The organism is Leyella lascolaii (assembly GCF_900079775.1).
In the GTDB taxonomy this organism is placed as follows: Bacteria; Bacteroidota; Bacteroidia; order Bacteroidales; family Bacteroidaceae; genus Prevotella; species Prevotella lascolaii.
This window is the reverse complement of the sequence record NZ_LT556050.1, coordinates 1-461373: the sequence shown is the minus strand read 5'-3', so window position 1 is coordinate 461373 and position 461373 is coordinate 1. Positions and strand designations below refer to the sequence as shown.

At 50.4% G+C, this 461373-nt stretch carries 345 protein-coding genes, 6 tRNA genes, 2 rRNA genes, 2 pseudogenes and 1 riboswitch (1 of these 356 only partly in view); of the genes and pseudogenes, 205 read left to right on the top strand and 150 right to left on the bottom strand.

Translation table 11 applies throughout. The features are described from left to right. The 36 genes from BN4609_RS14350 to BN4609_RS14180 all read left to right on the top strand — a co-directional run. Positions 1-1628: the 3' portion of a carboxypeptidase regulatory-like domain-containing protein gene (locus BN4609_RS14350; protein WP_084791675.1), read on the top strand. It extends 2803 nt beyond the left edge of the window; the window shows 1628 of its 4431 coding nt (coding positions 2804-4431); the start codon falls outside the window, past its left edge; it ends in the stop codon at positions 1626-1628. A 1636-nt stretch (positions 1629-3264) separates the two neighbouring features. Continuing rightward, a complete protein-coding gene (gene rpsL, locus BN4609_RS14345; RefSeq protein ID WP_021992964.1) occupies positions 3265-3645 on the top strand; it encodes a 30S ribosomal protein S12 in 381 nt (126 codons plus the stop codon). 149 nt (positions 3646-3794) lie between these two features. Next, the gene (gene rpsG, locus BN4609_RS14340; protein WP_021992965.1) at positions 3795-4271 is read left to right on the top strand and encodes a 30S ribosomal protein S7; all 477 of its coding nucleotides are present in this window, start codon (positions 3795-3797) and stop codon (positions 4269-4271) included. 24 nt (positions 4272-4295) lie between these two features. Next, complete coding sequence (gene fusA / locus BN4609_RS14335; protein ID WP_068857241.1) at positions 4296-6410, top strand: elongation factor G; 2115 nt, start codon at positions 4296-4298, stop codon at positions 6408-6410. Between the two features lie 101 nt (positions 6411-6511). Next, positions 6512-6817 (top strand): 30S ribosomal protein S10, encoded by a 306-nt coding sequence (gene rpsJ, locus BN4609_RS14330; RefSeq protein ID WP_021582852.1) that lies wholly within the window; start codon positions 6512-6514, stop codon positions 6815-6817. Positions 6818-6847: 30 nt separating this feature from the next. Continuing rightward, the gene (gene rplC / locus BN4609_RS14325) at positions 6848-7462 is read left to right on the top strand and encodes a 50S ribosomal protein L3 (RefSeq protein WP_021992967.1); all 615 of its coding nucleotides are present in this window, start codon (positions 6848-6850) and stop codon (positions 7460-7462) included. Then, a complete protein-coding gene (rplD, locus tag BN4609_RS14320) occupies positions 7462-8091 on the top strand; it encodes a 50S ribosomal protein L4 (protein ID WP_068857240.1) in 630 nt (209 codons plus the stop codon). Before rplC ends, rplD begins: the two co-directional genes overlap by 1 nt. An 18-nt stretch (positions 8092-8109) precedes the next feature. After that, a complete protein-coding gene (rplW, locus tag BN4609_RS14315) occupies positions 8110-8454 on the top strand; it encodes a 50S ribosomal protein L23 (protein ID WP_021992969.1) in 345 nt (114 codons plus the stop codon). A gap of 7 nt (positions 8455-8461) precedes the next feature. After that, positions 8462-9286: a 50S ribosomal protein L2 gene (gene rplB / locus BN4609_RS14310; RefSeq protein WP_068857239.1), complete on the top strand. Its 825-nt coding sequence runs from the start codon at positions 8462-8464 to the stop codon at positions 9284-9286. 22 nt (positions 9287-9308) lie between these two features. Next, the gene (gene rpsS, locus BN4609_RS14305; RefSeq protein WP_021992971.1) at positions 9309-9575 is read left to right on the top strand and encodes a 30S ribosomal protein S19; all 267 of its coding nucleotides are present in this window, start codon (positions 9309-9311) and stop codon (positions 9573-9575) included. A 34-nt stretch (positions 9576-9609) separates the two neighbouring features. Further along, positions 9610-10014, top strand: coding sequence for a 50S ribosomal protein L22 (gene rplV / locus BN4609_RS14300; protein WP_068857238.1), 405 nt, complete (start codon positions 9610-9612; stop codon positions 10012-10014). Positions 10015-10022: 8 nt separating this feature from the next. After that, positions 10023-10748 carry a 30S ribosomal protein S3 gene (gene rpsC / locus BN4609_RS14295; RefSeq protein ID WP_021992973.1) on the top strand — a complete coding sequence of 242 codons (726 nt, stop codon included), beginning with the start codon at positions 10023-10025 and terminating at the stop codon, positions 10746-10748. Positions 10749-10763: 15 nt separating this feature from the next. Further along, on the top strand, positions 10764-11192 hold the full coding sequence (rplP, locus tag BN4609_RS14290) for a 50S ribosomal protein L16 (RefSeq protein ID WP_021992974.1): 429 nt from the start codon (positions 10764-10766) through the stop codon (positions 11190-11192). A 3-nt stretch (positions 11193-11195) separates the two neighbouring features. After that, a complete protein-coding gene (gene rpmC / locus BN4609_RS14285) occupies positions 11196-11390 on the top strand; it encodes a 50S ribosomal protein L29 (RefSeq protein WP_021992975.1) in 195 nt (64 codons plus the stop codon). Between the two features lie 2 nt (positions 11391-11392). After that, positions 11393-11659, top strand: a complete 267-nt coding sequence (gene rpsQ / locus BN4609_RS14280; RefSeq protein ID WP_021992976.1) for a 30S ribosomal protein S17 — start codon at positions 11393-11395, stop codon at positions 11657-11659. Positions 11660-11661: 2 nt separating this feature from the next. Then, complete coding sequence (rplN, locus tag BN4609_RS14275) at positions 11662-12027, top strand: 50S ribosomal protein L14 (protein ID WP_021992977.1); 366 nt, start codon at positions 11662-11664, stop codon at positions 12025-12027. A 19-nt stretch (positions 12028-12046) separates the two neighbouring features. Next, on the top strand, positions 12047-12367 hold the full coding sequence (gene rplX / locus BN4609_RS14270) for a 50S ribosomal protein L24 (protein ID WP_068857237.1): 321 nt from the start codon (positions 12047-12049) through the stop codon (positions 12365-12367). Next, entirely contained in the window at positions 12367-12921 is a 555-nt protein-coding gene (gene rplE, locus BN4609_RS14265; RefSeq protein WP_021992979.1) for a 50S ribosomal protein L5, read from the top strand. Before rplX ends, rplE begins: the two co-directional genes overlap by 1 nt. Positions 12922-12926: 5 nt before the next feature. Further along, positions 12927-13229 carry a 30S ribosomal protein S14 gene (rpsN, locus tag BN4609_RS14260; protein WP_021992980.1) on the top strand — a complete coding sequence of 101 codons (303 nt, stop codon included), beginning with the start codon at positions 12927-12929 and terminating at the stop codon, positions 13227-13229. A 50-nt stretch (positions 13230-13279) separates the two neighbouring features. After that, positions 13280-13675 carry a 30S ribosomal protein S8 gene (gene rpsH / locus BN4609_RS14255; RefSeq protein WP_021992981.1) on the top strand — a complete coding sequence of 132 codons (396 nt, stop codon included), beginning with the start codon at positions 13280-13282 and terminating at the stop codon, positions 13673-13675. A 14-nt stretch (positions 13676-13689) separates the two neighbouring features. After that, the gene (gene rplF / locus BN4609_RS14250; protein ID WP_021992982.1) at positions 13690-14256 is read left to right on the top strand and encodes a 50S ribosomal protein L6; all 567 of its coding nucleotides are present in this window, start codon (positions 13690-13692) and stop codon (positions 14254-14256) included. A 19-nt stretch (positions 14257-14275) separates the two neighbouring features. Then, positions 14276-14620, top strand: coding sequence for a 50S ribosomal protein L18 (rplR, locus tag BN4609_RS14245; protein ID WP_021992983.1), 345 nt, complete (start codon positions 14276-14278; stop codon positions 14618-14620). A 6-nt stretch (positions 14621-14626) separates the two neighbouring features. Beyond that, complete coding sequence (gene rpsE, locus BN4609_RS14240; RefSeq protein WP_068857236.1) at positions 14627-15139, top strand: 30S ribosomal protein S5; 513 nt, start codon at positions 14627-14629, stop codon at positions 15137-15139. Positions 15140-15150: 11 nt separating this feature from the next. Beyond that, positions 15151-15327, top strand: coding sequence for a 50S ribosomal protein L30 (gene rpmD / locus BN4609_RS14235; protein ID WP_021992985.1), 177 nt, complete (start codon positions 15151-15153; stop codon positions 15325-15327). 23 nt (positions 15328-15350) lie between these two features. Next, entirely contained in the window at positions 15351-15797 is a 447-nt protein-coding gene (rplO, locus tag BN4609_RS14230; RefSeq protein ID WP_021992986.1) for a 50S ribosomal protein L15, read from the top strand. Positions 15798-15801: 4 nt separating this feature from the next. Further along, the gene (secY, locus tag BN4609_RS14225) at positions 15802-17139 is read left to right on the top strand and encodes a preprotein translocase subunit SecY (protein WP_021992987.1); all 1338 of its coding nucleotides are present in this window, start codon (positions 15802-15804) and stop codon (positions 17137-17139) included. Positions 17140-17152: 13 nt separating this feature from the next. Beyond that, positions 17153-17929, top strand: coding sequence for a type I methionyl aminopeptidase (gene map, locus BN4609_RS14220; protein ID WP_021992988.1), 777 nt, complete (start codon positions 17153-17155; stop codon positions 17927-17929). Between the two features lie 26 nt (positions 17930-17955). Continuing rightward, on the top strand, positions 17956-18174 hold the full coding sequence (infA, locus tag BN4609_RS14215; RefSeq protein ID WP_004341775.1) for a translation initiation factor IF-1: 219 nt from the start codon (positions 17956-17958) through the stop codon (positions 18172-18174). Positions 18175-18184: 10 nt separating this feature from the next. Further along, the gene (gene rpmJ / locus BN4609_RS15960) at positions 18185-18301 is read left to right on the top strand and encodes a 50S ribosomal protein L36 (protein WP_009160995.1); all 117 of its coding nucleotides are present in this window, start codon (positions 18185-18187) and stop codon (positions 18299-18301) included. Between the two features lie 93 nt (positions 18302-18394). Continuing rightward, entirely contained in the window at positions 18395-18775 is a 381-nt protein-coding gene (rpsM, locus tag BN4609_RS14210; protein WP_021992989.1) for a 30S ribosomal protein S13, read from the top strand. Between the two features lie 85 nt (positions 18776-18860). Next, positions 18861-19250, top strand: a complete 390-nt coding sequence (gene rpsK, locus BN4609_RS14205; protein WP_021992990.1) for a 30S ribosomal protein S11 — start codon at positions 18861-18863, stop codon at positions 19248-19250. A gap of 49 nt (positions 19251-19299) precedes the next feature. Next, positions 19300-19905: a 30S ribosomal protein S4 gene (gene rpsD / locus BN4609_RS14200; RefSeq protein WP_021992991.1), complete on the top strand. Its 606-nt coding sequence runs from the start codon at positions 19300-19302 to the stop codon at positions 19903-19905. A gap of 12 nt (positions 19906-19917) precedes the next feature. Further along, complete coding sequence (locus BN4609_RS14195) at positions 19918-20910, top strand: DNA-directed RNA polymerase subunit alpha (protein WP_021992992.1); 993 nt, start codon at positions 19918-19920, stop codon at positions 20908-20910. A 69-nt stretch (positions 20911-20979) separates the two neighbouring features. After that, positions 20980-21480 carry a 50S ribosomal protein L17 gene (rplQ, locus tag BN4609_RS14190; RefSeq protein ID WP_021992993.1) on the top strand — a complete coding sequence of 167 codons (501 nt, stop codon included), beginning with the start codon at positions 20980-20982 and terminating at the stop codon, positions 21478-21480. Positions 21481-22211: 731 nt separating this feature from the next. Then, complete coding sequence (gdhA, locus tag BN4609_RS14185) at positions 22212-23549, top strand: NADP-specific glutamate dehydrogenase (protein ID WP_068857235.1); 1338 nt, start codon at positions 22212-22214, stop codon at positions 23547-23549. Positions 23550-23612: 63 nt separating this feature from the next. Then, positions 23613-24140 (top strand): septal ring lytic transglycosylase RlpA family protein, encoded by a 528-nt coding sequence (locus BN4609_RS14180; RefSeq protein WP_306455832.1) that lies wholly within the window; start codon positions 23613-23615, stop codon positions 24138-24140. A gap of 69 nt (positions 24141-24209) precedes the next feature. Here BN4609_RS14180 and BN4609_RS14175 read toward each other — a convergent pair whose 3' ends face one another. Beyond that, a complete protein-coding gene (locus tag BN4609_RS14175; protein ID WP_068857303.1) occupies positions 24210-25031 on the bottom strand; it encodes a YMGG-like glycine zipper-containing protein in 822 nt (273 codons plus the stop codon). Between the two features lie 1434 nt (positions 25032-26465). Between BN4609_RS14175 and BN4609_RS14170 the strand changes: the two genes are divergently transcribed. Further along, positions 26466-27479 (top strand): glycoside hydrolase family protein, encoded by a 1014-nt coding sequence (locus BN4609_RS14170; RefSeq protein ID WP_068857233.1) that lies wholly within the window; start codon positions 26466-26468, stop codon positions 27477-27479. Between the two features lie 375 nt (positions 27480-27854). On the opposite strand, the gene BN4609_RS14165 is transcribed toward BN4609_RS14170, so the two are convergent. Then, on the bottom strand, positions 27855-31136 hold the full coding sequence (locus BN4609_RS14165; protein ID WP_068857232.1) for a sugar-binding protein: 3282 nt from the start codon (positions 31134-31136) through the stop codon (positions 27855-27857). Between the two features lie 39 nt (positions 31137-31175). Here BN4609_RS14165 and BN4609_RS16670 point away from each other — a divergent pair, with 39 nt between their 5' ends. Then, positions 31176-31328, top strand: a complete 153-nt coding sequence (locus tag BN4609_RS16670; protein ID WP_164071705.1) for a hypothetical protein — start codon at positions 31176-31178, stop codon at positions 31326-31328. 442 nt (positions 31329-31770) lie between these two features. Here the strand turns inward: BN4609_RS16670 and BN4609_RS14160 are convergent, their stop codons facing one another. Next, positions 31771-33054, bottom strand: coding sequence for an O-acetylhomoserine aminocarboxypropyltransferase/cysteine synthase family protein (locus tag BN4609_RS14160; protein ID WP_068857231.1), 1284 nt, complete (start codon positions 33052-33054; stop codon positions 31771-31773). Positions 33055-33659: 605 nt separating this feature from the next. Between BN4609_RS14160 and BN4609_RS14150 the strand changes: the two genes are divergently transcribed. Together BN4609_RS14150 and BN4609_RS14145 are read left to right on the top strand one after the other, a co-directional pair. After that, complete coding sequence (locus BN4609_RS14150; protein ID WP_068857229.1) at positions 33660-34025, top strand: DUF2200 domain-containing protein; 366 nt, start codon at positions 33660-33662, stop codon at positions 34023-34025. Positions 34026-34036: 11 nt separating this feature from the next. Then, positions 34037-34705, top strand: coding sequence for an AlkZ-related protein (locus tag BN4609_RS14145; protein WP_068857228.1), 669 nt, complete (start codon positions 34037-34039; stop codon positions 34703-34705). 492 nt (positions 34706-35197) lie between these two features. Here BN4609_RS14145 and BN4609_RS14140 read toward each other — a convergent pair whose 3' ends face one another. Together BN4609_RS14140 and BN4609_RS14135 are read right to left on the bottom strand one after the other, a co-directional pair. Further along, the gene (locus BN4609_RS14140; protein ID WP_068857227.1) at positions 35198-35593 is read right to left on the bottom strand and encodes a hypothetical protein; all 396 of its coding nucleotides are present in this window, start codon (positions 35591-35593) and stop codon (positions 35198-35200) included. A gap of 79 nt (positions 35594-35672) precedes the next feature. After that, entirely contained in the window at positions 35673-36068 is a 396-nt protein-coding gene (locus tag BN4609_RS14135; protein WP_068857226.1) for a hypothetical protein, read from the bottom strand. A gap of 1410 nt (positions 36069-37478) precedes the next feature. Here BN4609_RS14135 and BN4609_RS14125 point away from each other — a divergent pair. From BN4609_RS14125 to BN4609_RS14115, 3 genes are all read left to right on the top strand, one after another. Continuing rightward, positions 37479-39521, top strand: a complete 2043-nt coding sequence (locus BN4609_RS14125) for a DUF5005 domain-containing protein (RefSeq protein WP_068857224.1) — start codon at positions 37479-37481, stop codon at positions 39519-39521. 46 nt (positions 39522-39567) lie between these two features. Further along, a complete protein-coding gene (locus tag BN4609_RS14120) occupies positions 39568-42531 on the top strand; it encodes a PEP/pyruvate-binding domain-containing protein (RefSeq protein ID WP_021993661.1) in 2964 nt (987 codons plus the stop codon). A 1259-nt stretch (positions 42532-43790) separates the two neighbouring features. Continuing rightward, entirely contained in the window at positions 43791-45647 is a 1857-nt protein-coding gene (locus BN4609_RS14115) for a MutS-related protein (RefSeq protein ID WP_068857223.1), read from the top strand. Between the two features lie 992 nt (positions 45648-46639). On the opposite strand, the gene BN4609_RS14110 is transcribed toward BN4609_RS14115, so the two are convergent. Next, complete coding sequence (locus BN4609_RS14110) at positions 46640-47923, bottom strand: anaerobic sulfatase-maturation protein (RefSeq protein ID WP_068857222.1); 1284 nt, start codon at positions 47921-47923, stop codon at positions 46640-46642. 394 nt (positions 47924-48317) lie between these two features. On the opposite strand from BN4609_RS14110, the gene BN4609_RS14105 reads away from it, so the two are divergent. Together BN4609_RS14105 and BN4609_RS14100 are read left to right on the top strand one after the other, a co-directional pair. Beyond that, a complete protein-coding gene (locus BN4609_RS14105) occupies positions 48318-49112 on the top strand; it encodes an SGNH/GDSL hydrolase family protein (RefSeq protein WP_021993658.1) in 795 nt (264 codons plus the stop codon). 78 nt (positions 49113-49190) lie between these two features. Next, a complete protein-coding gene (locus tag BN4609_RS14100; RefSeq protein ID WP_068857221.1) occupies positions 49191-50399 on the top strand; it encodes a sugar MFS transporter in 1209 nt (402 codons plus the stop codon). A gap of 101 nt (positions 50400-50500) precedes the next feature. Here BN4609_RS14100 and BN4609_RS14095 read toward each other — a convergent pair whose 3' ends face one another. The 3 genes from BN4609_RS14095 to BN4609_RS14085 form a co-directional block, all read right to left on the bottom strand. After that, a complete protein-coding gene (locus BN4609_RS14095; RefSeq protein WP_438501690.1) occupies positions 50501-52081 on the bottom strand; it encodes an MGH1-like glycoside hydrolase domain-containing protein in 1581 nt (526 codons plus the stop codon). A 110-nt stretch (positions 52082-52191) separates the two neighbouring features. After that, positions 52192-53322, bottom strand: a complete 1131-nt coding sequence (locus tag BN4609_RS14090) for an alkaline phosphatase (RefSeq protein ID WP_068857219.1) — start codon at positions 53320-53322, stop codon at positions 52192-52194. Between the two features lie 254 nt (positions 53323-53576). Further along, a complete protein-coding gene (locus tag BN4609_RS14085; protein WP_068857218.1) occupies positions 53577-54884 on the bottom strand; it encodes an inositol-3-phosphate synthase in 1308 nt (435 codons plus the stop codon). Positions 54885-55413: 529 nt separating this feature from the next. Between BN4609_RS14085 and BN4609_RS14080 the strand changes: the two genes are divergently transcribed. Both BN4609_RS14080 and bglX read left to right on the top strand, forming a co-directional pair. Then, positions 55414-56424, top strand: a complete 1011-nt coding sequence (locus BN4609_RS14080; RefSeq protein WP_068857217.1) for a class II fructose-bisphosphate aldolase — start codon at positions 55414-55416, stop codon at positions 56422-56424. Positions 56425-56976: 552 nt separating this feature from the next. After that, on the top strand, positions 56977-59241 hold the full coding sequence (gene bglX, locus BN4609_RS14075; RefSeq protein ID WP_068857302.1) for a beta-glucosidase BglX: 2265 nt from the start codon (positions 56977-56979) through the stop codon (positions 59239-59241). 685 nt (positions 59242-59926) lie between these two features. On the opposite strand, the gene BN4609_RS14070 is transcribed toward bglX, so the two are convergent. Both BN4609_RS14070 and BN4609_RS14065 read right to left on the bottom strand, forming a co-directional pair. Beyond that, a complete protein-coding gene (locus tag BN4609_RS14070; protein WP_241033272.1) occupies positions 59927-60973 on the bottom strand; it encodes a DUF4831 family protein in 1047 nt (348 codons plus the stop codon). Beyond that, on the bottom strand, positions 60970-62496 hold the full coding sequence (locus BN4609_RS14065) for a bifunctional ADP-dependent NAD(P)H-hydrate dehydratase/NAD(P)H-hydrate epimerase (RefSeq protein ID WP_068857216.1): 1527 nt from the start codon (positions 62494-62496) through the stop codon (positions 60970-60972). Before BN4609_RS14065 ends, BN4609_RS14070 begins: the two co-directional genes overlap by 4 nt. 244 nt (positions 62497-62740) lie before the next feature. On the opposite strand from BN4609_RS14065, the gene hpt reads away from it, so the two are divergent. From hpt to BN4609_RS14040, 5 genes are all read left to right on the top strand, one after another. Further along, entirely contained in the window at positions 62741-63283 is a 543-nt protein-coding gene (hpt, locus tag BN4609_RS14060; protein ID WP_068857215.1) for a hypoxanthine phosphoribosyltransferase, read from the top strand. Between the two features lie 83 nt (positions 63284-63366). Further along, a complete protein-coding gene (locus tag BN4609_RS14055; RefSeq protein WP_021993646.1) occupies positions 63367-63939 on the top strand; it encodes an adenylate kinase in 573 nt (190 codons plus the stop codon). 29 nt (positions 63940-63968) lie between these two features. Then, complete coding sequence (gene obgE, locus BN4609_RS14050) at positions 63969-65138, top strand: GTPase ObgE (protein ID WP_021993645.1); 1170 nt, start codon at positions 63969-63971, stop codon at positions 65136-65138. Then, positions 65131-65916 carry a peptidoglycan editing factor PgeF gene (pgeF, locus tag BN4609_RS14045; RefSeq protein ID WP_068857214.1) on the top strand — a complete coding sequence of 262 codons (786 nt, stop codon included), beginning with the start codon at positions 65131-65133 and terminating at the stop codon, positions 65914-65916. Before obgE ends, pgeF begins: the two co-directional genes overlap by 8 nt. A 137-nt stretch (positions 65917-66053) precedes the next feature. Further along, positions 66054-67208, top strand: coding sequence for a M23 family metallopeptidase (locus BN4609_RS14040; RefSeq protein WP_106390620.1), 1155 nt, complete (start codon positions 66054-66056; stop codon positions 67206-67208). A 185-nt stretch (positions 67209-67393) separates the two neighbouring features. On the opposite strand, the gene BN4609_RS14035 is transcribed toward BN4609_RS14040, so the two are convergent. Together BN4609_RS14035 and BN4609_RS14030 are read right to left on the bottom strand one after the other, a co-directional pair. After that, on the bottom strand, positions 67394-67588 hold the full coding sequence (locus tag BN4609_RS14035) for a hypothetical protein (protein ID WP_068857212.1): 195 nt from the start codon (positions 67586-67588) through the stop codon (positions 67394-67396). A 19-nt stretch (positions 67589-67607) separates the two neighbouring features. Continuing rightward, a complete protein-coding gene (locus BN4609_RS14030) occupies positions 67608-68789 on the bottom strand; it encodes a phosphoribosylaminoimidazolecarboxamide formyltransferase (protein ID WP_068857211.1) in 1182 nt (393 codons plus the stop codon). Between the two features lie 300 nt (positions 68790-69089). Here BN4609_RS14030 and BN4609_RS14020 point away from each other — a divergent pair, with 300 nt between their 5' ends. Further along, positions 69090-69374, top strand: coding sequence for a hypothetical protein (locus BN4609_RS14020; protein ID WP_164071704.1), 285 nt, complete (start codon positions 69090-69092; stop codon positions 69372-69374). A gap of 610 nt (positions 69375-69984) precedes the next feature. Here BN4609_RS14020 and rplS read toward each other — a convergent pair. Then, a complete protein-coding gene (gene rplS / locus BN4609_RS14010; protein WP_068857300.1) occupies positions 69985-70344 on the bottom strand; it encodes a 50S ribosomal protein L19 in 360 nt (119 codons plus the stop codon). Between the two features lie 407 nt (positions 70345-70751). Between rplS and BN4609_RS14005 the strand changes: the two genes are divergently transcribed. Continuing rightward, on the top strand, positions 70752-71516 hold the full coding sequence (locus tag BN4609_RS14005) for a 5'-nucleotidase C-terminal domain-containing protein (RefSeq protein WP_068857299.1): 765 nt from the start codon (positions 70752-70754) through the stop codon (positions 71514-71516). A 14-nt stretch (positions 71517-71530) separates the two neighbouring features. Further along, positions 71531-72370 carry a bifunctional metallophosphatase/5'-nucleotidase gene (locus BN4609_RS14000; RefSeq protein ID WP_068857207.1) on the top strand — a complete coding sequence of 280 codons (840 nt, stop codon included), beginning with the start codon at positions 71531-71533 and terminating at the stop codon, positions 72368-72370. A 1441-nt stretch (positions 72371-73811) separates the two neighbouring features. Here BN4609_RS14000 and porT read toward each other — a convergent pair. Continuing rightward, complete coding sequence (porT, locus tag BN4609_RS13995; RefSeq protein WP_068857206.1) at positions 73812-74558, bottom strand: type IX secretion/gliding motility protein PorT/SprT; 747 nt, start codon at positions 74556-74558, stop codon at positions 73812-73814. 194 nt (positions 74559-74752) lie between these two features. Between porT and fdxA the strand changes: the two genes are divergently transcribed. Next, entirely contained in the window at positions 74753-74920 is a 168-nt protein-coding gene (gene fdxA / locus BN4609_RS15955; RefSeq protein WP_021992268.1) for a 4Fe-4S ferredoxin, read from the top strand. Positions 74921-76557: 1637 nt separating this feature from the next. Next, positions 76558-76704, top strand: coding sequence for a hypothetical protein (locus BN4609_RS16665; RefSeq protein ID WP_164071688.1), 147 nt, complete (start codon positions 76558-76560; stop codon positions 76702-76704). Between the two features lie 273 nt (positions 76705-76977). Here BN4609_RS16665 and BN4609_RS13985 read toward each other — a convergent pair whose 3' ends face one another. The 11 genes from BN4609_RS13985 to BN4609_RS13935 form a co-directional block, all read right to left on the bottom strand. Next, positions 76978-78414, bottom strand: coding sequence for a tetratricopeptide repeat protein (locus BN4609_RS13985; protein ID WP_021992199.1), 1437 nt, complete (start codon positions 78412-78414; stop codon positions 76978-76980). Between the two features lie 53 nt (positions 78415-78467). After that, a complete protein-coding gene (locus BN4609_RS13980; RefSeq protein ID WP_068857204.1) occupies positions 78468-79430 on the bottom strand; it encodes a PstS family phosphate ABC transporter substrate-binding protein in 963 nt (320 codons plus the stop codon). Between the two features lie 13 nt (positions 79431-79443). Continuing rightward, positions 79444-80277 (bottom strand): energy transducer TonB, encoded by an 834-nt coding sequence (locus tag BN4609_RS13975; protein WP_021992201.1) that lies wholly within the window; start codon positions 80275-80277, stop codon positions 79444-79446. A gap of 34 nt (positions 80278-80311) precedes the next feature. Beyond that, positions 80312-80956, bottom strand: coding sequence for an ExbD/TolR family protein (locus BN4609_RS13970; protein WP_021992202.1), 645 nt, complete (start codon positions 80954-80956; stop codon positions 80312-80314). Positions 80957-80958: 2 nt separating this feature from the next. Continuing rightward, complete coding sequence (locus BN4609_RS13965) at positions 80959-81585, bottom strand: ExbD/TolR family protein (protein ID WP_021992203.1); 627 nt, start codon at positions 81583-81585, stop codon at positions 80959-80961. Positions 81586-81615: 30 nt separating this feature from the next. Then, entirely contained in the window at positions 81616-82440 is an 825-nt protein-coding gene (locus BN4609_RS13960) for a MotA/TolQ/ExbB proton channel family protein (protein WP_021992204.1), read from the bottom strand. Between the two features lie 214 nt (positions 82441-82654). Next, positions 82655-83848, bottom strand: a complete 1194-nt coding sequence (locus BN4609_RS13955) for a pyridoxal phosphate-dependent aminotransferase (RefSeq protein ID WP_068857203.1) — start codon at positions 83846-83848, stop codon at positions 82655-82657. Positions 83849-83954: 106 nt separating this feature from the next. Then, positions 83955-84143 carry a hypothetical protein gene (locus BN4609_RS13950; protein ID WP_068857202.1) on the bottom strand — a complete coding sequence of 63 codons (189 nt, stop codon included), beginning with the start codon at positions 84141-84143 and terminating at the stop codon, positions 83955-83957. 39 nt (positions 84144-84182) lie between these two features. Continuing rightward, entirely contained in the window at positions 84183-85394 is a 1212-nt protein-coding gene (locus BN4609_RS13945; protein WP_021992207.1) for a bifunctional 3,4-dihydroxy-2-butanone-4-phosphate synthase/GTP cyclohydrolase II, read from the bottom strand. Between the two features lie 53 nt (positions 85395-85447). After that, the gene (locus tag BN4609_RS13940; protein ID WP_068857201.1) at positions 85448-87343 is read right to left on the bottom strand and encodes an LptF/LptG family permease; all 1896 of its coding nucleotides are present in this window, start codon (positions 87341-87343) and stop codon (positions 85448-85450) included. 118 nt (positions 87344-87461) lie between these two features. After that, positions 87462-87860: an START-like domain-containing protein gene (locus tag BN4609_RS13935; protein ID WP_068857200.1), complete on the bottom strand. Its 399-nt coding sequence runs from the start codon at positions 87858-87860 to the stop codon at positions 87462-87464. Positions 87861-88016: 156 nt separating this feature from the next. Here BN4609_RS13935 and BN4609_RS13930 point away from each other — a divergent pair. After that, positions 88017-88090: transfer RNA gene (locus BN4609_RS13930), tRNA-Met, on the top strand. 356 nt (positions 88091-88446) lie between these two features. Here the strand turns inward: BN4609_RS13930 and BN4609_RS13925 are convergent. From BN4609_RS13925 to BN4609_RS13905, 5 genes are all read right to left on the bottom strand, one after another. Continuing rightward, the gene (locus tag BN4609_RS13925) at positions 88447-89544 is read right to left on the bottom strand and encodes an ABC transporter permease (protein WP_068857199.1); all 1098 of its coding nucleotides are present in this window, start codon (positions 89542-89544) and stop codon (positions 88447-88449) included. Positions 89545-89557: 13 nt separating this feature from the next. Then, positions 89558-90646, bottom strand: coding sequence for an ABC transporter permease (locus BN4609_RS13920; RefSeq protein ID WP_068857198.1), 1089 nt, complete (start codon positions 90644-90646; stop codon positions 89558-89560). After that, positions 90643-92106 (bottom strand): ATP-binding cassette domain-containing protein, encoded by a 1464-nt coding sequence (locus tag BN4609_RS13915; RefSeq protein ID WP_068857197.1) that lies wholly within the window; start codon positions 92104-92106, stop codon positions 90643-90645. Before BN4609_RS13915 ends, BN4609_RS13920 begins: the two co-directional genes overlap by 4 nt. Next, the gene (locus BN4609_RS13910; protein WP_068857298.1) at positions 92103-93002 is read right to left on the bottom strand and encodes an HlyD family secretion protein; all 900 of its coding nucleotides are present in this window, start codon (positions 93000-93002) and stop codon (positions 92103-92105) included. Before BN4609_RS13910 ends, BN4609_RS13915 begins: the two co-directional genes overlap by 4 nt. A gap of 70 nt (positions 93003-93072) precedes the next feature. Then, entirely contained in the window at positions 93073-94332 is a 1260-nt protein-coding gene (locus BN4609_RS13905) for a TolC family protein (RefSeq protein WP_084791673.1), read from the bottom strand. Between the two features lie 414 nt (positions 94333-94746). Here BN4609_RS13905 and BN4609_RS13900 point away from each other — a divergent pair, with 414 nt between their 5' ends. The 7 genes from BN4609_RS13900 to rodA all read left to right on the top strand — a co-directional run bounded on the left by BN4609_RS13900 (position 94747) and on the right by rodA (position 102880). Further along, on the top strand, positions 94747-95685 hold the full coding sequence (locus BN4609_RS13900; RefSeq protein WP_084791671.1) for a helix-turn-helix domain-containing protein: 939 nt from the start codon (positions 94747-94749) through the stop codon (positions 95683-95685). 609 nt (positions 95686-96294) lie between these two features. Continuing rightward, positions 96295-96888, top strand: a complete 594-nt coding sequence (locus BN4609_RS13890; RefSeq protein ID WP_021992225.1) for a phosphoribosylaminoimidazolecarboxamide formyltransferase/IMP cyclohydrolase — start codon at positions 96295-96297, stop codon at positions 96886-96888. 120 nt (positions 96889-97008) lie between these two features. Continuing rightward, entirely contained in the window at positions 97009-98031 is a 1023-nt protein-coding gene (locus tag BN4609_RS13885) for a rod shape-determining protein (protein ID WP_021992226.1), read from the top strand. A 127-nt stretch (positions 98032-98158) separates the two neighbouring features. After that, entirely contained in the window at positions 98159-99019 is an 861-nt protein-coding gene (gene mreC, locus BN4609_RS13880; protein WP_021992227.1) for a rod shape-determining protein MreC, read from the top strand. Between the two features lie 60 nt (positions 99020-99079). Continuing rightward, the gene (mreD, locus tag BN4609_RS13875) at positions 99080-99583 is read left to right on the top strand and encodes a rod shape-determining protein MreD (protein WP_068857194.1); all 504 of its coding nucleotides are present in this window, start codon (positions 99080-99082) and stop codon (positions 99581-99583) included. After that, a complete protein-coding gene (gene mrdA, locus BN4609_RS13870) occupies positions 99580-101430 on the top strand; it encodes a penicillin-binding protein 2 (RefSeq protein WP_068857193.1) in 1851 nt (616 codons plus the stop codon). Before mreD ends, mrdA begins: the two co-directional genes overlap by 4 nt. Then, positions 101411-102880: a rod shape-determining protein RodA gene (gene rodA, locus BN4609_RS13865; RefSeq protein ID WP_068857192.1), complete on the top strand. Its 1470-nt coding sequence runs from the start codon at positions 101411-101413 to the stop codon at positions 102878-102880. The genes mrdA and rodA overlap by 20 nt, the downstream gene beginning before the upstream one ends. Here the strand turns inward: rodA and BN4609_RS13860 are convergent. The 6 genes from BN4609_RS13860 to BN4609_RS13830 all read right to left on the bottom strand — a co-directional run bounded on the left by BN4609_RS13860 (position 102866) and on the right by BN4609_RS13830 (position 109579). Next, positions 102866-103333: a gliding motility lipoprotein GldH gene (locus tag BN4609_RS13860; protein ID WP_068857191.1), complete on the bottom strand. Its 468-nt coding sequence runs from the start codon at positions 103331-103333 to the stop codon at positions 102866-102868. The two genes, rodA and BN4609_RS13860, sit on opposite strands and share 15 nt — an antisense overlap. Then, complete coding sequence (locus BN4609_RS13855) at positions 103330-104550, bottom strand: PSP1 domain-containing protein (RefSeq protein WP_206196566.1); 1221 nt, start codon at positions 104548-104550, stop codon at positions 103330-103332. Before BN4609_RS13855 ends, BN4609_RS13860 begins: the two co-directional genes overlap by 4 nt. Before the next feature lie 72 nt (positions 104551-104622). Next, positions 104623-105723, bottom strand: a complete 1101-nt coding sequence (locus BN4609_RS13850; RefSeq protein ID WP_068857189.1) for a DNA polymerase III subunit — start codon at positions 105721-105723, stop codon at positions 104623-104625. A 27-nt stretch (positions 105724-105750) separates the two neighbouring features. Then, positions 105751-106704, bottom strand: coding sequence for a methylenetetrahydrofolate reductase (locus tag BN4609_RS13845; RefSeq protein WP_068857188.1), 954 nt, complete (start codon positions 106702-106704; stop codon positions 105751-105753). A 96-nt stretch (positions 106705-106800) separates the two neighbouring features. Next, positions 106801-107598, bottom strand: a complete 798-nt coding sequence (locus BN4609_RS13840) for an alpha/beta hydrolase (protein ID WP_068857187.1) — start codon at positions 107596-107598, stop codon at positions 106801-106803. Positions 107599-108433: 835 nt separating this feature from the next. Continuing rightward, on the bottom strand, positions 108434-109579 hold the full coding sequence (locus tag BN4609_RS13830; RefSeq protein ID WP_068857185.1) for an acyltransferase: 1146 nt from the start codon (positions 109577-109579) through the stop codon (positions 108434-108436). 1027 nt (positions 109580-110606) lie between these two features. Here BN4609_RS13830 and BN4609_RS13820 point away from each other — a divergent pair. Next, on the top strand, positions 110607-111773 hold the full coding sequence (locus BN4609_RS13820; protein WP_106390616.1) for a glycoside hydrolase family 76 protein: 1167 nt from the start codon (positions 110607-110609) through the stop codon (positions 111771-111773). A gap of 57 nt (positions 111774-111830) precedes the next feature. Further along, positions 111831-113291, top strand: a complete 1461-nt coding sequence (locus BN4609_RS13815) for a glycoside hydrolase family 125 protein (protein ID WP_068857183.1) — start codon at positions 111831-111833, stop codon at positions 113289-113291. Between the two features lie 873 nt (positions 113292-114164). On the opposite strand, the gene BN4609_RS13810 is transcribed toward BN4609_RS13815, so the two are convergent. Further along, positions 114165-115451: an IS1380 family transposase gene (locus tag BN4609_RS13810; RefSeq protein WP_068857182.1), complete on the bottom strand. Its 1287-nt coding sequence runs from the start codon at positions 115449-115451 to the stop codon at positions 114165-114167. 438 nt (positions 115452-115889) lie between these two features. On the opposite strand from BN4609_RS13810, the gene BN4609_RS13805 reads away from it, so the two are divergent. From BN4609_RS13805 to BN4609_RS13765, 8 genes are all read left to right on the top strand, one after another. Beyond that, positions 115890-118403 carry a glutaminase domain-containing protein gene (locus BN4609_RS13805; RefSeq protein WP_068857181.1) on the top strand — a complete coding sequence of 838 codons (2514 nt, stop codon included), beginning with the start codon at positions 115890-115892 and terminating at the stop codon, positions 118401-118403. Between the two features lie 279 nt (positions 118404-118682). Further along, on the top strand, positions 118683-120284 hold the full coding sequence (locus BN4609_RS13800; protein ID WP_068857180.1) for an IPT/TIG domain-containing protein: 1602 nt from the start codon (positions 118683-118685) through the stop codon (positions 120282-120284). A 12-nt stretch (positions 120285-120296) separates the two neighbouring features. Further along, on the top strand, positions 120297-123431 hold the full coding sequence (locus BN4609_RS13795) for a SusC/RagA family TonB-linked outer membrane protein (RefSeq protein ID WP_106390614.1): 3135 nt from the start codon (positions 120297-120299) through the stop codon (positions 123429-123431). Between the two features lie 19 nt (positions 123432-123450). After that, positions 123451-125571, top strand: coding sequence for a RagB/SusD family nutrient uptake outer membrane protein (locus BN4609_RS13790; RefSeq protein WP_068857178.1), 2121 nt, complete (start codon positions 123451-123453; stop codon positions 125569-125571). Positions 125572-125598: 27 nt separating this feature from the next. Continuing rightward, positions 125599-126699, top strand: a complete 1101-nt coding sequence (locus tag BN4609_RS13785) for a DUF4973 domain-containing protein (protein ID WP_068857177.1) — start codon at positions 125599-125601, stop codon at positions 126697-126699. A 1879-nt stretch (positions 126700-128578) separates the two neighbouring features. Beyond that, positions 128579-131161: a family 78 glycoside hydrolase catalytic domain gene (locus BN4609_RS13775; protein ID WP_068857175.1), complete on the top strand. Its 2583-nt coding sequence runs from the start codon at positions 128579-128581 to the stop codon at positions 131159-131161. 1271 nt (positions 131162-132432) lie between these two features. After that, positions 132433-134736, top strand: coding sequence for a GH92 family glycosyl hydrolase (locus BN4609_RS13770; protein ID WP_068857174.1), 2304 nt, complete (start codon positions 132433-132435; stop codon positions 134734-134736). Positions 134737-134869: 133 nt separating this feature from the next. Then, positions 134870-136807, top strand: a complete 1938-nt coding sequence (locus tag BN4609_RS13765) for a glycoside hydrolase family 97 protein (protein ID WP_068857173.1) — start codon at positions 134870-134872, stop codon at positions 136805-136807. Positions 136808-137123: 316 nt separating this feature from the next. Here BN4609_RS13765 and BN4609_RS13760 read toward each other — a convergent pair whose 3' ends face one another. The 4 genes from BN4609_RS13760 to BN4609_RS13745 are packed head-to-tail and all read right to left on the bottom strand — an operon-like array spanning position 137124 to position 143334. Beyond that, a complete protein-coding gene (locus tag BN4609_RS13760; RefSeq protein WP_394806064.1) occupies positions 137124-137804 on the bottom strand; it encodes an SGNH/GDSL hydrolase family protein in 681 nt (226 codons plus the stop codon). A 21-nt stretch (positions 137805-137825) separates the two neighbouring features. Beyond that, positions 137826-139202 carry a TolC family protein gene (locus BN4609_RS13755; protein WP_068857171.1) on the bottom strand — a complete coding sequence of 459 codons (1377 nt, stop codon included), beginning with the start codon at positions 139200-139202 and terminating at the stop codon, positions 137826-137828. After that, a complete protein-coding gene (locus BN4609_RS13750) occupies positions 139192-142230 on the bottom strand; it encodes an efflux RND transporter permease subunit (RefSeq protein ID WP_068857170.1) in 3039 nt (1012 codons plus the stop codon). Before BN4609_RS13750 ends, BN4609_RS13755 begins: the two co-directional genes overlap by 11 nt. A gap of 21 nt (positions 142231-142251) precedes the next feature. Next, positions 142252-143334, bottom strand: a complete 1083-nt coding sequence (locus BN4609_RS13745) for an efflux RND transporter periplasmic adaptor subunit (RefSeq protein ID WP_068857295.1) — start codon at positions 143332-143334, stop codon at positions 142252-142254. Positions 143335-143966: 632 nt separating this feature from the next. Here BN4609_RS13745 and frr point away from each other — a divergent pair. After that, positions 143967-144527, top strand: coding sequence for a ribosome recycling factor (gene frr / locus BN4609_RS13740; protein ID WP_021992797.1), 561 nt, complete (start codon positions 143967-143969; stop codon positions 144525-144527). Between the two features lie 135 nt (positions 144528-144662). Next, on the top strand, positions 144663-145595 hold the full coding sequence (rsgA, locus tag BN4609_RS13735; protein ID WP_021992796.1) for a ribosome small subunit-dependent GTPase A: 933 nt from the start codon (positions 144663-144665) through the stop codon (positions 145593-145595). Between the two features lie 16 nt (positions 145596-145611). On the opposite strand, the gene BN4609_RS13730 is transcribed toward rsgA, so the two are convergent. From BN4609_RS13730 to BN4609_RS13715, 4 genes are all read right to left on the bottom strand, one after another. Next, entirely contained in the window at positions 145612-146862 is a 1251-nt protein-coding gene (locus BN4609_RS13730) for an alpha/beta hydrolase (protein WP_068857169.1), read from the bottom strand. Next, positions 146859-147320 carry a hypothetical protein gene (locus tag BN4609_RS13725; protein ID WP_068857168.1) on the bottom strand — a complete coding sequence of 154 codons (462 nt, stop codon included), beginning with the start codon at positions 147318-147320 and terminating at the stop codon, positions 146859-146861. The genes BN4609_RS13730 and BN4609_RS13725 overlap by 4 nt, the downstream gene beginning before the upstream one ends. Continuing rightward, complete coding sequence (locus BN4609_RS13720) at positions 147307-147507, bottom strand: type II toxin-antitoxin system antitoxin (RefSeq protein WP_021992793.1); 201 nt, start codon at positions 147505-147507, stop codon at positions 147307-147309. The genes BN4609_RS13725 and BN4609_RS13720 overlap by 14 nt, the downstream gene beginning before the upstream one ends. A 69-nt stretch (positions 147508-147576) precedes the next feature. Then, positions 147577-148539, bottom strand: coding sequence for an SPFH domain-containing protein (locus BN4609_RS13715; protein ID WP_068857167.1), 963 nt, complete (start codon positions 148537-148539; stop codon positions 147577-147579). Positions 148540-149505: 966 nt separating this feature from the next. Between BN4609_RS13715 and mnmA the strand changes: the two genes are divergently transcribed. From mnmA to BN4609_RS13695, 4 genes are all read left to right on the top strand, one after another. Next, positions 149506-150591, top strand: coding sequence for a tRNA 2-thiouridine(34) synthase MnmA (gene mnmA / locus BN4609_RS13710; protein WP_241033271.1), 1086 nt, complete (start codon positions 149506-149508; stop codon positions 150589-150591). Positions 150592-150701: 110 nt separating this feature from the next. Next, positions 150702-151496 carry a hypothetical protein gene (locus tag BN4609_RS13705; protein WP_068857166.1) on the top strand — a complete coding sequence of 265 codons (795 nt, stop codon included), beginning with the start codon at positions 150702-150704 and terminating at the stop codon, positions 151494-151496. Between the two features lie 180 nt (positions 151497-151676). Continuing rightward, the gene (locus BN4609_RS13700) at positions 151677-152087 is read left to right on the top strand and encodes a hypothetical protein (RefSeq protein ID WP_068857165.1); all 411 of its coding nucleotides are present in this window, start codon (positions 151677-151679) and stop codon (positions 152085-152087) included. Positions 152088-152108: 21 nt separating this feature from the next. Beyond that, positions 152109-152426, top strand: coding sequence for a heavy metal-binding domain-containing protein (locus BN4609_RS13695; protein WP_068857293.1), 318 nt, complete (start codon positions 152109-152111; stop codon positions 152424-152426). Between the two features lie 116 nt (positions 152427-152542). Here BN4609_RS13695 and BN4609_RS13690 read toward each other — a convergent pair whose 3' ends face one another. The 7 genes from BN4609_RS13690 to BN4609_RS13660 all read right to left on the bottom strand — a co-directional run bounded on the left by BN4609_RS13690 (position 152543) and on the right by BN4609_RS13660 (position 159905). Continuing rightward, on the bottom strand, positions 152543-153283 hold the full coding sequence (locus BN4609_RS13690; protein WP_068857164.1) for an inorganic diphosphatase: 741 nt from the start codon (positions 153281-153283) through the stop codon (positions 152543-152545). Between the two features lie 11 nt (positions 153284-153294). Next, positions 153295-154653, bottom strand: coding sequence for a glucose-6-phosphate isomerase (locus tag BN4609_RS13685; RefSeq protein ID WP_068857163.1), 1359 nt, complete (start codon positions 154651-154653; stop codon positions 153295-153297). A gap of 65 nt (positions 154654-154718) precedes the next feature. After that, the gene (locus tag BN4609_RS13680; RefSeq protein WP_021993207.1) at positions 154719-155714 is read right to left on the bottom strand and encodes an NAD(P)H-dependent glycerol-3-phosphate dehydrogenase; all 996 of its coding nucleotides are present in this window, start codon (positions 155712-155714) and stop codon (positions 154719-154721) included. Positions 155715-155824: 110 nt separating this feature from the next. After that, a complete protein-coding gene (gene lysS / locus BN4609_RS13675; protein ID WP_068857162.1) occupies positions 155825-157552 on the bottom strand; it encodes a lysine--tRNA ligase in 1728 nt (575 codons plus the stop codon). Between the two features lie 227 nt (positions 157553-157779). Beyond that, a tRNA-Lys gene (locus tag BN4609_RS13670) sits at positions 157780-157855 on the bottom strand. Between the two features lie 72 nt (positions 157856-157927). Beyond that, positions 157928-159028: an AI-2E family transporter gene (locus BN4609_RS13665; protein ID WP_021993209.1), complete on the bottom strand. Its 1101-nt coding sequence runs from the start codon at positions 159026-159028 to the stop codon at positions 157928-157930. A 295-nt stretch (positions 159029-159323) separates the two neighbouring features. After that, positions 159324-159905 (bottom strand): thymidine kinase, encoded by a 582-nt coding sequence (locus tag BN4609_RS13660; protein ID WP_068857161.1) that lies wholly within the window; start codon positions 159903-159905, stop codon positions 159324-159326. A gap of 94 nt (positions 159906-159999) precedes the next feature. Between BN4609_RS13660 and rsmI the strand changes: the two genes are divergently transcribed. Continuing rightward, positions 160000-160698, top strand: a complete 699-nt coding sequence (gene rsmI / locus BN4609_RS13655; protein ID WP_068857292.1) for a 16S rRNA (cytidine(1402)-2'-O)-methyltransferase — start codon at positions 160000-160002, stop codon at positions 160696-160698. Between the two features lie 15 nt (positions 160699-160713). Continuing rightward, positions 160714-161568 carry a Cbp1 family collagen-binding glycoprotein adhesin gene (locus tag BN4609_RS13650; RefSeq protein ID WP_068857160.1) on the top strand — a complete coding sequence of 285 codons (855 nt, stop codon included), beginning with the start codon at positions 160714-160716 and terminating at the stop codon, positions 161566-161568. Positions 161569-161815: 247 nt separating this feature from the next. Here the strand turns inward: BN4609_RS13650 and BN4609_RS13645 are convergent, their stop codons facing one another. From BN4609_RS13645 to BN4609_RS13625, 5 genes are all read right to left on the bottom strand, one after another. Beyond that, entirely contained in the window at positions 161816-162847 is a 1032-nt protein-coding gene (locus BN4609_RS13645; protein WP_068857159.1) for a YeiH family protein, read from the bottom strand. Positions 162848-163278: 431 nt separating this feature from the next. Next, positions 163279-165759 carry a hypothetical protein gene (locus BN4609_RS13640; protein ID WP_068857158.1) on the bottom strand — a complete coding sequence of 827 codons (2481 nt, stop codon included), beginning with the start codon at positions 165757-165759 and terminating at the stop codon, positions 163279-163281. Between the two features lie 1437 nt (positions 165760-167196). Then, on the bottom strand, positions 167197-167859 hold the full coding sequence (gene lepB / locus BN4609_RS13635) for a signal peptidase I (RefSeq protein ID WP_164071703.1): 663 nt from the start codon (positions 167857-167859) through the stop codon (positions 167197-167199). Between the two features lie 14 nt (positions 167860-167873). Then, the gene (locus BN4609_RS16660) at positions 167874-168170 is read right to left on the bottom strand and encodes a hypothetical protein (RefSeq protein ID WP_164071702.1); all 297 of its coding nucleotides are present in this window, start codon (positions 168168-168170) and stop codon (positions 167874-167876) included. After that, positions 168167-168562 carry a GtrA family protein gene (locus BN4609_RS13625; protein ID WP_241033270.1) on the bottom strand — a complete coding sequence of 132 codons (396 nt, stop codon included), beginning with the start codon at positions 168560-168562 and terminating at the stop codon, positions 168167-168169. The genes BN4609_RS16660 and BN4609_RS13625 overlap by 4 nt, the downstream gene beginning before the upstream one ends. A gap of 201 nt (positions 168563-168763) precedes the next feature. Between BN4609_RS13625 and BN4609_RS13620 the strand changes: the two genes are divergently transcribed. The 15 genes from BN4609_RS13620 to BN4609_RS13550 all read left to right on the top strand — a co-directional run bounded on the left by BN4609_RS13620 (position 168764) and on the right by BN4609_RS13550 (position 188938). Further along, positions 168764-169528, top strand: coding sequence for a leucine-rich repeat domain-containing protein (locus BN4609_RS13620; protein WP_068857154.1), 765 nt, complete (start codon positions 168764-168766; stop codon positions 169526-169528). Between the two features lie 69 nt (positions 169529-169597). Continuing rightward, a complete protein-coding gene (locus BN4609_RS13615) occupies positions 169598-170824 on the top strand; it encodes a DUF4934 domain-containing protein (protein WP_084791667.1) in 1227 nt (408 codons plus the stop codon). A 141-nt stretch (positions 170825-170965) separates the two neighbouring features. Beyond that, a complete protein-coding gene (locus BN4609_RS13610; protein WP_068857152.1) occupies positions 170966-171394 on the top strand; it encodes a hypothetical protein in 429 nt (142 codons plus the stop codon). Positions 171395-171421: 27 nt separating this feature from the next. Continuing rightward, complete coding sequence (locus tag BN4609_RS13605; RefSeq protein ID WP_084791665.1) at positions 171422-171691, top strand: 6-bladed beta-propeller; 270 nt, start codon at positions 171422-171424, stop codon at positions 171689-171691. Further along, entirely contained in the window at positions 171688-172806 is a 1119-nt protein-coding gene (locus BN4609_RS13600; protein ID WP_068857150.1) for a DUF4934 domain-containing protein, read from the top strand. Before BN4609_RS13605 ends, BN4609_RS13600 begins: the two co-directional genes overlap by 4 nt. Before the next feature lie 275 nt (positions 172807-173081). After that, on the top strand, positions 173082-174305 hold the full coding sequence (locus BN4609_RS13595) for a DUF4934 domain-containing protein (RefSeq protein WP_084791663.1): 1224 nt from the start codon (positions 173082-173084) through the stop codon (positions 174303-174305). 161 nt (positions 174306-174466) lie between these two features. Continuing rightward, complete coding sequence (locus BN4609_RS13590) at positions 174467-175693, top strand: DUF4934 domain-containing protein (RefSeq protein WP_164071701.1); 1227 nt, start codon at positions 174467-174469, stop codon at positions 175691-175693. A 161-nt stretch (positions 175694-175854) separates the two neighbouring features. Next, positions 175855-177081: a DUF4934 domain-containing protein gene (locus BN4609_RS13585; RefSeq protein WP_164071700.1), complete on the top strand. Its 1227-nt coding sequence runs from the start codon at positions 175855-175857 to the stop codon at positions 177079-177081. 160 nt (positions 177082-177241) lie between these two features. Then, entirely contained in the window at positions 177242-177988 is a 747-nt protein-coding gene (locus BN4609_RS13580) for a DUF4934 domain-containing protein (RefSeq protein WP_164071699.1), read from the top strand. Between the two features lie 62 nt (positions 177989-178050). Beyond that, a complete protein-coding gene (locus BN4609_RS13575; protein ID WP_068857145.1) occupies positions 178051-178650 on the top strand; it encodes a hypothetical protein in 600 nt (199 codons plus the stop codon). After that, the gene (locus BN4609_RS13570; protein WP_164071698.1) at positions 178647-180014 is read left to right on the top strand and encodes a glycosyltransferase family protein; all 1368 of its coding nucleotides are present in this window, start codon (positions 178647-178649) and stop codon (positions 180012-180014) included. Before BN4609_RS13575 ends, BN4609_RS13570 begins: the two co-directional genes overlap by 4 nt. Positions 180015-180060: 46 nt before the next feature. Beyond that, entirely contained in the window at positions 180061-181134 is a 1074-nt protein-coding gene (locus BN4609_RS13565; RefSeq protein WP_068857290.1) for an efflux RND transporter periplasmic adaptor subunit, read from the top strand. Positions 181135-181227: 93 nt separating this feature from the next. Then, positions 181228-184260 carry an efflux RND transporter permease subunit gene (locus BN4609_RS13560; protein ID WP_084791651.1) on the top strand — a complete coding sequence of 1011 codons (3033 nt, stop codon included), beginning with the start codon at positions 181228-181230 and terminating at the stop codon, positions 184258-184260. Positions 184261-184262: 2 nt separating this feature from the next. Next, positions 184263-187421 (top strand): efflux RND transporter permease subunit, encoded by a 3159-nt coding sequence (locus tag BN4609_RS13555; protein ID WP_068857144.1) that lies wholly within the window; start codon positions 184263-184265, stop codon positions 187419-187421. Then, positions 187418-188938 (top strand): TolC family protein, encoded by a 1521-nt coding sequence (locus BN4609_RS13550; RefSeq protein ID WP_084791649.1) that lies wholly within the window; start codon positions 187418-187420, stop codon positions 188936-188938. The genes BN4609_RS13555 and BN4609_RS13550 overlap by 4 nt, the downstream gene beginning before the upstream one ends. Positions 188939-188953: 15 nt before the next feature. Here the strand turns inward: BN4609_RS13550 and BN4609_RS13545 are convergent, their stop codons facing one another. Next, positions 188954-189406, bottom strand: a complete 453-nt coding sequence (locus tag BN4609_RS13545; protein ID WP_068857143.1) for a nucleoside deaminase — start codon at positions 189404-189406, stop codon at positions 188954-188956. Positions 189407-189511: 105 nt separating this feature from the next. Then, positions 189512-190420, bottom strand: coding sequence for a radical SAM protein (locus tag BN4609_RS13540; protein ID WP_084791647.1), 909 nt, complete (start codon positions 190418-190420; stop codon positions 189512-189514). A gap of 877 nt (positions 190421-191297) precedes the next feature. Between BN4609_RS13540 and BN4609_RS16655 the strand changes: the two genes are divergently transcribed. The 4 genes from BN4609_RS16655 (at position 191298) to pyrH (ending at position 193777) form a co-directional block, all read left to right on the top strand. Then, positions 191298-191450 (top strand): hypothetical protein, encoded by a 153-nt coding sequence (locus BN4609_RS16655; protein WP_164071697.1) that lies wholly within the window; start codon positions 191298-191300, stop codon positions 191448-191450. Positions 191451-191944: 494 nt separating this feature from the next. Continuing rightward, positions 191945-192322 carry a YraN family protein gene (locus BN4609_RS13530; protein WP_068857140.1) on the top strand — a complete coding sequence of 126 codons (378 nt, stop codon included), beginning with the start codon at positions 191945-191947 and terminating at the stop codon, positions 192320-192322. Then, a complete protein-coding gene (locus tag BN4609_RS13525) occupies positions 192319-193059 on the top strand; it encodes a biotin--[acetyl-CoA-carboxylase] ligase (protein WP_241033269.1) in 741 nt (246 codons plus the stop codon). Before BN4609_RS13530 ends, BN4609_RS13525 begins: the two co-directional genes overlap by 4 nt. Before the next feature lie 7 nt (positions 193060-193066). Beyond that, on the top strand, positions 193067-193777 hold the full coding sequence (gene pyrH, locus BN4609_RS13520; protein ID WP_021993272.1) for a UMP kinase: 711 nt from the start codon (positions 193067-193069) through the stop codon (positions 193775-193777). A 197-nt stretch (positions 193778-193974) separates the two neighbouring features. Here the strand turns inward: pyrH and BN4609_RS13515 are convergent, their stop codons facing one another. Genes BN4609_RS13515 through BN4609_RS13505 form a run of 3 tightly spaced genes read right to left on the bottom strand, consistent with a single transcriptional unit; the run spans position 193975 to position 195704 of the window. Beyond that, a complete protein-coding gene (locus BN4609_RS13515) occupies positions 193975-194232 on the bottom strand; it encodes a DUF4834 family protein (protein ID WP_021993271.1) in 258 nt (85 codons plus the stop codon). Between the two features lie 21 nt (positions 194233-194253). Continuing rightward, the gene (locus BN4609_RS13510; RefSeq protein ID WP_068857138.1) at positions 194254-194985 is read right to left on the bottom strand and encodes a CDP-alcohol phosphatidyltransferase family protein; all 732 of its coding nucleotides are present in this window, start codon (positions 194983-194985) and stop codon (positions 194254-194256) included. Positions 194986-195011: 26 nt separating this feature from the next. Then, on the bottom strand, positions 195012-195704 hold the full coding sequence (locus tag BN4609_RS13505) for a phosphatidylserine decarboxylase family protein (protein WP_021993269.1): 693 nt from the start codon (positions 195702-195704) through the stop codon (positions 195012-195014). A gap of 127 nt (positions 195705-195831) precedes the next feature. Here BN4609_RS13505 and dnaE point away from each other — a divergent pair, with 127 nt between their 5' ends. Both dnaE and trxA read left to right on the top strand, forming a co-directional pair. After that, positions 195832-199554: a DNA polymerase III subunit alpha gene (gene dnaE / locus BN4609_RS13500; RefSeq protein ID WP_068857137.1), complete on the top strand. Its 3723-nt coding sequence runs from the start codon at positions 195832-195834 to the stop codon at positions 199552-199554. An 80-nt stretch (positions 199555-199634) separates the two neighbouring features. Continuing rightward, entirely contained in the window at positions 199635-199952 is a 318-nt protein-coding gene (gene trxA, locus BN4609_RS13495) for a thioredoxin (RefSeq protein ID WP_021993265.1), read from the top strand. 1007 nt (positions 199953-200959) lie between these two features. Here the strand turns inward: trxA and tsaE are convergent. The 7 genes from tsaE to BN4609_RS16650 form a co-directional block, all read right to left on the bottom strand. Next, the gene (tsaE, locus tag BN4609_RS13490) at positions 200960-201373 is read right to left on the bottom strand and encodes a tRNA (adenosine(37)-N6)-threonylcarbamoyltransferase complex ATPase subunit type 1 TsaE (protein ID WP_021993264.1); all 414 of its coding nucleotides are present in this window, start codon (positions 201371-201373) and stop codon (positions 200960-200962) included. Between the two features lie 11 nt (positions 201374-201384). Continuing rightward, complete coding sequence (gene porX / locus BN4609_RS13485; protein WP_068857287.1) at positions 201385-202941, bottom strand: T9SS response regulator signal transducer PorX; 1557 nt, start codon at positions 202939-202941, stop codon at positions 201385-201387. A gap of 82 nt (positions 202942-203023) precedes the next feature. Continuing rightward, positions 203024-206512: a type IX secretion system periplasmic lipoprotein PorW/SprE gene (gene porW / locus BN4609_RS13480; protein ID WP_084791645.1), complete on the bottom strand. Its 3489-nt coding sequence runs from the start codon at positions 206510-206512 to the stop codon at positions 203024-203026. Next, positions 206493-207323: a metal ABC transporter permease gene (locus BN4609_RS13475; RefSeq protein WP_068857135.1), complete on the bottom strand. Its 831-nt coding sequence runs from the start codon at positions 207321-207323 to the stop codon at positions 206493-206495. Before BN4609_RS13475 ends, porW begins: the two co-directional genes overlap by 20 nt. Then, positions 207310-207705: a hypothetical protein gene (locus BN4609_RS13470; protein WP_068857134.1), complete on the bottom strand. Its 396-nt coding sequence runs from the start codon at positions 207703-207705 to the stop codon at positions 207310-207312. The genes BN4609_RS13475 and BN4609_RS13470 overlap by 14 nt, the downstream gene beginning before the upstream one ends. A gap of 10 nt (positions 207706-207715) precedes the next feature. Then, entirely contained in the window at positions 207716-208966 is a 1251-nt protein-coding gene (aroA, locus tag BN4609_RS13465; protein WP_068857133.1) for a 3-phosphoshikimate 1-carboxyvinyltransferase, read from the bottom strand. Between the two features lie 380 nt (positions 208967-209346). Continuing rightward, positions 209347-209514 (bottom strand): hypothetical protein, encoded by a 168-nt coding sequence (locus BN4609_RS16650; protein WP_164071696.1) that lies wholly within the window; start codon positions 209512-209514, stop codon positions 209347-209349. A gap of 315 nt (positions 209515-209829) precedes the next feature. Here BN4609_RS16650 and BN4609_RS13460 point away from each other — a divergent pair. The 5 genes from BN4609_RS13460 (at position 209830) to BN4609_RS13440 (ending at position 216257) form a co-directional block, all read left to right on the top strand. Beyond that, positions 209830-209903, top strand: a tRNA-Pro gene (locus BN4609_RS13460). Between the two features lie 104 nt (positions 209904-210007). Continuing rightward, positions 210008-211651, top strand: a complete 1644-nt coding sequence (locus tag BN4609_RS13455; RefSeq protein WP_068857132.1) for a glycoside hydrolase family 76 protein — start codon at positions 210008-210010, stop codon at positions 211649-211651. A gap of 339 nt (positions 211652-211990) precedes the next feature. Beyond that, the gene (locus tag BN4609_RS13450) at positions 211991-213538 is read left to right on the top strand and encodes an HNH endonuclease signature motif containing protein (protein WP_068857131.1); all 1548 of its coding nucleotides are present in this window, start codon (positions 211991-211993) and stop codon (positions 213536-213538) included. A gap of 261 nt (positions 213539-213799) precedes the next feature. Next, entirely contained in the window at positions 213800-214297 is a 498-nt protein-coding gene (locus BN4609_RS13445) for a DUF4251 domain-containing protein (protein WP_068857130.1), read from the top strand. A gap of 763 nt (positions 214298-215060) precedes the next feature. Then, on the top strand, positions 215061-216257 hold the full coding sequence (locus tag BN4609_RS13440) for a beta-1,2-mannosidase (protein ID WP_068857129.1): 1197 nt from the start codon (positions 215061-215063) through the stop codon (positions 216255-216257). A 244-nt stretch (positions 216258-216501) separates the two neighbouring features. Here BN4609_RS13440 and BN4609_RS13435 read toward each other — a convergent pair whose 3' ends face one another. From BN4609_RS13435 to BN4609_RS13405, 7 genes are all read right to left on the bottom strand, one after another. Continuing rightward, positions 216502-217251 (bottom strand): exodeoxyribonuclease III, encoded by a 750-nt coding sequence (locus BN4609_RS13435; RefSeq protein WP_068857128.1) that lies wholly within the window; start codon positions 217249-217251, stop codon positions 216502-216504. A 3-nt stretch (positions 217252-217254) separates the two neighbouring features. After that, entirely contained in the window at positions 217255-217932 is a 678-nt protein-coding gene (locus tag BN4609_RS13430; RefSeq protein ID WP_084791641.1) for a DUF4840 domain-containing protein, read from the bottom strand. A gap of 71 nt (positions 217933-218003) precedes the next feature. Beyond that, the gene (gene folE, locus BN4609_RS13425; RefSeq protein ID WP_021992723.1) at positions 218004-218597 is read right to left on the bottom strand and encodes a GTP cyclohydrolase I FolE; all 594 of its coding nucleotides are present in this window, start codon (positions 218595-218597) and stop codon (positions 218004-218006) included. Positions 218598-218653: 56 nt separating this feature from the next. Next, positions 218654-219244, bottom strand: a complete 591-nt coding sequence (locus tag BN4609_RS13420) for an SPOR domain-containing protein (protein WP_068857126.1) — start codon at positions 219242-219244, stop codon at positions 218654-218656. Positions 219245-219323: 79 nt separating this feature from the next. After that, complete coding sequence (locus tag BN4609_RS13415; RefSeq protein WP_084791637.1) at positions 219324-221393, bottom strand: BT_3928 family protein; 2070 nt, start codon at positions 221391-221393, stop codon at positions 219324-219326. After that, a complete protein-coding gene (locus BN4609_RS13410; RefSeq protein ID WP_068857125.1) occupies positions 221390-221941 on the bottom strand; it encodes a DUF1599 domain-containing protein in 552 nt (183 codons plus the stop codon). Before BN4609_RS13410 ends, BN4609_RS13415 begins: the two co-directional genes overlap by 4 nt. Positions 221942-222049: 108 nt before the next feature. After that, on the bottom strand, positions 222050-222454 hold the full coding sequence (locus BN4609_RS13405) for a hypothetical protein (RefSeq protein ID WP_068857285.1): 405 nt from the start codon (positions 222452-222454) through the stop codon (positions 222050-222052). Positions 222455-223301: 847 nt separating this feature from the next. Here BN4609_RS13405 and BN4609_RS13395 point away from each other — a divergent pair. The 5 genes from BN4609_RS13395 (at position 223302) to lpxA (ending at position 231812) form a co-directional block, all read left to right on the top strand. Further along, on the top strand, positions 223302-224726 hold the full coding sequence (locus BN4609_RS13395) for a CCA tRNA nucleotidyltransferase (protein WP_068857123.1): 1425 nt from the start codon (positions 223302-223304) through the stop codon (positions 224724-224726). A 223-nt stretch (positions 224727-224949) separates the two neighbouring features. After that, positions 224950-226140 carry an efflux RND transporter periplasmic adaptor subunit gene (locus BN4609_RS13390; protein ID WP_068857122.1) on the top strand — a complete coding sequence of 397 codons (1191 nt, stop codon included), beginning with the start codon at positions 224950-224952 and terminating at the stop codon, positions 226138-226140. Positions 226141-226302: 162 nt separating this feature from the next. After that, the gene (locus tag BN4609_RS13385) at positions 226303-229524 is read left to right on the top strand and encodes an efflux RND transporter permease subunit (RefSeq protein WP_068857121.1); all 3222 of its coding nucleotides are present in this window, start codon (positions 226303-226305) and stop codon (positions 229522-229524) included. An 8-nt stretch (positions 229525-229532) separates the two neighbouring features. After that, a complete protein-coding gene (locus BN4609_RS13380) occupies positions 229533-230918 on the top strand; it encodes an efflux transporter outer membrane subunit (protein ID WP_021992714.1) in 1386 nt (461 codons plus the stop codon). 120 nt (positions 230919-231038) lie between these two features. After that, positions 231039-231812 carry an acyl-ACP--UDP-N-acetylglucosamine O-acyltransferase gene (gene lpxA, locus BN4609_RS13375; RefSeq protein WP_021992713.1) on the top strand — a complete coding sequence of 258 codons (774 nt, stop codon included), beginning with the start codon at positions 231039-231041 and terminating at the stop codon, positions 231810-231812. A gap of 697 nt (positions 231813-232509) precedes the next feature. Here the strand turns inward: lpxA and BN4609_RS13370 are convergent. After that, a complete protein-coding gene (locus BN4609_RS13370; RefSeq protein WP_068857120.1) occupies positions 232510-233292 on the bottom strand; it encodes a radical SAM protein in 783 nt (260 codons plus the stop codon). 139 nt (positions 233293-233431) lie between these two features. On the opposite strand from BN4609_RS13370, the gene BN4609_RS13365 reads away from it, so the two are divergent. The 6 genes from BN4609_RS13365 to folK all read left to right on the top strand — a co-directional run bounded on the left by BN4609_RS13365 (position 233432) and on the right by folK (position 237822). Continuing rightward, the gene (locus BN4609_RS13365) at positions 233432-234310 is read left to right on the top strand and encodes a cell division protein FtsX (RefSeq protein ID WP_068857119.1); all 879 of its coding nucleotides are present in this window, start codon (positions 233432-233434) and stop codon (positions 234308-234310) included. A gap of 28 nt (positions 234311-234338) precedes the next feature. Further along, positions 234339-234584: a DUF3098 domain-containing protein gene (locus BN4609_RS13360; RefSeq protein WP_021992710.1), complete on the top strand. Its 246-nt coding sequence runs from the start codon at positions 234339-234341 to the stop codon at positions 234582-234584. Then, positions 234581-235420, top strand: a complete 840-nt coding sequence (locus BN4609_RS13355; RefSeq protein WP_021992709.1) for an undecaprenyl-diphosphate phosphatase — start codon at positions 234581-234583, stop codon at positions 235418-235420. Before BN4609_RS13360 ends, BN4609_RS13355 begins: the two co-directional genes overlap by 4 nt. Before the next feature lie 9 nt (positions 235421-235429). Beyond that, positions 235430-236137: a tRNA pseudouridine(55) synthase TruB gene (gene truB / locus BN4609_RS13350; protein ID WP_021992708.1), complete on the top strand. Its 708-nt coding sequence runs from the start codon at positions 235430-235432 to the stop codon at positions 236135-236137. Positions 236138-236145: 8 nt separating this feature from the next. Beyond that, the gene (queA, locus tag BN4609_RS13345; protein WP_021992707.1) at positions 236146-237312 is read left to right on the top strand and encodes a tRNA preQ1(34) S-adenosylmethionine ribosyltransferase-isomerase QueA; all 1167 of its coding nucleotides are present in this window, start codon (positions 236146-236148) and stop codon (positions 237310-237312) included. A gap of 90 nt (positions 237313-237402) precedes the next feature. Then, complete coding sequence (gene folK, locus BN4609_RS13340; protein ID WP_068857118.1) at positions 237403-237822, top strand: 2-amino-4-hydroxy-6-hydroxymethyldihydropteridine diphosphokinase; 420 nt, start codon at positions 237403-237405, stop codon at positions 237820-237822. A 249-nt stretch (positions 237823-238071) separates the two neighbouring features. Here the strand turns inward: folK and rpsO are convergent, their stop codons facing one another. Next, the gene (gene rpsO / locus BN4609_RS13335) at positions 238072-238341 is read right to left on the bottom strand and encodes a 30S ribosomal protein S15 (protein WP_021992705.1); all 270 of its coding nucleotides are present in this window, start codon (positions 238339-238341) and stop codon (positions 238072-238074) included. Between the two features lie 304 nt (positions 238342-238645). On the opposite strand from rpsO, the gene typA reads away from it, so the two are divergent. Next, complete coding sequence (gene typA / locus BN4609_RS13330) at positions 238646-240448, top strand: translational GTPase TypA (protein WP_021992704.1); 1803 nt, start codon at positions 238646-238648, stop codon at positions 240446-240448. On the opposite strand, the gene BN4609_RS16645 is transcribed toward typA, so the two are convergent. Then, positions 240445-240591: a hypothetical protein gene (locus BN4609_RS16645; protein ID WP_164071695.1), complete on the bottom strand. Its 147-nt coding sequence runs from the start codon at positions 240589-240591 to the stop codon at positions 240445-240447. The two genes, typA and BN4609_RS16645, sit on opposite strands and share 4 nt — an antisense overlap. A 356-nt stretch (positions 240592-240947) precedes the next feature. Between BN4609_RS16645 and BN4609_RS13325 the strand changes: the two genes are divergently transcribed. Both BN4609_RS13325 and BN4609_RS13320 read left to right on the top strand, forming a co-directional pair. Next, positions 240948-244487, top strand: coding sequence for a glycoside hydrolase family 2 TIM barrel-domain containing protein (locus tag BN4609_RS13325; RefSeq protein ID WP_241033268.1), 3540 nt, complete (start codon positions 240948-240950; stop codon positions 244485-244487). A gap of 170 nt (positions 244488-244657) precedes the next feature. Beyond that, positions 244658-245362, top strand: a complete 705-nt coding sequence (locus BN4609_RS13320; protein WP_068857284.1) for a porin family protein — start codon at positions 244658-244660, stop codon at positions 245360-245362. Positions 245363-245475: 113 nt separating this feature from the next. Here BN4609_RS13320 and BN4609_RS13315 read toward each other — a convergent pair whose 3' ends face one another. Together BN4609_RS13315 and BN4609_RS13310 are read right to left on the bottom strand one after the other, a co-directional pair. Beyond that, entirely contained in the window at positions 245476-245961 is a 486-nt protein-coding gene (locus BN4609_RS13315) for an S-ribosylhomocysteine lyase (RefSeq protein WP_068857283.1), read from the bottom strand. An 18-nt stretch (positions 245962-245979) separates the two neighbouring features. Further along, on the bottom strand, positions 245980-246663 hold the full coding sequence (locus BN4609_RS13310; protein ID WP_068857116.1) for a 5'-methylthioadenosine/adenosylhomocysteine nucleosidase: 684 nt from the start codon (positions 246661-246663) through the stop codon (positions 245980-245982). A 1105-nt stretch (positions 246664-247768) separates the two neighbouring features. Between BN4609_RS13310 and BN4609_RS13295 the strand changes: the two genes are divergently transcribed. The 3 genes from BN4609_RS13295 to BN4609_RS13285 all read left to right on the top strand — a co-directional run bounded on the left by BN4609_RS13295 (position 247769) and on the right by BN4609_RS13285 (position 253720). Next, positions 247769-250261 (top strand): YfhO family protein, encoded by a 2493-nt coding sequence (locus BN4609_RS13295; RefSeq protein ID WP_068857113.1) that lies wholly within the window; start codon positions 247769-247771, stop codon positions 250259-250261. Between the two features lie 12 nt (positions 250262-250273). Beyond that, a complete protein-coding gene (locus tag BN4609_RS13290) occupies positions 250274-251101 on the top strand; it encodes a GSCFA domain-containing protein (RefSeq protein WP_068857112.1) in 828 nt (275 codons plus the stop codon). A gap of 144 nt (positions 251102-251245) precedes the next feature. Further along, on the top strand, positions 251246-253720 hold the full coding sequence (locus BN4609_RS13285; RefSeq protein WP_068857111.1) for a bifunctional UDP-N-acetylmuramoyl-tripeptide:D-alanyl-D-alanine ligase/alanine racemase: 2475 nt from the start codon (positions 251246-251248) through the stop codon (positions 253718-253720). A 247-nt stretch (positions 253721-253967) separates the two neighbouring features. Here BN4609_RS13285 and BN4609_RS13280 read toward each other — a convergent pair whose 3' ends face one another. Then, entirely contained in the window at positions 253968-254708 is a 741-nt protein-coding gene (locus BN4609_RS13280; RefSeq protein WP_068857110.1) for a nitroreductase family protein, read from the bottom strand. A 231-nt stretch (positions 254709-254939) separates the two neighbouring features. Here BN4609_RS13280 and BN4609_RS13275 point away from each other — a divergent pair, with 231 nt between their 5' ends. The 5 genes from BN4609_RS13275 (at position 254940) to dnaA (ending at position 262510) form a co-directional block, all read left to right on the top strand. Further along, on the top strand, positions 254940-257489 hold the full coding sequence (locus tag BN4609_RS13275; protein WP_068857109.1) for an adenosylcobalamin-dependent ribonucleoside-diphosphate reductase: 2550 nt from the start codon (positions 254940-254942) through the stop codon (positions 257487-257489). A 118-nt stretch (positions 257490-257607) separates the two neighbouring features. After that, positions 257608-257991 (top strand): dihydroneopterin aldolase, encoded by a 384-nt coding sequence (gene folB / locus BN4609_RS13270; protein ID WP_068857108.1) that lies wholly within the window; start codon positions 257608-257610, stop codon positions 257989-257991. 53 nt (positions 257992-258044) lie between these two features. Beyond that, complete coding sequence (locus BN4609_RS13265; protein WP_068857107.1) at positions 258045-259295, top strand: N-acetylmuramoyl-L-alanine amidase family protein; 1251 nt, start codon at positions 258045-258047, stop codon at positions 259293-259295. 12 nt (positions 259296-259307) lie between these two features. Next, positions 259308-260210 (top strand): MlaD family protein, encoded by a 903-nt coding sequence (locus BN4609_RS13260; RefSeq protein ID WP_021992502.1) that lies wholly within the window; start codon positions 259308-259310, stop codon positions 260208-260210. A 908-nt stretch (positions 260211-261118) separates the two neighbouring features. Next, positions 261119-262510, top strand: a complete 1392-nt coding sequence (gene dnaA, locus BN4609_RS13250) for a chromosomal replication initiator protein DnaA (RefSeq protein ID WP_068857105.1) — start codon at positions 261119-261121, stop codon at positions 262508-262510. A 253-nt stretch (positions 262511-262763) separates the two neighbouring features. On the opposite strand, the gene BN4609_RS13245 is transcribed toward dnaA, so the two are convergent. From BN4609_RS13245 to BN4609_RS13220, 6 genes are all read right to left on the bottom strand, one after another. After that, positions 262764-264794 (bottom strand): TonB-dependent receptor, encoded by a 2031-nt coding sequence (locus BN4609_RS13245; RefSeq protein WP_068857104.1) that lies wholly within the window; start codon positions 264792-264794, stop codon positions 262764-262766. Positions 264795-264866: 72 nt separating this feature from the next. Beyond that, positions 264867-265559, bottom strand: coding sequence for a thiamine diphosphokinase (locus BN4609_RS13240; RefSeq protein ID WP_068857103.1), 693 nt, complete (start codon positions 265557-265559; stop codon positions 264867-264869). 97 nt (positions 265560-265656) lie between these two features. Further along, positions 265657-266271, bottom strand: coding sequence for a nicotinamide riboside transporter PnuC (gene pnuC / locus BN4609_RS13235; RefSeq protein WP_068857102.1), 615 nt, complete (start codon positions 266269-266271; stop codon positions 265657-265659). Between the two features lie 11 nt (positions 266272-266282). Continuing rightward, complete coding sequence (locus BN4609_RS13230; RefSeq protein ID WP_068857101.1) at positions 266283-268592, bottom strand: TonB-dependent receptor; 2310 nt, start codon at positions 268590-268592, stop codon at positions 266283-266285. A 39-nt stretch (positions 268593-268631) separates the two neighbouring features. After that, a riboswitch (TPP riboswitch) is annotated at positions 268632-268726 on the bottom strand. A gap of 134 nt (positions 268727-268860) precedes the next feature. Then, positions 268861-269442: a DUF805 domain-containing protein gene (locus BN4609_RS13225; RefSeq protein WP_068857100.1), complete on the bottom strand. Its 582-nt coding sequence runs from the start codon at positions 269440-269442 to the stop codon at positions 268861-268863. Between the two features lie 45 nt (positions 269443-269487). After that, complete coding sequence (locus BN4609_RS13220) at positions 269488-270102, bottom strand: hypothetical protein (RefSeq protein WP_021992508.1); 615 nt, start codon at positions 270100-270102, stop codon at positions 269488-269490. A 1142-nt stretch (positions 270103-271244) separates the two neighbouring features. On the opposite strand from BN4609_RS13220, the gene BN4609_RS13210 reads away from it, so the two are divergent. From BN4609_RS13210 to BN4609_RS13195, 4 genes are all read left to right on the top strand, one after another. After that, complete coding sequence (locus BN4609_RS13210; RefSeq protein ID WP_021992414.1) at positions 271245-271922, top strand: response regulator transcription factor; 678 nt, start codon at positions 271245-271247, stop codon at positions 271920-271922. After that, the gene (locus BN4609_RS13205) at positions 271919-273199 is read left to right on the top strand and encodes a sensor histidine kinase (RefSeq protein ID WP_068857097.1); all 1281 of its coding nucleotides are present in this window, start codon (positions 271919-271921) and stop codon (positions 273197-273199) included. Before BN4609_RS13210 ends, BN4609_RS13205 begins: the two co-directional genes overlap by 4 nt. Before the next feature lie 252 nt (positions 273200-273451). Then, complete coding sequence (locus BN4609_RS13200) at positions 273452-273889, top strand: PepSY-like domain-containing protein (protein ID WP_068857096.1); 438 nt, start codon at positions 273452-273454, stop codon at positions 273887-273889. A gap of 16 nt (positions 273890-273905) precedes the next feature. Next, complete coding sequence (locus tag BN4609_RS13195; RefSeq protein ID WP_068857095.1) at positions 273906-274343, top strand: PepSY-like domain-containing protein; 438 nt, start codon at positions 273906-273908, stop codon at positions 274341-274343. Between the two features lie 139 nt (positions 274344-274482). Here the strand turns inward: BN4609_RS13195 and BN4609_RS13190 are convergent, their stop codons facing one another. Then, the gene (locus tag BN4609_RS13190; RefSeq protein WP_068857094.1) at positions 274483-275127 is read right to left on the bottom strand and encodes a SagB/ThcOx family dehydrogenase; all 645 of its coding nucleotides are present in this window, start codon (positions 275125-275127) and stop codon (positions 274483-274485) included. A 91-nt stretch (positions 275128-275218) separates the two neighbouring features. Beyond that, on the bottom strand, positions 275219-276865 hold the full coding sequence (locus BN4609_RS13185) for a fumarate hydratase (RefSeq protein ID WP_021992409.1): 1647 nt from the start codon (positions 276863-276865) through the stop codon (positions 275219-275221). Positions 276866-277548: 683 nt separating this feature from the next. Here BN4609_RS13185 and nhaA point away from each other — a divergent pair. The 4 genes from nhaA to BN4609_RS13165 all read left to right on the top strand — a co-directional run bounded on the left by nhaA (position 277549) and on the right by BN4609_RS13165 (position 284794). After that, entirely contained in the window at positions 277549-278865 is a 1317-nt protein-coding gene (gene nhaA / locus BN4609_RS13180) for a Na+/H+ antiporter NhaA (RefSeq protein ID WP_068857282.1), read from the top strand. 137 nt (positions 278866-279002) lie between these two features. Further along, positions 279003-280199 carry an efflux RND transporter periplasmic adaptor subunit gene (locus BN4609_RS13175; RefSeq protein ID WP_106390610.1) on the top strand — a complete coding sequence of 399 codons (1197 nt, stop codon included), beginning with the start codon at positions 279003-279005 and terminating at the stop codon, positions 280197-280199. 18 nt (positions 280200-280217) lie between these two features. Then, positions 280218-283355 carry an efflux RND transporter permease subunit gene (locus BN4609_RS13170; RefSeq protein WP_068857093.1) on the top strand — a complete coding sequence of 1046 codons (3138 nt, stop codon included), beginning with the start codon at positions 280218-280220 and terminating at the stop codon, positions 283353-283355. Continuing rightward, on the top strand, positions 283352-284794 hold the full coding sequence (locus BN4609_RS13165) for an efflux transporter outer membrane subunit (RefSeq protein WP_084791629.1): 1443 nt from the start codon (positions 283352-283354) through the stop codon (positions 284792-284794). The genes BN4609_RS13170 and BN4609_RS13165 overlap by 4 nt, the downstream gene beginning before the upstream one ends. A 283-nt stretch (positions 284795-285077) precedes the next feature. Here BN4609_RS13165 and BN4609_RS13160 read toward each other — a convergent pair whose 3' ends face one another. The 6 genes from BN4609_RS13160 to BN4609_RS13135 all read right to left on the bottom strand — a co-directional run bounded on the left by BN4609_RS13160 (position 285078) and on the right by BN4609_RS13135 (position 299820). After that, positions 285078-287981 carry a M16 family metallopeptidase gene (locus BN4609_RS13160; RefSeq protein WP_068857091.1) on the bottom strand — a complete coding sequence of 968 codons (2904 nt, stop codon included), beginning with the start codon at positions 287979-287981 and terminating at the stop codon, positions 285078-285080. A gap of 92 nt (positions 287982-288073) precedes the next feature. Further along, positions 288074-289927, bottom strand: coding sequence for a DUF4954 family protein (locus tag BN4609_RS13155; protein WP_068857090.1), 1854 nt, complete (start codon positions 289925-289927; stop codon positions 288074-288076). 16 nt (positions 289928-289943) lie between these two features. Beyond that, positions 289944-291203: a GTPase HflX gene (hflX, locus tag BN4609_RS13150; RefSeq protein WP_068857089.1), complete on the bottom strand. Its 1260-nt coding sequence runs from the start codon at positions 291201-291203 to the stop codon at positions 289944-289946. A 755-nt stretch (positions 291204-291958) separates the two neighbouring features. Next, complete coding sequence (locus BN4609_RS13145) at positions 291959-293989, bottom strand: fibronectin type III domain-containing protein (RefSeq protein WP_068857088.1); 2031 nt, start codon at positions 293987-293989, stop codon at positions 291959-291961. Positions 293990-293999: 10 nt separating this feature from the next. After that, on the bottom strand, positions 294000-296834 hold the full coding sequence (locus BN4609_RS13140) for a M6 family metalloprotease domain-containing protein (protein WP_084791627.1): 2835 nt from the start codon (positions 296832-296834) through the stop codon (positions 294000-294002). A gap of 46 nt (positions 296835-296880) precedes the next feature. After that, the gene (locus tag BN4609_RS13135) at positions 296881-299820 is read right to left on the bottom strand and encodes a carbohydrate binding domain-containing protein (RefSeq protein ID WP_084791625.1); all 2940 of its coding nucleotides are present in this window, start codon (positions 299818-299820) and stop codon (positions 296881-296883) included. A gap of 308 nt (positions 299821-300128) precedes the next feature. Here BN4609_RS13135 and BN4609_RS17195 point away from each other — a divergent pair. The 4 genes and pseudogenes from BN4609_RS17195 to BN4609_RS13115 all read left to right on the top strand — a co-directional run. After that, positions 300129-300320: pseudogene (locus BN4609_RS17195) on the top strand (transposase); the annotation flags it as partial. Between the two features lie 662 nt (positions 300321-300982). Further along, on the top strand, positions 300983-302611 hold the full coding sequence (locus BN4609_RS13125; RefSeq protein WP_068857084.1) for a beta-N-acetylhexosaminidase: 1629 nt from the start codon (positions 300983-300985) through the stop codon (positions 302609-302611). A gap of 77 nt (positions 302612-302688) precedes the next feature. Continuing rightward, the gene (gene nagB / locus BN4609_RS13120; protein WP_068857083.1) at positions 302689-303480 is read left to right on the top strand and encodes a glucosamine-6-phosphate deaminase; all 792 of its coding nucleotides are present in this window, start codon (positions 302689-302691) and stop codon (positions 303478-303480) included. Between the two features lie 256 nt (positions 303481-303736). Further along, entirely contained in the window at positions 303737-306439 is a 2703-nt protein-coding gene (locus tag BN4609_RS13115) for a 3'-5' exonuclease (protein ID WP_068857082.1), read from the top strand. Between the two features lie 710 nt (positions 306440-307149). On the opposite strand, the pseudogene BN4609_RS13110 reads toward BN4609_RS13115, so the two are convergent. After that, positions 307150-309135, bottom strand: a pseudogene (locus tag BN4609_RS13110) (OPT family oligopeptide transporter). 237 nt (positions 309136-309372) lie between these two features. Between BN4609_RS13110 and BN4609_RS13105 the strand changes: the two are divergent. Next, positions 309373-311493: a M6 family metalloprotease domain-containing protein gene (locus BN4609_RS13105; RefSeq protein ID WP_068857081.1), complete on the top strand. Its 2121-nt coding sequence runs from the start codon at positions 309373-309375 to the stop codon at positions 311491-311493. Between the two features lie 231 nt (positions 311494-311724). Here the strand turns inward: BN4609_RS13105 and BN4609_RS13100 are convergent, their stop codons facing one another. Then, on the bottom strand, positions 311725-313011 hold the full coding sequence (locus BN4609_RS13100) for an aminoacetone oxidase family FAD-binding enzyme (protein WP_241033267.1): 1287 nt from the start codon (positions 313009-313011) through the stop codon (positions 311725-311727). Positions 313012-313394: 383 nt separating this feature from the next. On the opposite strand from BN4609_RS13100, the gene BN4609_RS13090 reads away from it, so the two are divergent. Beyond that, on the top strand, positions 313395-313970 hold the full coding sequence (locus BN4609_RS13090) for a manganese efflux pump MntP (RefSeq protein WP_068857079.1): 576 nt from the start codon (positions 313395-313397) through the stop codon (positions 313968-313970). 245 nt (positions 313971-314215) lie between these two features. Here BN4609_RS13090 and clpB read toward each other — a convergent pair whose 3' ends face one another. Beyond that, on the bottom strand, positions 314216-316804 hold the full coding sequence (gene clpB / locus BN4609_RS13085; protein ID WP_068857078.1) for an ATP-dependent chaperone ClpB: 2589 nt from the start codon (positions 316802-316804) through the stop codon (positions 314216-314218). Positions 316805-317617: 813 nt separating this feature from the next. Here clpB and BN4609_RS13075 point away from each other — a divergent pair. Genes BN4609_RS13075 through BN4609_RS13065 form a run of 3 tightly spaced genes read left to right on the top strand, consistent with a single transcriptional unit; the run spans position 317618 to position 323098 of the window. Then, positions 317618-318787 carry an efflux RND transporter periplasmic adaptor subunit gene (locus tag BN4609_RS13075; protein WP_068857076.1) on the top strand — a complete coding sequence of 390 codons (1170 nt, stop codon included), beginning with the start codon at positions 317618-317620 and terminating at the stop codon, positions 318785-318787. A 22-nt stretch (positions 318788-318809) separates the two neighbouring features. Further along, on the top strand, positions 318810-321923 hold the full coding sequence (locus BN4609_RS13070; RefSeq protein WP_068857075.1) for an efflux RND transporter permease subunit: 3114 nt from the start codon (positions 318810-318812) through the stop codon (positions 321921-321923). A 2-nt stretch (positions 321924-321925) separates the two neighbouring features. After that, positions 321926-323098, top strand: coding sequence for a TolC family protein (locus BN4609_RS13065; protein ID WP_068857074.1), 1173 nt, complete (start codon positions 321926-321928; stop codon positions 323096-323098). Between the two features lie 127 nt (positions 323099-323225). On the opposite strand, the gene BN4609_RS13060 is transcribed toward BN4609_RS13065, so the two are convergent. Both BN4609_RS13060 and BN4609_RS13055 read right to left on the bottom strand, forming a co-directional pair. Further along, positions 323226-324116 carry a YitT family protein gene (locus BN4609_RS13060; RefSeq protein ID WP_068857073.1) on the bottom strand — a complete coding sequence of 297 codons (891 nt, stop codon included), beginning with the start codon at positions 324114-324116 and terminating at the stop codon, positions 323226-323228. 378 nt (positions 324117-324494) lie between these two features. Continuing rightward, positions 324495-325955, bottom strand: a complete 1461-nt coding sequence (locus BN4609_RS13055; protein WP_164071694.1) for a VHS/ENTH/ANTH domain-containing protein — start codon at positions 325953-325955, stop codon at positions 324495-324497. 354 nt (positions 325956-326309) lie between these two features. Here BN4609_RS13055 and BN4609_RS13050 point away from each other — a divergent pair, with 354 nt between their 5' ends. After that, positions 326310-327236: a magnesium transporter CorA family protein gene (locus tag BN4609_RS13050; RefSeq protein ID WP_021993018.1), complete on the top strand. Its 927-nt coding sequence runs from the start codon at positions 326310-326312 to the stop codon at positions 327234-327236. Between the two features lie 181 nt (positions 327237-327417). Then, complete coding sequence (locus BN4609_RS13045; RefSeq protein ID WP_068857071.1) at positions 327418-329295, top strand: DUF349 domain-containing protein; 1878 nt, start codon at positions 327418-327420, stop codon at positions 329293-329295. A 279-nt stretch (positions 329296-329574) separates the two neighbouring features. Here the strand turns inward: BN4609_RS13045 and bcp are convergent, their stop codons facing one another. Further along, positions 329575-330027 (bottom strand): thioredoxin-dependent thiol peroxidase, encoded by a 453-nt coding sequence (gene bcp / locus BN4609_RS13040; RefSeq protein WP_068857070.1) that lies wholly within the window; start codon positions 330025-330027, stop codon positions 329575-329577. A 394-nt stretch (positions 330028-330421) separates the two neighbouring features. On the opposite strand from bcp, the gene BN4609_RS13035 reads away from it, so the two are divergent. Then, positions 330422-331753 (top strand): MATE family efflux transporter, encoded by a 1332-nt coding sequence (locus tag BN4609_RS13035; protein WP_068857069.1) that lies wholly within the window; start codon positions 330422-330424, stop codon positions 331751-331753. 151 nt (positions 331754-331904) lie between these two features. On the opposite strand, the gene BN4609_RS13030 is transcribed toward BN4609_RS13035, so the two are convergent. Further along, positions 331905-332663 carry a NigD1/NigD2 family lipoprotein gene (locus tag BN4609_RS13030; RefSeq protein ID WP_068857279.1) on the bottom strand — a complete coding sequence of 253 codons (759 nt, stop codon included), beginning with the start codon at positions 332661-332663 and terminating at the stop codon, positions 331905-331907. Between the two features lie 1771 nt (positions 332664-334434). On the opposite strand from BN4609_RS13030, the gene BN4609_RS13025 reads away from it, so the two are divergent. The 3 genes from BN4609_RS13025 to BN4609_RS13015 are packed head-to-tail and all read left to right on the top strand — an operon-like array spanning position 334435 to position 341971. Further along, entirely contained in the window at positions 334435-339966 is a 5532-nt protein-coding gene (locus BN4609_RS13025; RefSeq protein WP_068857068.1) for an alpha-2-macroglobulin family protein, read from the top strand. A gap of 44 nt (positions 339967-340010) precedes the next feature. Next, a complete protein-coding gene (locus BN4609_RS13020; RefSeq protein ID WP_068857067.1) occupies positions 340011-341099 on the top strand; it encodes a DUF1573 domain-containing protein in 1089 nt (362 codons plus the stop codon). Then, the gene (locus BN4609_RS13015; protein ID WP_068857066.1) at positions 341096-341971 is read left to right on the top strand and encodes a 4-hydroxy-3-methylbut-2-enyl diphosphate reductase; all 876 of its coding nucleotides are present in this window, start codon (positions 341096-341098) and stop codon (positions 341969-341971) included. The genes BN4609_RS13020 and BN4609_RS13015 overlap by 4 nt, the downstream gene beginning before the upstream one ends. A 316-nt stretch (positions 341972-342287) precedes the next feature. On the opposite strand, the gene cmk is transcribed toward BN4609_RS13015, so the two are convergent. The 3 genes from cmk to BN4609_RS13000 form a co-directional block, all read right to left on the bottom strand. Further along, entirely contained in the window at positions 342288-342980 is a 693-nt protein-coding gene (gene cmk / locus BN4609_RS13010) for a (d)CMP kinase (protein WP_068857065.1), read from the bottom strand. A gap of 11 nt (positions 342981-342991) precedes the next feature. Beyond that, a complete protein-coding gene (gene porQ / locus BN4609_RS13005; RefSeq protein ID WP_068857064.1) occupies positions 342992-343936 on the bottom strand; it encodes a type IX secretion system protein PorQ in 945 nt (314 codons plus the stop codon). A gap of 562 nt (positions 343937-344498) precedes the next feature. Next, positions 344499-344574 (bottom strand) — tRNA-Met (locus BN4609_RS13000). A gap of 637 nt (positions 344575-345211) precedes the next feature. On the opposite strand from BN4609_RS13000, the gene BN4609_RS12995 reads away from it, so the two are divergent. The 6 genes from BN4609_RS12995 (at position 345212) to BN4609_RS12970 (ending at position 355391) form a co-directional block, all read left to right on the top strand. Beyond that, on the top strand, positions 345212-345805 hold the full coding sequence (locus BN4609_RS12995; protein WP_021993574.1) for a TetR/AcrR family transcriptional regulator: 594 nt from the start codon (positions 345212-345214) through the stop codon (positions 345803-345805). 37 nt (positions 345806-345842) lie between these two features. Beyond that, positions 345843-346589 carry a 3-oxoacyl-[acyl-carrier-protein] reductase gene (fabG, locus tag BN4609_RS12990; protein ID WP_068857063.1) on the top strand — a complete coding sequence of 249 codons (747 nt, stop codon included), beginning with the start codon at positions 345843-345845 and terminating at the stop codon, positions 346587-346589. A gap of 86 nt (positions 346590-346675) precedes the next feature. Beyond that, positions 346676-347350, top strand: coding sequence for an RluA family pseudouridine synthase (locus BN4609_RS12985; RefSeq protein ID WP_068857278.1), 675 nt, complete (start codon positions 346676-346678; stop codon positions 347348-347350). Positions 347351-347427: 77 nt separating this feature from the next. After that, positions 347428-352044 (top strand): translocation/assembly module TamB domain-containing protein, encoded by a 4617-nt coding sequence (locus BN4609_RS12980; protein WP_068857062.1) that lies wholly within the window; start codon positions 347428-347430, stop codon positions 352042-352044. Next, positions 352028-354328, top strand: coding sequence for a translocation and assembly module lipoprotein TamL (gene tamL, locus BN4609_RS12975; RefSeq protein ID WP_068857061.1), 2301 nt, complete (start codon positions 352028-352030; stop codon positions 354326-354328). The genes BN4609_RS12980 and tamL overlap by 17 nt, the downstream gene beginning before the upstream one ends. Positions 354329-354479: 151 nt before the next feature. Then, positions 354480-355391 carry a glycosyltransferase family protein gene (locus BN4609_RS12970; protein WP_021993580.1) on the top strand — a complete coding sequence of 304 codons (912 nt, stop codon included), beginning with the start codon at positions 354480-354482 and terminating at the stop codon, positions 355389-355391. A gap of 23 nt (positions 355392-355414) precedes the next feature. Here the strand turns inward: BN4609_RS12970 and BN4609_RS12965 are convergent, their stop codons facing one another. After that, on the bottom strand, positions 355415-355657 hold the full coding sequence (locus BN4609_RS12965; RefSeq protein WP_164071693.1) for a hypothetical protein: 243 nt from the start codon (positions 355655-355657) through the stop codon (positions 355415-355417). 95 nt (positions 355658-355752) lie between these two features. Between BN4609_RS12965 and BN4609_RS12960 the strand changes: the two genes are divergently transcribed. Continuing rightward, positions 355753-356001, top strand: coding sequence for a hypothetical protein (locus BN4609_RS12960; RefSeq protein ID WP_068857059.1), 249 nt, complete (start codon positions 355753-355755; stop codon positions 355999-356001). 166 nt (positions 356002-356167) lie between these two features. Here BN4609_RS12960 and BN4609_RS12955 read toward each other — a convergent pair whose 3' ends face one another. Further along, positions 356168-358411, bottom strand: coding sequence for an inorganic phosphate transporter (locus BN4609_RS12955; protein WP_068857058.1), 2244 nt, complete (start codon positions 358409-358411; stop codon positions 356168-356170). Positions 358412-358735: 324 nt separating this feature from the next. On the opposite strand from BN4609_RS12955, the gene BN4609_RS12950 reads away from it, so the two are divergent. The 10 genes from BN4609_RS12950 to BN4609_RS12900 all read left to right on the top strand — a co-directional run bounded on the left by BN4609_RS12950 (position 358736) and on the right by BN4609_RS12900 (position 372664). Beyond that, the gene (locus BN4609_RS12950) at positions 358736-359644 is read left to right on the top strand and encodes a serine O-acetyltransferase (RefSeq protein ID WP_068857057.1); all 909 of its coding nucleotides are present in this window, start codon (positions 358736-358738) and stop codon (positions 359642-359644) included. 74 nt (positions 359645-359718) lie between these two features. Beyond that, on the top strand, positions 359719-361206 hold the full coding sequence (locus BN4609_RS12945) for a THUMP domain-containing class I SAM-dependent RNA methyltransferase (protein ID WP_021993583.1): 1488 nt from the start codon (positions 359719-359721) through the stop codon (positions 361204-361206). Next, positions 361196-363382 (top strand): S9 family peptidase, encoded by a 2187-nt coding sequence (locus tag BN4609_RS12940; RefSeq protein ID WP_068857056.1) that lies wholly within the window; start codon positions 361196-361198, stop codon positions 363380-363382. Before BN4609_RS12945 ends, BN4609_RS12940 begins: the two co-directional genes overlap by 11 nt. 81 nt (positions 363383-363463) lie before the next feature. Beyond that, positions 363464-364732, top strand: coding sequence for a phosphoribosylamine--glycine ligase (purD, locus tag BN4609_RS12935; protein ID WP_068857055.1), 1269 nt, complete (start codon positions 363464-363466; stop codon positions 364730-364732). A gap of 60 nt (positions 364733-364792) precedes the next feature. After that, entirely contained in the window at positions 364793-365725 is a 933-nt protein-coding gene (locus tag BN4609_RS12930) for a hypothetical protein (RefSeq protein ID WP_068857054.1), read from the top strand. Further along, the gene (locus BN4609_RS17020; RefSeq protein ID WP_021993587.1) at positions 365710-366162 is read left to right on the top strand and encodes a YqaA family protein; all 453 of its coding nucleotides are present in this window, start codon (positions 365710-365712) and stop codon (positions 366160-366162) included. Before BN4609_RS12930 ends, BN4609_RS17020 begins: the two co-directional genes overlap by 16 nt. Before the next feature lie 29 nt (positions 366163-366191). Then, positions 366192-367004: a metal ABC transporter solute-binding protein, Zn/Mn family gene (locus BN4609_RS17015; protein ID WP_241033266.1), complete on the top strand. Its 813-nt coding sequence runs from the start codon at positions 366192-366194 to the stop codon at positions 367002-367004. Then, the gene (locus BN4609_RS12915; RefSeq protein ID WP_241033265.1) at positions 366992-367705 is read left to right on the top strand and encodes a metal ABC transporter ATP-binding protein; all 714 of its coding nucleotides are present in this window, start codon (positions 366992-366994) and stop codon (positions 367703-367705) included. The genes BN4609_RS17015 and BN4609_RS12915 overlap by 13 nt, the downstream gene beginning before the upstream one ends. Positions 367706-368712: 1007 nt before the next feature. Further along, complete coding sequence (locus BN4609_RS12905; RefSeq protein WP_068857052.1) at positions 368713-372039, top strand: protein O-mannosyl-transferase family; 3327 nt, start codon at positions 368713-368715, stop codon at positions 372037-372039. A gap of 13 nt (positions 372040-372052) precedes the next feature. After that, a complete protein-coding gene (locus BN4609_RS12900) occupies positions 372053-372664 on the top strand; it encodes a polysaccharide deacetylase family protein (RefSeq protein ID WP_021993592.1) in 612 nt (203 codons plus the stop codon). 65 nt (positions 372665-372729) lie between these two features. Here the strand turns inward: BN4609_RS12900 and BN4609_RS12895 are convergent, their stop codons facing one another. Then, on the bottom strand, positions 372730-373335 hold the full coding sequence (locus BN4609_RS12895) for an aminotransferase class IV family protein (protein WP_068857051.1): 606 nt from the start codon (positions 373333-373335) through the stop codon (positions 372730-372732). Continuing rightward, positions 373319-374323, bottom strand: a complete 1005-nt coding sequence (locus BN4609_RS12890; RefSeq protein WP_084791619.1) for an aminodeoxychorismate synthase component I — start codon at positions 374321-374323, stop codon at positions 373319-373321. The genes BN4609_RS12895 and BN4609_RS12890 overlap by 17 nt, the downstream gene beginning before the upstream one ends. A gap of 676 nt (positions 374324-374999) precedes the next feature. Between BN4609_RS12890 and BN4609_RS12885 the strand changes: the two genes are divergently transcribed. Beyond that, positions 375000-375749: a LemA family protein gene (locus tag BN4609_RS12885; protein WP_068857050.1), complete on the top strand. Its 750-nt coding sequence runs from the start codon at positions 375000-375002 to the stop codon at positions 375747-375749. A gap of 11 nt (positions 375750-375760) precedes the next feature. Continuing rightward, on the top strand, positions 375761-377491 hold the full coding sequence (locus tag BN4609_RS12880; protein WP_068857049.1) for an MAG1210 family protein: 1731 nt from the start codon (positions 375761-375763) through the stop codon (positions 377489-377491). A 48-nt stretch (positions 377492-377539) separates the two neighbouring features. Here the strand turns inward: BN4609_RS12880 and BN4609_RS12875 are convergent, their stop codons facing one another. After that, positions 377540-378718, bottom strand: a complete 1179-nt coding sequence (locus tag BN4609_RS12875; RefSeq protein ID WP_068857048.1) for an MltF family protein — start codon at positions 378716-378718, stop codon at positions 377540-377542. Positions 378719-378806: 88 nt separating this feature from the next. Here BN4609_RS12875 and hisG point away from each other — a divergent pair, with 88 nt between their 5' ends. From hisG to hisC, 3 genes are read left to right on the top strand one after another with little or no spacing between them, the layout of a single operon-like run. Next, positions 378807-379661, top strand: a complete 855-nt coding sequence (hisG, locus tag BN4609_RS12870) for an ATP phosphoribosyltransferase (protein ID WP_068857047.1) — start codon at positions 378807-378809, stop codon at positions 379659-379661. Then, positions 379658-380947 carry a histidinol dehydrogenase gene (gene hisD, locus BN4609_RS12865; RefSeq protein ID WP_068857046.1) on the top strand — a complete coding sequence of 430 codons (1290 nt, stop codon included), beginning with the start codon at positions 379658-379660 and terminating at the stop codon, positions 380945-380947. The genes hisG and hisD overlap by 4 nt, the downstream gene beginning before the upstream one ends. Continuing rightward, positions 380944-381978, top strand: a complete 1035-nt coding sequence (gene hisC / locus BN4609_RS12860) for a histidinol-phosphate transaminase (RefSeq protein WP_068857045.1) — start codon at positions 380944-380946, stop codon at positions 381976-381978. The genes hisD and hisC overlap by 4 nt, the downstream gene beginning before the upstream one ends. A 298-nt stretch (positions 381979-382276) precedes the next feature. Here the strand turns inward: hisC and rplI are convergent, their stop codons facing one another. From rplI to rpsF, 3 genes are read right to left on the bottom strand one after another with little or no spacing between them, the layout of a single operon-like run. Continuing rightward, on the bottom strand, positions 382277-382804 hold the full coding sequence (rplI, locus tag BN4609_RS12855; RefSeq protein WP_068857044.1) for a 50S ribosomal protein L9: 528 nt from the start codon (positions 382802-382804) through the stop codon (positions 382277-382279). A gap of 18 nt (positions 382805-382822) precedes the next feature. Continuing rightward, on the bottom strand, positions 382823-383092 hold the full coding sequence (gene rpsR, locus BN4609_RS12850) for a 30S ribosomal protein S18 (protein ID WP_021993604.1): 270 nt from the start codon (positions 383090-383092) through the stop codon (positions 382823-382825). A 3-nt stretch (positions 383093-383095) separates the two neighbouring features. Continuing rightward, positions 383096-383440 (bottom strand): 30S ribosomal protein S6, encoded by a 345-nt coding sequence (gene rpsF / locus BN4609_RS12845; protein ID WP_021993605.1) that lies wholly within the window; start codon positions 383438-383440, stop codon positions 383096-383098. A gap of 266 nt (positions 383441-383706) precedes the next feature. Here rpsF and BN4609_RS12840 point away from each other — a divergent pair, with 266 nt between their 5' ends. Beyond that, complete coding sequence (locus tag BN4609_RS12840; protein WP_068857043.1) at positions 383707-383889, top strand: hypothetical protein; 183 nt, start codon at positions 383707-383709, stop codon at positions 383887-383889. Between the two features lie 832 nt (positions 383890-384721). Here the strand turns inward: BN4609_RS12840 and BN4609_RS12835 are convergent. From BN4609_RS12835 to radA, 3 genes are all read right to left on the bottom strand, one after another. Then, complete coding sequence (locus BN4609_RS12835; protein ID WP_021993607.1) at positions 384722-385975, bottom strand: phosphoglycerate kinase; 1254 nt, start codon at positions 385973-385975, stop codon at positions 384722-384724. Between the two features lie 136 nt (positions 385976-386111). Then, the gene (gene queC, locus BN4609_RS12830; protein ID WP_068857042.1) at positions 386112-386768 is read right to left on the bottom strand and encodes a 7-cyano-7-deazaguanine synthase QueC; all 657 of its coding nucleotides are present in this window, start codon (positions 386766-386768) and stop codon (positions 386112-386114) included. 4 nt (positions 386769-386772) lie between these two features. Continuing rightward, positions 386773-388182, bottom strand: coding sequence for a DNA repair protein RadA (radA, locus tag BN4609_RS12825; RefSeq protein ID WP_021993609.1), 1410 nt, complete (start codon positions 388180-388182; stop codon positions 386773-386775). Positions 388183-388250: 68 nt separating this feature from the next. On the opposite strand from radA, the gene BN4609_RS12820 reads away from it, so the two are divergent. Continuing rightward, on the top strand, positions 388251-389162 hold the full coding sequence (locus tag BN4609_RS12820; RefSeq protein ID WP_068857041.1) for an ABC transporter substrate-binding protein: 912 nt from the start codon (positions 388251-388253) through the stop codon (positions 389160-389162). A gap of 39 nt (positions 389163-389201) precedes the next feature. Beyond that, positions 389202-391382 carry a tetratricopeptide repeat protein gene (locus BN4609_RS12815; RefSeq protein WP_068857040.1) on the top strand — a complete coding sequence of 727 codons (2181 nt, stop codon included), beginning with the start codon at positions 389202-389204 and terminating at the stop codon, positions 391380-391382. 133 nt (positions 391383-391515) lie between these two features. On the opposite strand, the gene BN4609_RS12810 is transcribed toward BN4609_RS12815, so the two are convergent. After that, positions 391516-391998: a hypothetical protein gene (locus BN4609_RS12810; protein ID WP_068857039.1), complete on the bottom strand. Its 483-nt coding sequence runs from the start codon at positions 391996-391998 to the stop codon at positions 391516-391518. Between the two features lie 226 nt (positions 391999-392224). Between BN4609_RS12810 and BN4609_RS12805 the strand changes: the two genes are divergently transcribed. Further along, positions 392225-393025, top strand: coding sequence for an MBL fold metallo-hydrolase (locus tag BN4609_RS12805; RefSeq protein ID WP_068857038.1), 801 nt, complete (start codon positions 392225-392227; stop codon positions 393023-393025). Between the two features lie 241 nt (positions 393026-393266). Here the strand turns inward: BN4609_RS12805 and uvrA are convergent, their stop codons facing one another. From uvrA to BN4609_RS12775, 6 genes are all read right to left on the bottom strand, one after another. After that, positions 393267-396077: an excinuclease ABC subunit UvrA gene (gene uvrA, locus BN4609_RS12800; RefSeq protein ID WP_068857037.1), complete on the bottom strand. Its 2811-nt coding sequence runs from the start codon at positions 396075-396077 to the stop codon at positions 393267-393269. Positions 396078-396080: 3 nt separating this feature from the next. Next, positions 396081-398054 (bottom strand): transcription termination factor Rho, encoded by a 1974-nt coding sequence (rho, locus tag BN4609_RS12795; RefSeq protein WP_068857036.1) that lies wholly within the window; start codon positions 398052-398054, stop codon positions 396081-396083. Between the two features lie 360 nt (positions 398055-398414). Continuing rightward, entirely contained in the window at positions 398415-399197 is a 783-nt protein-coding gene (locus BN4609_RS12790) for a TatD family hydrolase (protein WP_068857035.1), read from the bottom strand. A gap of 10 nt (positions 399198-399207) precedes the next feature. Next, complete coding sequence (locus BN4609_RS12785; RefSeq protein ID WP_068857034.1) at positions 399208-399906, bottom strand: hypothetical protein; 699 nt, start codon at positions 399904-399906, stop codon at positions 399208-399210. A gap of 36 nt (positions 399907-399942) precedes the next feature. Then, a complete protein-coding gene (locus tag BN4609_RS12780; protein ID WP_068857033.1) occupies positions 399943-400917 on the bottom strand; it encodes a polyprenyl synthetase family protein in 975 nt (324 codons plus the stop codon). A 15-nt stretch (positions 400918-400932) separates the two neighbouring features. Then, the gene (locus tag BN4609_RS12775) at positions 400933-401649 is read right to left on the bottom strand and encodes an energy transducer TonB (RefSeq protein ID WP_021993620.1); all 717 of its coding nucleotides are present in this window, start codon (positions 401647-401649) and stop codon (positions 400933-400935) included. 999 nt (positions 401650-402648) lie between these two features. On the opposite strand from BN4609_RS12775, the gene BN4609_RS12770 reads away from it, so the two are divergent. Genes BN4609_RS12770 through BN4609_RS12760 form a run of 3 tightly spaced genes read left to right on the top strand, consistent with a single transcriptional unit; the run spans position 402649 to position 404361 of the window. Then, the gene (locus tag BN4609_RS12770) at positions 402649-403464 is read left to right on the top strand and encodes a DUF6249 domain-containing protein (RefSeq protein ID WP_164071692.1); all 816 of its coding nucleotides are present in this window, start codon (positions 402649-402651) and stop codon (positions 403462-403464) included. 11 nt (positions 403465-403475) lie between these two features. After that, positions 403476-404012, top strand: coding sequence for an RNA polymerase sigma factor (locus tag BN4609_RS12765; protein WP_021993622.1), 537 nt, complete (start codon positions 403476-403478; stop codon positions 404010-404012). Next, the gene (locus BN4609_RS12760; RefSeq protein WP_021993623.1) at positions 404005-404361 is read left to right on the top strand and encodes a DUF5056 domain-containing protein; all 357 of its coding nucleotides are present in this window, start codon (positions 404005-404007) and stop codon (positions 404359-404361) included. The genes BN4609_RS12765 and BN4609_RS12760 overlap by 8 nt, the downstream gene beginning before the upstream one ends. Before the next feature lie 51 nt (positions 404362-404412). Here BN4609_RS12760 and porE read toward each other — a convergent pair whose 3' ends face one another. Together porE and BN4609_RS12750 are read right to left on the bottom strand one after the other, a co-directional pair. Beyond that, on the bottom strand, positions 404413-406479 hold the full coding sequence (porE, locus tag BN4609_RS12755; RefSeq protein ID WP_068857031.1) for a PorE family type IX secretion system protein: 2067 nt from the start codon (positions 406477-406479) through the stop codon (positions 404413-404415). An 89-nt stretch (positions 406480-406568) separates the two neighbouring features. Further along, positions 406569-408623, bottom strand: a complete 2055-nt coding sequence (locus BN4609_RS12750) for a DNA topoisomerase 3 (RefSeq protein ID WP_068857030.1) — start codon at positions 408621-408623, stop codon at positions 406569-406571. A gap of 912 nt (positions 408624-409535) precedes the next feature. On the opposite strand from BN4609_RS12750, the gene BN4609_RS12745 reads away from it, so the two are divergent. The 4 genes from BN4609_RS12745 to BN4609_RS17085 are packed head-to-tail and all read left to right on the top strand — an operon-like array spanning position 409536 to position 412055. Continuing rightward, positions 409536-410120 (top strand): hypothetical protein, encoded by a 585-nt coding sequence (locus BN4609_RS12745; RefSeq protein WP_164071691.1) that lies wholly within the window; start codon positions 409536-409538, stop codon positions 410118-410120. A 40-nt stretch (positions 410121-410160) separates the two neighbouring features. Then, on the top strand, positions 410161-410697 hold the full coding sequence (locus tag BN4609_RS12740; RefSeq protein ID WP_241033264.1) for an RNA polymerase sigma factor: 537 nt from the start codon (positions 410161-410163) through the stop codon (positions 410695-410697). A 1-nt stretch (position 410698) separates the two neighbouring features. Beyond that, on the top strand, positions 410699-411931 hold the full coding sequence (locus BN4609_RS12735) for an outer membrane beta-barrel protein (protein ID WP_068857028.1): 1233 nt from the start codon (positions 410699-410701) through the stop codon (positions 411929-411931). 1 nt (position 411932) lies between these two features. After that, positions 411933-412055, top strand: a complete 123-nt coding sequence (locus tag BN4609_RS17085) for a hypothetical protein (protein ID WP_262503287.1) — start codon at positions 411933-411935, stop codon at positions 412053-412055. 92 nt (positions 412056-412147) lie between these two features. Here the strand turns inward: BN4609_RS17085 and BN4609_RS12730 are convergent, their stop codons facing one another. The 11 genes from BN4609_RS12730 to BN4609_RS12680 form a co-directional block, all read right to left on the bottom strand. Continuing rightward, entirely contained in the window at positions 412148-413812 is a 1665-nt protein-coding gene (locus tag BN4609_RS12730; protein ID WP_068857027.1) for a glycosyltransferase family 39 protein, read from the bottom strand. A gap of 10 nt (positions 413813-413822) precedes the next feature. Further along, positions 413823-414746, bottom strand: a complete 924-nt coding sequence (locus BN4609_RS12725; protein WP_068857026.1) for a GNAT family N-acetyltransferase — start codon at positions 414744-414746, stop codon at positions 413823-413825. Position 414747: 1 nt separating this feature from the next. Further along, entirely contained in the window at positions 414748-415848 is a 1101-nt protein-coding gene (locus tag BN4609_RS12720) for a DegT/DnrJ/EryC1/StrS family aminotransferase (RefSeq protein WP_068857025.1), read from the bottom strand. Beyond that, the gene (locus BN4609_RS12715) at positions 415845-416249 is read right to left on the bottom strand and encodes a sugar 3,4-ketoisomerase (RefSeq protein ID WP_068857024.1); all 405 of its coding nucleotides are present in this window, start codon (positions 416247-416249) and stop codon (positions 415845-415847) included. The genes BN4609_RS12720 and BN4609_RS12715 overlap by 4 nt, the downstream gene beginning before the upstream one ends. Positions 416250-416258: 9 nt before the next feature. Further along, positions 416259-417419, bottom strand: coding sequence for a formate-dependent phosphoribosylglycinamide formyltransferase (gene purT, locus BN4609_RS12710; protein ID WP_206196564.1), 1161 nt, complete (start codon positions 417417-417419; stop codon positions 416259-416261). A gap of 9 nt (positions 417420-417428) precedes the next feature. Then, positions 417429-417725, bottom strand: coding sequence for a hypothetical protein (locus tag BN4609_RS12705; RefSeq protein WP_068857022.1), 297 nt, complete (start codon positions 417723-417725; stop codon positions 417429-417431). 165 nt (positions 417726-417890) lie between these two features. Then, positions 417891-419039, bottom strand: coding sequence for a dTDP-glucose 4,6-dehydratase (gene rfbB / locus BN4609_RS12700; protein WP_068857021.1), 1149 nt, complete (start codon positions 419037-419039; stop codon positions 417891-417893). A gap of 199 nt (positions 419040-419238) precedes the next feature. Continuing rightward, on the bottom strand, positions 419239-419763 hold the full coding sequence (locus tag BN4609_RS12695; RefSeq protein WP_068857020.1) for a metallophosphoesterase family protein: 525 nt from the start codon (positions 419761-419763) through the stop codon (positions 419239-419241). 143 nt (positions 419764-419906) lie between these two features. Then, complete coding sequence (locus BN4609_RS12690) at positions 419907-420845, bottom strand: acyltransferase family protein (RefSeq protein ID WP_068857019.1); 939 nt, start codon at positions 420843-420845, stop codon at positions 419907-419909. A 21-nt stretch (positions 420846-420866) separates the two neighbouring features. After that, positions 420867-421490: a cytidylate kinase-like family protein gene (locus tag BN4609_RS12685; RefSeq protein WP_068857018.1), complete on the bottom strand. Its 624-nt coding sequence runs from the start codon at positions 421488-421490 to the stop codon at positions 420867-420869. Beyond that, a complete protein-coding gene (locus tag BN4609_RS12680; protein WP_068857017.1) occupies positions 421483-422850 on the bottom strand; it encodes an MATE family efflux transporter in 1368 nt (455 codons plus the stop codon). Before BN4609_RS12680 ends, BN4609_RS12685 begins: the two co-directional genes overlap by 8 nt. Before the next feature lie 860 nt (positions 422851-423710). Here BN4609_RS12680 and xseA point away from each other — a divergent pair. The 4 genes from xseA (at position 423711) to BN4609_RS12655 (ending at position 426956) form a co-directional block, all read left to right on the top strand. After that, positions 423711-425027: an exodeoxyribonuclease VII large subunit gene (xseA, locus tag BN4609_RS12670; protein WP_068857015.1), complete on the top strand. Its 1317-nt coding sequence runs from the start codon at positions 423711-423713 to the stop codon at positions 425025-425027. 6 nt (positions 425028-425033) lie between these two features. After that, on the top strand, positions 425034-425231 hold the full coding sequence (gene xseB, locus BN4609_RS12665) for an exodeoxyribonuclease VII small subunit (protein WP_021994331.1): 198 nt from the start codon (positions 425034-425036) through the stop codon (positions 425229-425231). A gap of 133 nt (positions 425232-425364) precedes the next feature. Further along, the gene (locus tag BN4609_RS12660) at positions 425365-426387 is read left to right on the top strand and encodes a branched-chain amino acid aminotransferase (protein WP_021994332.1); all 1023 of its coding nucleotides are present in this window, start codon (positions 425365-425367) and stop codon (positions 426385-426387) included. 50 nt (positions 426388-426437) lie between these two features. Then, positions 426438-426956 (top strand): ferritin, encoded by a 519-nt coding sequence (locus tag BN4609_RS12655; protein ID WP_021994333.1) that lies wholly within the window; start codon positions 426438-426440, stop codon positions 426954-426956. Positions 426957-427225: 269 nt separating this feature from the next. On the opposite strand, the gene BN4609_RS12650 is transcribed toward BN4609_RS12655, so the two are convergent. From BN4609_RS12650 to BN4609_RS12630, 5 genes are read right to left on the bottom strand one after another with little or no spacing between them, the layout of a single operon-like run. Continuing rightward, positions 427226-428047 carry an energy transducer TonB gene (locus BN4609_RS12650; protein WP_164071690.1) on the bottom strand — a complete coding sequence of 274 codons (822 nt, stop codon included), beginning with the start codon at positions 428045-428047 and terminating at the stop codon, positions 427226-427228. Between the two features lie 48 nt (positions 428048-428095). Continuing rightward, positions 428096-429031 carry a hypothetical protein gene (locus tag BN4609_RS12645; protein ID WP_164071689.1) on the bottom strand — a complete coding sequence of 312 codons (936 nt, stop codon included), beginning with the start codon at positions 429029-429031 and terminating at the stop codon, positions 428096-428098. Positions 429032-429081: 50 nt separating this feature from the next. Then, complete coding sequence (locus BN4609_RS12640) at positions 429082-431535, bottom strand: M56 family metallopeptidase (RefSeq protein WP_068857012.1); 2454 nt, start codon at positions 431533-431535, stop codon at positions 429082-429084. Positions 431536-431577: 42 nt separating this feature from the next. After that, positions 431578-431796, bottom strand: coding sequence for a hypothetical protein (locus BN4609_RS12635; RefSeq protein WP_068857011.1), 219 nt, complete (start codon positions 431794-431796; stop codon positions 431578-431580). 56 nt (positions 431797-431852) lie between these two features. Beyond that, complete coding sequence (locus tag BN4609_RS12630) at positions 431853-432230, bottom strand: BlaI/MecI/CopY family transcriptional regulator (RefSeq protein ID WP_068857010.1); 378 nt, start codon at positions 432228-432230, stop codon at positions 431853-431855. 257 nt (positions 432231-432487) lie between these two features. On the opposite strand from BN4609_RS12630, the gene trmB reads away from it, so the two are divergent. The 5 genes from trmB to BN4609_RS12605 all read left to right on the top strand — a co-directional run bounded on the left by trmB (position 432488) and on the right by BN4609_RS12605 (position 440574). Then, complete coding sequence (gene trmB / locus BN4609_RS12625; protein WP_068857009.1) at positions 432488-433258, top strand: tRNA (guanosine(46)-N7)-methyltransferase TrmB; 771 nt, start codon at positions 432488-432490, stop codon at positions 433256-433258. Positions 433259-433435: 177 nt separating this feature from the next. After that, positions 433436-435781: a GH92 family glycosyl hydrolase gene (locus BN4609_RS12620; RefSeq protein ID WP_068857008.1), complete on the top strand. Its 2346-nt coding sequence runs from the start codon at positions 433436-433438 to the stop codon at positions 435779-435781. A gap of 54 nt (positions 435782-435835) precedes the next feature. Further along, positions 435836-436630: a basic secretory protein-like protein gene (locus tag BN4609_RS12615; RefSeq protein ID WP_021994340.1), complete on the top strand. Its 795-nt coding sequence runs from the start codon at positions 435836-435838 to the stop codon at positions 436628-436630. 32 nt (positions 436631-436662) lie between these two features. After that, positions 436663-438972, top strand: a complete 2310-nt coding sequence (locus tag BN4609_RS12610; RefSeq protein ID WP_286686393.1) for a GH92 family glycosyl hydrolase — start codon at positions 436663-436665, stop codon at positions 438970-438972. Positions 438973-439473: 501 nt separating this feature from the next. Next, positions 439474-440574 carry an Mrp/NBP35 family ATP-binding protein gene (locus BN4609_RS12605; RefSeq protein ID WP_068857007.1) on the top strand — a complete coding sequence of 367 codons (1101 nt, stop codon included), beginning with the start codon at positions 439474-439476 and terminating at the stop codon, positions 440572-440574. An 89-nt stretch (positions 440575-440663) separates the two neighbouring features. On the opposite strand, the gene BN4609_RS12600 is transcribed toward BN4609_RS12605, so the two are convergent. The 6 genes from BN4609_RS12600 to BN4609_RS12575 all read right to left on the bottom strand — a co-directional run bounded on the left by BN4609_RS12600 (position 440664) and on the right by BN4609_RS12575 (position 449165). Then, complete coding sequence (locus BN4609_RS12600; protein ID WP_068857006.1) at positions 440664-442346, bottom strand: right-handed parallel beta-helix repeat-containing protein; 1683 nt, start codon at positions 442344-442346, stop codon at positions 440664-440666. A 1047-nt stretch (positions 442347-443393) separates the two neighbouring features. Then, on the bottom strand, positions 443394-444611 hold the full coding sequence (locus tag BN4609_RS12595) for an ABC transporter permease (protein WP_241033263.1): 1218 nt from the start codon (positions 444609-444611) through the stop codon (positions 443394-443396). Positions 444612-444628: 17 nt separating this feature from the next. Then, positions 444629-445807, bottom strand: coding sequence for an ABC transporter permease (locus BN4609_RS12590; protein WP_068857004.1), 1179 nt, complete (start codon positions 445805-445807; stop codon positions 444629-444631). After that, positions 445808-446797, bottom strand: a complete 990-nt coding sequence (locus BN4609_RS12585) for an HlyD family secretion protein (protein WP_068857003.1) — start codon at positions 446795-446797, stop codon at positions 445808-445810. Between the two features lie 7 nt (positions 446798-446804). Continuing rightward, positions 446805-448292, bottom strand: a complete 1488-nt coding sequence (locus BN4609_RS12580; RefSeq protein WP_068857002.1) for a TolC family protein — start codon at positions 448290-448292, stop codon at positions 446805-446807. Next, on the bottom strand, positions 448293-449165 hold the full coding sequence (locus BN4609_RS12575; protein ID WP_021994348.1) for a DUF8429 coiled-coil domain-containing protein: 873 nt from the start codon (positions 449163-449165) through the stop codon (positions 448293-448295). It abuts the gene before it with no gap. A 583-nt stretch (positions 449166-449748) separates the two neighbouring features. Here BN4609_RS12575 and BN4609_RS12570 point away from each other — a divergent pair. From BN4609_RS12570 to BN4609_RS12550, 5 genes are all read left to right on the top strand, one after another. Further along, positions 449749-449958, top strand: a complete 210-nt coding sequence (locus tag BN4609_RS12570) for a DUF4492 domain-containing protein (RefSeq protein WP_021994351.1) — start codon at positions 449749-449751, stop codon at positions 449956-449958. A 48-nt stretch (positions 449959-450006) separates the two neighbouring features. Further along, positions 450007-451572 carry a cytochrome ubiquinol oxidase subunit I gene (locus tag BN4609_RS12565; protein ID WP_068857001.1) on the top strand — a complete coding sequence of 522 codons (1566 nt, stop codon included), beginning with the start codon at positions 450007-450009 and terminating at the stop codon, positions 451570-451572. Positions 451573-451675: 103 nt separating this feature from the next. Then, complete coding sequence (locus BN4609_RS12560; protein ID WP_068857000.1) at positions 451676-452818, top strand: cytochrome d ubiquinol oxidase subunit II; 1143 nt, start codon at positions 451676-451678, stop codon at positions 452816-452818. Positions 452819-452880: 62 nt separating this feature from the next. After that, entirely contained in the window at positions 452881-453564 is a 684-nt protein-coding gene (locus BN4609_RS12555; protein WP_068857273.1) for a peptidylprolyl isomerase, read from the top strand. A 947-nt stretch (positions 453565-454511) separates the two neighbouring features. Further along, a complete protein-coding gene (locus tag BN4609_RS12550) occupies positions 454512-455600 on the top strand; it encodes a metallophosphoesterase (RefSeq protein ID WP_068856999.1) in 1089 nt (362 codons plus the stop codon). Between the two features lie 1163 nt (positions 455601-456763). Here BN4609_RS12550 and BN4609_RS12545 read toward each other — a convergent pair. Next, complete coding sequence (locus BN4609_RS12545; RefSeq protein WP_068856998.1) at positions 456764-457975, bottom strand: L-serine ammonia-lyase; 1212 nt, start codon at positions 457973-457975, stop codon at positions 456764-456766. A 771-nt stretch (positions 457976-458746) separates the two neighbouring features. Between BN4609_RS12545 and BN4609_RS12540 the strand changes: the two genes are divergently transcribed. From BN4609_RS12540 to BN4609_RS12525, 4 genes are all read left to right on the top strand, one after another. After that, positions 458747-460282, top strand: a 16S ribosomal RNA gene (locus BN4609_RS12540). Between the two features lie 139 nt (positions 460283-460421). Next, positions 460422-460495 (top strand) — tRNA-Ile (locus tag BN4609_RS12535). A gap of 100 nt (positions 460496-460595) precedes the next feature. Further along, a tRNA-Ala gene (locus BN4609_RS12530) sits at positions 460596-460672 on the top strand. 170 nt (positions 460673-460842) lie between these two features. Then, positions 460843-461373, top strand: a 23S ribosomal RNA gene (locus tag BN4609_RS12525); the annotation flags it as partial.

Below are 461373 nucleotides of genomic sequence, written 5' to 3'. Positions count from 1 at the left end.
TTGACGATACCAACGATCCGTCGCGCCATCTGCTGCTTCGCGCCGTGTGTGAGAACGTGGAGCCGGACGACGCCACGATGCCGGACGTTGTCTATAATGTGTACAGACTGCCTGAGCAAGCAACGGAAGATGAGGCTCAGTGGACAGCTGTGGCAGAGGGATGTGAGGACATGTCGTTTACCGACGACAACATTCCGAGCGGCAAATACCGTTATGCCGTGGAGGCGAACTACGGAGAAGAGACATCTGAGGTGACGTTCTCGGAGGTTGTGGAGCATAACATGGCAGCTTCTGTAAGCGTGAGCGTGACTGCCAACTCGAAGCCCGAGCATGCCGAGGGAGCCGCTGTGAAGCTTTATAATGACACTTATTCATACACTGCGACAGTAGCCGGAGGGAAGGCTGTGTTTGACAATGTGGAGAAGGGTGTCTACTCTATGAGTGTGGAACAGACCGGATTTGAGACATATGCTGTGGCAGACCTGCAGGTGAACGGAGAGGAGACAGAGTTCGGCTTTGACTGCACTCTGACGCAGAAACTCGACAGACCTGCCAACATGGACGTGCTTGTAGACGGCTCAAACGCGAGACTGCTGTGGAACGTTCAGCAGAATATCAGCGACGACTTCGAGGGCGACTGCTACAGCGACTTCGAACTGAATCCGGCGGGAGACGCAGGCTGGCAGTATGTCGACAACGACGGACTGATGACTTGGGGATTCGGCAACACGACGTTCCCGCACATGGGTGAGCCTATGGCTGCGATAACATTCAATTCCGGAGCGACCACTCCGCCGCTCGCATCGGCTGAAGGTGAGGTGTACAACACGGCACATTCAGGAAACCGGGCACTGAGCTTCTTCGCCTCACGTGAGGTGGACGGCACTACCGTGGTGGAGAGTGACGACTACCTCATCTCGCCTGAACTGAATGCATACCGCGACTTTAAGTTCTCGTTCTGGGCACGCACATACGACGAGTATGAAGGCTACCGCGAGCGCATAAGAGTGGGTTACTCCACAACGACAAGCGACCTTGCCGACTTCACGTGGATAGACGAGGAACTGAAGTATGTTCCTACGGAGTATACATATTATGAATATGACATACCGAAGGAGGCGAAATATGTCGCTCTGAACAGTTCTTCAATGATGAACTTCATGCTGCTCGTGGACGACGTGTTCATCGGAGTGGACGGACAGGTGAGCGGTAACGGTTATCTGCCGGTAAACGTGCTGTCGTATGAGGTGTATCTCGACGGTGAGAAGGTTGCCGACACCAATGCGACAGAACATCTCTTCACCGGTCTGTCGGCAGGCAGCCACACAGCCGGAATAGTACAGAAGTTCGATACAGGCAAGTCGGAAATGCTGTCCCTGTCGTTCGACATCGTTACCACAGGCATCGGTTCTGTGGCTGAGAATGTGGTTGCCGTATATGCCCGTGACAGCCGTCTCTATATAGAAGGCGATTACAGCGGTGCGGCAGTATACGATACGGCAGGAGCTAAAATGATGGAACTGCACGGAGAGAGTTCGGCAGACATCAGTTCAATTCCTGACGGAGTGTACATTGTCAAAGTTGTGAAGAACGGAGGCAAGACTGTATCTGTGAAGATAACAAAGTGATGATGTAGCCTTATGGCTTGGTGAAATGTCGGGGGACTGTCTCAAAATGAATTTGGGGCGGTCCCCTTTTTTTGTTCATGAAAGCCCGCCATGATAAGCCCGAATCATGTATTTATGCATGCGCATGTCGTCCGCATGGTTTGTTATATGCTTGTTGTGCAGGTGGCATAACGTGCGGCGGGGTGGGGCTGACACTGTGAATGTGGATAGGAGAGGATTGTTAAGACGCTGCATGAAAAACAACGTGCGCTGGCGTGATATGGTGTAACGGAGAGGAATATACGTATAACGTCAAGTCGCTGAGAATCGTGTGGAGGCAAGCGACCGGCAATCTTTCCGCGTATGCGCGCTTTTATGACGTATATACATAATGTCTTGCAAACCAATGTGTTGCACATATTGTGTAAGTATATATGGTTTCCTGTATTTCGGAAAAGCCTTTTCCGCAACACCGGAAAGGCTTTATGGACGCGCGATAAAGGCTTTATGGAGAGCCGATATGCCCTTTCCTGTAGGGTGATTTCTTGTCATGAGTGAGGTGGACAGAACGCTGTGTTTCTTAAAAAGGACATTTAATGCGGGTTTGAGGAGAAAATTGTGGTCTGTCATACGGTTTGTGGCAGGACTATGGTAGGATGATGGTGTGGGATAACTGGTTCTTTATTCGTCTGCCATATCTGTTTCGTATAAATATTTTGTCAATATTTTTTACTTCACGTTTTGCCGCAAATACCAACTGCGATTAAACCAAAATCGGTCATTAGAACGTATATATTTGAATAAATCTTTATTTCACATACACTCCGGTCTGTTTGCGCGTTTCTGTCAGCGTCTTGCTTACAGTTCAGTCTCGGCGTAGCCGCCACACCTTTGATGAGGCTGAACACGATCCGGCTGACAGCAGTATGAAATAAGGATGGAAGTGTGATGACGTTTCTGGTTAAAAGGGAAATGTCACCTGAGAGCGACGGACAGTATGCGGAAGAATTCTTCCTTATCATGTCATTGCCATAATCTCCTTACGTCATGCGGTTTCTCGTCCTGTTTTGTCTTATCCTTATGACAGTGCGTCAGGGCAGAGGCTTCCATTTCAGACATGGATTTCTAATCGGTGTGGAATATAATGCATGAGCGGAGAAATGACGGATAGTCCGCCATTGTCAATCCGCGTCTCGTACCGGTTTCATACAGACATGTTCCTATTTTTGTACAGAGAGTCGCTTATTTCATCAGATGTAGACGTGAAATAAGGTGTTCGGGACATCGGGAGGGAGGGGTGAGTCTGCCGTATAATAAGCTTTTGCCGGATATGTCTTATATGGAATAAGCACATATAATTATGGTACGCGCGACATGAACACATGCCTGTATTTGGCTGCAACAGCGTCTGCCGAAGAGTGCCGGAACTGCTCATGTTTCTTCAAGAAGTCGGGAATTGTGAGCGATAACAGGTGTAAAGTAGATTAATATAAGTTATATAATGTTAATTGAATAAATCTCTGCCGCTTTCTTTACCGCTTCTTTTAGGCGGATTAAATAAAAGTTTGTACCTTTGCAGCCCGAAAGGCTCATTGTAGCCTGTTTGTAATAGTTTGATAACAACAAAATAAATATATAAATTTAAAAAAGTAATATTATGCCTACAATTTCACAATTGGTAAGAAAAGGCAGAAAGGTGCTCGAAGACAAGAGCAAGTCACCGGCTCTGGACGCATGTCCTCAGCGTCGCGGTGTTTGTGTCCGTGTCTACACAACCACACCTAAGAAGCCTAATTCGGCAATGCGTAAAGTTGCCCGTGTACGTTTGACAAACCAGAAGGAAGTGAACTCCTACATTCCCGGAGAAGGACACAACCTGCAGGAGCACAGCATCGTGCTGGTTCGCGGCGGTCGTGTGAAGGACCTTCCGGGTGTGCGCTATCACATCGTACGTGGTACTCTTGATACCGCAGGTGTTGCAAACCGTACCCAGCGTCGTTCAAAATACGGTGCCAAACGTCCGAAAGCAAAGAAATAAGATAACATTAAGTTGTTGATCGGACTATAATATTTTATAATCGTTTTGCTGGAGAATTGTTAAAGAGACAGGTTGAGTAAATGTCCGGGAGCGGACGTTGAAGAACACTAATAAACAGCCCCAAGCAGAATTAAATTTTCAAAAACAAAATGAGAAAAGCAAAACCAAAGAAGCGCGTGGTTCTTCCGGATCCCGTCTTCAATGACCAGAAGGTTTCAAAATTCGTTAATCATCTGATGTATGACGGCAAGAAAAACGCTTCATACGAGATTTTTTACAATGCACTTGATGTAGTGAAGGAGAAGATGGCAAAGGAAGAAAAGCCGGCTCTGGAGATATGGAAGCAGGCTCTCGACAACATCACTCCGCAGGTAGAGGTGAAGAGCCGTCGTATAGGTGGCGCAACCTTCCAGGTTCCTACTGAGATACGTCCCGAGCGCAAGGAAAGCATTTCGATGAAGAACCTTATCCTGTTCGCACGTAAGCGCGGCGGTAAGAGCATGGCAGAGAAGCTTGCTGCTGAGATTATGGACGCATACAACAATCAGGGCGGAGCCTTCAAGCGTAAGGAAGACATGCACCGCATGGCAGAAGCTAACCGTGCATTTGCTCACTTCAGATTCTAATCCACTAAATAAGGTAAAAAGAAAATGGCAAGTCGCGATTTACATTTGACTCGTAACATCGGTATCATGGCTCACATCGATGCCGGAAAGACCACAACGTCTGAGCGTATTCTCTTCTACACCGGTAAGACACACAAGATAGGTGAGGTGCATGACGGTGCCGCAACAATGGACTGGATGGCTCAGGAGCAGGAACGTGGTATTACTATTACTTCTGCTGCTACAACATGTAACTGGAAGTGGAACGACAAGACTTATAAGATAAACTTGATTGACACTCCGGGACACGTTGACTTCACTGCAGAGGTTGAACGCTCTCTGCGCGTGCTCGACGGCGCGATAGCAACCTATTCGGCAGCGGACGGAGTGCAGCCGCAGTCTGAGACTGTATGGCGTCAGGCAGACAAATATAATGTTCCGCGTATAGGATATGTCAACAAAATGGACCGCTCGGGAGCGGACTTCTTCGAGACTGTACAGCAGATGAAGGACATCCTTGGCGCCAATCCGTGTCCTATACAGATACCAATCGGTGCGGAGGAGAACTTCAAGGGTGTTGTAGACCTTATCAAGATGAAGGCTATCCTGTGGCATGACGAGACCATGGGTGCCGAATACAGCGTCGAGGAAATACCTGCCGACCTGGTTGACGAAGCAAATGAATGGAGAGACAAGCTTCTTGAGAGTGCCGCAAACTTTGACGATGCTCTCATGGAGAAATATCTCGACGGTCAGGAGATAGGCGAGGAGGAGCTTATCAGCGCAATCCGCAAGGGTACGATATCCATGCAGGTTACTCCGATGCTTCTCGGTTCGTCATACAAGAACAAGGGCGTACAGCCGCTTCTTGACTACACATGTGCGTTCCTTCCTTCTCCTCTTGACACAGAGGATATCATAGGTACAAACCCTGATACAGAGGAAGAGGAGTCGCGCAAACCGTCGGAGGATGCTCCGACATCGGCTCTTGCGTTCAAGATTGCAACCGATCCGTTCATGGGACGTCTGGTGTTCTTCCGTGTTTATTCTGGTAAGGTTACAGCAGGTTCTTACGTGTACAACCCGCGTTCGGGTAAGAAGGAGCGTATCAGCCGTCTGTTCCAGATGAACTCAAACAAGGAAATCCCGATGGAGGCAATAGAGGCTGGCGACATAGGCGCAGGCGTAGGCTTCAAGGATATCCGCACCGGTGACACTCTTTGCGATGAGGCACACCCCATCGTTCTCGAGTCGATGACATTCCCTGACACCGTTATTTCAATTGCTGTTGAACCGAAGAGTCAGGCTGACATAGCCAAGCTGGACAACGGTCTGGCAAAGCTTGCTGAGGAGGACCCGACATTCACCGTACGCACCGACGAGCAGAGCGGTCAGACAATCATCTCTGGTATGGGTGAGCTTCACCTCGACATTATCATCGACCGTCTGAAGCGTGAGTTCAAGGTTGAGTGTAATCAGGGTAAGCCGCAGGTTAACTATAAGGAGGCTATCACACAGCCTGTCACTCTGCGTGAGGTTTACAAGAAGCAGAGCGGTGGACGTGGTAAGTTCGCTGACATCATCGTGACTGTCGGTCCTAAGGATGAGGATTACAAGGAAGGCGACCTGCAGTTTGTCAATGAGGTTAAGGGCGGTAACGTGCCTAAGGAGTTCATCCCGTCTGTACAGAAGGGTTTTGAGACCGCAATGAAGAACGGTGTGCTTGGCGGTTATCCTATGACAGGACTCAAGGTTGTTCTTACCGACGGTTCTTTCCACCCGGTAGACTCTGACCAGCTGTCATTCGAGCTCGCTGCAATCAATGCTTACAAGAACGCATGCCCGAAGGCGGGTCCGGTTCTTATGGAGCCGATAATGAAGGTCGAGGTAGTGACACCGGAGGAGAACATGGGTGATGTTATCGGAGACCTTAACAAGCGTCGTGGACAGGTGGAAGGCATGGATGAGGCTCGTAGCGGTGCGCGCATCGTGAAGGCTATGGTTCCGCTGGCAGAGATGTTCGGTTATGTTACCGCTCTGCGCACAATCACATCCGGACGTGCTACAAGTTCAATGGAATATGATCATCACGCACCTCTGTCAAGCTCAATAGCAAAGGCTGTGCTTGAGGAAGTGAAGGGACGTGCCGATCTGGTATAATTCAAGCATAACAAATGATAAAATCGGAGTACTGCCTGCTTAGCGAATGACTCTTAAGCGGCAGACTCCTTTTTAAAACAATCATGTAATCAAAAATATTTATGAGTCAGAAAATCAGAATTAAGTTGAAGAGTTACGACCACAAGTTGGTTGATAAGTCTGCAGAGAAAATCGTTAAGGCTGTTAAGGCGACAGGTGCTATTGTGAGCGGTCCTATTCCACTTCCTACGCACAAGCGCATTTACACCGTAAACCGCAGTACGTTCGTTAACAAGAAGGCACGCGAGCAGTTCCAGCTCAGTGATTTCAAACGTCTTATCGATATATACAGTTCTACAGCCAAGACAGTTGACGCTCTGATGAAGCTTGAATTGCCGAGCGGTGTGGAAGTAGAGATCAAAGTATAGTATTTTTTTTAATATTTAATTATAATTGAAATGCCAGGATTAATTGGAAGAAAAATCGGAATGACATCCGTTTTCAGTGCCGACGGCAAGAATGTGCCGTGCACTGTTATCGAAGCTGGTCCTTGTGTTGTGACACAGGTGAAAACCGTTGAAAAGGACGGTTATAAGGCAGTTCAGCTGGGCTTTGGTGAGGCAAAGGAAAAGAACACCACCAATGCTATGATGGGTTGCTTTAAGAAAGCCGGTACAACACCGAAGAGACACTTGGCCGAGTTCAAGTTTGATGAGGAATATAACCTCGGTGATACGCTTACTGTTGAAATCTTCAACGATACAAAGTACGTTGACGTTGTTGGTACTTCAAAGGGAAAAGGTTTCCAGGGTGTTATGAAGCGTCACGGATTCGGTGGTGTCGGTCAGAGTACTCACGGACAGGATGACCGCGCTCGTAAGCCGGGTTCAATCGGTGCCTGCTCTTATCCTGCAAAGGTGTTCAAGGGAATGCGTATGGCAGGACAAATGGGTGGCGACAGAGTAACAACCCAGAATCTGAAAGTATTAAAAGTTATTCCGGAGCATAACCTCATTCTCGTAAAGGGTTCTGTTGCCGGATGCATTGGTTCAACCGTATTAATTAATAAATAATGGAAGTTAGCGTATTAAATATCAATGGTCAGGAGACCGGAAGAAAGGTTACGTTGAACGAATCTATCTTCGGAATTGAGCCTAACGATCATGTTCTGTATCTTGACGTTAAGCAATACCTCGCTAACCAGCGTCAGGGTACGGCAAAGACAAAAGAGAGAAGCGAAGTAAGCGGTTCTACACGTAAGCTCGGTCGTCAGAAAGATGGCGGCGGTGCCCGTCGTGGAGACATCAATTCGCCTGTACTTGTCGGTGGTGGTAGAGTTTTTGGTCCGAAACCACGCGATTATGGTTTTAAACTCAACAAGAAGGTGAAGGCTCTCGCACGTAAGTCTGCATTGTCATACAAGGCACAGGCAAACGATATAGTTGTAGTAGAGGACTTTACTTTGGACGCACCGAAGACAAAAGATTTCGTAAATATTACTAAAAATCTTAAAGTGGACGGTCGTAAGACTCTTCTTCTTTTGCCAGGTGTAAATAAAAATGTATATTTGTCAGCTCGTAACTTGCAGCGCACTGAAGTCATGACTGCATCGGCACTTAACGCATACAAGGTTTTGAATGCGGATGTGCTTGTTGTGACAGAGGATGCGCTGAAGATGATTGACGGAATCTTAACAAAATAAAAGGGAGACAAAAGCAATATGGCAATTATCATAAAACCATTGGTCACTGAGAAGATGACCAAAATGACAGACAAGTCTTCTGTAGAGAAATCTTATAAGGTAAAGGGTGAGACAAGAACAAAGAAAGCTGAGACCAAGTATGGTTTCATCGTGCGCCCGGATGCCAATAAGTATGAGATTAAGAGTGAAGTCGAAAGTCTGTACAACGTTACAGTGATTGACGTGAACACAATGCGTTATGCAGGTAAGCGCATGAGCCGCTATACCCGCGCAGGTCTTATCAAAGGACAGAAGAACGCATACAAGAAAGCTATCGTTACTCTGAAGGAGGGCGATTCAATTGATTTTTACAGCAATATTTAAATAAAAAATGGCAGTACGTAAATTCAAACCGGTTACTCCGGGACAAAGACACAAGGTTATTGGCACGTTCGAGGAGATTACTGCATCCGTGCCAGAGAAGTCTCTCGTTTTCGGTAAACGCTCTACCGGTGGTCGAAACAACACCGGAAAAATGACAGTCCGCTACAGAGGCGGCGGTCATAAGAGAAAGTATCGTCTGATCGACTTTAAACGTGAGAAAGATGGTGTTCCAGCTGTAGTAAAAACAATAGAATACGATCCGAACCGTTCGGCTCGTATTGCTTTGTTGTTTTATGCAGATGGTGAAAAACGTTACATTATTGCTCCTAATGGACTGCAGGTGGGTGCTAAACTGATGTCAGGCGCGGATGCCGCTCCTGAGGTCGGAAACGCTCTTCCTTTGGCAAACATTCCTGTCGGTACTGTGATTCACAACATTGAATTGCGTCCGGGACAGGGTGCGTTGCTCGTTCGTTCGGCTGGTAATTTTGCTCAATTGACTTCTCGTGAAGGCAGTTATTGTGTAGTTAAGCTCCCTTCTGGCGAGACACGCCAGATTCTGAGTGCTTGTAAGGCAACAGTAGGTAGCGTCGGTAACTCCGACCACGCTCTTGAACAGTCCGGTAAGGCTGGACGTTCACGTTGGCTCGGTCGTCGTCCGCACAACCGTGGTGTGGTTATGAACCCTGTAGATCACCCGATGGGTGGTGGTGAAGGACGTCAGTCCGGAGGTCATCCGCGCTCACGCAAGGGTCTTTATGCAAAGGGTCTCAAGACACGCGCACCGAAGAAACTTTCGAACAAGTATATCATTGAAAGAGCTAGTAAATAATTTTAGTTAACAAGAGTAAATTATGAGTCGTTCATTAAAAAAAGGTCCATATATCAACGTCTCTTTGGAGAAGAAGATTCTTGCCATGAATGAGAGTGGCAAAAAGACTGTTGTAAAGACATGGGCCAGAGCATCAATGATTTCCCCTGATTTTGTGGGACACACTGTTGCAGTTCATAACGGAAATAAATTTATCCCTGTTTACATTACTGAGAATATGGTGGGACACAAACTCGGTGAGTTCTCACCCACACGTAAGTTCGGTGGACACGCCGGCAATAGAAAGTAAGCGGGTTAAAACCATTTAAAACAAGATAATAATAATGGGAGCAAGAAAACATATAGCGGCTGAAAAGAGAAAAGAGGCCCTTAAGAATTTGTACTTCGCAAAGCTCAAAGGCGTTCCTTCTTCACCACGTAAAATGCGCTATGTCGTAGACATGGTTCGTGGCATGGAGGTTAACCGCGCACTGGGAGTACTGAGATTCTCCAAGAAGCAGGCTGCCGCCGACGTTGAGAAACTGTTACGCTCGGCCATTGCTAACTGGGAAGCAAAAAATGACCGCAAGGCAGAAGACGGCGAACTTTATATTTCTAAAGTATTCGTTGATGAAGGTGTTACTATGAAGCGCATGAGACCGGCACCGCAGGGACGTGGCTATCGTATTCGCAAGCGCAGCAATCACGTTACACTGTTTGTTGATTCCAAAACTAATGACGAAAAATAAATAGCAGAATGGGACAGAAAGTTAATCCAATAAGCAATCGTTTGGGTATTATCCGTGGCTGGGATTCCAATTGGTTCGGAGGTAAAAACTTCGGTGACAATCTGGTCGAAGACCGCAAAATACGTAAATACCTTAATGAGCGTCTGGCAAAAGCCAGTGTTTCAAAGATTGTAATAGAGCGTACGCTGAAACTCATTACAATTACAATCTGCACAGCTCGTCCTGGTATCGTCATTGGTAAGGGTGGACAGGATGTTGACAAACTGAAGGAAGAGTTGAAGAAACTCTACAAGAAAGACATCCAAATCAATATCTTCGAGGTGAAGAAGCCTGAGCTTGATGCAAACATTGTCGCAAACAATATAGCACGTCAGGTTGAAGGTAAAATCGCATATCGTAGGGCTATTAAGATGGCAATCCAGAATACGATGCGGGCAGGTGCTGAAGGTGTGAAGATTCAGATCACCGGACGTCTGAACGGAGCTGAAATGGCACGTAAGGAGATGTACAAGGAGGGAAGAACTCCGTTGCATACTTTCCGTGCTGATATAGACTACTGTCAGGCAGAGGCACTCACCAAGGTGGGACTCCTTGGCATCAAGGTTTGGATTTGCAGAGGTGAGGTTTATGGCGAGCGCGATCTGACTCCTAACTTTACACAGGAGAAACAGAATGGTGGCTCTAATGGCGGCCGTGGTAATCGCGGTAATCGCAAGAGAAACAATAACCGTTAAAAGTAAGACACTATCATGTTACAGCCAAAAAGAGTAAAATATAGAAGACCTCAAGACGGGCGTGGCAATAAAGGCAACGCTCACAGAGGCACACAGCTGGCTTTCGGATCGTTTGGCATCAAGACACTTGAGGCAAAATGGATTGACAGCCGTCAGATAGAAGCTGCACGTGTAGCTGTGAACCGCTACATGCAGCGTGAAGGTCAGGTATGGATCAGAATATTCCCGGATAAACCAATCACACGTAAACCTGCTGATGTCCGCATGGGTAAGGGTAAGGGTGATCCAGCAGGATGGGTCGCACCTGTTACTCCGGGTCGTATCCTCTTTGAAGTTGAAGGAGTAAGTTTCGATGTTGCAAAAGAGGCTCTTCGTCTTGCAGCTCAGAAACTGCCGGTAAAGACAAAGTTTGTTGTTAGACGTGATTACGATAAAAACGCTTAAACTATGAAGAGTAAAGAATTGAAAGACTTGGACGTCAAGTCTCTTAATGAGAAATTGGAGACAGAGGTTGCTCGCCTGAATCAGTTAAAGCTTAACCATGCGGTTTCTCCTCTGGAGAATCCGTCACAGATTAAGGCTGCACGTCGTGATATCGCACGTCTGAAAACCGAGATCCGTCAGAGAGAACTTAATAAATAACAATGGTCCAGATGGTAACAAGAAATTTAAGAAAAACAAGACAGGGTGTGGTTGTAAGCAACAAGATGGATAAAACCATTGTTATTGCCGCAAAGTTTAAGGAGATGCACCCTATTTATGGTAAGTTTGTCCAGAAGACAAAGAAATACCATGTTCATGACGAGAACAATGAGGCAAATCTCGGTGATACTGTCCTCATCATGGAAACACGTCCTTTGAGTAAGACAAAGAGATGGAGATTAGTTCAAATAACTGAAAAAGCTAAGTAATTATGATACAAGCAGAATCAAGACTTACAGTATGTGATAACAGCGGCGCACGTGAAGCTCTTTGCATTCGCGTATTGGGCGGAACACGCCGTCGTTATGCAAGTGTTGGTGACGTTATTGTCGTAGCTGTCAAGAACGTTATCCCATCAAGTGATTTGAAAAAGGGTGCAGTATCTAAGGCTTTGATTGTTCGCACAAAGAAGGAAATCCGCCGCCCGGATGGCTCGTATATCCGCTTTGATGACAATGCGTGTGTACTGCTCAACAATGCGGGCGAACTTCGTGGTAGTCGTATATTCGGTCCGGTTGCGCGTGAACTGCGTGCCGTTAATATGAAAGTCGTTTCTTTGGCACCTGAGGTTCTATAATTTAAAATAAGATTTAGAAATGAGTAAATTACATATTAAGAAAAATGATACAGTCTATGTTCTTGCCGGTGAGGACAAGGGCAAGACTGGTAAGGTGCTCAAAGTCTTGGTTGACAAGAACCGCGCCATTGTGGAGGGTGTGAATATTGTCTCTAAGAGCACAAAGCCCTCTGCAAAGAACCCTCAGGGCGGTATCGTCAAGCAGGAGGCTTCAATACATGTCTCTAATTTGAGCCTGATTGATCCGAAAAGTGGCAAGCCTACACGTATTGCCATAAAGAAGAACGATGACGGCAAGAAAGTACGTATTGCTAAAAAGTCAGGGGAGGAAATCAAATAATGGATACAGCACAGTTAAAGAAAGTATATGTTGAGAGCATTGCTCCGGCATTGAAGAAACAGTTCAACTATTCTTCATCAATGCAGGTTCCTGTCCTGAAGAAGATTGTCATCAATCAGGGATTGGGAGACGCTACACAGGATAAGAAGATTATTGATGTCGCAATCAATGAGATTACTGCAATTACCGGTCAGAAGGCTGTTGCAACTTATTCAAAGAAGGATATTGCAAACTTCAAGCTCCGTAAGAAAATGCCTATTGGTGTAATGGTAACACTTCGTCGTGAGCGTATGTACGAATTTCTTGAGAAACTTGTGCGTATCGCTTTACCGCGTATTCGTGACTTCAAGGGTATTGAGAGCAAGTTTGACGGACGCGGTAATTACACATTGGGAATACAGGAGCAGATAATCTTCCCTGAGATTAACATTGACGCTATAGACCGCATCCAGGGTATGAACATCACATTCGTGACTACAGCTCAGACAGATGAAGAGGGCTATGCTCTTCTCAAAGCATTTGGCCTTCCTTTCAAAAACGCTAAAAACGATTAAGTAATATGGCAAAAGAATCAATGAAGGCTCGCGAAGTTAAGCGTGCGAAGATGGTTGCCCGCTATGCTGCGAAGCGTGCGGCTCTTAAGAAAGTCATTGCTACTACTGACGATCCTGCTGAGGCATATGAGGCTGCTCGCAAGTTGCAGTCCATACCTAAAAATGCAAACCCAATCCGTTTGCACAACCGTTGCAAGATCACCGGTCGTCCGAAAGGATATATCCGTCAGTTCGGCTTGTCACGTATTCAGTTCCGTGAGATGGCTTCCGCAGGACTTATTCCCGGTGTTAAAAAAGCAAGCTGGTAAATTATTTAATATTGTCGGGGTAGTCCCGATTAATTAAAACATTATATTATATGACAGATCCAATAGCAGATTATCTGACAAGACTCAGAAACGCAATCATGGCACATCATCGTGTCGTTGAGGTTCCTGCGTCAAACTTGAAGAAAGAGATTACAAAGATCCTCTTCGAGAAAGGATACATCTTGAACTACAAGTTCATAGAAGATGGTCCTCAGGGTACAATTAAGGTTGCTTTGAAATATGATCCGGCAACCAAGGTCAACGCAATCAAGTCGTTGAAGCGTGTTTCCACCCCCGGTCTCCGTAAGTATACCGGTTATAAGAACATGCCGAGAGTTATTAACGGATTAGGTATTGCGATTTTATCTACATCCAAGGGTGTAATGACAGACAAGGAAGCTGCTGCTCTTAAAGTTGGCGGTGAGGTTCTTTGCTATGTTTATTAATTGGAGGATTGATTATGTCAAGAATAGGAAAATTACCAATTAAAATCCCCGCAGGTGTAAATGTTACTATGACTGATGGGGTTGTAACTGTAAAGGGACCTAAAGGTGAGCTTTCTCAGCAGGTAGATTCTTCCATCATTGTTAAGATTGCTGATGGTGAGATTGTATTCGAAGTTGACGAAAAGAGTCCTGTAGACTATAAGCAGAAGCAGGCATATCATGGCTTATATCGTGCCTTGGTAAACAATATGGTAGTAGGTGTAAGCGAAGGATACAAGAAAACTCTGGAACTTGTCGGTGTCGGATATCGTGTTTCCAATCAAGGTAATGTGATAGAATTCTCTTTGGGATATACACACCCAATCTTCCTTGAACTCCCGAAAGAGGTTAAGGTCGAGACAAAGAGTGAGAGAAATCAGAATCCGTTATTGATGTTAGAGTCTTGCGACAAGCAGTTGATTGGCCTTATCTGTGCAAAAATTCGTACTTTCCGCAAACCGGAGCCTTATAAGGGTAAGGGTATCCTCTTCAAAGGCGAGGTCATCCGCAGAAAATCTGGTAAGTCAGCTTCTGCTAAGTAATCTTTTAAAATTTACGATTATGACAACAAAGAAAGTAGAAAGACGAATAAAAATTAAATACAGAATTCGTAAGCGTGTTAACGGAACTGCAGAGCGTCCTCGTTTGAGCGTGTTCCGTAGCAATAAACAGATTTACGCACAGGTTATAAATGATTTGACCGGATCGACTCTTGCATCTGCGTCTTCTCTCGGACTCGAGAAAATGCCAAAGATTCAGCAGGCGGCTAAGGTTGGCGAGATGGTAGCTGCCAATGCGCAGGCTGCCGGTATAACTACTGTTGTTTTTGACCGTAACGGTTATCTTTATCACGGACGTGTTAAGGAGTTGGCTGATGCAGCTCGTAAAGGTGGTCTTAAATTTTAAACGATTATGACAATGAATAAAGTTAAAGTATATAATGACGTTGAGTTGAAAGACCGTCTGGTGGCCATCAACCGTGTTACAAAGGTAACAAAGGGAGGTCGCACTTTTACTTTTGCTGCTATTGTCGTTGTTGGTGACGGTAAAGGTGTCATCGGCTACGGGCTTGGTAAGGCAGGTGAAGTTACGGCGGCAATATCCAAGGGTGTTGAAGCTGCAAAGAAGAATCTTGTTAAGGTTTCACTTGTCAAAGGAACGATTCCTCACGAGGTTGAAGCCCGCTTTGGTGGTTCGCATGTATTCATGAGACCTGCAGCTGCGGGTACCGGTCTTGTTGCCGGTGGTGCTATGCGTGCCGTTCTCGACAGTGTAGGTGTAAAGGATGTCCTTGCAAAGTCCAAGGGCTCTTCAAACCCGCACAATCTTGTTAAGGCAACGATAGAGGCTCTCACAGAGGTGCGTGATGCTTACACCATAGCTGGTGTTCGTGGTATCAGTATGGAAAAAGTTTTTAACGGATAAGGAGACTTACAATGGCAACAATAAAGGTAAAACAGATAAAGAGCCGTATCGGCGCCAACAAAGAGCAGAAGAGCACTCTTTTGTCTTTAGGTCTGCGAAAAATCTCTCAGGTGATTGAGGTTGAAGACACACCCAGTATACGTGGTATGATACGAAAAGTTCATCATCTGGTAACAGTAGTTGAATAATTAATCTTTAAGAAGAATAAATTATGAAATTAAATACTTTAAAACCAGCAGAGGGTTCTACACATTCTCGTCGCCGTATAGGCCGTGGACCGGGATCCGGATTAGGCGGTACTTCAACTCGTGGACACAAGGGTGCGAAAGCTCGTTCTGGTTATAAGAAGAAGATAGGTTTTGAAGGTGGTCAGATGCCTCTTCAGCGTCGTGTGCCCAAGGCTGGATTCAAGAATATCAATCACAAGGAATACTTTGCAGTTAATCTTTCTGTTCTGCAGATGCTTGCTGAATCAAAGAATCTGACAAAGATTGGACTTGATGATCTCAGAGCGGCAAATCTTGTAAAGAAGAACGCCCTTGTAAAGATTCTTGGCAACGGTGAACTCAAGGCGAAGCTTGAAGTCGAGGCAAATGCTTTCTCGAAAACTGCTGAAGAGGCTATCAAGGCAGTTGGTGGTAACACAACTATAATTTAGGTCAATGAAAAAATTTATTGAGACACTGAAGAACTGTTGGAGAATTGAGGATTTGCGTCAGCGACTCCTCATAACTCTCCTGTTTACGGCTATATACCGTTTTGGCTCGTTTGTGGTACTTCCTGGTATCGATCCGGGCATGTTGCAAAGATTACAGTCGCAAACATCCGGCGGACTGATGTCATTGCTGGATATGTTCTCTGGTGGTGCGTTTTCCAATGCATCAATATTTGCACTTGGAATTATGCCGTACATCTCAGCTTCTATCGTAATGCAGCTCTTGGCCATTGCAGTTCCTTTCTTTCAGAAAATGCAGAGAGAGGGAGAAAGCGGTCGCAAGAAGATCAACTGGTATACTCGAATTCTGACTATAGCCATATTGTTCTTTCAGGCACCGTCATATCTCCTTAACCTGAAGGCTCAGGCTCCTCAGGCTCTTGCATCAGGACTTTCATGGTCGGCATTCATGATTTCCGCTTCAATAATTCTTGCTGCAGGAAGCATGTTTGTTCTTTGGTTAGGAGAGCGTATTACAGATAAAGGTGTTGGAAATGGTGTTTCAATGATCATTATGATAGGTATCATTGCAAGGTTCCCGCAGGCATTCATTCAGGAAGTGGCAACACGTCTGAATGCTATTGCCGGTGGCGGACTTGTGATGTTTATTGTTGAAATACTTATTCTGTATGCGGTTGTGTGTGCTGCGATTCTTCTTGTGCAGGGAACACGCAAGATACCGGTACAATATGCAAAACGTCTTGTAGGTAACAAGCAGTATGGCGGAGCGCGTCAGTATATTCCTCTGAAGCTTTTTGCCGCTAACGTAATGCCTATCATCTTTGCACAGGCTTTGATGTTCATTCCGCTTGCAATCGTACGGTATCAGAGTGAAAACGCATCATGGGTAGTAAGTTCATTGATGGATAATCGTAGTCTGTTGTATAATTGTGTATATGTCATTCTTATAGTGGCGTTCACATATTTTTACACAGCTATCACCTTGAATCCTACTCAGATGGCAGAGGATATGAAGCGTAATAATGGTTTTATTCCCGGCATACGTCCCGGAAAGGATACAGCAGAATATATCGAGACCATTATGTCGCGTATAACATTCCCCGGCTCCTTGTTTATTGCATTCATTGCAATAATGCCTGCTCTTGCAGGTCTGCTCAATGTGCAGCAGCAGTTCTCTCAGTTCTTCGGAGGAACGTCCCTTCTGATTCTTGTCGGAGTTGTCATCGATACACTTCAGCAGATTGAGAGTCATTTGCTCATGCGTCATTACGATGGTCTGTTAAATTCAGGCCGTACACGTAACAGCGGAGTCTCTGCATATTGATATTCTTTGGAAAATGAAGATATTTCTGAAGACTAACGATGAAATACAGCTGATGCGCGAGGCTAACCAGCTTGTCGGTAAGACCTTGGCGGAATTGGCAAAACATATCAAACCGGGTGTAACGACCCTTCAATTGGATAATATTGCGGAAGAGTTCATAAGAGATCATGGAGCGATTCCCACGTTCAAGAATTTTCCAAATCCATTTGGAGGGCCATTCCCTGCAAGCATCTGTACCTCGGTAAACGATGTGGTGGTGCACGGTATACCGGATAATAAGACAGTCCTTCGTGACGGTGATATTATTTCGATAGATTGTGGAACATTGCTTAATGGTTATAACGGTGACAGTTGCTATACGTTTTGTGTAGGCGATGTCGCACCAGAGGTCAGGCAATTGGTCGAGACAACAAAGGAGTCCTTATACAAAGGCATTGCTCAGGCTGTTGCAGGGAAACATATCGGTGATATAGGGGATGCGGTTCAGTCGCATTGTGTTAAAATGGGCTACGGTGTTGTTCGCGAACTTACCGGTCACGGTATCGGACGTGAAATGCACGAAGACCCGCAGGTCCCGAATTACGGTATGCGCGGACACGGTGTGTTGCTTAAGGCTGGCATGTGTATTGCCATTGAACCGATGATTACAATGGGGTCGCGTGAAGTCGTCATGATGCCGGACAAATGGGGTATACGTACCCGGGACGGCAAGCCCGCCGCACACTTCGAACATACTGTAGCCATTCAGCGTGGCAAGGCTGAGATTTTATCTACATTCGACGGAATATAACATTTAAAAAGAAACAGAACAGGATTATGGCAAAGCAGTCTGCTATAGAACAAGACGGAACAATTGTGGAATCATTGTCTAACGCGATGTTCAGAGTGGAACTCGAGAACGGCGTTCAGATAATAGCGCATATTTCAGGAAAAATGAGGATGCACTATATAAAGATTCTGCCAGGAGACAAGGTTAAAGTGGAAATGAGCCCTTATGATTTGACAAAGGGCAGGATAGTTTTCAGATATAAATAAACTCAAAGATATGAAAACAAGAGCATCGTTAAAGAAACGCACACCCGACTGTAAGATAGTACGTCGTAAAGGTCGCTTGTTCGTTATCAACAAGAAGAACCCTAAGTATAAAATGCGTCAGGGCTAATTAAAAAAAAGGAGACAAAGGGCAGAGATTGCGAAATTTCTTGCTTGAAGCTCAAAATAAACAAAACATCAAAATTTAATTAAATTATTAACAATGGCAATAAGAATTGTTGGAGTAGATTTGCCCCAGAATAAGCGTGGCGAAATCGCATTGACCTATATTTACGGTATAGGTCGAAGTAGTTCAGCAAAGATATTGGATAAAGCCGGTGTCAGCCGCGACCTGAAGGTAAGCGAGTGGACAGACGATCAGGCTTCCAAGATCCGTGAGATTATCGGTGCTGAATTTAAGGTTGAAGGTGATCTCCGTGCAGAGATTCAGATGAACATCAAGCGTCTCATGGATATTGGTTGTTATCGTGGAATCCGTCATCGTAATGGTCTTCCTGTTCGCGGTCAGAGCACAAAGAATAATGCCCGTACACGTAAAGGAAAGAAGAAGACTGTTGCTAACAAGAAGAAAGCTACTAAGTAAAATTTAGTTTGGAGTTGGAAGTTTGGAGAATTTAATGTCTCAAACCTTTTAACTTTTGACTTTTAACTTTTAACTAAAAAAGATTATGGCAAAGAAAACAGCAACATCCAAAAAAAGAAATGTGAAAGTCGACGCTATCGGACAGCTCCATGTTCATAGCTCTTTCAACAATATTATAGTGTCTTTGGCTAACAGCGAGGGACAGATTATCTCATGGTCTTCTGCCGGCAAGATGGGATTCCGCGGTTCAAAGAAAAACACTCCGTATGCGGCTCAGATGGCAGCAGAGGATTGTGCAAAGGTAGCTTACGATCTCGGCTTGCGTAAGGTTAAGGCTTATGTGAAAGGTCCGGGAAACGGACGTGAGTCTGCTATCCGTGGCGTTCACAGCAGTGGAATAGAGGTTACAGAGATTGTAGACGTTACTCCGCTGCCGCACAACGGCTGCCGTCCTCCAAAGAGACGTAAGGTATAAGTTCCTGCTTCAAACAAAGTTACACAAATAAAAAGCATTTTATAATATTATGGCTAAATATATAGGTCCGAAATCTAAAATTGCGCGTCGCTTCGGTGAACCGATTTTTGGCGCAGATAAAGTTTTGTCCAAGAGAAACTTCCCTCCTGGACAGCATGGCAACAGTCGTCGTAGAAAGCAGTCTGAGTACGCAGTCATGCTGGCAGAGAAGCAAAAGGCTAAATACACATACGGTGTATTGGAGCGCCAGTTCCGTAATATGTTTGAAAAAGCAGCCAAGGCAGAAGGTATTACCGGTGAGGTTCTTCTTCAGAATCTTGAAAGCCGTCTCGACAATGTTGTTTTCCGTATGGGTATCGCCCCGACACGTGCGGCTGCCCGTCAGCTTGTAGGTCACAAGCACATTGTTGTTGATGGTAAGGTAGTCAACATACCGTCATATTCAGTAAAGCCAGGCCAGATAGTAGGAGTGCGTGAAAAGTCAAAGTCTCTTGAAGTTATTGAGTCTGCTCTTGCTGGTTTCAATCACAGCAAATATCCTTGGATCGAGTGGGATGCAAATACCAAGAGCGGTAAGTTCCTGCACAAGCCGGAACGTGCCGATATTCCTGAGAATATAAAGGAACAGTTAATCGTTGAGTTGTACTCTAAATAAATCATTAAATTAATGGCGATATTAGCATTTCAAAAACCTGACAAAGTTGTAATGTTGGAGGCCAACGATAAATTCGGCAAGTTCGAATTCCGTCCTCTTGAGCCTGGCTTCGGCGTTACCATAGGTAATGCGCTGCGCCGCATACTTCTTTCGTCGCTTGAGGGATATGCCATCAACACGGTGCGCATATCCGGGGTCGAGCATGAGTTCTCGTCCGTACCGGGAGTGAAGGAAGACGTGACCAACATTATCTTGAATTTGAAACAAGTAAGATTCAAGCAAGTAGTAGAAGAATTCGAGAACGAAAAAGTTAGTATCACCGTAGAGAATTCAACAGAATTCAAAGCAGGTGATATTGGTAAGTATCTGACTGGATTTGAAGTGTTAAACCCTGATTTGGTGATTTGTCATTTAGATGCCAAGGCTTCGATGCAGATAGACCTGACCATCAACCAGGGACGTGGATACGTTCCCGCTGATGAGAATCGCGAGTTCTGCACTGACGTTAATGTAATTCCAATCGATTCTATCTACACCCCTATCCGCAATGTGAAATATTCGGTCGAGCCTTATCGTGTCGAGCAGAAGACCGACTACGACAAGCTGGTTCTCGAAGTCACTACGGATGGTTCCATAAGTCCGAAGGACGCACTTAAGGAAGCCGCCAAGATTCTTATCTATCACTTCATGCTGTTCTCTGACGAGAAGATCACACTTGAGAATCCCGATCACGAGACCAACCAGGAGTTTGATGAGGAAGTGCTTCATATGCGACAGCTGCTCAAGACAAAGCTTGTGGACATGAACCTCTCAGTCCGTGCCCTCAACTGTCTTAAAGCTGCTGATGTGGAAACTCTCGGAGATCTTGTACAGTACAACAAGACAGACCTTCTCAAGTTCCGCAACTTCGGTAAGAAATCGCTTTCAGAGCTTGATGATTTGCTCGAGAGTCTGAATCTGTCTTTTGGAACCGATATTTCTCAATACAAATTAGACAAAGAATAATCCGGCATTATTATTGCGGACATCCGTTGTCCGCAATAACCGGTTTATCGTAAAAAGTAAAAAACAAAAATGAGACATAATAAGAAATTCAACCATCTGGGTCGTACTGCATCTCACCGTCAAGCCATGCTTGCTAACATGGCAATCTCGCTGATAATGCACAAAAGAATCACTACGACCCTCGCAAAGGCTAAGGCTTTGAAGAAATATGTTGAGCCTCTGCTTACACGTAGTAAGGACGACTCAACAAATTCTCGTCGTGTCGTATTCCGCTATCTTCAGAACAAAGAGGCTCTGAAAGAGCTTTTCGGTGAGGTGGCTGCAAAGATTGGCGACCGTCCCGGAGGATACACACGTGTCATCAAGCTCGGTACACGCAGAGGCGACGCTGCTCCGATAGCATTTATCGAACTTGTCGACTTCGATGAGAACATGGCTAAGACTCCGAAGGCTGCCAAGAAGACCCGTCGTAGCCGCAAGTCTGCCGCAAAGGCTGAGGAGGCTGCACAGGCACCGGTCGCTGAGGCAACAGAGGCACCGGCAGCAGAGGAGGCACCTAAGGCTGAATAAGATTCTGGAACATCAGACTCGTTTTCATATCGGACCGCAATATAACGTTGCGGTCCTTTTTTTGTTTTGACCCAATCCGCTTATTATACTTCATTCATATTCCGTACTGATGTAATCACTTGTTGTTTTCTGCTTTTATACACGATGCAACGGACTATGTCGGGAGTAGACGGAAGACAAGATGACGGCAGCTGTGCGGAAGAGTCATAAGAAAACCGGCAATCAAGTAAAACAAGCTTTAACGGTCTGATTGCTCATTCGGGTTTAAACATGTCTGACCGTAATGCTTAACGACTGCTGCCGCATGGTTCATCTATAACATGACTCCTTCTCACTTCATCCATGCCACGTCCTGTTGTCTTGCCGTTTGCCTTCCGCTTTGGTCTGAGACATGACTGTAGACACTTGCAGACAAGATGACGGTGGCAGGATGGAAGATAGGGCGAAGAGTCGGCATTCAAGTATGAGTCTGTTATTTGCGCTATGCTGCTGCCCGGACATATATGTCAAAACAGCTGCGTGGCATACGGACTCACACATGTCGGCACTATGGTGGAGAAACATGATAGAGTCCGAAATTTGCCATGAAATCATGAGTAATTTACATTTGTAAACAAATTATCATGAAAAATAGAGTTTTTCATTTGGAAGGGAAACAAATTAAAGCTATATTTGCGATGTGTATTGACATAAAGACATAATCTAAGAACCCAACCTAAAAAACATACATTATGGATGTCAAAAAAGTATTGAGCAGTATCGAGTTCAGACATCCCGGCGAGCCGGAATATCTGCAGGCAGTGAAGGAAGTGTTGCTTTCCATAGAGGAAGAATACAACAAACACCCTGAATTTGAGCGTGTCAAACTGATAGAACGCATGGTGGAGCCGGAGCGCGTGATAACATTCCGCGTGCCGTGGGTAGACGACAAAGGCGAGGTGCACGTCAACACGGGTTACCGTGTGCAGTTCAACAGCGCCATCGGTCCGTACAAAGGCGGCCTGCGTTTCCACTCATCAGTGAACCTCTCCATCCTGAAGTTCCTCGGATTCGAGCAGACTTTCAAAAACGCACTCACCACTCTGCCCATGGGCGGCGGCAAGGGCGGCTCGGATTTCTCCATCCGCGGACGGTCAGACGCTGAGGTGATGAGGTTCTGTCATGCGTTTATGAGCGAGCTCTACCGCCACATCGGACCCGACGAGGACATTCCCGCAGGCGACATAGGTGTGGGCGCGCGTGAGATAGGCTACCTCTTCGGAGCATACAAGAAGCTCACCCACAAGTGGAGCGGAATGCTCACCGGAAAAGGACTGGAGTGGGGCGGATCGCGCATAAGACCTGAAGCCACAGGCTACGGAGCACTATATTTCGTGAAGCAAATGCTCGAGACGCATGGAATAGACATAAAAGGCAAGACCGTGGCAATAAGCGGATTCGGCAATGTGGCATGGGGAGCGGCTAAGAAAGCGACGGAACTCGGAGCGAAAGTAGTCACAATAAGCGGACCCGACGGATACATTTATGACCCGACGGGCATCAGCGGAAAGAAGATAGACTACATGCTGGAACTGAGGGCAAGCGGAAACGACGTATGCCAGCCTTACGCAGACGAATTCCCGGAGGCTACATTCTACGAGGGAAAGAAACCTTGGGAGGTGAAATGCGACATCGCCCTGCCGTGCGCCACACAAAACGAGCTCAACGGCAACGATGCTGACATGCTGATGGCAAACAATGTGATGTGTGTTGCAGAGGTATCTAACATGGGATGCACCGCCGACGCCGCCGACAAGTTCATCGCCGCCAGACAGCTCTTCGCACCGGGCAAGGCTGTCAACGCAGGAGGTGTAGCCACATCAGGACTTGAGATGACACAGAACTCCATAAGACTGACATGGAGCGAAAAGGAAGTGGACGAGAAACTGCACTACATCATGCATTCCATTCACGAACAGTGCGTGAAGTACGGCAAGACAGAGGACGGTTACGTCAACTACGTCAAAGGTGCCAATGTCGCCGGGTTCATGAAGGTGGCTAACGCCATGATGGCGCAGGGTATCGTATAAACGAAATGTATTACATAAAACAATATTGTGAAATATCGAAGAAGTGTATTATTATTGATTTCAATGTTAAGCTTTACTCTTCTGTACCCTCAAAAGATACAGAAGGGTAAAGCTTCGTATTATTCAAAGAGGATGACCGGAGCGCGCACAAGCAGCGGTGAAAGACTTCACCACGACAGTCTGACATGTGCGCACAGGACGTATGAGTTCGGGACCATGCTCAAAGTGACTAATCCGGAAAACGGAAAGGAGGTCGTTGTAAGGGTGACCGACAGAGGACCGCACATAAGGGGGCGGATCATCGACCTCTCGTGGGGAGCGGCAAAAGAGCTGGGCATTCTTGCAAAAGGCGTGGCGATGGTTGTTGTGGAGCCCATGGACAACTACATAGTACCGTTCAAGCCAACGACGGACATACAGCTGCCGGAAATCGATTTCGGCTCTGCAAACTGGAGATACACCATGCCTAAGGAATGGAAAGTAAAGCAGAAGGCTTTCAGAAAAAAGGCGTCGCTTGGAAAAAACAGGTCAAAATCTGAGAAAAACAACAGGGCGAAAGACGCAAAAAAAGCAGCCGTCCGTGAAGACTGACAGGGCGGCGGCATAATAAAACAGATAAAAGGTGACAATGAAAGGACATTTCATTATCACCTTCCGGATTCATTTGCTTGTACTGATATTAAATTCATGCACTTTTGATATGGTGGTGTCGCCTGACAGCACCGACACGCATATCCTCACATTCCCTTTCTTCAGACGCTTGTCTGCCTTGACAATGGCGGTATAGCGCACACCGCGTCCCGGTGCGATACTTTCCACATATACACTCGGAGAGATGTATATGTGCCTGTTGCCTGTCGCGTCCATCACCACGGGACGCACGTTTGACACCGGCTTGTCACCACGGTTGTAAATCTCGAATATCACCTTGCACGTCTCGCCGCGGCTGATGCGGTTGTCGTGGTTCTCGTCCACGAAGCGTGCGTTCACTATATCCACATGCGGTGAATAGGCATAGTCGGAAACCAGCTCCTCAACACTCGATGACGACGGCATCTTGACGGTCTGCTCCCCGGCACTGTAGTCCCCGGTGTAATCGCTGCCGTTGAAGTCATAAAGGATGTCGTCACCGGCATTAGACGGGTCAAAACCGCTCCGGCTGTCGTCATATCGGTTTTCCTGCCTGCTGTAGTCATTATGCCGCCGGCTTCTTTTTCGTGGTCTTTCTCCGTCATAGTCGTTGTATGATGTCTGCCGTTGCCTGTCAAGCTGTGAGCCCGCCGCTCCGCCTACAGCCGCTCCTCCAGCCATACCTATCAGCGTTCCGATGTCGCTGCCGCGCGGACCGCCTGCAATGCCACCTATTGCCGAACCGAGTATAGAACCGAGACCGGCACCTGCATAAGCACCGTAACCGGCTGAGGTGGTACAGCCGCATAACACGAAAAACGGAAGTACTGCTAATACAAAAACCTTTCTCATATTCATATCAATCACATTTACATTATACAATATCGTCGGGAGACGCACATTCTGAAACCGCAGTCTCCACACCGGCAAAGATAGTATATAATGTGGCTGTGGAGAAATTATTTAACATCATTTCATCTTATACGGAAGCATATTAATGGAATATTAAACCTGTCAGACTCCTGCCTGCTTCATGCTCTTGCCGTAACGGGCTGTGGTTAAGCCCGATGGGGTTGTCGACATTCGCGCATTCTTATGATACGGTAAGACATACGGTGTCGGGCTTTTGCCGTCGATGTGCCGGAATATACCATTACCCCTGAATCGCTCGTCAGTCCGTCAAATTCTTTTCCCGGTTCATTGTCTGCTTGTTCATACCTCTTCCACGCTGCTGCCGCCATTCTTTATTCTATCTTTCTCTGATGTAGTCAGTTGCATTTCCGATAAAAGCGGAGAGCGGTCTGGCGGACGGCAGCACGTGGCAAATATTAAGTCCGATAACCGTTTCGGATTAAAACGCGGCAGATGGTCTGACGGCAGCAGCGATGAAGAGGAACGACGGGTCTGCATGTCAGGAAATGGAGCTGTTCCGGAGGTGTGACGCCGGTTGGCGTTTAGGCATGACAGACAGTAAAAAATTTTGACAACTGAATTTTGTGAAATAGGAAAACGGCATGCCTTAATATACTCCTTTATATGCGTTTCAGACTTATGTGAGTCCTGGCATACCCCGCTTTCTATCCCAAAAACACAATAATGACATGCGCAAACAGCCTCAAAAAAGTGGTGTCTCACCCTGTATGTCAATCCTCCACCTGCGTTGCCGCACAGTCAAAGAGCCTTTTTCATGTCCTCAAACGGGCTTTTCCGCGTGATAATATGGGCTTTTCCACATAACAGAAAAGGCTTTTCCGTGTCGCCTCGGAGTAATGTTTTGCTGTCGTGTGCTGTAATAGGCTGATGCTCAATGTGCTATGTGTATGGTTCAAAATACGATGCTGTAGAGCTGATAGATGGATTACGGTCGTCAGAAAACATTTCTCAGCGACTTCAGGTTGTTCTTTTAGTCGTATCATTTATCCTTATTATGTGTCCGGACGTCTGTAGTCCGTCAGCGGAAAACAGTCGCATTTACGCCTGTGCAACCCAAAGTAGAGACGCAAAATTTTGCGTCTCACAAGCAAGGATTCGCAAAATAGTGTGGTGAATATGTTGCTGTCGTTGCCGCTTTTTTTGCTCGTGAGACGCAAGATTTTGCGTCTCTACTGGGGAGGATGCGCAATAAAGTGCGATGAATACATGCCTGTCGATGCTGCGTTATTTGCTCGGGAGACGCAAGATTTTGCGTCTCTACTGGGCTGACGCCATCATTATTTTGAAATGAAAACATCGTTTTTTTGTGGAAAATTCGTATTTTTACAACCACAAGTATCAAATTTATCACAAATGAAAAGAATCTTACGTATTGCCGCATTTGCGCTGACTGCGTTGTGCGGCGGTCTGCACGATGCCGTGGCACAGGATGTTCCGGCTCCTCTTTATCGTGACCCCATCACCGATGGTGCGGCTGATCCGTGCCTTGTCTACAATCCTTTTGAGAAAGCATGGTGGATGCTCTACACGCAGAGGCGCGCAAACGCGGAGACGGGTGACGTGGCTTACTGCTACGGCAACGCCATAGGCATAGCTTATTCGGAGGACAACGGACGCACGTGGCGATATCGTGGAACGCTCGATCTCGACTTTGAGCGCGGTCACAACACCTTCTGGGCTCCTGACGTAGTGCTCCACAACGGTGTCTATCACATGTTTGTGTCATACATACGCGGTGTGTCCATCCACTGGAGCGGGACTGCCACGATGATGCACTACACCAGCAAGAACCTGTGGGACTGGAAGTGTGAGGGACCGGTGAAGCTGCCTGTGGACAATGTGATAGACGCCACGCTTATACAGAAGGCTGACGGAGAGTGGCGCATGTGGTATAAATGGGACAGCAAGTCGCTCTATGCCGACAGCAAGGACCTTTTCAACTGGAAGGGCGACACCAAGCCTGCCGTGAGCGACAAGCCCCACGAGGGAGCCAAGGCTTTCCGCTTCAAGGATTCCTATTGGTTTGTCACAGACGAGTGGCAGGGCATGGGAGTGTACAGGTCTTCCGACCTTGAGCACTGGACCAAGCAGTCCGGACTCATTCTCGACGGTCCGAGCAGGAGGGCAGACGATGGTCCGAGCGGGTCGCATGGTGACGTGGTGGTGACTGGCGACAAGGCTTACATATTCTATTTCACACATCCCGGACGCCGTTTCCATACTGCCGACCATCACGACAATAACGGCAACATACCCTACGAGATGCGCCGCTCGTCCATTCAGGTAGCTGAGCTTGATGTCGTTGACGGTTCTCTTGTGGTGAAAGACCGCAACCAGCCGTTCACGATATTCCTGCCGAACAAATGACAGTTGCCGCATGTCGCGGTGACGTCGCGCTTTATCCCTAATCTGTCATCATACTTCCTTTCTTATTCGTACTGCTGTCAGCCGGATTGCATTCTGCTTTATCGAAGATGCGGTGGACAGCACCGGGAAAAAGACGAATACAGGATGACGGCGGCAGTGCGTAAGAAGGATGAAGAGCTGACAACTGACCTTAAATGTACAATCGGCGTCCTAATTACCTGTTCGGGTCTATATGAGTCTGCAAATCGTTTTAGTGAATATATAAAAGAGCCGCTCCGGAATGTCCCTGAGCGGCTCTTGCTTTGCATAGTATGCTGATTGTTCATGTCGCTTTTTATTATTCGCGCACGGCAGTATTGTTGTGTCCTGAGCCCGTCACTTTCTCAGCATCTTCTTTCCTTTGCTTATTATGATGCCCTTTGCGTGCTCGTCCACTTCCTGTCCCATTATGTTGTATGTCCGTAAGTCGCCGTTTTCTTTCTCCCGTACGGTCACGCTTTCTATGCCGGTGCCTGTGTCCGGCGATGTCTCCAGCGGCATGCGCATCCATGTCGTGGCGTCGTCGATGTCACTGCCTGATAGAGTCTCGTCCACGGTGGCGGTCTTTCCGCCTGTCTTGTCGGTGTTGTGCAGCTGATAGCAGCAGTACAGCTCCTCTCCGGCGGGCTTGCCTCCAATCTCCTGCCATGGCACTGCTACCACTATGGTGTATCCGTCTGCGCCTGTCTCCACGTGCCCGCAGGTGTTCACCGCATCGTCCGCAATCCATCTCGCGCCGCTGCCGTATTGCTTCTCCACGCGCCCCCTGGCGTCCACGCGCAGCCTGTACTGGCTGTATTTACGTGCTGATGTCGGTTTCACTGTTGATATGAACACCTCCACACCGTCCGTCTCGTGCATGTTGTCGGATAGGTTCAGCAGTCTGTCTTTCACTTCGAAGCGGAAGTATATGCTGTCGTTGTCCCACAGCGAGCGTATGCGCGCCTCTGCCTGCGACTCCGCTCCGATGAACAGTTCGTGCGGCAGACTGTCCCATTTGCGTTCCGTTCCGGTCTGCATGCTGGCTATCGGTCTTATTATTTTTCCCTCGTTTGTCCATATGCCGCTTTGCTCCACGTTGCCTTCCACAGTGCATACAGCCATCAGAGTGGAGTCGTTATACTGCATTATACTGTTCCATATGGCGCGTGCCCCAGTGTTCTCTACAAACGGGAACGGGAACGACCGGGCAATGAAGTTTCTGGCGTCGCTGTCGCCCACATACACAGCCATGCGCCCGTGTGTGTCCGACGTGTCCGGATTACGGTCCTCACCTGATGCGGCGGAATATACCGTCTCTCCCGTGGACAGCTGTATCAGATAAGGCTGACCGCAGTAAACCTCTGAAGGCAGGTAGTCTTTGCTTGAGGCGAATATGGACCATCGGTGTGCGCTGTTGCCGTCCACGGTGCCGCTTGTCCAGTTGTCGGCGGCGTCGGTGTGTACCACCATCGGCTTGAATGTTCCCATGAATCCGGGGTCTTCTATAGCCACGGCTATGCCCTTGCGGTCTTTCAGATACACCGGCACCGGCATTCCGTCGCGTGATCCGCTTCTGTAAGACACTATCTCCGTGCCCGGCTGCCAGCTGCGTCCGCCGTTGTAGGAGCGTCTCATCGATATGTTCTGCGTGCCTCCTCCCGCGCTTGCCTCGTTGGCGAAGTATATCTGGAGCTCGCCTGTCGGCAGTTGTATCATTGCCGGTTCCCATACTCCTAGTCCGTAGGTGTCGGTTGCGGTGTATATCACCTGCTCGTTCTGCCATGTCTTTCCGCCGTCGGAGGAGTATGCCGCCATTATCTTGCTTGGTCCCTGTGAGTTTTCGTAGTTTGTGCGATGCAGCCATGCATACATCAGCCGTCCGTCTTTCAGCTCTATTATCTCCGCGTTTTTGTTGGTGTGATATTCGTCCTGAGCCCTTGTTACGGTAGCCTCGCTCCAGTCTCCGTACGGCTGTTCCTGCCAGCGTATGTAGTTGTTGCCTCCTATGTTGCTTCCTCCTGTGCTGTAAACCATGACATATTTGCCGTTGTCCAGCCTTATGGCGCGCCCGTAGCTTCCGCCTCCTATGTATCGCTGACGGTTGTACTGCCATGCTATTCTTATTCCGTCGGCATAAGTCTGCTGCTTTTCCGTCTCTGTCTCAGGCTCGCTGTTGTCACCGTCTCCCTCTTCTGTCTCGTTGTTATTGAATGTTATGCTTAGCGGCAGACGGTATACGTCGTAGCCGAGTTCTTTCAGCAGCAGTGAGTTTTTGGGAATGTTAAGAGTGTATTCTCCTTTGGGCAGAGCCTTCGACAGGGTGAGCCTTACGCTTGTGTGATGCCATTCGTCGTCAAAACAGTTGGTTGCACTGGTGCCGTATGCCACTTTCCTGCCTTCAGTGTCGGTTATGGTGACGAGTCCGGCAGTACCGTGTTCGAATGCCAGGTCCTCACTTCCGTCGAACGTTATGCACAGATGCGCTCTGTCGCCTTCGCGGTATCTCACGTCAGATATGCCGGCGATCTTCTCCGGCTCTTCGGTCTGTGTGTCGTCCTTACCGAGATATGTCAGTCTGAAGTTGTCGAATATTATCCACGATTTGCCTGTCCCGTCGTCCACGGTCACGCCTAAGCGCAGTCTGCCTCTGTCCACATTCACTATGGCTTCCTGCGTCTGTCCTTTTCCTTCAAACATGTGGTTGGCATACTGTTGTATGCCGTCGGGCATGTATTGTCCGCCGCCTAAGTCCTTCGTGTTGAATCTGTCGCGGCGCTCGTTGCTCACAAGCGTGTATATGTTTGTCATCGGTACACGGACGTCACCGGCAAAGACATAACCCGCGGTCTGATCTGTCCCGTCGGTGAACGCGGCGAGATGGTCTGCTGACACCTCGTTGTTGGGCGATGGAGAATAGAAAGCCTGGGCACTTACAGCATACCGTCCGTCAGGCAGACCTGACAGTTCCTGGAACACCTCTGTCTCCTTTATACCCCACATTTCCCACACACGGTTGCAGTGATACAGCTCGTCGCCGGTCACGTTGTTGCTTCCCCATGCTCCTTGCCAGTATTTCCTGCGCTCGTCGGCTATGGGGAACGTGCCTCCGTATATTGCCCACGACAGGTCCGCAGGCTTGTCCGCCGACGCGTCTTTCGTGTCGGCGAGCATCCTCTCCGCCCTTGTCACTATAAGCCAAGTGTCCCTGCTGTCAGCGTTGTTCACTATCCGTCCCGACTCGTCTGCGCCAAGCCTGTATGCCCCCGATGCTATCTTGACTCCGTTTTCCACGTCTTCTGCCGGAGTGATCGTCCATACCGTCACTGCCTCATCAGTGTCCATATACAGGTTGCCTGCGTTAAGTGAATGATTGTGTCCGAGTTTCGGATTCAGCCTGTAGCCTCCCTCCATGCTTGTAAGTGCGAAATCCATACCGCGTGTTCCAAGCTCTGCGCGCGATGTATATCTCTCTTCGTTGGTGTGGTTGTCGCCCAGCCACAGTCCTGTCTCTACGTTGTAGAGATAGTAGTCACCGTCTGTTATGTCCTCGGGTGCCACGCCCTGATACGGCGGATTTTGTGAGAATGCAGCCATTGCCGCCACAATGAATGCAAGAAGAAGTACATTTCTTTTCATAACGATTGTTTCTGTAGTTTATGCTGTTAGGATTAATTGATGGCAAAGATAATGCAAGGCGAGTGCAACGGCAAGACGAGGAAACGAAGTTTCATCAGGCTTGACACTGCCGAGCCGCCGCTTATCTTCTACAAAGATAATGCAAGGCGAGTGCAACGGCAAGACGAGGAAACGAAGTTTCATCAGGCTTGACACTGCCGAGCCGCCGCTTATCTTCTACAAAGATAATGCAAGGCGAGTGCAACGGCAAGACGAGGAAACGAAGTTTCATCAGGCTTGACACTGCCGAGCCGCCGCTTATCTTCTACAAAGATAATGCAAATCGAGTGGAATGAAAGCCTGCTTTCCGATTCCTAAGTGCCGCTTATCTTCTACAAAGATAATGCAAGCGAGCGGCAAAAGAGCTTGCTCTTATTTGTCCGAGTGCCGCTTATCTTCTACAAATGTACCGAAATAAATTACAATAATCAAATCATTTGTCGTTTTTTATCTGATTTTATCACGTAAGAGATATACTTATATATAAAATAAAAGCGACCGTCAGAGCGTTTGTTCTGATGGCCGCTTATGGTTGGTATTGCCGTAGTGTTGTTCCGGCATCACGTTTGCCGGTCGCAGTTCCGGCGTTTTACATTCAGAGTTTGTCAAGAGCCTGACGGATGTCATCTATGATGTCGTCCGCGTCTTCAATGCCCACCGACAGTCTCATAAGGTCGGGCGCTATGCCGGCTTCCCTCAGCTGCTCCTCCGACAACTGCCGGTGTGTGTGGCTGGCAGGATGCAGGATGCATGTGCGGGCGTCGGCAACGTGTGTCACTATGCTCACTAACTGCAGCGAGTCCATGAACTTCACTGCCGTGTCGCGGTCGCCCTTAAGTCCGAAGGCAAGCACTCCGCATGAGCCGTTTGGCAGATATTTCTTTGCAAGCTCATGATACTCGTCGCTTTCCAGTCCGCTGTAGTGCACCCATGCCACACGGTCGTCGCTGCTCAGAAACTCCGCCACGCGCTGTGCGTTGCGGCAGTGCTGCGGCATACGGAGGTGTAGTGTCTCCAGTCCGAGGTTCAGAAGGAATGAGTTCTGCGGCGCAGGTGCCGAGCCGAGGTCACGCATCAGCTGCGCCACGAGCTTCGTCATGTATGCCATCTTGCCGAAAGTCTTGGTGTAGGTGAGCCCGTGGTAAGACTCGTCAGGAGTGCACAGTCCGGGGTATTTGTCGGCATGCGAGTCCCAGTCGAAGTTGCCGCTGTCCACCACGCATCCCCCTACCTGGGTGGCATGTCCGTCCATGTATTTCGTCGTAGAGTGCGTCACGATGTCGCATCCCCATTCGAACGGACGGCAGTTTATCGGTGTCGCGAAGGTGTTGTCCACAATCAGGGGCACGCCGTTCCTGTGTGCTATGCGCGCGAACTTCTCTATGTCGAGCACCTTACAGCCCGGGTTGGATATTGTCTCGCCGAACAGCAGCTTGGTGTTCGGACGGAATGCTGCCTGAATCTCCTCTTCGCTTGCCTCCTGGTCTACGAACGTGCATTCTATTCCGAGCTTCTTCAGCGTCACTCCGAACAGGTTGTATGTTCCTCCGTATATCTCGTTGGAAGTCACGAAGTGGTCGCCTGCGCTGCATATATTGAACACTGCGTAGAAGTTTGCAGCCTGTCCGCTCGATGTGAGCATAGCTCCTATGCCGCCTTCAAGAGCCGCAATCTTCTTTGCCACGGCGTCGCATGTAGGGTTGAGAAGTCTTGTGTAGAAGTAGCCTTCCTTCTTCAGGTCGAACAGCATTGCCATTTCGTCGCTGTCGTCATATTTGAATGTGGTGCTCTGCACTATCGGCACCACGCGCGATTCTCCGTTCTTCGGTTGCCACCCTGCCTGTACGCAGAGTGTGCCAGGTTTCAGATTTTTCTTCATAATGCTTTCTTTTTTAATAAGACAGGCTGCGCCCGGCAATTTGAGAGCTTGCTCTCATTGCGCTCGCTGGCACTGTTTTTTGTTATAACTCTGTTATTGCTGTATCCAAATCCAGCGGACAAAGTTAATAAAAAACGCTGTAATAATAACATAATGTTGGTGCGCTTTATGTTTTATTTCATTTTTGTCGCCCGCATGTCGTACTTCTGTCCGTTTGCGACTATTTCTTTCCGCTCGTCATGCCACATCCGTTCAGATGGTATGAAAAGCCACATCTGCATGTCTCGTCATGCGTGGAAGGTGCTGTATTAAGTGAATGTTTCATATTAGTCCGTATCGTATTTTATGCGTAGTATTACAAAAAATGTGCATGTAATTGCCTGATTAAGACAAAAACAATATCTTTGTATAAGATAAGCTGCACTCGGGAAAGCAAGAGCAAGCTCTCTTTCCGCTCGTTTGCATTATCTTTGTAAAAGATAAACTTCGGCTCGGCAGTGTCAAGCCTGATGAAACTTCGTTCCCTCGTCTTGCCGTTGCACTCGCCTTGCATTATATCTGCTACAAATAATAACAGGCAGTATTTGCCATAATGTAAGTGAATTATGAACCCGGAGAAAGTATATCAGATGCCGTTGTCAAAGGTCTATCCGTTGCTTGTTGCCAAGGTGGAGAGGAAAGGGCGTAGTGAAAACGAGGTGCTTGAGATCATCCGATGGCTCACCGGTTATACACCGGAAGAGGTCGCGGGGCTTCTTTCCACGGGCATTACATACGGTGAGTTCTTCCGTGACGCGCCTCACATGAATCCCGACCGCATGCTTATCAAGGGCACCGTCTGCGGTGTCAGGGTAGAGAACATTGCGGAGCCTCTGATGCGTGAGATAAGATATCTTGACAAGCTTGTAGATGAACTTGCGAAGGGGAAAGGCATGGACATGATTCTGAGAAAATCTTTCACTGACAGATAAAACAGCTTTTTATGATAGTAAACGGTATACATAATTGCAGCGGTTTGATTGACTACATCAACAAAATAGGCTTCCTGCCGTTGTTGCGCATGGGAATCGAGGGATGGTCGGCGGAAGAGGCTGTCGACGAAGAGTGCCGTTATGTCAGTCTGCCCGAGGGCGGATGGGAATGGCCCTTGTGGGAATGGAAGGGCGACATCATCCGTGAGAGCGGATGCGCATACGGCAAGTTCTTCGACAGGAAGGCGGCTTTCATAAGCCGTGACTGGTGGTCCGACTTCTGCAACTGGCGCAGGCACGTGTTTCCCAGTCCGGAGGAGGGAAGCGTGGAGGACATGATTCTCCAGACATTGCGTGAGAACGGCAGCATGATAACCCGTGACCTGCGCAGGGTTTGCGGCTTTACGGAGTCAAAGATGCGCGGTAAGTTCGACACATTTATATCTCGTCTTGAAATGGGCTGCTACATTGTTACTGAGGATTTTGTATATCCTAAGGACCGTCACGGACGCAACTACGGATGGGGCTGGTCGTTGCTCACCACTCCGGAAAGCCTCTTCGGCAAGGACAACTGTTTCCCTGACCGTACTCCCGAGGAGTCTCGTAGGCGCATAGGGAGACACATCCGACAGTTGTTCCCGTACTCGGACGAACGCTTTCTTGATTTTCTGCTAAAATAAACATTGTTCCCGAATCTTTTAACCCGAATCGGTCATTAGACTTCCATTCTTATTTCGTGCTGCTGTCAGCCAGATTGTATTCAGTTTTATCGAAGATGTAGCGGGCTACATCAAGAAAAAGCTGAATACAAGATGACGGCAGCAGTGCGGAAGAAGGATGAAGAGCTGACAATAAACCTTAATGTATAATCAGTGTTCTAATGAGCGATTTGGGTTTAAAAGCCAACAGACAGTGATTCTGAATCACCTTAACCGGTCTGGTTCAGTCACGCTTTTACATACATATTATTGCCGGATACGGCTCTGACAATTGTCCCGTTTCAATAGGCTTACAGCCCTCCACGCTTTACATCGGACAGACTATGCGCGGTTCAATGGTGATGCCACGTTTATATAACGGCATTTATTGTTCCGCGTGTATTATAATAATAGGTGTATGTATAATCACACTCGTTTTGCGTCAGTATAGTTACAGAGATCTGAAAATGTTTGTTACGACATGAAGAACAGCGCAATACTCACAAAGAAATATGCAAAGAAAACAACCATCATGGCATAGGCGAATATAGCCCATAATGTCTTTCTTATGAATGATTCCCTTTTGAAAACCGTAATATACTTCTCAAAAAGCTCGCCATCTAAATACTTTTTCTCAATTATGTACGTAATATAAAGGAATAGAAAGAACGCTGCAACCACTATAGTACAAAGCGGTACAACTCCTAATGATATCATATATTTAAGTCCGATGATGCTTAGTATATTGCATATAGGAGCACCGATTAATCCGTGTATTATCAGACCTATTCTTCTATCTGCTATACTCGGTATACTTTCAATGGTATAAAAACCATATCTCAACCGGTTTAGTAACTTCTCGATACTCATTTAATATGTCCTCAGAAAATTGTTATTCTACCGTTGTAAGAGTTTTGATGTTAAACATAAAAGCTGTGATGAAAATTTATTACGACATAAAGAAGAACGCAATACTCACAAAAAAATATACAAAGAACACAACCATCAGGGCATAGGCGAATATTGCCCATAATGCCTTTCTTATGAATGATTCCCTTTTGAAAACCTTAATATACCTCTCAAAAAGCTCGTCATCATAGTACTTTTTATAAATTACGTACGTAATATAGAGGAATAGAAAGAATGCAGCAAGCACGATACTACATAGCGGTACGACTCCTAATGATATCATATATTTCAGTCCGATGATGCTTAGTATATTGCATATGAGACCACCTACCAATCCTGTTGTTATTACTCCAAGCCTCCTGTCTGCTCTGGGTTCGATGCTTTCAATTGTGTAAAAACCGTATTTCAGTCTGTATAGAAATTTCTTTATGCTCATTTAATATGCCTCCTCAGTAATTTATTATAACGATTGTTGAAGCCGTTTTTATGCTGAATGGGATACTGTATTCGTTAAAGTTGTATTATGGTATAAAGTAAATGATTTTTCATTATATGACATATGTGAGCATCAACTTAGAATCATGCAAAATTATAAATATTATATTGAATATTGAACTGTTTGCGTATTGAAATTATGTAAAATTCTTATTGCTGTGCGGCAGTCAGCCTGTTTGATTGGCGTTTTTATTTGTTTATGAGTCTGTTTGTCGTGAAATGCAACTTGTCTCAGGTGTGTTTGCAGACCTTATTGTGCGGAATGTCTTTGTTTATCGTTGTTGTAAGAGTGACGCGCGGGATGTTTCTTTCTTGTGTGTTGCGAGGTTATGTGTTTCACTTTCTGTTTTGAGACGGTTTCCTTTTTTGCGTCCGGGAGTCGTGGAGGCTGTTTGTCGGAATTGTCCTGACGTGTTGTGTCCGCATGGTTTTGTTTGCTTTTCTTAACAGTCCCGGCTCCGAACGGTGTCTTTCATATGTTAAATGCCGTACGGCTTTTTGTCCGCTGCATAACGGATTACAGGTTATAAGACACGCTTATCCGCTGTTTTGTATGGCGGGAAAAACGGAGCGAGAAGGTGGAGACGGGTGTTCCGTCATGCGGAACGGGCTTTATCGGTCGGCGGAACGGTGTTTATGATGTGGCGGAACGGTGCGTTTCGGGTGATGAGAAAGGCTTTTTCATTGGACGGAAGAGCCTTTTTCACCGTCTGGAAGAGCCTTTTCCGGATGGAATGACGGGTGCGATGGGGAGGCAGGAGAGCTTCTGTTGATGTGTGATTCTGTGTAATGTTTTGATATACAAAGATATATCCGTATCCTCGCAATACTCGCGTATTTCGCCCTTACGTGCCGTTTCATTGCGTCGGCGTGTTAAAATGGCGTTAAAAAGTGTTGCGTGGTGGCACGGCTGAGTGTCGGAGCTGTAAGGCGAACCATTGCTTTTCACGTTTTGCTTTTCCGTATTTCACGTCGTGACTGTCGCATGTACGTTTTGATTTTCTATCTCGCAAGCCACGCTGTTTAGTGTCCGTGCTTTCCGTTTTCGTGGCATATTTATAGCTGATTCGGTTCATGCCGTGTTCTGAAAAAACTTCGGCATTCATTTGCCGTTGTGCCGCCCTTTTCTTATCTTTGTCAAAGATAAGCTGCGGCTCGGCAGTGTCAAGCCTGGAAAAACAGAGTTTTCCCGTCTTGCCGTTGCGCTCGCCTTGCATTATCTTTGTCAAAGATAAGCTGCGGCTTGTTATCTGTGACCACCATTTTCCGTGCGATGTATTCTTGAGCAAACACGTTGCCGCATGGCGTATGATGAGACAACAATTAATAACATAACAAATAACTGAAAACTATGAAGGTAAAATCTATCCTCCTTACATTCATCGCGGCACTCATAATGGTGTCGTGCTATAAGTTCACACTTATTGAGCAGCCGCACGAGGCAGTCACCAACAGTGTGTTCAACGGCAAGGTGGTGGTGAAGAGAAGCGGCACAAGCGACAACGGGTCGGTGCTGCATGTTTACGGACTGTTCGGCATCTGTGTTCCTGACGGGTGGAAGGCAGAGGGCGACATTGTGATGACACAGGTGCCCAAACCTGGTACCGACGTTGGCGACGACGAATATAAGAGTGTCATAACACGCCGTCTCGTGCCGAACGACAAGTACACCGCACTGCTCAACAAGGATTATCCTAAGTCCGGATACAAATGGATAGGATTCATGACCGACCGCGATTTCAAGAGCCTTTTCAACGCATCGACTCCTGATACAGAGGTGGACAGCATCTATGCGGAGTTCTCCATACGCACCGATGACAAGACCGGAACGTTCCATCTCGACTATATCGCCGGACATGCAACCTTCGACAAGGCTGACGACATAGGCGGAGAGGAGCGCGGCAATCAGACACGCATAGCCACATTCGCGGGCGACAACATAAGCAACGTCACGTTGACAGACACCCACATCACCGTGACGCGCCCCGACGGATCTACCGACAATCCTACAGACGGACCTGACATAAAGCCCGAATGGAACCTCGAGCGCATGCCGGACGCCACACGCGACGGTGCGGCGGTGGCATACAAGGACCTTAAATACAACCGTCTGTTCACCCGCACGCGCGGCTGGAACGGCGGCGACGGTGTGCTCACAGTGGGTCTGCCGGACGGAAGTGTGTTCTGGACATTCAACGACAGCTTCTACGGAAGGGTGAACGCTGACGACCGTTCGCGCTTTGACTGCAACTTCCCGCGCAACAGTGTGATGCTCCAGAAAGCCACAGACGGAGTGCTGGGAGAGACGGAGGACGACCTCATATGGCTTGCCGACTATGTCAACTGGACCGACCCGGCGGCGGCACGCTACTTCCACTGCCGCACACACCTGCGCCATCCGGACGGTGAGAAGACGCTCGACGAGATTCTTGCGGGCGACATCGACCAGGACCGCGTGTATTGGTCGGGCGACGGAACAATATATGACGGCAAGCTGCAGATGATGTGGATGGGAACGGCTTCGCAGGAACTGCGCGCCCTTGGCACAAGTCTCGCCACCTACCGCCTCGACGGCACCATTCCCGAAGGCTACTATCTTGACGACATCCCCGACTATCTGCCCAAGAAAGGCAATTATCTTTACCGCGAGCTGGTGAAGCATCAGATAAACGACAACACCGTATCGTATGGCTCAACGCTATGTGAGGGCGACGACGGACACAACTATCTCTATGCCACTAACGGCTACGACGTGCTCGTGGCACGCACCGGGACGCACGACCTTTACAGCAAGTGGCAGTACTATGTGCGCCCCGAGGAGGGCGGAGACTTCGTATGGCAGGACGCATATCCTACCGACGAGGAGATGAAACGCTCGCAGATCATGGAGAACAACCATCAGTGCAACATGCCGTGGGTGTTCAAGGACGGCGACTGGTACTACATGACGGCGCAGGGACCTTACTTCGCCCGTGAGGTGTACATCTACCGCAGCAAGACTCCTTACGGTCCGTTCGGCGAGAAGCGGCTGCTCTTTGTCCTCCCCGGTGAGCTCGACAAGCTGGGAGACACAGCCTATCACTGGCTCTACATGGTGAACCTCCATCCTGCGCTCTCGCGCGAGGGAGAGCTCGTGTTCTCCACCAACAGCGACCCGGACAATTTCTGGAAAAACTTCAACGACCCCGGCAGTGCCGACTATTACCGTCCGTTCTTCTATCGGGTGTTCAACTGGAAGAACCTCTTCGGTGATGACACCACGAGCGGAATAGGCGGAGTAAGCGTCACACCGGTTGTGAAAGACGGGCATTACTACAATCTGCAGGGCATCCGCGTAGACCGTCCAACACGCGGCATATACATACACAACGGCAGAAAGGTGGTCGTAAGATAATACATGCGAACCGATTTCATAAGATAACAACATAAACCACCATACTATGGAAGAGAACACCATACCTCAGGAGTTCAGCCGTTTCTATCTGAAGGATGTGACGTTCATGAACCTCATGCTGCGCCGCATATACAACGTTCTGATAGTGGCGAACCCTTACGATGCCTTCATGCTCGAGGACGACGGGCGTATAGAGGAGAAGATTTACAACGAGTATATGGAACTGGGACTGCGCTATCCGCCCACGTTCACGCAGGTGAGCACCACCGAGGAGGCTTATAAGGTGCTCCATACCATGAACATCGACCTCGTGATATGTATGCCGGGCAACGCCGACAACGACGCCTTCTCCGTGGCGCGCGACATAAAGGCAGTGTTCCCCGACATCCATTGTGTGGTGCTCACACCGTTCTCCCACGGCATCACGAGGCGTATGCAGGACGAGGACCTTTCCATCTTCGACTACGTGTTCTGCTGGCTCGGAAACACAAACCTCATCCTGTCGATAATCAAACTCATCGAGGACAAGATGAATCTCGACCACGACATACGCGAGGGAGGGGTGCAGATGATACTCCTTGTTGAGGACGGCATACGCTATTACAGTTCCATCCTGCCTTATCTATACAACTATGTGCTCATGCAGAGTAAGCGTTTCTCCACCGAGGCTCTCAACCGCCATGCCGCCACTCTGCGCATGCGGGGACGTCCGAAGGTGGTGCTCGCGAGGACATATGAGGAGGCTATGGAGCTGTACGACCGCTATTCGTCCAATGTCCTTGGTGTGATAAGCGACGTGCGCTTCCCCGTCGACGGGGAGAAAGACCCTGACGCGGGGCTTAAGCTGTTGCGCCACATACGCTCGGAAGACGAGTATGTGCCGCTCATCATTGACAGCGCGGAGAGCGCCAACCGCGAAAAAGCGTTGGCGGAGGGCTTCAAGTTCGTTGACAAGACGTCAAAGACAGCAAGCATAGACCTTCGTCACATACTCGAGGAACACATGGGTTTCGGCGACTTTATATTCCGCGACCCTGCCACTCATGCCGAGATAATGCGCGTGCGCAGCCTGAAGGAACTGCAAGACAATATCTTCAAGATTCCATACGACTCCATGCTCTACCACATCTCGCGCAATCACATGAGCCGGTGGCTGTCGGCACGAGCCATATTCCCGGTGTCGGCGTTCCTTAAGAAAGTGACGTGGCACAAGCTGAAAAACGTTGATGCCCACCGCAGGATAATCTTCGACGCCATCGTGCAATACCGTCGTATGAAGAATCTTGGCGTTGTCGCCGTGTTCGACCGTATGAAGTTCGACTCCTACTCGCACTTCGCGCGCATAGGAGAGGGCTCGCTCGGAGGCAAGGGACGCGGTCTGGCGTTTCTCGACAACGTGGTGAAGACACACCCCGAATTCAACCGGTTCGCGGGCGTGGAGGTACGTATCCCGAAGACGGTGGTGCTCTGCACCGACATCTTCGACCAGTTTATGGAGCAGAACAACCTCTATCAGATAGCGTTGAGTGATGCTTCCGACGAGGATATTCTGCGCTATTTCCTACGTGCGAAACTGCCTGAATCGCTCATCGACGACTTCTTTATATTCTTCGATGCGGTGAAGAGTCCCATCGCAATAAGGTCGAGCTCGCTCCTCGAGGACGCACACTACCAGCCCTTCGCAGGCATTTATTCCACGTACATGATACCGTATGTGGAGGACAAGTATGCCATGCTCGAGATGCTGGCATGCGCCATCAAGGGTGTCTATGCGTCCGTGTATTACCGTGACTCGAAGGCTTACATGACCGCCACGAGCAATGTCATCGACCAGGAAAAGATGGCTGTGATACTTCAGGAGGTGGTTGGCAAGCAGTACGACAACCGTTATTATCCCAACTTCAGCGGTGTGCTGCGCTCGCTCAACTACTATCCCATAGGCGACGAGAAGGCTGAGGACGGAATTGCCTCGCTCGCGCTGGGACTCGGAAAATACATCGTGGACGGCGGACAGACGCTGCGCGTGTCGCCCTATCATCCCAATCAGGTGTTGCAGACGAGCGAGATGGAGACGGCGTTGCGCGAGACCCAGACCCAGTTCTACGCTCTCGACACCGCGCATGTGGGCAACGACTTCAAGGTGGACGACGGTTTCAATATTCTGAAACTGAAGGTGAAGGAGGCTGACAAAGACAAGTCGCTCAGCTTCATAGCGTCGACCTACGACCCTTACGACCAGGTGATACGCGACGGTATATACGACGGCGGACGTAAGATAATATCGTTCTGCGGTGTGCTTCAGCAGGGAGTGTTCCCTTTGCCGGAGCTTCTGCAGATGTCGATGAAGTATGGTGCGGAGAGCATGAAGCGTCCGGTGGAGATCGAGTTCGCGTGCAACATCAACGACGACCGCACGGGCGAGTTCTATCTTTTGCAGATACGGCCCATCGTCGACGCCAAGCAGGTGCTCGACGAAGACCTTTCCGGCATACCTGACGACAGATGTCTGCTGCGCTCTTCCAACTCTTTGGGACACGGCATAAGCGAGGATGTGGTGGACGTTGTGTATGTCAAGACAGACGATAATTTCACAGCCATGAACAATCCTGCTGTCGCCGACGATGTGGAACGCATCAACCGGAAGTTTCTTGCGGACGGTCGCAACTACGTGCTTGTGGGTCCCGGACGGTGGGGATCGAGCGATTACTGGCTCGGCATACCCGTGAAGTGGCCGCACATCTGCGCCTCGCGGCTCATCGTGGAGGTGGCGTTGAAGAACTATAGGGTGGAACCGAGTCAGGGAACGCACTTCTTCCAGAATCTCACAAGCTTCGGAGTGGGTTACTTCACTGTCGATGGCAATGCCGGAAACGGTCTTTTCCGCAAGGACATTCTTGACGCCATGCCGGCTGTGGAAGAAACGCGCTATGTGCGGCACGTGCGTTTTGACGCCCCGCTGAAGATAATGATGGACGGCAAGAAGCAGTGTGGTGTCGTGTTGCTTCCTTAATGTAACGGATTGATTCAATATCTATACGTTAACTTACGATATGTTTGATATATATCAATAAAATGATTATATTGCAATGATTATGACGCTTTTGTTTTACTGAAAAGGCATCGGGCGTTATATTTGCAGTGTTTTTCATGGTATTAGATTTAAGTTTAACAAAGACAGGGGACTCGGCGGAGTCCCTTCTTTGTTTTTGTTATGTATTACAGAAAGTATTTTTCTGCGTACTGAAACCGTACGGGATAACTTTCATAAAGGTTTGTTTATAATGTAGAATCAACATCTGTAAGGTTTTCCGGACGCGCAATCTCGACGGCATTCCGTTCACTCGTGACCTGCGGATATGCTTTGAGATGCTTTCGTGGGACCCTGGAACGGTGGACATCTCAGCCACTGTGTTCTGGTATGGCGACGCTCTCAGTGCCGCAACGTCCGCCATACCGTCCGACAAGGCAGGGAAAGAGCTTATACGATAATCAATTGTTAATAAGACGACGGATACCGTTTAAAAAATATAAAATATAAAAGAAATAAGACGAAATATTTGCATGTGTGACATTATATGCATATATTTGCAGCGTTTTTCATGGTATTAAATTTAAGGTTAACAAAGGTTTAGGGACTCAGCGGAGTCCTTTTTTTTTGCCCATAGGGTCTGATGCCGCATACTTCCGACACAATTTCATACAGGAACAGTTCCTGACACACCGGACCGCTCATAGCATGCCGGCATCCGGAACACCGGTTTTTTTACTCATTGTTGTATGAGGAGCAGCGCGTAACGCATCCTCGCATGCTGCATTTTTTATAAAACAGGCAGCGTCCCATCATACAAACAACCCGCTATTATGCATTGGCAATCCAAAGTAGAGACGCAAAATCTTGCGTCTCACGAGCAAGTATGCGCAATAAAATGATGAGAATATATGCTTGTCTTTGCCGCAATTTTTCCTCGGGAGACGCAAGATTTTGCGTCTCTACAGGGCTGACGCCATCGTTGTTTTGCGTATGATACACCGTCATACTTACCGGTGCACTGTCCGGAGGTCCGTATGTGATGGCGCGCCATGTTAAAAAATCGGTTTTATTACTATTAAAACAAAAAGCCTGACGGTATGTTTCTTTTTATCCGTAATTTTGTCGCCACATGTCTGCGCGGGCATTCCGGGGGAGCGTTCCCCTTATGTTGTGAATGAAGCGGCATGCATGCAGACGCGTGTTACAGACATTGACACACATTGTTTTTCTGATTACAAATGGACAACCGTAAGGATTTTTACACCCGTCACCGCGACCGTCTGGCGGTGCGGACGGCAATGCTGAAACACCGCAACCGCGGTTTCATATTGGGAGAAATCATATCGTTTATTGCCTTTATCGCTTTTCTGGCGGCATACACCGCCGTAGACAGCGGCATGTGGACGCTGGCTGCCGCGGCTGCGATGCTGATGCTATATGTGGTGATACGCCGTATGGACGTAATAAACTCGCGGCGCATAGAATGGCTTGAGGCTCTGCACGGTGTGCATGAACGCGAGCTGCGCTATCTGGCAGGCGACTACAAGTGCTTCGATGACGGTGCGCGGTATGCCGATCCGTCCCATCCTTTCACATTCGACATGGACGTGTTCGGGCGCGACTCGCTCTACAACCGTGTGTGCCGCACACTCACCACCGGCGGCAGCGACTGTCTGGCGCGCAGTCTTGCGGGCAATCCGTTCGACGGAAAGCCGATAAGCCGGCAGCTCATCGACGAACGTCGCGAGGCTATAGACGAGCTGGCTGCCATGCCCGACTGGCGTGTGCGCTTCCTCGCATCGGGGGCGGCTGGGCATATAGACACCGGTGCCATAGTGGCGTCGTTGCAGTCTGTGCGCGCGATGAACGTTCCACGCACCGCTCTCTCCATGCCTGTCGTCATCCTGTCTGCCCTTTCCCTGACAGGTTTTTATGCGAGCATTCTGATGTCAGCGTTCGGCAGTCTGCCTTCCAACATCCCCGTGCTGTGGGGCGTGTTGCAGTTTTTCACGGTGCTGATGCTCTGCTCCGGTCCGCTCAGGAAGATAAGCCGCGAGGTGGGCAGTATGCATGAGCGCATGAGACATTACGTGAGCATAATACGCCAGACATACAGCCTGCGCGACGGCGGTGCGGTTGCGGATGGCGGCGATGCCTCCCCTTTGCGTTCGGCAGAGCTGCGGCGGATACTCGGAAGTCTCGACGGTGCGCCCGATTCTTTCCACGAGACGGAGCAGATATTGAAGGCTCTCGACCGCAGGGGCAACGTTCTCGGACTCATACTGTTTGATATGTTCATGCTGAGCGACTGGTTTCTTCTACGCCGTTTCCTCAAATGGCAGGAGCGTTATCTTGACCGTGTGGGGCAGTGGACGGCTGCCATGAGCCGTATGGACGCCCTTGTCTCGATGGCGACGTTCAGGTATAACGAACCGCAGGCGGGCGGCGCGGTCATCGATGAAGGCGACGGTGTGGTGTATGAGGCACGCGCGCTGTGGCATCCTTTCCTCGGACGCAAGGCTGTGAAGAACGATTTCAGCATACAGAACGGCAACTACTACATCGTGACAGGAGCCAACATGGCAGGCAAGAGCACCTTCCTGCGCTCGCTCGGCATCAACTACATACTTGCGATGAACGGCATGCCGGTGTTCGCCGGAAGCCTGCGTGTGTCGGTGTTCGCGCTGTTCACGAGCATGCGCACCACCGACGACCTCACCCGGGGCATAAGTTATTTCAACGCGGAACTGCTGCGTCTGCGACAGCTCATCGGCTTCTGTGAGGAGCATAAGAACACTCTCATAATACTCGACGAGATACTCAAGGGCACCAACTCGGCTGACAAGCTCAACGGCTCGCGCCTTTTCCTCGAGTATATATCGCTCCGCAACGTCACAGGAGTAATAGCCACGCACGACCTTGAGCTCTCGCGCATGGCTGACGGACACGCCGGACGATTCCACAACTATTGCTTCGAGATAGAGCTGGGCACCGACGTGACCTACAGCTACAGGATAACGCCAGGCGTGGCACGCAACCAGAACGCCACGTTCCTGCTCAAGGAGCTGCTCGACGGGAAGTCTCCGCGACCATGATGCCATAGTTGCTTATACGCAACTATAAAACACCGAATGTTAAATCATATCGTGTTTTTACGGTGATAAAATCCATGGCGCGGGAAGACGAAGCCGAAAATACAGTTTTTCAGTGCCTTTTTATATCCCTTTCATTATCAATGTCTTATCGTCATAATGCACGTTCTGTCATTGTCAAAACCGTTCTCCTGTCATGCCAAACGGTGCTTTCCGTGTCGCCAAACGGGCTTTCCTGTGCCGTGATACGGGATTTATGATGGGGCGGAACAGCCTCTCCTGTAATGCGAATGATGTTGTTTTGTGTGGTTGAAGTGCTGTTCGCACAATTCCGGAGACATCAAGTCATGCCGTGTGAGAGTTTTTCCGGGTATGTAATATCTGTTTCCTGTGTCCGGTGTAAAGTAATTTCGATGCTGTTTTTAAGTTAAAATTACAAAGGCGTCCGCCCTGTAGAGACGCAAAATCTTGCGTCTCCCGAGGAGTAAATGCTGTAATGGCAGATATGTATTCACATCGCTTTATTGCGTATGCTTGCGTCTCCCGAGGAAGAATTGCGGTAGTGGCAGGTATGTATTTACCTCATTTTATTGCGCATGCTTGCTTGTGAGACGCAAGATTTTGCGTCTCTACTTTTGATTACCAATGCGTAATAATGCGTTGTTTATATGTATTTTATGATGGCAACGTTGGCAACAGGAAATCTTTTTCATATTGTATGGTGCAGCCTTTATATTAAAACAATGATGGCGTCCGCCCTGTAGAGACGCAAAATCTTGCGTCTCCCGAGCAAAAGGTGTGTCACCGATGGTTATATATATACATCATTTTATTGTGCATGCTTGCGTCTCCCGAGGAAGAATTGCGGCAGTGGCAGGTATGTATTTACCTCATTTTATTGCGCATGCTTGCTTGTGAGACGCAAGATTTTGCGTCTCTACTTTTGATTACCAATGCGTAATAATGCATTGTTTATATGTATGGGGCAGTGTCGGTCAGTCATTGACAGACTGTGGTGGAGCCTCTTGCGGACAGTCGCCGTGCGTGTCGCGGGTTCGCGCCCACTGCATGACGTTTGCCGGAGGACGACGGTTGAGCAGTTCGTTGCGCATGAAGTCCATGTAGGGAGCGGTGTGGGCGAAATACCTGCGATAGGCTGAGCACATGTAGTTAAGCCCGGGCTCACCGTCGGCTGTGGTGAGAAAGCGGTCCTTGGGACATCCTCCGTTGCACACCTTCAGCCATCCGCACTCGCGGCACTGACCCGGCAGCCCGGCTCTCTTTGCCTCGCCGAACTCCTGCTGGCGTCTGCCGTACATCATGGACGTGAGCGTCTCGGTGTGTATGTTGCCGAGTCTGTACTCCGGAAATACGAAATGGTCGCACGGATACACATCCCCGTTGAACTCCATCACAGCCGCGTGACCGCACGACTCAGCCATGGCGCACACACCGGGCTGCTGTCCTGCCCACAGGGCGAGCGTGGAGTCGAACAGCTGCACGAAGATTGTGCCCACGTCGTTGCGCACCCACTCGTCGAAAACAGAGCACACGAAGCTGCCGTACTGTTCCGCAGTGACTGAGAAAGGAGCCGTCTGTCCCTCCGTGCACCGGTCGGCTGGGGATGCCAGATGACGCCCGTCAGAGTGGGGGAGAAGCCGTTCGATGATGGGCGCGAACTGGATGTAGCGTGCGCCGATGTCCTTGAAGAAGCGGTAGAACTCGAGCGGATAGTCCGCGTTGAAGTCGTTTACCACAGCCATGGCGTTCCATTCCACCCCGTGCTTGTTGAGCAGCCGTATGCCGCGCATCACCTTGTCGAACGACGGACCGCCTGTGCGTGTGCGCCGGTATTCGTCGTGAAACTCCTTCGGACCGTCTATGGAAATGCCTATGAGGAAGTTGTTGCGTCTGAAAAACTCGCACCACTCGTCGGTGAGAAGCGTGCCGTTGGTCTGCAGGCAGTTGTCTATGATGTGTCCACGCGCGTACTGACGTTGCAGGCGCAACGCTTTTTCGTAGAACGATATGGGGCGCATGAGCGGTTCGCCTCCGTGCCATGTGAAGAGCACTTGCGGTTGTGTCTGCGCCTCGATGTACTGTCTTGTGAACTTTTCGAGCAGTTCGTCGCTTATGGTCATGCGGCTTCCGGCACCGCACGAGCGGTACATGTCGCCTTTTTCTGTGTAATAACAGTAGTCGCAGTTGAGGTTGCAGAGCGAGCCCGCAGGCTTCAGCATGACATAGAGCGGGTGCGCGAAAGGTGCGTAAGTTGGCATATCTGGATAGTGTAATGTTGTTTGCAGGTCAATAATCTTTATCTTATGCAAAGAGAGTGCAAATGAGCGGCAAAAGAGCTTGCTCTTATTTGCCCGAGTGCCGCTTATCTTATGCAAAGAGAATGAAAGGTGAGTGCAACAGCAAGTCGGGAAAACGTAGTTTTACCAGACTTGATACTGCCGAACCGCATCTTATCTTCTGCAAAGATATACATTTGATTCCACATTATCGCAATATATCTCCCACATTATTATAATAAGTCTTCCACAATGTTGGCTGATATGGAAAGATTGATTAATTTTGCACGAACAAAACTTCGGTTCGCATCTTTTACGGGCGGAATGATGATATACAGAAAACCGTATCCGCCCTTTCTGCTAACATAAAACCAAAATGATGAATGTCAGACATATTCTTCTTGTGACACTGATGTCGCTTGTGGCGATGGTGTCGGGCGCGGAGGAGAGAGACTCGCTGCGCATGTTGTGGATAGGCAACAGCTACACTTTCTTCAACGACCTGCCGTCTACGGTGCGCTCCATAGCCGCGTCGCAGGGCATGAGACTGAGCATCACGACCGTGGTGAAAGGCGGAGAGCATCTGTCGGGACACCTTCGCAATCCGCGCCTGCACGAGCTGCTGAAGCGCGGGGGATGGGACTACGTGGTGGTGCAGGAGTTCAGTGCCGGTCCGGCGGCAGACACCCGGACTGTGGCACGCACCGTATATCCTTACGCGAAGACAATAGACAGTCTTGCCGTGAAATATTCGCCGGAGGCAAAGGTGGTGTTCTACATGACCTGGGGACATAAGTATGGCAACGTATACAAGAACGGTTACGCCCTCGACGACGACTATCAGACGATGCAGGAACGCCTGAAGACGTCCTATCTTGAGATGGCTCACGACAACGGAGCGTGGTGCGCGCCTGTCGGAATGGCATGGCAGACGGTGAGAAAGGAGCATCCCGAGTATGTGCTTTACGCCCCCGACTGTTTCCATCCGTCGCCTGTGGGCAGTTATCTGGCGGCAAACGTCATATTCACCACGATATGGCAACGCCCCTATCAGACCGGTGTCTGCTGCGGACTGCCGGAGGACCAGGCGGAGATATTGCAGCAGACGGCTCAGAAGACAGTGCTGGAGAACATGACATTGCTTAACATCAAGGACGGAGGAAAGAACTGAACAACAACATAAGACCCTCATGCCGGCGCGTGCTTCGGACAGGATGGCACCTCCGGCAACGGTCGGCAAAACACAGAAATGGAAAAAAAGAAGACATCATTGAGCGACAGACGCTATCTTGTGCCGTTTGTGCTGATCACCTCACTGTTCTTCATGTGGGGATTTGCGAGAGCCATTCTCGACGTGCTGAACAAACATTTCCAGAACGAGCTTGACATAAACATCGCGCAGTCCGCGCTGATTCAGGTCATGACTTATCTCGGATATTTCATCATGGCTATACCTGCCGGACTGTTCATCAACCGTTACGGCTACCGCAAGGGAGTGATAGCCGGACTCATCCTGTTCGCCCTCGGCTCGCTGCTCTTCATACCGTGCTCGGCTGCGGGGACGTTCTACGCCTTTCTTGCCGCGCTGTTTGTGATAGGATGCGGTCTGGTGTTTCTCGAGACATCGGCAAACCCGTATGTCACGGAGCTTGGTCCGAAGGAGACGGCAACGAGCCGTCTGAACTTCTCTCAGTCGTTCAACGGACTCGGATGCATGGCGGCGACGTTCGGGGTGGGCTCGTTCCTCTTCGGCGTGGGAGGCGCGGAGGGCGGCGTGGCTGTGCCTTACACCGTGATGGGAGTGGTGGTGCTGCTCATAGCGGTGGCTTTCTCAAGAGTGAGACTGCCCGAGATAAGCCATGAGGACGACGGCTCTGCGGCTGACGGGAAAGGCAATATCTCGAGGCTGTGGAAGAACGGCATGTTCGTGTTCGGGCTGTCGGCGCTGCTCGCCTATGAGGTGGCTGAGATATCGATAAACAGCTATTTCATCAACTTCGTCACCGGTCAGGGATGGATGAGCGACCATGGCGCGTCGATGGTGATAACGGGTGCGCTTGCCGTTTTCATGATAGGACGCTTCGTCGGGAGCTGGATAATGCGGCGCGTGGCGGCGGAGAAGATGCTCTTCTGGTGTGCTGTGGGCACTGTGGCGTGCATGCTGACGGTGTTGGGCAATTTCGGCAGGGTATCGCTTGTGGCACTGATGTGCAACTATATGTTTGAGGCTATAATGTTCCCGACAATCTTCTCGCTCACCCTGCGGGGGCTCGGCGGACTCACGAAGAGTGCGTCTTCCATACTCATGATGACTCCGGTGGGTGGCTGCGCGTTCCTTCTCATGGGACTTGTGGCTGACAGTGTGAACAACATCGTGCCGTTTGTCATTCCTTTGGCAGGCTTTGCGATGGTGCTGGCTTATGCCTTCAGGCTTGTCGCAGGGAGGCGCAGCCGCTGAAGAACCGGCGCGATGGCGCGGTGACGAATATCATAAAACAATACGGGCAAGGGGAATGCTGTCAGCGGTGTTCCCCTTGCCCGTGTCTCTTACGGCTGTAGTCATACAGTCTGGGTGCCTTTCTTTATTTCCTTTTCAATCTTGTTGTCGCCCCACATCAGGGTGAGTCTGAACGGTGTGTTGGTGGTGACGGTCACCTTCGGCTTCTCTCCGGCTGAGCCCCGGCGTGCCACCTTGAACGATATAAGTCCGTCGGCACCGTACGGGTAGCGGTCTATGCCGTATCCGTCGGTAAGGTTCACATCGAGCGTTATGTTGTTTTCCTGCACGTTGGCGCGTATTCCGAAGATGTATTCAATGATCTCTGCGATAGGCGGCAGTCCCGTCCAGCCCACGAAGTCCTTCCGTGCCATGAATCCGGGTTCGGCTTTCTCCGGTGCGTAATACTCCCAGAAGGTGCCTGTCTTCTCATATACTTTCAGCACGTTGTTATAATGGTTCATTGTGATGTCGTGCGCCAGACGGCGGTATCCTTTGTCGGTAAGTCCGGAGATGACCATATAGTTTGTGCCGGGCCACACTCCGCCGGTCCAGTATCTGCCGTTTGCCTTGTACTTGGGATGGTCTGCCGCGAGTGACGCCACGCGGTGGGGACGGTTGAACTTTGTGGTGTCCTCGAGATGGCTCACCAGCGCGTCGAGCCTGTCTTTGGGCAGAACGTCGGTGTGCAGTGCCCAGTAGGCGTATATGCCTTGCGTAGTGCTGAGGCTGTTGTCGGCATACTGGTCGTATAGGAAAGCGTCTTTCTCGCTCCACATATTATTGTTTATGTATTCGGACAGCTTCTTTATGTCGTCCTCAAACTCCTCTATCTCCTGCCAGCGTTCCAGATAGAAGCCCATTTTAAGCAGTATGTCGGCAACCATTATCTGCTGTAGGCATGCGTCGAGCCATATCATGTGGCCGTTGCTGTATATGGTGTTGTAGCCTTCGGGTACCCGTGGCATGTTGTCCATGCCCGTTCCCCAGCCGCTGCTCCAGTAGGTGCCGTTGCGCCATGTGCGGTTGAGCTTCAGCCATTTGTAGTATGCCGCAAGCACGGGAAACACCTTGTTGAGCCTGTTGTCGTCACCGAACTGAGTGTAGTATTTCCATTCCGACCACGGCAGAAGGTTGGGACCGGTGCTCGTGGGGTCGTATCGGCTGAAGCAGTCGGAGCCGTCTGCGCGTATCTCGCGGCATATGAAACCGTCAGGATGCTGCTTTGCGTAAAAGTTGTCGAGTGTCTTCTGGAAGGGGAAGAAGTTGCGCCCGTAGCGGCAGAACATCGTTATGAAGGCGTCGTCCCACATGAATATGTTGCCGTTGTAGGCTGGCGCGATGTAGCTTGTGACGAATCCTGAGTCGTCAAGCGGCTGGCATATGTTCTTTATTCCTATCTGCCATGCCTTCCAGTACATCTCTATTTCCTTCTCATGACCTTCCCAGTAAGGTGCGGGAAGTACTTTTCGTGCCTTCTCGAAAGAGCCCGGCACGGTCTTTTCCACCTTTGCCGTGCGGAAGGTATTCTCTGCCACGAGAGTCTGCATGACGTAAGTGTTCTTGTATGGAAGCTTGTACAGCGGTGAGCCGGACGGAATGAGGTTCTGCGCTCCGGCTGTTGTTGCAAGTGCGGCAAGCATGACTGCCGTTATTGTTTTTATTCTCATGATGTGTATTTGAGTTGTGTGGTGAGTGTTTCTTTAGTCTTGCGTGACGGCGGAAGAGCCGTTCCCGCATCCGGAACGCCGCCTTATCGGCGTTCCATAAGGCTCTTTATCTTCCAGAAAATGTCAGTGTTCTCCATTATGCCCGTGAAGTTTTCCGAGCCCGGACCGAACGCATAGACCGGCACCATCACGCCTGAGTGGCTTCCGGTGGAGAACCGGCATGTTATCTTTCCTTCTTCCTTGTCACCGTCGATGAGCGTTAGTCCGCCCGTCTCGTGGTCGGCTGTCACTACGACAAGGGTCTCGCCGTCCTGCGCCGCCCACTTCATCACCTCGCCGACGGTGCGGTCGAAGTCGAGCGTTTCCTTCATCAGCATGTCCAGTTGGTTGAAATGTCCGTAGTCGTCGAGCTGCGATCCTTCTATCATCATGAAGAATCCGTTAGCGTTCTGGTTCATGAGCGATATGCCTTTCAGCGCGGCTCGTGCGAGCAGATCGCCCCTTTCGTCGGGCAGGGGAGTGTCCACTTCGTAGGGAACAGCGAACACTTTGCCCTTCTTCCATGCAGAAAGGTCTTCCCATGAGCGCGATATGTGGTAGCCGTTCTGTCTCAGTTCTTCGAAGATGTCGCGTCCGTCCTTGCGCTTTGTGAAGTATTTCGCTCCGCCTCCGAACGCATAGTCTATGCCACAGTCAACGTAGTCGGCTATTATCTCCTGCTCGTTGTCGCGGTCGGAGTTGTGGCAGCAGAAGTCGGCGGGTGTGGCGTCCCACAGCCGGCATGTGACAGCTATGCCAGCATCCTTGCCGAGTGATTTTGCCACATCGCACAGCGTGGTCAGCGGTTTGCCGTCCGGATCCACTCCCACAGCGTGGTATCTGGTCTTGTGTCCGGTGGCTAATGCAGTGCCTCCGGCACCGGAGTCGGTGATGAGACGGTCGGTGCAGTAGGTCTTGGACAGCCCTGTGAATTGCGCGTTTTCCAGCCAAAGCCGCCCGTGATTTGCCGTCCATGCCGAGTAGACGTGCATAAGGCTCATGCCGTCGCCTATCATCAGTATGACGTTCCTTACTTTCTTGCCTTGCGGAGGTGTTATCTTCTCCACCTCATACGGTTTCTCGCAGATGTATGTCTGCGGCTTGTCATTTTGTGCTGCTGCCGGTTTAAATGTCAGAACAAGTGCGCTGACCAGCAGGATACTTCTGATATTCATAGCGGATAAGTTTGTTGTCAGATTGTTTCAGTTCTCGCGTGTAGCATCCGATGGAAGAATGCGGGTGTCTTGTACGTTAGGAATTACACATACAAAATTACGAATTTTTTTGTTTACACGAATGGTTAGACTGCGTATAAATATGATTTCAGCCATTGAGAATGTAAAAAAACACGGCGGCTGTACCTCGTTGGCACAGCCGCCGTCACGTCTCCGCCGGTTTTCCGGAGAGAATGTCCTGTGTGTTGCGGACGTCAGTCTATCTCCTCGTCTGCCTCATAACCGCCCATCTCGCGTATTGCGTTCTTCAGCATGGTGTACTGCTGATAGAGGTTGTTCACAGCCTCCTCGCCTTTTGTGAAGTCGTGCATCGGACTCTTGAGGAAGAAACTCAGGAATCGCTGTATGCCGTAGCGTCCTGCCCGTGCCGCAAGGTCGCTGAGCAGACAGAGGTCGAGCAGCAGCGGCGCGGCGAGTATTGAGTCGCGGCAGAGGAAGTTAATCTTGATCTGCATGGGGTATCCCATCCATCCGAAAATGTCGATGTTGTCCCATCCTTCCTTGTTGTCGTTGCGTGGAGGATAGTAGTTTATGCGCACCTTATGATAATAGTCAGTGTACAGGTCGGGCTGATCCTCCGGTTTCAGGATTGTCTCCAGAGTAGACAGTTTGCTCACTTCCTTCGTGTGGAAGTTAGCCGGTTCGTCGAGCACAAGACCGTCGCGGTTGCCGAGAATGTTTGTAGAGAACCATCCGCTCAGTCCGAGGCAGCGTGTGCCGATGATGGGTGCGAATCCGCTTTTCACCAGAGTCTGTCCGGTCTTGAAGTCTTTTCCTGCGATAGGCATCTTTGTCTTTTCCGCCATTTCCCACATTGCCGGAATGTCAACCGTGGTGTTCGGCGCTCCCATTATGAACGGAGCGCCCTCTGCCAGTGCCGCGTATGCATAGCACATAGACGAAGCCACGTGCTCGCGGTCGTCGTCCTTCATCGCCTTTTCGAGTGCCTCGAGCGTTCCGTGCACCTCTTCGCAGTAGGGAACATATATCTCTGTGGAAGCCGCCCATATCACAACGATGCGCGAGCATCCGTTTTTCTCCTTGAAGGAGCGTATGTCTTGGCGCAGAGCCTCGGTCATTTCCCATCGTGTGGCGCAGTCTTTCACGTTGTCGCCGTCCAGTCGTTTTGCGTAGTTCTTGTCAAAAGCAGCTTTCATCGGCACAATTTTCTCAAGCTCATCGCGTACGGGTTCGATGTCCTTCTCCTTAAGAACCTCGGCGTACATAGCCGCCTGGTAGGCGTTCTGGGGGTAAACATCCCATGTCCCGAACACAATGTCGTCAAGCGAGGCAAGCGGAACTATGTCGGCATAGTGCAGATATTTCTTCTCGTTGCCTTTACCTACGCGAATCTTGTCGTATTGTGTCATTGACCCAACGGGTTTTGTCAGTCCTTTGCGTGCCATGAGTACGCCTGTCATGAATGTTGTTGTCACGGCGCCGCATCCGACGACCATGATTCCGAGTTTCCCGTTTGCGGGTCTGATGTCTGTCTGTTTCATTATCTGTTATGTTTTTAATTATTTTTGGTTCTGACTGTTGTCAATGTGCGGTATAGGTATCCGGTGATGCCTGTAAGGTAATAATCCGCTACTTGCAAAGTTACGTATTTAAGATTTGATAACAGCTTTGTTTGTCAGTTTTTTATCATTAATTAGTAAAAATGAACTACATTTTGATTTTGAAGTAAGGAAAAACAGTGATAAAATGTATACTTTTAGTATTGATTGCGGCGTTTTCGAGCACTCGATTACAGTAACAGTACGGCTCAGACCCTCATGTTCCGCCCGGTGTCCGTACACCTTTCGCATCACATCAGGTGCCCCGTTTCTCATCCTTCGGATATGTCGCCCGGTGCGTTTGCGGCAGGACGATTGCCTCCGTGCGTAAGAACGCCCCCGCGACATGCCGTATTCATAATGCCTATTTGGGTTAAAAAACGTTGTATCACTTTGTGTTGCCAAATTAAAATACTAACTTTGCAATCGGTTATATGACATAAGACAACGTTTTAAATAAACTTTTACAATTATGGTAAACTATAAAGATTTAGGCTTGGTGAACACACGTGAGATGTTCAAAAGAGCCATTAATGGAGGTTATGCTATCCCTGCTTTCAACTTCAACAACATGGAGCAGTTGCAGGCAATCATCAAGGCGTCTTCTGAACTGAAGTCTCCGGTGATTCTTCAGGTTTCCAAAGGAGCGCGCAACTACGCCAACCAGACACTTCTGCGCTACATGGCACAGGGTGCTGTAGAATATGCAAAGGAACTCGGATGCAAACATCCTGAAATCGTTCTCCACCTTGACCACGGTGACAGCTTCGAGCTTTGCAAGAGCTGTGTGGACATGGGCTTCTCTTCTGTGATGATAGACGGCTCTGCTCTTCCATACGATGAGAACGTAGCTCTCACCAAGAAGGTTGTGGAATACGCACATCAGTTCGACGTTACAGTGGAAGGCGAACTCGGCGTTCTTGCCGGAGTTGAGGATGAGGTTGTTGCAGAAGAGTCTCACTACACAAAGCCGGAAGAGGTCATCGACTTCGTTACAAAGACAGGAGTTGACTCACTTGCCATCTCCATAGGTACAAGCCACGGTGCTTATAAGTTCAAACCGGAGCAGTGCACACGCGACCCGAAGACAGGCCGTCTGGTTCCTCCTCCATTGGCATTCGACGTTCTCGACGCCATCATGGAGAAACTGCCGGGATTCCCAATCGTGCTCCACGGCTCTTCTTCTGTTCCACAGGAGTATGTAGACATGATCAACCAGTATGGCGGCAAGCTGCCTGACGCAGTGGGCATACCTGAGGAACAGCTCCGCAAGGCAGCCGCAAGCGCAGTCTGCAAAATCAACATCGACTCAGACTCACGTCTTGCTTTCACAGCAGCTGTGCGTAAGGTGTTCGCTGAGAAACCGGGTGAGTTCGACCCGCGTAAGTACTGCGGACCGGCACGTGACCTCATGATTGAGCTCTATGAGCACAAAATCAAAGAGGTACTCGGTTCTGACGGCAAGCTGGCTCAGCTCGACTGATAATATGGCAGACACAATGTCATGACACAAACAGTCCTTTTGTCCATGCACATCCAAGGCATGACAAAAGGACTTTTTTATTTTCCTCATATCACGCCGCAGCCCTTATGCCGGCAGACCATCGCCTGAATGCGCGCCGGGTAAGATTTATTCATGTGCCGCCGGACAGCTTTTCATGAGCGTGACATATATATAATAAGGTGTGACATGGATTCATCCGCTTCTATGTACGTTTTGTTTAAAATAAGTGAAATGGCACGCTTACAATCGCTGTATCGTGAAACGATGTTAAGAATGAGGTAATAATAATAGAAATAGAACGTTGGATTAACAGACGGGCGGCATAAAAGCGCATGCCCTCTCCGTATTGCCGACAGTGGTGCGGGCTATGGTTCTGCGGAGAATGATACAGAGTAAACACGCTTTTGACGCATAAATCATAATGACACATACTATTGACAGCGACATCGCATCCTGCCGATAATAATGTCATGCAATACAGATAATAATAAGAGATACTATAAGAAACATAATAACACAGAGAAGAAAAGCATGAAAAGGATTATTGTGTCCGTGCTGGCGGTATTGATGTCGGTGCCGGCGATGATGGCGGACAACCATGAAATGAAGGCATTTGTGGACAAGCTTATGTCCAAGATGACAGTCAAGGAGAAGATAGGACAACTGAATCTTGTCGTTGCCGGAGACATCACAACCGGCAAGGCAGCCGATTCGGAAGTAGGAGGAGAGATAGCGGCAGGCAGTGTAGGAGGCGTCTTCAACATAAAGGGAGTGGACGGCATACGCGCCTTGCAGGAGGTGGCTGTGAAGAAAAGCCGTCTGGGAATACCGCTGCTTGTGGGCATGGACGTCATTCACGGATATGAGACCATATTCCCCATCCCTCTCGCACAGTCGTGCAGCTGGGACATGGAAGCCATAGAGAAGGGCGCGCGCATAGCTGCCAAGGAGGCGAGCGCGGACGGAATAAACTGGACTTTCAGCCCGATGGTGGACATTTGCGTGGACGCGCGGTGGGGCCGTGTGGCTGAAGGCGGAGGCGAGGATCCGTTTCTCGGCTCGCGCATAGCCGAGGCAATGGTGCGCGGTTATCAGGGAGACTACTCGCAGAACAGCAACATCATGGCATGCCTGAAGCACTTCGCGCTGTATGGCGGAGCCGAGGCTGGACGCGACTACAACACCGTGGACATGAGCCGCGTGCGCATGTTCAACCAGTATTTGCCACCTTACAAGGCGGCTGTCGATGCCGGTGTGAGCAGCGTCATGTCGTCGTTCAACATTGTGGACGGCGTTCCGGCGACGGGAAACAGATGGCTTCTCACCGAACTGCTGCGTGACACGTGGCACTTCGGCGGGCTCGTGGCTTCAGACTACGGCTCCATTGGAGAGATGATGACCCACGGGCTGGGCGACCTTCCTTCGGTTTCGGCACAGGCACTGAAGGCTGGGACAGACATGGACATGTGTACGCGCGGATTCGTGCAGACGCTCGAGAAGTCGCTGGAAGAGGGACGTGTGAGCATGAGCGACATAGACAACGCATGCCGCCGGGTGCTTGAGGCGAAATACATACTCGGACTGTTTGACGACCCTTACAAGTTCTGTGACGGCAAACGGCGCAAGAAAGACATCTTCACAGAGGAGAACCGCAGAGCCGCACGCGACATGGCGGCAGAGACATTCGTGCTGCTGAAGAACGACAACAACCTGCTGCCGCTCGAGAAGAAGGGAAAGATAGCACTTATAGGTCCGCTCGCCGACACGCGCGCCAACATGGCTGGAACGTGGTGTGTGGCATATACGCCGGACAGATATTCCACTCTCAAGGAAGGACTCGAGCGTGCCGTGGCAGGCAAGGCGGAGATTCTTTATGCCCAGGGATGCAACCTCACTGCCGACGCACAGATGCAGAAGGACGCCGAGTTCGGCAGGACAATAAAGCGCGGCGACGACAACGCCATGAGGGCTGAGGCTCTGAGAGTGGCGCGCGACGCCGACGTGATAGTGTGTGCCATGGGAGAGAGCTCGGAGATGAGCGGTGAGTCGTCGAGCCGTTCAGACCTCACCCTGCCCGACATACAGATGTCCCTGCTCAAGGAACTTGTGGCTACGGGCAAGCCCGTGGTGCTTCTCAACTTCTCGGGACGCCCCACTGTGATGACATGGGAGAGCAGACACGTGCCTGCCATCATGAATGTGTGGTTCGGAGGAAGCGAGGCTGCCGACGCCATTGCCGACGTGCTGTTCGGCGACAAGGTGCCGTCGGGCAAGCTCACCATGACTTTGCCGGCTGCGACAGGACAGGTGCCGATATACTACAACCACCTTCCCACAGGACGCCCCGTGCCTGACGGGGCGAAGGACTACCGCAAGTATCAGAGCAACTATCTCGATGTGCGCAACGACCCGCTCTATCCGTTCGGCTACGGACTGAGCTACACCACCTTCGCCTACAGCGACCTGAAACTGAGCAAGGGCACTCTCGCTCCCGGAGGAAGTGTGAGGGCGACAGTCACCGTGACCAACACCGGCAGCCGCGACGGCTACGAGGTGGTGCAGATGTACATACACGACCGCGCGGCACGCATATCGCGACCTGTTAAGGAGCTCAAAGGCTTCAGCCGCATACATCTTGCCGCCGGAGAGAGCAAGGACGTGTCGTTCGACATAACTCCCGAGCTTCTGAAGTATTATGACAGCAGTCTGCGCTACGGCATAGACCCGGGAGAGGTCGAGATAATGGTTGGACCGGACAGCCGCAACCTGAAGAAGGCTGTGCTAAACGTGGAATAGGCATTCAACTTACACTTGCATCCGGACCGTACGGCGTGAGTCTGCATGACGCTTGCGCCGCGCGGTCCGGTTTTTATTTGCCCCGTGTATGGTCCGGATGTTTGCTCACGCACGGATGAGGGCACTTTACGGAACTGTATAAATATGCGGTCTGACAGTAAAAAATATTGACAAAGGAAAATGACAAAATAGAAATGACAGAACGCCGGAAAACGTTCCGCGACATGCTTCCGTCCATACGGAAGAGCCTTTTCGGGTATTATATGTCCACGTGAAGTCTGTTTTATGATACGGAAAAAGCCGTTCCGCAACGCGAAACGGCTTTTATTGTTGTGTGATACAGGCATTATGAGTGTGCCAAAAAGGCTTTTCCGCAGTGCCGAAGAGGCTTTCCGGCAGCGCGGAAAAATGCTTCTTACGGGCGTGTCGGGCGTAAGCCGCTGACTGTCAGCGTGATGGGCAGACTGCCTGAAACTCGCGTATTTGCGCCCGGATGTGCCGTCACGCGCAAATACGCGGTTCTCGCGGAGTTGCCGTGTATATTTATGCATGCGTCAGACAGTGTTTTCCGTATATTCATGCAATAATACAGCGTGGTGCACATGCGTCGGTGTCACGGACGGGAAGCGTCGGAGCCGTGCGCCGGAAGTGAGGCGCGCGTACTTCGCCTTACCGTGTATGGGCGTCAGTCGAGCGGTTCGGTGTGAAGGCTTGTTATGCCTCCTGTCGCCTTGTCGAGCACAATCTGCGATGTGAATTTCTTGCCGAAGAGCGAGCCGCTGAGCGTGTCGACGGTGCCGAACTGTGCCGCATATGTGCTGAACGAGCCTAAAGTGTTGGTGCCGTCGGTTATTCTTATCTTTATCTTTCCCGGTATGTTCACCCCGATAATCATGTCGTCCTTCTGCTTCTTCAGCTTCTCGTCAATCACGGGAGCCTCCGCCGGGGTCTGCATATCCTCTGTCACGGCATAGAACGGAGCACCCGAGAGGTCGTCGGCAGAGGTGAGTCCGAAGTGTCTTGAGAAGCGGAAGACCGTCTGCCTGGCGTTTTCCTTGTCGGGAACGAACGACACTACAGCCTCGGTGGTGTCGGTGACGGTGGTTCCCTCGAACACCTGCATGAGCGCGTTCTCCTGGGTCTGGAGCTGCGCGAGCATTATCTTGAGCTGCTCTCCGTCTTTCGGCATGAACTCGGCTTCGCCCCGTGACAGCTGGTTGCGGCTGTCGCGGATGTCGTATATCTCCTGTGCCACCATCTGCGCCATCTTCGGCAGGTTGGTAGACGAGAGTATGTCCTGGCTCATGTAGTCGTTGGGCGAGGGCAGGGCGGGTCGCGGTGCCGGTGTGAAACGTTGCTGCCGCTGTTCGTCGTTGCCCTTGGTGTTTATGGCTTTCAGCACACCGTTCCTGTCGCAGTCGATGCTCAGGATGCTGTGTTTCTTGTCCACCACAAGGCTGTATTGCTTGCTTTCGTCCGGCACTCCGTCCGTGGCGAATGTCATTCCTACTATTCTGTAGCTTACCTCCGGCTCTTTCTGTGCCTTTGTCTTGAAATACAGGTCGCAGTAGTCGGCAAGTCTTCCCGGGGTGTATGTGGTTTTCTCTATGAGCAGCGATATGCTCACTTCTGTCTTCGGCAGGAAGTATGTGAAGTTGCCGTTGTCTTTCTGCGCGCAGGCAGTGCCTGCGGCAGCTGCCATCATTAGGGTTGACAGTATCTTTCTCATCATTGTCTATCGTCGGTTAGTTGTTTGAATGCGTGTGGAATGTGTCTTATTATGTCGCTCGCCATGAGGCTTTCCTCGCCTGTCTGCCGTGCCGCGATGTCGCCTGCGAGTCCGTGCAGATACATGGCGGTGAGGCACGCGCGTGCGCTTTGATACCCTCTCGCCAGCAGTCCTGCTATTATTCCTGTGAGCACATCGCCGCTTCCGGCTGTCGCCATGCCCGCGTTGCCTGTGGTGTTGAACGTCACGCTGCCGTCTGGCGCGCACAGTGCGGAGTGGTGACCCTTGAGAATGATGTGAGCCTGAAGGCGTTGCGCCATGTCGCATGCCGCTTCGAGCCGTTCGTATCCGCTCTGTGACTTGTTGCCGCACAGGCGGTCCATCTCTCCTGGGTGGGGCGTAAGGATGAGTCCTGCGGGCAGGTGCTGCATCCATGTGCGGTGGGCTGCTATGATGTTGAGCGCGTCGGCGTCGAGCACTATGGGGCATGCCGTGCGTCTGAGCTGTGCCATGAGCGCGACAGCCGTGTCCTCGTCGGTGCCCAGTCCCGGACCTATTGCCACGGCGTTGTATGCTTCGGTGTCTACGGCTTCGGTGAAACACCTCCCGCTGCGGGTCTCTCTCATTATGGCTTCGGGTATTGCCGTCTGTATGATGGAGCGGTTGCAGTCTGGCGTAAGCACGGTGGTCTTGCCCGCTCCGGAGCGCATGCAGGCTTCCGCAGCAAGCACTGCGGCTCCCGCCATGCCGTAGCTTCCGGCTATGAGGAGTGCGTGCCCCATGGCGCCTTTGTGCGCGAAGGGGTCTCGTCTTATGATGTTTCCCTTTATGTCAGCCTCTTCTGCCGTGGTATACCGGCATGAAGCGTCTCTTATGAACTCTTCCGACAGTCCGATGTCGAGCACTTTCACCCGTCCGAGGAAAGGCTGTGTGTCAGCGAACATCATGGCGAGCTTCTTCTGATGCAGTGTCAGTGTGGTGTGTGCCCTGACGATGTTGGCTTGCACGTTGGCTGTGTTGTCCTCGGTCATGAGTCCTGACGGCACGTCGATGCTTATCACCGTGGCATGTGACTGGTTGATGTATTTCACGAGAGAGGCGAATCCTCCTGTGAGCGGACGGTTGAGTCCGGAGCCGAACAGTCCGTCTATGAGCAGCGTGCCCGAGTCGAGTCTCGGCGGGTCGAAGTCGGTTGTCACCTCCGTGAACTTCTTCATGAGACTGTGAGCGGTGAGCCGTCTGCGGTTTTCGGCGCAGTCTTCGGAAAGACGGTTGCCTATGTTGAACAGCCATACGGCGACATCATATCCTCTGTCGAGCAGCATTCGTGCCACCGCGAGGGCGTCTCCTCCGTTGTTTCCCGGACCTGCAAACACTATGACATTCTTATCGGAGGGCCATTCATCCGTTATGGCGGCGGTGATGGCTTTGGCGGCACGCTCCATCAAGTCAACCGACTTGACCGGTTCGTGCTCTATTGTATATTTGTCGAGCTCATGAATCTGTGAGCCAGTAAATATCTTCATACGGGGCAAAGATACAAAATAAATTCGTGCCCGACAATAATTTGGTCTTTTTTTCGGGGCTTTGCCGGCATGCCGCCTTCCTGCGCCGGAAAGTCCGCGGAGAGCCTGCCATAGGGCGTGGGGAGCGTGAGAGGACTGGGGGATGTGCGGTGCGCGCCGCTGTAAAAATCCGAAATAAATGTAAAGAGCCTGCAACGTTCGGCATATTTTTTGTAAATTTGCGGGCAAATATAAATTAAACACCATGGACAGTACGGTAAGAATAAAGGACAAGACGTTCAGAACGTCCATACCGGAAGCTGAGATATTGAAGCGCGTCAAGGCTGTGGCAGACAAGATAAACGCCGACATGGCGGGGAAAAATCCTCTGTTGCTCGCAGTGCTGAACGGTTCGTTTGTATTTGCGGCTGACCTCATGAGAATGATAACAATACCGTGTGAGATTTCGTTTGTGAAACTGGCATCCTATCAGGGCACCACCTCTACCGGGCGGATAAAGGAAGTGATAGGCATAAACGAAGACCTGACAGGGCGCACGGTGATAATAGTGGAGGACATCGTGGAGACCGGACTGACGGTGAAACGCATGATAGAGTCGCTCGGGACGCGCAATCCCGAGTCCATACACATATGCACGCTGCTGCTCAAGCCGGAACGTCTGAAGGTGCCGCTCGACGTGGATTATGTGGCGATGAAGATACCCAACGACTTCATTCTGGGCTACGGGCTCGACTACGACCAGCAGGGACGCAACCTGCGCGACATATATACGCTTGTGGAGGAATAACCTGATGCGGACGTGTCCGGGCATCGTGTGATGGCTGGAGCGCGCTACGCATGTATACATATAATTTCAATCAAAACATAAAGATGAAGAATATCGTGATTTTCGGTGCCCCGGGTTCAGGCAAGGGCACACAGAGTGACCTGATGATCAAGAAGTATGGATTCAACCATATTTCTACCGGTGACGTGCTGCGCAATGAGATAAAGAACGGCACGGAGCTGGGCAAGACAGCCAAGGGATACATTGACAACGGACAGCTCATACCCGACGCGCTGATGATAGACATTCTCGCAAGTGTCTACGACAGCTTCGGCAAGGAGCATAAGGGTGTCATCTTCGACGGATTCCCGCGCACCATACCGCAGGCTGAGGCTCTCAAGACAATGCTTGCCGAACGCGGACACAACGTGGCTGCGATGATAGAGCTCGACGTTCCGGAGGACAAGCTGATGGAAAGGCTGATAAAGCGCGGACAGGAGTCGGGTCGTACGGACGACAACGAGGAGACAATAAATAAGCGTCTGAAGGTGTATTCCACACAGACGGCACCGCTCATAGAGTGGTATAAGAGCGAAGGGCTGCATCATCACATCAACGGATATGGTGAGCTCGACCGCATCTTCGCTGACATATGCGCTGTTATCGACAATATCTGACAAGAACACCAACACACTGAAAACAAGATATGGCAGAATCCAACTTTGTAGATTACGTGAAGATATATTGCCGCTCGGGAAAAGGTGGACGTGGCTCCATGCACCTGCGGCACATCAAATATCAGCCCAACGGCGGTCCCGACGGAGGCGACGGCGGACGGGGAGGAAACATATACCTGCGCGGCAACCACAATTACTGGACTCTGCTGCATCTTAAATATCAGCGTCACGTGTTTGCCGAACACGGTGGAAACGGCGGCAGAGACAAGTGTCACGGCAAGGACGGAAAGGATGTTTATATTGACGTTCCGTGCGGAACGGTGGTGTATAACGCCGAGACGGGAAAGTATGTGTGCGACGTCACCTATCACGGACAGGAGGTGCTGCTGCTCAAGGGAGGACGCGGCGGACTGGGCAATTTCCAGTTCCGCAGTGCCACCAACCAGACTCCGCGATTCGCGCAGCCCGGTGAGCCGATGGAGGAAATGACCATCATACTCGAGCTGAAGCTGCTTGCGGATGTGGGACTCGTGGGATTTCCCAACGCGGGAAAGTCGACACTGCTCTCTTCTCTGTCGAGCGCGAGACCGAAGATAGCCAACTATCCGTTCACAACGCTCGAGCCGTCGCTCGGCATTGTGGGCTATCATGACAGGCAGTCGTTCGTCATGGCGGACATCCCGGGAATAATAGAAGGTGCGAGCGAGGGCAAAGGACTCGGTCTGAGATTTCTCCGTCACATCGAGCGCAACTCGCTTCTGCTGTTCATGGTGCCCGGAGACACCGACGACATAAAGCGCGAATATGAGATACTTCTTAACGAGCTGAGACAGTTCAATCCTGACATGCTCGACAAACACCGCGTGCTTGCCGTGACCAAATGCGACCTTCTGGACGATGAGCTCATAGATATGCTGCGTGACACTTTGCCGGAGGATGTGCCCGTGGTGTTCATTTCGTCTGTAACAGGCATGGGGCTCAACGAGCTGAAAGACGTGCTGTGGCGTGAGCTCAACAGCGAGAGCAACAAGCTGCAGGGCATCATCGCCGAGGACAATCTCGTACACCGTGACAAGGACATGAGCCGTTTCGCGGCGGAGATGCAGGCTGAGGGCGAGGACGAGATAATATATATTGACGAGGACGAGATAGAGGACCTCGACGATTTTGAGTACGACGAAGAGGATACGGATGATTGAGCCGCCTGTCATAACGTATTATGACGTCGCAGATGAGGTCGTGGCGTTCAGCACAACACGCCACGGCGGATGTGGAAAGGGAGCCTATTCCGGTTTCAGTATAAACGCTTATTGCGGTGATGATGAGGACTGCGTGCGCCGCAACCGTGAGGCTTTGAGCGATGCGCTCGGTATAGACGGCAGTCACATTGTGATGCCTCATCAGACGCACGGTACTGAAACAAGGGTGATAGGACCCGAATTTCTTGAACTGGGCAGCCGCACCCGGCACATGGTGCTGGAAGGTGTGGATGCTCTGATGACCTCTGTGAGAGGTGTGTGCATAGGCGTATCCACTGCCGACTGCATACCAGTGCTTCTTTATGATGCGTACAATCATGCTGTGTGTGCCGTCCATGCCGGATGGCGGGGGACTGTGATGCGTATCGTACAGAAGGCAATTGTGGAGATGAACGCGGTATACGGTACTGACGCCTCACGCTTGAAGGCGGTTATAGGACCGGGCATATCGCTTGACAGTTTTGAGGTCGGCGAAGAGGTGTATGACAGATTCTGTGCTGCCGGTTTTGACATGCAGGGCATCAGTTGCAGGAAAGGGAAGTGGCATATAGACCTTCCCGGATGCAACCGCATGCAGATGGTGGAGTCGGGAGTCGATGACGGCAACATATATTCGTGCGGAATATGCACCTTCAAAAACGCTGACGACTACTTCTCGGCACGCAGACTCGGAACGGAGTCTGGCCGTATTTTCAATGCGATATACCTGCGTCAGTGACACGGCGCGGATATGTCTGAGCCGTCTCAGACGGCTTGTTTCCCTTTAAAAAACAGTGCGGGCGGATTCTACGGGCATATGTTCCAATACCGATGTCCGCAGTCTGTTTATCTTAAACTACAAACAATTTACTGACGATGAGTATACTAAGACAACTGTTTCTTCTGATATCATTTGTTGTTACACTGACGGCAGCCGCTCCGGTGAAGTATAAGTTCACTGCGGCGGAGCAGCAGCAGATTAGCATAGAGACGCCCGGACTGTTCAGCCGTTCGGATGCTTTCAGCGTGGATTTCTCTTCCGTGAAGGACAATGACTATTCTTTTCCGTTGCCGGTAGGCAAAGCCACGCTGCAGGATGACAATGTGTTGAGGATAGAGACGAAGGAAGGCGATGCGGTGAAAGCCATGTTCGACGGTGTGGTAAGGCTCTCGCGGCATCACGACGGAATGAGAAACGTCATCGTGGTGCGCCATCGCAACGGACTCGAGACCGTGTATGCGAACAACAAGAGCAACGTAGTGAAGGTCGGTCAGAAGGTGAAGGCGGGGCATACGATAGCTTTTGTCGGCACCGGTGAGGGAAAGACGTTCTGCGACTTTTCCATTATGGTGAACGGATGCAGGATAAATCCGTCGACGATAATAAACATAAACAGTCACAGGTTGCGCAAACAGACATTGATGTGCAAGCGTAACGGCTCGTATGTTGACGTGACATCTTCGTCAGGAGCAAATGTCCTGATGGCGGCGGAAAGCATGGATGACGACCCGTTCGAGACTGAATCGAAGTTCGAGCTCAACCTCTCCGACCTTGATGAGGGCAATTGGGCGTTCCCGTTGCCGGGTGCCAAGGTTATCAGTCCTTATGGCGGACGGCGCAGACATTCGGGTGTGGACCTGAAGACAAAGCCGAATGACGAGATTGTGGCGGCGTTCGACGGAGTGGTGACACGCTCCGGACCGTATTACGGATACGGCAACTGTATTGTGATAAAGCACGCGTACGGATTTGAGACGCTTTACAGTCATCAGTCCGAAAACATGGTTAAGGTGGGTGACAAGGTAAAAGCCGGACAGGTGATAGGGCTTACCGGACGCACCGGACGCGCCACAACGGAGCATCTGCATTTCGAGATTTCGTTCAGAGGAAAACGGCTCAATCCTACCGTTGTGTTCGATTGTGCCAACAGAACGCTTCAGCAGGCGACGCTGACACTAAACAAGAGCGGCAAGGTAAGCTCACGCAAGAACTACTACGCGCAGGGAAAAAGTCCGTCATCCCGCACATAGCGGATAGGCTGCGGGGCGCGATGAGGCAGTGAGGCATGTGACGGCGTAAGTCGGGTCATCACATGCCGCTATATATAAATAATGTGATGATACGAATATGGCTGCAATCTGAAGAGGTTGCAGCCATATTCGCTTATGAGTGTTTCGTCCAGAGCATGATGACATAAAGTGCAGACACGTCCGTGTTATTTCTTGTGTCTGTTAGCCCTCTGCTCCCGGTATTTGGCTTTCTGACGTGCAGAGCCGCTGCCGTGCGCACCGGTTATGTATTTCTTTTTCTTGGCTTTGGTCTTCACCTTGCCATCTTCCTTGGGAGCGGTGCTTTTCTTTTTGAATACAAGTCCGCCTCCGCTTATTATATCATCAATTTCGTTGCTCATTCCGAAAAGTGTTTTCTGATCAATGATGGAACAGTCTCACACCTGTGAAAGCCATCGCGATGTCGTACTTGTCACAGGTCTCTATAACGTTGTCGTCGCGTACTGAGCCTCCAGCCTGGGCTATGTAGCGCACTCCGCTCTTGTGTGCGCGCTCGATGTTGTCACCGAACGGGAAGAACGCGTCGCTTCCGAGAGCCACGTCGGTGTTGCGTGCTATCCACTCTTTTTTCTCCTCTGCCGTGAGCACCTCTGGTTTTTCCTTGAAGAACTGCTGCCATGTGCCTTCACGCAGGACGTCGTCGTACTCATCGCTGATGTACACATCAATGGTGTTGTCGCGGTCTGCGCGGCGTATACCGTCAATGAACGGCAGGTCCATTACTTTCGGATGCTGCCTCAGCCACCATATGTCGGCTTTGTTTCCGGCAAGGCGTGTGCAGTGTATACGGCTTTGCTGACCGGCTCCGATGCCTATTGCCTGTCCGTCTTTCACGTAGCACACTGAGTTGCTCTGTGTGTATTTGAGTGTGATGAGGCTTATGATGAGGTCGCGTTTTGCCTCGTCCGAGAATGTCTTGTTCTTTGTGGGGATGTTCGCAAAGAGCGCAGGGTCGTCGAGCTTTATCTCGTTCCGTCCCTGTTCGAATGTTATTCCGAACACCTGTTTGCGCTCTATCGGCTCGGGAACGTATTGAGGGTCTATGCTGATGACGTTGTATGTGCCTTTGCGTTTGCCTTTAAGTATCTCGAGAGCTTCAGGAGTATAGCCTGGCGCAATCACACCGTCGCTTACCTCTCGCTTGATTAGTGTCGCCGTAGCGGCGTCACATGTGTCGCTCAATGCCACGAAATCACCGTACGAGCTCATTCTGTCGGCTCCGCGCGCTCTTGCATATGCGCATGCGAGAGGTGAAAGTTCAATGTTCACATCGTCCACAAAATAAATCTTCTTCAGTGTGTCGCTCAGCGGCAGACCTATTGCCGCACCTGCCGGTGAGACGTGTTTGAACGACGCGGCGGCAGGCATGCCTGTTGCCTCTTTGAGTTCCTTAACTAACTGCCATGAGTTGAGCGCGTCGAGGAAGTTGATATATCCCGGTCGCCCGTTGAGCACTTCTATCGGCAGTTCGCCTTCAGTCATGAAGATGCGTGACGGTTTCTGGTTCGGATTGCATCCGTACTTTAGTGCTAATTCTTTCATATTGTGATATTGAGAATATAATCGTTTTCAGGCGACAAAATTACGATTTTTTCATGACATATGCAAATATGGGAAACGGCTGTCGCTGATGTAGCGCGGCATGTTTATTTTTCACACTTATTGTTTTGCGGAAACGTATGTTTGTATTACTTTTGCAGGCACAGAGCGGAGCACTTTTCCACTGTTTCCGAAGGGTATGGCTGCAATGGTTTATGCCACTGTAAGGCATGCATTACGTGACGTGGAATCAGGCTGGAACGTAAATGCGATGCTCTGGAATTTAAGCGTTGGTAATGTAGTATGGAAAGGAAGCATTGGGAATTGAGCATGTTGCTCAAGGCAGTTGAGAGAAAGTTTAACGACAATGCGCATAAGCCGGCTGTGCTGAAGAAAATAGCCGCACACATCAAAAGTGCCGAGAAACCGGGTAAAGAGACGCTCGACAGACTGTCGTTGCTTGCCGGATTTCAGGATTGGGAGAGTTTTAAAGCCGCTATCTACGGCTCGGCTGACGGACTGTCGAACTTTGAGGATGAAGACGCGGACACGGAGGAGAGACCTCACAACGCACCGGCAGGACATTGACGCCTTCACTCATAGGGTATATAAGAATCAGGAATGACCGCTGTGTTTCCGCTTGTTGCGGAACAAGGCTTGCGCAGACTGCCGGGCTCAGACGTTCTTTGAGTGTCCGGCAGGTAAGAGTGCGGCATGCGTCTTTTATACCGCGTGTCGTCTGTAAGGGATGTTCCGGTGTGGTTTGCGTGTGAAATCATAAAGCGAGGCATTCCGATTAAGACAGACGGATGTGATGTCTGCCGTTTGAGCCGTGGCAGGATGATGCGGCTGGATGTGGCATGTTTTGATGTATTGATGGCTGTTATGCGTGGAATTACAGTCACGAGCCGGTCATAAGAACGCAAAAGCTGTGTTTTAAACACATTGTAGGCTCTTCATCCTTTTTCCGCACTTCTGCCGCCATATTGTCTCCCGCTTTTTCCTGATTCAGTCCGCCGCGCCTTCAATAAGGCATCAATGAAAACATCCTGAGCACAGGACTGAATACGAATGAAGAGTGACGAGCGGTCAGGGACAATGTATAGAGCCATTAACGACAAAAGGTTTTGCGGCATGACTGCGGCAAAACCTTTTATTTCTTTTGCAAGAATGTAATCCCTGAAAGCGCGTATGCGCATTATTCGCCAGTGATGACCTTCTTCTCTTTGATACGTGCTTTCTTACCTGTAAGCTTGCGCAGATAGTAAAGTTTGGCGCGACGTACCTTACCATGTTTGTTCACCTCGATGCTGTCAATGTTCGGTGACTCAATCGGGAAAATACGCTCAACACCTACGGTGCCTGACATCTTGCGTACGGTGAAGCGTTTCTTGTCACCGTGACCGTTGATTTTGATTACGACACCACGATAGAGCTGAATACGCTCTTTGTTTCCCTCGATAATTTTGTAAGCGACAGTGATAGTGTCACCAGACTTGAATTCCGGGAACTTCTTGCCGGTTGCAAATGCTTCTTCAGCAACTTTAATTAAGTCCATTTCTTGATAATTAAATTTGTTTATCGCCCAACGCAACATGACCAGCGACTCTTCCGTTGTCAGCGGTTACGCCGAAAAGCGGTGCAAAGTTACTACAATAATTCAGAACGGACAAATTTATGCCTCTAAATTTGTTGTTAATCAGTTAAATAACGGGCGTTTTCAGTAAATGCACCATGTGACCGTCATATTTCATGACAATGATATCCGTTCTGTTCCTTTTGTCGTGTCAGCAAATAAACATGAATAAGAAAATGAACGTTTGGCTTTGCATTATGCGATAGTTGCATTAACTTTGTAGCTTGAACATCCGGTGCTGAATGCGGAGGAGAAGGCTTTTGAGACCGCTGTATGGGCTGACCGGAAAATACACACATTATATGACAACAGACAATATGAAAAGAAAAATGCGCAGACGGGTGCTTGACTGCGGACTGCTGACATCAGTGCTTCTGTTTGCGGCATGCTCTTCAGGCATACAGCTGACGGGTGTGGAGCGCGGACGGATGCTGGTGGACAGTAGGTATGACACCGTGAGCGACAGTTCGGGTATGAGGTTCCTCTCACCGTACAAGGCAAAGGTGGACAGTTTGATGAGTCCTGTCGTAGGGCACGCGGCACACTACATGGAGGCGGCGCGACCTGAAAGCGACCTGTCCAACCTGCTTGCCGACATACTGATGTGGGGCAGCAGGGCATTCGGAGAGAAGCCCGACTTCGCCGTATATAATATGGGCGGCATACGTGCAGCCCTGTCGGAGGGGGCTGTGACGATAGGAAACGTGCTTGACGTGGCTCCGTTTGAGAACAAGATATGTTTCCTCACGCTCGACGGAGACAAGGTGGAGGAACTGTTTGAACAGATTGCCGCGTCGGGAGGAGAGGCTGTAAGCCATGGCGTAAGGCTTGTAATAACGAAGGACGGAAAGCTGAGGTCGGCTCTCGTAGGAGGAAAAGGTATAGAAAAGGACAGACAGTACCGCATTGCCACACTCGACTATCTGGCACAGGGCAACGACGGACTTGAGGCGTTCAAGGACAAGACCGGAGTGGTGTCTCCTAAGAGTGAGGAGAACAACGTGAGGCATATCATCGAGAATTATTTCAGAGAGCAGGAGAAGAACGGGCGTCCGGTGGAGAGCAGGGTTGAGGGACGCATAGTTGTGGAATGAAACATCGGAGACATATGATAAGGAATATTATAATGAGCTGTGCGCTCATCGTGTCGTCAATGGCGGCGGAGGCACAGACACAGATAGAGATACTGCACACCAACGACACGCACAGTTGTATACTGCCGTTGAGCAGAAACCTTGCCGACACGGTGGTGGCAGGACGCGGAGGATTCGTGAGACGCCTGGAGCTTGTGAACCGCGAGCGCAGTAAAGACCCCGAGTTGCTGCTGCTGGACAGCGGTGACTTCTCGCAGGGGTCGCCTTACTACACCCTTTTCCATGGTGATGTGGAGGTGGGGCTTATGAATCTTATGGGCTATGATGCGGTGACTATAGGCAACCATGAGTTCGACTTCGGACTGGAGAACATGGCGCGTCTCTTCAGAATGGCGAAGTTTCCGGTGGTGTGTTGCAACTATGACTTCACGTCAACACCGCTTGAAGGACTCGTGAAACCGTATGTCGTGATAGAGCGCAAGGGAGTGAGGATAGGCGTGTTCGGTGTGTGTCCCGAACTTGACGGGCTTGTTGACGAGAACAACTGTCGCGGAGTGAAATTCGAGAATCCGGAGAGTGCGGCAGCCAGAACGGTGAAGACACTTAGGGAGAACGAGAAGTGCGACGTGGTGGTGTGCCTGTCTCATCTGGGATGGGATGACGAAGGAGAGGAAGGCGACAGCAAGCTCATGTCTGAGACAAGTGGCATAGACATTGTGCTCGGAGGTCACTCGCATTCTTATTTTAAAGAACTGAAATATGTGAAGAATGCCGAAGGCAAGGAGATACCAAACGATCAGAACGGCAAACACGGAGTGTATGTGGGTCGGATAGTGCTCAGTTTTGACAAGTGATGTGCTGCTGCACTTGCAGTGAAAGCATGTGCCGGAGCATATATGAAAGGAAAGTCTCATCAGAAATGGTGAGACTTTTTTATTCTGAACCGCGTTTTGACTCCATACGTATTAGGTGCTGCTGTCATGCAGATTGGTTTCCGGTTATGTAGAAGATGTGACAGGATGTACCGGGAAAAGGCAGAATGCAAGATTGTGTCGGCATTGCGGAAGAGGAACGGATAGGTCGGCAATAAAGTAACAAAAAAGTTTTGACGGTCTGATGGACTATTCTGTTTTATTCAAAAACAGTGCCAGTGAGTGCAATGAAAGCTTGTTTTCATATTGCCGAACGCAGCCTGTTTTATTCAAAAACATACGGCATCAGGATGTTTAAAAACTCGTATTGTGCTTACCGATACTGTCTCGCAAATGAAAATAACGCGGTATTATACGTTGGTAATCCAAAGTAGAGACGCAAAATCTTGCGTCTCACAAGCAAGTATGTGCAATGAAGCGAGGTGAATATATGTCTGTCGTTGTCGAGCCTTTTGCACGGGAGACGCAAGATTTTGCGTCTCTACTGGGCTGACGCCACCATTGTTTAATGTAAAACAGGCTTGATTGACAATAGGATGGCAGGCTTTTGTCGTTATAGTCGCCACCATTTGATACATGAGAATAACGCGGAATATATGTGGATAATCCAAAGTAGAGACGCAAAATTTTGCGTCTCATAGGCAAGTATGCGCAATAAAGCGAGTTAAATAGATGCTTGTCGTTGTCGCTCCTCTTTCGTCTCACAAGCAAACATGCGCAATGAAGTGAGGTGAATATATGCCTGTCGTTGCCAAACCTTTTGCTCGTGAGACGCAAGATTTTGCGTCTCTACTGGGTTGACGCCATCATTATTTAATGTAAAACAGGCGTGATTGACAATTGGATGGCATGCTTTTGTCGTTATAGCCGCAACCGTTTGATACATGAGAATAACGCGGAATATATGTGGATAATCCAAAGTAGAGACGCAAAATTTTGCGTCTCACAGGCAAGTATGCGCAATGAAGCGAGGTGAATATATGTCTGTCGTTGTCGAGCCTTTTGCTCGTGAGACGCAAGATTTTGCGTCTCTACTGGGCTGACGCCATCATTGTTTTAATATAAAAAGATGCATTGACGGTCTGATGTCCGATTTTTGTTCGTGTATATGTGGATTGTGCGATGACTGAAGAGGAAAAGAAGGATTGCATTTGTTCGGAATCTGCCATTATGATTCATCCGTTTTCCGTGCTGCTTTCAGACATTGTTTATTCCTATTTAGTGCAATATGTGGCATTATGCGGTTACACCGGCAAAAAGCCTGTGAAAGAATGTCGGCGGTGGTGTGGCGGGATGGCATGGAGCTGGCAATAGTGTGTGAAATGATGAATATCGTTCCTATCGCATATTCCGGTCAGGATGATTATTCGAAATAGAAGCTGAGGACAATCATCTTCGTGTGTGCCTCCTTCACTGATTTGGCGAAGCGCAGCATGTTTCTGTCGCGCAGACGGTCGGCGTGAGTGGTGTCGAGGCTGTTGCCCAGTCCGTACATGAACTTCAGTTCGGGTCGCAGCTTGAAGAACGGGAGGTAGAAGTCGCAGCCGAATCCCACCTCAGCGCATATGTCGTAGCGTTTGAGGCGGATGTAGTCGGTGCTCTTGCCGCTGAGATTTATCATCGGGTTGACACCGGCTATGAGGTAAGGGCGGTGGTTGTTGAACCGCGGTGCGGCGAATATGAGGTCGAGTGCGGAGGAGATGTACACCGACTTGAGATTCTGGTTCTGCTCTCTGGGCTTGCCTTCAGGGTCGAGGTCGGTCATGTCGCGGAACGTTATGTGGCGGTTGCCGAAGTAAAGCGTTGGAGCCACACGGAACTGGAAATAAGTGCTTATGCGGTATTCGCCCACCACACCCACGTTGAATCCCGTGTCCCAGCGGTCCTGGTCGGCAGTGACAAGAGTCTCTACGGTTGTGCCGTCCTCGTTTGTAATGATCTGCGGACCGGCGTTCAGCAGTTCGAGATCCTGCAAATGAGTGCCGACGACCACTCCGAAGTGGAACGGGCGGAGGTCTGTGTAAGGTCTGTTCTGCACCGTGCGCGTCTGCGATAATGCATGTGACACACAGGCGAGAATCAATATCATCGTTGTCGCGAAACGTCTCATATATGTATTAATAACGCTGTTTGCGTTGGCTTATTGTATCACACCGGGTGAAGACAGTGTATAATTTAGTTAAAATAATATGACGAATGAGTGTATTCGGGATAAAAAATGTAACTTTGCACCGTACGCATCCGGTGTGTGCCGGCAGTGAGAATGTACAATAACATTATTAACATTATAAATTTATTTTAACTATGGCTTACGTAATTGGTGACGATTGTATCGCATGCGGTACATGTATTGACGAGTGCCCGGTTGGCGCAATCTCAGAGGGAGAAAAGTATTCTATCAATCCGGACATGTGCACTGAGTGCGGCACATGTGCTGATGTTTGTCCTTCTGAGGCTATCAGCCTTCCATAATAACGATTTTACTAAGAAGCGGGCTGTGCCTGACAGGTTGAGCACTTGTGCTCATTGCATTTGCCTGCATTGTTTAATCATGATTATTTTTTGCGGCTGCGCGTTTGCGCGGTCGCTTTTTTTGTTTTCGACATTGTGCTTATTGCTCTTCTGTATTTTGAGCTGAAGTAATGTGGAAACATTCGTTTCTTTATTGATGATATATTGCGGAGCATCCGTAACAAGTGGAATATAGTATAGCGGAACAGGCATGAGGGGTGGCTGAGGCGGCGGCAATATGGTGTAAGCGTATGATTGGCGTTCTGATTAGCGGGTCTGGTCAGTAGCATGACAATGTGGTTTTGTCGTCACATCTTTAACGTGAAGTAAATCGCAGGCATTCGGTCGGCATTGTCGGGAGAGACGTGTGCTGGTCAGGAAGCGGCGGTGTGAGACGGACATGAGATAAATGCGGAGGGGTGGCGGGATGTAATGTTTTATCCGGAATAGGAAGGAAGGCATCGTCATTAATTAGTGCAGACGTCATACGGAAGTTTTTCCGGTTTTGCAGGATATGTGGGCTGGCACAGCAGACAAAGGAGGGAAGAAGGATTGTAATGACGGTGAGGCAATGGGATGGAGAAGAGTCGGTCAAGTGAGAACGAGGCTGTGGCACTGTGATTACCGCTTCTTTTTTATGTATAAATATACATTTTAGGGATTAAGAGAAAGTATTCTGATAATCAGAAAAAGAGAATCTGTGGAGTGTCAGTGATTGGTTTGTCTGTCGGATGAATTGATTCGGAAGTATGGTTTGGTACATTCTGAATGTCTTCGTTACGCTTTTTATTCACTATTTAGGCTTATTTTGAGCGTCAGAACATGCTCTTTTGAGTCGTGAAACGGTACGTTCTGACGGACGGAAAAGCCTTTATCGCAGTATGGAAAAGGCTTTCTTGCAGTCGTGTTTTCTGATAATTGTGATGCATGTAATGTTATCCGGTTGATTGTCAGGACTTTATCGTATTGTCGGAATACTCGTGTATATGCGTGCATGTGGTTGTCTTGTTGCATATAACGTGCTCTCGTGAGGATGACTATGTATAATTATGCAGTCAGTAGACGGTTTTTCTTTATCCGGAATCTGGCATCAGACTTCAACCGGATGGCACGTTACCGTCATGAATTTCGGCTTAATTTATACCGAGGATATGAGTGTTTGCATCGGGCAAAAAGACAGAATATGATTGCGGCAATGGTGTGGAAGACAGATAAGGATTGTACCGTCAATCGTGTATTTATTGTTAGTGTTCTAATGTTTGATTTTAATTTTTAATCGCGAATATGATGTCAGACCGTCCGCACTGATTTTTCTCGTTTGACTGTATGTCACATGTCTTTCTTCTGCACTGACGCCGGCATCCTGCCATGTATTTTCCCTCCGTGTGTATATCCGCTTCTCAGCCAAGCCAGAAAGGCAGTCTGTATGACTGGAACTGTATATACGTATTGAGCATAACTGCGGATTAGGAATAACCACTCTCTCTACATTCATTTTTGTCCAACCTATGATGATTATGCTGTAAGGTTTGTGTTGATTGTCTGAACGTGCTTTTCCGATTTAAGTGAGTATTCTTCATGATACAAAAACAGTGCCAGTGAGAGCAATGAAAGCTTGCTTTCATATTGCCGAGCGCAGCCTGTTTTATTCAAAAACAGTGCCAGTGAGAGCAGTGAAAGCTTGCTTTCATATTGCCGAGCGCAGCCTGTTTTGTGCTGAAAATATGTTGGCGTCAGCCAAGTAAAGACGCAAAATCTTGCGTCTCCCGAGGAATCATCATCGCAATGAAGGGCATATAATTACCTATATTCATGCGTCTTCTTGCTTGTGAGACGCAAGATTTTGCGTCTCTACTTTGGATTGCACACATATAATAGCGTTTTATTTCAAGTGTGAAACAGTTCCAGTGATCGCATTATATACTCGTTTTCGGATTGTCGAGCGCAGTCTGTTTAATAAAAAAAACGCATGCGACAGGTAAGTGCCGCATGCGTGTGGTATATTGATAAATGATGTCTTACAGTTGCTCTGCCAGTCCGAGAGCCTGCTTTGCCATTGCGTTCTCCGGGTCGATTTCAAGAATCTTGTTCCAATACATTACAGAGTTTGCCTTATCCTTCTTAAGCAGGAAGTAGTAGCCCATGTAGCGGTATGATTCTATCAGACGCTCGTTGTCGGTCTCGTCCTTTGTCGGTTTGGCGTTGATAAGCTCAATGAGCTTCTCGTAGTGCGGTTTTGCAAGACCTGTTTTTGTCTCCGGGTCGAGAGCGTAGCCTATGTGCGCGCGCTGCAGTGTTGCGTAGTCGGCTACACTCGGCATATTAGTTGCCATCTCTCCATAGATGGAGTCAGCCTTTGCGTAGTATATCTTTTTCTTGTCTTCAGCTATAGTTGAGTCGGCTGCTTCTGACATATACATCGTTGCGAGTATGTTTATGTCGTTGGCAGTCTTCTGTTTCAGATTGTCAAGATACTTCTCGTAAGTGCTTATGGCGTTTGTGTAGTCGCCCTTTTTCTTATACGCCTCGGCAATGTTCTTCATAGCGTCGTTCTTGTCAGCCTCGTTGTCCTTGTTGTTTTCGATGGACTTCTGGAACATGGCGATGGCATCGTCGTAGTTGCCTTTGCCCAAGTGAGCGTAACCGTAGTAGAGATAGTCGCTTTCGGTTATTTTTGTCTCATCCGACTCATTGAACAGTTTGTGGGCATACTGCAGTGCCTCGTCGTAACGCTTGAGGTTTGTAAGGTCGAAGAACGATATACGGTTGAGGGCGGGATTGCGCGGGAACTTGTTGTTTCCGAACTGCGAAATCTCCAGACTCTTTTCAAACTCGCCTTTAAGGAAGTAGGAGAGTGCAAAGTCCACCAGCTGGTAGTCTTCCATCTGAGACTTGTCCACCTGTGTGTAGTATTGTATTGCCTTGTCCAGATCACCGGACTTGCTGAATATCTCAGCGGAGATGAGAGCGATGGGATAGTCGGGTATCTGCTTTTTCATCTCTTCCAGTTTGGCAACGGCTGCGCTCGGGTTAGCCTTGCTGTTCACTTGTGCGTAGCGGCGGTAACCGTTGGGGTTTTTAGGGTCGAAATAGATAGCCTGCTCGAAAAGAGCTGATGCTGCACCACCGTTGTCGTTGATAACCTGGATGTCACCAGCCAGTACGTAAGCGTCGCCATAGTTCTTGTCGCGCTTGATAGCCATGTCGGCATATTTCTGGGCGTTCTCTGTGTCTTTAATGTCGAGGTATGCCCGTCCGACGGCAACTATCACGTCCGGCTCTTTCTTATACTCCTTGAAAAGATCCTTTACCTGATCCTCTTTGTCGGGAGCGTCAGATTTGATAACTTTGGTGAGTTGTTCGATAACAGCCTTGTGGTCTTCTTCCTGTGCTGTAGATGGAGTGTTGATGCCTATCATCAAAGCTCCGATAAGTAAATATTTTATTGCTTTCATATCCTTTATTATGTTCAGTTAAATTTTCATTGCTGTTGTGCTCATCCGGTATTTCAATCGTTTGTCACCTTGACATCGCGGATTGTGATGTTGCCTTGTACAGGCAGTAATCCTGCATTGAAAATAATCATCTGTCCTTTCGGGGATGAAATGAAGTTGGAGAATCCCCATGGCAGACCGCGCAGCGGATCGTTAAGCAATGCCCATATTGTGCGCGTGAGCGGGTAATTGCCGTTATACATGTAATATTGATACGGTTTCCAGCTGTTGGCTGGTGTCGCTTCGTCTATTCTGCTGACAGACATTACACGTATGTCTTTGTTGAACGTGAGGTTTGTCGAGTCACGTTTGTCGTTGAGCCAGTTGCTTCCGATGATGCCTATGGCATTCGGTGTCTTCTCAACGTAGGTGATGACATCTGCTGTCTTTTTTGTTGCCACGACATTAGGACTCGTTATCGGTTTGCCGCCAAGAATGCTGTCTTCGGCAAAATGCACGGTGCTTGATTTCTTGTTGTCGAACACTACGATTATGTCACCGCGTTTCGAGCCTGGATATATGTCGCTCCATTTGGTTGCCTTTCCGCTAAGTATCTCCTTAATATCCTTTACGGAAATGCAGCTGTCGGTGTTCTCGTTGTTTATGATGAGAGCGAGTGCGTCGTAGGCAATGGCTTTTGAGCGTGGGTTGAATCTTCTGTCACGAAGATTCTGTCTTTCGTTTTCCTTGAAGTCGCGTGATGTTATGGCAAGGCAAACCTTTCCGTTGAGCAGCATGCTTATTGCATCCGACTCGTTTGTGTATATCGGATTGACCTTTGCCTGTTGGTATGTGAACTCGAATATCTCGCGCTCTTCTTCTATAATGGGACTAAAACTTTCGTCAGAGGCGAAACTTATCACCCCTGACGAATATGTATCTGTCCTGCCGTCTTTGCGCTTCTTGTTACAGGAAACGCAAAGACTCGCAAGCAGTGCTAATCCTACGAATATGTAAGATATTGTTTCTTTTCTCATTCTTTCTGTTTTGTTACTGTAATCTGAATGTAACCGGTACCTGATATTTCACACGTACTGCAGAACCGTTCTGCTTACCGGGAATCCAGCGCGGCATGCTCTTCACAACGCGTGTTGCCTCACGGTCGAGCGAAGGATCCTGTGACTTGATGACTGTTACATCTGTGATGGAGCCGTCCTTCTCTACAACGAAGCCTATAACAACACGGCCTTGTACACCGTTTTCAGCTGCAATTGTAGGATAGTGGGTGTTCTCCTGCAGATATTTCATCAGAGCTGCGTCACCGCCGGGGAATGCAGGCATCTGCTCAACCACCTCGAATATTTTGTTTTCTTCGGCTTTAGGCGGTTCGGGCTGTGCGATTACTTCCTTTGCCTTGAGCACTTCACCGTTTGCGTCATCGTTTCCTTTTACGTCAAAAGTACCGATGGCAACTTTGGTGTTCATGAGCTCGTCCTGTGTCTTAAGCTCTTCTTCAGGTTTTACCTCTTCGTCTTTCTTGATGACAGGAGCTGTAAACTTGATTGAGCTCTTTACACGTTCAACGACCTTTTCAGGCTGCTGGATTTCAATCTTCTTCTGCTTTACTTCCGGCTTTTTCTTCGGTTGTTTAAGAGCGGAAAGCTCTGTCACCTGCGTTACGGCAACCTTTGAGCGCTGTTCATCAACGAAGTTCTTGAATATAAGTACTACGAGACATACAGCAACCAGAATCAATACTGAGATGATAGCGATTATATTGCGCTTTGATGTGCTCCTGCGGAGTCTGTAGGCTCCGTAGGATTTGTTGCGACCTTCAAATACTAAATCAACCCAGTCGTTTGAAATTAAATCTATCTTTGACATAGTCTTTTCGTTTTAATTGTTCAACATTCAGCGACTATTTCACTCCTACCTTGTCGAGAAGCTTCTGGTCGTCCGGGTTAATCTTGTCGATCACATACTTACCAATGCTGCATATCTGCATCTCATCAAGAGCTCTGATAAGGTTTTTGTAGGCAGAATTGTCAGTGGCCTTTATAATGATGGTCATTGTAGAGATTTTCTGTCCGTCAATCTCTCCAGCCTTGATCTTTGACAGCTCCTTGTTGTAAATAGAGTCAGGATATGTCGGATCTGCCAGCTTCTTTTCATCAAGCTTGGCTTTTGCAAGCATCACCTGCTGTACCGGCTGGGTTCCGTCTTCTGTCACGTGGGAAATGAGAACCTTGCGGATTCCGTCTTTTCCCCATGTGGTCTTTTTAAGACATGTCGGATCATCATACTTAGGAAGTCCTGCGATATAGTAAATCTGATCGTCGGCTCCTACATATATCGTAATGGTATATGAGGCTTTTGTTACAGACTTATCCTCGTCTGTCTGATTCTTATCGTTACTCGGCATACTCAACTCCATTGTCTGTGGTTTTGCCAGAGATGTACAGAGCATGAAGAATGTGATAAGAAGCATCATCATGTCCACCATAGGCGTGAAGTCCACGCGGACATTCATCTTTTTCTGCTTGCTTTCTTTTTGCTTGGCCATTCTTAATCCTCCTCTGTTTTTAATGAAGTTATGAGATAGTAACGGTTTTCGTTCATATCTTGAAGTTCAGACATTACAGTCTTGATGGCACTGTACGGAGTGTCCTGGTCGGCTTTGATTGCGATTTTTATATTCTCGTTTGCATTACGTGCTTCTGTAACCCAAAGCTGGAATTCGCTTTTGTCTTTCTTGCCGGAGCCGTCATCAATACTGTCGGTCGGAATACCTTCTTTCTGTATGGCTGTTGCCAGCTGATCCTCAGGAAGACTGAGATAGGCTGTCAGTTTGTCCATGCTGACACCAAGCATAGAGTGTTTTCTCAGTGTCTCTCTCTGGGTGCCCGTAAGGGATATTCCGAATTTTCCTGTCATAGCATCTACCATTGATACCAGATCATTGGTATTGTCAATGGACATGAACACTTTGCCATCTTTGGCAACATGTACGTTCAAGACATCTGTTTCCGGAACTTTAATCTCCGACACCGAGTTCGGGGTGAGCACTTTCACCGGTTCGTTCTTCACGAATGTTGATGTCAACATGAAGAAACACAGCAAAAGCACCATCACGTCGGACATTGGAGTCATGTCTATCCAGATGTCGTTTTTCTTAATTTTTACTTTACCCATAGTGATAAAAGTTTAAAGGGTTAGCAAAAATTAAGCCTCTTCTCCGTGGTTGGCTTCGTATGTCTGTGCGATAGTGTAACCAACTTCATCGAGAGCGTATGTCAGCTTGTCGATCTTGTTTGTAAAGAAGTTATAAATAACTACAGCGAACCAAGATGTCAAAATACCTGATGCTGTGTTTACCAACGCCTCAGAAATACCTGTTGAAAGAGCCTGAGAGTCAGCACCTCCACCAGCTGCCAGAGCAGCGAATGAACGGATCATACCGACAACGGTTCCGAACAGAGCGGTAAGTGTACCAAGTGTTACGATTGTAGCTACGATGGGAAGGTTCATCTGAAGAGTAGGCATTTCAAGCTGGGTAGCCTCTTCGTGTGCCTGCTGAATCTTAGCTATCTTCTGGCTCTTTTTGATGCCGGTTGTCTTTTCCATATCCTCATATGCATTGAGAGATGCGGAAACAACGTTTGCTACAGAGCCTCTCATCTTGTCGCAAAGCTGGTGTGCTGTTGCGAAATCACCGCTCTTTATAGCTGCTTTAATCTGTGCGGTGAATTTTGCCAAAGGCATCTTACCGAATGCAGAACGCAGTGCGAGATAACGCTCAACGCCAAGTGAGATAACTGTGAAAAGCAATGTGAAGATTACAGGAACGACGATACCTCCCTTATAGATTGTACCAAGAAGGTTGGCAGGTTCTCCGCTGTTGTCTCCGCCATGGAAGTTTGATGGGTTACCGAGGAAATATTCATAGAAAAGGAATGCAATTACGCCACATATTACTATGATCCAAATTGCGTCTCTAACTCCTTGGAAACCCTGTGATTTCGGGCTGTTCTTTTGTGTAGTTGCCATAATTTAAAATTTTAATTTTAGTTGTTAATAAATTTTTTTGGTTGTTATGTTTAATTATTTATATCGACTGTTTGCTTTTGTTCTTACTTGCTATTTTGCTTTCCGGTATGTAATCTTGAGGCAAAGATAACAATTTAAGTATAATTGAAACTTGTATTTGCGTATTTTAACAGTGAATTTATTTAAATTAGTCAGGACATTTGATGTTTGAAGTTTATTTCAGGCGTGAAAGCACGTCTTTTATTCTGCTCATCGCTTCGCGTATGTTTTCATCGCTTGTAGCGTAACTCATGCGGAAACATTCAGGATCACCGAATGCGTCACCGGCTACTGTTGCCACATGACCGACTTCAAGCAGATACATCGCAAAGTCCGTAGAATTGTTTATTGTGTGCTTTCCGTCGCTCTTACCGTAGAAGCTGCTGCATTTCGGGAACAGGTAAAAGGCACCTTGCGGGGTGTTCACCTCAAGTCCTGGAATGTCTTTTGCCAGTTCAACAATCAGATTGCGGCGGCGTTCAAAAGCTTTTCTCATTTCCTCAACACAGTCTTGCGGCAGTGTATATGCAGCTTCCGCAGCCTTCTGGCTTACTGAACACGGACCGCTCGTGTATTGTCCTTGCAGCTTGTTGCATCCTTTTACTATCCATTCCGGAGCTGCAATGAAGCCTATACGCCATCCTGTCATGGCATATGCTTTAGATACACCGTTTACGATGATTGACCGTTCTTTCATGCCAGGGAATTGGGCAATGCTTTCGTGACGACCTGTATAATTGATGTGTTCGTATATTTCGTCAGCAAGTACAAAGAGGTCTTCATGACTCTTTATCACTTCAGCTAAGCTTTCAAGTTCATCTTTTGTATATACGCTTCCGGTAGGATTGCTTGGAGAGCAAAGAATCAACAGTCTTGTTTTTGGAGTGATGGCGTCCTCCAGTTGTTGTGCTGTGATTTTGAAGTTCTGCTCGAATCCCGCATTGATAAAGACCGGGTTTCCACCGGCAAGTTTTACCATCTGCGGATAGCTCACCCAATACGGTGTCGGAATAATCACTTCGTCACCGTCGTTAACGAGAGCCATTACGGTGTTGCATACGCTTTGTTTTGCGCCGTTTGACACCAGTATCTCATTAATATTGTATTCAAGATGGTTCTCTCTTTTCAGTTTTGCGGCAATGGCTTTTCTCAGATCGGCATATCCCGGTACTGGAGAATAACGAGAATAATTATTGTCAACAGCTTCTTTTGCCGCATTTTTGATGTGGTCGGGAGTATTGAAGTCAGGCTCACCTACGCTCATGTTTATAACGTCAATGCCTTGTGCTTTCATCTCGCTGCTTTTCTGCGACATGGCAAGTGTTGCGGACGGTGCGAGTCTGTTAAGACGATCAGATAATTGTGCCATAATTTTTATGTTTTTTATTTTGCAAAATTAAGAAATTAATTCATTATGCCGAAAGAAAAGATAGTATATTTCTATATTGTTAATATAATTGTAATGATTTATAACTTTATTGATTATTCTTGAATTTTATGAGTACAAAGATGTTAATTATTGCGGCAACGAGCGCTCCTGCGAGCAGTCCGTATATCAGTCCCGACCTTATATTGCCTGATTTCGCACCAATTGCCGTACCGAGCATGATTGAGACAGAGAATACGACTCCGTCTATAAGATATATTATGTATTTATATTTCATTATACGGGTTTTACACCGCAGTATTGCAGAAGTCCGTTCCTATTTCAGATGAAGGGTGTGTCCCATCCTGTCACGCTTTGTCTTCAGATAGCGTTCGTTGTATTCGTTGGGTGTTATCTCAATGGGAACATTCTCTATTATTTCCAGTCCGTAAGCCTCCAGTCCTACTCGTTTTACCGGGTTGTTGGTCATAAGTCTCATCTTGTGTACACCCAAGTGGCGCAGCATCTGTGCCCCACATCCGTAATCACGCTCGTCAGGCTGAAATCCGAGATGGATGTTTGCGTCTACTGTGTCATAGCCTTCTTCTTGCAGCTTGTATGCCGCGATTTTATTCATAAGACCTATGCCGCGACCCTCCTGCTGCATGTATATGATGACACCTTTACCTTCTTTCTCAATCATCTGCATCGATTTATGCAGCTGTTCGCCGCAGTCGCATCTTTTGCTTCCCAGTATGTCTCCTGTAGCACACGACGAATGGACTCTTACCAGTATTGGCTCGTCTTCTTTCCATTCCCCTTTCACGAGTGCCATGTGTTCCATTCCGTTGCTTTGCTGACGGAACGGAATAATGCGGAAATGACCGTATTCTGTAGGCATGTCGACTTCTTCGCCTACCTCTATTATTGACTCCTTTTTCAGACGATAGGCAATGAGATCCTTGATTGTTATTATTCTGAGTCCCCATTTTTCAGCCAGTCTGGTAAGTTCCGGCATTCTTGCCATCGTCCCGTCATCGCTCATAATTTCCATCAGTGCCCCCGCCGGATACAGTCCAGCCAGTTTGCACAGGTCTATTGTCGCTTCGGTGTGTCCGCAACGTCTCAATACACCGTTGTCCTGAGCGTATAGAGGGTTTATGTGTCCGGGTCTTCCGAATGTCTGAGGCGTTGAAGCCGGGTCGGCAAGAGCCTTTATTGTTTCAGCCCTATCGTGGGCGGAAACGCCTGTGGTGCATCCTTCCAGCTTGTCAATTGTCACGGTGAAAGGGGTGCCGAGCACTGATGTGTTGTTGCTCACTTGTCTTGGCAAGTCAAGCTCCTCGCAGCGTGAGAGCGTCACTGGAGCGCAAAGTACGCCGCGCGCGTTCTTCAGCATGAAATTCACTTTATCCGCAGTGATCTTCTCCGCTGCGATAATCAGGTCGCCTTCGTTTTCCCTGTCTTCATCATCAACGACTATTACGAATTTTCCTTCTTTAAAATCTTTTATCGCATCTTCGATGCTGTTGAGGTTGAACTCAGTCATATTCTCGTATTCTTTTTAAATGTTCGTGTTATAATATATGTATTGCAGCGGACTCACATCTTGTTTATCCGTGCTATTATTCTGTCATTTGTATTCTTGATGTTCTTGAGATCCTGAAGCAATCTCAGTCTGTATCGCCACATTCTTATATATAGTATGGCTCCCAGCGGTACGATTATAGCTGCCGTAATATTGAGCCATTTGCGGTCGAAAGGTCTCGTATGTGCCTTTTCCGATATTATGGGATAAGCGTTGAGCTCGTTCAGTATTATACTGTCTTTTGTGTTTGCCAGATCCTCTATTATCCCCTCAAGCTCTTTGTTTATGCGTTCTATCTCATGGTCCGGCTCATATCTGAAGAACACTTTTATGCAGTTTGGCGCCGATTTCAGCCGGTGTCTCTTTGAGTATTCGTATATCTCGGTGCTTATTTTCTGCAGTCCAGCCGCGTCGTTCTTGTAGTCGGGTGTCTCTATTATCACTTCTTTAGCGGCGATATGGCGTTTTATCCTTAATCCGAGGAGTTTGCGCAATATGTTGATATACACGTCTATGTTGAACACCGTTGAATCCTTGTTTGCCTTATATGTGAAAAATACGGCTGTTGGGATAAGCACTGCGGATGCCAGACTTGTTCCGAACCATATGCTCCACATGCCTCCGCTTGCCATGCGGCTGCCGGAATTCTCAAGTATATAGTACACAATGAACACCAGCACCGATATTATCACAGGCATCCCGAGCCCACCTTTACGTATGATAGCCCCGAGCGGTGCTCCTATGAAGAAGAAAACCAGACAGGAGAGAGCCGTCGTGAATTTCTTTATACGCTCAATCTTGTGCTGTCTTATAAGTTTGTCACCGTCATCGGTTATCATGCTTTTGAAGTCGAGGTCGGTCACATGCTGCTGTATTTTGTTCAATGCGTCGTTGGCAGCCATTCTCTTTTTCTCCGGCGGGAGCTTTGCGTAAGCCGAATCGACGTTGTATGCCACTTCCGCAGCCCTTCTCACTGCTGTTATGGAGTCTTTCTTGGAGACTTGCGGAAGATAATAGAACGACATCTTGTCATTGATGTAATAAGCCCGTCCTATGCTGTCGTAATCATGCTTTATTGAGTCCACGAAATGGTTTATCTGCGTGAGACTCTTTGCCCTTGCGTCGTTTGAAAGAGATGTGGCGTCCGCCATGTTGAAGTCACCGTCATAGTCGAGCACAATCTTCTTGTTCACGAACGTCTCTCGTCTGTATGGCACGGATGCGCTGTTGGCAAACTCCTGAGATTTCATGTTCTCAAACCACTCTCCGCTCCACAGTGTCAGCAGCAGGTGCTTTTTCTCTGCCGTTGCCTGCAGCATGCCCGAGTCGGCGAGTATTATCGCCTGATCCTCATAGCTGCCTGTCATGCGGTATATCATGATTCCGTAGAGCTTTCCCGTGTTCAAGTCTTTTTTCTGCACGTAAAGGTTGCTGTTCGGGATACCGTCATAGAACACACCTTCGGGTATTTCCAGCTCCGGACTCTTCTGTTTCATCGACATCAGAATCTGTCCCAGTTTCATGTTGGCTGACGGACCTACGCTGTTCTGGAAATAGAATGAGGCAAGACATACCAGAATGGAAATCACAATGAGCGATCTGAATGTCTGCATAAGTGATATTCCGGCTGCCTTTATTGCTGTGAGCTCACTGCTTTCGCCTAAGTTTCCGAATGCTATGAGCGATGAAAGCAATATCGCCAGAGGAAAGGCTTGGGGGACAAGCATGAGTCCCATGTACCAGAAAAACTGTGCCAACACATCCATTGACAGTCCTTTCCCGATAAGTTTGTCAATGTATCTCCATAAGAACTGCATCATCAGCACAAACTGGCAGATGAAAAAGGTGCCTATAAAGAGGATGCCGAACTGTTTGGCGATGAATATATCTAACTTTTTTATACGAAACATTGTTGGCAAAAGCTTTTTGCACGAATCAGTGCTTGTCAGCCTGCAAAATTAGTAAAAAAAATATGAAACGTTTCCATTTATACTTTTTTATTATTTATTTAAGATGTGTGCTTTCGGTCTAAAGCCCGCTTGTGTGGTGAAGCCTCTTCATGTTCTCTGCCCATATGCTTTGAAGGGCATCCACGTCCTCCTCTTCGGCGAAATCTGTAATGTGGAGCGTAAAGTCACCGGTCAGCGTGTTTCTTTCCATTCTCAGGTCAACGTACGTGTTTTCCTCCTTCTCGTCTTCCCACACGAAGCGAATGTTGCAGAATTTCTCACATTCAATCACTCTCGCATGTCTTATCTCATGATTGCTCCATACCTTTCCCCAGGTAAATGTAAGTCTGTCATTTTCCTGTTCTATTTCGTCGGCGAGCCATTTACCCATACCCTCGGGAGTCCCTATCAGATTCCATATGATGTTGGGTGATTTTGAATTCAGTCTTTGTTCAATTACTATTTTCTCTTTTTTCATCTGGAGTTTGGTGTAGGTTGTTTTTCTTCAGAACATCTTACATCTTAACTGTTTACAGTGCAAAAATAATATATTTGATATGCAAAACAGCAAAAAAGAAGAAAATATTTTGCAGTTTAATAAAATTGTATTATCTTTGCACTCGCAAAAACGAAAGGCGGGATAGCTCAGCTGGTTAGAGCGCATGATTCATAATCATGAGGTCCCCAGTTCAATCCTGGGTCCCGCTACAAAGTGATACAGAAATATTTGCCATAGGTGGTTTTCCGCTTATGGCTTTTTCTTTTTCATCAGTCCGTCATGTCAATGCCATGTCGCGTTCCGGTAGAGTCGCTGTTGCCGTCCTGCCCGTATGGACAATTCATATAGTTTGTTTTATTTTAAAACAATATTGGCGTCCGCCCTGTAAAGACGCAAAATCTTGCGTCTCCCGAGGAAAAATCGCGGCAATGACAGGCATATAATCACATAAGTTTATTGCGTATCATTGCTTGTGAGACGCAAGATTTTGCGTCTCTACTTTGGATAGTCCGCCTAAATAACGGGTTTTGTCATGCGCTCACTGGCACTGTTTTGCATTAAAAAACTACCCGTTCTTTTTATAACTGTACACCGCCAGAGTGTTTGCCACTATGGCAAAGGCGGTGAGAACGGCTGTCTGCGGCAGTATGTCGCATAGCGTTCCTCCTTTTATGAACACTGTGCGCATGCCGTCGATGAAGTATCTCAAAGGATTCACCGTGGTGATGTATATTGCCCAGTCGGGCATAGAGCTGACGGGTGTGAACAGTCCGCTCAACAGTATCATGCACACCATGACAAACCACATTACGAACATCGCCTGCTGCATGGCATGGCTGTAGTTGCTTATCATCAGTCCGATGCCGCTGAAAGTCAGCGCAAGCAGCATCGCAAGCATATAAAGCAGCAGTATGTTTCCCTTTGGGGCAATGCCGTATACAGCCCATGACAGCACAAAGCATATTGTCATCACTATCATGCCGATAATCCAGTAAGGAATGAGTTTTGCGATGATGAATGTGGTTTTTGCTACCGGCGACACGTTTATCTGCTCAATGGTGCCTTGCTCTTTCTCCCCCACGATGTTGAGTGCCGGCAGAAATCCGCAGAACATCACTATGAGTATCGCCATCAGTGCCGGAATCATGAATATCTTGTAGTTCTGCCCTTTGTTGAAAAGACTGAATGTCGCAAGCTTCTCCCCTTTCCCTTCCACCGCAGGGCGGGCATGCTCCTTCAGATTGTCGTTCATTATGTTAGCTATGTACGATGCCCCCATTCCTCCTTTAATGCCGTTCACCGCGTTCGCGTCAATCAATATTTTCGGCTGTCTGCCGTTAGTCACATCGCGCTCATAGTTCTCCGGTATCACTACAACTACGTCCGTCCTGCATCTGTCCATTGCCTGCATCGCCTCCTCGTGGCTTCTCTCCGTTCCTGCGAAATCGAAGTAGTCGGACGCCTCTATCCTGTGTATCAGTCGCGACGAAAGCGTGGAATGGTCGTTGTCCACCACACTCACCTTTATGTTCTTCACCTCGAAGCTTGTCACCCAAGGCGTAACACACATTATTATAATAGGGAACAAAAAAATCATTTTAGGAATGAACGTGTTCCGCATTATCTGTATGAACTCCTTTTCCAGCAGGTATCTTATTGTCATAACATGATGTTTTTTATTTCAGATGCTCTTTGAAATTCCTCAGGGCGGCAGCAAGCAGCACTGCGGTCATTGCGAGCAGCACACACGTCTCTACGGTTATGGTGGATGGCTCTGCCCCCATTATCATGATTTTCCTTACGGCTGAGATGTACCATCTTGCCGGAACCACGGCTGAGACATACTGTAGTATCCCCGGCATACTCTCCACCGGAAATATCATTCCGGACAGCAGAAGGGTGGGAACGAGCATCGCCATTCCCGAGGCAAGCAGTGCGGCGACCTGTGTATGTGTGGCTGTGCTGATGAGAAGTCCGAGCGACAGCGCGAGCACGATGTATATAAACGACACCAGAGCAATGACCGGAAGACTCCCGGCTATCGGTACGCCGAGCACAAAACGTGATATTGTGATTATGCATGCCAGTATTACTGTCGACAGCACGAAATAGGGCACCGCCTTGGCTGTTATTATCACAACCGGCTTTACCGGCGACACGAGCAGCGTGTCCATGCTTCCCCGTTCCTTCTCGCGCACTATGCTCACAGACGTCATCATGGTGCATATGATGAGCATCAGCATCCCCATGATGCCCGGAACGAAGTTGTAGGAGCTTTTCATCTGCGGGTTGCACATCAGTCTTGTCTCAACTGCCTGACCCGCCGCCGTCTGTCCGTAGAGTGTCTCCGCCGCTATCAGTCCGGCATAGTTGGCGTGCAATACAGACATGTTTGGGTCTGAGCCGTCCGTCATTATCTGTATCGCCTCCTCGCCGTCGTATCTGTGGCTTGCCGGAGAAGGCTGGAATACAACCGCCATGTCAGCCCTGCCGCTTCTTATCATGCTTGCCGCGCTTTCCGGAGAGTCCGTGCTGCCGGTGACGGTGAAATATTCCGACGCATCCAACCGTTCCGCTATCCGTCGGGTGAGCATGTCCTCCACCGGAGCCACGGTCACAGTCCTCACGTTTCTCACATCTGTCGATATGGCAAATCCGAACAGCAGCATCATCACTATCGGCATGCCGAACAGCACCATCATCGTACGGCTGTCGCGTAGGATGTGTTTCGTCTCTTTCGATATGAATGCCATGAATTCTCTCATAGTGCCCGCTCTCCTCTCTTTGCCGTCATGGCAAGTCTTGTGAATACTCCGTCCATGTCGTCGCATCCGTACCTTGACTTCAGTTCTCCGGGTGTTCCCATGGCGCGTATCTGCCCGTCCACCATTATTGATATGCGGTCGCAATACTCGGCTTCGTCCATATAGTGGGTCGTCACAAACACGGTTATGCCGCGTCCGGCAGCTTCGTATATGAGTCTCCAGAACTGTTGCCTTGTCTTAGGGTCCACTCCTCCCGTGGGTTCGTCAAGGAACACCACCTCCGGATTGTGCATTATGCTCACCGTGAAGGCTATCTTCTGTTTCCATCCGGGCGGCAGCTCCCTCACGAGGGTGTTTTCCAAGGCTTTCATGTCGAGCCGTTCCACCGCCTCGCGGCTTTTCCGCTTTATGTCGTTTTCTGCCATTCCGTATATCCCTCCGAACAGTCTCAGGTTCTCTTTCACCGTCAGGTCGCCATACAGAGAGAACTTCTGGCTCATGTATCCTATGTGTCTCTTCACCTGCTCGTGTTGTGCGGCGACGTCAAATCCAGCCACCTCCGCGTGTCCGGAGGTGGGACGGCTCAGACCGGTAAGCATGCGCATTGCCGTTGTCTTTCCTGCTCCGTTTGCTCCGAGAAATCCGAATATCTCTCCTTTCCTCACGTTGAACGATATGTCGTCCACCGCCCTGAAGCTGCCGAAGGCTTTCACCAGACGGCTCACCTTTATCACCTCCTGCCTGCCGCTGTCTTTCATGTCATTCTGCGTGCGCGGTCTGTCGGGACAGAATATGTCGGCAAAGCGCGTCAGTATGTCGTCCGGGCTGCCTGTACCCATGACGCAGCCCTTGTCTATGAACACAGCCCGTCCGCATCTTCTTATCTCGTCGATGTACGGAGTGGCAGCTATGACCGTCACGCCGCTTCTGTTTATTGTGCCGAGCGTGTCCCACAATTCCTTTCTCGACACCGGATCCACACCCGTCGTAGGCTCGTCGAGCACCAGCAGCTGAGGCTTGTGCACCAGCGCGCAGCACAGTGCCAGCTTCTGTTTCATTCCTCCCGACAACGCCCCGGCGCGCCTGTCCTTGAACCGTTCTATCTGACTGTATATGCCTTTTATGTTTCCGTAGCCCTCCCTTATGCTTGTTCCGAACAGGGTGGCGTAGAACTTCAGGTTTTCCTCCACCGTCAGATCCTCGTAGAGAGAGAACCGTTCCGGCATGTAGCCGCATATGCGTCTTATCCCCGAAGCCTGCCTTCTTATGTCCATTCCTCCCACCGTGCCGCTGCCGGAGTCGGGCAGGAGCAGTGTCGTGACTATGCGCAGCAGAGTCGATTTCCCCGCTCCGTCACATCCGGTAAGGGCAACCATCTCTCCGCGTTCCACTCTCAGCGACACCCTGTCGAGTGCCGTCGCGCCGCCGTAACTCTTGCATATGTTGTCGAGTGCGATCATTTCAGAAACCTCACTTTGCCGTACATACCTATCTTCGCGCCCCCGTCGTTGTCTATGGCTATCTTTACGGCATATACGAGAGAGGCTCGCTCGTCGTCGGTGAGAATTGTTTTGGGTGTGAACTCAGACTTCTGCGCTATCCACGTCACCGTCCCCTCATAAGTCTTTCCCTTGCCGTTGCCATAGTCGCAGGTCACCTCCGCCTTCTGTCCTGTCCTCACCTCCGCCAGCTGTTCGGACGTGATGTATGCCCTTATGTACATTCTGCGCGTGTCCGCAATCTTGAACAGCGGTCTGCCTGTCGTGGCGAATTCGCCCTGTTCGGCATATTTCTCTATCACTGTTCCGGTGACCGGTGCCACAATCCTGCATTTCCCGAGTCTGTCGAGTATCTGCATTCTCTGTATGTCCGTGGCGTTCATCTGCTTGTCGAGGCTGCGGGTGCTGTTGCCGAGCGACGAAAGCTGCGCCTGCAACTGCCGCCTCAACACCTTCAGCGCGCTCTCCGCGTCGTCCAGCTGTTTCCTGTTAGCCGCGTTGTCGCGCACGAGTCTCTCGAAGCGCAGCTTCTCCATCTCCGCCTTTTCAATCTGTTGTCTGGTGGCGGCTATCTGTGTCTGTATGTCAGGTCTGCTGCTCGCGATGCTCTCTTTCGTAGCTCCGAGCCTTATCGCGCTTAGTGCCAGCTGCACGGTGTCGATGAGTCCCGCCTGATGTCCTTTCTTCAGCAGCGTGCCCTCTTCGGCGTCAAGGCGCACAATCTGTCCCGTCTCCAGTGCCGATACTGTTATTTCGGTCGCCTCGAAGATGCCGGTCGCGTCAAAACCCTTCTCCCTGCTGTCGCATGCGGCAAGCATTGCGGCAGCCGTAATCATTATCATCGTTCCTGTTCTCATCATTGTTCGTTTTGGCTGTTGTCAGTTTATATCATTCCTGTTTCCGGGTATTTAACCCGTTACTGTGCGTTCACATATTGTTGTTGTGGCGCAGAGAGTAAAGTTCCCTCGTAAGCATCAGCTCGTGCATAGCCTTGTCCAGTCTCGCCTCGCTCACGGCATTGACGTGCCTGAGCAGTTCGTTCACGGTCTCCGTGCCGTTCTCCACCTTCTTTTCCGTAGTTTTCCTGATGTTCAGGCGCAGTGCTATTATCTCGTCGTCGAGTTCTATCTGCTTTCTCAGACCGTCGATGCTGCCGTATGAGTTTTCGTTCTGCATGCGTGTGTCGAGCATGAAAGTCTCACGCAGCGACTCCGTTTTCCGCTTTTGCGTTTCTATGTTTCTTATGTCGTTCCTGCGTGTGTACAAAGCCCCGATGTTCCAGCTGAGGGTCACTCCGGCAGCCAGTGTGCCGTTCTTTACGATGTTGTTGATGCGGTTGTGATAGACAGCCGCGCCGAAAAGCGATATCTGTGGGAGCAGACGGGTGTCGAGTGCGCTGCGCTGTCTGTCAAGCAGACGCATGCGGGCGGAGTAATATTCCAGTTCCGGTCTGCGGTTCTCCACACCTCCATGGTCGGGTATCACTGTGTCGGCAGGTCTTTGCAGTTGTGTCTCAGACGTCAGGTCTTTCCCTGTGAATGCGGCGAGCATCCTCACGTAAGCGTCGCGTGACGTCGCCATACCGCTCTCCTGCTGGCGCGCCTTCAGCTGTTCCACCTTTATGGCGTCCGCATCCGACTGGTTGGCAAGTCCTCCTTTCATCAGTCCCTCCACGGTGCGCATGCTTAGTGCGAGGTCGTCCTGAAGCAGCCTTATCTGCTTCATCTTCTCGTCCAAGGTCAGTATTGAGAAGAATAGTTCCTCCACACGGCTGTCTATGTCGTACATTGTCACGTCGAGTCGGCTTTTCTCCACATCAGCCTCTGCACGTGTCACGCGCTTCCTCGCTGCGGTGGAGCCTCCGTCATATATGGTCTGCTTCACCTGTAGCATGGCTCCGTATATGTCGTTGCTTATTTCTCCGGGCGCGCCTCCAGCCACGTTCCCGGTAATGTCTGACATCAGTACGGCACCCGCCGCCACGCTTATCTTGGGCAGCCATGCCTTCGACGCGTTGTCCACGGTGTAGTCGCGGCTCAGCTCTATCAGCCGATACTGCTTCACGGAAGGATAGTTCTCTCTTGCCGAAGTCTTGCATTCGTCGAGTGTCACCTGAGCCCCTGCCGGTAGTGAAAGCACAACCGCGATTATTGCCTGTAATGTTCTGTTTGTCATTCTTATATACATACGTTGTCTTTTATATTTTTCAGGGAAAGTATAACCGAGTGCAATGAGACGTTGTATTCCCTTTCCCGGTGTGCAGCTTATCTATGACAAAGATAATGAAAGGTGAGTGCAGTAGCATGGATGGTAAACTTTGTTTTCCATACTTGATATTGCCGAACCGCATCTTATCTTTGGCAAAGATAGTGCATAAACCGCTACACTTCATTATCATTACTTATTTATGAATGTTCTTTTTGTAATATTTTATACCGACGTCTGCATGTTTGAACCATGAATTGATTATATTTGCAGTCGTGGTGGGGCGTATGCGACTGCTGTCCGCCCTGTAAATACGCAAAACCTCGCGTTGACAGACGCATCCGTACCGTTGTCGCGCCACGCTGAATATATTGCTTACACATTATATTATATATTATGTCGGAAAATCACAATACTTTCGACCGCCTTTCATTCTCTGATATGCGAAGGATGGTAGATGACAGGGATACTGACGGGAAGACCTTTTTCCTCGGTCACGACTTTGCCATGATAAAAGGCTATAACAAGGTTTTCGACAATATTCTAAACCGTAAGGCTCCGTTTCTCGTCGAGGACAGCAGGTTCCTGCTGCTGATGCGAGGTGAGGCAGACGTCACAGTGAATCTGATTAACCGCAGGTTTCACGCCGGCATGCTCATATATGTGGGGCGGGGGAGTGTGGCGCAGATAAACCGTGTGAGTCACGACTTTATGCCGCATGGCATGCTGATGGGCGACGACTTCCTCAATCTCGCGTTCGACGGACGCCTCCCCGTGTCGCTGTGCGGCAGTGAGTCGTCGTTTCATATGCTTCTCCCCGAACACGACATGGCGGTTCTCTCCGGCATGATGCGCGTGATATGGGATGTCGTACATCAGTCACCTTTCTGCCGCGACGCGGTGTTGGGCATGGCGTCGGCGTTTGTCAATTATGCCGACTGGCTCAGACAACGGCTGATAAGCTCGCCGGTGAACGTCCGTTCGCGTGGGCGCGAGGTGTTCGAGAGGTTCATCACCCTTGTCAACACCCATTGCAGGGACGAGCGTCAGCTGTCGTTCTATGCCGGCAGGATGTGCATGTGCGAGCGTTATCTTGGCACACTCGTGAGGAAGGCGAGCGGTGTCACTGCAAAGGAATGGATTGACCGGGCTGTCGTTACGGCTGCGAAGGTGATGCTGTGCCACACCCGAATGCCTGTCGGCGAGATAGCTTACAGACTACATTTCGCCAACGACAGTTTTTTCTGCAAATATTTCCGGAGGCTCACGGGAGTTACGCCCACGGAGTTCAGGTCGGAATACGACAGTCTGAAAAAGGTGACGTCGGATGCATAAATATACGCTTTTGACGGTAAAAAATCTTGACATCCGTAATTCGCGAAAGAGAATGCGGAAAGATGTGAAAATGACAATAGAACACCGTCCGCGCCTCCTTAAAGTGTGCGAATGGTGTATTTTATAAAGTGAAATATTGTCTTTCGCTATACGATATGGTGTTTTCCGGCATACGGAAAGCACTGTTCCGCACTCCCGAAAAGGCTCTTTCGCGGCATGAGAAAGGCTTTTCCGCAGTGCCGTTGTGCCTATGCGGAAATGGCGTCAGGCGTAATTGGTTGTGTGGCTGGGAGTTATGCGTAACGCCGTATTTCTGCGTTTTCCTCGTCGGAAGGCATCTTTTCCGTAAATATTCGGTTCTCGTGAAGTTGAGGTATGGTCTCCGCCGCCTTTTCTGCATGAATATACGGAAATGCATGCATAATTATGCGTAGTCCCGACCATGTCTTTCCGCCGCTTTCACAGAGCCGCCGCACAGTCCCTGTTTGCCCCCGTCCGCATGGCTGCCTGCACAAATAAACATGACGGCAGATTTTTTCTATTTTTTTAATATGTAATATCATGCCTTTTTAGTAACTTTGCATCTCGAACGCATATAATAAATTTAAAATGGCTGGAACAAAACAAATCAAGACTGCACTTGTGTCCGTCTACCATAAGGACGGACTTGACGAACTGCTTGCAAAGCTCAATGCCGAGGGCGTGAAATTCCTTTCTACCGGAGGCACACAGAAATTCATAGAGTCGCTCGGATACGAATGCCGCACCGTGGAGAGTGTCACCACATATCCGTCCATACTCGGAGGCCGTGTGAAGACCCTTCACCCGAAAGTGTTCGGAGGCATTCTCGGACGCCGCGACAACGAGGGCGACCGCGAGCAGATGGCTCAGTATGAGATACCGGAGATAGATCTCGTGATAGTGGATCTTTATCCTTTCGAACAGACAGTGGCAAGCGGAGCGTCAGACGCCGACATAATTGAGAAGATAGACATAGGCGGCATATCTCTCATACGTGCCGGAGCAAAGAATTTCAACGACGTGGTCATTGTCCCGAGCAAGGCTGAATATGGCGTGCTGCTCGACATCCTTAACCGTAAGGGCGCGCAGACCGACCTTGAGGACCGCAAGATGTTCGCCACGAGAGCATTCGGAGTGAGCAGCCATTACGACACTGCGATACACGATTGGTTCAGCAAGTGATGTCCTGATTATATTCCCGCGATATGCCGGACGCATCGGCGAGAGACACGTTGGAGTGGTGCGGATGGTCCGGCTGACACGCAAAAGAAACAGCAAAACAGAAATTCAATAATTAAGGAAATGGGATTTTTTTCATTCGTTCAAGGGATAGCAATGGATTTGGGTACGGCGAACACAATCATTATCAGTGATGATAAGATTGTCGTTGACGAGCCGTCAGTGGTCGCGCTCGACCGTCGCACAGACAAGATGATTGCTGTCGGCGCAAAGGCAAAGATGATGTATGAGAAGACGCACGACAATATACGCACCATAAGGCCGCTTCGCGACGGAGTGATAGCCGACTTTACGGCGTGCGAGCAGATGATGCGCGGACTCATAAAGATGGTGCACACCGGCAGCAGACTGTTCTCGCCGTCGTTGCGCATGGTGATAGGAGTGCCTTCGGGAAGCACCGAGGTGGAGCTGCGCGCGGTGCGCGACAGTGCCGAGCATGCCGACGGACGCGACGTGTATCTTATCTTCGAGCCCATGGCTGCGGCGATAGGCATTGGCATCGATGTTGAGGCTCCGGAGGGAAACATGATTGTCGACATAGGCGGAGGAAGCACCGAGATTGCCGTAATATCGCTCGGCGGCATCGTGTCAAACAACTCCATACGCACAGCCGGTGACGACCTGACAGCCGACATTCAGGAATACATGGCACGCCAGCATAACGTGAAGGTGAGCGAGCGTATGGCTGAGCGCATCAAGATACATGTGGGCTCTGCCCTGACAGACCTCGGCGAGGAGGGTCCGGAGGACTTCATCGTGCACGGACCTAACCGCATCACGGCACTGCCTATGGAGGTTCCGGTGTGCTATCAGGAGATAGCGCACTGTCTGGACAAGACTGTGGCAAAGATAGAGAACGCTGTCCTCTCCGCTCTGGAGAACACTCCGCCGGAGCTGTATGCCGACATCGTGAAGAACGGCATATATCTTACCGGTGGCGGCGCGCTGCTCCGAGGACTTGACAAGCGTCTTACCGACAAGATAAACATCAGGTTCCAGATTGCCGAAGACCCGTTGCACAGTGTTGCAAAGGGAACCGGCATCGCGCTGAAGAACATTGACAGGTTCTCGTTCCTGATGAGATGATTTTCTGATAATTCATGACTCTCCGCCCGTGACCGGCATCACGGCATTTCTTCCCGCACTGCGGGAGGGTGCGCGCGCTTGTGGTCGGGGAGTCGTGAATTGTCGTTTATGGATGATGAGTTGAACGATGCGCAATCTTTTAGACTTTCTTGCAAGACATTACCACTGGTTTCTGTTTCTGCTGCTGGAGACAGTCAGCGTCATACTGCTGTTCCGTTACAACAGCTATCAGGGCAGTGTGTGGTTCTCGTCGGCTAATGCCGTGGCTGGAAAGGTGTATGCGTGGAGCTCTGCGGTGGAACAGTATTTCTCGCTTACCGAGGTGAACGAGAAACTCACTCAGCGCAACCTGTATCTCGAAAGACAGCTCTCGGCGGTTGCCGAGCGACAGGTGAGCGAGAGGAAAGACACCACTTACCTGGAGCGTCTTCAGATGGAGACAATGCGGGGGCTTGTCACCATACCCGCAAAAGTGGTGAGCAACTCTGTCAACAGGCTCGACAACTTCATCACAATAGACAAGGGCTATGCCGACGGAGTGAGGAAAGACATGGGCGTGGCGTGCGGTTTCGGAGTGGTGGGCATTGTATATCTCGTGTCCGAACATTATTCTGTGGTCATCCCCGTGCTCAATTCGCACTCCAATATCAGCTGTACCATACGCGGAAAGGGTTATTTCGGATACCTTCACTGGACGGGAGGCGCATCCGATGAGGCTTATGTGGACGACGTTCCGCGCCACGCTCGATTCCGCATAGGTGATGTGGTGATAACGAGCGGATATTCTTCGGTGTTTCCGAGGGGTGTGGTCGTGGGTACCATAAAGCATGTGTACAATTCGGACAACGGTCTCTCATACAGACTGAGAGTGAAGCTGTCGACCGATTTCGGATGCCTGCGCGATGTGTGTGTGATAAGCGACTCTTCTATGAAAGAGAGGCAGCAGTTGCTCAATGCGGCTGTCGACTCTATAAAGCCGAAGTACTGACAGACGGCTGAAAGGGGGCGCATGCGGTTGTTTCACATGGATAATAACGATTTCTGAGACATGAATCTGGACTGGGTCAAGACTTTGTCGTTCTTTATAGTTCTGCTGCTTGTGCAGGTGCTTGTGTTCAATCACATCCATCTGTTCGGCTATGCGACACCTCTTTTATATGTTTATTTCGTGCTTCCGGCACGCCGCGGCTTCCCCAAATGGGCTTTGCTGCTGTGGGCTTTCCTGCTCGGACTGTCGGTGGATGTCTTTTCCAACACGCCCGGACTTGCAGCCGCATCCATGACACTCGTGGCTCTCATACAGCCATATCTGCTCGAGCTTTTCGTGCCGCGCGACAGTCCTGACGACCTGAAACCCTCTTTCCGCTCGCTGGGAGCGGCAAAATATATGTTCTACACCTTCATCCTGGTGTTTGTCTACAGCGTGGTGTTCTTCTCATTGGAGATATTCAGTTTCTTCAACTGGCTGCAATGGCTTGCCAGCGCGGGTGGAAGCATGCTACTGACACTGGTTATGGTGTGGGTAATAGAAAACCTGGTTAAAAGAGAATGAAGGACTTCAGTCTTGAAAACCGGCGTTTTGTCATCGGCGGAGTGGCTGTGGTCATCGTGCTGATATACATCATCAGACTTTTCACTCTACAGCTGATGAGTGACGACTACAAGAAAAACGCGGACAGTAACGCCTTTCTTAAAAAGATAGAATATCCGTCGCGGGGTATCATAAAAGACCGCAACGGCAAGCTGCTCGTGTATAACCAGCCCGCATACGACATCATGGTGGTGATGAACGAGGAGAAAGGAAGGCTCGACACCATGGAGTTCTGCCGCACGCTCGGCATATCAAAGGAGTACTTCATAGAGCGTATGGCTGAGATAAAGGACCGTTCCAAGAATCCGGGATACTCGCGTTTCACCCAGCAACTGTTCATGAGCCAGCTCTCGAACGAGGAGTTCAGCATGTTCCAGGAGAAGATATTCCGCTTCCCGGGGTTCTATGTGCAGAAGCGAAGCATACGTCAGTATCAGTACAGTCATGCCGCCCACGTGCTGGGAGACGTGGCGGAGGTGTCTCAAAGCGACCTTGAGGACGACGATTATTACCAGCCCGGCGACTACATAGGTAAGCTGGGAGTGGAGAAGTCGTACGAGAAGGTGCTGCGGGGGGAGAAAGGTGTGCAGATATTCCTGCGCGACGCGAGGGGCAAGATACAGGGAAAGTACATGAACGGAGCATACGACCGCAAGCCGGTTGCGGGGCGCGACCTCACCCTGAGCATCGATCTTGAGCTTCAGGCTCTCGGAGAGAGACTGCTTGAAGGGAAAATCGGGAGCATCGTAGCCATCGAACCGTCCACCGGAGAGGTGCTTTGCATGGTGTCGTCGCCTACATACGACCCGAAGATGATGGTGGGAAGATTGCGCGGAAAGAACCATAAGAAACTGTCGCTCGACTCTTGGAAGCCTCTGTTCAACCGTAGTGTGATGGGTCAGTATCCTCCCGGCTCGACGTTCAAGACGTCACAGGCGCTCACGTTCATGTCGGAGGGAATCATCGGTCCCGGCACTGCCTATCCGTGCCATCACGGTTTCTATTACCGGGGAATGCACGTGGGATGCCATTCCCATTCCTCTCCAGTGGCTCTGGTGGGCGCGCTCAGCACGTCGTGCAACTCTTATTTCTGCTGGGGACTGTACAACATGATTAGCAACCGCCGCAAGTACAAGAGCAAGGCAGAGGCTCTCAACACATGGCGCGACTACATGGTGAGCATGGGCTTCGGCTACAAGCTCGGTGTTGACTTGCCCGGAGAGAAGCGCGGAATGATTCCCAACGCGTCGTATTATAGCGACATGTATCAGGGCTATTGGAACGCGCTGACGGTCATAAGCATCTCCATCGGTCAGGGAGAGGTGGCTCTCACGCCGCTGCAAGTGGCAAACCTGTGCGCCACGATAGCCAACAGAGGATATTATTATGTGCCTCATGTGGTGCGGAAAATACAGGACATGCCGCTCGATACAACATATACACGCCGTCATTACACCAAAGCCACGCGCCGCGCATACGACTATGTGGTGGCTGGAATGCGCTCCGCCGTGGTGAAGGGAACGTGCCGCTCGGCAAACACTCCGGCTTATGAGGTGTGCGGAAAGACCGGAACGGCGCAGAACCACGGGCAGGACCACTCCATATTCATGGGTTTCGCCCCGATGAACAATCCCAAAATAGCGGTGGCGGTGTATGTGGAGAACGGTGGTTACGGAGCCGACTTCGGTGTCCCCATCGGCTCTCTGATGATGGAGAAATATATCACCGGCAAACTCTCTCCGGCGAGTGAGGAGCGCGCCACGCATTTTCAAAACAGTAGAATTGCATATGGTACAAGGAGCAGGTAGGCGTCAGAGCGTTTTGTGTTCGATAGACTGGTGGACCATCGGACTCTATCTCGCCCTGCTGATATTCGGTTGGATAAGTGTGTGCGGTGCGAGCTACACTTACGGCGACAACGACATTTTCAGTCTGGACACACGTTCAGGCATGCAGGTGGTGTGGATAGCGACGTCTGTCTGTCTCGGTTTCGCCATACTGCTTATGGACGCGCGCTTCTTCGACACGTTCTCATACATCATCTACGGCATACTTCTGCTGTTGCTGTTCGCCACGATATTCAACCCGCACGACATCAAAGGCTCCCACTCGTGGATAGTTCTCGGTCCGTTGCGCCTTCAGCCCGCCGAGTTCGGAAAGTTCGCCACAGCGCTCGCGCTTGCCAAACTGATGAGCTCGTTCGGCTTCAACATACACCGTTGGAAGCATTTCGCGGCAGCGTGCGCCATAATCCTTATGCCGATGTTCTTCATCATCGGTCAGCGCGAGACGGGTTCAGCGCTTGTCTATCTGTCGTTCGCGCTTGTGCTCTACCGCGAAGGTATGCCCGGCAGCATACTGTTCACAGGAGTCGCGATGGTAGTCTATTTTGTCGTGGGGATAAAGTATGAGCAGGTGCTTCTTGCCGCCACGCCCACCTCTGTGGGCAAGTATGTGGTGTTTCTGCTTGTTCATGTCTTCACGGCATCAATGATTTACGTCTATTGCAAGGAACGCCGCCAGACATGGCTCATGCTTGCCTATGTGCTCGGCATAACGCTCACGGCAACGCTCTTTTCTGTTTTTGTGATACCGTTCGACATCGTTCTGGTGCAGATTGCGCTCAGTGTGCTTGTCATGCTTTATCTTCTTTACCAATGGCTGCGCACCCGTCTTTACAACTATCTGTACATAATGCTGTTCTCTCTCGGCTCCATCATGTTCTTCTATTCAGCCGACTATGTGCTCAACGATGTGATGGAACCCCATCAGAGGGTGCGTATCAACGTGCTGCTCGGTCTGGAGGAGGACATATCAGGCGCCGGATATAATGTTCATCAGAGCGAGATAGCCATAGGATCGGGCGGATTGAAGGGAAAGGGATTCCTCAACGGAACGCAGAACAAACTCAAGTTCGTGCCCGAACAGGACACCGACTTCATCTTCTGTACGGTGGGTGAGGAGGAAGGTTTTCTCGGTTCGGCGGGCGTGCTGCTGCTTTTCCTGGCACTGATATTAAGGCTTATATATCTCTCCGAACGCCAGACATTCAAGTACGGACGCATTTACGGCTATTCGGTGTTGAGCATATTCCTGTTTCATGTTTTCATAAACGTCGGCATGGTTCTCGGACTTACGCCCGTGATAGGCATTCCCCTGCCGTTCTTCAGCTACGGAGGCTCGTCGCTGTGGGGCTTCACCATCCTGCTGTTTATCTTCCTTCGGATAGACGCTGACCGCAAGTCAGTCAACACTTAGAGATATTCCCACGTCGCTTATTCCCGGCAACATCTCCCTCTTCATGTCGTGTCTGACACGTATGTGGAGCGAGTCGCCCTTGCTGAGGCGCATTTCCCTCAATGGAAATCTGAACTGATAGCAGCTCAGTCCCTTGCCTCTGGTCTTGCCGATGGCGTCGGTAAGCTCACATCTCACGGTGTCTGTGAAGGTGGTGTCGGCAGGAACCAGCCTCTGTTCCACAATGAGAGTGAGCCCCACGAACGGATAGCTGACGGTGGCTCTCAGTCCGAGCGACGTACTGTACACACCGTCAGCCGTGAGTCTGGGGATGTCGAAGCGCAGCGTGTCGTTCTTTTCCCACCCCGAAAGAGGTGTATGCTCATATCTGTCATACACCCTTCTTTCGTTGCAGGACGGCAGCACCGTCGCGGCAATGATTCCCACGATGAGTGCGGAAAAAGTCTTTCTCATTCCTGTTTCGGTGACGTTTCGGTTTTCTTCGGCTGCTGTGCCGTCTCCCTTATGCTGTCCTTGTTTCTGTTCTGTGCGGCGTTGCCCTGCTGCCTGTTTCCTCCGTTGGGCTGTCTGTTGTTCCTGTTTCTCGAGGCGTTGTTCCTTTTCTTCTTCCTGCTTTTGTCAAATCTGCTGATGTCAGCCTCGGCAAGCAGGTCGGCGGGACGGCTTTCCTTTTTCGGTTTCCCGTTTTCGGTGAGCGAGAGAGGTTTCTCCCCGTGTTTGTTCATTTCTATGATGTGGTGCGCCCTGTCAAATGAAATCGTCTCCACGTTTGACATCGTGTTCTTGTCGGTGGAGTAGGTGACGAGTCCTGTGAGGATGTCGCTTTTCACGAGATAATGGTCGCTGTCCTTTGTCTGGAGCACAATCTCCTTGCTCGGCATGGAGCGTCTTGCCTCCACATAGTCGTCAGCCTCGTAGTTGAGACAGCACTTCAGCTTGGCGCACATGCCCGCCAGTTTCTGCGGATTGAGCGATATGTCCTGTATGCGCGCGGCGTTGGTGCTCACGCTCACGAAGTTTTTCATCCATGTGGCGCAGCACAGTTCCCTTCCGCAGGGTCCTGTCCCGCCTATGCGTCCAGCCTCCTGACGCGCGCCTATCTGCTTCATCTCTATCCTTACATGGAACGTTTCAGCCAGCACTTTTATGAGTTGTCTGAAGTCAACGCGCTCGTCCGCGATGTAGTAGAATATCGCCTTGTTGCCGTCGCCCTGATATTCCACGTCGCCTATCTTCATCTGCAGTCCGAGGTCTTTGGCTATCTGCCGGCTCTGTATCATCGTGGCGTGCTCCCTGCTTTTAGCCTCATGATACATGTCCATGTCCACGGGCTTGGCTATGCGGTATATTCTCTTGATGTCGTCAGCCGATTTCAGGTTGGCTTTCTTTATCTGTAGCTTCACCAGCTCGCCCGTAAGAGTGACCACTCCGATGTCGTGTCCGGGGGTTGCCTCCACCGCAACGATGTCGCCCTTTTTCAGTTCTATGTTGTTCACATTATGATAGTATCCCTTCCGTGTGTTCTTGAACTGCACCTCCACGAGGTCGGTCCTGTCGGTGTTTCCGGGCACGTCGTACAGCCAGTCGTAGGTGTTGAGCTGCCTGTCCTGCCTTCCGCACGCCCCGTGGCAGAGTCCTCTGCCGCAGCCGTGGGCTATCTTGAATTTCATATCTTTAAAGTCTGTCATGTCTTGAAGTATAAATTTGTATTATAAAAGTATATATATATAGTTGTAGAATGCTTATTTGCGCTTGTGGAGTAAGATGATAATCTGGAGTGACATTTCGAAGAACACTATCTTGGCGTTGGCGTTCTGCGCTATGTCACGTCTCGCCTTTGCCGTCAGTTCAGCCATTTCCACAATGTTAGCCTCATTGATGAACGGTGCGAAACGCCTTGCGAACTCCTCTTCCTCCTCCGTCATGTAGTTGAGCTCAGGCGTGTGGAAGTTGTACACGAAGTACTCCCTGACAAGGTGTGTGAAGTAGTCGAGCAGGCGTCTCTGCTTCTCCCGTCCGTATCCGGCTACGCTGTCGCTCCACTTCTTCAGCTCCTTCACCTTGCGCTGGTAAGCCAGACGCATGAGCATGGTGAACATGTCGAAGAACATCCTGTTCTCGTTGCCGGCGTTGAGTGTCTCGATGGCCTTTGTCCAGCTGCCTCCGGCAAGGCGCGCCATGCGTGCCGCCACGTTCTGTTCTATGCCCCTGCGCGCCATGAGCTCGCGTTCCATGTCGGCGGAGTCTATCGGTCTGACGTCTATGCGCTGTGTCCGGCTCCTTATTGTCTCGAGCAGCTGGTCGGGCTGTTCGCTCACCATGATGAAGAGAGTCTGTCCGGGCGGTTCCTCGAGCAGCTTGAGCATCTTGTTCGCGCAAGTCTGGTTCATCCTTTCCGGTAGCCATATTATGCACACCTTATATCCTCCCATGCTCGGCTTGAGGCTCAGTATGCGTGTCAGCTCGTCGCTCTCAGCCCCCGTTATTATAGCCTGCTGGTTTGCCGCCCCGATGGCGTTCATCCACTGTTCGAATGTGAAGTACGGTCCTTTGGCTACCATCTCGCGCCATTCTTTTGCGAAGTCGCCGCTCACGGGCTGGTGTTCCTTGCCCATGGACGGCAGTTTGATGGTGGGGTAAGTGAAGTGAAGGTCAGGATGGTTGAGGTGGTCGGTGAGTGCCGTGTCGCCGAGCAAGTATGCCGCGAACCCCATGGCTATCGCCATCTTGCCGCATCCCGACGGTCCGCACAGCAGTATGGCGTGCGGCACCCGTCCCTCGCTCTTCATCTCCTTCAGTCTGTCTATTGTCTCATTCTGTCCGACTACGTCCTCAAAACTCATTCTCTCTTCAGTGTTCTATTTCAGATTTTACAATATGTTACTTACAATCTCCCTCACAGAGTCGGATGCCGACATCGTGTAGAAGTGTATGTTTGTCACGCCCGCCGCATACAGTTCGCGGCACTGCGTCGTGGTCCACTCTATGCCGAGGGCGCGCGCGTCGTCGTCGCTCTTGCACCTGACAGCCTCCAGCGCGAGCTCCTGCGGCAGGTCGCACCTGAACGTACGGGGTACGGCAGTGAGCTGCGACACCTTTGTGAAAGGCTTTATGCCCGGTATTATTGGTATGTGTATGCCCATCGCGCGCGCTTTCCTGACAAACTCGAAATACTTGCTGTTGTCGTAGAACAGCTGTGTCACGGCATACTGCGCCCCCAGTTCCTGCTTCGCCTTCAGCCATTTCATGTCCATCTCGATGTTAGGCGCCTCCTCATGTTTCTCCGGATATGCCGCCACGCCGTAGTCGAAGGTGCCCATGGGACATTTTATCGGTGTGCCGTCGGCAAAGAATCCGTTGTTGAACATGTTCACCTGCCTTATCAGGTCGGTGGTGTGCGCGTGCCCGTTTGGCGTCGGAATGAAGTTGCGGTCCTCCTTAGCCTTGTCTCCGCGCAGCAGCAGGAGGTTGTCTATTCCGAGAAACTGGAGGTCGAGCAGTTCGTATTCGATGTCCTCGATGGTAGCTCCGCTGCATATGACGTGGGGAATGACAGGTATGCCGAACCTGTTCTTTATCGCGGCGGCGACGGCAATCGTTCCCGGGCGACGCCTTATGCGCCGTCTCTCGAACAGTCCTCCTCCGGTCTCGCGGTAGACATATTCGCTGTGATGTGTGGTGATGTTGATGTAAGCCGGAGCGAACTCCTTCAGCTTCTCTATGGTAGAGAACAGGCTGCCCGTGCCCGTGCCTTTGAGCGGCGGGAGCACCTCGAACGAGAAAGTGCGCCTGTCCGTGCGGCTCAGCATTTCCTTTATTTTCATTCTTATGGGCGTATATTGTCTTTGTTGTTTTATTTTTAGTTCTCCTTGCAGCCGTAGCATGTCACGTCGCGTGCGGCTTGAAGCGTTGTGGCGGAGCTATCTCGACATCTCTCCTTTTATCAGCAGACATGCCGGTGAGACCACTCCTCCGTGGTCGAACCCGCTTAGTTCGTGTATGGGTATCTCGCTGTTGCCCACTCCCTCGAGCACCGCTTTAAGGTAGAGATTCTCCTCATAGCGCGCCATCTGCTCCAGACGGCGGTCTCCGGTGTACAGAACCAGGCGTGTGCCGAGCTTCCGCGCGTTGTTTAGCGGTGCGTATTTGTCCACGACAGGCAGTGTGAACGAAATCTTGCGTTCCTTCCTTATGGTGTAGTGGGTAGCCGCCTGACCGCTCACGGGGAAGTAAGCCCGTATGGAGTCGGCGTCTGTTCCGTATTCCGCCAGATAGCTCTTGTCGAGTGCGAGCATGAGTGTGAGGTATCCTCCGGCGGAGTGTCCGCCCACGTAAACCTGCGAAGGGTCGCCTCCATATTCGGCTATGTGCTTCACCGTCCACGCCACGGCGGCAGCCGCGTCGCGCGTGTAGTCGGGGCATTTGCAGCGTGGAAAGAGTCTGTAGTTGGGCGCGACGATGGCTATGCCCGAGTTTTGCAGCTCCGGACGCAGCTCCTTTGAGCCGCCCTCGAGCGCGCCGCCGTGAAACCACACGATGGTCTTGAAGCCCTTGCGTCCTTCGGGCATGTAGATGTCGAGCTTGCAACGCTCGCGTCTGTATGCCGATGTGTCGCTGTCGCTGACATATTGTATGTCCTTCACTGTCTTGTATTTGTCCTGTGCGGCAAGCGTAAGCGATGCGCAAAGTGCCGCGAATGCAAGTATGAGTCGTCTCATTTTCCTGTTTTTTATGTGTACTGTCTGTATTACAGAGAGTGTTGCCTGACGGCAAGATACTGTCAGTTGATGTTCAAGATAATGCAAATCGAGCGCAACGGCAAGTCGGGAAAACGGAGTTTTGCCAGGCTTGACACTGCCGAGATGCCGCTTATCTTATACAAAGATAATGCAAGCGAGCGGCAAAAGAGCTTGCTCTTATTTGCCCGAGTGCCGCTTATCTTATACAAAGATAATGCAAGTCGAGCGCAACGGCAAGTCGGGAAAACGGAGTTTTACCAGGCTTGACACTGCCGAGACGCCGCTTATCTTATACAAAGATAAGAATTTTATCGATAAAAGAGGTCATATTGTTGTTGAACGGATTCTTATTAACTTATTTTTGCGTAATGAAAATATAAAGTGTTAAATATTAATCTCTGAAACCTCCGTATTCGCGTAACGGAGTAATGCTGTGGACTTATGCGCTGTTTTCGGGCGTCATGACCGGTATGGCTCAATGCGTTGTCTTTCAGTCCGTTCTATATGAATAGCCGTACGATATGTTTTCTTCCGCATTCTCAAAGAGCCTTTATCAGTTTGCGGAAGAGCCTTTCCTGCATGATGACAAAGGCTTTATTGTGACGTCGGAAAGCCTTTTCTGTGACACGGAAGAGCCTTTCCGGCAAATAAAAACGTCGGAAACGGTTTTGCAGTTCTACCGTTTCCGACGTCTGTTGTCAGCTTTTATGGTTGGTGATATGTTTGATTGCGTCCGCGTGTATGTTAAATGCTGACGATTTTACTGTTAATTAATGCAAAGTCAGAACCACGATCTGCAATCCGCAGCCCTTATTTATCCCATTATGTAACGCGCCTTTCTGCCGAGCAGTCTGTACATCGCCCATGTGAAGGCATAGGATATCATGAATATCATTATAGCCATCACAGGCACCTGAAGAGGTATTGGCAGCGACATCTCACCTATGAGCAGGAACACCGGACCTACCACGAAGTAGTGCACGATGTATATGCCAAAACCGTATTTGGGCATGGTGGCGAGAGCCTTGCGCATGCGCGCGCCGTTTATCTTCACTTTTTGCAGCAGGAGGAACACGGCGATTGTCATGAGCACCACGTTCGGACTGCAGAACGTGAAGTACAGTTCCATGTCGAGCTCCGTTGACGCCGGGTTGGCGGCAGCCGCGCTGAAACCTGTGAAAGTGACGGCATATCCGGCTGCGAACATCACCGCGCTCACCGCGAGAGTCTTGCCGAGGCTCCAGTCGTTGCCGCGTCGCAGATAGTGTCCGAGCAGCAGATAGCCTGAGAATCCTGCGAAGTAGTAGAACAGTCCGAACTCGTTCCATGTAGCCTCACCGAACAGATACTTGCTGATGTATGCCTCGCCGTAGGGGAGGAAGAGCGACACAGCCCATATGGTGAGGAACAGGCGTTCCGCACTTCTGCCGTATTTCTCTATCCATGCCGAGAAGAAGGGTATGTAGAGATACATGCCGATGAGCAGATACATGTACCACATGTGGTTCTCGGTGAAGCTGAACTGCAACGGAATCATCGCCACACTGCGAAGAGAGTCGGCGAGAGCCTGCGACTCGTTGCCCTGCACGTAGCAGAAAAAGTCGCCTATAATCTCCTTCGGCAGACCTATGACGCCCGTGAACCACGGGAATATGTTGTAGAGCACCGACCATATAAGCATGGGCCATAGTATGCGCGGGATGCGCTTCTTGTAGAAGTCCTTTATGCTCATGTCGCCTATGGGGAGCAGCAGCAGACCGGTCATCATCACGAAAAGCGGTACGGACGGGCGGAGCAGCGAGCCGTAGATGGCTGCCCAACTCTTGTATTCGGGCAGTTTTCCGAGAACCGGGGAGATGTAGAACGGGTCGATGCAGTGTACGCCTATTACCATTATCATGGCGACGAGGCGCACGACGTCGAGCCATACAATGTGTTCCTTTTTGTTCAAATTGTTCATTCTTTTTGTGGGTTTTTAGATGATTAGCGGTGCAAAGATATACTGTTTTTCTTATTTCATGTGCTTTTGTGCAATATTTTTTACGTATATTTTATTAATACAGGATGCGGCTCGGCAGTGTCCATTCCTTCATTTTCGGGCAGTTGCATGTGCATTCCTCAGCCGTCCTCCAGTAGAGACGCAAAATCTTGCGTCTCCCGATTGGCATGGCATTCCTTCATTGTCGGGCGTTTGCACGTGCATTCCTCAGCCATCCTCCAGTAGAGACGCAAAATCTTGCGTCTCCCGGTCGGTATGGCATTCCTTCATTGTCAGTCAGTTGCATGAGTATTCATCAGCCTCCCTTCAGTAGAGACGCAAAATCTTGCGTCTCCCGTTCATCATGTCATTCCTTCATTGTCAGGCAGTTGCACGTGTATTCCTCAGCCTCCTGCTTGTGAGACGCAAAATTTTGCGTCTCTACTTTTGTTAGGCAGCGTTGGTTGTTAATGGCGTGTGTGCAGGCATTACGCCACCTGTGATTGGATAATGCGGCGGAGGTATATTGTGACATCTGTTGTACGATTGTGCTTATTTGGTGTGGCGTTGTTTTTTTTGACGTATTTTATTTGTGCGGATATTTTTATTTTGTATCTTTGCATAAGGTGGGCTTCGGCTCGGCAATGCCAAGTCCGGTAAAACTCTGTTTTCCCTCCTTGTCGTTGCACTCGCCTTGCGCCACCTTTGCATAAGGTGGGCTGCACTCGGAAAATTGAGAACAAGTTCTCTTTCCACTCGTTTGCACCACCTTTGCATAAGGTGGGCTTCGGCTCGGCAATGCCAAGTCCGGTAAAACTTTGTTTTCCCTCCTTGTCGTTGCTCTCGCCTTGCACCGCCTTTGCATAAGGTGGGCTTCGGCTCGGCAATGCCAAGTCTGGTAAAACTTTGTTTTCCCTCCTTGTCGTTGCTCTCGCCTTGCACCACCTTGCTCTCTGTCTTGATTTATATGGTATTTACTAACCCATAAGCTTGATTATTTTTACAAAAGATGACGAACAATAGTTTATTTAACCGCATATTGCTGACGGTCGTCGCACTGGCAGCATTGGGCGGTGTGTGCGCAAGTGCCTCGGCGAAGGACGGAGGCAATGCCTATCTTATGAAAAGAGCGTCGCAGACATTCGACGCGGTGAGAAAACACATGGCGACGGACGACAAGGTGCTTTTGCAGGAGGCGGTGCCGGTGAAGGAAGGACAGAACCCTTATTCGTTCCTTTGGGGATATTCGGCTATGGTGTCGTCGGTGAGTGCCATGTATGAGGCGTCCGGCGACAAGCATTGGCTCGACGTCATGGACGGCATGATGCTGAAAGGTCTTGACAAGTATTATGACACCAAGCGGCAGCCTGCCGGATATGCGTCGTATGTGAACACGGCTCCGCAGAGCGACCGTTTCTATGACGACAACATTTGGCTCGGCATCGACATGGCAGACCTCTACGCTGCCACAGGGAAGAAAAGCTATCTGCAACGGGCTGAGGAGATATGGACGTTTGTGATGTCCGGATATGACGACAAGCTCGGAGGCGGCATATACTGGTGTGAGCAGAAGAAGGAGAGCAAGAACACATGTTCAAACGCTCCTGCAAGTGTGTTCGCACTGAAGATGTATAACGCTACGAAGGAGAAGAAATATCTGGAGCGCGGACAAGACATATACAAATGGACGAAAGACAGTCTGGAGGACAAGACAGACCATCTCTATTTCGACCATCTCACGCTGAAAGGTCGTCTGGGACGCGACAAGTATTCGTATAATACGGGTCAGATGCTTCAGGCGGCGGCAATGCTTTACAAGATAACGGGCGACAGAAAATATCTTGACGACGCCCGTCTCATGGCGGCTGCGGCATACGACAGGTTCTTCGAGGACAAGGGACGCGCGGACGGACTGCGCATTCTGAGGGGCGGAGAAATGTGGTTCGACTCAGTGATGCTGCGCGGATATATAGAGCTTTACGGCGTGGACAACGACGGCAAATATCTGAAGGCGTTCCTCGCGTCGATGGACACGGCGTGGGGCAAGGGCGGTTCGCGTGACGCGGACGGACTTTTCGGACGCCATTATGACGCGCGCGGAAAGAAAGGCGTGCGCACTCTGCTCAATCAGGCTGCAATGATTGAGATGATGGCGAGGCTGTCGGCGGTGAAGTGAACAGACCGTATATAATAATAGGTATAAATATAATAATGTATATATAATATAAAATCTATGAATCAAAGACTTAAATTCTTTGCCGGAGCAGCCGTGATGCTGGCTCTCTCGGCAAACGTTGCGCAGGCTAAAGACTTTGACGCGCAAAAGTACATCACACACGCCAAGGATGCCACGGCATTCGTGTCGAAACGTCCGGCGGAGTCTGAGCGTCTGTTCCGCTCGGATGCTGTGGAGAAGAAAATAAAGGAAGTGAAGAAGCTCCTGAAGGATAACAAATATCTGGCATGGATGTTTGAGAACTGCTTCCCGAACACTATCGACACCACTGTGCACTTCGACGGCAAGGACGACACTTTCGTTTACACCGGCGACATCGCTGCCATGTGGCTCCGCGACTCCGGAGCTCAGGTGTGGCCCTATGTGCAGCTGGCAAACAAAGACCCTGAGTTGAAGAAGATGTTGCGCGGTGTGATCCTGCGCCAGCTCAAGTGCATCAACATCGACCCGTATGCCAACGCATTCAATCCGGGTCCGCTGGAGGACAACCCGTGGGCAAGCGACCTCACAGACATGAAGCCCGAGCTGCACGAACGCAAATATGAGATTGACTCTCTGTGCTATCCGCTCCGACTGGCTTACCATTACTGGCAGGTAACGGGCGACACATCCGTGTTCGGTGACGAGTGGAAGGCTGCCGTAAGAAACATACTGAAGACCTTCCGCGAGCAGCAGCGCAAGAACGGACTCGGTCCGTACAAGTTCCAGCGCAAGACCGAGCGTCAGCTCGACACCGTATGTAACGACGGACTCGGTGCTCCCGCCAAACCGTGCGGACTCATATGCTCGTTCTTCCGTCCGTCTGACGACGCCACTACATACCTTTATCTCGTGCCTTCAAACTTCATGGCAGTGTCGTCGCTGCGCAAGGCTGCCGAGATTCTTACAAAGGTAAACAACGACGCAGCTACTGCCGGCGAGTGTACCGCTCTGGCTGACGAGGTGGCTGACGCGCTGCAGAAGCACGCCATATACAACCATCCCAAGTATGGCAAGATTTATGCTTTCGAGGTTGACGGATACGGCAACTACAACCTCATGGACGACGCCAACGTCCCGAGTCTGCTCGCTATGGCTTACCTCGGTGATGTTGATATAAACGACCCCATCTATCAGAACACACGCCGTTTTGTATGGAGCGAGGACAATCCTTACTTCTTCCGCGGCTCGAAAGGCGAGGGCATAGGTGGTCCGCACATCGGTTATGACATGGTGTGGCCAATGTCCATAATGATGAAGGCGTTCACAAGTCAGGACGACGCTGAGATAAAATGGTGCATAGAGACGCTTCAGCGCACTGACGCCGGAACAGGACTGATGCACGAATCGTTCAACAAGAACAATCCGGACAACTACACTCGTCCTTGGTTCGCATGGCAGAACACACTTTTCGGTGAGCTTATACTCAAGCTGATTGATGACGGCAAGGTAGATCTTCTTGTGAACGCGAAGAGATAAGAACGCCATATCGCGGCATGAACGTGCAACGCTTGTGCCGGGCGGATATATAAAACGTCGGCAGAAGAGTCCGTAGCTATGCGGACATACTTCTGCCGACGTTTCTTTTACGACAGACTGCCTGTTGGAAGAAGCTGATTATAAAAGTCGCGTGACTGGCTAAGCTGATTTATAAGACACATGAAAACACCTTCCGGATGTTTTTTACACCTTATTATATATATCACGTACGGCAATGAAGAATATTTATATATGTGAATAAATACCGCCTGAGCCGCATTATCCTAATGGAGTTGCTTACGTATTGTAATAAGAGTGAAATGTTAAAAAACGGATTTTGGCGAAGTATTTTATTATTTTCTTCGTGTTTTATTCTTTTTTTACAGAAAAATGGTTTACTTTGCATTGTATATAGAATTAGAGACATCAAATAAGGATTCTAACGAATTGAAGAATATTGAATTTTTGCCTCAAATCCTCAACTAAGCCCTTCAACGTCCTTCTTGCGTGTACATGTCCTCTCTTACTGAATTAGCAGATAAATTGAGGTAGAAATCCCCACTGCAACCCTCAATATTCCCTTACCCCACAATGCGACTTGAGGCAATACGCAGTATCATACCCATAAGTTGTAGGCGTTATCCAAAATCAGTCTGAAAAATGTCTGCGTAAGCATTATTACAGGTATAGATATTCAGCACANCCTCAAATCCTCAACTAAGCCCTTCAACGTCCTTCTTGCGTGTACATGTCCTCTCTTACTGAATTAGCAGATAAATTGAGGTAGAAATCCCCACTGCAACCCTCAATATTCCCTTACCCCACAATGCGACTTGAGGCAATACGCAGTATCATACCCATAAGTTGTAGGCGTTATCCAAAATCAGTCTGAAAAATGTCTGCGTAAGCATTATTACAGGTATAGATATTCAGCACATACCGCCTTGATGTCCTGATCCACTTGGCTGGTACAGAGATAAACCTGAAGACAAACGCTTTTATGCGACTTGTTGCATTGAGTCCGAACCTCTTTACGTCAAGTCTTTGGATAATGGCCTTGTAGAAATTACGGATAAGTGCTGTAAGAAGAAGGAACACAGTGTTTTCTGCCATGAAGGATCTGGGCAATCTGTTCCACCCGAAACCATTGTTCATATCATCGAAGATACGTTCCTTTCCTCCACGAAGGTTATAGAACTCGACTATTTTTCTTACGGAAGATTCATAGTCGTTGGTCAGGATACAACGGTATGTGTATTTTCCTTCCCAAAGATCCTGCATACCATCCATCCGTTTCTGTCTTTGAATCACAAGTCGGTATGCTTTACCCTTCCACTTCTCAACAAGGATAGAGTTCAATTCGAACTCAATGCCATTGATTTCCTCAGTCTTCCATCCTCTGAGAGCAAAGATGTCATTGTAGAGCGAACTGCAGCGGTTTGCGCGGATATAGAAGGACTTGCAGTGTTTCTCTATTTCCTCCACGATTTCCTCGGAACATGATCCGCAGTCAGCTCTGAAACGATTGATAGTAAGGCCGTTCTGCTCAAATCTCTCAAAGAATCTCTTCAGCGTTTCCTTCTGATGGAAACGAACATTTGTGTTACCATCGCTATTCTCTATGCCAACAATCAAGTCGCCAATAACCGCCACACCAGGGCGATAACCGGAGAACTTCTTGTATGTAGGCTTTGCATCATACTTTTCAGTCTCTATGAACTGATGGTCGAAATCAACATCATACATCTCACCATCTTTCAGTTGGCCAGATGCAAACATACAATTGAGCAGTAAAGTATTGAGGACGTCAGCCGTATTGAAATCGTAGTTCTTACCCGTATCTGATGTATATGAGATGTTTTCTTGCGTCAGTTCCTTTATCGCTCTGAGAATAGTATCAGAACTACAAGTGCGAAGTGTCGGATGAAGCGAGAGATGGTTCATTAAATGAGTAGTGACATCCTCAATACATGAGCCTCCACAGAAATAGATACTCATGAGAGAACGGATGATTTCGCTATACCGATAACCAAACGATTTACATCTTAAACCGAGGATTGAGTCGATTACTGATGACAATGTGGAGTCAAATTGCTCCATGATAGAAAATATTCCTCCAAAAGGAGTGAGTTTCTCAGATTTAATTTGTATTTTTGCCATGTCTATCGTCGGATTTTCTTGTTTATTTTTTGCAACACTAAGATAAGTGAATTCTTCGACATGGCAAAATCCTGAGCAACTTTTTGTTGCTCAGGTACTTAAAAAGTTTAATTTATAATAGTGTTGCGGAATTAAGGNAGTGAGTTTCTCAGATTTAATTTGTATTTTTGCCATGTCTATCGTCGGATTTTCTTGTTTATTTTTTGCAACACTAAGATAAGTGAATTCTTCGACATGGCAAAATCCTGAGCAACTTTTTGTTGCTCAGGTACTTAAAAAGTTTAATTTATAATAGTGTTGCGGAATTAAGGTTTTTGTTTAAGTTATATAATAACGGTACTTGGTTTTTTCTTGAAAGGTAAAATAAGATTGCTTAAGGGGTAACATGAAAAATTATAAGTAGGTTGATTATTAACTAACTTTAGAATTATAAATTTGATGAAGAAATTATTAATGTCTGTTGCAGTACTCGCTACTGCAGTGTTTGCCAATGCTCAGACACCGGCAGATTTTGTGCCCTACAAGAGCACGAAGCTTCGTTTGCCGTCTGTGCCGCTGGTGGTTTCGGATCCTTATTTTTCCATCTGGTCTCCGTATGATAAGCTCAATGACGGTGATACACGCCATTGGACCAACGACGAGAAACCTCTTGAAGGACTTCTGCGCGTTGACGGCAAGACTTATCGTTTCATGGGATCAAAGGAAAGAGCTCTTCTTGAATCAATCGTTCCTATGGCTGATGAGGCAGAATGGAAGGCTATGTACACACGTACAAATCCGGGTGCTGGATGGGAAAAGCCTGACTTCAACGCAAACGGATGGAAAGAGGGTACTGCCGCGTTCGGTTCTCCGGAGCTGAGCAACGTGCGCACTCATTGGTCTGAACAGAATTCTGACCTTTATGTTCGCCGTAGCGTAGAGCTTACAGCAGATGACCTTAACAACGATCTTTATCTGGTTTATTCTCATGACGACGTTTTTGAGATCTTTATCAACGGAACATCTGTTGCCAAGACCGGAGAGACATGGCGCGAGGGCGTAAAGCTCCACCTGTCTGACGACGTGAAGAAGCTTCTCAAGCCCGGCAAGAACGTGATAGCCGCTCATTGCCACAACACAACCGGCGGCGCTTACACAGACTTCGGACTGTTCAAGAATCTTGCAGTAAGCAACGCCAACATCCTGCAGGCTGAGCAGAAGTCGGTAAGCGTACTCGCCACATCTACTTATTACACATTCGTGTGCGGACCGGTTGAGCTTGACGTGGTGTTCACAGCTCCTATGCTGATCAATGACTACGATCTGCTGTCAATGCCTATCAACTACATCTCATATCAGGTTCGTTCTACAGACAAGAAGACACACGACGTGCAGTTCTACCTGAGCGCCAATCCTTTGCAGGGCGTGAACAAGAGCTCGCAGCCTACTGTTTCTTCTACTGTAATAAAGAACGGTGTGAAATATCTCAAGACAGGTACTGTTGACCAGCCTATTCTCGCAAAGAAGGGTGACGGCATCTGCATCGACTGGGGATACTTCTATATGCCTAATGTGAACGGAAACGTAAGCCTTTCAGCAGAGAACAAGATAAAGGATACATTCCTTTCTACAGGTGAGCTTCCTGAGAGCGAAGAGGTTGTTGTATGCCGCAAGCCTTCACAGATGCCTACATTGGCTTATGTGCACAACTTCGGCAACGTGACCACAGCTTCAAGCTTCACAATGCTCGGCTATGACGAGATACAGGACATCGAGTATATGTACGAGCGTTACAAAGGATACTGGGCACACGGTGGCAAGGTTACGATTTTCGACGCTTTCGACCGTCTGAAGAACAGTTATTCAGAGCTTATGGCTAAATGCCGCGAGTTCGACAAGATGATCTACGATGACGGATTGAAGGCTGGCGACGTGAAGTATGCCGAGATTCTTTCAGGTTCTTACCGTCACGTGATTGCAGCCCACAAGCTTTTCGAGGACAAGGACGGCAATCTGCTCTTCTTCTCTAAGGAAAACAACTCCAACGGTTGTGTGAATACGGTTGACCTTACTTATCCTGAGGCTCCGCTGTTCCTTGTTTACAACCCCGACCTGCAGAAGGCAATGATGACAAGTATCTTCGATTACAGCTACTCGGGACGTTGGACAAAGCCGTTCGCCGCACACGATCTTGGAACATATCCTATTGCTAACGGACAGGTTTACGGTGGCGACATGCCTCTGGAGGAAGCCGGTAACATGATTACTCTTGCCGCTATGATTGCTAAGATTGAGGGCAATACGAAGTATGTTGACAAATACTGGAATATCCTCAAGATGTGGACTGACTATCTCGTAGAGAACGGACAGGACCCTGCCAACCAGCTCTGTACAGACGACTTCGCAGGACACTGGGCTCACAACTGCAACCTTTCAATAAAGGCTATCATGGGTGTGGCAGGCTTTGCGGAGATGGCTCGCATCAAGGGCGACGCTGCAACAGCCGACAAGTACATGAACAAGGCTAAGGAAATGGCGGCAAAGTGGGAGAAGGACGCACGTGAGGACGACCACTATCGCCTTGCTTTCGACCGCGAGAACACATGGAGCCAGAAGTACAATATGGTTTGGGACAAGCTCTGGAACATCAACATCTTCCCCAACGACGCCATGCAGCGCGAGATAAAGTACTATCTGAAGATGCAGAACAGATACGGTCTGCCGCTCGACAGCCGTAAGGATTACACCAAGAACGACTGGATAATGTGGACTGCCGCAATGGCTCCCAACAACAAGACATTCCTGAAGTTCGTGCATCCGGTGTATGATTACATCAACGAAACAGAATCACGTGTGCCTATCAGCGACTGGTATGATACCAAGACAGGACTGATGACCGGATTCAAGGCTCGTTCTGTAATTGGCGGATTCTGGATGAAGGTTCTTGCCGACAAGCTTGCCGAGAAGAAATAACAACTCATTTACCATTGGGTGAAAACAATATTCGTTTGCCGCTGACAGGGAATCTCTGATGATTCCCTGTGGCTGGCGGATGAAGTGATGATAGTGTCATGATGAAAGACGAAAGTGTTTACCGTTATTACGTCTTGTAGTGATGCTGTGGGAAGCTTATGCATATATATTAGGAAAAAACAGTGCCAGCGAGCGCAATGAGAACTCGTTCTCAGATTGCTGGGCGCAGCCTGCTTTTTGTAAAAAGATAAACAATCAATCCTTAATCAATTAATAAGTATGTTTAAAAACTATGTTACTTTGCACAAGCACCTGTATGGTGCGGTGCTTGCATTGTTCGCCTGTTGCTTCGTATCATGTAGCGACGACGACGATGTTGCTGTTCAGGAGTACGACCCGAACACGCCGGTAACAATCACCGATTTCTTGCCGAAGTCGGGAGGAGCCAATGACAGGCTTATCATTTATGGTGAGAACTTCGGCAACGACACCTCGAAGGTGAAGGTTACGGTAGGCGGACGTAAGGCTACTCTTATTAGTGCCAAGAGTAATGTGAGAGGCAAGGACGACGGACTGTATGTCTTCGTACCGCAGGGAGCATTCTCAGGTGAGATCCAGGTTACTGTGGGCGACGAGACTACAGGTACTCAGAGTGCCACAAGCGCGGAAAAATTCAATTATGAGCGTAAGGAAGTAGTAGGACGTCTTTGCGGATACCGTAACGAATACGACGACCAGGGATGGAACGACGGTCCGTTTGCCACCTGTACAGGTTTTGCCGCAGACGGTGAGATGAAGTTCGACCCGAAATATCCTAACCGTCTGTACATAGGCTACGACCAAGGTTCACCCGGTATACAGGTAATCGACTTTGAGAAGCAGACTGTTGAGAGCATAATGGGTTATTCCATGTTCAACAACAGAAACCGTATCAGATCTATCGATTTCACCAGCCATAACGGTGTTGACTACATGATTGTCTCAATAGACGAAGACCGCAGCCAGCAGAGAAGTCCGTCTGTTTATATCGTGAAACGTAACGAGGACGGCACATTCAATGAGAACTCTGACGTACAGCTGCTTGCCGCTTATAAGCAATGCAACGGTGCGTACATTCATCCTGTAAGCGGTGACCTGTATTTCAATTCTTACGAGAACGGTCAGTTCTTCCGTCTTGATATGGACAAGTATTTCGAGTCTGTTGATGCCGGTGCCACATGGAATCCGTATCTTCAGGATTATAATCTGCAGAGTGAGGACTCTCCGTTCCAGCAATTATTCACAATTCAGGATACTAGGTGGGAGTTCAAAATTGCAATCCATCCTACAGGAAATTATGCTTATATTATAGTTGTTAACCAGCACTATATCCTGCGTACTGACTACGACAAGACAAGAGAGCGTTTTACTGCGCCTTACATAGTTGCAGGACAGATGAAAACTTCTGCATGGGCAGATGGAGTCGGTACCGGTGCACAGTTGGCTACACCTTATCAAGGAATATTTGTGAAGAATGATGAGTATGTAGCAGAAGGTAAGGAAGATGTATATGATTTCTATTTTGCTGAAAAAGGTAATCATGACGTGAGAGTGATGACACCGGAAGGTATTGTAAGAACATATGCTGGTCGTGGAAGCCGTACTTCTGCTGCGGACAATAACATATGGGGTACTGATAACGGTGACCTGCGTGAGGTTGCGCGTTTCCGTGATCCGACAGGTATCGCTTATGATGAAACAAAGAAAGTATTCTATGTGCTTGACACCGTAGGACGTTCTATACGTACAATCGGTATGGAGGAAGCTCCGGAAGAGGAGAGTGGAACTACAGGAGGAGAATCCGGAGAAGCTACCGGTGGTGAGGCAACAACTGCTAACTAACAATCAGAAGCTATGAAGAAAGTATTAATAATGCTATTTATGATGCTGGGCGTCGCAGCGAATGCCTTGGCTCAGGAGGAATTGGTCATAACCGGTACGGTCACAGACGCAAACGGTGAACCGATTATTGGTGCCAACATCAGTAGAAAAGACGACCCGGGACTTGGTGCTATTACCAATTACGAAGGAAAGTACAAGATTAATGCAAAGCAATATCAGACTCTTGTCTTCACATACATAGGTTTCAAGAAGGTGGAGGTTCTCCTTAAGGACACCAAGACGACCATTGATGTGAAGATGCAGGAAGAAGTACAGAATGCTGTTGACGAGGTCGTTGTAACAGCGATGGGTACTCAGAAGAAACTTAACGTGACCGGTGCCATCACCAACGTTAATATGGGTGACCTGAAGCACTATACTTCATCCAATCTGTCAAACACTCTTGCCGGTAACGTTCCGGGTGTGCTCGCATTCCAGACATCAGGACAGCCGGGTAAGAACACTTCTGAATTCTGGATCCGTGGTATATCCACATTCGGTGCCAGTTCTTCAGCTCTTATCCTTGTCGACGGTTTCGAGCGTGATAATCTCGATGAGCTTAACATTGAGGATATCGAGTCTTTCACTGTGCTCAAAGATGCGTCTGCTACAGCCATTTACGGTTCAAAGGGTGCTAACGGCGTTGTGCTTATCACTACAAAACGTGGTAAGGCAGGTAAGATTAACGTGAACGGTAAGTTCGAGACATCTTATAATATGCGAACTATCACTCCTGAGTTTGTAGGAACAGAGGAATATATCGACCTGTTGAATGAGGCACGTATCACAAGAAGCCTCGGTGCTGCCTATTCAGAGGCAGAGAAGGAACTCTTCCTCAACGGACTTGATCCGGATCTTTATCCGAACGTAGACTGGAAGGACCTCCTGCTTAAGGACGGTGCGTTCAGCTATCGTGCCAATGTCAACCTCAGTGGTGGTGGTAACACATCACGTTATTATGCTTCAATCGCATACGTTGAGGATCAGGGTATGTATAAGACAGACAAGACTCTCCGTGATAAATATGATACAAACGCTAACTACAAACGCTGGAACTATCGTTTGAATGTCGATATAGACATCACTCCGACCACAGTGCTGAAGCTCGGTGTATCTGGTGATTTGAACAAGCGTAACAGTCCGGGACTTGGTGACGATAGGGTATGGGGACAGCTGTTCGGTTATAACAACATCCTTTCACCTGTGATGTACTCCAACGGTTATGTACCGCAGATAAACATCGGTCGTGACGACAACCACGTCAATCCTTGGGTGTCCAGCACACAGACAGGTTATAACGAGGAGTGGACCAACAACCTCTATTCTAACGCTTCACTCGAGCAGAACCTTGATTTTGTGACAAAGGGTCTTAAGTTCACAGCACGTTTCGGTTACGACACATACAACTTCAATAAGATTTCTCACATGCGTAGCCCTGCTACATATCATGCCAACGGTCGTGACGATAACGGTAACATCATCTGGGACCAGATACGTAACGAGTCTGACATGACACAAAGCTCAAGCAATGAGGGTTCACGTAGGGAATTCATAGAGCTATTGCTCAACTACAACCGTCAGTTCGCGAAGGTTCACAATGTGGGAGCCAACTTCAGATTCACTCAGGACACTAACATACAGACACAGAATCTTGGAAATGATATCAAGAACTCAGTGTCCCGTAAGAACATGGCACTTGCCGGTCAGGTGACATATAACTACGCAAACCGTTACTTCATTGACGGTAACTTCGGTTACAACGGAACAGAGAACTTTGCTGACGGACACCGTTGGGGATTCTTCCCGGCTTTCTCCGTAGCATGGAACGTTGCCGAGGAACCGTGGGTTCGCAAGGTAGCTCCTTGGATGGATATGTTCAAGATTCGTTATTCTTACGGAAAGGTAGGTAATGACGCCATCATGGATGGAGGCACCAGAGTGCGTTTCCCGTATCTGTATACTTTGGACTATTTAACTCATACTGATGACAATGGAAACATTGTAAAGGATAACATTTATAATTTTGGTACTTCCTCATATACTAATATTTTCAATGGTATCCATTACACTCAGCTTGCAGCAAGGGGTGTGACATGGGAGGTTGCCCGCAAGTCGGACGTAGGTATCGACCTCGTGCTTTTCAACAACAAGTTTTCCATGACAGTGGACTACTTCTATGAGAAGCGTACAGGACAGTACAGCAAACGTAACTTCGTTCCGTCAATGGCAGGTTTCGAAAGCTCTCCATGGGCAAACGTAGGCGCTGTAAGAGTCAACGGTTTCGACGGTAACTTCAGCTACAATCAGAAGTTCGGTGAGGTTGACCTGACCGTGCGAGGAAACATCACTTACAGTAAGAACGAGGTACTCGTTGCCGACGAGCAGTTCAACACTTATCCTTACCAGTATTCTGCAGGTTATCGTGTTAACCAGCAGAAGGGTCTCATAGCTCTTGGTCTGTTCAAAGACTGGGAGGATATACGCAACAGCCCCGAGCAGACATTCGGTGACTATATGCCGGGTGACATCAAGTATAAGGATGTGAACGGTGACGGTAAGATTGACGGCGGTGACGTTGTAGCCATCGGTGCCACTTCCAGACCTAACCTTATCTACGGTCTAGGATTCTCTGTAAGATGGAAGGATTTTGACTTCAACCTCCACTTCCAGGGAGCAGGCAAGTCTAATGTACAGATACTTGGTAAGAACGTGTTCGCATTCCGCGAGAACCAGTGGGGTAATGTGTTCAAGGGTATGGTTGACGACCGTTGGATATCGGCAGACATCTCAGGAACAACGGCAACAGAAAACCCCAACGCCTCTTATCCTCGTCTGACTTATGGAGCTAACAACAACAACGAGCAGGCTTCAACGTTCTGGCTCCGCGACATGAGCTATCTGCGTCTGAAGAACCTTGACTTCGGTTATACTCTTCCCAAATCTATCGTAAATAAGATACACTTCAACACAGTTCGTTTCTATATCACGGGAACAAACCTGTTGACATGGTCTGATTTCGATACATGGGATCCGGAGTCATTGCAGCAGCGTGGTGAGGAATATCCTCTTACAAAGTCTGTGACAGTGGGTGTACAGGTTAACTTGTAATAATTACAAAAAGACAGATATGAAAAATAAGATAGCAATATTAATGATGTCGGTTCTCGGTTTAGGGTCTCTCACATCGTGCGTTGACCTTGACTCCGACAAATATTTTGAAGACCGCCGTACGTTAGAGTCAGTCTTCACAAACCGTCAGCAGACGCAGGAATGGCTTGCCTACGCCTATTATTTCATCCTGAGGGAGAATGTGGACGTCGGCAATAAGTCAGGTTCGTTCTACAGCTGCTTCGACGACTGCGTGTATTACGGCGACCGCGACAGCAAGCTGTTCGGTGACAACAAGGACGACGTTCGTGTGTCCTACAACTCTTACCGCATGGGTCTCTATGAGGAAGACTTCAACAACTATGTATGGCAGATGTGCTACAAAGGCATCTATCAGGCTTCCGTGTTCATTCATCACGTTGACATGAACCCGCAGATGACTGAGACTGAGAAGCTCGACTATAAAGGTCAGGCACGTTTCGTGCGCGCTTACTACTATTGGCTGCTTCTTCGTAAATACGGTCCGGTGCCAATCGTGGCTGAGGAAGGTGTAGACTACACTCAGACATACGAGGCTATGTCACAGCCGCGTAATACATACGAGGAAGTGGTAGAGCATATCTCAAAGGAGATGATTCAGGCTGCCAAGGAGATTCAGTATTACAAGCGTGATCAGGAGAACTCCGCACGTCCTACAAAGGGCGCATGTCTCGCAACACGTGCGTTGGCTTACATCTATGCTGCCAGCCCGTTGGCTAACGGTCAGCTTAAGAACGGTCAGCACGATACCAAACTTGTTGATGATAAAATCGCCAAGGATTTCGTAAACAAGGATGGAAGTCCTCTTCTTAGCACAGAATATGATGAGAGCAAGTGGGCGCGCGCTGCCGCCGCATGCAAGGACGTGATTGATCTTAATCAGTATGAGCTTTATCATACTAATAAGAGCACTTCGGGAACAGCTACTATAACTCCGCCCGATGACGGCAACTTTGCAAAGAAGAACTGGCCTGACGGATGGGCAGACATCGACCCGATGCTTTCTTATGCCAACCTCTTCAACGGCAATGTGGCTATTCAGGACAATCCCGAGATTATCTTCTCACGTGTTGACAACATGTGCCGTCAGAATGACTACTCCATAGAGTCTATCGTGCTTCACTCAATGCCTGTGAGCTGTGGTGGATGGAACACCAACGGTCTGACACAAAAGATGGTTGACGCATACTATATGAATGATGGAACCGATGTTCCGGGTAAGGACAGTGAACTGAACGGTAAAGACGGTTCGGATCGTCTTCCCCAGTGGGCAAAAGATGAAGGATATACTTTAGAAACATATTTCACCACACGTCAGAACTACAAGGACTATCCGCCATTGAAGGCTAACGTTTCTCTGCAGTATGCCAACCGTGAGCCGCGTTTCTATGCCTCTGTGGCATTCAGCGGCAGCGTGTGGGAGAATGCAGGACATCCTACGCAGTCACAGCGCGACAAGCAGATATTCTACTATCGTGGAGGTGGAGACGGTTACATCAACGCGTTCTCTTATCCCCGTACAGGTATAGGATACAGGAAGTTCTATAATCCTAACGATTACATAGAGTCCGGTCACAGCATGGACAATATCGCAGCCAAGCCGGAACCTGCAATCCGTTATGCCGATATCCTGCTGATGTATGCTGAGGCTCTCAACGAGCTTGACGGCAAATATGATGTACAGTCATGGGACGGTACAAAGACATACACAATCAGCCGTGACATTGAGGAGATTAAGAAGGGCATTCATCCAGTTCGCATCCGTGCCGGACTGCCTGACTTTGCTGAGACAGATTATCTGGACAAAAATGTGTTGCGTGCGAAGATCAAGCGTGAGCGTATGATCGAGCTTCTCGGTGAAGGTAAGCGTTATTACGACCTGCGCCGCTGGATGGACGCTCCGGTTGAGGAGTCACAGCAGATTTACGGTCTCAACGTGTTCATGACACAGGCAAGGCGTGCTGACTTCCAGGTTGTTATCCCGACATCCAACCTCCAGCAGACATTTGCCGAGAAGATGTACTTCTGGCCCGTTACTTTCGACGAGCTGAAGCGTAACAACCTCCTCGTTCAGTCACCGGGATGGAGAAATTATGACTAATCATTATAATCAAATAGGAATAAAAAGATGAAACATATATCTATTTTAGGTGCTTCCCTGTTGGGCTTGCTCATGGTTGCCACATCCTGTAACGATGAGTGGGAGGATGAGCAGTACGCACACTATGTGGCTTTCAGTGCTCCGCTTGACAACAACGGAGTGAGAGTAGTCAATGTTCCGTATACCCGCTGCGTTTATGACGCTGAAGGAAATGTCACAGGCAACAAGTTCCCGGATGAGGGTGACGGAGGCTACGGTATATCCGAATACGACCTTCCGGTTGTCATCGCCGGTTCAACCACGAACCCCAAGGACGTGACAATACACTTCGATGCTGACCCTGATACGCTGTATACAATGAACGTAGCGCGTTTCCAGAACCGTACGGACTTGTATTATCAGGACATGACTCAGTATGCCACATATCCGAAGGAAATGACAATCCCTGCCGGAAAGGACGTTGACCTGATGAACATCAAGTTCGATTTCCGTGGCATAGATATGTCTAAGAAATGGGTTCTCCCCATTCAGATTCTTGACAATGAGGATTACGGCTATCAGTCTCATCCGCGTCAGTACTACGCAAAGGCTCTGCTCCGTGTCTATCCGTTCAACGACTGGTCAGGTGTTTATTCGGGTACTGCACAGCAGATAACTATAGCCGGTGATACTGAAGCTTCTGTTGTAGAGAATGTACGTCTCTATGTTGTTGATGAGAACAAGGTCTTTGTATATGCAGGTCTTATAGATGAGGACAGAAAGGATCGTGCGAATTATAAGATCAATCTCGAATTCATTCCGAATGAGAACGACCACACACGAGGAACTATAAAGTTCACATGTGACAATCCTCTGGTGAAATTTAAAGTTAACAAGGTGAAGGACGCTCATGGTAATGATACTGAAGAAGATGAAATCACACGCTATACAGTAGTCGAGGAGATGGATGCCACACAGAACTATCTGTTGCACCGTTACGTGATGATACAGAATGTGAATTACACATTCACCGATTACGGAATGGTTCCGGGATATGAGATGTCTTACACAGTGAAGGGTTCTCTGACCGGTGAGCGTAAGATCAATACTCAGGAGCCTGATCCTCAGCATGCTATCAACTGGGATTAAACTGATAATTCTTTCATAAAAACACTTTCAATCTCTCTCCGCATTTTGCGGGGAGAGATTTTTTTATTATGCCGCATGTGACAGTCACTGTTCTCATCCGGCTTTTTTCCGTATACAGAATCATTACGAATGCCGGAGCCGCCATTAGGTCCTGACGCATGAAGCCTCCGTCCTTCCCCCGCTGTCAAACCAAAGTAGAGACGCAAAATTTTGCGTCTCACGATCAACCCATAGCAATACATGCCTGCAATATTTTGCTGCCGATAAATGCATTCGTTGCACGGGAGACGCAAGATTTTGCGTCTCTACTTTAATTAAAAGCGCATACAATCAATGATACATTCCTAATATCCTCAATGGTGTCAGCCCAGTAGAGACGCAAAATCTTGCGTCTCACGATCAACCCATAGCAATATACGCCTGCAATAATTTGTTGTCAATAAATGCATTCCTTGCTTGTGAGACGCAAGATTTTGCGTCTCTACTTTAATAAAAAGCGCATACAATCAATGATACATTCCTAATATCCTCAATGGCGTCCGCCCAGTAGAGACGCAAAATTTTGCGTCTCACAAGCAATCCATAGCAATACACGCCTGCAAAAATTTGCCGTCAATAAATGCGTTCCTTGCTCGTGAGACGCAAGATTTTGCGTCTCTACTTTAATAAAAAGCGCATACAATCAATGATACATTCCTAATATCCTTAATGGCGTCAGCCCAGTAGAGACGCAAAATTTTGCGTCTCACAAGCAGCCCATAGCAATACACGCCTGCAATAATTTACTGTCAATAAATGCATCTCTTGCTCGTGAGACGCAAAATTTTGCGTCTCTACAGGCTGACGCCATTATATTTGAATTTTATCATTGTTTTGACGACAGGATACCGCCCTCATAGCGATATTCTCAGACATCCGTAATGCCGTGTCAATGACATGGTTATATCGCTCCGATGACGTAGGTTTTAATACACCGGTACAATCATTTTGCTATGGGTGAATATCGTGTGTGTATTTACAAATCTGTGTATTTTGATACTGTCGGATATGTATTTTGATACCAATACTATAAAAAACACGAGGATGTATGGTGACGTTTGGTATATTTACTTATCTTTGTATAAGACAAGCTGCACTCGGAAATGTAAGAGCAAGCTCTCATTTCGCTCGTTTGCATTGTCTTTGTATAAGACAAGCTTCGGCTCGGCAGTGTCAAGTCCGGTAAAACTCCGTTTCCCCGTCTTGCCGTTGCGCTCGCCTCGCATTGTCTTTGTATAAGACAAGCTTCGGCTCGGCAGTGTCAAGTCCGGTAAAACTGCGTTTCCCCGTCTTGCCGTTGCGCTCGCCTCGCATTGTCTTTGTATAAGACAAGCTTCGGCTCGGCAGTGTCAAGTCCGGTAAAACTGCGTTTCCCCGCCTTGCCATTGCGCTCGCCTCGCATAGTCTTTGTATAAGACAAGCTGCACTCGGGCAACTAAGAGCAAGCTCTCTTGCCGCTCGTTTGCATTGTCTTTGTAAATGCTGTTTCGTTGCGGCGTCAATACATGGGCGGTGACTTCTTGCAAGCTGCATTGCAGTCTCTTATACTGCCGCTGCAAAGGTGACACGGTTTTGTTTGATTTATCTGAGACACACTAAAAACTGAAATATGAAAACATACGATATTCTTTTCTTATGCGACGTGATGTATGCCCCGATGCCGGTGGGATATATCAGTACCAGCCATCCCGCCTAATGGACGCATTACATGTAACATACTGCGGGATGGGGAAGGAGAACAATGTGACAGAACCTGATAATAAACAAATACCGTATTGATAATAGACAAACGCTACATTAATAACAATCAGACACGATATTAACAACAAACAAACACGATATGATGAATTACAGACAGATGTTTTATTGTGCGGCACTCGCAATGCTCACTGCTTGCGGCACTGCCGACCGTAAAAACGTGGGTACACTTATAGGAGCGTTGGACGACAATGCGTGGAAAAGCTCGGAATGGATTTCGGTGGTCAACGCCCCTGTCGTAACGGGTACGGTGAACGACGGAGCGCGCGCTGCCGACGGAGCCAGCTGGTTTGTCTCCACGGTCACTAACGAGGGAAAGGTGGAACGTGCCGAATGGATGACATCGGGACTCGGTGTATACGACCTGTATGTCAACGGAAAACTCGTCGGCAAGGAGGTTCTCAAACCGGGTTTCACACATCCGTTCAAGACGAAACGGTCGTTCACGTATGATGTCACCGACGCGTTCGACACTCGTAAGGGTGCCGTCAACCAGCTCTCCGCGCAGGTTACGCCCGGCTGGTGGGGCGACAAGATTGTCACTCCCGGCGGCAGTCAGGGAATGTTCGGCACCAAGTGTGCGTTCCGCGGAGTGCTGCGCGTCACGTATAAGGACGGAACAGTGCGCCTTTACGGAACAGACACCGACAACTGGAAAGCCGGTATAGCCGGACCGGTGAAGCATGCCGCCATCTTCGACGGTGAGGAGTATGACGCCCGTGTGGCACAGGGATTCCTTACTCCGGAGCTGCTCTCCAGACCTGAGATAAACCGGGAGTTCAAGGGACAGATACTGCCAGACAACGGAGCGGAGATATATATGCGCGACGACATCGCGCTCGCACCGGTGAAGATATACGTATGGCAGGACATAACGGGACAGGGTGACGACGCTTACGGCAAGGTGGTCGTAAAGAGAGAGTATGCCGACGGTGAGACAATTGAGGTCAATCCGGGTGAGAATCTTGTGGTGGACTTCGGTCAGAACGCCGCCGCTGTGCCCGATTTTCTCTTCCGGGCGAAGAAGGGGACAAAGCTGCATTGCATCACGTCGGAGCTGCTCAACGACGGCAACGGATTGAAGAGCAGGGGCATGGACGGACCTGAGGGGAGCGTTCACCGGCTCAATCTGCGCATACCCGACACAGGCATGATGCTCGACTACACCTTTGCCGGAGACGGCAAACCGGAATCCTACCGCCCTAAAAACACGTTCTTCGGCTACCGCTTCGTGTCAATCACCGTCACAGAACCTGTCACAATCAGTAGGATACGCAGTGTTCCCGTCACGTCCATAGCCAAGGATATGGAGACCGGACGCATTTCTACGGGCAACGAACTTGTGAACAGACTCATATCAAACACCTATTGGGGACAGCTCTCCAACTATCTTTCAGTGCCCACAGACTGCCCGCAGCGCAACGAGCGTCTGGGATGGATGGCTGACACGCAGGTGTTTGCCGAGACCGGAACATTCTTCGCCAACACAAGCCGTTTCTTCCATAAGTGGCTGCAGGACGTGCGCGACACGCAGTCGCCCAAGGGCGGATATCCCAGCGTCGCGCCTTTCGCGCAGTACGGAGCGACCGAAGATGTGGACATGAACCGTCTCGGTTGGGCAGACGCCGGAGTCATTGTGCCATGGGTGGTATGGAAGCAGTTCGGCGACAGAAAGGTGGTTGACGATTCGTGGGAGTCCATGGAACGGTATGTCAACCATATCGCGGAGGCGAAGTATGACTTCAATACGCTTAAAGGAGAGAACGGAAACTATCAGTACGGAGACTGGCTCAGCTATGAGCCTTTGGAGAGTTGCAGCGGGAAGATATACGGTCCTGACGGTCTCAAACCGGAAGCCGTGGCATACTGGAACTACCTGAGCGCATGCTATTGGCTGATGGACGCCGACATGATGAGTGACATGGCAAGGGCTACCGGACGCGATGCCTCACGCTATGTGTCGATGGCTGGCGAGGCGCGCGAGTACATCCGATCGCAGTTCCTTACTGCCGACGGTGAGTTCAAGACCGAAATACTCAACACCATGCAGACTCCCGCGCTGTTCGCCCTGAAAAACAATATAGTGGAAGGAGCGGCAAAGGAACGCATGATAGAGCGTCTGCGCCGTAACTTCAAGGAGCATGGCAACTGCCTCCAGACAGGATTCTTGGGCACGTCCATACTTATGTCGACACTCACGGAGAACGGTATGGCAGACATGGCATACGAGCTTCTCCTCCAGCGCAAGAACCCGTCGTGGCTCTATTCCGTGGATAACGGTGCCACAACCATATGGGAACGCTGGAACAGTTATATGAAAGACTCCGGCATGGGACCGCAGGGCATGAACTCGTTCAATCATTACGCCTACGGCTGTGTGTGCGAATGGCTGTGGGAAACGGCTGCCGGCATAGCTGCCGACCCTGCCCGTCCGGGCTTCCGCCACATCATAATGCGCCCCGTGCCTGACCGCCGTTTGGGTCACCTCAACGCCGAATACCGTTCGGCTGCGGGACTGATAAAGAGTTCATGGAGGTATGACGGCGACATGTGGAAATGGACATTCACCATCCCGGAGGGAGCCACGGCGTCGGTGACGCTCCCCGGTGACACTGCGGCAAAGGAATATGGCGCGGGCACACATACGCTCAGCGTCAGGATGTGATGCCAATACCACGTTTCCGTCGTGACGGCATGAACCGGTAGAGACGCAAAATTTTGCGTCTCCCGAGCAAGGAATGCACTTGTTGACTGCATACCATTGCATGCGTGTATAGCTATGTTTTGCTTGTGAGACGCAAGATTTTGCGTCTCTACTGGGCTGTTGCCATTGAGGATATGAGGAATGTATCATGGATGACATTCGCTTTTAATTAAAGTAGAGACGCAAAATTTTGCGTCTCACAAGCAAGGAATGCATTTATTGGCGGCAAATTATTGCAGGCATGTATTGCTATGGGTTGCTTGTGAGACGCAAGATTTTGCGTCTCTACTGGGCTGCCGCCATTGAGGATATGAGGATTGAATCATGTATGACATGCGCTTTTAATTAAAGTAGAGACGCAAAATCTTGCGTCTCACAAGCGAGGGATGCACTTGTTGGCTGCAAACCATTGCATGCGTGTATAGCTATGGGCTGGACGGGAGACGCAAAATCTTGCGTCTCTACTTAGGCTTGCTTGTGGAATTACTCAGGCTTTCCTGCGGAATTACTTTGATTTGCCAGCCTTCTGTTTTCAGCTTTCCGGCAGTAAAAAATTTTTACAGCTGAAAATCGTGAAATATAAAACGGAGGGACGGATATTTATGTGTGATAATCGTGTTTATATACTTTTGTGCGGCAGCTCATAACCTTTCGTCGTGCGAAAAAGGCTCTTCTGTCCCCCGAATGTCTTTTTCATCATGGCGGAACATGCCTCCACGCATCCTCATAACGGCTCTTCCATATCCCCAAACATGCTCTTCCGTGCTACAGGAAAGCCCGTTCGGCATGCCCGGAAAGCCTCTTCCGCGTGACAGAAAATCACGTTTTTGTTCCTGAAATGATATATGTCTTTGAACGTCAGACAGTTGCGTGAAACTCTGAAAATCCGCGTATTTCCGACCGGAAAACTGTTCCGACGTCCGCGCGGCGTTCTCGCGGAGTTGAGACTGGATGATAACGGAACATCGTTGGTATACATGCCGCTAAGCGTAAAAATATGCGTTACAGGCAAGTATGTGTGAGGAAGCGTCAAATTAAATGGATTTTTTATTTTGCAGTAAGCCCGATTTATATTATCTTTGTGGCATGAATGTATTGTGTGACATTCAGTCATCAACGTGCGATGGCATATTCTTGCGAAGCCTGTGGCTGCCTCCGGCTGTGGAAGGAGCGCAGACAGCGTACGCGCTTAAGCCGTAATAACCCGAAAATTCAATAATTATAATTACAATATGAGATTAAAACGCTTATTCACCGCTTTGTTTGCGCTGGCATCAATGAGTGTCGGTGCAGCCAACACTGCCGAGCCGGTAGACTACGTCAGCCCGCTCGTGGGAACACTGTCCAAATTCGAACTGTCCACCGGAAACACCTATCCGGCTATCGCCATGCCGTGGGGCATGAACTTCTGGATGCCTCAGACCGGCAAGATGGGTGACGGATGGGCATACGTTTACACCCATGACAAGATACGGGGATTCAAGCAGACCCACCAGCCAAGCCCGTGGATAAACGACTTCGGACAGTTCTCGGTGATGCCGGTTACGGGTGCTCCCGAGTTCGACCAGGACAAACGCGCATCTTGGTTCTCTCATAAGGCTGAGATAGCGAAGCCTTACTACTACCGCGTTTATCTCGCCGACCACGACGTGGTTGCCGAGATGGCTCCCACAGACCGTGCCGTAGCCATGCGCTTCACGTTCCCCGAGAGCGACAAGTCGTACATCGTTGTCGACGCGTTCGACAGGGGCTCATATGCCGAGATTATCCCGGAGCAGAACATGATTGTCGGTTACACCACACGCAACAGCGGCGGTGTGCCCGAGAACTTCAAGAACTACTTCGTCCTGAAGTTCGACAAGCCGTTCACATACAAGGCTGCCGTGGCTGACGGAAAGGTGGACGCGTCGCTTCTGAAGTCTGAGAGCAACCACTCGGGTGCCATCGTCGGCTTCAAGACAAAGCGCGGCGAGCAGGTCAACGTGCAGGTAGCCTCGTCGTTCATCAGCCCCGAGCAGGCTCTGCTCAACCTCAAGGAACTGGGCGACGGCAACTTCGACCGCGTGAAGCAGCAGGGACGCGACCGCTGGAACGAGGTGCTTGGACGCATCGAGGTGGAGGACGACAACGTGGACCATCTGCGTACTTTCTACTCTTGCCTCTACCGTTCGGCGCTGTTCCCCCACAGCTTCTACGAGATGGACGCCAACGGTCAGCCCATACACTACAGTCCGCACAACGGCAAGGTGCTGCCCGGTTATCTCTACACCGGAACGGGTTTCTGGGACACATTCCGCTGTCTCTTCCCGCTGCTCAACCTTGTATATCCTTCTGTGAACGAGAAGATGCAGGCAGGTTTTGTCAATGTATATAAGGAGAGCGGATTCCTTCCCGAATGGTCAAGTCCCGGTCACAGAGGCTGTATGGTGGGAAACAACTCGGCTTCCGTGGTTGCCGACGCCTATCTGAAGGGTCTGCGCGGCTTCGACGCAGAGACTATGTGGGAGGCTGTGAAGCACGGTGCCAACGCCGTTCACCCGCAGGTGTCGTCCACAGGACGTCTCGGCTTCGAATACTACAACAAGCTTGGCTATGTGCCTTACGACGTGAAGATAAACGAGAACGTTGCCCGCACGCTCGAATATGCCTACGACGACTGGTGCATATACAAGTTCGGTAAGGCTCTGGGCAAGTCTGACAAGGAACTGAAACCGTTCCTCAACCACGCCTTCAACTACAAGAACGTGTTCGACAAGGAGACAAACCTCATGCGCGGACGCAACAAGGACGGCAAGTTCCAGACACCGTTCAGCCCGCTGAAGTGGGGCGACGCCTTCACCGAGGGCAACTCTTGGCACTACACGTGGTCGGTGTTCCACGACCCGCAGGGACTCATCGACCTGATGGGAGGCAAGGCTACGTTCAACGCCATGCTCGACTCAGTGTTCAACGTTCCGCCATTGTTCGACGACAGCTACTACGGAGGCGTCATCCACGAGATACGCGAGATGCAGATAATGAACATGGGCAACTACGCCCACGGCAACCAGCCCATACAGCACATGATATATCTCTACGGCTATTCGGGTGAGCCTTGGAAGACCCAGTACTGGATACGCGAGGTGATGGACAAGCTCTATAACGCCAACCCCGACGGCTACTGCGGTGACGAGGACAACGGTCAGACCTCAGCATGGTATGTGTTCTCCGCAATGGGATTCTATCCCGTATGTCCGGGTTCCAACGAGTATGTGCTCGGAACTCCGTACTTCGACAAGGTGACCCTCCATCTGGAGAACGGCAAGACCATGACAATCACAGCCGAGGACAACAGTGCCGACAACCGCTACATACAGGCGATGAAGCTCAATGGCATGGGTTACGGCAAGAACTATCTGACACATGAAGACCTGCTCAAGGGCGGAAGCATTGTCTACACGATGGGTTCCACACCAAACAAGGCGCGTGGTACGGCAGACAGCGACGCTCCTTACTCTTTCTCTAAAGAGCTGGCAAAGAGCAAGAAAAAGAAGTGATATAAGGTATAGAAAACAATATCGGAGGGGTAGGGAAGACGTATCGCTTCCCGCCCCTCCGTTTTTTTATGACAGGTTCTGCAATTTTCAAATGGAAGTTAATACCATATAATAAATAAAAACTTTTACAATCATGAAGAAAACAATCCTTTTGTTTGCGGCGGCACTGTTCGTTACGGGCGTGAGAGCGGCAGACGACCTGACACTGAAATCGCCCGACGGCACTGTGAAGGTGAGCGTCGCGCTGGGCGACAGAATGACCTACACGGTAAGCATCGACGGAAACACGGTGCTCACAGACTGCGAGATGGCGATGAACATGGGCGGCAGGCAGATGGGCGTGAAGCCTAAGCTGAAGAAAGTGAGACGCGCTTCGGTGAACGAAAACCTGAAGCGTGAGGTGCCGATAAAGAACGCCATGGTGAAAAACCATTACAACGCCATGACTCTGAGCATGTCGGGCAATTATGCGGTGGAGTTCAGGGCTTTCGACAACGGAGTGGCATACCGCTTCGTGACAGACGTAAAGGGAACGGCAGACGTGACGGGCGAGACGTTCAAGATAGGTTTCCCGGGCGACTATACGGCGCATGTGTCGTTCACTGACGGCTTCAAGACTTCTTATGAAAGTCCTTACAGCCATCTGAAGACACGCGACTTCAAGCCGTCGGACAAGATGATATACTTCCCCGTGCTTGTGAGTACGGACAAGAACTATAAGATTCTCATCTCCGAGGCTGACCTCAGAGACTATCCGTGCATGTTCCTCAAGGGCACGGGCGAGAACGGTATGAGCGCGGTGTTCCCGAAGGTTCCGCTTGAGTTCGGTGAGGACGGAGACCGCAGCCAGAAGATTCTGAAGGAGGCTGACTATATCGCCCGCACGCAGGGCAGGCGTTCGTTCCCGTGGCGTTACTTCGTCATCTCCAGACAGGACAGGGACATCCTTGCCAACGAGATGACCTACGTGCTGTCCTCTCCGTGCGAGCTGAAGGACTGCAGCTGGATAAAGCCTGGTCAGGTGAGCTGGGACTGGTGGAACCATAAGATGATTTGGGGCGTGGATTTCAAGGCTGGCATCAACAACGACACGTACAAGTATTACATCGACTTCGCCTCCAAGTTCGGCATACCGTACATCATCCTTGACGAGGGATGGGCACGCACGACGCGCGACCCGTTCAATTCCATCGACGCCATCGACATCCCCGAACTCGTGGCTTACGGCAAGAGCCGCAACGTGGGACTCATTCTGTGGCTGCCGTGGCTCACTGTAGAGAACAACATGGACCTCTTCAAGCGTTATGCCGAGTGGGGTATACCGGGCGTGAAGATAGACTTCATGGACCGTAGTGACCAGTGGATGGTGAACTTCTATGAGAGAGTGATAAAGGAGGCTGCCAAATATAATATGGTGGTTGACTTCCACGGTTCGTTCAAGCCTGCCGGACTGGAGCGCAGATATCCTAACCTCCTGTCGTACGAGGGAGTGCGCGGAATGGAGCAGAACGAGGGCTGCCGTCCTGAGAACACCATATGGCTGCCGTTCATACGCAACGCTGTCGGGGCTATGGACTTCACGCCCGGCTCGATGAACTCGGCTCAGCCGGAGCACAACCGCTGCACCGACCCCAACCCGATGGGTATGGGTACACGTGCGTGTCAGATGGCTATGTACGTCGTTTTTGAGAGTGGCATACAGATGTTGTCGGACAGTCCGACGAGATATTACGCCGAAGAGGAGTGCACAAGGTTCATAAGCTCGGTGCCGGTGACGTGGGACGAGACACGTGTCGTCGACGCCAAGGCGGGCGAGTATGTCGTTGTGGCGCGCAGGAAAGGCAGCCGCTGGTTCATAGGAGCGATGGGCGCGGGCGACGCAAGGACGCTTGAGGTGCCGCTCGGGTTCCTCGGTGACGGCGGAAGCCGCAGGCTCACATTCTTCGCTGACGGTGTGAACGCCGGACGTCAGGCATTCGACTATGTGAAGGGAGAGCGTCAGGTGGACAAGTCTGCGGTGCTCACTCTGAAACTGGAACGCAACGGCGGCTGGTGCGGAGTGATAGAATAACCGCACTGAACATTATACAGTCGAAACGCGCTGACTGCCTTTTCTGCTGTCAGAGACTCTTTCCGGTCCTGAAGCCTGAGGCGGTCAGCGCGTTCAGCTTGTCTTTTCCGTATTCCGTTTTTTATTTTTTCATTATCCCGAACCGGTCATCAGACTTCCATTCTTATTTCGTGCTGTTGTCAGCCGGATTGTATTCGGATTTATCGAAGATGTAGCGGGCTACATCGGGAAAAAGCTGAATGCAAGATGACGGCGGCAGTGCGTAGGAAGAATGAAGAGCTGACAACAGACATTAAACGTATAATCAGCGTTCTGATTATCGGTTTGGGATTATCTTTCCAACCTGTTCCGCTATCTGCTCCATGCCTTTCACGGAAGGGTGTCCGTTCATTTTGTCTATGTTTTCCAGCATCACGTATCTCACCTTATAGTGCTCGCATATGGCGCGGCTCGACTCGGTGATGTCTTCAGACAGTCCGTCGTTTATGATGACATATATCTCGGTGTTGGGATAGCGGGCTATTGTGTTGTCGAGCATGTATGCCATTGCCGGACGGAAAGAGTAGAGGTCGTCTTTCGTCCATCCGCTGTATTTGTATTCGCCTATGGGTGACGATGCCCAGCTGTCGTTTGTTCCGCCGAAGATGAAGATGATGTCCGGAGAGCCGAGATTCCACAGACGTGTGCAGAAGGAGCGGTCGCTGTAGTCGTCCTTGTTGTATCCGGTGTTGCATATCGTGGCTCCGGAGAACGAGTTGTTCACACACAGGCGCAGTCCTCTGCTGCTTATCAGCCTGTGCCACCACGTCTGCTGCACTGCCGTGACGTCGGTGTTGTCGTGCTTTCCAGCGTTGTACCACACGTAGTTCGTGTCAGGCTGAAGGTAGCCCTGGAACGTGCTGTATGAGTCTCCGAGTATTGACACCGACTTCTTCGACTGTGCCGGGCACGCCGTGCATGCGATTATGAGAGATGCGAAGAGGAAAAGTTTCTTTATGTTCATGGCTTTTTCATTTGTTTATTGTTGTTCTGTTGCTGTGTGATATGTCTCTCCGCTCAGATAGCCGAGCACCTTTCCGCTGAGCTGGAGAAGCGATATCTCGCATATCTTTGTGTCGTATTCGGCTACGAGAATGCGTTCGCGTGCGTCGAGCAGACTCTGTTGCGCCTCGCGCATCTCAAATCCTGATATGCTGTGCTCGAGATATTTGAGGTTGGCGAAATAGTAGTTTGTCTCGGCGGCGACGAGGTTCTGTCTCTCCTTCTGCAGTATCTCCCAGTTGTTCTTGTATGCCTGCCAGAAGTTGTTCAGCTCCGATTTGAGTGTCAGCCGCAGATTGTCGCGTTCCAGTTCCGAGTATCTGATGTCGAGTTCGGCGTTCTTTTTCTGCATCTTCCGCTTGCCGTCGAAGAGCTTGAATCCCACGGTTATTCCCGCGTTCAGCCCCCAGTTGTCGCGCTTTCGCGTGGAAGAGAGCTCGTAACGGTTCATGGTGTATCCGTAGCCGAGGTTCAGCCGCACGTAAGGATAGTCGCGAGACATTATCTTCTTGTAGTCTGCCCTGACTATATCCGTGTTCTTGTCTGCCAGCAGAAGCGATGAGTTGGCAGACAGGGTCGCCTCCCACAGCTCGTCGTAACGCAGACCGGGATTCACGTCGATGGTGGTGTCGCGTATGCCGAGTAGTGCGGTGACGTCCTCGTTGCCCAGCATCTCGTTCAGCTTTATCCTCGATGTGGTGAGTGCCTCGCGCTGTTTCATGTACTGGGTGCTGTCGGCGTTGAAGTCCACTTTTGCCTGAAGGTATTCCAGTTGTGAGAAACTGCCTACGTGGTAGTTCACTTCCACGATGCGCAGACGTTCCCGCGAGAGCTTCATTGCGTTGTGGAAGTTCTTCAGACGTATGCTCTGCTGTATGAAGTTATAGTATTCGGCGGCGAGTGACGCCACGTAGTCTTCAACGGCAATGCGTGTCTGCAACTCGCCCTGTTCCTTCATCATCTGCAACTGTTTGTAGTTTGTCCACACGTTGAAACCGTCGAATATAGTCCAGTTAAGCTCTATTCCGGCGTCAAGAGTGCCGTCGTAGGCGTTGCTTTCTTTCGTAGTGACGCCCGACTCTCTTGCCGTCGTGCTGGTGGTATGATAGTTTCCGCCGTACGAGGCGGTGAGGTTTACCTCTGGGAGCAGTCCCGCGTTGGCGGCTGTGGCGTTGTTAGAGCTCACCTCCTGACGGTTTTTCACCATGCGGATGGAGAAGTTGTTCTCAAGACCCTTGGCAAGACAGTCCTGCAGTGTGGTCACTCCGACATCATGATATTCCGGTTCCTGCTGTGCGGCTGCCGGGCAGACACACAGCATGAACACTGTTCCGGTGATGATTTTATTTACCATTTGTTAGCTTTTTAATTCTGTTTGTTGAAATGAAACTGTAGACAGAAGGCACGATGTACATTGTCAGGACAGTGGAGACAAGCATTCCGCCCACAACTGCGACACCCATCGCGATACGCTGGTTGCATCCTTCACCCGACGCGAAAGCCAGAGGGATGAGTCCGAGGACGGTTGCCGCGCTCGTCATGAGAATAGGGCGAAGGCGCAGCTTTGAGGCTTCACGCACGGCGGTGAGCTTGTCCTGTCCTTCCTGCTGCTTCTGGTTGGCAAACTCGACGATAAGTATTCCGTTCTTGGCGACAAGACCTATGAGCATGATAATGCCTATCTGACTGAACACGTTCATGGTTATGTCACCGAAGAACATGAATATCAGCGCGCCTGTTATGGCAAGAGGAACGGTGAGCATTATGATGAACGGATCCTTGAAGCTCTCGAACTGTGCCGCCAGAATGAGATAGATGAGCACCAGGGCAAGTATGAACGCGAACATAAGGCTTGACGAACTCTCGCGGAAATCCTTCGAGTCGCCTGCCAGTGTGGTGCGGAATGTGTCGTCGAGCACCTCCTTTGCTATCTTGTCCATCTCGTCGAGACCTTCTCCGATGGTCTTTCCTTCTGCCAGACCTGCCGACACCGTGGCTGAGACAAAGCGGTTGTATCTGTACAGCTTGGGCGGAGCGATGGTGTTCTCAAGCTCTATGAGGTTGTCCATCTGTATCATCTTGCCGTCGTTGCTGCGCAGATATATGGAGCGCAGATCGGCTGGTTTGTTGCGTTGCTGGCGGTTTATCTCACCGAGTATCTCGTACTGTTTGCCGTTCATGTAGAAGTATCCCATGCGCTGGCCGCTCAGTCCGTATTGCAGAGTCTCGGACAGGTCGCGTGTGCTTACGCCCATTACGTTCGCCTTGTCGCGGTTGATGTGTATGCGCGCTTCGGGCTTGCTGAACTTCAGGTCGACGTCCGCCATCTGGAACACCGGATTCTCGTATACCTTCTCCATGAACTTGGGAAGCACTTTCTCGAGCTTTTCGAGGTTGGTGGCTTGCAGTACATACTGTATTGGCATGCGCGAACGACGCCCTCCGAACGATGACTGCTGCTGCACGAAAGAGCGCGCCTTGGTCTTTTTCTGTACGGCTGCCGACAGCTTTTCGGCAATGTCCATCTGGCTGTAATCGCGGTCTGCCATGTCTTTAAGAGTCACCTGTATGTTTCCGCTACCGCTCGATACACGTGCCGTCACGGCTTCCGCGTCAGGTATTATGGAGTCTACCACAAGGTTGATGTCTTCTGTATAATCCCTTATGTATTCGTATGTCACGCCCTCGGCACCGCGTGTGTTGATTGTAATCATCGAACGGTCTTCGAGCGGAGCCATCTCCGACGGAATCTTTCCCCATAGGAATATGGCGAGCACAATCATCAGTACCATTACCGGAATCACCCATATGCGGTGGCGCAGGACGTATGCCAGCGATTTGTCATAGAGCCTGTTCATGCCGTCGAAGAACGGTTCGGTGGCACGATAGAATGCGTTTTTCCTCTCACGTTGCTTCAGCATCTTGGTCGCAAGCATCGGAGTGAACGTGAGGGCGGCGAATGCCGATATGAGCACCGAGCCGGAGATGACCATGCTGAATTCGCGGAACAGACGGCCGGTGGTGCCCTCCATGAATACTATGGGGAAGAAGACAGCCACCAGAGTGATGGTTGTGGAGATGACGGCGAAGAATATCTCCTTCGAGCCTTCAATGCCTGCCTGCATCGGCGGCATGCCTCTTTCGATGCGGATATATATGTTCTCGGTCATGACAATGGCGTCGTCGACCACCAGTCCCACGGCAAGCACCACGGCAAGCATTGTGAGCACGTTGATGGAAAAGCCGAAGAGATACATTATAAAGAACGCTCCGATGAGCGAAACGGGTATTACGATGCAGGGAACGAGTGTCACCCGCCAGTCGCGAAGGAAGAGGAAGATGATTATTATCACGAGAACGAACGCCTCATACACCGTATGCTTCACCTCATCTATGGATGCGCGGATGAACTTAGTGTTGTCGAAGCCGTAGCTGTACTTCACATCTTCGGGCAGGTCTTTCTTCATCTGCTCCATCCGTTTGTACACCGCGTCGGCTATGTCGATGTGGTTCGCGCCGGGCTGGGGCACCACCACCACGCCGACCATGGGCACACCGTTCATCTTCATGTAGCTTTTGATGTCGGCGGCACCGAGCTCCGCGCGTCCGATATCGCTGAAACGGATTATCCTGTTGCCGTCGCTTTTGACGATAAGGTCGTCAAACATCTTTGCGGTATTCATCAGACCCATTGTCCGGATGTTCAGTTCTATGGTGTTGCCCTCGATGCTTCCCGACGGCAGTTCCACGTTCTCGTTGTCCACAGCGTTCTTCACGTCCATCGGCGTGATGCCATATCCCGCCATCTTGATGGGGTCGAGCCAAAGCCGCATGGAGTATTTCTTCTCACCCCATATGCTCACGCTGCTCACGTCGGGTATTGTCTGCAGCTGCTCTTTCACCGTGAGGTCGGCTATTTCGCTAAGCTCCAGCAGCGGTCTTTTCTCGCTTTGCAGAGCCACCATGAGTATCGGTGAGGCGTCGGCGTCGGCTTTTGACACTGTCGGAGGGTCGCAGTCGCGCGGCAGATAACGCTGTGCGCGCGACACTTTGTCGCGTACGTCGTTCGCCGCAGTCTCAAGGTCGACCGACAGTTCGAATTCTACGGTTATCCTGCTTCGTCCCTGTTCGCTTGTACTTGTCAGCGAGCGGATGCCCGGAATGCCGTTTATGTTCTGCTCAAGCGGTTCTGTTATCTGGTTCTCAATCACATCGGCGTTGGCTCCCGCGTACGAGCAGCTCACCGAGATGATGGGATTGTCCACCGAAGGATATTCCCTTACGCCAAGGTAGGCATAGCCTATTATGCCGAAAAGCAGGATTATCACGGTCATCACAGTCGCAAGAACCGGTCTGCGTATGCTTACTTCAGAGATGTTCATCGTTCGTGCTTTTTAAGTGCGTTAATCAACCTTGTCGAGCTTCACCGGCAGGTCGGTGCGCAGCTGCAGTGTTCCTGACGTTATCAGAGTGTCGCCCACGTTAAGTCCTTTGATAACCTGCACCTTGTCTTCTGTTCTCAGTCCCACCTTTATTTCTACAGGCTGCGCCTTTCCCGATTTGTAAAGGAACACCTTGTCTTTTCCCATTTCCGGCACGACAGCCTCCGAAGGGATGGCTATTGCGTCCTTTATCTCCTGTTTCTTCAGGTTTATGCTGGCATACCGTCCGGGCGTAAGTCTGCCGTCGGGGTTGGCATAAAGGGCGCGCACGGTGAGTGTATGGGTGTTCATGTCGATAGCCGACTCCTTCGCATACACTTTAGCCGGGAATGAGTTGAGCACTCCGTCGATGGTGAACTGAAGCCTTGTGCCGGGCTTGATGTCTCTTGCATAGCGTTCAGGAACGGCGAACTCCAGTTTCAGCGGAACTATTCTTGTCAGTTTGCTTACAACGGTCTGCGGCGTGGCATATGCTCCCACGCTTATCTGCCTTAGTCCTATTATTCCGTCGAACGGTGCTCTCAGCTCAGTCAGTTCTATCTGTGCCTTCACTATGTCGATGTCCGCCTGCAGTGTGGCAAGCTCGGTGTTCACCTGCTCATAGGCTTCCTGGCTCACCGCGTCGTGCTGGAGCAGGGTGCGCTGCCTGTACACGCGGTCCTTTGCCAGCTTGAGTTGCGACACCAGTCTTTTCAGTTCAGCCTGCAGTTTCTTGTCGTTCACCTTGGCGAGAAGCTGTCCTTTCTTCACGTGCACGCCCTCTTTGAACATTATGCTCACCACCTGTCCGGAAGTCTCAAAAGACAGGTCGACGTTCTCGTCAGGTATAAGCGTTCCTGTGACAGTGAACTCGTCGGTAAGCGGACCGGTTTTTATGATTGTCCCGTTCACGTTCAGCTCCTTGTTTTTCCCCTTGCTGCCTTGCATTATCTTGTCGGCTTTTGCAAGCTCGGAGTTAGTCTTAGGCATCTGGGAATACACACCCCATGCGACCAGCGCGCAGGCAATAACGGCTATCATGCCCCATTTCAGTCTTTTGTCCATCATCCAGTTTTTAGTTTATTAATTCGGTTGCATAATGCGTGGAACCGTTCTTTTGCATCCACAAAAGATTATGTCACACGAAAAAAGTCAAAGTAAAAAAGTATTGGTAGTGCGAAGATACGAATTTAGAAGAAAGATGTCATAATCTTTTTACATTATTTATAAATTAAGGTTGAAAATATATGAAATCGCACAATGCATCCTTCCGATTTTATGGTTTGTTCTTCCTATAATACTAAAATTATCAAATAATGGTGCGACATGTCCTTTTTATCGCTCCCATATGCGGCATACAGCCTTATGATGGTGAATGCAAGGTGTCACCGTGACGTATGCCCGTGCCTGCCGTGACGGGATGCTGACCATGCCGTTTGCGGCGGGTGAGGACAGCGAAACGAAGCATATGATGCCCGACAGCGTAAATTCCGAATACAATAATTTGGATGTTTAAAAACTAATATCTATATTTGCATCAATAAAAAACGCCTGTATCTACCGCGCAAGGCGGACGGATTGTACCGCCGGAGCTGATTTTCGCAGGCATCACTGTGCCATGAATACGCCTTTCCCTCATGGCGGGCGACATTTACAAGATTACAGCTGAACCAAATAAACAAACGATATAAGAAAATATGATTGACGTAAAAGAGACATTAAATGCTGCCGGCGAGCGCATGGAAATGGCTGCGATGTATCTGGACGAACAGCTTTCGCGTGTACGTGCAGGCCGTGCCAATGTTGCCATACTCGACGGTGTGAGGGTTAATTCCTACGGTTCGATGGTTCCATTGAATCAGGTTGCCAACGTGTCGGTGCCCGACGCACGCACCATAGCCATACGTCCATGGGACAAGAAGGCTATACGCGACATAGAGAAAGCCATCATGGACAGTGATGTGGGCATCACTCCTGAGAACAACGGAGAGATAATACGCCTCGCCATCCCGCAGCCTACAGAGGAGCGCAGACGCGAGCTTGTGAAGCAGTGTAACAAGATAGGCGAGAAGACAAAGGTGGAGGTGCGCAATGCCCGTGCCGAGACAAAGGAGAAACTGAAGAAAGCCATCAAGGACGGACTGTCCGAAGACAACGAGAAGGACGCCGAGCTGGAGCTTCAGAAGATACACGACAAGTACATCAAAAAGATTGACGATCTGCTTGACGAAAAGACTAAAGAGATAATGACAGTATAAAAACGGCAGGCAAGAAAGAACACAGACACCGCCTTCTCCTGTCGTACAGACACCGGAGCACAAGGCTGCCGCCATGGCGCGGGAGGCGATAAGTCTGTTTTCTTTCTTGCCTTTTTTATTCTTATTCCCATCAAGATGCAGGGCTTAGTGATAAAGAATACCGGCAGCTGGTATACGGTGAAGACCGTCGAAGGCAGCGTTGTGGAGTGCAAGATAAAGGGAAACTTCCGTCTGAAAGGCATCCGCAGCACCAATCCTGTGGCTGTGGGCGACCATGTGGAGATAGAGCTCAACAGTCAGAACACGGCATTCATCACAGCCATAGGCGACCGCAAGAACTACATCATACGCAAATCGCAGAACCTGAGCAAGCAGAGTCACATCATCGCAGCCAACGTAGACCAGGCGTTTCTCGTCGTTACGGTGGAGCGTCCGCAGACAAGCACGACGTTCATCGACCGTTTCCTTGCCACCGCCGAAGCCTACAGTGTGCCCGTGGTGCTCGTGTTCAACAAGACAGACCTGCTCGACGACAGTCTCATGCGCTATCAGCGGATGATGACCGACCTTTATGAGACAGTGGGATACAAGTGTGTCGCCGTGTCGGCGGAGACCGGTGAGGGCATGGATGGGCTCATGGAGATGCTGCGCGACCGCATCACCCTGCTCAGCGGACACAGCGGAGTGGGCAAGTCGACGATGATAAACAGACTGCTGCCCGGTGTCAATCTGCGCACGGCGGAGATAAGCGACGCCCACAATACGGGCATGCACACCACCACCTTCAGCGAGATGCTGCCTCTGCCCGGAGGGGGATACATCATAGATACGCCGGGAATAAAAGGCTTCGGAACGTTCGACATGGAGCCGGAAGAGCTCACGAGTTACTTCAAGGAGATATTCCGCTTCTCCAAGGACTGCCGCTTCAGCAACTGCACCCACACACATGAGCCCGGATGCGCCGTGCTGAAGGCTGTTGAAGACCACTACATCGCTGCCAGCCGTTATCAGAGTTATCTGTCGATGCTGGAGGACAAGGACGGAAACAAATACCGCGAGGCATACTGACCCGCCCGTTCCCGCGTCACTCGTCCAGCGAGTTTATCCATCCGGCAATGTCTTTCATCACCTCTTCAGACATTGTCTCCTCTATCGCGCCATACTCGTCGGCATATCCCGTGGTGCAGTGCTGGAAGAGGTGGTTGAGTCCGTCATATTCCCTTATCATGTTTTTCCTGTTGTGGGGAAGCAGATTCCTTATTCTGTCAAGGTTGAGGCGCGGTCTCACCTGCGTGTCCTTCGTCCCGTTGATAACCATCGCCGGGCATGTGGTCGAGGCTATCACGTCAGCCGGGTCGTAGCCTGTGAAGAACTCCAGCCATGCGTTTCCGCTCCTCCCAGCCTGTGTCCTTACGTCTGCGGCAGACACATTGGCGGGTCTGCCCATGCGCATGAGTGCGTCGTTGTTCTGTCCGGCTATTATCGTGTCGCCCCTTACTCCCGGTCCAGCCATGCTCACGATGAAGTCTGCCTTGCCGTCGGCAGCCAGCATGAAGGCTATGAGCGCGCCTTCGCTGTGACCTGCCACGCCTATTCGGGAGAACCTCACGTCCATGCCGCGCAGCATTTCTGTCGCGGCAGCCGCGTCTTTCATGAAGTCGATGGTTGTCGCTCCGGCGGCGTCGCCAGTGGATTTGCCTGTGCCCCGGTCGTCATATCTCAGCGAGGCTATGCCGCTGCGTGCCAGCCTGTCGGAAAGAACGAGGAACGGCTTGTGCCCGAACAGCTCCTCGTCGCGGTTCTGCAAGCCGCTTCCGCTCACCATCACCACCACCGGCACGGGCTTCTTTCCGTCGTAACACTCGGGCAGGGTCAGTGTGCCGCTCAGCACCGCGCCCGCCTCTCTGTTCTCAAAACTCACCTCGCGCGTGCTGTATGCGAACGGCGGTTGCGGAGTCTGCGGACGGTCAGTCACCAAGCCTCCGCGTCTCAGGTCGAGCCTGAGCGGCATGCCCATCTGTGTGAACCGTCCTGTGATGGAGTCGCCGCTGACGTGTCCCTCATACTTTGCCGCAATGTCGGGAAAGGTTATGTTGAGCGAGTCTTCCGTCAGAATGTTCACCTCAGCCTTTATTCCCTCCGCGCCCTGCATGGGACTGTCGAGCGTGCACCGTGGCTTGCCGTCGTCACCGGTGGCGATGTTCAGTACGAGAGGCAGTTCTTTTCCCTGTCCCAGAACGAGTCTGCCCGACCATTGCCCGTCGGGCGTCTGCGCCGCCATGTCCGCCGCTGTGGCGAGAAGCAAGGCTGATATTGATGCGAGAACGGTTCTCATGCTTTTCTGTTTATAAGAAATCTGAATATGAAGATGGTGGCAAATAAGACCACAGGAAGAGTCACGGGAAATATCTTGTCGGCAAAACCGGTGATGGCGTTGCAGCCGAGAAACATCACAGCCGTCTCCAATGCCAACACCCTCACCATGCGTATGACGAGCGCGTATTGTGCGGTGTTTCTTATCTTTATGTCAAGATTGATCATCCTGTCGGGGAAGTAGGCGGATACGAGCAGCAACAGTGTCGCCGCCGTCACCGCTATGTTGGGTATTAATATTTTTCCCGCGCCTTCACCGTCTGCCGCTGTCGTGGATGCCGCAGCGTTGCCCCCGGCTCCCAGCTCTTTGAAAGTCAGTATCCAGATTATTATCAGCAATACTGCTGTCACCGCCTCGAAGATGTTGCCTTCCATGGTGCGGTATACCTTTATTCTGTTCTTGTTGTTACTGCGTCTCATCGTTATCGTGTTTTTCTGTCTTCTTTTTCTTCAGCCGTCCGCTCTTGCGCAGTGCCTCCGTAATGATCCATTGCAGCTGTCCGTTGGTGCTGCGGAACTCGTCGGCTGCCCACGCCTCGATGGCGTTCATCATGTCGGTGTCGATTCTGAGGATGAAGTTCTTTGTCTTTGTCTCTTTTTTTGCCATGTCAGGATATAGTCATGACCGTTCCGGTTATGTTAATTATGTGAGCCGGCATGGAGCCGGCTCTTTTTCTCAATGGTTGAGAGTGCCGGTGTTGACAACCGGCTGTGCGGGCTCGTCTCCGCAGAGCACCACCATCAGGTTGCTCACCATGGCAGCCTTCTTGTCGTCGTCGAGCTCCACGACATTGTCCTCGCCCAGCTTCTGCAGTGCCATCTTCACCATCGACACGGCACCCTCCACAATCTTCTCCCTTGCCATTATTATGGCAGAAGCCTGCTGGCGGCGCAGCATCACGGCTGCTATCTCGGGCGCATATGCAAGATAGTTGATGCGCGCCTCCACAATCTCGATTCCCGCCATGTTCAGACGCTCGTCCAGTTTCTCCTCAAGCTGGCGGTTTATCTCCTCGCCTCCGCTGCGCAGGGTAAGCTCGCCCGTGTCCTGCTCGTTGTCGTCGTAGGCATAGAGTCCGGCTGTCTGTCGCAGTGCGGCGTCGCTCTGCACCTTCACGAAGTTCTCGAACGCCTTCATGATGCTCGACACCGAGTTGCCCACGGCGTTCTGGTTTCCGCTCTGCGCCATTGTCTGCGAGTCTATCTCAAACATTGCCTTGTAGGTGTCTTTCAGCTTCCACACGAGCATGAGACCAATCATCACCGGGTTGCCGGTCTTGTCGTTTACCTTTATAGGCTCCACATCGAGGTTTCTGGCACGCATGGACAGCTTCTTGGCACTGAGGAAAGGGTTTACCCAATAGAATCCTACCTTGGTGAAAGTTCCCTTATATTTGCCGAAGAAAAGCATCACCCGAGCCTCGTTGGGTTCGAGTTGCATCATTCCGCACCACATTATAATCGCCACGAGCAGGAGCACTCCGCCGCCCACTCCGGCAGTGATGCCTTGGGCGGACTCGCCGATGTTGACGCCAAGCACAATGAGAGCGATGCTCAGAATTGTGAGAAACAGGTTGACGAAAAGCATAAGAAAGCCGTTGACGGTCATTCCCTTGAATGTGAATTCCTTATTTTCCATAAATGTGTAGTAATTTGGTTGGTTTTGTTTTGATATCATTTTGATATTGCAAATATATTATTTTATATCTTGACTCGCAACATCTCGCACTGAAATTTAACGTGAATTAACAGGCACCTCCGTTCATTGCGTACATATATATCATTTGTCACATAACGTCAATGCGCCTCCTGCGGTTTGGGCGGACATGAGCCGCGTATGCCAGTTCCTGATTCATTGCGACGCTGTCACACGACGGACATAGCATGGGATAGTGGTGATAGCTGGCTTTGATGTTGCCTGTCGCGGCATGTCTTGGAAAAAAGGATGACGGGCAAGACGATGTTCCGGCAGACAACTGTAGCGGAAGCCTTGCTTTTAAAAGGCTGTGATGACGCATGTATGGTGTTCTCACATGATACGGAGGCAGGCGTATGGCGGTTCTGCAAGCTGTAAGACGTGTATACATCTTGTAAAAATATTTTACCAAAAACACGTCCTTCACGTGCCGGTGAAACAGAAGACGGAAACAGGGAAAAGGCTTTCCGTGGCATGAAAAGAACCGGTGGAAATGACGTGAAAATGTGTGTCGGAAGACGGAACAGGCTTTCCTGTGCTGCGGAAAGTACCATATGAGGGTGCGGAACGGGCGTTATGATGAGGCTGAAAAGCCCGTCCGGCGGTGCGGAAAAGGCTCTTTCGTGGTGTGATAAGGGGCGGAAAGGAATGCCGGAAAACTTAACTTGCGGAACGTCAGGGACTTGCGCTATTCTCCAAAAATCGCGTTTACGCATCCGGGTGCGCGCCTTTTCTGAAATGACACGGCTATGAGGGGGCTGTTGTAAAAATAAAGTCAATCATCGGCGGCGGTTCTCCGCAGATGCCCGCGTGCGTAACATGACGTGCGGAGGATTTTATGCCGTCAGGCGTCGGAATATGAAAAATAATGAGTAAGTTTGCATACGGATAATAATCATGCACTATATTATGGACGAGAATATATTCGACAAGCGCATCGCCGTGCTGCTCTCGGGCGGCGTGGACAGTTCGGTGGTGTTGTACGAACTGGCGAGCAAGGGTCTGCATCCCGACTGTTTCTACATCAAGATAGGACCGGAGGAAGAGGAGGAATGGGACTGCTCGAGCGAGGAAGACCTCGAGATGGCTACTGCCGTAGCCGCGCGCTACGGCTGCCGGTTGCAGGTGGTGGACTGCCACAGGGAATACTGGGACGGCGTGACACGCTACACCATGGACAAGGTGCGCGCAGGCTATACGCCCAACCCCGACGTGATGTGCAACAGGATGATAAAGTTCGGTGCGTTCGACGAGAAGATGGGGCACAACTACGACCTCATCGCGACAGGCCACTACGCGCAGACAGAGATGATAGACGGCAGGAAATGGCTCGTGACGAGTCCTGACCCGGTGAAAGACCAGACCGACTTCCTGGCGCAGATATACGACTGGCAGCTGCGCAAGGCGATATTCCCGATAGGCCATTACATGAAGGAGGAGGTGAGGGAGATAGCCGAACGCGAGCATCTCATCAACGCGAAGCGCAAGGACTCACAGGGTATCTGCTTCCTGGGAAAGATAAACTACAACGACTACATAAGGCGTTATCTGGGCGAGAATCCCGGTGACGTGCTCGAACTGGAGACGGGCAGGAAGATAGGACAGCACCGGGGACTGTGGTTCCACACCATAGGGCAGCGGCACGGACTGGGTTTCGGCGGCGGTCCATGGTATGCCGTGAAGAAGGATGTGGGGCGCAACATACTCTACGTGAGCCGCGGATATGAGCCGCGCACGGCATACAAGACCGACTTCAAGGTGCACGGTTTCCACTTCCTGACGATGAATCCGTGGGGTGACTCGCCCGAGTGCGGTGTCACGTTCAAGATACGCCACACTCCGGAATACCATCCCGCACGGCTCGAGCGTCTGGGCGAGGGCTCATACATGGTGCACTCGCAGACACCCATACATGGCGTGGCGCCGGGGCAGTTCTGCGTGGTTTATGACGAGCGTCACCATTGTTGCATCGGGTCGGCGGAGATTACGGTGTGAATTGAACGTAATGTGATATGCCGGTTATGGTACGGTAAGAGACATGGATTTGTTATTCAGACGGCATTAATGTCTTACTTACAGATATCATCTTATTAAAACAGAAGCTTATGAATATTTATAACTTCAAGTATGGTATGGGCTATTGTGCGCGTGGTGCGGCAATGACAGCACTCTGTGTCATGACAATTGTAAATGTGTATGGCTTTTCAGCTTCGTCAAAACAGACTGACGACCGGCTCATGACGGAGAAGGAGAAGTATGAGGTGCTCGACAGCGTGTGCGCGGTATTGGGTGAGTCAATCTATGACAGCAACGTGTATGGGATGAAACTCGACAACGGCTACCTTCTGTCGCAGCGTGAGGAGCTGGCAGACAGCCTTTCCGGGCTGTTGGAACACAGGGGAAAGAAAACGCATACTTTTGAGGATGTCTTCGTCAGGAGAAGGCATTTGCCATATGCCAAAATAGCCTGCAAGCATGACAACAGCGTCTATACCTCTACGTACGAACTGCATAAGCTGAATCCTTTTCCCGGTTGTGGATATGGTGACTTCTGCGATTTCGGTGACGGAATATCATTGGATGTCAGCGTGACTACGCACATAGAGCGTCCTCCCTATGAAGGAGGTGTCATAGCTGTGGAGTCGCTTAGGATAACGGATGCCGCGAGCCGTGATGTTATCAAGGATGTAAGGGAGAGCGTAAGGGACATAAAGGCGGAGCTTATAAGCAATCCTGAATATGAGGTGAGGTTCTCGCTGACGTTCGACTATGGCGGTTCTTCGTATGAGGTGACGGGTGTTGTACTGTCGCCGAAAATTTTCAGAAAGTATATGACGAGCTATGAAGCCTCCATGGAATTCAGAAAGAAGTATGGTCTGAAGGTGAGGAAAGTGGAGTGACATACATTGTGTTGATATATATGCGACGTTAAAAAATGTTGCAGGATTTGCCTGCAAGTCCATTTCATGTTATATTTGCAACGTGCGGAAACGGTTTGTCTGCATAACATAATGACGGCAGGCATGAGTCCGCACGGATAGTGTGAACAAAACAGACAAACATTAAAACAGATTGTTATTATGATGAAGAAATCATTATTGGCACTGACCGCTGTCGCGTTTGTGGCTATGATGGCTTTTGCACAGGACATAAAGACAGCCGTAAGCAAGAGTCAGTCAGGGGCACAGACAAGCGGATATGTGAAGAAAGACGTAAAGAAGAAGACTGACGGCAAGACATGCGATGTGTGTCCGGGAGCAGAGGCTTGCAAGAAAGCCGGATGCTGTGCCGGGACAGCTTGCAAGGACTGTCCGAACGCTCCGGCATGTGCAGGCAAGGGAACATGCTGCAAGGGCGGCGACTGCACAGGCAACGCTCAGTGCGCGAACAGCCCGGCGTGCGCCAAGGCGTGCCCGCAACATCAGGGAAAGTGCCACCGTGTGAAAGGATGTCCGGGACGTCCGCCAATGCAGGGACACTGCCATCGTTGAACAACATAAATGCATGAGGATATGTTATTAAGCACAACACCTACAATAGAAGGCAGTCCTATACGCGAGTATAAGGGCGTGGTGACCGGCGAGACCATCATCGGCGCCAATGTGTTCAAGGATTTCATGGCTGGTCTGCGCGATTTCTTCGGCGGACGTAGCGGCACTTACGAGAAGGTGCTTGCCGAGGCGAAGGACACTTCTCTGTCTGAAATGGCGGAGCGGGCGCGCCAGATGGGAGCCAACGCCGTGGTGGGGATAGACCTTGACTATGAGACTATTGGTCAGGGCAACTCAATGCTCATGGTGACATGCAGCGGAACAGCGGTTGTCATCTGACCGTAAAACGGAAGCATAGACATACTGACTGAACGTTAAGACGGAAAACGGACAGGACACAGAACGTATGTGCACAGGGTGGCACACGTCGGAGTGTCTTGTCCGTTTTCCGTCTTTCAGATAGACTTTTTGCCGTATGCGGCTATCTCATGCCACAGTCGGCACAGCTCGGTCATGCGTGGCAGGACTATGTCGGCACCCTGAGAGGCGAGCGCGGAGTCGGGGAGCGGTCCGCTGTTGACGGCAACGGTGAATATCCCTGCGGCTACTCCCGCCTTGACACCGAGCGGGGCGTTCTCCACGACGACGCCCTCCCACGGCTGGAGGTTGCCTGCTTTGGCAAGCCCCATGAGATAAGGATCGGGGGCGGGTTTGCCACGTCTGACGTCGTAGGCGCACACAATGTGGCGTTCGTCTACAAAGTCGGCGAAGTCGTCGAGCACCCTCTGTATGAGCGGACGCTGCCCGCTGCCGGTGACGATGCCTATCTGCATGCCGTCAGCCTTTATGGCTGTCATCAGCTCCTTTACTCCTTCCATTATCGGAGCTTCGGGCATCAGTCCGAACAGACGTGCTTTCTCGTCGTACATTTCCTGAGCCTCCTCTTCGCTGATGTCGCGTCCCTGCTGTTGCTTCACTACTATCTGGATGGTCTCCACACCCCGCATGCCTTCATACTTGTATGTGTCAGCTTCAGGCATGTCTATGCCATACTCAGCCATCGCCTGCTTCCAGCATATGGCATGATTGGGCATCGAGTCGTAGAGCACGCCGTCCATGTCAAAAAGCACAGCCTTGGGACTGAACCGCCCAAAGCTGTGCTTCTTTATGTATTCGTTTATGTCTGCCTCTATCATGTCCACACGTTTTATGCTTCAGCGGCAAGACGCTCCTGTATAGCCTTGCTTTCAGCCTCGTAGCCCGGCTTGTTGAGCAGTGCGAACATGTTTTTCTTGTATGCCTCAACGCCCGGCTGGTTGAACGGATTGACACCGAGAACGTTGCCGCTTATGCCGCATGCTATCTCGAAGAAATAGATGAGCTGTCCGATATAATACTCGTTGAGCTCCGGAACGGACAGGCGGATGTTGGGCACTCCGCCGTCTACGTGAGCCAGACGTGTACCGAGCTCAGCCATCTTGTTGACCTCGTCGACGCGCTTGCCTGCAAGGAAGTTGAGGCCGTCGAGATTTTCCTCATCGTTGGGGAAGAGCACCTCGTGGTTTGTCTTCTCAATGCTCAGTACGGTCTCGAATATAGAGCGTTCTCCCTGCTGTATCCACTGACCCATGGAGTGGAGGTCGGTGGTGAAGTCGCATGATGCGGGGAAGATGCCTTTACCGTCCTTGCCTTCGCTCTCACCGTAGAGTTGCTTCCACCATTCGCTCATGAAATGGAGTTTGGGCTGGTAGTTTACCATTATCTCTATTTTCTTTCCTGCCTGTGCATAGAGTGCGTTGCGTACGGCGGCATAGAGGGCTGCGGGGTTCTCTTCGAACGGAACATCGGTGCTTGTGGCATTCTCCATGTCTGCCGCACCCTGAATGAGAGCCTTTATGTCGAAGCCTGCGATGGCGATGGGCAGCAGTCCTACCGGAGTGAGCACGGAAAAACGACCTCCCACATTGTCGGGAATGACGAATGTCTTGTATCCTTCTTTTGTGGCTGCTGCGCGTGCGGCGCCTTTTACGGCGTCGGTGATGGCTACGATGACATCGCGTGCCTCATCCTTGCCGCGCTGTGTCTCGCACTGCTTCTTCAGCAGACGGAAGGTGAGGGCTGTCTCTGTTGTGGTGCCTGATTTTGATATGTTGATTACTCCGAACTTCTTGTCTTTGAGATATTCGGTGAGTTCGTACAGATAGTCCTCACCGATGTTGTTGCCTGCAAAGACTATCGTAGGATTCTTCTTGTCGCCTGTGAGCCATGAGAATGAGTTGCCGAGAGCCTCGATGACGGCGCGTGCTCCGAGGTAGCTTCCGCCGATGCCCGCAACCACAACCACCTCGCACTTCTCGCGCAGGGTGTCGGCAACTGACTGTATTTCGTTTATGAATTCCGGCGTTACCGATGACGGAAGGTGCAGCCATCCGAGGAAATCGTTGCCGGGGCACGTGCCTTCTTCGAGAGAACGGCGTGCGTCGTTTACTTGCTGTTTGTAAGATTCAACGGCACCCTCCTTTAGGAACGAGGATGCTTTGGTGATGTCTAAGATGATTTTTTTCATCGTTGTTGTTTTTTATGTTGTCTGTTGTTTGTTGTTCTGATTTATGCCATGTGTCACCGGAACTGTTATCTGAAAGAGTCGGTGAGGAGCTTTATCTCTATCTGAGGACTGATGCGTTCGTACAGAATGTTGTATACGGCGTCGAGGATGGGCATGTTCACGTGCATGTGCCTGTTTTTCTCCTTCATGCATTTTGTTCCGAAGAAGCCCTCGGCTATCATCTCCATCTCTATCTGCGCGCTCTTGACACTGTAGCCTTTGCCTATCATGGTGCCGAAGGTGCGGTTGCGCGAGAAGTTTGAGTATCCGGTAACGAGCAGGTCGCCCAGATAAACGGAGTCGTAGACGTTGCGCTCGAGAGGATAGATGGCTGAAAGGAAGCGCGACATCTCCTGTACGGCGTTCGCCATGAGCACCGCCTGGAAGTTGTCACCGTATTTCAGACCGCTGCATATGCCTGCTGCAATGGCGTAGACATTCTTCAATACAGATGAATATTCGATGCCGAGCACGTCGCTGCTGGTCTTTGTCTTGATGTATTCGGAAGCGATGACGTCTGCGAACGCCTGCGCTTTGTCCTGGTCGGAACAGCCCACTGTGAGATAGGAGAGGCGTTCGAGAGCCACCTCCTCGGCGTGAGACGGTCCTCCGATGCATGCCAGACTGCTTATCGGAACATCGTAGACGTTGTGGAAAAACTCAGAGCAAGCAAGGTTGTCATCGGCTACAAGACCCTTTATGGCTGTGATTATGAACTTGTCGCGCAGGCGGGTTTTGAGTTTCTTGAGATGATTCTTCAAATATGGTGACGGTATGACGAACACAAGAGTGTCGTAGGCTTCGACAATCTTATTCAGGTCGCTGGAAAAGAAAATGTTGTCTACATTGAACCTGACACTTGTAAGATAGTTGGGGTTGTGCCCCATCCTGCGGAAGTTCTCGATGCTGTCGTCGCGCCGGATGTACCATCCTATGTGATCGGTCTTGCCTATCACAATCTTGGCTATGGCTGTAGCCCAGCTTCCGCCTCCGATTATTGCTATTTTGCCGCAATCGAACATTTTGTTGGAATCGTAATTTTCATATTCCCGGCGGTATCATATCCTCCGGATGATGCCGGCGTGATGTTCTGGAGTATATGCCGTGTCTCACGCCGGCAGTTGTATGAATGTCATGCGTTTGCCGCGTCAATCCACTTCTGGAAGTCGTCCACTTTCGGATTTTCGTAGCCTAACTTGTATTTCTTGTTCACACCGCACACATCCATCTGGAGCTTTTGCGCCTTTACTTCCCTGATGTCTGATGTGAGGTTGTAGCCTGCCTTGTTGAACACGGGAATCCATTCCTCAGGAACACCGAGCGCAGTCCATTCGGCAACACAGCTTCTCGGTATGGCTTTTTCAGGGCGCATCTGCGGGAAGAACAGCACTTCCTGGATGGTGGTCTTTCCGGTCATGAGCATCACGAGACGGTCTATTCCTATGCCTATTCCGCTTGTCGGCGGCATGCCGTACTGGAGTGCGCGGAGGAAGTCCTGGTCTATTATCATCGCCTCATCGTCGCCTTTGTCGGCAAGTCGCATCTGTTCCTTGAACCGCTCCTCCTGATCTATGGGGTCGTTAAGCTCGGAATATGCGTTGGCGAGTTCTTTTCCGTTGACCATAAGCTCGAAACGCTCTGTCAGTCCGGGCTTGCTGCGGTGCATCTTTGTCAGCGGTGACATCTCGACAGGATAGTCTATGATGAACGTGGGCTGTATGAATGTGCCTTCACAGAATTCTCCGAATATCTCGTCAATCAGCTTTCCTTTACCCATGGTGTCGTCAATCTCCATGTTGAGCTTCCGGCATACATCGCGTATTTCGTCCTCATTCATGCCGTTGAGGTCGTAGCCCGTCTTCTCCTTTATGGCGTCAAGGATGGGCAGACGGCGGTATGGAGCCTTGAAGCTTACGATGTTTCCGTCTATCTCACGCTCCGGTTTGCCGTTCACTGCGATGCATATCTTCTCGAGGAGCTGCTCGGTGAAGGACATCATCCAGTTGTAGTCCTTGTACTGGACATACAGTTCCATGCACGTGAACTCAGGATTGTGATTGCGGTCCATCCCTTCGTTGCGGAAGTTCTTTCCTATCTCGTACACACCTTCAAAGCCTCCCACAATGAGCCTTTTCAGGTAAAGCTCCGTGGCAATGCGCATGTACATGTCGGTGTTCAATGCGTTGAAGTGTGTGATGAAAGGACGTGCGCTCGCACCTCCGGCAATGGTTTGAAGGGTAGGAGTCTCAACCTCGGTGTATCCTGCTTCGTCAAGAACGTTGCGGAGTGTCCTCAGCACGGTGGCACGTTTGATGAAAGTGTCTTTCACTCCGTCGTTTACGATGAGGTCCACGTAGCGTTGGCGGTAGCGGAGTTCGGGGTCGTCGAACTTGTCGTAAGCCACTCCGTCCTTGTATTTCACGATAGGTAGCGGCTTGAGACTCTTCGACAGAAGCTTTATATTCTGCGCGTGAACGCTTATCTCACCTGTCTGTGTCCTGAAAACAAAACCTTCCACTCCAATGAAATCCCCTATGTCAAGCAACCGTTTGAAAACGTTGTTGTACATGCTTTTGTCTTCTCCCGGACAAATATCGTCCCGGGTGATGTATATCTGTATTCGTCCTTTCGAGTCTTGTAGTTCCGCGAAGCTTGCCTTACCCATGACGCGGCGGCTCATAAGACGCCCCGCAATGGTGACATTGCGCTTTTCGTCCTCATTGAAATTTTCCTTGATGTCGTCTGAAAAAGCATTTACCGGATATTCAGCTGCCGGATATGGATCAATGCCCATGTCACGCAATTCCTGTAAACATTGTCTTCTGACAATTTCCTGTTCGCTCAGTTCTAAAATATTCATATCTTAATCAGAATTTATTCGATGTAGTGTGGTGCGTCGGACATGTGTATCGCGTATGAGTGTAAATACATATGTTCAACGTAATATGATGCAAATTTAATAAATAAATCCGAAAGGTTATTCATTTTCACATTTTATAATAAACAGTCATGACTTTAATTCTGGCTTCCAGGATGGACATAAATAAAAAAGACAACTATCATAGTTGATAATTGTCTTCCGTATTCTGGTGATCCGTTTGGGGCTCGAACCCAAGACCCCAACATTAAAAGTGTTGTGCTCTACCAGCTGAGCTAACGGATCTCCATGGGTGCTCAGATAGCTTGTATCTTAAAAGCGTGTGCAAAGGTATTGCTTTTTTTTGAAACACGCAAATTATTTCAGGCTTTTTTCTTGTATTTTGTCTATTTCGTGTTCTTTGGTTACGTATCTCTGCCAATATGCTATAATAAGCGTTGTAAGGGGGAGGGCGATTATCAGTCCGATGAATCCGAGCATGGCACCCCATACAGACAGCGAGAGCAGCAGTATCGCCGGGTTGAGCCCCATTGCCTTACCCATTATTTTGGGAATGACAATTGTCTCGGTGATAATCTGTACAAGGATGAACAGTCCTACAGCCAAGCCGAATACATACCAGAAGTTCTGTCCCGTGTCGGCTGCTTTGAGCATGGCGAGGAATGCGGTGGGTATGAGTGCGAACGTGTGTAGATAGGGCACAAGATCCATTATTCCGATGAGAATTCCCAGTCCTATAGCCATCGGAAAATCCATAATTGTGAATCCTATGCAGAACATTATGCCCATGCATAAAGCTACCGAACTCTGTCCGCGTATGTAATTGTTCAGTTCGCGTTCCACGTCTTTCATGAGTTCCTGCCAGAACGGACGGTTCTTTTTCGGGAATATCTTTATCCAGTTGGTCGTGAGATATTCATAATCGAGGAGTATGAAGAACATGTATAGCAGTGTTATGCATGACGCCACGATGCTTATAATCACGCTGGCGGTTTGTCCGAGAACGGAGAACACTTTGGGCATACCGCTTTTCAGGATGTCGCTGAAGTCCTTGCTCTTGAAGAACCTCTCTATCTCGTGCTGGTTGTCTACAACCCATCTTTTTACAATCAGTGACAGGTCGTTTGTATGCGTTGTCTGTTGCAGCCATCTCATGAACACCTCATAAAGTTTCTGGAACTGTTCTATCATAGGAGGTATTATGAAATATACCATGCCGCCTATCACACCTATTACTATAAGGAGCGCGATTATTATGGCAATCGCCCTGACCTTTACTTTCATCTTATATTGTATGAATTTCACCAGTGGATAAAGCAGATAAGCGAAGAGCCAGGCTATTATGAAAGGCAATAGAGCGCCGCTAAGATAGTTGATGGCATACAGTACGGCAATGACAAGGATTGCTATCAGCATCCATCTTACGAACTTATCGAAGGTGATTTTTTCTTCAAGCATAATTTTATGTTAGTTTGGAAATGGTGTAATGAATGCGTATTATATTTCCGTCAATTGTCTGATATGTTGTTTCTGGAGTTTCAGTATGCCATGTCTTGCCGTTTCGTTCACCCTGTTATTGCATCCGGTGCGGGCGTTTGTGTGACGTTGTTTAGCCCGGATGCATATTATAACGGCTTTATACAGAATTTATCATATGGGCAAATCAAGGGTCCGCTACGGTTGTGAAAGAACGCTGTCAATGATTTATGTATCTCATGTACGCATCATGTGTCTTGCCGGTTGAGTATGTCTGTCACATCCTTCCTTCCATTGCCTTCTTGTAGCATTCGCGGCATAGCGGCTCATACTCGCTCTCCTCACCGAGCATCACACGCTTTTCACCGTCAACTATCCTGTGGCTTATATAAGCAAGATTGCCGCATTTCACGCATATGGCGTGAACCTTCGTCACGTCGTCGGCAATGGCGCACAATGCCGGCATAGGTCCGAAAGGCACTCCTTTGAAGTCCATGTCCAGCCCGGCTATGATGACCCGTGTCCCGCGGTTTGCCAGTTCGTTGCATACCTCCACAAGACCCTCGTCAAGAAACTGCGCCTCGTCTATTCCCACCACATCGATGTCTGACGCCAGCAGCAGTATGCTTGAAGACGACTCTATGGGTGTCGACTGTATGGATGTGTTGTCGTGGCTCACCACATCAACGTCCGAATAGCGCGTGTCTATTGCCGGTTTGAATATCTCCACTTTCTGACGTGCGAACTTGGCGCGTTTCAGACGCCTTATCAGTTCCTCTGTCTTGCCTGAAAACATAGAACCGCATATCACTTCAATTCTTCCCGGGCGGTGTGCCTCGTCTGATAAATAATCTGTCATGTTGGTTGCAAAAGTACAAAGACGTTTTAAAAATTGCAAAGAAATGAAGGCTTTTTTTGTCCGTGAGGAATATTTAGTTATATTTGTCCGCAGTATGGGAACACTTTATATCGTGCCTACGCCGGTGGGCAATATGGAAGATATGACGTTGCGTGCCATCCGTGTACTGAAAGAGGCGGATGTCGTTCTTGCCGAAGACACGCGTACTTCGGGTGTGCTTCTGAAGCATTTCGACATACAGAACCGGCTGCTGTCACATCATAAGTTCAACGAACACGGCACGACGGCATCTGTAATTGAGCGTCTCAAAGGAGGTCAGGACGTAGCCCTTGTGAGCGATGCCGGAACGCCGGGAATAAGCGACCCGGGATTCTTTCTTGCCCGTGAGGCTGTCAGAGCCGGTATAACCGTGCGGTGTCTGCCTGGTGCCACGGCGTGCATTCCTGCGGTAGTGGCTTCCGGACTGCCTTGCGACAGGTTCTGCTTCGAAGGGTTCCTGCCTCAGAAGAAGGGACGTCAGACCATGCTCGCCTCCCTGAAGGACGAGCCTCGGACGATGATTTTCTACGAGTCGCCCTACAGACTGCTGAAAACGTTAGGACAGTTTGCCGAGGTGTTCGGTGCCGGACGCGAGGTCTGCGTATGCCGCGAGATATCCAAACTGCACGAAGATTATGTCAGGGGAACGCTCGCGGAGGTCAAGGAACATTTCGAGAACAATCCGCCGCGCGGTGAGATTGTCATCGTGCTTGCAGGCAATGACGACAGACAGAACAACAAAGAAAATGTATAACAAAACCAGACTGATATGAAGAAGTTATTATTTTTAGCAATTGGTTTGACTTTGATCACCTTCATGGGATGCAAGGAAGACCGCAAAGTAGCCGACGTAGCAGGATTCAGCCAGAATGACTCATTGCAGAAAATCATTGCTCAGAAGGATAATGAGATAAATGACATTATGGAAACATTCAACCAGATTGAGGCTGGATTCAAGGAAATAAATGAGGCTGAGAACCGTGTGAGTCTGATGAAGGACGGTGAGGGTGCCAACCGCAGACAGCAGCTTGTGGAGAACGTGCAGTTCATCTCCGCCACGATGAAGGAGAACCGCACGCTCATAGAAAAGCTGCGCCGCCAGCTGCGCGAGAGCAGTGTCAAGAGCGACAACCTGAAGAAGACCATCGAGAACCTCGTAGCCGAGCTTGAGGAGAAGGACAACCAGCTTCAGCAGCTCCGCGCAGAGCTCGACGCGAAGAATATCCATATTGCCGAGCTCGACCAGACCATAAGCGGTCTGAACGACAATGTGACAAATCTGCAGACCGAGAGCTCGCAGAAGAGCGCTACCATCCAGGCTCAGGACAAGCAGCTCAACACCGCATGGTTTGTGTTCGGCACCAAGAAGGAACTCAAGGAACAGCGCATCATCGACGGCGACCGCGTGCTCGAGTCAAACTTCAACAAGAGCTACTTCACAAAGATAGACATCCGCGTGGAGAAGGAGATTAAGCTCTATTCCAAGTATGCCAAGATTCTCACCATGCACCCGTCAGACAGCTACACGCTGGAGAAGGACGCCAACAAGCAGTATGTCCTGCGCATCACCAATCCGCAGATATTCTGGTCGACAAGCAAGTATCTCGTCATACTCGTAAAATAACGTAGTCATATACGTATTCATTCATCAAAGGGGCAGACTCCGTCAGAGTCTGCCCCTTTGCCGTTTGTGTGAAGGTGCCGCTGCCATGTGTGCCTGCCGTATGCCGTATTCGTTGTGTCCTCCGCTTTCGTCCGGCACAGACAGCCACGTCTTCTGCGGAGGCGGAAAAAACGTTTTGACGGTCTGATGACCGGTCCGGGTTTACCCCGGAGGATGATACACATGAGGCGAAACAGCCAGTCGCGGCTTATCCGAACATCGGAACCACATATTTCGCCAGTGCGTATCCGCCGCCCAAGAGCCATGCGAAGAGTATCAGGGCAAGTACGAACGGCTTCACGCCAGCCTTGCGGAACTTGTCGATGCTTGTCTCCGCGCCGAGTGCCGTCATTGCCATCGTGAGCAGGAATGTGTCGAACGTGTTGATGAAGTCCACCATACCAGCCGGCAGGATGTCGAGAGAGTTGAACCCGATCACCACAAGAAACAGAATGGCAAACCACGGCAGCGAAATCTTTGCGCGCCCGCCCGTGTCACCGCTCTTCACCGCCGCCCTCATGACGCTGTAGCTTATAATGAGCAGGACGGGCACGAGCATCATCACACGTATCATCTTCACTATTATAGCCGGGTCTGACACCTCCTTGCCCATGGCGTTTCCCGCGCCCACAACGTGTGCCACCTCATGCACGGTGCTGCCCGTGTATATGCCCATCTCCTGCGGAGTGAGGTCTACGATGCCGTTGCGGTAGAGTATCGGATAGAGAAACATCGCTATCGTTCCGAATATCACCACCGTCGACACAGCCACCGCCGTCTTGTACGGCTTCACCTTTATCGCCGATTCGGTTCCCAGTATGGCTGCCGCCCCACAGATGCCGCTGCCCACAGATGTAAGCAGCGCGATGCCCCTGTCCATCTTCATCAGCCGTCCTATGAGCACTCCGCCGCATACGGTCACCGTCACTATCACGGCGTCTATGCATATTGCAGGGATGCCCACCTCAACCACATTCTGGAACGTAAGCCTGAATCCGTAGAGTATGATGCCTATGCGCAATATCCTCTTCGAGCAGAACTGGATGCCCGGAACCCACGTCTCCGGCAGGTTGTTGCGCAGGCTGTTGGCATAGAGCATGCCGAGAATGATGCCGACAATCATCGGGCTGAACGACAGTTTTTTCACAAACTCCATGCCGCCGATGTAGAATGCGGCGCATGAGAACAGTGCGATAAGCAGCACGCCGTGCAGCATGCTGCTGCGTTTTTCACTTAACATATTATTCAAATCGTTTTAGATGATAAGCCGGACTCATTAGCGTGAAGCCGCGCTTCACGTCAGGTGTGTCCGCGTTATCTTGTTTATAATTAATGTTTCAGGGCGTAAAATTAATTAAAAAAAGCATTTCCTCACTGTTTTGTCATGATATTTTTAATTGTCAGAAGCGGAGATATGTGAACGGGTCTACTTTTTTGCGCCTCTTTCATACACTTTCTCCTACTTCGTGTTCTTTGCGCTAATCTGCCGTCATACTGTCCAATATGTTTCCCCCTCTGCCTGTCACCTCTTCATCCCTCTTCCTCACTGCCGCCGTCGTCTTGTCCCGCGCTTTTACCAGATGTGGCTGTCCGCATCTTCGGCAAAGGCGCAGACAGACATGTCCGGCGGCAGTGCTGAATACCGGTGAAGTATTAATGACCGGTCCTGTTTCACTGTTTCTTCATCTCCATCTTCAGCTTTTTCGCTTTCATCGGCAGAGGATACGAGCACAGCCATATCTTAGGGCTTATCTGCTGTCCTGTTATCACGCCTTTCCTTTCGCCGCTGTCGGGCCGCTCGTTGTTGCTGTAGTCCATGTTGCGGTTGAGTGCCAGCACGTAAGCCTCTATCTTCTTGCCAGCCATGTCTTTGGTCAGCGGTATATAATATGTATAGTTCCTGTCGCTTGCGGCACTCTTATATTCCCACGTGTTGGATGTGAACGACGGTGCCCTGTCCGGACATCCCACATACTCGCCGTCTATCTTCACCGCTGCCCACGCGCCTTCCTGTCCGTGATAGCCGTTCACTGCCACGCACAGATAGGCGCCGTCGGCAATCTCCCCGAGCGTCAGCTCACTCTTCCATGCCTTCTTCGCCATGCACGTCGCGCTTCCGTAGGGGCGGAACAGGTTTGACGCGTGCCAACGGCTGCTGTCGGTTTTCTTTCCGTCCCTGTAGCCAGTCACCTCCGACAGGCGCAGGGGGCAGGGCGCAAAGCGCACATATCTCACCTCGCCCGCGCCGCTCAGGTCTATCGTCATCCTCTTTCCCGCCGTGAAGGTTATCGGCTTCCAGCTTCTCAGGTCGGCTGAGACGTATGCCTCCACACCCTCGTAAGATTTCAGCGGAGTGATGGAGTATTCGTCGAACGACTCTATCACCAGACTGTCCAGCCGCTGTCTCCCGCCCATGTCGAGGCAGAAGCCCGACTCTCCGAACGGACGTATGTCGCCCCAGCGCATGGCTATCGAGAATCCCGTCTGCGGATTGCCGTCAAACAGGTTGCGGTCCCATATCTCCCTTGCTCCGAACAGTTCCTGACCGAAGAAGGCGTCGCGTGCAGCCTTCACCTGCGGCACAGCCGTCTCGCCCGAGCGTTCCAGCGAGCGCACCTCGAGCGCGTTGTTGTCGGCGGCGAAGCATGTGGCGTAATACAGAGCCTCGGCGTCGGCTGGCACGTCGCACTCCCGCATGTCGGCAAGCTTGCGGTAGGGCGGCAGAGTGAGCTTCTGTCCGTCGAACGTCAGTGTTATTTGCCGTCCGTCCAGCAGTTTCCGCGCCTGCGTCCCGTCTATGCCGGCTGAGACGAACAGTCCGGCTCCACGCTCCATCCTCACCTTGTATTTCTCTCCCGGCATGCCCAGCAGCCTCACTTCAGCCGTGTTTCCCGCGCGGTCGTTTATGATGTGATAAGGTATGCCGCTCAGAGCCACGCGGTCTTTCTCCTTGTCTGTGGTTATCTTCACAAGAGCCGTGCGGAACGGCAGCACCTCAACCTTCAGCTCCGAACCGTAGTCGTGGCTGCCCAGATCGTATATATAAGGATGGTACAGACGCGCCTTCACCTTCCGTCCGCAGTCCTTCAGTCCCGTCTCGCTGTCGAGTCTTACGCTGTATGTCTTTGTCTCCCACGACAGGTTGCGCATAGTGATGAACTGCGTCCTGCCGTCGCCTCTCGACACGGCTCCCTCTCCGTAGCGTCCTTCAGGCAACTGTATGCCTCCGGTGAGTATGTCGCGGTAGTCGCGGTGCAGATTGTAAATGTATGCCAGATACGGAAACTCGTCGTCTCTCAGCAGCCATGGGGTGGCGTATATCTGCGGAGAGAGAATCAGTCCGCGGTTGAACGCCTGCAATATGAGGTCGTCCTCCCAGTAGTCAAGACATGACGACAGGCACACGCCGTGGTCTTCCGTCAGGCGCGTCAGGTTGTCGGGAGCTTTCCTTGCCAGCGCGCGTGCGCGGTGATGCGGGGCTGTCACGTCGTTGGTCATGTGCACGTCTATGTATGTCTCCTCACCTCCCATGAGATGTGTCGTCGAGTATTTGTCGCCCGGACCGAGGTCCAGCCTGTGGTTGAGCAGTATGAATCCGGGGTCTTCCTGCCTTATTGCCTTCATCATCCTGTCAAAGTTGCCGTACATCTCCTGCCTGAGCTGTCCGCACACAGCGTCCATCTTGAACAGTTTGAAGTTGTATTTCCTCACCAGCTCGGTCATCACGTCCATGCGTTCGTCGGCTTCCGCCTGTGTGTTGCCGAACCCGTCGGGACCGCACCACACCCCGAAGCGCGTGCCGATGGACGCCGCTTTGCCGCAGACGGCGTCCAGTCCGCCTGGAAACTGCCTCCTGAAGCGTTCGGAGCGAGTGCTTCCATACCGTTTCGCACCGTCGAGCGCGCCCGCGTCGAAGGCGTATATGTCGAGCTGCATGCCGTAAGTGTCGTGCATCCATTTGAAGAAGTCGAGGTTTATCAGAGTCTGTTTCTCGGTGGGTCCCTCGTTAGTGTTGTTTATCCATGAGAAATATTCGGAGTATGACGGTGTGTTTTCCGCAGCCCCTCCTACGGGCAGAGCCTGACCGTAAGATGCTGTTGCAGATGCCATTATGAATATTGCCGACAGGAATGACTTGTGTTTCTTGTTCATGATTTTGTATGTAAGATTGTCTGATTATATTATGTATGTTATATCGGTTCACGTAAAATCGTAGTGCAAAGATAGCGAAAGGTGAGCGCAAAGCAAAGCGAAAAGAAGATATTTTTTTCAGCTTTGCTTTGCCGAACCGCCTCCTATCTTATTCAAAGATAGTGAAAGGTGAGCGCAGAGCAAAGGGAAAAGAAGATATTCTTTTCAGATTTGCTTTGCCGAACCGCCTCCTATCTTATTCAAAGATAGTGAAAGGTGAGCGCAGAGCAAAGGGAAAAGAAGACTTTTTGCGACTTTGATGGTGAGGAGGGTAATTAAGTAGAGACGCAAAATCTTGCGTCTCACAGTTAGCTTTGTGTGCTTAATGTCATTGTGTTGTGGCGATTATGGGTTCGATGGCTTGCGTCTCACAGTTAGCTTTGAGTGCTTAATGTCATGGTGTTGTGGTGATGACGGGTTGCGATGGGTTGCTCGTGAGACGCAAGATTTTGCGTCTCTACTGGCTGTCGCCGCTGTGGTTATTGCGTGAGGACTGCTGATTTAAGTTGCTATGGCTTGCGTCTCCCGATTTGCTTATGTGCTTAATGTCATTGTGTTGTGTCGATTACGGCTTGCGATGGGTTGCTCGTGAGACGCAAGATTTTGCGTCTCTACTGGCTGTCGCCGTTGTGGTTATTTCGTGAGGGCTGCTGATTTAAATTGCGATGGGTTGCTCGTGAGACGCAAAATTTTGCGTCTCTACTGGCTGGCGTCGCTGTGATGATGGGGTGGGGATGGCGTGGTGAAATGCGACGGGGAGGTAGGGTGCTGTTTGGGGTATTTCTTTACTTGTAAAAACATGCACGCCTTTGTTTGTAAAAATATGGATATTGGTGTGTGTTTTTCTGGTTTACGCGCTGTATCAAAAACTGTGCCGGATTTTAAAACGGATGTTTAAAAATTAACATATGTTTGCTTTTGTGGTGTAGTATTTAACTTTTCAGCTTGTCGGTTCTGTGCTTTTGAAAGCCGTTTTTAAGTGGGGTGATGGCATGTTCCGGTCGTATTGCAAAGCGTTTCGGGCGATGCCGGATGGTGAAAAAGCATGTTTCGTGTTGCGGAAAAGCACGTTTTGTGATTCCGGACGGGCTTTCCGGGCATGCCATATGTACCGTATGACAGTCTCAAACGGGCTTTTTCATACATCGGGAAAGCCCGTTTGGGGATGCGGAGGGAGCAGGGCTGTTGTGTGATATGTTGTAAGTTGTTTATTGCCAATGACTTACCAAAGATGGTTTTTCTGTGTTTTTTCCGGCATAAACGCATCATGATTGTTTCCGGAAGAGTTTTCGCGCGTTTTTCACGGTATCAATTTAACATTCCAGACTTCGTTTTATTGTCTTTTCACTTACACACGCCTCCATGCCGTAAGCCTTTCGGGGCAGTCGTCCGGACGGCTCATTCCTTCAGGGCTATCCTGCCTCTTATGTTCTCGAAGCCCACATATCCCCACGCCCTGCTGTCTATGGAGTGCGCCCGGTTGTCGCCCATCACGAAGTATAGCGTGCTGCCGTTCCGTTCAGGTATTGCCAGCGGACCGTAGTTGTGGGCGTTCCATGTGTTGTGCTCGGGGAAGGTCACTGGGCGTATGGTGTCCTTCTCGGTTGTCGGCACAACGGTGGCGGGCATCTTCTGTCTGCGGTTGTTCACATACACAACGCCGTGCCTTATCTCCAGAGTGTCGCCCGACATCGCCACGATGCGCTTGCACAGGAACATTGTCGTGTCTGCCGGACTTGTGAAGACGATTATGTCTCCGCGCCTGGGCATCCTTATCGCCGGCATCCTGCGGTAGCCCCAGTCTGTTCTCTGGTCGTAGTCGAACACTGAGAGCGGCACGAGAAAGAGCACGTTCTTCACCAGCGCGATGTCAGCCACCCTCCGTGGCAGGCACGCGCCGTAGGTTATCTGGTCTATCAGGATGACGCTTCCCGCCTTGATGGTGTTCTCCATGCTCGTCGTGGGCACATGGTTCACCGTGGCTACGAAGGTGCTGAGGACGATGTAGAGCGTCGCCCCTGCAATCAGGATGGTCCTTATCCGTGGCATTCTCCGTTTCATCTTGTGTCTTGTTTTCATTCCCTTGCGTACACCAGCAGGGTGTCGTCGCCGTTGAATGTCTTGTAGAAGAGGTTGAGCTTTCCCACCCATTGCGGCACGCTTCTGTAAACGAGCCTCAGTCCGGCGTTCTCCGCCATCTGCCTTCTCCATATGTCGCCTTGGGTTATTATCACCGCGTCGCCCCTCTTCGGACTGATGCTGCCGAGCAGATAGAGGTCTATGTCCTCGTCCACGGTTATCCCTTTGCGCCGGTAGAACTCAAGGTCGAGGCTCGACACGCGGTAAATGTTGTTCTCGTGGGTGCATATCACGCGTGTTGTCTCATCATCGCGCATCTCACCAGCAGAAAGCTTGCCGGCACCGATATGATGTAGACCGGTATCGGGGCAAGCTCATTGCTTACGCCGAGAAGCAGCGATATGTTGAATATGGTTATCTGTATGAGGTAGTTGATGCCGTGGCTCACGGCGAAGCGGAGGAATCGTCTCCATGACGGTCTTACCTTGAACGTGAACCATGAGGTCATCATGAAGTTGAACAGAAAGCTTATTATGTAGCCTGATGTGAATGCCACGTTGAGATATGTGTGGCGTAGCAGAAGATAGTATACACCGTAATGTATCACCAGCGCGGTTGTACCGACAATCCCGAACCGGAGAATCTCTCCTGAAAGTTTGTGCATGTGTGTTTTTATGTCAGTCATTCCGGACATGTGTTGTTTTTATATTGTTTAGACGTTTTTCTATTTATGGCTCCCAAATTTACATATTTTTGGGATAACGGGAACACTTGAAGGAAAAATATTTGCAGCTTTAACAAATTTTATCACAATATTTTTTATTTTGTTTATTCGAAGTTGTTATATCATTAAACAGACAAAAATAACTTAAACTCTAAATGTATTATGAACAGAATTATCATTGCTTTACTTGTGGCATTTGCCGCTCATGCGGACAGCTTTGCCTATGATTTCATTGTGAACGGTTTCGCCTATAACATAAAGAAAGACGGGACGGTGGCGTTGACTTACAAGAATCCGGATGTGACGAAGATGTCTGGCGACGGCGGATATGTGGGAAATGTAGTCATTCCGAAGACGGTGAAATACAAGAACCGTACATACCGGGTGACGGAGATAGGCGAGCGCACGTTCAGCTACTGCCACAAGGTGACGTCTGTGAAGATTCCGGAGGGCATCAGGAAGATAGGCTGGTTCGCATTCGGACAGCTCATAAACGTCAGCTCAATACACATACCGTCCACTGTGCAAGAGATTGCGCCGGGTGCCTTCCAGGTGCTTCTGAAACTGAAGAGGCTTACCGTGTCGCCCGCCAACAAATATTACTGCTCGGCGGGCAACTGCATATACAACAAGAAAAAGACCGTGCTGGTGTTTGTCGCACAGGTGAACAAGGTGCTGACCATCCCTTCCTCTGTCACCACGATACTCGACGACGCTTTCTCAGGAAACACGAAGATGAAGAAGCTTGTAGTGCCTAAGAGCGTCAAGTATGCCGGACGGGCGGCATTCTCAAGTATGAATGCCACCTATGTCGAGAATAGGGCAAGTATGAAGGATTTGCCGGGAAGCTCCAAGTATGGGCATCGTCCTCTGTGGACTTACCAGCCTTGTTTCGTGACACCGGGAGAGATAAGAATGATAGAGTGAGAATTGGACCGGGGAGAGACATAATATGTACGCGTACATTAATAATTGATATATGATGATAGTTAATATATGAAAAAGGTTACTGGCTGTTTGTTGGCGGCACTATGTGCCGGATGCGCCCTTCTCTCGTGCGCAGAGCAAAAGATGTGTATGCCTGTGGAGGCAAGTGAGATGACTTTCAGGGATGCTTCTGCCGATTATCTGATAGCCTCCAACTTCAGGAACATACATATGGTTCAGCTTGAGATGAAGGACGAATGTGTGGTTTCTGATGTGAAACGCATAATAGACACCGATGGAAAGGTGTTCGTGCTGACTTCAGACAATGAGATATTCTGCTTCGACCGCAGCACCGGTAAATACCTGAGCACTATAGGGAGCGTGGGCGAAGGACCCGGTGAGTATGTTGATGCTACAGACATCTTCTATGATGAGAGAGAAAAGCGCATATGCGTGCTTGACCGCAGCAAGAACGCAATTCACGCTTACACTCTTGACGGAAAGTATAATGGCGACAGGACTCCCGGACAAGGTGGTGACGCCATCGCAGCCTTGAGCTGGGCTATATGTGCGGAGCGGTCGGCAGACGGCAGCTTGATGATAGCCTCGCAAATGACTGGCGGCTATCCCTCAAACGACTATGCTTACACTGTTGTGCGCCCTGACGGAACGCTGAGCAGTATGGATGCCTTCGCTCCCGTGAAGGTGGAGGATTATTCCATGCCTTTTGCCACGCGGTCCATTGCCGTATGTGAGGATGGTCTGAGGTTCTTCAAGTTTCTCAACGACACCATTTTCACGTTGAAAGACGGTGAGGCTGTGCCTTATTGCAGGTTGAATACAGGGCGCAGTATGCCGCCTAAGGACGTGGTGGCGAAAATGGGAAGTTACAGGGAAATAAACCTGTACAACCTGTATAAATCAAGTGGCTATGCCATGACGTTCAGGGAAATGTATGAGTGCGGGAATCTTATCGCGGTTGTACCGGAACTTTACATGATGACGGGCGGATATTTCTGGATTGACAAGGAGAGACAGGAGGGCATACATATCCTCGCTACGGGCGATTTCGATGACGAATGTTTCCGCTTTCTTCAGGGACAAAGCATAATAAGACTTGTAGGGTCTAACGGGAAAGAACTGATAAGTGCATTCAGCGGCGCGACGTCTATAAGGGCTGTACAGAAACAGTTGAGTGATGGGAAAACACTGAAACTGTATGATAAGAGGATGAAGACGTTCTTTGAAAAGGCAGACCCGGAGGGCAATCCGTGCCTTGTGTTCTATGAGAACTGACGTGCCGGTGATTACTGCGGATGTATGATCCGGAGTTCTGTAATACGCCAGTCGCTTACGAATTGAAACTAAAATAGAACGGAGTTTTTATAAAAGGCTCCTTAAATAATAATTATTAACAAATTTTAAAACCATCAAATCATGAAAAAATTATATATTTTAGCATCCTGCGCGGTTCTGTGTTCAGGATTTGCATTCAGTATTTATCAGGCGGCAAACGACTATGGTATGAAAGAGAACAAACTGCACAGTGCGATTGTTGCGCAGTCAGACGAAACGTCAGGAGGAGGAAGTGGTGGAGGTGTTGCTTATTATGATAAAACTATAAACATAATTCGTAATAGCATCGGTGAGAATTCTGGTACAACCGGATCCATCACCATAAACTCGCTTGGAGAAACTAATAGCTTAACAATAACTGGTCTGAGAAAGAATACAAAATATTATATATCTTATGTAGATAGATATTGTATGGCATATCAGGGCGGTCTATGTTACCATGGTGATGAGATAATCGTTGTGACAGACATTGTCGCAGGTGGCTCGGAGACAACAGGCGGAGGTAATTAATAATAGACGAATAAAATATGATTTAAAATGAAACATACAATTATTCGTTTGTTAGTACTGTTTTGCGCAGGCATTCTGGTAGTGTCATGCCGCGAGCAGAAGAAGAGCGCCCCGACTGGTGCTGACGTGAAGGAGGTGACTTTCAAGGAAGCCCCCAAGGATTTTCTCATTGCCTCAAGCTTCAAGAACATCCACATGATACAGCTTGAAGCCAAAGAGGAATGCCTCATCTCGGATATCAAGCGTGTCGTTGATGTGGAAGGAAAGGTTTATGTTCTCACAAGANGAAGGAGGTGACTTTCAAGGAAGCCCCCAAGGATTTTCTCATTGCCTCAAGCTTCAAGAACATCCACATGATACAGCTTGAAGCCAAAGAGGAATGCCTCATCTCGGATATCAAGCGTGTCGTTGATGTGGAAGGAAAGGTTTATGTTCTCACAAGAACCAACGAGATATTCTGCTTCGACCGTGCCACCGGCAAATATATACGCACTATAGGACGTCTTGGAGAAGGTCCTGGCGAGTATGTCAGTGCAAGAGATATATGCTATGACGAGAAGGAAAAGTGCATCTGTGTTGTGGATTATTATAAAGGCGCGATACACAATTACGCTCTCGACGGCAGGTTCCTCGGTGACAGAAAGCTTGACGAAGAAACCGCTAAAGGTGTGAATTTGACGTTTTTTGCAGACTGTGCTCCGGATGGCAACATGCTGCTTTCCTTGAGTATGTCAGCAAAGAAAACTTCACGTGACCATGTATATATGATGCTACGTCCTGACGGTTCGTCGACAGGAGTGGACGTTTTCTCTCCTGTGAAGGCAGAAATAGGGCTTGTAGAAGTATCCAGACATCCTATTGCAAAGAGTGAGGACGGTCTGCGGTTCCTCAAGTTTTTGAATGACACCATCTTCACTTTGTCAGGTGACGAGGTTTTTCCTTTCTGCAAGTTGAATTTGGGACGCAAGATACCCGATAAAGATGTCCTTGCCAAGACGGGTTCTTTTGATCTTACAAATACGGCAAAACTTTACAAGAGCGGTTACTCTATGCCGCTTTTCGAGCTCTATGAGGACAAGAACTACATACTTGTCCTTACTGAGCCGATTACGCTTCAAGGCAGAGATAATTATCTGATAAACAAGAAGACTCTTGAAGGTATTCATATCAAAGGAAGTGCTCTTATGGCTGTGGAAGGTGTCATGTTTCTTGAGGGAAGACTTATGCCGTCTGTAATCGATTCCAACCGCAATGAGTTCATAAGCTGGTTTGCTCCGATATGGATAGAGTGTATGCGTGATGATATCTTCGCCAAGAATCTTGACGTGAAGCTTTATAAGAAGGAGATGAGGACGTTCTTTGAGAAGGCAGACCCGGAGGGAAATCCGTGCCTGGTGTTCTATGAGAACTGACATGCGGGATATACCTGCGGGAATATGTGGTAATATTTCCGCAGACATATAATCTCTGACGTGAACGGAAACAATAAAAGGCAGTGCTGTTTTAATAAAGACTCCTTGAAATTCCTGCTTTGTCGGTTTTTTAATATTAAACAATAAGAGTGTATTTATGCAGAATATTTCCTGTGTAGTCGCATGTTTGGGACTTGACTCCGGTATCTGTCAGGTGACAAGCGACTATGGTATGGAAGAAAACAAACTAATTATATTATAAACATAAGCTATATATGAAACATTTTATCAGTGCTTTTCTGGCAGTATCTTGTGCCGTGTGTATGTTTCTTTCGTGCTCCGACCAAAAGAAGAATACTCCCACATACATTAAGGAGATAACTTTCAAAGAGGCTACCAAGGATTATCTGTTGGCTTCCAACTTCAAGAACATACACATGGTTCAGCTGGAAATGAAGGACGAATGTATGATATCAGACGTGAAACGCATAATAGATACTGACGGTCAGCTGTATGTGCTTACCTCTGATAATGAGATATTCTGCTTCGACCGAAGCACGGGGAAATACCTGCGTAAGATAGGTAGCACAGGCGAAGGACCCGGTGAGTATGTTGACATAACAGACATGTTCTATAATGAGAAAGAGAAGAGAATATGTGTTGTTGACCGGGTGAAAAACGCAATCCATGCCTATACTCTTGGCGGCGAGTTCGTCGGCAGCAGGGCATTCGACAAGAACGGTGATATAGCCACCGCCTTGATATGGTCTGAATGTGCGGAATACTCTCCTGACGGAGATGTGATGATTGCCTTGCAAATAACTGACGGATTTCCTGTCTCCGATTATGCATATACCGTTATCCGTCCGAATGGGACAGCGATAAAGTTGGACGCTTTCGCCCCATTGAAGATTGAAGGAACAAGTATGGCATTTGCAAAACGCCCGATGGCAAGATGCGAGGATGGGCTGAGATTCTTCAAGTATGTCAACGATACCATCTTTACTCTGTCAGACGGTGAGGCTGTGCCTTACTGCAAAGTGGATTTGGGGCGTAAGATGCCGTCGAGGGAAATGCTGGCTAAAATGGGAGGCGATCTGTATCTGAATATAGATAAGGTGTTCCAGAGCGGTTATGCCATGCCTTTGGAGGAAATATACGAGTGCAAGAATCTGATAGCTCTGATACCTCAATATTACGAAATGGCTGGTGGGTATTATTGGATTGATAAGGAGAAACAGGAGGGCATACACATCATTGCTACAAATAATTTTGATGACGAGTGCTTCCGTTTTCTTCAGGGACGTAGTATAATAAGTCTGAAAGGGTCGAATGAGAAAGAGCTGATAAGCTCTTTTAATGGCGCAACGGTGATAAAGGCTGTTCAGAAACAGTTGCGTGAGAAGAAAGACCTTAATGTATATAAAAAGGAGATGAGGACGTTCTTTGAGAAGGCAGACCCGGATGGCAATCCGTGTCTGGTGTTCTATGAGAACTGACATGCGGGATATACCTGCGGGAATATGTGGTAATATTTCCGCAGGTATGCCTGCCATGAAATGTGTGAAATTAATAAAAAGACACATATTATATATAAATGTAATAATTGAAAATGTAACATCAGGCTTTCTGGCTTTTGGTTATTTAAACATAAATGGAAATGAAACATACAATCATTCGTTTATTAGTACTGTTTTGCGCAGGCATTCTGGTAGTGTCATGCCGCGAGCAGAAGAAGAGCGCCCCGACTGGTGCTGACGTGAAGGAGGTGACTTTCAAGGAAGCCCCCAAGGATTTTCTCATTGCCTCAAGCTTCAAGAACATCCACATGATACAGCTTGAAGCCACAGAGGAAAGTATCATTTCGGATATCAAGCGTGTTGTTGACGTGGACGGAAAGGTTTATGTACTTACAAGAACCAACGAGATATACTGCTTCGACCGTGCCACAGGCAAATATATACGTACGATAGGACGTCTTGGAGAAGGTCCGGGTGAGTATGTCAGTGCTATGGATATCTGCTATGACGAGAAGGAAAAGTGCATCTGCGTTGTGGATTATTATAAAAGCGCAATCCACAATTACACTCTCGACGGCAAGTTCCTCGGTGACAGAAAGCTTGACAATGATACCGCTGAAGGTGTCGGTTGGGCTGTATATGCAGACTGCGCACCGGACGGCAATATGCTTGTTTCCTTGCGTATGTCAGGGAATAAGCCTCCTCGTGATTATGCATATATAATTGTACGTCCGGATGGTACGTCGACAGGAGTGGATGTTTTTTCTCCGGTTAAGTCAGAAATAGGGAGTGTTGAAGTATCCAGGCACCCTATTGCCAAGAGTGATGACGGTCTGCGGTTCTTCAAGTTTATGAATGATACAATCTTCACTTTGTCCGGTGACGAGGTTGTTCCTTTCTGCAAGTTGAATTTGGGACGCAAGATGATTCCTAAGGATGTCCTTGCCAAGATGGACTCTTATGATAATATAAATGCCGGAAAACTTTATCAGAGCGGTTATTCTTTGCCGCTTTTCGAGCTCTATGAGGACAAAAATTATATACTTGTTCTTACAAAGCCTCTTACGCTTCAAGGCAGAGATAATTATCTGATAAACAAGAAGACTCTTGAAGGCATCCACATCAAAGGAAGTGCCCGGGTGGCTGTGGAAGGTGTCATGTTTCTTGAGGGAAGACTTATGCCTGATATAATAGATTCCAACCGCAATGAGTTCATAAGCTGGTTTGCTCCGATATGGATAGATTGTATGCGCAATGAAATCTTCGCCAAGAATCTTGACGTGAAGCTTTATAAGAAGGAGATGAGGACGTTCTTTGAGAAGGCAGACCCGGAGGGAAATCCGTGCCTGGTGTTCTATGAGAACTGACATGCGGGATATACCTGCGGGAATATGTGGTAATATTTCCGCAGGTATGCCTGCCATGAAATGTGTGAAATTAATAAAAAGACACATATTATATATAAATGTAATAATTGAAAATGTAACATCAGGCTTTCTGGCTTTTGGTTATTTAAACATAAATGAAAATGAAACATACAATCATTCGTTTATTAGTACTGTTTTGTCTGGGCATTCTGGTAGTGTCATGCCGCGAGCAGAAGAAGAGCGCCCCGACTGGTGCTGACGTGAAGGAGGTGACTTTCAAGGAAGCCCCCAAGGATTTTCTCATTGCCTCAAGCTTCAAGAACATCCACATGATACAGCTTGAAGCCAAAGAGGAATGCCTAATCTCGGATATCAAGCGTGTTGTTGACGTGGAAGGAAAGATTTATGTTCTTACAAAAAACAACGAGATATTCTGTTTCGACCGTGCCACCGGCAAATATATACGCACTATAGGACGYMTTGGAGAAGGTCCTGGMGAGTATGTCAGTGCTATGGATATYTGCTATGACGAGAAGGAAAAGTGCATCTGCGTTGTAGATTATTATAAAAGCGCRATMCACAATTACTCTCTCGACGGCAGGTTYCTCGGTGACAGAAAGYTTGACGAAGAWACCGCTRAAGGTGTGAATTTGACGGKTTATGCGGACTGTGCACCGGACGGCAATATGTTGCTTTCCTTATGTATGCCACCCCAAAAACCTTCACGTGATTATGTATATATGATGCTTCGTCCTGAYGGTACGTCTACCGGAGTGGATGTTTTCTCCCCGGTGAGGTCAAAAATAGCGCAAGTTGAAGTCTCMAGACATCCTATCGCAAAGAGTGAGGACGGTCTGCGGTTCTTCAAGTTYATGAATGATACAATCTTCACTTTRTCMGGTGACGAGGTTGTTCCTTTCTGCAAGTTGAATTTGGGRCGCAAGATGGTGCCTAAGGATGTCCTTGCCAAGATGGGKCCTTATGAAGATGTAAATGCCGGAAAACTTTATCAGAGCGGTTATTCTTTGCCGCTTTTCGAGCTCTATGAGGACAAGAACTACATACTTGTTCTTACAAAGCCTCTTACGCTTCAAGGCAGAGATAATTATCTGATAAACAAGAAGACTCTTGAAGGCATCCACATCAAAGGAAGTGCCCGAGTGGCAGTGGAAGGTGTCATGTTTCTTGAGGGAAGACTTATGCCGTCTGTAATAGATTCCAACCGCAACGAGTTCATAAGCTGGTTCGCTCCGGTATGGATAGAGTGTATGCGCGATGAAATCTTCGCCAAGAATCTTGACGTGAAGCTTTATAAGAAGGAGATGAGGACGTTCTTTGAGAAGGCAGACCCGGATGGCAATCCGTGTCTGGTGTTCTACGAGAACTGACATGCGGGATATACCTGCGGGAATATGTGGTAATATTTCCGCAGGTATGCCTGCCATGAAATGTGTGAAATTAATAAAAAGACACATATATATATAAATGTAAAAATTGAAAATGTAACATCAGGCTTTCTGGCTTTTGGTTATTTAAACATAAATGGAAATGAAACATACATTCATTCGTTTATTAGTACTGTTTTGCCTGGGCATTCTGGTAGTGTCATGCCGCGAGCAGAAGAAGAGCGCCCCGACTGGTGCTGACGTGAAGGAGGTGACTTTCAAGGAAGCCCCCAAGGATTTTCTCATTGCCTCAAGCTTCAAGAACATCCACATGATACAGCTTGAAGCCAAAGAGGAATGCCTCATCTCGGATATCAAGCGTGTCGTTGATGTGGAAGGAAAGGTTTATGTTCTCACAAGAACCAACGAGATATTCTGCTTCGACCGTGCCACCGGCAAATATATACGCACTATAGGACGTCTTGGAGAAGGTCCTGGACCTTATGAAGATGTAAATGCCGGAAAACTTTATCAGAGCGGTTATTCTTTGCCGCTTTTCGAGCTCTATGAGGACAAGAACTACATACTTGTTCTTACAAAGCCTCTTACGCTTCAAGGCAGAGATAATTATCTGATAAACAAGAAGACTCTTGAAGGCATCCACATCAAAGGAAGTGCTCTGATGGCTGTGGAAGCTGTCATGTTTCTTGAGGGAAGACTTATGCCTGATATAATAGATTCCAACCGCAACGAGTTCATAAGCTGGTTTGCTCCGATATGGATAGAGTGTATGCGTGATGAAATCTTCGCCAAGAATCTTGACGTGAAGCTTTATAAGAAGGAAATGAGGACGTTCTTTGAGAAGGCAGACCCGGATGGCAATCCGTGCCTGGTGTTCTATGAGAACTGATATGCGGAATCTAACGGAACCGTACATATAAAAATACTTTCATGTTTATATAATAAAAATGTATGAAGACTGATTTGAAATTCTTTGCAACGGTCACGGTAGCGGCAGCAGCATTGATTGCCGGTGTCGCTGCGGTGATGTTGTCTGGAAAGGACAGCAATGGAGGGCATACACAGACGGATGCTGACAGAGAGTATGATGCGGAAGTGGTGATGAGTCATCTGAATTATGACGGACTGTATCTGAACGGAAACACCACATTGAACTGTTATGACAGAACAGGGAAACTGAAGGAGTCTGATATACCATTGGATTCTGTCATGAGAGGAGGCAAGTGTCTCGTACTGTTCTCCATGAACAGTTGTTCTGATTGCTCGAGGCTTGAGATGTCCCTGCTCTCAAAACTTCCTTGCCGTGACAACATCGTGTTCGTGTTCGATTATGACATGCACAGTCATATGGGAAACCGTAAGATGCCTGCCGGAGGATTCTACGAGATTTGCAAAGGAAAACTGTGTGACGGGATAGAAGATGAACCTCAGTTCCCTATTCTATTTTATACTGAAGGGCTTAGAATAGTGACATCTAACGTAGTCAGTACGACAACGCTTCCCTTCACACGCAGGTTTCATAATTTCATCAGTAAGAAACTATCAGAATGACTATGGGTTATTATCGCCAAAAGAGTGCCGGTGAGCGCAATGAAAGCTCGCTTTCGGATTGCCGGACGCAGTCTGTCTGTATTAGAAGAATGTTGCCTTACCTGCTGCTGGCAGCCGTCACCGTTGCCGTATATATACAGACTGTGTGGAACGATTTCCTGTTTCACTGGGATGACCAGTGGGTTGTGATAAACGCGTTCACAGACCGCGGAATGTCATGGAGCAACATATGGGATGTTGTGACACAGTTTTATCACGGTCAGTATGCTCCCGCCAACGAGCTTTATTATATCATCATTTACAGTCTTTTCGGATATAACTCATATGCGTTTCATGCCGGCAGCGTGCTGTTGCATACGGCAAACGTACTGTTGACCTACCGTTTTGTGTTCCTGTTGTCATTAAAGACACAGAATGGAGAGACGACTGTCGCGGGCAGAATCGCGTTTGTCACGGCATTGTTGTTCGCTGTCCATCCTGTATGCGTGGAGTCGGTGGCGTGGCTGAGCGCGTCCAAGATACTCGTATATTCATTGTTCTATCTTACGGCACTCGTCATCTACATACGCTACATCGAGCGAAAGGATGCGGCGTCCTATCTGCTTGTACTTCTGTTATACATTCTTTCGTTCGCCGGAAAGGAACAGGCTGTGGTGCTTGTGCTGTGCTGCGCGCTTGTCGACTACGCCATGCGCAGACGTGAACCGGTGCTGTTGATGGTTGCGGAGAAAGTGCCGATGTTGTTTCTTGCCCTGTTCTTCGGACTGATTACCATTCTTTCTCAGGGCGACACTTCCGGCGGTTCCATGCCGCAGTATGATATTATGGAACGCTGTCTTCTTGCGTTTTACTCACTGTTTGAATATATTGTCAAGGCGATAGTGCCTTACAACCTGTCTTATATTTATCCGTTCCCGTTCCAGCCCGGTGACGCCGTTCCGTTCGGAATTTATCTTTATCCTTTATATGTACTTGCATTGGGCTATCTTGTCTTTGTCTTCAGACGTGACAGGATGATAGTCTTTGCAGCCCTTTTCTTTGTCATACATGTTCTTGTGGCTCTTCATATAGTACCGATATCAAGGTTTGCTGTCACTGCCGACAGATATTCATACCTCTCGCTGATAGGCTGCGCTTTCATGATTGCTTATCTGTCGGCGACGCGCTTCCGGTTTACACGATGGGTGAAACTTGCGCTTGCAGTGTATGTGGTGTGTCTGTCGGCAATGACTCTGACATATGAGAGACACTGGAGAAATACCGATATGCTTAAACAGAACATTCGTGAGATACTCAAATCGAGGAAAGATTATGATGACGGAAAGAAAACACTGATTACAGCTCCGGTCAATGCCGGACATTAACTCCGTACAGTTCACGACAATACTGACAACATACAATATTCAAACTATGAAGAAACCAATATATAAGATACTCCCGCCGGTGGCACTGATGTTCCTTGCCGCTGTATTTCCGGGATGTAAGGGCGAAGGTAATAAGACCGTAGAGCAGAACGTTCCTTTAAAGGCTGACACGATAACCGGTGTTGTGAGGACCGTCAAGGTGAAGCCGTCCGATTTCAAGGTGCAGATGGTGAGCAACGGAAAAGTGGAGGCGACAAACATCGCCGAGCTTATGTTCAGAACCAACGGGATAATATCCCGTGTCTATGTGAAGAACGGACAGCACGTGCAGAAAGGGCAGGCTATAGCGTCACTGGACAAGTCTGACCTGCAGGGAGACATCGCAAAGAAAGAGATGGAATGCGAGATGTCCGAGTTCCAGCTTAAAGACATCCTTATCGGACAAGGCTATTCATATGAGGAGCAAGACAAGATTCCCGCCAAAATACTCAGGCTTGCCATGATAAAAAGCGGATACCTGAGAGACAGGAAGGAGCTTGAGGAACTCAAACAACATATGGAGCAGACCACGCTCCGCGCTCCGTTCGCCGGTCTGGTGGCAGACCTTGATGCCAAGCCACACAGCTCTGCCGGAACCGAGCCTGTTTGCCGTATTGTCGGTCAGAGCGGTATGGAAGTGAAGTTCCCGCTTGTCGAGAATGAGGTAAGACTTGTCAGAGTGGGCGATGCGGTAACCATCTTGACTTACGGTGACGGCGAGAAGCCTTTGGCAGGACGCATAAGAGCCATCAATCCCATTGTCGACAAAGACGGACTGATAACGGTGGAGGCGACAGTAGAGTCCGGTGCGAATCTGATTTCGGGAATGAGTGTGAGGGTGCTTGTCAATAAGACGGCTCCAGACCAGATTGTCGTGCCCAAGACTGCGGTGGTGCGCCGGTCTGAACGGGATGTCATCTTCACCGTAAACGACAATAAGGCGGAGTGGCATTATGTGAATATCGGACTGGAGAACATGACGGAATACACCATCACAGACGGATTGGAGCCGGGAATGGAGGTTATAATATCCGGTTCGCAGAACCTTGCGGACGGAAGTGCGGTAAAAGTACAAAACTGACGGGAGGAGACTGTGGTATGGATATGATAAAATTTCTGCTGAAGCGTCCTGTCGCTGTGTGCATGACCTTTTTCGCGTTCTGTCTGCCTCGGAGTGATAGCATATGCCAATCTGCCCGTATCACTGCTCCCGCACATACCTGTTCCTGAGATCAATGTCAAGGTGACGGCATCGGGCTCTTCAGCACAGGAGGTGGAGCAAAGCGCCATCGCTCCGATAAGAAGAGAACTGCTTACGGTGGGTGATGTCGAGAGCATATACAGCAAATCGTCCAACAATCATGGATTTGTAAATCTCAGATTCGCTTACAATACAGACATCGACATCGCGCTGGTAGAGATAAACGAGAAGATAGGCAAGGTGACGGAGAATCTTCCTGCCAACTTCGACAGACCGCAGATCGACAAGGTCAACAGTACGGATATTCCTGTAGAGTATGTCACACTCACCCTGAAGAGCGACCGGCCTTTCGAACCTACAAACACCGATGAGTTTGTCCGTATGAGTGAGTTGTGCGAGAAGGTCATCAGCCGGCGCATAGAACAGCTCCCCGAAGTAGCTATGGTCGATATCAGCGGACTCATGAGAAAGGAGATACAGATAACGCCCAAGAAGCGGAACCTTGAATTGACAGGCATCACAGGCACCGACATAAAGAACGCCGTGCAGGCAAGCAACGTCCGCCCGAGTGCCATGCGCATAAGAGACGGATATTTTGAGCGCACCATACACATAGAGAACTCTCTGATGTCTGTTGAGGATATAAGGAACGTGTCGGTGAAAAAGAACGGACGCATATACAGAATAGGTGACGTGTGTGATGTGAGTCTCGTGCCTCAGGAAGACATAGGCGTGGCATTGTCACAGGGAAAACGTTGTGTCAGCATGCGTGTCATAAAGAAGACCGACGCCAAGGTGAACCGGCTGAGAGAGGATTTGAGGAAGTCGCTGAAGGAGTTCTCCGTACAATATCCGGACATAGAGTTTCAGGAGAGCCGCGACCAGACAGCCTTGCTCAACTATTCCATCGTGACGCTGAAGGAGAATTTCATCTCGAGTCTTGTGCTTATGCTTATCGTGGCGTTTGTCTTTATGGGCGACTTCAAGACACCTGTAGTCACTGCTATCAGCATGACGGTGGCGCTCATCATCACCTTTCTTGCTTTCTTCGTGTTCGGAATGTCGCTCAACATCCTGAGTCTCTCGGGACTAATCCTTGTCGTGGGTATGATGATAGACAACATTCTGATAACGTCTGAAAACATCCTTATGCACGAGCAGGCAGGTGAAGGAATCATCGAGGCGTGCGCCAGAGGCACTGCGGAGATGATAACGCCTATGCTTAGCTCCACGCTCACAACCATCGTCGTGTTCATCCCTCTGGTCTTTCTGAGCGACATGGCAGGCGCGCTGTTTATCGATCAGTCGCTCGCTATAAGCATCGGTCTCCTCGTGGCTTATATCCTTGCTTTGTTCCTCATGCCTGTGCTCTTTATGCTGTTCGGCAAAATGGACAGGGCTTTGGAGTCAAGATACAAGAACCACGACAGGTTAAGCCGGCTGCTGACGCGGATGTTGGACCGCTTTTACGACAGAGGCATACGCTTCGTGTTCCGTCGCAGCAGATTGTCATTGTGCCTGGCGTTGCTCTCCATCCCCCTTTGCTTCCTGTTTTATGAGCTCATGCCCAAGGCGCGCATGCCGCATACGGAGAGCAGCGAGATGCTTGCCAAAATATCATGGGACACCAACCTGCCGCTGGAAGAGAATGTGCGGCGCACCAACGACATTGTAAAAGCCTTCACGCCGCACACCGACTATATCGCAGCATCGGTAGGCACGCAAGGCTATATGATGGAGACAAAGGACATCCTCTCCACTTATCAGACAGAGATATACATGAAGGCTTCCGGCTACAGACAGCTGGAGGAGTGTAAGGACTCGTTGGCTGGATATGTCAAGAGCCGCTATCCGGATGCCGCGCTCACCACCTCCGCCGCCGACAACATATTTGACAGAGTGTTCGACACGGGGCAGGCTCCAGTCATAGTGAAGCTTTATCCCGATGATGTGAACGGAGCGCAGTTCCGTGAGGAGGCTGCTGACATAGAGAGGAAGATTGGAAGATATGGCGGCAGGATGGAGACTGCGTCAAAGCAGAGAGAGATTGTCGTGTCGCTCAACAAACGCAACATCGACTATTACGGGCTCGACCGGCAGGATGTTGTCAATGCGCTCATGAGGGCGTTTAAGGGTACTGAGGTCTCGGAGATTTATTCTACAGACTACATTCCCGTCGTTCTGAAGGACAACGCACGTGACTGGAACACCCTGCTGAGCAGTCATTCGGTTGCCTCGAAAGACGGTAGGATGGAATTCCCGCTGTCTTCTCTTGTCAGCTACACCTACACAACAGGACTCACCAATCTGGAGGCTGACGGGAACGGAGTGATGTATCCCATCAAGCTGTGGAACCTTAAAGACGCCCGCTCTGTGGCAGGCGACATAAGGACTGATGTGCTGGACAGCATTCCAGAGCTGAAGTCAGCCATAGGAGGAGAGGTGGCGTCGGAGAACAAAATGACCTCCGGACTGATAGGTATATTCCTGTTGTCCCTGTTGCTTATGTACTTCATACTGTGCGCGCAGTTCGAGAGCTTCACGCAGCCGCTCATTGTCCTTGCCGAAATACCTGTGGACATAGCCTTTGCAATGCTCGTCCTGATGTGTTGCGGATATTCGCTGAACATCATGTCGGGCATAGGCTTGATAGCGTCCTGCGGAATCGTCATCAACGACAGCATCTTGAAGCTTGACGCCATCAATGTGCTTGTCAAAAAAGGAATGAAGCCGCAGGAGGCGATACACAAGGCGGGAAAAATGAGGATACGCCCCATCATCATGACATCTCTTACCACTGTCATCGGCATGGTGCCTTTCTTCTTCACCAACGACCTCGGTTCCGAGCTGCAGCAGTCGCTCGCGCTCGCCATGATAGCGGCTCTTTGCATTGGCGTCCCTGTGAGTCTGTTCCTGATACCGCTGATATATGATAAGTTTATTCTGGAAAGAAAGCATCGTTACTCCGTCGTTCCGGCAGACACAGGTGTGATAAAGGAGATGTGAATATGGCACATACCACACGCAAAATATCGTCGTTCTCAATATTGGTCCTGTTCGTGTGCTTGTCATTGATAGGAGTGGGACTGGCGTATTATGTGCCGTTCCAAAGCTCTGCCACATCAGAGCTGCCGCGCATCACGGTGTCGTTCAATACAAGAAACCAGCTCTCTCCAAGTATCGTAGAGAATGAGATTACCAACAGACTTGAGCAGGTGTTGTGCCGTATAGAGGGACTGAGCCGCATCACGTCGTCCTCTACCGAACGCTCGGGCAAGATAAACCTGACGATGTTTCCGGGCACAGACATGAAGAGGGCGCGCTTTCTTGTGATGACAAATATAAATAAGGTGTGGAAGCGCATCTCCGATCTGGCTTATTATCCTGACGTTAGCGTGTCGACAACGGGCGGAAGAAGCGGCACCGAGTTTATGAGCTACTCTCTCAGAGGCAACACTTCCGTGTCAGTGTTGTCGGCGTATGTGGAGGAGAAGGTGAAGCCTGCGCTGAGCCGTGTTAAGGGTGTTGACGAAGTGAGGTTTGAAGGCAGACGGCAGGACGGGTTCATCCTGAAGTACGACCAAAGGGTTCTTGACAACCTGCATGTGGACTTTTCGTCGGTCATACGTGCCATACAGGAATGCGGCACGGCTTCCAGCCTTGGTCTTCTTCCCTATGAGGATGAGGAAGGCAATGAGGTTATGATGCGGTTCCGGTTGCAGAACGATGACGACCCGCTCGACTTTCTCTCGCTCTATGTCACGTCTGACGACGGCGTCAGGATTCCTTTGTCGTCCATCGTCACCATTGTCCCCGACAGCGGCAACGAGGACAGCAGCGTGCGCATAAACGGACAGAACACCGTGTTTGTCTATATTGTGGCGAAGCCTGACGCCAATCAGATTGTGGTGAGCCGTCACATAAGGGATGCCGTGGACATGTTGAAGGCAGAGTTGCCGCCGGGTTATGAGCTGTCTTCCGAGAGCGACATGTCAGAGAAACTGAAGGCTGAGGCTTTCAACATCGGTTTCCGTCTGATACTCACCGTCATCATCCTTCTGGCTTTCATGTTCCTGTCTATAAGAAATGTGAGGCTCGTGGCAGACACCATGCTCAGCCTGCTTGTCGCCATGCTCGTAGCCCTTATAGGATATTTCGTGTTCAAGGTGGAGGTAAACATGTATGCGCTTGCCGCAATCACCATCTCGTCAAACCTGATGATAGACAACATAATCGTGATGTCAAACCAGGTGCTCTACCGCAAGAACATCAATGCCTTCATGCCCATGCTTGCCGCCACGCTGACCACCGTCAGCGCGCTTTCTCTTGTGTTCTTCGTAGGCGACAGACAGAAGGTCACTTTAAGGGAATTTTCAGAGGTTCTCATCATCAATCTGTTCGCATCGCTGTTCGTCGCCACCTTCTTTGTGCCGGCATTGCTGGAGCAGACAGGACTGAGCACATACCGCAGCAGGCGCATCACACCGCGCAAACTCATGCTGCTCAGGCTGTTCAACCGCTGTTATGAAAGGCTGATAATATTCTTGAGGAGGCATCGCAAGCTGTTGTGCGTGCTGCTCGTGCTGTCGTTCGGACTGCCTGTGTTCCTCCTGCCGGTCAGCATCATAAAGGAGGGCAAGTGGGTGAGGCTGTACAACAAGACGCTTGGCAGCGATACATACATTGAGTACATCAAGCCTTGGGTGGACAAGTACATAGGCGGTTCGCTCTACAGATTCTGCTCATACAACGACAAGATGGAGGATGAGGAGTTTTCCTACGACCCTGACAGACCTGTCCTTATTATCGGAGCCAAACTGCCTTCCGGTGCAAAAAGCGAGATGCTCGACATCCCGATAAAGCGTATGGAGCATTGTCTGGCGTCACAGTCTGGCATCAGACAGTTCAATACCCATGTCAACGGTACCGACAATGCGTTCATCGAGGTGTTCTTCAGCGAGAAGGCATGCAATGAGGGAGCTCCCGTTACGGTGCGCGGCAGGGTGATACAGGAGGCGTTGTCAATCAGCGGACTTACCTGGCGTGTCACAGGTCCCGGCAATATGATGTTCTCCAACACTCCGGTCATGGAGGCAGGGAGATACGCCGTCACGATGAACGGCTACAACTATGACCGGCTGCGGAGATATGCCGCCCAGTTCAGAGACTCGCTCGAGTCGGTCATGAGAGTGAGAAACGTCACCATATCGTCACGCGAGCTCGTCACACTTCCCGACTACAAGGAACTCACTTTCGACATATCTGAGAGGAGTCTCAGCCGCTACGGAGTCACCATGGCAGACGTCATAGGCGAGCTGTCGCGTCAGTATGGCAACGCAAGTTCCGTAAGAATATCACGCAACGGAGCGGTGAAGATGCTCCTGCCACAGTCGTACGCGAGAAACGAAAACGACATCTGGGCTCTGACGAACACGCCTCTTGTCATCAACGGAAAGGAGGTGAAGCTGTCAGAGATAGGCACTTTTGAGATGCATGTCGCTCCGATGAGCATCGAGAGGGAAAACAGGCAGTATGTCCTTCTGGTGCAGTGCGACTATAAGGGCGACATGGGAAGGGCTAACGATGTGATGGAGAGCAAGGTTGAGAATTTCAGCAAGCTTCTTCCGTTGGGCTATACCATAAGGTACGGGATGTTTTTCAACCGTAGCGAACGCACCAAAACAACGGCTCTGGTGCTGCTTGTCATAATAGGCATAATATACGTCACCACCTGTGTGCTGCTCAATTCTTTCAGGCAGCCGTTCGCCATAATAATGGTCATACCCGTCGCCTTTATAGGTCTGTTCCTCGCTTTCAGCTGGTTGAGGGCGCCGTTCGGTCAGGGCGGCATGGCGTCCATGGTGCTGTTGTGCGGTCTTACTGTCAACGCAAACATTTATCTTACATACGAATATAACGAGGTGAGAAGGAAATACCCGCGTCTGTCTGAGGCTGCCGCTTTCGTCAAGGCGTGGAACCGGAAGATAGGTCCGGTTTTCCTCACAGTCCTCTCCACCATATTGGGCTTCCTGCCTTTCGTGATTGAGAACAGCTCGGACAATTTCTGGTACGGGCTGGCTGTCGGCACCATGTCGGGACTCGCATTCACCATGGTGGGCATATTCATCTTTTTACCTGTATTCCTGATTAAATTAAAGAAGCGATGAAAGTATTGTTTTACAGAATTGTTTTACCCTTCAGGGCGTTCTTCTCAAAAGCCGGTATGGCTTTTCTGATGTTCTTGCTCGGCGCGCAGGTCAGCGTGGCGAGGAAGTTGCTGTCAATCAACGATGCCATATCGTTGGGTCAGCAGAACTCTCTGAACGCCATGATTGCACGTCTCAATTTCATGAGCGACTATTGGAGCTATAAGTCCTTCAGGGCGCAGCTGCTTCCTGCGGTAAATCTCAGGGGCAACCTGTTGCAGTTCAACCACAGCATGGTGGAGGTGAGAAACTATGAGAACGGCGAGATTTCACTGCGGCAGGACAACTCCATGAGCAACAGTCTGTCGCTTTCGGTAGACCAGAACGTGGTGCCTCTTGGCGGAACGCTGTCGGTGCAGTCTTATCTCTACAGGCTCGACCAGTTCAATTATGGTTACAGGACATACGACTCGCAGCCGCTTCGCATTGTCTATTCGCAGCCGTTGAGGGCTTTCAATTCGCTGAAATGGCAGAAGAAGACCGAACCGATGAGATATGAGCTTGCCAAACGCGAATATCTGGAGAATATGGAGACGGTGACGGAAAATGTGGTGTCGCTTTTCTTCAGCGTGCTCTCCTCGCAGTCGGCATATGAGCAGAGCGAGCGCAAGTTGCAGGACCGGCGGCAGCTGTATGAGATGTCGGAGAAGCGTTTCGAGATAGGCTCGGTCACCAAGAACGACCTCCTGCAGCTGCAACTGTCGGTGCTCAACGCGGAGGTGGAGCTTAACGAGAGGAAGGTGGAGCTTAACGACGACAGGTTCAGGCTGTTCTCGTTCCTCCGCATATTGAGCTATGACGACATTGAACTGATGGTGCCGTCGGACGTACCGCAGATTGAGGTCAATGCGGAGACTGTGGTACAGAAGGCGTTGGAGAACTCCAAGCATGTCCTCTCGCAGCAGTTGAGCATATTGGATTCGGAGAAAAACCTGAAGGAAGCCAAGGCGGCGAAGGGCTTGCAGGTGCAGCTTAACGGCGAGGTGGGCTTCAGCAAGGTAGCCAACCACTTCTCCGACGCTTTCCGCAACATGCAGAACAGCGAGATAGTGGGTGTGACTTTCTCTCTGCCGCTTTTCGACTGGGGAGTGAGCAAAGGACGTGTGAGGATGGCAAAAGCCAATCTGGAGTCGGTGAGGACACAGATGGAGCAGGAGCGTGAGAAGTATATTCAGGACATAAGGACACTGGCTCTCAAGTTCAACATGCAGTACTCGCAGTGTTCAAACACCATGCGGGCGATGAGCATTGCCGAGGAGAGGTATGAGATAACAAAGAAACGTTTTGAGGAGGGAGGACTCACCGTTACCGAACTCAATACCGCCCAGCAGGATCTTGAGTCGTCGCGCTCGCAGTATATCGCGCAGCTTCAGTCTTTCTGGAGTTCTTATTACTCTCTGCGCCGCATCACTTTGTATGACTGGATACGCAATTCTGACATAGCAGCCGATTTCGACCGTATCATCGACTCTGAATGACGACGCGGGCTGGAGTCATCTTTTGTCCTTGAAGAAGTCCTGCATCAGCCTGCGGCATTCGTCTTCGAGCACGCCTGCCGTGACCGTTGTCCTTGTGTGGAGAGCGGAGGGTGCGTACTGCGTATAGCCGCGCTTGTCGTCAGGTGCGCCGTATACCACCCGCGACACCTGCGACCATCCCAGCGCTCCGGCACACATTGTGCACGGCTCCACGGTGACATACAGTGTGCAGTCTTTCAGATATTTGCCTCCGAGCGAGTCGGCGGCGGCGGTTATCGCCTGCATCTCGGCGTGGGCGGTGACGTCGTGCAGCGTCTCGGTGAGGTTGTGCGCGCGTGCTATTATCCTGTCCCCGCACACCACAACGGCTCCCACCGGAATCTCTCTGGCTTCTTGTGCGGCGTGTGCCTCTGCCAGTGCCATGCGCATGTATTTCTCGTCTTTAGTCTGCCGGTTGTCCTTTTCCATTGCTGTGCGTTTGTCTTTTTCTGTGGCTTTTTTATGTAGTTGTCATGATATGCTTGGCATTCCCTCCCTCAGCCTTTCTGTTTTTCTTGTGCGTCAGGCTTTGCGTCAGTCGTCAGAGCCGGTCCATTCGGAGCGTTCGCGGCGCGATATGCCGAACTTTATGTTGCCCACAGTACCCTTCAGATTGCAGTGTCGGCAGAACGGCATAGGCTTGCATATGAAGTCGAGTATGCTGTCGAAACTCTCCACGCTGTGTATGTCGATGTAGTCGTGCGGCGTCACTTCGAGCCTTGTTCCGAATCTCCGGTTGAAATACTTCACGTATGGTATGAGCGAGCATGTATACAGTCTGCCATGGTCGAGGGCTATGCAGCGGTTGGCGCGCGCGCAGCGCAGGAAACTGTCGGTGGCGTTCTGGCGTCCTTCAACGTCGAGCGGCACACACACCATTGTCTTCTCCACCACCTCGGTGTTGCCGTAGAAGGAGAACCTCACGCCCTGAGCCCTCACGTGTGCAGCCATGGCGTGATAGTCGAACTTTATGGGATATTTCGTCACTATGATTTGCACGTCGTTGCGGCGGCAGCATTCCCAGAAACGCTCGTCCTCTTTTGGCAGCAGCAGACCGTTGCTCACGAGGTTTATCGGAGTGTGCGGGAAACAGCTGCGGGCGATGTCCATGAACCGCGTCACCTGCGGATGGAGCAGCGGTTCGCCGCCGAGCAGCTGTATCTCCTTTATGCGGTTGCGCGTGCCCATGAGCTGTGCCATGCGCCGGCAGTCGGCTTCAAACGCTTCTGTTTCGGTGAATGTGTCCGGCGCAAGGGGTGAGAAGTTGTCGCATCCCCGGCAGTTGAGGTTGCAGTGGTCGGTAAGATGGAAGTGGAGTATCGGTATCATGTCCCTGCGCCTCATGTTCTTGCGTGTCCACTTTGCCATGAGAGGAAGCAGTTCGCGCCGCATGAGCACCAGTCTGTAGGGCACCATTCTTTTTAAAGCATTCGCTATGTTCATCCTTTGTCTTTCTTTCAAGGTTTGCTGTTTACGGTCTGTTCAGACAGGGGGTGTTGCCGTAAGTAGTGTCATGCGCATGCCTGCGGGTTGGCGGCACACGCGAATGAGTGATGCAAAGTTATACATTCCCCGCAACATACGCAAACGGATTGATGCAAAACAGACGTTTCCCGGACATGTCCTTCCGGCACTGAACGCGCTCTGCAAGGCTCTGCCGCCCGACCGCCCAAACCGCTTTCCCATTCTGTTTACCGCTTTTCGTCTATGATTTTTAGGTTTGTTCCGTGTTGAGATTGACGGCTGTATAATGTTAAATTTTCAGTTAAAAACCATTTCAGTAATCTTATTCCGCATTTCCTTCTTCTGTGTGCCGGAGCGCGCATATTGCTCTTCCTTGCGGTTGTCCGGTGCTTGTTTCTGCGGAGTTTTTTCGTCGTGATGATGCGGAAGAGGCTCTTCCGTATGTCGGAACGGTGTCTTCCGTGTGCCGGAAAAGCCTGTTCTGCATGATGAAAGAGGCTTTATCGCATCGCAGGAAAGCCCGTTCCGCATGGCTGCATGGCGTGTGTCGTGGTGATGTCTGGCTGTATCAGGCTCGCTGTCAGAGTGTTAACTCTTCTTGCTGAAAACTGCGTTTTTCTGCGCTTTTGTCGAGTCTTTCACGAGAAACGGACGTATGCGCGGTTGCATTTTAACATTATTGCCCCCATGCTTCACATATCTCGCACAACCGCTTCGGGCATGGAGTGACGGCATATCGCATCGTCCGTGTCCGGACACGGTGGATTATGTATGATATATTAATTTTAATTAACATATAGGGTCTTGACATGAGGCATTTTATTTAATAACTTGCGCCACATAAAAAACAGTGTCCATGATTATCACACATTCCTTTTGGCAGTCAGTACAGTCTTTTACGGAGGACGGATTCGGATGGATTCATGCCGGACACGACATCTTGCCGTGCGTCCGCGAGTGTATGCGCCTTACGGGATGCGGCACGGATGGCATCGTGCGGACGGTGTGACGCCGGAGGAAGTGTGGCGGTATGAATGGGCGCGTTTGTAAGTATGGGACGGATAAACGACATATTGAATCTTTGATAGGCTATGTTTTCTGACATTAAGGATGAAAAAGAGAGAAACGTAGGGATACGTTATTTGAAAATCAGAGCATTTGACAGCTTTTATACGTGTGTACCAAAAACAGAGAGAGAGACTGTTTGAGGAAGATTGTTTCAGGATGATTCTACGGTCCGGTATGGCTTTCCTGCACATGCCGGACTCTTCTTTTACGGATATCATACGGAGTGTCTGCGGAAGCGTGACAGGCGGCGTGCGTGACGTGAGGGTCACCGCCTGCGGCGAGTCTCTCGCCAGACAGCCGGCTCGGCATGTCCCTTCCTCATTGTTTTCACGTTGTCGAGGCAGTATGACATGGCGTCGGATGATAAAATAAACGGTGAATAATTTTGCGTTTCATCCTTTTTGCTGTATTTTTGTGATGGCTAAACACCTGCACATGGCAAGACACAACGATATGGGAAAGTGGGGCGAGAACGTGGCGGCGGACTATCTCCGGCGCAACGGGTATGTCATACGCGAACGCGACTGGAGGTCGGGCAAGCGCGACATTGACATCATCGCCGTCACTCCCGACGGCATTACGGTGGTGTTTGTCGAGGTGAAGACGCGCCTGCCCGACAGTGTCATATCGCCCGAGGAGGCAGTAGACAAGGCGAAGATAAGAAACCTGTGTGTGGCTGCCGACAACTATGTGAAGATGCACGAGGTGGATGAGGAACTGCGCTTCGACATCATCACGGTGACAGGCACACAGGGGGGCGAGCCGCACATAGAACATATGGAGGATGCGTTCAACCCGCTTCTGATAATATGAAAAAGATGAATGTACACACGATAAGGCTTGATGAGGTGGACTCCACCAACACTTATCTGCGCCGGATGGAGAATTTGCCGGACGCGGACATTGTGGTCGTGACGGCTGGACACCAGACTGCCGGACGCGGCATGGGCTCCAACAGGTGGGAGAGCGAGGACGGACGCAATCTGCTGTTCTCCATGCTGGTGAGACCGGAGGGTGTTCCGGCGGCGCGTCAGTTCGCGTTGTCCATGGCTGAGGCGCTTGCCGTGAAGGACGCTCTCGACCCTATTGCCGGAGAAGTGACGCTGAAATGGCCCAACGATGTGTATTGGCACGACCGCAAGATAAGCGGCACTCTCATAGAGACCGCGATAAGCGGCAGACTCGTGAAGGACTGCATATTCGGTACGGGCATCAATGTCAACCAGCGGGTGTTCCGAAGCGATGCGCCCAATCCGGTGTCGCTGCGCCAGATAACGGGGCGCGACACCGACATGAACGTTGTGCTCGACAGTGTGCTGGAGGCGTTTGAGGGATATTATGCCATGGTGCTCGACGGTGAATACGACAGGGTGGGCAGGCTTTATCATGATGCCCTCTACCGCCGCACGGGCATGCACGCCTACTCCGACTCCGACGGTCGTTTCATGGCTTCTGTCGTGAGGGTGGGGCACGACGGCAGACTTGTGCTGCGTGATGACGCAGGGCGCGAGCGTGTATATGCTTTTAAGGAAGTGAGTTACATTATTTGAATGATATATGGCAAAGTACAAGAGAATTCTACTGAAGCTCAGCGGCGAGAGCCTGATGGGTAGCCAGCATTTCGGAATCGACCCTGTGAGGCTCGACGAGTATGCAAGGCAGATAAAGGAGGTGCACGAGATGGGGGTGCAGATCGGTATCGTGATAGGCGGAGGAAACATCTTCAGGGGGCTCAGCGGGGCATCCAAAGGCTTCGACCGTGTGAAAGGCGACCAGATGGGAATGTGTGCCACGGTAATCAACTCGCTCGCCTTGAGTTCCGCTCTCGGCGCGAATGGCGTGAAGACAAAGGTCATGACAGCCATTCGCATGGAACCTATAGGTGAGTTCTACACAAAGTGGAAGGCAATAGAGGCGATGGAGGCGGGCTATGTGTGCATCTTCTCGGCGGGCACGGGCTCTCCTTATTTCACTACGGACACGGGCTCGTCGCTACGCGGCATAGAGATTGAGGCGGATGTGATGCTTAAGGGTACGCGCGTCGACGGCATCTATACAGCCGACCCGGAGAAGGACCCGGAGGCTGTGAAGTTCAGTGACATAACATACGACGAGATTTACACGCGCGGACTGAAGGTTATGGATCTCACGGCTACAACGATGTGCAAGGAGAACAATCTGCCGATATACGTGTTCAACATGGATAAGTTCGGCAACCTTAAACGTGTTATGGACGGTGAGGACATAGGCACTTACGTTCACAACTGACGTGCTTCCCGGCAAGCCGCGGCATGCTCTGAGTGCCACGGCTATCATCTGTCGGGTATATGATACGGAGATGCCGGCATGGGCTTTGACTCATGCCGGCATCTCCGTATGTCCTTTATATATGCGCTGTCGGTTTGCCTGTTTGCCTGTGTCTTGGCTCAGGCGCATTCCGGCTGTCATGGATTCCCGGTGTGGTGTCACACTTCCGTGAAGTCCACATATTCGCCCTCGTCCTTCGGTATCTTCTTTTTCTTCATCTGTCCGGAGTATCGCGTCTTTATGCTTTCCTCTCTTGAGGCGTCCCGGCGGTGCGTCGTGCGGCGGTTTCTTGTGTCGTTGAATCCGAACTTATGCATCGTTTCGCGTATGTCGCGGTATACTCTGAACAGGGTGGCACCCAATAATATCGCGATGACAAGGATGAATAGGATGATTATTTTAAGTAAAGTGAACATGTTCCCGTTATTGTTTTTATGTCAGTTGTTCTTGCTGCCGTCAGTCTTTGCAGACTGTGTGAACAGCGATATGATGACATACAGAGGTATGATAAGGCAGAAGCTGCCGATGAATCCTGACCATGCGATGATGGCTACGCACAGTGCCATGAATATGTATTTTATCTCGTTGCCTTTCCATCCCCACTGCTTGAACTTGAGGGCGAACATCGGCAGCTCGGCTACAAGCAGCCAGCAGCACAGCGCGACGAGCATTATGAGCACGCATGACATCCACGGCGAGCTTTCCAGCCATCTGCTTTGGGTGGCGATGAGCGAGCCCCAGAACAGGGCGTTTGCCGGTGTCGGCATGCCGATGAACGATGTTGTCTGGCGTTCGTCGAGGTTGAATTTCGCAAGACGGAGTGCTGAGAACGCTGCCATTATGAATGCCATGAAAGGCAGGACGGCGCGTGCCGGTTCGAGAAACGGGGGATAGTCCATCACGCAAAGCTGCGAAAAGACTATCGCCGAGGGCGCGAAGCCGAACGTGATGTCATCGGCAAGCGAGTCAAGTTCCTTACCGATGGGTGACGATACATGGAGAATGCGTGCGCTCATACCGTCGAAGAAGTCGAAAGCGGCGCCTGTTATAATCCACAAAAGAGCCATTCTTGCGTCGAACGCAAAGGCATATCCCGTAGCGATGCAGCCCGATATAAGGTTGCAGCAGGTGATTGCGTTAGGTATGTTTCTTATTATCGGATTTGACATTTCATGTCTTTTATGAAACGATGGTCTTATTTCAGCTTCGCTATTATTGTCTGGTCGCCGGTCGTGCTCTGTCCCATCTTCACGCAGACCTCGCTTCCCAACGGAAGATATACGTCCACTCTCGACCCGAACTTTATGAATCCCAGATGCTCGTCGATGTAGCATTCCTCGCCCTCTTTGGCGTAGGTGACAATCCGGCGTGCCATTGCGCCTGCTATCTGACGGCACAGTATGTCCTTGCCGTCGGGCGTTGTGATGATTATGTCGGCGTGTTCGTTTTCCTCGCTTGCCTTCGGAAGCCATGCCTTGTGGTAGTTTCCATTCTGATGGTGTACATGTTTCACATGCCCGTCAACGGGAAACCAGTTGGCGTGAACGTTGAAAAGACTCATGAAGATGCTTATCATGATGCGCTTTTCATGAAAATACTGGTCTTCATCCACTTCTTCTATGACTACGATACGGCCGTCGGCAGGTGCCACAACGATGTTTTCGGTATCTTCCTGGGGAAAGTATCTGATGGGACAACGGAAGAAATTGACAACCACACCGTACAGAGCCACTGCCACGGCTACGAAGAACCAGAACGGTATCTTGTTGTCAAGACCGCGCCACAACAGCAGTGCTATGGCGGCGAGAATGATGAATCCGTATAGAAGAGTGTCCGTGCCTTCACGGTGCAGACGTATTTTTTTCAGTCTTTTAATCCTTTTTATCATAACTGTTGATGTACATCTATCTTTCTGCAAAGATAGTTGTTTTTTGAAGATTGGGCAAATTTTTCATGTCATTCTTTTGGCGGTGTTGTTTTAAAGTGGTAACTTTGAAATCTAATTATGCTTGAAAATGGAAGATTTCGTACATCTGCACGTTCATACTTATTACTCTATTCTCGACGGACAGTCCAGCATCCAGCGCCTCGTAGACAAGGCTGTGGGAGACGGGATGAGGGGCATGGCGATAACAGACCATGGCAACATGTTCGGAATAAAGGAATTCTATAATTATTGCAAGGGTGTAAACAAAAAGCGGAAGGCGGAAGGCAAGGAGCTTTTCAAGCCAATCCTGGGCTGCGAGATGTATGTCGCACGACGCCGGAAAGAGGACAAGGTGAAGGAGATGGGCGACATGAGCGGATATCATCTCATCGTTCTCGCGAAAAACTATAACGGATACAAGAACCTCATAAAGCTTGTCTCGCGCGCATGGGTGGACGGTTATTACATGCGTCCTCGTACGGACAGAGCCGACCTCGAGCGTTATCACGAGGACCTTATCGTCTGTTCGGCGTGTATAGCGGGCGAAGTCCCGTCGAAGATACTTAAAGGCGACATCGCCGGAGCGCGCGAGGCGATAGAGTGGCACAAACGTGTCTTCGGCGACGATTATTATCTTGAGCTGCAGAGACACGAGGTGAAGGACCCAAATATAAGGGCTAACAGGGAGACGTTCCCGCTCCAGCAGAAGGCGAACAAGGCTATGATGGAGCTTGCCGGAGAGTATGGAGTGAAGCTGGTGTGCACCAACGACGCGCATTTCGTGGACCAGGACAACGCCGAAGCGCACGACCACCTGCTCTGTCTTGCCACAGGCAAGGATCTGGACGACCCGAAACGTATGCTATACTCGAAGCAGGAGTGGTTCAAGACGAGGGCTGAGATGAACACGGTGTTCGGTGATTTGCCACAGGTTATGGCAAACACGCTGGAGATTCTCGACAAGGTTGAGATGTACAGCATTGACCACGACCCCATCATGCCGTTCTTCCCCATCCCTGCCGAGTTCGGAACGGAGGACGACATAAGGCGTAAATACACTGAGCAACAGCTGTATGAGGAGTTCACTACCGATGAGAACGGGGAGAATCCGTTGCCTAAGGAGGAAGCCGACAAGAAGATAAAGCACCTCGGAGGCATAGAGAAGATATACCGGATAAAGTTCGAAGCTGACTATCTTGCGAAGCTCGCGTACGACGGAGCGAGGCGTCTGTATGGCGACCCGATACCCGATGAGGTGGCTGAAAGAGTGAAGTTCGAGCTCCACATCATGAAGACGATGGGCTTCCCGGGATACTTCCTCATCGTGCAGGACTTCATCAACGCCGCCCGAAACGAGCTCGGCGTGCTCGTGGGACCGGGTCGTGGCTCGGCTGCCGGGTCGGTCGTGGCGTACTGTCTTGGCATCACCAAGATTGATCCTATAAAATATGACCTGCTGTTCGAGCGTTTCCTGAATCCTGACCGAATCTCTTTGCCTGATATAGATACCGACTTCGACGATGACGGAAGAGGCCGTGTGCTCGAGTGGGTGGAGGACAAGTACGGGCACGACAAGGTGGCGCACATCATCACATACGGCACAATGGCTACCAAGAACTCCATAAAGGACGTCGCACGTGTGGAGAAACTGCCGCTCGACATATCAAACCGTCTGTGCAAGGCGATACCCGACCGTCTGCCGGACGGTATGAAAATGAACCTGCCCAACGCCATAAAGGCGGTGCCGGAACTGCGTGAGGCTGAGGCGAGCGCCGACCCGCAGATGAGCAACACCATACGTTACGCCAGAATGCTCGAGGGAACCGTGCGTGGCACGGGCATACATGCGTGCGGCACTATTATCTGTCGCGACGCCATAAGCGACTGGGTTCCGGTGAGCACAGCGGAAGACAAGGCAGACCCCGGACACAAACTGCTGACCACACAGTATGACGGACATGTGATAGAAGAGACCGGACTGATAAAGATGGACTTCCTCGGACTGAGCACACTGTCGATACTCAAGGAGACCGTAGATAACATAAAGATTACGCGAGGGGTGGAGGTGGACCTCGACAACATACCCATCGACGACGAGCTGACATACAAGCTGTATCAGGAAGGACGCACTGTGGGCACATTCCAGTTTGAGTCCGCCGGCATGCAGAAGTATCTGCGCGAGCTCAAACCCACCGTCTTTGAGGACCTCATAGCCATGAACGCCCTCTACCGTCCCGGTCCTATGGACTACATACCGCAGTTCATCAGGCGTAAGAACGGGCAGGAGGAGATAAAATACGACATCCCCTGCATGGAGAAATACCTCAAGGACACCTACGGCATCACCGTCTATCAGGAGCAGGTCATGCTTCTCTCCCGACAGCTCGCCAACTTCACGCGAGGCGAGAGCGACGCTCTGCGTAAGGCGATGGGTAAGAAGAAGAAGGACATTGTGGACAAGATGAAACCCAAGTTCATCGAGGGTGGAAAGGCTAACGGGCACGACCCGAAGGTGCTCGAGAAGATATGGGCAGACTGGGAGAAGTTCGCTTCTTATGCGTTCAACAAGAGTCACGCCACGTGCTACTCATGGGTGGCATACCAGACGGCATATCTCAAGGCGCACTATCCGGCTGAGTTCATGGCTGGAAACATGAGCCGGTGTCTCAACGACATCGGAAAGATAACCAAACTCATGAGCGAGTGTCAGGCGATGGGTATAAAGTGTCTCGGTCCGGACGTCAATGAGAGCCGCCACAAGTTCAGTGCCAACAAGAAGGGAGAGGTGCGTTTCGGTCTTGCGGCGGTGAAAGGCATGGGCGATTCTGCCGCTCAAGCCATCATAGAAGAGCGTGAGAAGAACGGTCCCTACAAAGACATCTACGACTTCGCGCAGCGGGTCAATCTCTCGGCAGTAAACCGTAAGGCATTCGAAAGTCTCGCACTGAGCGGCGGATTCGACAGTTTCGGCATAAAGCGGGAGCAGTATTTCGGGGTGACGACAAGGGGAGAGATGTTCCTCGACACGCTCGTGCGCTACGGCCAGCTCTACCAGATGGAGATGTTGCAGGCGCGCAACTCGCTCTTCGGAGGGTTCGACTCGGTGGACATCGCAAAGCCTCAGGTGCCTCAGGCTGAGCCGTGGAGCACCATAGAGAAGCTCAACAAGGAGCGCGATCTCGTGGGAATATATCTATCAGCCCATCCGCTCGACGACTATTCGGTGGTGTTGCGCAAGATGTGCAACCTGCATTGCGCGGACGTGGGACGCGACGCCGACAAGAAAAAACTGTCCAGACTGTCTTCCATGACGTTCGGAGGCATCGTCACGGGAGTGGTGTCGCGCTGGTCGTCGAGAACCAACAAGCCGTTCGGATTTGTGACGATAGAGGATTATGAGGGTCCGGGCGAGCTTGCGCTTTTCAACGACGAGTGGGCTAAATGGCAGCATATGTTCAAGGAAGGATACACGGTTTATGTCACCGCCAAGTGCGTACCGCGGTTCCGCGACAACTCCGAATTGTTCGACATACGCATACAGAGCGTCGACTTTCTCAACGATGTGAAGGACAAATACATAGAGAAGCTCACCATAGCGGTGAACACTTCGGTGCTCGACGACACGCAGATGACCGACCTTGCGACTGTCATCAGAAGCAATCCGGGCAGGGTTCCGCTCTTTTTCCAGATGTATGACGCGGAGCACAAGAGGGATGTCCTGCTCGTGAGCAGGGGCAATGAGGTGGACATCAACGCCTCTCTCATATCATACCTCGAGAGCTGTCCGGCACTGACATATACTTTGAACTGAAAATGGCATGGTCTTTGCACAGTGTGTAATATGACAAGACATGTCATCATATAGTAATAACATCAAATCAATATAAGCAAATGGAAGTTAAGATTACGACTGAGAATTTTGAGAGTTATAAGAATGGCGGACTGCCTTTGGTTGTTGACCTGTGGGCTACATGGTGCGGACCGTGCCGTATGCTTTCGCCTGTTATTTCGGAACTCGCCGAAGACTACGACGGTAAAATAGTCGTAGGAAAGTGTGATGTGGAGGAAAACGACGAGTTGGCGTCCGATTTCGGCGTGCGTACAATCCCGACTCTGCTCTTCTTCAAGAACGGAGAGCTTGTCGACAAGTTTGTTGGTGCCACCACAAAAGCTGTCCTCCAGGAGAAGTTCGACGCTCTTCTGAAGTAATGACAAGAGAAGATATGTGAAATGCATGGCATGTTCCGGTTTTGCCGGAGCATGCCTTTTTTCGTTTGTGGAGGTGTCGGGCGGCGGCATGACATGGTGCGGTCGGTGCGGCACACATGTCATACCGTGCGTCGTACTTACAATGCCCGGCATGCGGCAGTATGACAGTCATGCGCGCATGAATGCGTTTGCATAAATATACGGTGTTCCGACCGCTGATGCATAAATATGCAGCAGTAAGCCTGCAATACTGCCGTCTGCGCGCGCACGAGACCATCCGGCTGCAAATACGCGGTTTTTGAGGCACTTGCGTAATGCGCTGACGCACAGCAGGTTGGCTTTTCCGGTGCCGCAGACAAGCCTTTCCGGTGATGCGGAAGAGCCTCTTTCGTGCTGCCGAACGGGCTTTCCTGTGTCGTGGAAGAGTCCTTTTTGAGTGGCAGAACGTGCTTTTCCATATCACTGAAGTGCGCGTCCTGTCGTGGAAATTCCACCGGATGGCGGTACGGACGGCATCCTGTGACGTCTGAGAAGCGTTTTGGGCATGCCGTGAAGCCGTCACAGTCGGTTTCCCGTTTCTGTTTTGCGAAAATATTCTGTCAATATTTTTTACTTCCGTTTCTGCATAAATATGCGTTTAGCCAAGTGCTTACGGAGCAGTGAAAGCATTTTTCACGGTGCGTTACCGTTCATTGTCCGGTGTCCGGACATACGTGTCATATATGACAAAAAGTCGCATCGCTGGTTTTCGTTTTTTCCTTAAAGCGCTCACTTTCGTCTGCCGCGATGTGACAGATGTGTGCGCGTCATCCTGTAGGTGACATGTTGTCAGTCTTACGTTTTTCGTTATTATTGGTATCATTGCGGCTATAAGACACATCATGCGCGCCCTCCTTGTCGGCAGGCGCGCATGAAGTCGGGTGTATGTCTGTGCGTGGGCACAAGTCGTCGGGCGTTATGTCCCGCTGCAGCCGTTTCTTTTCAATATCCTCGCAGATGTATGAGTATTACATCGTCACGGATCGGCTGCCGTCCGCGTTTTCCTTTATTGTCACCTTTACCGCATTCTCCGGCAGCAGGTCCTCTATCAGTTCGGGCCACTCTATGAAGCAGTAAGCCCCGCCGTAGAAATATTCCTCATATCCGAGGTCGTACACCTCCTCGAGCTTCTTTATGCGGTAGAAGTCGAAGTGGAATATCTGTCCGCCTGTCGTTTCCGACTCATACTCGTTCACTATGGCGAATGTGGGCGAGGTGATGACATCCTTTACGCCCATGTGCTCGCACAGAGCCTTGATGAATGTGGTCTTTCCCGCGCCCATCTTGCCGTAGAAGGCGAACACTTTAGAGTCTTTCATGCAAGCCGCAAACTGTTCTGCGGCGGCATCTATCTGGTCGAGTGAGTTGATTCTTATTTCCATATCTTTGTTTTTTATCGTTTTCTTGAAGTAAGCGTTATCAGCGGAACGAGCATCTCCTCCATGGATATGCCGCCGTGCTGGAACGTATTCTTGTAGTAGGACACGTAGTAGTTGTAGTTGTTGGGATAGGCGAAGAAGGAGTTGCCTGTGGCGAACACGTATGCGGTACTCAGGTTGGGAGCCGGCAGATGAGCCTTCCTCGGGTCTTTTATCACGAATACGTCCTTGGCGTTGAAGTTCAGATTCTTGCCCAGTTTGTAACGCAGGTTGGTGTTGGTGTTGCGGTCGCCCACAATCTTTACGGCTTTCGAAGCCCTTATACTGCCGTGGTCGGTGGTTATTATCACCTTGCATCCTGTCTCAGACAGCCTTTTCAGCAGTTCGCTCATCACCGAGTGTCTGAACCAGCTCAGCGTTATGCTGCGGTAGGCTGACTCGGTGTTGGCGAGCTCTCTCACCATCTTCGACTCCGTGCGTGCGTGTGAGAGCATGTCGATGAAGTTCACCACTATCACGTTGAGGTCGTTTCTGAGCAGTTCGTTCAGCCGTTCCACTATCTTCTCACCGCCAGCCGTGCCGTTTATCTTGTGATAGCTGAAGGTGTCGTGACGCCTGAACCGTTCTATCTGTGTCCTTATCAGCGGCTCCTCGTTGAGGTTCTTGCCTTCATCCTCGTCCTCGTCCACCCACAGATCGGGGAACATCTCGGCTATCCTGCTCGGCATCAGACCGCTGAATATGGCGTTGCGCGCATATTGGGTGGCTGTGGGCAGGATGCTCATATACATGTCCTCGTCGATGTCGAACATGTCTCCCACCTCCTGTGCGATGACCCGCCACTGGTCATATCTGAAGTTGTCTATCACTATGAGAAACACTTTCTCGCCTTCGTTGAGCAACGGGAACACCTTCTTCTTGAATATGTCAGGACTCATGAGCGGCCGTTCCGTGTCGCCGGAGGGCGACATCCAGTCCATATAGTTGTTTTTCACATATTTGGAGAATCCTATGTTAGCCTCCTCCTTCTGCATCTGCAGTGTCTCTGTCATGGAGCTGCTGGTGCTGCTCAGCTCCAGTTCCCAGTGCACGAGCCGCCTGTATATGTCAGTCCAGTCGTTGTATGTGCGGCTCTCCATTATCTGCATGGCTATGTTGCCGAAGTTCTGCTGATAGCTGCTCTGCGTCACTTCGGTCACTATCTGCTTCTTGTGTATGTTCTTTTTCAGTGTCAGCAGAATCTGGTTCGGGTTCACCGGCTTTATGAGATAGTCGGCAATCTTCGAGCCTATAGCCTGGTCCATGATGTTCTCTTCCTCGCTTTTGGTCACCATCACCACCGGTGTCGCAGGCGATATCTCCTTTATCTGCTGCAGAGTCTCGAGTCCTGTCAGTCCGGGCATCATCTCGTCGAGCAGTATAAGGTCGAATGTGGTCTGCCGGCATCGGTCTATCGCGTCGGTGCCATTGCTCACGGTGACCACTTCATAGCCCTTTTTCTCGAGGAAGATGATGTGTGCCTTGAGCAGCTCAATCTCATCATCCACCCATAATAGCAAACCGTTTGTCATATGTCTGATGTTTTGTCTGTTTGTGTTGTCGTGTCTCCGGCTGTGTGGCGGAGGCTGTCCGGCGGTGCAGCCGCAAGTCTTCTCAGAAGCCTTCAAGGTCGTAATATTCGTCGTCTGTCACGTCAGGAACGTCTTTCTTCCGCTTGTTGCCGGTGTCCTGAGGGGTGTCGTCGAAGTAGAACTCTTCCTCGAGCTGCTCCGCGGGCTGCTTCTTCTCCTGTCCGCTGTCTTCCTCCTGCTGTTCCTTTGGAGTGGTCTTGCCGCCCTCGTCCTCCTTCTTCAGAGGCTGTTTCGGCTCCTCTTTCGGCTTCTCTTTCTGTGTGCTGTCGTCCTTGAGCTCCTCCAGAGGTATTATTATAGAGTCGTCCGGCTCGGTCATTACGTCTTTCTTCACGTCTTCCGTCTTGCCCGGAGCAGGACTCACCGTGTGCTCTTGCCGCACGGCTTCGTCCTTCCTGTCTTCCTTCTCCTTGTCTGCAGCCGGACTGACAGTCACGCCTTCATCCACGGTTTCGGGCTTCTTCTCCGGCTGTACGGGCGTTTCCGGCTCGGGAACTATTGTCGTTCCGCCCTGAGCGTCGCTTTCATCATTTGTGCCCTCGGCAGGTATCACAGTTCCGCCGTCGTCTTTCTCAGGCGCCGTTTCCTCCGGTGCGACTATTGTTCCGGTTTCGGCAGGTTCCACGTCAAGACCGTTGTCAATGAACGTACCGTTGTCGAGCAGACGGTCTATCTCCTCCGGCGTCATACCGTTGTCCTTCCTTCTCACGGTCGTTATCTCCGTCGGTTCTGTCAGCAGGTGCAGAGTGCTCACCTTGAGCGGTGCGAAGTGCTTGTTGTAGAACTTGTCGTAGTCGTCGTAACTGTATTTTGTCCCGAGCAGCGGAAGGTTTGTCTTGCTTATGATTATTGTGCGGCTGTGCGCTGCCTGACGTATTATGTTCTGCTGTCCATACAGCTGCCGCGCATATTGCAGAGCCTCGTCGTAGTTTCTGAAGCCCGATACCGTCATTCTGTTGATGCCCTCCATCGGCTCGATTACTATGTCGAAGTTGCGCACCATGTAGCTTGTGAAGTTGTATTTTGCCAGTTCGTAGAGCAGCCTGTTCTCATCCACGGAGTCCGGACTGTATGCGAAGATGAAGAGGAAGTCGGTGTTGCGTTCGTTCGAAAGCGTTTTCTCTGCGGTGGAGTCGGCGGGAGCCATTGTCTCCGTGCGCCGTTCCCACACGTTGCTCATGTCGAACTTGCCTCCGTATATCCTCCGTCCAGCCTTGACACCGTTGACTATCATTCCGGCGAGATTGCTCAGCTCGCTTTGCGGGAACTTTTCCACGAGCATGTTCATGTCGGTCACGCATCCTTCCGCATCGCCGTTGTTGAGTTTTCCGAGACCGCCTATGAATATGAACTTGTCGCGGTTCGCCCCGAGCGGGAAGCGTGTCTCGGATATCTTAAGGTTCGCCGCCACCTCCTGCAGACGGTCTGCCTTGAAGGCGTCATACGTCGCCGCGTAGATGGAATCCTCTATGTGCTCGCCGAACTTCGCGTTTTCAGCAAAGTAAGGGTCGGTGAGCAATGTCGTCCACGGGCTTTCCGGATAGCTCTGTCTGAGCTTTTCCACATACGTCTCTGCCGTCTGCGGCTCTCCCATTCTCGAATAGAGTAGGAACAGATGATAGAAAACGTCTGCCATGTTCTCATATTCCGGATAGCTGTCGGTGATGCGTCGGAGAGCCTTCTCGCTCAGCGGCAGGTTGTCGAGCTTGTCCTTGAATATCACTCCGGAGTTGTACAGACCGTCCATTATTATAAGGTTGCTTGCCTGGACCTGTTCCTCCGTGAACGGAATCTGTTTGAGATAGTATTCCCGTTTGTGCGGATCGTTCTGCGCGCTGTCGGTTACCTGCTCGAGCGAGTCTGCCAAAGCTTCCGCCCTGGCGATGGAGTCGAGCTGCTCTTCGGTCATCTCCTGCGGTGTGTCAAACGCCACGACGGTCTTGTTGACACGCTGCCAGTTGTCCACGTTTTCCCTCTTTCCCCATATCTTCTGGAACTCCGCCTTGCCTTGGTTCACAGCCATCTGGTTGTAGAAATACCACACCGAGCTCTTGTTGCCCGGTCTTTGGTTCTGCCGGTTGGCGTTGCCGGTGTTTCCGGCGTTGCCTCCGTTCTGCGCTATCACGTTCTGCGCGTTCTGCTCCGCCAGCCTGTCCTGCTCCTCCTTCTCCTTTTTCTTCAGTTCCTCTATCACACGGTCAATCGCCTCATTGCGCTCTTTCTCGCCCATCTTTGCCAGTGCCTGAAGCGAGTCCTGCAGGTGTACGGCGTCTGTGTAAGGCACGAGCTCGTCGAGGACCTTCGACCGCCGCGACAGTTCCTCATAGTCCTTGCGCTCCTTGTCGAGCAGACCTATCGCCTCGCCGTAGCACCGCTGCGCGTCGCTGTAGCGTTCGCGCTCCCAATAAAGACCGCCGAGCTTCAGCAGGAGCACACCTTTCTCTATGCCGTTTCGTGTCGATCCGCTGTTTCCCTTTTCGTATGCAATGATGGCGTTGAGCGTGTCTTTCTGTGTCAGATATATGTTTCCGATGGCATAGTACACCTGATCCAGGTAATCCTTGTTCTTGTCTGACGACGCCATGCGCCTCAGCCGCTTTATCATCTTCTTCGACTGGCTGCCTGACATCACCTCCGTCATCGCTATGCGGGCGTTGAACTCCACCTCATACGGCGGGTTCTGTCTTATCACCCTCTTGTAAGCCTTCATCGCCTCAGCCTTGTTGCCGAGCGCGCTGTGCAGCTGTCCCATGAGATACCATTCCCTTGCGCGCTGCTTGCTTCGCATCTCGTGCTTTATCACCTTGCGGAGATAAGGTATTGCTTTGGCGTAGTCGCCTGTGTGTATGTAGTAGCTGGCGTAGGTGTAGTCCCATTCCTTGCGTGCCTGCCAGTGTATGGAGTCGCGCTGCATGTTGCGTATCACGTCTTCGGCATCGTATATCCATCCCTCTTCAAGGTAGCATTTGGCAAGCCACGCCCTCGCCTTGCCGTATATGGCGGGCTGTGTCTGGTAGAGACGGCTCATGTATGAGAATGTGGAGGCAGCCTCGTCGAAGTCGCCTTTGTTGAACTGCGAGCGTCCCATGAGCAGCCATGCCTTCCAGAGGAAGGGATTATACTCCTTCCGTCCGAGCCATTCAAGGTCTTTCTCTGTCTTTCGCCTGTTCTTCGTCCACACAGGCTTGCGCTTTATGCTGTGCAGTTTTATGGCCTTCTGGCATTTCTCTATCGCCCTGTCGAAATTGCTTTTGCCAAGCTCGCGGCTGTTTTTGTTGCCCACGGTGTAGAGCGGTATCATCTCCGTGAAGTTGTCGCGGTTGCCCTGTTCCTTCTCCAGCGAGCCCTCGATGTATGCCTGCGCCCCGTTGTAATAGGTGTTGTATCTGGCGTTGAAGGCATGCCACCACCTGCTCTTCGCGGTGTTCTTCTGCGTAGAGCATGCTGCGATTGTCATCAGCCCGAGGGCTGCCACGAGTATGGAGAAGTATTTAGCGTTGCGATGTCTCACTCTTATTTAACTGCTTGAGTGCGTATTTTATTGCCTTGCATATGCAATAAATGATGATACTGACAAAAATAATCGACGCTCCAGACGGCACGTTGAGCCAGTAGGACAGCGCGAGCCCCGCCATGCAACCAGCGCATCCGATGAGAATGCTGTATGCCGCGATGCGTCCGAAACTGTATGTGAAGAGATTGGCTGTCATCTGCGGAATGGTCAGCATGCTCATGGCGAGCACTATGCCCACCATGCGCAACGTCGAGACAATGGTCATGGCGATGAGCGCCATCATGGTATACTCGACGAGACTCACGGGAAGCCGCTGCGAGCGGGCGAACTCCGGGTCGAACGCCGTGCTTACTATTATGCGGTAGTAGGCTGTGAAGAGAAACAGCGTTATGACGCAGAGGGCTGCCAGCAGCCACAGGTTGCCGCTCTCGATGGTGAGTATGCTGCCGAAGAGGAACGACGGCAGGTCGGGCACGAAGCCCGGAGCGAGAAAGCAGAACAGTATGCCCACGCTCATGCCCAAAGCCCAGAACACGGCTATAGCCGAGTCTTCGCGCACATTGCCGCGGCTTGACAGCCACTGTATGCCGAACGCGCTGAGCACCGAGAATACCATTGCCGAGAGTATGGGACTGACGCCAAGGAACACGCCTATGCCTATCCCTCCGAACGAGGCGTGCGTGATGCCGCCGCTTATGAACGTTAGGCGGCGCGTGACGATGTATGTGCCGACGAGTCCGCACACTATGCTTGCGAGCGCCGCACCTATGAGCGCGTTCCTGAAAAAGCCGTATTCAAGAATGTCCATCGTCTATAAGCATTATCACTTCGTCCTTCAGTTCGTCGGGAAGGGATATGCCGCGCAGCGTGAGACTGCGCCACCATGCCTGCACCTCGTCCTGTCTCATGGTGTGCAACACGTCGCTGAACTGCTCCACTTCCTGCTGGTCGTAGCTGTCTGACTGCCTTCCGGCAAACGTGTCAAGCTCCTCGTCGTCAAAGTATTCTATCTCTTTTGTCGCGGCTTCCATCATGCATTCCTGCTCGCATTTGGCTGATACTCCGTCGCATGTGGCGCAAGACGGGGCGGCATTGCCGCTGTCTGATGTCCTGCCGGGGCTTATCCGGTTCCATACCAGTGCCGCCACGAGCAGCAGGATGCCTGTAATTGTTATCCAAAGTAAGGACATGTCTGTGTGTTTATGGTCTTTCGTTTATGATGAATCCTGCCTTGCGCAGGTCGTCCCAGTAGCGTGGATATGATTTTGACACCACTTCGGGGTTGTTTATGTAAATGTCGCCCGCCATCAGACAAGCCGGTGCCAGCGACAGTGCCATGCGGTGGTCTTCGTATGTTTCGAACACCGGAGCGGACGGCTCGCAGCGTTCTCCCTCCCAGCAAAGCGTGTCGCGGTTCTCGTCGGTGAGCGCGATGCCGAACTTGCGGAGCTCAGCCTTGAGCGCCTCTATGCGGTCGGTCTCCTTTATTCTAAGGCTTGCCAGTCCGGTGAAGCGGAACGGTATGTCGAGCATGACGCACGTCACGACCACCGTCTGCGCCAGGTCGGGCGAGCTGATGAAGTCGTAGTCGAGCCTCGGCAGCATGCATGGAGTCTTTCTCAGAGTGACTGTCGTGGGGCAGCCTTCCTCCTTCGACTCGAACACTGTCTTTATGCCGAGCAGCGAGAAGATGTATTTCACTACCGAGTCGCCCTGCTTCGAGCCGTCGTATAGTCCGGTGAGGCGTATTGACGACTCGCTGTCGCCGCACAGCGCGAGCATCTCATACCAGTAGGACGCCGAGCTCCAGTCGCTCTCTATGGTGTATGCGCGCCGGGTGTAGGGCTTCGGTCTTACGCTGACGGTGTCTGCCTCGCTCCAGTCGGCTTCCGCTCCGAACTCGCGCATCATCCACAATGTCAGTTCTATGTATGGTCTCGACACTATCTCTCCGGTCATTTTCAGTTCCAGTCCGTTCTTCAGTGCCGGTCCTATCATGAGCAGTGCCGAGATGTATTGCGAGCTCACGTCGCCCGGTATCTCCACGTGTCCGCCGTCGAGCTGCCTCCCCTTTATGTGGAGTGGGGGGAATCCTTCCTCCTCAAGATACTCTATGTCGGCTCCGAGAAAGCGCAGCGCGTCCACGAGCGGTCCTATGGGGCGTTGCTTCATGCGTTCCGTTCCGGTGATGGTGTGCTCGCACGGGGTAGCGGCGAAGTATGCCGTGAGAAACCTCATGGCGGTGCCTGCCGCCTTGATGTCTACGGTCTGCGGACTGTGTTCCAGCGCGTGGCGTATCACCTCGGTGTCGTCGCAGTCGGAGAGATTGTCGGGCAGAGTGCTGCCTCCCGACAGGGCGTGTATTATCATAGCACGGTTGCTGATGCTCTTTGATGCCGGCAGTGCTATGGTAGTGTCTATTTTTGTGGGTGCTGATATGTGGTATTGCATATTGTTTATGTTTTGAAGAGTTGCTGCTTCTTTAGGTACAAAGGTAACTAAAATATTTTTTCCGCCAAAAAACATTAACGATGTATGACATGTGTTTGCATTTATAAAAAAGCGTGAGAGCCCATTTCCTTTGCCCTCCGTGCGCATCCCGGCTCACCGTCTGCCGTCCGTATGCGTGAGGATGCTGCCGGAGGAGTGTGCGCTACGGGCGTTCCCGAAAACCCGTAGGGCGTCTGCATGAATATGCGCAGAATGTGAATATATATTCATATTGTGTCTGCGTCAACTCCGCGAGAGTGCCGTCGTTGCTGACAAGCGCGTGTTCTGACGCAAATACGCGAGTTTTGGGCTGTTTTTGTAACCTTTTGTCATACAGCGGGTTAGCCTTTTCTGTCGCGCCATGTGGCTTTTCCAGCCTCGCGAAAGAGCCTTTTCGGGGATGCGGAAGAGCCTTTTCCGCACGATGACACAGCCTCTCCTGATGTGCGGAAAGCGCATTCCGGCAGTGCGAAACGGTGTCTTCCGCATAGTGATAAACGTTTTTCCACAGTCCTGACTCGTATGTATTCCGGTTTCATTCAGACATTTCCGTTCTGCCGTTTCTGTTTTGCAGATTTCTTTTGTCAATATTTTTTACTGTCCGAATTGCATATTCATGCATTTCGCGGCGGCACAGGCACAGGCGTGTGGAGACTGTCACGGCGTGTCATGGCGTGGTGATTTGATTTCTGTCGGGCTATGGCGGCAGGGTGGAACAAGGCGCGTGGAACGATTGTAAAAATTAGTTAAACCTGCGGTATTTCTCTCCTCATGTTTGCATATTACAAATAAAAATCATTAACTTTGCATCGCTTTTGGAAAAACGGGATGTAGCGCAGTTGGTTAGCGTACACGTCTGGGGGGCGTGTGGTCGCTGGTTCGAGTCCAGTCATCCCGACTTTTGTTTTATCAAATCGGCTTATTATTCATTTTTCCTTAAACATACTCATCTCCGCTTTGTTGCTTGGCATAACGGAGGATGACTAAAAAAAACTTATCACAATGAAGAAACTGTTATTTGCAATGTTTGTCTCGACGTTCGCGTTGAATGCTTCGGCTGCGCCGGCATCAGAAGAAAACGGCGGTCGCGACGAACAGACCACCCTTGCCGCACGCAATCTCGAGCGTTCGATGGCACTCGTTGACGGGGTTATCTCGAAGTGTTTCATCGGTTCGGGTGCTAAGATGGAGATGAAGGACGTGTACGACCTCAACCGTCATGCGCGCGAGAACGGTACGTCTGATGTGTGGCCCTACACTGCCGTGATGGAGGCTGTGAACTCCATCATAGAGGGAATAGACGAACTGAAGGAAGAGGCTCCGGAGTTCTACGAGCTCGACCGCGAGAGATATGTCAACCTCCTGAACGATCTTTACAGGTCAATCAGATATTACGCAGGTTCATACAAGCTTGTTTCATATGCCCGCACAGAAGACTGGATGGACATCTACGGAGTTCACCGCGGGTCGCGTCCGGGTGAGGCTACGGTCACAGGCATAGAGAATGTGTACGACGACCAGATGTGGCTTGCGCGCGAGTTCATCCGCGCCTATAAGAATACGGGCATGGAAGGATATAAGACCCGTGCCGAATATCTCATCGAGTACATACTCGACGGATGGGATGTGTGCGTGGATTCGCGCGGTGAGGAGTATGGCGGAATAACATGGGGACCCGGCTACAACTCCAAGCACGCATGCAGCAACTCACCGGTTATCTCGCCGCTGGTGTGGATGGCGGAGCTTTACAAAGGCTCTGATGAGACAACGACATATTATTATGTGAACAAGGACAACACTCGTTCGTCCAAGACAGTGAACAAGTATGAGTACTATCTCGACTATGCCAAGAAGGTGTACGCATGGCAGAAGGAACATCTCTACGACAGTAACACGGGATGCTTCCACGACATGTGCGGCGGCGTTATAGGAGAGATACAGTATGAGGAGGTGGACGGTGTGACATACCGCAAGCATGTCGACATCGGCGGACCGGGCGGAAGGCAGTACACATACAACACCGGAACGATGCTGTGTGGTGCGGTCGACCTTTATCTTGCTACCGGAGACGAGTATTATCTCAACGAGGCGAAGGAGATAGCTACCGACTCTTATGAGCACTTCCGGGGTACACGGAAGACCATCGACGGCGAAAACTATTTCCCGTTCCCGTACGACAGCGACACGCTTAACGGATTCAACGCATGGTTCAACAACGTTCTGCTGCGCGCATATGTCGACGCCGTGCCTTACGCAGAGTTCAAAAACCGCCTCGGAGCACTCGATAACTACGCGAAAAGAGGATGCGAGAACTTCCAGGATAACCTCGACTATGCGTATGAGAACTATCTGAAGGACGGATTCCTTCCGAACAACCTGCTCGGCGGATGGGAACAGAACACAAAGACAAAAGCGTTCCATCAGGCGGCGTACGCGGCTGAGTATGCCAAGCTCGTGCAGTATATCATGACGAAGGACGAGACCACCGACATCAAAAATTTTAATGTGGAGACTGCTGGGAAGAATGTCAATGTATACTCGATTGACGGAAGTCAGGTGCGCAGCAATGTCTCCAAAGATAAAGCACTTGATGGATTGAGAAGCGGCATTTATGTCGTTGACGGAGAGAAACACTTTGTTAAATAAAGTTATTTTAGTCTGTCCCGCAGCGACGAGCAATGTTTTGACAGAGGTCGGCATTACATGTTGAGGCGGGGTTAAGTTATGGCGGGATGTGCGTGAGGCATGTCCCGCTTTTATTATATGTATGCGCGTGCGCGCGTTCATTATCTTTATTATGACGTTGAATGCGGCTGCCGGCGTTTCCGAAGAGACTTTGTTTCGACTGTTTGTATTGTATATTGGCTGTTTATTCAAAACTTTCTCATAAATAAGAACAAACGTTTGCACGATGTTTTTTTAATGACTAACTTTGTAGTCTGCATTCTTTCAGAATAACGGACAATCAACTTAACATATACAGATATGAATATCAGAAAGAGAAACATCGTGTTTGCTGCTGCCATGTTCATGCTTGTGAGAATGTTCGCACAGGGACCCGGCAACAGCGGAACTTACTACCGGCAGGCTGACGGCAAGAAAGGCAGTGAGCTGAAGACCGCGCTCTGGTCTGTGATAAAGAATCATACGCAACGCTCTTACAATCAGTTGTGGGAGGATTTCAAGACTACCGACAAGCGCAGCGACGGTAAGGTGTGGGACATGTATTCGAGTATCACGAACTATACTTTCGGTGTTGACCAGGCAGGAGGCTACAAGGTAGAGGGCGACGTGTACAACCGCGAGCACTCGTTCCCCAAAAGCTGGTTTGACGACGCTTCTCCCATGTATACTGACCTTGTGCATCTTGTGCCCGCAGACGGATATGTGAACGGACGCAGAAGCAACAATCCTTTCGGTGAGACAGATGGAGATAGGTGGCAGTCGGCAGGCGGATTCAGCAAGCTCGGGAAAAGCACGGTGTCCGGATATAACGGTATTGTGTTCGAACCGAACGATGAATACAAGGGCGACTTCGCACGTATCTACTTCTATATGGCTACATGCTATGAGGACAAGATAGCCTATTGGAACTGCGATATGCTTGCCGGCAACAGCTATCCGGCATACACTAAATGGGCTCTTGACATGCTCCTGCGATGGGCGGAGGAAGACCCTGTGAGCCAGAAGGAGATTGACCGCAACAACGCCGTGTACGGCATACAGCACAACCGCAACCCGTTTGTGGATTATCCGGGACTGGAGCAGTATGTGTGGGGCACGATGAAGGACATGCTTTTCAGCTATGACAACTACGTGGAACCGGAGGGTACGCCTGTGCCGGAACCTGATCCGGATCCTGAACCAGACCCGGACCCCGATCCAGATCCTACGCCTACGGGTGCCGTGTATGAGAAAATCACGTCTGCGGACGGACTGCTTGCCGGTAGCAAATATCTTATTGTGTATGAGCAGGAGGGCACGGATGCCTCAAGGACAATGGGTGAGCAGAACGATGATATAAGGAGTTATGCTGAGGTGACTGTCACCAACGGTAAGGTCGTCGTTGGTGATGAGGATGCTAAGAGCGTGCATGCGTTCACACTCGGAGGCACTTCCGGAGCATGGACTCTGCGCGACGCGAACGACGGTACTTATCTTTCGTACAGCGGTTCAAAGAACAAGCTCTACTCGGTGGTGAGCGTTGCGGGAGACAACGAGTGTTGGGACATAACGTTCAGCGGCGGCAACGCGATGATAGAAAACAAGGCGGAGAGCGGACGTATAATATATTATAACGCTTCGTCTCCACGTTTTGCCTGCTACACCAATGCACAGAAGCCTGTCGCTCTGTACCGTAGCACGACGACAACCGGGCTCGGCAAGGTGACGGCGGACGGCAACACGGATGCCGTGCGTGTTTATGGCATCACCGGAGTGATGGTGCGCGACGGTGTGTCACGTGCTTCGGCGCTCAAAGGATTGCCTAAGGGCATCTATATAATAGACGGCAGAAAGTATGTCGTAAGGTAATAACAGTAAATAGTCTGGTGAAATGCCGCGGGGCGGTCTGTCGTGTACGGACCCTTCGCGGCATGTTTTTTATATGACTGTGTGACCGATATGAAATGCCCGTAGGACTGATATAAATATGTGATTTATTGATAAATATTGCTAATGACGTGTCTTTCGGAATGATAATTGTGCTATATTAGCCGTGAGATATTCCGCATTGCGGTTTCATGACACGTGATGGCTGGGTGTCTGACGTTTGAATTTTATATCATCATTGAAATGAAAAAGACTGTTTGTTTTATAATTGCCGTACTGTCGATGATGGCTTGCGCCGCAAGCCGCACGACGGAGGAACAGCGCAGACAGGAGCTTGCGCTGACGGCGCAGAGTGTGAGAAAGGCTCTTGACGACCGTTATTACACCATCGACATGACTCATATCCGCCCACGGCGTGTCCCCACGAGGTATCTCAACGGAGGCTATTACCTGCATATCTCCGGCGACTCCATTTATTCGTGTCTGCCTTATGTGGGCAGGGCATATAATGTTCCGTACGGAGGCGGAGACGGTCTTGACTTCGACGGAGTGGTGCAGCAGTACAGGGAATCGCGTTCTACTGACGGTAAGGGGACGAAGATAGACATCGTGGTGGTAAACTCTGAGGACAGATACCGGTATATGCTGTATGTCGGTGATGACGGGCATGCCACGCTGGATGTTTTCCCCTCGTCGCGTGAGTCGGTCGCTTTCGACGGTGAGATGGATATGGGTAACTGACAGCGTGGGCTGTTATGATTCGTAAGTCGGTGTCGCTCTGTGGATGACATGTCGTTTTGCATGAGTTGCTATGATTGTCATAATGACACTGTAGCGGTATGGTGTAAGGGTGTGCATATTTGTCTGACTTACATATTGACGTTATATTGCGGTCTGATGTTGTGTTTCAATTTAAAAGAGATGATGCTCGTTACAATTGAAATGAGGCACAAATTTAATTCTGAAATAACATTAAAAAATAGTGTGTATTACAATTTAAAAGTATAAATTTGCACTGTCGGAACGAAGAAAGCGCATTTCCCGCCTGCCGCGCGTTTGCGGAACATGGGTCAGGGGAGGCATTCTTCCGACACTGTCAATCTCTCTCAATTTGGTATAAATATACTCCAAACATTATGGATTAGGAAAAAGGATGAGGCATCTTTCGTGAGAAAAGTGCCTCATCCTGATTTTTTGAGACATAAAAAAAGTTAAAGTGGCGTCACAATGATAATTATTCAGCGTGACAGTTGTTATATTTGTGTGTGTTAACTTGATTATTTTAAAGTAGATGTTCTAAATTAATTGCCATCATATTGTGTGCTGTTCAGTAGCTGCATTTCAAAGTCCGAAGAGGGAGTGTAGCGGGCTACACGACCGATGAGAGTTTGGAATGAAGCACTGAAGAGGGCACAGGATGATGACAAAGATATATATACATATGAGTGATTTTATAATATCGGTTAATTTTGAACAGCTACTTATTAACTAAATAAATTGAAGAATGAGACGAAAACTGTTGTTTGTGGCTTGCCTTATCGCCGCGTGCACTGCGGCATACGCAGGTAATGACAATCCGTTGCCGGACTGGGCGTTCGGCGGTTTCGCACGTCCCGAGGGTGTGAATCCGCTCATCACACCCAAGCCGGAGAGTGTTTTTCATTGTCCGATGAAGTCGGCTGATGTGAAATGGGAACTTGCCGACACGTTCAATCCGGCGGCAGTGGTGAAGGACGGGAGTATTTTTGTGCTTTATCGTGCCGAGGACAATCCTGCGGCAGGCATCGGCGGGCGCACCTCAAGAATAGGTCTTGTGGAGTCGGCGGACGGTCTGCATATCGACAAAAGGGAGCCTCTGCCTGTGATGTATCCTGATACGACACAGGTGTCCCGCACTTATGAGTGGGACGGAGGGTGTGAGGACCCGCGCGTTGTCGCCGCTGTTGTGGATGGAAAGACGCTTTATGTGATGACATACACATCGTGGAACCATGACAAACCGAGGCTTTCCATCGCCACGTCCCGCGATTTGAGGACATGGAAAAAGCACGGTCCGGCATTCCTGCACGCATTGGACGGGAGATATGCGGACTTTGCCTGCAAGTCGGGCTCGATACTTACTGAGGTAAGAAACGGCAGTCAGGTGGCTGCGAAAGTGTCAGTTGGAGGTAAGATGAAGTATCTCATGTATTGGGGAGAGCAGTGGGTTTGCGCAGCCACGTCCGACAATCTGGTGGACTGGACGCCGTATACCGATGCGGACGGAAATCTCATCAAGCTCGCCGAACCGCGTAAGGGATATTTCGACAGTATGCTTACTGAGTGCGGACCGCCGGCTGTTCTCACGTCAAAAGGCATTGTTCTGTTCTATAACGGTAAGAATGCCGGTGGGAAGGTTGGTGATACCGACTATCCGTCAAACACCTACGCGGCAGGTCAGATGCTCTTCGACAAGGACGAGCCGTTGAAGTATCTCGACCGGCTTGACAAGCCTTTCTTCCGTCCTATGACCGATTTTGAGAAGAGCGGGCAGTATGCCGCCGGCACGGTATTCATAGAAGGACTTGTCTATCACCGCTCGAAGTGGTTCCTGTATTACGGTTGTGCCGACTCGATGGTCGGTGTCGCGGTTTACGATCCGGCTTCGCGCTCGGGCTACGGCGACCCTGTCAAGGGTGTCACTTCCGGCATATCAGAGTAGTGTGTCGGGTGTTCCGGTTGTCTGTCAGGTGTGAGTCAGACACCGGAACATGCATTCCTGTACTCCGGAAAAGCGTCAGTCGTTTTCCATGGATTCCATTGACGCATTGCTGTGAGTGACGGACAATACGATAGAAGAACAAATAAAAATATGCGGCGGACCTGTTATGAATGAACATAAACAGGTCCGCCGCATCATGTCAGTATGTCTGTTGTCCGACGGAAAAGCCTTTTCCGCCTTCCGATTACTTTATTGTCAGCTCAACGGGGCAATGGTCGCTTCCGAAGATATCGTTGTGTATGAGAGCGTCGCACATGCGTTCTTTCATCCTGTCTGATATGAGGAAGTAGTCGATACGCCATCCGGCGTTCTTCTCGCGAGCCTTGAAGCGGTAAGACCACCATGAATATTTCACCGTGTCGGGGTATTTGTCTCTGAACGTATCGGTGAAACCGCTGTTGAGAAAGACCGTCATCTTCTCTCTCTCCTGGTCGGTGAAGCCGGCGTTCATCCTGTTTGTCTTGGGATTCTTCAGGTCTATTTCCTCATGCGCCACGTTCAGATCGCCGCATATTATAACAGGTTTCCTTTCGTCAAGTGCCTTTATGTAGGCAAGGAAATCGTCTTCCCACTTCATCCGGTATTCGAGTCTGCGCAGTCCGTCCTGTGAGTTCGGTGTGTAGACAGTGACGAGAAAGAAGTCGTCCATCTCAAGAGTGATGACGCGTCCCTCATGGTCGTGCTCGTCAATACCGATGCCGTAGCTTACTCCCAAAGGCTTGTGCTTTGTGAAAACAGCTGTCCCCGAGTATCCCTTTTTGTCCGCATAGTTCCAGTAAGAATCGTATCCTTCAAACTTCAGATCGGTCTGTCCAGCCTGCAGTTTGGTCTCCTGAAGGCAGAAGAAATCAGCGTCAAGGGCTTTGAAAGAGTCTTCAAAGCCCTTTGTTATGCATGCCCTCAGGCCGTTTACATTCCAAGAAATGAATCTCATAGCTTATCCGGCGGTTGTCAAGTGTCCCTTTATTCCAAAGACAGTACCTACGCTATGCTCCACGCCGTCTACTGTTACTTTGTTTATTATGATGTTGCCCTGGAAGAGCTTCTCCCTTTTGTATGCTACAGGATAGTAATAGTAGCCTGACGCATCGGTTATGTATTCGGCGAAGATAACCTTTACCCTGTGTGCCGAACCGGCGTAGTCGACCGAGAACTCCAGCTCTTTCTTCTTGGGAAGAATGGAGTATTGGAAGTAGGATGAGTTTGAGACCTCGAGCTTGAGGTAAGGAATCAGACTTGTTGTGTATATCTGTTCCGGAGCAGCCTCGAGTATTTCTTTCGACTTCACCATGCTTGTCATGTTGGTGACATAAAGAGCCAGAGGCTTGATAGGGAAGTTCTCTATGGTCATGCCTCCTCTTGTCATTGTCTCTTTTGATATTCTCCACTTCACGTCAACGGAGTCCTCTCTGTTTGAAGTGGTCTTTGTCGGGTTGATATAATACAGCTTTCCTGTGAAGGAACCGATTGCGTTGTTCACGGCTTCTATTGAGTCGCTGAGCGACATTTGCGGGTATTGCGTGCCGCCGTTGCCGGAATCGAGGCACGAAGAAACAGAGAAAACAGTCGCGACGGACAATGCGAGTGCAACGGTAATTGATTTTAGCTTTTTCATGTTGTTTGTTTAATTTTCATATTGTTATACAATATAATAATGTAAGAATGTCTTTATCCTTGCATGGGATATCATATTTTTTTTGATTCTCCCCTCAGCAGGTTCATGAACTCCTCTCTTGTCTTTGCCTGTCTGAACGCTCCGCTGAAGTCGCTTGTCGTTGTTATGGAGTTCTGTTTTTCCACTCCGCGCATCTGCATGCACATGTGTTTTGCCTCGACAACCACCATTACGCCGAGCGGGTGCAGCGTGTTCTGTATGCAGTCCTTTATCTGTTGCGTGAGTCTTTCCTGCACCTGGAGCCTGTGACTGTATATGTCCACCACCCTGGCTATCTTGCTCAGTCCGGTGATATATCCGTTTGGAATGTATGCCACGTGCGCCTTTCCGTAGAAGGGGAGCATGTGGTGCTCGCACATGGAGAAGAAGTCGATGTCCTTGACAATCACCATCTGGTTGTATTTTTCTTCAAACAGTGCGTCTGTAAGCACTTTATGAGGGTCCTGCGTATATCCTCTCGTGAGCACCTGCATGGCTTTTGCCACCCGCATAGGTGTTTTCTGCAGACCTTCGCGGGCTGTGTCCTCACCGAGAAGTTGCAGTATGTTCTTGTAGTTTTCCGCGAGTTCTTCGAGTCCCTCGCGGTATTCTGTTTCGGGATTCATTATTTTATATGTTTCTCGTATATGTCTGTCGCCGCCGTATATACGACATTAAGAAGTTACTGAGTTATGGGAACGGTAATCTTTCCGCTTACGATACATGCCTGTTTGTAGCCCATCTCCTGTATCTGATGCAGAATGTTGTTTGCTTCTTCAAATGTCCTGAAGTTGCCCACGCGGCATATCCATCTCGGCGAATAGAAGTGCACGTAGACCGGAAGTTCCGGGAATGACTGCTTGATGTCGTTTCCTGTGCGCTGTGCTTTTATCTTGTCGTTTCTCGAGTTGCCTCCTGCGAACACCTGCACTCTGTATCCGTCCACCTTGTAGCTTTTGCGCATTACCTTCTTGCGGGTGTCTACCGCAGGGCTTTCCGTGTCTTCCTTGGTGTCGTGTGTGGCTTCTTCCGGAGTGACTTTCAACTGATGCCGGCTGCTGTCTTTCTGCCTGTTGACTTTTGTTGTCGTTGCCGGCGTGCTGGCGGAGAGTGTGTTGGCATTGTTCACCAATTCGTCAATCTCTTTGCTTTGTGTCACCGTTACGTTGCCCTGACCGTTGTTTTTCTCCTTCAGATGCTGCATATAGTTCTGTGCGTTGCCCTGAGCTGTCGCCGCAAGTGCAAGAGTAAGGATTATGACGAATCGTTTCATGTTGTCTTTATGAGTTTGTTATAATGGCGGACCGGCATTGTCGTGCCATGCCGGTCCGCCTGTCTGATGTTGTTCCTGATTATTTTTTCCAGGCGTCGATGATGCCCTTGAAGTCGGCAGCCTTAAGTGATGCTCCTCCGATGAGTCCGCCGTCGATGTCCGGTTTTGCAAACAGCTCGGGAGCGTTGCTTGCCTTGCAGCTTCCGCCGTAGAGTATTGTGGTGTCCTCAGCGGTCTCCTTGCCGTACTTCTCAGCCACGATGCTGCGTATGTATGCGTGTATCTCCTCAGCCTGCTCAGCCGTTGCGGTCTTGCCTGTACCGATAGCCCATATCGGCTCATAAGCTATCACGATGTTCTTGAACTCCTCTGCGCTGAGGTTGAACACGCTGCCCTCGAGCTCAGCCTTCACAACTTCGTTCTGCTTCTCAGCCTCGCGCTCTTCGAGAGTCTCACCGATGCAGAAGATGACTTTGAGTCCGTTCTTCAGCGCGAGAAGCACTTTCTCCTTCAGAATCTCCGGAGTCTCGTTGTAGTACTGGCGTCTTTCAGAGTGTCCGAGGATGACATACTGTGCTCCGGTGCTCTTTACCATTTCGGCAGACACCTCTCCCGTGTATGCGCCTTTCTCCTTGTCGGCGCAGTTTTCTGCTCCAAGAGCGATGACGTCCTGGTTGAGTATCTGTGCCACAGAGGCGAGATGTATGAACGGAGTGCATATAATCACGCCGCAGTTCGGCTTTTCAGCGTTGAGTGTTTCGTTGAGCTCTTTTGCCAGAGCTACACCTTCTTGCAGGTTCATGTTCATTTTCCAGTTGCCTGCTACAATTTTCTTTCTCATTTTTTTGTGTTTAAAGAGTTTGTATAACTTATTCTTGTTGCGTTTCTGCTTTATCCATTTGGTCCACGCCCATGTTCTGTCCGCGAGTGTGAGGAGAGCCAGCGGGAATACGAACCACAGCATTATCCTCATTATCTTAGTCATTGTCGAGGTCTGGTTAGCCTGTCCTATCTCGAGCTTGTCGAGCGGACGGTCCAGCGTCTCGGTGTCGGGCAACATGTTGTGGCTCCATTTCCTTATCACCACACCGTCCTTTACGAGCATCAGTCCGGGGTTGCTCCTTATGACGGTCTTCAGTGTTGTCTCGTCCGTAGTGCAGAAAGGATACTCCGCCCCGGTGATGTCCTGCCACCGTCTTATGGCTTTCTCTCCGCTTGCCGTGAGGCAGTAGAACGGTATGTCATAGTCCTGCGCGTATTCGTATATTCGGTCTATGTTGCCGAAGTTGCTGTCGTCGGCGTGTTCGAGGAGCGGAGATATGAGCAGGAACGTGTATCCTTTGCTGTCGAGCACCTGCCGGGTGATGTCCTCTCCGGTTTTGTTGAGCGTTATGGAGAAGTCGTGTATCGGCGGCACATACCCTTTTTTGGTCTGTACCGTCTTGCTGTCGACAAACTCCCATGTGGAGTCCGGGTAGTTGTCGAGGGTGAATTCTTTGGTCACCCCGTTCTTTTTCAGTATGAATGTAGTCTCGAATTCCGGTTGCGGCGCGCCCTCCGGAATCTCCATTCCTTTTCTTATGTCGGCTCCGACGTGGTATGGCCGGAAGTCGAAATATGGCAGGGTGTAGAGGCTCAGCAGGCTTGTGGCGAAGATGAAGATGACGGTGTAGTTTATCACAATCCACTGATTGGTCTTCGATATGAGTCTCGGCATCTTCATGGGACGTGCCGCCACTGTGGCAGCGCATATTGTGAGGACAATGTTCTTCGCCAGAGTCTGTCCGTTGGTGAGCTTAAGCGCGTCGCCGAAGCAGCCGCAGTCCTGCACCGGGTCGTAGAAGAATATCCACACTGTTATGACTGTCATTATGACCATCAGGGCGAGTATTGTCCTTGAGATGACGCGGCGCTGTATGGCGAACAGCAGCAGTATGCCGAGTGAGAATTCGGCTGCGGAGAGCGTGACCGATGCCGCCAGTGTTGTCCAGTCGGGGAAAACACCGTACAGCGAGAGGGCTTCCAGATAGTCTTTTATCTTATATTGTGTGCCCAGAGGGTCTATAGCTTTCACATATCCGGACAGGATGAATGTAGCCGACAGCAACAGCCGGCACACGTTTGTCAGTATGTAAGCCGCATATCTCATTCTTTTTCTTCAGCCAGTTTTATCGCCCCGAACACCGCATAGTTTATTATGTCCATGTAGTTCGAGGCGATTCCTTCCGAGACGAGTGTCTGTCCGTTGAGGTCCTCTATCTCCTTCACGCGTTGTATCTTTGTCAGAATGAAGTCGGTATAGCTGCTCACGCGCATCGACCGCCACGCCTCGTCGTAGTCGTGGTTTTTCTTCAGCATGAGCTTGAGCGATTCTCCGGCGTGCCGCTCATACAGTGCGAGAGCCTCCTCCGGGCTCATGTCCGTGTGGTCGGCAAACCCCTGTTCGAGCTGTATCAGCCCTATTATGCCGTAATTTATGAGTGCGATGAATTCCGGTCTTATGCCTTCGCCCACGAGCGATGTCTTCTTTATCTCAAGCGAGCGTATCCGTTTTGCTTTTATATATAGCTGGTCGGTGAGCGAGGATGGGCGAAGCATCCGCCACGAAGCACCGTAGTCGTGCAGCTTACCGGCAAAAAGGCTGTGGCATTCCTGCATGACGTCCTTGAATTGTTGCTCAGTTTTCGTTGTGTTCATAACCGGCTACAAATATAATCATTTTATTCTGACGATACAAATATTTGCGGTAATGAAAACATTGCAAGGCATCATGCATGGCGTGCGCGGCTGCCTTGCGGGCGTTTCTCAAAGTTCTTTCTGGCGCATGTGTATCATTTTCACCACTCCGCACATCGCTTCGTAGCGCGCCTGAAGCGAGTCGCGCCTCACACGCAGCAGGTTTGCCTTGCGCAGGTCGGTCTCGGCTTCTATCTTGCGCAGTGTCTCCTGCAGCAGCACGTCTGTGCGGGCTATGTCGTCCTGTGCCAGCTTCAGCGAGGCGTTCTGCCATACCTTCAGCGCTTTCTTGCGTGTCTCGACAGCCGAGGGGTAGGCTGAGCGCAGCGACACTATGGAGTCAAGCACTTCCTTATAGTGTCCCTCTTCATACAGCGAGTCTATCCTTGCGAGCATGCGCTCGGCTTTCTGCTCCTCGGATTCGTTGCATCCGGCGAGCGTCACTATCAGCATTATGGTGAGAAGATACTTCATGAGTTCAGGGCGCAAATGTATAAAATAATCCGTTAATGCGCTGTCTGAGGGGTCAAGATTTTATAATCTTTATATTTTGCCGCTCTTTTTCGATGTTTTTTTTATTTTTTTTATTCCATCGCCACGGCTTCATGCCTTGTGCGGGAGGAGCGGACAGACGCACTGTGCCGGTACGGAGACGGGGGACGGAAGCCTTGGAGGATGCCCAGTCAGGCAAGTCTGGCGGTCATGACGGAGGACTGATTGTTAACAGTTTTAAGTTAAATGGCTTCCTGTCTTACCTTCGTTGCGTCAGCGTGTCCTGTATACGATGACATGGAAAAGACTGTCCTTAAAGTCGGTTTTTCATGTCTTTTCATGCATTGTCGGCTTCCTTCTTAGCCGCTGAAGTGCGTTTTCCGTCATGAAAGAGCCTCTTCCGGTGCGCGGAACAGCCTTTCCGGCAGTGCGGAACGGGCTTTCCTGAGTCGCCGAAGAGGCTTTCCTGCGTGGCGGAGGAGGCAGTGTGAAAATGAAGGAAAGGCACAACCGTATGTCAGACAATATGTTATGGATGTATGTCAAAAACCGCGTTTTTCCGGTGCGGAGCCTCTTCCGTATGACAAAACGCGCTTATTGAGCCCGCAATTTTAAGAATCGTGATTTTATGCTTGCTCTGTCTCGCATATCGCAGACGGTCTTTCCGCCATGTTCAGAAGCGTGTTCCAGGGCAGTGGGGCTGTTCTGCCGGTGCTTGTGACGGCAAGTTTGTCGCGCAACGCTTCGCAATGTGAAAATTTTAAACTATCTTTGCGGGTTGTTATTATTTTTATTTTTTCATAACAGACAGTAAAATAGAAAGATTGAAATGAGGATATATACCGATGACGAACTTGCACAGATACTTGACAAGGACATTTTTCACGAAATAGGAAACGCCGCCGACGGGCTGGGCATGGAATGCTATGTGGTGGGCGGATATGTGCGCGACATATTCCTCGAACGTCCGTCCAACGACATCGACGTGGTGGTCGTAGGCAGCGGCATACAGGTGGCTGACGCGCTGAAGAAGCGGCTCGGACGCAAGGCTCACATATCCGTGTTCCGCAATTTCGGCACGGCTCAGGTGAAATACAAGGACATCGAGGTGGAGTTTGTGGGCGCGCGGAGGGAGAGCTACAGCCACGACTCGCGCAAACCTGTGGTGGAGGACGGCACTCTGGAGGACGACCAGAACCGCCGCGACTTCACTGTCAACGCCATGGCGATATGCCTGAACGAGGGAAGGTTCGGTGAGCTGGTTGACCCTTTCGACGGTCTTGCCGATCTGGAGGACGGCATCCTGCGCACGCCTTTAGACCCCGACATCACCTTCTCGGACGATCCGCTGCGCATGCTGCGCTGTGTCAGGTTCTCTGCCCAGCTCAAGTTCCTTATCGACGAGGAAACCTTCGAGGCACTGACGCGCAATGCCGGGCGCATGTCGATTGTGAGCGGGGAGCGCATAGCCGACGAGCTTAACAAGATAATGATGACCGACAGCCCCAGCAGAGGGCTTATGGAGCTCCACCGGAGCACGCTCATGTCGCGGCTGCTGCCCGAGATTGTGGCTCTCGACGCTGTGGAGACACGCTGCGGCAAGGCTCACAAGAACAACTTCTACCATACGCTCGAGGTGGTGGACAACATCAGCCGGCGCGGTGCCGGACTGTGGCTCAGATGGGCTGCGCTGCTCCACGATGTGGGCAAACCGCGCACAAAGCGGTGGGACAACGCCGTCGGATGGACCTTCCACAACCACAACTTCGTAGGCGCGAAGATGGTGCCGCAGATCTTCAGACGCCTGAAGCTTCCGATGGACGGCAAGATGAAGTATGTGCAGAAGCTTGTCGACCTTCACATGCGCCCCATAGTCATTGCCGACGACGTGGTGACCGACAGTGCCGTGCGACGTCTTCTGAACGATGCAGGCGACGACATAGACGACCTGATGACCCTCTGCGAGGCTGACATAACGAGCCGCAACAGCGTGCGCAAACAGCGTTTCCTCGACAATTTCCGCATTGTCCGCGAAAAGATTGCCGACCTGAAGGAGCGCGACTACAAGCGTCTGCTCCAGCCGTGCATAGACGGCAACGAGATAATGGAGATGTTCAGCCTGCGCCCGAGTCCTCAGGTGGGAATACTCAAACAGACTCTCAAGGACGCCGTGCTCGACAACCGGGTGCCCAACGAGCGCGAGCCGTTGATGAGACTTCTTATGGAAAAAGCCGGAAGCATGGGGCTTTTGTAGACAAAAGTTGTTAAGTGCGGAATAATAGTTGTTAAATTTGGAAGCGCGGATATAATTATATTAATTATTGTGATTAACTTTGCGGACGCAAAACTCGTATAGGGTACTAAAGTTTTGTGACCCGTGTTAACGTGATGTATAGGATAACGCAATGTCATGTCCATATGTTTCCGTCATACGGTCTTATAACTACAATAGTGAAACAATGTTTTTTATATAAGGTATGAGAAAAAGTAAGATTTTATTGTTTGCAGCTGCCACCGCAATGTTAGCGTCTTGCGGAGGCCAGCAGGGGAAAATGGGCGACAACGAGTTTGCCGTTAGAACCATCGAGACCCAGAGCGCTGAGCTTGAGACTTCTTACCCTGCCACCATACGTGGCGTGCAGGATGTGGAGATACGTCCGAAGATATCAGGCTTCATAACGAAACTTTGTGTCAAGGAAGGTCAGAGCGTCAAGAAGGGACAATTGCTCTTCGAGATTGACAACGTGACCTATCAGGCGGCGGTGAGACAGACAAAGGCGGCTGTGAACTCTGCACAGTCACAGCTCAATACAGCCAAACTCACTTACGAGAACAATCAGAAACTGTTCGACAACCATGTAATAGGAACATATGAGTTGCAGTCTTCGAAGAACGCATACGAGAATGCCGAGGCTGCACTTGCGCAGGCAAAAGCCAACTATGTGTCCGCCAAGCAGAACCTGGACTTCTGCTATGTGAAGAGCCCTTCCAACGGAGTGGTGGGCGAACTGCCCTATCGTGTGGGCGCACTTGTAAGCTCTTCGAGCGTTGAACCGCTTACAACGGTGTCGAACATAAGCACAATGCAGGTGTATTTCTCAATGACAGAGAAGGACATGCTCGACATGTCGAAGACCAAGGGAGGCATGCATGCCGCCATAAGCGAGTATCCGGCAGTGAAGCTGAAGCTTGCCGACGGCACCATATATGAGCACGACGGCAAGGTGGCTGCGGTGAGCGGAGTGATCGATCAGGCTACCGGCTCGGTGTCGATGCGTGCCGATTTCCCCAACCCTGAGAACATTCTCAAGAGCGGCGGGTCCGGAAACATCATCGTGCCTCATGTGAGCCAGTCTGTGATAGTGCTCCCGCAGGATGCTGTGGCACAGGTGCAGGACAGATATTTCGTATATATCGTGGGCAAGGACAACAAGGTTTCATACAGCCCCGTAACCATTAATCCGGACAACGACGGCAAGACCTATATCATAGAGTCGGGACTCAAGGCTGGCGACCGCGTAGTTATCAGTGGCATAACGACACTGAAGGACGGTATGCAGATCACTCCGATAACCGAGGACCAGTATAAGGAGAAGCTGAAGAAGACCAGTGAGATGGGTTCTCACCAGAACGACTTGAAGAAGTTTAAGGAGGATATGTCGAAATAACAAGTCGGGAACGGCAGTGCCGTCCCGTCGGAGAGGGAGTGTCACACGCATGCCTGTGACCGCGCGGAATGCGCGGACTGCGGATGTGCGAAGGTCATGCGCCTGTACTCCGATGCGCGGCTGCGCATTCCGGACTTCTGAAAAGTATAAACAAAAGAGAATATGAGATTAGACAACTTTATAAAACGCCCGGTGCTCTCGACGGTCATCTCCATCCTGACCGTCATACTGGGACTTATAGGTCTGGTGTCGTTGCCTATGGAACAATACCCTGACGTTGCGCCGCCTACGGTAAGCGTGAGCGCCAACTATCAGGGAGCAAACGCCCAGACTGTGCTCAACTCGGTCATCGTGCCGCTTGAGGAGCAGATCAACGGTGTGGAGGGCATGACCTATATGACCTCTACCGCCACAAACGAAGGTTCTGCGCGAATCACCGTTTTCTTCAATCAGGGAATGAATGCCGACATGTGTCAGGTGAACGTACAGAACCGCGTGTCGCAGGCTTCAGCCCTCCTTCCGGCGGAAGTGACACGTGCCGGTGTGACAGTGCAGAAACGTCAGACGTCTACGGTGCTCCTTATGGCTATCATGGGAGACCCGGAGCGATATGACGAGAAGTTCCTTCAGAACTACGCCGACATCAACATCATTCCGGCTGTAAAGCGTGTGAGCGGTGTGGGAGACTGTGAGGTGATGGGTGCCAAGACCTATTCAATGCGTATATGGCTTGACCCGGCGAAGATGAAGAACTACGGTCTTATGCCGTCAGACATATCCGCAGTGCTTGCTGAACAGAACATCGAGGCTGCTCCGGGTAAGTTCGGAGAACAGAGCGACAACCAGTATGAGTACACCATACGTTACAAGGGACGTCTTCAGACACCTACCGAGTTTGAGAACATGATTATCTCAAGCGACGCGAACGGAAACACAGTGCGTGTGAAGGACGTCGCCCGCGTAGAGTTGGGAGGTCTCTTTTACAGTGTGACTTCCAAGGTGAACGGTCGTCCGGCGGTGATGATGATGGTCACACAGACCGCAGGCTCCAACGCCACACAGATTGTGAGCGACATCAAGGATGTCATCGCAGACCAGAAAACGATGCTTCCTCCAGGTGTGGAGATAGAATACATGCAGGACGTTACGGAGTTCCTCTATGCCTCAATGGATAACCTTATCCATACGCTTTTCGAGGCTTTCGTACTCGTTTTCGTCGTTGTTTACTTCTTCTTGCAGGACTTCCGCTCGACGCTCATCCCGCTTATAGCGGTTCCGGTGTCGTTGGTTGGTACGTTCTTCTTCCTCTATGTGTTCGGCTTCTCGCTCAACCTGCTTACGCTTTCCGCTCTTGTGCTTGCCATTGCGATAGTCGTCGACGACGCGATAGTGGTGGTGGAGGCGGTCCATGCCAAGCTTGACCTCGGCTACAAGTCTGCCCGTCTCGCGTCGATAGACGCCATGAGCGAAATCTCCGGAGCCATTATCTCCATCACGCTTGTGATGTCAGCCGTGTTCATTCCGGTGTCGTTCATAGGCGGAACGTCAGGTACGTTCTATAAGGAGTTCGGTATCACCATGGCAATCTCAATCATCATATCCGCCGTCAACGCCCTTACGCTCTCACCGGCACTTTGTGCGGTGCTTCTGAAACCGAAGAATGAGGACGGCACGGTGCGCAAGATGTCATGGCTCGACCGCTTCAACGCCGCGTTCAACGGGGCTTACGGAAAGGTTCAGGACAAGTACACCAAGTGTGTGCGCAAGATTGTCGAGAAGCCTGTCATAGCCATCGTGGCTGTCATTGTCGGTGTAGCCGCAATGGCGTTCACGGCAATGACCACCAAGACCGGACTTGTTCCTGACGAGGATACGGGTACTGTGTTCTGTACGGTATCAACTCCTCCGGGCACGTCTCTTACTAAGACAAACCTCGTGATGGACCAGGTTGACTCCATGCTTGCCACCAATCCCGCGATAGACAAGCGTCTGCGCATCACCGGTTACAACTTCATCTCAGGTCAGGGAACCAACCAGGGAACGTTCGTCATAAAGCTCAAATCGTTCGAAGAGCGCGATAAGGAAGAAGGACTGGCTAAGTTCATGGACATTCACACGATGGGTTCGAAGATGGTGCTGGGCATGATATACAAGCAGACGGCAGCCATAAAGGGCGCGCAGATACTTGCTTTCCAGCCGCCTATGGTGCAGGGATTCTCAGCCACCAACGGTCTGACGTTCTCCATGCTCGACCGTACGGGAGGCGATGTGAACAACTTCTTCAAGATAACACAGAACTTCCTTGCCGAGCTTAACAAACGTCCGGAGATAGCGACAGCCATGACTTCCTACAACTCGGAGTATCCGCAGTACATGATAGACGTCAATGTGGCGAAGTGCAAGCAGAGCGGCATCGACCCGGGAACGGTTCTCACAGCCATGCAGGGATACTATGGCGGTCTGTATGCGTCGAACTTCAACTCTTTCGGTAAGCTCTACCGTGTAATGATACAGGCAGACCCGAAGATGCGTGAGGACCTGAAGAGCATGAACAATATCTATGTGCGCACAGCCAGCGGAATGGCTCCCATCAATGAGTTCGTATCGATGAAGAGAGTCTACGGTCCGCAGGAGATAGCCCGTTTCAACCTTTTCACCTCTATTGACGTGAACGCCACCGCTGCCGAAGGCTATTCGTCGGGTGACGCCATACGCGCCGTTGAGGAGGTTGCAAGCAACACCCTGCCGACAGGTTTCGGCTACGAGTTCTCCGGTCTTACTCGTTCGGAGCAGGAGTCGAGCAGTTCCACAATGATTATCTTCGCACTCTGTCTGACGTTCGTCTATCTTATTCTGAGCGCGCAGTACGAAAGCTATCTTGTGCCTCTGTCTGTAATATTGTCCATTCCGTTCGGTGTCGCCGGAGCGTTCCTCTTCACCAACATGTTCGGAAAGCAGAACGACATCTACATGCAGATTGCGCTCATCATGCTTATCGGACTTCTTGCCAAGAACGCCATCCTTATCGTGCAGTTCGCCCTCGAACGCCGCAGGACGGGTATGGCACTTTCCTGGTCGTCGGTATTGGGCGCGCAGGCACGTCTGCGTCCTATCCTCATGACATCGTTGGCTATGATTATCGGTCTTATGCCGTTGCTCAGACCTATGGGAGTGGGCTATAACGGTAACATGACTCTTGGCGCCGCAGCTATCGGCGGTATGCTTATAGGTATGATATGCCAGCTTCTTGCCGTACCGGCACTGTTCTATGTGTTCCAGTACTTGCAGGAGAAGATCAAGCCGCTTGAGTTCGATGACGACAACGTTGCGGTCGATACGGAGCTGCTGCAGTACACTCGTCCGATAGAAAAACAAGAAAAATGAATATAGAGATGAAAAGTTTCAATATCATAATAATGGTTTCTGCAGCCGCATTATTGAGCGGCTGCGGAATCTACGGCAAGTATGAGAGACCGGAGGTCGACGCTGCCGGCATCGTGCGCGACGTCACATCCAACACCGACACACTTGCCGTGACAGACACGACAAGCTTCGGCAACCTGCCATGGAAGAGCGTGTTCACAGACCCGGCGTTGCAGTCGCTCATAGAGAAGGGACTGGAGAACAACACCGACCTGCTCAACGCAGCACTCAACGTCAAGATGGTGGAGGCACAGCTCATGGCTGCCAAACTGGCGTTCGTGCCTTCGTTCACGTTCTCACCGCAGGGAACCATCTCCTCATGGGACGGCAACAAGGCGACGAAAACCTATTCGCTGCCCGTCAACGCCAGCTGGAGCATAGACCTCTTCGGCAATCTGCTGAACCAGAAACGCAGCGCGCAGATGGCTCTTCTCGCCACTAAGGACTACCAGCTCGTGGTGAAGACCAACCTTATAGCCAACGTGGCTAACGCCTACTACACACTGCTCATGCTCGACAAGCAGCTTGAGATAGTCAACAACATGGTGGGTCTGACAAAGGAGACATGGGACATGATGAAGCTGCAGAAGGACTTCAAGGGTGGCAAGGAGACAAGCGTGCAGAGCGCGGAGGCAAACTACTACTCGGTGCTCGCACAGGCTGCCGACCTGAAACGCCAGATACGCGAGACCGAAAACTCGCTGTCGCTGCTGCTCGGACAGCGCGCCCAGTACATAGAGCGCGGCAAGATAGACGACCAGAACCTGCCTGTGGAGTTCAGCACCGGAGTAAGTCTGCAGATGCTCAACAACCGTCCTGACGTGCACTATGCCGAGATGACCCTCGCACAGTGCTTCTACAACACGCAGGCGGCACGCTCCAAGTTCTATCCCAACATAACCATCAGCGGCTCGGGAGCGTTCACCAACAGTGCCGGAGCGGGCATAGTGAATCCAGGCAAATGGCTCCTCAGCGCGGTGGGAAGCCTCGTGCAGCCCATATTCCAGAACGGACAGCTCGTCGCAGGACTCAAAGTGGCGAAGGCAGAACAGGAACAGGCTTACAACACATGGCAGAACGCAGTGCTCTCGGCTGGCTCTGAGGTGAGCAACGCGCTTGTGCTCTACAACTCGTCGGACGAGAAGAGCAAGCTCGAGGCGAAACAGGTGGAGAGCCTGAGGAAAAACGTTGAATACACTAAAGACTTGTTCCAGAGTGCCGGAAGCACCTATCTCGAGGTGATAACCGCACAGCAGTCGCTCCTCAATGCGGAGCTTGCGAAGGTTCAGGACGATTTCTACAAGATGCAGGCTGTGGTCAACCTCTACTATGCTTTGGGCGGAGGACGTGACTAAACATGCATAAGACAGACCGGAGGTTTTCCGTACAATCAATCCATACAGGCTGTATCAGAGAGCCTCACGGGTCTGTCAGAATGTTCATAAGTTTTATATGAAAACAAAAACAAACAGAATATGATCAGTCCAAAAGCAGAAATAAACCCCAAGGCGAGAATAGGCAAGAACGTCACCATTTATCCTTTCGCCTACATAGAGGACGACGTCGAGATTGGAGACGACTGCGTTATCTATCCGTACGTCAGTGTGATGAAGGGCACACGCATAGGACGTGGCAACAAGATATTCCAGAACACGGTGCTCGGAGCGGAGCCTCAGGACTTCAACTTCCGCGGAGACGACTCGGTGCTGGTTATCGGAGACTATAACTGCATACGCGAGAACGTGGTGATAAACCGTGCCACCTTCAGTGACGGAAAGACCGTCATAGGCAATCATAACTTCCTTATGGAGGGCGTGCACGTGTCGCACGACACCAAGATATCGGACAATTGCGTGTTCGGATACGGCACGAAGATAGCCGGAGACTGCGAGATAGAGAACGACGTGATATTCTCGTCCAACGTCATCGCCAATGCGGGAGTGCGCGTGGGACGCGGTTCGATGATACAGGGCGGAAGCCGCCTGAGCCGTGATGTGCCGCCATACATAATCGCAGGCAACAATCCTGTGAAGTACGGAGGCATCAACGCCACCATACTTACCAACCACAATGTGACCCAGAAGGTGCAGGCGCACATAGCAAACGCCTACCGTCTGATATTCCACGGACAGACATCGGTGTTCGATGCGGTGATTCAGGTGAAGCAGCAGGTGCCCGACGGTCCAGAGGTACGTCATATCATAGAGTTCATGAACGGAACAAAGCTCGGCATCATCAGCAAGATCTGACATCGTATTGTCATACGTATAACTCCTACGGTGCGACGGCAACAAGCCGCCGCACCGTTTTGTTTGACAGCCCGGACATGAAGAACATACTTCGTGGGACTGATGTCATGCCACGCATCCGCCGCACTTCATAAAGATGGTCTTGTGTGTGTCCGCATGGCGGTATATGCATATGAAAGTGTATATTTATACGTTCAAGACGGTAAAATATTTTTACAGATAAAATAAGTGAAACAGAATCGCGACCCGGTCCGGGCAGTGCCGGATGAGCACGGATAAGTTTCTTGATGCCGTCGTTTTACCATCCGAATCCTGCGAAACGCCTGCTTTTATATGTATATTATACGTGTTCGCACGCCGTCAGCGCTTTTCCGTTCTTCCATTTTGCCTTTCCTGATGCGCGGAACAGTGTGTTTGACTGTGCGGAACGGGCTCTTTCGTCTGGCGGAAGAGCCTTTTCGGGCATGCCGAAGAGCCTTTCCTGTAAGACAGGGCAGGATATTCTGTCTGCCGGAATGGTGTTTTACGCTGACTGTCAGACCTTTATGCCTTATGTCCGGAATACCGGCTTATTCCGCTCCGGATTCTTTTCCGTTCAAAAAAAGGACATTCCCTGCGGGTTGACGGGAATGTCCTTGCATTATTCATACGCTGTTTTTGCATAATTATTCACCATGATGCGCGATGGCGGCAGTCATCAGTACGACGCCGTACATTCAATTCCGAGCCTCTCCACCCGCATGCGTATGGCATCCAGCTCTTCCTTTCCTGCCTTCAGCAGTCCGCGTTCGGGCGTCTCGCGGTCTATCGTGTATATCATGACCTCTTCCGGACCGATTTCCTCCAGGGCGTCCAGCCATGGCGCTACATACTTGTCGCCGGTGTTGTCCACATCGTTTCCGTTGTCATCGGTGCCTTTCATGAACATCGTCTGTATTATCACATGTCCGTGGAAGAGTTTCATCAGCTCTATTATCTTCCTTACGTCGTAGCTCCTGCTTGCCGGTCTGTCGGTCATGGCGATGTATTCCGGGTCAACGGTGTCGAGCTTCAGGATGTTGTTGTCCACCTTCATCAGCGCGCGTCTCACGCCTTCGCGGTGTATGAACGTGGAGTTGCTGAGCACTGATATTCTGGCGTCGGGGAAGTAGCGGTCTCTCAGCCTCACTGTGTCGTCTATTATTTCCTCGAACTGCGGATGCCCTGTCGGCTCGCCGTTTCCCGCGAATGTGAGCACGTCGGGACGTTCCCCGTCTTCTTTCATCCGCCTCAGCCTGTTCTCGAGAGCCTCCGCCACCTGTTCGCGTGAGGGTCTGCGGAGAGCGGGAATACGGTCGGCGTTGAATCCGCATTCGCAGTATATGCAGTCGAAAGTGCACACCTTTCCGTCTGCCGGTTGCAGGTTTATGCCCAGCGATGTGCCGAGCCTGCGGCTGTGCACAGGTCCGAATATGGGTGATGGATAGATTATTGTTGCCATAAACATTTATTTTTATTGGTCGGACAAAGGTATATAAAATATTGGCACTGTCTTTGTTAATAGTAGTTAAACTGTTGCGTGCGCGCTTTTTTTTTTGTTACTTTGCAGCGATTTTTGGAGTATTATACGCTATCCTGAAATGAGAAAGAAACAGAAAAGGTCTGGCGACCGTCACGGGTTGCAGGCTGTCACTCTTTGCATAAGCACTGCACTGGTGCTTATTTTGTTGGGTCTGGTGGTGTTTTCAGTTCTTACAGCCCGTAATCTTTCGGCATACGTGAAGCAGAACATCGTCGTTACGATGGTGCTTCAGGACGACATGTCGTCGAGCGAGGCGCAGATGTTCTGCTCGCGTCTGAGGAAACAGCCCTACATAAACCATCTTGAGTACATCAGCAAGGAGCAGGCTCTGAAGGACGGCATCAAGGCTCTCGGCACCGATCCGCGCGAGTTCACCGACATCAATCCGTTTCTTTCGTCCGTCGAGATAACGCTAAAGGCTGATTATGCGAACAACGATTCGCTCATGCACATTACGCGCGAGCTGAAGAGCTATCCCAATGTGGGAGAGGTGAAATACCAGCGCGACCTTGTGGATAAGGTCAATGCCAACATCGCCAAGATAAGCATTGTGCTGCTCGCGCTTGCCGTCCTGCTCACTGTGGTGTCGTTCTCGCTCATCAACAACACCGTGAAGCTCGGCATATACGCGCGCCGCTTCTCCATACACACCATGAAGCTTGTGGGCGCGTCGTGGGGATTCATACGCCGGCCGTTCCTGCGTCAGGCTGTGCTTATCGGACTTCTGGCGTCCATTCTGGCATGCGCTGCGCTCGGAGGATGCTTCTATGCCCTTTATTATTACGAGCCGGAGATTGTCAGTGTGCTCACATTGGACGTGCTCGCCATAACCGCCGGGACGGTGTTTTTATCGGGTATAGTCATCACGGCGTTCTGTGCCATACTGTCGGTAAACAAGTTCCTGAAGATGAAGGCAGGCGACCTTTACAAGATTTGAACAATTCATAACACATACATTATATTATATGGACAGAAGAAATTTTGCACTCGGCAAGACCAATTTCATTATTCTGGCTGTCGGGATGGTGATAGTCATCATCGGATTCATCCTGATGAGCGGTGCCGGATCGGACGAAAGCGTCTTTTCCTACGACCTCTTCAGCGCGCGCCGCATAAAGGTGGCTCCCGCTGTATGCTTCATCGGATTTGTCTCTATAATCTACGGCATCATACGCAAACCCAAGGACGATAACGCAAACCTGCCCGAATGAATACGTTAGAGACAATCATCATAGCCATAGTAGAGGGACTGACGGAGTTTCTCCCCGTGTCGTCCACAGGTCACATGATAATAGCGCAGAGCCTGCTCGGGGTGGAGAGCACTCCGTTTGTCAAGGCTTTCACGGTCATAATACAGTTTGGCGCCATCCTGTCTGTGATATGCCTCTATTGGAAAAAGTTCTTTTATCCTACCGCCGAACGCTCGGGCGTCTCCTACTGGAGGGCGATGTACGACTTCTATGCGCGTCTGGTGGTGGGCGTCCTGCCTGCCGTAGTGCTCGGACTGGCGTTCAACGATTTCATAGAGTCAAACCTCGGGAACGTCACACTCGTCGCCGTGATGCTCATCATCGGCGGAGTGTTCATGCTGTTCTGCGACCGTATATTCAACAAAGGCAGCGAGGACACACGGCTGACATACAGGCGTGCCTTCACCGTAGGACTCATACAGTGCATCTCCATGATACCCGGTGTGTCGCGTTCAATGGCTACCATCGTGGGCGGAATGTCGCAGCGGCTCACACGTAAGGCTGCCGCCGAGTTCTCGTTCTTCCTTGCGGTGCCCACAATGTTAGGCGCCACATGTCTGGAGACCTACAAACTGATAAGCCACGGAGGCGGTTCGCTCCTCACCCAGGGCAACAATCTGGAGACACTCCTGCTCGGTTCGGCGGTGGCGTTTGTGGTTGCTATACTCGCCATAAAGTTTTTCATAAATTATGTCACCAAGTACGGCTTTGCCGCATTCGGATGGTATCGCATCATTGTGGGCATCGTAATCATAGCCTGCGCCTTGTGCGGCATAGAGTTGAAAATGGTTGATTAGTCTGCCTGCATGAATTTTCAGAAAGGAGAAATCATAGCTGTGAACAAGCCTTACGGCATGTCGAGCTTCGGCGCACTGGCAAGGGTGCGCTATCTTATTTCACGCCGTATGGGAGTGAAAAGGGTAAAGACCGGACATGCGGGGACTCTCGATCCGCTCGCCACAGGCGTACTGATACTGTGCACCGGCAGGGCGACAAAACGCATAGAGGAGCTTCAGGCTCATTCAAAGGAATACACAGCCACGCTGCAGCTGGGTGCCACGACGCCGAGCTACGACATGGAGCATCCTGTCGACGCCACGTTCCCGACATCGCACATCACGCGCGAGAGCATAGAGAACGTGCTTGCGCGGTTTGTCGGTGACATAGAGCAGGTGCCTCCGTCGTATAGCGCGTGCAAGATAAACGGCAACAGGGCATACGAGCTGAAGCGGAAGGGCAAGGACGTGGAGCTTACTCCGAAAAACATACATATTGATTCCATTGAGCTGACTGACTTTGATGAGGAGACCATGAGGATGGGCATACGTGTCAATTGCGGGAAAGGAACGTACATACGTGCGCTCGCACGCGACATAGGACGCGCTCTCGGCAGCGGCGCCTATCTCACCACGCTGTGCCGTACACGTGTGGGTGAGTTTACAATAGACCGTTGTCTGGACCTCGACGAGGTGGAGGAGTGGCTCGAAAATCAGGAAATAGAAAATATCGAATAATAACAATAATGAAGTTATCACAGTTTAAATTCAAATTACCGGAAGAACAAATCGCACTTTATCCTCATAGTGCCGTGCGCGAGTTTACAAACTCTGAAGGAAAGACAGAGACGTTCCGTGTGACACGAAGTGACGAATGCAGGCTGATGGTTATCCATCGCAAGTCGCAGACCATCGACATGTTCAGGAAGGATGCGGACGGAAAGCCGATAGAAGGGGAGTATCTCGACTTCCGCAACGTGCTCGACTATTTCGACGAGCACGACACTTTCATCTTCAATGATACAAAGGTTTTCCCTGCGCGCCTGTACGGTACGAAGGAGAAGACAGATGCCAAGATAGAGGTGTTCCTGCTGCGCGAGCTCAACGAGGAGATGAGGCTGTGGGACGTTCTGGTGGAGCCGGCGCGCAAGATACGCATAGGCAACAAGCTGTTCTTTGATGACAGCGGTACTATGGTGGCTGAGGTTATCGACAATACAACGAGCCGCGGGCGTACGCTGCGGTTTCTCTACGACTGTCCTCACGACGAGTTCAAGCGCGAGCTTTACGCTCTCGGAGAGGCTCCGCTGCCCAGATACATCATCGACCGTCGCGAGAATCACCACGGAACGGAGGATGACTTCCGCGACTTCCAGTGCGTATTCGCCAAGAACGAGGGTGCTGTCACGGTTCCGGCGACAGGACTTCACTTCACGCGCGAGCTGATGAAGCGCATGGAGATTAAGGGCATAAACTTCGCATACATAACATTGCACTGCGGACTCGGCAACTTCCACGACATTGAGGTTGAGGATCTCACAAAACATAAGATGGATTCTGAGCAGATGTTCGTTGGCGCCGAGGCGTGCAGGATTGTGAATAAGACCAAGACGGAGGGACGGCATGTGTGCGCCGTTGGCACGAGCGTGGTCAAGGCTACGGAGACTGCCGTCGGCACGGACGGACTCCTCAAGGAGTACGACGGGTGGACAAACAAGTTCATTTTCCCTCCTTACGACTTCGGACTTGCCGATTCTATGATAGCCAACTTCTATCATCCGTATTCCACACTGCTGATGCAGACAGCTGCTTTCGGCGGATACGACATCGTGATGGAGGCATACCGCCTCGCCGTGAAGCACGGATACATGTTCGGATGCTACGGTGACGCGCTTCTCATTGTAAATGACTGAACCGCCTTCCGACAGGCATTCATATGGATAAAAACGGGAACGGGCGTCAAGTCCCGCTCCCGTTTATGTTTCAGAACGGATTGTTTTATTATGACGCATAAGGTTTATCTTTCTCTCGGAGCAAACATCGGAGACAGACATGCGGGCATTGCTGCGGCTCTGGAACTGCTTGGCGAGACTGTGGGCAGGGTGGTGAGACGCTCTTCAATAATTGAGACCGAGCCATGGGGCTTTGAGTCTGAAAACAAGTTCTTGAATATGTGTGTGGCTTTGGAGACGAATCTTTCGCCGCATCAGCTGCTTGTCGCCACACAGGACATTGAGCGCAGGCTTGGCAGAAAAGCCAAATCGGCAGGAGGAGTATACGCCGACAGGCTCATCGATATAGACATCCTGCTTTACGATGACATAAGCGTCAGTACGCCTGAGCTCACCGTTCCCCATCCGCATATGCGTGAGCGTGATTTCGTGATGCGCCCTCTTATGGAGATAATGGACAGGACTGAATGACTCTCATCCGCTTTTCGGCATGAGCGGATGTGTATGCACTGTCGCCGTATGTTTCTTGCGTGAACACAGACGGTGTGTCTGTCGTCAAATGATATGTGCCGTGTCATGCCCTATGATGTCTTTTTGCCGCTTCCCGATTTGGGTTTGGTGCCTTTCATGTAACGCATTAAAAGAGAACGCCCGGAAGAAACCTGATGCTTCTTCCGGGCGTTACTGTTTTTGGAAAAGAAAATTTTTGTCGCTCTCTTATTACTTACGCAAACCGAGAGCCTTTACTATCGCACGGTAGCGGTTCACATCGCGGTCGTACAGATAGTTCAGAAGCGCACGACGCTTGCCGACAAGTTTTGTCAGCGAACGTGCTGTAGTATAATCTTTACGGTTCATCTTAAGATGCTCCGTCAAATGGGAAATACGGTATGAGAACAATGCTATCTGGCTCTCAGCTGAACCAGTATCAGTGTTAGACTTTCCGTACTGTCCAAAGATCTCTTCTTTTTTTGCTTTGTCTAAGTACATAGAACTTTTTGTTAATGTTAATTAATGATTTTGCTAAATGCGGGTGCAAAGTTACTGCTTTTTGTCCGGTAACGTGTACATATGGTGCATATTAATCTGTTGTTTAACTTTTTTTTGCACACAACCACATGCTTTCGCCATGTCCGGATGGGCTTTTCCGTCTGGCGGCGGACGTTCCACCGCACCGCTGCAATCCTGTTCCTGTTGTCCGATAAAACGTTTTCCGCCTTAAATTTATATATGTATGGTATGCGAAGTATGGATTAAAATCATTACCTTTGCACCCGATTTTTTAAGGTAAATTATGCAAGATATCAGGAACATAGCAATTATTGCCCATGTGGATCACGGCAAGACAACGCTTGTAGATAAGATGATGCTGGCGGGAAAACTATTCCGTGAGGGTCAGGATAACAGCGGACAGATACTCGACTCGAATGATTTGGAACGCGAACGCGGTATAACTATCCTTTCCAAAAACGTTTCCATAAACTGGAAAGGAGTTAAAATCAACATTATAGACACTCCGGGACACTCCGACTTTGGAGGCGAGGTGGAGCGTGTCCTCAATATGGCTGACGGATGCATTCTGCTTGTCGATGCGTTCGAAGGTCCGATGCCACAGACTCGTTTCGTTCTTCAAAAGGCTTTGCAGATAGGTTTGAAGCCTATAGTTGTGGTGAATAAGGTAGACAAACAGAACTGTCGTCCGGAGGCGGTATATGAGATGGTGTTCGATCTTATGTTCGCTTTGAATGCCAGCGAGTACCAACTCGACTTCCCGATTGTTTACGGCTCAGCCAAAAACGGATGGATGTCGGCGGATTACAAACATCCTACTGACAATATAGATTATCTGCTTGACAAGATAGTCGAGGTTATTCCGGCTCCCAAGCAAATCGAGGGTACGCCACAGATGCTCATAACCTCGCTTGATTACAGCAACTACACAGGACGCATCGCTGTGGGTCGTGTGCATCGGGGAACACTCTTTGACGGCATGAACGTTACGATATGCCATCGTGACGGGACGCAGGAGCGTACGAAGATAAAGGAACTTCATACTTTCGAAGGTATGGGACACAAGAAGACCGACCATGTTGAGAGCGGCGACATCTGTGCTGTCATCGGTCTCGAAAACTTCGAAATTGGAGACACGATTTGCGATCTGGAGAATCCGGAACCGCTTCCTCCCATTGCAATAGACGAGCCCACGATGAGCATGCTGTTCACCATCAACGACTCACCTTTCTTCGGTCGTGAGGGCAAATTTGTAACAAGCCGCCACGTGAACGACCGTTTGCAGAAGGAACTTGAGAAAAACCTCGCCCTGAGAGTGAAGCCTTTTGAGGACACAACGGACAAGTGGATTGTCAGCGGACGCGGAGTGCTACATCTTTCTGTGCTCATCGAGACCATGCGACGTGAGGGTTACGAGCTTCAGGTAGGACAGCCGCAGGTAATATATAAGGAAATCGACGGTGTGAAATGTGAGCCTATAGAAGAGCTTACGATAAATGTTCCGGACGAATTCTCAAGTAAGATGATCGACATGGTGAGCCGTCGGAAGGGTGAGGTCGTCGCAATGGAAAGTCAGGGCGACCGTGTCAACATTGAGTTCGACATTCCTTCGCGTGGTATCATCGGTCTCCGTACGAACGTACTTACGGCAAGTCAGGGTGAGGCGATCATGTCTCACCGCTTCAAGGAATACCAGCCTTACAAGGGAGATATCGTGCGCCGGGTCAACGGTTCGATGATAGCTATGGAGACAGGAACGGCATATGCATACAGTATAGACAAACTACAGGACCGCGGAAAGTTCTTCATTGACCCGGGAGAAGAGGTCTATGCCGGTCAGGTGGTGGGCGAGCACGTGCATGACAACGACCTTGTCATCAACGTGACGAAGGCAAAGCAGCTCACGAATGTGCGTGCGAGCGGTTCTGATGAAAAGGCGCGCGTCATACCGAAGGTGCTTATGAGTCTTGAGGAATGTCTTGAATACATCAAGAGTGACGAACTTGTCGAGGTGACACCCAAGAGCATCCGTATCCGCAAGACTATTCTCGACCACAACGAACGCAAGCGTGCCAACAAGGATTAATGCGATAACATGCAGGCGGCGGATATCTTTATGGTGTCCGCCGCCTTCTTTTTTCCCGGTCCGTCTGTTTCATATAGTCTCTTGAATGCGTACTTTCCTTTCAGATACGATGCCTTTGCCTTGTATCCGTAAATCACTTTCATTCAAATCCGGAGAATGTTTTTGTCATGCCGTTTAATGAATATGATTGTCATTGAAACTGCGTTGGAAGTGGTAATTGTATTAATATTGTATAAGATTTTTGATATATGTGTGCTGTAAACTGCTTTTATATGCAAATGTGACAACAGTTTCCCATAATTTGTCCAATACATGTTTGTATTGTCGGAAAATACAGTTATCTTTGCCAAACATAAGCTTCGGTCCGGCAATATCAAGTCCGGTAAGACCCTGTTTTCCCGCCTTGATGTTGCACTAACCTTGCATCATATTTGTCATATTAAATAAACAATCACAACAAACAAACATGAAAATCAGAAGTTTTTTAACCTTTTTGTTTATGTTCATGCTGTCTTTGACAGGGCATTCGCAGAACATAGACACGGATGCCGTGTATGAGCTCCATATAGCCGACGGTCTTGTGCTCGACAATCAGGGCAGTTTCGGCAACGGAGCCCGCGTCTTTATCGCCAGACGAGTGGAAGGCAAGGAGAGCCAGGCGTGGAAACTTGTCAAGGTGTCGGATAATGTCTACAACATCGTAAACGCCAGTTCGTTGCGCTCTCTCGACAATGGCAATGGCAACAAGATGCAGCCCGCGCTGCAGTGGACAACCGATTACGGCAACGCAAACCAGCAGTGGGTTGCCAAACGTCTTGCCAACGGCAAGTTCACATTCACATGCAAGGCGAGCGGAATGAACCTCGGCATGCGCGACGCAGCCCAGTTCGGTGAGCCTGTATGGCAGGTTGCAGCCGACGATACAAAAGCCACCCAGCAGTGGACTCTTGTCAAGTCGAATGTCAAGGTGACAATGATAACGCCCAAGACATCGAGCAAGAACGACTGGGAGAATCCGCGTGTGTTCGGCATAAACAAGGAACCGGGACACGCCACATACATTCCTTTCGCCAATGTAAGCGAGATGCAGAACGACCCAGCTTACCGCAAGCCATGGCTGCGCACCCGTTCAAGCCGCTATATGCTTCTCAACGGACAGTGGAAGTTCCGTTGGTCAAAACAGCCGGAAGACCGCCCCGTGTCTTTCTTCAAGAACAATTACGACGTGTCAGGGTGGGACAACATAGACGTTCCGTCCTCATGGGAGATGAAAGGATACGGCACTCCCATCTACACCAACATAACCTATCCGTTCCTCAACAACCCTCCGTTCATCCAGCCGCAGCCCGGCTACACCATCAACAACGAACCCAATGCTGTCGGGTCATACCGTCGTGAGTTCACATTGCCAGCCGACTGGAGCGACAAACAGGTATACATTCATTTCGACGGTGTGTACAGTGCCATGTATCTGTGGGTGAACGGCAAGAAGGTGGGCTACAGTCAGGGAGCCAACAACGACGCTCAGTTCGACATAACAAAATATGTCCGCAAGGGCAAGAACAACGTCTCGGTGGAAGTATACCGCTGGTCTGACGGCAGCTATATTGAAGATCAGGACATGTTCCGCCTCAGCGGAATACACCGTGACGTCTATCTCGTAGCCATGCCGAAAGTGCATCTGCGTGATCTTTACCTCACTTCAGACCTCAACTCCGACTTCTCCGCAGCCACGCTCAACATCCGTGCCAACATAGAGAACGACGGAAAGTCATCCTCAAATGCCGCTTTGCGTTTCACTCTTCTCGATACCGACGGACGCAAGGTAGGTTCCGCAACGGTTGACGCCGCAGCTGTGGCGTCCGGAAAGGAAATAGTAAAGAACGCTAAGATAAACCTTTCGTCTCCCAACCTGTGGAGTGCCGAGAAACCGTATCTTTACACTCTCAACGTGGAAGTGCTCGACGCTGCCGGCAATGTCACCGAAGCCACCGCACAGCAGTACGGTTTCCGCAAGATTGAACTGCGCAACAACAAGATTTACATCAACGGAGTGCTCACCTATTTCAAGGGAGCCAACCGTCATGACATACATCCCAAGTACGGCAAAGCCGTTCCTGTCGAGACGATGATAGGCGACATTCTGCTCTTCAAACGCCACAACATGAACATCATCCGTACCAGCCATTATCCCAACGATCCCAAGATGTACGCCCTGTATGACTACTACGGACTCTACGTTATGGACGAGGCTGACCAGGAATGCCATGGCAACCACTCCATAACAGACAATCCCGAATGGACCGGCGCTTATGTCGACAGAGCCGTGCGGATGGTCGAGCGCGACAAGAACCATCCTTCCGTGATATTCTGGTCGCTTGGTAACGAGTCGGGCGGAGGCATCAACATCAAGGCTGAATATGATGCCGTGAGAGCCCGCGACAGCCGTCTGATACACTACGAAGGACAGAACGAGATTGCCGATATGGACTCTCGCATGTATCCGTCGGTGGAAAGCATGAAGCAGACCGACCGCAACGGAGCGCAGAAACCGTTCTTCCTCTGCGAGTATGCTCACGCCATGGGCAACGCTGTGGGCAACCTTCGCGAGTACTGGGACTACATAGAGAACCATTCCGAACGCATGATAGGCGGTTGTATCTGGGACTTTGTAGACCAGTCTATAAACAAACCGGGCGAGCCTGAAGACCATCTCTACTTCGGAGGAAGCTTCGGTGACGTTCCGAACGACAACGACTTCTGCTGCAACGGACTCACCACAGGCGACAGACGAATCACCCCTAAACTGCTTGAAGTGAAGAAGGTATATCAGTATATCAAGATGTTCTTCAGTCCGGAGACAGGCAAACTGAGCCTCGAGAACCGCTACACATCATACAATCTCGACGAGTTCGACCTCTTCTATACCATATATAAGAACGGTGTAAGCGTCAAGACAGGAAACCAGCCGCTGCCTTCGGCTGCTCCGTGGCAGAAAGCCGAGATAAGCATACCTGTTTCCGAATACACCGCAGACGCCTCTTCAGAATATTTCCTCAATGTGGAGATAAGGCTGAGAAAGCCGGAGCTGTGGGCAGACGCAGGCTATGTGATAGCTTCAGACCAGTTCGCCCTCAACACTAAGGACAACAGCCTGAAAGCCGTCAACGACAATAAGGACGCGCACAACCTGAAGGTTAACGTGGAGCAGAACGGGTTTATACGCATCGTGAACGACCGTGTGGCAGTGTCGTTCGACCAGAACAACGGTCAGATGACATCGTTGCGCTACGGCGGACGCGAGATGCTGCACATGATGCAAGGTCCCCGTTTCAACTGGTATCGCTCCATCAACAACGACCCGCGCGACTGGCAGAACACTTTCATCAACCTGAAGAGCTTCCAGTATGCACTGTCCGCCGACAAGCGTTCGGTAGAGGTGACCACCGTTCTTGAGGCGCACGTGGGCAATACTGTCGTTCCCCACACCGTGATATATACCGTCCATGCAGGCGGAGCCGTCGATGTCAATGCCGACTTCCATGCCTCGGAGGACTTCCGTCTGCCGCGTCTTGCATTGCAGACAATGTTCAGTCCGTCGCTCGAGAACGTGGAGTGGTATGGCAGAGGACCGATAGAGAACTACCGCGACCGCAACGCCGCCTCTTTCGTAGGACTGTATAAGTCTACCGTAAGCGACATGCGCGAATACTACGTACGTGCCCAGTCGATGGGCGGACGCACCGACACGCGCTGGCTCTCGCTCACCGACGACAGCGGAAAGGGTGTCAGAATCACTGCCGACGGCACGTTCGACTTCTCCGCCCTCCACTATACCGACCCCGACCTGTGGCGCATCAAGTACGGCCACGACATCGATTTGGTTCGCCGTGCTGAGGTAGTGCTCAACCTCGACTGCATACAGCGAGGCATCGGAAACGCGAGCTGCGGTCCCCAGCCGTTGCCCGAGTATGAGATAAAGAGCGGCACCGACTATTCTTACACGTTCCGTATAGAACCTGCCGGAGGCATACAATAAAAACGCGACACTTGCGTTTATGTAAAAAGAGTGGGGTAGTGACAAGCTCATTGGCACTCCCCGCTTTTCTTTTATATGCGCTGCTGTCCGCGCGCAGGCGCAAGGCGGGAGGCATGGCAGGCGTATGTGAAAGACGGCTGACGGTAAGAAACCAAAACAAAACTTTAGATATGAAAAAGAGGATTATTCTATTTGTGGCATTTGTCGCAGCGGTGTCCGTCGCTTACGCGCAGAACGAGGTGGGTCGGTTCTCCCTCATTCCGCGACTCGGAGTGAGCATTGCCAATCTTACCAACAACAGTGTTTACGTTACGGGAGGAGGCGCCTATGAGGACGAAGAGCTGAAATCGCGCAGCAAGGCAGGACTGCTCGCAGGATTTGATGTCGACTATCAGGCTACACCACAGGTTTCTGTGTCGCTCGGTCTGATGTATTCCATTCAGGGAAACTGCTATCCCGACTATCAGGATGCCGGTTCGGAGGATGGAACGTATTTTGGATATCGCGACTGGTCCACCGACCTTCATTATCTCAACGTGCCCCTAATGGTCAACGTATATGTAGCCCGCGGCTTTGCATTGAAGGCAGGACTGCAGCCCGGCATCTTCCTCAGCGGCAAGACCAAATATGAGGAGACATCGTTTGTTGTCAATGAAGACGGCTCCAAAGAGTATGGCGATGTCGATAAGATGAAGTTCGATTACCATGGAAACACGTTCGATTTCTCGATACCGGTGGGAGCGTCCTACGAGTATATGAACGTCATTCTCGACGCGCGTTACAACCTGGGACTGACCAATGTCTACAAGCCCGGAGTGATAAAATCAAAGAACCAGGTGATAACAGTAACCATAGGCTACCGTTTCAACCTTTGATATCATAACAGAAAAGGAGATGCCCGGCATCTCCTTTTTCATTTATCAGCATATCGTTTTTTTTCTTGACGTGTCATTGACGCCGGTGTGTCATGACCGCGTTCCTCCTTCTTTCATCCGCGCTCCGGATAGCTCATGTTCTCCTCACTGATGTTCTCAAGCACCTCCTCCAGATATTTGCGTGCCTCCCATCGTGCCATAGGCAGGTCGTGGAGCAGCCAGTTGCCGCAGTCCTGAGGCGCGGCTCCGGGCACATCGCCCTCAAACGCAGCCACGAAAGCGAACGTGCGCTTCATCAGCCCCACTATGTCGGCAGGCTGCAGGTCGCCCTTCATCAGCAGGTAGTTGCCCGTGAGACATCCCATCGGACCCCAGTACACTATGCTGTCTTTCCACTCGCGGTCGTTGCGCAGGTAGGTGGCAGCCAGATGTTCTATAGTGTGCAGCGCGCCTGGATGCAATGCCGGTTCGCGGTTGGGTTCTTTCATCCTTATGTCGAAAGTGGTAACCGTGTCGCCGCCCACCTTGTCTTTTCTCGACACATATATGCCGCGCAGCAGCCGGTTGTGGTCTATTGTGAAACTCGGTATCTTTTCCATATTCCTCATATTTTGTTTTCAGATTGATTCCATGAATGCCTTTGTCACGCCGAACGAGTCTTCCGCCATCCTCTCCCAGAAGTCGTAATACTGCTGTCCCTTGTCATCCTTGAGCGGGATGTCGCTTATTATGCGGAAGCTGATGAACCTCACGCCGCGCCGGTGACACACTTGCGCTATCGCAGCCGACTCCATGTCTACTGCCATTGCCTCCGGAAAACGCTCCAGAATGGCTGACATCTTCTCGCGGGAGTCCACAAACCAGTCACCGGTGACGATGAGTCCGGGCGTTATCCTCGTGCCGCAGTCAATGTCGCATGCCTTGCGCAGCAGTCCGCCGTCGGCGTCGAAGCGTGCCGGCAAGCCAGGTATCTGACCGTAGGCTTGCTCGCTGCCGCAGTATACATCGTGATAGCATGTCTGCGACGACACCACCACATCCATGCGCTCGAGCTGTACTGACGCTCCTCCGGCAACGCCTGTGGATATCACCGCGTCAGGTCCGAACAGGCTTATCAGCTCTGCCGCGCCCATGGCGGCGTTCACCTTGCCTATGCCGCACTGCATCATCACCACCGTGTTTGCGCCGCTCGTGCCCGTGACAAAGGTGAAACCGTGCTCCGACGTCTCTCTCACGTCGTGCAGGAGCGACTTTATGCGGATGAACTCCTTGTCCATCGCTATTACTATTCCTATTTTCATTGTTGATGACAGAATCTGTTTCCGGCTGCAAATTTACCACAATCTTTTTGTCCGGCGAAGCCTGCCGCGCTTTTTTTAACCCGAACCGCTCTTCCGGATCAGTCTTTATTGTGTTCTGCTGACAGACATATTGGTTTCCGGTTTTGCCGGAGGCGTAGCGGGCTGCACACATAAGAAGCGGTCTGCAAGGTTGCGGTTGCGGTGCGGAACGGTGATGAAGAGCCCGCTCCCGATTAAGAAACAGGTTTAGGCAGTAGGATTGCCGGTTCAGCTTTACAGTCGGTCTGATATTTACGAGGGTATATACAGTCGTCGCCATGCGCCTTATCCGTCATGTCCGGTGTGGCTCTTCCTTACGCCATATGCGTATGTCCCATGCATGACTTATTTTACACAGAAACGGGAGAATGTTAAAATCAAGTCGCGCAGGAGTGCGTTTCCCGTGGAAGAAGAGAGTGTTGTGTCTGAAAAACGGAAAAATCACGTGTTTCTGTAATGTCTTGCATGACAGACTGTTACGCGCGCCGTGGATGTCTGAGCCATCCTTCCGGCAGTGCGGAAGAGCCTTTCTTGCATTACAGGAAAGCCTTTTCCGCATTGTGGAAGGTGCTGTTTGAGGGGGCGGAACGGGCTTTTCCGTGTCGCGAAAAGCACTTTCCGGCAGTATAATGGCGTCAGTTTTCCGTTCCGGATGAGTCCGAACCGCCGTTTCATGCAGTGTTTCCGGCTTGCCGTTGTCTGTAATGCCGCATGGCTTTATGTTCCGGGTTGTCAAATTGTTAACTTAAAAGTGTTAATCCGAGAGAGCCGCGTCTCCGTCCTCCGCCCATGCTCTTCCCCTGCACGGCGCGCCTGACGGACGGGGAGGAAGATGCGTACGGAGAATCCGCAACACACTTGCGGCTTTGTGTAAAAATGTTTCCGCGCCTGCATTTATGTCGCTGTCGTACACGATATTTCGGATTTTTTCAGTAAGTTTGCATCTGATTAGCGAGGTCCGTCTCAACGTCCTGCGTCGGCGCAATGCCGCGCTGTAGTCTGTGCATGTGTTCCTGACGGGTCTCAGCCGTGCTTTTGTATATATGAACAAAAACATAATAAATCAATGAAGACATTGAAAATGTGCCTGCCCGACTTGCTGGCAGTGCTGATGTTCGCGCTTATCTCGTTTGCCTATTTCTTTCCGGCAGACATCGAAGGGCGCATTCTTTACCGTCATGACTCGTCTGCCGGGCGCGGCTCGGGAGTGGAGCTGACCGAATACTACCAGCGTACGGGCGAGCCTACGCGCTGGACCAACTCTCTCTTCAGCGGCATGCCCACCTATCAGATGGCACCGTCGTACAAGAGTGCCGACGTGCTCAACGGCGTCGGAAAGTTCTACCACCTGTGGCTGCCTGAGAATGTCTGGTATGTGTTTGCCTATCTTCTCGGCTTCTACATCCTTCTCCGGGCTTTCGATTTCCGCCAGTCGCTTGCGGCTCTCGGCTCCATCATATGGGCGTTCAGCAGCTACTTCTTCATCATCATTGCCGCGGGCCACATATGGAAGGTCGTCGCCCTTGCCTATCTGCCGCCCATGATAGCGGGCGTGGTGCTTGCCTACAGGGAGAAATATCTGTGGGGCTTCATCCTGACGGCACTGTTCTCGGCGCTTGAGATTCAGGCGAACCACATACAGATGACATACTACTACATGTTCATCATCCTCTTCATGTTCGTCGCGTGGCTTGCCGACGCCATACGCAAGAAGAGCTACGTGCCTTTCCTCAAGGCTACGGGAGTGTGTCTGGCAGGCGCGGCGATAGGTCTGTGCGTCAATCTTTCCAATCTGTATCACACTTGGGAGTACACCCAGGAGTCGATGCGCGGCAAGAGCGAGCTTGTGAAGAAGGACGCCGCCAACCAGACAGGGAGCGGTCTCGACCGCGACTACATCACGCAGTGGAGCTACGGCATAGGCGAGACATGGACCCTGCTCGTGCCCAACACCAAGGGAGGCGCGTCCGTTCCGCTGTCCATGAATGAGACGGCTATGGAGAAGGCAGACCCGCAGTTCATGCAGATATACCAGCAGCTCGGGCAGTATTGGGGCGAGCAGCCGGGCACGAGCGGACCGGTGTATGTGGGTGCTTTCGTGCTGATGCTCTTCATTCTGGGACTCTTCATAGTGAAGGGAGGCATCAAGTGGGCGTTGCTTGCGGCGACGGTCCTGTCAATACTGCTGTCGTGGGGACACAATTTCATGTGGTTCACCGACCTGTTCCTCGACTATGTGCCGATGTACTCCAAGTTCAGGACGGTGGCTTCCATACTCGTAATAGCCGAGTTCACCATCCCGCTGCTTGCCATGCTGGCACTCAAGAAGATTGTGGACGAGCCTGACATCCTCACCCGCAAGATCAGGTTCGTGCTCATTAGCTTTGTCCTTACCGCAGGTGTGTGTCTGCTCTTCGCGCTCATGCCGGGAGCGTTCTTCACCGACTTCATCTCCTCTTCAGAGATGGCGGCGATGAAGGGAATACCAGCCGAATATCTCAACCCGCTGCTCACAAACCTCAGGTCGATGCGTGAGGCGGTGTTCACGGCAGACTGCTGGCGTTCGTTCTGGATTATCCTCTTCGGCACTCTCATTCTCCTGCTGTTCAAGGCGAAGAAGCTCCGCGCCGGCTATATGGTAGCCGCCATAACCGTGCTGTGCCTCATCGACATGTGGCAGGTGAACAAACGCTATCTCAACGACGGCATGTTCGTGGAGCGGAGCGTGAGGGAGACACCCCAGCAGATGACCCAGACCGACAAGCTGATACTTCAGGACAAATCGCTCGACTACCGTGTGCTGAATCTCGCCACCAACACTTTCAACGAGAACGAGACATCATACTACCACAAGAGCATAGGCGGATACCACGCCGCGAAGCTCGGTCGCTACAACGATATGATAGAACATTACATATCGCCGGAGATGGTAAGGCTGCAGAAAGCGGTGGTTGAGGCTGGCGGAGACATGACCAAAGTGCCGGGCGACTCCATCTGGCCCGTGCTCAACATGCTCAATGCCAAATACTTCATCCTGCCGCTTCAGGACGGGCAGACGGTGCCTGTGATGAATCCGTATGCCTGCGGCAACGCATGGTTTGTGGACAATGTGAGGTATGTGAAGAATGCGAACGAGGAGATAGATGCCGTTGGGAAGGTGAATCTCCGGCACACTGCGGTAGTGGACGAACGCTTCCGCACACAGGTGGGACAGTCTGTCGCGCAGACTGGCAACTCGCTTGTCACACTGAAGAAATATGAGCCCAACGAACTGACATACGAGGTGCAGTCTGACAAGGGCGGCGTGATAGTGTTCTCTGAGATTTACTATCCGGGTTGGACGGCTACCGTAGATGGCGCCGAGACCGAACTTGGACGTGCCGACTACATACTGCGCGCGCTCAACGTTAAGCCCGGACGCCACACCGTGGTACTTACATTCAAGCCTAAATCGGTGGACAACACCGAGACGGTGGCATACGTGGCTTATGCCCTTCTGTTCATTGCTGTGGCGTTGGGAGTGTTCTTCGAGTGGCGCAAAAGAAGGTCCGACGCATAATTCCGGCACGGTATGGAGTTCAGGACAAAGGTGAGTGTGGGGCGCGCTCCGTTCAGCATACGCCCGTGTTGCAGGATGCTTTTCGTGGGATCGTGCTTCGCCGACAGCATGGGACGCCGTTTTGCGGACGACAGATTCCGTGCGGTGGTCAATCCGTTCGGAGTGATGTACAATCCGGCAAGCGTGCTCCACACCGTGGAACGCTATGAGGGAGAGCCTCCGGAGGTGGCTGTGCTCACACTCGGGACAAACCATGTCTACATACTGAAGGAGACGGGCGAGATTGTGGACAACTGCCGCAAGCGTCCGCAGAGGCTGTTCCGCGAGGAGCTGCTTACGGTGGACGTGTGTCTCGGTTATCTGTCGCGCGCGGTGGAGACGCTGCTCTCACGCAATCCGGATGTGCGTGTCGTGGTGACGGTGAGCCCCATACGCTATGCCAAATATGGCTTTCACGGCAGCGCGCTGTCTAAAGCCGTGCTCCTGCTTGCCGCTGACAGGCTTGTCGCCGCCTATCCTGACGTGGTGGAATATTTTCCTGCCTACGAGATAGTGAACGACGAGCTGCGCGACTACCGTTTCTATGCCGAGGACATGCTGCATCCCTCGCAGCAGGCGGTGGCATATATATGGGAACGCTTCGCAGAGGCTTTTTTCAGTGAGGATACGTGGAGGTTTCTGGAGGAATGGCGTCCGATAAAGGAGGCTTTGGCTCATCGCCCGTTCCGTCCGGACTCTGACGAGTACAAGGAATTCCTTGCCGCGACCATGCGGAAGGCTGAGTTGCTCGCCCGAAAATATCCTGACATGGAGTGGGACGGAAAGAGCACCGTAGGCTGACACTCCTGTGCGCGGTGCCGGGATGGGAATGGAAGGCCCTTTTCTGTCGGATATAATGCGGAAAAGAGCCTTTTATTTTTGTGTATGCTTGTATTGTATGTGAAAAAAAAATATTAAGTTTGCACCGTCAAAAGTACAATAAAAATGACTTATAGTATCGTAAGAGTTACCACACTTATCGGTGCCCACCGTTATGGCAACACCGATTCAGACATAGCGTTCCTGCTCACAGACAGCCGGTCGCTGTGTTTCCCGGAAGAAACTTTGTTCTTTGCACTGAAATCGGAGCGCAATGACGGCTTTCGCTACATACCCGAGCTTTATCGCCGCGGAGTGCGCAACTTCGTGGTGTCGGCTGTTCCTGACGATTACGCGACGGCATATCCTGACGCCAACTTCCTGAAGGTGGAGAGTCCGCTCATAGCGTTGCAGCGTCTTGCCGAACGCCACCGTGAGGAGTTCGACATACCTGTTGTGGGCATAACTGGCAGCAACGGTAAGACTATGGTGAAGGAGTGGCTGTACCAGATACTGTCTCCCGACATGATGGTTGTGCGTTCGCCGCGCAGCTATAACTCACAGATAGGCGTGCCTCTGTCGGTCTGGCTGATGACCGAGAAGACACAGGTGGGACTGTTTGAGGCTGGTATAAGCAAGCCGGGAGAGATGCTCGCGCTGCGCAACATAATACAGCCCACCATAAGCGTCATTACCAATCTGGGTGCCGCCCATCAGGAAAACTTCGAGTCGCAGGAGGCAAAATGCCGTGAGAAGATGACGCTTTTTCACGACGCCGGCACAGCGGTCTACTGCTCGGACGAGGCAGTTGTGAACGACACTATGAATGCTTCGGACTACAATGGTGAGCGTCTGGCATGGTCGGAAAAGAACCCTGACGCGCCGTTCTTCATAAAATCGGTGGAAAAGAAGGATACCTCCACGACAGTACATTATATATATAAAGGTAAGGAAGGTGTCTACACGCTGCCTTTCATAGACGAGGCTTCGGTGAGAAACTCCGTATCGTGTGCGGTCGTGGCATTGCATCTGGGACTTTCGCCTGAGGTTCTTGACGGGCGCATGAGGCGACTCGAGCCTGTGGCGATGCGTCTGGAGGTGAAGAAAGGACAGCGGGGATGCACACTGATAAACGACTCTTACAACTCTGATGTCAACTCTCTTGACATCGCTCTTGACTTTATGAACAGACGGCCCGACCATAAGGGACGCAGGCGGACACTCATTCTGAGCGACATCTATCAGAGCGGCAGACCGCTGGACGAACTCTATGCCGACGTGTCGGCTATGGCGTGCAAGCGTGGGGTGGAGAAGATTATTGGCATAGGTCCGCAGATTGCGTCGCAGGCTGACGTGATAGAGGTGCCCGAGAAACACTTTTTCCCTGACTGTGCGTCGTTCATCCGCAGCGCGGCTTTCGACAATCTGCACGATGAGGTGATACTTATCAAGGGCGCGCGACGCTTCGGTTTCGACAATCTTACAGAACTGCTGGTGGAGAAAGTGCACGAAACGATACTCGAGGTCAATCTGAACGCTGTGGTGAAAAACCTGAACTACTACCGTTCTTTCCTCCATCCTGACACAAAGATGGTATGTATGATAAAGGCTGACGCTTACGGAGCGGGTTCCGTGGAGATAGCCAAGACACTGCAGGAGCATCGTGTGGACTATCTCGCGGTGGCTGTGGCGGACGAGGGAGTGACGCTGCGCAAGAACGGAATCACGCAGAACATAATGATAATGAATCCGGAGATGACGGCGTTCAAGACCATGTTCGACTACGATCTTGAACCTGAGGTATACAGTTTCAGGCTTCTCGACGCTCTCGTCACGGCGGCGCGGAAGGAAGGTATAACCAACTTTCCTGTACACATAAAGCTCGACACGGGCATGCACCGGCTCGGATTCGATCCGGAGAAGGATATGGACGAGCTGATAGACAGGCTTCACAGACAGAACGCCATAATACCGCGGTCGGTGTTCTCGCACTTTGTCGGCAGCGACTCCGATGCCTTCGACGAGTTCTCCAAGCGTCAGTTCGAGCTCTTCGACAAGGGAAGCCGCAGGTTGCAGGCAGCTTTTCAGCATAAGATACTGCGACATATTGACAACTCTGCGGGCATTGAGCATTTCCCGGAGCGTCAGCTCGACATGTGCCGTCTGGGATTGGGACTCTACGGAATCAATCCTATCGACAATTCGGTGATAAACAATGTGAGCACGCTTCGCACCACTATATTGCAGATGAGACATGTAAGTGCGGGCGAGACTGTGGGATACAGCCGCAAGGGAAAGATTGAGCGCGACAGCGTCATAGCCGCGATTCCTATAGGATATGCCGACGGACTCAACCGTCATCTGGGCAACCGGCATTGCTATTGCCTTGTTAACGGCAAGAAAGCCGATTATGTCGGCAACATCTGCATGGATGTGGCGATGATCGATGTCACCGGTATTGACTGCAAGGAGGGCGACAGGGTGGAGATATTCGGTGACGGTCTGCCTGTCACGGTGTTGTCTGACGCGCTCGACACAATACCTTATGAGGTGCTGACCGGGATAAGCAACCGCGTCAAGAAAGTGTATTTTCAGGACTGACACGTTTTATCGCGCACACCGATACACCGGTGGCAATGGAGCGGTATGCGTGTGATGGCGGCATAGTTTGTGCTCCGTCAGGAGTTTGGAATACTGTGACTATGATATGAGAAAGAGAGGCATGTACGGCGGGATGCGTGACATGCCTCTCTTTCTCTTTCATTTCCGGCGGACCGGATGAGGCATGTCGTGAAGCGATAAAGCCTTTTCCGTCCTCCGCATGATTATGTACGGATTCATGACAGTGTCATTTCAGGAATCCCTGCCGCCTTAAAGCCTCCATCATTCCTGCCGACATCACCTCGTTGTCGTGTTTGGTGTAGCGGCAGTCAGTGAACACCTGGGCGAGCGTCTCCTTGTTGTTTATCTCGACAAAATGCCGGTTCTCCGGCAGTGACTCCTTTTCCTTATAATATTCATCGATGTCTTCCGGATTATAGTCATGGAATGTCTCCTTGTGAAGAATGGCTTTTAGGGGCAGCCTGTCGGATACGGGCGGATTCTCGTCGGGCCATCCGAGGGTTATCGTTGCCACCGGCATGACGAGCTGCGGCAGCTTTAGAATGTCTATGATTGCCTGCGGGTCGTATATCGTCGTGCCCAGAAAGCAGTAGCCGAGACCCTGTTCGTCGGCAATGTTGCAGAATGTCTGACAGAAGAGAAGCGCATCCGTGGCGGCGTTTATGAACGAAAGGAAATTGTCGTATCCCGGTGTTGCCTTGCGGTTCTCTGCCCATACGGTGGTCCGTCTGAAGTCTGCGCAGAAGGTGAGCACCACAGGTGCCTCTGTCACCATGGGCTGGTTGAAGTGAGCCGGAGCCATCCTCCGTTTCAATTCCTCGCTTCTTGTCACCACGACACTGTAGAGTTGAAGGTTTCCCATAGTCTGTGTGTGCTCTGCGCTGGCAAGCATTCTTTGCAGCATGTCGTCGGACACGTCGCGCTTGGAGTACTTTCTGATGCTTCGTCTTGTATCTAATGAATTCATTTTTTTGTAAATTTTGTTCCATTACAAAGGTACTGAAATTTTCTTTTTCGTAAAATTTTAGTTGGCATAATTGACTAAATATTCCTCTAATGATTTCTTAATATGAAAATAATATTGTAGTTTTGCAAGTGCAAATATCCACGGCAGGTGTTGCCGTTTTCGCTTTGATAAGAAACCGGCTGATTGACATTGAGTTCTTGATTTTTATTGGATAATCGATATATTTTACTTATGGAAGATTTAAATACGTACTCATACGATGAGGCTTTCGGCGAGTCCCTTAAGTATTTCGACGGAGATGAGCTTGCGGCAAGAGTGTGGGTAAACAAGTATGCGATGAAGGACAGCTTCGGACACATATATGAAAAGTCGCCCGAAGACATGCACTGGCGTATTGCAAACGAGATTGCAAGAATTGAGAACAAGTATAAGAACCCTATGACGGCGCAGGAAGTGTTCGACCTTCTCGACCATTTCAGATATATAGTTCCTGCCGGAAGTCCTATGACAGGAATAGGAAACGACCATCAGGTGGCTTCTCTTAGCAACTGTTTCGTTATCGGTCTTGACGGCGACGCCGACTCTTACGGAGCCATAATGCGCATAGACGAAGAGCAGGTTCAGCTGATGAAACGTCGCGGAGGAGTGGGGCATGACATGTCGCACATACGTCCAAAGGGCTCTCCGGTGAACAACTCAGCCCTTACTTCCACCGGACTTGTGCCGTTTATGGAACGGTACAGCAACTCAACACGTGAGGTGGCGCAGGACGGACGGCGCGGTGCGCTCATGCTGTCTGTAAGCATCAAGCATCCCGACAGCGAGGCTTTCATAGACGCGAAGATGACAGAAGGCAAGGTGACCGGAGCCAATGTGTCTGTCAAGATAGACGACGACTTCATGGAAGCAGCGATAAACGACAGACCTTACACGCAGCAGTTCCCGATTGATTCGGACAACCCTATGGTGAAAAAGGAGATTTCCGCAAAACGGCTTTGGGACAAGATAGTGCACAATGCATGGAAGAGTGCCGAGCCGGGAGTGCTTTTCTGGGACACCATATTGCGTGAGAGCATACCCGACTGTTACGCCGACCTTGGCTTCCGTACGGTTTCCACCAATCCGTGCGGTGAGATACCGTTGTGTCCATACGACTCCTGCCGTCTGCTGTCCATCAATCTTTATTCATACGTAGTGAATCCGTTCACCCCTGAGGCGTACTTCGACTTCGACAAGTTCAAGGCTCATGTGCGGCTGGCTCAGCGCATGATGGACGACATAGTTGACCTTGAGCTTGAGAAAATCGACAAGATCATGGAGAAGATAAGCATCGACCCGCAGAGCATGGAGGTGAAAGGTGCGGAGTATCATTTATGGGAAAAGATAAAGGACAAGAGCGGGAAAGGACGCCGTACGGGCGTTGGCATCACGGCGGAAGGCGACATGCTTGCCGCGATGGGGTTGCGCTACGGCACTCAGGAAGCCACCGACTTCAGCGTGAGGGTGCATAAGACACTCGCGCTGAGCGCATACCGCAGTTCAATGGAGATGGCACGCGAGCGTGGAGCGTTCGAAGTGTTCGACGCCTCACGTGAGTCTGACAACCCGTTCCTGCTGCGCATAAAGGACGCTGACGCACAGTTGTATGAAGACATAATGAAATACGGACGCCGCAACATTGCCTGCCTGACAATCGCCCCGACCGGTACGACAAGTCTGATGACGCAGACCACAAGCGGCATAGAGCCTGTGTTCATGCCTGTATACAAGCGTCGCCGCAAGGTGAATCCCAACGACACGGAGGTGCATGTGGACTTTGTCGACGAGGTGGGCGACTCGTTCGAGGAGTACATAGTGTATCACAAGAAGTTCCTCGAGTGGATGAAGGTGAACGGATATGATACGGAGAAGAGGTACACACAGGAAGAGATAGACGACCTTGTGGTCAAATCACCTTATTATAAAGCTACCGCCAACGACGTGGACTGGCTGATGAAGGTGAAGATGCAGGGCGAGATTCAGAAGTGGGTTGACCACAGCATCAGCGTCACGGTGAATCTCCCGAACGATGTGGACGAAGCTCTTGTCAATCGGCTTTATGTCGAAGCATGGCGCTCGGGGTGCAAGGGATGCACCATCTATCGCGACGGCAGCCGCTCGGGAGTCATGATTTCCGTCTCGAAGAAAGACAAGAAGGACGACGCCAAGGACGATTGTCCGTGCGCACATCCCGAGGTTACGGAGGTGAGACCCAAGGAGCTGGAGTGCGATGTGGTGCGTTTCCAGAACAACAAGGAGAAGTGGGTGGCTTTCGTCGGGCTTCTCAACGGCTATCCTTACGAGATATTCACCGGTCTGCAAGACGACGAGGAAGGCATCGTTCTGCCCAAGACAGTCACCAAGGGAAAGATTATCAAGCAGAAGAACGATGACGGACACAGCCGTTACGACTTCCAGTTTGAGAACAAGCGCGGATATAAGACAACGGTGGAGGGTCTGAGCGAGAAGTTCAATCCTGAATACTGGAACTACGCTAAGCTCATTTCCGGAGTGCTGCGCTACCGTATGCCCATCGGCAACGTAATTAAACTCGTCGGCTCCCTACAGTTGAAGAGCGAGAGCATAAACACCTGGAAGAATGGCGTTGAGCGTGCTTTGAAGAAGTATATTGTGGACGGCACTGAGGCGAAAGGACAGACCTGTCCCGTATGCGGCGGAATACTTGTCTATCAGGAAGGCTGCCTCATATGCAAGAACTGCGGTGCATCGCGTTGCGGATAGTATTCTTCAGAAAATATAATCTTTATATACGGGGTGTTCCGGAGTCTGTCCACTGTAGAGTGGGAAAGGTTTCCGGTGCACCCTTTCGTTTTATTCAAACCTTGATTTTCACTTTTTTATGTACGGATACAAGTGTGGATATGTCTTCATCGACGGCATGAGGTTTCATTCCTACCACGGTGTGATAGAGCAGGAGAGGCTCACCGGCAACGACTATACGGTGTCGGTGCGTGCCGGATACGACGTCACCCGGGCGATGCGCACCGACGACGTGAGCCATACGCTCAACTATGCTGATGTGTACGAGGTGGTGAGCCGCGAGATGGCTGTCCCGTCCCGGCTCATCGAGCATGTGGCAGGCAGGATGGCAGAACGCCTTTTCGAGCGTTTCCCGCTCATATTGTCGCTCGACATAAGAATAATGAAACACAACCCGCCTATGGGTTCCGACTGCACGGGAGCGGGCGTTGAAATTCATTTAACAAATAATAAAACTAAATGATTCTTTGGAGTTTTTCTTATTATTGCTTACCTTTGCCGCACCATACAAGACTGATGATTAACAGATTATTTGTAATATTGGCATTGTTTGCCGCGTGTTTCATATCGGTCAGAGGAGCTGACCGCAAGTTCGTTCTTGTCATAGATGCCGGTCATGGCGGTCGTGACGCGGGCGCATTGGGCAAATATTCCAAGGAAAAGAACATCAATCTTAATGTGGCGCTTGCATTCGGAAAATATGTGGAAAGGAACAATCCTGACGTCAAGGTGGTGTATACACGCAAGACAGACGTATTTGTGCCGCTGTACGAACGTGCCGAGATAGCCAACCGGAACAAGGCCGATCTTTTCATATCAATACACACCAACGCCCTGGAACGCGGACGGATAGCGCGCGGTTTTGAGACTTACACGCTCGGAGACGGACGCTCCAACGCCACAAAGACAAACCTCGAGGTTGCCAAACGTGAGAACTCCGTCATTCTGCTTGAGGAAAACTACGAGCAGCACTATGTGGGCTACGACCCCAATTCGCCCGAAAGCAACATCATGTTCGAGTTTGTGCAGGACCGGAACCTTACGAAGAGCATCGAGTTCGCCAAGATGCTGCAGAAGAATGTGTGCCGTGCCGCAAGCCGGCCCGACAAGGGTGTGCACCAGAGCAACCTTGCCGTGCTGAGGCTCACGTCCATGCCTGCGTGTCTGGTGGAGCTGGGTTTCATCACGACTGCCGACGAGGAGGCTCTTCTCAACGACAGAAACAGGCTCGACCAGATGGCTGTCGGCATATACAACGCGTTCGTGGAATACAAGAACAAGAACTATAACGGCATATCGGTTCCTTACAGGACAGACAGCCCCATGCTGCCCGAGACACCCGCACAGGAGCCTGCCAACACCTCGGAAACGCAGGAAGATGCCTCCGCGCGGCAACAGCCTGAGCAGCGGACGGTGGCTGAAACCACACCGCAGCAGCAGGAACAGCAGACCGTCGCGCCGCAGCCCGAGCCTCAGCCTGCCGCATCAGCCGACGGACGTCCGGTGTTCAAGATACAGATTCTTGTCTCAAGTCTCAATCTGAAGGACGGTGACGCGCACCTGAAAGGGCTCACCGGCTGTGAGCGTTATGAGGAGAACGGAATGCAGAAATACACATACGGGGCGTCCGAAAACTACAACGAGATATACCGTCTGCGCAAGCAGATACTCGACAAGTTTCCCGAAGCGTTCATCATTGCGTTCAAGGACGGACGCAAGACGGACGTCAATCAGGCGATAAAGGAATTCAAGAGAAACAGAAAATAAATAAAGTGCAATATGAAATTTTTTACTAAAGAGGTCAAGATCGCGCTTGTTGCGATAACCGGAGTGGTATTGCTCTTTTTCGGAATGAACTTTCTGAAAGGGCTGAACCTGTTTTCTTCGTCGACAGATTATTATGTCGAGTTCGAGGACATAAGCGGTCTGTCTTCGTCAAGCCCCGTATATGTGGGCGGATATCAGGTAGGAACGGTCAAAAGCATCATATATGACTACACCAACAGAACGCCTACCAAGGTGGTGATTTGCGTGGACAAGGAAATGCGTATCCCGCAGGGCAGCCAGGCGAAGATTGTAAGCGACATGCTCGGAAACGTAAAGATAAACCTCGACATCAACGGCAAGTCATCGCAGATGGTGCCGCCGGGAGGTGTCATAAAGGGAGGAATAGACAACGGAGCCATGGGACAGCTGTCCGCAATGATTCCCGCCATAGAGAAGATGCTGCCCAAGCTCGACAGCATCATGGGCAGTCTGAACACGCTGCTTGCCGATCCGGCGATAGCCGCATCGCTTCACAACGTGCAGGACATAACCTCTAATCTCAACACATCCACACGCGAGCTCAACACGCTCATGCGCACTCTCAACCGCAACATGCCGGGAATGATGGCGAAGGCTGACGGCATTCTGAACAACACCGACACTCTCACGGCAAAGCTCGCGGCAATAGACATCGACCGGACCATGACCGAAGTGAACGCCACGCTTGCCAATGTGCGCTCTCTCACCGACAAGCTTAACAGCAACGAGGGCACGCTCGGACTGCTCATGAACGACCCGTCGCTCTACAACAATCTCAACTCTACGATGATGCATGCCGACTCGCTTGTGGTGAACCTGCGCGAGCACCCGAAGCGTTATGTGCATTTCTCCATTTTCGGAAGAAAGGACAAATAACAGGCAAATGACATTTTACAGTCTGACGGACGGTCAGTCCGCCGGATGTATCGCATGCCGCAGAATGCCGGAGCACTCTGCGGCATGTTTTTTATTGTATGTGCGGATATGCCACCGGGCTGTATCTGTTTTGTCGCTCTCATTCTTGCGTCGCTCTGATTCATGCTCCCCGCAGCGCTCCCCTGCGTCAGTACTGCCGTGAGCCTGCGCTGCGGAGAGGATGGGGCAGAGTCCGCGCCCTGTCAGGAAAAGCCCCGGTTGCGTAGCGCACCGCCTCTTCGCCATATCAGCCATGTATGTAGGGATGTATATTTATGGCTTTCCGGCAGTAAAAAATTTTGACAATTAAAAATCGTGAAACAGCTTCTCCCGATGCCGTCATGCCCCTGCGAAACGCCAGTTTTGCGCATGCCGCAACGTCGGAGTGCGCCTCTTGATGTTCGGAAGAGGCTTTTCCGCATCGCTGTAAAGGCTTTTTTGTGGCATGAAACGTGCTTTCCCGCAGGGTGAAAAAGGCTCTTCGGCACTGCGAAAGAGCCTCTTCGGGACGGCGGAAATGGCTGTCCTGTCTGCCGCATCCGTGCAAGTGGCTGTATGTCAGACACATCCGCGTGTCGCTCAAAATCCGCGTATTTGCTCCCGTCTTTTCTTCCTTGCGTGAAAACGCCGGTATTTCCGGGTTGACGTTCTACTGATATGCGTGTTTGTTCGTCATTCCCCGCTGTCGTCTGACCGTGTTTCCGGCACTTTCGCGGGCATATGGCAGAGTGCGAATTTAGCCGTAAGACGGTTGAAATATTTATTATATAAATTGAAAGAAACGATTTGTATATTACAAATTATTTCTTAATTTTGCATGGCATAAGCAAAAGATACGACATCGCAAGATACCTGTAAACATTTTATTTATGACGAATTCAAGTCCTGATGCTCTTTGGGACGAGTGCCTTGCGCTCATCAGAGGAAGCGTTACGGAGCAACAATATAAAGCCTGGTTTGAGCCTATCGTGTTCAAATCGTTCGATTCCGGCACCAAGACAGTCCTGGTGCAGGTTGACCGGTTTGTATATGAAGTGCTCGAGCAGAACCATGTCGAGCTGCTCACGCGCGTGCTCACACAGGTATTCTGCAACGATGTGAAACTCACCTACCGTGTCACCGACAGCGGAAGAAAGGGCACGGAGATACCCTCCGACATGCCTGAGAAACCGCTGCCAGACGCAAGGATGCGCGAGACCGGCAGGCAGGGGCAGCCCAAGACACCGCAGCTCAACCCCCAGCTCGACATGCATCTCACCTTCAAGAACTACATAGAGGGTGAGAGCAACAAGCTTCCGCGCTCGGTGGGACTGTCCATCGCCGAGCATCCCCACAACATGCAGTTCAACCCTTTCTTCGTTTACGGACCGTCGGGATGCGGCAAGACCCATCTCGTCAACGCCATCGGAGTGCGCACACTTCAGCTCTATCCGCAGAAGAGGGTGCTGTGCGTGAGCGCGAGACTGTTTGAGGTGCAGTACACCAACGCTGTTCTGCAGAACAAGATAAACGATTTCATAAACTTCTATCAGACCATCGACCTCCTCATTGTGGACGACATACAGGAGTGGGAGGACAAGAAGGGCACGCAGAACACGTTTTTCCATATCTTCAACCATCTTTTCCGTAACGGAAAACGCATCATCCTGGCAAGCGACAGACCGCCTGTGGAGCTCAAAGGGGTGACAGACCGCCTGCTCACACGGTTCTCGTGCGGACTCATAGCGGAGCTGGAGAAGCCCAACGCGCAGCTTTGCGTGGACATACTCAAGAACAAGATACGCCGCGACGGACTCAGCATCCCCGACGACGTGATAGCCTTTGTGGCGCAGACTGCGAACGGAAGCGTGAGAGACCTGCACGGAGTGATAAACTCGCTCATGGCATACAGCGTGGTGTACAACTGCAACATAAACATGCGTCTGGCTGAACGTGTCATCAAAAGGGCGGTAAAGGTGGACGACGAACCGCTTACTGTGGACGACATTCTCGAGAGTGTGTGCTCGCACTATGACGTGACTCAGGCGGCGATAATGGGGCGCAGCCGCAAGCGCGACATCGTTACGGCGAGGCAGGTGTCAGTATATCTCGCGCAGAAATACACCAAGATGCCCTCCAGCCGAATAGGACGTCTCATCGGAGGACGCGACCATTCAACCGTGATTTACAGCTGTTCGCAGGTGGAGCAGCGCATGAAGGTTGACCCGACATTCGCCGACGACGTGGGCAGCATAGAGGCTTCGTTCAAGCTCAAACGCTGAAGCGGCTTTCCTTTTCCATTGTATTACATTATTATAATGTGCTTCTTGCGGCATGGCTCCGGCTGAATGATGTCCGGATGAGGTGTCCTGATGTTTGCGGGAAACCATGTCGCATATGGCGGCACCGCATGTCTGACACTGCATGATGCGACCTATGAAAAAACGCACGGGACGTAATCAAATATAAAAAAGGACAAAGACAGTCTGTCATGACGTCTTTGTCCTTTGTCTTTGTGGTTATGATGAATGTGCGTTAAAGTGCCATCTTCACCTTCGCTCCTGCCATAACCCATATCCCGGGTTGCAATACGCTGCCTATGTCGTAGTATCTGTGGTTCGTGATATTGTCTGCTTTCAGGTATATGTCGTATTTTTCTGCTGTCCACGAAAGCTTCGCGTCGAGCTTGGCATACGGATGATAGCCGTTCATGCGCTGCTGCCATCTCATGCTCCAGTGTGCGGTCAGCCTGCTCCATATGCGGTGGTCGAGCTGCACGCTGAGCTTGTGGCGCAGGTAGTCGAGGGCGTAGAGCGACCTGTATATGTCGCGTTCGGAGGTGTGTTTCTGGCTTATGTAGCCATAGCCCACTTTCAGTTGGGTGAATATCGGGCATCCTGTCAGCAGGTCGGGGCGCACGGTCAGGTCGCACGCCACTCCGGTGTTGTCCACCTTGCCTATGTTCATCGCCTCATATTTTGTGCTTTCCTTGCTTTCGTATACCCAGTCAATGAGTTCCCGTCCGTGGTTGCGCGTCACGTAAGCCGTGGCTTCCCATTCCGGTCTGGTGTATCTCACGCCGGCTTTCATGGTGGTGTTTCTCTCCGGTTTCAGTGCGGTGCTGCCCTTTTGCGCCGCGCTGTTGGCATACAGCTCGGTGTATGTGGGTATGCGCATAGCCTTGTTCCACGATGCGAATATTGTCCAGTGCTTGTCCGGTCTGTAGCTCGCGTCCACCCCGGGATACAGTCTGAAGCTGTTGTCAAGCCCGGTGTTTCTGTTTGCCGTCACTCCTGCCGACAGTCTGAAACTGCCTAAGCTGATGTAGTGTTCTATGAATAAGTCGGTGCATGTGCGCTTGCCTTCATGGTCGTATGAGCGTGTTGAACCGCTGATGCCGTGCTGACGGTCTCCGTCAAGCAGGTCTCCGTATGCGGTGCTTAGTATGTGTTCTCTTCTGATACCGGCTCCGGCTGTGGTCTGTCCAGCCGCCCACGACAACCTTGCATTGAGGGTCGCGCCGTAGACATCCATGCGGTGATAGTTCTCTCCGTTGTCTGCTCCGGTCTTACCACGTGTCAGCTGGAAGTGGTCGTAGCTTCTGTGACCGTATATTGCAGGACTTAACACAAAACGCCTGTCACCTAACGGCTTTATATCAGCGTTTACGGAGGCTATGTATCGGCGCGTCTCCTCATACTGGTTGTCGAACTTTGCGCTGTAGAACGTCGACGCCCCGTAGTCCTGCGACGTCACTCCTGTCTGCCACATCATGTCTGCATGGCGGGTGGAGAGGTTGCCCTGATAGAACAGTCTGCGTTTTATGAATCCGCTGTTCTTCGTTCCTCCGTCGCTGCGGCTTATGCCTCCGCCCAGCCGGTTGTTCGTGGTGCGGCTGTTTAGGGTAACCCCCGCCTCGCCGCTTACAGTGCCGAACGAGCCTCCTTCGACTGTCGCGAAGGCGTTGCTGCGCTCCTTGCTTTTGGTCACGATGTTTATGGCACCGCTGAACGCAGGGTTGCCGAACACGCGAGCCGATGCCCCCTCGAGCACCTCAATACGCTGTATGTCTGATAAAGAAACGGGAAAGTCGGCGGCGTTGTGCCCGGTCTGCGGGTTGGAGATGTTGATGCCGTTGAGCAGGATGACCGTCTGGTCGAATGTGCCGCCGTTTATCGAGATGTCCGTCTGAACTCCAAAGCCACCGCGCTGACGGACATCCACGCCCGTGGCTGATTTTAATACATCGTTGATACTTTCTGCCGCAGCCCGTTGAATGTCGTCGGCTGTCGTGACAGAGACAATCATTGCCGGCTTCTGTTCAGCCAGCGGAGCCCACGCTCCGTTCACAACAACCTCGCCGAGCTTCACCTCCTTTTGTCTGAGTGAGTCTTTCTCGATAACGCCGCGCTTGGCTATGCCGTCCGCTTTGGCATGAGTCAGCGTTGCGACGCTAAGTGTTCCGATGAGCACTTCCTTACCCAGACAATTGAACAAGGCGTAGCTCTTGCGCGTGAAATGCGTGAAGATAAGAGCTGTGCGCGTGTTGAAAATTGGTCTGTACATAAATGTTGATATTAAAAAAACGGTGTAAAGGTAATAAAAAATCCTTGAAACGGCAACGGAGCACCGTCTCCGTCAACCTGTAGGAAAGCTTCTTCCAGCTGTGTGTGTAGGCTCTGTCTTCTTGCCGTCGTGGGTGAGATACACCATGTAGTCGCCGTCTCCGTCAAGCGTTATGCTGCTTCCGACAGCCTCGTTGAGCGTTCCCTGCCACATGGCGGTGTATGCGTAGGGCTGCCATTTCAGTCCTTCACCGGTCAGACGGGAGCATGACAGGTTGAAGATGCTCACCTGCTGGCGTCTGAATGTGGCGAAGGTATTCACGCCTTTTGCCGGTATGAAGTATCCGTTGTCGGTTATCATGACAGGCATGACGCCGAAGTCACGCATGTATCTTGCCATGAGCGATATGTTGCCGAGCGTGTGGTCCTCACGCTTTCCGGTAGAGCCGAGGTACGCAATGTGCCGGAATCCCTTGCCGATGCAGTAGCGGGTCGCCTTTGTCTGGTCGTTGTCGTCCTGTTCTTCTATGATGTGTATGATGTCGCGGTGGCTTTCTATGAAACCGGAGGGCATTGAGTCGCCGTCCCCGACAATGGCGTCGGGTGTCAGACCATGGCTCAACGCTGTCATCCCGGCGTTGTCGCAGCAGCACAGAAAAGTGCTTGCGCGCAGCACGGAAAGCGGTATGCGGTGGACGGGAAAGTCTCCGTCGCACAATATCACGGCATCGAATGCCGACCGTCCGTCAATGAGCGGATAGTTCATGTCTTGTGTTCTTTTGTTGTTTGACAGTCATTCTTCATATCAGGAGTGGCTCTACGGCTTGCCGTCTCCGTCAGTATGGCGCGGAGAAAGAGCCTGTTCAAGCCTCTGGCGCGGTCATCATCCTCTTCCATCTGACGTATCCGAACACCGCAATGACGGCATAAGCTCCGTACAGCATGGCTTTGAACGGGATGCCCTTGTACGCATAGAGCACGCTGCACACCACGTCTACGACAATCCATATGAGCCATTGCTCCACATATTTGCGTGCAAGCGCCCACAGCCCGATGATGCTCAGAGCGTTCACAAAGCTGTCTGTCAGCGGCACGTCACTGTCTGTGAATCTTACGAGAATGCCGTAGATGCCAATCCATGCCAGCGCGAAAACGGCGGCGGAGGGTATTATCAGCTTCCGCCTGTAGTGTGTTACGGGCATCTCTCCTGCCGTTTTCTGTCCGCGTTTCCTGCCGTATCTCCACACGATGAAGCCATATACAGCCGCCACGGCGTAGTATATAGCCATGCCGAAGTCGGCGTACAGTCCCGCCTCAAGATAGAGCACGATGTCTATGAGAGGCATTATGATGCTCGCAAACCACAGCCATATGCTCGCCCTATACTCCAGAACGATGTACACAATGCCTACAACCGTGCTCAGGATGTCAAGCATCATGAGCCGGTTGTCGGCTATGCAGTCCATTATACTGTTCATTTTCGTGTTGCTTAGAATGTGACGGAAAGATGCGCGAGGAAGTGAACGGGAGCCTGGGCGGAGTATGTCGACCATGCCCAACCACCGTCGTACGCCACTATCTTTCCCTTTTCGTTCCTGAAGTTCATCGAACAGCTTCCGTTGTTCTCATACTCCTCGTTGAACAGATTGTACACTGTCACGCCCACGGTCGCGCTTTTCAGCCCTTTGACATTGAACGTATAGGACAGGTCGAGGTCGCTTACGAACATCGCGTCGATTACTGCGGAGGTGTATGTCTTGCCGTCCCGGTTCAGATACTTCTTAAAACCGGAGTTCGTCATGTTCTGTTCGCTTACGTATTTGCTCATGAGCGACGCGCGCAGTCCCTTGTATTCGTAGGCGAATATGTTGTTGATGATGACATCGGGAGAGTATGCGAGCTTTGTCGTTCCTACGTTAGCGTATGACTGGCTCCAGTCTTCGTTTATCACCGTTACGCTCATGTTCTTTGCCCGGTTCCTGCTCAGTGCGGCGTTGATGTCCCATGCGAAGCCCTTGAAAGGACGCAGTCCGGCTGTCAGCTCGACGCCCATGCGGTAGCTGTCCTTTATGTTTCGCGCCACCATCTCGCCGTTTGAGTCCTGCGCTCCGGTGAGAACGAACTGGTTGTCGTAGTCCATATAGTAGAAGTTGACGCCTGCGTTGAATATCGCGGAGGTGTATCTGTAACCCACCTCAAGGTCGTTCAGCCGCTCGGCTTTAGTGTCCACGGCATCCGTCTCAGCCATCATGTCCTCAAAATCGTTGCGTGTAGGCTCTTTGTGGGCGATGGCGTAAGAGGCGTATACGGTGTGTCCGGGGGTGATGTCATACACAAGTCCGAACTTAGGATTGAAGAAACTGTAGTCGCGGTCGAGCACGAGCGGTCTCTGCTTATGGCTGTCGTCGAACTCCTGCGACGTGCCGTCCATGGTGTAGCTTATGTGTCTGTACTGCATGTCGGCGTATGCGCTCAGTCCCGGAACGAACTCGTAGATTACCTTTCCGTATATGTTTCCGTCGGTCTTTACGGCGTTGTTGCGGTAGTATTCGTGGTCGGGACTGAGTATCACTCCGCCGTCATGATACTCCTTCCTGTCGTCCTCCGTCCATATGTAGGGACTTCCTGCCCACAGCACTTTGCCGAAGTGGTCACCGTCATACCTGTTCCATCCGCCTCCGATGACGGCAGACAGACCGTTGTGGTTGTTGTAGTTGGCTGAGGCAATGAATCCGTAGAAGTCGTTGAGCATCTTTTTCTGTCTCACGATATTTGCCCTCAGGTCTGACGCTTCGGTCATTAGATACTTGTATAGTTTCTGGTCTTCCTTCATCTGCTCGTAGTATCCGTCACCCCGTGTGTAGTGCAGTGCGACGTTGGTGTTCCATTCCGGTGACCATCTCTGGTTCCACAGAAGCTGGTAGTTCTGCTGATGATAGTTGTCGGTCTGGTTTTTATAGAAAGCCGTGTTGCCGTCCTTGTCGGTGTACATGCCGCTCGGGTTGTAGCTTCTGCCATACTTCTCCATGTCGGCTTTTGACGCATAGTCCCATGCCATGTATGTCTTTTCAGTGCCGTTGAATGTGATGAGCTTCACCACAGTGTTGTCGGCGAAGTATCCGCCTTGCATGAAGTAGGAGTTGAGTCTTGACGACGCCCTGTCAATGAAGCCGTCGCTGCCTATGTGTGACAGTCGTCCCTGAAAGCCCCAGTGCCCTCCGAGCAGTCCGGTGGAGAAGCTGAGCGTCTCCTTGTGTGTGCCGTATGATCCTCCGGAAAGGTCGAGCCGTCCGTACGCCTTGCCGCTGATGTTCTCCGTCTGCATGTTGACGGTAGCCCCGAACGCGCCCGCGCCGTTGGTGGAAGTGCCCACGCCGCGCTGTATCTGTATTGATTCGAGGTTGGAGGCGAAGTCAGCCATGTTGACCCAATAGAGCTGGCTGCTCTCCGCATCGTTCACAGGTATGCCGTTCGCGGTTATGTTTATGCGCGTGGGATCGGTGCCGCGTACATGTATGGCGGTGTATCCGATGCCCGTTCCCGCATCAGATGATGTGGTGACGGAGGGAGTGAAATTGAGTATCCACGGCATGTCCTTCCCCTTGTTAAGTATCCTTATCTGCTCTTTACCCATGTCAGAGTGAGCCACGGGAGTCTTTTCCCCGGCACGTGTAGACACCACCTGCACGTTCTGAAGTTCGTATGTCCTCAGTGTGTCGAGCCGTTCGCCTGTCGGCGAGGATGCGTTTATTGTTGCGGCACAAGCGAGTGCGGCAATCAGTAAAACTGTTTTTTCCATTAAATAGTATGATTTTAAAAATACACAAAAAGGGGTGCTTTTCATGTGTTGTCTTATTCCAACGCCGGTACTAACCGGATCTGGTCAGAGGGTTTAATCTCAGCCGGAAATATCCGGCACCCCTTAACTTACTCTCTGTAAGTCGGACGCAAAGTTAATGTAAATAATCTTAACGGCAAAGAAAAACCGTTTTTTTCGTCGGACAAGAAACGTAGGCACCGCTGTCTTGTGTCACCGGAAAGCCTGGAGGGGACGATACTGACGGCTGTCACTGACGCATCTCTTCCTGTTCTATGTATTTCGGAGACGGACCATACCTGTTGCAGAACGGCTGGCTGTCCTGACATAACATTACCAGAAGTACTATTGTGTAGACGGGAGCGACAATGTAGAAAAGTAAAATCCCGACTGTGACAGTAATGAAGACACTTCCGTTCCTCAGGCTTGAATGCAGACTGTCGTGCGCGTGCATGGAGCCTGCCGCACCGTATACGGCATCAGCCACACAGGAATAGCATGACTGAAACAATATAAGCATCAGGAACAACACGGGCAGCAGCAGGAATGTGCCGTACCACCAGCCGCTTCTGCCGGTGTCGTGAAGCCGTCTGAAGGTGAGCGGAACCTTAGAGAACTCAAACAGCAAGAATATTATGGGTGTTACGATGAAGCGCGTGGGAATGAAGAAGAATACGAACGGAACCGCGAACGACTCCACAACGCTGATTGCCAACATTGTCCACCAGTATTCGGAGCGGCGCGAACGTCCACTGAACTGCATCGGCTTGCTCATCGACTCGCCCAGAGCGTCGGTGAACTCGAGTGACGGGATGAATCTGTTCTGTTGCATATGATGTGTTGTAAGCATGCTTTGCGCGTTGTCAGGCGGCGTGTGTCAGTTTATCCCGATGAGCGACTGGTCGGGCAGTTTGCCCATGTCGGGGAAGTCCATGAATATTATTCTCACGTTGCTGTAGTCCTTATGGTCGTACTCGGCGTTGTTTATTGCGACCGCAATCACGCCGTGATCTCTTCTCCATGTGGTCTTGTAATCGCACCGGTCGGTAGTGACGTATAGCATGCGGTTGTCGTATGGCACCGGATTTTCGAACACCTCTATCGACGCGTATGGCTGTCCCATCTTTTTGGTGAGCAGTTTTTTCATGTCCTCATAGTCGCCCGACAGTTCCGGCCATGTGTCTCTGAACGGCAGCGACACGGCTACGCTTGTCACCCTTTTGCCCATGTTGACAGAATAGACATATATCTCGCAATCCTTGTATCCTCCGAAGTCGCCTTTGAAAATGGCAACCCCCTCTTCTGTCACCTTAGAGAAGGTGAGGCCTTTTTTTATCATCTTGTTCACAAAAGAGTTGAGCGTGCCTGTTATTGGTGTCTCCATAAACTCGAGATGTTTCAGCGTATCAGTTCCGGCAGGCGGTATCTGCGTCTGTGCCGCCGCCGTCAATGTGAGCGCGAGGCATAGCAACAATGTCATTGTACGTTTCATATCATTTCCTCCCTTTATGCTTGTGGTTCAGTAGTATGTGCCATTCGTATTTGCCGCAGGTATCCCCGCAGCTTGCAGACTGTTTATGTCTCTTCTTATTACAAAGGTAAGAAAAAAGCATACAAACTGTATATTCTGCCAATATAATTTAACATATAAGAGCCGTAAAAATACGCCTCATGACTCTAATTGTGACTTATACGAACCTTGAAAAAGAGAGTGATGTTGTAATAATACTGCGCAGGCAAGTGTTAAAAAAACACATTTCAAAATGCCGGAAAATGCCCGGAGTTTTCTTTATGTGCGATTATGGCGTGAAAAAGACGATTTTTCGTGACTTTGATAATTGCTTGTGTGTCAGCCGGTTGTGTTGTTATAGCTTATGGATATGGTAATGTCGATGATGTGGAAGAGGCTTTCCGGCATTGCGAAACGGTGCTTTCGGGTTTCCGGTAAAGCCTCTTTCATGCATCAGGAGCGGCTTTCCGGCAGTGCGATAAAGCCTCTTTGGCAATTCAGAAGCCTTTTCGGATGCATGGAAGACACACCGGAGGGGTGTGCCGAAGTGCAAAAACGGCGTTTTGGGAATATTTCCGGTGTGTTCCGGAATTGTTAATTTTGAGTCGGGTTTTCATTAATGCAAGTTAAAAAAATAGCGTCCGACGGATGTTTTCAGAGTCTGGCACGCTGACAATACGAGGGTTTGGGCTATCTTTGTATAAGATAAGCTTCGGCTCGGCAATATCAAGTCCGGTAAAACGAAGTTTTCCCGTCTTGCTGCTGCTCTCGCCTTGCGTTATCTTTGTATAAGATAAGCTGCACTCGGGAAAGTAAGAGCAAGCTCTCTTTCCACTCGTTTGCATTATCTTTGTATAAGATAAGCTGCACTCGGGAAAGTAAGAGCAAGCTCTCTTTCCACTCGTTTGCATTATCTTTGTAAAAGATAAGCCTCGGCTCGGCAATATCAAGTCCGGTAAAACGAAGTTTTCCCGTCTTGCTGCTGCTCTCGCCTTGCGTTATCTTTGTATAAGATAAGCTGCACTCGGGAAAGTAAGAGCAAGCTCTCTTTCCACTCGTTTGCATTATCTTTGTGGAAACATAAATACTATTTGCAAATAGTAAAAATAAAGAGGACATACAGAATGAAACTGCTTGTGATAGAGGACGACGCTGACCTTCGCGAGATAATCGTGAGGTCGCTGGAGAAAGAGCGTTATGTGGTGGAGACTGCCGCCGACTGTGCCACGGCACGCATGAAGGTGTTCGTGTATGAGTATGACTGCCTGCTGCTCGACATAATGTTGCCTGACGGCAGCGGTCTTGACATCCTGCGCGAGATGTCTGCGCGGGGACGGAAGTGCAACGTCATAATACTCTCCGCCAAGGATTCGATAGAGGACAAGGTTACGGGTCTTGACCTCGGAGCCGACGACTATCTTGCCAAGCCGTTTCATCTCGCAGAACTGCACGCGCGCCTGAAAAGCGTCATGAGGCGCAGCCGCAACGACGGGGATAACGTCATGAGGATGGCAAACGTGTGTGTGCACACCGACAGTTTCATTGTGGAGGTGGACGGAAAGCCCATGGAGCTGGGCAGAAAAGAGTATGACATACTGACCTACTTCATGAACCGCCCCGGCAGACTCATAGAGAAGCAGATGCTCGCGGAAGCAGTGTGGGGCGACTATATCGACGTGGCAGACAACTTCGACTTTGTATATGCCCAGATGAAGAACCTGCGCAAGCGTCTCAGGGCAGCCGGTGCGGGCTTGGAGATAAAGACAGTCTACGGTTTCGGTTATAAGCTTGTGGAGATATGAGACTTATAAACTACATATCGCTTCGCCTCTCGCTGATAGCCGCCGTGGTGCTGGGCTTCTGGTCGGTGTTCTTCTATTTTGCCATCATAGACGAGATAAACGATGAGGTGGACGACTCTCTGGAGGACTACGCCGAGCTCGTCATACGCCGCGCTCTTGCCGGAGAACCGCTTCCCACCGCCTCAAGCGGCTCCAACAACCAGTATTACCTGCGCGAGGTGTCGGCTGAGTATGCCGGCAGCCATCAGCACGTGCGCTATGAGGACCGCACGGTTTATATCAGGGAAAAGCGCGAGTTTGAGCCCGCGCGGGTCATCACCTATATATATACCGGTGACGGCGGACGCTTCTTCGAGGTGGAGGTGTCGGTCCCGACAATAGACAAGGCTGACCTGAAGGAAGCCATATTCTACTGGCTTCTGTTCCTTTACGTAGCCATTCTGCTCGGTTTCGTGGTGCTCAACCTTGTTGCCGTGAAGCGCAGCATGCGTCCGCTGGCTGTGCTGCTGAAGTGGGTGGACGACTACCGGCTGGGTCGTGAGAACCGCAGACTGGACAATCCGACTTACGTTACGGAGTTCAGAAAGCTGAACGAGGCTGTGGTGCGCTCCATGAAACGCAGCGAACAACAGTACGAACAGCAGAAAATGTTCATAGGCAACGCCTCTCACGAGATGCAGACTCCGCTCGCCGTGTGTCAGAACCGCATTGAGATGCTGCTCGACGACGGCAACCTCACCGAGCAGCAGATGGGCGAGCTGGTGAAGACGCTCGGCACTCTCGGTCAGCTGTCGAGGCTCAACAAGTCGCTCCTTCTGCTCTGCAAGATTGAGAACGGACAGTTCACTGATGTGGAGGAGGTGGATATGGACACGCTTGCGGAGCAGCTCATGGGCGACTACGGAAGTGTGCTGAAGACGCGCAACATTGAGGTGAGCGTCGTGAGAGAGGCGCACTGGCATGTGAGGATGAACCCCATGCTCGCATCGGTGCTTGTGGGCAATCTGCTGAAAAACGCCTTTGTGCACAACGTGGACGGCGGACGTGTGGAGGTGAGCATAAACAGCCATGGCATGACGGTGGCAAACACAGGCAGCGGCGGAGCCCTTGACAGGACAAAGATATTCACCCGTTTCTATCACACGAGGGGCATGAAAAGCTCCACGGGCATCGGTCTGTCGCTGGTGAGTGCCGTGTGCGGGCTTTACTCCTTCGGCATAGACTACCGTTACGAGAACGGTATGCATAGGTTCGAGGTGACAGACAGGCGCGGATGAGCACCTGTCCGGAGATGCCTTGATGCGGTGACGGCGGCGGAAGGGGCAGACTATTATTCTTAATAAAAGTTAATCATGGGGCAAAGTCCCGTTATTTCAGATTCATTTCAGATTCACTTCCCAACTTTGCGGTACGGAAGTCAGAACGGCATGAAGCGGTCGTCAGACAATGCGGCAATACGGTTTCTGACCCGTAGAGAGGACAACAGACGAAGTAATAACCCTTAAAAAGAAATGAATATGAAAAGATTTATGAAAGTCGGCATCGCAGCATTGCTCTGCCTGTTTGTAGTGAGTGTAAACGCAGTGGCTTCAAACGACAAGCCTATAGAGGTGTCGCAGCTTCCCCAGACGGCTCAGCAGATTCTGAAAAAGGACTTCGGCAAGATGAAGGTTGCGCTGGCGAAGATGGAGTCGGGACTCTTCGACACAAGCTATGACATCATATTCACCAACGGCGACAAGGTGGAGTTCGACGGCAAAGGCAACTGGACAGAACTGAAATGCAAATACTCGCAGGTTCCGGTAAGGCTCATCCCGCAGGCTATAAAAAAGTATGTGAACGAGAATTATCCGTCTGCAAAGGTCATAGAGATGGAGAGAGACCGCAGCGAGTATGACGTGAAGCTTAGCACAGGATTGGAAATCACGTTCAACAAGAAGTTCCAGGTGACTGACATAGACAATTAAACGGAAGACTGATATTATGAAATGGAGACTCTATGTTGTGGCTTTGATGGTCGCGGCATTCGTGACCACAGCCTGCAGCGACGACGATGACAGATTCACGGCGGATGATGTTCCGGTGAAGGTTATGGAGACTTTCAAGGCAAAATATCCTGATACGATAGCCCATTGGGAAAAAGAACGCGGCAGGATAAAGGCTGAGTTCGTTGTGAACGGGCAGGAGACGGAGGCGTGGTTTGAGACCGACGGCATGTGGATAGGCACCGAGACCGACTTCAGAGGCACGCTGCCGGATGCGGTGCGCAGTCTTATCGAAACAGAGTATGCCGGTTACACGATAGATGATGTGGACTGGGTGGAGACGCCTTCGGTGAACTATTTCAGCATCGAACTGGAGAGACATGGCAAGCCGGATGTGAGGCTTCTCATAAAGGAAGACGGCACTTTGCTGGGGTGAAAACCGTTTTCTGCTGACAAGACATAATGAAAGGAGGTTGCAGCCGGATGTGGTCTGCAACCTCTTTTGTATATTCCACAATTCATGCATGCCTTACTTCGCTCTGCATTGTGCGTCGGGTGCGTATATGTGTGTGCGCTCATCTGCCTTTGGGATAGCCCACAGGATTGTTGAGAAGCGGCAGGGCCGTGTCGCCGAGCCGCAGTATCTTCTTCAGCGCGGCGGTGTCCATGGTAGCCCTCGGCACCGTGACGAGTCCGTTGCCTGCACAGAACAGGCATATGTTCTGCGACACATAACCGGCGTCCATGGCGGCTGTCATGCGTGTGCGTTCGTTCTTAGCGTCGCCCAGTCTCGACAGTTCGGACACGAGCACGAGCGACACGGGGAAACCTTTGACGAAGTCCTGACCTCCCGCAACCGCGCCGCGGTGGTCGCCTTCGGTGATGAGTTGCAGCCGGTTCTCGGCGGCTACATATTTGTATGCGCCTTTCCGGCTTATCACATACACGTCGATGTCCTGACGGTTGAGTGCCGACGGAGCCGTGCGCTTGTTGTCCGCGGTGCGGTTTATGCCGTTGGCAGCCCATAGAAGGTTGGACAGGTCCTCCTTGCTCAGGTCTTTGTCGGCACACTCACGGTGCGACTGTCTCTGTGCGAGCGATTTCATTATGCTTGCCCCCTTGTCTGTGTCTGGCGGCAGAAGCGTTATGTCCTTGTCGCTTTGTGCGGTTGCGCATGATGACAATACTGCCATCATGGCGGCAAAAATCATCTTTCTCATGTTGCGGTTGTTTTAGTGTTGATAAAAAACGGATGGTACAGCATGATGCGCCCATGCCGTGACCATCCGTCGCGATGTATGTCTCTGTAGTTTATTTACAGCTTGGAGTCCACGGCTTCAGTTGCTTGAAGAAGTCGTTGCCTTTGTCGTCCACAAGGATGAAAGCGGGGAAGTCCTCAACGTGTATCTTCCATACGGCTTCCATTCCGAGTTCGGGATATTCCACGCACTCGATGCTCTTGATGCTGTTCATTGACAGAACGGCAGCCGGTCCGCCGATGCTTCCCAGATAGAATCCGCCGTGCTTCTTGCATGCGTCGGTGACAACCTGTGTGCGGTTGCCCTTTGCTATCATCACCATCGAGCCTCCGTGGTCCTGGAACTCGTCAACATATGGATCCATGCGGTTTGCCGTTGTCGGTCCCATCGAGCCGCACGGCATTCCCTCCGGAGTCTTGGCAGGACCTGCGTAGAGCACGGGATGGTCCTTGAAATACTGCGGCAGGTCTTCTCCTGCGTCCAGACGAGCCTTCAGCTTGGCGTGTGCTATGTCGCGTGCAACGATGATTGTGCCGTTGAGGCTGAGGCGTGTGGATACCGGATACTTGCTCAGTTCCTTGCACACTTCGCTCATCGGACGGTTGAGGTCTATCTTCACGGCGTTGCCTTCTCCTGCCTTGCGCAGCTCTTCGGGTATGAGTTCGCCGGGATTGTCGTCCAGTTTCTCAATCCATATTCCGTCCTCGTTTATCTTTGCCTTTATGTTGCGGTCGGCTGAACAGCTCACTCCGAGACCTATCGGGCATGACGCTCCGTGGCGCGGAAGGCGTATCACACGTATGTCGTGTGCGAAATATTTTCCTCCGAACTGCGCTCCCAGCCCGATTTTGTGGGCTTCGTCGAGGAGCTGTTTCTCCAGTTCCACGTCGCGGAAGGCGCGTCCTGTCTCGTCACCGGTGGTGGGCAGGTTGTCGTAGTAGTGGGTTGAGGCGAGCTTGACGGTGAGGAGATTCTTCTCGGCAGATGTTCCGCCGATGACGAATGCGATGTGGTAGGGAGGGCAGGCTGCCGTTCCGAGGGTCTTCATCTTCTCAACGAGGAACGGTACGAGAGTGCCCGGGTTCTGTATGCGTGCCTTTGTCTCCTGATAGAAATAAGTCTTGTTTGCCGAGCCTCCGCCTTTTACGACACACAGGAACTTGTATTCGCAACCCTCAGTAGCCTCGATGTCGATTTGTGCGGGGAGGTTGCAGCGTGTGTTTATCTCCTCATACATTGAGAGAGGAGCGTTCTGTGAGTAGCGCAGGTTTTCCTCGGTGTATGTCTTGTATACACCTTTCGACAGTGCTTCCTCGTCGCAGAAGCCTGTCCATACGTGCTGTCCCTTCTCGCCATGGATTATGGCTGTGCCCGTGTCCTGGCAGAAGGGAAGCTTTCCCTTGCATGCCACCTCGGCGTTGCGGAGGAATGTCAGAGCCACATATTTGTCGTTGTCGCTTGCCTCGGGGTCGCTCAGTATTTTAGCAACCTGTTCGTTGTGTGAGCGGCGCAACAGGAAGTTGACGTCGCGGAAAGCCTGGTTTGCAAGCATGGTCAGTGCTTCCGGACTAACCTTGAGGATTTTGTTGCCCTCAAATTCACCGACACTCACACCTTCTTTTGAAAGAAGATAGTATTCAGTGTCGTCCTTGCCCATCTGGAACATGGGCGCGTACTTGAATTCTGGTGTTGTTGCCATAATGTCTGTTTTATGTAATAAGTATTGTCTTGTTGTCTTTTATGCAGTGTGTGTGAAACCGTCAGGAAAGTTCTCCGTGCGGTTTCCGGACAGTGGCTTTCCGCTTACGGGTGGAAGCCGGAACGCTGATTGCAAAGTTAGGATTTTTTTTTGAAACGCGGTTCTTTATTTCCGCTTTATTAAGACGGGTTTCGTTTTTTTCTCACTACCGTTTTTATCATGTTTTCATATCATGGCTGCGATACGGCAGGACGGTTGTGTCTTGCAGACAAATAAGCCGTAACGGTATGTCGGAGACAGTGAATTATAAGAGAGGCGAGGCACATACTGTTGTCTGTCAGTCATAAATTAACATTCACGTTTCACTATGTTTTTATGCCTACACCGTGCGGAAACTTTTATGCTTTTACCGGGATGGGTCCGGCTGAAACGCGGTCAGGACATTCCGGATGGATGCTTTATAGCTGTCATACATTTTTCTGAATATTCTGAAATATAAACAAATAAATGTTTAGCGCGCCGCGACCGACCATTATTAAATATGTATTCCGTAGCACGCTGTGGGTAAATGGGTTGTGGAAATGAAACTTTTTACTTAATTTTGTGCGCATGGATAACGCAGCCATACAGTAATTCTGCATTTTATTATGACAGAGTACGTGGCGGAAAACACAAAAAACGATATGATGAGAAATTATCAGGAGAAATTAAGTTACAGGCTTATCATGCCGTTGCAACATTTTATGAATCAGGAGAAATCGGGCGGCATAGTGCTCGGCATAAGCATTGTCATTGCGCTTGTATTGGCTAACTCTCCGTTGAGCGACAGTTATTTTCACTTCTTTGAGCAGGAGTTCGGCTTTCTGTTCAACGGTGCCGGTTATTTCAATTTCGATTTGCACCATTGGATAAACGACGGTCTGATGTCGATGTTTTTCTTTGTTGTAGGTCTGGAACTTAAACGAGAGTTTATCGGAGGGGAACTTGCCGATGTGCGCAACACGATACTTCCGATAGGGGCGGCGGTGTTCGGGATGATTGTGCCGGCACTCATCTATTATCTGTTCAATCCTCACGGTGACGTGTCGGGAGGGTGGGGGATACCTATGGCTACGGACATCGCGTTTTCGCTTGCCATACTTTATGTGCTTGGCGACCGTGTTCCGCTGTCGATAAAGGTTTTTCTTACCACTCTTGCCATTGTAGACGACCTCGGCGCGGTGCTCGTGATAGCGTTTTTCTATACTTCGGACATATCCCTGCTCAGCATCGGTGTGGGTGTGGCGTTCCTTATGGTGATGTATGTTGCCAACAGACTGGGAGTGAAGAACGTCATATTTTACGGTGTCGTAGGCATTTGCGGAGTGTGGACAGCCTTTCTTATGTCGGGCATACATGCAACCATCGCAGCTGTGCTCGCGGCTTTTATGATACCTGCCGACGCCCGTATAAGTGAGCCTGCCTATATGGCAAGGGCTGAGAAACTCATAAAACGCTTCCGCAATGCTGAACCCAACAGTGTGTCAACCCTCGAGCCTGAGCAGGTGGAGATAATAGGACGGATGATCGGTGATTCACGTGACGCCATCCCACCGTTGCAGCGTCTTGAGCATTCTCTGCATCCGCTGGTGTCTTTTGTCATAATGCCTGTATTCGCACTTGCCAACGCAGGCATATCGTTTGAGGGTATAAATCCGGCTGATGTGTTTTCAGACAATGTGGCGGTGGGAGTGATGCTCGGTCTGCTTATAGGAAAACCGTTGGGCATATCAGCCTCCGTATTGCTGCTGACACGTCTTGGAATAGCACGCATGCCGTCTTCGGTGACCGTCAGAAGGCTTTTCGGTGTGGGCTTTCTTGCGTCTATCGGCTTCACAATGTCTATGTTCATATCCACTCTCGCTTTTGTAGACGAGGCTTATCTCATACAGGCTAAACTTGGCATTTTCGCAGCTTCTATTGTCGGCGGAGTGGTAGGCTATGTGCTGTTGAGGAAGTAGTGAAATACGTAAAAGCAGGAGTCCGGTCGTAATGCGGTACGACCGGATTTTTCATTTTTATTTGGTAAATGTGTGATATAATATAAAATAAAATACGGTTTTTGTCGTTTTACAGTTTAAGGTAAAAGGATAAATGTATGAAAATAAGGAAAATTCTGGAGATAAAAGAACTTAGACTGCGAAAGAAACGTATCATTGCGATGATTGGCAGTATTGCGGTTATAATCGTAGCGTACGTCATTCTCACATGGCCGGAGAAGAAGACACCCTATGCTCCGATGGTTTCTGTAGAGCCGGTGGGCGTGGAGGATGTCGAGATATATGGCGACTACGTAGGTCGTGTCCGTGCCCAGCAGTTTGTAGAGGTACGTGCTCGTGTTGAGGGATTCCTTGAACGCATGGCATTCGAAGAAGGTACTTATGTCAAGAAGAATCAGGTTTTGTTTGTCATAGACCAACGGCAGTATAAGGCAAAGGCTGATAAGGCGCGTGCCCAGCTGCGCAAAGACTCAGCTTTGGTGCGCAAGACAAAGCGCGATCTTGACCGTATACGTCCGCTGTTCGAGCAGAACGCAGCCAGCCGTCTTGACCTCGACAATGCCACGGCAGCCTATGAGACAGCTGTGGCAAGCATGGGTATGAGCCGCGCCGACCTCGATCAGGCGGAGCAGGAACTCAGTTACACATATGTGCGTTCGCCTATATCAGGTTACATCAGCGAACGTCTTGTTGACCTTGGTACGCTTGTCGGCACGGGCGGAAAGTCTCTTCTGGCTACCATTGTAAAGAGCGACACGGTGCTTGTTGACTTCAGTATGACTGCGCTTGACTATCTTAAAAGCAAGGAACGTAACATCATTTTGGGACAGCGTGACTCTTTGAGGTCGTGGCAACCGTATGTCACGATTACGCTGGCGGACAACAGTACATATCCGTATAAGGGTTTGGTAGATTTCGCAGAGCCTCAGGTGAGCCCTAAGACAGGCACGTTCTCGGTGCGTGCGGAAATGCCTAATCCGGACCATGTGCTTCTTCCGGGTCAGTTTACAAAGGTTCACGCCCTCCTTGACGTACGTGAAAATGCCACCGTTGTGCCTCAGAAGGCACTCATAATAGAGAAAGGTGGGGCTTTCATCTATGTGATGAGGCGCGATTCTACGGCAGAACGTCGTTTCATAGAGCTTGGACCGGAGTTCGACAACAAGGTTGTGGTGGAGCGCGGGCTTGCACCCGGAGAACTTATAATAAGCGAAGGATATCATAAACTCACGCCAGGCATGAAGGTGCGTGTGGCTTCCAGGCAGATGAAAAAACAGCGCACGAAAGCCAAATAACCAAAGCATATATAGCCAATGAAAGTAAATTTCTTCATAGACCGACCCGTATTCTCAATCGTCATATCTGTACTTATTGTCATTGTCGGACTTATCGGACTCACGATGCTGCCAATTGACCAGTATCCGCAGATAACTCCTCCGGTGGTGAAAATAAGTGCCTCTTATCCCGGAGCAAGCGCACTTACGGTGTCGCAGGCAGTGGCAACGCCTATCGAACAGGAACTGAACGGTACTCCTGGAATGCTTTACATGGAATCGAACAGCTCAAACTCGGGTGCGTTTTCGGCTACTGTAACATTTGATATATCGTCAGATCCCGACCTTGCGGCAGTAGAGATACAGAACAGAATAAAGCTTGCAGAGTCCCGTTTGCCTGCGGAAGTGGTGCAGAACGGTATAGAGATAGAGAAGCAGGCGGCGAGTCAGTTGCTCACTATCTGCCTTACGTCGGACGATCCGAAGTTTGATGAGATATATCTCAGCAACTTCGCCACATTGAACGTGCTCGATCTGTTGCGCCGAATACCCGGAGTGGGGCGCGTGTCTAATATCGGAAGCCGCTATTACGCCATGCAGATATGGGTCGACCCTGCGCGTTTGGCGAGTTTCGGACTCACTGTGCAGGATGTGCAGAACGCTCTGAAGGACCAGAACAGAGAGTCTGCCGCTGGTGTTTTCGGGCAACAGCCGGTGAAGGGACTTGATTTTACGATTCCCATAACGGCACAAGGACGACTGTCGTCATCGGCACAATTCGAGGAGATAGTGCTCCGAGCCAACGCTGACGGGTCGTTTATCAGATTGAGAGATGTGGCGCGTGTGTCGCTTGAAGCTCAATCATACAATACCGAGAGCGGCATAAACGGAGGCAATGCTGCCGTACTTGGAGTCTACATGTTGCCTGGAGCCAATGCCATGGAAGTGGCTGAGAGGGTGAAGGAGACAATGGAGAACATAAGTAAAACGTTCCCTGAGGGAATGGAATATGAGATTCCGTTCGACATGACTACTTACATATCAGAGTCTATCAATGAAGTGTACAAGACGCTGTTCGAGGCTCTTTTTCTTGTAATAGTTGTCGTTTTCCTGTTCCTTCAAAGCTGGCGCGCCACCGTAATACCGCTTGTCGCCGTTCCGATTTCTTTGATAGGAACGTTCGGATTCATGCTTATATTCGGTTTCTCTCTCAATATGCTGACCCTGTTGGGGCTTGTTCTGGCTATCGGTCTTGTTGTGGATGACGCCATAGTGGTAGTAGAGAATGTTGAGCGTATTATGGAAGAAGAACACCTGAGCCCGTATGAAGCGACAAAGAAAGCCATGAACGGACTTACAGGCGCGCTTGTCGCAACTTCCATGGTGCTTGCCGCCGTGTTTGTGCCTGTAAGCTTTTTGTCCGGCATAACAGGACAACTGTACCGCCAGTTCAGCGTTACAATAGTCATATCTGTGCTTATCTCCACGGTCGTTGCTCTCACTCTGAGTCCGGTAATGTGTTCCCTGATACTTAAACCGGCAGATAAGAGCAAACCGAAAAACCGGTTTTTCACTGCCATAAACCGTTGGCTGGACTTCGGCAACACCAAATACCTTTCCGGAATCACAAATATTATAAAGCATCCCAAGCGTTGCGGCATAGGCTTCTGTATGGTTATAATAATGATTTTCATACTATACCGCCTTACACCGACAAGCTTTCTGCCTGCCGAAGACCAGGGATATTTCACCGTGGAGCTTGAAATGCCGGAGGGAACTACGCTCGAACGTACGCGCACTGTCACCAATCGGGCTATTGACTATCTTATGAAAGACCCGTCAGTGGAATACGTTCAGAATGTAACAGGTACCAGTCCGCGTGTCGGAACAAGCCAGACGAGAGCCCAACTCACGGTTATTCTGAAAGAATGGAAGGAACGCGACAACACTACAATAGGCGATATCATGGCTGGAGTGAGCCGTGAACTGAAGGAATATCCGGAATGCAAGTTCTATCTTTCAACCCCTCCGGTGATTCCGGGACTCGGTTCCTCCGGCGGATTCGAGATGCAACTCGAGGCTCACGGGGACGCTACGTATGACGACTTGGTGCAAGCTGCCGACACGTTGATGCATTATGCCTCAATGCGGAAGGAATTGTCGGATCTCTCCTCATCGTTGCAGGCGGAGATTCCACAGCTTTATTTCGATGTCGACCGTGACAAAGTGAAAATGCTCGGTGTGCCTATGGCTGACGTGTTCTCTACAATGAAGGCATACACAGGGTCTGTCTATGTCAACGATTTCAACATGTTCAACCGTATATACCGTGTCTACATCCAGGCGGAAGCTCCTTACCGTGAGCACCGCGACGACATCAGCCTGTACTTTGTCCGTGGTGACGACGGTGACATGATTCCTCTTACGGCTCTTGGTACGACCGAATATACCACCGGACCGGGCAGTATAAAGCGTTTCAACATGTTCAACACAGCCGTCATACGCGGCACCGCAGCCCAGGGATACAGTTCAGGTCAGGCTATGGAAGTGATGGAAGAGCTTGTCCGCAAGCACTTGCCTGATAATATAGGATTGGAGTGGAGCGGTCTGTCTTATCAGGAGAAACAGGCTGGAGGACAAACCGGAATGGTACTCGCACTTGTGTTTTTGTTCGTGTTTCTTTTCCTTGCGGCTCTCTATGAAAGCTGGAGCGTCCCCGTGGCAGTATTGCTTTCGTTGCCGATAGCAGCCTTAGGGGCTTATATCGGTATCATTATGTGTGGACTTGAAAATGACACTTATTTCCAGATAGGGCTCGTTATGTTGATGGGACTCGCCGCGAAGAACGCCATACTTATAGTAGAGTTCGCAAAGGATGAGGCTGACTCGGGAGTCAATCTCTTCAAGGCTGCACTGCATGCCGCGCGTCTTCGTTTCCGTCCTATCCTCATGACATCATTCGCTTTCATACTTGGCATACTTCCGATGGTGATTGCCTCCGGACCCGGAGCTGCCAGCCGGAGAGCCATCGGTACCGGAGTATTCTTCGGTATGATTGCTGCCGTGACCATCGGAATATTGCTCATACCGTTCTTCTTTATAACAATATACAGAGGAAAGATAAGGTCGCGTAAGGAGAACAAGCCAAAGGCATTACAATATAAACAAACATTATGACTCATAAACGGAAATACATATCGCATGCTCTCGTAATAATCGCATCGGCAGTCGTTGTCGTGTCATGTAAGATAGGGCACCATTACACACGCCCTGACGTGGAGTTGCCCGTGTCGCTGACAGAGGGGGAGAGTGCAGACTCGGCTTCTTTTGCCGACCGTTCATGGACTGAAATCTACACAGACTCCATTCTGCAGAATCTCATTAATAAGGCACTGACATACAATAAGGACATGCTTATGGCAGCCGCGCGCATTAAAGAGCTTGCGGCAATGAAGCGCATCGATTACGCCAAGATGTTTCCTTCGCTCGACTTGCGTGTCTATGGCGAGAAAGAACAGGACAATTACGGTGGTGACAATCCGTCGGACGATAACCAGTTCGACCTGAAAGCCAATATAGCATGGGAGGTTGACCTGTGGGGAAAGCTCCGTTGGAACCACGAGGCAAGCACGGCTGAGTTCATGGCTTCTATAGAAAACCGCCGTGCACTTCAGATGAGTCTCATCGCTCAGGTGGCTCAGGCATATTATGAACTCGTGGCACTCGACAACGAACTGTCCATCGTAAGGCAGACTGTGACGGCACGACGGGAGAGCGAGCACCTTGCACGCATACGCTATGAGGGCGGGCTCACCTCGGAGGTTACATACAGACAGGCGCAGGTGGAACTCTCAAAGACTGCCACACTATTGCCCGATCTTGAAAGGCAAATCACCTCCAAGGAAAACGAGATTGCCTTTCTCACAGGCGAATATCCACACCATATCGCACGCTCTACGCTTCCTCAGGAGGTCAACTTTCCTGACAGTCTGCCCGTAGGTCTGCCGTCCTCGCTTCTGGAACGGCGTCCCGACGTGCGCGAGGCTGAACAGAAACTGATAGCGGCAAACGCCTCTGTTGGTGCGGCATATACGAGCATGTTCCCCAACATCACGCTCACCGCCGGTCTCGGAGCTGAGAGTGAGGAGCTGAAAGACCTGCTGAGCTCACCTTATCATCTGATAAGTGTCAATCTGTTGCAGCCGGTATTTGCCATGGGCAAGAACCGCGCGCGTCATAAGGCTGCCAAGGCTGCTTACGAGCGTGCCGTGTATGCCTATGAGAAAACAGTGCTGTCGGCGTTCAGAGATGCGTTCGACGCTATTGCGAACTTCAATAAGATAAAGGAAATATATCAGACACGATACCATCTTGAAAGCTCTTCGAAGACAGCACTCTCGCTCGCTTTGGTGCAGTATGTCAACGGAGCGATAGGCTATATGGACTTGCTCGACGCGCAGCGTACTTATCTTGACGCCCAGATAAGCCTGAGCAATGCCCTGCTCGACAGCCAGCTTGCTACGGTGAACCTATACAAGGCTCTTGGCGGAGGATGGGAACGGAGCGGGATCGGCACGTCAAAGAATACGGAATCCGGGCAAGACTCCGGTAAGTGAAGATGATGCATGATGACGTAAAAAGGCGGTCTGACCCACTGTTCAGACCGCCTTTGCGCTTTTATCACGAATCAGCCGTTATGCCTCGTCCTTATTCCGTTCTTCTGTCACACATCCTTTTCCATTCTTTCCTCTTGTATGTTGCAGGCTGTACCGGCATAATGTGAGAGCCTGAATGGCTTCGTCTGTGTGTAAAGGAGATGAATGACGGACATACATATATAAATATGTGTATGGCGGTATGACAGCCGGCACGTGTCAAACCATACCGGTCTGTCCGGCTTTAATATCCGAATATCTCTTCTGTTGTCAGGCGTTTTACGGGAGCTATGCGCTCGAGCGACTTTATGTCGAGGTTCTTCTCATCGCCCAGAATCAGGTATCTGTACGGTTTGCCCGCCATGGTTTCCTTCTCAAAGTCCACCATGTCTTTCATCGTTATTCCCGGCAGAGCGTTGTATATCTTCTCGTTTATGTCGTAGTCAATGCCCATTCGCTGTGCCGCAAGATAGGCGTTGAGTATCGAGAATTTCGTGGTGCGCTGTGCAGCCAGACGTTTTGTTATTGCCTGTTTTGCCAGTCCGAACGCCTTTTCAGACTGCGGTATGGTGTCGATAATGTTGTTGAACGTGCGTATACAGTCCATCATCTTGTCGTTCTGCGATATAATCTGGGTGCGGGCGAACTCATTGTGGTTCTTCCTTCCCGGTGTGTTGTATGTAGCCCATGCGCTGTATGCCAGTCCGCGGCTTTCGCGCAGTTCCTGGAAAACAACCAAGTTCATACCTCCTCCGAAGTATTCGTTGAATATTTCCACTACGGGCTGCTTCTCTGCCGACCATTTCCTGCCGTTGTTGCAGTACTGTGATATATAGGCGTTTTTGGCTTCGTATGGAGCTATCATTATCTCGTTCTCCGTCGTCTGTTGCTCTGTGTATTCCTTGCCTGCGGGCACCTGAGCAAGCTTTCCTGCCGTCCGGTGCTTTTTCTCTATTACGGATGCCAGCTCGTCCACGCTGTACGGTCCGTAATAAAGCACCGTATGCTCATATTTGCTCAGGTCTTTGAGCAAACCGGTAAGCTCCTTCGGATTCTTGTCTCTGAGTTCCTGTGCGCCCGGAATGTTGCGTATCCTGTTGTACGGACCGTAAATGCCGTAGTGGAGCAGGGCTGAGAAATTGCCTGCCTGGTTCAGTTTGGCGTCCTTGCGGTTCTTCAGTTCCGACTCCACATATTTGTCATATGCCTCAGAGTCAGCCTTGGCGTTTGCCAGAATGTCCTCCATCAGCTCGAGAGCCTGCGGCAGGTTGTCGTTCAGACCGCTGAGAGTGACGGTCGTCATGTCCGTTCCCACGCTTATGCCATACGAGCATGCCAGTTTGTAGAACTTCCTTTTGATGTCTTCCGCCGACATCCTGTCCGTCCCGAGATAGTCTATATACGATGCGGCTAACGGCAGCCACTTGTCGCTTTCCTCTCCGAACGCATAGTGGAACGCAAGCGTGAAGCGTCCGTTCTCGGTGTTGCGTACATACAGGATGGGCAGTCCCTTCTTCGTGCTGCTCTTTGTCAGGTCTTTACCGAAGTCGATGAAGCGCGGTTGTATAGGCTCGCTCTTCGAGCTGATTATCTCGCCTACGAACGCGCTCTGTTTGTCGCGGTTGGCGGGAATGGGCGTTATCTTCGGCTTGTCAATCTTCTTCTGTGTGGTGTCCTCGCCCTGACGCTTGTACACTGTGGCGTAGTTTTCTCCGAAATGACGTGCCGCGAATGACGTGATGTCCTTCTTTGTGATGCCTGATATGCGTCTGATGCGGTTCACCACATCATCCCATTTCTTCCCGTTTATGAACGCGTCGACAAACATGTCTGCGCGTTTCTCATTGTTTTCCATCGCCTTATAGAAGTCCAGACGCATGTTGTTGACCACCGACGGCAGCAGGTCGTCGTCGAAATCACCGCGTTTCAGTTTGTCCATCTCGTCGAGCATCAGCCTTCTCACATCGTCGAGCGACTGTCCTTCGAGCGGCATGCCGTAGAGCAGAAACTGCGAGTATTCGTTCATGTTCGATGCAAACGCTCCCGTTCCAAGGCACTTCATCTTCTGGTCTATGTTCAGGTCGAAAAGACCGGCGTTGCCGTTCGACAGCATCTCGGCTATCACATCGAGCGTGTCACACTGAAGTGACGAAGCCCCGTCGAATTTCCATCCCACCATTATGCTCTCCGCCTCCTGCCCCACGACGGTGCTGTCGACGGGTGCGGTAAGGTCGCGTTCAGGAGCATATTCGGGGAAGGAGAGGTTCCTGTTGGGCTTCCATCCTCCGAAATATCTCTCTATCGTGTCCATCACCTTGTCGCAGTCAAGGTCGCCCGCCATGCATATAGCCACATTGTTGGGCACGTAGTAGCGTCTGAAATAGTTCTTTATGTTCACTATCGACGGATTCTTCAGATGTTCCTGCGTGCCTATCGTCGTCTGTGTGCCGTAGGGATGGGTGGGGAAGAGCAGCCTGTTCATCGCCTCCCACATCTTGTTGTTGTCTCTGGTGAGCCCCATGTTGTACTCCTCATACACCGACTCCAGCTCGGTGTGGAAACCGCGTATCACCATGTTCTGGAATCTGTCGCTCTGTATTCTCGCCCAGTTCTCCACCTCGTTTGCCGGTATGTCCTCCACGTAGCAGGTCACGTCGTTGCTCGTGTAGGCGTTGCTGCCCTCCGAACCTATAGCCGCCATCAGCTTGTCATACTCGTTCGGAATGTTATAGCGGGCGGCGAGCTGCGACACGCTGTCTATTCTGTGATACTGAGCCTTGCGCTGTTCCGTGTCGGTCATGGTGCGGTATGCCTCATACATGTCCTGTATGGTGTCGAGCAGCGGAGCCTCCTTTTCAGCGTCCGACGTTCCGAAGCGTTTCGTTCCCTTGAACATCAGGTGCTCCAGATAGTGTGCCAGTCCTGTCGTCTCAGCCGGGTCGTTGCGGCTTCCGGTGCGCACGGCTATGTAGGTCTGTATGCGCGGTTTCTCCTTGTTTACCGACAGATATACCTTCAGTCCGTTGTCCAGAGTGTATATGCGTGTCGCCATCGGGTCACCTTCCACCGATTGGTACGCGCGCCGTTCTGACTGTGCGGTGGCGCACAGTGCAATCAGGCAAAAGACTATTATAAGTTTCAGTTTCATTATGTCTTGAATTTGTTGTGATTATTATCCTTTTCGTTTTTCCGTGCCGTTTCTGAGCGGGTGTGCGGATGTCTGTTCCGGCATGTGTGGCGTCACATGTAGAGCTTCTGGTTCTCGAAGTCAACCTCACGGTCGAGCTGGTCGTTGAAGTTGAGAAACACCTCTTCCTCTATGTCTCCGAGCGCATACTCCTTGCGCGCGTCCTTCTTTATCTCCGCAATCCATGCGCGCCGCGCCGTCACGTAGTCCTGTCTTATCTTCTCGGCGTCCTCCTCTGTCAGTGTCTCCAGACCGTAGTAGTCGAGCATCATGCGGTATGTCCACGCCCAGCGGTATTCCGGATAGTTGTCGTTTATGTCCCTGAAGCGTTCCTCCACGCCCTGTGTGGTGTCTATGGTTCCGTCAATGATGTCACCGATGAGGCGTTGTTCCTCCGACTCGGGAAGCAGAAGTCCGGACAGGTCGTTCCAGTTTCCTGTGCCCGTATCGGTCAGCGGCTTCTCGAGGATGTGGCGTTTGAGCACGGCTCCCATATATATGCGCAGGGCTATGTCGTAATACTTGATGCCCTTTCTCAGCGCGCTTGCCTTGATGACATATTCATGATAGTTGTATGTTGACACGTCGTCGCCCGACGCCTCGCGCAGACTCTCGAGAATGCGCTTGCCCCGCAATATCTCGCCTACGGAGAAAGGACTGAGCCAGTCGAAGTTTACGATGCTCTTGCGCCCCCCGTGCGCCCTCATGTCACGTTTGGGCCACTTGCGTATGTCACGGTAAAGTCCGACTGTGGCGAGGTTGCGTCCCGGCACGAGATACATGGTGTCGTTGTATGCAATGAGATAGGAGAAAGGCAGATTGCGCGTGTCGGGATGATACATCAGCTTGCCGAAGCACACCGAGAACGTGCCTATGTTGGCAGGCATCAGCAGATATGCGCCGCTGGCGGTCTTCGTGCCGCGTTCCATCAGTCCGTAGTGCATGGGTCCCATCTTGTAGGCATGGTTGCTGAAGTTGGTGGCGGAGCCGGCGTTGTAGAACGAGAACATGCCTCCGATGAGCAGCGAGCTCTTGTGATGGCTTGCCGTGAAAGGGCCGCAGAAGGCTGCGCACGCCTCGCCGTTCGACATGTAGCTGTTGGCGAAGAACACGCTGCTCGACGCCGTGAAGCCGTTGCTTATCTGGCAAGCCTCGCCCACGAAGCAGTCCTGCATCTTCACACTGTTGATTATGGAAGACCCGTCGGAGATGATGGAGTTCTCACATATCACGCCCGTACCTATGAACACGTTGGCGTCGGATGAGCTCATGATGGTGCAGTCGCTCAGTCTTGACGCTCCGCTTATCTCGCAGTCGTCGTATATCACGGTGTTGGTTATCTCCTTCGTGTTCACTATCTTCACGTTGTTGCCTATTGTTCCGCACTCGTGTGAGTTGCGCTCTATCTCCTCGTTGATGAGCCTCCGTATGGCATCCTTGAGCGGTTTGTTGGCAGCGTGCTTCACCATGAACGCGGCAAACTGGCTGTTCAGTCCGTGGAAGAGCGTCAGGTTGCCGTTTCCCACCTCGTTGAGCACCGATATGAGATTGCCCTCGCCGTATGTCGCGCCCTCGGTTGTCTCCATGGTGCATACGTTTGATATGTAGCAGTCGTCGCCTATGACATAGTTGTTGATGTAGTTGCCAATGTTCTCGATGAGGCAGTTGTCGCCTATGGTTACATTGCGCAGGGTGGCGTTGTTGATGCCCGAGTGCTTCACGAATCCCTTGCTCACCTCCACGCTTTTCTCAAACGTGCCGAGCCTTATGGTGCCGTAGAACATCACGCGGTGGAAGTAGTTCGCCTTGAAATCCTCCGCCACGCTTATCGCCGACCAGTCCTCAGCCCAGCAGCTGTTGTCCTCCAGCAGTCTTATTTCCTGTTCGGTAAGTTGTCTGTAGTTCATAAAGTGTCATTAATATTTAGTCTTCGTAAGGTTCTTCAATGTTGTAGAGAAAGTCGTTGTAAGGATATTTCTGCACGTGGAGCTCGCGCACCTTCGTGTAGAGAACGTCCCTGAACTCGTCTATGTTCTGCTTTTTGCGTGCCGAGATGAATATGCAGTTCTCGTTGAGCCGTGCCATCCACGTGCGCTTCAGTTCGTCGAGCGTCACGTTCTCCTTTGTCGGCGGTGTGAGGTCGTCGTCGTCCTTGTCCACCCATGTGTAGTTGTCTATCTTGTTGAACACAATCATGCTCGGCTTGTCGGCGCATCCGAGGTCTTTCAGAGTGTTCTCCACCACACTTATCTGTTCCTCGAAGTCGGGGTGTGAGATGTCCACCACATGCAGCAGAAGGTCAGCCTCGCGCACCTCGTCGAGTGTCGACTTGAACGAGTCCACAAGGTCGGTGGGCAGCTTGCGAATGAATCCCACGGTGTCGGCAAGCAGGAACGGCAGATTCTCTATCACCACCTTGCGCACCGTCGTGTCGAGAGTGGCGAAGAGTTTGTTCTCTGCGAACACCTCGCTCTTTGACATGAGGTTCATTATTGTGGATTTCCCCACGTTGGTATATCCCACGAGAGCCACCCTTATCATGCGTCCCCGGTTCTTGCGCTGGGTTGTCTTCTGTCTGTCTATCTCGGCAAGCCGCTGTTTGAGAAGGGTGATGCGCTGCAATATTATGCGTCGGTCCATCTCGAGCTGTGTCTCACCCGGACCGCGCAGACCCACGCTTCCTTTTCCTCCTCCCGAGCCGGAGCCGCCGCCCTGACGCTCGAGGTGGGTCCACAGACGCTGCAGCCGAGGCAGCATGTAGCGGTATTGCGCCAGCTCCACCTGAGTCTTCGCAGCCGCTGTCTGTGCCCTCATGGCGAAAATGTCGAGGATGAGCGATGTGCGGTCGAGTATCTTCACTCCCAGTTCCTTCTCTATGTTGCGTATCTGCTTTGCCGACAGCTCGTCGTCGAATATAGCCATTCCCACGGGTCTTTCGGCGTCCTCTTCGTCCTTTATGTATTGTTTTATCTCCTCAAGCTTTCCGCTTCCCACGTAGGTGACCGAGCTCGGACCGTTCACCCGTTGTGTGAAGCGTTTCACGGTGACGGCTCCTGCGGTGTCGGCGAGAAACTCCAGCTCGTCGAGATATTCTTTCGTCTTGTCCTCGTCCTGGTCTTTTGTGATGAGACCCACGAGCACTGCGGTCTCTGTCTTTACTTCAGATAATACAAATTCTTTCATTAGGAATATTTGTTTTTGGGGCTTTCGTGAGCCGCAGCGGACTGTCTCGTGTCAGGTATGCGGTCACAATGTGTGATATATTAGCGCAAAGATAATATAATTTACAATAAACACAAAGGTTTTGGACCCATTTTATAACGCCATCCCGTTACTGTATGCGATGCCCCGTCCGGCAGTTGTTCCGATGAGGAAAACACGTCGTTGAATGTTAAAAAACAGGTTGTCGGGACAGCCTGAAATTCCTCCGGTTTTCTAATATGCGGCTTTCCGTGCTTCGGTACGTATTTTTCAGGGTATTGCATAATGCGCTTACAGCCAGCGTAATAGCGTTTTTCCGCATGACCGGTGATAATGTTCCGTTTTGCAGAAGAGCCTCTTCCGCACCGCCGAAGAGCCTTTTCCGTGATGTGGAAGAGCCTTTCCTGCGCCACTGAACAGCCTCTTCGGCACCGTCTGTGCGCTCATATGGGTTGCGAAACGGGCTTTTCTGTACTGCTGCCATGCCCGTGTGAGTGTGCCGGACGAGTCTTTCACGATACAGAACGAGTGAGAATGATGTGTTAAATAAGTGTCGGGTTTTCGTTAATAAATGTTTATGCACGGCGCGCCGGTATATTCTGGCACGGCTGGTCAGACCGGCTCTGCATACCGGTTTCATCCTTATCGCGTGCTGCCGTCCGCTTATACGGAATGAGGGCTGTCCTGCTCTTGGACAGCCCTCATGACATATGATTTCGCCGTAAATGCGTTCAGACCTATCTCACAATGACTTTTGTCACTATTCCGGCGGCTTTCACAATATACATTCCGCACGACAGACTTATCTCGTTCGCGCCTGCTTTGCCATCTGTCGAGGCTACGGCTGTGCCCGAAGTGGTGTATACACTTATTCCGGCAGCCTTGTCAAGAGTCACGGTGATATGTCCGTCAGCACCGCTTACGCTCACCTTGCCGCTGTTCTCAGCAGCGTCTATGCCGTCGGTTGAGCCTTGCACGTATATCTCGTTGGAGTAGTCGGAGTCGATGTTTCCGTCAGGTCCGTTTGTCGTTGCCTGCACGAAGTATGAGTAAATGTCGTTGCCGCGGTCGGGAGTAGGCACGTAGAACGATGTGCCGCCGAACACAACGTCGCACGAGTGCATGCGGCTGAAGATGTCGCCCGCGCTCATCTCCTGGCTTATGCTTATGCCGTCAATCCACACCGTGCCGCTTGTTCCGTAGTCGGTGTTGTTCTCGTCGTTGAAGGCAATGGCAAGGTAGTAGTTGCTGTATGCGTCGAAGACGAACTCATATTCGCTCATTCTGTCTGTGATGACAGCCTGCTGCCATTCCACTTTGCTCTCCTGGTTGTCGGCGTCGACGCATGCCACGCCTATCATTGTGGCGTCAGAGCACATGTTGTCGTGCATTGCTTTTATTCTCACCGTGATTTTTCCGGAAGCCGAAGCCGTCTGAGTCATGTAGATGGGAGAGTAGAGCATGGAGTAGACACCCATTATTGAATAGTAGTTGCGCAGACCTATCATACCTTCGGCACGTATTGTCGTCGAGCCTTCCCAGTTGGGATGGGCGGTGTATTCGTCAAGAGTCTGTGCGGGATCGTTGTAAAGTGGATTTTCCGTTTTGCCGTCCTTTATCTTGTCGAACGTCTCGTTCTCCACTTCGAAGGTGCCGTCTTGCTCCACCTGATGATATGAGTAGGTGAAGAGAGTGTACCATGCCGCGTTCTCCGCACTGCTCCAGTTTGCCCTGAAACCTTTGTCGCTAACCTCTGTAGCCTCAAGAGCCGTAGGCGTTCCGACACTTCCCGACGCTTCTCTTACGATGCACTGCTGCGACTCTTCAGACGTCAGTGTGCCGTCGGTGGCCTGCACCGAGAAGAAGTAAGTCTGTCCCGGCTCGAGTCCGCTCACCTCGTATGAGGTGCCCTCCACAGCCTTGTCGGTGAGGAGATAGGTCTTGGCATTGTCCTGTCCGTAGCTGAACACGTCGAGCAGATAGCCCGTCGCGCCTGTCACGGCACTCCAGTTCGCAGTGAACGCGCTTTCGGATATGTCTGTCGCACTGACGCTTCCGGGCGCGCTTATCGCTGTGGGTACCTCTTCCTCCTTGGCCTGTATCACCGTGATGTCGTCGATATACAACGGTGCGTTGCCGAAGAACTGTATGAAGGTCTGGGGCTGTCCGCCTTCAAAAGGTATCTCCGCATAGCTCCATTGTGTCGAGGCGTTGATGTATCCGCCGTCGATCGCAGTGGAGCCGCTGCCTGAAATGAGATAGAACTTGCACGGCTCCGTCTCCGCACGGAACGTCACGCACAATGTGAAGTCGCCCCCGTTGGCGGAGAGGTCAAGCGCAGGAGTCATGAGGAGCGAGGTCTGGCTGTCGGCGAGATAGCAGCTTCCGCCAGCCTGATAGACGTCTATTCCAGCCCATCCGTAGGTCTGCACATAGTCATGATAGATGGTTCCGTCAGTGCCGGTGATGACTGTGTTGAGGTCGGGCGCGCCGTCCGCCCCCGACGTCATCTTGTTGAAGTCTTCGCTTATCACTGTGACGAATCCTTCTCTTGCCGTTCCCGCTTCTGAGCGGACGGCGTTCCGCTGTGCCGCAACGCGCACCGGAGTGTCGGCAGTGGAAAGGCGTGTGAGAGGCGTCCCGTCCTTTACGGCGGGGATGGCGTTGCGTGCTGTGTTGCGTTTTGTCCACACACCGTTGTCGGCGGATGCTGTGACAGCCCATGCGCACAGTGCGATGGCAAGTGTCTTTCTTATTAAACTGTTCATGTCTGGTTCTTTATTTTATTATTATTTTGTGAGTTGTTGTGTTTCCTGATGTCTCTGTCTTCACGATGTAGAGCCCCGACTGTCTGATGGTGAATGCCTTCTCCGTTCCCGCCTTTACGTGTACGGTGGCGGTGACGGGCTCTCCTGCCGCGTTGTAGACAGACGTCAGGCAGTTGGCGGCGGACTTCACGGTGATGGTGTTGCCGTCGGCGTATACCTTAGTGCCGCCGTTGTCTGTAGCCCCGTCTATGGATGTCGCAGTGGTTGTCACGGTGGTCTGGCTCATGCGCGACTCGTTGTTGCCCTCGTAGAGGCATGCTATGCCGTAGGTGTGGCGTCCGGAGCTCACTCCGCGGTCTATGAAAATGCCGGAGGATGTGAACCCTATCAGTTCGTTGTCGCGGTAGATGTTGAATCCGAGAGGATACGCCACATCAGCCAGAGGGTCGAATCCGGGATTGAACACAGGCTCTTCGCCCTGTATGAAGTCACCGTCCGAGTAAGTGCGCGGCTGGAGTTCGCAGCGCAGGAATATGTTGTTGTCGAGCATGTCGCTGTGCCACGTGCCGTCGGTGCACACCAGATTGCCGAGTCCGGGGTCGGCTGTCGTGGCGTCGCACACCACAGCCACGGTGCCTATACGGCTTTCGGCGGCGAATCCTATGTAGTAGTCGTAGCCCGGCTCTATGGTCACCGGAGTGCGCAGTTTGAGGGTGCGCCATGTTCCCGAACCGTATTCTGAGGCGTCGCGCTCGCTTATCACCTCCGGCTCTCCACCTTCCTCAGCCCTGTATACGCGCAGTTTGTAGCTCACTTCGCTTTGTGACGTGAAGGGGAAGAACGACACCTCGCTGATGGTATAGCCTTTATACGCTCTCAGGTCGGCGGCTCTGAACTTCTGTGCCACTTCAAGACGGCTGCCGCTGAGCACTGTTATCACGGCATTCTCGGTTGCGGCGGTAAGGTCGGGATTCATGCGTGTGAGGGTGGAGTTGAGTTTCCATGTCAGTGTCACGTCCTGTCCCGCCGCCGATGATGCGACATTCTTTATCTTGTTGTCGGGCACTCTGACCGTGCTTGTGGCGAAAGGCGAGTAGAGACCGTTGCCGTAGCGCACGTCCACCTTGTAGGTGGCGACGGTGGATGTGAGTTCATTGTCAACGTATCCGGTCTCTTTTGTCTCGGCAATCAGCTCGTCATCCCTGAAGATACGGTAAATGTCAATGTCTCCGCTTTCAGGTTCGTCCCAGCGTAGCGACACTATTCCGCGTTTCGCCGTGGCTGTGAGGTTACCCACCGTTGCGGGAGCCTCGCCCTTGACGAACTCGAATGACGCCGTGGTTCCGTCTGAGCTGATGTCGCGTATGGAGAAGTATGAGTATTTGCCGTCATTGGAGTGGGCGGAGGGAAGGGTGGCATCGGAAAACTCCGTGATGCCGTTCTCACCGGGGAACGGTGCTCCTGCGCTGTTTATGTCGCCGTATGACGCTGGTGTCTTTCCCGGTTCGGTTCCGGCGGAGGCGCACACTGTGTACACGCTTTGCCTGTAGTCGGCATTTATCGTGTTCATGTTGACAGTGGAGCGCAGTCTTTGCTCGTCCACATGATACACCACGATGCCGTGTCCGGGCAACGCCCTGTCGAATCCTTCCTGTGTCCTGTTCTCGAGCACGAAGTAGTCGCCTTCGCGCGATGTCTGCGCTATGTATCCCACTGGAGAGGACGATGCCGACGGTATTCCGGTCACAGTGCGGCTCTCGTTGAGATATTGCGGGGTGACCCATCCGAACTGCATCTTCTGCCACATGTTGATGTGTGAGGGCGAGTCGCCCGGTTGCAGCGATTCGTTCCATATGCCTCCAGCCATCAGGTCCCACACTCCGGTGCCTTCAAACTCGCCTCCGCTCTGTTCGTAATCGGAGTCGTAGAAGTCCGGTGCTCCCAGATTGTGGCCGAACTCATGGCAGAACACGCCCACCGTTATCTTCTGTGTGGGCGACGATATGCCGAGCAGCTCGGGCTGTATTGTGTATGTGTTGACACGTATGCCGCCCGCATAGACCTCCGAGAGGAGTCCTCCGCTGTGCGACCAGATGTCGCTTGAGCTTCCCGTAACCTCGGCTCCGGTGCCCTGATGGATGATGGACAGGCCGTCGAGTATGCCGTCGCCGTCGTTGTCAAACTGTGTGAAGTCTATGTCATCGTCCACTGCGTTGAGCGCGTCCGATATGAGCCGCGTCATGTCTTCGGTGCTGTACATGTACTTGTTGGACGGAAGCTGTATCCAGCCTACCACGGTTGTCTCTATGTCAAGCTTTCCGTAGGAGTTCTGAAGGAAGAAGTCGCGGAAGCTGCCCGTGCCTTCGTAGTTCTCGGCGTTCATCATCTGCTCGAACTCGGATGCCGGAATGACGGGCTTGGTGTCGGCGAAGTTCACAAGGAGCATGAGCAGTTTGCGCTTTCCTGTCGTGGGGAATGTGCTGCCGGTGGATAGGGTCGGGTCACCCACAGACATTGTGGAGACGCCCAAGTCGCCGCGCCTGATCAGACGCATCTTGCTTTTTGCCGCAGAGTCGTTGCCCCGGTAAGGGAGCGATGATGCTTTTATGCCATCTCCGTCCTTTTCCGCGTACATCAGAAAACCGTTGTCGGCGCGTTTCAGCAGATAACCCTCTGATGTCTCCATCCAGTGTCTGTGCTCGTCGCCACGCAGTCTGTACTTCACTATTGTGCCGTCGGGCTGCCTATAAGAAATTTCTCCTGGAAATGCCGGTACGGCGTGTACCGGCATCCAGAAGAAACTAAACAGGCAGATGACTAACGATAATCTTATTAGTTTGTTCATCTGTTGTATTTTACAATGTGGTTTGTCGCATTGCCTGAGGCAATGATTATTTTGTCACCTTTATAGACTGTCCGTCGGCTGATATCACATATACACCGCTTGTCCAGTTGCCCGCAGGGATAATCATCTCGCTGCTTACGGCTTTCCTGTCGAACACGGCTGAACCGTTGGAAGAGTAAACGCGGACGCCGGTTCCAGGTTTCAGTCCCGACACTTTGAAGTTCTCGCCGTCTACAGTGGCGTATACCTTTATTGCCTGACCGCCGTTTTCCTTGCCGTTGATGCCTGTCTCAATGTCCATCTTGCCATATACCACCCAAGGCATCACACCGAAGCTGTAGCCGACAAGCTCTTTGGAGAACTCGTCCGCACGGCAATATTCGTTCAGTTTGCCGCTCTTCTCAAACTCGCTTCCGGGTATCGCCTTTTCCGGTTTCACCCAAAGTGTGGTCTGACCGTTGTCGTGTACGCGGGTGTCAAGGCCCACATAAGAGCGTGAGAGGATGTCCGGACTGTACGGCTCCAAGGTGAGTGAGTCGAACTCAAGGGCGATGTAGAACGGTCCGTTTACCACTACGGGCTCTGAGGCGTCGTCGAACTTCACGCTCTCACGTACTGAATAGTAGTTGTCGATTATCATTTCGCTTATCAGACCGGTCTTGCTGTATATCGGATTTGCTACGTCCGGCTTGCCGTCCTTCTCTGGATAGATTACCACTGTGAGCTTTTTGTCTTTATCGAAGGTGCTGTATATGTCGTTGCCTTCCTCGTCCTTGCCGACGCCAAGCTTCTGATCGAACAGGTAATAATTGTGAGAGAAGTAGTTTATTGAGGTCAGTTCCATGTTGCAGTTCTGCGGTACGTCGAACCTCTCGGCAAACGCACGGTAGTATGGGTTGACTCCTACGACAAAGTCGGTGTTTGTCTCGTAAGTGTAGTCATCCTCCACTGTGCCGTCCGCAAGGAACGCCGGTGTGTTGCTCTGTTCGTATATCTTGTCGGTATTCTCGTCTGTTGTCTGTACGCAGTCGGTCTCACCGGCAACGGCGAATTCAGGATAGAATCTCTTGGAAATTTCTTTCTTGCCGCCTTCGTTGGTCGCTTCCAGAGTGACAGTGTAGTTTGCCGACTCCTTGAAAGTGATGGTCGGGTTGACTGCTGTAGCGTCTGATATGACGGCGTCTCCGCCTGTTACGGTCCACAGGAAGCTGTTGGCATCGTCTGTAGTGTTTATCATCTGGACGGTCTGACCGCTGAACAGCTTCGGACCTCCGGTGAACTGAGAGTGCAGAGTGTTGCTGAACTTGAAGTCGGTTTCAGGTGCGAAGACCTCATCAGCCTTGCTTAGCCTGAAGTTGTCCACACATATTATACCGTCACCGGCTCCTGTTGACTGAGCCCAGAAGGCGAAACAGTATTCTCCTGTTGTCTCCGGGGTGAAGCTGTATTCGTAGCGTGTCCACTCGTCTATCGTACCGGTGTGGTCGAGAAGGACTGTCTCCTGCATGTCGTAAGCCTGATCCTGACCTACGGTGAACTTGAATGATGGTGTTGAGGAGCTGCCCGGCATGCAGAGATAGAATGATATCGTATACTTCTGACCGGCTTCCATCTCAAGCAGCGGAGTATAGGCTATGTCGCGGCGGTTGCTTATCGGTGAGCTTGGAGCTACCATGTAGTACTCTCCCGATACAGCCGGCAGACTTGAAGAGTAGGCTGTCACGAACGGATTCTCGCCGCTTGAGAACCATCCGTTGGGCAGATGTCCCAAACCGTTGTAATGGCTTGCGTCATCAAAGTTCTCCGAATAGGGTATTGATGCTGACCATTCCTCGACTGGAGGTTCCTGTGTCTCTTCTGCCTCAATGGAGAAGTCGTCAACGTTAACGAAGCCTGTTTGTGACAGATTGGCTGTCACATTCAGTGCGATACAGTATTCTCCGCTTGTCTCGGGTGTGAATGTGGTCTCCACCTTTGTATACTGACCCTGCGGAACTTCGGCTGTCTCGGTGAGTGCGATTGTCTGTGCCTCCACGTTCTGAGCCGTTCCTGCGGTGACAGAATATGACGGTGCGTAGTTGAAGTCAGTCACGTAGATGTAGAAGGAGACGGTGTATTTCTTTCCTGCTTCCATTTCCAGCATCGGTGTGAAGAGCGCGTCGTGCCTTCCGCTGAGCATTCCAAAACTGCGCACGAAGGTGTCTCCGGAGTATGCGGGCATGTAAGTGTCCTCGTAAGTCTCGGTCTTGAAGCCTGCGTCACCGTTTCCGGAGTATGCTGCCCATCCGTCGGGAAGGTCGCCGCCGAGGGCATAGTGTGTAGCGTCATCGAATGTCTCGGTGAACGGTATTGTGGTGATGAACGGATCAACAGGTGCTACGCTCTCTCCTTCTTTCACGGAGAAATCGTCAACAAGAACTATTCCTGAACCTGTGATCGGTGCTGTAGCGTTGAGCGCGATGCTGTATTCACCGTCTGTTTCAGGCGTGAATTTGGCCTCGACAAGCGTCCATTCGGTATGCATTATCATTTCTTTCTCAGCTATTACGATAGTCTGCGCATCGGCGTTCTGTGCCGTTCCTGCCGTAATCTGGAATGAAGGCTGGCGTCCTGGGTTGTATGCTGTAGCATACATATAGAACGAAACGATGTATTCCTTGCCTCCTTTCATCGACATCAAAGGCGTGTACAGGTAATCGTTCCTGTGATTGAACATGTTGGCTTCGCTTGACACATAGTAGTCTCCGGAGTATGCCTTCAGTCCGTTGTCATAGTACTGAGTCTTCACAAAGCCTTTCTCGTCCTCGTTTCCGGAGCATCCGAGCCATCCGTCCGGCAGGTCTCCGCCGAGTGTGTAATGCGTTTCATCATCGAATGTCTCGACGAAGGGGATTGTAGTCTGATAGCCTTGAGCCATGGAAGACAACGTCCCCGTTAGCGACATCGCCATTGTGGCGACCGCCGTGAATAGTAAATGTTTTCTCATAATGTATTAATGTTTGGTGATTATAGTTCTTTTGTCAGTGACTTTACGCGGAAATTGTCTGATGATATGCAGTGATATGCGTAATGTCAACAATCTGAGCGCAAAAGTAATAAATTGTTCTAACAATACTTCGGTAAAAATTTACCGCGCTAAAAGTTAAACATTTGAAGCCGGCTATCCGGTTTCACTATATAAAAGTTCATTGAAATACTGTCAATAACTATCGCTTGAGCAAGCTGTAAAAGGTCTAGAAAAGACTCTGAAAAATTGTCTAAAATATTGATAATTAGGCAATAAAAGTATTGNTCGCTAGCATCAATATCGCCAAGGTCGCCTGCAAGGAACTGGGAATACCGTTCTCAATATCATCCTGCAAGTCGATCATCCATAACGCTTATATGCTCAATCGATTTATTTGCGTGTTCGGTCTGCAACCGGACTCACAAGTTATTGACAAACTTTTCAAAGAACTGGTTTTATTTACTGCCAGGGCCGCTTAGGGCCTGGAAAATTTAACGAACTATTGTTCTAAAATATGCAAATGTATTTCCTTAAAATACCAAAGAAGCTTAACGGATTATTCAATCTGATGTTTTAAGACCGGTAAAAGCATTGATTTGCAAATTAATATTGATTTTGCGTAGAAACTGAAAGGCGTGTGTGAAAGCTTGTTTGAGCCGGAGTTTTACGCTCATGCCTTTATTATCACGCGTACATTAATCCTATATTGCGCGCTCATGGCTCCTGTATCACGCATTCATTAATCCTGTATTACACGTTCATGGCTCCTGTATTACGCGCTGAGGAATCCTATATCGCGCACTTGGATATTTTATATTACGAATGGGGAAATGCTATATTATGCACTCGGAACTTCTATATTGTACATGCCGGAATCTTATATTATGCGCGCCGAACCTGTATATTATGGATGCAGAGAATCTTAATGATTACACATTATTATATATTATAGATTGTAGCTTTAACAGTATTTGAAGAAATATATTCTTTTGTTTGACTGCAAAAGAAATTTTTTCTATCTTTGTGTCTGTTTCATCATCACTTTGCCGGAGATGGATTTATTGTGCCGCTGTTGTAAAAGCAGGAGGGGCGACGGCTTGTGATGATGCCTGATTCTGAATGACTGAAAACTAAATACAGTATGAGGAGACTTTTTTTTATTTTATTAGCATGTGCCGTTATTCCGTGTCTGGCTGCACCGGTAATGACGGCAGACTATAATGTAGTGCCGCTTCCCAACAGCGTGACAATGACCGGTGACAAACCGTTTGAGCTTACCACGTCAACCACAGTCGCCTACCCGGAAGGGAATAAGGACATGGAGCGTAACGCACAGTTTCTTGCCAGGTATGTGAATGATGCCACAGGAATGACTCTCAGCGTAGTGCCTGGAAAGGCGAAGAAAGGCATCCGGCTCGTGCTCGACAAGAAAGTGAGCGGTGAAGAGGCTTACACCATTATGGTGGATAAGAAAGGTGTGACGATAGCGGGTAGCACTCCGAAAGGCGTTTTCTATGGTGTGCAGACCTTGCGCAAGTCGTTACCAGTAGGCGCGGCAACGGTAGTGCGACTTCCGTCGGTGAAGATAAGCGACAGTCCGCGTTTTGTCCACAGAGGCATGATGCTCGACTGCTCGCGCCATTTCTTCCCTCTCGAATTCGTGAAACGTTATATTGACCTCATCGCCATGCACAACATGAATGTTTTCCATTGGCATCTGAGCGATGACCAAGGCTGGCGCATAGAGATAAAGAAATATCCCGAGCTCACCACAAAAGGCTCGCGGCGTTCCGGAACGGTCATAGGTTACAACACAGCCCTTGACGACAGCATCCCATACGGAGGCTATTACACACAGGAACAGGCACGGGAGATTGTGGAATATGCCCGCCAGCGTTACGTCACGGTGATACCCGAGATAGACATGCCGGGACATATGCTCGCCGCGCTTGCCACCTATCCTGAGCTCGGATGCACGGGAGGACCTTACGAGGTGGGTCATCGCTGGGGCATATATAAGGATGTCCTGTGTGTTGGAAACGACAAGATATACGACTTCTGTGAGGGAGTCCTTGACGAGATAATGCAGATTTTCCCTTCAAAACTCATACATATAGGCGGAGACGAGACGCCTACCGAGGTATGGGAGAAATGTCCCAAGTGCATCAAGAGAGCCGAGGACAACAACATGACGGTGAAACAGGTGCAGAGCTATTTCACCTCCCGCATCGAGAAATACGTAAACAGCCGGGGCAGACGCATTATAGGATGGGATGAGATATTGGGCGGAGACATCTCCCAAAGTGCCGTAATACAGAGCTGGCGCGACACCAAGCACGGACGCATAGCCGCAGAGGCGGGTCACGATGTCATAATGTCGCCAACGTCACACTGCTATTTCGACTACAGTCAGGCAGACGAGAAGAACTCAAAGTATGAGCCTACCCTGTGCGGAGGATACATACCCGTGGAGAAAGTTTACGCCTTTGAGCCGTGCGACGAGAACCTTTCCGAATCATCCAGACCGCACATACTGGGCGTGCAGGCGAACATATGGGCGGAATATCTGCTTTATCCCAATCAGGTGGAATATCAGGCTCTGCCCCGTATGGCGGCACTCGCAGAGGTGCAGTGGACTTCCGGAAAGAAGGACTATCAGGCTTTCCTGAAACGCCTCAACAGACTCGTGAACTTCTACGACCTTTACAAACTGACTTATGCCAAGCATTTATGGCCCGACCGGATAACCTCGCCGTGGGAATATAACTGACGTTACGGTCGCCGGCATATGCACAGGTGACAGTAGAAAGATAGGTCTATCGATAAAAAATATAATATATAACGACAATGAGAGTAATAATAGAACAGGATTATGAGAGTATGTCGCGGTGGGCGGCTGAGCATGTGATAGAGCGTATAAACAGCTATAAACCGGAAGGCGGACGCAAGTTTGTGCTGGGCTTACCCACAGGTTCGTCACCTGAAGGCATGTACAGGGCGCTTGCCGAGGCGTGCGCACAGGGGCGTGTGTCCTTCAGGAATGTGGTGACATTCAATATGGACGAGTATGTAGGACTGCCAGAGAGCCACCCGGAAAGCTACCATTCGTTTATGGCACGCAATCTTTTCGACCACGTGGACTGTCCCAAAGAAAACATTCACATACTCAACGGCAATGCCTCAAATCTTGAGGAAGAGTGCCTCCGATATGAGGAGATGATAAGAGAGGCAGGCGGAATTGACCTGTTTGTGGGCGGCATAGGACCTGACGGGCACATCGCGTTCAACGAGCCTGGCAGCTCGCTCTCTTCCCGCACAAGGGTGAAGACTCTCACCACGGATACCATCGTAGCCAACTCCAGATTCTTCGACAACGACATCAATAAGGTGCCGCGTCAGGCACTGACGGTAGGCGTGGGTACGGTGATGGATGCGCGCGAGGTGATGATTCTTGTAAACGGACATGCCAAGACACGCGCCTTGCAGGCAGCGGTGGAGGGTCCTGTCACGCAGATGTGGACCATCAGCGCCCTTCAGATGCATCCCCACGGCATCATAGTGTGTGACGAGGCTTCCACCGACGAGTTGAAGGTAGGTACCTACCGATACTTCAAGGACATAGAGAAAAACAATCTTTAACCCAAATCGGTCATTAGAACGCCGATTGTACATTTAAGGTTTATTGTCAGATCTTCACTCTTCTTCCGCATTGCTGCCGTCGTCTTGTATACAGCTTTTCCCCGATGTAGCCCGCTACATCTTCGATAAAGCTGAATGCAATACGGCTGACAGCAGCACGAAATAAGAATGGAAGTCTGATGACCGATTCGGGTTTAAACATCGTGTAACGACCGTCACCCCGATGGTGACGGTCGTTTTTTTTTATACAGCATATATGAATGAAAACAGGAAAGAGTGGGTGCCTGACGAGTGCCAGCGACAGGTGATCGAAGCGCAGAGCGGCATCCATCTCGTGCTTGCTCCTCCGGGATGTGGCAAGACACAGATTCTCACCGAGCGCATACGCAGGGCGCATGAGAAGGGAGTGGCTTTCGACGACATGCTCTGCCTCACTTTCACCAACCGGGCTGCACGCGGCATGGCGGAGAGAATAAGCGCGAACATTGCCGACGAGGACGCCCGCAACGTCTATGTGGGTAATGTTCACAGGTTCTGCTCGCGTTTTCTTTTCTCCAACGGGGTTGTGGCGGCAGAGTCGTCTGTCATAGACGATGAGGACGCTCTGAGCATACTGGCGCGTATAATGGGCGACGACGAGTACGACATAACCATGAACAACCGCCGCCGAAGGGAGTATGCGGAGGTGATGCAGCTCTCCGTTCTCATGCATCAGATAAGACACGGTCATCCCAAAAGCCTGCGCATACATCCCGAGTGTCTCAGGATGGAGGACATAAGCGCTCTGCGCAAGATATGCGAAGTGCAGCGAATGGCGTTCGATGCAAAGGGAATGACCGATATATATGACAACACCTCGTTCTATCGCGACGCCTCCAACGGCGACGGATACGATTACGGCACGAGAGCCATGATAGCCACCCTGTTGCGCAAGATGTCGCTCGCGCGTCAGTATGAAGAGTATAAGCGTGCCAACAGACTTCTCGATTTCGAGGACCTTCTTGTGATGACATACGACTCGCTGAGGGCTGACAGCGACGGGAAATACAAGCGTTATCCGTGGATTCAGGTGGATGAGGTGCAGGACCTCAACCGTCTTCAGCTCGCCATAATCGATGAGCTGGGAGGCGACAGTCCACTGGCGGTGATGTATCTCGGTGACGGGCAGCAAGCCATATTCTCGTTCATGGGAGCCAAGACCGAGACGCTCGCGATGCTGAAGAGCCGCTGTGAGGGCAACGTACATCATCTCAACGTCAACCACAGGTCGCCAGCCTACATGCTTGAGGTGTTCAACACGTATGCGTCAAAGGTTCTTGGCATAGACGCCGGTCTGCTGCCTGTGCACAGCTACGACGTTCCCCGTGACGGAGACGAGCTGAAGATACTCACCAGCGAGAACTATGACACTGAGGTGAGGGACGTGGCGCAGGCTGCTGAAACGCTGTCCGACAGATACGCCGGTCAGACCACCGCCGTCATAGTGAATGCCAACCGCGACGCCGACCTCATAAGCGCGGAGCTCACGGAGCACGGAACGAGCCATTTCAAGGTGTCGGGTTCCGACCTGTTCTCGTCTCCGGAGGTGAAGCTTCTGCTCGCTCATCTCAACATACTTGCCAACGGCAACAACTTCATCGCGTGGGCGCGGTTGCTTAAGGGACTGAAGGTCTTCGCGCAGAACGCCACGGCACGCAGGTTTGTAAGGGCTCTGCTCGACCGCGGCATATCTCCTGCCGACCTCGTGGAATATGACGGCACCGGCACATATCTGCAGGAGTTCGTGTCCGTATATGATGAGTCAGACATCGTGGTGTTCGACACCGAGACCACCGGACTCAATGTCTTCGAGGACGACATCGTGCAGATTGCTGCGGTGAGGATGAGACACGGGCAGATAGTGGAAGGCTCGGCTCTGTCGCTCTTCATCGCCACCGACAGGGAGATACCGCGCATGCTGGGCGACGTGGAGAATCCGGTGATAGAGGAGATGAGCCGCCACGAGCTGCTCGACAGGAAAGAGGCGTTGCTCATGTTCATCGACTATGTGGGCGACAGCGTGCTTCTCGGGCATAACGCCGGTTACGATTACAACATTCTTGAGAACAATCTGAAGAGGTGTGGCAGCGGTGTGGAGCTGCGGCGGCGGTGTCCCCGATGTCTCGACTCGCTCCGCCTTGTGAGACTCATTGAACCGGAACTGAAGGAGCACAAGCTCAAATACCTGCTTGCGGCACTCGGTCTCGAGGGCAGCAACTCGCATCTTGCCGACGAGGATGTGGCTGCCACGTGCAGCGTGGTGAACCATTGCTACGCCAAGGCTCGCGACATGCTGGCTGAGCAGGGGCGTTTCCTGAGCGACCGCAGGGTCGCAGGCTATGTGGCTGCGTTGCGCCGCAGGTATGCCGATTTCCATCGGCGGGCACGGGATATGATGGTGCGTCGCGACCTGAATGGCGGACGTCCGGTGCTCGTTGACGAGATGATGCGCTTTTACAACAGTCTTTTGGAAAACGAAACCATACTTCCCGTGCCAAACATAAGATATATCTCGGATTTCCTCTCTGCCGATGTCATCGACTCGTCTGCTTATCCCTCGCTTGCCGAACAGCTCGCACGGTATATGATGGAGATAAACACTTTCAAGGAGGCTGACCTTTGCAACAGTGCAAGTCTCAAGGAACGCATATTCGTCACAACCATACACAAGGCGAAGGGACTCGAGTTCGACAATGTGATTGTCTTCGATGCGATAGAGGGAAGGATTCCCAACTTCTACAGCCGGGACAATCCCGAGATGCTTGCGGAGGACGCGAGAAAGTTCTATGTGGCTATCTCGCGGGCAAGACGACGCTTGTATGTGTCTTATTGCACCACGAGGCGCGACTGGCACAACGAGCCTCACAGGCAGTATCTCACACGTTTCATGATGCCTCTTCAGAAACTGTTCGGGTCGTGAATGAGCCGGAAGCGTGGTGAGGGTGGGAGAGTGAGGAGGTGAGAAAGTGTGGAGGAATGGCGGGTATTAGTATAACGTCAACTCTATGAGAATCGCGTGGAGACGTAAAAGATGGATTGTGGCTCAAAATAAGCGATATTTTGGAGGGTAGATATAATATATTGGATATCAGGATGTTGCATGAATCATTCTTTCGGATAGACTCTCATGTCATACAGAAATGGCTTTTCTGCGGTGCGGGAAAGCCTTTTCCGTACTCCGGAAGAGCCTTTTCCGGTGCATGATAAAGGCTCTTCCGCAGCATGACACGCCTTCCGGAAGATGCCGGAAGCGGTGAAGTCGTGCGTCGGAAGAGCAATGATAGGGACATTCCGGAGAGTTTTACGGAACATTGTGCGGGGTATGCCGCATTTCTGAAGAGATGAGACGCCCGTATGGAGGCGGCTGTGCGCCTTCGTCGTTTCTGTTTTGAAGAAAATAAATGTAAAGATTTTTTACTTTCCGTTCAGCATTTATTCCGAACCGTATTTGAACGCCTATTCGGGTTAAAGCATTATGTAACAATGACCGTTTGGGGTTAATATCAGTCCTAACATACGTGTTCGGCTGCGCTGTATACGACAGACAGCCCGGCAGAAAGGCTTCCTCTTCATCGTCATGATGAGTCAGCTCCTTTTCTGCCGGGCTGCCACATGTCTCTTGGAGAATGCTTATTCAGCCTTCGATGCCTTTATGAAATATGTTATCAGCAGTGCGTATGCGATGAGAGAGCATACCTCAGACAGCGGGTTGGCAAGCCATTGCTCGTTTATCGGGTTGAATTCCAGATAGCGCAACAGTGCGCTCAGCACTCCCATGAGCGCGCCTCCGGCGATGAATCCGCTGGCGATGAGCGTGCCTTTCTCGCCGCGCTTGCTGTTTGTCTCCTTATTCTTGGAGCGCGATGTCACATACCAGCTCACGATACCTCCTACCAGCAGCGGGGTGTTAAGCTCTATTGGGATGAACATTCCGAGCGCGAAGGCGATGGCGGGAACCTTCATCAGCGTGAGCACTACGGCTATTATCGCACCGATGATATACAGTATCCAGGGTGCCTCTATGCCGTTCATGAGAGGGTCTATCACTGCTGCCATGGCGTTGGCTTGCGGTGCCGCGAGCTGTCCGCTGGAGAATCCGTATGTGTTGTTGAGCAGTATCATCACGCCGCCCACTGTCGCAGCCTACACGAGTGTGCCGAGAAATTTCCATGACTCCTGCTTCTTCGGAGTGGTTCCGAGCCAGTAGCCTATCTTAAGGTCGGTGATGAAGCATCCCGACATCGACAGAGCCGTGCACACGACGCCTCCCATTATCAGTGCCGCTACCATTCCGCTGACACCCTTCAGTCCTACTGCCACCATGACTACGGACGCAAGTATGAGCGTCATGAGTGTCATTCCGGATACAGGATTGCTGCCCACGATGGCTATGGCGTTGGCTGCCACCGTGGTGAAGAGGAAGGCTATCACCGCCACAAGCAGTATTCCGACAACCGCGAACTTGATGTTGCCGTCCATGATGCCCAACCAGAAGAAGATGAAAGTCACGAGAAGGGTCACTGCCGAGCCTATCGCTATGATCTTGAACGACAGGTCGCGCTGTGTGCGGAGCTGCTTGCTGTCGTCCGCGCTCTTGCCTTTCATCTCTCTTGCAGCCAGTGTCACCGCTCCCTTTATTATGTCCCACGACTTTATTATGCCTATGAGTCCTGCCATGGCGATGCCGCCTATGCCTATGCTTTTGCCGTATTCGCGGAATATTGTTTCCGGACTCATGCTGCCTACAGTCTCCGTTATTGCCGGATTCCAGGCGTTGAGGACCTGGTCATGGAATATTACCGACATCAGAGGAATGATGAGCCACCATACGGCAAACGAGCCGAGGCAGATTATGAGCGAATATTTCAGACCTACGATATAGCCGAGTCCGAAGACGGCGGCTCCCGTGTTGACCTTGAACACGAGCTTCGCCTTCTCGGCTATCGTCTCTCCGAAGCCCACGATGCGTGTGGTGAAGTTCTCGTTCCACAGCCCGAACGTGGCTACGATGAAGTCATACAGTCCTCCCACAAGTCCGGCGAAGAGCAGCGGCTTTGCCTGATTGCCGCCCTTTGCGCCGCTCACCAGTACCTGCGTGGTGGCTGTGGCTTCGGGGAAGGGATACTTACCGTGCATGTCGCTCACGAAATATTTGCGGAAAGGAATGAGGAACAGAATGCCGATGATGCCTCCGAGGAGTGACGATATGAACACTTTGATGAACGACGCGCTCATCTCCGGATACTTCGCCTGAAGTATATATATTGCTGGAAGAGTGAATATCGCGCCGGCGACAACTGCTCCCGAGCATGCTCCGATGCTTTGTATGATGACGTTCTCGCCCAGAGGGTTGTGGCGTTTTGCCGCTGTCGACACTCCCACGGCGATTATTGCGATGGGGATTGCCGCCTCAAACACCTGTCCGACGCGCAGTCCCAGATATGCCGCAGCAGCCGAGAAGACTATCGCCATGAGTATTCCCCATGTCACAGACCATGCGTTCACCTCCGGGTATTGCCTTTGCGGATTCATCACAGGACGGTATTCCTCCCCGTCTTTCAGTTCTCTGAACGCGTTCTCCGGCAGTCTCACTGCCTCTTTTTCCTTTTCTGTCATAACTGTATTTTTATTGTTCTGTATGTTCGTCACGTAAGTATCCGTAATTATAAAAAAATGTCTTACAAGGGTGTTCTTATGAAATGTTTCTCGCACAAAGGTAATCCAATTTGATATAAACACCAACAAAACGATAGCATTTTTGTTTTTTTCTTTTGAATGAAAATAAATTTGTTATATTTGCAGAGACTTGTTTGAAATAAAATTGTATAAATTATTAAAAATCAGATTGTAGAGATGAGAAGATTATCGCTTGTTTTTTTAATGATGGTTTTCGCTTGTGTGTCTTTCGCTGTGCCTGCCAAAAAGGGTGTGGTGAAGACTCTCAGACTGGCTGACGGCACCGAGGTGAGGGCACGTCTGGCGGGTGACGAGACCATGCATTATTATGTTACGGAAGAAGGTAAAAGATATGTTGAGGGACAGGACGGACTGTATCATGAGGCTGACATGGCTTCGCTGGAGGCGCGTGCTGCCCGGCGGCGTTCCCAAATGAACGCTGCGATAGGGCGCAGGGCAATGAAACGTGTCGGAGGTACAGGCAAGCTGTTCACCGGAAAGAAGAAAGGGCTCATCATACTTGTGGAGTTTTCCGACAAGAAATTCAAAGCCGGGCATGACCGTACTTTCTTCCAGAGAATGGCAAACGAGCCGGGATTCACTACGGATGACGGCTTTGTGGGAAGCGTGAGCGACTATTTCAAGGACCAGAGTGCCGGACAGTTCGAGCTCGATTTTGATGTCGTGGGACCTGTACAGCTGCCTAACACTTTCGCTTATTACGGACATAACCTCGGAGGAGGTGACGCCCGCCCGGGCGAGATGGTGGCTAAGGCATGCCTTGCGGTTGCCAATCAGGTGGATTTCAAGGATTACGACTGGGCTGGAGACGGCAATGTCGATCAGGTATTTGTGCTTTATGCGGGTCTGGGAGAGGCTGCCGGAGGCAGTGATGACACCGTCTGGCCTCACATGTGGACCTTGGACAGCAGCGACTACGGACGTACTCTGAGCATCGATGGTGTCGTTATAAACACTTATGCGTGCAGCAGCGAGATGACGGTTGACCTTAACGGCTTTATGGCGTCCGAAATAGTGGCTGGCATAGGAACCGTTTGTCACGAGTTCTCACACTGCCTCGGCTATCCCGACATGTACGATACGATGAACGATAACTTCGGAATGAGGACTTGGGACCTGATGGATTACGGTAGCTATAACGGTGACGGATTCATTCCTTCAGGCTATACCGCGTACGAGAAGTGGGTTGCCGGATGGCTCACTCCGGTAGAGCTGAAGAATGACACGGTGGTGAGCAATGTCAAATCGACGTTCGACGGGGGCGACGCATACATTATATATAATGACAACCATAAGGATGAGTTCTATCTGTTGGAGAACCGTCAGCTCACCGGATGGGACCGCTCGCAATATGGTGAGGGGCTTATCATCATGCACGTTGACTATGACGAGTATGCGTGGAACGTGAATTCGGTGAACACCATCGCCTCCCGGCAGCGTTGCACGATATTCCATGCCGACAATTCGGACGGTTTCATGAACTTCCTCGGAGGCATAGACGAGGACGATCTTGCAGGTGATGCCTATCCTTATGAGGGCAACAACAGCCTCAGCAATGTCTCCACGCCGAGGGCTAAGCTGTATAATGCCAATACAGACGGACGCAAACTGATGAACAAGACGGTATATGACATCACGCGCAACGGTGACGGAACCGTCTCGTTCAAGTTCAAGGCTGGCGGTGACACACCGGTTGTTCCTCCGTCAAACGACTATATATTCTATGAGTCATTCAACCAGTGCGACGGCACAGGAGGCAATGACGGAATGTGGAGCGGCAACATCGCTTCCTCCGAACTTGTGAGTGACGTCGACGGTTGGACCGGTAATAAGGTATATGGAGGTGACAAATGCATGCGTATGGGCACCAGCAAGGAAGCCGGAAGCATCACTTCACCGGAGTTTGAGGCACCGGAAGGCGCGGTCCTTACAGTAGTTGCGGCTCCATGGGGTATTGACGACAACACGCTCGACATATATTTCAACGACATCAGTCTCGGCTCTTTCACGTTCGAGAAAGGCAAGTGGAGCAGTGTAAGCGTTGCTCTTCCGTCAGCCGGAAAAGGACGTCTCATGTTTGCGGCAAGCAAGCGTTTCTTTATAGATGACGTAAAAGTGGATGCTCCCAAGACCGACGGCATAGAGCGGATTACCCGTGACGGTGGCAGAAAAGCCGACAACCGCGTATACAGCATAGACGGCCGCTATCTCGGAAACGACATCAACAGTCTCGGACACGGCATCTACATCGTCAACGGCAAGAAGTATGTGAAGTGACGGCAACGGTCTTTCCATTCCTGTACTTTGCAGAAACAGTAGGATGACAAATCTCGGACCGTGCGTCCGCTATATTACAGGCAGCAGCCTGCGGCATGAATAAAGACATGCGGCAGGCTGCTTTTCTTTTTGCGTTCCGGCTTTTACCGATAAGTTTGACATGTTGTCCGGCTATGTGGCTTACACATATTCGCTTTTTCACAAAATCTGTTCCGGTCAGCCGGTTGAGGTCTATGGCTGAACCACAGTTCCTTTCCCGGCTATCGACTGTGCCACGACATATCCCGTGGTCCATGCCGCCTGCAGGTTGAACCCGCCCGTCACTGCATCCACATCGAGCACTTCGCCTGCGAAATACAGTCCCTCGTGCTTTCTGCATTCCATCGTCGCGGGGTTTATGTTTCCCAACGCCACACCGCCGCATGTCACGAATTCCTCCTTGAAGCGGTTCTTCCCGTCCATTGTGTATGTGCTGTTTGTCAGTGCGGCAACGATTTTGTTCAGTCCCTTACGCCCCATCTCAGCCCACCGTTGTTCCGGTTTCAGTCCGTTGCTCAGCAGTATGTTGCGCCAGAGTCTGCTGTTCAGGCACTCAGGATAGACGCTTGCCGTCTGCTTCTGCATGTTGCCCGCCGCCAAGTCTGATATGAGCGACGCCACCTCCGACTCATTCATGCCGCCCATCCAGTTCACTGTCAGCCGCGCCTTATACCCGTTCTCGCTGAGCATACGTGCCGCGTACGACGACAGCCTGAGTATTGCCGGTCCGCTCATTCCCCAGTGTGTTATGAGCAGTGCGCCCGATGCGTGTAGCTTTGTGCCGCATATGCCGACCGTGACATTGTCCACCACAGTCCCCGAAAGCTCTCTTATGCTGTCTCCGGGCAGGCATATGCTGAAAAGCGAGGGCACTGGTTCAGCCATGTCAAGCTCCATACTGTCGAGCATTGACAGAGATCCGCGTCGCTGGCATCCGCCCGTTGTCACCACGACATTGTCCGCATAAGCCGTCCCGCCGTCAGCGAAATCAATGCGGAAGCGTGTCTCCTGTCTGCCGCCGGAGCCGGAACAGCCGTCCCGTTTTATGGAAACGGCGCGACGGGACGTTCTTGTCCTCACACCGCTCTCGCTCATAAGACGTGTGAGAAGGGACACAATCTCCATGGCGTCCTGCGACTTCGGGAACACACACCTGTCGTCCTGCGTCACAAGTCTTACTCCGTTGCGCTCAAACCATCTGTATGCGTCCTTGTGACTGAACTCCTTCAACAGACGCTTCATCAGCCGCGCGCCGCGCGGATACACCTCGTCCATGCTTCTCACATCCTCAAACGAGTTTGTCAGATTGCATCGTCCCCCGCCTGTTACAGCCACTTTGGCAAGCAGCTTTTGTCCGCTCTCATATACGGTTATGTCATTGTCGGGCATCATGCGTTTAAGGTTTATGGCGGCAAAGCATCCCGCCGCGCCACCTCCTATTATTGCTGTGGTTGTCGTCATGTGGGTATCGGATTTCATATTCAGATATAATATTATAACGCTCCGGTCTCTTTCTTATTTTCTTTCAGTCACACTATTTTGTCTTTACCGTATGCCGGAGCATCCTCCTCCGCGTTTTCCGGCTTTGTGAGCGCATGCGGTCGTATGACGCCGGAGGCAGGTGAGAGCCGTGTTCCGGTCGTGCCGATGGGGCAATCATAAAGCCAGCCTTGCTTTTTTTCGTCCCTGTTGTTATATCCTTCGGATAATTTTGCTACCTTTGTGCCCCGATAAGCTGGGTCGGGAAAGCAGGGGCAGTCTTCCTTGCCTCCCGTCCGCGTCATCACTGAACGTAAAAAACGCGGTAACACTTTAATCTTTTCGCAGTCGCGAAGACAATATACATAAATCTGTCGGACATAATGAGTCTCTTTGATATCTTCCTTCTTGCCATGGCTCTTGCCATGGACTGTTTCACTGTCTCGATTGTCAGCGGTGTCATCATGCGCCGGTATGTCCTTTCAGTCACGCTGCGCATGGCGTTGCTGTTCGGACTCTTTCAGGCTCTGATGCCGTTTGCGGGATGGCTGGCGACAAGCCGTTTCAGCGGCTACATAGAGTCGGTGGACCATTGGATAGCCTTTGCCCTGCTCGCGGTTCTCGGTGGCAAGATGATAAAAGACTCGTTCGGCGATGAGGAAGACGCCCACTTCGATCCGACTAAACTCAGCAGCCAGCTCCTGTTTTCCGTCGCCACAAGCATCGACGCCCTCGCTGTCGGAATATCGTTTGCCTGCCTCGGCTATAAGAATGTGTCGCAGCTCACAGTGCCACTCATAATTATCGGAGTGTGTTCGTTTGTGATGTCCGTCGTCGGAAACACTCTCGGCATCATGTGCGGCAAGACTGTCGTGAAACGTCTGAAGCCGGAACTTGTCGGCGGAACGATACTGCTGCTTATCGGCTTCCGCATTCTTTACGAGCATATCGGATTCTGACGTACTGAGGATATGCCTGCACTGCCAGCCGCTTATCCCATTAACCTCTTGTAATAAGCGCGGTCTTTATGGGGCGAAATACAGAGTAGTACGTGTGTATGACAATATATATAATCATGACATGACTGACATATAAGGTGCGGATTATTCTTTTAAAATAATGACAATAAAAAAAGCAGGAGCCGCAGACCATTGTATCATGCGGCTCCTGCCGGTTATTCAATTCTTCTAAAAACGGTTCACGCTCAGTTTCTGAACACGAGTCCCGCTCCGTTGGCGTCTATGATGACGGGCTTCTCGCGGCTCACCTCTTCGGCAAGGAGCTTCTTCGAGAGGTCGTTGAGCACATAGTCCTGTATCGCCCTCTTCACCGGACGTGCGCCGAACTCCGGATCGTAGCCCGCGTCGGCGAGCCAGTTGATTGCCGCGTCGGTATATTTGAGAGTGAAGCCCTGCGGCTCGAGCATTTTCCTCACGGCATCCATCTGCAGCCTTACCACCCCTGCTATCTGCTCCTTCGTAAGCGGCAGGAACATGATGGTGTCGTCTATACGGTTGAGGAACTCCGGACGTATGGTCTTTTTGAGCAGAGACATCAGCTTGTTGTTGAGCTGTGCGAGCTCGCTGTCTGTGAGTTTGCCTCCGTGAGACTCCAGCTCCTCGCGTATGAGCTGGCTGCCGAGGTTGGACGTCATGATGATGATGGTGTTCTTGAAGTTCACCGTGCGTCCCTTGTTGTCGGTCAGACGCCCGTCGTCGAGCACCTGCAGCAGGATGTTGAACACATCGGGGTGAGCCTTCTCTATCTCGTCGAAGAGCACCACGGAGTAAGGTTTGCGCCTTACAGCCTCGGTGAGCTGTCCGCCCTCATCGTAGCCCACGTATCCCGGAGGCGCACCGATGAGCCTTGACACACTGAACTTCTCCTGATACTCGCTCATGTCGATACGTGTCATCATTGTCTCGTCGTTGAACAGATATTCAGCCAACGCCTTTGCCAGTTCGGTCTTTCCGACACCTGTGGTGCCGAGGAAGATGAACGAGGCGATAGGACGTTTCGGGTCCTGGAGTCCCGCACGGCTGCGGCGCACGGCGTCGCTCACCGCCGTTATAGCCTCCTCCTGACCTATCACACGCTTGTGCAGCTCCTCCTCAAGGTGCAGCAGCTTCTCGCGTTCGCTCTGCATCATGCGCGTCACGGGTATTCCCGTCCAGCGGCTCACCACCTCGGCTATGTCGTCGGCGGTGACCTCCTCGCGTATCATGGCGTTGTCGCCCTGCGCTCCCTTGAGCTGGTTCTGGATGTTCTTTATGTCGTCCTCGAGCATGCGCAGTTTGCTGTAGCGTATCTCAGCCACCCTTTCGTAGTTGCCTTCACGCTCCGCGCGCTCCGCCTCATACTTCAGTTGCTCCATCTGGAGCTTGTCCTGCTGAATGCGGTTCACCAGTTCTTTCTCGCCTTCCCATTTGGCACGGTAAGCCTTCTCCTGGTCTTTCAGTTCGGCAATGTCCTTGTCGAGCTGTTCTATCTTGGGCTGGTCGTTCTCGCGTTTGATAGCCTCGCGCTCAATCTCGAGCTGTTTCAGCCGTCTGGTTATCTCGTCGAGCTCCTCCGGAACAGAGTCGCGCTCCATGCGCAGTTTGGCAGCCGCCTCATCCATAAGGTCGATAGCCTTGTCGGGAAGGAATCGGTCGGAGATGTAACGCTCGGAGAGTTTCACGGCAGCGATGCACGCATCGTCCTGTATACGCACCTTGTGGTGGTTCTCGTAGCGTTCCTTCAGACCACGCAGTATGCTTATCGCGCTCAGCTCGTCGGGCTCGTCCACCATAACGGTCTGGAAACGCCGTTCGAGAGCCTTGTCCTTCTCGAAGTACTTCTGATACTCGTTAAGAGTCGTCGCGCCTATGCTCCGCAGTTCGCCACGTGCAAGTGCGGGCTTCAGAATGTTGGCAGCGTCCATGGCGCCTTCGCCTCCTCCGGCACCCACAAGCGTGTGTATCTCGTCTATGAAGAGGATGATGCGCCCCTCGCTGTTGGTCACTTCCTTGATGACACTCTTCAGACGCTCCTCAAACTCGCCCTTGTATTTGGCTCCGGCGACGAGTGCTCCCATGTCGAGTGAGTATAGCTGCTTGTCTTTAAGGTTCTCCGGCACGTCGCCGCGCACTATACGCTGCGCCAGACCTTCCACGATGGCGGTCTTTCCTGTTCCCGGTTCACCGATGAGAATAGGGTTGTTCTTTGTTCGCCGTGAGAGAATCTGAAGCACGCGCCTTATCTCTTCGTCGCGTCCGATTACAGGGTCCAGTTTTCCCTGACGCGCTTGCTCGACGAGGTTCTTGGCATATTTCTCGAGCGACTGATAGTTTTCGTCGCCCGACTGCGACTGCACCTTCTGTCCCTGCCGCAGGCTTTCTATTGCCTTGCGCATGTCGTTCTCGGTGAGTCCGGCGTCCTTCATGATGCGCGACGCTGTAGAGTTGACCGTGAGCAGAGCCAGCAGCAGCGGTTCCACACTCACGAACTCGTCGCCCATTTTCTGCGAGATGTCAGTGGCTTTCTGCAATACCTCAGACGCGCTGTTGCTGAGGTAGGGCTGTCCGCCCTGCACTTTCGGCAGTCGGGCAATCTCGCTGTCGAGCACAGTTTCTATCTGGTTGGCGTTAGCTCCGAGTTTCCGGAATATGTATGAAGACACATCCTTGGCTTTGGTCATGACACCTTTAAGCAGATGCACCGGCTCGACAATCTGCTGTCCGTTGCGTGTTGCCGTGTTCACGGCTTCCTGGACAGCCTCCTGTGCTTTGATTGTGAATTTGTCGAATGTCATGTATCGTTTCTCCTTTCTTGTTTTTTGTTCTTTAATGTTTTCCGCTATCAGTAAACACAAAATGCGTGCCCTGTGGATTATGTGTGCCAATATGGCATATCGGAGCGACAATATGTCATGGAAGGAAATGCCGTATGATAGGACATCCGGTAGCTTTTAAAATACTGTATAGTATATGTCTGATTGTTAAAATGATTTAATGCAAAAGACATTGACATGCTTATAATGTTAAAACATGATGGCTTCAGAGCTACTGTTTTGTGGAAAATGGCGGCATGCGCGCGTCTTTCCAGGATTTTCGGGAGTTTTTGCTGTCCTGCGGTAAGGTGTTTATTATTAATGTGTTAAGTCTTTTGCGTGTCGGTCCTGAGCCGTGTCCGGTTTGCGAAAGAGGCTTTTCCGCGTTGCCGAACGGGCTTTTCCGCATGGCGGCGGAGGCTTTCCGGCGGCGCGATACGGTCTTTCCGAGGACACGGAAGAGGCTTTCCTGTGTTGCGGAACCGCTTTCTGCGAGTCGTGAAAGCAATGAATCGGACCTTTTATCCGCACTTTTCCGTATCCTGCTATCTGTTTCTCCGTATTTGTAATGTTAATCGTTTAATATCCGTTAACATATGTATGATTTCCCGACACAGAGTTTGCTGCACCGGAGCGTTTCCGCCGTCGTGGCGCGTTCGCTCAAGTGCCGTACAGCCGGAGCTGCGGTGACGATGGCTGGCGGAGACTGTGAAGATTGCAACAAGGTTGCACAATATTACCTGTAAATTTGCACATTATTCTGAAAATACTAAAATATAATAACCTGAAGACGATATGAACAAGAGTACATTGATTGCCGGAGTTATGGCGTTTGTTGCCTTTACATCGTGCCATAGCGGGAAAAGCGGCGACCATGGCGAGGACATACATGCCGGAGAAGAGCATGTGGAGAGTGGAGAAAACAAAAAGGAAGAGGCGCATGCCGGTGAGATTGTGCTGCCTGTGGAGAAGGCAAAGGCTGCCGGAGTGGTTGCCGAAGTGATAAATCCGGGCGACTTCCAGACCGTGATACAGGCAAGCGGCAGTCTGCAGAGCGCGTCGGGCGACGAGACTTCGGTAGCAGCCACGATGTCGGGAGTGGTGCGCCTGCTCAGGGCAATGCCCGAGGGAGCGAGGGTAGGGAGCGGACAGGCTCTCTTCGTCATATCATCAGAACACATGCAGAACGGCGATCCTGCCGACCGTGCGAGAGTGGCATATGAGACGGCACGGAGCGAATATGAGCGTGCGCGGAAGCTTGTGAAGGACAGGATAATATCTGAAAAGGAGTTCAACACCATAAAGGAGAACTACGACATCGCACGCATAGAGCAGAAGGCACTTGCCGGAGCAAAGGGCAAGACGGGCGTCACTGTGGCGTCGCCTGCGGCAGGATACGTGGTGCAGTGTCTTGTGAAGAACGGCGACTACGTGACAGCGGGTCAGCCGCTCATGAGCATCACGCGCAACAGAAAGCTCTATCTGGTGGCTGATGTTCCGGCACGCCACCTGTCAGAGATAGGACAGGTGAGGACGGCGAGGTTCGTGTCGTCATACGGCGGAGAACTGTACGACATCAGCAAGCTCAACGGACGCACCGTGGCTTACGGCAGAACGACGGTGGCAGGGTCGTCGTATGTGCCTGTGACATTCGAGTTTGACTCCACCGACGGACTCCTTCCCGGCATGGCGGTGACGGCATATCTCGTCACCGGAACGCGCGGAGGGGTGATGAGCGTGCCCGAGACGGCACTCACGGAAGAGGAAGGCACCAAGTATGTATACGTGCGTCTGGACGACAACTGCTATGCCAAGCGTGAGGTGCGCACGGGTGCGGGCAACGGCGAACGCATAGAGATAACCGACGGACTGAAGCCCGGGGAGAACGTGGTGACCAAGGGAGCGATACACGTGAAGCTGGCATCGGCGAGCAACGCCATACCCGCACACACACATTCACACTGAAAACGCTTAACGGAAGGAAGAAATGCTGAACAAGATAATACATTTTTCGCTGCAGAACCGTCTTATGGTTCTCGTGGCATCGGTGCTGCTCATGGTGGGCGGAACATACATGGCATTCCATACGGAAGTGGATGTGTTCCCCGACCTTAACGCTCCCACTGTGGTCGTAATGACCGAGGCGGGAGGAATGGCAGCCGAGGAGGTGGAACGGCTCGTTACGTTTCCGATAGAGACAGCCGTCAATGGAGCGACCGACGTGCGCAGGGTGCGCTCCTCGTCGACAACCGGTTTCTCTGTGGTATGGGTGGAGTTCGACTGGGACACGGACATCTATCTGGCGCGCCAGATAGTGTCGGAGAAGCTGTCTACGGTGAGCGGAAGCCTGCCGGACAACGTGAGTCAGCCGGTGCTCGGACCTCAGTCGTCAATCCTCGGTGAGGTGCTCATAGTGGGACTGACGGCAGACAGCACGTCGATGCTCGACCTCCGGACTCTTGCCGACTGGACCGTGCGCCCGCGGCTGCTCTCTACCGGAGGAGTGGCACAGGTGGCTGTGCTGGGCGGCGACATAAAGGAATATCAGATACTGATACATCCCGACCGGATGAAACACTACGGAGTGAGCCTCTCGGAGGTGATGGCGGCGACGCGCGGGATGAACCAGAACACAAGCGGAGGCGTGATATACCAGTATGGCAACGAGTATATAGTCAGGGGACTTGTGTCGGAGAACGATGTGGAGAAGCTGGCGCAGTCGGCTCTGAGAACGGCTCAGGGAACGACGGTCACGCTCGCCGACGTAGCCGACGTGAAGATAGGGGCGCAGCAGCCCAAGCTGGGAGTAGCCTCGGAGAGAGGAAAGCCTGCTGTGCTGCTCACTGTCACCAAACAGCCCAACACCGGAACGATAGAGCTGACCGCGAAACTCGAGGAGGCGATAAAGGACCTGAAGAAGAACATGCCGGGCGACGTGCATGTGTCGACAGACATATTCAGACAGGCCAACTTCATCAACAGTTCGATAGACAACGTGCAGGACTCGCTCATAGAGGGTGCGATATTCGTTGTGATAGTGCTCTTCATGTTTCTCGCCAACGTGCGCACGACGGTCATATCGCTTGTCACCCTGCCGCTGTCGCTGCTCATCACGCTGCTCGTCCTTCATTATATGGGACTGAGCATCAACACCATGAGCCTCGGCGGAATGGCGATTGCCATAGGTTCGCTTGTGGACGACGCCATAGTGGATGTGGAGAATGTGTGGAAGCATCTGCGCCAGAACCGCATGCTTCCGGTGGAGGAACGCCGCCCTGTACTTGACGTGGTGTTCGACGCCTCGCGCGAGGTGCGCATGCCGATTCTCAATTCCACCATCATAATAATGGTGAGTTTCGTGCCTCTGTTCTTCCTCAGCGGTATGGAGGGCAAGATGCTCATACCGCTGGGAATAGCTTTCATCGTGTCGCTGTTCGCGTCGACAGTCGTCGCCCTGACGCTCACGCCAGTGTTGTGCAGCTATCTGCTCGGCGGACGCAAGGGCAGTGACAGTCTGCCCAAGGAGGCGTTTGTTGCGGTGTGGCTGAAGAAATATTATGAGACGGCTCTGTTGTGGGTGCTTGGTCATAAGAAGATTGTGACAGGCGGTACGGCTGTGTTGCTCGTGGCGGCTATAGGATTCTTCTTCACGCTCGGACACAGTTTTCTGCCGTCATTCAACGAAGGCTCGTTCACTATAAACATCAGTTCGCTGCCCGGCATCTCTCTCGAGGAGTCTGACAACATAGGACGCCGCGCTGAAAAACTGCTGCTCACCGTCCCTGAGATAAAGACCGTGGCACGCAAGACCGGACGCGCCGAGCTTGACGAGCACGCCTTGGGGGTGAACGTGTCGGAGATAGAGGCTCCGTTCGAGCTGAAAGACCGCACACACGCTGAGGTGCTTGCCGACGTGCGCAAGAAGCTGTCTGTGCTTACCGGAGTGAACATAGAGATAGGTCAGCCCATAAGCCACCGCATCGACGCGATGCTCAGCGGTACGCAGGCGAACATCGCCATAAAGCTCTTCGGCGACGACCTCAACCGCATGTTCCTCATCGGCAACGAGATAAAGGAGTCGGTAGCGTCGGTGGAAGGCATCGCCGACCTGAATGTGGAACAGCAGATAGAGCGTCCGGAACTGAAGATCGTGCCGCGCAGGGACATGCTGCGCAAGTATGGGATAACGCTTCCCGAATTTGCGGAATTCGTGTCGGTGTGCATGGCGGGAGAGACTGTGTCGCAGGTATATGAGAGCGGCAAGAGCTTCAATCTTGTGGTGCGCGTTGACGAGGACGACCGCAAGACGATGGAACGCATAGAGGACATGATGATAGACACAGCCGACGGACAGCGCATTCCGTTGGCGGAGGTGGCTGATGTGGTGTCGGCGAAGGGACCGAACACCATCAACCGGGAAAACGTGAAGCGCAAGATAGTGGTGTCGGCAAACACGAGCGGGCGCGACCTGCGTAGTGTCGTGAACGACATACAGGACAGAATAGAGCGTGAGATAAAGCTTCCGGAGGGCTATCACATAGAATACGGAGGACAGTTTGAGAGCGAACAGGCAGCCAGCCGTACGCTTATGATTACGTCGCTGATGAGTATTGTCGTGATATTCCTGTTGCTTTACATGCAGTTCAAGAACTCTTTCGAGAGCGGCGTGATAATGCTCAACCTGCCTCTTGCGCTCATAGGAGGAGTGTTTGCGCTGGTGTTCACGACGGGAGAGGTGAGCATCCCTGCCATCATAGGATTCATCTCTCTCTTCGGCATAGCCACACGTAACGGTATGTTGCTCATAAGCCGCTACAACGCTTTGCGCAATGAGGATGGGCTCACAGTGAGAGAGAGCGTGCTGCACGGTTCGCTCGACAGGCTCAACCCTATACTCATGACAGCCCTTTCGTCGGCTCTGGCACTTGTGCCTCTTGCCTTGCGGGGCGGTCTGCCGGGCAATGAGATACAGAGTCCGATGGCAAAGGTGATACTGGGAGGACTGCTTACGTCGACATTCCTTAACGCTTTCGTATTGCCTGTCGTGTACGAGTGGATGCAGGGAAAGGAAGAAAAGATGAAACGAAATAAAACGAAATGATTATGAAAACGGTTATAATGATTGCGGCGGCACTGGCATTCGGAGTGAATGCCGGTGCGCAGGGCATAGACGAGATACTGAGAAGTGTGGAGCGGAACAACAAGGAACTGAAGGCTCTGGGAGAACAGGGCAGGGCGGATGCGCTTGATATCGAGGCTCAGAACAATCTGGAGGACCCGAGCGTGGAGTACAGTCCGTTCTTCGCAAAGGGTGTCAGCGGCATCGCCACTTCGGAGCTTGTGGTGAAGCAGGGGTTCGATTTCCCCACTTTGTATGCGGCTCGCAGCAAGTCGGGACGGCTTCAGAAGGAAGTGGTGAATCTCGGTTATCAGACATCACGGTGCAACATCCTGCTTTCAGCCAAGCAGTTGTGTCTTGACCTTATATTGCTTAATCAGGAGCGTGACCTGCTGGAGAAACGCCGCAAGAACGCCGACGAACTGCTCGCTATGTATGAGACGAGGATGAAGAACGGTGACGCCACTGTTCTTGAGGTGAACAAGGTGAAGATGGACAGGATGAACGTGCAGACAGAAGTGACGCAGAACGAGGTGGCTCATCAGACCGCGTTGCAGTCGCTGCTGGCTCTGAACGGTAACATGCCGTTGGAGTTTGACATGAGGCAATATCCTTCGTCGGAGGCAGTGGTGGACTATGAGGCTCTTTACGACAGGGCAGTGGCGTCGGAACTGACGCTGCGCTCGGCACGTGCGGAGGTACAGGCGTCGGCTCAGAATGTGAAAGTGAACAGACAGAACTGGCTTCCCAAGCTGGAGGTGGGCTACAGGCGCAACACCGACGGGTCGGATGCGAGCAACGGTTTCATGGTTGGCGCTTCGTTCCCTTTGTTCTCCGGACGCAACAGACTGAAGTCTGCAAAGGCGAGACTGCAGGAGTCTGAGCTGCAGTTGGACAACGTGCGGGTGAGGACTGAGAACAATGTGCGTTCGCAGGTGAACGAGATGAAGCAGCTGAGGCATGCCGCCGACACATATGACACGGCATTGCTCTATTCCACGCTCGACCTTCTCCGTAAGGCTGTAGAGGGCGGTGAGCTTTCGCTTATAGAGTATTATGTGGAGGCGGACGCCATATACAGGAATCTGCAGACACAGATGCAGCTCGAAAACAAATACCAGAAGGTGTGGGCGGAACTTACTAAAGGCGACCTGTGAACAATCTGGTGCTCCGCCATGACAGAAAAGGATGACGGCAGGGCATTATATTAATAATGTACAGAAACATATATATAAAAAACAAGCAGAGCGTCAGTCTGCTTGTTTTTTTATTTTTACGGAAGATTCATTTTATCTTGTCGAATCCCTCACCGAACACTCCGTGACAGAAGGTTTGTGAGACAAGGGCGTCCGGGTCGATGCTTTTGATATAGTTTAAAAGCTCTTGTGACTCGTATTTTCGCGCAAGGACGATAAGTATGTCTACCTCTTTCTTTGAGTACCATCCCTTTCCTGTTATCGCTGTGACGCCACGATGGAGCTTCATGTTTATCGCGTCGGCAATCCTGTCATACTCTTTCGATATGATGATGAACTGCACTGTCTGGCGCGCACCGTTGATGACGTAGTCGCAGACAAAGCTTGCTATCAGCGTGAAAGCGATGCCGTAGACAATCTTCTCGGAGCTGTGGAAGAGGATGTATGACGAACATATGATGGTTATGTCTATGAACTGCATGGCTCGTCCGAAGCTCATGCGGAAGTATTTGTTAAGCAACGCGATGACAATATCGGTGCCTCCGGTCGATCCGTTGTGCGAGAATACGATTCCGAGACCCGCTCCTGCCATCGCACCTCCTATAAGCACGTGCATGAACACGTCCTTTCCTGGCGTGATGATGGGGAACGCCTGGAATATAGGTTGCAGTGCGCTGACAAGCACAGCCATTATCGTCACACCGATGATTGTGCGTATGCTGAACTGCTTGGTGAGAGCCTTGAAGGCTATGATCAGCATTGAGGCGTTGAGAATGTAAATGGATGCTCCTGCCGGAAACTGGAATGCGTAATACAACAAGGCTGATATACCTGCCACTCCTCCCATAACAACTTTCTCCGGTAGGATAAATGCCGTGTAGCCGATTGAATAAAGAAGGATGCCGAAAAAAATGAAGAACAGGTCTTTCAACTGCTGTTTTTTTATCCGATATTTGGCTGTTTTGTTGCTGATACTCATGACGTCTGCGTTTATTCTATACGGGTGCAAATTTAGTTTAAATTTTCATTGCGTCAAAATAAAATCTATGATATTTAGTGGAACGTTTTTTCTCAGTCCTAAATCTGTCATTTTTCTTTGTGCGTATTCAGTGCTGCTGTCAGGCAGAACGGTTCCCGTCTTTGTCGAAGATGCAGCCGGGTGTACAGTGGAAAAGCGGAAGTGAGGATGACGGTGGCAGTGAGGGATTGGAGTGAACAGCCGACACTCAAATGAAAAAGCGGCTTTGTCGGTGTTACGACAGATGCGGATAAACAGTTGTCCACACCTTATTTATATAATAAAATGAAATCCGCGTCTGAACGAAGGCGCGGATTTCATTTGCTTTATATGCGATGATTATTTCGCAATATGTTTCTTTCCGTTCTTTATGACGATGCCTTTGTACGAACCGTCCACAACCTGTCCGCCGATGTTGAAGGTTTTTCCGTCTTTTGCATCCTTGCCTACAGTGATGTCTTTTATGCCGGTTGTTATGGTTCCGTCGGTGAGATAGATACCCATTATTATGCCTTTTGAGGCGTTGCCGGCATAGTTGTTAAATGTGATGCTTTCTATCTGTTTGTTGCTCTGAGGATAATCTTCAACCTCATACAGCCCGACATAGTCCCTGTCGTCTACGCCTCCGTAGTATCTGCCAGTCTGAACGGCTGCCAGTGACTGGTTGTTGCACCAGTCGGGTATCTCGATATAGCTTGTGCTTGAAGAACCGTCAGAATAATTGTATGTGACATCTATGGTCGCAGGACCGTTCCCTGCGGTTGCGAGATAATATATCGAGCCGTTGTCGCTCACGGTCGGTTTGTCTTCAAGTACGAGTGTGGCGGTCGACTCATCGGTGTCTGCTGTCTCCGTATCGTCGGCTGTGAGCCTGGTGGCATTAAGCGATTTATAGTCCACCTTATATGTCCTGTTGCTCTTTGTCACGATGTTTCCGTCGTCGGGAAGTCCGAACTCGGTAGTGATGTCTACGTTTCCAAGCTCCTTGGAATACAATACCCATGCGTTCCTGTCAAGCGAAGCGCTTGAATGTTCGCTAATAGGTCTTGCCTCGGCAACCACGTCCGCGTTGAAACCTTCGGCTACCTCAACAGGCTGTTGTCCTGCAGAGAGTCCGAGAATGGTAGGATATCCGTTGCTTACATTTGTCTTCTCAATGTATACAGACTGTATTTCCTTGTCAGGATTGGTTGCTATCGCTTTTTCAAGAATGCGTACGGAGGTCACTCCCTGCGGGCTTTCTGTCTCGCGGTCGATGCGGTCGAAACCCCAAAAAGCCTCGTCCTTACCTTTGTGGTCTTCCGGATTAGTGCTTTCGTTCCACCAGTCTTCTATTGTGATGTTGCCATAAGTGAATTCTCCGTCCTTATAGCTCACTTCGACATACAGCTCGGTCGGACCGTTACCGCAGATGCAAAGCAGCCACAGCTTGTCTGTCTTCACCGGTGTGGCGAGCTTCAGCTCTCCGCTCGTGGGGTAGTTTGTGCCTTCCGCATCGTTGGGTCCGACAAGTCTGAGAGCATTGTTCTTAGTGTAGTCAATGTTGTAGAGATTGCCGCTTTCAAATGCTTTCATCGGCATTTCGGACGGTAGTCCGTTGTTCACAAGGCTTACTTTCTTGCTGAATAATCCTACGCTTCCGTTGTCAATACCCTGTACCAGATAGTTCTCAACAGGAATTCCTTCCGCTACGACGTCGGCGGTGAATCCGCTTTTAACCCTGATCTGCCCTTCTTGCTGGGCATAAGACTGCAACATGCCAAATGAGAAGGCAGTCAGAAATAGTAAAGTTTTTTTCATGTTTAAAGTTTTTTTGTGTTATTGTAAATGAAGTTTTGATATGCAATATATAAAATATTGTCGTACCATTTATAGTTATAACAACTTTAAAGATGAATCAATCGAAATTTTAACTTATGTAAATTGTATTATATTATTATTAACATGAGAATGCGATATACGAATTCTTTAAAAGAATTTGCGTAATCAAAGAATTTACGTAACTTTGCATCCGCAACAATAAAAAAGAATTTATGGACGATTATCACGCGGAAAATATTACTTTCTGAGGCTGGTGACAGGATGTTACTCAATGCATGAGGCTTGTCTCCTGCCTGTAAAATTAAAGACAACAAATCTAAGGAGAGCGACTCTATGAGAACATTCTGGAACACGGAAGGTGCCTTGAAAGCGATAGCTGAGTGGCAACCAAACTGCTGGATACAAGTGACATGCCCTACTGAAGAGGACCAGCAGTGGCTTGAAGATAAATTCAACTTACCCGATTATTTTCTTTCCGACGTCAGCGATACTGACGAGCGCGCCCGTTATGAGTACGATGACGGCTGGATGCTTATAATCCTTCGTATCCCTTACGTTAAGGAGATACGCTCGCGCACACCATATACTACAGTACCGCTTGGTATCATTCATAAGGCAGATGTGACGATTACGGTGTGTTACTATGAGACAAACATGATGATAGATTTCGTGAGCTATCAGCAGAAACGTGGCGAAGGGTTCACCGACTATGTCGATATGATATTCCGCCTGTTCCTGTCTTCTGCCGTGTGGTATCTGAAACGCCTGAAGCAGATAAACGCTCTTATAGAGAAAGCAAAGCATAATCTCGACAACGTAGTGAACAATGAGTCGCTTATTGCACTCAGTCGTCTGCAGGATTCTCTTACATATTTCATAACGTCAATACGTGGCAACGAGACTCTTCTTGCGAAACTTAAGTTCAAGCTTCAGGTGGACGAGCTCGACGCAGACCTTATAGAAGATGTCAATATTGAGATGTCGCAGGCACGAGAGACTACGAACATCTATTCCAACATTCTCGAATCGACAATGGATACTTACTCAAGCATCATCAACAACAACATGAACACCGTTATGCGTACGCTGACATCGGTGTCCATTATAATGATGTTCCCCACGCTGATAGCGTCGCTCTTCGGAATGAACCTCATCAATGGCATGGAGACAACCAGCTACGGATTCATCGTCGCTTTGGTCATTTCAGTATGTGTTTCGGGCTTGTCGTGGTTTATTCTGCGCCATAAAAGACTACTTTAACGGAAAAAAGTGAAAAATACATAAGTTTTTTTGCTGAATTACTTTTTTTTATTTAAGTTTGCATCAATAATTATTTGAAATTAACGTATCATGCAAAATGTTAATGGCTTTAAGTATTAAGACATTTCGATATTTGCTTGGATATATTGGAAAAACCGTGTCATAAACTTAAAACAGTGAAATGATGGATTCTCAAGAAAATGCTCTTCAGAATGGAGTGAATGAAAACGAAAAAGGCAAGGAGCAGGATGTTGCTCAAGTAAACCGGGAAGAAAACAAACCGGAAGACCTGATTGCGGAGACTGAAAACGTCTGTTCTGCAGAGAGTATGGCGGAAGAACAACCTTCAGCACATACCTACAGGACAAAGAAGGAAATTCTCGCACGCTTGAAGGAAATCGTTGCCAACAAGGAATTTTCAAACAAGGAAGAGATTGATCATCTCAAAACCTCTTTCTATAAAATACATATCGCTGAGCGGGAAGCGCGTCTGAAGGACTATCTCAATGGAGGAGGAGACCCTGAGAAATACCAGATTCTGCCTGATGAGGATGAGAGTATATTCAAGGCGGAAATGTCTGTCATACGTGAGAACCGTACGAAAATATTCCAGCAGCAGGAAGCGGAGAAGCAGGAAAATCTTGAAAAGAAGCTCGACATTATAAATAAAATAAAGGCTATGGCTACCTCACCCGAACAGGCGAACAAGTCATATTCGGAGTTCAAGGAGCTGCAGCAGCAATGGAAGGAAATAAAATCTGTCCCCGCGAATAAGGCAAGTGAGCTGTGGCGCAGTTATCAGCTGTATGTAGAACAGTTCTACGATTTGCTCAAACTCAACAATGAGGCGCGCGAATACGATTTCAAGAAGAATCTCGAATTGAAGACCAAGCTGTGTGAGTCTGCTGAAAGGCTTGCGGAAGAACCGGATGTCATCAGCGCGTTCCACCAGCTTCAGGAACTCCATCAGCAGTATCGCGAGATAGGACCTGTGGCAAAAGACCTGCGCGAAAGCATATGGGCGCGGTTCAAGGCAGCCTCAACAGTGATAAACAAGCGTCATCAACAGCATTTCGAAAGTCTTCGTGCCAAGGAGGAGGATAACCTCGCACGCAAGACGGAACTGTGTGAGAAGGCTGAGGCAATAGCCAAAGAGGAGAACAAAGGAGCAAGCGATTGGGAGAAGCATACAAAAGAGATAATAGCCCTTCAGGCTGAATGGAAGACCATAGGATTCGCTCCTCAGAAGATGAATGTAAAGATATTCGAGCGTTTCCGTGGCACTTGCGATGATTTCTTCGGGCGTAAGGCGGCGTTCTTCAAGGAACTGAAAGAGACCTTCGCCGCTAATGTCGAGAAGAAAAAGGCCCTCATAGAGAAGGCGCGTTCTATGTCTGACAGTACTGACTGGAAGTCAACCGGCGACAAGTTCATAGCTCTTCAGAAGGAGTGGAAGACCATAGGCAGTGTGCCCAAGAAGATAGGCGACCAGCTATGGAACGATTTTCTCGAGGCATGCAACAAGTTCTTTGCAGCACGCAATGCCGCTAACGCGGGAGTACATAATGAAGAGCGCGCCAACCTTGAGAAGAAACGCTCCATCATAGAGCAGCTCCGCAACTTCACGGCTGAGGGTGTGGAGAACGTGCAGGAGAAGATACAGCAGCTCGTAGATGAGTATAACTCTGTGGGACATGTGCCTTATAAGGAGAAGGACAATATATACAACGAGTATCATGCCGTGCTTGACAAGCTGTATAAAGAGCTTAACATATCAAGCTCACGTCGCAAGCTCGACAGCTTCAGAAGCAACCTGAAGAATGTGGCAAAGCGTGGTGAGGACGCGCTCGACAACGAACGTGGACGACTGATGCGCCGTTACGACCAGCTGCGGCAGGAAATCCAGACTTACGAGAACAATCTCGGATTCCTCACAGCAAGCAGTAAGAAGGGCAACAGTCTTGTTGACGAGATGAACAGAAAGGTTCAGAAGCTGAAAGACGACATGGAACTCGTAAAGCAGAAGATAAAGGCGATAGATGCCGAACAGGCAGACTGAATCTCTGCATTTTACGACAAGAAATTATAAAAAAGCCAATAATAAAGCGTGACGGCATTTTCCGCTAAAGACAGTATCAATCGTTTCTGTCTGCCGGATATGCCGCCACGCTTTCTTTGTATTTGCCGATGGAGCGGCCATTTCGCTCTTCCGCTCTGCTGCCGGTGTGTTCTTTCCCGTCTTTTTCGCCATACAGTACGCCGCATCTCCGACAAAAACGGGAAGCTGACAGTCTGACGTCAGCACGATGTACTGATGAAGCCAGACTGCCTGACCGGCTTAGCGGTTGAGAATCTGTGCCGCGTGCTCTTTCACTTTTATCTCTTTCGGACCCATGACTTGCTCCACCACACCGTTCTCGTCGATGATGAACGTTGTGCGCAGTGTGCCCATGTAGGTCTTGCCATACATCTTTTTCTCGCCCCACACACCGAATTCCTCCACAAGTTTCTTGTCTGTGTCAGCTATGAGAGTGAACGGCAGACTGTTTTTCTCTATGAATCTCTGGTGCGATTTCGCGCTGTCCACGCTCACGCCAACCACCTCGTAGCCTTTTGACTTCAGTTCCTCATAGTTGTCGCGCAGGCTGCATGCCTCGCTTGTACATCCCGGAGTGGAGTCTTTCGGGTAGAAATACAGCACGAGTTTCTTGCCGGCATAGTCGCTCAAACGCACTTCATTTCCGTTCTGATCAACACCAAGTATTTCCGGAGCTTTGTTTCCTGTTTCCATAATTCTTTTCTTTTTTGTTGTTTATAATTTCTTTTTCGCTTCCTTGCAATGCAAATGCCGAGGAGCGTAATGATAACCTGCAATCTCAAGTCAGTCGCAGCTTATCTTTTGCAAAGATAAGTCAAGGTCTCGGAACGGCAAAGCGAATAAATGTTAAAAGGGACAGTGCGGTGTCAGACGTTTGTTGTTAAACAGATAATTTTGCATAAGATAAGCTTCGGCTCGGCAATATCAAGTCCGGTAAAACAAGGTTTTCCCGCCTTGCTGCTGCGCTCGCCTCGCATTATCTTTGCATAAGATAAGCTGCACTCGGGAAAATAAGAGCAAGCTCTTTTTCCTCTCGTTTGCATTATCTTGGCTGTATGAGAACAATAAAACACACAAACATGTTAATATGAAACATATCGACCGTCAGATACTTAACATAGCACTCCCTTCCATTGTCTCCAATATAACAGTGCCGTTGCTCGGTCTTGTCGATGTCGCCATTGTAGGACATATGGGCGACGCGGTGTATATAGGGGCGATAGCGGTGGGTTCCATGATATTCAATGTGATATACTGGATATTCGGATTCCTGCGTATGGGCACGAGCGGTATGACCTCCCAGTCGTTCGGACGGCGAGACCTGCCGGAGGTAGTGAGGCTGCTGCTGCGCTCGCTCGCGGTGGGTCTTGCCGTCGCTGTTATGATAATACTGTTCCGCCGTCCGCTCTTGAGTCTCGCCCTTGCGGTTGTCAGTCCCTCTCCAGACATAGCCGCATATGTCCGCATCTATTTCGGCATATGCGTATGGGGTGCTCCCGCCATGCTGTGCCTTTACGGTATGACGGGCTGGTTCATAGGTATGCAGAACACACGCATACCGATGTTCATCTCCATTATGCAGAATGTGGTCAACATCGTGGCGAGTCTGAGCCTGGTATATGCCTGCGGAATGAAGGTCGACGGTGTGGCTCTCGGCACTCTCATAGCCCAGTATGCCGGTCTGTTCGCAGCCTTAGTGTTTCTGATAATCGGTTACAGACGTCTGCGCAACCATTATTCCTCATCCGGACTGTTCGCCTTTCAGGCTATGCGAAGCTTTTTCAGCGTCAACCGCGACATCTTTATCCGCACGCTGTTCATTGTCGCCGTCAATCTGTTTTTCCTCTCGGCAGGAGCCTCCCACGGCACTGTGGTGCTTGCTGTCAACACCCTGCTCATGCAGCTCTTCACCCTTTTCTCCTACGTGATGGACGGTTTCGCCTATGCCGGAGAGGCACTTTGCGGCAGATATTATGGAGCTCGCAACATGCAGATGTTCCGTTCCACGGTGCGGCGTCTGTTCATGTGGGGCGTCATTCTCGCAGCTGTTTATACCGTGGTGTATATGTCCGGCGGCAGTGCGTTCCTCTCTCTGCTCACCGACGATTCCACAGTCATTGCCTCCTCGGCAGCCTATTTCCCATGGGCGGTAGCCATTCCGGCGGCGGGAATGGCGGCTTTCGTGTGGGACGGAGTGTTCATCGGAGTCACAGCCACGCGCGGCATGATGCTCTCCTCCATATTCTCCGCACTGCTGTTCTTCGTCATTTATATGTCGCTCCGTGCTGTGTGGGGCAATCACGCCCTTTGGTTTGCTTTCATAGTGTACCTTGCCTCGCGCGGCATAGTGCAGACCCTGCTTTTCAAAGGCATAAAAAAGAGGATGCCCTCTCTTCTTTCAGAGAAGACATCCCACTGAGAGATGAATCAAAGTTTAAAGCCTATGAAAATGTTGTGAATGGCTTCTTGTCAGGTTTCCCTATTATAGTTGCATGATGATGTGCTGTGAACGGATGTCCTGATAAGACAGCTGGCTGTTGCCGCCACGCCCGCTTCAGACGTAGTCTTTGTCATTTCAGACACTTCATGTATTCAGACGGACTGACCACGGCTTTAGCACTTGCGGTGGACGACTTGCGGGTGCAGTATTTGAAAGTCACCTTGCGGTCACCGTTATACGACTTCCACTTCAGCGTGAGGTCCACGGTCTTGCCCTCAGTGTCGGGCAGTTTGTCGAGCTTGAACGCCACGATGCCGTATCCCCAGTAGCCGTTCACGTCGCCGTCGGCGTTGTGGTAGAATGTCACCTCATACGGATTGTCCGGATTCTCACCCGTCACAAGATTCACGTAGTGCGGTCTCTGGCTGCTCCATTTTGTCTTGAAGCTGAGTGTGAGATACCCGTCCTCAGCTATCGTCACCCAGTCGCTCGTGCCTATCTCCACCGGATCCTGACCGTATTTCTTTACGTTCTCCTCCGTGCCGAGGTTTTCTGCGGTCGGCTTTGTAAGTATGCTGTCCATCCAGTTCACGTACACATTGAAGTTGCGTTTGTTGTTCTGCTGCTCCGCGTATCTGAAGTTGATGAACGCCCTCACCTCCTTGCTGCCATAAGGCGAGCTGTTCATGTTGAGCGGTGTGAGCGTTGTCGAGTCGTCGAGTTGCAGGAAGAACTTGCTCTCCGCTGTCTCCGGCTTCACCGTCACAATGGCGTTCGGGCGGTTTATCGGGTAATAATAATAGTAATTGTCGTCATCGTCACACGACTGTAAAGTCATTCCTACAGACAAGATGCCTAAGAAAAGCATTGATAGTTTCTGTTTCTTCATATTCGTTATCTTTATTACGTTATGTTCGTTTTCTGTAGATATAATGCGGATATTGCTTTTGTTTTGCATCCGTTTTTGCAAAATGATGTTAAACCCGAATAAGTCATCAGACCGCAGATTGTACATTTAATGTATATTGTCAGCTCTTCATCCTTCTTCCGCACTGCCGTCGTCGTCTTGTCTTCTGCTTTTTCTCGATGTAGCCCGCTACATCTTCGATAAATCAGAATACAATCCGGCTGACAGCAGCACGAAATAAGAATGGAAGTCTGATGACTTATTCGGGTTTAATCCGAATAGGTCATCAGACCGCTGATTTTACATTTAAGGTATATTGTCAGCTCTTCATCCTTCTTCCGCACTGCCGTCGTCGTCTTGTCTTCCGCTTTTTCTCGATGTAGCCCGCTACATCTTCGATAAATCAGAATACAATCCGGCTGACATCAGCACGAAATAAGAATGGAAGTCTGATGACCTATTCGGATTTACCCCGAATAGGTCATAAGACCGCAGATTTTACATTTTAGGTATATTGTCAGCTCTTCATCCTTCTTCCGCACTGCCGTCGTCGTCTTGTCTTCCGCTTTTTCTCGATGTAGCCCGCTACATCTTCGATAAATCAGAATCCAATCCGACTGACATCAGCACGAAATAAGAATGGAAGTCTGATGACCTATTCGGATTTACCCCGAATAGGTCATAAGACCGCAGATTTTACATTTAAGGTATATTGTCAGCTCTTCATCCTTCTTCCGCACTGCCGCCGTCGTCTTGTCTTCTGCTTTTTCTCGATGTAGCCCGCTACATCTTCGATAAATCAGAATACAATCCGGCTGACAGCAGCACGAAATAAGAATGGAAGTCTGATGGCATATTCGGATTTACCCCGAACCGGTCATCAGACCGCTCAAAGTGCTATTGTGTGTTTCGCTATGCGGTTTTATGATGGTAAAAATACGGTTTTATGATGGTAAAAAATATTTACATCATGCCTCTCATATCCCGCCTGTCCACATCGGAAGACCCGCCTTGCCGAGAATGTCGTGATTTTGCCGTGTTTGCGCACAGTACTGATAATGTGCGTGTTATGTCTTTACGGAGTGTATCCCCGTATACACTCAGTCTGCCGTAAAGCCTCTTTCGTCTTGCGATAAAGCCTTTTCCGTCTCGCGGGAGAGGCTTTTCCGAGACCCGGAAGAGCCTTTCCTGATGCGCGGAAGAGCCTTTTCGGCAATGTCGTGTGGCTGCGAAGGCAGTGAGACATGCGTTTTCCTGACGTCCTGAAAGGCTTTTTCAGTCTGCCGGATTCTGTAATGCCGGTTGCAGACGGGGCTTTATTTGGTAAATTATCTTTACATTCACATCGTCATCCATGCGCTTTCCGACGTTCCGGTCACATAAACGTCATCCCCGCGTTTTCACCTTCCGTGATACGTGCGGCGACTGTTCTCCGGCTTTCCGATGCCTTAGAGATGTTGCCGCATAAATTCGCTGTTTCCCGCAACAGGTTGTACGCATGTCACCTTATGCTATTTGCCTTGCCTCAGGCGTTGCCGGTACGGCAAAAGGATGGTATGATGTGATGATTTCATACGGTGTCTTGGCGACGATAAAAAATCGGCAACATAAGTAAAAGTTTGTTGTTTTGATTGGCTGTTGTCCGTAATATTCGTATATTTGCAATAATATAGCGTTACGTCTCCGCATGCCTGCCGCCTGTTTGGACGGCGGGTCGCGACGGACGGATAGTTCAATCATAAAAATCGGTATTATGAAACATAGACTGCTACTTGTCGTCTTCGCGGCATTGATGATACCTGCGGCGGTGTCCGCAGACAGTTACACCACGTTGTGGAAGCGTGAGGCGGAGGCAAGAGAAAAGGATTTGCCCAAGACACGTATAGATATTCTTGACAGAATAATAGCAAAGGCTGAGGCTGACAAAGCCTACGGACAATTGCTCAAAGCACAGGTGACGAGGATAGGGGTGAGCGTCACCGTGTCGCCCGACTCGCTCGCTCCGGCTGTCAGCCGACTTGAGGCTGAGGCAAAGCGTGCGGAGAGCGTGGACGTGGTTCTGGCTGCCGTGTACAACTCCGTGCTCGGAACGGTCTACCGGGAGCGTCCGTCGCTCAGCGACGATGCCGCCGCACGGAGCGAGGCTTTCTACGATCTTTCGTTGCGTCATCCCGACCGTCTTGCCCGCGCTTTCGCAACGGGATACGCTCCTTTCATAGAAGACGGTGTGGACAGCCGCATCTTCGGCGACGACGTGCTGCACGTGCTCGGCATGGAGGCTGGACGCTACGCTTTTCTGCACGATTATTATGAGAAGGCAGGCAACCGTGCCGCAACATGCCTTTGCGCCTTGAAGATGGTACAGCAGAACCGTGAGGGCACTACGCTGAAGATGCAGAAGTCGGCTTACCTGCAATCCATAGACTCGCTCATCGACAAGTATGGCGACCTCGACGTTGCCGGAGAGCTTGCCATCGAACGCTACAACTTCATGGAAGCGTCGGAGGACGCCACTCCCGAAGACAAGATGAACTATATAGACTATGCGCTGGTGAAGTGGGGGGCATGGCAGAGAATGAACGTCCTCCGCAACGCTGTGAAGCGGCTCACGATGCCTTATTTCAACGTGACTCTGGGCGACAAGATGACTCTGCCCGGACGTCCCAAGAAGGTGACCGTGGCTTCGCTTTGCAACATAGGACAGCTCACGATGACCGTCCGCCGTGTGAATGTGAAGGGTGACGACGACATCAACCCTTCCGATCCGGACGATTACGCCAGGCTGAAGAAACTCATCGTGCCCGGTGAGACATTCACCCGGACGCGCCGCTATATAGGCATGCCGCCATACAAGGTGGTGAGTGACAGCATGCAGATAGACGGTCTGAAGAACGGTGTCTATCTCGTGGAGTTTACTACCGACAATGCGAGCGTGCCGGTGGAGCGCACCCTGCTCTATGTGAGCAACCTCATGCTCGTTAACGAGGCTCTGCCCGGCAACAACGTACGTATGGTGGTGGTCAACGCCACGACGGGAGAGCCGGTGCCGGGAGCACGCATACGTGTCACGTCGACAGAACGCCGCAACAGCGACAACAAGGGTGTGGAGACGCTCACATGCAACGACGCCGGAGAGGCTTTATTCAACTGCAGACCGGACTTCAGTCATTCCTATTACGTATACACAGACGATGACACGGCTTTTCCTGAGTCTTCCTTTGGCGGATATTTCTCTTATAATGACAACAGACGTAAGGTTAATTATGTCAGTCTGTACACCGACAGGCGCATATACCGCCCCGGACAGACCGTGCATCTGGCAGCCCTTGCCTATAGTCACGACAGTGAGACAAAACGGTCGGCTGCCATCGGAGGCAGGGCTATGACTCTCACGCTGCGCGACGCCAACTACAAGGAAGTGGCAAAGAGGAAAGTAGTGACCGACAGTTTCGGAATGGCGTCTGCCGACTTTGTGCTTCCTGCCTCCTGCCTGCCGGGCAACTTCTCCGTGAGATGCGACTTCGGCAGCAACGGAATCACTTTGTTCTCGGTTGAGGAATACAAGCGGCCGACGTTCGACGTGCAGTTCGACAAGCTCACTTCCGGATACAGCTCAGGCGACACAGTCACCGTGAAAGGCTCCGCAAAGACCTATGCCGGAGTGCCTGTGCAGGGAGCGCGCGTTGTTTACACCGTCACGCGCCGTCCGTCAATGCTTTGGCGTTATTACGGAGGGGGCGACGCTACGGTGCAGATACTCTCAGACACCATCGCGACGGGCAGTGACGGAAAGTTCAGTATAAAGGTTCCGGTGGCTCTGCCGGAGACGATGGACGAACGTCCTAACAGATATTACAGTTTCGACGTGCTCGCAGTTGTCACCGATATGGCAGGCGAGACGCACGACGGAGAGACAAGCATTCCGCTGAGCGACCGTCCCACATCGCTCACATGCGACATGCCCGCGAGGGTGGAGCGCGACAGTCTGAAGACAGTGACATTCTTCTACCGTAACAATGCCGGTGAGGTGATAGACGGCGACGTGACCTTCTATATCGACAGCGAGAAGTATACGTGCAAGGCTAATGTGCCTGCCGCTATATCATCATCGCAGCTCCGGTCCATGAGACACACGCTGAGGGCATATTGCGGCAACGACACCATAGAGCGTGAGTTTGTGGTGTTCACCATGCAGGACAGGAAAGCGGTGGTCGAGACACACGACTGGTTCTACGCATCGGCGGAAGAGTTCGGTGCCGACGGGCGTCCGGTGTATGTGCAGCTCGGCTCCTCAGACAGTCTGCTGCATGTGTTCTACACAGTGTTCGCAGGCGACAGGATACTCGAGAACGGCACGATGACATTGCGCGACGAGCTGCACACGCGCGAGCTTACCTACAAGCCTGAGTATGGCGACGGCGTGCTGCTCAACTATGCGTGGGTGAAGGACGGCAGGCTTTACCGCCATTCCGTGACGCTGACCCGCCCGAAGAAGGACACGAGGCTTATGATGAAGTGGACTACCTTCCGCGACAGGCTCACCCCGGGACAGAAAGAGGAATGGACGCTCAGCGTGAGCCGCCCCGACGGAACGCCTGCCGACGCACAGCTCATGGCGACCCTCTACGACAAGTCGCTCGACGCGTTGCGCCGCAACTGGTGGCGTCTGTCCATGCCGCTTTATTACAGTGTGCCGTTCACATCGTGGTCTGCGCGTTACGCCACAAACAAAGGAGTGTATGGCGAGATGCCTCTCAAGCTTCTTGACGAGCGCCGGCTGGAGTTCGGGCATTATGATGTGACGCCGTTGCTTGGCATTCTTACAGTAAATGAAGTGCTGATGGCAAAAGGTGAGGTGCTCCGGTCGAAGGAGATGATAGTGCAGCCAATGTCTGCCAGTGATGAGGTGATGAGTGTAGGTTACGCCAGAGCGGCGGAGGACGCATCGGGCGGCAAGCTCTCATTAACGGGTGCGACAACACCTGTGACATTAGAGGCCGACTCGGAACAGACGCCCCAGATGCGTGAGAACTTCAACGAGACGGCGTTCTTCTATCCCGGTCTCACAACTGACGAAAAGGGAAATATCAGTATAAAGTTCACTCTTCCGGAAAGCATAACCACATGGAAGTTCATGGGCATTGCGCACGACAAAGACATGAACAGCGGCATGCTCGAAGGCGAGGCGGTGGCGCAGAAGACGGTGATGGTGCAGCCTAATGTTCCGCGTTTTGTACGTAATGGCGACAAGGTGAGCATCTCGGCACGTCTGTTCAACACGTCTGAGAAGGACGTCACGGGTACGGCACGTCTCGCACTGCTCAATCCGGAGAACGAAAAGGAGGTATGGCACCAGACTGTGAAGTACGCTGTAAAGAAGGGTGAGACCGCCGCCGTGAGCTTCAGCTTTGATATGGACAAGGTGGCGAACGACGGACTGCTCATCTGCCGTGTCACTGCTTCAGGACGCGGATACAGCGACGGAGAGCAACACTACATGGCTGTGATGCCCGACCGTGAGCTTGTCACAAACACAAAGGCTTTTACCTGGGACGGTGCGGGCGAGCGTACGATAGACCTCAGGCAGATGTTTACAGAGGACAATGATGACAACAGACTGACAGTGGAATACACCGACAACCCTTCATGGCTCATATTGCAGACACTGCCTGTCATAACCGAGACCTGTGAAGACAATGCCCTGTGTCTCGCCGCAGCATATTATGCCAACGGTTTGGGACGCAACATCATAAAGAGTGTGCCTGATTTCAAGCGTGTGCTCGACCTTTGGGGACAGGAGAAGGGCGAGGAGACGTCGCTCATGAGCAATCTGCAGAAGAATGAGGAGCTGAAGTCGGTGGTGCTCAGCGAGACGCCCTGGCTCATGGAGGCGAAGACGGAGGCTGACCGGAAACGTATGCTCACAGGTTTCTATGACGAGTCTGCGTTGGAATACAGGCTCAACGATGTGCTTGCAAAGTTGAGGAAACTGCAGAACGGAGACGGTTCGTTCTCATGGTGGCAGGGCATGAGCGGCAGCGTATACATGACCTCGGCTGTTGCGGAGATGCTTGTAAGGCTCAACGCCATGACAGGCGCCGACCCGGCTACGGCGGGAATGCTGAAGGCGGCGATAGATTTTCTCGGCAAGAATGTGGCGACCGAGGTGGAGAACCTGAAGAAGGCGGAGAGCAAGGGCGAGAAAAATCTGCGTCCGAGCGAGATGGCTGTCACCTATCTTTATATATGCACGCTCGACGGTCGTGAACTCGACGGACAGCGAAAGAAGGACTATGACTATATGGTGAACCTTCTCGAAAAGCAGAGTGCCGGACTTACGATAGCAGGAAAGGCAAACATCGCCCTTATAATGTCGGGAAGCGGACGGGGCGAAAAAGCCGCCGAACTGTTGCGCAGCGTGAAGGAATATTCTGTGTTCAGCGACGAGATGGGACGCTATTTCGACACTCCAAAGGCATTCTATTCTTGGTATGACTACCGCATACCTACGCAGACTGCTGTCATCGAGGCACTGCAGGCTGTGACGCCTGAGGATGTCACGACAATAAGGGAGATGCAGCGGTGGCTCCTGCAGTCAAAGCGCACGCAGGGATGGGACACTCCTCTGAACAACGTGGATGCCGTATATGCTTTCATGAAAGGCAACGCGGACGCTGTGACATTATCGGAAAAGAGCGTGCCGGTGATGAAGGTGGACGGTTCGAAGCTCGAGCTTCCGAAGTCAGCGGCAGGAACCGGCTATGTCAAGGCTACACGTACGGGCGACGGAATGAACACGCTGACGGTGGAGAAATCTTCCGAAGGCATGTCGTGGGGCGCGGTGTACGCACAGTTCATGCAGGATGTGAAGGATGTGGAAGGAGCGTCCGAGGGTCTGACCGTGAAGCGCGAGATTCTGAAGGACGGCAAGGTGCTGGCTGACGGAGCCGCTCTCCATGTAGGCGACAGGATTAAGGTGAGAATCACCGTTAACGCTGCGCGCGACTATGACTTTGTACAGCTGACAGACAAAAGGGCTGCGTGCATGGAGCCGGCGTTGCAGATAAGCGGCTATCACCGTGGCTGCTATTATGCGCAGGGCGACAACCGGACGGGCTATTATTTCGACAGAATGGCGAAGGGAAAGCATGTCATAGAGACTGAATATTACGTAGACCGCGCCGGAACATATAGTACGGGCATATGTACGGTGCAGTGCGCGTACAGTCCGGAGTACTCTGCGAGAAGTGGCGCCATGACAATAAATGTGTCGGAAAGGAAATAAGAAATATATGTAACACTATAAATATATAAGCAAAATCATAATTGATGAACAAAACTATAATCGTACTGGCTGTGCTTGCGGCTCTTTCATCGGGGGCGCAGGCACAGGATCTGGTGGCTGCCAGCGACGTGGTGGACTGCGGGCAGGTGGAATACAACGTGCCGGTGACGGCTGAATTCGAGTTGAGAAACAACGGGCACAGAAGCATGCGCATAAGCGATGTGCAGACAAGTTGCGGCTGCATGGCGGCTGAATTTCCTCATAAAGATATTCCGGCAGGTGAGAAGTTCATGGTAAGAGTGACGTTCGACTCCAGACAGATGGGGCATTTCGACAAGTATGCTGATGTCTGCACCGAGGGGAGCGACGAACCGCTGATGCTCCGAATGAAGGGTGTGGTGGTGAGAGAGGTGAAGGATTACTCCGGTGATTATCCTTACACGATAGGCACGTTGCTTGCCGACAGGAACACTCTGGAGTTCAACGACGTGAGCAACGGTGAGACACCGCAGCTGAGGATACATATACGCAACGTCGGCGGAGAGACGGCAGAGCCGGTGGTGATGCATCTGCCGGACTATCTGGAAGCCGATGTGTCGCCGTCAAGGATAAAGAGCGGACGTGCGGGAGTGGTTACTATAACGCTCGACTCAAGGAAACTCAACGACCTCGGACTGACGGAGACGACGGTGTTTCTCGGCAACAAGCCCGGTGACAAGGTGGACAGTGACAAGGAGATAAGTGTGTCTGCCGTGTTGTTGCCGCAGTTTGACGACATGTCGGACGCTGAGCTGGCTTTGGCTCCGGTCATAGAGGTGTCGGAGAAGGAACTCAATCTCGGCGCCGCTGACGGCAAGAAAAAACTCAAGGGTACTGTGATGATAAAGAATAACGGCAGGTCTGAGCTGAGAATAAACAATCTGCAGATGTTCTCGTCGGCACTGAGCGTGTCGCTCAACAATTCGGTTCTTGATCCGGGTGAGGAGGCAAAACTGAAGATAACGGCAAATGTGGAGCGCATGAGAAAGTCGCGCAGCGAGCCTAAGGTGCTGATGATAACCAACGACCCGAAAAATCCCAAGGTGGTGATAAACGTTAAAGTAGACGGTGTGGAAAGGACAGATAAAAAATGATTCATATAGAAATAGACAGCTCAAGCGGTTTTTGTTTTGGTGTCACTACCGCTATACAGAAGGCTGAGGAGGAGTTGGCGAAAGGCAATACACTTTATTGTCTGGGTGATATAGTGCACAACGGAAAGGAGGTGGAACGCCTTCATGCGCGCGGACTGATAACCATCAACCATGAGCAGCTGAAGCAGTTGCACGATGTCAAGGTGCTGCTCAGGGCGCACGGTGAGCCTCCCGAGACATATGAGACGGCAAGACGCAACAATATCGAGATAATTGACGCGACGTGCCCTGTGGTGCTTCAGTTGCAGAGACGCATCAAGAAACAGTATGACGCCAACCCTGAGGCACAGATAGTGATATTCGGCAAGAACGGTCATGCGGAGGTTCTCGGACTTGTGGGGCAGACTCACAGCAAGGCGATAGTGATGGAGAAGCTTGAGGATGTGAGGCTTCTCGATTTCGGACGTGACATTTATCTGTATTCGCAGACAACGAAGAATCTCGACGAGTTCCGCCGTATCATAGATTATATACAGAGCCATATCTCGCCGGATGCCACTTTCAGGAGTTTCGACACGATATGCCGTCAGGTGGCGAACAGGATGCCCAATATAGCGTCTTTTGCCGCCCGGCACGACATTATCATTTTTGTGAGCGGACGCAAAAGCAGTAACGGCAAGGTCCTGTTCAACACATGCAAGAGTGTCAATCCCAACAGCTATATGATAGAGGGCCCTGGAGAGATTGACAGTTCGTGGATAGAGGGAGTCACGTCTGTTGGTATCTGTGGCGCGACGAGTACGCCTAAATGGCTTATGGAGCAGTGCCGCGACAGTATTCTTGAACGTATAAAAGCCGCAGAACATCCTTAATGATGTCTGCGGCTTTAACCCCAATCGGTCATTAGAACGTATATATTTGAATAAATCTTTATTTCACATACTCTCCGGTCTGCTTAGGCGTTTCTGTAGGTGTCTTGCTTACCGTTCCTTCTCGGCGTAGCCCGCTACGCCTTCGTCTAAACGGCAAGCAATCCGCTCTGCATTAACGCATAATCAAACCGGAGTCTAATGACTGATTTGGGTTTAATCGTAAGCGGCATTCAATCCGATAATAAAGCGGCTTTGGAACTTTATGAAGGCTTTGTGTGACGCTTCTATGTACGCGGCATAGCAAAGAAACTGTCTGTCAGTTTGCCGCTTTTTCCATATAGCGCGCCATCAGCCATGCTTTCTGTTGGTCTATTGTCATGTTGCTGTTGTCAAGCTCCAGTGCGTCGTCTGCCTTTCGAAGAGGGGACGTCTCGCGGTGAGAGTCGATGTAGTCACGCTCTTTCACGTTTTTAAGGATGTCGTCAAAGTCGGCTGGCATGCCTTTGGCTTTCAGTTCGTCGTAGCGTCGTCTGGCTCTCACTTCGGCTGATGCCGTGACGAATATCTTTAGTTCGGCATCAGGAAAAACCACCGTTCCGATGTCACGTCCGTCCATGATGATGCCTTTTTTCTTGCCCATAGCCTGCTGTTGTGCGACGAGAGCCTCTCTGACAAACGGCAGGGCGGCAATCCTGCTCACGTTCGCCGATACCTCCATCGTTCGTATTTCTTTTTCTACCAGTTCTCCGTTGAGGTAGGTGTCCGGACGTCCCGTCGCGCTGTTCAGTCTGAATGATATGTCAATATCGTCCATCCTGTCTTTCAACTCATCGGTTTTAATGCTACCGTCGCTGTTGAGCAGTCCGTTGCGCATAGCGAAGAGAGTCACTGAGCGGTACATGGCGCCTGTGTCTACATATATGTATCCTATTTCGTGCGCAAGGTCTTTTGCCATCGTACTCTTCCCGCATGAGGAATAACCGTCGATGGCTATCGTGATCTTTTTCATTGTTATGTTGTTTATAAAGAATATGCCAGATTTATAAGGATTGATGAACTGGATACGTGGTATTTGCCGTATGCCAGATTGAGCTTGAAGCGTTCGAGGTTTATTCCGGCTCCGAACGACAGACCGGCACCGTGACTGCTTTCACCGTCAGTCTCGGTTATCTTCATCTCGTTGGCACGTCTGAAGTTGTAGCCTGCACCCACCCATATTGTCGAAGATATGATAATGTCGACTCCGGCAACCAGATGGTTTATGAATTTATAGTCGAGATGGTTGAGGTCTACAAGTGTGGCGGATATGCGGAACGGCATGTGGGCGAAGCGTTTGCTCGCTCCCAGCTGTATGTCTATTGGCATACGGTCGTATTGGTCGTCATAGGCTTTCATCTGACCGCCGAGATTCTTTGCGACAAGTGATACCGACCATTCTTTTTCCGGGTCATAATAGTTGAGCCCGAGGTCAACGCCCATGGCAATGGAATTGTAATCGCCGATGTATGAGGTTATGAATTTTGCGGTTATGCCACCTGCCAGACGGTCGGTAAGCATGTAGGAGAAATAGCCCGCTATGGAAATGTCTTTTGCGGAGAACTCACCTGTCTGTATGTTGTTCTCGTCGGTCTCCTTCATCTTTCCGTAGTCAATGAACTGTGCGGACGCGGCTACAGACGCGCGTTCTTTTATTATTCTGTTGAATGACGCGCTGGCTGTGTTGGCACCGGACATGTAGTTCATGTAATTGAGATTTATGGTTTTGTCGCTTACCGACGACAGTAGGGCAGGGTTGTTGAATATCATTGACTCGTCGTCCTCTATGATGCTGATATTGTCGCCTCCCAATGCTGCGGCATGCGCGCTTACGGGCAGTCTCAGAAAATTGTAGCCCGTGCGACTGTCCTGAGCCTTGGTGGTGGCAGCCATTACTGTCAATATGATGATAAATAATGTTTTTTTCATCTGCAGATAAAATTATGATGCAAAGATAGTACGAGTAAGCAGAAAGAAAGCCGGTCATCAATTTCCCGATAGTATATTGTCTTCTGCATAGCCAATGTAAGATGTATGCACCGGCAGTACGTAAGAACGGATGTTTACCGTATCTGATGCTGCCGAAACGCACCTTGTCTTCTGCAAAGAAACTGCAAATGAGCGGAAAGAGAGCTTGCTCTTAATTTCCCGAATGCAGCTTATCTTCTGCAAAGATATTGCAAATGAGCGGAAAGAGAACTTGCTCTTGATTTCCCGAATGCAGCTTATCTTCTGCAAAGATACGGCAAAGTGTGAGCAGAATAAAATAAAATCATTTATTTTTTTGAAAAGTATTTGTTTTGATTGCGCAGCAATGTCCGTTATCCGTCTTGTTTGCATTTATATGGAACAAGTGTTCAGATACCATCAGCTTATGACAATGCTTCAATATTTGTGGAAAGTTTTTGTATTTTTACTGTCCCGCTTTTTGACCGGGGTTAAAAACAAAAAAGTCCGGAATCCTATTGTAACAGGTATTCCGGACATTCGTTGGTTGCGGAGGCAGGACTCGAACATGCGACCTCCAGGTTATGAGCCTGGCGAGCTACCAACTGCTCCACTCCGCGATATATTTCTTTATTTATTGCAACGTCATTTCTGAATTGCGAGTGCAAAGGTACTGCTTTTTTTTGAAACATACAAGTAATAATGGTGATTTTTTTATTTTTATGCAAAATTGTTGTAGAAAGTTAGTGGAATATCAATCGGTTATTTCACGGGTTCTGGTTTTATATATGGCGTGTATCAGTAAGTAAATCAGGGTTTTGCATATATTGTGAAGTCAGCCTTGAAACGAATGAAACATGTTTTTCATATTTAAAGATATTTCATGCTGTTATGCGTGGAAGTTGTTCGGCTTAATGCGTTATGGAACGACATTGCAGCTTTAATATGAGTAGAATTTTAGTCCTCACGGTCATGCTTTATGTGTTATCGTACATTGTCAGGTTTGTGTATATTGCTGTGAATTCCTGTAGCTTGCTTCCGCATTTTCTTTATTTCTGTACTAAAAATGCATTTGTGTGCTTATGATAATATGCCATTCTGAAATCATATTGAAGTTTTACTTGCGTTTCAGAATACGATGATATAAAAAACATAAATCATCATATATTTATTTGCATATATAAAATTAATATTTTATTTTTGCACATGCAGTCCAGTATGTGCATACGGATGAAGCGAACGTAACAATAATAATGTATGTCAGTATCTAAAACACGACAGAAGCTGGTGGATGTGGCACGGCAGTTGTTTGCAAAAAACGGAATTGCCAATACGACAATGAATGACATTGCTGTCGCATCAGGTAAAGGACGCCGTACGCTTTATACATATTTTAATAGGAAGGAAGACGTGTATTCGGCTGTGATAGAGTCTGAGCTGGAACGGCTTTCCGACAAGCTGGATGAAGTGGCGGCCATGAAGATACGGCCACAAGACAAGATTATAAAACTCATTTATACGCACCTCAGTATGATAAGAGAGACGGTGGTGCGCAATGGTAATCTGCGTGCCGAATTTTTCCGGAACATTTGGATGGTGGAGAAGGTGCGCAAGAATTTTGATGAAGATGAGATAGAGCTTTTCCGTAAGGTGTATGCCGAAGGCAAGGCTGATGGTGAGTTTGACATCGAGGATGTGGATCTTGTTGCCGATATCACACATTATTGTATAAAGGGACTTGAAGTGCCGTTCATATATGGTCGCCTTGGACATGGAATGACAGAAGAGGCGAGCAAACCGCTTGTGGCTAAGGTGGTATACGGTGCCCTTGGAAAGAATACTGCCAAATGACAATTTATTGTATAGTTTATTTATAAATAAAAAGAAAATGGGACTTTTATCAGGTAAGACAGCTCTTATTACAGGAGCTGCGCGCGGTATCGGCAAGGCTATCGCGCTGAAATTTGCATCAGAAGGTGCAAACATCGCATTTACAGACCTTGTTATTGACGAGAACGGAAAAGCGACAGAGGCAGAGCTTCTTGCACTTGGAGTCAAAGCGAAGGGATACGCAAGCAATGCGGCAATGTTCGGTGAGACGGAAGAACTTGTCAAGAAGGTGCATGAGGATTTCGGGAGCATTGATATACTTGTGAACAATGCAGGTATAACAAAGGATGGTCTGATGATGCGTATGACGGAAACACAGTGGGATGCCGTTATTGCCGTTAATCTCAAGTCTGCATTCAATTTCATCCACGCATGCACGCCTATCATGGTGCGACAGAAGAGTGGCTCTATTATCAATATGGCATCTGTGGTGGGTGTTCATGGAAATGCCGGACAGAGCAATTACGCCGCCTCGAAGGCTGGACTGATAGCTCTTGCAAAGAGTATAGGACAGGAGATTGGAAGTCGTGGCATACGCGCCAACGCCATAGCTCCGGGATTCATAGACACAGCCATGACACAGGCTCTGCCTGACAATATCCGTGCGGAATGGATAAAGAAGATTCCATTGCGCCGTGGTGGAACTGTTGAGGATATTGCCAATGTCGCAACGTTCCTTGCATCCGACATGTCTTCTTATGTTACCGGACAGGTGATACAGGTAGACGGTGGCATGAATATGTAATTTGCGTCTTGCTCATTATGCATAATCCGTAATATATGCGCAAAGCAGATTTTATGGATTATGCATAATATTTAATGATAATCTCAATGAAGGTTTTATACGAAGACAACCATATCATCGTTGTAAACAAGGATAGCGGGGAAATTGTGCAGGGTGACAAGACCGGTGACGTGCCGCTGTCTGATATTGTCAAGGAGTATATAAGAGAGAAGTATAACAAACCTGGCAATGTTTTTCTTGGCGTGGTCCATCGTCTCGACAGACCCGTGTCCGGTGTCGTGGTGTTTGCCAGGACATCGAAAGCGTTGTCCCGTCTGAACGATATGTTCCGTAATGGTGACGTGCATAAAACCTATCTTGCGCTAACAGCCGGCAAACCTCCCAAACCGGCAGACACTCTTACAAGCTGGCTAGTGCGCAATGAGAAACAGAATAAAAGCTATTGCTACAATCATGAGGTGCCGGACTCAAAGAAGGCTGTGCTAAGTTATAAGGAAGCCGGACACACAGATAATTATACATTACTGGAAGTGGAATTGAAGACAGGACGCCATCATCAGATACGCTGTCAGCTTGCTTCCATAGGATGTCCCATAAAGGGAGACATAAAATACGGGGCACGGCGCAGCAATCCGGACGGTAGCATATCGCTGGTCTCGTCTAATATAACATTCGTACATCCCGTCTCAAAACAACTGATGAGTTTCGACGCCATACTACCAGATGAACCTTTGTGGCGTGGTATAGTGCGCATCGCCTGATGCATACAGCATGACGGTGTCAGGCGGATGCGCGTTTCAGAATAAGATATTCCAGATTTACATACAAAGACATGCCAATGAAGAAAATCTTTAAGAAGATACTGATAGTCTTGCTAATACCGGTCGCCATATTTTTCATCATGGCAGTGCTTTTGTATATACCTCCTGTTCAGAACTGGATTGTAAGACAGGTAACATCAACAGCATCCGAAAAGACAGGACTTGACATATCCGTCGACAATGTGAGACTGGCGTTCCCTCTTAATCTAAGCGTAAACGGTGTGTGTGTGCTACAGCCGTCTGACTCTATCTCAGGTAAGAAAGATACGATAGCAAATGTTCGCAACATAATTGTAGATATAAGGCTTCTGCCTTTGTTCAGAAGTCAGGTTGAAATAGACCGTCTTAGTCTTAGCGATGTAAATCTGAATACTGTCGGACTTGTTGAGAGCGCGCGTGTAAGAGGAAATTTCGGCAGTCTTGAACTTATAAGCCATGGTATAAATCTCAATAAGGAGACAGTGCGTCTCAATAGTGTGTCACTGGCAGACGCAAATATAGATGTCGCGTTGAACGACAGTGTCCCCGAAGATACCTCAGAATCATCCAATTTCTGGAAAATATGTCTTGACAAACTCGATATATCACGCACTTCCGTTACTGTACATATGCCCGGGGACACACTCCAACTGTCTGCTTATATGGGCAACGTGAATGTCAGGAAAGGACGTTTTGACCTGCATGAAGGCAAATATACAGTAGGTCGTTTCAGACTGGATAACGGAAAGATAACATACGACAATAATTACGAGAAACCAGTTTCCGGTCTCGATTATAACCATATCGCGCTTTCTGGACTGAACATGTCGGTCGATTCAGTCGTCTATCACAACACGGCATTAAGTCTTCGGATGAATGAGTGCGCGTTTTATGAGAAAAGCGGCATACGCATGGAAGAAATCAGCGGCTCTGTCTCACTCGATTCCGCCAGGATTAACATGCCCGATTTCCGATTGCGTACAAGCGAGTCATCAGTGCGTGCTCGGGCTGATGTCGCATTCAATGCCTTTTCAGACAAATCCACGGGAAAACTCAATGTACTGTTCGATGCATCGCTCGGCAAACAGGACCTGTCCCGCTTCATGGCTTCAATGCCGTCTGGCTTTATGCGTAGATGGCCCAACTATCCGCTTTCCGTGAAAGCTTCTGTGACTGGAAACATGAGGCGGGCAAGCCTTGACGGTATTGTTATAAAACTGCCCTCGGCTTTCGATATAAGCTGTAATGGGCGACTTATGGATTTGAACGATGTCAAGAAGTTAGGAGTTGACCTTCATCTGAAAGCCAAAACCTATAATATGGATTTCATCGCTTCTCTTGCCGGCAGTCCTGCTCTGCGTATTCCAAAGGGCATATCCGTTGACGGGAAACTCATTGCCAGAGGAACCAAGTATGATGTGGATGTCACTGCTGCCGAAGGCGGAGGAAAATTAAACTTGTCCGCATTCATGAATACAGACGGAATGTCCTATAAGGCAAAGGCTGAGGCTGAAAGGCTTGACATAAGCCATTTCATGCCGTCTCTTGAATTCAAGCCATTCTCCGGCAGTATCGTCATGTCCGGAAAAGGAACCGATTTTCGCTCATCACATACGCGACTCAATGTCAATGCCATTGTGTCCGACTTCGTCTATTCTGTTTATAATCTGTCCGGTATAACATTCAACGCAGTTATCGACAAAGGCAAGGCGCGTGCCACTCTCGACAGCCACAACCAGTTGCTTGACGGCAGTGTGGCACTCAATGCGGCGATGAGCCATAAGAGTATGCGAGGCAATTTGTCGTGTGATATAAAGAATATTGATTTTTATCGGCTTCGGGTGTTCGACGTGCCTGCGGAGATGTCTCTTAAAGCAGATATGGATTTTGCCAGCAACTTTAAGAAAAACCACAGAGTAAGCGGAAGCATACGCAATATTGCCTTGACAGACAGTTCGCGTGTGTATACACCGGAAGATGTCCTGATAGATGCGTTCACACGCGCTGACTCAACGTCGGCTGTAGTGAGAAGCGGTGACTTCGACATGATGGTCAGAGCCTCCGGAGGATATGAGAAAATAATGCGCAGTGGTCAGAAGCTGATGGCTGAGGTAGCCAGGCAGCTGAAGGAACGCTATATAGACCAAGCCCGTCTGCGTGAGAATTTCCCGCACATGAGATTCCATTTCTGTGCCGGACGTGACAACTTCTTCAGCCGCTCACTCAAAAAGTTCGGTTTCGACATGAAGCATGCTCAGATAGATATGCGCTCATCCATGTCAGACGGAATTAACGGAAACATCGCCATCGATTCGCTTGTTGTCTCAGGTGTGCGGCTTGACACCATAAGATTGGTAGTGAATTCCGATACCTTGCGTACAGATTTCAACGGTCAGGTGCGTAACGGTCCCGGAAACCCGCAATACGTGTTCAATACCCTTTTCCGGGGAGCATTCTATGAGCGCGGCATCTATTTGGGAGTGCGAATGTATGACGACAAGGAACGAGTGGGAGTGTCCTTGGGTGTAGATGCTGCTATGGCGGATAACGGCATCCGCGTACGCTTTGGAAGCAGAGGCACTCCGATACTTGGATTCAAGCCTTTCGAGATAAACAAGGACAACTATCTGTTCTTTGGAGACGACAGGCGTATCTCCGCAAATCTACGGCTTAGAGCTGATGACGGTATGGGAATCCGTGTTTTCACGAACGACAGTACAGAGGCTCTTCAGGACATAACTGTCGGTCTGGTCAAGTTCAATCTTGATGAAGTGCTTTCCGTGATACCGTATGTCCCCAAGATGTCAGGAATACTGAACGGCGATTTCCATCTTGTGAGCACGGCTGATGAGAAAAACATCTCGTCGTCCGTATCCATAGAGAACTTCGTTTATGAAGGCAACCGCATCGGCAACTTATCAAGCGACTTTGCCTACATGCCGAAAGAGGACGGCAGCCATTACGTAGACGGTTTCCTCTCATGCAATGATGAGGAGATAGCCACCCTTAAAGGCAGCTACAATTCGGCGGATGACGGTTATCTCAATGCCGATCTTACATTGAGTCGCACACCGCTCCGGATAATCAACGGTTTCATGCCAGACCACACTTTCGGACTTAGAGGATATGCCGGAGGAGACCTGTCAATAAAAGGGGCGTTGTCTTCACCTGTAGTGAACGGCGAGGTCAGGTTCGACTCTGCTTATGTTGTCAGCATCCCTTATGGTGTCCGGCTTAGGTTTGACGAGACTCCTGTACCGATAACAAACAGCAATCTTGTTTTCGATGACTATAAAATGTATGCCCGGAACAACAGTCCTCTGACTCTTACGGGATATTTTGATTTTGCTGATATGGACAATATGTATCTCGATCTCGGTGTACGTGCCACGAACTATCAGCTCGTCAACGCAAAGGAAAACAGACGCTCGGAGGTTTACGGCAAGGCGTATGTAAACTTCTACGCCATGATGAGAGGTTCTCTCGAGAGCATGCTGATCAGGGGCAAGCTTGATGTGCTCGGCTCGACAGATATGACATACATCCTGCGCGACTCACCGTTGACCACCGACAATCAGCTTGACGGACTCGTCAAGTTTGTCAATCTCAACGACTCCACGGAAGACATTGTCACTCGGCCGCCGCTTACAGGCATAGACATGGATTTCACAATGAGCATCGATGAGGGCGCACACATCATGTGCGCGCTTAACGAGAGCCACTCAAACTATGTCGACCTCATTGGCGGAGGAGACCTGCGTATGCAGTATAACGCAGTCGACAACCTGCGGCTTACGGGAAGATACACCTTGAGCAACGGTGAGATGAAATATTCGCTTCCGGTGATTCCATTGAAGACGTTTGTCATACAGGATGGCAGTTACATAGAGTTTATGGGCGATCCGATGAACCCGAAACTCAACATCACGGCTACGGAGCAGACCAAGACGAATGTCTCTACGGACGGAGATGCGGGACGCAGTGTACTGTTCAATTGTGGAGTGGTCATCACAAAGACGCTTAACGATATGGGACTGAAATTCATCATTGATGCGCCGGAGGATATGACAATACACAATCAGCTCCAGACCATGTCTGAGGAGAACAGGGGAAAACTTGCCGTCACCATGCTTACAACCGGCATGTATCTTGCCGACGGCAACACAAGCTCATTCTCCATGAACAGTGCCTTGAGCGCATTCCTCAACAGTCAGATAAACTCCATATCGGGAAATGCCTTGCGCACGCTCGACCTCAGTTTCGGTATGGACAACACCACGCTCAGCAGCGGACAGGTGCAGACGGACTATTCGTTCAAGTTCTCCAAACGGTTCTGGAACAACCGGCTCAATATTGTCATTGGAGGAAAGGTCTCTACAGGAGCTGAAGTGGAGAATCAGAACAATACGTTCTTCGACAACGTGACATTCGAATACCGTCTCAGCCAGAATTCCAACAAGTATCTCAAGCTGTTTTATGAGCGCGACAGCTATGACTGGCTTGAGGGTTATGTCGGCAAATACGGCGGAGGTTTCATGTGGAGACGCAAGTTGCAGCGTCTCACAGACATATTCAGATTCAAGAGCAAGGACAATTCTGACAAAAATATGCCAAAAGATTCTGTTACAGTAAGCAAAGATGAAAACAACAGATAGATTCTCATTATGCGTCGTTCTTATAATATCGGGAATGCTGATGTCGTGTTCAAGCACGAAGAACATTCCTGAGGACGACCAGCTGTTTGTCGGTCTGACGAAGATAGAATACAAGGACTACGAGAAGAACGACCATTTTCTTGCCGTGCAGGAAGAGGTGGAGGCTGCGCTCGCCACGGCTCCCAACGGAGCGTTGTTCGGAAGTTCTTACCACCGCTCTCCGTTTCCTTACGGACTGTGGATATGGAATGCGTTCTCCAAGTCGCGCTCTGTCTTCTCGAAGTGGATGACCAAGTCGTTCGGTAAGCCTCCCGTGCTGATGAGCCGGGTCAATCCGGAGCTTCGCGCCAAGGTGGCGAATGAGCTTCTCCGTTCCAACGGCTATTTCGACTCAAACGTGGAATATGATGTCATCACTCAGAAAAACCCGAAGAAGGCAAAGATAGGCTATACTGTCAGTCTGGGCAATCTCTACAGGATAGATTCGCTGAGATATGTCAATTTCCCGCCGCGAGCCGACTCTCTTATACGCTCCTCACTCGGCGAGACACTCATACATCCGGGCGACCCTTTCAAAGTCTCGGTGCTTGATGCCGAGCGTACACGTCTGAGCAACGTGTTCCGCAATAACGGATATTATTATTACCAGCCCGGCTATGCGTCCTATCTTGCCGATACCGTCTCGGTGGCTGATACGGTTCAGCTGCGCCTGCAGTTTGCCGACAGCGTGCCCGACGGAGTGCGCCGCAAGTGGTATATAGGAAAGGTCAACCTCGAGTTGCGGAAAGATTTCATGGAGACGCTCAGCGATTCGCTTGTGCACAGATACTTCACAGTGCGGTTCAACGGTCGCAAACCGCCTCTCCGCACGCGTGTCATATTGCGCGACCTGAAGCTGCGTCCGCGCAGACTTTACAGCCACGACGATTATCTGCAGTCTGCAAGTAAGATAACCGGAACCGGGCTTTTCAGTTTTGTAGATTTCAAGTTTACACCCCGTGACACCACATTGAGCTGTGATACGCTCGACATGACCCTCAGTTGTGTGTTCGACAAACCTTACGATTTCTACGTCGAGGCAAACATGGTCGGCAAGACGAGCGGCAAACTCGGACCGGGAGCTGTCATAGGTATAAGCCGTCGCAACGCCTTTCGAGGGGGAGAGAAACTCGACATCAACATCAACGGCTCATATGAGTGGCAGACCGGACACAACGCTGACGGCAGCAGTTCGGAGATGAATTCATATGAGTATGGCGCAAACGTGTCATTAGAGCTTCCGCGTCTCGTCCTTCCTTTCTGGCGTCGTGTGCGGTGGTACAACACTCCTTCCACAATCTTAAAGGCATCGTCGAGCGTCATCAACCGCTCCGGATATTTCAAAAGACATATTGTTTCGGGCGAGCTCACATACAATTTCCAGCGCACTGCCACGTCTGTCCATCAGTTCAGTCCGCTCATCCTGCAATATGAATACATGACACACATGACCGAGGCGTTCGGAGATGTCATGAACGAGAACCCGTATCTGCTCGTGACAATGGCTGACCAGTTTGTGCCTAAGATGCGTTACTCATACACTTATTCCAGTCCTGCCACCTACCGCAACCCCATTTACTGGCAGGTGGTGGTAAGCGAGGCGTCCAATCTGCTTTCACTCGGTTATCTGGCTGCGGGGAAAAAATGGAACAGCAAGTACAAGCAGATGTTCAAGAATCCTTATGCGCAGTTCTTCAAGATAGAGACCGACTTCAGCAAGACATGGGCAGTGGGCGACCACAGTCAGCTTGTGGGGCACGTCAGCACCGGACTCATATGGTCGTACGGCAATTCTGAAAGCGCGCCTTACAGTGAGCAGTTCTATGTGGGAGGAGCCAACAGCATAAGGGCTTTCAATGTGCGCAGCATCGGACCCGGTGCTTATCACACCGACAGCGAGCGTACGTCGTATATGGATCAGACCGGAGACTTTAAGCTGCAAGCCAACCTCGAGTACCGTTTCCGCCTGTTCGGAAATCTCTACGGAGCCACGTTCCTCGATGCGGGCAACGTGTGGGCATTGCGTGACGACGGCTACCGCACAAATTCCTTGTTCAAGGTGAAGAACCTGCTGAAGGAAACCGCGCTGGGAACAGGCGTAGGACTGCGCTACGACCTTGAGTTCTTCGTGCTGCGCCTTGACTGGGGCGTGGGTCTTCACGTGCCGTACAAGAGCGGTTTCTACAACATATCGTCGTTCCGCGACGGACAGAGCCTGCATTTTGCCATAGGCTATCCGTTCTGAAAACATGCATGGGGAGAGGCGGCGTATGTGCGGAGCGATGCACCGGCTAATTTGTGTCAGGAGCAAAAAACTGCTCCGCGCTTTTCGTTTTCTCATTCTTATTTGTTACTTTTGCAACCAGAATTATTAACAATATAAACAATAACATATTATGAAGCCTACATTATTACTTCTTGCAGCTGGTATGGGCAGCCGCTACGGTGGATTGAAACAGTTGGACGGTTTAGGACCTAATGGCGAGACAATAATGGATTATTCCATATACGACGCCATCAAAGCCGGATTTGGCAAAATCGTGTTTGTTATCCGAAAGGATTTCGAGCAGGATTTCCGCGATAAGATTCTTTCCAAGTATGAGGGTCACATCCCGGCAGAACTGTGCTTCCAGTCGCTTGAGGATCTGCCGGAGGGATTCTCTGTTCCCGAGGGTCGTGTCAAACCGTGGGGCACAAACCATGCCGTGCTCATGGCAAAAGACATTATCAAGGAACCGTTCTGCGTAATCAACTGCGACGATTTCTACAATCGCGACGCATTCCAGGTGATAGGCAAGTTCCTCTCCGAGCTGCCTGAAGGTTCGCAGAACAAGTATGCGATGGTGGGCTTCCGCGTAGGCAACACACTGTCTGAGAACGGTACGGTGGCACGCGGCATCTGCTCCAAGGACGCCGACGAGAACCTCACCACTGTTGTGGAGCGCACCGAGATAATGCGCGTGAACGGTCCTGTGTGCTATAAGGACGAGCAGGGAGAGTGGGTAGCTGTTGAGGACAACACGCCTGTGTCGATGAACATGTGGGGATTCACTCCCGACTATTTCGAGCACAGTGAGGCTTATTTCAAGGAGTTCCTCTCCGATCCGAAAAACATGGAGAACCTCAAGGCTGAGTTCTTCATCCCGTTGATGGTGAACAAGCTTATCAATGAGAAAACCGCTACGGTGAAAGTGCTCGATACGACCAGCAAGTGGTTTGGCGTGACATATGCAGCCGACCGTCAGTCTGTTGTAGACAAGATACAGTCTCTTATCGACGAAGGCGTTTATCCGTCAAAACTCTTCTAATCCGACATTTGCGTTCTGCGGCATTAGCTTATGACTGCAGAATGGTTCGTAAAATAATATGTACGGCGCATTGCCTCAGGCGATGCGCCGTATTCGTTCACCACGGTATGTGCCTTGTCGCCCCGTAACGGCATACAGACTTCATCAGTGTCTGGCGGTGATGTCAGCGCGGGGCGGTTTCCTCCATGATGCGTTATTAATTTGTCATGCCATACGCTCTTCCCGTCTCTTTTGTCGTTCCGTGCCTTTCCGATGCAAAAATCCATAAGTGTCACAATCAGCTGCAATCGGAATTTCAGAACAATATTTCCTGATTCTTTGTTTGTGCACATTTCTCTGATAATCAGACAATTATGGTTTTGTGTCGGCATATGGTGCATATGACGTTGCGAAAGAGGCTCTTTCACGGTGCGGAAAAGCCTCTTTCGTGGTCTCAAACGGGCTCTTCCGCAGTGCGGAACAGGCTTTCCTGCAAGAGCGGAAAAACCGTACAGTCTTGCCATACCGTTTTCATTTTATTGTCATCGTGCCGGTTAAGCTTTCCGGCGACATCCGTGGCATGTCACCAGTACGCCTTTTCCTGCTTGACTGGGAGCGTTCTCCGCAGTGAGTCATGAGTGTGCCGGTATGGTATGCCATGCGTTTGTGCAGTTTCATGTCTGCCTGTATTGCAGGCAGGCGTCATGCTTTTCTCAGTCGTATGACAAACGGAAAACGTCCAGAGCTGATTGTGTTCTGCTCCGGACGTATCGGTTGAAAGTTTAAAAACAGGTATTTCAGTTTACTATGAACTTCTTCGCGGCTCTCAGCTGATGGCGCATGTTGCTTAGCAGCTGCTGGCTTTCCTGCAATATGTTCAGATATACGAGCGACACCTTGAAGTCGCTGTCGTCGCTCTGCTGTATGCGGTTGATGTGCCGCTTGCGCACGGTCGACAGCAGGTCTTTGCATGCGTCGGCGTTGGCGAGCACCTCGCGGTAGTTCTCATACTGCCCTGTCGAGATGATGTTCTCGGTCTGCCGCATCAGTTCGTTTATCTTCTCGCGTATGGGTCTGAACTCGTTCACGAATATCTCAGGTATCGGGTTGAAGCTGTTGTCCACGTGTTCCTTTATCGGTTCGAGCATGCGCCGCAGACAGTATATGTACTGTTCTGATGAGTTTATGCCGAGATGGAACCATGTGTTGCGTTCTATTGCTATGTCGCTTGGCACTCTCCTCAGTGCGAGCAGCTCCTGACGGCGGTATTTCTTCAGCTCCTCTTTCTCGTTTCTCAGTTCGCGCTGTACGTGGCGCAGCACGCTCGGCTTCTCGTTTTCAAGACCGTCGATTATCTTGTTGAACTGTTCTATGGTGAAACGTGCCACGAAGCTCTGCGTCTTGCTTACGTGCTTGTTGAGCAGGTCCCATACTATTTCCGGGTCGCGTGTGCGCATCATCAGTCGGAACATGTTGCTCTTGCCGCTCTCTTTCTCCTTCTTCTTATACTGGCGGTTGCTGCGTATGAGGAGATAAACCACGAGTATCATGAACGCCACCTGTATCACTATGCCTCCGTAGAACATCAGCAGGCACACTATGGCACATGCCGCGAAGGCTGCTCCTGCCGTTATGAACCATCCTCCGATGACGCTCAGCACTCCTGTCACGCGGAACACGGCACTCTCGCGGCTCCATGCGCGGTCGGCAAGGCTTGAACCCATTGCCACCATGAATGTGACGTATGTCGTTGACAGAGGCAGTTTGTAGTTGGTGCCTATGGTGATGAGCATGGAAGCGAGCACCAGATTCACTGCGGCGCGTACGATGTCGAATGCAGCGCCTTCGCTCAGTTCAGCCTCGTTCTTGTTGAAACGGCTGTCTATCCATTGCTTCAGTCTCTGCGGAATGTAACGCTTTATCACTGAGTCGGCGTCCTGTGTGGCGCGTACTATGCTGCGTGCTGCGCGGCTCGAACCGAACATCTCGTCGCCCTCATCCTGACGTGAGAGGTCCACGCTGGTCTTTATCACGTTGTGGGCTTTCTTCGATGTCGCCATCGCTATTATCATTATCACACCCGCAGCTATGAGATATATGGGCGGAGTCTTTGCGCTTTCCATGAGCGATGTCATGAGGAAAGAGTCGGCTGACGCGCCGTTGGCGTTTGCCATGAAGTCGTTGTATGAGTCGAGTCCGGCAAGCGGCACTCCTATGAAGTTCACAAGGTCGTTGCCGGCGAATGCCATTGCGAGCGCGAACGTGCCCATGAGAACCACAAACTTGAATACGTTTACACGCATCAGATGTAGCACTTCCATGATGAGCGTGGAGCCTATGAATGTGTAGACGAGCAGCATCCGGGTGTTTTCCGTTATCCATTCGCGTATGCTTGCCTCAATGTAAGGCGACTTGCCGAGTCCCTGCAGGAAGATGAAGTAGGCGAGCGCGGTGAACGCTATGCCTCCGAATATGGCTATGGTGTAGCGGCTGTGCTTCTTATAATTGAACGTGAAGATGATTCGCGAAATCCATTGCACCACGATACCGAAGAAAAACGCTATCGCGACACTCACGAATATGGCGATGATTACGCTAAGAGCCTTGTCTGTGTTGAGCAGGTCTCCGTAGCCCAGCGAGCCGTCGCCTATCATCTTTATGGTGGCAAGCACAAACGTTCCGCCCAACAGCTCGAACACGAGCGACACGGTGGTGGAGGTAGGCATGCCCAGAGTGTTGAACATGTCGAGGATTATCACGTCCGTCACCATCACCGCAAGGAATATGGTCATCACCTCGTTGAACGATAGGTTGTTCGGACTCATGATGCCGTGACGCGCCACATCCATCATCCCCGACGACATGACAGCTCCTACTGCCACACCAAGCGACGCGATGACAAGCACCGTGCGGAATTTCGCAACCTTTGCTCCGACGGCGCTGTTGAGGAAGTTCACGGCATCATTGCTGACGCCCACAAACAGGTCGAATACTGCCAGACACAGCAGAAAGACAACAATACATAGATAAACTGTTTCCATACAAATTTATAAAATTGTCACATATGTTTTTTCAGTCCGCAAATTTATAGCCGTCATATTACAGTGTTTTTAAACACATGTTACAATTGTGTTACAAACACACCTTTCCTTTCACACTCTCTGACGCACCTTTCAATGAGCCGGAACGCATACGCCGCTTTTGCCATTACGTCATATTTTTATTTAATGTTTGTGCTGTTTTTTCAGATAATTATTATTAATTTTGTGGCGGAATAATATGTTTTTAGCCATGGGACGGCAGATAGCCTGAGATAGTTATAGGAGCATGGCTTCATATGAAATGTTGATACACAATTGCAAGAAATGAGTAACGGACAATTGACTCATGTGCTCACAATGACGGTTGACAGACTTTCGGCACCGGAATCGCTGAAAGGCATATGTCATCATCATCGCGACGGAAGTCCTCTTCCTTCCGGTAAGGTGCTTGAAGAAATAATATCACTGGCGCGGGCAATACTGTTTCCCGGTTATTACGGTAATTCATCATTCGACTCAAAAACCATTCGTTATCATATAGGTGTGAACGTCGAGAAGCTGCACAGACTGCTTTCCGACCAGATAGAGGCAGGACTTTGCTTCAGCGACTGTTGCAGCGAGGATGCTCCTGACGACAATACGGGGCTTTCGGAAAGGGCGGAAGAACTGTCGGCGGAACTCATCTCGCGTCTTCCTGAAATAAGAAGCGTACTCTCGACTGACGTCACTGCGGCATACTACGGTGACCCGGCGGCGGAGAACTGCGGCGAGGTCATCTCGTGCTATCCCATCATCAAGACTCTTGTGAACTATCGTCTGGCTCACGAGCTCCATCTGCTCGGGGTGCCGCTCATACCAAGGATTATCACCGAGATGGCTCATTCGGAGACCGGAATAGACATCCATCCCGCAGCATCCATTGGCAAATACTTCACAATAGACCATGGCACGGGAGTGGTGATAGGCGCGACATGCGTCATCGGAAACAATGTCAAGATATACCAAGGAGTGACGCTCGGCGCCAAGAGCTTCCCGCTCGACAGTATGGGAAACCCTATAAAGGGCATACCGCGCCACCCTATAATAGAGAACAACGTGGTGATTTATGCCAATGCCACAATTCTGGGACGTGTCACGATAGGCGAGGGCTGCGTGGTGGGAGCCAATGAATGGGTGACGGAAGACATGAAGCCCAACACTAAGATAGCAAGAACGCATGGGCAGGATGTGTAGCCGCAAGCATGTGAAATACACGGTGACACATCGCGGACAATAAGAAATGACTGAATATAACACAAAAAACAGATATGAACGAATTTGAACTCATAGCCAAGACATTTATGGGACTTGAGCCTGTTCTTGCAAAAGAACTGATACAGATGGGAGCCAACAATGTCAAGACAGGACGCCGCATGGTTTCGTTTACGGGCGACAAGGAAATGATGTACCGTGCGAATTTCCAGTTGCACACTGCCATACGGATTCTTAAACCCATAAGCCACTTCAAGGCACGTTCGGCAGATGACGTATATAATGAGGTGAAAAAAATAGACTGGAGCGGGATTATAGAAAAAGGAAAGACCTTTTCTGTCGATTCGGTAGTCTATTCGGAGGAGTTCAGAAACTCCAGATTCGTGACCTATAAGGTTAAGGATGCCATTGTAGACCAGTTCCGGGAGAACACCGGAACAAGACCGAATATTTCGGTGAGCAATCCGGATATACGCCTTAACATACATATTGCCGAGGACAACGCCACGCTCTCGCTCGACTCAAGCGGAGAATCCCTGCACCGCAGAGGCTACAGACAGGAGTCTGTCGAGGCTCCTCTCAACGAGGTGCTTGCTGCCGGAATGATACTCATGACGGGCTGGCACGGTGAGTGCGATTTCATCGATCCGATGTGCGGATCGGGCACCCTGCTTGTTGAGGCTGCGCTTATCGCCCACAACATGAGCCCGGGCATATTCCGCAAGGAGTTTGCTTTTGAGAAGTGGAGCGACTTTGACAAGGAGCTGTTCGACAACATCTACAACGACGATTCGCAGGAACGGGAGTTCAAACATCACATCTACGGATACGACATCGACGTGAAGGCGGTAAACACAGCGCGTCTTAACGTGAGGGCGGCAGGCCTTACGGGCGACATAACTGTGGAAGAAGCCGACTTCGCTGATTTCAAAAAACCGGCAAACAAGAGCATCATCGTCACCAATCCGCCTTATGGAGAGCGCATCTCCACGCCCAATCTGCTTGCCACATACAGGATGATAGGCGAGCGGCTGAAGCATGAGTTCACCGACAATGAGGCGTGGGTGCTGAGCTATCGTGAGGAATGCTTCGACCAGATTGGTCTGAAACCGTCGATAAAGATTCCTGTATATAACGGCTCTTTGGAGTGTGAGTTCAGGAAGTACACCATGTTCGGCGGCAGGATGAAGGAGTTCAGGTCAGAGGGCGGAGTAGTCAAGACCGATGAGGAAAAGAGACAGATGGCTGAGAAACACCGTTTCAAGAAAAACCGTGAGTTCAAGAAGCGCATCGATGAGGAGGAGGAGAACGAAGCCGCAGACATCCGTTCGTTCAAGTTCTATTCCATAGAGCGGATGAAGAACACGCCTGAACGCCGCAACGCCGGAAGAAACCGGGATGCCTCGGACGACTCTGACAGAAAACCGTCGCGCCGTGATTTCAGGAAGACGGAGCGCGGGGGAAAGCATTTCGGACGCGGAGGCAAGCGCGAGGAACGTGATTTTGGTAAATTCATAAAAAGGAGACCGGCAGATGAGGATTAAGTTTTCAACTTTATTATTGGTTATTTTCAGCATGTATTTTGGCAATGCGGGCGCACAGCTGAAGCAGTTTTCACTGGAGGATCTTAATTTTGGCGGCAACAACTATTACAATATGTCGCCGAAGAACAGGTACACAGCGTGGTGGGGAGAGACTCTTGTCCATAACGACTACGACAAGTGCAGTGACGTCAATCCTAAGAATGCCGGCGAGAAACAGCTGTTCACGCTCGACGATATAAATAATGTGATAGAAAAGGAAGGACTCGGCAAGGACGGCAAGATACACAGTCTTTACAGCGCGCAGTTCCCTTATGCTGACAAGAACATAGTGATGCTCACCAACGGACACATGAGAGTGCTGGTTGACTGGAAGAAGAAGGAGGTGGCGGCATCCTATGTCAGCGGTCAGGGAATGCAGGCGGAAGAATGGAACGCAGTGTCCCGGACGCTCGCTTATGTCAAGGACGACAATCTGTTTGTTGTGGGCAAGGACGGCAAGACAGTGCAGCTTACGACCGACGGGTCGAGAGATATTGTGTACGGACAGAGTGTCCACCGCAACGAGTTCGGCATAAATAAAGGTCTGTTCTGGAGCAACGACGGACAGAGTCTGGCTTTCTACCGCATGGACCAGTCCATGGTGACAGACTATCCTCTTGTGAATATAGACACGCGCATAGCGACATTGGAGCCAGAGAAATATCCTATGGCTGGAGAGACAAGCCATGAGGTCACTGTAGGTGTCTACAGTCTGAAGACCGGAAAGACGGTTTATCTGAATGTGGGCGACCCGAAAGACAGATACTTCACAAACATCTCGTGGACTCCGGACGGCAGACAGATATATCTGATAGAAGTCAACCGCGACCAGACCGACGCAAGTCTCGACGCCTATGACGCACAGACAGGCAACAAGGTGAATACATTATATCATGAGCATCATGACAAATACGTACACCCAGTCAATCCTGTCGCTTTCCTGCCATGGGACAGCAGCAAGTTCATACTTCAGAGCGAGCGCGACGGATACAACCATCTTTACCTGTTGAGTACGCAGGGCGGCGAGCCGAAACAGCTTACAAGCGGCAAGTGGGTGGTGCTCGCACTGATGGGATTTGACGTGAAGAACAAGTCTGCCATAATCCTTTCTACGGAGTGCAGTCCCATTCAGAACAACATCTATTCGGTCAATGTGGCGACCGGAAAGCGCAGACTGCTTGATAACGGCAAGGGTTGTCATGCCAACAGCGGTGACGGTCACAGGCTCGCTTTGTCTCCTAAGGGCAGTCTGATAATAGACAATTACACCGAGCCTGACGTTCCGCGCAACATTGATATAATAGATACGAAGTCGGCAAAAAGAGTGAGCTACTTCGTTGCGGACGACCCATGGAAGGGATATGCCGTGCCGCAGTTCACGTCGGGAACGATAAAGGCAGCCGACGGAAACACCGATCTTTATTACCGTATGGTGAAACCTCACGACTTCGACCCGTCCAGGAAATATCCCACAGTGGTCTATGTCTATGGCGGACCTGGCGTAAGAAACGTAGAAGCCCGTTGGCATTTCTGGAGCCGCGGATGGGAAACCTACATGGCGCAAAAGGGTTACATCGTGTTCATTCTTGACAACCGTGGCTCGTCAGACCGCGGCCGTGACTTCGAGCAGGCGACATTCAGACATCTCGGTGTCGAGGAAATGAAAGACCAGATTTGCGGTGTCGGCTATCTCAAGACCCTTCCTTACGTCGATGCCGACCGCCTCGGCGTGCACGGATGGAGCTTCGGCGGATTCATGACCACATCTCTTATGACCACCTATCCGGATGTTTTCAAGGTTGGCGTGGCAGGCGGTCCGGTCATCGACTGGAAGTATTATGAGGTGATGTACGGTGAACGCTACATGGACACTCCGCAGACCAACCCCGACGGTTACAAGGAAAGCAGTCTGCTTTATAAGGCAAAGAACCTTAAAGGAAAACTTCAGATCATCACCGGAATGAACGATCCTGTGGTCGTTCCGCAGAACTGCCTGTCTTTCCTTCAGGCTTGCATAGCAGCCGGAACACAGCCCGACTTCTTCGTATATCCGGGTGAACCGCACAACATGCGAGGACGTCAGAGTGTTCATCTGCATGAGAGAATAACCCAATATTTTGAGGATTACCTCAAATAAACGTGATAATGCGGCAGCCGGATGTCCTCTGTCTGCCGTTATGTGTTGTATTGACAAAACGTAAACAAATAGAGATAGCTTATGAATATTCTTTTGCTTGGAAGTGGAGGACGCGAGCATGCCCTTGCATGGAAAATCGCCCAGAGTGAGAAAGTGGACAGACTGTTTATCGCTCCCGGTAATGCCGGCACCGCCGGATGTGGAGAGAATGTTGACATAAAGGCAGACGACTTTGAGACGTTGAAGGAATTTGCTGTCGCAAACAGCATCGGAATGGTTGTCGTCGGACCGGAGGACCCGTTGGTGAAAGGCATATATGATGATTTCAAGAACGACCCGCGCACATCTTCCATTCCCGTCATCGGACCGTCAAAGGCAGGTGCCGTGCTTGAGGGATCGAAGGATTTTGCCAAGGGTTTTATGCAAAGGCACGGCATACCGACCGCAAAATACCGCACGTTCACGGGTGAGACACTTGAGGAGGGACTCGCTTTTCTGGAAACGTTGAAAGCCCCTTATGTGCTGAAGGCTGACGGACTGTGCGCCGGAAAGGGCGTTCTCATCCTGCCGACACTTGATGAAGCCAGAAAGGAACTGAAGGAAATGCTCGCCGGTATGTTCGGAAACGCTTCCGCAAGGGTAGTCATCGAGGAGTATCTCAGCGGCATAGAGTGCTCGGTCTTTGTACTTACAGACGGAAGGAACTACAAGATATTGCCGGAGGCAAAAGACTATAAGCGCATCGGAGAACACGACACCGGACTCAACACCGGTGGCATGGGAAGCGTGTCGCCCGTTCCTTTCGCCACTCCGGAATGGATGTCGAAGGTGGAGAACCGCATCATCCGTCCTACTGTCGACGGACTTGCCGAGGAAGGAATAGACTATAAGGGATTCATCTTCTTCGGTCTCATAAACGTTGACGGTGACCCTTTGGTGATAGAATATAACTGCCGCATGGGCGACCCGGAGACAGAAAGCGTCATGCTGAGGCTGAAGAGCGACATTGTCGACCTGTTTGAAGGAGTGGCTGACGGCAGCCTCGACAAGAAGACAATTGAGTTTGACGAGCGTGCCGCAGTGTGTGTGATGCTTGTCAGCGGCGGCTATCCGCAGAAATATGAGAAAGGTTATGTCATTGAGGGTCTGGACAAGGTGAAGGACTCGGTGCTGTTTCATGCGGGTACACAGTTGAAAGACGGCAACGTCGTTACGAGCGGAGGACGTGTCATCGCAGTATGCTCTTACGGTCAGAACCGTGAGGAGGCGTTGGCGAAATCGTTTGAAGGGGCGCGTCTCGTCAATTTTAAGGACAAATATTTCAGAAGAGACATCGGGCAGGATCTGTAAGCCCGGTGTCGCTGAACGCATGCCTGTGGCATAACAGGATAACAAACTCATAATATCATTTTGGCAAAAAAGAGAATACAGAACATAGTGGCTGAAAGCCGTTTCGCACTGCCTGTCACAGCGGTATACGCCTTGCTTGTGAGCATGGCGTGCGGACTGGCTGAGCGGAATCTTTGGATTCAGTTCTCCGTGCTGGCGGTGTCTTCCTACCTTATGGTGGAGCTGAACAACTCCAACGCCATCATCCGCGTATACAGCCGTATGGTCTCATGCTCGTACATCGTGCTTTTCCTGATGTCCGGACTTCTTGTGTCTCCCGTATCGTCGGTTCTGACACAGTTGTGTTTCATCGTGTTCTACATGTTCTTTTTTCATGCCTACCAGAACAAAAGTTCCATGGGACTTGTGTTCTATGCCTTTCTTATGATAGGACTGGCAAGCACAATGTCTGTCCATGTGTTCTTTCTGATCCCTCTGATGTGGATTCTGCTGTTCACAAATGTTCTTGCAGGCAACATACGCACATTCTTCGCATCAGTCATCGGACTTGTTTTCCCTTATTGGTTTCTTGCCAGTTATCACATATACACCGGAAATCCGGAGGCTCTTGCCGCCCATTTCCGCAAGCTGGCAGAATTCGGAAAGCTGTTCGACCATACCGTGCTGACTGACGGCAGAATCATGGTTCTTGCCATGCTTGCCCTGTTTATGGTCGTCGGTATCGTGCATTTCCACAGAAACAGCTATAAGGACAAGATACGCACCCGCATGATTTATGAGATATTTTCCATTACAGGCATATACGTGATGGCACTGCTGGCGCTTCAGCCGAATCTTTACTCGGAGCTTACAGGCATCATGGTTGTCAACACCGCGCCCCTGATTGCCCATTACATCGTGTTCACCAACACCCGACTGACAAACGTCTCGTTTTTTGTCATAGTCCTTTCGATATTATTAATGACAATTTATGGTATATGGATGCCTTCATAGACTTCTTGATTAATTGGGGATATTGGGGCATGCTCATATCCGCCTTTCTTGCCGGAAGCATACTGCCCTTCAGCAGTGAGGCGGTCATGGTGGGACTGCTGGCAGCCGGATTGCAGCCCGGACCGCTTGTCGTTTACGGGACGATAGGCAATGTCGCCGGTTCCATAATGAATTACGGCATCGGCCGTCTGGGCAAGCTTTACTGGATAGAGCACTATCTGCATGTGAGCAAGGAGAGCCTGTCGCGCGCCGAGCGTTTCATGGCGGGGCGCGGGGCATGGGTCGGTTTCTTCGCTTTCATTCCCGTGCTTGGCGACGCCATAACCATAATGCTCGGACTGATGAGGGCCAACGTGCTCATTTCAGTAATAAGCATATCTGTCGGCAAGATGCTCAGATACGTGTTTCTCGCATACGGAGTCGAACTAATATTCTGATGATGAAAAAATATAACATCCTTTTTTTGTTGGCAATACTGTCTGTGGCGGTCTCGTGCAGCGACCGTCGCGGACCTGACGCAGGCAAGCGTGTGATTACGGTAACTATAGAACCGTTGAGATATTTCACCGAACGCATAGCAGGAGACAGGTTTGATGTGGCGACCATGGTGCCTGAAGGAGGCAACCCGGAGACATACGAGCCTTCAGCCAGACAGATGGTGAACCTCTCGCGAAGTGTGCTGTATGTGAAGGTGGGGAGCATAGGTTTCGAGCGTACCTGGATGAAAAAGCTCGAGCAGAACGCACCCCACGCCATCGTAGTGGATTCTTCCGACGGCATATCATTGGTGAAGACAGAAAACGGAATAGCCGATCCGCACACATGGATGAGCACCGCCAATGCGCGCATAATTGCCGGAAACATATACAGGGCACTTGTTAGGATAGACAAGAAAGACAGTATCTATTTCAAGAAAAACCTCGATAGTCTTGTCGACTCTATCAATCGTGTGGACTCGGAGGTGAGGCGTCTGACGGAGAAAGCGTCGCACCGCACTTTCCTCATCTATCATCCCGTGCTCACGTATTACGCCCGCGACTTCGGACTTACGCAGATTCCGCTGGAGGAGGAGAACCGCGAGCCGAGCGCGCGACAGATGCAGAGTGTGATAAACAGGGCGAAGAACGGACGTGCCAAGGTGTTTTTTGTACAGAAGGAGTTCGCTAACGGCAACATATCGAGTGTAGCCGGAAGTACCGGGACGGTGATGGAAGAGATTGATCCGCTCGGATATGACTGGCAGAAGGAAATGATAAAGGTAGCAAGATGTCTGAGATGAGAGAACGGTCTGTCATAGAGACTGACGGCATGTCGGTGGGATATGACGGCAGGGTGGTGCTGGACGATGTCAGCATAAGCGTGAAGGAACGCGACTTCCTCGGCATTGTAGGTCCCAACGGGTGCGGAAAGACCAGCCTGATAAAGGTGTTGCTCGGTCTGATGCGTCCGATGTCGGGTTCTGTGCGCTACATGCGCGACGGCAACACGGTGAAAAGCCTGTCGATGGGCTATCTGCCCCAATACACCAGTCTGGACAGGAAGTTCCCTGTCTCAGTGCACGACGTGGTGCTGTCAGGACTGAAGCCCTCGCTGCGTCCGTATGCCTCATACGCCGGACGGCAGCAGGAGAGGGTGCGGGAGGTGCTGCACACGCTGGAGATAGACCATCTTCAGCACCGTCATATAGGTGAGCTGAGCGGAGGGCAACTGCAAAGGGTGCTCCTCGCACGTGCAATCGTGTCCGGTCCGGAAGTGCTTGTGCTTGACGAGCCTAACACTTATATAGACCGGCATTTCCAGACCCAGCTTTACACGATGCTGTCGCGTATCAACGAAAGCTGTGCTGTCGTCATTGTAAGTCACGATATCGACTCGGTGTTGAATAACTCGAAGCATATCGCCATTGTCAACCGCTCGGTGCGCCTTTGCCCGGCTGCTGATGTGACGGAGGAGGATATAGCCGGAAGCATGCGCTGTTAGCCGTTGCCGCACCGCAACTCACTGAGCGTGATTCCTGCGTTGACAGCAGAGGCATGTGTGTCAACGGATGCATAAGAAAAGGCACGGATATTGTTCCGGAACCGTTGCCGGAAGACATTCGGAAGCCGTCCGCCGCTTTTGTATGTGTAGTTTTTTGCTTTCACGGGAGTCGTCAGCAGCGTCAGAACCGCGTTTCATGAACAGGCATCCGTACATGGCGCGAAGTAAAAAATCTTGACATTATTTTTCTGCAAAATAGAAACGTTGTGGCGGACTGCTCTGTGATGTCCGCACGTTTTCCCGCGTTCTTGTTCCGGCTTACCCCGCATCCTATCCCGAAATTTACATCACAGTCTCCCCGTTTCCGCCTTTTCGCAGCCTCGTTTTATCATTTTCAGACATATCCCAGAGCCTTCTCCGGTTACGGAAAAGCCCGTCTCATGTCCCCATAAAGCCTCTTCCGTCTGCCCGAAAAGCCTTTCCTGCATTGCGGAAAAGCCCGTTCCGCGTGCGGATGAAGACATACTGCGACCGCCAAAAGCGTAATGTTCTGATATCCAACACTTTCTGTTTTACACTGAAAAACTCCATATTCGCAGACAGACTGCATCCCGCAGCGTTCCACGCGAATCTCAGCGACTTCACGTTGTTCCAATCCCCGTATTACATCCACCCTTTCTCCCCATCTCACCTTCCCACTCTCTCCCCCTCCCACCTTCTCCCTTTCTCCCCCTCCCACCTTCTCCCTTTCTCCCCCTCCCACCTTCCCATATATTTCATAATGGCATGGCGTGTTCATTAAATTATATTAATGCACATATATTAAAGTTTCTTTATCATATAAAAATGTTATCTTTGCATTCACGATATGAAATTTATGAGGATATGCCTGTCAGCATATTGTGTCATAAATAGCTTCAGAGCCGTACAACTTGAAAGCATTTCATGTGTTCAGTCTCGTTTTTTCATATGATTTAAAGAATGTATAACACATATCTAAATTATAAATGAAAAATTATAGGTTAGTGAACAATACGCTTGGATGGCTGACTTTTTTGATTGCAGCCTTTGTGTATTGTTCCACAATTGAGCCGACAGCCAGCTTCTGGGACTGTCCGGAATTTATCACTACAGGTTATAAATTAGAGGTCGGTCACCCGCCCGGAGCACCGTTTTTCATGCTGACTGCAAACCTGTTCTCGCAGTTTGCGAGCGACCCGTCACAGGTTGCGAGAATGGTGAACACGATGAGCGCGCTCCTGAGTGCTACGACCATACTGTTCCTTTTCTGGACTATAACGCATCTCACCCGCAAGCTCATACTTAAAGACTGGAGCCAGCTGACAACTGCAAAGCTTGTAGCCATTCAGGCATCAGGACTTGTCGGCGCGCTCATCTATACATTCAGCGACACTTTCTGGTTCTCCGCGGTGGAGGGCGAGGTGTACGCTTACTCTTCCGCTTTCACCGCTGTGGTGTTCTGGCTTATACTCAAGTGGGAAGACCATGCTGACGAGCCGCACAGCGACCGCTGGCTTGTGCTCATAGCATACATGACAGGTCTCTCCATCGGTGTACACCTTCTCAATCTGCTCTGCATACCCGCCATTGTGCTGGTTTACTGCTATCGCCGTTTCCCGGACATCGAACTCAAAGGCTCGCTTGTCGCGCTCGTCATCTCGTTTGTCATCGTTGCGGCTGTGCTTTACGGCGTTGTTCCGGGCATTGTGACTGTTGGCGGATGGTTCGAGCTTCTTTTTGTCAATGTGCTCGGATGTCCGTTCAATACCGGAGAGATAATCTATATATTGCTGCTCGTGGCAACTGTCATCTGGGCAATATATGAGACGTATTCCGGAAGAAACCTCAGAAGGCAGAACATAGCGTTCGTCCTGTCCGTAGGCATGCTCGGCATACCTTTCTACGGGTACGGATGGTCGGCAGCAGTGATAGGGGCTGTGGTGCTTGCAGTGCTTTACTACGTGCTGGGACGTACGCGGAAAGTGGAGAAGAAACTCGTGCCTTATGTCACGGCACGTGCCAAGAACACCGTATTGCTGTGCCTGCTGATGCTGATGATAGGCTATTCCAGCTACGCCGTGATTGTGATACGCTCTTCTGCCAACCCTCCGATGGACCAGAACTCTCCTGAGGACATCTTCACGCTGGGCAGCTATCTCAGCCGCGACCAGTATGGCGACAGTCCGCTGTTGTACGGTCAGGCATACACGTCAAAGTTCGAGTACGACATAAAGGGAGGCATGTGCGAAGTGCGTACGAAAGAGGGCGCGCCCATATGGCAGCGTAAGGAGAAGGTGGACAGTGCGGAGAAGGATTCCTACTTCGTGGTGGCTCACAAGAACAAGCTCGTATATGCGCAGAACATGTTGTTCCCGCGTATGCACAGTTCGGACCATGCGGCGGCGTATGAGAGCTGGATGGGCGGTGTGGACGGCACTGAAGTGCCTTACGACATGTGCGGAGAGCCGGTTACGGTGAAGATTCCGTCGCAGTGGGACAACATACGTTTCTTCCTTTCATACCAGTGCAACTTCATGTACTGGAGGTATTTCATGTGGAACTTCGCCGGTCGTCAGAACGACATACAGGGTAACGGTGAGCCCGAGCACGGCAACTGGATAACCGGCTTCCCGTTCATAGACAATCTGATGCTTGGTGACCAGAGCAAGCTGCCGGACGAGCTCCAGAACAACAAAGGACATAACGTGTTCTATTGCATGCCGCTCCTGCTTGGTCTGCTCGGTCTGTTCTGGCAGGCGTGGAGAGGACGTCGCGGAATACGGCAGTTCTGGGTTGTCTTCTTCCTGTTCTTCATGACAGGACTCGCGATAGTCATTTATCTTAACCAGACACCGCAGCAGCCCCGCGAGCGCGACTATGCATATGCCGGTTCTTTCTATGCGTTTGCCATCTGGTGCGGCATGGGTGTGGCTGCAATCATTGATTATCTGAAGAAGAAAATCAAAGGTCACGAACTCGTCATCGCCTCCATCGCCGGCGTGGTGTGCCTGTTTGTCCCCATACAGATGGCAAGCCAGACTTGGGACGACCACGACCGCAGCGGACGATACACATGCCGTGACTTCGGACAGAACTATCTGATGACGCTTCAGGACAAGGGCAATCCGATTATATTCACAAACGGTGACAACGACACCTTCCCCCTGTGGTATAATCAGGAGGTTGAGGGCGTGCGCACGGACACTCGTGTTTGCAACCTCAGCTACCTGCAGACTGACTGGTATATCGACCAGATGAAACGTCCGGCATACGATTCTCCTCCTGTTCCTATAACATGGCCGCGCATCGACTACTGCTCTGGAACGAACGAGCTTGTGGAGATTCATCCTTATGTAAAGCAGGACATAATGGAATACTACAAACAGAATCCGGAACAGGCAAGGGCGCAGTTCGGAGACGACCCTTTCGATGTGAAGAACATTATGAAATATTGGGTACGCTCGAAAGACAAGGACATGCGCATCATTCCTACCGATACGGTCTATGTGAAGATAGACAAGGAGGCTGTGAGGAAGAGCGGCATGCTCATGGCGGGCGACTCCATACCCGACAAGATGGTCATATCGCTTGCAGGAAAGCGCGGACTCGGCAAGGAAAGCCTTATGATGCTGGAGATGATCGCGCAGTGTAACTGGACTCGTCCGTTATACATCGCGACGACAGTAGCGGAGAAATACTACATGAATCTCGGCGACAACTTTGTGCAGGAGGGTCTGGCTTACCGCATCACTCCGTTCACAACGAAGAATCCGGGCATGAAGAACATCGACACGGAGAAGATGTACAATAACCTCATGAACCGTTACAAGTGGGGCGGACTGGAGAAACCGGGACTCTATCTCGACGAGACCGTAATGCGTATGTGCTACACTCACCGCCACCTGTTTGCCATACTTGCCCTCGCGCTCGTGGAAGAGAACAAGAAGGACAAGGCTGTTGAGGTGCTCGACAAGTGTCAGAAGGTGATACCCGACTATAATGTGCCCGTCACGTTTATGTCTGCCGGAGCTGATATGGCGCAGGCTTACGCGCTTGCCGGACAGAAAGCCAAGGCGGCGAAACTGCTTGACGCGGTGTGGAAGAATGCCGAACAGTATGCCGTATGGTATCTGTCGCTCAACGGCTCGCGCTTCACTCAGGCGCAGAACGACTTCCTGCGGCAGGTTGTAATGTTGAAGAGCACTGCCGAACAGACTGCTCTGGTAGACGCCAAACTTGCCGAAAAGCGCATGCAGAGACTTAATGCTCTCTATGCGACATACATCAGCAAGGGTGGGGTGGAACTGAAATAAACCCTCCGGATTTATGATCATAGAACAGCCTGCACAGTGGTTACGCTGGTTATATCCGAGAGCTCTATGGAGAATGGACAGGAAGGAGAGAGCCGTCTATCTGACGTTCGACGACGGACCGATACCGGAATCCACTCCTTTCATTCTCAGAACTCTGGACGAGTATGGCGCGCGCGCCACGTTCTTCATGGTAGGCGACAACGTGAGGAAATATCCGGAGTTGTATGACAGTATAGTGGCTGCCGGCCATCAGGTCGGCAACCACACTTTCCATCACCTTGGCGGATTCAAGCATTTTGCCGCAACCTACATCAAGGACACCAATGCTGCCAACGAACTTATAAAAGCCCGGTACTTCAGACCGCCGCACGGGTGCATGAGCTATGCGCAATATCTGTGGCTCAGACGTAAATACCGGATTGTGATGTGGGACCTCGTCACGCGCGACTATTCAAAATGGATGACGGCGGATGATGTGGTTGAGAATGTCAGACGCTATGCGCGCAACGGTTCAATAATAACATTCCACGATTCGTTGAAGAGCATAGACAAACTGCATTTCGCACTGCCACAGGCACTACAGTGGCTGAAGGATCAGGGATATGAATTCAGAATATTCGAATGAGGCAAGGCTTTCTGGGCTTGCCTCATTCGTTTTTTATTTATGTGTATTGTTTTTTCGCTGCACTGTTACGGTGCTGTCGGTCTCTGTATGTCTGCGCATGGTAATTCTATTTCGCCAAAGTGCAGCATGGCGTTGAACAGTCTTATCTTCCTGTAGGTCCATATCTTTTCCACAGGAATGTCATGTTCTGTCAGTATTCCGTTGTCAAGCAGTTCGGCGCGGCGTGTTCCTTTCAGCAGCGGACGGGTAGGGGTGTGCCATTGTCTGCCGTCCCAAAGGGCTATGTTGGCAATGGATGTGTCTGTAAGCAGTCCGTTGCGTACTATCAGAATGTCGTCCGCCTCTCCGCGTCTGGTGAAAAGTGAGTCCAGTGCGGAGCGGTCTGCGTATTTGTAGCTGTATTCCATTGAATCGCATTCCACTGGTTTTAAGGTCTTGACACTGCGTATGTGATACGGGAAATATTCTATGTTCTGAATGTCGGCACCGTAGGTCACACGACACCGTATGCGACCGTTGCCGCATCCGGTGTTGCGGATGTGCTCTCCCAGATTCAGTCGCGGCATCTGTCCGAAGAAATGTCTTCTTGTCGAGTCGACGCGCTGCTGGTGGCGCGGGAGGTTCAATATCTGCCCGTCTTCTATGCATATGGTTTCAATAAATCGGCACATATACTTTCTGTTTCATTTCTTCATATTCACTCCGTACATTGCTTTGGAATGTTATTCCGCCTCCGCTTTTGAAAATCATTCTGCCTTTGCCGTCCTGTTCGATAAAGCGTATCAGCACCGCGCTGTCAAGGTCGTCTCCGTCAAAATATCCCATGACTCCTGTGTAAAAACCTCTGTTGTAGTTTTCTGCCTGGTGTATTATGTCAACCGTTTTCTTCTTGGGCGCTCCGGATATTGAACCTGCCGGGAGCATCCGTAAGATGATGTCGCCGAGCTGTTGCCTGTAGTCTGACGCCAGCCGACCGCGTATTTCTGAGCTCATCTGCCACAAGGCGCCCCTGTTTGTAGTCAGTTTTTCCAAGTACATGAAGCGTGTCACGGTCACTTCTGTCGCTGATTGGCTGAGGTCGTTGCGTATCAAATCGGTGATTGTTGCGTGCTCCGCTCTTTCCTTGACATCGTTAATAAGCCTTTCACGGGCACAGGGAATGGCGGCGTCAATTGTTCCTTTCATGGGATAGGAATATATTAATCCGTCGTGTATGCGGACAAACGTCTCAGGCGAGAATACCGTAAACCGGTCTTTCAACCATAATTTGTATCGTGCCTCCGCGAAGTTGAATATCTGCTCCAAAGACATGTTTGTCCTCACAGGCGTGGCGCAGGTAAGGTTGGTCAGAAAGGAGTTGCCTGCAAGGATATTGCTTTGCACAGTGTCGAATGATTTTTTGTACGTGTCGAATGATTCGGGATAAGTTTCCCACTCAATCTTTCCAGGCATTTCGTCCGGCTTTTGTCTGCTGATGTGGGAATGTCCTGGAAAGACGAACTGTAGCTCGCTTGCAGGTAAATCATCGGTTCTTTCCACAAGGCAACGTTCTGTTCCGAAGTCTGTAAGGAAGAAAAAGGGAGTCCTTTCTTTGCCTAATGAGTTCATTCTCTTTATTGCCTGTTCCTTGTCAATGAATAATCTTTCTATGCTGTTCATTGTCTTGCATGTTTTTGTATTCCGTCTTTTGTCAGTCCGGATGTGTGTCTCTTATAGTCCGGATGTGTGTTTGTGTGTGTTGTTCGCATATGTTTTCCGGTATGAACCGTCTTTTCGTGTCCTGAGCATATATCATTGCGAGTTCTTCAAAATGTGCCTGCGTTAATGTATGACATAAAGCCATTGTGTCGGATTATATTGAGACGGTATTACGTTTTTTTATTAATCAGTGCTACCGGTTATGTGTGTTGGAGCAAAGGTAACTACTTTTTTATTCTCACGCAAGTATCTTACGGGTAATCATGAAATGTGTATGATGTGGATATGGAACGTTGTTTCCTTATATGAAATTTCCGGTGCAGGCAAAAGCTAACGGGCAGGCGCACTCTTATCAGGATTGTTACAAATCAGGCAAAAAGTCTTTGTCTGTTCTTCTTTCTTTCAGTAGTTCTGGTTGTACGGCTTATTTTCTTAGTCATGAGAGATGAATGTATGAATTTAAAATTATATATTTGCAAATATAATTATATGATAATGACACATGCGTAGTCTGTATAACATGCACTGTTATCGTATAAGGCATGGCATGGAATGTGGAAATTCAATATGTGGTATTTACCTCGAAGATAAAACGCAGCGGTCATTTCATAATGTGAAACTATAAACCTCGTATGATATGGCAAATCTTTTAGATGAAGTAACCGGTCCGGTTAACGATAACGGACGGGATGTAAGGGTGATCGACCGTCAGTTGCCGGTTGAGATAGGATTCGGTTCAACTCTCTTTGAAATCGCATTGTGGACGGTAATACCATGCCTTGTATTATTGTATGTTTTCCTTTTTGGCGATACACTTGAAAATCCTTCACTGTTCGCGGTGCTCGGTTGTGTCGTCGGCATACTGCCGGGTGTGATATTCGTTTTTATGAAAATATCCGCACATAATTATTTCCAGCAGCTGGAACAGCGTATTCAGGCGGAGGCTTCGAACATTGACAACTATCTCGAACAACGCGTACAGATTCTGCAAAATGTAGTCGGACTTGTTGAAAAGGCAATCAGTCTGGACAAGGAAGTCATGACTACGGTGGCTGCGTTGCGTGGCGGAAAAGTGAATGGAACGAACCGGGAGGAGGTTAGCCGTCAGACGGATATGGTTTTCGGACGTCTGTTCCCGCAGGTGGAGGCTTATCCTGAGCTGAAGGCGCATAACGCAATAGCTGACGCAATGCAGCAGAACAGTTATCTTCAGCGTGAGATAACTGCGGCGCGTACCGTGTACAACAGCCGTGTCACACAGTGGAATAATGACATCTTCTGTTGGCCTACCAAAATGATAGTGGCAGCCCGTCAGGGTTACACAACGCGCATCCCGTTCACTGTCTCTGCCGATACACGCGAGAGAGCCAGAGATAAATTCTTCTAAAGATTACATATATGGATAATGACATATATGACCCTTTGGCAGAATACAAGAATGTGTTCCGCGACCGCTTCAGACGTATTGCGATGCAGACATTTGACGAATTGGCGCAAGAGGCTGATGTGGATGTCGCGGCAAACCGTATTACTTGCAGTAAGATATATAACAGGAATGTAGACCTTTCATTCTTGAATTCAGATATATATAGCTGGAAGGTTAGGAGTGTTGTGTTGATTATAGCGGCAGTGGCGGGTGTTGTAGGCTTTTTCGGTTTATATGATGAGCTTGACAGACTTGGCAAAGGACTGATTGTTCTGGCAACGATTGTGGATGTGGCGTTTCTTTTTACTAAGGTTTATCCTAAGCTGAGGGACCTGAAAACAGAACGGGAAAGCCTTTGTGGGGAAATAGACGTATTCACAAATGAGGCGTGGAAGCAGATGGAACCGCTTAACCGTTTGTACGACTGGGATATAATGACGCGCTTAATGAGTAAAACCATTCCTCAATTAGAGTTTGACCCGAATTTCACGGCACAACGTCTTGCAGATATGAGGGAGGTGTATGATTGGAACGATTCGTTCAATGCGGAGCGTTCAGTGATATATTGTCATTCCGGTCTAATCAATGGTAATCCGTTTGTTCTGTGCAGGACGAGAATGATGAAGATGGGTACCAAAACATATAAAGGTTCTAAGACAATACACTGGACAACACGTGAGCGCGATTCAGAAGGTAAATATCGTACTGTAAGACATTCTGAGACTCTTACCGCTACCGTAATTGCTCCATATCCGGAATATTACGAGAGAACACGTCTTTTCTACTGTAATACGGCTGCTCCTGACTTGATATTCCACAGAAGACATAGTGGATTGGCAGGAAAGGAAGACTCTTTGTCCTTTAAAATGAGAAGAGCCTTGCTTCGCAATAAAGCCCGCAGGCTAAGTAATGCAGACTATGCGATGATGACAAATGAAGAGTTTGAAGTCGCTTTTGATACCAGCGACCGCAACAATAACCAGCAGTTTGCTCTTTTGTTTACTCCTCTCGCTCAGGAAAACATGCTTAGACTGCTTAAAGATGATGTTTTCGGATACGGCGATGATTTCGATTTCGATAAGCAGGAAATGATTAATACCATCACCCCGGAGCATATTCAGGAACTTGAACTGGACATGGATCCTGAACAATTTCGCACTTATGAATTTGAAAAAGCGAAAAGACTCTTTTGCTCTACCAGTGAGAAATACTTCCGGGCAATATATTTCAGTATTGCTCCGCTGCTTTGTGTGCCGATGTATCAGCAGATACGTCCCAGACAGGAGATTTACGGACGTGACACGGAACGGCACAGTTCGTTCTGGGAACATGAGGCATTAGCCAATTATTGGGGACAGGAACATTTCGCTCATCCAAGATGTGTGACAGACTGTATTCTTAAAACGGAACGGGGGCACACCGTCAATGACAGATCCACTTTGACTGTTCACGCATACGGGTACAGTTCTATAGAACGGGTGACATATGTAAAACGTTATGGCGGAGACGGACGTTACCATAATGTCCCGGTGTATTGGGATGAGTATCTTCCGGTTGAAGGATTGGGAAAAATATATATAAAGGAAGATAATGACATTGAGATTGACGGCATTACTCATAAGGAACGTGCTGCTCATATAGACAATGTGTTGGCAGAATCGGGTTTAAAGCTGTATAGAAGACACATCGCATCGAAACTGTGAAACAGTACTCATGTATGCGGCTGTCGCACAAATCAAATTATGAGATTGTCATAGTCTGAACCTGTGTCTCTTACGTGCCTTCTGCGGTATTGCCTCTCCGGGGAAGCCTTGTATGCCAGACCCTCCGCGAGCCTTGCTGCGGTATTGTGCCCATCGGTTTCTTATGCTCTCCACATAACCTGCCGTTTCCTGTCCGCGCATGTATCCGTATTTCACCACAGGGTCGTTGTAATATTCCGGATAGCTCAGTTTCAGGACGAACTCCGACACGTCTCTCCATGAGTGAGGGTTTCTTCCGTGTTTTTTTGTCAATGCCATTGCGTCACGGATATGGAAGAAACCGCCATTGTAACTTGCCAGAATGAATGAGCAACGTTCGTTCCGGTCTCTTATGTCAAGAAACTTTCCGTTAAGTGTCTTGATGTAGCGTGCTGCTGCGGCAATGTTTTCTTCAGGGTCAAATATATTCGCCCTTGACAGACCAATCATGTCTGCGGTTGCCGGCATTATCTGCATCAGACCACATGCGCCTGCCCACGAGCGCGCATTCGGGTCGAATGTCGATTCCTGATAGCACTGTGCGGCGAGCAGCCTCCAGTCCCATCGTGTCAGTGGGGCGTATTTTTGGAACAGGTGGTCGTATTCTGATATTATGCCAGCCGAGGCGTTCAGCATTGGAGAATAAGTGTGTCGGCGTATGCTTTGGGGCGAATACATGAATGCCTCCTCCTTTTTTATCTGTGCGAGCAGTTGCGGTCTGTACCACCGGTTCAATGAGTCAGACAGTTCCTTGTTGCCCTCACTTACCGCCCACGAAGTGCTGTCTGTCCCATATCCGCAATAGTTCAGTCCTTTTGTTTTACGTGACATCTGATACACAATGATGTCTCCTTCGCCCTCTTCAAGCCTTTCCAGCATTTCGGCAGTGTCTCGGCAAAGCTCCACACGCAGGGATACACCAATGTCGTGTGCGAATTTCTCGCACAGCAGATATTGTGTTCCCATACCTCGTCCGCGATAGTCAAAATACGTGTCAGGACCGCTCATTGTCAGCATTATCATTTCACCGTTGCTCTGAAGGTCGCTTATCGTGAAATGATTCTCAAAGTCTGCGCTGTCTTCAACTGCCGTGCTGCCCCATGGAGTGACCTCTATGGATTTCTTGTTGTCGCTACAGCTCAAAGCCAGCAATACCGAAAATAATATGTATAAAAATTTCAATTGCATGTAAATGGTGCACAAATGTACTACATTTCTTGCGTAATTCCTTGAAAAACGGTATTTTTGTCATTATCTTTTTAATATATTTGATATTATGTTACGAATTGCCGTGCAATCAAAGGGTCGTCTCTTCGACGACACCATGAATCTGCTTGCAGAAGCTGACATCAAGGTCCGCACAAGCAAGCGCACATTGTTAGTACAGTCTGTGAATTTCCCGATAGAGGTGCTGTATCTGCGAGACGACGACATTCCACAGAGTGTTGCAAGCGGTGTCGCTGATGTCGGCATAGTGGGAGAGAACGAGTTTTTAGAAAGGGAAGAGAATGCTCAGATCATATCCAGACTTGGATTCAGCAAGTGCCGGTTGTCTCTTGCCATCCCGAAAGAATACAAATATACAGGTCTTGAGTGGTTCAACGGCAGACGGATTGCAACGTCTTATCCGAACATTCTGGATAAATTCCTTAAGAAGAACGGCATAACGGCAGAGATACACGTCATAACCGGAAGTGTGGAGATATGCCCCGGCATAGGGCTTGCCGATGGAATCTTTGACATTGTAAGCTCAGGCAGCACACTTATAAGCAACAATCTCAGAGAGGTGGAGGTTGTGATGGAGAGTGAGGCTCTGCTGATAGGAAACTGGAATATGGACGATGACAAGCATGCCATACTCAATGAGATGCTGTTCCGTATTGAGGCTGTGCGATCGGCAACAGACAAGAAATATGTCATGATGAACGCTCCTAAAGATAGAGTCAGCGACATAACAGCTGTATTGCCGGGAATAAAAAGTCCTACAATAATACCGCTTGCCGACGAGAACTGGTGCTCCATACATACAGTGCTTGACGAAAAACGTTTCTGGGAAATTATCGGACGGCTTAAAGAACTCGGTGCTCAAGGAATACTTGTGACACCCATTGAAAAGATGATTTTGTTATGAGAATAGTGAGATATCCCGAACGTGAGGTCTGGAAAAAGATACTTGAAAGACCTCATACAGACATTTCCGCGTTGAATGGCGTTGTGGACGACATTCTGGAAGATGTGCGTAATAACGGTGATGAGGCTGTACGCAGGTGTGAGCTGCGCTTCGACGGAGTGTCATTGCAGTCTTTGGCTGTGACCGAGGATGAGATTGAGAATGCCGTCAGAAGTGTTGATGCCGAGCTGAAAGAGGCTATAGAGCTCGCCCATTCGAACATCGGGAAATTCCATATGGCGCAGCGCACTACAGAGCATAAGGTGGAGACGGTGCCTGGAGTGAGCTGCTGGCAGAAGAGTGTAGCCATACAAAAGGTGGGACTATATGTTCCCGGTGGGACGGCTCCGCTTTTCTCCACTGTTCTGATGCTCGCCACACCGGCAAGGATTGCCGGATGTGATGACATCGTTCTGTGTACTCCGCCTGACAAAAACGGCAATGTCAACCCCGCCATTCTTGTGGCGGCAAAGACTGCCGGAGTGGATAAGATATATAAGATAGGTGGAGTCCAGGCTATCGGAGCGATGGCATACGGTACTGAAACTGTGCCGAAGGTATATAAGATATTCGGTCCGGGAAACCGTTATGTAATGGCAGCGAAGCAGCGGGTGAGCCTCGACGGTGTGGCGATAGACATGCCTGCGGGTCCTTCGGAGGTATGTGTTATAGCCGACGAGACAAGCAACGTGGAGTTTGTAGCAGCCGATTTGCTGTCGCAGGCAGAACACGGCACAGACTCGCAGGTGCTGCTCATAAGTACGTCGGAGTCTGTGGCAGTTCGGGTAAGTGAGGAAATCGACCGGCAGCTTGCTGTCTTGCCGCGTCGCGACATTGCCGCCCGTTCGCTTGAAAACAGTCTTTGCATAATTGCACACGACGGCAGTGAGGCTATGGAGATAAGCAATGCCTATGCTCCAGAACATCTTGTCATTGCCACGGAAGACTATGACGCGCTTGCCGGTATGGTGGTCAACGCCGGAAGTGTTTTCCTTGGTAAGTACGCATGTGAGAGTGCCGGAGACTACGCGAGCGGCACCAACCATACATTGCCTACCCACGGTTATGCCACGGCTTACAACGGAGTGAACCTTGACAGTTACATACGCAAGATAACATTCCAGCACATCACGCCTGAAGGAGTTATGTCTATAGGACGCGCAGTGGAGGTAATGGCAGAAAATGAACAGCTTGAGGCGCATAAGAATGCAATGACTGTGCGCTTGAGAAATATTGGAAGAAAATGAGAAAATTAGATGAACTGTTGCGCGACAATATCCTCAGACTGTCGCCATACAGTTGTGCCAGAAACGAATATAGCGGGCATTCGGCTACCGTGTTGCTCGATGCCAACGAGAATCCGTACAACAATCCGTACAACCGTTACCCCGATCCGCTGCAGCAGGAACTGAAAAACGTGATGGCGAAGCTGAAGGGTGTGTCGCCGGAACAGATATGTTTCGGCAATGGAAGCGACGAGATTATTGACTTGTTGTTCCGTTGCTTCTGCCGTCCGGGCGTAGACAATGTGGTAGCAATAGAACCTACCTACGGCATGTACAGGGTGTGTGCCGACATCAATGATGTGGAGTATCGCCCTGTGAGACTCGACGATAATTTCCAGCTTGACGCAGACAGACTGCTCAATGCGTGCGATGCGAACACAAAGCTGATATGGATTTGCTCCCCCAACAATCCTACCGGAAACCTGATTGACAGCGGAATGATAGAGAAGGTTGTCAATGCGTTCGACGGAATCGTGGTTATCGATGAGGCGTACACGGATTTCTCACGGTCGGTGCCTTTCAGACTCAAGCTTGCAAAGTTTCCCAATATCGTCGTTCTAAACACCATGAGCAAGGCTTGGGGTTGCGCCGGAATACGGCTCGGAATGGCTTTCGCGCAGAAGGAAATAATAGATATATTTAATAAGGTGAAATATCCTTATAACATAAATGTGCTTACCCAGAGGTATGCCATGGATGCTCTGAAGGACTCGTTCAGGGTGGAGAAGTGGATAAATACCATTGTGGAGGAGCGCGGCAGGATGGTTGCCGCTTTCCGGGCGTTGCCTGTATGCCGGAAGATATATCCCACAGACGCAAACTTCTTCCTTGCTAAGATGGATGACGCACAGGCAATATACGACTATCTTGTGAGGAAAGGGATTATCGTCCGCAACCGTACCAATGTATGCATGTGCGAGAACTGTCTGCGCGTTACGATAGGGACAAAAAGCGAAAACAACGAGCTGCTTGCCGCGTTGAGGCAATATTGACGTTGTATAGAAACAAAACAAGATGTATGATTTCATCCTTGTTCAGTTCTTCTGTCTTCATATTGGCATTCTGCTTTTTCCGATACGTGACCGTATGCAATATGTGAAAACGTTAAGTGAAATGACGGCAGCAGTTAGAAATACGGATGAATTCTGATGACAGATTCGGGGTAATGAACAGCCGGCACAGTGCGATTGTCCGGTCTTTATTGCGGATGCTGTCAGGAGATAAAGAAATCCCGGCATACCTTTATGGATGTGCCGGGATTAACATATAGATTTGCTTTACAGTACTTAATTATTCAGCTTTCTCTGCGTTGTCCTCTGTCTTTTCGGCGGTTTCTGCCACGGGAGCGGCTTCTTCCTCCTTGTTCTCAACAGGAGCATTCTCTGCGACAACCTTTACAGGCACCTTAACCTCAACCTCCTTGTGGAAGTGGACTACAGCCTCATAGTCGCCTACGCTCTTTATGTCGCGCATTGTTATAATCTTGCGGTCTATATCGAAGCCCTGTTTCTTCAGTTCCTCGGCAACGATGTTGGTGTTTACAGAACCGTATGTCACACCGGTTGCGCTGACCTTAGCTGCGATGACAAGCGATACATTGTTGAGTGCCTCAGCCTTCTTCTCAGCCTCAGCCTTTATTGCAGCAAGTTTGTGAGCCTGCTGTTTCAGGTTCTCGGCAAGCACTTTCTTTGCAGACTCAGATGCGATAACAGCCTTTCCTGTCGGGATGAGGTAGTTGCGTCCGTATCCGCTTTTTACGTTTACAATATCATTCTTGTAGCCTAAGCCTATTATATCTTCTTTCAGTATTATTTCCATATTGTCGTTCCTCCTTTTTTATTTCATCAAATCGGTTACATATGGAAGCAAGGCTATCTGGCGTGCGCGCTTGATTGCCTGTGCCACGCGACGCTGATATTTCAGTGAAGTACCGGTAATGCGACGCGGAAGGATTTTGCCCTGCTCGTTCAAGAACTTCTTGAGGAACTCGGGATCCTTATAGTCGATATACTTGATACCGCTTTTCTTGAAACGGCAATACTTTTTCTTTCTTGTGTCCACTGAGGGTGGAGTCAAATAACGTATTTCTGATTCTACTGCTGCCATAAATTAAGCCTCCTCTTTTTTAGCGTATTTGTTACGTCTCTTCTCAGCGTACTGCGCAGCGTACTTGTCGAGTTTGACTGTTATGAAACGGATTACTTTCTCGTCGCGGCGGAAGCCGGTCTCAAGAGTCTTAACGATAGTCGGCTCTGCCTTGAACTCAAGCAGGCAGTAAAAACCCGTTGATTTCTTCTGGATAGCATAAGCCATTTTTTTCAATCCCCAGGTTTCCTCATTCAGAATTTCCGCACCGTTCTCGGTGAGAAGATTCTTGAATTTAGCAACCGCTTCCTTCATCTGGTCATCAGACAAAACGGGAGTCAAAATGAAAACGGTTTCGTATTGATTCATATTAAAAAATAAATTGTTAAATGATTTGATTTTGCAAAATGCGGTGCAAAGGTACTCATTTTACATGATAGAAACAAAGGTGGTTGTGTCTTATTTGTGTATTTAACAATTTTTAGATTTATATTGCGACAGCGATATGCCTATCTTTAATATTTTTGCATAAGATAAGCTTCGGCTAGGCAGTATCAAGTCTGGTAAAACTGCGTTTTCCCGCCTTGCTGTTGCTCTCGCCTTGCATTATCTTTGCAGCGTATAATTTAAGTGTGATGAAACGTTTCTTCAAAGATAACCTTGGAATACTGCTTGTCTGTACAGGAGTACTGACAATATTCATCTTGTATGTTCTCGGTAGGACGGGCTCTAATGTGGTCAACATTCTTGCGTCTGTGCTTATTCTGACCGGAATCGTCTTGTATGTGCGCAGGATGAAGAAGAGCGGCGAGTATTAGTCGTGCGTCAGGCGTGCTGTGGCTTACGAGTATGGCGGCGGACTCATGCCGGTGTGCAGCGGCGTGCCGGTGGAGATGTGCGTAGGATGGTACAGGAGAGCGGCTCACCCGTCCGTGTGCCATAAGTGAGACATGATTGCGTGATGTAGGAATGGCTTGTAAGCTGTTCCTGCGTATTATTACGGACATCGATTTTTGTCTTTCAACCTGCGAGTTCTGCTTACCTTTATTGCATATTCATTCATTTTCGCGGTAAATTATTTTGACAACACAAATCTGCAAAACAGGAACAGGCTACGTGTCGGAGACTTGTGGCGTTTCATCGGAAACTCGTTTTAATGTGCATATTTCTGATTCTGTATCACATTGTAGAGCCTGCTGAAAGCCGGAACGGGCTTTTCCGTGGGTCGGAACATACTTTCCCGGTGTCTGACACATGCTTTGTCTGCTTGCGAAAAAGCCCCTTTCAGGGCGTGAAACAGGCTTTCCCGCATGACGTTTCAGCGTGTGTTGTTGCGCGGAATTGTGCAAGACGCTGTCTTATAGATATTTATGTCCTTCTCCAAAAACTCGCGTATTTGCCTTCGTATGGGCTTTTGTCCGCAAATATCCGCTCTATTTTGCATTGCGACGAATATTTATGCAGTCCGTAATACGGATTTCCGTATAATTATTCAGTTATGTACTCAGCAGTTCTTCGCGTTGTTATGACTTGCCGGCATCAGGAATCTTGGTCCGTAATACGGATGAGGTATAATGACGTTTCAAGTAAAAAAAAGAGGCTCCCCGTGAAGGGAAGCCTCATGGTTATGTCTGTTTCAGACACTTGTAATTATTCGCCCTTTATTGCGGCAACGCCCGGAAGAACCTTTCCTTCTATTGCCTCGAGCATAGCACCGCCTCCGGTTGAAACGTAGCTCACCTGGTCTGCCAGACCGAACTTGTTGACAGCAGCTACAGAGTCGCCGCCGCCCACGAGTGAATAAGCACCGTTTTCCTTTGTTGCCTGTGCCACATATTTGGCTATCTCGCCTGTTCCGTGTGCGAAGTTCTCAAACTCGAACACGCCTACAGGACCGTTCCAGAGGATGGTCTTTGATTCGAGGATAATCTTCTTCCATATGGCGAGGCTCTCTTCAGAGGCGTCCATACCTTCCCATCCGTCGGGAATGTTGTATATGTCGACAACCTTGCGCTCTGCGTCGTTGGAGAACTCATTGGCAGCAACAGTCGCTACAGAGAGGCTGAGGTTCACGCCCTTCTTCTTGGCTTCCTCCATAACGTTGAGAGCTTCCGGCATGAGGTCGTCCTCATGGAGCGACTCTCCGATCTTTCCGCCCTGCGCCTTGATGAATGTGTAGCCCATACCACCGCCGATGATGAGGTTGTCCACCTTGTCGAGAAGGTTCTTTATGACACCGAGCTTGGAACTTACCTTAGAACCGCCGATGATGGCTGTGAACGGATGCTGTGCGTTTTTCAGCACGTTGTCGATGGCTGTCACTTCCTTCTCCATCAGATAACCCAGCATCTTGGAGTCTGCGTCGAAGTAGTCGGCTATCACGGCTGTTGACGCATGTTTGCGGTGAGCTGTTCCGAAAGCGTCGTTTACGTAAACGTCAGCGTATGATGCCAGTTTCTTGGCGAAGTCTTTCTGACGCTTCTTCATCTCGTCCTTTGCGGCAGCGTAAGCCGGGTCAGCCTTGTCGATGCCTACAGGCTTGCCTTCCTCTTCAGGATAGAAGCGGAGGTTCTCGAGCAGGAGAGCCTCTCCGGGCTTCAGAGCCTGTGCAGCCTCGTCGGCGTTGCCGCAGTCGGGAGCGAACTTAACCTCCACTCCGAGTGCCTTTGACACGTCTTCCTTTATCTGTCCGAGAGACATCTTGGGGTTCACTTTGCCTTTGGGCTTGCCCATGTGGCTCATCATGATGAGTGCACCGCCGTCAGCAAGCACTTTCTTGAGTGTGGGAAGCGCGCCGCGTATGCGTGTGTCGTCTGTTACTTTTCCGTTCTCATCCAATGGAACATTGAAGTCCACGCGAACGATTGCCTTCTTGCCGGCAAAATTGAATTGGTCGATTTTCATTTATCTTGAATATTTAAGTTGGATATTATTTTCTCTGCACGCAAAATTAATAATAAAAGTTGAAATCGCAAATGGCAGAATCCGAAATTTATATGTATTTAACCGCTTTGTATACGTCTTCCGCCTTGGGTTGCCGCTACATGCTTTCGTATTCGGTCCTGTCGTCTATTCCAGCCAGTGCCATAGCCTCTTTCCTTTCTATGCACGTGCCGCATTTCCCGCAGTGTCTCTCGCCGCCTTTATAGCAGCTCCACGTCTCTGAATAGTCTATTCCGAGGCGTTTCCCTTTCTTCGCTATGTCGGCTTTTGTGATGTTTGTGTACGGTGCGTCTATTCTCACGTCCTCGTAAGTGCCGTTTGCTATCGCCCTGTCCATTGCCCCGATGAATTCCGGACGGCAGTCGGGGTATATCGTATGGTCGCCGCCGTGATTGGCGATGAGTATTTTTTTCAGTCCGTTGCTTTCGGCTATGCCTGCCGCGACAGACAGCATTATGCCGTTGCGGAACGGCACCACGGTCGACTTCATGTTTTCGTCGGCATAGTGTCCTTCCGGTATTTCGTCACCGCCTTCGAGCAGGCTGCTTGTGAAATACTTTTGCATGAAGTCCAGCTTTATCACAATGTGTCTGATGCCGAGCCGTCCGCAGTGCACTTTTGCCCATGCTATCTCCCTGGCGTTGTGCTTGCTGCCGTAGTCGAACGTCACGGCAAGCGCTATTTCCTCCTTTTTGTCATAAAGCAGCGTTATGCTGTCCATACCGCCGCTGACAACTATTACAGAATCTTTCATAATGTTATCCGAATAATATTCTTAATGCCTCTTCAACCTTTCTTACCGGATGAAGATTGATGTTGTATTTCGATTTGTCTATCCTTTGCATGTTGTAGCGCGGGATGACGATGTCTGTGAACCCCAGTTTCTCGGCTTCGGCAAGCCGCTGTTCCATACGGTTAACCGGGCGCACCTCACCGCTCAGTCCCACTTCGCCTGCCATGCACCAGCCCTGTTCTATGGCAGTGTCCACGTTGCTCGACAACACCGCTGCTATGACGCTCAGGTCCATGGCAAGGTCGGTGACCCTTATTCCGCCGGCGATGTTGATGAACACATCCTTCTGCATCAGCTTGAAGCCGACCCGTTTCTCCAGGACTGCGAGCAGCATGTTGAGCCTTCGCTGGTCGAATCCGGTAGCGGCTCGCTGCGGGGTGCCGTATGCAGCCGACGACACGAGTGCCTGCGTCTCTACGAGGAAAGGTCTTGCGCCCTCGATGGCAGAGCTTATCGCCACGCCCGAAAGTCCTGACAGGTCCTGCGCGAGAAGCATCTCGGATGGATTGTTCACCTGTCGCAGTCCGTCCTGGCGCATTTCGTATATCCCAAGTTCGGACGTGCTTCCGAAGCGGTTTTTTATGGATCGCAGTATGCGGTACATGTAGTGCTGGTCGCCCTCAAACTGTATTACGGTGTCGACGATATGCTCCAGTATTTTAGGTCCGGCGAGTGTCCCTTCCTTGTTTATGTGTCCTATAAGTATTATAGGTATGCCGCTGCTTTTTGATATGCGTAGAAGGGTAGCCGCACATTCTCTCACCTGCGACACGCTTCCCGGTCCGCTGTCTACGGTGTCGGTGTGTATTGTCTGTATGGAGTCGATGATTATTATCTCAGGTCTGACGTTCTGTATGTGGTCTGTTATCTTGTCGAGCGACGTCTCACACAGTATTATCACATTGTCGTCCTTACCGTCGCCATGGTTCCCCGTGCTTTCCAGACGCCGCGCACGCATCTTCAGCTGGTGCGCGCTTTCCTCTCCGCTCACGTACAATATCTTGTATTCAGGCAGATTGAGAATCGTCTGTAGCGTGAGCGTGCTCTTGCCTATGCCCGGCTCTCCTCCAAGCAGAATGAGACTCCCCGGCACCAGTCCTCCTCCGAGGACTCTGTTGAGCTCCTTGTCGTTAAGGTCTATCCTCGGATAGTCCTCGTATGGAATGTCTTTAAGCCTTATGGGCTTTATCTCCGCCGCCTGTCTGCCGTTGCCGCCGAATCTTTCCGGTGAGATGATGGAGGATGCGGCAGTGCTTGCCGCCACTTTTATCTCTTTGAAGGTGTTCCATTCTCCGCAACTGGGACATTTGCCTATCCACTTCGTAGACTCCTGTCCGCAGTTGCTGCATACGTAAGCAACCTTGTCTTTTGCCATAGTATTCAATTTCCTACAAAAGTATAAATTATTTTCATTGTTACAAAATTTATTGTTATTTTTGCCGTATGAACAGGAACATTCTTATTATCCCGGCAGTGCTCATTGCCGCTGTTTTTTTCTCATGCGGACGTTCGGCAGAGGAGGTGCGGCGCATATCGCGTGAAGAACGGATGAAACAGGCAAAAGAGGAGAGGATGGCATTGAAGATTGCTGTTATGCCGACACTCGACTGTCTGCCTGCCTTTGTCGCCAGAGACTGCAATCTGTATGACACGGCAGCCGTAGACATAAGGCTCAGGAAGTTCAGCGCACAGATGGATTGCGACACGGCTCTCATCGGAAGAAGTGTCGAAGGGGCTTTCTCAGACTTTGTACGCACGGAACGCATGAAGAGCCACGACGGACTGCAGCTCGATTACCTGTCGTCCACAAACGCTTACTGGAATCTTGTGACAAGCCGTAAGGCACGTGTAAGGAAAATCAGCCAGCTCGACGACAAGATGATAGGCATGACGAGATATTCGGCTACCGACCTGCTCACGACAAAGTTCACGGAAGGCATAAGGCTGAAGTCGCAGGTGTTCCGCATACAGATAAACGATGTGAACGTGCGTCTGGCAATGCTTCTCAACAATGAGATAGACGCTGTGTGGCTGCCCGAACCGCAGGCTACGGAGGCACGGATGAAGGGCGGTAATGTGATAGCGGACAGCCGTGATAAGAAAAAGGTGCTCGGCGTGTTGGCATTCCGTGCTGAGGTGATGAAAGACTCACACCGCCGTAAACAGCTTTCCGTATTCGGGAAAGCATACAACATGGCGTGTGATTCGCTGAACAAGAACGGACTTCAACACTATTCGGCGGTGCTGAAAAAGCATTATGGTATAGACGACAATGTGATAAATGCATTGCCGAAGATAAAATATACACATATGAAAAAGCCGTCTAAGGCAGAGACAGACAATATTGTCTTATAACATTTCCGGAGTAATGCCGGTAAGAAGCTTTAAAGAAGTATGCAGAAAAACATTATACATTCGATATTGTACAGACAGGATTTGGGTAGGGCGTTGCGCGGAATGCGTGAAGAAATAAGCGGCGACAGCATTTATTCTTCTCTTGAAGGCGAGTTTGAGGCTATAGAGAAAGACTATCAGCTGATGCGTGACTATATGCTTCGCGGATATAAGGATCCGCAGATAGAGTCTGTGTACAGGAGCCTTCTGAGACGCGCATGCCGGCTGTATGGTTCCATGTGTCTTGCGGAAATGGTAAAGAGACGCCCTTCTTATATCTCTGCCGGAATCAGTTCGGGTGGTCTTTCACTACAGTCTGACGACGTGCGCGACGGGCTTGAGAGGTTTGTGCAGGACGTGGCGATGGCGTCTCTCGGCGTCGCAGGCATGCAGGAGGCTTCTCCTGACGACATTTATGCGCGCCACCAGCAGTACATGTCGCGCCTCTTCGATGCGGTGCTGGTGTCCGGACAGTGGAGCGACAACGGTGCGGAGGCTGTAAAGAGGCTGTTGACATCACCTACAGTAGACTCCAATGACGTGACGCTTCTCCTGAGTGCGGTTATGCTGTCGGCAATGAATGTGTTCGATCTGAACAAATGGCTTGTGATGGTGGATGTGTATGAAAACGCTTCGGATGAGAGGATAAGACAGCGCGCGCTGACAGGATGGGTCTTTGCCATGCCTTCAGACGACATGTCGCTGTTTCCGGAAGTGGAGCAGACGCTTGTCCGCCTTACAGGAAATGAAAGCGTATGCCGCGAGATTCTCGAGATGCAGATGCAGGTGATATACTGCAACAATGCTGACGCCGACAACATAAAGATACAGAATGACATCATTCCCAGTCTGATGAAGAACAACCGGTTTGAGATGACCGGTTCCGGTATAATAGAGAAGGATGACGACAGGATGCAGGATATACTTGACCCGGGTGCGGCAGACCGCAATATGGAAGAGTTGGAACGGTCGCTCAACAAGATGATGGAAATGCAGAAGTCCGGGTCGGACGTATACTTCGGAGGCTTCTCGCAGATGAAGCGTTTCCCGTTCTTCAATCAGATGAGCAACTGGTTCTGTCCGTTCTATATTGAGCATCCCCAGATAAGAAGCCTTAGCGAGAAGATGGGAAACAACAAGTTCATACAGAGGCTTTTCAACGATAGTCCGTTCTGCGACTCGGACAAATACTCTTTCGTTCTTGCCTTGTCGTCTGTAATAGGACGCATGCCTGACAATATAAGGGAAATGTTGAACAGCGGAGAAGTGCTCGGACTGCCGTCAGGGATGGATGTCGACGTGTCCGATCCGGCTTACATACGCAGGATGTACCTGCAGGATCTTTACCGCTTCTTCCGTCTCAACCAGTACAAGAACGACTTTACGAATCCGTTCACTGGCAGAGGCAGGCAGACTGGAGGACTGTTCTTCGCCAATCGGCTTTTGTCCGGTGTGTTGCCGGAAACGTGTGTTGTGGAGCTCGAGAAATTCCTTTACAAGCACAAGAGGTATGACATGATATTGTCACTCGCCCAGGTCTATGCCATAACAGATTCGGAGGAGCATCTCATTATGGCGGCAATGTCGCATTTACGGCTTGGACACAGCAGTGAGGCAGAGACCATATTCAGGCAGGTTATGGACATTAATGCCGGCAACGCGCAGGCTATAAAGGGTATGGCACAGATTGCATTCGCATCGCGCAGGTATTCAGAGGCGGAGACATATTACGGAAAGCTTTCAGAACTTTATCCGGAAAACAAAAACTATATTCTGAACAAGGCAGTGTCGCAACTGTGCGACGGTAAGCCGGAGGAGGGTATGGCTGTCATATTCAGACTTGACTACGAATATCCGGAAGACAACAACGTAAGAAGGGCTCTGGCATGGGGACAGCTTCTGAAAGGTGAAGCGCGGAAGGCAAGTGACATTTACGATGCCCTCATAGCGGACGGAAGATGTATCAGGGCTGACTTTCTCAATTCAGCGTATACCAGATGGTTCGTTGGAAACATGGGCGCGGCGGTGGACAGGCTGCGCGAGTATGTATCATACAATGGCGACAATATGGGATATGAAGAGCTTGAGACGGCTCTTGCCGAGGACAGGAATGTTCTTGAGGCTTATGGTATCACCGGTCCTGAAATGAAGATAATGACAGACTTGGTGTTCGGTTCTTGATGGCGGCACAATGTCGTATGGTTGCCGCCGCTCCATGTATGGCGGGACACGTCCGTAGGCATTGGTTCCACGTTGGTGTCCCGCTGCCATGTATGAACTGTTTGTCGTGACAGCAGTCTGACGCTTGTCGCTCTCAGTGAATGTCCTTCACTTCCTGCGGCATGCTGTCAAGATGCGCTTTCCATCGGCCGTCTCTCTTTCTCATGACAATAGTGTAAAGGGCTGATTCCTTTATTTTTGAAGGCACACCTATGCTGTCCATCATAAGAAAATTCCTCACTTTCATTGTCACTACTGCCGTTGTGTCGTCAGGCATGATGATATCCGTGCTCTCGCATGTGGCGTCGTCTTTTTGCGAGTTTAGTATGTCAATGTCCTCCTGCGATATGTTCGAGGCAGCGTAACTCAGCCATTTCGCCGACTCGGGAGTGCACAGCTTCATGGCATCCTTATATAAACAATTGAAGAAATACTCGGCAAAGCGGCACGCTCCGTTTTCTATTTTCTCCTCTTCATTATCTTCCTTGCATGATGTTACTGTAAATGCCGTAAGCAATATGAGTGTTACGGCAGATGCCGCAATGATTCTGTCAAGAGTGTGTTTAGTTGTTTTCATGAAATGGCATATTTTGTATTGATTCTGCAAATTTAACCAAATACTTTTGCTTATTCATATTTTTTTAATACTTTTGTGTGAAAACAGTGCAAGTGAGTGCCGTGAGAGCTTCTCTCAAATTGCCGGACGCAGCCTGTCTTTAAATAAGATAGCACTGGCAGGAGCATTAAGAGCGTGTTCTTAGATTGTCCGGTGCAGCCTGTTTATAAAATCAATAAGGGTTCTGATGTTTAAATTCATATCTTTTGGTAGCGGTAGCAGCGGCAATTGCTATTGTCTTTTTACGGAAACGGACGGGTTGATGATTGATGCCGGTTTGGGCATCCGCACAATAAAAAAGTATTTCTACGAATACGGATTCTCGTTCCATATGTTGCATAATATTATTGTTACGCACGACCATGCCGACCACATCAAGTCGGTGGGAACACTCAGTACAGCACATGGTTTGCCTGTCTATGCCACCGCCGCCGTGCATCAGGGAATAATGCGAAACTATTGTGTCAGAAATAAGATACCGGAGAACAACAAGCGGATTATTGAGAAGAACGTGCCGTTTCATGCAGGTGAATTTGACATCACAGCCTTCGATGTGCCGCATGACAGCAGTGACAATGTAGGCTACAGAATAGAATACGGTGGCAAGGTGTTCTGTATCATTACTGACGCCGGGCATGTGACGGACGAGATGGCGGATATGATAGGGCACACTGATTATCTTGTTCTGGAGTCCAATTATGACGAGGACATGCTGCGGGACGGACCGTATCCCGAATATCTGAAGTCAAGGATAAGAAGCGGTAGGGGACATCTTGGCAACAATGAATGCGCTGCTGCACTGGAAAGATATGCGTCGGGGCGTCTGCGCCATGTCTGGCTGTGCCATCTGAGTGAAGAGAACAACCATCCGGAGATAGTCCGCAAGACTGTCGGACAGATACTTGATAAGCCGGAGACGGTGAATGCGCGGCACTTCGAGATTGACATTTTGAAGCGCAAAAGCCCCAATGGAGTTTTTGAACTTTGATGGGTTGAAGTGTATTCGGGAATAACAATTGACGTCTATGGCATAAAATGATGCCATACGGTTTTGGTAATATAAGATGAAAACATTGTGTGTACGGAACATAAAGTATGTTACCGGCAGACAGTTAGGAAATATATGGTATGAGTCCGGAATCGCGCATACATATGACTATTCAGTCTCAGTGCGGCATTCCGGACTCATTGCGGTGATGTTGTCTGTAGGTTGTTGGTTCTGCAACTCCTTACAGTTTTTCTTTCAGATATTTTCCTGTGATACTATTTGGACATTCAGCCACCTCTTCAGGTGTGCCGCAACAGACAAGGTCTCCTCCCCGGTTTCCTCCCTCAGGTCCGAGATCTATGATGTAGTCGGCGCATTTTATAAGATCCATGTTATGCTCTATAACGATAACGCTGTGTCCTTTGTCTATAAGCGAACCGAATGCCTCAAGCAGTTTCTTTATGTCGTGGAAGTGCAGACCGGTTGTCGGTTCATCGAATATGAACAGTGTAGGCTCCTGCTTTTCCATCCCGATGAAATATGCCAGCTTCACTCTTTGGTTCTCACCTCCGGAAAGAGTGGACGAACTTTGTCCGAGCTTTATGTATCCAAGTCCAACCTTCTCGAGCGGTTGCAGTCGGTTTACGACAGTCTTTTCTCCATGTTTTCCAAAGAAATCAATGGCTTCTGATACAGTCATGTCAAGTACGTCGTTGATGTTTTTTCCATGGAATCTTACATCAAGCACATCCTGTTTGAAGCGTTTGCCGTGGCATGCCTCACATTCAAGCACGAGGTCTGCCATGAACTGCATTTCCACATTGATGACTCCCGTACCCTTGCATTCCTCGCATCGTCCGCCTTCCGCGTTGAATGAGAAGTATTGCGCAGAGAACCCCATCTGCTTTGCGAGGGGCTGCTCGGCATAGAGCTGCCTTATTGCATCGTATGCCTTGAGGTATGTGGCGGGGTTGGAGCGTGTGCTTTTTCCTATCGGGTTCTGGTCAATCATTTCCACATGCCTTATCTGTTTCCAGTCTCCTTCCAGCGACGAATATTCTCCAGGAGCGTCAGCGGCTTCGTTGAGATGACGCTTCAGGGCAGGGTAGAGGATGCCTTTGAGCAATGACGACTTTCCGGAACCGCTCACACCGGTTATCACCGTGAGAATGTTCATTGGAAACTTCACGTCTATTCCTCGCAGATTGTTCATTCTTGCGCCTTTTATCTCTATTGCCATGTTCCATTTGCGGCGTGTTGCGGGAATGTCGATTCGTTCTTTTCCTGTAAGATATTTCACGGTATGGCTGCGTGTGTTGTTGTCTGCAAGGCTGTCGATGGAGGATGTGTCGCCTTCGAACACAATTTCACCGCCAAGTCGTCCGGCGTCAGGTCCTACGTCAATGAGGTAGTCCGCCGCACGAATTATCTCTTCGTCGTGCTCTACCACTACCACCGTATTGTTGAGAGCCTGAAGCTCTTTGAGCACATGAATGAGCCGCTGAGTGTCGCGGCTGTGCAGTCCGATGCTCGGTTCGTCGAGAATGTATACAGAGCCTACGAGCGAACTGCCGAGCGATGTTGTAAGATTGATGCGCTGGCTCTCACCTCCACTGAGCGTGTTTGACGGTCGGTTGAGCGTCAGATATCCCAGTCCCACGTCAAGCAAGAACTGCAGTCTGTTCTTTATTTCGGTTATCAGACGTTTGGATATCTCCTTCTCGTTGTCATCGAGTTTTATGTTGTCAAACCATTCTTTAAGGTTCGTCACAGGCATGTCAACAAGGTCTGATATACTCATTCCGCATATCTTCACCCATGACGCCTCCTTTTTCAGTCGTGTCCCATGGCAGTCAGGACAAACGGTCTTGCCGCGATACCGGCTCAACAAAACGCGATACTGAATCTTGTATTGGTTCTCTTTCACCATCCGGAAGAACGAGTCTATGCACACCTTTTCGCTTTCCGGTGCGGACTTCTCAGACGGCAGACCGTGCCAGAGCATATTTTTTTGTGCCCGGGTAAGATTATAGTATGGCTCGAATATAGGGAAATTGTCTTTCGTAGCTCTGCGGCAGAACTCGTCTTTCCACACACTCAGTTTGTCGCCGTGCCAGCATTGCACGCATCCGTCATATACGCTTAGCGATGAGTTTGGTATGACGAGCTTTTCATCTATTCCCATTATCTTGCCGAATCCCTCACATGTGGGGCATGCTCCGGCAGGAGAGTTGAATGAGAACATGTTGTCGTTGGGTCTCTCGAATTCCATACCGTCAGCCTCGAACTTCACAGAGAAGTCATAGCATATGTTTGACGGAAGGAAGAGAAGCCTGCAACTGCCGTCGCTTTCGTAGAATGCGCTTTCCGCAGAGTCTGTAAGTCGTGATATGGCTTCCTTGTCATGGCTTACGCTCATACGGTCAATCAGCAGATATATTTCTCCGGCTGGCGTGTTCTCTATGGCTTCATCGTTTTTCAGGAACTCGTCAATGCGCATGAACTCACCCTTATGCCATATTCTGGAATATCCCTGCTGGATTTCCATTTCGAGCTGTTTCCTGAGTGTCCGTTCCTTTATTATCTTCAGTGGTGCGAGCACTGCGAACTTTGTGCCTGGCGAATATTGCATCGCGCAGTTCACTATGTCCTCCGGAGTGTGTACTTTCACCTCATTGCCGCTGTATGGTGAATATGTGCGTCCTATGCGTGCGAAGAGCAGCCGCATATACTCGTATATCTCGGTTGATGTGCCGACCGTGCTTCTCGGATTTCTTGAGTTGACCTTCTGTTCAATGGCTATGGCAGGCGGCAGTCCCTTAATGAAGTCGCACTCGGGTTTGCTCATCCTTCCGAGATATTGTCTGGCATACGATGAAAGAGACTCCACATAGCGTCTCTGACCTTCTGCATAAAGTGTGTCGAATGCCAGAGACGATTTGCCGGAGCCTGAGACTCCGGCAATGACTATGAATTTGTTGCGTGGTATTTTAAGGCTCACGTTTTTCAGATTGTTCACACGTGCGCCTTTTATTTCAATGTATTGGGACATAAATTATGAATTCATTGAGAGAAGGAACTCCTCATTGTTCTGAGTGCGTGTCATCCTGTCGTGTATCGAATTCATCGCCTCGATAGGATTCATGTCTGATATGTATTTTCTCAGAATCCACATGCGGTCGAGTGTTGTCTTGTCCTGGAGCAGGTCATCACGGCGTGTGCTCGATGCCACAAGGTTGACAGCAGGGAATATTCGTTTGTTGGAGAGTGTGCGGTCAAGCTGAAGCTCCATGTTGCCGGTTCCCTTGAATTCCTCGAAAATCACCTCGTCCATCTTCGAGCCGGTGTCTATGAGAGCCGTGGCGATGATTGTAAGTGAGCCGCCTCCTTCAATGTTGCGTGCTGCACCGAAAAATCTCTTCGGCTTCTGCAGGGCGTTTGCGTCCACACCTCCTGTGAGTACCTTTCCCGAAGCGGGTGCCACGGTGTTGTAGGCACGCGCAAGTCGTGTTATGGAATCGAGGAAAATCACCACGTCGTGTCCGCATTCCACCATTCTTTTTGCCTTTTCAAGAACAATGCCGGCAATCTTCACGTGACGTTCGGCAGGCTCGTCGAATGTGGAGGCTATGACTTCCGCGTTTACTGTACGTGCCATGTCGGTAACCTCCTCGGGGCGTTCGTCGATGAGCAACATCATGAGATAAGCCTCAGGATGGTTCGCTGCTATCGCGTTTGCTATGTCTTTCATGAGGATGGTCTTACCTGTCTTCGGCTGTGCGACGATGAGTGCGCGCTGACCTTTTCCTATAGGAGAGAACAGGTCAACTATTCTTGTGCTGAGGTTTGTCGTGTTTCTTTCGCCGCAAAGAGTGAACTTCTCGTCAGGAAACAGCGGTGTAAGATGCTCGAATGCTATGCGGTCGCGTATCTCTGACGGGTCGCGCCCGTTGATTTTATCGATGCTTGTAAGTGGAAAATATTTCTCTCCGTCATGCGGCGGGCGCACATGGCACTGTACCACGTCACCTGTCTTCAGACCGTATCGTTTTATCTGTTGTACGGATACGTATACGTCGTCGGGTGACGAAAGGTAGTTGTAGTCGCTTGAGCGCAGGAATCCGTATCCGTCGGGCATCACCTCAAGCACACCGTTCGCACTGATAATGTCGGAGAAATCATATTTTACGCTTTCCGGTACAGCCGTCTGTGTGTAAGTGGGCTGCGACTGGGGCATGATGTTTGTGGGATTGTCGAATATGTCGAATGTCGGAACCACGCCCTGATCTTCTATCGGCAGGTCTACAATCGGGATGAATTCAGTTCCGTCTCCGGGGTCTCCTTCCCATACTCCGTTTGCCATAGCCTCCCGTTTCTCGCTTGTATCTTCGTTGTGGGCGTTTATTTTTGCCTGAAGCTGTGCTATCAGTTCGCTGTCTGTCTCGTCGTCGGTTCCATTTCCGGCAGCGGCATATGCTTCTTCAGGTATGATGTTTTCCATATTCATTTCGTTTTCTTCCTCTTTGCCGTCTTCCGGTTGTTCTTCCGCACCGGTAGCCGTCTGCTCCGCTTCCGGCTCGTCTGCTGTCATGGTTTCTGCGGTTTCGTCCGCTTCCTTTTCCGCTGTTGCGGCAGTTTCCTTCAGGCTTTTCCTTCCGCGTCGCTTTGTTGCCGGTGCCGGTGCTGTCTCCGTAACATCCTCTGATGTGCCTGATGTCTCCGGCTGAGTCTGGCTCTCCTTGAATAGTGACTGTTGTTCTGCCACTGCCTTATTTTTCTTAAGATCGAAGTTCTCTCCGTCTTTTCCGTTGACCGAGTAAACTCTGTCGGTGTCTTTTTTCAGTATTCTTGTTCTGCGCCTTTTTGTTCCCAGCGGGTTTTTGTTGCCTTCAACTTCAGCTTGTTTGTCTAATATGGCGTAGATTATTTCCTCTTGCGTTTTACTATTGTCTACATCTATGCCTGCTGTCTTTGCGATATCTTCCAGTTCAGACAAGTTTTTAGATGATAATTCGTCTTTGCTATACATGGATTATAATAAAATTGGTGTAATATGATGTTTCACGAGCGGAAACATGTGTCGTACTAAAATTATAGCGCAAAGATAGTAAAATTATTTGTAGTAAGCGTAAACGGAGTCTTATATTTACTGTCGTTAACATTAGTTAACCAACCGTGCGGGCGTGATATTCTTTCGCGATAACGCCTTGTTCGCATATCCTTTTTATGCTCTGACAGACCGTTCTGCCGTGACACGGGTTGTTTTCCTTAGGAAGGCGGCATGTCGGGTGTGGCGGTGAAGAGGACTGTGCCGGAGCTGACTGCGTCCGGACGTCCGACGCAAACAAGGTTCCGGCACATGCCGCACGTTCTTACGCGCTGTAAACGTTTAACGTTTTATATTAAAGACAGCGTTGACATTGTCGTTTGTCTGTCGCATTATCTCTTCGGGGGAAACATTGTAGCATGCGGCGAGCACATCTATAATATGTGTGATGAACGCGCTTTCGTTGCGTTTCCCGCGCATCGGTACCGGTGCCATGTATGGCGCGTCTGTCTCGAGCACGATGCGGTCGGGCGGTACGGCTGACGGCAGTACGGACGGCAGGTTGCTCTTCTTGAATGTGAGCACACCTCCTATGCCGAGCATGAAGTTGTCGAATGCGAGCAGTTCGGCTGCCTCGTGGCTGTTGCCGGTGAAGCAATGGAACACGCCTCCCGGCAGTTCTTTCCTGTATCTGCGGAGTATGGCGACAAGCTCGTTCTGTGCTTTCCGACAATGTATCATCAGCGGCAGGCGCGTCTCGACAGACCATCTCACCTGTTCCTCGAAGGCTGCAAGCTGTTCGTTCTCAAACTCGCGCGACCAGTAGAAGTCCAGTCCCACCTCTCCTATGGCGATGAACGGTGATGACGGCTGTATCATCCGCTTCATCGAGGCAAGCACCTCACGCCAGTCCGGACGCACCTCCTCCGGATGCAGACCTATCATCGGGTAGGCGTAACCGGGATAGCGCGAGCATATTTCGGTGAGAGCCGGCAGATGCTCCATGTCTATCGCCGGAACGAACATGGCTGCGCAGCCTGCCTCTCTGGCGCGGCTTACAGTCTCGTCACGGTCGGCGTCAAACTCCTCTCCGTCAAGATGGATGTGTGTGTCAATATATGTCATCTGATGTTGTTCAGTACAAATGTTTCTCGTTTCGTCTGTAATAATAAACCACTCCGAGCTTGCGGCATTCGGCATAGCGTCGTTCGGGCGGCTCGTTCTCGTAGTGACGCTCTATCTGGTTCCATATGTCGAGCAGCAGGGCGTCTATCTCCTCGCGCTGCGACTGCACGTCCTCGAGTGCCTTCTGTGTCTTCATGACACTCGCTCGTTGCTTGGCGTACATCTCGCGGAATATCTCATAATGTGTCGACACCATGCCTATCGTCGGATTGTATATGGGTCGTCCGCCTTTCTTAAGGCGCATTTTCTCACCGTTGATTACCTTCGGCGCCCATTCCAGCAGACCATCAGGTGACTTGATGTTCGGCAATGCCGTGGTGTCGGGAGTTAGTCCGTAAAGCTCAAGATTATGTTTCTTTATCTCCTTACGCTCTACAGCGAGAAACAGAACCTGCAGGAAATGACTCACATACATCGATGCGTTGCGCATCAGTCTGTCTATCTTTGCCGTGTGACGCTTCTGTGCTACGAGCAGAAGCCTGTACTGACTGCATGCCGTGTAGAGTCTGTCGTATGCCGACTGTGCCTTGTTGAGTGATTTCCACCCTACAAAATTGTTCCTGACTGTGTAGATGTCGTTGTTGTCCAACAATGTCTTCAAAGCCTTGAGCCTTGCTGCGTCTGTCTTCGGCAGTCTCCTGTATGGCATGTGTATCTGTTTTCTCTCTGTTAAATAATGTTTGTGTCAATAATTCCGTTTCATCATCACCGAGACATAGTTCATCAGTTCCGCCTTTCGCTCCCGGTCCACGCTGACGGCGTCGATGTACTTCCTGCTCTGCCTGAAGTAGTGGTTTATCTTCTCCAGAGCCAGACGGTCTATGCCAATCTCGTCGTATATCGCCCTGACGGCGGCTATCTTCTCTCCGGCGTCAAAGTCTTTCGAGCCTATCCATTCCGATAGTCTCCTGCGCTGTTCGCTGTCAGCCCTGTTCATGGCATTGATGAGCATGTATGTCTTTTTGTTCGATACGATGTCGCCGCCTATCGCCTTTCCGAACACCGACGGGTCTCCGTACACATCAAGATAGTCGTCCTGCAACTGGAAGGCGAGTCCCACCTGTTCGCCGAACCTGTACAGATTGTCGGCGTCTGCTGCCGGAGCGTCCGCCAGAATCGCGCCTATCTTCATCGAGCATGCGAGCAGTACGCTCGTCTTTAGGCGTATCATCTCTATGTATTCATCCTCCGTCACGTCGTTGCGGTGCTCGAAGTCCATGTCATACTGTTGTCCCTCACCTATTTCAAGAGCCGTCTTCGAGAAGAGGTCGAGCACCGGTTTGAGCTTTGCCTGGTCACATTGCGCCATGCGCTGGTAGGCAAGCACCAGCATGGAGTCGCCCGACAGTATCGCCGTGTTGGCGTCCCATTTCTTGTGCACGGTCTGATGTCCGCGCCTCAGGTCGGCGTTGTCCATAAGGTCGTCGTGCAGAAGCGTGTAGTTGTGGTAGGTCTCTATGGCGCATGCCGGCATTATGATGTCCTCAGAATTGTCCCTGAACAGTTCGTATGTGAGCATCATGAGAACCGGACGTATGCGTTTCCCGCCGATAGACAGCACATATCTTATCGGCTCATACAGTGTCTCCGGCTTCCGGTCTCCGGAAATAGTGTCAAGACGCTCGTTTATTTTCTGCAATATTTCGTTTGAGTTCAACATAATATTGATGTGTATTTATATTTTAAAAACTATCGGTATTGCGAACATGGTGCGGCATGGCTTGTCCTTGTCAACGCCGGGTTTCCATTTCGGCATCATTCCTATCACGCGCATCGCCTCGCGGTCGAGAAGCGGGTTGACGCCTTTCATCACCTTCGCGTCGGATATTGAGCCGTCCTCGTTTACGATGAACGACACGACCACCTTGCCTTGTATCTTTCTGTCTCTTGCCTGTTCAGGGTATCTCAGGTTGACAGACAGCCATTGTATGAACGCCCCCATCCCTCCGGGAAACTCGGGTATCTGTTCCACCACGCGGAAGCTCAGCGCAGGCATCTCCGGCTTGTCCTCCTCAGTCTCTGTCTCTTCTGTGGGGGCGGGTGCGGGCAATGTGGGCTGCCCTGCATACTTGGCTGAGTCAGCCTTTTCGCCTGATTCGTCTTTGGTAGCGTTGCTCTGCGCCTCGTCCCCGGCTATGCGCAGCCTGTCATGAGACTGTTTTCCCTCCGCGCGTGCCGTTGCAGTCCTGAATGACCTTACCTCTATCGTCGGATAAATGTCCATGTCCAAAGACATGTCCTCGAGCAGTTCCTCGTCGTCAGGCGAACCCCCGTCCGTTGCGGTATATTCGAAAGCGACAAACAGCAGTGAAAGCGCGAACACCACACCGAGCAGAAACCATGTGGCTCTGTAGTTGTCTATATCCGCTTTTTTTGATTTCTTTATTTCCACAATCCTACGAACAGACTTTTTTATTGTATACAATTGCAGTTACGCGTCAGATGCTCCGGCACCGCGCGTAAGGGCATAAGCCATCCGTTTGCAACCGTCGTTATGGCATATAACGGTACAAAGATAGCATAAATATAATACAGCGCAAAATCTAACGCTTCCTTTTTGTCATGTCCGTGCCAGCCTGCTCAAATAATGCTTCCATATGAATGCCGGAACGGTTGCGCCATGATTAAGAGTATTCTGCACGTCAGGCAATGCGCCATATATGTCCATCCTGCCTTTTGAGGTGCGTTATGCATGGCATGACATTGCGCATGGCGCGCCCATGTCTCCGCCGTGTTCTTATGCCATATATGTTCTTCCGTCAATGTATTGTATATATGTATAAGTATACACTTTCGTTTGTCTCATTATGCATAAATATTCATCGCAACTCCGTAATACCCGCGTTATTTCGTGCGAGAGCGCGAACGGACGCAAATAAGCTTGTATCCGGCACTTTGCGCATCGCACTGTCAGTCAGCCGCTTATGCTTTATTGCTTCTCCGGACGCCCGTTCCGGTGTCACAGAAGAGCCTCTTTCGCCTGCCAGAAGAGGCTTTCCCGCACTACGGAAGAGCCTCCGTCGGGTGCCAGCAACGGCTCTTCCGTGTTGCAGAAAAGCCTTTTTCGCATGACGGTTATGCGGATGCTGCGCTCCGACTGTGATATTCCGGCTTCACAAAACGTGTTTTTTCATGTCATGACAGTCGTTTTTCCTTATTCTGTTTTCTGTTTTGCAGTTTTCCATTGTCAAAACTTTTTACTTCTCAGATGCATAAATATGCAATACCGTATGCTTTTATGTGAGCCGTGTCAGTAATACTGTCCTTCATTCTTTGTATGAAAATCGTACATGGATATTTACCGGTATTCAGAAAAAAATCATTTCCTTTGCAACGAAATGAGGACACGGCGCGTCTAACCAACAGAAACAATTTAAAAACAGAAAACGTAATGAAACATTTGTTATTGGTATTGGTGATGTTCTCTGTATTGAACGCAGCCGCCGCGGACACAGCTCCGCGCCACCGTCACCAGCATGTGGACGCTGCCCTTGTGCAGCCGGCTGATTCAGCCAACGGCGTCGAGGCTTACTCAGACACTACTACTTACGAGACTTATGACGACGAGCCGGAAGAAGCCGTGAGCACTCCTGCGCGCAGCGTCAGTCCGTCTGATTACAGCGATCCGTTCTCCTTTTACAATGCCTTGTGGACGGTAGGTGTAGGCGGAGTGATTATCGCCATACTGCTCACGCTCCTGTTCCTCGTACTCATACTTGCTCCTGTGGCTATCGTGGTGGTGCTTATAAGGTATCTGTTCAAGAGCCATAACGACAGGATGATGCTGAGGGAGAAGGCTATGGAACGCGGATATGCGCGCGGAGAGACATCCGGGGCTACGGGCGCGAACGTTTCCGGACAGCCCATATACAGTCAGGCTGATTATGAGAAGGTGCGCGACGACTATATGTTGAAGCGCGGAATCCAGAATGTCGCCGTAGGAATGGGTCTCGTGATCATGTTCGGCTGCTGGAGCGCGGACTTCCTTGTCGGTATCGGCTTCCTCGTAGTGTGTCTGGGAGTAGGGCAGATTGTCATCTCACGTCTGGTGCCGGGCGTAAGCGGCAAGCGCGGTCACAACTCCGGTGTAAAGGTCGACATCCAGATACCCAAGCGTAAGCACGGTAGGGACAGAAGGCGTGGCGGAAGACCTGACGCGCATGACGCCTCCGCAGAAGTGTACGACGAGACTAAAGACAATCAATAAACAGTCCTGCCGTGAACGAACTGAACGACATCTCTCTTGTCACTCAGGTGGCTGTGTTTCATAACAGGCGCGCTTTCGACCGCCTCGTGGTGAAATATCAGTCACCTATAAGGCGGTTCTTCCTGAACCAGACTTTGGGAGACAGACAGTTGAGTGACGATCTCGCTCAGGACACGTTCATCAGGGCATATGTGAATATCACCAAGTTCCGGGGACTCGCGTCGTTCTCCACCTGGCTCTATAGGATAGCCTACAATGTGCTTTATGATTACAGGAGAAGGTCGAAGACGGCATGCGACATCGACGATGTGCCCGGGGTGAGGTCGCGTCATGAAACTGCCGACAGCAACCTGAAGATGGATTTGTATGACGCGCTTTCACGTCTGAACGATAATGAGCGTTCATGCATAAGCCTCCAGCTGATAGACGGCTATCCGATAAACCGCATATCGGAGATAACGGGGATGGCTGAGGGAACGGTGAAGTCGCACATCTTCAGAGGCAAGAAGAAGTTGTCTGAATATTTAAAACATAACGGATATGACTGAATATGAAGATAAGAGGATAGTGTCTTTTTTCGAGGAATATGCCCGGAAAGAGATTGCTGATGACGGATTCTCGCAGCGTGTGATGCGTTCGCTTCCGTCGCATGACTATGTTTATAAGCAGCGTCTCAACAGAATATGGACGGCAGTGTGTGCCTTGGCGGCTGTCGTGCTGTTCGTCCGTGCCGACGGGTTTGCCGTCCTGAAAGGCATTGCCGCCGATTTCGTTGTCGACGCGTTCACGTCCACCATGTCGATAGATGTGAGCGGAGTGTCGCTTTTGATGGTGGTCATGACACTCCTCACTTTTGTATATGTGGCTATATACAACATACTCACGTCCGACAATTAGCATTTTTTGAGTCTTTGAAAGTATAGTTGCCGGGATGGCTCCGTCTCATTCTCACTCAATGAAAATGACGGAGTCATCCTCTTCTTTGCCGTCTGTGCCGGTGGATTGGGACTTCGGCTTCGTCTTCAGATTGCCTTTCTCGTCGAACATTCCGTAGGTTGTGCGCAGCACGATGAACTCCGTCCGCCTGTTCAGCTGGTTGCAAATCTCCTGCTTTTCCTCGTCAAGCTTCTTTATGAAATCCTCTGTCAGCACGTCGCCTTCCTTCAGCCAGTCATACTTCTCGGTGAGTTTCTTCCTGATGGTCTTTGGTTTTTCTTTTCCGTAACCTACCGGACTGAGCCGGTCTGCGGCAATTCCCTTGGCGGTGAGATAGTTCACCACCGATTCGGCACGGCGTTGCGCAAGTCCCTTGTTGTATTCCGATGAGCCTTTGTAGTCGCAATGCGCGCTCAGCTCTATGGTGACATTGGGGTTCTCGTTAAGCAGTTTCACAAGCTCGTCAAGCGCGGTTGTTGACTCAGGTCTGAGCGTTGCTTTGTCGAAATCATAGAATATGTTGTCGATAAGTACGGGTGCCGTGATGGACGCAAGGGGGAACTGGAGGACGTATTCTTTCGATTCCTCTGTCTTTTCTGCCCTCAGTTCCTCCTTGTGATTGAGGAACCCCTTGCATGTGGCGAGGAATATGTATCTCACGTTCGGCTCTATCACCTGTTCGAAAGAGCCGTCGCCCTTGACGCTCAGTTTCAGGTTGGTGCCGTCGTCGCCTATCATGTAGACCTGCGCTGCGGGCAGTTCGTAGCCGTCCTGTTCGTAAACCCAGCCCTTGACATTCTGTATTATCTCCGGATTCTCGAAGCTGTAGATGTGGTCCCAGCCCCGTCCGTCGTTACGGTTTGACGAGAAGTAGCCTCTGTTGTGCACTCCCTCGAAAGTCATTCCGAAGTCGTCAGCCTGCGAGTTGAGCGGATAGCCCGGGTGCTCCAGCACGTAATGGCCGCTTTTGTCGGGCTTGGCTATGTAGATGTCGAGCCCTCCCATGCCCGGATGACCGTTGCTCGAGAAGTACAGGTCGCCGTTAGGTCTGAATGTGGGAAACATCTCGTCGCCCGGAGTATTTATCGGTTCGCCGAGGTTTTCCACCCCTCCCAGTCCGGCAGACGTGAGCCGCACTCTCCATATGTCGAGTCCGCCGAGTCCTCCGGGCATGTCTGACGTGAAGTAGAGCCATTGTCCGTCAGGCGACACGGCGGGGTGGGCGTAGCTCGAAAGAGTGTCTCGCGTTATCTCAAGCAGTGACGCCTTGCCCCACGATGCGTCCGCTCTCGACGATGTCACTATCTGTGCGTAGCGCGGATATGACGGGTCTGTCTGGCATTGGGTGAGGTACATCTCACGCTGGTCGGGCGACAGAGCGCACGCGCCTTCGTCAAACTCGGTGTTCAGTCCGCCTTCCACGACTTCCGGTTTGCTCCATTTGCCTTTGTCGTCTTTCTCCGACACGAATATGTCACCGGGCTTTGTGCCGGTTATTCCACTCAGTTCGTTGCCCTGAGCCTCGTTCCGTGTCGATGTGAAATAGAGCTTTTCGTACTGGTCACCGGCAAGGACAGGCGAGAACTCCGCGCGCCGCGAGTTGAACACATCCATGCGTTTCACGGTGTATCTCGACCCTTCCTTCTTCCATTGCGGTGCGTTCTGCGCTGAGACGAGTCCGTTCTTGGCAAGCGTGTTGTCCGGCATGGAGTCGAGAACAGCCTTAAATTCGGTTGCCGCCTGTTTGTAGTCAGCCGTCTTGAGCAGCTGCCGCGCGTATGCCAGACGGTGGTTCATGTCTGCCTGGTTGTAGCGTATGGCGTTGCGGTAGGCAGCCACGGCTTTCTGCACGGAGTTTGTCTTCTCATAGCAGTAAGCCATTTTCAGCGCGTATTGTCCTCTTTTCTCACGTTCCTTAGGTGATGTCTTTGTGTATGCCTGTTTGAATTGCGTGGCGGCGTCATAGTATTCTCCGAGCGCGAGATACTTCTCCGCCTTCTTCAGATTCTTCTCCGCTCCGCACGAACAAAGCATGGCGCACACCATGACCCAAACGGTGATGTATGTATGTCTTCTCATTTCCAGTCAGTCTTTCCCTTTTCATTAAGAAACGAAAAAACCGCCGCTTTATTGCGAAACGGCGGTTTTTAGATGTCTCAAATATCCCCTCAGTTGTTTTTTGCCGCGAAAGCCACCCTGTAAGTGCATCCGTTCTTCCAGTTGCTGCATCCGTATGCGGTCTTTCCCTTTATTATAGTGCCCTTTCCGCAGAGCGGACATTTTGTGCCGATGATGCTGTCGTCGGGCGTCTTCCCGTCTTCAGTCTTTCTCGCGGCGGTGCGTGTCTTGCCTGCGGCTGATGCCGAGGCTTTCTTCTTAGGTGCGCTTCGTGTCGCGCGTTTCTTCTTCAGGTCGTCGTCTGTTGTGGTCGTTATGCGCCTGTTGCTGTTGTCGCGCAGCACGTCGTTCACTATTTCTGTGATTTGTGTTTTAAGTTCGTTTATGAACAGGGAAGCGTCGTATCTCCTGTGTTCTATGTCCCTCAGCTTCTTTTCCCATATGCCAGTGAGCTCGCAACTCTTCAGAAGCTCCTCGTGTATGGTGTCTATCAGCTCTATGCCCGTCTGTGTAGCGACGAGGTTCTTGCGCTCTCTTCTGATGTAGCGTCGCTTGAACAGGGTCTCTATTATGTTGGCGCGCGATGACGGACGACCTATTCCGTTCTCTTTAAGAGCGGCGCGCAGCGTCTCGTCCTCCACAAACTTGCCAGCTGTCTCCATAGCTCTCAGCAGTGTCGCCTCGGTGTAGTATTTGGGCGGAGTCGTGGTTTTCTCGCTCAGGGTGGGCTCGTGCGGTCCGCTCTCTCCCTTGACAAAGGCAGGCAGGGTGCGCTCGTCGTCGCCCTTCTTTGATTCGTCTTCCGCCGCGTCGGAATCCTCTCTGGCATACACCGTGCGCCATCCCGGCGAGAGAATCTCCTTGCCGCTCACCTTGAACTCCACGTCCTCAACCTTTCCGAGCACCGTTGTTGTGGAGAACTTGCAGTCGGGCCAGAATGCGGCGATGAACCTTCGGGCTATCAGGTCGTACACATTGCGTTCCATGTCGGTAAGGTTTACGGCAGGCACGCCTGTGGGTATGATGGCGTGGTGGTCGGTCACTTTTGACGTGTCGAATATGCGTTTGGGCTTTATCAGAGCCTTTGCCAGCAGCGGGCGTGTGAGCTCCTGATAGCCGCGCAGACCGTTGAGTATAGCCGGACACTTGGGATAGATGTCGTCGCTGAGAAACTGCGTGTCGACGCGCGGATATGTTGTGAGCTTGCGTTCGTACAATGCCTGTATGAGGTTCAGCGTCGTCTCCGCGCTGTAGCTGAACTTCCTGTTGCACTCCACCTGCAGTGATGTGAGGTCGAAAAGACGTTGCGGAGCCTCAGTGCCGTTCTTCTTCTGCACGTCTGTGATGCAGAACGTTTTGCCGGCAATGGTCTCAAAGGCTTTCTCTCCCTCCTCCTTGGATGCGAAGCGTCCCTTTGTGGCGGTGAAGAGCGTGTCGCGGTAGACTGTGGACAGCACCCAGTAAGGTTCCGGCTTGAAGTTGTCTATCTCCTTCTGGCGGTTTACTATCAGTGCGAGAGTGGGTGTCTGCACCCGTCCGATGCTCAGCACCTGACGGTTCTGACCGTATTTCAGCGTGTAGAGGCGTGTGGCGTTCATGCCCAGAATCCAGTCGCCTATGGCGCGGCTCAGTCCTGCTATGTAGAGCGGATTGTACTCCGACTGGTCTTTCAGAGAGTTGAATCCCTCGCGTATAGCCTCGTCTGTCATCGACGAAATCCACAGCCGCTTCACCGGACACTTCGCTTTCGCCTTCTGCATGACCCACCGTTGTATGAGCTCGCCCTCCTGTCCGGCATCACCGCAGTTGATTATGCCGTCGGCAGCCTGCATGAGTCTCTCTATCACTGCGAACTGTTTTCTTATTCCGGCGTCGTCGATGAGTTTTATGCCGAATCTGTCCGGAATCATCGGCAGTGCGCTCAGGCTCCAGTGTTTCCAGTTCTCGGTGTAGTCGTTTGGCTCTTTCAGTGTGCACAGATGTCCGAATGTCCATGTCACCTGATATCCGTTGCCTTCCATGTAACCGTCTCTCGAGCTGTTGGCTCCGATGATGCGGGCAATGTCTTTGGCGACACTTGGTTTCTCGGCTATACAGACTATCATTTATATATGTTGTATGTTTTGCTGTTGTTATGCGTGAATCAAATTGCAGACAAAATTACAAGAAAAATCTCATACGCCGCTGTTTTGCGTGCGAAAAAAGATGAACGGTAAGTGCCGGAGGAAAACCTGCGACGGTGTTTTCATGCTCCGGCGAGGTGAGGGCGGGCTGCATGCGGGACGGCAGGATACATAATGCCGGGCGGAACACAAAACGCATGAATATGCAAAAACGCTGTGCGCTGTGTGAATAAATATTCATCGTAATCCGAAAATAAGGCAGTATTTGCGCGCGGACAGTCTTTCGGCTGTAAATACGCGGTTTTTTAGCGGTTTGCCTATCATGCTGACAGTCAGCGGGTTTGCCTTTACAGTCATCAGAAAGCGACTGTTCCGGTATGCGGAAAAGCCTTTCTTGTGTCGCCAAACAGGCTCTTCCGCCATATGATATATGCTTTTCTGACGCACGAAACAGCCTGTTCCGTCGTGCGGAAAATGCCGTTTCAGCCGGAAAAAGGCAGCGGGCGGTTTCGTCGGAGGTATAATATGCCATCGGGAGAGACATACGGACGAACCGTGAAAGGGCTTTCAGCGTGTCCGTTTTTCTGTTTTATGATTTTCTGTTGTCAAAATTATTTACTGCCGGAATGAATAAATATACATTCCCGCCGACCTGTTCCGGCTTCGTGAGACGGCTTTGCGGCAGGGAGTGTCGCATACCGCAAGGAGTGCGTATCGCGCTTTTATGGAGCGGAAAACGTGTCTTGTTGAATATTCAGGATATACGGTTGAGAGATTTTTATCATTTATATGAATATGTGATACAAGATTTATGTAGTTTTGCAGTTTACATATTAGAATAACGAAATATACACACGCATTGGCAGAGACATGCAGAAGAGACATATGGGAATAATGAGATACATATTGCCGCTGGTCGCCGCTATAGTGATGGTTTCGTGTGTCGGGGATGACAGGACCGTCAACATTGACGAGCCGATCATAGATAACGGCGGACTGAAAGGAGTCTATCTTGGTATGTGGAGCATCGAAGGACAGCCCGACATACCGTCCGAACTGACAGTGTATGACACCGGGTTCAGCTTCAAGACGCTGCCTGTGGAGGCTGTGCTTAGGGCAGTGCTTCCCGGACACGACATAGGGCGCGCCACCGGAGTGGGCTATATGGTGCCGTATGACGAGACCGGTTACAGCGCGCAGGCAATGTATTATTCTGTCCATCCGGAGCAATGGGTGACAGGAGCGGATATTGACGGGAAGCCGCGCACGGTGATTATGCATTTTGTCAGCCGCGATGACGACTATGCGTTCAAGTCTGTCGCCACTTATTCAATGCTCTCCGGAGTGTACAAGATAGTGCTCCATATGCGGGGAATAGAGATATATGACGGTCCGGACGACGAGAGTCCGCAGACTGTCGACAGAGATATGAAACTGACGTTCGTGACTCTCAGAAAGATATGGACACGGACATCATGACATGCCGGACATGCCGGCGGAAAATAAAAACAACAACGGATTGGAATCGGAGAAGCGTCTTCTCAACGACATAAAGAACGGCAGCAGGTCTGCAATGCGCGAACTGTATGACCGGTATTCCGGATATGCCACGGCTGTATGCCTGCGGTATATCCCTGACCGGGATGAGATGCAGGACGTGATGCAGGACAGTTTCGTGAAGATATTCACCTCGCTGGACAGTTTCGAGTATCGTGGGGAAGGGTCGCTGAGGTCGTGGATAACGAGGATAGTGATGAACGAGTCGCTCGACTACATACGCCGGAACGGACGGTTCACGTTCACTGACGACATACCGGACGGTGCGGAGGAGGACGAGCCTGAGATTGACACGATTCCGGACGATGTGCTGATGGAGATGATAGGGCGGTTGCCGGACGGCTACAGGGTTGTGCTCAACATGTATGTGTTCGGCGGGATGAGCCATAAAGAGATAGCGGAGAAACTCGGAATAAAGACCGGCACATCGGCGTCACAGTATTTCCATGCCAAGAAACTGCTCGCAAAAATGATTGACGACTATAACAAACGACAATAATATGAAACATAACGACTGGACAGACAGACTGCATGACAGGCTTTCAGACTACAAGGCGGTGCCTCCCGTCGGTTTGTGGGACAAGATAGAGACTGCCGTCGACGGCAGGAGAAAGAGGGCGCGGACGGTCCGCATGCGCGTGTGGGCTGCGGCGGCTGCTGTAGCCCTGCTGCTGATAAGCGGTGCGGGATATCTGCTTAACAGGAACATCATATCGCAGCTTGACAGCCGGGACGCTTTCACCGGTGTGAGTGGAAACGCCGGACGTCACACGGCTGATGCCCGACGCGGCAGCACGGATGTGGCGGAAGAAACTAAGGTGACCGAAGCAACTGGCGGTCTTGTGGCTGTGAACAATGTCCCAGTGTCTGTAGCCGATTGCGTGGCTGAAGCTGTGGAAGAGAATGCGGCTGAGCGTGACGCACAGCATACCGGGGAGACCGTGGCGGAGACAGCAGGAAGCGGTGCCGCTGCCAATGAGGAAAACGAGGGAGAGGAGAAAGGCAGAGGCAATGTCTCGGGACGTGACGTCGGTATGGAGAGAATGCCTGCACGTCCGGCGTCGTACGACATACGTAAGGACAGAGAGCGCGGAGGAGCGTGGACAGTGGGCGCATACTCATCAAACATGTTCGGCAATTCCGGCAGTATGAACAGTGTGAACGTGATCAGCCGCGTTACGGCAGACTATTCGATGACTGAAAACATGCTGAAAGCCAGCTCGGCGTCATTCTCCAACTACAGTGAGGAAAACAAGCATTATCTGCCTCTCTCGTTCGGACTGACGGCAGGCTATGCCCTTACCGACCGCATAAGGGTCAGCTCGGGAATTGTTTATTCAAGGCTGGCGTCAGACTTTATACGCTCTTCTGACGGAGAGGAGACCACAGACCGGCAGACCCTGCAATATATAGGCGTGCCGCTAAACGTGAGTTATGACATATGGAGCACGCGCCGTTTCAAGGCATATGTGACAGCCGGAGGTCAGGCTGATTTCAACGTCTCGGCACGTGTGGAGACCGAAGGCGTGAAGACAAGGATGGATCGCGACAACGTGCAGTGGTCTGTGAGTGCCGCCGCCGGAGCGCAGTATGACGTCATTCCGCAGCTCGGCGTGTATGTCGAACCGGGCGTGAGATATTATATAGACAACGGTAGCAGGATAGAAAACTATTACAAGGATAAGCCGGTGAGTTTCAGTCTGCAATTCGGACTGAGGCTTAATATAGAGTAGGATGTTCGAACCCGAATCGGTCATCGGACTTCCATTCTCATTTCGTGCTGCTGTCAGGCAGATTGTATTCATCTTTGTCGACGGTGTAGCGGGCTACACCGGGAACAAGATGGATGCAATATGACGGCGGCAGAGCGTAAGAAGTATGAAGAGCTGACAATAAACATTAAATGTATAATCAGCGGTCTGATGACCGATTTGGGTTTAGGTTTGTTTTTAATGTGTGCGGACGGCGGGTTCTTTCAATACGAATCTGCCGTCTGTCCATATTGTGCGGTAAGGCTTGATGCTGTAAAGGCACTCTTCCACATATCTGTCCTTATCGTTTGTCTTCTCTTTGTCGATGAGCAGATACGGCAGACGTCCGCTGTGGCGGTAGGCTGTATCGATGTATCGCCTGTTCATCATGTCGCTTGTGAATACCGTCGAATATACGGCGTAAGGCTTGCATCCGAGCAGCGATATGACAGGAATGGAGAAATTGCATATCATGTGGCTGTTGTCGGGAACATGCGGTTTCACGTTGTGTATGATGTAGTTGTTGAGGCGCGCGTTCTCTTCCGACGTGTAGATATGCCTTGTAAGCGGACTGTCTATTGTGAAGCGGCACCGCATGCGCGTGCTTTCCTCCATCATCGGACGGCACATGTTGGTGTATATCATGGCTATGCAGATGAACGCATAGCCTGTGCGCAAGGCGGTGTATGCCGGTTTCTGATATGCCGACCTCAGTTTTCCCGCTCCTTCGCATATTACGCCTAAAGCTGCGGGAAGCGTCATGAAGCACATGTCCTTGCCGTAGAAATCGGGACCGGCATTGCTCCCTATGGGCAGGACAAGCGGTATGAACATTGACAGAAGGTATAGTGAGGTTTTCCCGTCTTTTGTCTCCGGACGTGCGAAAAGGAAGGCTGACGCGGCGAGACATATGCCTACGGTTATGTTGGACGGCGATTCCCACAGGTATATGTTGGGAATGATGAGCAGTGAGAGAATGGCAGTCGCAATGTCTCTCTTCATGCCGCTCAGCCTGAGACGGCATAAGGCAATCAGGAAAATGAGGAGCGCGATGACGGAGAATCCCTGTATCTGTCCCTGATAAAGTTCGTAAATGCTGATTATTATGGCTTTCACCCCATGAGGGTCCTGCGGGTCATGACTCCTTGTGAGTATGTCCCGAACGGTCATGTTGAACACATCCAGCATCCCCGTGGCATATAATGATATTGTTACGGCGGCGCACGCGGCTACCGTGCCGGTGAAGAATGCGGCAAACTGGTGGCGCGTTTTCAGTCTTGTGTCATATTTATATGATATGAGCCAGGCGAGAAACGGTATGCCGATGAATGTGATATTGACTATCCTGAAATAGAATGCCGCACCGACAAAGACACCGCTTAGGAATATGCTTGTCAGTCTGTCGCGCGCAAAACCGTGATGGTATGCCATGACGGCGAGCGTCAGCAGACCGGCAGAATAGTCGTTGTAGTTTATTTCCGTATAGCTTCCGAAGTGGGCGAGGGTGGCAAGCAGCATGCCGCTTATTATAATGCCGCCTCTTATGTAGCGTCTCAAATAAAGATATATGACGGTCTGTGACAGGATGACAAAAATAAGATGGAGGACTCTGAGCCCGAGATATGAGTCGATGGAAAATGCCTTGCAGAGCCATGATGTAAGCTGGAAGCTGAGCAGCCACTGCCCGAGAAAATAGGAGACATAGGGCTCGTCGGTGAAGTGCTGGTAGCCTGACATGTAGAATCCGATGTCGAGCCAGGAGAAGCCCTGGAACATCTGCGCTCCAAGATATACGGTTACGAAAAGTATGTAGAGTATGAACGGATATGCGGAGCCGGAAGTGCGGAGGTTGTGCATGGACATGTTATGTTTCTTATAATTCGAATGAGAACTTGCAGGACGTGGAGCATCCTATGCTTTCCTTGAAGTCGCAAAGACCGTAGTTGGGCGTTCCGTGCTCGGTGGACGGTCCGATGTCCAGAATCCTTACGCCTTTGTCGTGATAGAATCCGAATATCCTGTATGCGAGGATGTTCATGGGTCGCAAGCTGTTGTAGCTTCCTATATTGCCCCAATAGATGACCTGGCAGATGTCGTCAGCCACATGGAACACCTGTGCTGCGGCTACGTCGTGTCCGGAGTGTGTGAGGATGAAGAAGTCGGCTGGTATCGTCTTTACCGTCATAAGGACATCCTCCGCACTCATTCTGAGCGGATAGCCGTGCTCTTCGCGGTTTGCCTTTATCACGTTGTATGCACGGATGATGCCTTCATCGTCGTTGTCACGGATATGAGTGAAGGCGAACGGCTCCTTCAGAGCCTTGTGGAGGTTCTTCCTTGCGTTGCGTTCTATTATATTCTCGTAGTCTGGGAAGCGCGTCGTATCGAAGTGATAGTTTATGTCGATGTGCCTTATCCGTCCTTCTCTTGAGAGCGAGCTGATGCTCCGTACTGGCTGGGACGCCTCATAGATTGTCGGCGGAAGTGTGACGATGACCTTTTTATGAAGACTCTCTCCAAACGATTTCAGGAGTCTTGCTGCCTCGTCTGTCAGCATGACGCTCTGATGTTTTCTTGTGCAGAATCCTCCGAACGGTGCGGAGAACGGCGACAGAAGTCTCTCTCCGTCGTCTCCGAGAACTATACCGAATCGTGTCTTCGAATCCTCAAATAAGAGATAGTACAGTCTGTCGGCTTTATATCTGTTGAGCTCGGAAAACTCCGCGCTGTTGTATATATGCGGATGTCTTCCGAATATATCCTTATATTCTGCGGCTGTAGTCTCTCTTATTTTCATGTCATCTGAATTGATTGAGAAGGCGGGCGATGGTTTCGCGTTCCTCCGGTTCGAGTATCTGACTTACAGGAATGCTCAGTTCCTCTCTGTGAATGCGTTCTGTAACGGGGAACGAAAGGGCTGCAAGCTCCTTGTAGCATTCCTGTTTGTGTGGCGGGACAGGATAGTGCACGTCGGTCTGTACGCCGTTACGCAGCAGATAGTCTTTAAGCTCGTCGCGTCTGTCACACAGTATCGGGAAGATGTGGAACACGCTGCTTTCCCAATATTCGAGCGATGGCAGCTTTATGTTTCTGTTGCTTACATTATTTATATAATACCTTGCGTTGTCCCGACGCTGTTCGTTTTCCGCGTCAATGTATTTAAGCTTCACGGTCAGGATGGCTGCGTGCAGCTCGTCCATACGGCTGTTTATGCCGATGTGTGAGAATATGTATTTCTTTGCCGAGCCGTAGTTGGCAAGTCCTCTTACCATCTCCGCCAGCATAGCATCGTCTGTCGTGACGGCTCCGGCGTCGCCTGCCGTGCCGATGTTTTTTGTGGGATAGAAGCTGTGCGCGGCTGCGTCGCCGAGTGATCCGGTACGTCTGCCGCCGTATCTGCATCCGTGCGCCTGCGCGTTGTCCTCTATCAGCTTCAGTCCGTAGTGCTTGCAGAGCCGTCCGATGGTGTCTGTGTAGGCGCACTTGCCGTAAAGATGCACAATCATGATGGCTTTTGTGCGTGGCGTTATGGCTTCTTCTATTTTGCTGTCATCCATCTGAAGGGTGTCGATGTCGGCTTCCACCAACACCGGTTTCAGGTTGTTTCTGCTTACGGCGAGAACAGACGCGATGTATGTGTTTGCCGGTACGATGACCTCATCACCCGGTTTCATGACGCCAAGTTCTATATATGCGCGCATGATAAGCGTGAGTGCGTCAAGTCCGTTGCCGCATCCCACACAGTGGCTTGTGCCTGTGAATTGCGCGTAAAGCCTTTCGAACGTTGCCGTTTCCTCTCCTTTAAGAAACCATCCGCTCCTTAATGTCCGTGCGAGAGTTTCGTGCAGCTCGTCGTAATGTAATGCCGTGATCTTCTTTAAGTCGAGAAACTGAATCATTTTATGTATTCAAGATAGTCTTCATATTCACGTATGTAGTCGCTTTCCTCAAAAAAGTCGGAAGCGAGTACAAGACAAACAGAGCCTGAGGAAAAGTCGTTGAGCGTGCGCCACGTGCCTGTCTCGACAAGCAGTCCCTGATAGGGATGGTTCAGAAGATAGGTTTTCGAGTTGTGTCCGTTGTCAAGTGTGACCGTGAACGAGCCGCTTACGGCTATTATGAATTCACGGCATTTCTTGTGGGCATGTCCGCCCCGGTTCTCACCTGACGGCACATCGTAAACCCAGTACACGCGTTTAACCTCAAAGGGGATATGTCTTATGCTTTCCGCAAAAGTGAGATTTCCCCGCGGATCAGTTATTTTAGGAAGCTCAATGATTTTTCCTTCAGGAATGTTCATTACAATATTCTATTTTATTATTGTTTCTGCAAGACGTTTGGCTTTGTCGCGCAGGTATGTAGTGTCATCGTTTATGTCACCGTAGCATAGCACAACTCCCATGCGGCGGTTGACATGCTGTTGCTGTTTTCCGAAAATTCTGATGCGTGTCCTGTCTTCTTTCAGGGCATCGATAAGGTTGTATTCCGGCTCGTGTGCGGCTTCCTCTTTTGCCAGAACGACCGCACTTGCACCGGCATGTTCAAGGTGTATGGCAGGTATGGGAAGTCCCATTACGGCACGGAAATGCAGCTCGAACTCATTCAGATTAAGCGTGTGCCCGAGCGTCACCATACCTGTGTCGTGCGGTCTTGGTGACAGTTCTGAGAAGATGACGCCTTTGTCGCGGGTCAGGAAGAACTCCACGCCCCATATTCCGGCTCCGGTCAGTGCTTTCGTTACGGCGTCCGCCATTCGCCGGGCTTCATTAAGGTCGTCCTCGTTTATAGCGAACGGTTGCCAGCTTTCGCGGTAGTCGCCGCTTTTCTGCACGTGTCCTATCGGCGGACAGAACAGGGTCGGACCGTCTTTCTGTGTCACTGTGAGCAGTGTGAATTCGCTGTCGAAGTGTATGAATTCCTCTATTATTATTTCCTTTACGTCGCCTCTGCTGCCTGCCATAGCCTCATTGAACGAGTTCTCAAGGTCGTCCGGTGTCTTTGCAACGGTCTGTCCGTGTCCCGAGGAAGACATCAGCGGCTTGACGACACAAGGGAATCCGATTATCGCAGCGTATTCTTTCAGTTCGTCAAGAGTCTTCGCGTAAAAGTATTTTGCCGTTTTCAGCCCCAATTCTTTTGCCGCAAGGTCACGTATAGCCTTACGGTTCATGGTGAAGTTTACGGCTTTCGCACTCGGTACGACCTGTATTCCGCGCTTCTCGATGTCGAAAAGCCGCTCTGTGCGTATGGCTTCTATCTCCGGTACTATTATGTCAGGACGGTGCTTGTTTACAACATTCTCGAGCATGTCTCCGTCGAGCATGTTGAACACTTCATACTCATCAGCCACCTGCATTGCAGGTGCGCCGGCATATCTGTCGCATGCTATCACATATTGTCCGGCACGTTTTGCTGCGATGACAAATTCTTTTCCGAGTTCTCCTGAACCCAATAGCAGTATCTTCTTCATTATGTTCTTTTATTTTATTATTTGCCTTATCATCTGCCATTCCGGCGATACGGCGATTTTGCGAAGGCTTGTTTCCATTATCTTCCTCATCGTTTCCTCCGACAGCTTGCGCTCATGTGCTATGTCGCAAAGGCTTTTCACCGGATTGCCGAACAGTCCGTAGTAATCCTTCAGCGCTTTCTCATCGTCCGGAGGGATTATGCGTATGAGGTGCATGATGTAATGTTCTACCTTCTCACTTACACAGTCGGGCTCTTTCCCGAGCCGTATGAGGAAGTGGTGAAGTTCTTCTGAAATCGTATCCATATCTTATGCCGCTTTATATGCAGACGGTTGTGTTGAATAAAAACATTTATAACTGTTGTTGGGGTGCTGTATGTTGTGCGACGGCAGACTTTATACTGAAAATTTCACCATGCGTCCGTGATGCTCCGGAACCGCATGATGAAATTCTGCCGCAGATGACATCGCTTATCTGTTGCCGTACATCTGTTCGTAATATTTCTGATATTCGCCGCTTGTCACATCCTTTATCCAGTCCTGATGTTCCAGATTCCAGCGTATTGTCTTTACTATTCCGTCGGCGAATTTTGTCTCCGGATACCATCCGAGCTCGTTCTTTATCTTTGTCGGGTCGATGGCATAACGCTGGTCATGTCCCAACCTGTCTGCCACAAAAGTAATCAGTCCGTCATTTATCCAGTCAATTCTTATGTCGCCGTTCTCGTCGAGTTCCTGTTTCCTGAGCACTTTCCTGAGTTCCGGCTCGTTCTCCATCATGTCGTGGATGGTCTTTATTGTGAGTTTGACAATGTCGATGTTCTTCATCTCGTTGTGTCCTCCAACGTTGTAAACCTGACCGTCACGACCCTCCCTTACAACGAGGTCGATTGCCTTGCAATGGTCTTCAACGTAGAGCCAGTCGCGCACATTCTCTCCCTTTCCGTACACCGGGAGCTTCTTTCCTTCAAGTATATTGTTGATGATAAGGGGTATAAGCTTTTCCGGGAAATGGTAAGGACCGTAGTTGTTCGAGCATCGTGTTATGGTGACAGGCATGTGGTAAGTGTCGTGATATGCCATTACGAAAAGGTCGGCGCTTGTCTTTGACGCGCTGTACGGACTGTGCGGGCAAAGTGGAGTGTCCTCCGTGAAGAATCCTTCCGGACCGAGTGAGCCGTAAACCTCGTCGGTCGCAACCTGATGAAAACGCTTTCCTGCCTTCCATACAGGGTATCCGGCATCGTCCTTCCCTGTAACCCATGCCTTGCGGGCTGCATCCAACAGGTTCTGCGTTCCGAGGATATTTACCGACAGGAACAGCTGCGGGTCCTCAATACTCCGGTCTACATGGCTTTCTGCGGCAAAGTTTACAACATAGTCGATGTCGTTTTCGGCAAACAGTCTGTCAGCGAGTTCTCTGTCCCTTATGTCTCCGCGGACGAAGAAGCAACGCTCGTTGTCGATGTCGTCTTTAATTGTGCCGAGGTTTCCGGCGTAGGTCAGAAGGTCGAGCACAATGACTTTGATGTCCTCATTTTTGTACTTTCTGTGAAGCAGGTACTTGATGAAGTTCGCACCAATGAATCCTGCGGCTCCTGTTACAAGATAAGTCTTCATGTCTATATACTTTTTTTAATGATTTTTCCTTTTGCGTCCGTATACTCCGTGTGGTTATGTCCGTGGCGTCAAGTCGCCAGAACTTCGGTCTGCATATGCGGCTTCTCCTTCATCGCCAGCGTCAGGAAGCAAGCCCGCGGCACACACCTCCGTATGCATGCATGTGTATGAGAGGCGGCGGGACGTGTGTATTGCCGTTCTATCCGTCGTAATCGTTCTGTATCACTTTGCGCGGATCAGCCAGCGTGATGACCTCGCAGTCTTTGAAGCGGCTGCCGTCTATGGTCAGCCTTACGAGCGTCCTGTCCACGTGCCATCCCTGAAGTCCAGCCGCTCCGGGGTTGATGTGCAGCAGTCCGAGAGTCTTGTCATATTTTATTTTAAGTATATGCGAGTGTCCGCTTATGAACAGCTGTGGCGGTGAGGCATATATTCTGTTTCTTATGCTTGCGTCGTAGCGTCCCGGATATCCGCCTATATGTTTCATAAGTACATCCACATCCTCGCACCTGAATCTGAGTATCTCCGGAAACATCCGTCTCAGTTCCCCTCCGTCACAGTTGCCGCATACGGCTCGAAGGGGGCGGAAGGCAGCCAGTTTTTCTGCGAGCTGTGTGGAGCATATGTCTCCGGCATGCCATATCTCATCGCATGTCTCAAAGTATTCCAGATATTTGTCGTCCCAATATGAGTGGGTGTCGCTTATTATTCCGATTCTTTTCATTGCAAACGTACTCCTTGGAAAGAAGTCATGGCACGGTTACAAGTCTTGCCATGCAAAGATAATGATATTATTTAAATGTAGCAAGCATGTATTTTGTTTTTATCCTCTGCGTCACGGTTATACTCCCCGGCAAGGGCCTGACGTCATGTTCTCTGCATCAGATTGCCTGTACGTCTGCAAAGGAACACGAGCAGCAGCGTAGTCAGAACGGCGGCAATTGAATATGAATAAAAGCTGAATGCGGCTGGTCTTGCAAGATAGTCTATCGCCGGTTCTTCGAGAAAGTAGAACAGCAGACTGTTTGTTCCTATGTAGCCAAGTATCCGGTTGCTGATGTTCACGTAGCGTACGGCGTTTATCATGACCGCAGAGAACAGCAGACTTGATATTGTTGGGTTGGGGTGGAAGTATTGCAGCAAGGCAAACAACAGTGTGCCCGGCAGGATGACATATACCGGCTGTATATGCCTCAGCTTGTCGTAGAAAAGGGCGGTTAGCATGCCTGACGGGAAGTTGAGCACCGTGATGAACCACCACGGATCCATTTCTAACACGTAATTTGCCAGACAATAGTATGCCACGCACACCGAAGAGACTGCCAGCACGCATGCCCTTGGATTTCTGAAAACCTTGAATATGACGATGGAGAGGGCGTAAAGACCTATTATGACCTTATAGAACCACGCCTCGTTGGCAGGTGGTATGTCAAGAGAAAGAAACGATGTGAGCAGCCGGGGAGTAAGCTGACTGCTGTCATACAGTATATATATGATGAGGCTTACTGCCCAAAGCCACAGGTAAGGAATGAACAGTCTGATGAATTTGCTCCTTATGTATGCCCTGCCGGAAAGCCTGTTGCGTCGCAGCGAGAAGAACATCCCGAATCCTGAAAGAAACAGAAAGACGCCTGTGCCTCCATATCCCCACAGCCATCCTGTGCCCACATCGGCGAGCCAGCTGTCCGTGTGGCATCCGGGCATGTCTATGGCACTGAGGTATGTGTGGTGCACGATAATCATAATCATGCACACTCCTCTCAGGGCATAAGAGTCGTTTTTCTCCAGCAGACCGTGTACCTTCATGTACGTAGGCGGCTTATGTTGTCACATACCGAACTTTTTCCGGATGAAGTCCTTTATGAGTTCTTCGGTCTTTTCCATTCCGAGTATGCTCGAGTTGACGCACAGATCGTACGACGCGGAGTAGCCCCATTTCTTGCCTGTGTAGTAATTATAATATGTGGAGCGTTCGCTTTCCCTGTCGTTTATTATTTTCATTGCGGTCTCGGCTCCGCATCCGTGCCTTTTGGCAACGCGCTCTATCCGTTCCTTTATATCCGCCGTGATGAATATGTTGACTGTGTTCTCATATTCGCGCAGCACGTAGTCGGCACACCGACCCACAAACACGCACGAGCCTTCCTGCGCCGCCTTGCGTATGGCATCGCTCTGAAACTGGAACAGACTTTCCTGTGACAGCCGGTTGTTGTAGAATCCCGAGCTTGAGAGGAATGGCATGTGGGCGTAGAAGAAAGACTTGAGGAATCCTTTCTGCTCATCGTTCTGCTCGAAGAACTTCTCACAGAAGCCGCTCTCCTTAGCCGCAAGGTTAAGCAGTTCCTTATCATAGAACTTGCATCCGAAGTCTTTGGCAAGCATCGAAGCGATGATGCGTCCGCCGCTTCCGAGCTGGCGGCCCACATTTATTATTATCTTTTTGTCATCCATTGGTGAGCTCTCTATATTGTTTTTTGAATTTTTTCATGTATAAAGCCATTATCCACGCGGCTATGATTGCCGCAATGGCGTCGGATGCCGGCATTGCCGCCCACACACCGTCTATGCCGAACATATGTGGCAGAACAATGAGAAGCGGCAGTAGGAACAGCAGTTGTCTCGACAGCGAGAGGAATATGCTTATCTTGGCTTTGCCTATACTCTGGAAAAAGTTGGTCACCACCATCTGGTAGCCCACTACGGGGAACATCAACATTATGGTGCGTATGCCCTCTACTGACATGTCTATGAGTGTGGCGTCTGTTGTGAACAGCCTTGCGCACAGCTCGGGTATGACCATCGCGATGACGAATCCTGTGGTCATGATCACGGTCGCCGCTATCATCGCATACTTCAGAACCCGCATCATCCTGTCAAGCTGCTGCGAGCCGTAGTTGTATCCGGCGATGGGCTGCATGCCCTGGTTCAGACCCATGTTTATCATCACAAAGATGAACGCCACGCGGTTGGCGATGCCGTATGCGCCCACCGCAAGGTCGCCGCCATACTTCACCAGGCTGTTGTTTATGAATATCACGATGATGCATGCGCACACATTCATCGAGAAAGGCGACAGACCTATGGCTATGATATTCCTCGCGATGTCGCGGTCGGGACGGTATATGCCCCTGTGCAGGTGCAGCAGTTCGTTCTTGTTGCTCATTATATGCATCTGCCATACCAGCGCGGCTATCTGCGAGAGCACCGTGGCGTATGCCGCACCGCTTATGCCCAGACCGCATCCCCATATGAATATCGGGGCGAGGATGGCGTTCATAACCACCGTGGCTATGGTTATGAACATAGCCTGTTTCGGCTTGCCTGTGGCGCGAAGCACGGCGTTTGTGCCGTAAAACAGCTGGCTGAACACGTTTGCCGCAAGGATGACTGTCATGTATTCGCGCGCATAGGGAAGCGTCTGATGGCTCGCTCCGAAAAAGCGAAGGATGGGGTCGAGAAAGAGAAGGCTGACAGCTCCCACCGTGATACCGATGACAATGTTGAGCGTCACGTTGTTTCCGAGAATGCGCTCCGCCGTCTTGTAGTCTTTCTGACCGAGTTTCACAGACAGATAAGTGGACGCACCTATACCTACGGCAGCACCGAATGCCGCTGTGAGGTTCATGAAAGGGAAAGTGATGGCAAGTCCTGAAATTGCCATGGCACCCACGCCTTGCCCAATGAATATGCTGTCAATCATGTTGTAGAGCGAGGCTGCCGTCATTGCTATGATGGCGGGCAGGGCATACTGCATGAGCAGTTTGCCTACCGGTTTGGTGCCTAATTCTAATGTTGCTTGTTTATTATCCATAATTAAAAATCCTGTGCAAAGTTACTGCAATTTGCAGATATACGAAATAAATTGGCTTTGTTTTTCAGGTCTCCGTATTCATTTTATTTACCGTTACGGACGGCACGGCTGCTCTCCGATATACTTATATTATTTTGATGGAACACCGCTTGCAGATTCATGACATGATGCATAATTATGCAGGAAAACGTTCCTGAGAACGCATTAATATACATCTGAACGTTCAAATTAAGGCAGTATTTGCACAGAGAAGTCCGTCCGGCGGCAAATACGTGATTTTCGGGCGTTTTACGCAACTGTCTGTATGCCAACGGATTGTGTTTTTCAGTCTTCCTGTTCCGCCATTTCAGCTTTGCAGAAAAGGCTTTTCGGTGTTGCGGAAAAGGCTCTTTCGCGTTGCAGAACATGCTTTCCCGCATGCCGGAAAAGGCTGTCCTGTATGCTGAAAGGGGCTTTCCTGCGCCGGAAAAGCCGGTGTCAGACAGTGCCGGATGTGAAAAACCGCACTGCTGACGCATTTCCGGCATGCCGTGACAGCGTTTCCGATGGTTTGCGTTATCTGTTTCGCGAAAAAACAATGTCATGTTTTTTTACTTTCATAATGCATAAATATTCATCACCGTAAAGATGCTGCGGTATGTTTTCATTTCCGCATGGAGACTGCGTTGTACGGTGAATGATGTGTTACGTAAGGCGGTTTTTCGTGTAAAAAACAGACAGACGGAATATAAATTCCGCGCGGAATGGCGGATAGTTGAGAATATTTTATAAATTTGCATTATATGAGGCGTCTGTATGCCGTGACGGATGCATATGCCTGTAACGAGTGAGACATACAAACATTAGAGTAAGGATAGCCGATGATAAATGCTCTTACCTTATACGAGTTGAACAATATGGTGGCGGAAGTCATCAGTTCTGTGATGCCCGATGAATATTGGGTAGAGGCGGAAATATCGGAGATGCGCGTCGTGAACGGGCATTGCTACATGGAGCTTGTGCAGAAGGCGGAGGACACGAAGACGCCCGTAGCCCGCGCCTCGGCAAAATGCTGGCGCACACACTGGGCTCTTGTCAAGGCTGCGTTCGGACGGGTCACGGGGCGGGAGCTGAACACCGGGATGAAGGTGATGATGCGTGTGCATGCCGACTTTCACGAGGCTTACGGCTTCTCATGGATTGTCACAGACATAAATCCGGAATACACGCTCGGCGACATGGCTCGCAGGCGTCGCGAGATAATAGCCCGTCTGAAGGAGGAGGGCGTCCTTGAACTGCAGAAGGAGCTTGTGCTGCCACTCTTCACGCAGCGTGTGGCGGTAGTGTCGAGCGACAATGCAGCCGGATATGACGACTTCTGCAACCAGCTGCACGACAACGGCAAGGGGCTTGCCTTCACTGTAAGGCTGTTCCCTGCGGTGATGCAGGGCGAGGCGACCGAACGGAGTGTGATAGCAGCCCTGAACGAGATATATTCGAGGGCGGACGAGTTTGATGTGGTGGTTATAATAAGAGGTGGCGGCGCAACGAGCGATTTGTCCGGCTTCGACACGCTGAGTCTGGCGGAGAACGTGGCAAACTTCCCTCTGCCGGTAATCGTAGGCATAGGCCACAACAGGGACGAGAGCGTGCTCGACATGGTGGCAAACCAAAGCGTAAAGACGCCCACGGCTGCCGCCGCGTTCCTTGTGGACAGGCTGGCTGCAGTGGCTGCGCAGGTGGACAGTGCGGCGGCGTTTGTCGCAAAATATGCCGCAGACATGATGGAGCGTGAGAACAGCCGCATAAAATATCTGTCCACGGTGCTGCCGTCGCTCTATGCCACGGTGAGAAACCGTGAGACTGAGAGTCTGACACGGTTGCGCGACAGACTGTATGTCGCCGTGAGGCAGACGGCGGCAGACGAGAGAGCCCGGCTCGGGACAATGCCCCTGCGGCTTGCCGGAGCCGCGCGGCAGAGCATAACGGCAGGACGTCACCGTCTGGAGATGCTCGGACAGCGCACGGAGGCGGTGGATCCGCAACGCATGCTGTCGCGCGGATACAGCATCACTCTGCACGACGGCAAAGCTGTGACCGACGCTTCCGCGCTGACGGACGGCGACCGTCTTGAGACGGTCCTTGCGAAGGGCAGGGTGGTTTCTAAGATAGAACGAATATCAAAAAAAAGAAGATAGGACTTTATGGCAAAGGAAACGCTGAAATACGAAGAGGCTATGACACGCCTCGAGAATATTGTCGCGGACATGGAGAACGGCAATCTTGACATCGACTCGCTCTGCGAGAAGGTGAAGACCGCACAGAAACTCATAAAGATGTGCCGTGACAAGCTCACCCGTACGGATGAGGAGATAAGGAAAATACTGACAGACAATCAGTGAATACGGTGCTTGCGGACACGATTTTATAACTTTGGGGTATTTTCTGTGACAATTTGTTGTGGAAATGTATTTTTATTGCTAATTTTGTCTCTCGGTTGTTTCATCATATGGAATATATAAATAATTCATGGTTATGAAAGATATAGACTGGTCAGGTTTGTCGTTCGGATATGTTCCGACCGACTATAACGTGCGTTGTTGCTACAACAACGGCAAGTGGGGAGAGATAGAAGTGTGCTCAGACGAATATCTGAAACTGCATATGGCAGCCACCTGCCTCCACTACGGACAGGAGGCTTTCGAGGGACTGAAGGCTTTCCGCTGTCCGGACGGGAAAGTGAGGGTGTTCCGCATGGACGAGAACGCCGCACGCCTGCAGAGCACCTGCCGCGGAATAATGATGCCGGAAGTGCCGACAGAACTGTTCTGCGAGATGGTGAAGAAGGTGGTGCGTCTCAATCAGGAGTACATCCCGACCTACGAGAGCGGGGCGTCTCTCTACATCCGTCCGCTGCTCATCGGCACCACGGCGCAGGTGGGCGTGCATCCCGCAACGGAATACATGTTCCTTATATTCGTTACTCCTGTGGGCCCTTACTTCAAGGGAGGATTCTCCACCAATCCTTATGTCATAATACGCGATTACGACCGCTCGGCTCCGCTCGGCACCGGTGTATACAAGGTGGGAGGCAACTATGCGGCGTCGCTGAAGGCAAATGCCATCGCACACGAGAAGGGCTATGCCTGCGAGTTCTATCTTGACGCCAAGGAGAAGAAGTACATGGACGAGTGTGGCGCGGCAAACTTCTTCGGTATAAAGAACAACACGTATGTCACGCCTAAGTCGACATCGATACTTCCGAGCATCACCAACAAGAGTCTGATGCAGCTTGCACGCGACTACGGCATGACCGTGGAGCAGCGTCAGATACCGGAGGAGGAGCTCGAGACATTCGAGGAAGCCGGAGCGTGCGGCACGGCGGCGGTCATCAGTCCTATCTCCTATATCGACGATCTTGACACAGGCAAGAGATACGTATTCAGCAAGGACGGACAGCCCGGACCCATATCCAGAAAACTGTACGAGCATCTGCGCGGCATACAGTATGGCACGGAGGAGGACAGGCACGGCTGGACAACAGTGGTGATTGGCTGACCGTAAACGGTGATTGAACAGATAATGTCAAACTTTAAAAATAAAAGATTATGCTAAGTAAGAAAATAGAAGAGGCTATCAATGCCCAGATAAACGCAGAACTGTGGTCTGCTTATCTTTATATGTCAATGGCTGCATATTGTCATGCAAAGGGTAATCCCGGCATGGGCAAGTGGTTTGAGGTGCAGTTTCAGGAGGAACAGGACCATGCCAAGGTGTTTTTCAACTACATCATATCGCGCGGCGGCAATGTGACCCTTACTCCGATAAAGGCGGTGCCGACGACATGGGACTCCATTCTCGACGTTTTTGAGAGCACACTCGCACACGAGCGTAGTGTGACAGGGCTTATCAACAAGCTTTTCGCACTGACAACGGCAGAGAATGATTACGCCACCCAGAGCATGCTCAAATGGTTCATAGACGAGCAGGTGGAGGAGGAAGAGACCGCACAGACCATCATCGACAACCTGAAGATGATAAAGGACAACGGTTACGGACTCTATATGCTTGACAAGGAACTCGGCGCGCGTTCTTATACACAGGCTGCGCCGCTGGCTGGCAAATAAGATATATTCGTGTTAAAAGGACGGACCGACATTACGCGAAAAGCGTGATTCCGGTCCGTCTTGCATATTTGTACGATCCTCAATCTTCCATGATTACATTGCCGTAGGAAATCTCATGACATGACAGCGTGTTGCCTTCAGCAATGTCACTAAGAACAGTGTGTGTGTCTGTACCGGTGTTTGTATCGGTACATATGAGCATATCCGCATGTCATCAGCACGTGTCTATGCGGTATTACGGTTGATAATGGTGTGATGACAGCGGTCTGTTAATGATTCTGTGGCGACATCCTGAAGTTGATAGGGATGCTGAGTTTGATGTTCACAGGTTTTCCTTTATTTGTCGCGGGAGTGAAGTCGGGTAGAATATCTATTATGCGCTCTGCCTCAGAGTTGAGACATTCATGAGCTGGCTCTACCACAAGAGGATTGCACACAGAGCCGTCTGACTTAACTACAAAACTCACAATAACACGCCCCTCAATGTTGTGTCGCAATGCATATAGGGGATATCTCAGGTTTTGTGTGATGAATTCGTTCAGTGCGTCGAACCCTCCGGGATATTCAGGCAAGACCTCCGCATTCATAAGTACGTCTTTCTCTTTAATGCTATGGTCCCATGACGGTTTTATGTAACTGATGTATGTCGTCCCGTCAACAGTGGTTGTTTCCAGCGGAATGGACGTGGATGACTCATATTCAAGTCCCGGATTGAATGTGTAGTACACGATGTAGCGGTTGCCTCCGACGTGTTTCACCTCAAGACTTTTGAGCGCATCCTCACCGCTGTCCTGCGCTCTGATTATCTCATCCGTCATTGACAGTCTTGTGGCTTTGGCTGTTTGTTTGATGCACTTGCGTGTCATGAATTCTTTCCTGATGTCTTCCGGTTTCTCGTCAGAATCAATGAATGTTGCGATATAGCGTTCGTAGAATTCGTAGATACGGGCTTTTGCTTCGGTGACATCCGAGTCTTCAGAGGTTGCTGCTGTATATCCGGACGTTGCGTTTTCCTTAGTTGGAGTTCCGGCAGGACGGGCTGTGACGCTCCATCCTGCCATAATAACCAATGCAATTATTGTGTTTCTCATATTCATAATCACTTTTTTACGGGTGTTTCCTTTCAGAGTCGTTTGATGTCAGAGCGATATGCCTTTCTCCATGTCGAGTCTGCTGTCAGGATTTGTGGTGTTGGCTTGTGTCGCTTTGACGGGTATGTCGACTGTGTAATATGTGTCGTCGGAGGATATTTGCTGCTGAGGCAGAGTGTTTACCTGCGTGTAGAGAGCCTCTGCGGCGTCAGCGTCCTCCGGCGCATGATATATGCGGATGATGCATGAACGGTCTCCCAGGAACAATGTTTCCGGAATGCATTCAGCCAGCCCGCCTTCTTCGGTCAGTGCAATGTGCAATATCATATTGCAGTCCTTTTTTATGTAAAGGCGTGAGGCAATGCTCTGGAGAGTCTCCTTTGTCTTTGCCGGCATCTGGTTCAGAGCCACCTGCTCCGACATGTTGTCGTGTTTTTTGAAGAATCTTATTGAATTGCTGACGAGCGGATAGTTGTCCATATTGTCGAAATGGATGTTGTCGCGTCCCAAAAGCAATCCTCTCGAACCGGAGGATTTCTCTTCCACCTTCTCGTAGTCCATGAAAACAACCTCGTTGTATCCGCGTGGTACGAATGAGATTCCGTGGAAGTCAGGCTTGAAAGTGTTTATCTTCAGATACACGTCAACGTTCCCGTCGTAGGCAGGATCTATGGAGTAATCGTTGTGCTCCACAATGCTGTCCGGCGATACTACCTCCCATCTTCCGCCGGCAAACTTCCCCGGCTTCTCCATGTTGGTGCGGAAACTGTACCACTCGTGGTCTTTGGTGTAGACCTTGAACTCAGGTATGTAGTAGGTGTGGCCGTTATGCTTGGTTACACGCTGCCACATCCCGACGGCGTTTTTCTCTATCTGTTCCATTTGTGTCTTTCGTTGACAGTCTTTGTCTGCTTTTTGGGCAATGGCGCAGCCGGCTGTTAATGCCAGTGCTATGACGGTTGCTGCAACTCTTTTTGTGTTCATAATCTTGTTGGTTTTATGATATTGTCTGTCTTTATGTTCTTGTTGTATGGTCACCTAATCAGGTAACCTCCTGTGTTCGTGGCAATCATGCTCATTCGGGTGTTTGTAGCCACCCCGTAAGCAGTGCCCGGTTTCCATTTTATGGATTCCAGTTTGTCTTTCATCCTTTGCTTCACGATGTCTTCTATAGGCTCTTCGTCTTTGGCTTTTATGTCGATGATGTTCACTTTACCTATGCTTCCGTCGGAATAGACCATGAATGTTATCTCCGCCATACGGTCGCCAAGCCCCTCCACGTTGCGCATGAAGGTGTTTGTTGTGCTGTCCGGCAGTGTCTTGAAGGACGGCAGTTCATGAGGCTTCATGTCGTCGCGGTCGAAAATGAGCGAACTTATGTATTTTCTGATGTTGTTATCTTTCAGCGGTGAAGTGAGTATGTTGTCAATCACGTAACGTCCGTTGTTTATTGCAAGATGTACAGCCACATGCTTGTATTCGGCTTTCTTGGTGAAGAGAGCCTTGCCATATTCCACCATGTACCAGTTCATTTCGAGCGGCTGCACGTTCAGTGTGCGCTCTGCCCAAGAGTCTGTTTCGCTGTTGTCAAGCAGTGTTTTCTCAATATCGTTTCCCATGCGTGAAAGCATATCGTCAGTGAAGTATGCGTTTCTTATATTGCTCTCAATTCTCTCGCCGTGCGGTGTGAGCGCATATATGCATGATGAATAAAGATTGTACAGAAAGCGTGTCGGGTCGGTGACATGCTGTTTGTCGCTCATCCAGTCTAACGGCATTGTCATCGCCATGCTCACTGGTTTGCCGTCGATTTTAGCCGGACGCCATTTGGGCATTGTGTAGAATATGTCTTCCACACGTTTGTTTTGCTCCGCTGTGAGAGTTCCGATACAATGAACATCAGTCACGGTGCCGTCGCTCCTGACGATGAACCGCACCTTGACACGGTTGTCAGCCCGTAGTATATTGCCGATACTCTCCTGAATGTCACGCTTTGAACCGTTGTATACAGGCGCTTTGTCGGCATGTGTGTATACCTTTTCGTTTCTCAGCTTTTGTGACAATTGGTTTGCCATACCACGTTTTGTGTCTGTATAATCGCCTGAACTCTTGTCTGAGGATGTTGTCTTGTATAAGTCGGCATGCTTCAAAAGACCTCTTGGGTATGTTTTCTGTTTGTTTTCATCATCTGACGGATTGTTTACACCTACTGATGTCATGTATGTCCGTCCGATATGTATCTTGCCGTTTCTGTCAATGTGGCATTCGTTCACTTTTATGAGCCAGGAGTTTGTCCATACTTTATAATGCCTGTTGAGGCTCCAGTTGTCCACATCGCGCGCTTCTGAAATGTCGAATGTAAGCAGTGTGTCCGGGGCATTGCACACCCTGCTCTCTATCGCGAACACAGCTTTAGGGCTGTCTTGACCTATTATTTTGCTGTCGGTAATATTCCCGTTTCCGTCGACAACGCTCAGGCGGTAGTCGGTTGATTCGTCACTGTGCATGTTGGTGAACGCCACTGTATATCCGTTTCGTAGCGACATCTTTTGCCCTTTTCCTGCCATTGTCAAATCCTGATTTGATGCAGTGCTTATTGCTTTTACGCTTTTCAGATTGTCAAGATCCAAATCTTCTGTATCCTTGTCTGCTTGGTCGTCTGTCTCAAGAATCGGAATTTTTATGCTCTCTTTTATTCTTTCGACAATCTCCTTTCTGCTTTCTTCCATTTCGGTTGCTATCGCCTCTATTTTAGGACTGGCAAAGGCTATCAGTGCAAAGGTACTTGCCGGTATGATGTAAAGGTATTTGCATATGGTCCATCGTCTGGATTTGTCTTTCAGCATCATTATTATTCTGGATTTGAGTGACGTGTGTGAGAATCCGTTTGCGACGGTAAGGAAATGTGGTTTCGCAAGACGTGAAACAAGAAGCAGCTGATATTCCTTCATTTGTGTGCCCTGTCTTAACACGTGCTCGTCTGCCTCATATTCGTGAATGGCGCACAGGTCGTGACGCAACATCCAAAGAACTGGGTTGAACCACTGCAATGTCTCTGCAATTGCCATTACAATAATGTCCGCAGAATGATGGCATGCCACGTGTGCGCGTTCGTGTGCTACCACTGCGTTATATGACGGTTCGCTGGCGTCTTTTTCGCCTATGACGATGCTTCTCATCCAACTGAACGGCTGTATGTCGCCTTTGTGGCAGTATATTGTCGCGTTGTCATCAATCCTGCGTTTCCATATGCAGTCACGGTGTATGTATAGGTGCAGTGATATTATCTGTATTGTGCGTAATAAAAAGACAGATATTGTACCTATTATATATACCATGACCAGAATCAGAGGCAACATGCTTTTGCCTTCATTCTGTTCTTGTGGAGAGGTGATGTCACTTTCTGTATTTCCCGTGTATGCCATTATGACATTCTCGTTTATGCCAGATTGGATTTTACCGGTGCTTTCCTGACCATTCTGAACCATCGGAGTCTATGACAGCGCATTGTCGAGATAGTCCGTTGTCATTTATCCTATTCTTGCGCTGTTGGTGCTTATGCTCATCACGGAAGCGTTATTCCATTCTATGTGTATTGACGGAATGATGAACGATACGGCAAGTATCGACAGCAGTACAATACGGTTCAGGCGGTGTCTTTTCTCATTTCTAAGGAATAGGGAAAACGGCAGGTACAGTACGGTCAGGCATAAAGCTGACTTTATCGAATATATAATGAGAGATACCATAGGCTTGAATATTTAGTTATGGTTTATTTTTTAGCTGAGGTTACAGGCTGTCTTTTCTATTTGCTGTTTATCAGTCGGATGAGTTCTTGGAGCTCATCGTCATTCAGATTCTCGTTTTTCACAAAGAAGGACACTAACGATTTGAATGAGCCTCCGAAAAAGGTGTTCTTCATTTCGTTCGTTTCCAGTTTCAAGTATTCGCTTTTGCTTATGGAAGGATAGAAAACAAAGTTCTTCATACCTTTGTTTTTTTCGTATTTGACGAAACCTTTTTGCGTCATGATTCTCAGAAAAGTAGCCAACGTGGTGTAGGCTGGCTTAGGATCGGGAAATACAGATAGCAGTTCGTTTATGGTGGCTTTTTGTTTCTCCATGCTCCATAACAGTCCCATAATCTGTTTCTCGTGCTGTGTCATTTTTCTGTTTTTGTCCATAAATAGAGTTGTTCTGGTTTCATGTTTTTGCAAAGATATAGATTAAAAATATACAGAACAAACATTCTGTTATTAAATTTTTAGTAAACAAACGGTTTTAACTTTTGTTTTTAGTAAATGAATATCATATGACGGTTTTTATATTAATTATACCAGCTATCTGTATTATTGGTGCATATGACAGTGAAAACAGCAGCTTTTGTTTTGTATTATGCGTGATTTACAGTAACTTTGTCATCAAAAAACTATACGAAAATATGGGTAGGGGAAAATTAGAGAAGTTTGCTGATATGGAACGGTATGAGAACGTTTTCGAGTATCCGTATCATGTGATGGAGCAGAAACCTTTTGATATGAAAGGACAGTGGCGCGAACGATATTTTAAGAACGACGGACCGATTGTGCTCGAGTTGGGATGCGGACGAGGCGAATATACCGTGGAACTGGCAAAGCGTTTCCCTGAAACAAACTTCATTGGAGTTGACATAAAAGGTGCAAGAATGTGGAGCGGAGCTACCCAGGCTCTTGAAGAAAAGCTGCCTAATGTAGCATTCTTGCGTACTAATATAGAAATAATAGACCGGTTCTTTGACTGTGATGAAGTGCAGGAGATATGGCTTACGTTCAGCGATCCTCAAATGAAAAGCGTCCGAAAACGTCTTACGAGCACATATTTCATGAACCGTTACCGTAAATTCCTGACTGACGGAGGGCTTATACACCTTAAGACTGATTCTAATTTCCTGTTTACATATACTACATATATGATACAGCGAAACAGTCTTCCTTTGCTCTTTTCTACGGAAGATCTTTACCATACAGAGGGACTTGACGAGCAGACACGCAACATTCTGGGTATTAAAACATATTATGAGACCCAGTGGATAGAGCGAGGATTGAATATCCGTTATATGAAATTCAGACTTCCGCATGGCGGTGAGCTTCATGAGCCTGATGTGGAGATTCCGCTCGATGAATACCGTAGTTACAGGCGTACAAAGCGCAGCGGACTATCTGTAGCGAAGTAACTGTATACAATCAATGAGTGGTTGTATATGCCGGTTATTCTTCTCTATATATATAAATAATGTATATGGAGCTGCAATAACATATTTTTTATATATTTACAATTTTATAATGACATTTTTTTTGACTTATAGTGCTACTGAATTGTTATTAATATAAAAGCCAAAATTGTATATTACATGGACAGAAGAATTTTATTTTTTGCATCTCTATTGCTACTGGCTGGAGTGTCAGAGTTGTGGGCAGACACAAAGAAAGAGCCGGTGTCGTATGTCAATCCTATGATTGGAACAAGCGGTATGGGGCACACTTTTCCGGGAGCTTGTGCTCCGTTCGGAATTGTCCAGCTCAGTCCTGAAACAGACACAATACCACAGAACATAGACGGACGTTATGTTGGGAAGGTGTATGCATACTGTGCCGGTTACCAGCATGATGACCCGACAATCGTCGGATTCAGTCATACACATCTCAGTGGAACCGGACATTCTGATTTGGGAGACATTATGATAATGCCCCAGACGGGTGCGCTGAAACTTAATCCTGGTACAGCCGACAAGCCTGAAAACGGTTACAGGTCGCGTTTCTCACATGATACGGAAATCGCAGAGCCGGGATATTATGCCGTTACTCTCAGCGATTATAACATCAAGGCGGAGATGACGGCTACACAGAGAGTAGGTGTCCACCGTTACACTTTCCCTCAAGGCAATGACTGCCGTATAATCCTTGACATGCTGCATGGCATCTATAATTACGACGGTAAGGTGTTATGGAGCAGTCTTAGGGTGGAGAATGACACCTTGATTACAGGTTATCGCATAACCAACGGTTGGGCTCGTTGCAACTATACTTATTTTGCGATGTCACTAAGCAAGCCTATAAAGGATTATGGATATAAGGACATGAAGACTCCCAAATATCAAGGTTTCTGGCGGAAGTTCAATGTCAACCGCAACTTTCCGGAGATTGCGGGGCGCGATATAGTGGCTTACTTCAATTTCGACAACAGCGATTCACAGCCGCTTGTCATAAAAGTGGCATTGTCGGCGGTAGGGACAGACGGCGCGTTGAAGAACCTTCGTGCGGAGGCTTCAGGCAAATCCTTTGACCAGATTCGTACAGAGACCGAAGGACTTTGGAATCATGAGCTCGGGCTAATAGAATGTGAGGGAACCGATGATCAGAAAGCCATGCTCTATACGTCGCTTTATCACACTATGATCAATCCTTCCATATACATGGATGTGGACAGAAGATACCGTGGACTTGACGGTAATATACATGTCGCAGAGGATTTTGACAATTATACCATATTCTCTGTCTGGGATACTTATCGTGCGCTCCATCCGCTTCTCGGGCTTATAAAGCCAGACCGTAATACGGATATGGTCAAGTCGATGATAGCCCATCAGCAACAGAGTGTGCACCATATGCTGCCCGTCTGGAGCCTTATGGCAAATGAGGGATGGTGTATGACAGGCTATCATGCCGTAACTGTTTTGGCAGACGCGCTTGTAAAAGGTGCTGATATCGACCGCGACGCAGCGATGAAAGCTATGGTTGAAACAGCCACCTGCCCTTATTATGAGAGTCTTGGAGACTATATGAGGCTCGGTTATGCACCGTTCGACAAGAACGGTACAGCCGCTTCGAATACTCTCGAGTATTCTTTTGACGACTGGACCATATACAGTGCAGCCAAACATTTGGGAATGGAAGATATTGCGCGGCAGTTTGAAAAGCGTGCGCTTTATTATCGTAATACATTCGATAAGAGCATCGGATTCGCCAATGCGCGCTATTCCGACGGTTCATTCAAGAAAGACCTTGATCCTTACCAGACATCCGGTGAAGGTTTTATCGAAGGCAATTCGTGGAACTTCTCGTTCCAGGCGCCTCAGGATGTGGATGGTCTGATAAGTCTGTTTGGAGGAGACAAGGCGTTCATAGGTAAACTGGACAGACTTTTCGAGATGGATCTTCCTGCCAAATATTATGAGCACAATGAAGACGTTACGGCAGACTGCCTCGTCGGAGGATATGTTCATGGCAACGAGCCAAGCCATCATATACCTTATCTCTATGCGTGGACGTCACAGCCATGGAAGACCCAGACATGGATGCGCACTATTATGAACAAGATGTACCGTAACCATATACGCGGTCTGGGAGGCAATGATGATTGCGGTCAGATGTCCGCATGGTATATCTTCTCGGCTATGGGCTTCTATCCGGTTTGTCCCGGAAGTGACCAGTATGTGTTGGGTGCGCCATATCTCCCGTATATGGATGTAACCCTTTCTAACGGCAAGCACATCATCATCAAAGCCCCGAATGTGAGCGACAAGAACAGATATGTGCGCAGTGTGAAGATAAACGGCAAGCCATACTCAAAGATGTATGTCACTCACTCAATGCTTGACAGCGGATGCGAGATAGAGTTTGTCATGGGCAGCAAACCAAACAAAAAGCGCGGTCTGGCTGAATCAGACAAGCCATACTCAATGACAAAAGGAGCATAAGCGCCTTTACGGTTTTGCGATAAAAAAAGGAATCATATAAAAACATTAATAACAATGAAAATCAGAAAGACTATTACAATCGCCGCTTTGGTTGGCGGTATGGTGATGTTCACGGCATGCGGAACATCCAAAAAGGCTGCTTCAGCCGGTAAGTGGGAAAGCTTTAAGATTAAAGACATCTTTTTTGACGATCAGGCACCTGACAGCAAGGGCTCTAAAATCTATCATGCCATCATTCCCGACCCTGAAGCTTATATAAACAAAGTGTCGCGCGAGGTGCTCAACACTCTCTATTTCTCACCAAAAGACAGTATTCCCGCATTGGAGAGACTGCACTATAAGCTTGAAGACACAAAAGGTATCTCGGCAAAGGGTGGCGGCAACGGCTATGTGGACATATTCTACAGCACGCGCCATGTGGAGCGTTCGTTTGCCAATAACGACACGGCTCGTGTTGATTTTGAGACAAGAGGAGTGTTGCTTCATGAGCTCACCCACGCTTTCCAGCTTGAGCCGCAGGGTATTGGCAACTATGGAAACAGCAAGACGGTATGGGCGTTCATCGAAGGCATGGCTGATGCAGTGCGTGTTGCCAACGGCGGTTTCCACGGTGAGCAGGATCGTCCTAAAGGCGGCAATTATACTGACGGATACCGTCATGCAGGCTATTTCTTCGTATGGATAAGAGACCATAAGGACCCTGACTTCCTGCGTAAGTTCAACCGTTCTACTCTTGAGGTCGTTCCATGGTCGTGGGACGGAGCCATAAAACACATCCTCGGCGATAAATACACCATGGACGGACTGTGGCATGAATATCAGGTTGCCGTAGGCGACATAAAGGAATAAAAACATAAAAAGGAATGAGAAAATACGTATTGATGACAGTCATGGCTTTGTCCATGACTGTTTACGCAAATCAGGATGGTGGCGCGCGCCTTATAGACTATGTCAATCCGTTTGTCGGAACAGACGGATACGGCAATGTATATCCGGGCGCGCAGATTCCTTTCGGAGGAATACAGATAAGTCCGGACACGGACGAACATTTCTATGATTGCGCTTCCGGCTACAAGTGGAACAGACAGTCCATACAGGGATTCTCGCTCACTCATCTCAGCGGAACAGGCATTCCGGACCTCGGCGACTTTCTTTTTATGCCCGGTACGGGCGAGATAAAGCTCAATCCTGGCACCGATGAGAATCCTGACGAGGGCTATCGCTCACGTTTTTCACATGAAGAAGAGAAAGCCACTCCGGGATATTACGGTGTTATGCTGAAGGATTACGGGGTGAAGGCAGAGATGACCTCTGCTGTGCGAAGCGGCATGTTCCGCTTCACTTATCCCAAGTCTGACAAGTCGTTCATTCTTATTGATCTCAACCACACGTTGTGGCAGAAATGCGTTTGGTCCAACATACGCGTCGAGAACGACAGTGTCGTGACCGGTTATAAGCTTGTGAAAGGATGGGGACCTGAGCGTCACATCTACTTCAGGGCTGTATTCTCCAAACCGTTGAAGAATTTCATGATTTATCAGGACCAGAAACCTGTGATATACAACACGTCCCGTTTCCGCAGCAACCGCGAGGCATGGGGACCTAACATCATGTTCACAGCCACATTCTCTACGGATGCCGACGAGGTCGTTACGGTCAAGACATCAATCTCCGCCATCAGTACCGACGGGGCGGCTCTCAATATGCGGGAGCTCGACGGCATGACTTTCGACAGCGTCAAAGCCCTTGCCGAGCAGAAGTGGGAGAAAGAACTCTCCACGTATACCATAAAGGGAACACGCGAACAGAAAGAGACTTTCTACACATCAGCATATCATGCCGCGCTGTGTCCGTTTGTATACAATGACGCCGACGGCTCTTATCTCGGACTCGACAAGAACGTCGAGAAAGAGAGCGGGTTCACAAACCGCACCGAGTTCTCGTTCTGGGACACTTACAGGGCATTCCATCCGCTGATGAATCTTGTGCATCAGGACATTCAGGCGGATGTGGCAAACTCCATGCTTGCACATTATGACAAGAGTGTGGAGAAGATGCTGCCCTACTGGTCGTTTGCCAGCAATGAGACATGGTGCATGATAGGCTATCATGCCGCGGCTATATTGGCGGACATGATATGCAAGGACGTCAAAGGATTCGACCACGAACGCGCCTTCGAGGCAATGGTCACAACAGCAATGAACAACAACTACGATTGCCTGCCTGAGTACCGTTCGCTCGGTTATGTGCCGTTCGACAAGGAGGCGGAATCGGTCTCGAAGACATTGGAATATGCCTACGACGATTACGCCATAGCACAGGCTGCGAAGAAACTCGGCAAGAATAAGGAATACGAATACTTCATGAACCGTGCCATGAGCTATCAGAACATCTATGACAGTCAGACCGGATACATGCGCGGCAAGGACGTTAACGGCAAGTGGCGCACTCCGTTTGCCCCTGTGGCTTATCAGGGACCGGGCTCGGTTCATGGCTGGGGCGACATCACGGAGGGCTTCACCGTGCAGTATCACTGGACCGTGCCGCAAGATGTCCAGGGGCTTATCAATCTGATGGGACGCGATCTTTTCCGCTCAAGACTTGACTCGCTGTTCCTTTACGAGTTGCCCGAGGACATACCGGGAGCACACGACATCCACGGACGTATAGGCGCATACTGGCACGGCAATGAGCCTTGCCACCACGTTGCCTATCTTTACAATTACATAGGCGAGGGATGGAAGTGCCAGAAATGGGTGCGTGAGGTTGTCGACAGGTTTTATGGCAACAAGCCGGGATCGTTGTGCGGAAACGACGACTGCGGTCAGATGTCGGCATGGTACATATTCAATTGTCTCGGCTTCTATCCTGTGTGTCCGGGCAGCGGATACTACAACATCGGCTCGCCTGCGCTGCCTGCCGTCGACGTAAGGATGAGCAACGGCAGCCACATCAGAATGACTGCCAGAAATTGGAGCAAGGATGCCGTATATATTAATAAGGTGTATGTCAACGGAAAACGCTACACCAAGTCGTATCTCACATGGGATGACGTGAAGAACGGCATTGATATAGAGTTTGTCATGAGCAAGAAGCCCAACCGCAAATGGGCTGTGGCAAAGGACGACATCGCTCCTTCCGTGTCGGTGGAAGGCAAGACTGTGGCATATAAGCACGGCATGCGTCTCTGATGCATACTTGTATCAGGACATCACTGATATCATTGAGGACGGAGCCCAAGGGTTCCGTCCTTTCTTGTTGGCACCGGTATGTCGTGTCATTTTGCACTTCCCTTCTTGTCATATCAAGCGGATGTTCAAAATGAATTGCCGTCATATTGTGTGCTGTTCAGCAGCTGCATTTCAAAGTACGATGATGAATTGTAGCGGGCTACACTACCGATGAGACTCTGGAATGAAGCCCAGAAGAACGCACAGGATGATGGCAAAGATGTATATAACATATGAGTAATTTTATAATATCGGTTAATTTTGAACAGCTACTTATAATATTTATTGTAACTTTGCCATGAAATATCCTTTCAAAGCCACCATTGCCGCAAGTGTGCGGTGGCTTTGCGCAGAGTCAGCCCGGATGCGGAAGACTTGCATGTTACAGTTTCGGGCACGATATTTGCATACATTTTATTCATATATTATATTACGGATTTCAATCAATAAAGCAATACAGATATGGTAATATATCCTGAAATAATAAGGAAGGCACTGGAAACAGTGATATATCCCGGCACGAAGAAGAATATCGTGGAAAGCGGGATGCTTGCCGACAATATGAGAATAGACGGCATGAAGGTTTCGTTCTCACTCATTTTCCCGCGCGAGACAGACCCTTTTCTCAAGTCGGTGGTGAAGGCGGCAGAACACGCTGTCCACTTCTATGTGTCAGAAGACGTTGAGGTGGCAATAACCACTGAGTTCACCTCAAAGGCACGTCCGAAGCCCGGAAAGATGCTGCCGCATGTGAGGAACGTTGTTGCTGTAAGTTCAGGCAAAGGTGGGGTGGGCAAGAGCACTGTGGCTGCCAACCTTGCAATAGCACTGGCAAAGCTGGGCTATAAAGTAGGAATACTCGACACTGACATCTTCGGTCCGTCGCTTCCGAAAATGTTCGATGTGGAGCGTGAGCGCATTTACAGCATAGAGAAAGACGGCCGAACACTCATCCAGCCGCTGGAGAAATATGGAGTGAAGCTTCTCAGCATAGGCTTCTTCGTGAATCCCGACACTGCGACTCTATGGCGCGGAGGCATGGCTTCAAACGCCTTGAAACAGCTCATAGCCGATGCCGACTGGGACGAGCTTGACTATTTCATCCTCGACACGCCGCCGGGAACGAGCGACATTCACCTTACGCTGCTGCAGACGCTTGCCATCACCGGTGCGGTTATAGTCAGCACGCCGCAGGACGTGGCTCTGGCTGACGCGCGCAAGGGCATCGACATGTACACAAACGACAAGGTGAACGTGCCGATTCTCGGACTTGTGGAAAACATGGCGTGGTTTACACCCGCCGAACTGCCGGAGAACAAGTACTACATCTTCGGCAAGGAAGGCTGCAAGAAGCTCGCCAAGGAAATGAATCTGCCGCTGCTCGCGCAGATACCGATAGTGCAGGGACTTTGCGAAAGCGGAGACGAGGGACAGCCGGCAGCACTCAACAGCGACTCCATTCTCGGTCAGGTGTTCCTCAATCTTGCGCAGGCGGTGGTGACGGTGGTCAACCGCAGGAACAAGGAAATGGGACCAACGAAGATAGTAGAGGTGAAAAGCTGAGGCGCGTATGCCGCATGCGGCATATTTTAAACGGTGCCCGTAGAAGCCTGATGTGTATGGCTTTTGCGGGCACTGTTATTTTTTATTCATCATCTTATAATGATGTCGTCAGTGGAACTGGTTGAGACTGCCTTTCCGCAACCTCTCACATGATTGTCCTTCAGCTCCACATGCCTTGCGTTGCGTACGACTATGCCGCAGTCGTTGGAGCCGTTGCCTATAATTGTGTTGCCGTATATGCGTATGTTCTCATGCAGGAATGTGTTGTCAGTCTGCGGTGCGTCTATCACCACGGCTATGCCCGACGCGCCGAATTGGGTTCCGGCTCCGAGCCCGCAGTTCACCATCACGTTGTCTGCAATGGTGACGTCCTTTGCATGACTGCCTTCTTTCCAGCCCGACTCCGCACCCACGTGGACAGCCGTTCCGGTGCAGCCTCTGAATATGTTTCCCTTTATTTCCACCCCGCGTGTCTTTACAAGCACTCCGCGAGCCATCTGTCCCCATACCGAATTGCGGCAGAAACTGAGTCTCGGAAGTTTGGATGCGTTCAGTAGATAGTATTCTCCGAAATTCTCGGGCAACTCTCCGTCCAGCCTCACCTTCACGTCCTTTGCTTTAGGAGAGTGTTCTACGTATGTCACCCTTAATGTCTTTTCAGGCACGAGTGTCGCTATGCGTACAAGCTCAAGGCTGTCGCCGACCTGTGGTATGTCAGCCGTCTGCGCGTGGGTAAATGTGGGTGAGCGCAACTGCAGCGTGACCGTGCCATCCTCAACGGAAGCTATGTTGTGATAGTAGCCATGCACGTTTGTGGCGTCATCGCCTTGTCCGCGGAAGCTGCATTCGTCGAAGCTGATGTGTCCGCGGCACGCTGCGAAGTGGGTTGCGTCTGTGTTGGTGGAGAACATGAATCCTTCTGCCGGACTGACAGACAGCCGGTGTATTGTTATGTCGGTGCTGTCGAATCCTACGATTCCCATGCCCGGCTGTGAATGTATTGTCACTCCATCAAGTGTTGTCGATGTGCTGTTGCCTATGAATATGGCAGGGCGGAAGTGGAAGGAGTGCAGGGCTGCAATGTAAGCGCCCCGAAGCCGTTGCGGCAAGTGCCCTTCAAATTCCACACGGTTGTTGCCCAACAGTCTGCGTTTGGGGAAGTAGAACGGTTCTGCGTAGAATCCGCTTATGGAACTGTCCCACAGTGTCATGCGTGTTATCGGTATGTCATCGGTTATGATGCGCCTTTCGTCAAATTGAACGACGAACGAGTTGTCCTTTATTTCCTGCACAATGCCCTGTGAGAACGGCTTGCGCTTGTAGTCGATTGTCAGTCCGCGTACTGTAAGGTTGCGGCAGTCGGTGATGGACAGCGGTTCCATCCATCCCTCACACATCAGTATCGCGCCTGTCGCCTCGATGGTGACGGAGTCTGAGCCGTTGAAGTCGAGTCCGCGCACGTATGGGTAATACGGCGTGAAAATCACTTTCTCAGGGTCACCGCCCATTTTTCCTGACAGCACCTGCTGTTCCAGTTGTTCGGCTGCGGCATCGCGCAGGCGGTATGTTCCGGGCGGAACAGTAAGAGTCGTACCGGGATGGCGGCGGCAGTACTCGGCTGCCTTGCGCAGTGCGCGGGTGTCATCCTTGCCGTCATCGGGCTTCGCTCCGAATTCAAGTACGGAGACATTCTTGGCTGTAACCGGCAATGTGTGGAGTCCGGACAGCATAAATGAGAGCATAAAAAGTTTTACGATTGTGAGGTGTCTCATGGTTCTTTGTTTTATGTTTGAGCACAAAATTATAAAATTATATCGTATTACGCATGTCTTATATTCATTATTTCCCGTATATACAATCTGTTTAACTCAGATTAACAATACTCCTTTTTTGATTCATATCGTTATGCGTCATGCTGAACCTGTCATTATACTTCATATGCATGACGTGCTGTTGTACTGTCGGTCTGTTACCGTTTTTGTCGCTGATGCGTCGTACTGCTGCTGCCAATGTGTGTAATCAGGATGCCGTCAGCAGTAGTGAAGATGTTTGGGATGCATGCTATTCCCAATCGGTGGTCGTACCGCCAAAGCCGTTTTTCCGCTTGATTATCGGCTCTTCATGCCTCTTGCGCACTGATGAGTTTATCTTGTTTCATGCTTTTTTCTATTGTATTCAACCATGTCTCCTACTGAATGGGAAACCCAAACGGAGGGCAATTGTATTTGACACGGATGAATTACGTTATCCGAATCGGTATGATTGAGCGAAAAATCGGCACAGACGATAATGAATACCAGATCTGGTCAGTGTATATTTATGCAATGTTGAAAGTAAAAAGATTTGACAGTACAGATTCGCAAAAGAGAGTTCCGCAACACGGTCGTGATGTTTCCGGGCAGGGTAGGTGAGCATTCCGGATTTGCCATTTGTACAGCCGGAAAGCCCGTTTGAAAGTTGAAACCTGTCAGGAAACTGCTTTTTATGCATGTCTGTATGTATTGCGAGTTTGCGGAACGGTGCCTATTATGTGCCGGAAAAGGCTTTACCGGTGTCTGAAAGAGGCTTTATGGCATGCCGGAAAAGCCTTTCTTGTATGCTTGCGTGGGCAATGTAAGTGCTGTGCAATGCTTATTCTGTTGATTATCAGTGCGTTCCTTGAAGTGCTGAATACTCGCGTATTTGCCGGAGGAATGGCTCTCACTTGAAAATATTGCAGTATTTCGAAGATATGGGTGCATAAATATGCAGTGACGGGAGGTGTATATGCATATTTATGCACAGCCGTTTTTTCTTTTTGCAGCGCACTGCGGCGCGTCTCATTCCGCGCTTTCCGGTGTCGCCTTTTTGACGTTGCGGCTGTCTTTTGTTTCGGCAGCCATCTTTCTGTATACCATGCATGCCGTTATGAGGTATACGGCTGACTGTATCCACAGACAGATATATTCGGTTTTAATGTCGGAGAACGTCGCTCCCATACTGTTCATCTTGATGAACGCCTGTATGCCGAATGTGGACGGGAATATGTAGGACACGTATTTCCAGAACTCCGGAATGTTGGTCGCAGGCCATGATATGCCTGATATGAAGAGCAGCGGCACTGACGTGAACACGACAAGCAGCATCACCTCCTCGCGCTCTTTCATGAACACAGAGACGGTCATCGCAAAGAAGATGCACGCCAGCAGGTAGGGCAGAAGGAACATGGCGAAGTCGCCGGGGTGAACGGTATGTATGAAGTTGAATATGCGGGGTATGCCCAGAAGTACGTATGTGGCGAGCACGGTGAACATTGAGAGATAGCACAAAGTCTTGCCTGCCACTACCGGAAGGAGCGCGGTGGGTTTGGGAGCGAACATGTGGTGTATTTTTGAGGGTCTTCTCTCTCTGACCGTACCGTTGCGCATTCCGATGCTCAGCAGCAGCACTTGCTGTATGATTAGTACGAGAACGCCTGGAAGAATGAAGCTTCCGTATCCGCCGGTTGAGTTGAACATTGCCACCTCTTCAATGTTGATGGGGCTTGTCGTTATCTCGTCCTCGCGGTCGGTGTGGTTGCCCGACACGCTCTTCTGTATGTCCGAGTTTATCTCACCGATGACTGTCGTGGTGGTCTGATATATGGCTTTGTAGGTGAGCATCAGTGCCATGTTGCAGTACAGGCTCACTGTTGACTGCTCCATCCGGCTGACGCGGGTCTCAAAATCCTCCGGTATATATATCACTCCGTAGACCTCCTGTAGACCGATAAGCCGCCGCGCCTCTTCAAGGCTTCCGCAGCGGTAGGCTGTCTCAACGTCGGGTGAGGCGTCGAGCATGCTTGTAAGCTTGCGGCTGAGTTTGCTGTCAGAGTTGTCGACAACGGCAACAGGAACATCGCGCACTACTTCGTTGTTGTATATCCACGAGTAGAGCAGCGGATAGAGCAGCGGCAGCAATACGGTGAATATGAGCAGACCCTCGTCTCTGACTATTTTCTTGGTCTCGTCTATCCATATTGTGCATATGTCGTTTATGATGGCTGTTATCTTGTTCATGTTACCTTTCGTCATTTTTATGGGATGTATACGTATTCCGATATTGCCTTATTGAGGCGAGGAAGTACGAAAACCGGCAGTGCCGCGAATATTATCAGAGCGACTATGTTCTGCCATACGTCTGCCATGGGCATGCCGTTGAATATGCTTATCTGATAAATCATGAAGAAGTGGCGCAGCGGGAATATCGCAGAGAGCAGCTCGAGCTGCGGATCCATTGCGAACGTCGGGAAGGCTGTGCCGGCAAGCGAGAAGCCGAGCACGGCAAGAAGTGAGCATACGCTCATGGACATTCTCATGGACGGGAATATGCCGAAGAGGAACAGTCCCAGTCCCTGTGCCGAGAGTACTGACAGCAGTCCGAGTACTGCCATCGGCAGAATGCCGCCGGGATGAGGGAAACCGAGCACACCGAATACATACAGCATGTAGGCGTATATTATAATAAGGTGGATGACAAACTGTGGCAGCAGTTTCCCCAGAATGGCTGTCATGATGTTTCCTCCGGCTGTGGCAAGCCATTTGCGGGCGGTGCCTTGTTTCAGCTCACTGCCGACGGAGTAGGCTGTTATGAGGAAAATGAACAGGAACAGACAGCCGGGAATGAGTGTCGTGCTGAGGTAAATGTTGTAGTTCACCCAAGGGTTGTTCACTGCATGGAAGTCGAGTGTGACTGGCTGCAGGAACGTGCTTATCTGTTCTCCTGTGTATCCTTTTGCCGACATTGTGGCTGAACCGACTGACGCGGAGCCGAGCATTGAGATGGTTTTGAGGTCGCGGAACACAAGCGAACCAGCTGTCAGTGACGTGTTGCTGTAGTAGAATGATATTTCGGGGCGGCGTGCCGACAGCAGTTTGTCGGTGGTTCCTTGCGGAAAGAGCATGAAACCGTATATCTCGTTCTGCTGCATCGCGCGCCGCGCCGCGTTGAAGTCTTTGTAGTGTCCCTGTACCCTCGTTCCAGAAAAAGCGTCGAGGGTCCTTGTGAGTTTGCGCGTTGTGGCTGTGTTGTCGAGGTCTACGATGCCGACAGGCAGTTCCTTCGGCTGTCCTTCATCCATAAGTGAGGTGAAGAATATGGTCACTAACAGCGGGAACACAACCATGCACAAGAGATAGACCGGATTGGATTTCAGTCTGGAACACTCTCTTGCCGCAAGGCGGAAAACACGGTTTATGAGTCTGTCACTATGCACTTACTTTTTCTTTATTATAAGCGACATTCCCGGACGCAGCCCGTCTATCTTGTCCAGTGGGCGTGCCTTAACCTCAAATGTTTTCAAATCGTATTCTCCGTTTGACTTTGTCGCTTTCCATGTGGCATACGAACCCTGGTCCTTGATGTAGTATACCTTCATTCTTATTTCCTTGTTGAATGCCGGCAGAAAAGCCTTGAAGACGCTGCCGTTCTTCATGCCTTCAAGCTGATCCTCACGTATGTTGAATGTTCCCCACATGTCGTTGAGCTGGGATATTGACATTATAGGTGAGCCGGCGCCTATCAGTTCGCCGGTCTTGGGATATATGTCGCTCACCTCGCCTTCCATCTGCGCGATCTGCATTGTCTCGTTTATGTAGGAGTTCACTTCCTCTACGGCACCTTTGGCTCTGTCCACCTGTGCGGCGGCTGCCTTCTTCTCTTCCTGGCGTGCACCGTTCACAGCCATGTCATACTGGCTCTGTGCCGCTTTTGTCTGTGCCTCGAGAGCCTTGTAGTTGGCAAATGCCTCGTCGCGTTTCTGCGCAGTCATCACGCCTTCGTCGAACAGACGCTGCACTCGTTCGTATGATTTCTTCGCTATGTCAAGTCCTGCTTTTGCCTGCTGGAGCAGTGCGTATGCGGCGCGTACCTGTTCCTTGCGGGCACCGTTGTTCGCCATCTCGCTCATGGCTGCGGCTGCGTTCTCTGCCGATTCAGCCTGCATCATCTTTGCCTTCACGTCAGGTGCGTCGATGATGGCAAGTGTGTCACCGGCTTTCACGTAGTCTCCTTCTTTCACGCGCAGTTCGAGTACGCGTCCGGGCACTTTGCTAGATACCCTGTATTCAGACACTTCTATCTGTCCCTGTATTATCTCCGGCTCTCTTGCCATGGCTATAGTGCCGATTATTACAGCAACTGTTATTGCAGCAACGGATATTGCTATCGCAATAATTATATTTCTCCTTTGTGTTCTTTCTGACATAACGATTCTATTCTAATATACCAAGTGCCTTCCTGAGATTGATTTGGCTTAGTTTGACATCTATTTCTGCATCTATCTTTTGTGACTGTGCCTGAAGCCAGGCTGTCTGTGCTTCCATCACATCCGTGGTCTGCATCACGCCTTCTTTAAAGCCGAGGTTCGCGCTGCGAAGGTTTTCCTCAGCGCTTATTATGTTCTTGTTTGCCATGGTGAGACGGCGGTTTGCCTCGTCTATCTTGAATTTGCTCTGGCTTACCTGAAGCTCTACCTTCTCCTGAGCCTCATTCAGTTCCAGTCTGGCAATGCTTGTCGCAATCTTGCTCGACTTGACTTTGTATTCGCTTTCAAACCAGTTCCATACGGGTATTCTTACAATCACGCCCACATTCCATACACCGGAGAACTTGTTTTCAAATCCGTTGTATATGTTGGGGTTTGTGGTTGTATATCCTGCGGTAAGGGCTACCTGAGGAAGATATGCGGCTCTTGTTATCTTTGTAGACTGTTCACTGATGCCTACAGCGTTCTCGAGCATTTTCAGTTCCGGTCGGTTGCTTATTGCGGTCTGTACGTCAGCGTCTTGCTGAATGTTCTCCGTTATGATGTTGTCCTTGCTTTCATCTTCAAGGGTAATATCACTGTCGAGAGGCAGTCCGCACAGCTGGCACAGATACATCTTGGCAAGTGACAGTCCGTTGTCAACCTGCGTGACTGTCATCTCAGCCTCGTTCACCTTCACGTTCACCCTCAGTCCGTCTGCCCTTGTTGCCACTCCTTCACGTATCATCTTGGCTACATCGTCGTCAAGTTTGCGTACAAGGTCAAGATAACTGTGTGAAAGCTTCTGCTTGTGTTTTAATGATACGACAGTCCAATAGGCAAGGTCTATGTCGTATATTGTGTTTTGTCTTGTTGCTTCCGCGCCGTTTCTGGTAAGCTCCTCGTTTATTTTTGCCATCCTGTTAGCGGCAATTATGCCGCCACCCATGTATATGGGCTGTTTCAGCATGACGGAAGCCATGAACATGTTTCTCGTGTCTGTCTCAAAGGCGTCTACTATCTTATGCCCTGCATGATTCAGAACTTCTCCCATTGACGAGCCGAAGTGTGATATGAAATTGCCGAGATGACTTGCCTGTTCGGGTGTTATGATGCCCTGTTGCGTGAGGCTTGAGATGATGGGCGTCACTTCATTGCCAATCATTCCGTTCGCCTTATTGCCGATGTTGTTCAGTCCCGACTTCTGCTCATCGCTCAAAAGTGATATCTCCTTGCTTGTATATTCATATCCTCCAAGTACGTCTATTTTGGGAAGATACTTCGTCCTGACCGCCTTTCTGGTGTTTCTTGCAACTTCCTGTTTCAGTCTTGATATGCTGAGCTGTTTGTTGTTGCGGATTGCCATGGCTCTGCAGCTGTCAAGACTGAGCAGTTGTTGTGCGGAAGCGGACGACGCAATGCATAGGAATAATAATATGTTGGATAATCTTACCATTTATTTGAATGTAAAGCTTCTTGAACCAATCATGTTTCCATCGGCAAATATGCTTACCTGATATGTGCCTTCAACGAGTGTCTGTGTCACGTCCCAGTAGGTAGTGAGCGCAAGTTCCTGCCCGCCGTATTCAACGGTCTTCTTCATTGTACAGTTGAGGCTGCGGTTCTCGTAAGCAAAAGAGCCTGCGTTACCGAGCAATGCGCCGGTAGGTGATGTTATCCTTACATAGAATGTTTTCATACCGCTTTGAGCAGTCACATTCTTGGTTACGGTGAAGTTTACTTGTATTGTTTTACATTTCTTTATCTTCTTTGTGGACTTCCCACGCTTGGTGTTGAGAGTCATGGTGATGCCGGTAGCGTCGAGCTGTGCCGCAATCGCCACCTTCTCAGACAATGAGGCTTTTTCCGAACTGAGGCCTTCTATCTGTCTGGTAGCCTCGGTGTACTGGCTTTTCACCCTTGAGTTCTCTTCCATCAGGTTCTGGTTCAACCTGTTCAAAGAGTCTATCTCCAGCACGTAACTGCGCAAAACGGCTCTTACGGTGGCAAGTTCTTTCTTCAGACGAGCTATTTCTCTGGCATCGCTGCTTTTCACTTGCCTGAGTTCTTCAAGCAGTCTCTGGGTCTTTTCCTGTTCAGCCGTGAGTTGTGCGACGATTGAGTCGTTGCTTATTTGCGTCTTCATCTCACTGTACTGGTTGGCAAACTGCATGTACTCGTTTTCCATTTCCTTCTTGTCAAGTTCGGCAAGTTCGAGCATGGCTTTGTTTTCCTGCTTCTGCTTCTGAAGTGTTATTACGAGATATGCGATGCTTCCCAAAAGTACTGTTCCGGCTATTGTTATTATTATCCAGGTCTTCTTGTTCATGTAAGTATGTTCTTTTGTTTTGCTGTTGAGAAATGTTTTGCAAATTTATGCCTTTTATCTTAAATGCGCAACAAAATTCATCTTGCATTTCTTAATATATCTAAAAAGATGCGATTTGCCGAAAAACAGGAGAGCGTATGCGTGATTCAAGCCCTTGTCTGCCCTTAAATCTCATCCTGATTTTGTGCTTGTTTCAGAACGGACCATTTCCTTTTCAGTCGAAGTCGTATCCGATTGAATCTGGCAAAAGCGGAAAACAGTATTGCCGCAGCTGTGGGGAAAAGGGTGAATGAAAGGTTTCGAAATGAATAAAATCGCTTTTACGGTCTGGTGACATATTACGTTCAAAACTCGGACGGAAATGAGTATGTCTGGCATTTGTGTTTTCATGACGTTGCAGTTTCATGCATTCCGCGTTTTTCTATAATGGAGTTTGTTTGTCTTAAAAGGCGTTTTCTGCTTTTATTTTCTAAAAAAACAACAGTGCAAATAAATATAAATGACATATATATTGTATATTTGCACAAGTACGAATATGTGTTTATGAAAGACATGCAACATTGTTTTTTCTTTAATAACATTTATGAATAAGTTCTTATATAAAGTTTTTGACCTGTATTACGACGGCTTCAGAAACATGAGAGTCGGACGTACTTTATGGCTTGTCATTCTGATAAAGCTGTTCATAATATTTGTCATACTCAAGCTGTTTTTCTTTCCTGACTTTATCGGAGAGCACTCCACTCCTGGTGGGGAGGCTGAATATGTTTCGGGACAGCTTACCGGCAGATGAGCGTAACGGATTATAATCAATCACAAACAATTTAAAACAATAAAGCTTATGTACAATCTATTAATGTCTGTAGATCCTTTTGCAATAGACTGGTCGAGGGCACAGTTTGCGCTGACAGCCATATACCACTGGCTGTTCGTGCCGCTGACACTGGGGCTTGCCGTTGTGATGGGAATCATGGAAACGTGCTATTACCGCACGAAAAATGTTTTCTGGAAGGACGTGGCGAAGTTCTGGCAGCGTCTTTTCGGTATAAATTTCGCAATGGGTGTTGCCACCGGAATCATCCTTGAGTTCGAGTTCGGCACAAACTGGAGTAATTATTCATGGTTTGTAGGTGACATTTTCGGCGCGCCTCTGGCTATAGAGGGAATAGTGGCTTTCTTCCTTGAGAGCACATTTGTCGCCGTTATGTTCTTCGGATGGAAAAAGGTGTCGCCCGGTTTCCATCTTGCCTCCACGTGGCTTACCGGAGTAGGAGCCACGCTGTCAGCCTGGTGGATTCTTGTGGCAAACGCATGGATGCAGTATCCTGTAGGATGTGAGTTCAATCCTGACACCGTACGGAATGAGATGACAAGCTTCGCCGACGTGGCGTTGTCACCGTTTGCCATAGACAAATTCTTCCATACGGTCATTTCATCATGGATAGTCGGAGCGGTGTTTGTCGTTGCTGTGAGCAGTTGGTATCTTATAAAGAAGCGCGACCAGAGACTTGCCAGGGAAAGCATGAAGATTGGTGCGGTGTTCGGTCTGGTGGCATCGCTGCTTGCCGCGTTTACCGGCGACCTCTCGGCGGTCAAGGTTGCAAAAGTGCAGCCGATGAAGCTGGCTGCCATGGAGGCACTATACGACGGTGGAAACGGAGTGAGCCTAACCGCCTTTGCGGCTGTAAATCCGTTCAGGCAGCCTGACTATGCCGCAGGAGGCGAGCCGCCTCTCCGCATAGGCATACCATACGGACTTTCCATTCTCGCCACGCACGACCCGCAGGGATTTGTCCCCGGGGTGAACGACATACTCAACGGATATGTCCGTCCGGACGGAACACGAGAGCTGTCGGCTGAGGAAAAGATGGAGAAAGGCCGCATCGCGATAAACACTCTCGCACGATATCGTGAGCGCAAGGCTGCAAATGCCGACAGCAGTGAGCTTGCCGGACTTAACGACACGCTGCAGGCAAACATGCCGTATTTCGGTTATGGATATATCAAAGACAAGGCGGAACTCGTGCCGTACATACCTTTGTGTTTCTATGCCTTCCGTGTAATGGTGGGTCTGGGGGCATATTTCATACTTCTTTTTGCTGTCATAATATTCCTGCTCTACAAACGTGACATACAGAAATACGGCTACCTGCTGTGGCTCGGAGTCCTGTCATTGCCGCTTGCATACATTGCCAGTGAGGCGGGATGGATAGTGGCGGAAATGGGACGGCAGCCTTGGGCGATACAGGATCTGCTGCCTACGTGTGCGGCTGTGTCCGACATAAGCGCCGGTTCGGTGGCTGTCACATTCTTCATATTCCTCGCCCTGTTCACCACGCTGCTCGCTGTAGAGGTAAACATACTCTGCAAACAGATAAAGAAAGGTCCGGAATACACCGCCAATTGAGCACTTTGTATATTCCGCAGGTCATGATCTGATTAGCAGACTTGTTTTCAGAGACTTGCGGAAGCGGTGACATAAAACGTTAAACATTAAACAAATGAAAATTATGACATACGAATTTTTGCAACATTATTGGTGGCTCGTTGTGTCGCTTCTCGGTGCGCTGCTTGTCTTTCTCATGTTTGTACAGGGAGCAAACTCCATGATATTCAGTCTGGGACGTACTGAAGAGGAACAGCGCATGGTTGTGAACAGCACCGGCCGCAAGTGGGAACTTACGTTCACAACCCTTGTAACGTTCGGTGGAGCGTTCTTCGCTTCGTTCCCGTTGTTCTACAGCACCAGTTTCGGCGGAGCCTACTGGCTGTGGATGCTCATTCTTTTCTCGTTCGTGCTTCAGGCAGTGAGTTATGAGTTTCAGAACAAACTGGGCAATCTGCTCGGCACACGCACGTTCAGATGGTTTCTCGTAGCTAATGGCATTCTCGGTCCGTTGCTTCTCGGAGGAGCCGTGGCGACATTCTTCAACGGTTCCAACTTCATTGTCGACAAGAACAACATTGCCGGTGGCTTACAGCCTGTCATAAGCCGTTGGGCAAACAGCAGCGGAGGACTGGATGCTCTGCTCGATGTCTGGAATCTTGTGTTGGGCTTCGCCGTGTTCTTCCTTGCCCGTGTGCTCGGCACTTTGTATGTAAGGAATAATGTGAATGATGAGAACATCCGCAACCGTTGTGGCGTGAGGCTTTTGGGTGCTGCGGTGCCGTTCCTGATACTTTTCGTGGCGTTTGTCCTGCATGTCCTGCTGAAAGACGGTTATGCCTACGATGCCGCGACAGGTGAGATAAGCATTGTGCCGGGTAAGTATCTTGACAACATGCTTACCATGTGGTATGTATTCGCGGTCTTTGTAGCAGGTGTGGCGCTTGTGCTTTACGCCATAGCAAAATCCGTATTGGACAAGACATATATCAAGGGCATCTGGCCCGCCGGTATAGGCGTGGTTCTGACAGTGTTGGCTCTGCTGCTGTGCGCTGGCTGGAATGGCACTGCGTATTATCCGTCCAATGCCGACCTGCAGAGCTCGCTGACCATCGCCAACAGCTCCAGCAGCGAGTTCACGCTGTCGGTCATGGCAGTGGTATCGCTTCTCGTGCCGTTTGTCCTGGCATATATCGCATATGTATGGCGTGCCATGGACAGAAAGAAGATTGACAAGGCAGAGCTCGGTACAGACGAGATGTATTGACAACTGATTATGATTCTGGTATGAAATACGGATATGTCATGTGTAAAAACAGGAGTATACGAATGCTGAGACAGATATTATTATGTATAGTAATGTTGTCAGCCGGAATTCCGGCATTAGGGCAGGACACTCTGCGTCATGAGGTTCTGCTTCAGACCAACAAGGGAAACATACGCATATCCCTATACAACGAGACACCGCTCCATCGCGACAACTTCCTTAAGAATGTGCGTGAGGGATGGTATGACGGACTGTTGTTCCACCGGGTCATAAGCAATTTCATGATTCAGACGGGCGATACGGCAAGCCGGCATGCCGAGCCGGGACAGCTGTTAGGGGAGACTTCTGAGACATACACCGTGCCGGCAGAGTTCCGCTGTCCGCAGATTTACCACAAGCGTGGTGCGGTGGCTGCCGCCCGTGAGGGCGATGCCGACAATCCTGAGCGCAGCTCTTCTATGAGCCAGTTCTACATTGTCTATGGCATACGCTACAATGACGCCATGCTCGACAAGACCCAGCAGAAGCTCGATGTCGCGACCGACGGCAAGGTGAGGCTTACGCCTGAGATACGTGAGACATACCGTACGCTCGGCGGAACACCTCATCTGGACGGACAATATACGGTATTCGGTGAGGTGACTGAGGGTATGGACGTGGTGGAGAGCATACAGGGCGTGCAGACCGACTCGAACGCGCGGCCCTTGGAAGATATAAGAATAGAGAATGCGACGGTCGTGAAATGACCTCCATAATGATTTTTTATATCTGAAAATCAGGTAAAGACATACCTCCTTTTTATTATATCAAGCCTTCCGGTGACAGTTTACAACTTGTTTTCGGAAGGCTTTTTTCATTCCGGTACGCATCAATATTCATCCGTATGTCGTGCTGCCTGCGTTGTGGCAAGGCTCCTGTTTTGTAGATGATGAAGCGCGATTTATGTATAAAATAGGATTCGACCCGGCTATGCCAAAGCAGGGAAGTCACAGTCTTTCGTCTTTGTCGCAGCTCTTGCCTTTCACTATATTTGTATAATATAGGATTCGGCTCGGCAACATCAATCCCGGTAAAACGTTGTTTTCCCGTCTTGCTGCTGCTCTCGCCTTTCACTATTTTTGTATAAAAGCTGCGCGATTAATATATAAGAAACGTGACTCTGGGCAGTTGCGCAATCGCTGATGGTTAATCGGAATCTTACGGTCATGTTTTAATCCAATGTTTGTCATTATAAATACTCTGGTTAACCATGAATCCGCATTAAGCCTCATTCGCGTCAGGTTCCGTTGTCATGCCGACTGGATGCTGCTTTTACCGCTGACGCAGCGGGATATACAGATAAAAAGCAGAAAACAGAATGTCGGCTGGAGTGATGGATATGGGTGAAGTGCGGATAGCATAATGCAGATGTATTGTTATCGTTCAGATTTCCGGTTCGGGTTAAATGAAAATACGTCATTATACCGCCAATGCATGTTTTTCCACATAATTGTCAGCTGTTCATCACTCTTCCGCACCGCTGACACTATCTTGCTTGCCGCTTTTTCATGATATAGCGCGCTGCATCTTAGACAAAACTGGAAACCAATCTGCACGTCAGAAACATGAATATGGATGAAGTCTGATAATATGTTTGGGTTAAAATGATGTAAAAAAGTTTGCCAATTCTTCTGTTGCCATTAATTTTGCACCCATGAAACCATGGTTCTTTATATTTTTCATTCTCCCTCTTCTGGGATTCGCTTACGTAGTGTGGCATGTCTGGCAGATATTGCCTCTTCCTCCGGCGTGGAAATATGCTGCGGTCACGGTGATGTCGCTGCCGGTACTTTGCCTTTTTTCCCATTTCCTTATCGGTCCGGACCAGTTGCCGCTGGCAGCCGGAAGAGTAGTCTATGAAGTGGGCACGTCATCGCTTTTCGTGCTTCTCTATCTTGTCATGATATTCATTCTTCTCGATGTCGGACGGCTTTTGAGACTTGTGCCTCAGTCACTTCTTCATCACAGCGTTGCCGGAAGCGCGGGCATTCTGGTGTTTGTATGCGTGCTTTTCATTTATGCCAACATCAATTATCGCGACAAGCAGATGCGCACTATGGAACTGCGCGCCGCACAGCCGTTGTCGTCTCCGTTGAGAATAGTGATGCTGAGCGATATGCACATCGGCTATCATAACAATGCAAAAGAGCTTGAGAGGTGGGTGGAGATGATAAACGCGTCGTCGCCTGACGTAGTGCTCATTGCCGGAGACATCATCGACGGCAGTATGAAGCCGTTGCGCGAAGAAAACATGGCTGCCGTTTTCAGACGCATAAAGGCACCTGTGTATGCCTGTCCGGGTAATCATGAGTATTATGCCGGCATTGCCGGCGCTAAGGAGTTTTTCCGTGAGGCTGGCGTCACATTGCTGTGTGACAGCAGCGTTGTCATAGGAGGCGAACTCACGGTCATAGGCCGCGACGACCGCTCGCAGGCTGGACGGAAGAGCGTGGCGCGGCTTGTGGCTGAGTCGCCTAAGACAAAATACACAATATTGCTCGACCACCAGCCTTATCATCTTGACAGAAGCGTGCGTGCCGGAGTGGATTTCCAGCTCAGCGGACATACTCATTACGGACAGGTATGGCCCATAAACTGGATAGAGGACGCGCTTTACGAGAATGCGTATGGGGCGATGCGTAAGGGCAAAACAGACTTTTATGTGAGCAGCGGTATGGGCATCTGGGGCGGGAAGTTCCGCATCGGCACAAGTTCGGAGTATGTGGTTGCGGTGTTGAGATAGTTGTCCGGAGCGACGTGTTTTATGTGGTGTCTGCCCGTGACGGTGTGCCGTAAGGATGTGTACGCTAACTGTCATGACGCTTTATTACAAATCCCGTCTGGCAGCATCCGTAATTTTCGCTGCCGCAATTCATACATGTCTATTATTTTATGGAAAATGCTGCGGACTGAACAGGTAAAAAACTGAAAACAAGATTGCGGCGGCAGTGTGTGGTATGGGGCGGGAAAAGGAATGTGTATGTGGTTTTTGTGTATATCGGATGAATGGTTACGGATTAACCTGGACTGTAATCATGCTTCATACGTATCTCGTATTGATGTCCGTCAAACAGTTTTTTTCTTTTATCGAAGACAATGCGGATTGCACCGGGAAAAACCGGACGACAAGATGGCACAGACTGTACGGAGGGTTGACAAAATGCAGATAATCATGCGAAAAAGATGGCTATGACTGTCCTGATGACAGATTACGGTTTAACCCGAATCGTCATTAGACTTCTATTCTTATTTTGTACTGTTGTCAGCCGGATTGTATTCTGCTTTATCGGAGATGTAGCGCGCTACACCGGGAAAAAGTTTAATGCAAGCTGATGGCAGCATTGCGGAAGAATGATGAAGGGCTGACAATAAGCCTTAAATGTGCAATCAGCGTTCCAATGATCTATTTGGGCTTAACTGTTTTTAAGTTAAATACATGTCACATTTTACGTGCCGGATAATCAGCGTTACGGGATTAAGAGTGTGTCTGAATGTCTTTCACGGTGTTATAAAAAGGAACTTGTATTGCGTTTCGGCTATAGTTTTAATGCGGAAAGGGCTTTTTTGCCATTCCATAAAGCATGTTTCATGCGGTGGTATAGCCTTTATTGCAATGCTGAAAAGGCTTTTTCGCATCATAAAAAAGGCTTTCCTGTGACTGGATTGATATGTCATTAAAATTCCGTTAAGGCTCAACGTGCTGATTGTCAGTCTTATTGCAGAGTTTGTGAAAATTGTGCCACAATTGTGATGTCGTCGTTTTTCTTCATCGTAATAAGTTTTTATAGCACCTTATTTTAACATATCTCTGTTTTTACACATCGTATTTCGCATAATGGCATTTGTTCTTTGCTGAATACAAACGCTGCCGGATGTTGTTCCGGCAGGTGTGTATGCAATGTTCTTTCAGAGTTTATAGTCTTTTGCCAGTCCCCCTTCGCTTGTCTCTTTGTATAGCGACGGTATGTCGTGTCCGGTCTGTTTCATCACCTCCACCACACGGTCGAATGACACACTGTGTTTTCCGTCAGAGTAGGCGGCGTACAGGTTGGCGTCGAGGGCGCGGGTCGCTGCGAAGGCGTTACGCTCTATGCATGGTATCTGCACGAGTCCGCACACAGGGTCGCAAGTCATCCCCAGATGGTGTTCCAAGCCCATTTCTGCGGCATATTCTATCTGTGACGGACTTCCTCCGAACAATTGGCATGCGGCTGCTGATGCCATTGCGCATGCCACGCCTACTTCTCCCTGGCATCCTACGTCCGCACCTGATATTGAAGCATTTGTCTTAACGACGTTGCCGAATATGCCGGCAGTGGCAAGGGCGTGCAGAATGCGCGTGTCGCTGAAGTTGTGACTGTTGGACAGGTGGTAGAGCACAGCAGGCATAACTCCGCACGAGCCGCACGTCGGAGCCGTGACTATGGTGCCTCCCGAAGCGTTCTCCTCGCTGACTGCAAGCGCATACGCATATACAAGACCGCGGGTCTGGAGCGATTGTTTGTAGCCTCTTGCCTTGACATAGTATGTGGGCGCCTTGCGGGGAATGTTAAGCGGACCGGGTAACGCGCCTTCATGGTCGAGTCCGCGTTCCACAGATTCTTTCATCATATTCCATACTTCCATAAGATAATCCCATATGTCGCTGTTCTCGTTTTCCTTGACATACTCCCAGTAGTTGCGTCCGTGAGTGTTGCACCAGTTCATTATCTCGCTAAGATAGTTTTTTTCGTAAACGTCTTCGTGTGAGTCCTGAAGCCATTTCGGAGTGTCGCCTTCAGACAGCGCGCCTCCTCCCACACTGTATACTGTCCATTCTCCGCAAAGATTGCCGCCTTCGTCATATGCCGAGAATTTCATGCCGTTAGGGTGGTAGGGCAGAAACACCGACGGTTGCCATATGATGTTCAGCCTGTCATCACCGCCGAACACCTCTTTTATAGCGGTGTCTGTCATGTGTCCGCGTCCTGTGGCGGCAAGGCTTCCATACAATACTACTTCTATCTTTTTCGCATCAGAATAGTGCTCGTTGAATATTTTTGCAGCCTTCTGCGGTCCCATAGTGTGACTGCTTGAAGGACCTTTTCCTATTCTGTACAGCTCTTTAAGTGATTCCATATACTATATAAATATGTGTTATATATATTATAATAATGTGTCATAAATGCTTTTGTCGGGCTTTTGTACGGCTCTGTTGTTATATGGGTGTTCATGTGTCCATACGCGCGACAGCCGTCCATGATAATCCATTACAAATATACACAGTTATGGCGATATGCGCAAATTAAGCCGAGGCTTTTTATCAGGGATTGCTCATCATGCTTAATCTGTATTTCGTACTGATGTCGTGCATGTCTGTTTCCGCTTTTGGGCGAGGATGTGTCGTGCTGCATCATGGAAAAGTGTAATAAAAAATGACGGCTGTAGTGTGCAGGACGGACGAAGTGGGGACATCTTGGCGTAATTTTATTAAATGCTTTCAATTATCGTATTTGGACTTGGCAGCTTTTTTTCGGTGCAAGAATGGGTCTAAAACTTGATTATAATCAATTATTCAATAAAAATTCATGAATATTTCAAAAAATATCCCGAAAGATTTGGATTAAATTGAAAAAGTGTATACCTTTGCATCCGCTTTCAGGAACGAAGTACTGAAGCGGGAAGAAAGAGTTCTTTGAAGAAGATTACATAAAAGACAGAGAAGTAGTACAATGAGCACGGTTCTCCTTGTCTCGTATGAGGGGAGCCAGAGGTAAACGAACCGTCAGATTCGTAAGAATATGATGTCAGGTGCTTTTTGAACCGAGAATACGGCGGTCCTGGACAGAGCAAACGATGCCTTCCGCTTCTGTTTATTCTTAAACGGAGGCTTGGGCAGTAAGATATTATACAATGTAGAGTTTGATCCTGGCTCAGGATGAACGCTAGCTACAGGCTTAACACATGCAAGTCGTGGGGCAGCATGGGAGATGCTTGCATTTCCYGATGGCGACCGGCGCACGGGTGAGTAACGCGTATCCAACCTGCCCTTCACTCCGGCACAGCCCGTCGAAAGACGGATTAATGCGGGATGCAGTCAGAAAGATGCATATTAATTTGACGAAAGGCYTTCGGGCCGGTGAGGGATGGGGATGCGTCCGATTAGCTTGACGGCGGGGTAACGGCCCACCGTGGCGACGATCGGTAGGGGTTCTGAGAGGAAGGTCCCCCACATTGGAACTGAGACACGGTCCAAACTCCTACGGGAGGCAGCAGTGAGGAATATTGGTCAATGGGCGAGAGCCTGAACCARCCAAGTAGCGTGCAGGAAGACGGCCCTATGGGTTGTAAACTGCTTTTGTGCGGGAATAAAGCGGGTCACGTGTGGCCCTTTGCATGTACCGTACGAATAAGGACCGGCTAATTCCGTGCCAGCAGCCGCGGTAATACGGAAGGTCCGGGCGTTATCCGGATTTATTGGGTTTAAAGGGAGCGTAGGCCGTCTCAAAAGCGTGTTGTGAAATGTCCGGGCTCAACCGGGGCCGTGCAGCGCGAACTGTGAGACTTGAGTGTGCGGAAGGTATGCGGAATTCGTGGTGTAGCGGTGAAATGCATAGATATCACGAAGAACTCCGATTGCGAAGGCAGCATGCCGCAGCATTACTGACGCTGATGCTCGAAGGTGCGGGTATCGAACAGGATTAGATACCCTGGTAGTCCGCACAGTAAACGATGGATGCCCGCTGTGAGCCTGTTTAATGGTTTGCGGCCAAGCGAAAGCGTTAAGCATCCCACCTGGGGAGTACGCCGGCAACGGTGAAACTCAAAGGAATTGACGGGGGCCCGCACAAGCGGAGGAACATGTGGTTTAATTCGATGATACGCGAGGAACCTTACCCGGGCTTGAATTGCAGGTGCATGGGGTGGAGACATCCCTTTCCTTCGGGACTCCTGTGAAGGTGCTGCATGGTTGTCGTCAGCTCGTGCCGTGAGGTGTCGGCTTAAGTGCCATAACGAGCGCAACCCCTCTCCGTAGTTGCCATCGGGTCAAGCCGGGCACTCTGCGGACACTGCCTCCGCAAGGAGTGAGGAAGGTGGGGATGACGTCAAATCAGCACGGCCCTTACGTCCGGGGCTACACACGTGTTACAATGGGGCATACAGAGAGCTGGGTGTACGCAAGTGCGCCCGAATCAAGAAAGTGCCTCTCAGTTCGGACTGGGGTCTGCAACCCGACCCCACGAAGCTGGATTCGCTAGTAATCGCGCATCAGCCATGGCGCGGTGAATACGTTCCCGGGCCTTGTACACACCGCCCGTCAAGCCATGAAAGCCGGGGGCGCCTGAAGTCCGTGACCGCGAGGGTCGGCCTAGGGTGAAACCGGTGATTGGGGCTAAGTCGTAACAAGGTAGCCGTACCGGAAGGTGCGGCTGGAACACCTCCTTTCTGGAGCGGACCGTCATGAAGTGTCCGGTTCAAGTCATGGAGCACGTTTGTTTCCCGCTCGTTGTACTCCGCTGTTCTTTTTCTGAGATATGACCCGTATCCGGTCATGTAGCGCGGAACTGCCTTTGAAGGGCTGAACAGTCCTATAGCTCAGTYGGTCAGAGCGCCACACTGATAATGTGGAGGTCGGCAGTTCAAGTCTGCCTGGGACTACACATCGCYTGTAACGTGGCGGTGGGGACGCCCGCGACAGCGCACAGAAGCGTCATGTGATTCATGAGGGTTTCCGGTCATCACCTTGCCTCAGACATGAGGGGGATTAGCTCAGCTGGCTAGAGCACCTGCTTTGCAAGCAGGGGGTCAACGGTTCGAATCCGTTATTCTCCACCAGGGACACACCTTATTCATATATATGGTTGTTGTCACGAAGATCTTTGACATATTGTACAAGCAAAACTGTAGTTAAGAAAACTCCGGTGCATACCGCGCCTTGAGCGCGTGTTGTGCCGCAGAACAGCTGAAAGTATGAGCCGCGCAGTCCCATGAGGGACGGCGTGAACGAGAAAGTAAATAAGGGCGCAGGGCGGATGCCTTGGCTCACGGAGGCGATGAAGGACGTGATAAGCTGCGATAAGCCGCGGTAAGGCGCAAATGGCCTGTGACCCGCGGATTTCCGAATGGGACAACCCGTCCGCTCGAACGGCGGACATCGCATCAATACGGTGCGAGGCTAACCGGGGGAACTGAAACATCTTAGTACCCCGAGGAAGAGAAAATAAATCAATGATTCCCCCAGTAGTGGCGAGCGACCGGGGAAGAGCCCAAACCGCCGCTGTCTTCGGGCAGGGGCGGGGTTGTAGGAACGYCATGATGGCATGTGATGACGAGCGGAACCGTCTGGAAAGACGGACCGCAGAAGGTGASAGTCCTGTATGCGAAGTCAGGGCATGYCAGGCGTACTCCTGAGTAACGCGGGACACGAGTAATCCTGCGCGAATCCGCCGGGCCCATCCGGCAAGGCTAAATACTCCCGTGAGACCGATAGTGTACCAGTACCGTGAGGGAAAGGTGAAAAGAACCCCGAGCAGGGG

Excerpts from the sequence above, each read along its gene's own strand:
- BN4609_RS13175 (WP_106390610.1), top strand. The coding sequence starts at position 279,003 with ATGAAAATAAGGAAAATTCTGGAGATAAAAGAACTTAGACTGCGAAAG.
- BN4609_RS14085 (WP_068857218.1), bottom strand. The coding sequence starts at position 54,884 with ATGAAACAGACAGACATCAGACCCGCAAACGGGAAACTCGGAATCATG.
- BN4609_RS13885 (WP_021992226.1), top strand. The coding sequence starts at position 97,009 with ATGGGATTTTTTTCATTCGTTCAAGGGATAGCAATGGATTTGGGTACG.
- BN4609_RS13960 (WP_021992204.1), bottom strand. The coding sequence starts at position 82,440 with ATGGCAACTACACAAAAGAACAGCCCGAAATCACAGGGTTTCCAAGGA.
- BN4609_RS14175 (WP_068857303.1), bottom strand. The coding sequence starts at position 25,031 with ATGAGAAAGGTTTTTGTATTAGCAGTACTTCCGTTTTTCGTGTTATGC.
- BN4609_RS14105 (WP_021993658.1), top strand. The coding sequence starts at position 48,318 with ATGATGAATGTCAGACATATTCTTCTTGTGACACTGATGTCGCTTGTG.
- xseA (WP_068857015.1), top strand. The coding sequence starts at position 423,711 with ATGATAAATGCTCTTACCTTATACGAGTTGAACAATATGGTGGCGGAA.
- BN4609_RS13900 (WP_084791671.1), top strand. The coding sequence starts at position 94,747 with ATGTCGGAAAATCACAATACTTTCGACCGCCTTTCATTCTCTGATATG.
- BN4609_RS12635 (WP_068857011.1), bottom strand. The coding sequence starts at position 431,796 with ATGGTATCTCTCATTATATATTCGATAAAGTCAGCTTTATGCCTGACC.
- obgE (WP_021993645.1), top strand. The coding sequence starts at position 63,969 with ATGGCAGAATCCAACTTTGTAGATTACGTGAAGATATATTGCCGCTCG.
- BN4609_RS12905 (WP_068857052.1), top strand. The coding sequence starts at position 368,713 with ATGAAAAATTATAGGTTAGTGAACAATACGCTTGGATGGCTGACTTTT.
- fabG (WP_068857063.1), top strand. The coding sequence starts at position 345,843 with ATGGGACTTTTATCAGGTAAGACAGCTCTTATTACAGGAGCTGCGCGC.
- BN4609_RS13435 (WP_068857128.1), bottom strand. The coding sequence starts at position 217,251 with ATGAGATTCATTTCTTGGAATGTAAACGGCCTGAGGGCATGCATAACA.
- rplD (WP_068857240.1), top strand. The coding sequence starts at position 7,462 with ATGGAAGTTAGCGTATTAAATATCAATGGTCAGGAGACCGGAAGAAAG.
- secY (WP_021992987.1), top strand. The coding sequence starts at position 15,802 with ATGAAAAAATTTATTGAGACACTGAAGAACTGTTGGAGAATTGAGGAT.
- BN4609_RS12750 (WP_068857030.1), bottom strand. The coding sequence starts at position 408,623 with ATGATAGTCTGTATAGCCGAGAAACCAAGTGTCGCCAAAGACATTGCC.
- BN4609_RS13185 (WP_021992409.1), bottom strand. The coding sequence starts at position 276,865 with ATGGCAACAACACCAGAATTCAAGTACGCGCCCATGTTCCAGATGGGC.
- BN4609_RS14000 (WP_068857207.1), top strand. The coding sequence starts at position 71,531 with ATGATAAGGAATATTATAATGAGCTGTGCGCTCATCGTGTCGTCAATG.
- BN4609_RS13590 (WP_164071701.1), top strand. The coding sequence starts at position 174,467 with ATGAAACATACAATCATTCGTTTATTAGTACTGTTTTGCGCAGGCATT.
- BN4609_RS13970 (WP_021992202.1), bottom strand. The coding sequence starts at position 80,956 with ATGGCCAAGCAAAAAGAAAGCAAGCAGAAAAAGATGAATGTCCGCGTG.
- mreC (WP_021992227.1), top strand. The coding sequence starts at position 98,159 with ATGCGCAATCTTTTAGACTTTCTTGCAAGACATTACCACTGGTTTCTG.
- BN4609_RS12685 (WP_068857018.1), bottom strand. The coding sequence starts at position 421,490 with ATGGATGACAAAAAGATAATAATAAATGTGGGCCGCCAGCTCGGAAGC.
- BN4609_RS14080 (WP_068857217.1), top strand. The coding sequence starts at position 55,414 with ATGGTAAACTATAAAGATTTAGGCTTGGTGAACACACGTGAGATGTTC.
- BN4609_RS13160 (WP_068857091.1), bottom strand. The coding sequence starts at position 287,981 with ATGAAACTGAAACTTATAATAGTCTTTTGCCTGATTGCACTGTGCGCC.
- BN4609_RS13940 (WP_068857201.1), bottom strand. The coding sequence starts at position 87,343 with ATGTTTCGTATAAAAAAGTTAGATATATTCATCGCCAAACAGTTCGGC.
- xseB (WP_021994331.1), top strand. The coding sequence starts at position 425,034 with ATGGCAAAGGAAACGCTGAAATACGAAGAGGCTATGACACGCCTCGAG.
- radA (WP_021993609.1), bottom strand. The coding sequence starts at position 388,182 with ATGGCAAAAGACAAGGTTGCTTACGTATGCAGCAACTGCGGACAGGAG.
- queC (WP_068857042.1), bottom strand. The coding sequence starts at position 386,768 with ATGAAAGATTCTGTAATAGTTGTCAGCGGCGGTATGGACAGCATAACG.
- rpsM (WP_021992989.1), top strand. The coding sequence starts at position 18,395 with ATGGCAATAAGAATTGTTGGAGTAGATTTGCCCCAGAATAAGCGTGGC.
- rplS (WP_068857300.1), bottom strand. The coding sequence starts at position 70,344 with ATGGACTTAATTAAAGTTGCTGAAGAAGCATTTGCAACCGGCAAGAAG.
- fusA (WP_068857241.1), top strand. The coding sequence starts at position 4,296 with ATGGCAAGTCGCGATTTACATTTGACTCGTAACATCGGTATCATGGCT.
- BN4609_RS13830 (WP_068857185.1), bottom strand. The coding sequence starts at position 109,579 with ATGAACAATTTGAACAAAAAGGAACACATTGTATGGCTCGACGTCGTG.
- rplV (WP_068857238.1), top strand. The coding sequence starts at position 9,610 with ATGGGAGCAAGAAAACATATAGCGGCTGAAAAGAGAAAAGAGGCCCTT.
- BN4609_RS12555 (WP_068857273.1), top strand. The coding sequence starts at position 452,881 with ATGCTGAGACAGATATTATTATGTATAGTAATGTTGTCAGCCGGAATT.
- BN4609_RS13965 (WP_021992203.1), bottom strand. The coding sequence starts at position 81,585 with ATGGGTAAAGTAAAAATTAAGAAAAACGACATCTGGATAGACATGACT.
- BN4609_RS12835 (WP_021993607.1), bottom strand. The coding sequence starts at position 385,975 with ATGAAAATCGACCAATTCAATTTTGCCGGCAAGAAGGCAATCGTTCGC.
- BN4609_RS13470 (WP_068857134.1), bottom strand. The coding sequence starts at position 207,705 with ATGTCCTTACTTTGGATAACAATTACAGGCATCCTGCTGCTCGTGGCG.
- BN4609_RS12660 (WP_021994332.1), top strand. The coding sequence starts at position 425,365 with ATGAAAGATATAGACTGGTCAGGTTTGTCGTTCGGATATGTTCCGACC.
- BN4609_RS13695 (WP_068857293.1), top strand. The coding sequence starts at position 152,109 with ATGTTATTAAGCACAACACCTACAATAGAAGGCAGTCCTATACGCGAG.
- BN4609_RS16670 (WP_164071705.1), top strand. The coding sequence starts at position 31,176 with ATGGCAAAGATAATGCAAGGCGAGTGCAACGGCAAGACGAGGAAACGA.
- rsgA (WP_021992796.1), top strand. The coding sequence starts at position 144,663 with ATGCAGGGCTTAGTGATAAAGAATACCGGCAGCTGGTATACGGTGAAG.
- rpsG (WP_021992965.1), top strand. The coding sequence starts at position 3,795 with ATGAGAAAAGCAAAACCAAAGAAGCGCGTGGTTCTTCCGGATCCCGTC.
- BN4609_RS13920 (WP_068857198.1), bottom strand. The coding sequence starts at position 90,646 with ATGAGAGAATTCATGGCATTCATATCGAAAGAGACGAAACACATCCTA.
- porQ (WP_068857064.1), bottom strand. The coding sequence starts at position 343,936 with ATGAAAAAAACATTATTTATCATCATATTGACAGTAATGGCTGCCACC.
- BN4609_RS14100 (WP_068857221.1), top strand. The coding sequence starts at position 49,191 with ATGGAAAAAAAGAAGACATCATTGAGCGACAGACGCTATCTTGTGCCG.
- BN4609_RS13800 (WP_068857180.1), top strand. The coding sequence starts at position 118,683 with ATGTTTAAAAACTATGTTACTTTGCACAAGCACCTGTATGGTGCGGTG.
- BN4609_RS12915 (WP_241033265.1), top strand. The coding sequence starts at position 366,992 with ATGTCTGAGATGAGAGAACGGTCTGTCATAGAGACTGACGGCATGTCG.
- BN4609_RS13260 (WP_021992502.1), top strand. The coding sequence starts at position 259,308 with ATGAAATTTTTTACTAAAGAGGTCAAGATCGCGCTTGTTGCGATAACC.
- BN4609_RS13620 (WP_068857154.1), top strand. The coding sequence starts at position 168,764 with ATGAACAGAATTATCATTGCTTTACTTGTGGCATTTGCCGCTCATGCG.
- porE (WP_068857031.1), bottom strand. The coding sequence starts at position 406,479 with ATGAGAAGACATACATACATCACCGTTTGGGTCATGGTGTGCGCCATG.
- rpsC (WP_021992973.1), top strand. The coding sequence starts at position 10,023 with ATGGGACAGAAAGTTAATCCAATAAGCAATCGTTTGGGTATTATCCGT.
- BN4609_RS13540 (WP_084791647.1), bottom strand. The coding sequence starts at position 190,420 with ATGAACATAGCGAATGCTTTAAAAAGAATGGTGCCCTACAGACTGGTG.
- BN4609_RS13795 (WP_106390614.1), top strand. The coding sequence starts at position 120,297 with ATGAAGAAAGTATTAATAATGCTATTTATGATGCTGGGCGTCGCAGCG.
- BN4609_RS13105 (WP_068857081.1), top strand. The coding sequence starts at position 309,373 with ATGAGAAGATTATCGCTTGTTTTTTTAATGATGGTTTTCGCTTGTGTG.
- BN4609_RS13750 (WP_068857170.1), bottom strand. The coding sequence starts at position 142,230 with ATGAACATCTCTGAAGTAAGCATACGCAGACCGGTTCTTGCGACTGTG.
- BN4609_RS13805 (WP_068857181.1), top strand. The coding sequence starts at position 115,890 with ATGAAGAAATTATTAATGTCTGTTGCAGTACTCGCTACTGCAGTGTTT.
- BN4609_RS12820 (WP_068857041.1), top strand. The coding sequence starts at position 388,251 with ATGAACAGGAACATTCTTATTATCCCGGCAGTGCTCATTGCCGCTGTT.
- BN4609_RS13580 (WP_164071699.1), top strand. The coding sequence starts at position 177,242 with ATGAAACATACATTCATTCGTTTATTAGTACTGTTTTGCCTGGGCATT.
- folB (WP_068857108.1), top strand. The coding sequence starts at position 257,608 with ATGTACGGATACAAGTGTGGATATGTCTTCATCGACGGCATGAGGTTT.
- BN4609_RS12730 (WP_068857027.1), bottom strand. The coding sequence starts at position 413,812 with ATGTCCATGCACAACCTCCGCACTTCCGGCTCCGCATATCCGTTCATA.
- BN4609_RS13015 (WP_068857066.1), top strand. The coding sequence starts at position 341,096 with ATGATTCATATAGAAATAGACAGCTCAAGCGGTTTTTGTTTTGGTGTC.
- rplP (WP_021992974.1), top strand. The coding sequence starts at position 10,764 with ATGTTACAGCCAAAAAGAGTAAAATATAGAAGACCTCAAGACGGGCGT.
- BN4609_RS12885 (WP_068857050.1), top strand. The coding sequence starts at position 375,000 with ATGGCAAATCTTTTAGATGAAGTAACCGGTCCGGTTAACGATAACGGA.
- BN4609_RS12695 (WP_068857020.1), bottom strand. The coding sequence starts at position 419,763 with ATGAAAAGAATCGGAATAATAAGCGACACCCACTCATATTGGGACGAC.
- rsmI (WP_068857292.1), top strand. The coding sequence starts at position 160,000 with ATGGGAACACTTTATATCGTGCCTACGCCGGTGGGCAATATGGAAGAT.
- BN4609_RS13060 (WP_068857073.1), bottom strand. The coding sequence starts at position 324,116 with ATGAGTATCAGCAACAAAACAGCCAAATATCGGATAAAAAAACAGCAG.
- BN4609_RS13615 (WP_084791667.1), top strand. The coding sequence starts at position 169,598 with ATGAAAAAGGTTACTGGCTGTTTGTTGGCGGCACTATGTGCCGGATGC.
- BN4609_RS13810 (WP_068857182.1), bottom strand. The coding sequence starts at position 115,451 with ATGGCAAAAATACAAATTAAATCTGAGAAACTCACTCCTTTTGGAGGA.
- queA (WP_021992707.1), top strand. The coding sequence starts at position 236,146 with ATGAAGTTATCACAGTTTAAATTCAAATTACCGGAAGAACAAATCGCA.
- BN4609_RS14030 (WP_068857211.1), bottom strand. The coding sequence starts at position 68,789 with ATGAAAGAATTAGCACTAAAGTACGGATGCAATCCGAACCAGAAACCG.
- BN4609_RS13840 (WP_068857187.1), bottom strand. The coding sequence starts at position 107,598 with ATGAGACGACTCATACTTGCATTCGCGGCACTTTGCGCATCGCTTACG.
- BN4609_RS13365 (WP_068857119.1), top strand. The coding sequence starts at position 233,432 with ATGAGAAAGAAACAGAAAAGGTCTGGCGACCGTCACGGGTTGCAGGCT.
- BN4609_RS13525 (WP_241033269.1), top strand. The coding sequence starts at position 192,319 with ATGAAAAAGATGAATGTACACACGATAAGGCTTGATGAGGTGGACTCC.
- rplF (WP_021992982.1), top strand. The coding sequence starts at position 13,690 with ATGTCAAGAATAGGAAAATTACCAATTAAAATCCCCGCAGGTGTAAAT.
- BN4609_RS12840 (WP_068857043.1), top strand. The coding sequence starts at position 383,707 with ATGAAACGTTTCTTCAAAGATAACCTTGGAATACTGCTTGTCTGTACA.
- BN4609_RS13370 (WP_068857120.1), bottom strand. The coding sequence starts at position 233,292 with ATGGCAACAATAATCTATCCATCACCCATATTCGGACCTGTGCACAGC.
- BN4609_RS13165 (WP_084791629.1), top strand. The coding sequence starts at position 283,352 with ATGACTCATAAACGGAAATACATATCGCATGCTCTCGTAATAATCGCA.
- clpB (WP_068857078.1), bottom strand. The coding sequence starts at position 316,804 with ATGACATTCGACAAATTCACAATCAAAGCACAGGAGGCTGTCCAGGAA.
- BN4609_RS14115 (WP_068857223.1), top strand. The coding sequence starts at position 43,791 with ATGGACAACCGTAAGGATTTTTACACCCGTCACCGCGACCGTCTGGCG.
- BN4609_RS13705 (WP_068857166.1), top strand. The coding sequence starts at position 150,702 with ATGAATATTTATAACTTCAAGTATGGTATGGGCTATTGTGCGCGTGGT.
- BN4609_RS13720 (WP_021992793.1), bottom strand. The coding sequence starts at position 147,507 with ATGGCAAAAAAAGAGACAAAGACAAAGAACTTCATCCTCAGAATCGAC.
- BN4609_RS14110 (WP_068857222.1), bottom strand. The coding sequence starts at position 47,923 with ATGCCAACTTACGCACCTTTCGCGCACCCGCTCTATGTCATGCTGAAG.
- rfbB (WP_068857021.1), bottom strand. The coding sequence starts at position 419,039 with ATGAAGACTTATCTTGTAACAGGAGCCGCAGGATTCATTGGTGCGAAC.
- rpmD (WP_021992985.1), top strand. The coding sequence starts at position 15,151 with ATGGCAACAATAAAGGTAAAACAGATAAAGAGCCGTATCGGCGCCAAC.
- BN4609_RS13505 (WP_021993269.1), bottom strand. The coding sequence starts at position 195,704 with ATGATAAAAAGGATTAAAAGACTGAAAAAAATACGTCTGCACCGTGAA.
- BN4609_RS13315 (WP_068857283.1), bottom strand. The coding sequence starts at position 245,961 with ATGGAAAAGATACCGAGTTTCACAATAGACCACAACCGGCTGCTGCGC.
- BN4609_RS13075 (WP_068857076.1), top strand. The coding sequence starts at position 317,618 with ATGAACAAGAGTACATTGATTGCCGGAGTTATGGCGTTTGTTGCCTTT.
- aroA (WP_068857133.1), bottom strand. The coding sequence starts at position 208,966 with ATGCAATACCACATATCAGCACCCACAAAAATAGACACTACCATAGCA.
- BN4609_RS14150 (WP_068857229.1), top strand. The coding sequence starts at position 33,660 with ATGAACCCGGAGAAAGTATATCAGATGCCGTTGTCAAAGGTCTATCCG.
- BN4609_RS13565 (WP_068857290.1), top strand. The coding sequence starts at position 180,061 with ATGAAGAAACCAATATATAAGATACTCCCGCCGGTGGCACTGATGTTC.
- BN4609_RS12950 (WP_068857057.1), top strand. The coding sequence starts at position 358,736 with ATGAGTAACGGACAATTGACTCATGTGCTCACAATGACGGTTGACAGA.
- BN4609_RS12585 (WP_068857003.1), bottom strand. The coding sequence starts at position 446,797 with ATGTCAGAAAGAACACAAAGGAGAAATATAATTATTGCGATAGCAATA.
- BN4609_RS14005 (WP_068857299.1), top strand. The coding sequence starts at position 70,752 with ATGCGCAGACGGGTGCTTGACTGCGGACTGCTGACATCAGTGCTTCTG.
- hflX (WP_068857089.1), bottom strand. The coding sequence starts at position 291,203 with ATGAAAGAATTTGTATTATCTGAAGTAAAGACAGAGACCGCAGTGCTC.
- mrdA (WP_068857193.1), top strand. The coding sequence starts at position 99,580 with ATGAAGGACTTCAGTCTTGAAAACCGGCGTTTTGTCATCGGCGGAGTG.
- BN4609_RS13475 (WP_068857135.1), bottom strand. The coding sequence starts at position 207,323 with ATGGACATTCTTGAATACGGCTTTTTCAGGAACGCGCTCATAGGTGCG.
- rpsN (WP_021992980.1), top strand. The coding sequence starts at position 12,927 with ATGGCAAAAGAATCAATGAAGGCTCGCGAAGTTAAGCGTGCGAAGATG.
- BN4609_RS12575 (WP_021994348.1), bottom strand. The coding sequence starts at position 449,165 with ATGAACAAGAAGACCTGGATAATAATAACAATAGCCGGAACAGTACTT.
- BN4609_RS13140 (WP_084791627.1), bottom strand. The coding sequence starts at position 296,834 with ATGAACAAACTAATAAGATTATCGTTAGTCATCTGCCTGTTTAGTTTC.
- BN4609_RS13020 (WP_068857067.1), top strand. The coding sequence starts at position 340,011 with ATGAACAAAACTATAATCGTACTGGCTGTGCTTGCGGCTCTTTCATCG.
- BN4609_RS13240 (WP_068857103.1), bottom strand. The coding sequence starts at position 265,559 with ATGAACTATCCGCTCATTGACGGACGGTCGGCATTCGATGCCGTGATA.
- BN4609_RS13325 (WP_241033268.1), top strand. The coding sequence starts at position 240,948 with ATGTTCATGCTGTCTTTGACAGGGCATTCGCAGAACATAGACACGGAT.
- pnuC (WP_068857102.1), bottom strand. The coding sequence starts at position 266,271 with ATGAACAGTATAATGGACTGCATAGCCGACAACCGGCTCATGATGCTT.
- dnaE (WP_068857137.1), top strand. The coding sequence starts at position 195,832 with ATGGAAGATTTCGTACATCTGCACGTTCATACTTATTACTCTATTCTC.
- BN4609_RS13385 (WP_068857121.1), top strand. The coding sequence starts at position 226,303 with ATGAGATTAGACAACTTTATAAAACGCCCGGTGCTCTCGACGGTCATC.
- BN4609_RS12595 (WP_241033263.1), bottom strand. The coding sequence starts at position 444,611 with ATGAACAAGATAACAGCCATCATAAACGACATATGCACAATATGGATA.
- BN4609_RS14020 (WP_164071704.1), top strand. The coding sequence starts at position 69,090 with ATGGAAAGGAAGCATTGGGAATTGAGCATGTTGCTCAAGGCAGTTGAG.
- BN4609_RS13945 (WP_021992207.1), bottom strand. The coding sequence starts at position 85,394 with ATGACTGAGTTCAACCTCAACAGCATCGAAGATGCGATAAAAGATTTT.
- rpsK (WP_021992990.1), top strand. The coding sequence starts at position 18,861 with ATGGCAAAGAAAACAGCAACATCCAAAAAAAGAAATGTGAAAGTCGAC.
- BN4609_RS14065 (WP_068857216.1), bottom strand. The coding sequence starts at position 62,496 with ATGAAGATATTTACTGGCTCACAGATTCATGAGCTCGACAAATATACA.
- rplB (WP_068857239.1), top strand. The coding sequence starts at position 8,462 with ATGGCAGTACGTAAATTCAAACCGGTTACTCCGGGACAAAGACACAAG.
- bglX (WP_068857302.1), top strand. The coding sequence starts at position 56,977 with ATGAAAAGGATTATTGTGTCCGTGCTGGCGGTATTGATGTCGGTGCCG.
- hpt (WP_068857215.1), top strand. The coding sequence starts at position 62,741 with ATGGACAGTACGGTAAGAATAAAGGACAAGACGTTCAGAACGTCCATA.
- BN4609_RS12680 (WP_068857017.1), bottom strand. The coding sequence starts at position 422,850 with ATGGATAATAAACAAGCAACATTAGAATTAGGCACCAAACCGGTAGGC.
- BN4609_RS13205 (WP_068857097.1), top strand. The coding sequence starts at position 271,919 with ATGAGACTTATAAACTACATATCGCTTCGCCTCTCGCTGATAGCCGCC.
- BN4609_RS12565 (WP_068857001.1), top strand. The coding sequence starts at position 450,007 with ATGTACAATCTATTAATGTCTGTAGATCCTTTTGCAATAGACTGGTCG.
- nagB (WP_068857083.1), top strand. The coding sequence starts at position 302,689 with ATGAGAGTAATAATAGAACAGGATTATGAGAGTATGTCGCGGTGGGCG.
- BN4609_RS13410 (WP_068857125.1), bottom strand. The coding sequence starts at position 221,941 with ATGAACACAACGAAAACTGAGCAACAATTCAAGGACGTCATGCAGGAA.
- BN4609_RS13660 (WP_068857161.1), bottom strand. The coding sequence starts at position 159,905 with ATGACAGATTATTTATCAGACGAGGCACACCGCCCGGGAAGAATTGAA.
- rplE (WP_021992979.1), top strand. The coding sequence starts at position 12,367 with ATGGATACAGCACAGTTAAAGAAAGTATATGTTGAGAGCATTGCTCCG.
- BN4609_RS13745 (WP_068857295.1), bottom strand. The coding sequence starts at position 143,334 with ATGGACAAAAGACTGAAATGGGGCATGATAGCCGTTATTGCCTGCGCG.
- bcp (WP_068857070.1), bottom strand. The coding sequence starts at position 330,027 with ATGGAAACAGGAAACAAAGCTCCGGAAATACTTGGTGTTGATCAGAAC.
- tamL (WP_068857061.1), top strand. The coding sequence starts at position 352,028 with ATGAAAACAACAGATAGATTCTCATTATGCGTCGTTCTTATAATATCG.
- BN4609_RS12620 (WP_068857008.1), top strand. The coding sequence starts at position 433,436 with ATGGACAGAAGAATTTTATTTTTTGCATCTCTATTGCTACTGGCTGGA.
- BN4609_RS12720 (WP_068857025.1), bottom strand. The coding sequence starts at position 415,848 with ATGATTCAGTTTCTCGACTTAAAGAAGATCACGGCATTACATTACGAC.
- BN4609_RS14195 (WP_021992992.1), top strand. The coding sequence starts at position 19,918 with ATGGCGATATTAGCATTTCAAAAACCTGACAAAGTTGTAATGTTGGAG.
- hisD (WP_068857046.1), top strand. The coding sequence starts at position 379,658 with ATGAGAATAGTGAGATATCCCGAACGTGAGGTCTGGAAAAAGATACTT.
- BN4609_RS13685 (WP_068857163.1), bottom strand. The coding sequence starts at position 154,653 with ATGAAAAAAATCATCTTAGACATCACCAAAGCATCCTCGTTCCTAAAG.
- BN4609_RS13025 (WP_068857068.1), top strand. The coding sequence starts at position 334,435 with ATGAAACATAGACTGCTACTTGTCGTCTTCGCGGCATTGATGATACCT.
- BN4609_RS14035 (WP_068857212.1), bottom strand. The coding sequence starts at position 67,588 with ATGAGCAACGAAATTGATGATATAATAAGCGGAGGCGGACTTGTATTC.
- BN4609_RS13850 (WP_068857189.1), bottom strand. The coding sequence starts at position 105,723 with ATGAGTTTTGAGGACGTAGTCGGACAGAATGAGACAATAGACAGACTG.
- BN4609_RS12690 (WP_068857019.1), bottom strand. The coding sequence starts at position 420,845 with ATGAAGGTACACGGTCTGCTGGAGAAAAACGACTCTTATGCCCTGAGA.
- BN4609_RS13650 (WP_068857160.1), top strand. The coding sequence starts at position 160,714 with ATGAAGAAGTTATTATTTTTAGCAATTGGTTTGACTTTGATCACCTTC.
- BN4609_RS13200 (WP_068857096.1), top strand. The coding sequence starts at position 273,452 with ATGAAAGTCGGCATCGCAGCATTGCTCTGCCTGTTTGTAGTGAGTGTA.
- BN4609_RS12560 (WP_068857000.1), top strand. The coding sequence starts at position 451,676 with ATGACATACGAATTTTTGCAACATTATTGGTGGCTCGTTGTGTCGCTT.
- BN4609_RS13145 (WP_068857088.1), bottom strand. The coding sequence starts at position 293,989 with ATGAACAGTTTAATAAGAAAGACACTTGCCATCGCACTGTGCGCATGG.
- BN4609_RS13065 (WP_068857074.1), top strand. The coding sequence starts at position 321,926 with ATGAAAACGGTTATAATGATTGCGGCGGCACTGGCATTCGGAGTGAAT.
- BN4609_RS13405 (WP_068857285.1), bottom strand. The coding sequence starts at position 222,454 with ATGAAGTATCTTCTCACCATAATGCTGATAGTGACGCTCGCCGGATGC.
- BN4609_RS14095 (WP_438501690.1), bottom strand. The coding sequence starts at position 52,081 with ATGCTTGCCGCACTTGCAACAACAGCCGGAGCGCAGAACCTCATTCCG.
- BN4609_RS13310 (WP_068857116.1), bottom strand. The coding sequence starts at position 246,663 with ATGAAAATAGGAATAGTAATAGCGATGGACAAGGAGTTCATCCGCATA.
- BN4609_RS12955 (WP_068857058.1), bottom strand. The coding sequence starts at position 358,411 with ATGGAAACAGTTTATCTATGTATTGTTGTCTTTCTGCTGTGTCTGGCA.
- hisC (WP_068857045.1), top strand. The coding sequence starts at position 380,944 with ATGAGAAAATTAGATGAACTGTTGCGCGACAATATCCTCAGACTGTCG.
- rpsJ (WP_021582852.1), top strand. The coding sequence starts at position 6,512 with ATGAGTCAGAAAATCAGAATTAAGTTGAAGAGTTACGACCACAAGTTG.
- BN4609_RS13925 (WP_068857199.1), bottom strand. The coding sequence starts at position 89,544 with ATGACAATAAGATACCTGCTGGAAAAGGAGTTCATACAGATAATGCGG.
- BN4609_RS13575 (WP_068857145.1), top strand. The coding sequence starts at position 178,051 with ATGAAGACTGATTTGAAATTCTTTGCAACGGTCACGGTAGCGGCAGCA.
- rpsR (WP_021993604.1), bottom strand. The coding sequence starts at position 383,092 with ATGGCAGCAGTAGAATCAGAAATACGTTATTTGACTCCACCCTCAGTG.
- BN4609_RS12715 (WP_068857024.1), bottom strand. The coding sequence starts at position 416,249 with ATGAACATTCCTGAAGGAAAAATCATTGAGCTTCCTAAAATAACTGAT.
- BN4609_RS13715 (WP_068857167.1), bottom strand. The coding sequence starts at position 148,539 with ATGGAAAATAAGGAATTCACATTCAAGGGAATGACCGTCAACGGCTTT.
- BN4609_RS12705 (WP_068857022.1), bottom strand. The coding sequence starts at position 417,725 with ATGGATACGATTTCAGAAGAACTTCACCACTTCCTCATACGGCTCGGG.
- BN4609_RS12760 (WP_021993623.1), top strand. The coding sequence starts at position 404,005 with ATGACTGAATATGAAGATAAGAGGATAGTGTCTTTTTTCGAGGAATAT.
- BN4609_RS13910 (WP_068857298.1), bottom strand. The coding sequence starts at position 93,002 with ATGAGAACAGGAACGATGATAATGATTACGGCTGCCGCAATGCTTGCC.
- BN4609_RS13280 (WP_068857110.1), bottom strand. The coding sequence starts at position 254,708 with ATGAATTCATTAGATACAAGACGAAGCATCAGAAAGTACTCCAAGCGC.
- BN4609_RS12600 (WP_068857006.1), bottom strand. The coding sequence starts at position 442,346 with ATGAGACACCTCACAATCGTAAAACTTTTTATGCTCTCATTTATGCTG.
- BN4609_RS13550 (WP_084791649.1), top strand. The coding sequence starts at position 187,418 with ATGAAAGTATTGTTTTACAGAATTGTTTTACCCTTCAGGGCGTTCTTC.
- rpsE (WP_068857236.1), top strand. The coding sequence starts at position 14,627 with ATGACAATGAATAAAGTTAAAGTATATAATGACGTTGAGTTGAAAGAC.
- BN4609_RS13905 (WP_084791673.1), bottom strand. The coding sequence starts at position 94,332 with ATGTATATAAGAATGACAAACAGAACATTACAGGCAATAATCGCGGTT.
- BN4609_RS12615 (WP_021994340.1), top strand. The coding sequence starts at position 435,836 with ATGAAAATCAGAAAGACTATTACAATCGCCGCTTTGGTTGGCGGTATG.
- BN4609_RS13035 (WP_068857069.1), top strand. The coding sequence starts at position 330,422 with ATGAAACATATCGACCGTCAGATACTTAACATAGCACTCCCTTCCATT.
- rho (WP_068857036.1), bottom strand. The coding sequence starts at position 398,054 with ATGTATAGCAAAGACGAATTATCATCTAAAAACTTGTCTGAACTGGAA.
- purT (WP_206196564.1), bottom strand. The coding sequence starts at position 417,419 with ATGAAGAAGATACTGCTATTGGGTTCAGGAGAACTCGGAAAAGAATTT.
- BN4609_RS12785 (WP_068857034.1), bottom strand. The coding sequence starts at position 399,906 with ATGCCATACAGGAGACTGCCGAAGACAGACGCAGCAAGGCTCAAGGCT.
- BN4609_RS12580 (WP_068857002.1), bottom strand. The coding sequence starts at position 448,292 with ATGGTAAGATTATCCAACATATTATTATTCCTATGCATTGCGTCGTCC.
- rplC (WP_021992967.1), top strand. The coding sequence starts at position 6,848 with ATGCCAGGATTAATTGGAAGAAAAATCGGAATGACATCCGTTTTCAGT.
- BN4609_RS13955 (WP_068857203.1), bottom strand. The coding sequence starts at position 83,848 with ATGGCACAATTATCTGATCGTCTTAACAGACTCGCACCGTCCGCAACA.
- BN4609_RS13195 (WP_068857095.1), top strand. The coding sequence starts at position 273,906 with ATGAAATGGAGACTCTATGTTGTGGCTTTGATGGTCGCGGCATTCGTG.
- BN4609_RS14170 (WP_068857233.1), top strand. The coding sequence starts at position 26,466 with ATGAAAAGAATCTTACGTATTGCCGCATTTGCGCTGACTGCGTTGTGC.
- BN4609_RS16655 (WP_164071697.1), top strand. The coding sequence starts at position 191,298 with ATGATTATCACACATTCCTTTTGGCAGTCAGTACAGTCTTTTACGGAG.
- BN4609_RS12875 (WP_068857048.1), bottom strand. The coding sequence starts at position 378,718 with ATGCAATTGAAATTTTTATACATATTATTTTCGGTATTGCTGGCTTTG.
- BN4609_RS13640 (WP_068857158.1), bottom strand. The coding sequence starts at position 165,759 with ATGAACAAGAAACACAAGTCATTCCTGTCGGCAATATTCATAATGGCA.
- BN4609_RS12900 (WP_021993592.1), top strand. The coding sequence starts at position 372,053 with ATGATCATAGAACAGCCTGCACAGTGGTTACGCTGGTTATATCCGAGA.
- BN4609_RS13360 (WP_021992710.1), top strand. The coding sequence starts at position 234,339 with ATGGACAGAAGAAATTTTGCACTCGGCAAGACCAATTTCATTATTCTG.
- rodA (WP_068857192.1), top strand. The coding sequence starts at position 101,411 with ATGGTACAAGGAGCAGGTAGGCGTCAGAGCGTTTTGTGTTCGATAGAC.
- pyrH (WP_021993272.1), top strand. The coding sequence starts at position 193,067 with ATGGCAAAGTACAAGAGAATTCTACTGAAGCTCAGCGGCGAGAGCCTG.
- BN4609_RS13625 (WP_241033270.1), bottom strand. The coding sequence starts at position 168,562 with ATGACTGACATAAAAACACACATGCACAAACTTTCAGGAGAGATTCTC.
- BN4609_RS14165 (WP_068857232.1), bottom strand. The coding sequence starts at position 31,136 with ATGAAAAGAAATGTACTTCTTCTTGCATTCATTGTGGCGGCAATGGCT.
- BN4609_RS12940 (WP_068857056.1), top strand. The coding sequence starts at position 361,196 with ATGAGGATTAAGTTTTCAACTTTATTATTGGTTATTTTCAGCATGTAT.
- rpsQ (WP_021992976.1), top strand. The coding sequence starts at position 11,393 with ATGGTCCAGATGGTAACAAGAAATTTAAGAAAAACAAGACAGGGTGTG.
- BN4609_RS13845 (WP_068857188.1), bottom strand. The coding sequence starts at position 106,704 with ATGAAAATAAAGGAAATGCTGAGCCGCACGGACAGGCGCACTTTCTCG.
- BN4609_RS14145 (WP_068857228.1), top strand. The coding sequence starts at position 34,037 with ATGATAGTAAACGGTATACATAATTGCAGCGGTTTGATTGACTACATC.
- infA (WP_004341775.1), top strand. The coding sequence starts at position 17,956 with ATGGCAAAGCAGTCTGCTATAGAACAAGACGGAACAATTGTGGAATCA.
- BN4609_RS12745 (WP_164071691.1), top strand. The coding sequence starts at position 409,536 with ATGAGATACATATTGCCGCTGGTCGCCGCTATAGTGATGGTTTCGTGT.
- BN4609_RS13125 (WP_068857084.1), top strand. The coding sequence starts at position 300,983 with ATGAGGAGACTTTTTTTTATTTTATTAGCATGTGCCGTTATTCCGTGT.
- truB (WP_021992708.1), top strand. The coding sequence starts at position 235,430 with ATGAATTTTCAGAAAGGAGAAATCATAGCTGTGAACAAGCCTTACGGC.
- BN4609_RS13515 (WP_021993271.1), bottom strand. The coding sequence starts at position 194,232 with ATGTTCACTTTACTTAAAATAATCATCCTATTCATCCTTGTCATCGCG.
- lysS (WP_068857162.1), bottom strand. The coding sequence starts at position 157,552 with ATGAATATTTTAGAACTGAGCGAACAGGAAATTGTCAGAAGACAATGT.
- BN4609_RS13285 (WP_068857111.1), top strand. The coding sequence starts at position 251,246 with ATGACTTATAGTATCGTAAGAGTTACCACACTTATCGGTGCCCACCGT.
- BN4609_RS13690 (WP_068857164.1), bottom strand. The coding sequence starts at position 153,283 with ATGATAGAGGCAGACATAAACGAATACATAAAGAAGCACAGCTTTGGG.
- trmB (WP_068857009.1), top strand. The coding sequence starts at position 432,488 with ATGGGTAGGGGAAAATTAGAGAAGTTTGCTGATATGGAACGGTATGAG.
- rpsL (WP_021992964.1), top strand. The coding sequence starts at position 3,265 with ATGCCTACAATTTCACAATTGGTAAGAAAAGGCAGAAAGGTGCTCGAA.
- rplO (WP_021992986.1), top strand. The coding sequence starts at position 15,351 with ATGAAATTAAATACTTTAAAACCAGCAGAGGGTTCTACACATTCTCGT.
- rplX (WP_068857237.1), top strand. The coding sequence starts at position 12,047 with ATGAGTAAATTACATATTAAGAAAAATGATACAGTCTATGTTCTTGCC.
- BN4609_RS13050 (WP_021993018.1), top strand. The coding sequence starts at position 326,310 with ATGAGAACATTCTGGAACACGGAAGGTGCCTTGAAAGCGATAGCTGAG.
- typA (WP_021992704.1), top strand. The coding sequence starts at position 238,646 with ATGCAAGATATCAGGAACATAGCAATTATTGCCCATGTGGATCACGGC.
- BN4609_RS13265 (WP_068857107.1), top strand. The coding sequence starts at position 258,045 with ATGATTAACAGATTATTTGTAATATTGGCATTGTTTGCCGCGTGTTTC.
- BN4609_RS12545 (WP_068856998.1), bottom strand. The coding sequence starts at position 457,975 with ATGGAATCACTTAAAGAGCTGTACAGAATAGGAAAAGGTCCTTCAAGC.
- BN4609_RS14125 (WP_068857224.1), top strand. The coding sequence starts at position 37,479 with ATGAAGGTAAAATCTATCCTCCTTACATTCATCGCGGCACTCATAATG.
- porT (WP_068857206.1), bottom strand. The coding sequence starts at position 74,558 with ATGAGACGTTTCGCGACAACGATGATATTGATTCTCGCCTGTGTGTCA.
- BN4609_RS13100 (WP_241033267.1), bottom strand. The coding sequence starts at position 313,011 with ATGAAATCCGATACCCACATGACGACAACCACAGCAATAATAGGAGGT.
- BN4609_RS12895 (WP_068857051.1), bottom strand. The coding sequence starts at position 373,335 with ATGTGCCGATTTATTGAAACCATATGCATAGAAGACGGGCAGATATTG.
- BN4609_RS12980 (WP_068857062.1), top strand. The coding sequence starts at position 347,428 with ATGAAGAAAATCTTTAAGAAGATACTGATAGTCTTGCTAATACCGGTC.
- BN4609_RS13785 (WP_068857177.1), top strand. The coding sequence starts at position 125,599 with ATGAAACATATATCTATTTTAGGTGCTTCCCTGTTGGGCTTGCTCATG.
- BN4609_RS13380 (WP_021992714.1), top strand. The coding sequence starts at position 229,533 with ATGAAAAGTTTCAATATCATAATAATGGTTTCTGCAGCCGCATTATTG.
- BN4609_RS13950 (WP_068857202.1), bottom strand. The coding sequence starts at position 84,143 with ATGAAATATAAATACATAATATATCTTATAGACGGAGTCGTATTCTCT.
- BN4609_RS13390 (WP_068857122.1), top strand. The coding sequence starts at position 224,950 with ATGAGAAAAAGTAAGATTTTATTGTTTGCAGCTGCCACCGCAATGTTA.
- BN4609_RS13290 (WP_068857112.1), top strand. The coding sequence starts at position 250,274 with ATGGAGTTCAGGACAAAGGTGAGTGTGGGGCGCGCTCCGTTCAGCATA.
- lpxA (WP_021992713.1), top strand. The coding sequence starts at position 231,039 with ATGATCAGTCCAAAAGCAGAAATAAACCCCAAGGCGAGAATAGGCAAG.
- BN4609_RS13210 (WP_021992414.1), top strand. The coding sequence starts at position 271,245 with ATGAAACTGCTTGTGATAGAGGACGACGCTGACCTTCGCGAGATAATC.
- BN4609_RS13030 (WP_068857279.1), bottom strand. The coding sequence starts at position 332,663 with ATGAAGAAACAGAAACTATCAATGCTTTTCTTAGGCATCTTGTCTGTA.
- BN4609_RS13820 (WP_106390616.1), top strand. The coding sequence starts at position 110,607 with ATGACGAACAATAGTTTATTTAACCGCATATTGCTGACGGTCGTCGCA.
- rpsF (WP_021993605.1), bottom strand. The coding sequence starts at position 383,440 with ATGAATCAATACGAAACCGTTTTCATTTTGACTCCCGTTTTGTCTGAT.
- BN4609_RS13420 (WP_068857126.1), bottom strand. The coding sequence starts at position 219,244 with ATGAAACGATTCGTCATAATCCTTACTCTTGCACTTGCGGCGACAGCT.
- tsaE (WP_021993264.1), bottom strand. The coding sequence starts at position 201,373 with ATGGAAATAAGAATCAACTCACTCGACCAGATAGATGCCGCCGCAGAA.
- BN4609_RS13155 (WP_068857090.1), bottom strand. The coding sequence starts at position 289,927 with ATGAACTACAGACAACTTACCGAACAGGAAATAAGACTGCTGGAGGAC.
- BN4609_RS12645 (WP_164071689.1), bottom strand. The coding sequence starts at position 429,031 with ATGAACACAAAAAGAGTTGCAGCAACCGTCATAGCACTGGCATTAACA.
- BN4609_RS14140 (WP_068857227.1), bottom strand. The coding sequence starts at position 35,593 with ATGAGTATCGAGAAGTTACTAAACCGGTTGAGATATGGTTTTTATACC.
- BN4609_RS17085 (WP_262503287.1), top strand. The coding sequence starts at position 411,933 with ATGTTCGAACCCGAATCGGTCATCGGACTTCCATTCTCATTTCGTGCT.
- BN4609_RS12770 (WP_164071692.1), top strand. The coding sequence starts at position 402,649 with ATGAAACATTTGTTATTGGTATTGGTGATGTTCTCTGTATTGAACGCA.
- rplN (WP_021992977.1), top strand. The coding sequence starts at position 11,662 with ATGATACAAGCAGAATCAAGACTTACAGTATGTGATAACAGCGGCGCA.
- BN4609_RS12650 (WP_164071690.1), bottom strand. The coding sequence starts at position 428,047 with ATGAGAAACACAATAATTGCATTGGTTATTATGGCAGGATGGAGCGTC.
- BN4609_RS14040 (WP_106390620.1), top strand. The coding sequence starts at position 66,054 with ATGAGTATACTAAGACAACTGTTTCTTCTGATATCATTTGTTGTTACA.
- BN4609_RS13355 (WP_021992709.1), top strand. The coding sequence starts at position 234,581 with ATGAATACGTTAGAGACAATCATCATAGCCATAGTAGAGGGACTGACG.
- BN4609_RS12805 (WP_068857038.1), top strand. The coding sequence starts at position 392,225 with ATGTTTAAATTCATATCTTTTGGTAGCGGTAGCAGCGGCAATTGCTAT.
- BN4609_RS14055 (WP_021993646.1), top strand. The coding sequence starts at position 63,367 with ATGAAGAATATCGTGATTTTCGGTGCCCCGGGTTCAGGCAAGGGCACA.
- rplR (WP_021992983.1), top strand. The coding sequence starts at position 14,276 with ATGACAACAAAGAAAGTAGAAAGACGAATAAAAATTAAATACAGAATT.
- rpsS (WP_021992971.1), top strand. The coding sequence starts at position 9,309 with ATGAGTCGTTCATTAAAAAAAGGTCCATATATCAACGTCTCTTTGGAG.
- BN4609_RS13765 (WP_068857173.1), top strand. The coding sequence starts at position 134,870 with ATGAAGAAAACAATCCTTTTGTTTGCGGCGGCACTGTTCGTTACGGGC.
- BN4609_RS13770 (WP_068857174.1), top strand. The coding sequence starts at position 132,433 with ATGAGATTAAAACGCTTATTCACCGCTTTGTTTGCGCTGGCATCAATG.
- BN4609_RS12725 (WP_068857026.1), bottom strand. The coding sequence starts at position 414,746 with ATGAAAATAAGAGAGACTACAGCCGCAGAATATAAGGATATATTCGGA.
- folK (WP_068857118.1), top strand. The coding sequence starts at position 237,403 with ATGACGCATAAGGTTTATCTTTCTCTCGGAGCAAACATCGGAGACAGA.
- nhaA (WP_068857282.1), top strand. The coding sequence starts at position 277,549 with ATGATGAGAAATTATCAGGAGAAATTAAGTTACAGGCTTATCATGCCG.
- BN4609_RS13680 (WP_021993207.1), bottom strand. The coding sequence starts at position 155,714 with ATGTTCGATTGCGGCAAAATAGCAATAATCGGAGGCGGAAGCTGGGCT.
- BN4609_RS12790 (WP_068857035.1), bottom strand. The coding sequence starts at position 399,197 with ATGACATATATTGACACACACATCCATCTTGACGGAGAGGAGTTTGAC.
- BN4609_RS12640 (WP_068857012.1), bottom strand. The coding sequence starts at position 431,535 with ATGGTTCAGAATGGTCAGGAAAGCACCGGTAAAATCCAATCTGGCATA.
- cmk (WP_068857065.1), bottom strand. The coding sequence starts at position 342,980 with ATGAAAAAGATCACGATAGCCATCGACGGTTATTCCTCATGCGGGAAG.
- BN4609_RS13455 (WP_068857132.1), top strand. The coding sequence starts at position 210,008 with ATGAAGAAACTGTTATTTGCAATGTTTGTCTCGACGTTCGCGTTGAAT.
- BN4609_RS13415 (WP_084791637.1), bottom strand. The coding sequence starts at position 221,393 with ATGAGATATGCGGCTTACATACTGACAAACGTGTGCCGGCTGTTGCTG.
- BN4609_RS12995 (WP_021993574.1), top strand. The coding sequence starts at position 345,212 with ATGTCAGTATCTAAAACACGACAGAAGCTGGTGGATGTGGCACGGCAG.
- rpsO (WP_021992705.1), bottom strand. The coding sequence starts at position 238,341 with ATGTACTTAGACAAAGCAAAAAAAGAAGAGATCTTTGGACAGTACGGA.
- fdxA (WP_021992268.1), top strand. The coding sequence starts at position 74,753 with ATGGCTTACGTAATTGGTGACGATTGTATCGCATGCGGTACATGTATT.
- BN4609_RS13220 (WP_021992508.1), bottom strand. The coding sequence starts at position 270,102 with ATGAAACGTACAATGACATTGTTGCTATGCCTCGCGCTCACATTGACG.
- BN4609_RS13755 (WP_068857171.1), bottom strand. The coding sequence starts at position 139,202 with ATGGTAAATAAAATCATCACCGGAACAGTGTTCATGCTGTGTGTCTGC.
- folE (WP_021992723.1), bottom strand. The coding sequence starts at position 218,597 with ATGAATCCCGAAACAGAATACCGCGAGGGACTCGAAGAACTCGCGGAA.
- BN4609_RS13555 (WP_068857144.1), top strand. The coding sequence starts at position 184,263 with ATGGCACATACCACACGCAAAATATCGTCGTTCTCAATATTGGTCCTG.
- BN4609_RS12655 (WP_021994333.1), top strand. The coding sequence starts at position 426,438 with ATGCTAAGTAAGAAAATAGAAGAGGCTATCAATGCCCAGATAAACGCA.
- BN4609_RS12890 (WP_084791619.1), bottom strand. The coding sequence starts at position 374,323 with ATGAACAGCATAGAAAGATTATTCATTGACAAGGAACAGGCAATAAAG.
- rplI (WP_068857044.1), bottom strand. The coding sequence starts at position 382,804 with ATGGAAATAATACTGAAAGAAGATATAATAGGCTTAGGCTACAAGAAT.
- BN4609_RS13070 (WP_068857075.1), top strand. The coding sequence starts at position 318,810 with ATGCTGAACAAGATAATACATTTTTCGCTGCAGAACCGTCTTATGGTT.
- BN4609_RS13915 (WP_068857197.1), bottom strand. The coding sequence starts at position 92,106 with ATGATCGCACTCGACAACATATGCAAGAGTTACGGCGGCGCGACGGCA.
- rplW (WP_021992969.1), top strand. The coding sequence starts at position 8,110 with ATGGCAATTATCATAAAACCATTGGTCACTGAGAAGATGACCAAAATG.
- BN4609_RS13045 (WP_068857071.1), top strand. The coding sequence starts at position 327,418 with ATGATGGATTCTCAAGAAAATGCTCTTCAGAATGGAGTGAATGAAAAC.
- hisG (WP_068857047.1), top strand. The coding sequence starts at position 378,807 with ATGTTACGAATTGCCGTGCAATCAAAGGGTCGTCTCTTCGACGACACC.
- BN4609_RS13975 (WP_021992201.1), bottom strand. The coding sequence starts at position 80,277 with ATGTCAAAGATAGATTTAATTTCAAACGACTGGGTTGATTTAGTATTT.
- BN4609_RS13980 (WP_068857204.1), bottom strand. The coding sequence starts at position 79,430 with ATGAGAAAAGAAACAATATCTTACATATTCGTAGGATTAGCACTGCTT.
- lepB (WP_164071703.1), bottom strand. The coding sequence starts at position 167,859 with ATGAAACGGAGAATGCCACGGATAAGGACCATCCTGATTGCAGGGGCG.
- BN4609_RS13725 (WP_068857168.1), bottom strand. The coding sequence starts at position 147,320 with ATGAGACGCAGTAACAACAAGAACAGAATAAAGGTATACCGCACCATG.
- rpmC (WP_021992975.1), top strand. The coding sequence starts at position 11,196 with ATGAAGAGTAAAGAATTGAAAGACTTGGACGTCAAGTCTCTTAATGAG.
- BN4609_RS13170 (WP_068857093.1), top strand. The coding sequence starts at position 280,218 with ATGAAAGTAAATTTCTTCATAGACCGACCCGTATTCTCAATCGTCATA.
- BN4609_RS13855 (WP_206196566.1), bottom strand. The coding sequence starts at position 104,550 with ATGAAATTCAAGATAGCCCACGGCTGCGGCAGAGGACTCTGCCACGGG.
- BN4609_RS13510 (WP_068857138.1), bottom strand. The coding sequence starts at position 194,985 with ATGTCAAATCCGATAATAAGAAACATACCTAACGCAATCACCTGCTGC.
- BN4609_RS12735 (WP_068857028.1), top strand. The coding sequence starts at position 410,699 with ATGAAACATAACGACTGGACAGACAGACTGCATGACAGGCTTTCAGAC.
- BN4609_RS13665 (WP_021993209.1), bottom strand. The coding sequence starts at position 159,028 with ATGCTTGAAGAAAAAATCACCTTCGATAAGTTCGTAAGATGGATGCTG.
- BN4609_RS13645 (WP_068857159.1), bottom strand. The coding sequence starts at position 162,847 with ATGTTAAGTGAAAAACGCAGCAGCATGCTGCACGGCGTGCTGCTTATC.
- BN4609_RS12550 (WP_068856999.1), top strand. The coding sequence starts at position 454,512 with ATGAAACCATGGTTCTTTATATTTTTCATTCTCCCTCTTCTGGGATTC.
- BN4609_RS13935 (WP_068857200.1), bottom strand. The coding sequence starts at position 87,860 with ATGAAAAAAGAGAAAATAGTAATTGAACAAAGACTGAATTCAAAATCA.
- BN4609_RS13275 (WP_068857109.1), top strand. The coding sequence starts at position 254,940 with ATGGAAGATTTAAATACGTACTCATACGATGAGGCTTTCGGCGAGTCC.
- BN4609_RS12605 (WP_068857007.1), top strand. The coding sequence starts at position 439,474 with ATGGTAATATATCCTGAAATAATAAGGAAGGCACTGGAAACAGTGATA.
- rpsH (WP_021992981.1), top strand. The coding sequence starts at position 13,280 with ATGACAGATCCAATAGCAGATTATCTGACAAGACTCAGAAACGCAATC.
- BN4609_RS12810 (WP_068857039.1), bottom strand. The coding sequence starts at position 391,998 with ATGAAAACAACTAAACACACTCTTGACAGAATCATTGCGGCATCTGCC.
- BN4609_RS13440 (WP_068857129.1), top strand. The coding sequence starts at position 215,061 with ATGAGACGAAAACTGTTGTTTGTGGCTTGCCTTATCGCCGCGTGCACT.
- BN4609_RS13815 (WP_068857183.1), top strand. The coding sequence starts at position 111,831 with ATGAATCAAAGACTTAAATTCTTTGCCGGAGCAGCCGTGATGCTGGCT.
- rpsD (WP_021992991.1), top strand. The coding sequence starts at position 19,300 with ATGGCTAAATATATAGGTCCGAAATCTAAAATTGCGCGTCGCTTCGGT.
- BN4609_RS13890 (WP_021992225.1), top strand. The coding sequence starts at position 96,295 with ATGGCTGGAACAAAACAAATCAAGACTGCACTTGTGTCCGTCTACCAT.
- BN4609_RS13860 (WP_068857191.1), bottom strand. The coding sequence starts at position 103,333 with ATGAGAAAGACTTTTTCCGCACTCATCGTGGGAATCATTGCCGCGACG.
- BN4609_RS13700 (WP_068857165.1), top strand. The coding sequence starts at position 151,677 with ATGATGAAGAAATCATTATTGGCACTGACCGCTGTCGCGTTTGTGGCT.
- BN4609_RS13230 (WP_068857101.1), bottom strand. The coding sequence starts at position 268,592 with ATGGAAAAAACAGTTTTACTGATTGCCGCACTCGCTTGTGCCGCAACA.
- rpmJ (WP_009160995.1), top strand. The coding sequence starts at position 18,185 with ATGAAAACAAGAGCATCGTTAAAGAAACGCACACCCGACTGTAAGATA.
- BN4609_RS13055 (WP_164071694.1), bottom strand. The coding sequence starts at position 325,955 with ATGAAAAAAACTTTACTATTTCTGACTGCCTTCTCATTTGGCATGTTG.
- dnaA (WP_068857105.1), top strand. The coding sequence starts at position 261,119 with ATGACGAATTCAAGTCCTGATGCTCTTTGGGACGAGTGCCTTGCGCTC.
- BN4609_RS12880 (WP_068857049.1), top strand. The coding sequence starts at position 375,761 with ATGGATAATGACATATATGACCCTTTGGCAGAATACAAGAATGTGTTC.
- BN4609_RS13775 (WP_068857175.1), top strand. The coding sequence starts at position 128,579 with ATGATGAATTACAGACAGATGTTTTATTGTGCGGCACTCGCAATGCTC.
- BN4609_RS12780 (WP_068857033.1), bottom strand. The coding sequence starts at position 400,917 with ATGTTGAACTCAAACGAAATATTGCAGAAAATAAACGAGCGTCTTGAC.
- BN4609_RS13090 (WP_068857079.1), top strand. The coding sequence starts at position 313,395 with ATGAGTCTCTTTGATATCTTCCTTCTTGCCATGGCTCTTGCCATGGAC.
- mreD (WP_068857194.1), top strand. The coding sequence starts at position 99,080 with ATGAATCTGGACTGGGTCAAGACTTTGTCGTTCTTTATAGTTCTGCTG.
- BN4609_RS12610 (WP_286686393.1), top strand. The coding sequence starts at position 436,663 with ATGACAGTCATGGCTTTGTCCATGACTGTTTACGCAAATCAGGATGGT.
- BN4609_RS16645 (WP_164071695.1), bottom strand. The coding sequence starts at position 240,591 with ATGAAAGTGATTTACGGATACAAGGCAAAGGCATCGTATCTGAAAGGA.
- BN4609_RS13225 (WP_068857100.1), bottom strand. The coding sequence starts at position 269,442 with ATGCAACAGAACAGATTCATCCCGTCACTCGAGTTCACCGACGCTCTG.
- gdhA (WP_068857235.1), top strand. The coding sequence starts at position 22,212 with ATGGATGTCAAAAAAGTATTGAGCAGTATCGAGTTCAGACATCCCGGC.
- BN4609_RS13320 (WP_068857284.1), top strand. The coding sequence starts at position 244,658 with ATGAAAAAGAGGATTATTCTATTTGTGGCATTTGTCGCAGCGGTGTCC.
- BN4609_RS14090 (WP_068857219.1), bottom strand. The coding sequence starts at position 53,322 with ATGAATATCAGAAGTATCCTGCTGGTCAGCGCACTTGTTCTGACATTT.
- BN4609_RS13295 (WP_068857113.1), top strand. The coding sequence starts at position 247,769 with ATGAAGACATTGAAAATGTGCCTGCCCGACTTGCTGGCAGTGCTGATG.
- BN4609_RS14135 (WP_068857226.1), bottom strand. The coding sequence starts at position 36,068 with ATGAGCATAAAGAAATTTCTATACAGACTGAAATACGGTTTTTACACA.
- BN4609_RS13985 (WP_021992199.1), bottom strand. The coding sequence starts at position 78,414 with ATGAAAGCAATAAAATATTTACTTATCGGAGCTTTGATGATAGGCATC.
- trxA (WP_021993265.1), top strand. The coding sequence starts at position 199,635 with ATGGAAGTTAAGATTACGACTGAGAATTTTGAGAGTTATAAGAATGGC.
- map (WP_021992988.1), top strand. The coding sequence starts at position 17,153 with ATGAAGATATTTCTGAAGACTAACGATGAAATACAGCTGATGCGCGAG.
- BN4609_RS13430 (WP_084791641.1), bottom strand. The coding sequence starts at position 217,932 with ATGAAAAAGCTAAAATCAATTACCGTTGCACTCGCATTGTCCGTCGCG.
- purD (WP_068857055.1), top strand. The coding sequence starts at position 363,464 with ATGAATATTCTTTTGCTTGGAAGTGGAGGACGCGAGCATGCCCTTGCA.
- BN4609_RS13245 (WP_068857104.1), bottom strand. The coding sequence starts at position 264,794 with ATGTACAGACCAATTTTCAACACGCGCACAGCTCTTATCTTCACGCAT.
- pgeF (WP_068857214.1), top strand. The coding sequence starts at position 65,131 with ATGATTGAGCCGCCTGTCATAACGTATTATGACGTCGCAGATGAGGTC.
- BN4609_RS13545 (WP_068857143.1), bottom strand. The coding sequence starts at position 189,406 with ATGGAAAAGGACAACCGGCAGACTAAAGACGAGAAATACATGCGCATG.
- BN4609_RS14180 (WP_306455832.1), top strand. The coding sequence starts at position 23,613 with ATGTTAAGCTTTACTCTTCTGTACCCTCAAAAGATACAGAAGGGTAAA.
- BN4609_RS13395 (WP_068857123.1), top strand. The coding sequence starts at position 223,302 with ATGAGGATATATACCGATGACGAACTTGCACAGATACTTGACAAGGAC.
- frr (WP_021992797.1), top strand. The coding sequence starts at position 143,967 with ATGATTGACGTAAAAGAGACATTAAATGCTGCCGGCGAGCGCATGGAA.
- BN4609_RS13595 (WP_084791663.1), top strand. The coding sequence starts at position 173,082 with ATGAAACATTTTATCAGTGCTTTTCTGGCAGTATCTTGTGCCGTGTGT.
- BN4609_RS12985 (WP_068857278.1), top strand. The coding sequence starts at position 346,676 with ATGAAGGTTTTATACGAAGACAACCATATCATCGTTGTAAACAAGGAT.
- rplQ (WP_021992993.1), top strand. The coding sequence starts at position 20,980 with ATGAGACATAATAAGAAATTCAACCATCTGGGTCGTACTGCATCTCAC.
- BN4609_RS14070 (WP_241033272.1), bottom strand. The coding sequence starts at position 60,973 with ATGATGAGAAAGATACTGTCAACCCTAATGATGGCAGCTGCCGCAGGC.
- BN4609_RS12965 (WP_164071693.1), bottom strand. The coding sequence starts at position 355,657 with ATGGATTTTTGCATCGGAAAGGCACGGAACGACAAAAGAGACGGGAAG.
- uvrA (WP_068857037.1), bottom strand. The coding sequence starts at position 396,077 with ATGTCCCAATACATTGAAATAAAAGGCGCACGTGTGAACAATCTGAAA.
- BN4609_RS14160 (WP_068857231.1), bottom strand. The coding sequence starts at position 33,054 with ATGAAGAAAAATCTGAAACCTGGCACACTCTGCGTACAGGCAGGGTGG.
- mnmA (WP_241033271.1), top strand. The coding sequence starts at position 149,506 with ATGGACGAGAATATATTCGACAAGCGCATCGCCGTGCTGCTCTCGGGC.
- BN4609_RS13610 (WP_068857152.1), top strand. The coding sequence starts at position 170,966 with ATGAAAAAATTATATATTTTAGCATCCTGCGCGGTTCTGTGTTCAGGA.
- BN4609_RS13730 (WP_068857169.1), bottom strand. The coding sequence starts at position 146,862 with ATGAGAACCGTTCTCGCATCAATATCAGCCTTGCTTCTCGCCACAGCG.
- porX (WP_068857287.1), bottom strand. The coding sequence starts at position 202,941 with ATGACAAACGGTTTGCTATTATGGGTGGATGATGAGATTGAGCTGCTC.
- BN4609_RS13570 (WP_164071698.1), top strand. The coding sequence starts at position 178,647 with ATGACTATGGGTTATTATCGCCAAAAGAGTGCCGGTGAGCGCAATGAA.
- BN4609_RS13190 (WP_068857094.1), bottom strand. The coding sequence starts at position 275,127 with ATGAGAAAGATGATTTTTGCCGCCATGATGGCAGTATTGTCATCATGC.
- BN4609_RS13790 (WP_068857178.1), top strand. The coding sequence starts at position 123,451 with ATGAAAAATAAGATAGCAATATTAATGATGTCGGTTCTCGGTTTAGGG.
- BN4609_RS13115 (WP_068857082.1), top strand. The coding sequence starts at position 303,737 with ATGAATGAAAACAGGAAAGAGTGGGTGCCTGACGAGTGCCAGCGACAG.
- BN4609_RS12815 (WP_068857040.1), top strand. The coding sequence starts at position 389,202 with ATGCAGAAAAACATTATACATTCGATATTGTACAGACAGGATTTGGGT.
- BN4609_RS12570 (WP_021994351.1), top strand. The coding sequence starts at position 449,749 with ATGAATAAGTTCTTATATAAAGTTTTTGACCTGTATTACGACGGCTTC.
- BN4609_RS13530 (WP_068857140.1), top strand. The coding sequence starts at position 191,945 with ATGGCAAGACACAACGATATGGGAAAGTGGGGCGAGAACGTGGCGGCG.
- BN4609_RS12945 (WP_021993583.1), top strand. The coding sequence starts at position 359,719 with ATGAACGAATTTGAACTCATAGCCAAGACATTTATGGGACTTGAGCCT.
- BN4609_RS12970 (WP_021993580.1), top strand. The coding sequence starts at position 354,480 with ATGAAGCCTACATTATTACTTCTTGCAGCTGGTATGGGCAGCCGCTAC.
- BN4609_RS13135 (WP_084791625.1), bottom strand. The coding sequence starts at position 299,820 with ATGAGAAAACATTTACTATTCACGGCGGTCGCCACAATGGCGATGTCG.
- BN4609_RS13450 (WP_068857131.1), top strand. The coding sequence starts at position 211,991 with ATGAATATCAGAAAGAGAAACATCGTGTTTGCTGCTGCCATGTTCATG.
- BN4609_RS17020 (WP_021993587.1), top strand. The coding sequence starts at position 365,710 with ATGGATGCCTTCATAGACTTCTTGATTAATTGGGGATATTGGGGCATG.
- BN4609_RS13445 (WP_068857130.1), top strand. The coding sequence starts at position 213,800 with ATGAAAAAGACTGTTTGTTTTATAATTGCCGTACTGTCGATGATGGCT.
- BN4609_RS14120 (WP_021993661.1), top strand. The coding sequence starts at position 39,568 with ATGGAAGAGAACACCATACCTCAGGAGTTCAGCCGTTTCTATCTGAAG.
- BN4609_RS12630 (WP_068857010.1), bottom strand. The coding sequence starts at position 432,230 with ATGGACAAAAACAGAAAAATGACACAGCACGAGAAACAGATTATGGGA.